The sequence below is a fragment of the Anaerolineales bacterium genome (genome assembly GCA_015075725.1).
Classification (GTDB): domain Bacteria; phylum Chloroflexota; class Anaerolineae; order Anaerolineales; family Villigracilaceae; genus Villigracilis.
Genome location: JABTTV010000001.1, coordinates 1900935 through 2362307, shown reverse-complemented (window position 1 = coordinate 2362307; position 461373 = coordinate 1900935). Strand labels below are relative to the sequence as shown.

The following is a 461373-nucleotide window of genomic DNA, read 5'->3' as shown; positions in this document are numbered from 1 at the left end:
CGAACCCAAATCCAATAATGGGCTGGCCTACCTCGTTGCGTCCTCCCATCGCACTCTCTAGCGGTTCCGGAATATTAACCGGATGTCCATCACCTACGCCTCCCGGCCTCGGCTAAGGACTCGACTAACCCGACGCGGAATGACCTGGCGTCGGAAACCTTAGATTTACGGCGAATACGGTTCTCACGTATTTGTACGCTACTCATGCCTGCATTCTCACTTCTGTCCGCTCCAGTCGCCCTTACGATCGACCTTCACCGCTGACAGAACGCTCCCCTACTGCCCCAGCTTGCGCTGAGACCCATGGCTTCGGTACTATGCTTAGCCCCGTTAAGTTTTCCGCGCAAAGTCACTAGACCAGTAAGCTGTTACGCACTTTTTAAAGGGTGGCTGCTTCTAAGCCAACCTCCTGGTTGTTCAAGTAACCTCACCTCGTTCACCACTTAGCATAGATTTGAGGACCTTAGCCGATGATCTGGGCTGTTTCCCTTTCGACACCGAAACTCATCTCCCGGCGTCCGACTGCCATGCTTTGGAGTACTGGCATTCCGAGTTTGATTGGGTTCAGTAAGCTGTAAGCCCCTTAGCCCATTCAGTGCTGTACCTCCAGTACTAAACGCATGACGCTAGCCCTAAAGCTATTTCGGGGAGAACCAGCTATCTCCGTGTTCGATTGGCATATCACCTCTACCCACAGGTCATCCCCTAACTTTGCAACGTTAGTGGGTTCGGGCCTCCACGAGTGATTAGACTCGCTTCACCCTGCCCATGGGTAGCTCACACGGTTTCGGGCCTAATCCCAGCGACTATGCGCCCTATTCAGACTCGCTTTCGCTACGGCTTCGGGTGTCACTCCCTTAACCTTGCCACTGAGATTAACTCGCAGGCTCATTCTCCAAGAGGCACGCTGTCAGGCATAGCAAGGAACATCCGTATTTCTACGGCGCTCAACCTGCTGTTAGCCCTCCAACTGCTTGTAAGCTTACGGTTTCAGGTTCTATTTCACTCCCCTAACGGGGGGACTTTTCACCTTTCCCTCACGGTACTAGTTCACTATCGGTCGTCAAGTGTATTTAGCCTTAGAGAGTGGACTCCCTAGCTTCCTGCCGGATTAGCGTGCCCGGCAGTACTCAGGAACACGGCGGAAGACGATCAGTTTTCGCATACGGGGCTGTTACCCTCTTTGGCAGGCTTTCCCACACCTTTCCGCTAACTGATTGTTTTGTAACTTCCATATGCCGGTCCTACAACCCCGTCCATGCAAGCATGGGCGGTTTGGGCTCTTCCCCGTTCGCTCGCCACTACTGGGGGAATCATTTCTTTTCCTCTGGGTACTTAGATGTTTCAGTTCCCCAGGTTCCCATCCTCAAACCTATGTGTTCGGTAAGAGGACGCTGTTGGTTCGCAACAGCAGGTTTCCCTATTCGGACATCCTCGGATCGACGCCTGTACACGGCTCCCCGGAGGCTTTTCGCAGTGTCCCACGTCCTTCATCGGCACTTGACGCCAAGGCATTCACCATAAGCTCTTAGTAGCTTCTCCACGTGATACGGAGAAATTGATACTTTTCTTTCATTATGACAAATTGCTTTGTCGGCCTACATCAATTGCTATTCAGTTTTTAAGGTGCAGTCACCGTTGACCGGTGACCGACGCCCTCGACGCTTCAAGGGCATCGGTCAACTTTCAAATTTCGGTTATTAGACACAAATCGACCCGGCAGGCACCGCCGGGTCGCAAAATACCCAATTTACGGTGCGGAGCTTTCGATTTACGTGCCGTTTTCCTTCAACAAACTTCGTTTATTCTCCAATACTTGCCAGTTACAAACTCAGTGGAGATGGCGGGATTTGAACCCGCGACCTTCGCCTTGCAAAGGCGCTGCTCTCCCGCTGAGCTACATCCCCAGGGATCAGCCTGGTTAGTGGGCTTGACAGGATTCGAACCTGTGACCCCTGCGTTATCAGCACAGTGCTCTAACCAACTGAGCTACAAGCCCGGGGGAAACCCTCAACAACTGAACAGTGACAGGAAACTTCATTTTGAGAACCAGTTTGCCCATTCACCGTGTGGGCACTTTGGAGCAGCTTCCCCATAGGGAGCGCTCCCTTACTCTAGAAAGGAGGTGATCCAGGCGCACCTTCCGGTACACCTACCTTGTTACGACTTCGTCCCAGTCACCAGCACCACCTTCGACGGCGCCCTCCTTGCGGTTAAGCTACCGGCTTCAGGTGTTACCAGCTCCCATGACGTGACGGGCGGTGTGTACAAGGCCCGAGAACGTATTCAACGCACTATAGCTGACGCGCGTTTACTAGCAACTCCGGCTTCATGCAGGCGAGTTGCAGCCTGCAATCTGAACTGAGGACAGTTTTGGGGGATTGGCTCCACCTCGCGGCTTAGCAACCCATTGTACTGCCCATTGTAGCGTGTGTGTAGCCCCGGACATAAAGGCCATGCGGACTTGACGTCATCCCCACCTTCCTCCGGCTTGATACCGGCGGTCCCGTATGACACATGTAACATACGGCGAGGGTTGCGCTCGTTAGCGGACTTAACCGAACATCTCACGACACGAGCTGACGACAGCCATGCAACACCTGTGCAAGCTCCCTTGCGGGTCGTTCACCTTTCGGATCACTACCACTTGCATGTCAAACCCGGGTAAGGTTCTTCGTGTAGCATCGAATTAAACCACACGCTCCGCTGCTTGTGCGGGCCCCCGTCAATTCCTTTGAGTTTTAATCTTGCGATCGTAGTCCCCAGGCGGTAAACTTATCGCGTTTGCTGCGGCACTGATGGAGTTTAAGCCACCAACGCCAAGTTTACATCGTTTACAGCTAGGATTACCGGGGTCTCTAATCCCGTTTACTACCCTAGCTTTCGCGTCTGAGCGTCAGAAATGGTCCAGAAGATCGCTTTCGCCACTGGTGTTCCTCCAGATATCTACGCATTTCACCACTACACCTGGAATTCCATCTTCCTCTACCACTCTCAAGCCCGGTAGTATTGGACGACCTCTCCTAGTTAAGCCAGGAGATTTCACGCCCAACTTACCGAACCGCCTGCACGCGCTTTACGCCCAGTGAATCCGGATAACGCTCGCCTCCTACGTTTTACCGCGGCTGCTGGCACGTAGTTAGCCGAGACTTATTCCTAAGATACTGTCCTTTCTCATCTCTTAGAAAAGTGCTTTACGACCCGAAGGCCTTCATCGCACACGCGGCGTTGCTGCTTCAGGCTTTCGCCCATTGAGCAATATTCCCTACTGCTGCCACCCGTAGGTGTATGGACCGTGTTTCAGTTCCATTGTGGGGGGCCACCCTCTCAGGTCCCCTACCCGTCGTCGCCTTGGTGAGCCGTTACCTCACCAACTAGCTGATGGGACGCAGGTCCCTCCCAAAGCGCATTGCTGCTTTAGTTATCGCTTTCTAAAACCGATAACCACATGCGGTATTAGCAATCCTTTCGGACTGTTATCCCACACTTTGGGGCAGGTCACCCACGCGTTACTCACCCGTTCGCCACTAGGATACTCTCGTATTGCTACAAAAGCACCTCGTTCGACTTGCATGTATTAGGCACGCCGCCAGCGTTCATCCTGAGCCAGGATCAAACTCTCCGCAAAAAATCAACACTCTTGCGAGTGTAAAAGTCACGGAATTGACTGGTTCGTCATCATTACTGTTTCCTATCACTGTTCAGTTGTTAAGGTGCCTGCCATTTGAGCGGGCTGTATTCTACCCGCAGGGTAAACCGTCGTCAAGGTTCTTACAGACTAAAATACCGATGCTTCCTTCTCTATCGCATCGGTTCATCAGGCTGCAAAACCGTTTCGCTTTGTGTCTCTGATGGGGGACGGTTACTCAGTTGTCAATGATCTGTCTGGGAGACGAAATCGTATGTTGTACTGGCGAATAAAGATTATACGCATTAGGTGAAAAATGTCAATAGTTGTAGGACATTTAAACCTTAAAAAATCGGGTCGATTTTTGAATACTCAGCCGCATACGACTCAGCCAAACGGACAGCCTCCCCCACCCCGTTCTCGCCTCGTATTCTTTGACCTATAGCCTGCGCCCGCTCAAGAACAACCTTTGACTCCGCCTCAGCCATGGCTCTGACGATCTTCTCGACCGAAAGTCGACGCACCCGAATCGGCTTTGGCGCTGCCCCAATCGCATGGACTCTCCTCCCCCAAAACGGCTGGTCGGCAGTAAACGGAATCACCACTTGAGGTATGCCAGCCCGCAAGCTTGCAGATGTTGTCCCGGCCCCGCCGTGATGAATCAACATCTTGCATTTAGGCAGCAGCCAATCATGCGGCGCGGACTCGAGATATAACACATCGCTCGTCGACTCACGTTTCATACTTCCCCACCCCGATAAGATAACCCCGCGATTGTTTGTTTGCTTCAAGGAAGCATGAATGAATTCGTCAACTTTTTCAGGGTTCTTGTGGACCATACTTCCAAACGAAATACAAACTGGTGGTTTTCCTGCCTCTAGAAATTCTCTTAATTCATTAGGCGGAGAATATGAATTGTTATACGGAAAGAAATAATATCCAGTGACATGCACGCGTGGACTCCAGTCACTTGAGGATGGAATCAGGCTCGGGGACCAGGCACACAGGATCGGGGTCCGGAGGTGAGGCGGGGTATCTTTGAAGGGAGAATATAGTTTTCGCTTGGGTAAGCCCGCTCGGCGGCGGACTTGTTCAAATCCCAAAGATGAAGTGAGTTCGGTGATTTTCAAGGAGGCGATGTGAGATAGGCGATTCAAGAAACGAATTCGTAAATTTGGCAAAGAGATGTTGGGATAATCGCCGGTGGGCGTGAACATGGGAAAAGTTTGGATGTGGATATCGGGGATTTTTTTCTCGCGCGCGAGCGTGTTCGCTCCAACAGCATGAGCGAAGGTATGGATGATGAGGTCTGCGTCATGGCAGGCTTCATCGGTTTGACGCATCATCTCTGCGCCGATATCCACAGCATGAGACATTAACTCTTTGACGAGTTTGACGAAGTTATAACCCGCATCATTGAGGCGGCGACTGAGCTCTTCAGGGTCGCCAGCAAGCGGAAAGAATGTGATGCCATGTTCTTCAACCAGAGACTTAAATCGTGCTGGCGCGGCAAGAATGACATTATGTCCGCGAGACATCAAGCCGAGAGATAAAGGGAGAAAGGGTTGGACGTCGCCGCGAGAGCCGAAGGTAAGAATAGTGATGTTCATTTTTAAAATCGTAGGGGCGCGGTTCTCGCGCCCCATCAGGGATTAGTTCATTTCATGCCTGCCTGCAAGCGCACGCAGTAAGGTGTTTTGATCGGCATATTCCAGGTCACCGCCCACGGGCAGACCGCGCGCGAGGCGGGTGACTTTGACGCCCATCGGCTCAAGTTGTTGACGGAGATAGAGCGCGGTCGCGTCGCCTTCCATGCTGGGATTGGTGGCGATGATGACCTCCTCCACTCCCCCACGTGCAACACGTTCAGCAAGTTGCTTGATCTTGAGATCGTCGGGACCGATGCCTTCGATGGGAGATAAAACTCCCTGCAAGACGTGATACCTGCCTTGAAAGCCGCCCGTGCGTTCGAGCGCGAGGACGTCCAAGGCTTCTTCGACGACACAGATGAGGGATGAATCGCGTTTTTGGGATTCGCAAATCTCACAGCGCTTGCGCCCTGCATCGGTGATGTTGAAACATTCGGAGCAGAAGGCGGTATTGGCTTTGAGATTCGCCAGCGCAGTGGACAAATCTTGCGCGACATCTTCGGGCGCGCGAAGAAGATAGAACGCCAACCGTGAAGCAGACTTGGGTCCGATGCCGGGCAGGCGTTCGAGGGCGGTGACTAGAGATTGAATGGATTCGGGTAAGAGCATGGGGTATCAGGTTCCAGGTATCAGGTATCAGGTGGTTTATAAACCTGACACCTGATACCTGACACCGAAGCACTTAGAACGGAAGCCCACCCGCGAGCGGACCCATCAACTTTTGCTGGAGTTCGCGACTTTGGTCGAGCGCCATGTTGACAGCGGATAAGACCATGTCTTGCAGCAATTCGGCATCGGCGTCTTTGAGGAACTCGGGGGAGATCTCAACCGATTTACATTTCTGGTCACCGGTCATGGTGACTTTGATCGCGCCGCCGCCCGCCGTGGCGGAGACTGTCTCTTCCGCGAGTTTCGCCTGCGCCTCTTCCATTTGTTTTTGCATTCGCTGCAATTGCTGCATCATCCCACCCTGTCCGCCCATGGCGGGTCCTTTGTTGAATCCTTTTGCCATAAATTCATCTCCTGGTTGAGTAGTTACATAGTTAAGTAGTTAGTGGTTATTCATCCATATCCACGATTTCGCCACCATGTTGGATTGCAGCAGCAACCATGCCGTCTTGCGCAACGTGGGCGGGGAGTTTGCCTTTGGCATTGGTGACCACACAGCGCACGGACAAATCCACATGGAAGTGGTCTTTGATGAGGCGCTGTATGATTTCGATCTGATCGGGTTTGTTGAGTTTTTCCACGAGCACGTCGCTTGCCATACCGAGGATAAGGGTCTTGCCTTGCACGTCGATCATCTTGACCGAGTTCATCAACGCGCCGAGATTCGCCTGCGCTTTGGGAAGGGCATTGATGAGCGGCTTCCAGGCTTTGACGATGTCGTTGGAGTTGATGGCGGGCGCTTCGGCTTCGGGTCTCGATACGTCCCTCGGCTCCGGTCCGCTCCGCTCAGGACTACTCGACCCTCCGCTCAGCACGGCATCCGGCTTGGAAACTGCTTGGGAAATAGAAGCAGGCTTCGGCTTGGGTTGAGGCGAGGCGGCGATAGAGGCAACTTCGGCTGGAGCGTCGATCACTTCCGCGAGGGCGAGTTCCAGACTCAAAGAGGGCTGCCAGCCGCCGCGCAAATCCGTTGCCGCGTTGTTGAAAATTTTCATCATGCGCAAAACATCGGATGTGTTGAAGGCTTGAGCGTGCGCTTCCATTTGGGTTTTGACTTCGCGCGTGGCTTCGACCTGCTCGGCGTTGCCCATTTGAATGAGCATCAGCCCGCGAGTGTATTCCACGAGTTGACGCGCCAACGAACGCGGATCGGCGCCTGAGTCGAGGGCTTTGTGAATGGTTTCGAGTCCGCGCGCGGGTTGATGGTCGAGGACGGAGTTGATGACATCGAGCACGGTCTGACTGGTTGCCGTGCCGAGGACTTGCTGCGCAATGTGGAGCGTGATCTTCGCGCCTGTAGAAGAAAGCTGATCGAGCAACGATTGCGCGTCGCGCATACCACCTGCCGACTGACGGGCAATGAGAGTGAGCGCCTCTTCATCGGCTTGGATGTTTTCGGATTCAATGATGGTTTTGAGATTTTTGACGATCTCATCAATCGGCACGCGGCGGAACTCATGACGCTGACAGCGCGATAAAACCGTGGCGGGGATTTTGTGAATTTCAGTAGTGGCTAAGACGAAGATGGCATGCGGCGGCGGCTCTTCAAGTGTTTTGAGCAGTGCATTGAACGCCGCGGTCGAGAGCATGTGAACTTCGTCGATGATGTAGATTTTATATTTGCCCTGCGTAGGCGCGAAGTTGATCTTGTCGCGCAAATCACGGACATCATCCACCGATGTGTTGGACGCCGCGTCGATCTCGATCAGGTCGAGGAAGCGATTTTCATTGACTGCCTTGCAGTGGTCGCAGGTATTGTCGGGGCGTTGGGTGGGGTCTTCGTTGAGACAGTTCACCGCTTTCGCCAGCAAACGCGCGACGGTGGTCTTGCCCGTTCCGCGTGGACCCGCGAAAAGATAGGCATGACCGACTCTGTCTGCTTTGATGGAGTTGGTCAGGGTTTGGATGACGTGGTCTTGTCCAATCACGGTATCCCATTGTTTCGGGCGGTACTTGCGGTAGAGGGCTTGGGTCATGGTTTAGTTGGTAGTTATCAGTTGATAGTTGGTAGTTTCTCAAATGGTTGGAGCAGCAAAACCGCCAACTACCAACCATCCACCACCAACTTAAGGCACTTTATAAACGGCTCTCAAATTACCTTGCGAATCAAAAAGCCGCGCTTCCTCGCCGGAATTCCAAACTCCTTCACCAATGCCCCAATAGAGGTCAATGACGGTATCAGTACCGACAGCGGTGTGAACTTGGACTGCGCCATTGGGATAGAGAGTAATGTTGGGAAAGGTGTAGGTGTTGCCGTCCTCATCCTTGAGTTGCCAGGCGGTCAAGTCGAGTTCACCTTCGCCCTCGAACTTGATGATGGCAATTTCAGAAGATAGCACCCCCGCCCCAACCACGCTGCTGATTTTCACGGGAATATCCGTTTGCAGTTCGGTGTTGGATGCTGGCGCGGAGTCGTTGCCACTGATAGGAGCCGCCTGCTGAATTACGGCGGGCGGGCTGACGGCACGATAATTGCGGTCGTACCAGAACAGGATTCCGCCTGTCACACTCGCCGAGACGAAGACGTTCAACAGCAGGTATTGGATGAGTTTACGGCGATCCATCGTGCTCGAATCATAGCACAGATTTTCTCTGTACCACTATTTTTTCATGGAAATCGCAACCCAATCTTTGATTTGACGAACTTCGCCTCGCTTCAACCCCTTGGCTTGACCAGCCTCTATGACACTTTCTTCCTGATGGTCGAGAATTCCACTTAGAATAATCTCTCCATTGGGCTCGATCAAGTCTGCCAGCCCCGCGTCGAAGAGACGGATGAGCACCGGCGCGAGGATATTCGCCACCACCAGCGGCGCAGACTTGAACGCAAAATGCCCCGCCAGCACCTCGGTCACAGAACCCTGCCCGAGCAGAAGTTCCTCCCCCACCCCGTTGACATCTGCATTCTCGCGCGAGTTCTTAACGGACTCAATGTCAATGTCCACGCCGAGGACCGTCTTTGCGCCAAGTTTGATGGCAGCAATTGATAAGATTCCTGAACCACAACCAACGTCAATCACGGAAAGAGGAAAGCCTGCCCTGAGCTTAGCCGAAGGGATGAAAGAATCGCCTTCTTTCGTCTTTCTTCTCTCATCAAATGAAATTTCCATCAACTCCAAACACAACTGCGTCGTCGGATGCGTCCCCGTGCCGAACGCCATACCGGGGTCGATCTTGATCGGGATTCGTTTGGGGTCGGGGTTCTCTAGCCAGGCAGGCAGGATCAGGAGTCCCTCACCGATGAGAATCGGCTTGTAATGCTGCTTCCAGGCTTCCATCCAGTTTTGATCCGCGATCTGCTTGTAGGTGGGAGTCGGTACCGGCGTGATCATCCCCAAATAGAATAGCGACTCTTCGAGTTTCTGTCGCGTCTCTTCGAGTTGATCGTTGACTTCCAAGTAAGCACGGATGGTGATGGGACCTGTGGCAGTGCCTTCATCCTCTTCGTCATTGAATTTGACACCCTGTTCGGTCATCACACCGTTGGGCGCAAAACGCGCCAGCACATCGGCAACCGATTCGGCGAGTTCGCCGTTGACGGTCAAAGAAACTTCAAGCCAGTTCATGCCTTAATTCCCTGGTCGCCCATCGGATCAAGTCCTTCTCAGCGAACAACATCATGGGTAAGCCATTAACATCAAAGTATTTCATTTCCGAGATTTCATGCGACGGCTGGAACTTGCCGCCCATTACTCTGCAAAGATATACAACCGTCAGATGATGATCTTCCTTCGCGCTGACCACCGTTAGCAGCCGTTCAATCCCTGCCTGCATTCCAGTCTCTTCGAAAAATTCGCGGATGATCGCATCTGCGGGCTGTTCGTGGTATTCCAAACTTCCCGCAGGGATACCCCATTCAAATTTGCGATACGTATGCCGAAAGAGAAGCACCCGCCCCTGCTCATCGAATACCAAAGCCGCCACTGCAGCGCGAAATCTCGTCCGGACCAATTTCGCAGCCAGGATATGCACCCACATCGGAAGTAAACGCCATAGCCGCAACAAAGGTTTTATCATAGTTGAAGCATTATACAAGACGATGGAGGCCCACCATAGGCCATTGTTCGACAATCAAAAACGAGCGGGCTCCCATCCACTCGTTTCTCATCACTCTTTACTGCTCACTTTCCACTACCCGCCCAACGCCTCATTCAACCAATCCAAAAATCCCTTTTCCTGCGGCTTGACCGTCGTGCCGAGGCTCTCTGCCAGTTTCTCGAACAACTCGCGCTGTTCCTTTGTCAGTTTATTCGGAATTGCCACATTGACGATCACCAACTGGTTGCCGCGATCCTTGCGGCGTAAATATGGAACGCCCTTACCCTTCATTGTAAAAACCTTACCAGGTTGTGTGCCTGCGGGGATCTTCAACTTCTCATCGCCATCGAGAGTTGGAACTTCGATCTCCGCACCGAGCACCGCTTGAGCCACGTTGATATCCAGGTTCAACAGGATATCGTTTTCACGCCGTTTGAAAAATTTATGGGGTTGAACGTCGAGCACCAGGAACAAGCTTCCATTCGGACCGCCAAATTCTCCGGGTGCGCCTTCGCCTGCCAAACGGATTTGCGTGCCATGATCCACCCCGGCAGGAATGGATACCTTCTTCTTTACCTTTCTACGTTCCAGTCCGGTGCCGCGGCAGGTCGTACAGAGAGAAGCGATCGTTTCGCCGCGCCCGTTACAAGTGGGACATGGAGCCGTCTGCACCATCTGACCCAGGAATGTCTGACGCACCTGACGCACCTCGCCTTGCCCGCCGCACGTTCCACACTTTATCGGAGTCGTTCCCGGCTCGGCGCCGTTGCCGTTACAACGTGAACAAGTCTCGTCGCGCGAGAACTCGATGTCCTTCTCAACACCAAAGACCGCTTCCTCGAAGGTAAGCGAAACCTGCATTTGCAGGTCCCGCCCACGGCGCGGAGAGCGGCGCGAACGTCGTCCGGTGGAGAATCCAAATCCGCTGAACAAGTCCTCGAATATATCGTTGAAGTCAGCGGTGTAATCGTGATATCCGCCCCCCATTCCGCCCAACCCCGCTTTGCCAAAACGGTCGTAACGCGCGCGTTTCTCTTGATCGGAAAGCACGCCATATGCCTCGTTGATCTCTTTGAACTTCTCCTCGGCATGAGGTTCTTTGTTCACATCGGGGTGATATTGGCGCGCGAGTTTACGGAAAGCGGCTTTGATCTCGTCATCGCTCGCGTTCCTGCTCACGCCAAGGGTTTCGTAATAATCGTTGGTCATATTTACCAGAAAGTGGAAAGCAGAAAGTGGTCACCCGCCACTTTCCATTTTCTATTCTTTGACTTCACCCTCGACCACATCGGGATTCTCGCCAGATGCCGAACCCGCCTCTCCCCCGCCCGCGGTTGGATTCTGCTCATAGACGCTGGCGCCAATCTTTTGGATGGTCTGCCCGAGGGACTCAACCGCAGCTTTGATCTTCTCTACATCCTCGCCCTTCGCCGCTTCCCTGACCTCGGCGCTCTTCGCCTCGACCTCAGCTTTGATCTCCGCCGGAACCTTATCGCCCAGATCACGCAATGCCTTCTCTCCCGCATAGACGGTGTTATCGGCATTGTTGCGCGCTTCGATCAAATCCTTGCGCCTGCGGTCTTCCTCGACGTGAGCCTCGGCATCCTTGCGCATCTTTTCGATTTCGGTTTCGTTCAAACCGGATGAAGCGGTAATCGTAATGTGCTGACTCTTACCCGTCGCCTTATCCTGCGCGCTGACTTTGAGAATGCCGTTAGCATCCACATCGAAGGTCACCTCGATCTGCGGAACGCCGCGCGGCGCGGGCGGGATGCCATCGAGGATAAATTTGCCAAGAGATTTATTATCCGCCGCCATCGGGCGCTCACCCTGCAGGACGTGGATCTCGACTTGAGTCTGGCTATCTGCCGCTGTGGAGAAGACCTGCGACCGGCGGGTCGGGATGGTGGTATTGCGTTCGATCTGCGGAGTTGCCACCCCGCCAAGTGTTTCGATCGCCAGCGTGAGCGGAGTCACATCGAGCAGAAGGATATCCTTCACTTCCCCGCCGAGCACGCCCGCCTGGATCGCTGCGCCGATCGCAACGACCTCATCAGGATTCACACCTTTATGCGGATCTTTATTGAAAAACGCACGCACACGGTCCTGAATGGCAGGCATGCGAGTCATGCCGCCCACCAAAACAATCTCATTGATGTCGCCCGCGTTCAAGCTGGCATCTGCCAAAGCCTGCTTGACCGGCGCAATCGTTCGATCGACAAGATCCGCCACCAATTGCTCGAGCTTGGCGCGGGTAAGCGTCATCACCAAATGTTTGGGACCGTTCGCATCCGCTGTAAGATACGGCAGGTTGATTTCGGTCTGCATGACAGTCGAAAGCTCGATCTTCGCCTTTTCAGACGCCTCCTTCAAACGCTGAAGCGCCTGACGGTCGTTGTGCAGGTCGATGCCGTTATCCTTCTTGAACTCGGCAATCAGGTAATCCATAATGCGCAGGTCAAAGTCATCGCCGCCGAGGAAGGTATCGCCGCTTGTGGAGCGGACTTGGAACACGCCGTCGCCCACATCCAAAATGGAAACATCGAACGTACCGCCGCCCAGGTCATACACGCAGATGACTTCGTTCTTCTTTTTGTCCAACCCATACGCCAGCGAAGAAGCCGTCGGTTCGTTGATGATGCGCAACACTTCCAAGCCTGCGATCTTGCCCGCATCCTTGGTCGCATTGCGCTGGGCATCGTTGAAGTAAGCCGGTACAGTGATCACCGCCTGCGTAATCGTCTCGCCCAAATAGGCTTCGGCATCTGCCTTCATCTTTGCGAGAATCATCGCAGAGACCTCCGGCGGGGAATAATCCTTGCCTCCGAGTTCCACGCGGACATCGCCGTTTGGCGCTTCTTTCACCGCATACGGCACGCGTTTCTTCGTGCGCTCCACTTCGGGGTCGTCGGATTTTCGCCCCATAAAACGTTTCACAGAAAAGATCGTGTTCTGCGGGTTGGTGATCGCCTGATTTCGCGCCACGCGCCCCACCAGGCGTTCACTATTTTTGTTCACCGCCACGACCGAAGGCACAAGCCGTTCGCCTTCAGCCGATGGGATCACGATCGGTTCGCCGCCCTGCATTACCGCCGCCACCGAGTTCGTCGTACCCAGGTCAATACCAATGATTTTTGCCATGATTTCTCCTAAGTTTCAAGTTGAAGGTTGAATGGTAAAGGATTAATAACGCATAACCTGTAACTTTCAACCTTGAACCGAATTTACTGCGCCACCCTCACAAGGGCAGGTCGAAGAACACGTTCACCGATCACATATCCACTCTGGATCACTTCGATGACGTGGCCGCTCTCCACTTCCTCCGAAGGTTCATGGGAAATCGCTTCATGGAAGTTCGGGTCGAATGCCGCACCTTTCGCCTCGATCTTTGTCACGCCTTCCATATCCAGAATATTTTGGAACTTTCGCATCACAAGTTCGATGCCGTTTGCCCAGGCGTCGTCTGCGGGGCGGTTCAACATGGCTCGTTCCAAATCGTCGAGCACGGGCAATACTTTTTTTATGATGTCGCCCTTTGTCGAAACTTTAAATGACTCATTATCGCGCTCCACGCGTTTGCGGAAATTCTGGAACTCCGCCTGAGACCGCGCCCAACCATCCTTATATTCGATCATCTTGGATTCGGCCTCTTTCAATTGCTGGATCAACGCCTCACGCTCCGCGTCGACGGGAGCCTCTTGGGTCGTGTCAGCCTTCGATTCCGCTGCGGCTTGTGTCTCTTCGTTTTCCTCGTGCTTGTTCATTTCTTCTGCCATAAATATCACTTCCGTTTGACGTTTTATGTCATCCCTTCGGGATTTATATGTATTTTATGTTATCAAACAACCCCGAAGGGCGACTTGGTTTTATTCGCCTGAGATGTTATCGCTGACCAAATCGCTTAACAACCCGGCGACGAACCTGACCGTGGGGATGGTCCGCGAGTAGGCCATGCGCATGGGACCGAGCACACCAAGCGCGCCTGTCGCCATTCCGGGGACCCCGTAGCGTGCAATGACCATACTGCATTGACGCAGATCGTCGTATTCGCCTTCGCCGCCGATGAGCACCTGCAATGCGCCTACGTCACTGTTGCTGGTGGTGCGGGCAAGCAAGTCTTGAAGAGTGGAGCGTTCTTCAAAAATTTTCAACGCCCGCCGCGCTTCGTCGGATTCTGAGAATTCCGGTTCGGCAAGGACGTTGGTCAAGCCATCGGTGTAGATCTCGCCGGAGGCTTTTTCGATCATGCGGCGCATGTCCTGTGCGATGAGCAGGAGGATGTCCTGATCGAGCGGGTCGGGGCGAGCTGTCAGCAAGGAAATGGCTTGGGCGGTCTGACCAGCCAAAAGCCCGTTAAGACGCGTAGCTGTTCCGCTGAGTCGCTCCTGGGGGACAGGTTCCGCCAAAGTCAGAATCTGCTGGGATACTTCCCCTCCCAGCATCACCAAAACCATGAGCACTTGCCTGCCCTGGGTGGAGATGAGCTCGACGTGCTTGAATTTGGTTGTCTCCACATGTGGCGCTGCGACAACCGAAACACCCTGCGATTGGCTCGCGAGGATGGATGCCGCAAGGGTCATCCACTGGTCAAGTTCGGGACGGGACTGATAGAACTGGTGCGAGATGGTATGTTGAACGGTTTCCGGCAGTTCTGCGCTGTTCATCATCTCGCTGACAAAGTAGCGATAGCCTTCTTCTGTGGGCACGCGCCCGGCGGAAGTGTGGGGCTGTCGCAGGTAGCCCATTTCGGTAAGAGATGCCATTTCATTCCGAATGGTCGCCGAGGACAAGTTTATATGGTAATGCTCTGCCAACCGCTTCGAGCCGACCGGTTGGGCGGAGTCGATGTAATCACGGATGATCAACATCAGGAGGGTTTTCTGTCTTTCGGTGAGGTTTGTCATATCATAATTTAGCACTCTCATTCTGAGAGTGCTACCCGGTGCAGGATAATCATAACAGTGGGAAAAGGCATCGTCAATAAGAGCGACGTAAGAAAAACTCCCGCGGCGGAGCGGGAGTTGCTGTCCTAGGGTTCTTGAATGGCGGGCCGCCAGACAGGGTCGAAATCCTGTTCGGGACCGGAGGTGAGCCGGACCCGATCCCCGCCTGACAGAGTCATGTAATACACGTCAATGTTCCCTGATTCCTCCGCGCCTTCATATGCAATATAGAAGCCGTCCGGGGAATAGTCGATGTTTTCAATATAAGTGAGCGTGAACGGCAATCGCAATCCCTGCTCGGTTGAGCGGTCGGTTGCAGATGTACTCAAGAGGTATGGGTTACAAAATGTCTTCGCGCATCGCTGGTTGAAAATGATCAGGTCGTTTTTCGGCGACCAGACCGGCAGGTAGTCTGTGTAAGCCACGCCGGAACGGATGATTTGGGTCTGGTCAGATCCGTCCGCGTTCATCATCCAGATTTGATAGACGTTGAGCCGTTTGACGACATACACCAATTGAGAGCCGTCGGGCGACCAAGCCGGCATGCGCGACTCGACAAGGGACTGACTCTGTGTAAGCTGAACAATCTGTGTGGGGTCTGTCACATCGATCAGGAATATCTCCATTTGGCCGGTTCGCAGGGATGTGTATGCAATTGTCGTGCCGTCCGGCGACCAGGCAGGGTCGAAGTTCCCGCCCGGCGATGCATCGAGAGTGGTTAAACCTGTCCCGTCTCCATTGATGATATACAGGCTGGCGTTCGAATAGCTGTCCGTGTTCCTGAGGCATGGAGAGATGAAAACGATTCTCAATCCATCCGGCGACCAGGAAGGTTGACAGGCACCATTGGGCATATTGGTCACCTGAAAGGCATTTTCACCACTGAGATCGACTAGGAAAATTTGTGGAGCGCCAACCCGTTCGGAAACGATGGCAACCTGCCCTGCTCCTCCGCCTACGATGAGCGAAGCCGGGGCAGTGGCGGTTTCACCCACCACAGATTCTGTCACAATCGAGCGGGGTGTAGGTGTAAACGTAAACGTAGCTGTCGGTGTAGGTCTGGGTGTGTTCGTTGATGTGGTCGTGATAGTCGCTGTAGGCTCGAGCGTCGGTGTGGATGAGGGAATTGAAGTGGGAGTGGCGGTTGCAGTTGGCGCAAGAAAGGGAACCATGGCTCGTACATCAGCCGGCAATATCCCGGGAGAAAAATAAAGAACCGCACCAACTGTCAATAAAAGCAATCCGGCGATGAACGCAAATCGGATCAACGATACGCGGCGTTTACGTTCGCGTTCCTTCTGCCGTTTCAGTGGAGATACAAACGGTTGATCTTCGTGCGAAGCGGCTGACTTGGGCGGAACGGGACCCGGCGCCTTCCTGGCTTCGCCGACAGGTTTTTCTTCATCAACGACCGTTGCCTGGATGGGGCGCGCGGGGTGAGAAACCGCTTCAGGCGGAGGCGGGATCACCTTGTAGGAGCCTGGCACCTGCTGGGTCATCGATCCGGAGGCGAGCAGGGCCGCCTTGAATTCCTCGGCAGTCTGGAAGCGGTCACTGGGGTCAACAGCCATTGCTTTCTCGATGGCAGCGGAAAGTTTGCGCGAGACCTTTGGATTGCGTTTACGCAGGGGCGTCAACTGGGCGTTATCCATCGCCCGCGCAAGGCCGTCTTCTGGAATGATACCGGTCAACGCAGCATATAATGTAGCGCCAAGCGAATAGATGTCGGTGCGTGGATCGGTCCGTGCTGTGCCGTATTGCTCCGGGGGGGAATACCCGGGGGTCATGGCGCGCGCACCGGTGGTCGTTGCCTGGCTTGCATTTTGATAGACTTTTGCCAAACCAAAATCCACGAGATAGATATGGCCGTCCGGCGATATCTTGACATTGCCCGGTTTCAAGTCGCGGTGCAAGATCGGCGGTTTCCGACTATGCAGGTATGCCAGCGCATCGCACATGGAGGCGCCGATATGCACTGCGTCCTCCTCTTCGAGCATGCCGAGGCGCTCCATGCGGTAACGCAGATCCTCGCCTTCGATGAAATCCATGACGAGGTACTGACCCAAATCCCCAAGCACGAAGTGATCCGATACCCGGGGCAGGTTCGGATGGCGAAGATTGGCAAGAATGACCGCTTCGAGCCGGAATTGACGGGCATATTCATCGGTGGTGAACAAATTCTCCTTAAGCGCCACAGATACGCCCAGGTTTTCATCTATCGCGCGGTAGACCGATCCCATCCCCCCCTGCCCGAGGATGTCGATAATTCGATACCGATTATGAATGAGGGTGCCTTTTTCCAACGTCATTGAAGATCATTTACCTGCATATATTTGATTTATTTAATCAGAACCGCCGTCAATAAAACTATTTCTGATACCTTCCATTCGATGGGGCGCATTATATCAGATGGAGTAAAACCTACAACCGAACGCCTTAAGATGTAGTTAAATTGAAATGTTTAAAAACCCAGGGCGCTCCGCCTGAAATCCAACAGCCTACCAAGGCGTAACGCAAATATCGCAGGGAATAGGCCACCAGGTCATCGCTGCGAGGAAAAACTGCACCCAAGCCCTGCCAGAGGATCAAGACCCCGATAAATCCCAGGATAAACCGAAGTACCCGCTTCCACCCCGGACCGGCAGCCTGATACCCGCCCCTTTGGTGAGTCCACGCTACACCCAATGCGAGCCCGAAAAAAGTCCCGGCTGTGGAGAAGACCGCAGTCGGATTGGTGGGATCCGGCCTGAGACCGGAGCGAAGCGCGTTCGTCAGCCAATCCTGAGGTAATTGGTAATCGGTTAACGAGTTGTAAACAACCATCCCCAGTATCACGAAGGTCATTGATACAAGGAAAGCAATCCTAACTTGCACCACAAAAGTTTTCCCAGCGAGCCAATTCTCAGCCGTCTCCCAATAACGGAAAAACGCCCACAGCAATGCGCCTCCGATCAGCCAGCCGACAACCACATCGTGCGGAAAATGCGCGCCGAGCACGAGCCGCGAAAAACTGATCATCAAAATGAGAAAAACGCAAAGGACCGTCACCCAGATACGTCTTCGGTGTGACGCGATCGTGCCCCAGATGCTCAGGGCATTTTGGGCGTGACCCGAAGGAACACCAAAGCCCGTCTCCGCCCATAATGGCCGGACATGTGAACTCACCCAATACGGGCGCGGACCGGCGAAGGCCGCCTTGCTGATGGTATTCAGATAAATGCTGGTTACCAAAATAAAACCGACCCGAAGACCAAGCGCGGAATCGATGCACCAGTAGATCAAAGGCATGGCCAGGAAGAAGAATTCTTCGGATCCGAGCTCGCTGAAGAATGTCATGATGGGATACACCCATTCCCCCATGCGTTGCAATACGATGACCAGGGATATGCCGAAGTCGATAAGGGGCTGCATATAGTCCTCCAGTGGGGTTTTTACATGAATTCGATTGACGGAACTTTTCCATTCATTGTACACTCGAAGAATGGAAAAATCGCCTCCAAGAACGTGGGATCTACCCGCCAGTATGATCATGCTGATGGCTGTCCTTTTCTCGGTGTGGAGGATGGAAAGCGCCGGCTGGACGGAAGGCCTCGGGCTGATACGGAACGTGGCGGTGATCGGTTTTCTGGTCGGGCTTGCACTCGGTCACAGCCAATTTCGGAAATACAGTGTGTATTTTCTTGCAGTTGCATATATGGTCGTCATGATCACCTGGCAATTATTGGGGGCAATCGAATACGAAGAGACTCAGACCTGGCTTTTGGATAAACTGACCATCCTCCTCGGAAGATTGATGACCGATATTCAGGAACTGCTGGCAGGCAGGGCGGTGGAAGATCAATTTTTCGTCGTCGCGCTGTTGTGTCTTCCTTACTGGTTTACCAGTCTGTATAGCGGATATCATCTTTCGCGCGAAGCAAATTATCTAAAGACGATCCTGCCGAACGGCATTCTAATGATCATCGTGCATGCCTACCACTACACCAGCCGGGATTACACCTGGATGTTCGGCATCTATCTGTTTCTGGCGCTCATCCTACTCAGCCGTCTAAAATACATTGCCGACCGTAGAAAATGGGCTGAGTCGCGGGTCCAGGTTTCCAGCGAAAGCGGGTTGGACCTGACAAATACAACGATCATGGCTGCGGCCGTACTAATTCTACTGGCATGGGGAACTCCATATATCCTGCCTGCCACAGCCGGGGGCCGCGAATTCTGGCGCAACACTTATGGAAAGCTCTTCCCTCCCGATCGCTTCGAAAATATTTTCGCATCCGTAAACAAGGAAAACCAACCCAAACCGCGCAACTTTCTGACCGAACTCTCGCTTGGCACGCGTACCCCTCAAAGCGACCTGGTGGTCTTTCGCGTCTTTACGCCCCAAAGCGCTGCAGACATTCCACGACTATATTGGCGCGGACAAGTCTATGATCGATACGATGAAGGGAGATGGCAAACCACCGGTGATAAAGAATCGCGACGCGAACCTTCAAGCGGCGACATCAATATCCCGGATCGTTCCCACAGCCGGAGGCTTGGATTCACATTCGATGTCCTCGTAGATGGGCAAACCATCCTTTACACTCCAGCACAACCGGTATGGGTCAATCACAATGCCATCATGTTGTATTCGGAGATTCCCGGTGTAATCGATGGGGAAGATCTGCTCCTCGATGTGATGGCGCTGCGGGCTTCACCCACAATCAAAGCGGGTGATCTTTACCGAACAAGCGCAAGAATCGGCAACCCGACCGTGGGTGAACTGCGAGAAACGGACGCCGATTATCCATTATGGGTACGGGAAAAATACCTGCAACTGCCAGGAGATTTTTCGCCGCGCATCGTTGAACTTGCCAAACAGATCACGGTGCCGTACGATAACTCATTCGACAAGGCGCTTGCGATCACAAATTTCCTTCGAAACGAGATCGAATACAGCGGGATCGTCGAACTGCCGGATGAAGATGTTGACCCGCTGGAATACTTTTTATTCGAAAGCAAGAGAGGTTTTTGTAATTATTACGCCACTGCCGAGGTGTTAATGCTGCGCTCGGTGGGCATCCCGGCGCGGATGGCGGTGGGATACGCCCAAGGCGAGCCAAACCAACAAAACAGCATTTATATCGTGCGTGAGCGCGACCTGCACGCCTGGCCTGAAGTGTACTTTTCCGATTATGGCTGGGTGGAATTCGAACCGACGACAAGCCAGGATCCGCTAGAACGGCCGCTGACGCGCGAAGAGAACGGTCCGGCTATCGCTCCATTCATTAATCCTGTGGATCAAACACCTTTTGAAGAAGAGGATGAGCCGCCGGCTCCCGACCTCCAAGAAGAGGATAATGCCCAGGAGAATCCCTGGCTCAAAAGGTTGACATCCATTTTCCCGTGGCTGGGAGGCGTGTTCTTCATCCTGCTGGCTCTTTCGATAAGAAATCGATATGCACCACGCTTCACCGCCACTAATTTGCTGAGGCGCGCCATCGAACGAAGCGGATTGACCCCACCGCGCTGGCTAAGCAGATGGCTGGTCTTTATCAATCGTACCGCCATCGAAAGGCACTTCCACAGCATCAACATCAGCCTGCGATGGATGAAATACCCCCAGCCCGCCCACGTCACGGCTTATGAACGCGCACAACTGTTGAAGCGACTCCTGCCAGACGCCTCTGACTCTATCGAGACGCTTCTGCATGAACTCCAATTGCAGATGTTCACACCGCACAATGGAGACGAAGCGCGCGCGCGCCAGGCTGCCCAAGCTCTTCTCTACAGAACCATTCGAAAGCGGCTAAAAATCGCAATCTTGGGATACAATTACACGGAGGTTCAAGACATCCCGCCGTATCCCTTATGACAGACAATTCCACACGCCCACGCACCGTTCACGACCAGTTGACCGCGCTTGCCATTCTTTCTGCAAAGATCCGCGCTCAACTAAACAGCGACAAGATCAAAGCCCCGAAGGACCTGCTGGAGCAGATGCAGTACCTGCAATCCACGCTGGAGACTTTGAGTGGAAAGCTCGAAACTTTCCAACGAGAACACGGCAACATGCTGGCGCTTGTCGAGACCGGGCAGGTCATCAATTCATCGCTCGAACTCGATGAGGTCCTGCGCATCGTAATGGACAATATTGTTCGCCTCACCAAAGCCGAGCGCGGCTTTTTGATGTTGAGGAATGAAAACGGAGAAATGACGGCGCGCATCGCCCGTAATTGGGAGATGGAATCCATCAACTCGGCGGAGAAAAACGTCAGCCGGAGCGTTGTCCAACGCGTGATCGATACCGGCGAATCGGTCGTCACCACCAATGCCCAGGAAGACAAGCGCTTTGTCGGGCAGGAAAGCATCGTCGCCTTCAACCTGCGATCCATCTTGTGCGTGCCCCTCAAAGTGAAGAACGAACTGATCGGCGTACTTTACGCCGACAACCGAATTCGCACAGGTATCTTTGCAGAAACAGAAAAGGAATTGCTGGAAGCCTTCGCAAACCAGGCCGCCATCGCCATCGATAATGCGCGCCTGTTTTCATCGCTCAAACAAACCCTTGAAGAAGTAACCGCGCTCAAGAACCTGATGGATAACGTTTTTGCTTCCATCGCCAGCGGGGTCATCACGGCGGATATTCAGGACAAGATCACACTTGCCAATCGCGCCGCGGAAAATATCCTCGGCTCGCCTACCCAGGACATCATCGGTCATTACCTGAACGAAGCGCTGGCTTCGGTCTCCAGTGAACTGGGTCCGCATCTGACGGAGGTCCGCAAGACGGAAAAACCGATCGTGGACCTGGAGATCAGCCATAGCATGCCCAAACGAGGAATCGTGGACTGGCGTCTAAACCTCTCCCCTCTCAAGGACGCGAGTCAAAAAACCCAGGGTGTGGCAATCGTTTTGGATGACCTGACAGAACGAAAGAAATTGGAGGCGCAAAGGCGCCTGTTCGAAAGGATGGTTTCGCCCGCCGTCATCGACCAACTCGACCCGAACAGTTTGCAGCTGGGAGGCAAACGCGCGGAGATCACCGCCCTCTTTGCCGATATTCGTGGATTCACCACTTACAGTGAAAAACTTCCGCCGGAGAGATTGGTGAGCATTCTCAACCTTTATCTTGCCGCGATGGCAGATGCCGTCCTGGCGCAGGAAGGCACTGTGGATAAATTCATGGGCGACGCGATCATGGCCTGGTTCAACGCGCCTGTGCCTCAACCGGATCACACCCTGCGCGCCGTAAAGACTGCGCTTGCCATCCGCGATTCTGTGGAAAACCTATACAAGGAACTATCGCCTGATGCGCATCTTGCTTTTGGCGTTGGCATCCATTTCGGCGACGCTGTGCTCGGTTTGATCGGCACCGAGAAGCGGCTCGAATATACTGCCATCAGCGACTCTGTCAACACCGCGAAACGACTCCAGGAAAACTCGGCGAAGAACCAGATCGTCATCAGCAAGGAAGCATACGAGCGTGTGAAGAAACAGGTGGAAGTGAAACCTCTTGAGGCAATGATGGTGAAGGGCAAATCGAAACCGGTGGATGTCTTCGAGGTGCTGAGTTTGAAATAAATTTGATAAATTGAGGAATAGCAACCTGGAAAAAGCCCCCGGCAGCGGAGGCTTTTTGTATTCTTACTTTTCAATCCGATGTTCACAACGTACTATTCATCCCCGACCGAACTAATAAACCGCGCCAAACTCTTCATCCCTTTTTGAATTGGTTCAGTATCGATATATTCATTCAACGTATGTGCCCCCCCGCCGATCGTGACCCCCATGACGACAGCGGGTATTCCTTTGCTGAGCGGTATATTTGCATCTGTCGAACCGGAAGTGAGGACCGCTTCGATCCCCTGATCTTGAACACAGTTCATAGCAAGTTTCACCAGCGGATGATCGGACGGTATCTCTCCCGCCGGGCGTTCGCCGATGATTTCAGCCTGGATCCTCACACCTTCATGATTCCAGTCGAGGATGATTTTCTCGACCTGGGAGATGATTTTCGCAAGAGCGGCAGGGTCTTCAGAACGCAAGTCCAATTCGCATTTGGCTTCCGCGGCGATCACATTCACACCTGTTCCCCCTTGAAGGGTGCCAACGTTCATCGTCGTGCGCGGTTCACGAGGCAAACGAATCCTTGTCAACTGCGTGATCATCGAGGCAAGTTCATGCACTGCCGAAGGCTGTCCATAATCCGACCAGGAATGTCCGCCGCGAGTCTTTGCCGTGATGCGATACCGCCTTACCCCGATGGCGCGATGATAAATATGCCCCAAAGCCAGGCCTTCCAGGACGAGATAGCCAAGAACCTCCGATCCAAAACGCTCCACCACGGCGCGCATCCCGCGCAGATCGCCCAAACCTTCTTCTCCCACATTTGCAACGAACCAGACATCATGCTTTAATTCAATATTCCGTTCGCGGATCGTCCAAAGGATTCCAAACAATGCCGCAACACCGATGGAGTTATCCCCGATTCCGGGACCGAAGACCTTCCCCGCTTCCTCCCGGACTTGTAGCCGGGTCCCCGCCAGAAACACCGTGTCGGTGTGGGCGGATACGATCAATGCCTTGGCTTTCTTCTGTTTCCCCGGTAAGCGCGCGAACACATTCCCAAGCGAATCCATTGAGACGTCTTCAAGTTTTTCCTTTATGAATAAATCACGGATGACCTCCGCGCGAGGTCCTTCCGCAAAGGTAGGCGCAGGAATTTGCTGGATCTGAATAGCAAGGTCAAGAAGGCGTTTGATCATGAGATCTGGCGGATAAATAATTTGGTCTTTGGGAAAGAACAGGGCAATATTAAATCTCTCTTGCCATTTCCTTCAAGGAGTGAATTCGCGCTTCAGCCAACCCGGACAATGCATCCAATGGAGAGAAGGGTCCCGTTCCTTCGATTTTCAGAGAAGCAGAGACATTGCCATACAGTGCGGCAGTAAGCGGGTCGTTCGTACGCTGGTAACCGGCGAGGAATCCGCCGCAGAAAGCGGACCCGGCTCCTGTCGGGTCAACGAGCCGCGCAGGGTAGGCGGGAATCTCATATCGCCGTTTTGCTGCGGCGTCATAGACGTACTGTCCATGTGCGCCGCGTTTAATAACGATGATACTTGGACCGTATTCGCCGACCTTCTGCGCCATTTCCCAAAGGTCATTGGTTTCGCCCCAGAACAAGGCGCGCATTTCCTCCTCCGAAGGCAGAAATGCTTTCACACCGAGAAGCACTATGCGAAGGTCACGCCGAAGGGAGGGATTCATATAGAACGGATCGGGATCGAGGCACAGGATCTGGATTGAGCCGCCTTTGAATAGATTTACCATTTGACCCTGACTGGTGAAATCGAAGGGGCAGAGATGCACGGCACGAATGTCACGATACTCCTTCGGCACGCGCAAGGCATCCGGCGAAAGCGGATCGGTATCGCGCAAGGGATTGGGTAATTCCTCCGGCGGCTGATAACCCAGCAAAGATTTTGGAAATGTCATTTCGCGACGCGCAAAATGCGAGACGGCATTGGAATGGCTGCGCTCGTTCGTCTCCGTATAGGCAATGAAATCACGCAGGTCGGCGTTTTCCAAATCCCTGTCAACATAGATCCCGCGCGTATCCAAACCACGAGATTTCAGGTCATCCAGCCATTCATCCGGATAAGCCGGGGTTATTTTCGAGATCAATGCTATGGAACTGTCCCAAACCGCCAGACCGCCAGCCGCATACAACGAGCACCCGCCGGGGGCATCCAGCCGGGGAGAACCGTTTGGTGGCAGGAGGTATTCGCGGGTCAGCCTGCCTGCAATGGCAAAGGTCGGTGTCATTGCATCAAGTATACAAGGTGAATGTCGGTTTTAGAAGCGTTCGTAAAATAAAGAAATCACGCCCTCACCCATGCCGGTTTTTTCGCGGCGATTTTTTTGAAGATGGGGCAATCCTTTTGGTGCGCGCCGGGGAGGTAGCCTGTGGACATCAGGAATTCGTTTACGATCTCGCCGCCGGTAAAGACAAAGGTCTTTTTGAATAACCTGGTCCATTCTTCCTTCGATTGCGGATGGTTCTTATCGAGCCATTTTTTGAACGAGCCATGTTCCTTTTGCAATTCGAGGATCCGCTGCGCATTTTCGATGGCGGCATCGATCTTCAGTCGATTACGGATGATGCCTGCATCCTTGAGCAGGCGTGCGCGATCCTTCGCCTTGTACTTCGCCACTTTGGCGACCCTGAAGCCGTGATAGGCCTTGCGGAAATTATCGGCTTTCTTAAGGATGGTGATCCAAGACAATCCTGCCTGATTAATCTCGAGGATGAGCCGCTCGAAGAGTTCGTCGTCGCTTTTCAGCGGATAACCATACTGGGTATCGTGATAGTTCCTATTGAAGGTATCTTCGGGATGGGTGTTGCAATAATCGCAATAGGTGGTCATGATGCCTCGACCTCACGCCTGAGTTGATCACGGATGTCCTGAGGCAATTCCTGGAACGGGATATCCAGCAGGGCTGCTTGCAGACCGTAGAGCATGTTCAGGGATACTCTCTCTGGGTAGGCTGCTTTTACCATTTTATACGTCTCGACCACGCCAAGACGGGCAACATCCTCAAGGGATTGAATGCCGATCGAGGCGAGCCATTCACTGCTTTTTGGTCCAATATTTTTCATAGTGTCATTTCCATTACCGGTAATAACCGTGGTTGACCGTCCACTTTACTGTGATGTTCGCCAGTCCGCCGCGCGCCCATGCGGATATAAAAGTTTTCTGCGTTGGGGTCGGCTTCGATCTTCAATACAGATGCGCCGCGTATACGACTTCTTTCCAACGCATGCGAAAACAATTTCCTCCCTATTCCTTTTCCCATACAAGCGGGCAGCACCCAGAGATTATCCAGCCAGAGATGTTCGGCAACCTGCTTCAATGAATACCAGGCGACAGGCTTGAATTGCACGGCGGCGATCCATGATTCGTTTGCGCGTAAGTACTCGGCAGAGACGGAGAGAGCAGGCAGCCAGTATTGAATCCATCGTTCGGGGTAATTCCAGTGCCGTTTGGCGGTTAAGGCAATCTCGGTCAACGCATCGGTGTCGGAGGGCTGGGCGGGATGAATGAGAAATTCCATTGGTTAAAAGCAAACTCACCCGCGGAAATCCGGGGTGAGTCATTATGCGGATCACTCAGTTTTGGTTTCTTCTGCCTGTTCTTCTTTCTTCGCAGCATCCTTGGCAGGTTTTGACGTTTCTTCAGGCTGGGCGCCGGTCACAGTATCCGGGCTTTCGCCTTCGCGATGGACGATCACTTTGATCTCGGGCACAAGGTCCATCGTCAGGCGGATGCGGGCGGTGAATTCGCCGAGGGCGCGGATCGGCTGGGTATCCACCTGCTGGCGTTTGATCTCGAAGCGGGCTTTTTCGGTCAACGCAGCGGCGATATCCCCGGTTGTGATCGAGCCATAGAGTTTTCCAGTCTCACCTGCTTTGACGGGAAAGATCAGGGTCACATCCTTGATCTGGTCGGCAATGCCTTTGAGTTCATTATTTTGAGCGTTGCGGCGAATCTCCGCCTGGGATTTGATCTTCTCCACCTGTTTGAGCGCGCCTGCAGTGGCGAGTACGGCAAGCCCTTGCGGAAGGAGGAAGTTGCGCCCGAAACCGTCGGCCACCTTCTTGATGTCGCCTGCGCGTCCGAGTTTATATACGTCCTTGATGAGCAATACTTTCATGGTTTAAGCCCTTTCGTAAAAAATTGATGTCGGGTCGAAGGGTACAACGACTCGCGAGGCGGGATTTTACCACAAACGGGGGATTTGCCAACTGTAGCGATAACGGTTAAGATACGGTCATGAACCAGTTCCCCATTCGGTTCAGGCGTGTGGCTGTCTTTGCAGGAATCTTCATCCTTATCCTTTTCGTCATCGAATTCAATACGCGACTTGAGGAATTGAACCGCCTGAACGAACAGCGCGATGAAATGCGCGCGATTGCCACTCAGGCAGTACAGACCCAGATCGCCCTGCAAACCCAGGTGGCTTATGCCGCTTCGACCGATGCCGTGGAAGAATGGGCGCGCGCTGACGGGCATTACCTTCAGGAGGGAGACCAGCCTGTCATTCCGGTGGAATTACCGGGTAGCGCGCCGGTCATCGTGAATACGCCTGTGCCGGTTCCCACCCCGATGCAAAACTGGGAAATCTGGTGGACTTTGTTCTTCGACCGGTAATGTGACCGAATGGAAACATATCTATCGGCATATCTGATCTGTCTTGCCCTCCTTGTCGTGATCATTACGGGGATAGCCATTCGAGCTTTCATCAATTGGCAAACTCCCGGCGCACGCACGCTTGGCGCACTGATGCTCTCCATGGCGGTGTGGGCCGGATTTTACTTTCTGGAAATTGTCCACCCGTCGATCCAGGCAAAAATTTTTGCGAGAAGGATGCTTTATCTCGGCATGACTCTCTCCCCGCCGCTCTGGCTCGCATTTGCGCTCAGATATACCGGCATCGGCGCATGGTGGTTAATGAACGGCCGCATTTTTTTACTTGCCATACCCGGGGCAGTCGCATTTCTCCTTGGAAGCACGAACGATCTCCATCACCTGGTCTGGACATCGCTCACTTCTACGGGGGTATATTTCGCACCATTGGATGCCGAATACGGAATCGGTTTTTGGATCTACTTTACACTTGCCTATACGATGGTTGCAACAGGGATCATTGTATATTTTATTGGTTATCTCAAAGCCGAGAAGGCGCTCCGTGTAAGAACGGGCATTGTCCTTGCCGGTGTGATCTTGACCACTATCGTAAATGCCGTTTTCATCTATTTTGAAAATGGCATATCCCTTGATCCGACGCCTCTTTTCCTGGGGTTTTCTGCGCCGCTCATCGCGCTTGGTTTTTTCCGTTTCGGAGTGCCAAGCCTGTTCCCCCTTGCCGCAGCCATCGTCATTGAGAATCTTCAAGATGCGATCATCGTCGTCAACCGCGAAGGCGAGGTTGTCAATCTAAACCCTGCGGCAGGCAGGCTGCTTGGTATGAATACATTTTGGTTTGGGAAGACCGCTCTCTCGATCCTGCCGCAGGCAGAAAAATTTAATAAAATTTGGGATTCCCCGGAGTCGAATATCAATGTCGAACTGAAAAGCGGCGGTACTACGAAATGGTACGATGCCCGTGTCATACCAATACAAAAAAAAGGCGCCGGCCTGCTTGGTCGGGTGGTTGTTCTTCATGACATCACCAACGAACAGGCTCACCTGCGTGCGGAAGAGCGCCGTTCACGTCAACTTGCCCTCCTGGAAGAAGCCGGAAGACGGATCGCAGATAGCTTCGATGAAAGGGAAATCCTTCAGCGCGCGGTGGAAACGGTCACCCGTCAGTTTGGATATGCCGAAACCGCCATTTCGCTCCTGACTGCCGATAACATGCTGGAAATCGTCGCAATCTCTGGCGCGGAAGATTTCGGTTACAGGCCGGGCTACCGGCAAAAGCTGGGTGAGGGAATTATCGGCTATACCGCCGGCCTCCAAAAGACATATGTCTCGGGGAACGTTTCGGAAGACAGTCATTATTATTCAACCAGCACGAAGTCCGGTTCAGCCATCTGTACACCCATCTTCCAAAAGGGCGCACTATATGGCGTGTTCTACGCCGAGAGCCTGGAACTCAACGCGTTCGGCGAGTTGGATATCCTCACCCTCGAAACCCTCGCAAGCCAGATATCCGAGTCGCTTCACCGCGCGGCGTTATATGCCCAGACCCAATCTGACCTGCGGACACTCACTGCCATCCAGGAAATCTCGAAGCTTGTCGCCAGTTCGCTCGACCTCGAAACCATCAGCCGCACCGTCGTCAAAAGCCTGAAGGAGGCATTTGGGTACACCCATGTCAGCATTTATTTTTTGAACGACGATTATCTGAATCTTTCAGCGCAGGTGGGATACCCTGAAAACATGGTTATAAAAAAGATTCATATCAGCCAGGGAGTGGCGGGCCGGACGATTCGCACCAAGTCCGTTCAATTCATTGAGGATGCTGAAAAAGAAGATACTTTCCTGAAAGCGGACACCAACATAACAAGCGAAATTTGTGTTCCCCTGATAAAAGATGACAATGTGTTGGGTGTGCTGAATGTTGAGTCCGGTGAAGAGGCCCGGCTGAAAGAAGCCGACGTAAAACTGCTGGCCACCATAGCCGGTCCGATTGCCGTCTCCGTGGACAATGCCCGGCTTCACGCTGAAATCAAGAAAATGGCCACCACCGATGCTGTGACCGGGCTCGCGAACCGTCATATCTTCGAACAGGCGATCAACGCCGAAGTCGAACGCGCGGAAAGGAAGGGAACCCAGTTATCCCTGATCGTCTTCGACATCGACTTCTTCAAGGAATACAACGACAAATGGGGACATCCTGCCGGGGATGCCCGCTTGAGAGCCGTGGCAAATCTCATCAAACTCAATCTGCGGAAGTACGATATCGCCGCGCGGTATGGGGGCGACGAATTCGCCATTATTCTTTCGGAGTGCGACCAGCCTAGCGCCGTGCAATTTGCCCAGCGGTTGCGCAATGGAATTCAAGAAGGCGCGCCACACCCCCCGACAGACGGCGAGGGCGTATCCGGGTACACCCTGAGCATGGGTATCGCAACATTCCCGCTGGATGCCATCCTGCCTGCCGAACTCCTGATCGCGGCGGATCATGCTGCCATGCGGGCAAAACAACAGGGACGGAATCGCGTTAAACTCGCCAGCGACTATGAATCGGCTTGACCTTTTCCCCGTCACGACTCGAATCGAAAACGAAACGCTGACCATCGCCGGACAGAATCTCGCCTCTCTCGCGGACCGATATCAGACTCCCCTCTATGTGTACGACTCTGCGACCCTGAATATTCTTGCCCAAACCTACGCTCGAGCCTTATCTGCCCATTACCCCGGCCTTTCCAACATCACTTATGCTGGAAAGGCGTTTTTATGCAAAGCGATTGCGCAGTGGACTCAGGCGCACGCATTGACGGTCGATTGCACCGGCGAGGGTGAGATCGGGATTGCCATCGCTGCAGGCCTGCCGCGCGAAAAGATTCTCGTGCATGGGGTTAATAAATCAATCTCAGACTTGAAAGCCGCCATTCAACATGCCGGGACCATCGTTGCAGATAACCTCAGTGAATTACATCGAATTATCAATTTACCAGCTGCCAATCTACCGACTCTCTGGCTTCGCCTGCTTCCCGGCGTTTCCGTCACAACCCATCATGTCCACACGCAGACTGGTCATCACGAAAGCAAGTTTGGGATGACGCGCGAAGAGATTCTCGAAGCGGCGGCGTTTTGTAAAGAACACGGCTTGCCAATTAACGGTATTCACTTCCATCAAGGCTCGAACTTCCGCGACCCGGAGCCGTTGATTCCTGCGGTTGAGATGGCGCTCGACCTTGCAAAAGAAATCGGATTCAAAAACGAATGGCATTTTTGTCCCGGCGGAGGCTGGGGCGTGGCATATCATGAAGATGAATTGCCGCATCCATCCATCGAAAGTTATGTGCGTGGAATCTCTGAAGCGGTAATCGAGGGATGCAACTCTCGCGGCATCGATCTCCCCCATCTACACCTTGAGCCGGGGCGTAGTCTCGTGGCGCAGGCGGGTGTGGCGATTTATCGCGTGGGTGCGGTTAAGAAACGCGGCCACAAAACATGGCTGCTGGCCGACGGCGGGATGGCGGACAATCCGCGTTATGCGCTGTACGGGGCGAGATACTCCTGTTTGCCGGTAACAGGCGTCGGGTTGGAAAGAAGCGAGAGCGTCTCCATCGCCGGGCCGTATTGCGAGTCCGGGGATATCGTCATCGAAGACCTGCCCATGCCGAGAATCCAGGAAGGGGATTTGATCGCCATCCCCATGAGCGGGGCGTATCAGTTGAGCATGTCGTCCAATTACAACGGCGCGCGCAAACCGGCGGTGGTTTGGCTGGAAGAGGGAAATGTGAAATTAATTCAAGACCGGGAAAGAGTCGAAGATTTACTGCGGCGCGACCTGGCGCTCGGTTAACTGCGTTCGACCATGCGCGCCAAGCCTTCGCGGTCAGTTAGCACAAATTCGGTGCGGGTTACTTCAATTAATTTTTTGTCCGAAAAACTATAAAGAGCCCGGCAGACCATCTCACGAGTGGTGCCAATGTGCGCAGCAATATCGTCGAGCGTGAGATCGCGGGAGATGGCGGAATCACTGGCAGTATCGAAGTTTTCCAGCAGGAAGCGTGCCAACCTACCCGCAACCGGCTGAAATGCCAGCCCTTCCAAAATTTCGCTGGCGTGCTGCATCCGTTCCGCCATTAGACGGCTGAGTTCCCATGAAGCTTGTCCGTTGCGCAACAGGAGAGGCAAGATGGCGTCCCGCGCCCACAGATAGATTTGACTGTCCTCGCGCGCGCCAAGCGTGACGGGCATGGGGGCATTTTCGTGAAAAAAAGCCAGTCCCCAAAATAGTTCGCCCGCAAGAAAAGAAACCACACGCAGGATACGCCCCTCGCTAGATTCCTTTATTGCTTCGATCTCCCCGCTTTTCACCATGAAAAGATGGGGCCACACGTCGCCGTAGAGAATTATTTTTTCGCCTTTCAGATAGGAACGGACGCGAGCAAGTCGAACGGTTTCCTGTTGGTCAGAGGGGGATAATCCAGCAAGGACGGGATTCTTAACCAGGATTTCGGGAAGTTGTCTCATCAGGGAATGCCTCAGTGAAATTATATCAACTGTGGTTTGCGTTAAGGCAAAGACATTGTCACTTATTTGTTATAAATTTCACATATACGTGACACAGAATTGAGCCACAAGTCAGACACATTCACATAAAGGAGAAGCAATGAAAAGTATATGTTTTACCTTCGCGGTGGCGATCATCGCCGCGCTTGTACTGGCGGCCTGCGCCCCTGCTCCCGCTCCAGCCACGGAAGCGGTCAGTGAGCCCGCGCCCGCCACCGAAGTCCTGACCCAACCAGATGTGGTGGAAGAGCCCTCGCCCACTGAAATTGCGGAACCTGTCCTGTGGACGCAGGATTACATCACGCAGGTGGAACCGATCTGGATGATCGATCCGTATTTCCAAATCTTCGGGCAGTCGCAAGTGGCAGTTCCTTATTACTACGAAGAAGCTGCAAAACTGGCGGGACATTCCTGCGGTGCGACTGCTGGCGCCTGGACGATCACCCGCAAGGCGCTCGAAGTGTTGTACCCCGATGGGGAAATCCCGGTGCGCGGTCAAATCACAGTGGAAGCCCCGGGCGCCGAGGATGAGTGGTTCGTCGGCGTCTTTGGAGAGATCATCACCTATTTGACTGGCGCCGCCCCCAAAACAGGCTTTATTGGCGCGGAATTCGGGGAGACAAATGACATCTTTGTGCGCCAGAACAAAATGGTTTACTTGGATGCGCCCAGCGGGAAGCAACCCCCTCAGTTGGAATGGATCTTTACCCGCCTGGATAACGGCGCAAAAGTGGGAGTTAATTTCAACCTGGCAGTCATCACCCCGATTGCGACGCCTGAACGGCAGGAAATGGGCAAGAAGATGGCAGCTGGAACAGCCACGCCTGAAGAAGCTGCGGAGTATTACGAATACTGGAATGCCCGCGCCAAATTTGTCTTTGAAAATGCGGATACCCTAGATGGTTTCTTCAATGTAAAGGTCTACCAGGAAGGCGCCGCCCCGTCTGCCAACACAGAACAACCCGCATCCACCTCAGCCGAGACGTTTGCCTGGGATCAGGCCTACATCACCGAGGTGCCGCCGATCATGATGACCGAACCGTACTTCGGAATTTTCGGCCAGACAACTGGTCCTGTTCCCTATACGTACGAAGAAGCGGTCAAACTGTCTGGCCATTCCTGCGGTGCGGTCACTGGTGCGTGGATCATCACCAAGAAGGCTCTTGAGGTTCTGTATCCCGACGGGGAAATCCCCGTGCGCGGACAGATCGCAGTGGAAGCCCCCGGCGCGGAAAATGAATGGTTTGTCGGCGTGTTTGGCGAGGTGATCACATTTATCACCGGAGCTTCTCCTCACACCGGCTTCAACGGCTCGGAGTTTGGGACAGTGAATGACCTCTTCGTGCGCCAAAACAAAATGGTGTACAAGGACGAGCCAACAGGTCAACTTCCCCCGATGCGGGAATGGGTCTTCACCCGCCTTGATACGGGCGCTAAAGTTGGCGTCAAGTTCAATCTCGTGATCATCCTGCCAATCCCGACACCTGCACGTTTGGAAATGGGCAAGAAGATGGCAGCTGGCACAGCCACTGCGGAAGAAGCAGCTGATTACCAAAAGTACTGGAACGATCGCGCGACCTTTGTCCTGGAGAACGCCGATATGGATGGGTTCTTCACTGTGACCCTTTACGAAAAGTAAGGTGGATAAACGCCAATACAAGATAATAAGACAGGCAACTCCGAGAAAGTTGCCTGTCTTATTTTTCTCCTGCCTGCGTTTGCCTTAACGCAAAGAAGTCAGATATATATTGTGATACATTTCACATGCAAATCGAGCTATCCACAAGGAGGCTGCCATGAAGAACACATCTCAAAACAACCGTCTGATACTTGCAATATTGGCGGTCGTCGTCGGCTTGTTCATGGTCGCAGTTGCACCCTTCCTGATCCAAACATCATTGGAGCGGGTCGTAGCGGCATTGCAGGTTGTTTCGGCGGAAAAGCCAGCCTATGCCAGCGGAATTCTGATCTTTTCCTACGCTTTTCCGCTCTATCGGGGATTGATCTTCATCGGAGGGATCGCCCTACTCTGGCTGGCGGGTCCGATCTATCGTGGGGAGGACTGGGCTTTTCCAACCGGATTATTGGCGTCGGCCTTCCCATCCGCAGGTGGGATGTTCATGTTCATGCCCTACGTTTCGTTCGTGGATGGATTCCCAATTCCCATGGCAGTCTCGGCGGTGGGACTGGTCTTCTTTTGGTCGCTGATCCTGATGCGCAACGTGGACAAATGGCTGAAATGGGGACAATTCCTGGCGTTGACCTTTACAGGGATGCTGACCACGCATGCGTTCATTGTTGGGACCGGCAATCTGCGCACGCTGTTGACGCGCCCCGGAAAGCCCATGTACGACGGATTGGGAACCTGGGTGCTGGCATGGTCGCAGCCAATCCAATGGATCTGCGTGATATTACTGTTCGTTGCCATCTACCAAATCGCTGCCCGCAAATTCTCCGGCTGGTGGCTGGCATTGATCTCGGTGACATCTCTCGTGGCAATTGACGTTCCAATGCAGATTATCCGCCTCACCATGACAGACTCCACCGCTTGGGATTACACCTATGGCATGCCGGTCATCATCGGGTTGTTATTTGTCCTGCTCTTCCCAAAATTCAAGCAGGTGTTGATCGCCGAAGAGTAGTTCGGCACATTCTCCTTACGCCCTCGCCCCTAATAAAATTGGGGCGAGGGTCAAACGCAATGAAAATTTATCCTCGCTATTACCCCGCCATCATCATCACCGCGTATGTGGTTTTCCTATTGATTGGCATCCTGCTTGGCTTTGGACCTGAGCGCGGCGGCGCTGGGCATGGAAGAAGCATGTTGATGCAATTCACCGCGGCGTTGGAGGGGCTGATATGACCGCTGTCAAGCCCTTCTCGCTCGCCAAAAGCCGCCGCACAATTCAATGGATGGTGGTCATTGGCACGCTGGCCATCGGACTGCGACATATCATGCCCGGCGAAGCCTCACGCGGCGGCTCGTTCGATTCGCTCTGCGCCTTTGGTGGGATCGAAACCATCTTGCCTTTTCTTTTCACCGGGCACACGCTCAAATCCACCAACCTGCTCAATTTTTCGGTTCTGCTCGGGACGTTGGGTGTCTCTCTTGTCGCAGGACGCGCCTTCTGTGGCTGGCTGTGCGGATTGGGCGCAATCCAGGACTTCATCACAGAATGGACACGGAAATTTTTTGGCGAAAAGCGACACATCCGCGGCAGGCAAAGCACAGCCATTTATCCCATGCGCCTGCCCTCCATCCTAGATCATCCGCTGCGCCATGCTAAATATCTGGTGCTGGCAGGAGTTTTGATCTCCAGTCTCTTTATGGCATTCCCGCCAATGCGCGATTTTTGCCCTGTGCGTGCCGTGTTCGGTCTCCATATGACAGCGATGCTGTGGGTAACACTCGCAGTCTTTCTGGCAGGTTCGGTTTTAGTGGAACGCTTCTGGTGCAAATATCTCTGTCCGCTTGGTGCGACGCTTGCCATCTTCAACAAACTATCTCCTGTGCGTCTCGTCTTGGACAATCATCACTGCAATGGCTGCGGACGTTGCGACATCGAATGTTCGATGGGCATCGTCGACGTGCCGCATCACCTCGACCATCCCGAATGTGTACGGTGTATGGAATGTCTCAACACCTGCGCGGTGAATGGTTCACTTATCTTTATATCTGAAAAGGAGAAAAAATGAAAAACAACCATAAGCTCGGAGCCGCGCTTGCCGTCCTCGGCATCGTCGCGGGCATACTGGCTTTCTATTTGATCGCCAGCCAATACAACCAGGTGATCGGCGTCAAGCTTGCCACCGACCGCATGGACGAAGCCTGGTCGGTGCGGATCACCTACGCCGTCCTCGGCTGGATCGGAACCACATCCACGGCAATTTGGGCGGCGGTGCTTTACGGCTTTCTGCAAAAAAAGGAGTGGGCTTGGTTCTGGGGTGCGGTCGCGGCGACCATTCAATTGCTGGTGGGTTTCTTCCCAGCCATCCCTGCCATGGACAGCCACCTGCCCACCCCCACCTTGATCGTCTTTGCGCTGGGTGGCATCCTGTGGTTTGGGATGCTCTTCATCGGCGGCGTGGAAAAAAGAATCATCACACTCACGTTCATCGCAGGCCTGGCTTACGTGCTGACGTTCATTGACGGCGTCGCGCCAATCGCCAAATTCACCACCTCGCGCGATAATCCCTTTTGGAACGGGATGTACGTGATGACCCAGCAGGTCAGTTGGTGGGGCGCGGCGGCGTGGGCGATCTTCATCTTTGCGGTTTTGAGGAAGAGAGCGTGGGCGATTCCCGTCGGTATTTTCGCGGGGACGATGTCCATGTTGGCGGGATATCCATTGGGCTTGTACAACGCACTGGTGGAAGTACATCGCTTCTCGATGTTCCTGCCTGCGCCTCTCTTTAGCACGGGGCTGTTGATCTACCTATTACTGCCATCCACCCGGAAGATGCTCGAGGAGTGGAATGCCACTGCGTAGCCGGTTCGAGCGTGGAATCAGATCGAGGGATCAGCGAACAGGTATGGTCGTGTCTGGAAGCGATTTGTCTCAGGGCAGAATGAAGGAATTGCACACACCAAGTATTTGTGACATAAGTCACAGTATTTTAGATAGCATTTGTGCAATAATTCACAAGAAGGACAATTTCATAAAAGGAGAATGCCATGAAAGACATCATCTTCCTTCTGCTCACCGGCGTGATCGCCGCGTACCTGTGCTGGTATTTTTATCAGCGCTACCAGTTGCACAAAGCACTGCATAACCTGTACTACTTGATGGGTTTTGCGGTGCTTTTGGTTTCTGGATTGCTGCTCATCTTTCTCGGGATGGGAATCCTCGCCTCGCCCTACGTCCTGACAGTTGCCAGTCTGATCCCGTTGGGTATTTCCATGGGGCTGGCTGAGGAATACTTTCCCGCCTGGAAGAGGGCATTCAAATGGTTTGCCGCACTCGGATTCCTTGCGATCGCTGTGACAAGCATCGGCGGAATGGATAATCTTCGGAAGATCGCGGTTCCGCTTTTTCACGGTATCGCTGGTCTTGTGATCTTCATCGGTCCATTCATTGCAAAGGGCGCGCCAAAGGGGTTTTGGTGGGTCGGCATCGGCGGATTGTTGATCGGGCTTGGCGGCATCGCGCTCGCTTTCATAACAATGGGCAGGCAATTGCTATTCTTCAGCCCCGAATTCGTCATGCTCATCCTCACTCCCCTGCTATTCCTGATGTCAGGAGCGTATGCGCTGGGCTTCGCCAAGAAAGGATAAAAGTCCCCCATTCCCGGAGCCCCTCTCCCAACATGGGAGAGGGGTGGGGTGAGGGCGTTTGGAGGTTTTTCATGCAGTTTATGAAAACGCGTTTCATCTATCTCTTCGGTTCCACCAAGGGGCTGATCCTCGTGGCGATTGCAATGATCGCTATGATCACCGCTGTATGGGGCATGTTGTCCGGTCCAATGGCTGAGATGGGCGTGCGCGAGGTGGTGATCAAACTGCTCGGCATGGACATCGTGCAAGCCGAGCGCGAGGGGCGAATCGTCATTCTGTATCACTCGATTGCCATGGCGGTTGTCGCCATCGAGACGTACATGGTCACAGGCTTGTTGAAGATGAAGGAATTCTTCAAGATGTCGGTGCGCGTGCTGATCACGGTCGGTTATATTCTGACAATGGTCTTCGGCATGGGCTTTGCGTACTTCGGTCACAACTGGGCGTTCCACGGGTTGTATATCACGGGTCTCTCGCTCATATTCTTCGCGGGTGTATTGTTGTGTATCGCGCTCTGGCCCTGGAATAAAGAATACTACATCACCGACACGGATTACGCCCGCACGAAAAAAGGCGTTGACCTCGAACGCGTCGCCTTCTTCACCACCGCTGTGACGACGGTCATTTCCGCACTATTTGGCGCGGTGCCTGGTTCATTTTTCGGCAACGGCTTCGAAGTCTTTCTCGCTGAGAATATCATCCGCCTGCCGCATAAAACAACGATGGAGTATTCCGTCATCGGTCATCTTCACATCATGCTGGCGCTGATCGCCATCATGATCACGCTCATCATCGGCCGCTGGCTCAATTTCAAGGGCATCTGGCACAAGATCGCCATGCCACTGATGATCCTCGGCTGTATCGTGCTCAACCTCGGCGTGTGGGGCGTGGTCACGCCGCTCGAACCGATCGCGCACATGATCATCTATGTCGGTGCGACCCCGTCCATGCTGGCGGCGCTCTTCCTGCTCATCTGGAGTTGGGGCAAATTAATCAAAGATGGCACGGCGCATCTAGCCAAACCAACCTTCCTGCAAAAACTTGGCGCTATGGTCAGCGACCCGCTTAAGTTTGGTCCCACCTGGCAGATGCTTTTCATGAACTTTACAACCAGCGGCGTCGGCATCTTCATGGCGATCCGTCTCGACGAGATCTTCCGCATGTGGCCCGCGCGCGAGGAACGCATCGAACTGACCGGTCACTGGCACGCGCTCTCAGCCATCATTGCCACCATCATCCTGATGTACTACGGCGACATGCTCGGGCTGAAAGGCAGGGTCCGCCAGATTTACGGCTGGGGCATCATCTTCCTTTCCGATATTGCCCTCGGCGCGATGACGGTTTTCGCAATGAAGCGACTCTTCATCAGCGAAGCCGAACAGCAGCCGCTTGTCAACATACTCATGTACATGATCGACTTCGGACTTGGTATGTTATTGGTTCTACTGGCAGTCGTCATGGTCTGGCGCCTCACTGACCTCTTCAAACCGAAGGGACGCTGGAGAGAAGAAGCGACTCACGAACTCGCTGAAGAGGTGGCGAAATGAAACGCATCTTCCTGACCTCCATCCTGTTCGCGGTGTTGCTGGCATCCTGTGCCCCCGTGGATCTGAACGCTCCGATCCCCGCTTTCGATACAGGCATTGATCCCAACACATGGGCGCAAATCCCTGCAGGCGAGTTCCTCTTCGGACAGCACGAAAAACCCGAAACCACAGGCGCCTACGAGATCATGGTCACTGATGTGACCACAGCCCAATATGCTGATTTTCTAAACGCGGCTCTCGCGGCAGGCTACATAAAATTGGATGGCGACAGCATCGCCGGCTATTATCCCGGTGACCCCTTCAATGGCGTGAATCACGAGATAGAAATCAAAGCTGGCGACTGGGTGTTCATCCCGCTGAATGATCCTTCGCAGAGAATCAATTTCGATGGAAGCCGCTTCACCCCACAGGAAGGATACGAAAACCATCCAATGACGATGGTCACCTGGTTCGGCGCATGGGGTTACTGCGAATTCTACGACTACAAACTTCCTTCCGAGATCCAATGGGAAAAAGCCGGGCGCGGTACGGATGCCCGTCCCTTCCCCTGGGGCTGGGAGATTCACCGTGAGAATGCCAACTTCTACGCCAGCCGCGATCCATTCGAAGATATGAAAACCTTCGGCTCGCGCACGAGCCCGGTCGGCTTCTACAATGGAAAAACGTACGACGGATACGAAACCCTTGATTCCGCCTCGCCATACGGGCTTTATGACATGGCGGGCAACGTCTGGCAATGGATCGGCGATGTGCAGCCGCAGGAAGGTTTCAGCGACCGCTTCATGCGCGGCGGATCCAAGGATACCTACGACATGGACTTGCGTGCCTGGGTACGAAACAGCGCCCCGCCCATGTACTTCAGCCCGGGGGTGGGGTTCCGATGCGTAAGGTGACAGTATTTGTTCATTGAGATTCGATATTCGGTTAAAATGTCACTTCATCGAACGTCGATAATCGGGCATCGTAGACAGGTATCGAATCTCGAATACCGTTTTAGGAGTACAGTATGACCACCCTCACCGCTCATTCCTCGATCATGGATATAAAATCGAAGATCGGAATCTACTGGAGCCTCACCAAACCCTTGCAATCGGGTTTACTCCTTGCCACCGGTTTGGCGGGTTACATGAGCGCTCGTTGCCCCGTGTTTAACATGGGATCCATCCTGCAGCTCTCTGCAAGTTTGTTTCTCGCCATCGCGGGAAGTACCGTCCTCAACATGTGGTGGGACCGCGACATCGATGCAAAAATGGGTCGCACAAACAAACGCGCCACCTCATCAGGCGTGGTGGGCGAAAACGAAGTCCTGCGCATCGGCTTGATCCTCTCGGTCATCGGCGTCGGCTGGGCGGCAGCAATGGATGCTTTATACGGTCTCATCGTCTTCGCGGGACTCTTCTTTGACGTCGTTGTTTACAGCATGTGGCTCAAACGCCGCACAGCATGGAGCATCGTCTGGGGTGGCATTTCGGGCGCGATGCCCATCCTCGCCGGACGTGCCCTTGGTCTTGGCTTCGTCGATTGGATCGGCTTCATACTCGCGGTCGGCATTCTCTTCTGGATCCCGACCCACACGCTTACATTCAGCATGAAATTCGCCAAAGATTATGAAGCCGCTTGCGTGCCGACCTTCCCATCCACATATGGTCTTGCCATCACCCGCGCCACCATTGCAATCTCATCCATACTGGCCGCGGCTTCCATGATCATCGCAGGGTATGGCATCGGCATGACCTGGGGTTTCCTGCGACTGCTCGGCGTGTTATCTGCGGGTTTGCTCATGCTGGCGGTCGCCATCACCTTCAAACCATCCGAACGCGTCAACTTCGGTTTGTTCAAGTATGCATCCATTTACATGCTCGCCGCGATGATCCTGGTTGTGCTGGAAGTCATCTAAATGAGGTTTTCTTCCCTTGACCGCGTACTTCTGTTGCTCACAGTCCTGCTGGCATCCTATCAGGTTTCGGCAGGTATAGATGGGTTTGGGACCCTCCCCATCGTCGCCTATACCATCGCCTTCGGCGTGCTTCTCGTCGCTGCGCTGCTTATTTTTATTTTGGGGATGGAGGTGCTGGACTCTCCCGTGGTCGTCATCGTCTCTACGATCATTCCGCTGAGCCTTGCTGTCGGTCTCGTCTGGCAGCACCTCGCCTCCCTGCGGACCTCGTACCTGGTCTTCGCCATTATCGGTTTCCTTGCAGTGACTTTAACCCGCACAATTCAGACATCCGGAAAGTCCCCCACCTTTGTCCTTGCCATCACCCACGGCATCGCAGGTATGACGATATTTTTACTGCCCATCATTCTTTCCATCCAGGGAGCGGTGAAGCCGCTCTTCTCTCTTGTGGGAGTCGGCGGCGCGTTGATCGGTATTGGCGGCTTGTTTCTTTCGTTTTTGAAGACCGGCAAACCCATTCTCTCGAGAGGGATGATCATGAGGTTGTTTCCAATGTTGCTCCTGCTGACAACAGCCCTTTTTGTAGCAGGTTTCAAATTCGGCTAATCCGTAGCGCAGGTCCGAGACTTGCGCTACTTTTTTCTACAAAAGGAGAATACAATGTCCACAAATAGTTTCTTTGCCAGGTTCCTGCGCTTCATCGGCATCGTGCTGATGGGCTTGACGGGTGGCTTCACCCTGCTGGGTGGAATAGGCACTTCCTGCGCTGCATTCAATCCCATTGGATTCGGCGACAGCATGGCTTTGCTCGCACCGTTCCAATGGCTCTACATTCTGTTCGTTTTGGTCGGGGTGGTTCTCGGCATCATGGGCATCCGTGCCACAATCATGCTCGTGAGAGGCGCGGACAAGTCCTACCGTTATGCGCTCATCGTGTTGATCGCAGGCGTTGTCATCGGCTTCATCCACATTTTCGCCTCGCGTGCTTTGCGCGGCAAGTCCATGCCGGTGGATGCAGTGGTGTACACCACGCTTCTAACTCTGGTGATCTTCCTGATCTTCAAGGTACCGACGATCTGGCAGGGTGTCGATTTTGCGAAAGCCAAAACCAGCCAGAACAAACCGGCGGGCGGCGCGGCGGCGATCCTGCTGGGAATCATGACCCTCACCATCCAATTCACAATGGGAACGACGCACACCTGGGGCGGGGTCAATTATGCGGACGCTTTCAATGCGTCCATGACGGTGATCGGGGTCGGATTACTATTGCTGGGGACGGGAATCTTCGTCAGCATGTCGAAGGCTTGGGAGAAAGGATACAGGCTTGAGCTAAAGAACCGAGCCGCGTAAAGTCGGGTGCATGTCCCTCGAAAAAACATCCCCGTCTCCATGGCGGGGATGTCGTTTCTATTTTTCCACTTTATCCGGCATACTTACGGATGGAGATGCGGCTGACTTTCGCAACTGATCCTCCTGCACCATGCGGATGCCGTTATTGACCTGATTGCTGAGTTTGGCGATCTGATCCTGCAATTGCATGAGCATATCGAGAACGTAATTATCAGCGTCGGCGCGGATGGCTTCGGCTTCGGCACGCGCCTGCGAAACGATCTGGTCCGCGCGGCGCTGGGCTTCCTGCGTGACGATATCCTTTTGGACCAGCTGGTCCGCTTTGTCACGCGCGATCTGCAGGGTGCGGTTGGATTCCTCCTGGGCTTGCGCCATGACGCGTTCGCGCTGGGCTACGATCTGTTGGGCTTTCTTCACCTCTTCGGGGATCGTAATCCGCATCTGGTCGATGAGCTCGAGCATCTTATCTTCATCGACAACAACGTTATGCGTGAAAGGCACAGCCTTCGCATCGTTGAAGAGTTCTTCGAGACGGTCGATTAATTGAAGAATGTCCATATATTCGCTCCTCAGGCTCAACTTTTAAGTGCCTGAAGCATTTCCTTATTATGACGCAGGATTTCATTTACCGCAGTCTGAACATCCGAGTTCTTCTCCCTCGCATATTCTTCTATGAACGCAAAAATATCATCGTCCAGGTAAATGGGGATTTTCAAAATCGCATCCGAACGATAAAATTTACCTTGCTCACCTTTTGAGAAATCATATTTATCTTTCATGTCACGAGCGCCTTTCATGATATTGCTGCGCCTCATCTTTATCAGCGATCCTGGCAAATATGATTCTTATGATCGTGTTGTCCGCGTCCACATTTCGGAAAGTATGGACAACTACCAGTAATATCTCGTTACTCTCTGCCCCGATTGTAACCCAGCGATCTTCGTTTTCACTATGGTCTTCATCGTAAATGGATATCGCAAAAGGATCTAGAAAGACCCTGGCAGCCCGTAAAAAACTGACGCCGTGTTTCTTGAGATTCCGTCTTGCTTTTACAGGATCCCAATCGAAATTATATTGCATATCCAATCCTTCCCATCAGGATTAAATCAATTCTAGCACATTAATCCCGCAGCGCATTCGGCAGGGATTGCTCCCCCATTTGGGCGACCTTCCCCTTCAAAGCCCGGTCGACATGCGGCGGCACCATGCTGGAAACATTGCCGTCGAGCATGGCGATCTCGCGTACGGTGGATGATGAAAGGAAGGTGTGCTGTTCAGCAGTGATAAGCGCGACCGTTTCGACCGCATCCCCCGCCAGGCGCTGGTTCGCCAATGCCATGCGGAATTCGAACTCGAAATCGGAAAAAACCCGCAGCCCGCGTACGATGACATGCGCTTCGATCTTCCGGGCAAATTCGATGGTCAACCCGCTGTAGCCTGTGACTTTGATCTTGGCGTTATCCTTGAACGCCTCTTTCACCAGTGCAATGCGTTCCTCAGGTGAAAACATCAGCGACTTTAACGGCTTGTCGTAAACCGCCATCACCACTTCATCGAACAACTTCGAGGCGCGGTTGGCAATGTCCATGTGTCCGTAATGGATCGGGTCGAACGTTCCGGGAAATAAGGCTCTGACCATGTTTCTCCAAAATTCCTTTATTCTTGGGGACGCGATAAATCGCGTCCCCAAGAATTATTTATGACAAGTCGCTTGTCGTACCTTTCCAGAATCTTTCGAAGGATTCGGCGAGGAGTGCGTGTTCCGGCTGGGAAAGGTATGGGTCGCGCTCGAACAACGCTTTTGCGTGCTCGCGTGCTTTTTCGATCAATGCCACGTCAGTGATGCTTGCCATCTTCAACGACGAGGCAAAGCCTGCCTGGCGGGTGCCGAGGAATTCGCCCGGTCCGCGCAGTTTCAGATCGAGGTCGGCGAGTTCGAAGCCGTTATTGGTGGTCGCCATTGCCTGTAGACGTTCATTCTCCGCCTCGTCTTCGTGTGTGGGAATCAACAGACAGGTGGACGCCACCGAGCCGCGCCCGACACGTCCGCGAAGTTGATGCAGTTGCGCCAGGCCGAATCGGTCCGCACCTTCGATGAGCATCAGTGTTGAATTGGGTACGTCCACACCCACTTCGATGACCGTCGTCGAGACAAGGATGTCGAATTCCTTATCGCGGAATTTCAGCATTACATCGTCTTTTTCGCCCGGTTTCATTCGTCCGTGGAGCAGGGCAAGTTTCAGGTCGGGGAAAACCTGGTTGGATAGGGTCTCAAAATCGTCGACGGCCGCGCGGACGTTGATCTTTTCGCTCTCGTCGATCAAAGGATAGACGATGAATGCCTGGTTGCCGTTCTTCACCTGCGCGCGGATCATCGTATAGGCGCGTTCGCGTTCCTGCGGACGAAGGACATGCGTCGCGATGGGTTGTCTCCCGACGGGCATTTCATCCATGACGGAAATATCGAGGTCACCGAACATCGTCAGCGCCAGCGAACGCGGAATGGGAGTGGCGGTCATGACCAGAAGATGCGGGTTCGTGCCTTTGCTCCTCAACTCGGCGCGCTGTTCCACGCCAAAGCGATGCTGCTCGTCGATGACAACAAATTGCAATTCCTTGAACTGAACATCCGGTTCGATGACCGCATGGGTGCCGATGACGATCTTGATCGAGCCGTCCGCAAGACCCGCGCGGATCGCCTCCTTCTCGGACCCGGTCGTGCTCCCCACCAGCAGGCGGATCTCATCCTGCCGTAAAAATCCATTTTCTCCAGCGAGCAAACTGCTGATCGTGCGGAAATGTTGCTCCACCAAAATGGAGGTCGGCGCCATGACCGCGGCTTGCGCTCCATTTGTAATGACCATGCTCGCGCCGAGCGCAGCAATGACCGTCTTGCCGGAACCCACATCGCCTTGGATGAGCCGATTCATCGGTTTGCCCGAATCCAGATCGCGCCGGATATCGCTCAACGACTTTTGCTGGGCAGAGGTCAGGGTGAAGGGCAAAGCCGCCAAACGCGCACCCAGCCACTCGTCCGGGACGGCGAAGCGTTTGCCTTCCACAGCCTGCCAATCGCGTTTTTGTCGCAATACGCCCATTTGCAAATAAAAGATCTCATCGAAGGCGAGTCGTTCGCGCGCCAGTTTGAGCCGCGCCTGCGAATCGGGAAAATGCGCCTGCGTCAACGCTTCGCCTAGCGAAACCAATTGCGCCTCGCGTTTTATCGTATCGGGCAGGGCATCCACCACGGCGGGCGCCCAATATGAAACGACCTGCTTCATCTGGTTGCGAAGCCATTTTTGTGTGATGCGTTCCGTCAACGAATAGATCGGCACAATGCGATTGGTGTGCAGATTTTCCATCTCCACGCTTTCCCAATCGGGGCTGTTCATCACTATGCGCCCAAGATATTGATCGATCTTTCCGGAAACGGAGATGGCGTCGCCCTGTTTGAGCCGGTTCATCAACCACGGCTGGTTGAAGAAAGTGATTCGCATCGATCCCGTGCCGTCGCTGATAATGACCTCGATGATATTCATCTTGCCGCCGCGCACCGGCCGGTTGTGAACGCTTTGGATCGTACCCAGCACGGTCACCACATCGCCGTACATCAACGATTGAATCGGCTTGAGCAATGTGTAATCTTCGTAGCGGCGCGGGAAGTAATACAGCATATCCCCCAAGGTCTTCATCCCAAGTTTTTCCAAAGACTCGGCGTTGCGCGGTCCCACTCCCTGCAAAACCGTCAACTGCGCGTTCAACGCGGCGGGAGTCTGACTGTGCCTTGCGCTCGTTGCAGAATCGAATCTCTGCCCCGGCGCATGTTTTTGTTTTTGAGGATGCTGACGCTGCTGGTTTTGATTCCTCGACGGGGCGGGTGCGGCTTCTGGAGCATTTGCCGTCCCTTCGGCATCGCTTCGCGGCGGACGGGGAGGCTGGTTCTGCGTCTTTGGTTTTTGTCCCGCCTCGGGGTAGGTCTCACCGATCCGCTTCCAAAGCCCCTTCAAAGAATCCGCCCGCCCGGCGGGAGGTAACTTTTCATATCCCCGAAGCCGCGAAACAACCGCTTGGATCACCTCTTCGGTGATGCCGTCGGCGCGCGCCTCCCCTTCCCAGTAATCGAGCATTTTGGCAAGTCCGCCGATGATGGCGGTGTTTTCGTATTTGTTTTCGTGTTCGAGCCGGAAGAATTTTCTCAGTTTTTCCAGTGAAGGTTGCATATGGACAATTTTATCATGGGCGATTGTTTACTTCTTTATCGCCGCAAAACCCAGACCGTTCGGTCCAAGATGTGTGCCGATCACGGCGGTGATATTGACGAGCAAAATTTCCCTCGGTACTGACTTTCTCGCCCGCTCCATCAACTCATCCAATAATTTCCGGGCGCGGGCTTCGGCATTGGTGTGCAAAATGGCGAGACGTTCCATCTCGCCGACTTCAAGGGCAAAGTTCAAAATCTTCTCGTCCACCAGCGCTGTCGTGCGGACCGCGCCGATGGCTTTAACCTCACCATCGCGCAATTCGATCATCGGCTTGATGGAAAGCAATCCGCCCAAATTGGCGACCACACCCGGTACGCGTCCGCTTCGTTTGAGGTATTCCAGCGTGTCGAGCGCGGCTTTGACTTGTAATCGTTTCCGCGCGGATTCTGCGGCTTCGAGAGCGGCCTTCAAACCCAGGTCGCCCGTTTCGGCGGCGGCAAGGACTTGAAAGCCCAGCCCCATCGAAAGCGAGCCGCTATCCACTACAGTGACTTTGCCGGGGAAATTTCCCGCCGCCTGTTTTGCGATGTTGACGATGGCCGTCAATTGCGAAGCGGCATGGATGGAGAGGATATGGTCACAGCCTGAATCGAGCAGGGTCCGATACGGCGAAAGAAAATCTCCAATCGACGGCGCGGCAGTCGTCGGATGAGTTTGAAGCGAGGGAAGGCGCGCGTAGAACTCCTCGCGTGAGATTCCGATCCCGTCCTTGTATTCCCTTCCTTCCAAAACAAGCACAGTGGGAACAACCTGGATCTCGTGTTGTTCGATCAGGTAGCCTGGCAGGTCGGAGGTCGAGTCGGTGACAATTCCCAGTTTCATGAAGGAAGTGTAGCATAAAAGAACGATGTCATTGCGAGAAGGAGCGAAACGACGACGAAGCAATCTCCCCATCATTTTGGAGATTGCTCCGGGCGCTGTGCGCCGTAGCAATGACATTCCTAACCTTATATTTTACCCTTGACATATCGTATATCACACAGTATAATGCGGCAAAGGTTGAAATATGGCAAACACAGAATCGCTCGAAAATGTCGTATTGGAGTTGCGGCGCGGGGTGATCGTGCTCGCGGCACTCAGCCAACTGGGCGCGGCGGAATACGGTTACTCCCTGCTGAAGAAACTCGCCGACCTCGGCTTGGAGGTGGATCAGGGCACGTTGTATCCCCTCCTCCGCCGGTTGGAGGCGCAAGGGCTGCTCGAATCAGATTGGAAGATCGAAGAGTCGCGCCCGCGTCGGTATTATGTCATCAGCACGGAAGGAAAAAAACTCCTGCCGAAACTGAAAAAGGAATGGACGGGCATCGTGTCCGTGATGGATAGGATGCTCTCGTAATGAAAGGAAAGGAATAACCATGAACCTCATAGATCGTTATGTCGCCGAAGTCGGCAGGCGCCTTTTGCTCGTCAAGGGGCGGAAGGATATCGAAAATGAATTACGCTCCACGCTCGAGGATATGCTGGAGGAACGCGCGCAGAAAGCGGGCAAACCCGCCGATGAAGCCATGCAGATGGAATTGCTGAAGGAATACGGCTCGCCGCACCAGGTTGCTCAGACTTACAATCCGCATCCGTATCTGATCGGTCCGCGCATCTATCCCTTCTTCACCTTCATTTTGAAGATCGTGCTTGCGGCAGTGGCATTTGGATTAAGTATCGCCCTGGTGATGCAGATCATTTCACAGTCGCCCATGTCTGCCGCGGAGTTTTTATCGACGGTCGGCAAAGGCATCCTGAACATCATCTCGGTGGGAATCGCCGTATTCGGGAATATGGCGCTGGTCTTCGCATTGATCGAACGCTTCGCGCCCGCCGCCGATTTCAAAATGGACGAAGACAAGGAATGGGATCCTGCCGCGCTCAAGAGGGAGCCGGAACCGGACGAGGTCAAGATTTGGGAGCCGATCCTCGCGATTGTCTTCACCTTCATCGCGCTGAGCATCTTCAACTTTAACCCTCAGTTGATCGGCATCTACTACTTGAACGGCGATGGCTGGCAGGTCATGCCGCTGCTCTCCGAAGCCTTCTTCCGCTGGCTGCCTCTGCTGAATGTCGTATGGGTTGCCGAAATCGTTCTGAACGGCATGTTGTTACGCTCAGGCAAGTGGACGAACGGTGCCAGACTCTTTTCCATCGGCATCAAGCTGGTTCAGATCTTCATCATCGTCATGCTGTTGATGGGACCGTCCATCCTGGCTCTGACGCCCGAATCTATGGCGTCAGGCGGCATCACCGACCCCGACGCCGCCGGGAAGATTAACCAATTGGCTCACACCGCAATCAAGTTCGCGCTCGGATTTGCCGTTTTAGGAACGTTGGTGGAGGCCATCAAGTCCGTGTACAAGATGGTGACACAAAAATAATGAGAGCCGCCACGGAAAAAAAAGTGACTGTCACCTTGAAGGTGACAGTCACTTTTCATTCCAAAAATCATTCAATCGAAAGTATAAATTGATAATGCGGCTGCCCCCCCTCCTGGACCTCGACCTCGAGATTGGAGTATTTTTCATGGACGTGATCCGCGACCCGGTTGGCGTCGGCATGAGATAGATCCGCTCCAAAAAAAAGGGTGACGATCTCGCATTGACCCGCTTCCGCTTTTTCGAGCAGTTCGAACACCCCTTTTTCGATGGAATCGGCGGAAGCGACGAGTTTGCCATCCAGAAGAGAGATCACCTGTCCCTCTTTCACCGTTACCCCGTCGATCTCCACCGAACGTGTGGCGACGGTGATCTCGCCAGTCTTCGCATTGTTCATCGCGCGGTTCATCTTAGCGGCGACCGCTTCCACATCGCCAGCCGGGTCGAACGAAAGCATGGCGGCAAGTCCCTGCGGAACGGTGCGGGTTGGAACCACCTGCACGTTCTTCACAGTGACTTCCTTCGCCTGGTTCGCCGCCATGATGATATTTTTATTATTCGGCAGAATGATCACTTTATCCGTCGGCATATTCTCGAACGAACCCAAAATATCCTGCGTGGAGGGATTCATCGTCTGTCCGCCCTCCACAACGGCGGCAACCCCGAGGCTGGCAAAGATGCGGCTGATTCCCGTTCCCGGCGAGACGACCACCACGGCAATATTTCCAGGTTCCACCGTGCTGAACTGAATCTGCGAAGACTTGCCTTTCTGAATATCATCCATCTGCGCCATCAAATTTTCGATGGCGACCTTCGTCACGGTGCCGATTCCCATGATGTAATCGATGGGCGTATAACGGTTCTCGGTCGGGACGTGGATATGCATGCGATACATCCCATCCCCTTCGCCCACCTGGATCGACGTGCCCATCTCTTCAAGTTTTCCATAAAATCCATGCAGGTCTAGCTCGCCGGTCGGGACAAAATCAACGACCACTTCATAATCCTGTCCCTCCTCCACTTCCTCCATCGCGCCTTCCAAACTCATCGCCGAGAGCGATTGGACCTGCATCGTCGGCGTTTCAAGCGACTCGCCGTAAACATGCCGCAGCATTCCCTCCATGAAAAAGAACAAGCCTTTTCCGCCCGAATCCACCACGCCTGCCTGTTTCAGGATCGGAAGTTGTTCGGGAGTTTTCCTGACCGCTTCATCCGCCGCGCGGACCGCCGCCTCGAGCAATTCCAACGCATCCTTCACGGACCCGGAAGCTGATTCGGCCGCATTGGCAGTTTCTTTAATGACGGTTAGGATCGTCCCCTCGACAGGTTTGACGACGCCTTTATACGCCGTATCGCGCGCTTCGCCCAGCGCTTTGACGAATGTTTGGATATCCAATGATTCGCTTTCATGCACGGCGCGTGAAAAACCGCGTAGGATCTGGCTGGTGATCACCCCCGAATTGCCGCGCGCGCCCATCAACGCACCCTTGGAAAAAGCCCCCGCCATCTCGCCAAGATGACGCGTACCTTTATCTTTGATCTCGTTCCATGCCGCCTGCAGGGTCAAACTCATATTCGTGCCGGTATCCCCATCCGGGACCGGAAACACGTTCAACGCATTGACCACCTGCTGGTTTGTCCGGAGCCAGGTCAACCCGGCTTCGACAAGGCGTTTGAATGCCTGCCCGTCAACGGTACGCTTACGCAATTTCTCCACTCGCGCGGTATCGATCGCCATGAATCGCTTCTCCTAATCCGTATTGCTGATTCGCAATCCCGCCACATGCACATTGACCGTGCTGACTTTCAATCCCAAAGCTTTTTCCACATGGAAGCGGACCGTATTCGCCACACTCTCTGCCACGGCGTTGATGCGCGTCCCGAATTCGACAATGACATGCACGTCGATATGGATCTCATCCTCCAGGTATCGGACGGAGATTCCCCGTGAAGGTTCGCGGGTGATGCTGGAGACGATGCCGTCTGCCAGGTTCTTGGGAGCCAGCCCCACCACCCCGTAAGATTGAAGCGTGGCATGATATGCGATCGTCGCCACCGCATTCGGCGAGACGTGAATCCCGCCCAGTGAAGTCGTTTCTTCGCCCATAGGTTCCTCAGTCGTTTTCAACTCAAACCGCCGTCCCCGGCGGCGTGAACGATTCGATCTTGCGCTGTCACGGCGCAAGAGACAAAATTATAGTATGTCCCTATTTTAACATCTCTTCTTGAAGTTGGTTACGTTCTATGGTAAAATGCCGTGCCTTCGAAAAGGGCAAATGGAATTATTGCAAGGAAAGACGAAGAAAGGATTCTCAGACATGGCAAAGTGCAACCACTGCGGCAAAACGACCACCTTCGGACACAACCGCTCCTTCTCACAACGCGCCACCAACCGCACCTTCAAACCCAATCTCCAAAAGGTTTCGGTGATGGAAAAAGGCCGCCTCGTGAAGAAGACCCTGTGCGCCAAGTGCATCAAGACGCTCGGTAAAGTAGCGGCGTAAGGACGGATTCTTTGCGAAGGGATCGCGGCGAACAACGCCGCGATTTTTTGTTTAATCGAAATTGTAGGGGCGGGGTTACCCCTTCCCTACCACACCATTAATATTTCTTTCAACGCCTCTGCCCCCGCCCCGCTCCCCTTCGGATGTTTGAAAACTGCGTTCCCCGCCACGAAGACATTTGCGCCAGCTTTCTTCATCAAGGGAAGGGTATCGGCATTGATGCCGCCGTCCACTTCGAGATGGGCGTTGGAACGGAGTGCGTTCAATTTCGCGCGAATCTCCTCGACCTTGGAGATCGTCTCTGGCATGAATTTTTGACCGGAAAAACCGGGGACGACGCTCATGACGAGAACCAGGTCTACCAATGGCAGGGCGGAGTCGATGGAAGAGGCTGGCGTTGCGGGATTCAATGCCACTCCGGCGGTACAGCCCAAAGACTTAATTTTTTTTATTACATACGGCAGATCGGGGCAGGTCTCGACATGGACAGTGAGGTTGCTCGCACCGGCTTTCGCAAACGCTTCGATATGCTTCTCCGGTTCGAGAATCATCATATGCACATCGAGAGGGAGCTTGCTCGTCCCTTTAAGAGATTCGACAAATAAAGGACCAAGTGTAATTGCAGGCACGAAATGGCCGTCCATCACATCCACGTGAATCCAATCGGCTCCAGCAGATTCGATGGCAGCGACTTCGTCGGCGATATGTGCGAGGTTTGCGGCGATGATGGAGGGGGCGAGAATATTCTTTTGCATATTAAACTTCGACGCCGGGGACGGCGTCGATAGCTAAGATTAACTCGGCGGAAAATAACTGAAATAGATAATCAACCCGAATGGGATCAATCCGCCCCAAGCCAGGACAGCGAGCAAGCCAAGGCCGACTGCCACCCAGTCGATGGGTTCAGCGGAAGATTCGGCTCGATAGGCGGGAACAGGTTCCGGCTGAATCGTCTGAGGCGGGTATGGGGGTTGATAATATTCCGGTTCAGGTTCCGGCTGCAGACGCGGTTGACTCGGAGGGGAGAGTCGATCCGCAATATCCTGCTTGATGGTGATGACCGGCGGAGCAGAAATCGGTTCTTTTGCGGCTTTGAGCGGCGCAGGAGCCGTGCCGAATTTTTGCAGGACGCGGCCAAGTTGATCGGCGGTGCGATAACGGGCGGAAGGCTCTTTGGAGAGAATCTTCATCACGATCTCTTCGAGCGCGGGCGGAATATCAGGGACATATTCGCTTACGGGAAGCGGCCGGGCAGAGATATGCAGGCGCGCAAGTTCATCGGCGGAATGGGCAGTGAAAGGCGGCGTGCCGGTGAGTATTTCGTAAAGCACGACGCCAAGTGAATACACATCAGAAGCGGGAGTGGGTGTTTCGCCCGCCGCCTGTTCAGGCGCGAAATAAAGCGGAGAGCCCCACACGACATCGTTGCGTTCGCCCGGTTTGATGGTGGCAAGGGCGCGCGCGATGCCGAAGTCGGTGACCTTGAGCCGGTTATCCTTCGTGACGATCATGTTGTGCGGTTTGATGTCGCAATGCACCAGCCCGGCGCGATGAGCATACCCCACGCCCGCGCAGGCTTGAATGATGAGCGGAATGCCCTGTTCGAACGGATACCGTCCGCGCTCGCGGACAAGCGCCTTGAGGTCCTTGCCGGGGACGTGTTCCATGACGATGTAGATCAGGTTGTCCGCGATGCCGAAATCATGCACGGTGACGATATTGGGATGCGAAAGGTTCGCCGCGGACCGCGCCTCGAGCAGGAACTGTTTCTGGAAGTTCTCGTTACCCGAGTATTCCTTGCGCAGGACTTTGATGGCGACGGGACGGTCCAGCACGACATCGCGGCCAAGATACACGTTTGCCATGCCGCCCGAGCCGAGCGTCTCCTGGAGTTGGTATCGGTCGTTGAGTAATGCGCCTTCGGTCATTGTGAGGGAGATTATACCGTGAGATGGAAGGTAAATCTCGAAGCCGTTCAATTAATAAAAGCTGAGTCGAAGTATCTCGTTAAACATTATAACCATTCGAGATATCCGTACGCCTTAACGCAGCCCCGTCTCAGATACAAATCTTGTAGGCTACTCTTTAAACCAGCCTCTCTTAATAGCAAACCACACTATTGCTGACGGCGCAATACAATCGAAGAAGATTGCGGCACTTCCAGCGTCAGGGTGGTGTTTTCGAGGGACAATATCAAACGAATATCGAGATGGATGCTTGCTCCATCGGAACGGGTGAGATCAAAAGACATTTTTGCTTCCGTGGAAGTAATCACATTGCCGGAACCCTGCCCCCAGTATCCCGGTCTAATAAGCGCGCCATCAGCTTGTTTCGAGAAAGTGTCGCTGAATGTACCCTCCACATGATCTCCTGTTTGTGTCAGGATTAGACTTATTGTACTGTTGTCATCAGGGTCGTTGCCCTGCCAGGTTCCTGAAAATGATGTTTCAGGGACATTATCTGGCAGGGTAGTTTCAATGCTTTCAGGCGTTGGCGTGGGCAAATTCAAAACAAATACGCCACCACCTATTACAGCGAGAATCAAAATTATCATGGTGAAAACCAAACCGCCCGACGATCCCTTATTTACCAGATCGCCAAGTAATTTTATGAGAGCGCCGATTATGACGGCAATGGCTCCAATGATGGCGATTTTCAAAGTTATTTCCATGGCAAAGCTCCTGGTCACAAATTATGTAAACTTCGATGATAGGCTTCTTTACCCCATCCGGGAAAATTTTTGAGCCTCACTCCCCGGTATATTCACCCCATGCAAGGTCGTCATACTGGGATACGAACTCCTCCGAAAAGTACTGAGCCAAATCCTCCTGTCCCTGCAAGTGATAACCGAAGAAGGCGGTCGCAAAATGCGCCATGCGGGCGACCATCTCTTCATCGTAGATCATCATGTGGTTCTGACCGATGAACGAGATCAAACTCTTATCGGCGACGCCGAGATGATTGAAGATCAAAATATTTTCCCGATACAGTTCATCTTCGGTCGAGACAATAATTAGAGTGGGGCGATTCACGGCCGCCAATCCCCTTTCGCCGAACAGCCACCAGCCTTCGCCCGCCATTGGCATCACAGCACGGATGCGCGGATCAGTCAACGGCTGCCAGAGCCCATCATCGCTGGCAGTGATGGATTCGCTCAATTGGGCGGCAAATTCGTCCCATTTGCCCGCCGGTGTGCAACTGAAAGCGGATAGACCTCCCAAAACCGATTCGGTAATCGCGTCCGGGGTCGGGCATTGGGCAAGGTAATAATCCGGATCAATCCGCGCCCCGCTCATCGCCAGTGAGTTGAATCCGTCAAAGGAGTAACCAATCGCACCGGCGTTATCCGCGTCGATCAGCCCTTCCAAGCCTTCGGGTGGATTGTCTCCCATCTGGTTCAGGGCAAACAGGATATCCAAGGGCTGGTCAAGAGCGCCTTTATAGAAAGCCATGTAAGAATCGATTCCATCGACGCTCGCCCAGGTAAACCCATGGCTCACCAGGTAGGGCGCAAAAATTTCCGCCACCTTCGTCGAAGAAAGGATCAGCGGATAAGGCGCCTCTTTCATATTTGGTTCGGCGTCTCGAATGACTTTCCCGCTTTCCGAACCAAAAGGCAGCTTTGCAGGGTACCAAAGAGTGATTGGCACCCTCCAGCCGTCGCGTGCAGGATCCTTAAATTTGAATTTCTGTTGTCCTACATCAAAAGGACCGGTTTCCGCAAGTGGAAACGTTGTTGGTTCGATGGCTTCCATCGTCTCACTTTGTGGTGCGGGAGAACCAACCTCTGTAGTCTGGGGAATTTCTGTTACAGCGGGACTGCAAGCAGTCAATGAGGCGACAAGGGCCAGACAAAGGATAAGCGCCAGTCTTTTCATACGGAGCCTCCATTGTTACATTTCTCACAAAGTCATTGTATAACGAAATGGGAAAATTACAACCGATTTAATTAATTCACCCACGCTCCATCAGATATAATCCCCGAATGCGCAAGGGACTTTTGCTTTACAACCCAGCCGCTGGGAGATTTCCCGTCCGGCGTTTTGTGCGTGGAATCATCAAACCACTGAGCGAGGCAGGCTGGAGCATCGACATCGCCGAGACGATAAGCGGCACACACGCCGTCCAGACGGCACACCAAGCCGCAAGGGAAAAATACGACGCAGTCTTCGCCATCGGCGGCGACGGGACGGTGGGACAGGTCGCGAGCGGATTGGCTCACACAGAAACCGCATTGGGCGTGCTGCCCGCCGGAACGACCAACGTCTGGGCAATCGAACAGGGACAAAAACCGTTCAGTTGGTGGCATCCCGGCAACCTGCGCGAAAACGCAAGGCTGCTGGCGGATGTCGAGCCGCAATATGTGGATGTCGGCGATTGCAACGACCAGCCGTTCTTGTTGTGGGCGGGCATCGGGCTCGACGCGCAAGCCATCAGCAAGATCGAGCCGCGCCCGCGCATCTTCAAACACATGGCGTTCCCGCATTACTTCGTCACAACAGTATTGGAAGCCACGTTCTGGCACGGGCTGAATCTAAGAGTCTTTGCAGAAGGCAGCCTTTTGGAGGGACATTATCTGGTTGCAGTCGCCACGAACATCCGTCACTACGCAGGCGGGCAGGCGGTCATTTCGCCGAACGCACTGCTCGATGACGGCGAGATGGATCTCTGGCTTCTAAGCGGCAACAGTCTTGCCGATACCTTTCGTCATTATTTCGATCTTGTCGCCGGGCGTCATCTCACCTCCGACGAAGCGCGCCGCATCCCGTTTCAAAACGTGCGCATCGAATCGGATGCGAACTTTTCCATTCACGTCGATGGCGACCCGATGCTCGGCGGCCATAAGGCAGAGATTCGAGTCAAACACCGCGCGCTCAAAGTGTTGATTCCCGAAAACGCTTTATACTTGTTGAAAAACCCGAAAAGATAAAATGGATTTACGCCCTTATTTGAATCGCCCGGTCATCTTTGGCGCATTGATCGTCGCCGGGATCATGATCCTGATCACACTCATTCTCATCGGTTGGACAACTCCCCGCTTCTCTCCCGAAGTCGGGTTTGCCCCGGCCGACCTGACCATGATCCCCGCCCCGACCCACACCCCCGCCGCATCTGCGACTCCCACCATCGACCCGCTCGCCTCGCCCACCGTGGACCCAACCACGATCCACATCGACGGGTATGTTCAGATCATCGAAGTGGGCACAGACGGCCTGCGCATCCGCTCGGCGCCGGGCTTGAATACTGAAACCGTTTTCCTCGGTGAAGAAGCGGAAGTATTTCTCGTCAAAGACGGACCCCAGGATGCAGACGGATATATATGGTGGTATCTTGTCGCGCCGTATGACGATAAACGCGCAGGCTGGGCCGCCGCGGATTTTCTGGCGGTCGTGCCTGCGCCGTAAATAGTCCCTCACCCCTCACCCCTCTCCCTCAGGGAGAGGGGATTCAATCAGGAATCAAAATGACCGAGAAACCCACCGGAGTTACAGCAAATAAAAGCAAGAAGGAATTCACGATCACATGGGACAGCGGACATGTCAGTGTTTATCCGTTTTGGCTGTTGCGCGCAGCATGTCCATGCGCATCATGCCGCGGCGGACACGAGAACATGAAATCCGATCCGGATGAGGATGTGTTTACGAAAGTGATGGAGGATAACGCATCCACCCGGTTATCGAATGTGGTCGCAGTCGGCTCGTACGCGTTGACCATCGTCTGGGAGGACGGGCATGATTACGGCATCTATAACTGGCACTACTTGCGGAAATTATGTCCGTGCGCGGAGTGCAGGAAGTAGATTGTAAATCGGCAGTTGTCTGGTTTAAAAAACAGGTAGCCAAATGATACGGCTACCTGTTTTACATATTTACTTTCCACTTTCTATTATGGCGTCGGAGTCACACTGGGGGATGGCGTCCTTGTCGGTGTGCGGGAAGGTGTCGGCGTGGCTCCAGGCTTCTGAGTTGCCGTGGCAGGTGTCGGCGTGGACGATGAGGCGCCCCCGCGGGGTGTCCGGCTCGGCTCGGGAGTATCCGACGGCGGGACGAGTTCCTTCAACCGCGCTTCGGCTTCCTCGCGCATATCAGCAGACATCACATCTTCATCCAATTTGAGCAGGTCGTTCCAGGATTTGATCGCGTCCCGAATGTCATTGCGCTGTTCCTGAATTTTTGCGCGCCAATACAACTCGAGCGCTTTTTCCTCGTCTGTTTCCACCAGCGAACGCGCCGCTTCGATTTGCAGGAAGGCGCTGCCAAATTTATTGTCCGCGTAAAGAGCCTGGGCGTAACCCAGCCGCGCAGGGAAGGACCGGGGCTCTTCATCGACGGCGACATTAAGGTCGTCCACAGCTTCTGCGCCGCGGCCGAGAGCGACAAGCGACAATCCGCGATAAACGAGGTAGGGTTTCATTCCCCTTTCGTTGGCCTGTGTACCATTGCTGACGGCGAGCACGGCGTTCTCATACTCGCCAAGGAAGTAATATGCCATTCCAAGTTTGCCGTGCCCGGTGGCGTCTTCCGGCTGATAGGCGGTATAGAAGCGCAGGGCATCGGCGGCGTTTACATAATCTTCGCGAGCAAGATAAAGATCGCCAAGCATTTTATAAGTGGATAGATTGAGAATATCGGCGGCATATGCTTTCTGGGCATATTCCAGGGCTTTCTCATCGTCACCCTGTTCTTCGTAGGCGCGCGCATAAGCCAGATAGACTTCGGGCGAACCGGGCAGGATTCTTTCAGCGAGTTCCAGGTCTTCGAATGCGTCTTCGATATCGCCGCGCCCGATCAGCCAGCGCGCCCGTTCCAGGTAAGCCTCGCCCATATTCGGGTCGAGATCGATTGCTTGCTCGAACAATTTCGCCGCGTTGAAATCGGGGTTCGCCATCAGGCGCACCCGCGCAAGGCCGAGATACGCCGGGGCGAAATCCGCTTCCATATCGATGGCTTCGTTATAGTATCTGGCTGCGACGGACGTCTCCCGTTTGAAGCGATAGGCTTCGCCAATGTAATAGGGAATATCCGGCGCGTCCGGTTCCATGCGCTGAAGCAAAAGCATATTCTCGATGAAGGCATCCCATTCGCCTTTCTTGTAATGGTCGAAGGCAATTCGGTATTGTTCCGATGTACCCGAGGAGCGCCTGGTCACAACGTAGAGCGCAGTCGGGGTGTAGGTGGCGTCTAAAAAGTATTCGATGGGCGTTGGCCCGCTGAATACCCTGGTGGGTTCAGCCGTCGCTCCGAAGAATGTGGGGGTTGCCGTAAACGTGGGAGAGGGACCGGGCGTGTTCGTGGGCGGACGATCGGCAGGACCGAAACGAGGCAGGAGGACCCCAAAATAAATTCCAATGCACATACCAATGCCGATCACCGCGAGGCTTGCCAGCCGAAGAATCGGATTTCTCAACACAACGCGCAATCCGCGTTCCTTCGGTCTTTCGTGCGCAAGGAGCAATTTCTCCTCCCACGCGCGCGGATGGTTCATTGGGAATGGCGTGATGGTTTCGTCAGGCGCAAGCGCGCCGAGCAGGATCAATCCCCGTTTTGCCGTGGAATTTTCCGGGTCGAGTTTGAGCGCGGTTTGCAGGCAATAGATCCGCTCTTTTTGAGTCTCGACCGCTGCGCTGAGCCAGATCCAATAGGTGGCGTTGTTTTGGTTGGTCTTGAGCAGACGGGTCAGCAATTCCTTGGCGCGCGGCTTGTCCCCGCGGCGCAGGGCGGCAATTGCATCCTGAAAAATCGTTTCGTTGTTCTGCTCTCTGAGTTCGCCGGTCATGCGCCCATTCTAATTCAATTCATGGAATTCTTCGACCTGATAGGTATATACCTGCAATCTTGTATTTCGCCAGAGGTTCGAGCGCTCGCCCATCTTGTAACAGAGTTGATCGAGAAACTCCGCCGGGTCGGGAATCTTTTCCCAAACCTGCGGAAGAAAGGTCGCCTTGTGAAAGCCGTGCTTGAGGATGACGCCGTCGATATGCGGACGTAATTTGCGCATCAAATCTTCGCCTGTGGAGTATTCCAATTCCTGCGGCGCGGTCAGCCGCGAGACCTCAATGTGAATGCCACTCAATTCGGATTCGCTTACCGGTGGAAAGCGTGGATCATCCATCGCAGCCGAGATGGCATGTTCGCGCACATCCTCCGCCAGCGGCTGATAGGCTTCGAGCGCGCCGATGCAACCCCGCAGGTCGCCGCGGATGGTGAGTGTTACAAAGGATGCGCCATTTTCCCGCAAGGGTTGGGGGAAAGAGCGCAAATCGAGCGGAGCGGGCATCCTCCCTTTGACCGCATTTTCAATCGCCTCGCGGGCAATTTGTAACAGGGTTTGCCTCTCCCCATCCGTCAGCGGAGTTGACATGGTGCCCTCCAATTCAAGCAGGAAAATTTTACGGGTTGCCGCCAGCGTTCAGCCTATTTCAGATTTGCCAGGGTCCAATATTCGCGGTTGTGATAGATCAATGGCTCGCCGCTTCCCGTGCCGCGCGCCGCGAGGACTTCCGCGATAAAAAGGGTGTTCATCCCCGCATCATGGGTGTGGACGATGCGGCAATCCATCCAGGAAAGTCCGCCCACGATCAGGGGTGAACCTGTCACAAGGGTCTCCGTCTTCACATGCGAAAAACGGTCTTCCGATTCCGGCAGGCGGCCGGCAAACAGGTCGGAAATCCGTTTCTGCTCCGCAGAAAGGATGGTCAACCCGAAAACGCGGGATTTCATCACAAGGTCATGCGTGCGTGTGTTCCGTTGCAGCGCAATCGTGATCAGCGCAGGGTCGAGCGAAATGGATGTGAATGAATTTACGGTCATGCCGTGCTTTTCGTTTTCGTATGCGGCGGCGACCACGGTCACGCCTGCCGACCACGCGCGCATGGCGGACCGCAGGGCTTCAGGGTCGAGAGTCATAATCGGAAGAGTCTCCATTTGATTTCATGATAATTGCGTGGAGATTCGAAGTCAAGTCAAAAAAGTCATCATCCAAGTTAAACAGCGGGGATAATCTCCAATTTCCCATCTTAATTGCCATTCATCCATGCATGGTAAACTCACGCGCATGTCCCAAAAAGTCAGAAACATGGTTATCGGGGGCGCAGGCCTGCTCCTGCTGGTTGTATTGATCTATCAAATCCCCGCCGTCAAGTCGCGCCTCGACTGGCGGTTGGACGTTCTTCAAGTTTACGTAAAGAACGTGATCGATCCCATTGGTCCCGTGCCAACGGCCCTGCCCGTTACGCCACAGCCTGTCACGCCGACTATCGCAATTACAAACACCGTCGCTGTGCAAACCCTGCCAGCGGTCACCCCAACTTCCACCTTCCCCCCGCTGCCGACGCAGGCATCAATCAAATCGCCGGAATACGAAAAACAAACGGCGAATAATTGCGGTCCCGCCACGCTTTCGATGGCGCTGCAATTATATGGCTGGGAGGGGAATCAAACCGACATCTCGAATCTCATCAAACCTATTAGTGGCGACCGCAACGTAAACCCGGAGGAACTTCGCTACTACGTCCGCACGCAGGCCGGGTGGCTCAACCTTGAATATCGCGTGGGCGGAAGCATCGAAATTCTCAAGCGCCTGCTGTCGGCGAATTACCCGGTCATTGTCGAATCGGTCACCTCGCTCGATCCCGGCGATGCGCTCGGTCCAACCGACGATCTTTGGGCGGCGCATTACCTGCTTATCACCGCATACGACGACTCGGCTCAGGAATTCACCGTGCAGGATTCCTATCACGGACCAGATCTCACGATCACCTATTCCCAACTCGAGAAGGAATGGAAACCGTTCAATAACATCTATCTTTTGATCTATTTCCCACAATTCGAGGAGGAAGTAAAAACCCTTCTCGGCTCAGACTGGGACCCGAACTTGAATCGGCAACGAGTCCTTTCATACACCGAATCCCTGATCTCCGACCCCAACGCCGACGCCTTCGACTGGTTCAACTATGGGAGCAACCTTACCTATTTCGAACGCTATGACGAAGCCGGGCGCGCGTACGATAAAGCTCGCGAGTTGGGATTGCCCTTAAGGATGTTCCGTTATCAATTCGGTCCATTCCTTGCCTACTTCCATTCGGGCCGTAACGACGACCTGCTCGCGCTTACGAATTACGCCCGCGGTGTGACGGAAATGTCTGAAGAAGCATGGTTGTGGTATGGTTTCGGTCTATACCGCGCGGGCGATTACGACGGGGCGCTTAAAGCCTGGCAGAAAGCGGATTCGATCAACCCGAACTTCTTCGAAGATCAGGCAAACAAGGCAATGCAACTGGTGCAATAAGTTTATAAATTGGTAAATTCGTATCCATGATAAAGAAAATACTACCGTTCATCATTCTCTTCATTTCGGCATGCCAGCCCGCATCGACTCCGACGCCCGAAGCAACCCTGCCCCCTTCCTCCACACCCCTTCCGCCAACAGAAACGGCGATTCCTTCTCCAACGGGGACATCTCTACCCACCATTACACCCACGCCGGATACGATTCGCATCTCGCCAAAAGACGGCATGACGCAGATTCAAATTCCCAGCGGGACGTTCTTCATGGGCGGCATGGACGTATACCGCGAAAACGACGAGCAACCCGCGCGCGAAGTCTTCATCGATTCGTTTTGGATGGACCAGGTGGAAGTGACGAACGGCATGTTCGAACTCTGCGTACGCGCGGGAGTATGCCGCCTCCCAAAGGAATTCCGTTCAGATAACCGCGAGGATTATTTCGGCAACCCGGAATTCCGCGATTATCCCGTGGTCAATATCGCCTGGTACGATGCGAATGCCTACTGTCAATGGGCGGGGCGACGCCTGCCTACCGAAGCGGAATGGGAACGGGCTGCGCGCGGAGACGATAAACGCAACTTTCCCTGGGGCGACGAGCTTCCCAATGAATACAACTCCAACTCGTTGAACATCGTGGGCGATACGATGCGCGTCGGTTCGTATGCCGAGGGAGCGAGTCCGTACGGGATATTGGATATGGCGGGGAACGTTTGGGAGTGGGTGGCGGACTATTACAAGCCAAACTACTATGCAGTTTCCACGCTCGACAACCCGCAGGGACCCACAAGGGAGGAGGCGCGCAGTGACCTGCGTGTGATCCGCGGCGGGTCATTTCAGGAGGACGGCATTTTTCTGAGGCTGGCGAATCGCAGTTTTCTCGAGGGTCCAGACCCATCTGTGCTTCCGGACGATATTGCTTATTACGGCAAGAGTTCGAATCGAATCGGGTTTCGCTGCGCGGAGGATGACAGATAACGCTCAGGGGGAGATAAAGCTTGATAAACCCGAAACAGGCTCCGGCTTCGTTCGAGCCGTGGCTTTCGTCCTGAAAATTTATTGACGCTCATTTTTTGCTATGGTATTATCAGCGCGCAACAATATAGTCCCGTAAAGACGCTCTTATCCAGAGAGGCGGAGGGAACGGCCCGATGATGCCTCGACAACCAGTGAGCGATTCAAAACCGCGCACCAGGTGCCAATTCCGACAGACGGATGTTCTGGGAGATGAGAGGGTAAATATAGCAACGCTTGTATTGCCCTTTCTGCTCGTCTGAAAGGGCAATTTTCATTTACAAGGAGAAACAAAATGAGCAATACTTTTATGACCTCCCCCAAGCTGATGTTCACATCGGAATCAGTGACGGAAGGACATCCCGACAAGATCTGCGACCAGGTCTCGGATGCCGTGCTGGATGCCTGCCTCGAACAGGACCCGCGTTCGCGCGTGGCCTGCGAAACCGCCGTCAAGACCGGTTACGTGATGCTGCTCGGCGAGATCACCACCAACGCCCAGTTCAATTACGATGAATTGGTACGCAAGACCGTCAATGAGATCGGCTACGACTCGAGCGAAAAAGGTTTCGACGGCACGTCATGCGGCGTGTTGGTCGCCATCGCAAAACAGTCCGGCGATATCGCCATGGGCGTTGACAAGGCGCTCGAAGCCAAATCCGGCGAAATGACCGAAGCTGAGGTGGAGGCGATCGGCGCGGGCGACCAGGGCATGATGTTCGGTTATGCCTGCAACGAAACCCCGACCCTGATGCCGATGCCGATCTATCTGGCTCACAAACTTACCCGCAAGCAGAGCGAACTTCGCAAAAGCGGCGCGATCAAGTGGCTGAGGCCCGATGCCAAGAGCCAGGTGACCATCGAATACTCCAAGGGCAAACCCGTTCGTGTGGATACGGTTTTGATCTCCACCCAGCACGCGCCGGATGTCTCGCAGAACGAGATCACCGAATCTATCACTGAAGAACTCATCATGAAGACCCTGCCCAAGGAATTTGTAGACAAGAATCTGAAGGTGTACGTAAACCCGACGGGACGTTTCGTGGTCGGCGGTCCGATGGGCGATGCCGGTGTGACCGGGCGCAAGATCATCGTCGACACTTACGGCGGCATGGGCCGTCACGGCGGCGGGGCATTTTCAGGCAAAGACCCCACGAAAGTGGACCGCTCCGCGGCGTATGCGGCTCGTTACGTGGCGAAGAACGTCGTTGCGGCTGGTTTGGCTGACCGCGTGGAAGTTCAGGTCGCCTACGCCATCGGCGTTGCCCGCCCACTCTCCGTCAACGTGGAGACCTTCGGCACAGCCAAAATCGCAGACGAAAAGATCGCCAAACTGATCGACGAGCACTTCGATCTGCGACCCGGCGCGATCATCCGCGACTTGGGGTTGCGCAAGCCGATCTACCGCAAGACGGCGGCGTATGGTCACTTCGGCCGCGACGACATTGAATTCCCCTGGGAGCGCACGGACAAGGCGGATGCTTTGAAGAAAGCGGCCGGGGTGTAGTTTGTAGCGAGTAGAAAGTGGAAAGTAAAAGCGCCTCTGAGAAATCAGGGGCGCTTTTGCGTTTTAAGTTTCATTTTTATTTATAATATTCACTTCACGGCTTCTCCAGCCCGTGCGCCGTAAGCAATCCTTCGTTATCCAAGATATCCGCTGTTGCGCCGTCCGCGACCACCCGCCCCTCATCCATCACTACCGTGCGAGGAAAGAGTTCCTGCACCATTTTCATATCGTGGGTTGAGACGAGCATGGTAATCGGCAGTTCACGCAGGAGATTGATCAAAGTCCGCCGAGCACGTGGGTCGAGGCCCGCCGAAGGTTCGTCCAAGACCAGCAATCTCGGCTGCATCGAAAGCACGGTCGCAATCGCAATGCGTTTCTTCTCACCCACGCTCAAATGATGGGATAAACGATCCCGGTACGAATTCATTCGCACAGCTTCGAGCGCCGCATCCACCCGAGAGCGGACCTCCACCTCAGGCAAGCCCATGTGCAGCGGACCAAACGCCACATCCTCGAAGACGGTCGGTGAGAAAAGCTGGTCGTCCGGATTTTGAAAAACGAGTCCAACCATGGAGCGGATCAACGGCAGATTGTCCCGGGTGAGGCGTTTGCCGACGATCTCCACATCGCCGCGCCCTGTCAGGATCCCGTTCAAATGCAGCATCAATGTCGATTTGCCGGCGCCGTTTGGCCCCACCAGCGCGACCTTATCGCTTTCGCAAAGTTTCAATGAAACCCCGTTCAAGGCGGCATGCCCATCGGGGTACGAAAAATAAAGATCGTTTACGGCAAGGATGTCACCGTCGCATTCAGGCGCAATAAAACGACTCGTAAGATGTGTAACCGGCATTAAAACCTTCCAATCACCTGCATGAGAAAAATGACCGCAATCGAAAAGGCGGTCGCATAATAATCTGCGGATTTCATCTCGTGCGGATTCAACGTATAGAGATGACCGGCATATCCGCGCGCCAGCATGGCATTATAGATGCGGTCACTGCGTTCGTAACTTCTCAGGAATAATTGACCTGCCATATTCCCGGCGATTTTTGCCCGCCACATCACGGCTCCCCCGGATCTCGAACCTGGCGCGGCCGCCGAGCGGCTCTCCCTCGCCCGAAGCAGACGGAAGACTTCATCCGTCAGCACGAAAAGATATCGATAGAGAAATGCAATGATGGTCGTGAGGATCGCGGGCACGCGCAAGTGCTCGAGGGCGTGAACCAGATCCGGGAAGCGGGTGACAGCGACGAGCAGGATTGCCATCTGCACCGAAAGCCACGAGCGGATAAGGATACTGATAAAACGAAGCAGTCCGGCGTCGGTGATGGTGAAATCCCACATGAGAAAGCGGATAGTGGAAATCGGGTTGCCAGGGATCGAGAATAAAACGGTGATGGCGATCAAGGCAAAGGGTAAAGCAATGATGGAGCGTTTCAGTGTGTAGGTATATCCCAATTTCGAGAACAGATTGCAAAATAGCAGAAACAACCAGGCAAACCCAAACGCGAACCACGCGCCGTCGGGGAGCAGCGCATTGGAGACGATAAAGACGACCGTCACCACGACCTTCACGCGCGGGTCGAGGCGGTGGATGAAACTATCATGATCGTGGTAACGGTCAAAAGCGTCGAAGTGCATGAAATATTACGACTTCGCCTTCATTCCGCGTCCGACAAGGACGATGAGTATGCCGACAACGACAATCCCCACCACTCCGGCAAGAACGGTTGAAAGCGCCGTTTCTCCAAGGAAGGGCAGTGTGTAATCGGGAATGATCTCATATGGCGCGGACCGACCGGTGTCGATGAAGCCCATGTTGATTGCAACGCGCTCCAACCCGTCTGGGTCGGCAGAGGCGAATGGTGAAAGCAGGACGACGAGAAGTGAGATCAAGCCCCCGGCGTAGATCCATCCGCGCCCGGCTTTGGAGGATTCTGAACCTTCGCCCAACAGGTCGGGCCGGGTCTGCATGATGAACGCCAGGGCAAATACTGTGATGAGCGCTTCGCCGACACCGATAAGAGCATGGACGCCAAGCATTGCCGGGATGACAATGCCGAGCTGGGAAGTTCCGCTCAACCATAATTGCAGGGAGGTAAGCAGCGCGCCAGCCATCACTGAAAGCCAGGCGGCGACACCAGCCACACCTAATCTGGCGGTTTTAGTACCGCCGCTCACCGAGCGATACAATCCATAACCGATGGCGGCGGTGACGAGACCCATGTTGAGGATGTTCGCGCCCATCACGAGCAAGCCGCCGTCCTGGAAGAGAAGCGCCTGCACGGCAATGACCGCGGTCATCACCAACATCCCCGCCCAGGGACCGAGAACGATTGCCGCCAACGCGCCGCCGAGCAAATGCCCGGAGGTGCCGCCCGCCACAGGGAAGTTGATCATCTGCGCTGCGAAGATAAACGCTGCCATTACGCCCATGAGCGGGATTTGCCTCTCGCCAAGGGATTTATTCGTGCGGGAGATCGCCGCGCCAAGCGTGAGGGCGGTGATGACCCAGCAAATGATGGAGACAATCAGGCTTAGGAAGCCATCCGGGATATGAAGAGGGGCAGGTGAATACAACATGTTATAACTCTCCTTTTTGACAATCGGGACAAAGACCAAAAAAAGTCAGATGGCTGTCGGTGAGCCGATAGCCGCTTTCCAATTCCAAACGTGCATACATGGATTTCAAAATATTATGATCGACCTCCAATTCACTCCCGCACCGGCGGCAGACCAGATGATGATGCTCATGCCGCGCGATCTCATACGAAAGATGCCCGTTGCCTGTCAACCCAGGGCGTGCCAACCCATTCTCCGCAAGGAATTCGAGTGTGCGGTACACGGTTGGCTCGGTCAATCGGGGCAATTGCCGCCGCGCCTGTTCATAGACCTCGGCCGGTAAAAGATGTCCTCCGTCGTGATGAAGCACATGCAAAATCGCCAGCCGCTGAGGCGTCATTCGGTAGCCGCGGGCGCGGAGTGGGGGGGTGTACTCTTCGGCGCAGGTCATACATTCTCTCCTTATTGCAACTTTTTGCAATTGCCTATTTCATAGATTATCACACACGAGTATTTCTTACAAACAAAAATTCCCCTCGCCAGTTGATGAAGGGAATCGGGGTCAAACAGGATCTCTATGCGAACTCGGACGGTTTTACGGTTCCCACGCAAAATGGATGAGCGCGGCGAGCATGGGCTTTCCCGACTGCCAGACCATCCCCACTGCCCAGGTCTCCCAATTCAATCCATCAAATTCAATTGTGCCGGGAAAATGCACGGAGTAAAAATCCATGCCTTGATAGGGCCAATCGGGAAGATACGTCGCACCGCCGGTTCTCAACTCATTGCAAGCAAGGACCGGGTTGGATGAAAAAACCAGTTCAAGCGAAGGCAGGACGATCTCCTGGAACGATCCTTTCACAGGAAGTCCGCTCCCCGCGCCAAGACCCCAATCCGCTTCATAGGTGGTCTCGAAGACGAATTTGATATTGTCGAAATATGTCACGACCTTTCCTTCGCGGATGAAGCGCACGCCCACTCCTGTGCTCGGACTCACGAGCGAGGCAAGCAATTTCCCGTCCTTATTTTGGATCGCAGATTGCAGGTCGTGGAGCAATTGAAGGGCGCGGGTGTCCTGACAAAAATCGGGATTGAAATTCTCAGGAACGGAAGTGAGATATGCCGGGATATCGTTAAGCGAAAGAGGCGTCTGGGGATCTGGAGTGGATGTGGGAATCATCAAAGGTGGAGTAATCGCAGGAAGGATTTGCGGCTCAGTCGGCTGCGCTGGCGCGGATGTGAAGATGGACGTTGGCGGAAGCGGCGCATCCACAGGCGGGGTGCAGGCAGAAACAATCAGGACCATCGAGATGAAAAGCAGGCGGCTCATCCTTCATCCTTTCAAAAACAAAACTGGCATTTCAGCCAGTTCATTGTACTATTTTGCATTCGCTTTTGGATCGATTCTTTTCGAATTCTTCCCGACCATCTTCATGATAAATGCCGTTTTCCAACTTGTCTCAATCTTCCTTCGGTTCGCCAAAAACAACGACCACGATGTGTTGATTAAGGAACTTTGGTTTGGATTCCTCATCCGGAGTTACCACCTGCCCCAGCGTATATCCCCCGGCAACCGGAACGGACTCACCGAGGATCTCCTGCACCGCGGCAATCTCCGCGCCGGGATGGGCTTTGAGCAGCATTTGCCAGGCAACATCCACCAGCACGAGGGCGAGGCGGGGTTTTGCATCCCCAAGTTTAAGCAAGGCTTGCTGGGCGGCCGTCTTGGCGGCACGTTCGCAAGAGGCGGGACTTCCCACAAGCAGGAACGCGTCCACGCCATCGCGAATGGCGGCGTTCATGCGGAAACTCCCGTCCGCCTCCACGCGGATCGGCGCACGCACAACCAATCCATCCTGCTGTTCCATGCCGAGCGGGTACAAACGCGCAAGATAGCTGAGCGGCGGGAATGCCCAATCGCGGGGGGGATAACCGAATAAACTTGCGTACGCCTCCGAGGCGGGACGTCCATCCAGAGTGCGAAGCCAAAATCCGCGGGAACGCGTTACGCGAAATTGATTCCCGACCGGGTCCCATCCATGAGCGGCTCCGATACCGGTGTTGATTCCTCCGCGAATAAATGCCGCCGTCATACCGCCCATGCCAGACTGGCTGCCTATGATTTGATAAGTGGAACCCGTGTGCAGGTCGCCGCTTGAAAGCGCTCCGGTCACATCCAAAGCTGGGGACAGCGAGTTACAAAACTGTTCCGCGTCTCCGTTAAATCCATCTGCAAAAAAGAGAATCGATTGACGTTCGGTTCGTGCCGAAGCATGATTTTCGACTTTCGATGCGGTCTCGCGTCCGGATTGGGCGTAGCCCGGCAGCCAAAGTGTCTCAGCCTGAAAATCACCGCTCAGAAGTGCAACCACAACAGAGTGCGGGTGCTGGCCATCGCGGGTCAATCCCGCCGGGGAACTGAAACCGATTAGGGGCGTATCGCCCAACAAACTGGATGCGCCGTTTAGCACTTCTCCCGCCTGGTATTGATGAGATGCGATCACCACCGCCAGGCCGGGAGCATTTGCGCCAAGTCGGTTCAAAGCCTGATGCGTCGCCTGCAAACCCGCCTCGCGCCCATCCAATGCCTGAGCAGTTCCAACCGATCCGGTAACTGTCATCTTGACCCTATTCCTCTGCCACAGGAACCGTGAAATGGAAAACGGTACCTTTGCGGTATTCGCTTTCGAACCAGATTTTCCCGCCCTGCATTTCGACGAGGCTCTTGGTGATGTTCAAGCCAAGCCCCGTTCCCGGTGATTCGCGCGCTTTGGGATCCTCCGAGCGGAAGAATTTCTGGAATATCTTTTGCTGATCCTCGGGAGCCATGCCGATCCCGCTGTCCTTCACCCAGAGATGAAGAACGCGCGGCGCTCCATCGGGATCCCATTGGTTTGGGCTTTCCGCGACCCCAACGTGAATACGTCCGCCCTCCGGAGTGTATTTATATGCATTGCTGACGAGATTCGTCAACACCTGCCCGACACGGACGCGGTCCGCCCACATATCGGGAAGGTTCGACGGCACGCTCAATTCGAGTTTCTGTTTCTTTTCCTCCAATTGACGGGTGAATGTGCGAACCACCTCGTCCACGATATCAGCCGCGGTAATGGCTTTGAATTCGAGGCGCAGACGTCCCGCTTCGATCTTGGAATTGTCGTTGAGGTCGGAAACCAGGGTGGACATGCGCTCGACGTTGGATTTGATCGTCGTAAGGAAGTTCGTCTGCATCTCGGTGATCTGGCCCACAGCTCCGCTTGCAAGCAGGTCGGTATACCCTTTAATGGAAGTCATTGGGTTCTTAAGTTCGTGCGCGACCAAGGAAACAAAATCGCTTTTTGCCAGGTTGGCTCGCTGAACCTCGCTATAAAGCTGGGCGTTTGAAATGGCGATGGCGGCGTGGTCGGTGAGACGCGTGAGGAAGTCGATATCCACCTGCGTATCGCCGATGCTTTCCAGGTAAAGCAGACCGATCACGGTGATCTCGCGGCGGATGGGGATCACCATCTGGTTTCGAGATGCCAGGAGGAGTTTGTTCTTCGAGGCTTCAACCGCCACTTCCACGTTTTGGGGAAGGCCCGTCTCGACAGCGGCGATCATGGACGGCAGTTCGATCTTCATCACCAATTGATCGCCGAGGTTGGCCATTTGCTCATCCAACCCCTGGTGTGCCATCACGCGCAATCGTTCTTCTTCGAGGATGCCGATCAAACCCGCTTCCGCACCGGACTGGCGAAGCGCCCAGTCGAGCGTGATGCGCATGGCGCGGTCGATCTCCAGGCTGGCATTCAACTCGCGGTCGATCCTCTGCATGACCGAAAGTTCCTCGACGCGGTTGGCGAGTTCCTGATCGGTCAGAGTGTATAAGCGGGCGTTTTCTATGGCGACCGCCGCCTGACCTGCAAAGGCAGTCAGCAGGGTTTCGTCATTCGTGATAAAGGGCAGTCCATCGCGCCGGTTGATGACCTCGATCACACCAATGACGCGGTCCTTTGCCTGAAGCGGCACTGCCAGAAGCGAACGGCTGACGAATCCTGTCTGCTGATCCACCCCTTTGAATCGTGAAGGCGAATTTTGGTCTTCGTTTTCGATGACGGGTCTGCGTGTTTGCACGGCACGTCCCACAATTCCAGTTCCGGGCGCAAGGCGTTTACCGACCAGGTTGCCCGCCACGGGTCCCACCGTTACGCGGAAGACCAGTTCATCGGTCTGGTCGTCCACCATGAACAGGCTGCCCGCTTCGCAGTTCAAAATTCCGACGGCGTTCTCGAGGATGTTTTGAAGCAACGGATTCAATTCCAGGGTCGAAGTCAATTGGCGGGTGATGTCATTCAGTGTTGTCAGTTGATGGGCGCGTTCCTGGGTTTCCTTCAACAAACGCGCCTTCACAATGGCGCCGGCCGTTTGATCTGCAATGGCTTGCAGGAGTTCCAATTGCGCGCGGGTGTAGACCGTTGAGCCATCGCGGCTGCCGACACTGAGCGCGCCGATGGTTTCAGCGCCGGCGTTGAGGGGCACCCCCATCCAGGCGAAGACATTTTCGATGGTCGGGATAAGGTTGCGCGCCTGACACTCCCGGATGTAATCCTGTGTCATGATCGGGCGGCTCTTGCGGATCACTTCCGGCGAAAGCCCGATATTCGCCGCAAACGGCTGGTTTTCACGCTCGCCGATGCGTTCGTTATTCTCGAGACAGAAACCGTAATAGTAATAATCGCTGTCCTTGTTATAAAGAGTGATGTGGAAATGCGAAGTCGGCAGGATCTGCGCCGTCTGGGCATAAATCAATTCCAACACATCGTCGAAGGTCAGGGTCACATTCACGCCCTGCGATACGCGGGTCAAGGCGTTCATTTCCTGGATCCGCCGTTCGAGATGCGCCACTGTTTGTACGCGTTCAATGGCAACCGAAGCCTGATCGCAGATATTTTCAAGAAAGCGCAGATCCTGTGGGGAATAGGGTTGAGCGGTCAGGCGCGGACCCAACGCCATCCAGCCGTTGGGTTTGTCCTTGCCGGGAAATGCGATGAACAGCCGCGCTCCCAATAATGCAATGCGGGATTGCTCTGGGCGCAGAGAATCCGGAAGGTCCGTGCCGCTATCCAAATAAAGCGGCAGGCTTTCACGTTTGAAGTAAGACACCAACGGACTCCCCGAAGTAAAACGGATATCGGTCGTCGCGCGGCGCCCCTCGCCGGGCGAGGCGTTGTAAAAATCATTCAGTGAATCGTAGGTGAAAATGTGAATCTGCTCAGGAGCCAGGGTCGAGGCGATCTGGTCCCGAAGAAGCGAACTGATGGCGTTCAAATCAAGAGCGGTGGTCAGCCTGTGGGAAAAATCCTCCAATTGCTCCGCAGCCACGCGCGATCCGCGGAAGAATATCGCATCGGTCAGGTTTTGAAGGCGGGACCGGAGCGGTTCGAGGACAAGGGCAAGGACAAGGATAAAAATTCCCGCAAGATAATTTTGGGGCAAGGCATTCCCGAACAACAAACCCGCGCCGGAAGAAACCAATGCATACCCAAGCGTAACAACGACCGTGAGGATGGCATACATGACTCCGCGCCGGGCGAAATCGTCGGTGCGAAGGAAACGGAAGCGCATGATGTTATACCCCATCACAGCCGGGAAAATGACAACCGGCAGGAACAGCAGGGGAGAGAATGCGATAGAGAAAACCGCGCCAAGCGAAAGGAAGAACGCCAGAGGACCCAGGGCGAAGAACGCGCCCAACAGTGTGCTGCGCGCCTGTGACTTCACCACAGGCGACGGCGAGGAGAATGCATAATAGAAATTAAACCCAAGCAGGATCAAAATACAGAGCGCATCGAAATAATAAATGTTCCGCCACAAGGGAATATAAGCCGTAGGCTGTTCCCGGTTGAAGATATAGGGAGTGACCGCCAATGCAAGCACAAGGCTGAATAGAAAACCCACCCATCGCATATACGGACGGTTGACAAGGAGGCGTGGAGAAGATGGAAAAGACAAGGTCAGGGCAAGGGTCGAGCCGCCAGCAATGGCGATGGCAAACGTCCAGAGCAGGGTCAATTCGTGGCTCGTCCAGATGTTGAAGATGGTGCCGGTCACGATTGCAAAAGAAGAGGCGAACATGGTGAACGCGCGACCGGCTGGTTCGTTCCGCCGCAAACCGAACGTCCAAATACTGAGCGCGATAAAAATTATGGAAATGATGAAAGGCAGGAGCAGGTAAACGTTGACGCCGTCTTCCGGAAAGCGCTGCAACTCGACACTCAAGTCGCGCGTTTCGCCTTCTGCAAATTGAACGGTGAGGTTGACGTTTTCACCGGGCACGAATTTCCCGACGATGATGGAACGCACATCGCGGCTGGTTTCCACCTCCCGCCCATTGACCGCCAAAAGGCGATCGCCGCTCTTCACCGCTTCGTTGAATGCCCAGGCATCGCCATCCCCGCCGGTGTCGGTGAAGACAAGCGTGTGTTCGTAGAAGGTGCCGAGAAACGGTTCCCGAATCCACTGGACGGCAAGGACAAGCGACCAAATCAGCGCAACGATTGCCAGCGCTTGATAAAGAAAAACGATCCCCGTCAGGATGCGGTCCACCAATTTACCGGAAAGACGAGTGTTCGACGAGTTGTATCCCATGGCGAAATTCGATGGAAATTTTACTCCACAAAACCACCGCCCGACTATGGTACTTTCATGACAAAGGTGAAAGGAATCCCGCCTCACCCCGGACTTCAGGTTGATACCCCCCTCGAGCGGATTCTCCCCCTTAAGGTTTATGTTTTGCGAGCAGGGCCTCGTACACCGATTCGGGAATATCCGTCACTTTATAGATCTGGATGTACTCCAGCCCGTCGATGTAGATAACCTTCTCCGGTTCCACCACGCCTTCGAATTCAGAAAGCATCTTTTCAGTCTCAGGATGTTTGGCGCGGGTGATCGGATACAACACGAGATAATCCGACTTCCGCATTTCGTCCGTGATGGTAACAAAGTCATCGTTCAACACATTGATGCGTTTCAAAACGATGGTCTCGCCGGGGAAATACCACGAGAACGTCCCCATGCCGTTGTAGACATAGGCTTTGATATCTTTTGCATCCGGTTTTTGGGAGAGATAATCTGAAGCTTCCGCCAAACCTTCACCGTAACCCAAAGTCGCCGCCTCTTTCGCCAGCGGATTGCGGTAGGTGAAATAATAAGGCGCATACGGTAATCCGAAACCGATCTGCGCGAGGATCAAAACGAGGGATGCCATGAGCGGCGCGACCGGTTTCGAAAAGCCCTTCCCGCTTGAAGCCGGCCATGCAATAATGCCCCCCCACCCGACTCCTGCAATGACATCGAACCCGACGAAGGCGTTCATGATGTAGTGCGCGTGGTTGCGTCCCTGCGCGATGCCGAACATCAATATGAACAGAACGCCGAGCAGGGCAAGATAACCGATCATCGAGCGGACCTGGTCGGACAGGCGTTCTTTCCCTTTGGCAAATAACAATACGAGTGCGAAAATCAATCCCAGCCAGGTGATGAAGGTTGTGCCGGAAAAATAATAACGAAGGTAGAGCAGGATTCCGTCCCAGCGCGTGACAACACTGAATGAAGCGGGATCCAGTTCCTCGGTTACGTCGAGGCGGGCTCCCTGAAAAGCATAACTAAAGGCGTTGCCATACACTTCGCGCAGCATCCGAGCCGGATCCACCCACATGCCAGGCCAGAGGATGAAGTAAACGAGAGCCGCCGCCCCGAACCAAATCCCGAAGGTTTTTAGCGCAGTGAGAATTTTTGTTTTGAGCGACTTATCTCTTTCAAATAGACTGATGATTAACATCATCCCGACCACCCCAAGCAATGCAATCGAAGTGGACTTGTTCAACTGCGCCAAGCCGAATGCCGCGCCGGAGATCAGCAGGTAGATAAATCGGTTTTGATAACGATATAGATGGAAACCGAGGAACGAAACCAAAACGAACATCGCTCCCATTGTCTCCATGTTGAGCAGGCGCGAGTGACCGAGAAAAAACGGCGAGAGGGTTGCCAGCGTTATCGAGAGGAAGGCAAGATTCTCACCGACAATGAGACTCAAAAGAAGGAAGGCGATGATTGCGAAGATCGCCAGCACGCCTGCCTGAATGTAACGAGCATAGCGGACGAGATCGATGGTCTCCTTCCCGTTCTCGCGCAGGAATTCTTCATAGAACGGTTTGCGCTGATCGAAGAATCCCTGACCGAAGCCGCGGTAATCAGGAAAGTATGCCAGCATCGCCGTCGAGATGACCCACATATTCGTCACACCGGGGTGATACTCGAAGTAGGTGTCTTCGAAATCCCTGTGTGTGACAGCGTAATAGAAATTGGAACTGGAGATCACCCACCACGGCTCGTCGATGTTGACAGCGGCATCGATGCGCGTGAGGCGCGATGGCAATGTCAATGCAAGAAGGAGCAGGGCATAAATTATTTTTATTCGATGCTGACTAAATAATCCAGTCATTGTTTGCTTTCATGATCTTCCAAAATTCTTAACGCCAAGGCGCAAAGTTTTCTTTTTTCTTTGCGGCTTTGGGTCCTTGCGTTAAAGATCGGAGGGTTAGTCGGTCCTCTCATTTCAAATGCGCCAACGCCTCATAGATTTCGGGACCGAGGTCATCCACTTTGTAAATGCGGACATATTCATATCCGTTCAGCCAGACCACGTGGAAGGGCTCCGCCTGCGCCATGGCATTGACAAAATTCAGGTGATGCGCCAGTTGTCCCTGGTTGGCATAATAGACGATGAGATATTCCGAGGCGTTCAAATTATTGAGCAGGTCTTCGGTATGTTCGCCATCCGAATAATACGGGCGATAGCTGATGGTGGGACCGGGATAATAATACGAAACGCACCCACGGCTGTAATAGGAGAAGACGGTCGCGTTCTCGGCATCGGGCAAGTCAGCGAGAAAATGCGCGGCGGTCTCCAAGCCTTCGCAATATGGGAAGTGAGGAAATTCGTTGTACCAACCGGCGGCGTAAAGGATGGGATTGCGGTAGGTGAAGTAGTACGGATAATTCGCCAACGCGCTCCCGGCTTGATAAAGCATCACAACGGCAAGCAAGCCGTATTGCCAGAGGTTGCGCGAAGAATGAATTCGCGTTGAAAGCCATTCCGCAAAATGAAACCAGCCAAGTCCCGCCAGCAGATTGAAAGAGAGATAACTCGAAAGGATGTAATGCGGAGAGTTGCGTCCCTGCGCAACGCCGATCAGGAGGATAAACGTAATTCCATTGACAAGCCACAGCGTAAAGAAAAGCCGATTCCGCTGAGCCCGCTCCGGGTCGCGCGTGAACGGGAGGGCGAATCCCAAAATCACACCGAGCCAGGTCACGGGAGTCGTCCGGTAAAGAAAAATCTTCGCCACCTCCCACACATCCGTAAAGCGTGTGTTGAGCGTAAATTGAGAAACATCCAATTCCTCGGTGATCTTGAGCCGCGCGCCCTGAAAGGCGTAACTGAAGGCGTTGCCGTACACTTCGTAAAGCATCTTACCGGGGGCAACCCACATGCCGGGCCAGAAAACAAAGTAAGTAATCGCCAAGAACAAAAACCACAACCCGAAAGTTTTCAGCGCGGATAATAATCCCTTCCCCCATCCCTGCCCGCGTTCTTGAAGTAACTTCCACAAAAGCAAAACGCCCACCGCCGCCAGCGTCGCAATGGACGACGACTTCGACAACGACATAAATCCCGCCGCGACGCCGGACAGGAGCACATACCAAAACTTGTTTTCCTTGAAAAGATAGATCGCAAGCGAGACCAGCGAGATCATTCCGAAGAGCGATACCATGCCTTCGTGGTCCATCAACCGATGTTGACTCAGGTAGAACGGGTCGAACATCGCGAACAATAGAGCGAATATCGCAACCGGCTTCGGGAAGAATTTTTGTAACAAGAAGTACAGAACAAGGAATAAAACAAGCAGGACAAAAACCTGAATGACGCGCGAATAGATCAAGAGCGTCAACGGGTCTTTGCCGTGCGAAACCATGAACGGATCGAGCCGCCCCTTTTCATAGTCGAGATAGCCCTGACCAAATCCGCGATACTCAGGGAAGTACATCAGCATCGCCGCTGAGATGATCGTCATCGTCGTCACAGCAGGCTGGTATTCGTAGACCGTTTTATCGAATTCCCTCTGCCCCAACGCGTAATAATAATTCGCGCCCTGACTCAGCCACGAAGGTTCGTCAAGCGTGACAAAATCGCCGATGCCCGCCAGCCGCGGCGCGAGAAAGACGGCGATCAGGGTGAGGTAAATAACAACGTCAACTAACTTATTTCGATTCATGACTGGAATTATACCGCCCCATCCCAAATGGTAAAATCAACCCGTGAAAGAAAAAATCCGCATACTCCTACAAAAACCTTTCGCAATTCCAGCTGCATTTCTTCTGCTCATTCTCCTCGCCTACGGCATCCTCGCGCCGCGCATGGGCTTCTACTGGGACGACCTGCCCTTTGCGTGGTTCCTGAAATTTTTCGGTCCTGCCGAATTCATCCCCGCCTTCAAGCCCTTCCGCCCCTTGTTGGGATATGTCTTCCTCGTAACGACCGCCATTGTTGGGGGGAATCCAATTCTCTGGCAGATTCTTGGTCTCATAGCCCGCCTCATTCTCTCGCTCCAGGTCTGGTCTCTGCTTCGGAAAGTTTTTCCCACCCGTCAGCGTTCCGCCCTGTGGGTTGCTTTGCTCTTCACTGTCTATCCCGCCTTCGGTCAACAATGGGTTGCGCTGACCCATGTAAATCAAGAATTCATCCCCCTCATCTTTCTTCTTTCTTCTTTCATCGTCACCGTAAATCTTTTACGCAATGACAGCAACTCCAAAACTCCAATCGCCTTCGCCATCTTATTACAAATCTTTGGTCTGTTCTCCACCGAATACTTCTTCGGTCTCGAAATCTTGCGCCTGTTCTTCATCCTTGCCATCCTCTCCGAATCCATCGCGGACAAAAAAGGCCTGCTCAAAAAATCGGCGGTTCAATGGCTGCCCTATCTCATCGTCTGGATCGTCAACGCCGTCTGGACATACTCCTACCACCGCTCGCAAGCATACAACTCGTATCAGATAAGCCTTCCATCCCTGCTTTCGCCACTCGCTCTCATCAACGAATTCATCAACACCCTGTCCCTCTCGGGCTTTGTATCGTGGCTGAACATCTTCAACATCTTCGCCGCCATAGATACTTCCACCACCCAGATCATTGCGTTTTGCGTTTTTCTCCTTGCGTTTGTAATTACCTTTGCAGTAACGGGTTACGAGCAACAAGTAACGAGTAAAGAATCTCCATCCACTTTCCAGTCCCCGCTTTCCACTCACCACTGGTTCCTATTCATCGGACTCATCGCCATCTTCGCAGGACGTCTCCCCTCCTGGGCGGCGGGACTTCCGCTAAAGATCGAGTTCGACTACGACCGCTTTTTCCTCTCCATCATGCTGGGAGCGAGTCTCTTCATCGTCGGTCTCGCGGATTTGATCCTGAAAGAAGGGCGCGTCAAACTTATTATTTTGAGTCTCATCATCAGCATGTCAGCGGCGTATCAATTCACGGTTGCAAACACCTACCGGCGTGACTGGGCGAATACGCAAGACCTATTCTGGCAAATGGCTTGGCGGATGCCCTCATTAAAGGAAGGCACAGCCGTCCTGACTTATGAGTTACCCATCCAATACCTGTCCGATTATCAGTTGATGTCAGCGGTAAATTGGATGTACGCGCCAAACTTCGAGGAGCGAAAACTGCCTTTTGCCTTGCAATATCTCAAAACAAGGTATGAAGCATTCGAGATCAAGCCAGACCAGCTCATTGAGATTACGTATCGCACCACAACCTTCAGCGGAAATACATCAAATGTTGTGGTTATCTACAAAGAAGCGGACGGATGCCTGCGCGTCCTCGACCCGGTGTATAACAACGCCGAAACCGTCCCCGGCGCGAGTTTTTATCTGCTCGAAGCCATCCCGCTCTCCAACCCGGATTTGATCCTTGCCGATGCTCCCGCTCCTGTTATGGAAAAGACTTTGTTTGGCGACGAACCTCCGCATCACTGGTGTTACACCTACGCCAAAGCGGAGATCGCTAGGCAAAACGACGACTGGGAAGAGGTTGTCAAGTTATACAAGCAAGCGCAGGAAAATGAGTTATCCCCCGCCCTGCCTGTTGAATATCTCCCCTTCATCGAAGCCTTCGCCCTGACCGGCGACATGGATACCGCCTTCAAACTAACCGAGCGGACGATCAAAGGTCAGCCCACGTTATGCCCGGCACTGAATACAATATTGAATCGAGTTTCGGGGGAAGTGGATGCTTCGCAAGCAAAAAGCCTGCTGCAAAAAGAATGTCAGCCGTAATGTAGGACGGGCTTTCACCCCGCCAAATCAAGAATTTCATCGAAGTGTCGGGCTGCCAGCCTGACCTACAGCCCGTGCTGTATGGCAATCACCGCTGCCTGCGTTCTATCGGATACGCTCAATTTCTCCAAAATCGCGCTGACGTGGTTCCGCACCGTACCTTCGGAGAGATGAAGAGTCCCGGCGATGTCGGTGTTGGTCATGCCCTTGGCGAGCAACCGTAACACGTCGAGTTCGCGCTCGGTAAGTTTGTCGGTCAAAATCGAGGCGGGCTGGGTTTGGTTATTTGCCACTTGATTCAATAATTTTCCCGCCACAGCCGGGTCGACAAAGGACTTCCCTTCCACAGTGCCGCGGATGGCTTCGATGATCTTTTGGCGCGGCGTATCTTTGAGCAGGTAGCCCAACGCCCCAGCGCGGATCGCGTCGAAGACCCATTCGTCTTCGTCGTAGGTGGTCAGCACAAGGATTTTTATATCCGGATATTTTTTACGGATTTCGCGCGTGGCCTCGATTCCGTTCATACCCGGCATTTTCAAATCCATAAGGATGAGATCGGGGGATTTTTTTGCGACGAGTTCAAGCGCCTCCTGCCCGTCCTGGGCAGAGCCGACAACCTGGAAATCCTTCTCCAACGTGAGAAGCATTTCCAATCCATCGCGTATCACAGCCTGGTCGTCACAAAGCAGAATTTTCATAATCAAGTTCCTGACCGTGGACGATGGGCTGTTGACCGTTTTTCCATCCACAGTCCGTCGTCCATCGTCGTGTGTTTAGATCGTCAACACGACCCTCGTCCCCTTCCCTTTATCGCTTTCCACTTTCAAGATTCCGCCTGCCAGCTCCGCGCGTTCGCGCATCCCGACCAGCCCGAAATGACCGCTGGATTCTCTCGATTTCATATCGAAGCCGACACCGTCATCCTCCACCATCAGTGTAGTCCGTCCGTTATTGAAAAGACGAATGCCAAACTTTTTGGCGCGCGAATGCTTGGTCAGGTTTTCGATGGCTTCCTGCGTGACACGCAGGATGGTCTGCTCCACATCTGGGCTGAGGGAAGGCATGGGGTCCTGCAGATCCAGTTCGAGGTCCAGGCTGAAGCGGGAGGCGGCTGATTCAGCCGCTTTTTTGACGGCGAGTCTCAAGCCCATATCAACCAAATCCGATGAACGTAAAGCCTTCAATGCGCGGCGGGTTTCATCCACTCCCTTGCGGGTCGCTTCGAGGGATTTATCGATCAATTCGCGGGTCTCTTTGACATCGATATCGAAATACGCTTTTGCGGTTTCGAGCGAGACGGAGATTGCAGTGAGCGAATGCGCGAGGGTATCGTGAAGTTCGCGCGCGAGGCGGTTACGCTCGCGACTCACGGTCAACTGTTCAAGGGTGGAGGCGTAATGCGTCAGGTTGGCGTTCGCTTTGCGCAGGGATTCGCGCTGTTCGCGCAGGCGCGAGACAAGGGCGCTGATGAAGTAACCGACAGCGATAAAACTGATGGTGCGGATGATGGCAATGAATAAGAAAACTGAAATATTGCGATTCTCGAAAGGGTTTGCCGCGATCAAGCCGAGTTCGAACGTAGTGGCGGTTAGGCTGAAGATGACGACATGCACAAATTGATATTTCCAGGCCGTCAGGGCAAGCGCGACGAAAAGCACAGGCAGTTGACGCAATGCCATTCCCTCCGCATTTGCGAGCGGACCCGGCGGAAAGCGAGGGACGATCAAGGCGCTGATCAGGATGGGCGCGGCAGAGATCACCACAAGCATGACGGGATAAAAAGTCTCGCCCAATTGTTCCTGTATCCAATCCCAATACGTGATCGCAAGGAACAGGAGAGCCGTCATTCCGTTCAATGAATAGAAAAGAAAGACAGGAAAAAGGTTGATGCGCAAAGGCAGGCCGGGGTTGGGCGCGTTCGATCCCTGGAGTTGTGGCTGGATGCGCGCGGTATCGCCAAGAACTTGCTGGACTTGCGGCGTGTACAGCGCAAGGTCCATCAACGCCATTCCCAGCAGGAAGCCGAGCCAGATCCAGGCGGCGATGCGAAGGACGCGAGAGGAGTCTTCGGATGCGCGCATGTCCACATCTTATCACGAAGGGAAAGGCGGAGGGCATGACGAGGGTCATGTCCTCCGCAATCGTGTCATGACTCCAGTCATGGGTCGGCGTGGTAAGTCGTGACAGGGCGCACTCCGGTGTTTTTTGGGAGATATGTAGACTTGGGAATGTAAGCCGTGATGCATGAAACTTAAAGAGAATTTCGGAAGGCGTAAATAATTTGGAATTACTTTGCAAACCGGATGTGGACGGTCAATAACAATTGACCGCAAAGAGCGCAATGAAAGAATCGTCTTTCTTGGCGAACTCGGCGGTTCGAATAGGAGTCTTTCAATGACAATAGAAACTTTACCCCCACAGGTTCAATCATCCCTGCTTGGCAAAAGGATATTCCCCGGTGCCAGCCTTGGTGCGCTTATCGTCGCGCTGATCATGACTGCGGCGTTCGCTCTGCACATGTATAACATCGACGCCATCGGCAATGCGAATGAATATTACACTGCGGCAGTCGAGTCGATGCTCAAATCGTGGAGCAACTTCTTCTTCGTGGCGGCGGAACCCGGCGGCTCGGTCACTGTCGATAAGCCCCCGCTGGGTCTATGGATCGAAGCGGTCTTCGCCTACTTCCTCGGCGTGAGCGGATTCAGCGTTTCATTGCCGAACATTCTCGCGGGCGTCTTCGGCATTCCCCTGCTGTACAGCATGGTCAAAAAATACATGGGCGAACTGGCAGGCATCGTTGCCGCATTCGTCATGGCGATCACACCGGTCTTTGTCGCCACCAACCGCAACAACACCATGGACGGGATGTTGGTCTTCACGCTTTTACTCGCGGCATGGGCGTTCATTAAAGCCACCGAAAGCGGCAAAACACGCTGGCTGATGTTGGGCGCAATCATCGTTGGTCTGGGTTTCAACATCAAAATGCTTCAAGCCTTTTTACCCCTGCCCGCATTCTACGCGCTGTATTTCTTCGGCTCGAAGGAAGGCTGGTTCAACAAGATTCTCAACCTCGTCATCGCCACCATCCTGCTCGTCGTTGTGTCACTTTCTTGGGCGGTCATTGTGGATTTGGTCCCCGCCGAGAATCGCCCCTACATCGGCTCCAGCGATGACAACACGGTGATGGGATTGATCTTCGGACATAACGGAATATCGCGGCTGGATAACCAACGCGACAACAACGCGCCTCCTACTGGAACGGATGCTGGTCAGCCTTTCAATCAGGGGACTCCGCCCCAGCCGTATCCAAGTCAAGGACAGCCACATCTGGGACAGTTCCAGGGACCACCTCCCGCTGCGCTTGAAGCGTGTTCAGGGCAAACTCGGGGTTCATTTTGTTCTTTTACCCAACCTAACGGAATGACCATCAACGGCTCGTGTATCACGCCGCCAAATCAACCCACGTTAGCCTGCGCCCCGCAGGGAACGATCCCCGGTCAGGCGCCAAATGCCCAGCCAACCGGCGCTCCTTATGGCAGACTCGACGGCCAAAACGGAGGCACACCCTTCAGCAACGAAACGGGTTCCCCCGGCGTGCTCCGCTTCTTCACTGCTCCGCTTTCCAAGCAGATGTCATGGTTGCTGCCCTTCGCGCTGATCAGTGTCCTGCTGGCGGTATTTGCCTCCAAAATACGATTGCCTGTCGAGTCCGGCGCTCACAAAGCGTCGATTCTCTGGGGAGGCTGGCTGTTGACCTGTGTAGTCTTCTTTAGCATGGTCTCCGGCATCTTCCACGCCTACTATGCCATCATGCTCGCCCCGGCATTGGGAGCGATGGTGGGCATCGGATTCGGTCAAATCTATCAATGGGGCAAATCCAAAAGTTGGGTTGTCGTTGGCTTGATCCTTGCCGTGTTGGTCACGCTTGGCTTCCAACTCTTTGCCAGCACGCAATACAACGAGTTCGCGCCGTGGATGCTTGGATCAGGAATCCTGCTCGGGCTTGGAATCCTGCTCCTGTCCGTTTCGAGGCGGGCGGCGTATGCCGTCATCCTGAGCGCGGCAATGATCATCCCCTCATACTGGAGCATCATGACCGTCACCAACGGTTCAAACAACAACCTTCCCACCGCGTACAACGGGCGGAACGATGGGCAGGGTAACTTCCTCACTTCGCCTGCTCAAGATGGAGGGAATCGCGGCGACATACCCGTTAACTCTGAGTTGGTGGAATTCCTGCAAGCCAACACGCAGGAGGTCGAATATCTAGTTGCGGTGCCTTCCTCCCAACAGGGTTCGAATTTAGTGCTTGCGACAGGACTGCCTGTTCTTTACATGGGCGGCTTCGCCGGGCAGGACGAAGTGGTAACTGTCGATGATCTGAAAGAAATGGTTGCCAGCGGTGAACTGCGCTACATCCTTTACGGCGGCGATCGGGGCAATAAACAAGACATTGCCAATTGGATTGGTTCATCATGTACAGCAGTGGAAGGGATTTCCCTCGCCCAAACCGGACCCGCAGGACCAGGCGGGCAGCAGATGAAATTGTACGATTGCAAATAGGAAAAAGGCTTCCGAAGCGCACTAACTTCGGAAGCCTTTTACGCCAATATCTGTTCAGGAACGCTTAGCATATCTGGAAACATCAATATGATGGCGGCATCTCAATCTGTTCCTAAATACGCTTTTAATAACAAAGTTTCAATCCGCGCTCACCGGCGATGGGGATTCCTCAGAAGAAACCTTCTCGTCCAATTCAACTTTGGGAGCGAAGAAGACGCTCACCAATGCAAGCGCGGCGGTGACGAATGCGATCACAAAGACTGCTGAAATCGCATCTGCCAGCGCAAGACGCGCACTTTCATTAACGACCAATCCTGCGGCAGGCGTTGGTTCCAATAATTGTGAGACCAATTCCGGGTCCAGGTTGGAAGCGGCAAGATTCGCCGACAGGCGGGCGGTCAGCACAGCACCCATCACGCTCACTCCCAACGTCCCGCCCATCGAACGGCTGAACTGCATTGTGGATGTTGCTGTTCCGAGATAACGCCGATATACCATTGTCTGTACGGCTATCAAAAACGATGGGATCGAAAATCCCATACCGATGCCCATCAACATCACAAAGACCATCATGGCAATTTGATCCGTCCCGGCATCGATTTGCGACATAAAAAACGACCCAACCACAAGGAGAAAAGTCCCAATGATCGCAAGCCTGCGATACCCGACTTTCAACAGAATGCGCGTGCCAATGATGCTGGATGCCACCCAGCCAAGCAGCATGGGCGAGATGGTGATCCCCGCTTGTGTGGCGCTGGTACCCAACACAGATTGCACGAACAACGGAATGAAGGAGATGCTCCCGAACAAAGCCCAACCGGAAAATATTCCATGGACAATGGCTGTAGAGAATAATTTTCCCCGAAATAATTCCAATGGGAGAATCGGGTCTGCTGCGTGAGATTCAACCCAAAACAATGCGATGAACAAAATTACCGATACGCCGATCATCGCCCATTTATCGAACAGGCCGGAGTCGTCCAATAACGCGAGCAATAAGGTGACGATGGCGGTCATCAGCAGGACCGCGCCTGCATAATCGACCGACGGTTTTTCAGCGCCGATGATCACATCGCGCCAGGCATAGGCGACCAATCCCGCCGCCATTAATCCGGGGATGATGTTAATGTAAAAAACCCAGCGCCAGGAAAGTGAATCGACGAGAAAGCCGCCCAACAAAGGACCCAGGATCGACGAGACGCCCCACACGCCGGAAAAGAATCCCTGCATTTTGGTGCGCTGCTGGAGAGAGAACATCTCGCCGATCAAAATGAACGCGAGGGGCATGATTCCGCCCGCACCGACGCCTTGAAGTCCGCGTGCCAAAATAAGCTGTGTCATCGAGTTGGCTTGTCCGCACAGGACCGAGCCAATGAGGAACAAAACCATTGCGAAGATATATAACCTGCGGCGGCCGTAAAGGTCGGAAAGTTTTCCGTATAAGGGGACGGTGGTCGTGGAGGCGAGCATGTACGCTGAAAACACCCACGAAAAATGGCTCAATCCGCCCAACTCGCCAACGATGGTTGGTGTGGCGGTTGCTACAACCGTCGATTCCATCGAAGCAAGGAAGAGGCTGAGCATGATTCCGATCGTTACTAAAATGATCCGGTTGCGAGACATGATTACCTTTCAGAAATGGTGATGACCTATCGGGCGGAAATCATACTTCAAATCAAAAAGACCGGCGCTGACACCGGTCATCTTAAGATTAATATCCATTCAACGCGGTTCCGGTAATGGACACTGCAAGGGTGCGCTTGGAGAGCGGGTATAAACATATCCTTCTCCCGATAAAACGAACACTGCCACAGAATCGATATAAGGCGCGTAATAATTAGTATTCCAACATCCAATCGCAATCACATCTTCTGCGTGAAAGGAGAATGGTGGCGGGTCGCCGGGAATGACCACTCCTTCCGCCATTGGGTTGTCCGGTCCGATCAGCGTAAGGACGAGGCGTTGATAATCCAGGAAGCGGTAATAGGTGCTCCGATCCGGTTCGCCCTCTCCCGTGCGATAGTAACGCGGATAAAGTGCGCGCCCTTCGCTAATCATCGCATTGGGCTGGGCAAGGAACGCCGTCAGTTCCTGACGTGAAAAACCCGTTTGCTGCAAAAGTCCGGACTCTTCCAATATAACTAAAATCTCCCCAGGCTCCCTGGCTTGATAGCGCGGTTTGGCGAACGCCTCGGAAAGAGGCAAAAGCGAACCGACTACAAGAATGAATAAAAAGGTTGGAAGGAGCTTGATATAGGCTGTCTTTGAAATTATCGGGAAGAGTGTTCCCTGCAAACGACTTTGTTCGGAAAATTTCAGGAATCCCGCCGCTCTCAACACCCAAGTCACCAATTGCAATCCGCCCGCGGAATAAAAAAGGCAGACGATCCAGTCCACAGGGGCGATGTAACGACCGCCGGAAGTGAAACCAGCGGAATTGGCAAATAGATATGCGATAAAGAAAAATACAGGTAAAAGTGAAAGGATTCTCACCCGTCCCCAGATCGATCCCAAACCCAGTGCGATCATTGCGAGATTGAAAACGATCATCAACGCTCCCCCCGCTCCAATCTGTCCTTCGCTCCAACTTTTCTTCCAGTATGGCGTATCGGCTTTGATGGTGTTCCATAAGTCATCAAAGGTCAATGAGGATGGAAGAGAGACGAGGGAGGTGACCACGTTGTGAACCAGGTGATTTGCAATCGAACAGGGCGCTGAATCACAAAAAGGTTCTGTCGAAGAATGCAACATGAGTTGGTGGGAAAATCCGCGCCTGGATTCGGAAGCGCGCGAGGATATATGAGAAGGGATGTACGCATCCGCATCCAACCCGTATCGATGGCGGAGGATGACCATAAAACGGGAATAGTACGACGAATACATCGGAATCCCCTTCGATTGGTTCCGAATTTCCCATGGCAGCGTGACCGCAAACAACCCAAGCGCGATCAGAAGCCCTGTCAGCACAAATCCCTTCCAGCGAATTTTCATGGCGAAGGGAAGAAAGATCAGCGCGGCAGGCAACAAGGAAATGGCGTGCGTGCGCACCATGAGCGCAAACCCAAAGACGGCACCCATCCATCCGAGCAATCCCAGCCGCGACGGATCTCTGATCCATTTCAAAAGAAGAAGGAGGAAGAGCGAAATCAGGATCGCTGCAGGAAAATCCGTCAACATCATTTTCGGGCTGGCGGTATCGATCCATTTTGCGGCGATGACAGCGTTCATTCCCCGCAGGGCGATCAACGCGCCAGCGGTAATTCCAAACGGCCGGCTGTGCAATTCCACCCCGATCAAATAGACAACCGCCGGCAACACCGCGAACAACGCCGCCTGGGCGGTCATCAAGTTTTCAAAATCCTGCCCGAGAGCCATGTGAAGGTATGCAAGGAAAATGCTGTATAAAGATCGTTCGAAGAACTGCCCATTGAACAATCCCTGCCCGATCAGCAGGTACTGCGCGCCCTGGTCGAATGTCGCGCCGTCTGAATAGGGATAAATCACGTTATCCGCCGTATCAGGCATGAAATAATTCGGGTGGAGAGGTTCCCGCGACCATAGCCACGCAGCCATCAGCCAAAGGATAATAAAGATGACCACATCGATTCCCCTTTTATCGAGGAACCGGGTATTACCTTCGATCCATAAAAATACCGCCCCAATCAGCAGGCAGAACAATACCTGCAATCCGAGCACGGGCACCCCTGCGCCATACCAATAATCTGCCGGGTAATCGATGCCGATGCCGGTGAAGGCAACGAGTCCGCCCATCAAAACAAAAACTCCAAAAAAGATGAGTGCGACTCGCAAAATGATCCGCGTTGAGTCTTTGGGATTTGCGGATTCATTTCTCCTTTCGATAAGGAGAATCGCGCTCGTGACTGCGCCGCTCACTGCCAGCCAGCCGATGATGGGAGCCAACCTTTGAACGTATCCCGCCAAAGCGCCAAGCCGGTAGGAGGGCATGAATAGGAGAATCCAGCCTGTAAAGAAGGCGGCAAGCGAAAGGAAAAATATCGAATCGCTGATCCATCCACGGGCAGAAACATCCAACCATAGGCGTTGAGAATGTTCAGGTTGGCGAAACAGGCGCAAAGTCAGGTAAAGAAGCGCGGCTCCGGGAATTAGAATCCCAGCCGCAAGAAGAATCCGCTCAAGGGAGTATCCAAGAAAGAACGCGTTCTTCGGATCCGACGGGGATGCGAGCATCACAACGAGAGTGATGAATGCACCAAGGGAAAGGAAAAGCCCGTAGGCAGGGAGTCTTTTTTGAGGGTGAAGCATGGAGAAACCTAATCGCTGTCCAGTGCGGGCTTGCGCTCGAGCCAAAGGAGGAATGCAAGGCCGCCAGTAATTGCAAGGAAAAATAGAATCAATGCGACCCAGGGTTTGAGATAAAAGGTAAGGAAGGCAAAACCACTAACGGTAAGAGCCATAAGATGAACGCCAAGCACAGCATAACGCGGTTGGACGCCAAGCACGATGAAACGATGGTAGGTATGGTCGCGCCTGCCTGTCCCGACGGGCTGTTGCCTGCGCAAACGGGAAAGCACCACAAGCGTTGTATCGAAGATGGGAACTCCCAACAACATGATCGGGACGATCCAGGACGATTCGGGGTTTCTGTCCAATGGATTATAAAGGATGCCGAAGGAGGCGAGAAGAAACCCGATCGATTGCGCCCCGGAATCGCCGAGGAAGAACCTCACCTCAATGGCATTCCAGAAATACAAACCAATGCAAATACCCAGCAAACCCGCCGCCATCAGCGCGAGAGCCGGTTGTTCTGCAAGACTCGCCGCCCCCATGAAAAATCCCGATGCAATGACCCCAAGACCGGCAACAATGCCGTCCATGCTGTCGATCAGGTTCATGGCATTGGTGATGCCGACCAGCCAAAAGAGCGTGATCAAGATGTTAAGTACTTGAGAGGTTACCGGGGAAACAACGATCGGGTCAGACAGCACAGTCACAAAACGGACCTGAACACCGAAGGAGATCAATATCCCCGAGGCGATCAATTGTCCAATCAGTTTGGGACCTGCGGATAAACCTTTGTAATCGTCCCAAAGCCCGAACACAAACACCGCGAACGCCCCGATGGATACCGCCAGCATCTCACGGCTGAGAGAATCGCGAAAATTTACGGTCAATATCAAAAGGACGATGATCAGCAAAATCCCACCTGCAAGAGGCATGGAGCGGGCGTGTTGCTTATGGGGCGCGGAACCGGGAACGTCCATGATGCCCAGGCGTCTGGCAAGAATCGAGGCGGGAATACCCAGCACGAGAGTCAACGCCAGACTGATGATTCCAAAAAGGAGGGGAATGCCCATATCGTCGTGAAATTCCAGGTGAGCTTGCGGCTTGTAGTTTATCAGAGTTTTCCCAACCTTCGGCAGGATACCCAGCCTTAAGTTTCCAACTTCCGCGAAAAGCGTCGAATTTGCCGGTACACCGGAGAAAAAAAGAATCGCAGGGCACTGCGGGAATGCAGATAGAGGTAATACAACTTACGACGGCTGGTCCGCTGCGCATCATGCCGGACCTGGATGTTGGGTTCCACCATAATCTTCTTCCCTCGCAGCCGCGCGCGGGAACAAAAATCCACGTCCTCGAGATAAAGGAAGAATTTTTCATCCATGCCGCCCAATTGGCGATAAGTATCGGAACGCACCAGCCAGAACATACCCGCGATCCAATCGGGGCGGATGATGCCGTCGAGGTCTGGCAGATAAGGTTTGAAGGTATAACCCGGTAAACGGCGTTGAATCAACTCGAAGGGCGTCGGAAGCGGGCGGTAGGAGTCCTGAATGACTCCGGTCTCGTCCACGATCTGGGGGGCGATCAAATCCGCCTTATGTGTCAACATGCTTTTCAGCAAATCGGCGAAGATGGGTTTTTGAAAGACAAGGTCGGGATTGAGGATGACAAAATATTCGCCCTGTGCTTGTTCGAAGGCGTGATTGTGGTTTTCGGCAAATCCCAATCGACGCTCATTTCGTAATACAGTGAGGGACACCCAGGGAATGGGATCGAAATCTGGCAGGTCGTTTTTCAAGTTATCAGTAACGAGCACTTGAAAGCGCGTTTGCGTATCCGGTTCGTTCGTGCGAATACTTTCTAGCAGGCGGAAGGTTTTGCCGGAATCCCCATGGCTGACAATGGAGAGGGTGAAAATTGGAGCGTGGTTCATGGTTTGCGATTCCGCTTGATGAATTCCCGATAGGGTGTGAACAAGCCAGTCGACATTACACGAAGCAATTCAACTGGTTTAACTTTTCCATTCTTTTGAATTTTCTTTCGTTTCACGAACATTTTAGGCGCGCCGCGAATCGCGTCGAAGATCGCGCTCCAGATCGCCCTGCCCTGCCCGCGCAGGGTGATGTAAATTGCAAAAAATAATATGGTCGCTCCATGAAGCGGTAATAAAATCCAAAACCATGGATCGGGCATGTCTTTGATGAAGGTCCACATAAGATTGCGATAGCCGTAATAGACGGAAAAATCGCTGCGCCTGCCGGTACTTGCACTTCCTACGTGACGGACAACTGCATCCGGCACATACAGGCATTTCCCTCCATTCAGGCGAAGACGGAAACCAAGGTCGATATCTTCGAAATAGGAAAAATAATCCTCATCGAATCCACCCGCATTTAGAAACTCCTCGCGCAAATACATTGCGGCGGCGGCGCAAGGGCTGAAAATCTCTTTGGCTTCAAGTCCGTATTGATCGGCGGGGAGGTTGTAATGATTCCTCCAAGCCAATCCGCTGATGTGATAAGCATCCCCTGCCCCATCCAGGAAGTTCGGCGAATCATATTGAAGTTGGCGGGAGGAAAAAGCAATATACCCCGGGTTCTCCTCCGCGGCGCGAATGAGACTTGCCAACCAACCCGGTTCCGGGTAGGCATCGGCATTGAGGAGGACGATCCATTTTCCGCGAGCGAGCTTCATGCCAATATTGTTTCCTACGGTAAATCCTTTATTCCCGCCCAGACGTTCAACGACGAGGGGAAAATCTTTCCAGCGGTCTTCAATCCCGTCAAGCGACCCGTCCGTGGAGCCGTTATCCACAAGGACGATTTCAAAGTCCCGCCGGGTTTGCTTCAAGAGAGCGGAACGGCACTGTTCCAGGTGACCACCGCTGTTCCAGACGACAATGATGATGGTTGCGGACGGGATGGGCGGCATGATCATATTATAAATGGACAGACGAAACCGGGGCGGCAAGTCCGCCGCCCCGGTAAGGGATCATTCAGTGGGATAACAATGTATTTAGTCCAATGCTAAACCCAGAAGTATTCCCGCCTGTCTTCTTCTTGAATATTGAAAAACATCCGGGTCTTCTTGAAGCGCGTTAAGCGGTCGGGCTGGAACCAAACCACTTTTTTGGGTTCTCATCAATGCGACGATATTTTGAGCAATCAAGTCAACTCGAATACCGAATGATTCTCCCCGTCCGGTCTCCTTCAACACTACACCTACGGAGTCGTCCACTCCACTCCCTACAGACAAAATCGGCGGACCTGCGAACAAATACTCGAACAACTTGCCGGTTAGGATGCCGCGCAGATTTTTAGACTCGAATTCCAAAAATAAAAGCGCATCCGCATCCCTTTGGAAATGCAATGATTGCTGGCGTGGGAGGAAGCCGCCATACTGGACATATTCAGAAATATTGAATTTATTTGCCAGCGGAGTCATATCCGCATTGTTCCCATAAAAAATGACTTGTAGATGCTCTGGTGTGATTTGCTCTTGGCTCTTTAAACGGACGATGGCTTCGAAAAGCGGAGAGGGGTCCTGCCAGCCAGCGTAGATAGAGCCAGTATATACGATGCGGAAGACGCCATCATCGGGGTAGGCTTTTTCCGGCGGAAGACCTTCATTATCTTCGGGGTCGAATCCGTTATAAATGACCGAGACTTTGTCACCGTATCGTTTTCGCAGAATCCCAGCGAGCGGCTCGGAGACGGTGGTGATGAAATCTGCTTTTTTCATCCAGAGGCGTTCGTAATACCTTTCTATAAGCGTGAAAGGAAAAAGCCCAGCATATAAATGATTGCCGATCCAGATGTCGCGCCAGTCTGCGATCCATTTTTTTGCCAGTCCCTTTTTGCGCAGGCGATATGCGATCTGGTGAACTGTATAAGGCCAGGCAGTGCTTACAACCAAATCCCATTGCTCGGACGAAACGCTTTGATAGGCACGCGCCGCCCATAAATCCGTTAGATCGGGCATCCGGCAATAATTGAGAACGCCGAACCTTCGCTGTAGAAACTGGATCGATTTATTCGCCCGGGCGAGAAGCGATGAGAGTACAGTTGCTTTCACACCGTTATTGGATCCGACAACCTTCGCTGTATTTTCCCTGCCCAGAGCTCCGCGTAAACGGTTGAAGAGGGGCATTTCAACTTCACGGGCTTCGAAGCCGGTGAAGGGATAGGGAGAGTCGGTGGGGTGTTCGTGTTTCTTTGTGGTCAGAACGGTGACGTCGTGTCCGGCCCGCGACCAGTATTTTGCCCAGGAGTACGGGCGAAATGAAGCTACTGAGTTTAGGGGGGGAAAAAAGATGGTAACTATCAGAATTTTCATTAATCACAAACTCATTAACACTCAGGCTGGTTAAATGAAAGATTTTATCGCCAACTTTGACAATGTAATGTTCACCTATTAAACATAACCGATAAGGTTCTTGCTAGAATTGTTTGGTAATCAGTAAATGGAGTTCATTTTTAATTGTTTTAAAATTTATTACCTTGAATATATTCAATGCAAATATGAATAATCCAATCCCAAGGAGTTTTATCACAAGAGCCATCAAATACACGGCCGGTAGTAAATTAGGAATAGTGACAATTATAATGCTGGCAGTTGCCACCATTACGATAACCGAACGCCATTCATAGGGTATTCGATAATACTTCTGACCTAAGCTCATGAGGGCTATAAATATGAAAAAATTGCTCAGAAGAGTTGCGATAGCTGCGCCCTTAACACCGAAATAAGGGATTAGGAAAAGGTTTAATCCAAGGTTGATTATTGCACCACCTAAGTTAATATAGCCAATCATATTTGTCTTTTTAGAAATTACTAAGCCAGGGGAAAAAATATACATTTGTCCCAAAAAAGCGGCAGGGACAAGATAAATTATCAAATCTGCAGCACCATAGAACGGTTTAGTTGTCATTAATCGCAAGATGTCATTAATAAAAAGAGCCAGGATCATAAATATAGTTAAAGCAAAAGCAAGATATACATTCAGGATTTTCGAGATATGCCTAGGTGTCTCCTCGGCTTGATAATGATTGTAAATAAGTGGTGGTAGAGCAAGCTGAAAACCGATCATCGCTGTGGATGCCAAATTGGAAAAACGATTTCCGATGCCGTAAATACCAACCTCTTTTATAGTAAGAATAGCATTAATCATCAAACGGTCTATATAGAGATTAGCCCAGACAGAAATTCCAGCTATTACTAATGGCAAAGAGAAGACAAGTAATTCTTGAAGGATCTTGATGTCAATTTGAAAAAGATAACTCTCACGCAACCAATATATTGAAAACCCAATACCAACCAAGTTCCCTATAAACTTACCTATAATCACACCTTCTAACCCCATTTCGCATCCAAATGCCAACCACAATGAAGCTCCTGTAGTCACTATGTTCATTATCAGGTTCACCACTACATATTGTCTGCTCCGCAATTCCCAACGGAATTGATTTTGCACAAGAAAATATATACCATTACTCCAAATGTAGAGAATCCCTAATTGGGCAGAGGTCTGCCAAGCCCGGCTTCCCATTATTATTATGGAAATTTGATCTGCTTGAAAAACAAACAACAAAACAAAACAACTATAGGAGGCAATCGTGAACCACAAAGCAGAAGATGAATATTTCTTTTTACGTTCTAGAACATTTTCTTTTCCATAAAAATAAGCCAGGCCTTGAGAAATCTGGAGGGGGATAGTGAGGTTCACCAATGTAGCAAAAACGATCACGAGATCGAGAAAACCGTAATCTGAGGGACTTAGAATTCTGGTGTATATGGGTATTAATAGAAACGAGAGTCCCTGAGATATAAATGATGGAATTGAATACACCGAACTGGACTTGATAAATTCTCTTATCATTTTTTTCTGCCATTATCGTTGTCCCTCGAAAGTTGGCGATCACATCAAGGAACCTGAAGATTGTAATACATTGGGAAAAAAGTTCCAAATTACCATCCAATGTCAAACGTCAGAGCATGAAACACTCCTAATCATATTCTTGACCCAATTCAAGCAGGAAGAATAATCAAACTCGCCATTACCATTGCAGATATATTAATCCCGCCGACTGCCAAAAGATAAAATGACTAAATTTTTGATTTTATTATTCGAAAAACAAGCCAACGAATATATAACCCCTGTAACGCAAATGTTAATCCAGTTGCTATTGCCGATCCTATTAAACCATATAATGGCACTAAAAGAATATTCAAAATTAAATTTGTTAGAAAAATTACAAAAATTAATATAGTTTGACTTGCGGGATGGCCAGTTTGATTAAAAATTGTGAGCAAAGGTAAGTATCCGACGCTCATTAGAACACCGACCATGATAATAACCAATGGTTTCCAGGAAGCTATGAGGTCTGGGTCGGACCATATTAGAAATAGCAAAGGAAAAGCCAATGCAATAATTATCCCAACAGGGCTAAGAACAAGGAAGGATAAATTTCTAATCTTTATTAATAATTTTTGAAAGTCCTGTCTATTTTTATTGTAGAAACCCTGAGTAATTAACGGATTAACATTAGCCCTTAATACAACCGGCAGCTGGCAGAACCCTTCAACGACTAAAGCTGCAATACTATAAATACCCACTATTCGGTCGGAGGCAAAATAACCCAAAACTATGACGTCAACTCGCGTGTTGATGTCCAAAAGCAAATTTCCGCCAGCAGCTTTCAGACCAAATAAAGCATGAGAATAATACAAGTCTTTGTATAACCAAGAACCATTAATATCGAGATGTTTATAGGTTTTTATCAAAAGCAATAAGAACAAAGCACCCTCTGACAATGAAAATATTACAGGAAGCACATTTCCTGGGAAAGACAATGCAACCAGACAGGAAATACTAAGCAGGAAAAAGATATATCGCAGGGCTTGAAAGATCGCGTAATCTTTCATTTGGTTCAACCCATTAATAAGTGCAAGCATCGTCTTATTCAAAGAGAAAAATAACAACCCCGGAACAATATATCCTACTCCGACACTTACGTCCTGACTCCTTAATATTTCTCCTAAAAATTCTTTTAACAAATAAGTGATCAATGAAACAAATAGAGAAGTTAATAATGTAAGTATCATGCCAGAGGTAAAAAGTTTAATTACCCGATCTTCATCATTGTGAGATTGAGCAACTGCCTTCAACATTGACAGATGAACCCCTCCTACAGCTAATTGCGAAAGGAAAATATAATATGCAAAGACTTGATTAAAAACCCCCAAGACTGCTGTATCATAGTAAAACGCTATAACGAAGTTTAATAGCAGTCCAATCACTGCTATAATCCCATAACTGGCAATGTTCCACATAACATTTGTTGAAATTTTTTCTGAGACGCCAGAGCGAGCAAGAATGGATGATAAGTAATTCATATAAAATCCAATATCAATTATCTTCTATGTACGTACCGCAAAATAATTACGTACTCGAGCCGTCATAGCATATATTATCAACCAAAATATATTATGCATAAAGTAGCCATCTCATAATAAGGGATGGCTACTTTTCATCTACGCCCAGGATTTCCGCACTTTATCAAAGATAAATCTGATAAAGCTTGGGGGCAAGGTTTATCTTTTGTAATGTTGTATCGAAGTCAATCCCTATGATATCGCAGTACCATTGGATGGACTCATATCTCGGTTGATTATCCGTTTCTATTTTTCCTAGCGCCTCTTCCCGAGTCAACATACCTTCACGAATTTGGTTGCTTCTAAATGTATCGTTTTCTGTAAAACCAGCCATTGTGAAATAAATATAGTTATAAAAAGATGCTGTTCCATCCCCAATCCGCCATGTCGTTTTTGTATCCTTAGCCGTTTCCCAGTCATAAACTTCAATAAGGGTACGATCAATTTCCCGTTCATCCCACTTAATATACTGATATATATTCAGATAATTATGTGGAATAAAATAATAGGATATATATGCACCAATCGTGTCAATAAGCGAAGAATTAATATAGGCGGGATTTATAGAATACTGTCTAGCATAATACATAGCTAATTTAAATTTGTTTGCAAAGGAAAGTGTATAAGTATGACTTTCCTCAAATTGAGGTTCGATTCCACAAAAGCCTGATTTAAACCGAGTGGTTTCTAGCAGGTTCTCACCAAGAACAATAAGTTTGCTATTCGTTTGCTCTCCAACCTTGTTGGCGTAATAAAAATATTGTTTATCTCCCGCCATAAATAGTGGGATTGTTCCAAGATCCGGGGTTTTTAACCATGCCAATATATTTTTTTTAATATTTTCCCTTTTGCGCCCAATATCTGCAGAGACTAGTATATTTTCAAGCCCAAGTTTCCCACATATGCGCATTTGATTTCGACGCCCAAGATCTGTGATCATTCCCCAATCATAAGTATAAGTAACCGGGCGCATTCCCAGCAAATTCTTTAGAATGTGAACAGCATAACTGGAATCGCGTCCGCCACTAAAAGTGACCAAACAATCGGGGTCACCATTCGTTTTTCTATATGGCACTAATTTTTCTTGCAATGCTTCCAATCCTAAATAGGTGATAGGTTGATAGCTGCGACAATAATTACAAACCCCATCATTATCGAACTCAATGAAAGGCATTGTTTCAGGCAAAATACATTTTGAACAGCGGCGGAGAGAATTTATCGCATTTATATTCTTTGGAAATTCATCAATAAAATTAGGCGGCAGGATATATGGACCTTCTCCCGGCATTTTTAATTCATTGGTGCCTAAATGCTCAGGAAGAGAGAGATCCACGATTTTCCTTGGAGTTTCCAATGGAGCCAAGGAGATTTCTATGGGTCGATTTTGATCGAACCGAAAACTCTCTAAACTCAGGGTATCCAAGGAGATGACTATTCCCTGACCGGGTTCAACCTGGCGAACAATCAGATTCTGCATTGAGACTGGAATCCCCCTAGATTTCGCAAAGCTAGTCAAAATATATTTTTCAGAAGCAAAAACGTAAATTCCTTTCTCTCGGTTCGTTCCAAAATACAACGATCCGTTATTTGTCGATAGAAGTACACAATTTATATCCTCAAAATAGGCAATTATGGATGCAACTCCTTCTACATCCATGTAGGTCGAACTGACGGCTTCCGTCAGACTTTCAGTTTGTCTTAACTTATCACGAAGCATCGCCAAAAATACTTCTGTATCCAATTGGGTAGATTTTTCCAGGTGAGGGTATCGAAGCCATAAATCATTGGAGTTGGTAATGATCCCATTATGAATCGCCACTATTCCGCATGCAATGGCTGGCTGGTTATTAGCATGAAATTGCTGTCCGCCATTGGTCACAAGGCGAGAATGGCCCATCATACAAATAGGAAATCCTCCCTTAATACTTCCATGGATACTTTCGGCGGATGTGTTGCGATCAAAAATATCTTTGTAGGTCTTTCGTTTTATCACTTGGGAAGCTGTTTCTGCATATTTCGCAACATAAATAGAATCAGGATTTATATAAGCTATACCTGCTGCTTCTTTTCCTCGAGACTCGGAAAGCAAAAACAGTTTATCCATTACCATTTTAACGTTTGAAACTGAAAGCTCAGGATCGGGTCGAGCAATTACGCCAAATATTCCGCACATTTTTAACTCCTTAATGCAAGTATTTTTATATAAAGCGCGTTTGGATTATCTCTGTACACTAAATATATAATATCTAACCAAACAATCAGGCTGTTTTACGCAAGATGCGACGATTATAAGTCCTGATTTTAGCATGCCATACAGTGAGTAATTAGGGTATAGTACTTCCCCTCCTCCATAAATAACAAAATGAAGTTGTCCATCGGGCTCAAGTTTATCTTTTTCAAATAACTCCGCGCTCATAAGTAGATATTCTGCACCCAAGCTGACTAAGTAGTCAGCAGAAATCGATTCTGGAGCAGGATATTGAGGCAACAAGCGACGCGTGTAATTTTGACCAAATAAAGGCGAGACGGGATACTTCCCGGGATAAACAATCACCATGGAAGCGTCTTCGGGCACATAACGATCTACATCCCGAATCATCCGTTCGTATTCAGGAAGCCTGTATAACTGAAAATCTGTACGATCTTTACCAATTATATATCCGCTGGAATATGGATAGATCATCAAATACAACATAGTTATAGCGGGAAATAAAATAAATACTCTCGGTATTAATTTTCTTATTTCTTGGAAGAACACATAAATTAAAAGAGATAAAATGATCGCGAATGAAATAATATCTAACAACAAACAGAAAATACTAAAGTATGTGTGTGGTAACAACACACCATAACTTTTCGTTGGATTATTAGAATATTGAACATAAAACGTTTCTTGTGTCGTCATCCCTGCATCAGAACGAAAAACCGTCTCGACCACCCTCCCCTCGTTTTGTGGTTTTAAGAAAATAAATATAATAGCGTCACGCACATTCCCCCGAAAGGAGCATCGCAATTTGCCTTCAGAAGAACCTAACTCAAAATAATATGCATTCCTTTTAGCCTCAAGAAAATCACCATCACATGATATTGTCGAAAGAGAAATAGCTCTGTTGCTTTTTGCTTCCAGCATCCTTATTCCGATTATAGGTTTTGAATAACTTGTGGCATCTGTATTTTCACCACTTATAGTTAAAATCATGTTGTACATTGTTGGCGGCAACAGGGGCAAAGGAATTCTTGATCTAAACACCAAGCCAAATCCCAAAATCATACAAAGCAAGATAAGAAATATCACCAGTTCATTATTAGTCAGTTTTGGCCTTGTCCTCAAAGATTTATTAAGAAGTAAACCAATCAATACTCCTGACAAAATTAACAATCCGAAAAAGATAAGATATTTAACTACATCACTACGCGACCAAAAAAATAGGAAATGACCAGAAAAACTTAACACAATCGGAAATCCAAGAAGGATCCCTATGAGGAGGGATTTTAGGTCTTTTTTCTCCATAGTATCCCTTGCTAGTTTACGCACCTTTTGTAACACGAGCTACTCCTCAGTCTTAAATTTTTCTTCAGCAAAAACTGAGAGACCCGAAAATGCCAGCGGTATTAAAAGCACATACGAGATAATAAGATATCGCAACAAAGCAGTTGTATATTCACGCACAACTAACAGGGTCAAACCGTAAAAAACAGAAATAATAAATAAGGAAAAAGCAGGTACATTTTTTTGCCTTGTCCTAATAATTGATCCCATGTAAATAAATGTGAATAATATCAATAATCCAAACACAGGTCCCGGACTCGGATTTACCACTGAATAATTCCAACTGAACAGGTCAAGGTGAAATATTGCCGCCAACAGACTTTTCGCATTCAATAAAAACCTTATTAAAGTATCAAATACGGATAGAGTTGTTTCTCTATTTGTAAATCCTTGAAAGGTCGCTGGAGGACCGAAAGGGCTTCCCCACCAATAATAATTGGCTATATAAATATATGCACCAGTTATAGAAATCGAAGCAAAGGATGCTCCTGCCCATTGTAATAAATACTTAATCACAGCTTTCTTCTTTATTATCACAATATATATTAGAACAATTATCAGACCCGGAATAGCAAAGATGATGGTCTGCTTGGTTCCAATGGAAAGCCCCAAAGCCAATCCTGACAATCCCAAGATTTCCAATCGCCTGCTCTCCAACCCTGATAACAATAAATAAAGCATACTAACAAACAACACAGCACTGATCAGATCTGTCATCGCGCTAAAAGTCTGTAAATATATGCTAGGCAGCGAAAATACAGTCAAAGACGCCATTATCGCCCACTTGCGACCCATCTTCATCATCCGGCAAAAACCATAAATGGTCAATATCATGATCGGCAATGCAATCCATTGCGAAAAGCCCGCCAGTTGATCCGTCCTTAAGAACAATAAACTCCAGTAAATTTGAGCCTGGGCATTAAATGGATATATGACCTGTGCCATTTGATATGTATCAGCCTGCCATGGCTTCAAATTGCCAAATTGCAGCCAGTAACCTATGCGTGAAAGGTGAGCAGTGAGGACATCGTCGATAGATTGTGGAAGGACTAAATTTGAATATCCAATAAAAACAAAACCAAAAGCACATATTACGCCCGCTATCCAAATATCCCAATGTGGCTTGAAAGAAGGCAGCCAAGATGCAGGATTGAGGTTGAGCAACCGTAATGGCATGAATAAATCGGGAGCATCTCTCAATAACCAAATTAATGTAAGGATTACCAAGAACGACCAATGGAATAACAAGAAAAATGCTTTGCTATTTAGAAGCGAAAGCAGACTGCTCAATACTATAGTCAATACGACTATAGCGTAAACAAAAAGGTATAACCCTATCAACCAAGGTATGAGCCTGTCAATCCGCAATATGGCATTAAGCAAAAAAGCACATAATAAAACAAGTGCCACATCCAAGATAAAGGTGCCCACCATTGGAATCTGAGAGTTAGTCTCCGAACTTACTGAATATAGCGGGCTATTAATACTATAAGAAAGATAACGATAAGCCCAGACAGCATTTCGCATATCTGGCTGGCTGGCACTGCGCAAATTCTTAATTGCTAATCCCTGGTCAATATTGGGAATTTTGCCATATTGTTCTAAATATGGAATTATAAACAATTCCAGTTCACCTTTTTCGATCCCGTTTCTAAAATATTCCAAGATGCCAGTTGGTAAAAAATTATTAAAATGTTTACCTGCGATCAAGATAGTGATTGCATCAAAAGTCCTATAAACAGGCAGTGCAATGTTATCACCATCACCGCGCCATGACGGGGTATTTACCGATATGTCATCAGCTTCAGCCCATCCCTCCTTTGCAGGTCCCCACCAATAATACCATTGATAATATCCCGAAGATTTTGCAAACCAATGACTATGTTTTGGAATAACCCTGCGAAACCCCTCTAGATCCAAAACTTGTGAGCTAATATCATAGGTGATCTGTCTCAGGTCGTCATCCGGTAAATCGTTCAAATCTTCACCATATAAAACACCAGCCGCCCACATATTTTGATGATTATAGGGGATACCAACGCCATCTGCCCAAAACGGTGACCCTTTTGGCCACATCAAGTAATATCTACCTTCAGTCAACCAAGGGTTACTAGATTCTGCTTGAGCAAAGACCTCAATGTGCCCATCCAAGTTAATTACTCTCTTACGAAATTCCTCATAACTACTCATTTCAATTGCATTCGGAAGGGTTAAGTACCGTTTCAACAATAATAGAAACTTTCCGGTCTGAACAGCATGCAAGGTTGGCGTACGATCTACCGTAAATGTTTTACAAAGTAATCCAGGACCCTCCAATATCATCCTATCAATTAATGCCATCTCAAAATCCAAGCGTTGTTTAAGTTGTGATCTGATAGGGTTAAAAGGGTCTATCGTATGATAATCTTCATTCGCACTCAATATGTCTATCATCGCATTCAAATAGTAAGATTGAGTCCAGATAACCTCTCCCTCAAAGTTATTTACTCCGGCACTCATCAGACCTGAGGCGGGCATATTTTGTAGGTCTAGCAAAAACAATTTAATTATATCTTCTTGCGATTCAACAAAATGAATTGTTGCTTGTCCATCAATTACTTGCAAATTATAAGGTACACGTCCTTTATAATCATCAAGGAAAATTTTTTTGTTAGCAACATCATATAGTATAAACGGTCTATTATCTCTCGAAATTGGTTTGTCAAAGGAGAATTCGATATCCTTATATAATGCAAAAACACCAATATCGTCAGAGGAAAGTTCAAGTAATTTATATCGATTAGGGAGATCAGTGGAACGTTGTAGAGTAGTTTTTTCGATAGTAGGCGAATAATCATAATCGTAAACGATCGAGTCGGAAGCAATGATTAGGTGTCCCTGAAATTTTGTCATTAATATTTTTGGTTGCTGTCGATAACCCAGCTGCTCGTTGATGAAATACTCCTGTTTATAATTTTCGTCAAATTGGAGTGATTGATCAGATTCATTAGTCGGAATAATCCGGTATATATAATTCGTCTTCGCAATCGGGTCAAAAAGAATAAAGACAATATGCTCATTAAATAAAATCCCCTGCCGGAACATACCTTCATCCAGATAATCTGGCATGGGAATTGATTGAAAATATTTCGATTCAATGTCAAGTTTCCAAACTTGGATTTTATTCGACCAAAGAGCACGTGTAAAAATGACCAAATTCTTCTTATTCCATTCGAGGATCTTAATTGGTAAAACCCGTGCTGGCAGGGCAATTCTTGTATTATTCACTACCAGCTCACCCTTCAACAAACGAACATTGAACAGGAGCTCAATATTGTAGTCTTCCACGTCAAAATAAGAAAAAGGGACAAGGATATTCTCGTTTGTATCAGTTGGTAGCAATGCAACAGGGTCAAGCAACAAATTCCAATCGCTCCTTAGGGATTGTATATTTTCGGGAACAGGACGGTTAATCAACGAACTAAATCCATATAGTAAATAAGACATATATTCATTAACGACCAATTTGTTTTCTGAACCGTCTTCACTTACTGGAAGTTTAGCGTAGGTGCCATCCGGTAAACGGTATGTTGCTGAAAAGGCATATAAGGCATCACCAGTTTCTTTCAGGTCAAATTTCCCCATATAATACATTAACATACCCAATTCATATAAACGAGGCTGTCCAGGAAATGAATAATTCAAAACCTGTGGAAAGCGCTTAAATTGCAGTTCTTCGGGAGAATAAAATAGAAGAATATGCCTGTTTATCGCAACCCAATCAAATTGATTTGCCAATGATCCTTGATATCTTATATACTGGTAAATTCCCTCAATAATATAAATGGAATGTGTCGCATCGTTCGGGACATGTTCATCTATACTATAATTCCAATACCAGCCCCCATTTTGATCTAGTTGTTTATAGACAAGCAAAGATTCCATAATCGTATCTGAAACAAAACGCAATTGATCACGTTTTGCAGAATTGGAATGAACGCTACTGAACCGTTGCATCTGACCAGCCATATAAGCCCCCGGGTTAAATGTACTGTAAGCTTGGTCATTACTTGACAGAGAATACATTAATAGCCCATCTTGTGTTAAAGCTTTTGGATCTATAAATGGCTCAAACGCAGCATCAACTGTCGTAATTATTCGTTCTTCAGGGGCATCAGGATCCATCTCCAGCCAATCTAATAATCCATTGATTGCAATAGCAGTAGTAATGGTGTATATCGTGTTTGGAGGATTTACCGTCCCATCCCCATAAGCATCCCATTCTACAGGAAGCCCCCATCCAACTACGCCATCGCCATCGATATCTGCATTATCAAGTAGCCAATTTCCTGCATTTTCCCCCATATCCGATAAGTGAAATTCCGGCTCTCGCTGCGCCCGTAACAGCTCTGCGCTAAGAAACATTGCATAGGATTTGGCATAATCAGAAGTTTCATTTCCAGGATAATCTAAGACTCCACGTCCAGGATTCTCTTCCGAAAAATGCCGTAAAAGGGCTTTGTAATCCCTCTCTATGGAATATTTATACATCCCATCGTACTGTTCTACTTCGTATTGCAGTTCTTCGATCTGTGGGTCTTTGTAAATCGGTTCTTCGTATTGTGATTCTTCGTATTGGGCGGATAAAATTGATATGGTACCGAGAACCAATATGACACTGAATAAGATGAGGAATATAGGGAGATGTTTCTTATCTATACGTCGCATATTTATCTATCAGACACCATCCACATCATTAATTTCCTAGTGCGATTCCTTCACCAATCTTTTCCCAGTGAGCGATTGTATTCCATGTCAAACAACATTGCAAAAAGGGTGAACAACATGCTGGAAAAAGTGCAAAATACTATTGAAAGTGCTGTTATCTCAGGAATGTTGCCTGAACGCGTCCATAGAATAAAAAAACGAATAAGAAATAATGAATCCAAGATAAAGAAAAGAAATCCGGCAAAATAGAAAAATATCAGCGGGTGAAAATCGCGAATAATATACTTTTGGGTCATACGATACAGAAATAGCTTAAAAAGCAGGGCGGACATCTTGGGGATAATTCGAAATGGTTTAATACCGCTTTTCTCACCAATATTATAAACTGGAGTAACTGCCACATCACATACTCGCAGATTATAAATATTCAACCGAACAAGCAAATCATTCGGTTGCCCATACCGCTTATACATCTTATTCCAATCAATTAACTTCAAAGCTCGTTTATTAATAGCCGTGTAACCGGTTTGCGAATCGGCAACATGCCAATAACCAGATGCAATTTTAGTCAGTAATGATAAAACTGAGTTACCCAAATAGCGAACCTTTGGTATTTTTTCCCATGCATCACCTGTAATAAGTCTATTACCTTTGGAAAAATCGACAATTCCGGCGACTACGGGATCGAGTATTGCGGGTAAGTCTTTAGGGTCCATTTGAGCATCGCCCGCCATCACAACTGCAACATCGAAACCATGATCGCGGCACCATTTATAACCTGTGGCAATCGCACCTCCCACGCCCTGATTTACTTCATGGCGAATAAGCACGATTTTCTTTGGAAGTTTATCCAGATGACTATTTACAATGGAAACAGTATTATCAGAACTAAAGTCATCAACAATCACAATTTTATCAACAAATTCCGGCATCGTTTCAATTACGCGCCCTATCAGCAATTCTTCTTGGTATGCAGGCACAACTACAGCAATTGTTTTGTCTTTATACATAACTTAACTCCTGGTGTTTATTATCGATACCAATAAAGCACATGAAATATACCATAACGAATAAGACAACTCTACTAGCTTAGGAACTACAATAATAATTCCAAATCAAAACAGTGTAAACTCTGAAACGATTACAAAAGGCACAAATTTCCCAAAAGCTCGACGCAATCCGACAAATTGATGGTTGCGGATTGTCTAATCATGCTACAAAAACCATCTTGTAGAAAATATAATAAATGAGCAACTTTCCAAAGTGTTAATTTCAAACTTGAAATTGCTGAAGTCATAGACATCACAGTTATATATCATTACAAAATTACTTCCAAGTCAAAGATAAGTTAATAAATTAGAAAAGGGTAGAGAAAACCATAGCAATATCATTGTTCCTTACTATAAGCGGTAATAATTTTTTCTCTGTACTGTTCCAATGAAATATCAATTCTTGGATCATTATACTTTTGACTAAAATTATTAAGCCAGTAATACTCAAAAACCGGACGATCATCTGTATTGTTTTGATAACCAACTAAGTCTCCAGGCTCCAATAACACGATTGTAATTTTCTGTCGCCTATTATTAGCAGTACTATCATCCCGATGCCCAGGCGTTGTAGCAATAAATTCCGAATAAATATCATCAGTAATTTGCAATTCAAAAGGGCGAAAACTCTCATTGCGTCCTAAATACATATGATAGTCGCCTGTTGGCCAGATCGCGTAATCAAAAACTTTCAAAGCGTCAAACGCATGTCCGACCTTGGGTCGGACAGCTACGTAGCCATTTGGTGTAAGTAAGTCGCGCATGACACCAAAGAATTCGACAGTAAACAAACTCGCAGATCCGCTATGCCATGGTTCATTTACTTTATTCTGAATTAGATCGAATTTTTCTCCCGCAACCAATGCCCGTTGGGCATAACGTCTCCCATCGTCAATTATGATTTTGACACGAGGATCTTCAAACATTCGCTGATAGGATCCGTCTGTATTCTCTTCTACAGCGAGAACAATCTCATCGGAAATATCTACAATTATTATTTCTTCAACAAAATCATAATCTAACAGCGCATTAACAAGATACCCGTGTCCTAATCCGATAATCAAAATCCTCTTAGGGCGGAATTCTGGATCCAATGCCATTATCTGAGACATATTCCACCTCCAAGCCTCATACTGTTCACCCGGTTCCGGGTCTCTAACAATCGCTGAAGCAGAAGCTGTTCTAAACATATCAATAATTGTATAAAACCTGCTTGTGGGCACAACCGAGACAACTCCATTCCGTCCTTCATAGATTTTGGCTGGTTCATAGTTACCCAATCTGAAACGCATATAGTAATCTTTGGGAATCACAAAAAGGCAAAATATCAAGATCATTGCCAAGAAAAAACCCTGTTTCACATAAGCCTTATCGATTTTTTTTATCTGTGAGTACAAAAGGATGGCTACACTTAGAAATATCACAGCCAAAACAACTAACAACGATCCAATGGTGCCGAACCACTCGAAGAAATATAATCCTGTGAGGAAAGACCCAAAAATATTCCCAACTGTATACCAAAAAAGTATGAGCGCAAATCGACTCCCTGCGGATTCTATATTTTTAGTCGAAATACGGGCAATGATTGTAAAAAAACTCGCCAGAGGCAGTATGCCAATCATAAAAAATAGAGAAAATAAAAAAGCAATAATTGGATTTGGATCTCCTATCCGCACATTGGGAATTTCAGATACTAGTTGCCCATTAAAGCTTGTAAAAACGAGAGCGCCTACACCGGCAAAAGCGCTGGGGGATATGATGAAAGGAATTGTGATCAAAATCAAAGCACTGATGCCAATAAAAAAAATCAGCTTTGCTTTGTTGATAAATTGCCTGTCGACTAATATTCCCCCGACATAATTACCTGCCGCAATCAATATCAAAAAGGAAGATATCATTACAGGATAAACCAATGTTGACATAGTCAGATAATTACTTAATACCCTGAAAAGTATCAGTTCCAATGATAAACTGGAAAAACCAAAGAGAAATGAAGGGAGCATGATATCAAACTCGAGAGCAGCAGAATAATTACGAGCCCCCGCCAGTGTTTCGTAACTTTTCCTCGTTTCTGTTTGATAAATCCTGAAGACGATAACAGATATTAATAAGTACAACAAAGACGCCAAGCTTACGGTGCCAGCAAAACCTATCCATTCAATCAATACAAAATTCGTAATTAATGCCCCAATAGCCGAACCTAATGTATTAATTCCATAAAAAAATCCTTCCGTCTTTCCAAGAGACGCCAGATCTTCCTTCGACAGCTCAATCACCACGGGCGTCGTCATACCCATCAAGAATATGGGTGTGAACAGTATCAAGAAATTAATCAAAAGATCAGAAAGAAATGAATTGGGAACGAAAGGGATTAATAACTCATTGATCTTTCGAATTAATTTCAACGAAAAAAAACCATAAAACCCAATAAAAATATTTATAAAGCTATAATAAAATATAAGGCGTCCTTTAAAACGCTCAATAAAGTATGCAGCGTATAAGGAACCAAAACCTAAACCAGACATAAATATTATTACTATGATTGCAACCGAAACCGAATCAACTCCGACTACTTGGGCAAGAACTTTCTGCCAGATTACCTGGAAGGCTATCGCGGCAGACCCTGAGAAAAAGAATAATATTGAGAAAATTGATTGAACACCAATCTTTGTCTTCACTAGTTTTACTCCTTTAATTACAAAAATAGTTTCTTATATTGTAACAGGATACAGGATTTTAGAAAAATTGGCTCATATTCCTTCCGTTGAATCCTTGCAATAAAATCTATTTTGTCAACCCTTCTTGAGAAGGCCAAATAAGAGGCATAATAGATGAAGAAACTAGCGGTTAAGGCACCCTGAATTTGGTATTAAGAGAATAATTGGAAAACTATTTCCAAGGCAATCCAAATGAACGCAATAAAGAAGAGCGTCACCAACGGAATGGAAAGTACGAGGTGAATTTAGCTCTTCAGACGGATATTACACCCTGCAACCAAAACGATCAATTCGAAGACCAAAACGAAAACAGCGTGCATGGGAGATCATTTCTCATGCACGCTGTCTGTATCAATAGGACGCTTGGTTATTATCCAAACAGCTTCTTGGCAAGTGCGTTTGGAAAAAAGAGTCCTGGAGCGTTATCATCACTGAATCTGGATGGCGTCGATATCGATGTAAATCCCAGGTCCGCCTGCATTCCTGAACTCCACCGTGTGCGTCCCGGAGGCAAAGGTCGGACTGGTGTAGGTCTTCTGGAATTGCAAAACCCCGTTCGCATTGATCGTCGTCACCAGGTTCCCATCCACGCGCACCTCGATGTTCCCGCGGTTCGTGTTTTGCGTATACTTCAAAATGAATTGCGTCCCATTGAATGTGAACGTCGCCTTATCCCCGGTTGTCCCGGTGTATCTGAACGTGTTGTTGTAGGCTCCCGCCACACCTGTCGAGGCCGTCCACGTCCCTGTGTACGTCCAATTGCTGTCGCTATCGTCATACGTCCCCGCTACCGGCGCGCTCAATATCTGGATGGCGTCGATATCGATGTAAATCCCGGGTCCGCCTGCATTCCTGAACTCCACCGTGTGCGTCCCGGAGGCAAAGGTCGGACTGGTGTAGGTCTTCTGGAATTGCAAAGCCCCGTTCGCATTGATCGTCGTCACCAGGTTCCCATCCACGCGCACCTCGATGTTCCCGCGGTTCGTGTTCTGCGTGTACTTCAAAATGAACTGCGTCCCGCTGAACATGAAGGTCGCCTTATCCCCGCTCGTCCCGGTATATCGGAACGTGTTGTTGTAGGCTCCCGCCACACCTGTCGACGCCGTCCAAGTCCCTGTATATGCCCAATTGCTGTCGCTATCGTCATACGTCCCTGCTCCCGGCGCAACACCGCTTAATATCTGGATGGCGTCGATATCGATGTAAATCCCAGGTCCGCCTGCATTCCTGAACTCCACCGTGTGCGTCCCGGAGGCAAAGGTCGGACTGGTGTAGGTCTTCTGGAATTGCAAAACCCCGTTCGCATTGATCGTCGTCACCAGGTTCCCATCCACGCGCACCTCGATGTTCCCGCGGTTCGTGTTTTGCGTATACTTCAAAATGAATTGCGTCCCATTGAATGTGAACGTCGCCTTATCCCCGGTTGTCCCGGTGTATCTGAACGTGTTGTTGTAGGCTCCCGCCACACCTGTCGAGGCCGTCCACGTCCCTGTGTACGTCCAATTGCTGTCGCTATCGTCATACGTCCCCGCGCCGGGAGCTGCACTGCTCAATATCTGGATGGCGTCGATATCGATGTAAATCCCGGGTCCGCCTGCATTCCTGAACTCCACCGTGTGCGTCCCGGAGGCGAAGGTCGGACTGGTGTACGTCTTCTGGAATTGCAAAGCCCCGTTCGCATTGATCGTCGTCACCAGGTTCCCATCCACGCGCACCTCGATGTTCCCGCGGTTCGTGTTCTGCGTGTACTTCAAAATGAACTGCGTCCCGCTGAACATGAAGGTCGCCTTATCCCCGCTCGTCCCGGTATATCGGAACGTGTTGTTGTAGGCTCCCGCCACACCTGTCGACGCCGTCCAAGTCCCTGTATATGCCCAATTGCTGTCGCTATCGTCATACGTCCCTGCTCCCGGCGCGCTGGAAGTATTTGATACAGTTATATTGATGGGATCAAATGCATTCTCCTCATTACTCTCCATTGCCCCACCGGAACAATTAGGGTCAACATAAAGATAAACGGTATAGGAACCTTCAGGTAAACCTGTCCTATAAGGATCGTATGCCGGATCGGAATATTCAGGTTCGGAATCTGGGTAACCGATATAGACATCCACATTAGCCTGCGCACCGGGATCGAGCGAGCTGTTGAAGCTGGAACGGGTGTAGTTGCCGCGTTCTGTATCAACAGCGGTCGTCAAGGGATTAATGGAATCGGTCGGGTCATAATAATTACAACCTATGCCGGAGACAGAATCCTCATCATTGGGAGTGCGCCGGTAGCCGGTCCAATCCGAAACCCTTCCAAACGGCTCAGTATCCGGTCCGTAATTGGGCTGATCATCCAAAAACACGCCGGGATAGAAGAGACCCGTAGGCGCTGTACCTTGGTTCTTCACCGTCATACGAATATGGAACGCCTCATCAGGAAGCGGCGTCGTGATGACAGCATCATTGGCGGCATTGCGCAATTCGTAACCAAGAATCACAAGGTCCGGTTTCAAGACCGTCACTTCGTCGCTGTCTGTGTTGTTGGCGGTATTTGTTTCTCCGCCGCCGCTCACTGTCACCTCGTTGGTCAGGCTGTTGGCAACGATCGGATTGCCTACATTTACCATCAAAGTGATGTCGGGGTAACTAAGAAAACCGTCCAAAGAATCATTGCGTGTGCAAGTCAACGTACCGAGCGTACAACTCCATCCGCTGCCGCTCATGGCAGTGGCGGTCAGTTTGGCAGGGAGCGAGTCGACAACTGTCACGGTGCCGGTTGTAGGTGCGTCGCCGCTGTTGGTCACGGTAATCGTAAATATCTTACCGGTTTCACCTTGCTCAACTCCGCTTCCTGAGTGGCTTTTGTTCACAGTCAAATCGGGTTCGCCCGTTCCACCCGCATCCAAAACTTGGATGGCGTCGATATCGATATAAATCCCGGGTCCGCCTGCATTCCTGAACTCCACCGTGTGCGTCCCGGATGCATAGGTCGGACTGGTGTACGTCCTCTGGAAGAGCAAGGCGCCGTTCGCATTGATCGTCGTCACCAGGTTCCCATCCACGCGCACCTCTATGTTCCCCCGGTTCGTGTTTTGCGTATATGTCAAAATAAACTGCGTCCCATTGAATGTGAACGTCGCCTTATCCCCGGTTGTCCCGGTGTATCTGAACGTGTTGTTGTAGGCTCCCGCCACACCTGTCGAGGCCGTCCACGTCCCTGTGTACGTCCAATTGCTGTCGCTATCGTCATACGTCCCCACGCCGGGAGTTCCGGGAAGAGCACCGCTCAATATCTGGATGGCGTCGATATCGATGTAAATCCCAGGTCCGCCTGCATTCCTGAACTCCACCGTGTGCGTCCCGGAGGCAAAGGTCGGACTGGTGTACGTCTTCTGGAATTGCAAAGCCCCGTTCGCATTGATCGTCGTCACCAGGTTCCCATCCACGCGCACCTCGATGTTCCCCCGGTTCGTGTTTTGCGTGTACGTAAAGATGAACTGCGTCCCGCTGAACATGAACGTCGCCGTATTCCCGGTCGTCCCTGAATATATGAACGTGTTGTTGTAGGCGCCCGCCACACCTGTCGAGGCCGTCCACGTCCCTGTGTACGTCCAGTTCCCATCCGTATTATCATACGTCCCCGCGCCTGGCGCTGCGCCGTCCAATATCTGGATGGCGTCGATATCGATGTAAATCCCAGGTCCGCCTGCATTCCTGAACTCCACCGTGTGCATCCCAGAGGCAAAGGTCGGACTGGTGTACGTCTTCTGGAATTGCAAAGCCCCGTTCGCATTAATCGTCGTCACCAGGTTCCCATCCACGCGCACCTCGATGTTCCCCCGGTTCGTGTTTTGCGTGTACGTAAAGATGAACTGCGTCCCGCTGAACATGAACGTCGCCGTATTCCCGGTCGTCCCTGAATATATGAACGTGTTGTTGTAGGCGCCCGCCACCCCGGTCGACGCCGTCCACGTCCCTGTGTACGTCCAGTTCCCATCCGTATTATCATACGTCCCCGCGCCCGCCGCCGCTTTGACCGGAATGGTATAAATAAAAGTGACAGCCACCAAAACTGCCACTATACAAACTCGGAACACCGCGGCAAGCCAATGAGAGATATTAATATACTTTTTCATTTTTAAGAACCTTTCCTGCTGATTTGACCGAAAACAATTACATTCATTATATATCAATACCATTTTAACTTGATTAACCCATTGGTAAGGATAACGAATTTAACATCCACTTTGCAAAAATATTAGTTATTTAAGCGTTTTTTAACGCCAGTTGCAGGTTTTCCTCCCAGCCCGGCAGGCGCGTGGCGAAGACCTGCTCAAAACGTGAACAATCCAGCGACGTGATGAGGGGGCGGCGGACTGGGGTGGGAAAATCCGCCGTCAGGGCGGGTTCGAGACGCCGGGTCACCTGCTCCTTTGAACGGGGATCGAGGCGCAGGATCGCCTTCGCAAAATCGAAACGGGAAACAGATCCCTTCCCGCCCAAGTGGTAGATTCCACTGCGCTCACCAAAATACTCCCTCAAGTTAGGGAGACTGCGATCCACCATTTCGGAGATCGCTTCCGCCAGCATCCGCGCCCAAGTGGGGCTGCCGACTTGATCAGAAACCACCCTCAAGGTTTCCTGCTCGCGCGACCAGGCAATGATCTTGGTCACGAAGTTATCACCGCGTAGACTATACACCCAACTCGTGCGAAGGATGACGTGCGCGCCTCCAACCTGAACGATGGCTTGTTCGCCCTCCAGTTTGCTTTGACCGTACACGTTGAGCGGATTCGTTTTATCCTCTTCGATGTAGGGTGAGCCTTTTTCGCCGTCGAAAACATAATCGGTGGAGATGTGAATGAGCGGAATGTCAAGCGTTCGCGCCTCTTCCGCCATGACGCCTGGCGCCCTGGCATTGATCGTCCGCGCAAGCTCCGGCTCGGATTCAGCCTTATCCACAGCGGTATACGCCGCGGCGTTGACAATAACCTGCGGCTTGATCTCGCGAATCATCCGGCGAAGCGCTTCGAGGTTTGCTATATCCAATTCAGCGCGGACGCAAGCGATGATATCGCCCAAGGGCTTTAATGTGTGCTGCGCCTCCCATCCCAGTTGACCGTTCCTGCCGAACAGAAGAATCTTCATAAATTCAAGCGATGGTCGGTTTCAGCCGCAAGCCGAAGAAGATATTCCCCATAACTGGTATTTCCCAATTCTTCGGCAAGACGCCGCAATTGTCCGCGATCAATAAATCCTTTGTAATAAGCGATCTCTTCAGGCGATGAGATCATGAGCCCCTGCCGCTCTTCGACCGTCTGGACAAAATTGGAAGCCTGAAGGAGCGATTCGTGAGTCCCGGCATCCAACCAGGCCACGCCGCGCCCGAGCGGGATGACATTTAACTCCCCCATCTCCATGTAAATGCGATTCAAGTCGGTGATCTCGATCTCGCCGCGAGCCGATGGCTCGAGCGATTTGGCGAACTCCACCACCCGCTCGTCATAGAAATACAAACCAGGCACGGCAAATTTCGAGCGCGGCTTTTGCGGTTTTTCTTCCAGGCTGATCGCTTTGCCTTTTTCATCAAACTCGATCACACCATATCGCTCCGGGTCGTGTACCGGGTAAGCGAACACAAGCGCGCCACTACTTAAAGCTGCGGCTTTTTCAAGTTCCCCGGATAATCCCTGACCAAAGAAAATGTTATCGCCGAGGATCAGGCAGGCGCGTTCCCCCGCGGTAAATTTTTCTCCAACAATGAAGGCATCCGCCAATCCGCGCGGCTCGGCTTGTTCTGCGTAGGAAAATTTCATGCCCCATTTTGCGCCATCGCCAAGCAGGCGTTCGAAGCCGGGCAAATCCTCGGGAGAGCTGATGACTAAAATATCGCGGATTCCCGCCAGCATAAGCATCGACAGGGGATAGTAGATCATCGGTTTATCATAAACGGGCAGGATCTGTTTGCTGATCGCCAACGTCAATGGGTATAAGCGTGTGCCGCGCCCGCCTGCAAGGATGATGCCTTTCATCGAATTATCATTTCTCCTATCGTGATTTGTAATTCGCATCCAGCCAGCCTTCGTATTCATGCTTTTGGCGGATGGAAGCCACCCACTCCGGGTGGGAAAGATACCAACGAACGGTATCCAACAAACCCTGGTCGAGCGTGTGACGCGGCGACCAGCCCAATTCCGCGCGTATCTTGCGGGTGTCCATATCATAACGACGGTCATGACCGGGGCGGTCTTTAACAAATTGGATCAATTTTCGGTGGGGTTTGTGCGCAAGGTTCGAATCTATCTCATCGAGAATATCACAGATGGTTTCCACAATGCTGAGATTGGCGGGTTGGTTTTCGCCGCCGATATTGTAGGTCGAACGAATTTTCCCCTTCGTCAAAACAAGATGAATCGCCTCACAATGGTCTTCCACATGCAGCCAGTCGCGGATCTGTCCCCCGTCGCCATAGACGGGAAGCGGCTTTCCTTCCATTGCGTTGAGAACGATTAACGGTATGAGTTTTTCGGGAAACTGGTAAGGTCCGTAATTATTCGAGCAGTTGGTGATGGTGTAGGGCAATCCATACGTATGCCCATACGAACGGACAAGATGATCACTCGCCGCCTTGGATGCGGCATAGGGCGAATTTGGCGCATAAGGCGTTTCCTCTGTCCATGCTGGTTCGCCGGGTTTGAGCGAGCCGAATACTTCATCTGTGGAAACGTGGTGAAAACGGACCGAATCCAAAGGAAGAACATTTTCTTTCAGCCAGTAATTTCGCGCCGCATCCAGCAGGGTGAAGGTTCCCATAACATTCGTTTCGATGAATTGGCGCGGACCGAGGATGGAGCGATCCACATGCGACTCTGCGGCGAAGTGAACAATGGTATCGATCTGATATTCGCGTATCACGGAGTCAACTTGTGCGGCATCGCAGATATTCCCCTGAACAAAACGATAGCGTAAATCTTCCTCAAGGTCCGCAAGGTTGTCGCGGTTTCCTGCATAGGTCAAGGCATCGAAGTTAAGGATGCGAATATCCGTTTCGGTTCGGAGAAGATAGCGGATGAAGTTAGAGCCGATGAATCCCGCTCCGCCCGTGACCAGAACATTTTTCATAACCGTTTTCTTTCTAATCGAAGATCTCAGCGTTAGTCAAAGGTTTTGCATCCAAGTCCTTTTGAGAGAGGATGGGTGCAGAAGAGCCGTCAAGGGGCCATTCGATCCCCAAACCGGGGTCGTTCCACTGAATACTGCGCTCCCATTGCGGCGCATAATAATCCGTGACCTTGTAGATCACATCGGCGAAATCGCTCAACACATAAAAGCCGTGCGCAAAACCTTCAGGGACCCAGAATTGGCGTCGATTGCTGGCTGAGAGGATTATACCAACCGACTGCTTGAAGGTCGGCGAACTACGCCGGATATCCACCGCCACATCGAAGATCTCCCCGGCGATCACTCGCACCAATTTCCCCTGTGCATTGCGGATCTGGTAATGAAGTCCGCGCAATACTCCCTTTTGCGAACGCGAGTGATTTTCCTGCACAAATTTATCGGGTATGCCGGCCGTCGCAAATCGGTCGTCCCGGTAGGTTTCCATAAGGAAGCCGCGCGGGTCTTCGTACACTTTGGGTTCGATGATCAAGATCTCTGGGATTGTGGTCGGAATGAATTCCATTTGAGCGGGAACTCCATTGTCAAAGTCTTCAAACAGGTTCCCATTATATCTGCAATCGATCCGACGGCAGGCGGTAGCCGTAAGGGCTGTACGCGCGGGATCGTCTGATAAAATTGAAATAAACTCTTCGGGAGAAAAAATTACATGACCACAGTTCGGAAAGATGTTTTTAAACTGGGCGATAATTTCGCCACTTTACTCGGAGACGAAGTCGAGGTCGGGCAGGCTGCGCCGGAATTTACCAGTGTCCTACCCGGATGGGCAACCGTGAACCCGCTTCAGGAATCCAAGGGAAAGGTGATCATCCTTTCTGCAGTCCCTTCGCTGGATACGGATACCTGCGACCGCGAAACCCGCCGTTTCAACGTGGAAGCCGCCAAACTGAGCGATGATATCGTCATCTACACCATCAGCACGGATTTCCCCATGGCGCAGAAGCGCTGGTGCGGAGCCGCAGGCGTGGACAAGGTGAAGGTCGTCTCGGATGTGATCGATGCGGAGTTCGGGATCAAATACGGAATCCTCATCAAGGAGCGGCGTTACCTGCGCCGTTCGGTCTTCATTGTGGGGCGGGATGGCAAGCTGACCTATGTCAATTACCTGCCCACTCTGGGTACCGAGCCGGATTATGATGAGGTGATCGCGGCGGCGAAGAAAGCTCTCGGTTAGGAAATGCCTGGGCGATGGAATCAAGCCCAAGCTGGCACCGAGCCGCATTGAAGTGTCGACGAAAGAAGCGAAAGCCGTCCCAACTACCGGGGCGGCTTTTTAAAACATGAATCATGAACGATAAATCCGTCATCATCATTGGCGCAGGCATGGCAGGACTTGCCGCCGCGCACGAATTGAAAAAAGCCGGTTGGGCTGCAACCGTTCTGGAGGCGCGCTCACGAGTTGGCGGGCGCGTGCATACAGTGCGGGAATTTTCCAACGGGCTTCACGCGGAAGGCGGCGGGGAATACATCAACGAAAGCCAGCATCGTATGATCTCGCTTGCCAAAGAGTTCGATCTGCAACTCGGCAGGGTTGGCACCTGGCAAAACCAAAGCGGAGATTGGGCGGTTCTGGAAGGCAGGGCGGGACGATTGGGGGATGCTTCACTTTGGGGTGTAAACCTGGAGAAGGAGAATAGGCGCGTATGGGTTGCATTGGCTGAACTTGGCAAACAAGTCTCAGATCCATCCAACCCCATAACGGCGCCAAATGCGAAAGAACTCGACGGGCAAGATGCCGGGAGTTGGATTCAAAGCCTAAAGGTTCACCCCCTGGCAAAGGTATTGTTCGAGAACCACATCCGTTCAGAATATACATGCGAGCCCGGGGATTTTTCACTTTTGGACCTGGCGCGCAACGCCTCGTTGTACTACAGCGATCCGGACGCCGAGGACCCGGCGTATCGCATCATCGGCGGCAACGATCAACTTCCGCAGGCGATTGCGAAGCGCCTGCCCGATGTGCGCTTGAACGCCGTCGTGACATCGATCAAAATAAAAGCGGAGGAAGTCCTTGTTACATACAAGCACATCGACTCTTACTACACCGTCCGCGCCCCGTATGCAATTCTCGCAACGCCTCTCACCACCGCGCGGATGATCGATTTCGAAGGGACATTACCCTCCGCCCATCAAGCCATGGTTCACGGGCTTTCTTACGGCTCGGTGACCAAGGTAATGATCGAATATCGAAAACGCTTCTGGCTTGACCACGGCTGGAACGGACGCCTCAATACGGACCTGCCGATTGTCTTCACCTGGGATGCCACCAGCCATCTCGAGGGAGAACACGGCATCCTTACCGCTTACACTGGCGGGGATCCTGGCGCGCAGTTAACACGCTTATCGGATGCCGAACGCATCCAAACCGCCGTCTCTGCCATCGAAAGAAATTTTCCGGGTTCTTCAGATCTTATCGAGAAGGCACAAACCATTGCCTGGGGAAACGAAGCCTTCACGTTGGGGTCTTATATGGCGTATGCCCCCAACGAAATGACCGCTCACTGGCAAACGCTTTTTTTCCCTGCCGGCCGTTTGTATTTTGCCGGGGAGCACGCCACCATTTATCAGGGTTTTATGGAAGGCGCCGTGGAGAGCGGTCATCGCGCGGCAAAACACATTATCGATAAAGGATAGGAAATGAGCGAAGCGAGGAGAAATTTCATCGAAGGTCTGCGCGCCGAATTGCCGATTTTGATCGGCGTATTTCCGTTTGGGATGATCTACGGAGCGCTGGCTGTCAATTCGGGGCTCTCCACCACGGCCGCTCAAATGATGTCGTCCATTGTTTTTGCCGGGTCGGCGCAGTTTGTCACCGCCCAGTTGGTGAGCGAAGGCGCGCCAGCCTTTGTCATGATCCTTACCATCGCAGTTGTGAACTTGCGCCACATGTTGTACAGCGCATCCCTCGCGCCTTACCTTAAAGACTTATCGTTGAAATGGAAGGTGCTCCTCTCCTACCTGCTCACAGATGAGGCGTACGCCCCATCCATCCTGTATTACGAAAAGGAGGGGCTGGCAAAATATAAATATTGGTTCCTGTTCGGGGCGGGTATTTCCCTCTGGTTGAACTGGCAGATCAGCACAGCCATCGGCGTATTCCTGGGCGCATCGATCCCTGACGATCTCTCGCTCGATTTTGCCCTGCCATTGACGTTCATCGCCATGATCGTTCCGGTAATGAAAAAACAGCCGGTGATCGCTGCGGCAGTGAGCGCCGGCCTGACAGCCCTGCTGGCATATTCCCTCCCCTATAAATTGGGGCTGATCCTTGCGGCGCTCGTCGGCATCCTGGTGGGTATGCTTCTTGAACAGCGGGAATCCGCGAAGGAGAAGCAGTGAAGGATATTTGGTTCGTCATGTTCGCCGGAGGGCTGATCACCTTCGGCATGCGCTTCTCGCTGATCTACCTGTTCGGAAAATTCGATATTCCCGATACCATGCGCCGCGCGCTCCACTACGTCCCGCCTGCGATTTTTTCCGCCATCATCATCCCCGAACTTCTTCTATCCAACGATACGCTCGATCTTTCGTTTGCCAACACACGCTTGCTGGCAGGCGTCCTTGCCATCGTCACTGCGTGGTATTCGCGCAACACCCTGATAACCATTCTCGTCGGAATGGCGGCACTATTCCTGCTGCAATGGCTGGGATTATAGAAAAACCAGATAGACTTGATTCCCCCCGGCCTCCTTGGCGCGCGTCACTGCGCGTCTCGCCTCCTGGATGATCGGTTCGATCTCGGTGTTCGTTGTGATTCGCATGATGGATGCGACTCCTGCGCTGATCCTGACATTCAGCGGCGGTTCATTCGGGACCTCGACCCTGGTGCCGCGCACTCCGGCAATGATCCTCTCCGATATCCTTTCCGCATCCGCGCCGATGACGCCCGGAAGCGCAATCAGGAACTCATCCCCCGTCCACCGCCCAACACAATCATAGGGCCGGCTTTTCTCACGGATCGTATTAGCAACCGCCTTGAGCACTTCATCCCCGGTCTCTGCCCCGAAGTTGTCGTTGAAGTCCTTGAAATTGTCGATATCCATCGCGATCAGACTCAGCGGCTGTGAAATGCGGCGTGAGCGTTCCAACTCGCCAGCGGACTGACGCAGGAAAGCCGCGCGGTTCATCACACCTGTCAGCGAGTCGTACGCCGCCTGAGATTCCAACTGCTCCCGCGCTGTGAGCAGGCTGGAGGTCAGGGAAATGATCCGCTCCGCGATGGTGACGCGGTTCTTCAATTCCGCTTTTTGAAAGGGACGGCGCAAGGTATCGTCCACGCCGGGCGCGGGAGATGCTTCGGTATCACGGGATGTGATCAAAAGAATATAGATCGGATCGAGGGACTGTGCATCGCGCACGCGCCGGATCAACTGCGTTTCGCCCGCGTCGGTGGTGTCTTCGTCAACGATCATGAAACGCATCCCGCCAGCCTGAACCGCGCTCCATGCCTGCCCGCTCGAAGCGGCATGATATATCGAATTTCGTTTCTCATCCAATGCCTGTTGGATGATGCCTAGTTCCCTGGGATCTGTTTCCAGCACGAGAATGTTCATGACTGTGCCCTTTTTTTCCATTATAGCAGGAGGTTCTCTTCGAACAACAGGAATTCGATGTATGATAAATTTTCACCTTCCATGTCATCGCGTTGACAATTCCACACCCCCGTAGTAATATTTGCCCCGCTTTGACCACGCCGAGGTAGCTCAGTGGCAGAGCAGGGGACTCATAAGCCCTTGGTCGGGAGTTCAAATCTCCCCCTCGGCACTACATCGGTGATCAGTGAATAGTAATCAGTGATCCAGAAAAGACCTGCCGCATGGCGGGTTTTTCGTTTTATTGCTAAAACCCAAAGAGAAGCATCAGGTCGTTGACATTCGTCCCGGTTGGACCTGGTTTGAGCAAATCTCCCAATCGATCAAAGAATGAATACGAGTCATTATTTCCCCAAATAGATTCGACATCCATGCCAATTTTCCTTGCGCGTTCAAACGTCTCTCCCGTCGCCACCGCCCCAGCCGCGTCGGTGGGACCGTCTTCGCCGTCAGTGGCGAGGCTGACGAGCATGACGTTTTCCAAACCGTTCATTTCGATTGCAGCAGCGAGGGCAAGTTCCTGGTTGCGTCCGCCTTTGCCGTCTCCGCGCAGGGTGACGGTGGTTTCGCCGCCTGCGATGAGACAGAAGGGACGTTCGTAATTGAGTTCGAAATACCCGCACAGTTCCCTGGCAACCCCGCGCGCTTCGCCCTGCCAGGTATCGCCGAGAAAATTCGCATGAAAACCGAGAGACTCCGCCATTTCCAAACCGGCTTGTGCTGCGAGGGAATTACTGCCAATCAAAACATTCTGTACCCGTTCGAATAATGGGTCATTGGGTTTTGAGGTTTCAGGCGAATCTTCCAAAACCTTCAAGATCGTGGCGGGAATTTTTTCTAGCAAATCATATTTCTTCAAAATATTGAACGCATCTTCTTTCGTGGTGGGGTCTGGCGCAGTGGGACCGGATGCTATCGCTTCGAGCGGATTAGCTACAACGTCTGAAAGAATTAAGCTGGCAATTCGCGCTCCGTTTGCTGACTTGGCTATTCCACCGCCTTTCACACGGTCGAGATGACGGCGCAGGGTGTTGATCTCATCCACGCGCGCGCCGCAAGCGAGCAATAATTTCGTCAACGTTTGCAGGTCCGCAAGTTGCAATCCGGATTGTGGAGAAGTCATCAATGCCGAGCCGCCGCCGGAGATAAGGCAGATGAGCAGATCCCGTTCGGTGAGCGAGGAAACAAGATCGAGAGCTTTATCGCCTGCCAGAACACTCGCTTCAGTCGGAACCGGATGCCCGCCCGGGCAGACTTCGAATCCGCTGGCAGGGAAATCAAAGGTTCGTTTTGGAATGAGCAGGCCGCGGCTGGAGCGAGGCGGGAGCAAGTCCAACAACGTGCGCGACATGGCTTCGGTCGCTTTCCCCAGGCCAAGCACGGTCATCCGGTCAAATTCATCCAATAGATAGATTCGATCTTCGATGTACAGGAGATTTTTTTCGCGTTTTACAAAACGTCGGATGGCATTTCCCGGCTCGACGGCTTCGATGCAGGCGTTCATGATCTGGACGACATCCCCTCCGCGCGGATGATTCTGCAAAGTGGCTGAATAAAAATTTTTCACGGGAATCGAATGTAATAGTATGATACCGCACATGGAGATCCGATGACCAAACCCAGAGTGTTTATCACGCGCATCATACGGGACGCAGGCTTGAATCTCATCCGCGAATTTTGCCACGCCGATATCTGGTCCGGCGACATGCCGCCCCCGCGTGAGATCATGCTCGAGCGAGTGCGCGGCGTGGACGGTTTGCTCTGCCTGCTCACCGACTTTGTGGACGGCGAATTATTGGACGCGGCGGGACCGCAGTTGAAAGTGGTCAGCAACCACGCGGTGGGATTCGATAATATCCTCGTGGCGGATGCGACAGCGCGCGGAATCCCCGTGGGAAATACGCCGGGCATTTTGACGGATGCCACAGCCGACATCGCTTTCGCGCTGCTGCTTGCGGCGGCAAGACGTTTACCCGAAGCCGAACGATACTTGAGAAACGGGAAATGGAAGACCTGGGAACCGTCTGCGCTGTTGGGAGCGGACCTCGCCGGGAAAACGCTGGGGCTTGTCGGTTTTGGGCGCATCGGGCAGGCTGTGGCGAAACGCGCCGTCGGTTTTGACCTGCGCGTGATTTATCACGACCCGACCGCCCTGCCGGGATTCGGCGCGATAAAAATGAACAGCCTTAACGAGTTGTTACACGAAGCGGATTTTGTATCAGTGCATACGCCTTTGAATGAGTCCACGCGGCATCTGGTGAATACGGATTTTCTCTCACGGATGAAGCCGAATGCCGTCTTCGTCAACACGTCGCGCGGACCTGTGGTAGACCAAGCTGCTTTGTTTGAAGCTTTGAAATCCCGCCAGATCTTTTCCGCCGCGCTGGATGTGACCGACCCGGAACCCCTTCCGTTGGATTCTCCCCTGCTTACTCTGGATAATTGTTTGATCGTCCCGCATATCGGCAGCGCCAGTGAAAGGACTCGCGATGATATGTCGCGCCTCGCGGCGGAAAACCTGGTCGCGGGAGTAAAGGGCGAAAAACTGCCGCATTGCGTGAACCCGGAAGTATACGGACGATAGACATCTTACGAAGGAGGATGGATGGTTTGGTTAACCATGTTTATTTGAAGGTTTAAACCAAGACCCGCCTTTTTACCGGCAGGCGGGTCTTCGTTCTCATCAACGTTTTCGCATATCCGGGAAGGGTGCGAGTTTCATATAGCCCTGCCCGACTTTATCGAGAATCGTATCAATGCGCTTTGCGGTCATGCGCGTCAACGGTAAAAGCTGCTGGAGGTACAGGTCACCGTAGGGGGTCAGCGCCAACAGGGACTCAACCGCCACAAGACTGTGAATGCTGTCCTCCTTGACATCCTTTTCAAAGGGAATGTAATAATCGTCCTTGTCTTCGTAAACCATCTTGCGCCAGCAGGGTTCAAAGGAAGGGTAGCGTTTGTTGTCGAGAAATTCGTTCAACAGGCTCGCAAAGTACGGCTTGGAGCGCACGCGCAGTGTCCGCCGGCGGAAGTAGCGGGCATTGATCAGAGTGAATTTTTCCCATTCTGCATCGCCCACCAGGCTGCGGAAGTTCGAATCGGCGTGGAACACATACCGCATCTGGTTGAATCCCTCAAGGCTGTCGCCCGCGGTTTGTAGCAGGGACGGAGGCGCATCGTAATACTCCAGCAAACAACGATTGACCAGAAGAATGTCGCAGAACGAATCCGTCACGAGAGCGGGCAGGGTCAGCCGACCGATATGTTCCCCGATCTCGGTAATGAATGCAACGGGGTCGAAGCTCAATTTTGCGTGATCCTTCTCCCTGCGCAGCACCGCATCGTGACCGACCCCGCTCGCGGCGAATAGGAATTCCTGCCGTTCCAAAGTCGTCAACCGAAAGGCATCGGCAAGTTTGATAATAAGGTTGTCCTTCAGCAGGTCACGCCGCGCCCCACGCTCGATGTTGCTGATGGCAGCCGGGTCCACACCCGATTTTTCCGCCAGCTCCACCTGCGTCCAACGCATATCTTCCCTCAATGAAGCCACGAGTACCCCAAACTCAAATCGGTCCATCCTCTCTCTCCTGGGAACTATAATAATTATTAAAGTATATTTTTATCGATTTTACAGGAAAATACAAGGATTTTATATTGTCTTTTCATGAATTAGACGGATAATAAACGTATTCTTGTATTTACTTGACGTTGCAGCCGAGAGCCCTTAGCGCTAAGGGGAACAGCCTCGGAAATCATGAATGGGACAGTCTCAAGACTGTCCCAAAGGGGTTTTTTCATCCGCTATGAACAGCGGATTTTTTATTTCGCTGGGTATAATCTCATCATGCCATACGAGTCCGCCGCAGTTCAGATCGACACCTTCATCCGCGCCAAACGCCGCACCATTGCGCTCATCGTCGAACGGGACGGAAGTCTCACCGTCCGCGCGCCGAAGCGGGCAACCCTGCGAGACATCCACAATTTCATCGAAGAAAAGAAGGACTGGATCCTGCGCTCGCGCGAAAAACTTAAAGCCATCGACGAAATCCCCAAAAAGAATTTTGCGGATGGCGAGCGCTTTCCTTTTCTCGGCCAGGATTACGAACTGCGCCTCGTCCCGCCTCAGCGGCCTGCCCTGAAATTCGGCAGTGGTTTCACGCTGGCAGCTTCTGCGCGCCTGCGCGGCGAACAGGCATTCATCAAATGGTACAAGTCCCAGGCACTGACGATCTTTACCGAGCGGGTCAATCATTTTTCTGCCTTGCATGGATTCTTCCCGCGGCGGGTCAGGGTCAATTCGGCAAAGACTCGCTGGGGATCGTGCGTCGCAGACGGGACGATCAACTTCACCTGGCGGCTGGTCATGGCTCCGCCCGAGGTGATCGATTATGTCGTACTGCATGAACTGGCGCATTTGAAAATCAAAAATCATTCCCCGCGATTTTGGAAATTGGTAGAATCGCTCTGCCCCGATTTCAAACGTCTCCGCAAGTGGCTGAGAGAAAATGGGGAGAAATTAAATTTGTAGAGGCGGGGCGACCCCGCCTCTTCTTTTGGAGAACAACCATGCTTCCCGAAACATTGATCGAAGTCCGCGACCACACCGGACCGGATTACAAACCCCTCATCGATTTCCAAACCTGGCGGGTGGCGTTGATGAATTACACCGATGACCTGACCCCCGACAAGATCAACCGGATGCAAAAGCACACGGAAACCGACGAGGTCTTCGTGCTGATGGCGGGACGCTGCATATTATTCATCGGCGAAGGGGAAGACTCAGTGACGAAAGTCCATGCCGTGGATATGGAGCCGTACAAACTCTACAACGTCAAACGCGGAGTTTGGCATTCGCATACCTTCAGTAGGGATGCGCGGGTGTTGGTTGTGGAGAACCGCGATACGGTGGATGCAAATTCGCCGTTTGTGGGGTTGACGGAGGGTCAGTGTAAAGAGGTGGTGAAGCTAACAGAACTATTGTGGAAACGATGAAAGAGGAAAGAAGAAAGAGGGTTGATCTTCTTTCCTCTTCTTTACCCAAATTCAAAGGTCGGCATCCCCTCGACTTTCGTCTCCACCCTGAACAGCCCACCGGAGAGCGGGTATTTTTGTAAATCGGCTTCGCTCATATTCTTTCTAGCAGATGTGATATATAACTCATTACGATCCCTCCCCCCGAAAACGCATGAGGAAGTATGCAAAGCTGGCACTTGAATCTGCTCGAGCAATTGACCTGTGTTCGGGTTCCAGCGCGAAACCGCCGCCCCACCCCAGAGGGCGATCCATAAATTGCCTTCGGTGTCGGAGGTCATGCCATCGGGCCAGCCCAGGGATTCGGGCACGCGAATCGCCGTGCGTGGATTGGATATTTCGCCTGAAGTTAAATCGTAGTCAAAGGCCTTGACTTGCCGGGTGGGTGTATCGATGTAATAAAACTTCTTGTAGTCCAGACTCCATGCCATGCCATTGGATATGGTTACATCGTGAAGCAATGTGCGCGCGCCCGTGCCGTCGAAGGAATAGACCGAGCCGGTCGGGTCCTTTTCGTTCATGTCCATCGTCCCGGCGATGAAACGACCTCCTGGATCGCATTTGCCGTCGTTGAGCCGGTTGGTGGCAGGTTCGTTCAAAGCGAAGAGAAGAGTCTGCCGGGAGGTAACGGGGTCGAAGTCCACAAAAGAGGCGCGCTTTCCCAAGATCAAATGCCCATTCGTGCATGGGGCAAGACATCCGATGAAGTCATCCAGTTCTGCGAGCACCACTATCCCGGCATAGATTTTTTTCTGAATGATGTCGACCCAATATAAAGTCTGGGTCTTATCATTCCAGGCGGGACCTTCGCCCAGCGTAGCTTTGCCGTCAAACACCAACTCGACGTTCATTAGAACCAATTCCTCCTGTAGAAGATATAGGTTGCAAATGCGGTCAACCCCAAAGACAGCCCAATGACCGTAAGAAATGCCAGCGGATGACCCTCGCCCGGCAGTGCCACGTTCATCCCGTAAAATGATGCGATAATGGTCGGCACATTCAAGACGATGGTCAGCGCGGCAAGCGCTTTCATGACCACGTTCAGGTTGTTCGAGATGATCGATGCAAATGCATCCATCATGCTGGAGAGGATTTCCGTGTTGATGCTGGTCATTTGTATGGCTTGCTGGTTTTCGGTCAGCACATCTTCGAGCAGGTCCTGGTCCTCCTCGTAATAGTTGAAGAGCTGCGTCTTTTGCACGCGCTCCATCATCACCTCGTTCGAGCGGAGCGCGGTCGCGAAGTAGGTCAGACTCTTTTGATACTTGAGCAGTTCGAGCAATTCGCGGTTCTGCGTGGATTTTTGCAGGCGGTCTTCCACGGCTTCGGTGGCGCGGTTGATCTCGCGCAGCAGGTTCAAATAACGCGCCGCCGTTTCAAGGAAGATATACAACGTGAGGCGGTAGCGTTTACCGGTTTTCATGAAGCGGTGTTTGCCGTTGGTCAGCGGCTTGAAAATATCGCTGTCGTAGCGGCAGACCGAAATGATCTTGTTGCCCAGGATCATGATGCCCAACGGCACGGTGTTATAAGGAATATCGCTATCCGGCTGATGAATGGGAATGCGAAGCAGGATGAAGGTGTAATCTTCATCGCGTTCCATGCGCGGCATTTCATCCTGGTCGAGGGAATAATTGATAAAGTCCATCTCCATCCCCCAATTGACGAGCTTCTCCATTTCTTCGGGCGTCGGGTCGACCACGTTGACCCATGCGCCGTTCGCAATGGTATCGAGCGTTTCCAGCCCGCCCTCGGTGGTTTTGTAGATGTTCAGCATGGCTGCCTCCTTGCGTGGGATAGTCACGCAAGGGCGCGCCGCGCACCTACGTGACGGGTTTTACAAATTTAAACACGTGCCATCCGCTTCTACTTGGCGGATTACTATCGGAAGAACCTAAATCGCTCTCGTCGGTGTGATACATGATTCCTGCTTTTAAGCCGCGCCCATTTTACGCCCGTTGATGGAATTGCACAACCGTTTCAGGAAATGAATTTTGGCTTGTGCGCATGGATGACGAACACGCGATGCGGAATTTGCAACATGAGACCTGCCCCCGCTTCCTTCGTGACCTGCGCCTCCTCCAACCCTTCAAGCAGACCTTTAAATTCCAAGTCGAATCGCCCCACTTCTTCGTCCGACAAGCTCGCCCCCACCCCAGAGCTCGCGCGGATCCGTCCACGCCACGCATCGGCCGTGTACGGCACATTCAGATCAAATGAGAAAGATTGGATTTTTTCAAACCCCGCTTCACCCAGATCGCGAAACCAATCGGGATATATCCCGTTCCTGTTCCCAAACCGGTCGTACCAGGTTGGGTTGAATTTCTGAATCAGCTTTTCGGTCATGTCCACCACATTGCCGTCGAGTGGAAGCCAGTCGAAGTGCGCGATCAAGGCCCTGCCATTCGGCTTGAGCAGGCGCTTCACCTCCCGCGCCGTTTGCGGGCGGTCGAACCAGTGCCAGCATTGCCCGGCGGAGACAACATCGAACGACCCTGCGGGTAAGCCCGTCTCTTCGGCCTTGCTCCAGCGAAACTCCACATCTAAGCCTTGTCGAATGCTCAGATCCTTTGCCTGTTCGAGCAGTTGTGCCGCAATATCCACGCCAATGACCTTGCAGCCGCGGGATGCAAATCCGCGGGCGAGGGTGCCGGTACCCGTTCCGAGGTCCAATAATGAAACGCCGGGTGTGACAATCCCTTCGCTGAAAACGCGATCGAAAAATTCATCGGGGAACCCCGCGCGATATTTGGTGTAATCGTGCGCCGTTAATCCAAAGTTATATGCCATGCTTCAAATCCGTTTCAAATGCATCAGCGCCCGAAACAAAACCGCCACATTCAAAGCATGCCGTAACCTTCCCTGTTGCACCATTTCGATCATCTCATCCAATGGAACAAGAGCCACTTCGATCTCTTCGGATTCATCCAAATGCTGCTCACCCACCCATTCAACATCTGTGGCGAGATAGCAATACAAGGTGTTCTGTTGGATCGCCGGGTTGGGGTAGATTCTGCCAACCTCCACGACGGTTCCCCCGCCATATCCCGTTTCCTCCAACAATTCGCGCCTCACCCCCTCCAGCGGATCTTCACCAGCATCCACGACACCGCCGGGAAGTTCCAGAGAGATCTCCTGCACGCCGTGGCGATATTGGCGCACTAAAACGACTTCGTTCTTTTTGGTTATTGCAACCACATTTGCCCATGCATCGAATTCCAATACAAATGCCTTATATGGTTTACCGCTCGGGAGTTCGCATGTATCCATGCGGAACTTCGGGAAGGGATGGCGCGATTCAAGAATTTTCCAGGGGGTAAGGGACACGGCTATGAATCCTCGGTTTCTCTCGCAACTTTATTGATCTCATCCAGGCTTGCCCCGCGCGCTTTTTCGAGCCTTTCAAAGCGTTTGCTGAACTGGCTCATGGCGTAATTGACAAAGTCCTCTTCCACCAAGCCAAAAGGCACCACGTCATACCGCGCAAAGGCATCGCCGATCACGCCGATGGCAGAGGGCAGAAGCATGTTCATTTGCATTTGCAGATTGTCCCACTCGTCCGGGTGTTCCGCCATCAGGCGCGAGAGCAGGTACACTCCGTAGGCAATATGGCGGGACTCATCCTGTTTCAAGAGCGAGATTCCCTTTCGAAGACCAGGGAGAAGGTCATTGCGCTCCAACATGGTAAAGAAGGCTTGGTAGCCTGTTTCTGCAAGCACGCCTTCGACGATCATGTTATAGGTAACCGAAGCTCGAATTTGGCTGGCAGGTGACGGGTCGGTGCGAAGCGCGTTGAGCGCCTCCGGCAGTGAAATGTAGAAAAGCTGGCGATAGTTGTCGCCGTGAAAGCGGGTCAAGTCTGACCCCTCCCCTAAAGGAGAGGGGAACGCGACCTCATCCATGAAGCGGCGGAAGAAATCGGTATGTTTGGCTTCTTCAAAGAGGAAGGTGGTGAGATACATTTCCTCTTCGATGCGCCCTTCTTCGGCAATGGCTTGAATCAGCGGAAGCAGATCGAGCGTGACTGCCTCTTCGCCTGCCACGAACATGGAAAGCAGCAACAGGCACAGGTCTTTTTCTTCCTCGGAGAAACCCGCCCAATCCTGTTTATCTTTCGTCAAGTCAATATCGGATGGATTCCAAATGCCGAGTTTCTTCGCCTTCTCGTACAGACGCATCGGCGGCAGATCGCGATTCAGCCCACGTGTGATGGTGGCAAATGCAGTGTGAGGCATAAGTTCTCCTTGTAGTGCAGTCTACAGACCTATACAACAGAATTATACCCAAGCAGCTACGTTATAATTTTTATATGCCAACCACCACCGATTCCGTCCGCACGTATTACGATGAGAATACCAAACTCTTCCTGAATTTCAGCGGTCATAAACAAGCCCGGAACATCCACCGCTCGTTATGGATGCCTGAGACCAAGTCTCTCGAAGACGCGCTTAACACCTCGAATGCACTTATCTTGAAAGAGATCGAATCGGTTGCGCCCGAAAACGCCCACATTGCAGACCTTGGCTGCGGTGTGGGCGCGAGTCTGTTTTACATCCACCCGCGCCTGCATAGCCCCGCCCCCGCCCTAGGATTGACCCTCAGCCCTGTGCAAGCCCGATTGGCGCAAGATTCTGCAAAACAACTCGGTTTGCAGAATAAAATCCATTTTGCCGAAGGTGATTTCACATCGGTCCCGCTTCCCAGCGAATCGCTTAATGTTGTCTATTCTGTAGAAGCGGTTTGTCATGCCATCAAGCCGGAAAACTATTTCAAAGAAGCGAGTCGACTGCTTTGCAAAGGCGGCAAGCTTATTCTCGTGGATGATTATCAGGCGGCGCGCTCGTTCAGCTCAAACGAACAAAAATGGTTCGACGCTTTCATAAATGGCTGGTACGTCCCCGGTGTGCGCACGGTTGAGCAAAGCAAACAATTCGCGCAAGCCCATCAGCTTCTGCTCATCAAAAACGATGAACTGACACCCTATCTCCGTCTGCGCAATCTGCCCAACGTCATCGCCAGTGCATTGCACTTCCTCGGTGAAAAACTTCCGATCAAACATGTCATCGTGCCATCCATGCTGGGGAGCATGGCATTGCAGCAGTGTTTGCATATGAAAGTGGTGGAGTATCGGATGTTAGTTTTTGAAAAAATCAACCACAGATGAACACAGATAAACGCAGATTTTTCTCAACATATCCTTTTCATCTGTGTGTATCTGTGGTGAATTGATGCCCAAAACCATCACCCTTCTCACCAGTGGCACGCGTGGAGATGTCATCCCTTACATCGCGCTTGGCAAAGGTTTACAAAATGCGGGTTACAACGTCCGCATTTCAGCGCCGCGCGGGTTTGCGCCCCTCATTCAGAGCCATCACGTTCCTTTCGCGCCATTCGACGGCAACCCCACAGACCTGATGATCGAGCAGGGCGACTTTACACCCTTCACGCTCGGCACCGATCCCATTCGTTCGTTTCAATCCACGCGCACCTTTTTGCAAAAAGCCCGCCCGCTTTATCGTCACATGCTGCATACTGCCGCCCAAGCCTGCCGCGGCTCAGACCTGCTCATTCACGGCTTGCCCACCATCTGGGGCGCGCATATCGCCGAAGGCTTGGGCAATCCTGCCGTCCGCGCAAACTTGCAGCCGCTCACCCCCACCCGCGAATTTCCATCCGCGCTGTTGCCTTTTCGTTTTTCTCTCTCAGGGATCGGGAACTGGCTCTCGCATTGGGCAGTGACTCAAGCCACCTGGCTTTCGTGGCGCTCTGAGATCAACCACGCGCGTCACGCGGACTTTGGGCTGGGTCTCGCCCATTGGCTTGACCCTTCCCTCCAAGCGGACTCACACCAACCGCTCACCCTCAACGCCTTCAGTGAACATGTCGTGCCGCGTCCAAAAGATTGGAATAAGAAACAAATCATCACGGGGTACTGGAGATCGAAAGAAGAAACGAGTGAAGGGGTTGACGAGTTCGAAAGTGTGCAAAGATTTATCGACTCAGCAAAGAATCTCATCGCAATAGGATTCGGCAGCCCCGGCACGCAGGGATATTTGCCCATGCTCGAGGAAGCCTTGCATATCGCCAACGCCCAAGCCGTGTTGACTCTCCCAACCAAATGGCACGGCGAGATCAAATCCAAGAACATCTTTCCCATCGAATACGTCCCGCATGGATGGCTGTATCCACGCGTGAAAGCCGCCGTCCATCACGGCGGCGCAGGGACCACTTCCGCCAGCCTTCATGCAGGCATTCCAACCATTGCCCTGCCCCTCGCCATCGACCAGTTCTTCTGGGGCGAGCGGGTTCAAAAATTAGGTGTTGGCATGTCCATTCCACAGAGAAAACTCAACGCAGAAAATCTAGCGCAAGCGATTACCGAAGCATTAAACAACAAGGCTATGAACGCGAAGGCAAAAGAAATCAGCGAGGCGTTGAGCAAAGAAGATGGGGTTATGACAGCAGTGAAAGCAATCCAAAATATCTGACAGCGGACGACCGACAGCGATCAGCGGTCAGCGGTCAGCCGTCTATCGTCCATCGTCGCAATCCCCAAAGCGACCAGCGCAAACAAACTCCCCAGCCAATACGGCGCGGAGATGTCGATGATATCGAACGAAATCCCCGCAATGGTCGGACCAAAAATATTCGTTAACGCCAGCAGGGTTTGATTGCCGCCCATCAACCGTCCCTGCTCACTATCCGAGACGCGCAATGAGACCAACGCAGTGAGAGATGGGATGCTGATACCCGTTCCAAGCGCAACTACAGCCACAGCAGGGAAGATCATCCACGACTGACGAGCAAACGCCATGCCCGCCAAGCCAATCACCATAAATGCGAGTCCCGCCGGGATGAGTCTGCGTTCACCGAAACGTGCTTGCAATTTGGCATATAAAATTCCCTGCACGATCACGCCGCACAAACCGACATACAAATAGAAATAGCTATTCTGGGCGGGCGTCCAACCAAAGCGAGCGTGGGAAAAAAGCGGAAAGTTGGTCTGCAAGCCGGCAAAGGCGAGGTTGAGCAGGAAGAGCACGATCAGAAAACGTTGAATGTTCTTCTGTCGAAAAACACTCGTGAATTGACTAGCCCACGAAAAAGCTTGAGAAAGCGGCTTGGTCTCGCGGCGTTCGGGGGATAAGGACTCGGGGAGGAAAAAGAATCCGAAAACAGTATTGGCAAAGGCTAAGAAAGAAGCGACGAGCGCCGGGACGCTGAGTCCGTATCCGCTGAGTAAACCGCCAAGGATGGGTCCCGCCATGATGCCCAATCCAAAAGCGAGTTGAGAGTGGTTAATTCCTTTAGCGCGATTTTCGGCGTTGGTCGAATCTGCGACATAAGCGTGAGCCAAAGTCAGGTTCGAGCCGGTCAGTCCATCCAGAAAGACCGCAAGGAAAATGACGATGAGCGAGTTCGCCAAGCCCAGTAAAAGATAGGACGTGCCCGTGCCGAAGAGACAGAGCAGCAGAATGGGTTTGCGCCCATAACGGTCGGAGAGCGCGCCAAGGATTGGACCCGAGACGAGCTGAATCGCCGAGTACATCGACATCAAACCGCCCGCGATGGCAGCGCTGCCGTCCTGCGCCCGCACGAAAAACGGCAGCAACGGCAGCATAATGCCATAGCCGAGCATGTCGACAAAGACCGAAACGAGGATGATGAAAAAAGAGGGAGGCAAGGGGGTAAGCAGTAATTGGAGAGTAAAAGGTAAATTTCGATGACTAAAATCGTTCCAGGTGAAATGGGTTCAGATCGAATGATGGTTGTTTGCCATTGAGCAACTCGGCAATGACCTGCCCTGTGCCGGGTCCAAGTGACAACCCAAGCATGGCATGACCGGTCGCAAGGAAAAGATTTTCATGCCTTGGTGATCTGCCGATAATCGGCACGCCATCCGGCGTTGTTGGGCGAAGCCCCGCCCAGGTCTCTTTGATATCCAGTTTTTCATCCAGCCGAATATATTCGCGGGCAAAATTTTCCAGCCGTTGAATCCAAAGCGGATTTGGCGTTGTGCTGAATTCACCTACTTCGAGCCGGCCTGTAACCCGCAGAAGATTCCCGAGCGGCGAAACCGCCACGCGGCGATCTCCCAAAATCAACGCCTGGCGTGGCATGTTTTGAATAGCAGACGCGGTGAGACTATACCCTCGCGCGGGTTGGACGGGGATATTGAGCCGCAGATCGCGCGCAACGATGGGCGACCACGCTCCCGCCGCCAGGATGACCTGCTCCGCCTCAAACTCATCGACGCTTGTTTTTACAACCCGAACTTTCCCCCCCGCTGATTCAAACCCCGTGACAGGTGTGTTCTCAAACACTTCCGCCCCCATCGCGCGGATGCGTTCACCCAGCAGCTGTAAAAATACCGCAGGGTTGAGGTGCGAATCGCCCGTGAAATGTACACCGCCGAGGACATCCTCGCGCGCGGCAGGTTCAATATCGGCAATTTGATCCTTTTCATGCACGCTTACAGGGATACCATGCTTGTGCATGAAATCCGCCTCGTGTTTGCCCTCATCGAAGGCGCGTTGATTTTTATATAAATTCAGAAACCCGGTGCTTTGATAATGGCAATCGAATTTTTCTTCAACGACGATTTTGGCAAAATTCTCCGCGCTCAACTGCCCAAGGGTCTTCAACGGCTCCAGCGCGCGCTGGACGTTGGCTTCATTGCACGCCGATGCAAATTGGATCAGCCACGAAATATATTTCAGGTCAAGGCGTATCTTCAATCCAAAAGGACTGTGAGCCGGGTCGAGCATCCACTTGAGGGCGGAGGTCACCACACCCGGCGCTGCCAGCGGAATGATATGGCTCGGCACGATATGCCCGGCATTTCCCGATCCGCTGCCTTTGCCGATCTCTTTGGCGTCGAGCAGGGTGACTTGCCTTCCAGATTTCAAAAGGTAATACGCGCAGCTTAAGCCTATGGGTCCCCCGCCGATGATGAGTACATCATGCTTTAACTTATCTGATTTTATGTTCATTTTGATCACAACTTTAGTTTGGTGCTTGTTTGTTTTTGACTCTTACTTTTTGAGTCTCGTCCTTTTTCGTACGAGATGACTTCTTCGATACTCGTGCCATAAATCAAAGAACCTTCAAAAATTTGGGTGAAGAACCAAATACGAAACTTAAAACTTTCTGAAGCCAACATCCAACAGGCTAAGAGCTCTGCCAAAGCGATGAGCAAAAAAGTTGCAGTCATGGTCATGAAAAAAGCAATAATATTCGTGACTGCCATCAGTAAAAGCCCAAAGGCAATGTTTCTCAACATAATACTATCCGCCTGAAATCTATCGATGCTTTGTGCAGTTTCATAACTACGCTGTCGCAGAGCAATCAGCAGCGCTTCCCAATCTTTTGGCACGAACTTAATACCGAGTTGGGGATATCGTTCTTTGATCGTATTCAAACTAATGGTTGTAGCTCCTTGCGAGTTTCGAATGCGGAACACAAATTTGAAGAAAAAATTCAGGGAGAGCGGGTCGAAGATATGCCCCACAATATACGCCGCAAATAAACCCAAGGCTACCAATCCAAACGCTGGTTCTTGACCTGATTGCAGTAAATTCGACAGGTTGATATATTTCAAACCCAACACGCGCAAAAGGTCATTGACGGCATAAAGATATACAAACCCCGGCAGCAAATACGAGAAAAAATCATAAAAACCTAAATTGATTGACATTCTATTTTCCTCTCACTATGCAATAAATCAGGGTTGATCAAATGCCCTTCCCAAACGGATCGCGTTCATCCACCAACAACGTGCCTTCGGACATGACCCACGCTTCGCCGGTGATGCTCGGGATGATCTTGTCACCGTCGAGTTGGATGCTGCCCTCGAAGATACTGCCGACGACGCTTTGCTGTTTCCACACTTGACTGACTTGCAATTTGCCGTCGCCGTAGAGACAAGCGAGTTTGGCGCTTGTGCCTGTGCCGCAGGGAGAGCGGTCGTAGGCTTTGCCGGGGCAGAGCACAAAACTTTTGCTGTCCGCTTCGGGAGTGGATGCGAACAACTCAACATGGTCGATCTCTGCGCCGTTCGCGCCGGTGATGCCATTGACGGTCAGTTGTTCACGCACGCGCCACGAGAAATCGGTCAGCGCTTCGAGGTTCTGCATGTTCACGTCCATGCCGTGATCGTGGACGAGGAAGAACCAGTTGCCGCCCCACGCCACGTCGCCGTGGACAGTTTTGCCATCAACGGTGACGGGAACGTGAGTCAGATGGCGGTAGGCGGGGATGTTTTGGACGGAGACTTTATTGGGGTACATGTCGTTGCGAGGGCGTTCTTGCTCTTTGCCCGAAGCAACCCCCTCATTAATTGGGAGATTGCTTCGTCGCTCGCTATCGCTTACTCCTCGCAATGACATGGGATGAAGGGTTGCCTCCACCACCCCAACGGGAGTTTCAACGCGAATTACACCCGGCGTGACCTTGCCCATGTATGCCAGCGACGCAATGAGACCAATTGTGCCGTGTCCGCACATGCCGAGGTAGCCGACGTTGTTGAAGTAGATGACTCCGAATTGACAAGTCGGGTCGGCGGGCGGGACGAGGTACGCGCCGACGAGCACGTCCGAGCCGCGGGGTTCGAGTAGGACGGTGCGGCGCAGGTCGTCGTGATTCTTTTTCAGCGTGGATAATTTGTCAGCAACGGAACCAGTTCCAAGGTCGAAGGGAAGCGAGGTGATCAATCGCGTGGGTTCGCCGCCAGTGTGGGAATCCAGATAGGGGATACGTTTCATTTTTTTTACCACGAAGTGTCACAAAGGGTCACAAAGGTTTATTTGAAGGTTTTCCTTCGTTACCTTTGTGACCCTTTGTGGTTAGATGCTCTTAAAAATTTTCTCGAACTCCGCGCGGTCTTCAGCGGTGAGGGGCAGCAATGGCTGGCGCGGACCGCCGACAGGGATGCCGAGCAGTTCGCAGCCGATCTTTACTTTTTGTAAATAACTGCCGCTTTCAACGCTTCGCAGGAGCGGCATGAGTTTTTCCATGTGTTTACGGGCGGAGACGAAGTCATTGTTGAGCGCGGCTTCGAGCACGTTGTGATGCTGGAGTGGCGCGCAGGAGGCGGCGCCGCCTATCCATGCAGTGGTGCCCCACAGGAAATAATCAAGGGCTTGGTCGTCGCTGCCGCAGATGATCTGATAGCGGTCGCCATAACGCGCTTTCATCGCATACACGCGGGACATATCGCTGGAGGCTTCTTTGATGCCGATGACGTGGTCGTATTTGGTCAGACCGTCCATCACTTCGTAGCTGACTTCGGTGCCTGCGCGCCAGGGGAAGTTGTAGAGCACGATGGGAATTTTGACGGCTTTGGCGACGGCTTCGTAATGCGCGAGCAGTTCGCGCTGGTTGGGACGTGAATACGGCGGGACGGCGACCATGAGCGCGTCGTAGCCCATTTGCTCGGCGATCTGCGAGTAGCGGATCACGTCGCGGGTGGCTCCGCTGTTGGTGCCTGCAATCAGCGTGACCCGTCCGTTGACTTTCTCTTTGGTGAATTTGAAAATGTCCAGCCGTTCGGCTTCGGTGAAGGCGTAGACCTCGCCCGTGGTGCCGCCGGGGACAAGCCCTGCGATCTTGTTTTGTATCAGGTATTCGATCAGTTGTTCAAGAACAGGGTAGTTGATGCTTTCGTATGCGTTGAAGGGGGTGACGATGGGGGCGTATATTCCTTTGAGGTTCATTCAGTGCTCCTGTGAGTTGGTGTCAAGTGTCAGGTTCCAAGTGTCAGGTTCCAAGTGCCAAGTGGTTGCGTCCATAATAAAAGACCTGACAGGTCTGTGCGAAACGATTTTTAATTGTGACCATGTCAGCGCAAAAGTTTTGGTTGGTTACGGCGCGGGTGAGACCTGTCAGGTCTGGGTGGTGGAATTAGATTTCCAAATAGGAGTGTAGTGAGATTGTTGAAGAGTAGTAGATAATTTACTTTTTATGAAGGTATCACAAATAAACACAAAACAGGCAACATAGCAATTAAAATCCAAATAAATCCTGGGATTATATGAGTTGATGGTTCTTCATGAAATTTGGGTCTTGACTCTAAGTCATTATGAAGTGAGGGTGGCAAGTATTTAGTTTTCTTTTCATAGAGAGCTTTGTCATAGAAAACATACCCTTTATTACCTTTCAAGAGCATGAAACCATAATGGATTCGATAAAAACCTAAACCAACCAAACTTGGTAAAAATACTAAAATCGCCGAATAGAATGATAATTCTAATTTCGAGTATCTACCCAACAAATTAAAGACAAAAGCAAAAGACAGTAAGGGGATTATGTTTAAGATAAAGAATGAAAAAATAAACCTGCCCCAAGCCTTAATATATCCTTTAAACATAGAGGGTGTATCGAAGGGCTGGGTTTTTCCAGCAATTGCAATTGCCATAGCTGAATACAAGGTGTAAAAAAGAGAGAAGATAGTATGATGAGTATTTATATCCATTTTTCACCTATGTCATTTAAAGCTTCAGTCAAGGTTCTCTAAAAACTAAGTCAAAGGACATTCAGACTCAAACTACATTATTGCTCTTGCCTCGGTTGCATGTCTCGCAAAGCAACTCGATGTTTCTGGCTGTATTACTACCACCTTTGGAAATTGGTACAATGTGGTCATACTCTAATTTTTCCCTGCTGCCACACCTTGCACACTTTCCACTATCTCTGCGCCAAACCTCTATTCGGACCTTTTCTGGAATTCGAGGGCGTTCATAATTCAAATCTTCTGATATTGCCCCGTCAAATTTGGCTCTTAATTTTTCAAATCTTCTTCTTTCTTTATCAAAGTCTTCAAGAATCAAGAGTCTTATTTCGTCTTCAGAGTAAGGTCCTTGAACTTGGTAAACAAATCCTTTATAAAACCAATGAGAAAACCTAATGAAATCTATAAGTCTTACAGGCTTTTCTTCTGTGTCTTTAAGTAAACCAATATACTCTTCATAAATTTTGTTCAACACAGAAACGTCTTTTTGGGACAGATCTATCTGGTCTAATTTCTTTACCAACAAAGATACGCTATTATTAATTACATCACTGTAATCAATTTTGAATTTCTGGAAAAACTGCGTCTTAAGTCTTGTAAGTTCATCCCCTAGTATATTTCTATGCCCTTGATGCAACCATGCGACTTTATTGTATTCTAGTTCCACGCTATAAACCGCTAATGCACTAATAACCAAGTCGCGCTTAACAATAAAATTTATAGGGTTCAGTTTCTTAACAGCGGGCATTAGCTATTTACCCTCTGCCCACGATATGGTTCGTCCAGCCAAGATTGAATCCACGGCTCGATGCGGAGTTTTTGATATAACTCGTCCGCTTCGCGCGGCGGGTTTGTCCGCGGAGGAATGGCAAAGAAAAACTTTGAGTAAGCGATTTGTGGTCATAAGAGAAGAATATTTTACGAATTATACCCACTTGCAAAATCAAATTCACCAGGGCAAACCATTCAAATCAATTTCACCTTGAACTGGCGCAGTCTCGTTTACATCCAGAACCATCGCGCCGTTGGCAGAAAACTCGATCCTGCCTTGCGGCTGCTCCACAAAGACCTTGCCTCGTAACGGTTTCCACTTCAATCGTTCATAAAATTCCACCAAATGGGGACGGCAAAACAACAGAGCAAATGCGACGTTCAGTTCCCCGTCAAACCGCGCAGCCGCCTCCCGCATTGCCCGACCCGCATGCCCCCTGCCCTGTTTCTCCGGGTGCGTCATCACCCCGCCGATCCCGCCGATCCTTTTTGTCACTCCTTCGTGAACGATCTCGCGCACCAGAAGCCCCACCCGCGAGACCAATTCACCGTCATCCCACAACAAAACAGACCATTGTGGAGGCGCCCACGAAAAGAACCTGCCCGGCAGGCTTGCGATCACTTCAGGCGGATACACCGCCGCGCGCAGCGCATCCAACGCGGAAGTTTGAACGGCGGAAAACTCGTTCCTTGCGACAAATTCAACCTTCATAAAATTCACCGGGTTTTTACTTTATTTCGATCCCAGATTTACTCCGAATCGACTCCACCGCCGCAAATGTGGACTTGGTCACAGCCAGAATCTGCTGATAAGGAATCGGCGGCTCTTTCCCCGCCTTGACCGCCTCAGAAAACGCAGCCATTTCTCCCCGCCAGCCTTTGTCCTGCGCCCCTCTTTCTTCTTTCCTCTTGCCGTCTTTCACCACACTCAACGAAACATAATCGTCGAGAACTGCCACCATCCCCCCACAGAACACCTCCAGCCTTTCCTTCGGCATGGACTTATCGCCATTCGCCAAATAATCCACCACGCCGATGGAACCGTCTGCAAAGGTGAAGGTCATCGAGACATTGTCCTCGCTGTATTTGCCGTTATTCGGCAACGCATGGGCGGATACTAGAACAGGCGGTGCGCCAACAAGGAAGGTCAGCACATCGATGAAGTGACAGGCTTCGCCGATGATTCGTCCGCCGCCGATGGCTGGGTCTTGCGTCCAATGGTTGGCAGGAATAAAGCCTGCAGTGACTCGGTAATGCGCATGGAGAGGTTCACTTCGATTTACGATTTGCGATTTTAGATTTTGGATCAGGGGAGCAAATCTACGGTTGAAGCCGACGGTTAGCAGTGAAACACTGCTTTTCAACTGTTTACTGATTACTGACAACTGGTCACTATTTATCGCCAGCGGCTTTTCGACGAAAACATGTTTACCTGCTTTCAACGCCTTCACCACCAAGTCTGCATGGGTGTCGTGACGTGTCAGAATCGCAACGGTGTTGACTCTTGGGTCGTTGATAATTTCATCTTCACTGGAAGTCGCATATTGAAAGCCGAATTTCTTGCCGGAATGCTGGGCGTGAAGCCCGCCAGAGGAGGCGATGCCGACCAATTCAAAGTCCCTGTTGTTTTTGAGAATGGGAAGCAAGGTAGAGTTGGCGAAAAGTCCAGCGCCGAGGACTCCTAGATTTACGATTTTTGATTGACGATTGACGATTGACGGAAATTCAATTTTCTTTCCTCCTTCTTCTTTCGTCTCATCATATTTCAACAACACCCCAAGGAATGGCTCTTTCTTCTTTCCTGTAATAACTTCATACGCTTTCACGCTTTCTTCAATATCAAAGCGATGCGAGATGAGCGGCGTCACCTTCAACTTTCCACTTGCTATGAGATCAACAACAGCTTGAAAATTCCGTCCCTCCGTCCAACGGACATAACCGATTGGATAGTCTTGTCCATTTTCTTCATAGCTCGCGTCATAGCGACCCGGTCCATACGAGCGGGAGTTGATGAAGGCGATTTCCTTTTCGTAGTAGACCTTGCGCGGGAAGTTGAGTCCAACAGCACCGGTCGCAACCACTTTGGCGCGATCTCTGGCAATGACACCAGCCAATTCAACCGGGTCATTCGAAGAGGTGTCGGCGCAGATGATGATGCTGTCGAAGCCGCGGTTTTGGGTAAAGGCTGTAGCGGCAGATTCTGCCTGGGGGCGTGTAACCGATTCAACGTTAAGGGAAGAGGCGAGCTTGACCCGTTTCGGGTCAATGTCGATGCCGAGGACATTGCATCCAGCCGCAGACGCCAGCTGAACCGTCAATAATCCCAAAAGACCCAAACCGATGACGGCGACGTTCTCGCCAAGCTGAGGCTCTGCCAGGCGGAATCCGTGAAGCGCAATTGCGCCAAGGGTGGTGAAGGCGGCGGATTCAAAATCCACATTTTTAGGCAGCGGGGTCAAAAGGTTTTTTGGCACGACGTTGTATTCGGCATGCATGGCATAGCCGCCGCCCGCACACGCCACGCGTTGACCAACTTTGAAGCCTTGCATGTTCTTCCCAAGTGCGACGATGGTTCCGGCTGATGAATAACCAAGCCCCATCGGCTGATCGAGGCGGTTGAAGACAGCTTGTACCGTCGGCATGATGCCTTCGCGTTTGGCTTTATCGAGCGTTTGTTCGACGAGATCCGGGCGTGAGCGCGCTTTGCCAAGATAACTTTTTTCGGCAAACGCCACCACCATGCGTTCGGTTCCAGCCGAAACCAGGCTGGCTGAAACCTTGACGAGCGCCTGCCCTTCGCGCGGGGTCGGGATGGGAACTTCTTCGACGATGGTCCTGCCGTCTTTGATGTTTTGCAGAAGCTGCTTCATGTGCAAAAGTATAACGCAATCCTACTTTTGACCGGATTTTGAAGATGATATAATTTTTTCATTCTGTTTTCAAGGAGCCCAACATTGGCTGACCCGCGCGTTTCAAAGTATGCAAAAATTCTGGTGGAACACTCCACCCGCGTCAAACCCGGCGACCGGATTCTGCTCGAAGGCACCACTGCCGCCGAGCCGTTATTGAAAGAGCTTTACATTCAAATTTTGGAAAAAGGCGGTCATCCGCATTTGATGATGGCGATCCCCGGCACCATGCCGTTCAGCCAGGATGAGATGTACCTGACCTACGCCTCAGACGCGCAGTTGGATTTTGTGCCCACATTCTATAAATTGGCGTACGAACAATTCGAAGGGCGCATCCGCGTTCATTCCGCGACCAATACCAAAGGGACTTCGAACATCGACCCGTCCAAGATCGCGCGGCGGGCAAAAGCAACCGCGGTCATCACCGATGCGCAATTTCGCCGCGGAGCAACTGACGAATTTAAATGGTGTACGACCCTCTACCCCACCGAAGCCTATGCCCAGGACGCCAATATGAGCCTGAAGGAATATGAAGATTTTGTTTTTGGCGCGGTTCATGCGAATGAAGACGACCCTATCGCGTTCTGGAACCAGGTGAAGGAGAACCAGAAATCCGCCGCTGAATTCATGAAAGGCAAAAGCCAGGTCATCCTGCGCGGACCCAACGTGGATTTAACGCTCTCGGTCAAGGGACGCACGTTCATGAATTCATATGGCGTCCACAATATGCCCGATGGCGAGATCTACACCGGACCCGTGGAAGATTCGGTCAACGGTTGGGTGAAGTTCACCTACCCGGCGAATTACGGTGGCACCAGTGTGGAAGGCGCAGAGTTAACCTTCTCGAACGGCAAGGTCGCTTCTGCCAACGCCGAAAAGAATCTGGACTTTCTGCTGAAAACGCTCGACAGCGACGAGCGTTCACGCTACATTGGCGAGTTTGCCATCGGCACGAACTTCGACATTCAGAAATTTACCGGCAATATTCTGTTCGATGAAAAGATCGGCGGTTCCTTCCACATGGCGCTCGGCAACGGCTACCCCGAAACCGGATCGAAGAACAAGAGCGTCATCCACTGGGATATGATCTGCGACCTGCGCACGGATTCGGAAATTCTTGTAGACGGCGAATTGTTCTACAAGAATGGTCAGTTTGTGTTCGAGAAATAGTCCGTTCCCGGCGGCGGCTTGAGCAAAGGTAGGCTACGGGTTGCATGGAAGCGCAACCCGTTTTTTATTCATCCCCGAACGAAATGCCGATGTTACGCGCGGTAATGACAGCGTCGCCGTTCACGTTCACCCGCTTTGGAAATGCCACGGCCTCTTCCAACGGGAGGTCTGTGATCTCGCCGCTTTCCAATGCCACCATACGGTCGAATCTGCCACTCGCCGCAATGCGGACAGCCGCCGCCCCATAACGCGTCGCCAGCCAGCGGTCAAAGGCCGTTGGCGTCCCGCCGCGCTGGACATGTCCCAAGACAGTCACGCGCGATTCGAATCCCTGCTGGTCGATGTATTCCGCAACGACCTGACCGATCCCTCCCAAACGCGGCACATAGACTTCATCCCCTTTGCGCGAATAGACCTGCGCCGCACCCTCTGCCTTCGCGCCTTCCGAAACCGCAAGCAGGCTGAACTTCCGCCCCTGTTCGCTTCGCGCTTGAATCTTCTTCATGATGCTTTCGTACTTGAAGGGAATTTCAGGGATCAGAATCACATCCGCCCCGCCGGAAACGCCCGCATTCAAGGTGATAAAACCCGCATCGCGCCCCATCAACTCGACGACCATCACGCGGTGATGAGATTCTGCCGTGGTATGCAGACGATCCAAGGCCTCTGTGGCAATGTTCAGGGCTGTGTCGAAACCGAATGTTATTTCCGTGCCGCCGATGTCGTTGTCGATCGTCTTCGGCACCCCGATGATGGGAACCCCTTTCAGGGCAAGCTCATGCGCGATGTGCAGGGTCCCGTCGCCGCCGAGGACGAGAAGCGCATCCAAACCCTGTTCCTTGATCCCCTTGACGATCTCATCCGAAACGTCGATGGTCACTTCTTTTCCATCGCGGATCACTTTGCGGGCGTACGGGTTGCCGCGGTTCGCCGCGCCGAGGATCGTGCCGCCTCGCGGCAAAATCCCGCGCACTTCTTCCATGCCCAACGGGACGATGCCATTCTTTGTGTCCAGAAATCCATCATACCCATCCCGGATGCCGATCACCTCACACTTGTATTCATTGATGGCTGTTTTTACCACCGCACGGATGACCGCATTCAAACCCGGCGCATCGCCGCCGCCGGTCAGGATTCCAATTCGTTTCATTGCAATGCTCCTGTATCCATGGTTATGATAACCCAAAAGCATCCCCGGTGCGCAAAAAGGAAATTTGTCATTCTGATGGGTATAATCTGCCGAATGCAAACAAATCCACAACCATCGAAATTCGAAAGCATCGCCAGCTGGGTCGTTCCAATTGGCGCCCTGGCGGCGGTCATTGCCTGGTTCATCATCGCGCCCGAAGGCGCGCTCGGCAAATTGGACGCCATCGGCTACGCCGTCTGTCACCGCATCGATGCGCGTTCCTTCCAGATCGATGACCGCCAGCTTCCGCTTTGCGCGCGCTGCACCGGCGAATTCTACGCCGCCGGGCTCGCGCTTCTCTTCCAGATATTTGTTAGCGGCAGGCGCAGCAAACTTCCCCAGCGCGGGATCATAGCAGTTTTGTTCGCCTTCTTCGTCGCGTTCGGCGTGGACGGCTCGAACTCATATCTTTACCTGCTCAAACAGACCAGCGGGAACGGAAGCCCTCTCGACCAAATCCCAAACCTTTATATTCCAAATCAAACGTTGCGACTCTTCACCGGGAGCGGCATGGGTATTGCTCTCGCTGCCATGCTTTACCCCGTCATCAACCAGACACTCTGGCGCGAACTCGATGACCGTCCCGCCCTCGAATGGAAAAAGCTTGGGATTCTCGTTGCGGGCATCATCGTCATCAATCTGCTCATCCTTACAGACAGCCCATTCGTACTTTATCCCATCGCATACATCAGCGCGCTTGGCACATTGTCGCTTTTGGTGATCGTCTTTGGGCTATTGTGGACGATCATCATGAAGCAGGATAATACGTTCGAACATCCGCGACAACTTTGGTTGGCATTCGCCTCCGGCCTGACGTTGGCTTTGCTGCTCATCCTGAGCATCGACCTCATCCGACTCCGCTTTACCGGTACATGGAGCGGGTTTCCGGGCCTCTCTGGATGACAACGAAATTGCTTAAAAATCGTATAATAAACATGCACGATACTTGAATAGGAGAAAGAAATGGAACTCTTGCTTGGAATCTTTTCCGCCTTTGGGCTTTCAGCCAGCGCCGGGTTGAATGCCTACATTCCGCTTTTGGTGGTGGGCGTGATCGCGCATTACTTCCCGAACACGCTCAATCTCGCCAAACCCTTCGACCTGCTCGCCAATCCATGGATCCTGATCCTGCTCGGCGTGCTCGTCATCATCGAAATGGTCGCAGATAAGGTCCCCGCCGTCAACCACATCAACGACCTGATCCAAACCGTCGTCCGCCCCGCGGCTGGCGCTGTCGCCTTTGCCGCCAGCGCAAACGTCATCACAGACGTCAACCCTGTTTTGGCGCTTGCCTGCGGTTTGCTGATTGCAGGCAGTGTCCACACGGTAAAATCCGCGGCGGTACGGCCCGCGGTCACAGCCACGACTGGCGGCGCCGGAAACGTCCCGGTTTCGATCGCGGAAGATATCTTTGCCACGATCGCCTCTGTGCTTTCAGTCCTACTCCCCATCATCGCCGTGATTCTTCTCATCGTCCTCCTCTCGCTTCTCCTCTGGTGGTGGATGGGCAGGAATCAAAAATCCCAGGCTGTATAACATCGTTTATAATGCAATAAATTATTCAATAACAAGGAGAGAAATCATGTCTGAAATGCCTGTCACCCCTTCCCCGGAAGAGCCGAAAAAGAATAACACCACCATGATTATCGTGATCGTAGTTGTTGTTCTTCTATGCTGCTGCTGTGCGCTCATCGCGGGCGGCTGGATGTTCGGCGATCAAATCATGGCTGCCATGGGCGGCTGAGCCAAGTTCGAAATCAAAAAATCCTCCGTTAGCGCGGAGGATTTTTTGATTCAAAATATCGTTCGAGTTCCTGCAGGCCTGCAAAGGCTTTCTGCTTCAACGCCTCATCCAATCCCAGCCCTTCCAACTCATCTTCGTCCAAGACCTTGCGCGTACCATTGGCAGAGACCCACAAGTCTAGGGCAAGATCAACATACGCCACATGCCCATCTTCAATGACAGCAGGCTTGGTGATATTGCAGTACCAGCCTTTCAACCTTCCATCATCGCGATCATAAATTTCAAAGATGTTGTACCATTTGTCGGTGAAAAAAGTCTCCACAAAGCGGTCGTTGCGTTTCAAAACGATTTCTTGAAACGGCATATCGTCTCGGTTGAAGAAGGCTTCAACCGTAACAAAATTTTCTCCGCGATTGACAACTTTGCCATCATATTGCCAAGTTGTTTCTTCTGCCAGATTCTTTTTCAGGATTTTCATGACAGGCATTTTACCTGAACCTTCACAGTGACGACGTCTCCAATGCGGGGCGCGTCTTTCATGTGGATGACAAGCCCGCCTCTTGCCTTGACCTGGAACTGGTCCTGCTTAAAAAACACATCCTCCACTGTGAGTTGAATCTCACCTCGGACCTCTCCCCTCCGCCCCTCCCCTAAAGGGGAGGGGAACTCGGTCAGTAGTAATTGAAGTTTTGATCCGATATTTTTTGTGCAGTTCAAATTGAAAGTACCAAATATAGTTTCGACTTTATTTTCGGCGATTACTTCGCCTTCAACCACATTCCCAATCCCAAGCAACCTCGCCACAAAAGCGGACTGTGGGTCTTTCCAAATTTCACTCGGCGTCCCACCGCGGATGATCGTCCCTTCGTGCAAGACGAGGATACGGTCTGCGATGGTGAAGGCTTCTTCCTGATCGTGGGTGACGTAGATGGCGGGGATTTTTGTCTGGTGCAAGATGCTGCGGATTTCATTGAGCAGGTCTTCTTTTAGGGATCGGTCCAATGCGCCGAGGGGTTCATCGAACATCAGCAGGCGCGGACTGGGTGCAAGCGCTCGCGCAAGTGCAACACGTTGCTGTTCGCCGCCGGAGAGGTCGGTCACTTTGCGAGATTCAAAACCGGAGAGGTTGACCTGCTCCAGCAAGGCAGAGACGTGCTGTTTGATTTCGTCCGCAGATGCGTTACGCATTTTCAAGCCGAAAGCGATGTTGTCAAAAACGTTCAGGTGAGGGAAAAGCCCATAGTCTTGGAAGACCAAGCCAAAGTCACGGAGGTGAGGCGGTGTACCGGCGAGGTCAAGGCTGTTTAGCAGAATCGCTCCACGTTCAGGAAACTCCAACCCAGCAATCATCCTCAAAATGGTGCTTTTGCCGCTGCCCGATGCGCCAAGCAGACAGATGGTCTCGCCCTCTGCGACGGTGAAGGAGATATCCGTGAGCAGAGGTTTGCCTTCGTAGGATTTGACGACGTTGCGAAGTTCGAGCATTAGAGTTCTCCGGCGTTGTTGAAACGCAATTTTTCGATGAGCAAAATGCTGAGCGTGGTGAGCAGCATGAGGACGGTTGCCATCGCCATGGCTTGACCGTAGTTGAGACCGCCGGGCTGCGAGAGGAAGCGCGAGATGGCGATGGGGATGGTGGGATATTCGGGGCGGGTGATGAGCAGGGTGGCGCCGAACTCGCCGAGCGAGACGGTGAAGGCGAAGGTGGCGGCGCTGAGTGTGGCGCGTGAAAGGATGGGAAAGTCGACGGTTTGCCAAACGCGCAAAGGTGACGCGCCGAGAGTCGATGCGGCTTGACGCAGTCGTTCAGGGATGGAGGCGAGTGCGGGTTGCAGTGTGCGAATGACGAAAGGCAAAGCAATCAACGTGTGCGCGATGGGGATGAAGAATGGCGAAGCGATGAGGCGACCAAAGGAGAGGATGAAGCCGAGACCCATCATCACGGCAGAGGCGCCGAGAGGCAGCATGAGGAAGGGGTCGAGAAATTTTTCGAGGCGCGTTGGTTTGGCGAGAGCATAGGCGGCAGGATAACCAAGCGCAAGCGAAAGAATGACGGTGATGCCAGCAAAACCCAACGAGTTGAGCGCGGCTTGCACAGGCGGGACGTAGAACAACGAGCCGCGTCGGTTGATGAAGAGTTCTTCGTAGTAGTCGGTGGTGAAACCGTATTGGACTTCGGTGCGTTGTCCGCGGTCGGCTTCGAGGCGAGTTAATGATCGGATTGGTAGAGAGATGAGAGGAAGAAAGAAGAAAGAGGAAAGAAAGAGGGCGAGAGTGGTGACGAAGATTTTTTCTTTGATTGTTTTAGGAGGGCGGGCTTGGGAGAAGCGCGGGGCGGTTTGGGTGCTCACTTGGTTGATGGTTCGTGAGTAGAGGATGGAGAAGATGAGGGTGAAGATGAGTTGAATAACAGATAATAACGCGGCGAGGTTGAGGTTGGGCAATTGCAGGGCGCGGATGTAGATTTCCACTTCGAGAGTGGCGAATTGTGATCCGCCGAGCAAGAGGATGACGCCAAAACTCGTGAAGTCGAACATGAAAACGAGCAAGGCAGCGGCAAGCAGGGATGGACGAAGAATTGGGAGGATGACATCCTTCCAGACGTGGAACGTGTCCGCGCCGAGGGAACGGGCAGAGGCTTCGAGTTTTGGGTCGAGCCGTGAGATGGCGTTGCCGACAATGCGGATGACGATGGAGGTGTTGTAGAAGGTGTGGGCGATGAGGATAAGGATGAAGGGTGAAGGATGGATGATGAAAGAAGGAAAGAAGAAAGAAAAGAGTCCGCGTGGAGAAAAAATTGAGTTGAATGCAGCAGCGACGACGACGGTGGGCAGCATGAAGGGGACGGCGGTCAGCGCACGTAGAAGGGATTTGCCGGGGAAGTTGAATTTGGAGAAGAGGATGGCGGCGGGGAGTCCGAGGGTGAAGGTGAGGAGGGTGGAGAGGGTGGCTTGGTAGAAAGTAAAAAGTAACGAGTTACTAGAAATGAGGAGGTTGTTTGGGTCGGTGAGGGTATTGAGGTTAAAGGTGAGGGTGAGGATTTTGAAGAGGGGGTAGAAAAAAAAGGAAAGGAGAAAGAGAATGGTGGGAAGCCAGAGGTACACACGTAAATTAGTAAACAGGGAAACAGGTACACTCGTCCACTTGTATTTTGAGTGATCAACATTTTCGGATTTCATATACCTGTTTACCTTGTCTACTTGTCTACTCGTTTCTCATTTCTCGTTTCTTGCTTCTCTCCTACTTCATCACTTCATTCCACGCTTCGATCCATGCATCACGGTTGGCGGCGATGTCTTCGTAGGTAATGGCAGCGGGCTGACTGGCAACTTGGGCGTATTGCATAAATACCTCAGGCAGCTGCGCAGACTGATTCACAGGGTAGACGAACATATTGAGCGGCATGTCTTCTTGAAATTGTTTGCCCAGCATGAAGTCCACAAATTTTTCGGCGAGGTCGCGGTTCTGTCCGTTTTTCAAGATGCCCACAAATTCAACCTGACGGAAGCACATGCCCGGCGCAACGATGGAAGCGGTCGGAGACTCGGTCAATGGCTCGGCGGCGAAGACCACTTCCGCAGCGGGGCTGGAGGCATAGGAGACGACCATCGGCTGAGGTCCCTTACCAGAAGATGCCGAGAAATTTGTGTAATAGGCGGTCTCCCAACCATCCACAACCACCACTCCATTGTCTTTGAGGCTCTGCCAATAATCGAGGAAGCCGTCGCCGAAATAAGCGCGAGTGGCAAGCATGAATGCCAAGCCGGGCGAAGACGTGGCGGGGTTTTGCACCACGAGCAAGCCACTGTATTCGGGCTTTGCCAAATCTTCGAACGACTGCGGCACAGCTAAATTATTTTCTGCAAAATATTTTTTATCGTAGTTGATGCAGACATCACCATAGTCCACGGGCAGGGCGCGATTTGAAGAGTCAAGAATGAACTCAGCAGGTACATCACTAAGTGCGGGTGATTGATAGGCATCGAAGATGTCCGCTTCGAGGGCGCGAGAGAGGAAGGTGTTATCCACGCCGAACATAACATCCGCAAGCGGGGCATCTTTGGCGAGGATGGCTTTGTTGAGCATCGTGCCCGTGTCGCCGCTCGCCAGAAAAACAACATCAACGTTGTTGGCTTGTTCAAATGCGGTCACAACATCTTCAGAGATGGCGAATGAGTCGTGGGTCATGATGGTGAGGGTGGCGGGACTGGCGGGGGCGCAAGCGGAGAGCAGTAAACAGTAAACAGTGATCAGTGTGTGTTTTTTCATGGGATTTCCTTTTCAGTTTAATTACGCATTACGAATTACGTATCGCCAATGGTGTGAACAATCAATAACAAACCACTATCAACCGTAACCGTCGCAACATCCGTAGTCATCTCGTTGCTGATGCCGCGAGTTTTATCGGGGTAAAGCGTTTCATGATGAAGATGCCAGCGCAGGTTTTCGGTGAAGACGCCGGTCACTTCGCCGCCCCAGGGGATGAGGGAGACGATGTCTCCGCTTCTTCCTTGGACTTGTGCTTGGTCGCGGCAAAAGAAGAGTTCTTCCACGCCGTCGGTGAGTCGGATGTTGAAAGTTGCAAGTTGAAGGTTGGAAAGTAAAGTGATGTTCGCGAGAGTGTGATCCATGCGGCCACCGAGGGCAGCGAGGATGAGAATTTGGCTTGAATTGAGGGTCAATGCGTGGTTTATGGCGAGTTCGAGGTCAGTCTCATTCTTATCCCTCGAAAATTCCAAAACCTCAACTCCCATTTCTTTCATCTTTCTTCTTTCTTCATACGTAACCGAATCCAAATCTCCGATCACTATATTGGGAGTTAGTCCCAAATCCAGGGCGTGACGCGTGCCGCCGTCTGCGCAAAGGATGAAGTCGTCGGGGCGGAGGAGGGCGCGGGCTTTTTCGAGATTTGGCAGGCTGCCGTTGGCAAAGATGATGATTCTCATAGTTGGACGATGGACGATAGACCGTGGACGGTGGAAAACCACGGTCAGTGGTCTATGGTCCATCGTCCGTTAAACAAAACATCCTCACGGCAGCGGAGGATGTGGGCAGGCGTATTGAGAAATCCCTCCGCTGGTATTAACCAGATCAGGTGATGCGGATCGAGCGCGTTCACGCTCCTCTCAGCCTTTCGTAAAGGCTCTCCGTTCAATTGTGATTCGAGTATAGAACTGTGTAAATGGAATGTCAAGTAAAAAAATACCGTGAGGTGATTTTTCTCACGGTATTCTTAGCGGACCCGCCGTTTCCATTCCTCTTTCATTTGCAATTCTGTGGGGCTTGCCCCCGAGTCCAATGCCAGAAAATCGACCAGAAGCCGGTTGAACTGTGGAGTATTGTCGAGCATGGGGAAATGTCCCGAATTTTCGAGCGTGATCTGGTGCATGTGCATCGGCAGTGCGTTATCCTGAAAGGGTATGCTGGCAAGAGCCGGGTTATTCGCGCCATAAACAAAAAGGCAGGGCACGCCGAAGTTTCGCACCTGGGGAAAAATGCTATAACCTTGTAAACTGCTCATCGAGACTGAGACTGCTTCCGGGTCCACTTTTGAGGCGTCTGAAAGGGCGGTCAGAGCTTCGGGCTGACGATTCGTCAGCCATTCGGCAAGGTCAGTGGCGGGAGCCGTCCGCATCCGGGCGGTGAGGAGATCATATTCCAGAGGGACATTTATCGCCATTATCCGGTCCACGCTTTCAATGTGAGCCTTGAAGTATTGAAAACCGACCAGCGCGCCCAGGTCGTGGCCCACCAATGCCACCTTTCCAATTCCCAGATTATTCAGGAAACGATCGAGAAGCTCTGCCTGTTTTTCGATCGTATAATGGTTTTTGTTTCGATCCGAATCTCCGAAACCGAAGAAATCCAGGGCATAAGCGCGGAACGATGTGGAGGAGGCTTGCATGGCGTTGATCCAATACCGCCATGAGCCAACCCAGCCGTGCAGGAAGATGATGGGACGCCCGCGTCCCAACGCCTCATAATGCACCATCGATCCGTCTAGAATGATCGCGCTCATTTATTTTCCAAATTTCGAAAGGATCGCCTTGACGCGTTCCACCAATTGGTCGGGGGCGAACGGTTTGAGCAGGTATTCCTCCGCGCCTGCCTCGAGCCCGGATTGAATTTCCGCATCCTGTCCTTTTGCGGAGAGGAATACAATGGGAATATCCTTGAGCGAGGGGATTTGCTTCATGGCGCGGCAGGCATCGTAGCCGGTCATACGCGGCATGCGCACATCCATCATGATCAGGTCGGGGATCATTTCCTGCGCCTTGTGAAACGCCTCTTCGCCGTTCATTGTCGTGGTCACTTCATGCCCGGCAAAACGCAGGGTGAATGCCACGAGTTCGCGGATATCTGGTTCGTCTTCAGCGATTAAGATTCTTGCCATTTAGTCTCCGTTTTTGTAGATGGGCAGGGTAAAGGAAAAAGTACTTCCCTCGCCCGGCACACCTGAGCTTTTCATCCAAATTCTTCCATTGTGCATTTCCACCAATTGACGAACGATGGGTAATCCAAGCCCGGTGCCCGGCGTGGAAAGCACCAGGGGATGTTCGCCCCTGTAAAAGCGGTCAAAGATGCGACTCTGATCCTCGGGTTTGATGCCGATGCCGCTATCCTGCACATCCACCTGCACCTCCTCGCTGACAGAGTCGGGGTGAATGTTCACCAGAATGGCGCCGTTCTCGGGCGTGTAATTGTACGCATTGACGACAAGATTGCTGATGATCTGGCGGACCCGGGAACTATCGCCCCTCACGGGGGGCAGTCCTCTCGGTGCATCCAGGGAAAGAGCGATCGGTTTGTCATCGTTTTGCGACCTGCGCAAGACCTCTGCAACCACCTCTTCGGCGATCTCATACAGGTTGACCGATCCCTGCTCCAATTTCACGCGGCCCGATTCGATTCGGGAAATATCCAGCAAGTCGCTCACAAGGATGCTCAGGCGTTCGATGTTGTTCCGCACCACTTCGAGGAAGTGCATTTGATTCTCGTTCAATGAACCGGCAGCGCCCATGGTCAGGATGTCCACGTAGCCTTTGATCGCCGTCATGGGTGTGCGTAATTCGTGACTGACGGTCGCCACGAATTCGGATTTGAGCCGGTCCACTTCCACCTCGCGGGTGATGTCGCGGAAGATGGAAACCGTTCCGAGAAAATCGTTTACAAGGATCACAGGCGCAAGGTGGATGAGAACGATGCGCCCGGTTTCCAACTCCAATTGCTCTGCGTACATCTCACCGGGCTGATAAGTGGACGGATCTTCAGACCAGCGGCGGATGGTCTTGATCCACTCGACGGAAGAACTGCCAAACAAACCGGCAAAGGCTTCCAGGGATTTCCCAAGCAACTGTGTATCGTCAACGCCAAGGACGCGGGTGATGGATGAGTTGACGAATGAGATCCGGTTGTCCGCGCCGGTGACCAGGACTCCATCTGCCACCGCTTCCAGGATTGCTTGAGAACGGCTCGCTTCAACCTGTTCCTTGCGCAGCATCAATCCGAGGCGTTCCGCCTGATCGCGGATCAGTTCGTAGAGGCGAGCATTGTTGATCGCAACCGCCACCTGCCCCGCAATCGCGGTAACGAGGTTGAGCAATTCCGCGCTGAAGTAGTTTTTTGTACGATGGAAGACCATGAGAACGCCGATTGCATCCTCGCCCACAGACATGGGAACGGCAATCGCGCTTCGATGATCCTGACCGCTGGCTGTACTTCGAACCCAGCGCGGATCTTCGAACAAGTCGCCGATCAACACCGATTCGCGGTGTTTGACAACCCATCCTGCCAGACCCTCTCCGATCTTTAGTGTAAATCCCTTGTTCGATGAAGTGGAACGATCCGAGAGATAACCGTAGCCTGCGCGATAATGCAGCAGATTGTCCTCGGCATGGACGAGCAAAATGGTACCCTGCTCCGCGCCGGTGGCATCGTTGAGAAGCGAAAGCGTGCGATTCAGCGCGCGGTCAAGGTCGAGGCTCGAAGACACTTCAGTGAGGATGCGCAAAAGGGTATCGGTGTTCTGTTTCTCGCGCTGCAACTGCCCGGTTCGCTCCAGAACACGAACTTCGAGTTCGGAGGCGAGGGTCTGGGTTTCGTTGAAGAGGCGTCCATTCTGGATGGCGACGATCGCCTGGTTCGCAAGCGTGCCGAGAAGCTGGGCGTCTTCATCCGAATAAACATTTGCCTGATAACTCTGTGCAGAAAGCATTCCCAACGATTTGCCTCCAACCGTCATCGGGACTGCCAGGATGGATCTTGTGATCTCGTCGTCATTGCCTGCCTGCATGAAATCGATCTTCGAGTTCGTGGCATCGGGAATCAGGAATGGTTTGCCCGAGCGAATCACCTCGCTGCTCAATCCTTTTCCAAGAGGAACCCGCTCACCCTGAAGGCGTTTACCGCGGTCATAGAGGTAAACTGCATCGATTTCGTTCGATGTTTCATCAAATAATGAGATCACAAAAGAATCGAGCGGCAAGAGGCGTTCGGCGGCGTGATGAACCGAAATGTACACTTCCTCGGGGTCGAGGCTGGCGCTGACAAGGGAGCTCGTTTCATTGAGCACGGCAAACCGGTCGGCCATGCGCACAGATGATTGATACAGGCGGGCGTTCTCCAATGCGATACTCGCCTGGTTTGTGATGGTCCGTGCCACTTCGAGTTCGTTAATGCCAAAACGCGTATCGCCGGAGAGCTGCACAAAAACGAGAGCAGTGAGGGTCTGCCCGCTGATAAGCGGAAGGATCAACAAGGCTCGCGCGTTCTCACCAAGCATTTCAAGGAGGGAGGCAAGATCCGGCTCGGCGTGGACATCATCGGTATTGAAGATTCCCAGCGATTCGCGCAGCCGGCCGAAGATGGGCGCCTCCGGCAGGACCCGCGGCAGTTTTGCGCGGATGCGGGGCATGGTGTACTTCCAAAGGTTTTGACCCCGTTCGAACGTCACAATCGAAACCCGGCTGGAGCCCAAACCCTGGAGCAATTCATCGGCGGTCGCCGTCATGATCTGATCCGTGTCCAACGAGCGGGTAAGCGTGGACGTGAATCTATTAAGCGCTGTAAGACGTTGCGAACGCTGGTCGAGTTCGGTCGCACGCTTGACACTGTCTTCGAAGAGACGTGAGTTATCCAGAGATACTGCCGCCTGGCTTGCGAATGTCAGCCCAGCCTGGATCTGTTCGCGGGTGTAGTAGTTCGCCTGCCACTTCTCCACCGCCAATACCCCCACCAATTCGTTCTTATAACTGAGCGGTATCCCCAGCCAGGAAAGGCGCGGGGATTCGACCGGCGGAAAACGCGGATCTTCCCGCACATCCTTGACGAAGATGGGCTGGCCTGTTTGCGCAAGTTCCCTGAAGAGCGCGCTGTCGGAAACTGAGATCGACAAACCCTGCCTTTCTTCAACATCAGAGAACCCGCGCGTCGATACAACAGTCAGGCGGTCTTTTTCACGGAGCCAGAGTGCCGCCGTATCAAAGGGCAGGATCGGACTCAACTGGTCCAGGAGCGAATTGATGAGCTGGTCAGTGCTAAGGCTTGTGGTGAGAGAGGCTGAGGCGTCGTTCAGGGCTTGTAGGTGGCCTGCGCGTTCCTGCGAAGTCTGCACGAGCCGCATGTTATCCAGGGAGAGCGCCACCTGCTGGGCAAGCGAGATCAACAGGGTTTCATCCTCCTCCCGGAACGCGCCTGCAGTATTGAAGTTGTCGAGTACCAACAGCCCAAGGTTTTGTTCAGCCGAGACAATGGGAACGATAAGGCAGGAAACCGGGAGGCGCCCGCTGGTCGCCTGACGGTAAAGTGCGAGATTTTCGGTGCTGAGGTTGTAATCACGCGGGAAATTGATCTCATCCACGCGACGCGCCTTGCGGTTCATGAAGGCATTCCCCGGCAGGGCTTCCCCGATGCGATAGTTGATCTTCATCATGCTTTCATTATCGGCGTAACCCGACACAGCGCGTGGGACAAGGGCTTCACTTTTCGCATTCCACACCAGCGCCACGCCTGCATGGGCATGCGGGATGACGCGGCGTGCGCTTTGAAGAAGCGATCTCACCACAGCGTCCGCATCCATGCCGGCCAAACCGCGGCTGAACTCCAGCAGCAGGTTTACCTCGTCCAATCGGCGGCGGGTCTGATTAAGCAGATGGATGTTCTGAAGGATGACGGAGGTTTGCTGCGAGATCTGTGTATACACATGCCGGTCTTCTTCGGTGAAAGATGGCATGGATTCTGGGCTTACTGCCATCATTGCAGCAACAGGCTTGTTCTCGACCAGAATGGGAAGGCAGATCACGCCTTTTGCGCGCAAAGCGGTCAGCAGGGATGCGTCGCGCCACTCATCATCTTCATCAAGGTTGGGAATGAGAATGGGTTGACCGTTTTGCAGACAAGTCCGCAAAGGATTGCGCTGACCGTACAACGCCTCTACATTGGTGGAACGCGGAAGGCCACCCATCACATGCAAGAGGCGGGAACCATCTGGCGTCTTTTCCGCGATGAGGGCGATGGACATTCCCAATTGGGTGAGCGTCTCACGTCCGAGGGCGGATAGCGCCGAGCCTGCGTCCAATTGGCGGCTGACAGATTCAGTGATCGCCAGCCCGGCACGGACACGCTGGGCGCGCCGGTCAAGATTGTGAAGGGCGATGGTCTGCTCCAGGTCTTTGCGAAGCAGGAGAGGCAGATCGTTCTTCGCGATATCGATCAATTTCTGCTGACGTTCAAAGGCGGAATTAAGCGACTCAATGCGCGAACGCAGGTCGTTTTGGCGCAGCATATTGCTGACGATCAGCGCCGCCTGCGCAGAAAACACTTCCACGGCCTCGATGGTTGCCTTATCCGGGCGCAATCCGTTGGATGGATCGTCAAGGCTGATCAACCCGATCATTCGCCCTTCGGTATCTTCAAGCGGAACAAGCAGGAAATCTTCCGGATTCCAGGCATTGGCGCCTTTTGACGTCGGAGCATAGACATCCAGCGTCAGATGATGCACATCCGGCGGGATGATGGGGGTTTGATCGGAGGGAATGAAATAGGAACGACTCACCTTGAATTCGGGGCGCATAAGCTGCTGGATACTGGACACAGGCTGTTTGCGCAATGAGAGCTCATTCCACGCTTCCTGAGTAAGACCGATCGAAGTGACACGGCGGAGCTGCTCCGTCTCCTGGTCGACGATGCTTAACAGAATCACCCGGAATGGAGTGGCGTCACGCAGATTCCGGGCAATCATGTTTAGCGCCTGATCGAGCGGCTGGTCGTGACCGAGATTGTAAGTGACGTCGGTAAGGCGTACGAGGGTTTCGGCGCGGCGTCGCATCAACTCGCTGTGTTGTTTTTCCACCTGATAACGGTTGGCGTTATTGATCGCAATGCCTGCCTGCACGGCCAGCATCTGCAGCAATTCGACCGTTTCAGGGGCGAAGAAACTCGAGTGATTAGAATGGACGCTCATCAATCCCAAAGTGCGCGATTGGTATAGGATCGGCAGGATGATGGCAGAACGGGCATTTTCATGCGGCGGAAGTACAGCCTCCTGAACAAAATCACTTATGAGCAAAGGCTCGCCGCTTCGTATTACGTTCCATTCGGGTGAGGTCACAGCGGAGGCGCGATCGCAGCCGACTCTAAGCAGGATCCCAGGATCGGAAGCAGTCGCCTGGTCTATCAGGATGATCGAACAACAATCCGCGGCTGATATGCGCACCGCTTCCTCACGCAACACATTGAGCAGATGCCTGACATCCAGCGATGAAACCAACTCGCGGTTCACACGGGTGATCACACCCAGCTGATCAACACGCTTGCGCAAAGACGCATCGGTCTGTGAGAGCAATGCCGCCGTTTCGACCGCCGCCGCAAGCTGACCCGCTGCTGTGGTGATCGCCTGGAGGTCGGATGAATTGAAATTATCCGGTTTCCTGCTTCCGAGCATCAATTCACCCACGCTGCGGTCGCGCGCGATCAGCGGCACAACCATGGCAGATTCCATCCCAAGCGCGGTTGCCATCGGGCGATACACAGGGAGGACTCGTCGATCCGCGCTCAGGTCTCCCGAAATGAACGAACGTTTGCTGCCCGACACCGTGTATCGAAATTGGGGGTCATCAAGATAAATTTGTATGAAGGAATCGCTGTTCTCCTGTGGAACTCCGTACATGGAGGATTTATTCAGGATCAGCATCCCGCGCAATTCATCAAGAAGGAAAACTGCGCCTGTATCCGCATTGAAGAGTCGGGCAAGATCACGGACCGAATATTTCATGATCTCGTCGAGCGTGGCAGATGAAGCGGCGAGGCTGGCAATACGCCGCAACGCATCGGCACGCTGGGTGCGGGCTCGTGCCTGCTGAACAAGCAGGACATTTTCGATGATCGAAGCCGCCTGGTTGGCAACGATGCTCATCAGACGGATCTCCTCCGCGCTGAAAGCGACAACTCCCCGGGAGTGATGGCCCACCTGCAGATAGCCGAACATCCGTCCCGAAGAAAGAAGCGGAATCAATGCGACGTCGCGAAGGCTTGCCGCCGTTGCGATATCCCCAAACCCAAGCGCTCCCCAGGATTCATCACCCATCGCATTTGTTGTCATGATCGGTTCCTGACTCTCGATCAATTTTTCCGCGGGTGTGTCGACTCCGATATTGACATGGTAAATTTCGACGAAATGAACGGGAAGACCCCGGAATGGGACCCTGCCCTCAAGAACGCGTTTGTTTTCATCGTAAAGAAGGAAGCCGATGATCTCGACCTGGAAAAGTGGCGCAATGCTTTCGACAAGCCGGGCAATGACATCCTGGCCATCGTGCAATGAGCTCAAAGCCTGATTGAGGTTTGCCAGCCCTGTCAACTCTGCGCGGCGTTTTTGTTCCTCCTCATGCAGCCTTGCGTTGCGAATGGCAACCGCCGCCTGACCCGAGATCAAGTGAAGGAGATTCAAGTCATGCGAACCAAATGCCCCGCTGCTCATTTGTCCCGCTTCCAACGTACCCACCAACTCTCCGCCCGCCATAAGCGGAATGCCCAGGTAGGAATGGATGGGATTCATTTCGCCGCCCGACATATATTCCTGAATCGAGTTCACATCGTTGATGATGAGCGGTTCACGCCGCGCCGATAATTGGTCTGTCAATCTGCCGAAACGGGATAAAGACGCCGTAACGATCTTGCTGGATGCGGGATTTTGATATCGGAAGGGGACGAGCGATTTTCGTTCCTCGCTCCATAATTTCAATTCAAGCACATCGGACGGGACAAGGCGGCTGACATGGTCCAGAATCGAACGCACCGTCGTCTCGAGGTCCAGGCTTGCGGCGATGCCCTGACTGAATTCCGTCGCCACGCGCAGGATCTCAGCGGATGATTCGTCCCCATTCGCCGAGGAAGAAGGAGTGTCCTTGGCGCGCACAGAGATGAGCATTCTTGGATACACCCCGGGGACTTCATAGGAGGCGAGTTCGGCAGGTTTGCCGCCAATCGTGACCCGTTTCAATCCCGGCGTTACGCACAAATCCAGGAAATCATCGGCCGGTCTCACATGCCGGGCAAGACGCTCCAGGTCATGGGCTTCGTCGTCACGCAAATTGAAAAAGGAGCGGGCTGGATGGCTGACATACTCCACCCTCCCACCAGGCTGGAGGACGATAACGGCTTCTTTCGAATGGTTTGCTGTTGCAGTTTGCAGGGAAGGGTTTCTATCGGATGGGGCGGATTGGGATCGCGCCATCAGGCGCAATGCCAGCAGAGCCAGTGTAACGACCACAAGCCCGGCGATGAAAACTCCAACGCCCAAACCAACAGACACTGTACAGCCCGCCTGCCTCAGGCGCCTGAGGTTACTGTCGGATCTTGTCTGCGCGCTTCGGCGGCCAGTTCAGTAATTTCCCGAATATCCGCAAAGGTATGCAAATCCGGCGAGACAAGTCCAGCTGAGAAGGTCATAAAACCGACTTTTTCGAAACCGCCTTCCGCTTTGGGAGCCTGGATAAACCCCTGCTGGCGATCGATGAAGTTGTAGTGGGTCTGCACTTCATCAGCAAACCGTTCCTTGATCTTCTGACGGATGTTTGGAGCAGCTTCGGTGGTGGTGATGATGATGAAGTTATCGCCCCCCGCATGACCGATAAAATCGTTCGGCGTTCCCACTTCATCCACCACTTCGCCGATCAGCATCGCGGAAAATCGCAGCAAGTCATCGCCTGCCACGAATCCATATACATCTTTGAACGCATCGAAGTTGTTGATTCGCAGGTCGAGCAGCGCCCATGATTTTTCACGGATGATGCGCCGCAATTGCTCTTCGATCAACCGCCCGGCCGGCAAACCCGAACGCGGGTCGGTAAGGCTTTCGCGCTCTGCGCGGCGGATGGCGCCTTGCACACGCAGTTTCAATTCCTCGATATCGAACGGCTTCGTAATGTAATCGTCCGCGCCGAGCTCAAGCCCCTGCAGTTTATCGCTGCGCTCATCCTTTTGCGTCAGGAAGATCACAGGGATGTGGCTGGTGCGCGTATTGGTGCGCAGCGTGCGGCAAACTTCATACCCGTCGATATCGGGGAGCATGATGTCAAGCACGATCAAATGAGGAAGTACCTGACGGGTCTTTTCCAGGGCGTCACGACCGCGATTTGCAACATCCACTTCGTATTGCAAACCCGTGAAATAGATTTTGAGCATGTTGGCAATGTCGAGATCGTCTTCCACTACCAATAGGCGAGCAGTTCCCATTTAAGCCTCCAGCCGGTTGTCGAAAATTCATTCGAGGCAATTGCCCGAAGTTTTCAACAAAGGGTATGTTTCTCTTCCATCAAAATTATCGTCATCGCCGCCGGGCATTTTTACGAACGGCTTCGATTTGTTCTTCCGTTACTTCCCGTTCGAACGAACGGAACCCGCTCAAACGAAAACCATGTCTCTCGGCAATCTGCGTGATCTCCTGCACGCGGCTTAACGTAATCTCCTTGCCAACAGTGTAATCTTCAAATCTGCCTTCCAACGCCAGGGCGATCGTCTCTGCCATGCAGGCATATGCCTTGCCTTCAGGAAAACCAAAGTTAAAATGGAAATTAACGGAACCCGGCACATCCACCATGCCGCCGTCAATCACTAATATATCATCTCTCACCGCGGCGACCATTGCAGAAACATCGCGGGGGCGCGCCACATCGCAGACCACACTGCCCGGCTGCAAATGTTCCGGACGTATGACGTCATGGATGGAACTGGTCACCGTCAGGATGAGTTGCGCTTCTTTTAAGACATCCATTTTCGTACTGATACACAACTCGCTTCTCGCCTGGAGCTTGAGCCTGTCTTGCAGAGCCTCGAGCTTTTTCTCGTCCCGGGCGATGAGCACGGTCCGGGCGGCCTCACCAGCGATCAGTTCCGCACAGACGCGCCCGATCGACCCAGTGGCGCCGACAACGGCGACGGTCGCTTCCGACATCCGGATGTCCATGACCTTTGCCGCATCGCGGATGGCTTGCACCGCCATCATCACCGTATATGAGTCGCCGGTGGTCACAGGGATGTCAAGGTTCCTGGCAATGGTCAGACCGGCATCCCCCACCACCGAGGTGAAAGCGCCCAGCCCGAGAATGTCCGCGCCAAGTTTTTCTGCCGCGCGTCCCGTCTGTATAATTTTACGATAGACGGTACGCTCGGGCAACTGCATCATGCGTCTTGGAGTATACGGACATGCAAGGAACCAGCCTTTAACCTGCTTTCCAGTGGCTTTCGAGGTGATTCCTTCGATTTCAGAGATGTAAACCGGCGGGAAAAAGGTGGAAAAAAAGTCGATCTGTTTTTCCGTCAATATCCTCCCCAAAAGCGGAAATTTCCGGCTGACGTCGCGCTTGGGGTCGATGGGATGTATGATGAAAGCGAAACTATCCATGGCTCATCCGGGTCCGACAACCCCTACCACGATTCAACTTCTGCTTTTTGGCTTTCGGGGTGATAGGGGGTTTGGTGGAGTTTCGCCAGCTTCCAGCGATGGTGGTCGCTCTGGGCAAATGTGATATCGCGGTCGATGACTCTTCGTTCAGCTGAAGCAGCCAATACAACATCCGACTCGATCGTGCGAGCCGGGTAGATGATCATGCCTGAACCGATCCGGCAGTTGTGTCCCACGCATCCGCCCAGAACCGGGCGGTTGGAAGGAGCCAACAAGCCATTTCCATCGCGCGCCCTCAGGGGTATGGGAATCAGGTTGTAATCTGTAAATGTGGACCCCGCGCCGATGAAAGTATTCCGGCCGATGACAGACATTTGCAGGCAGGTATTTTGCGCCACCATCGTATTTTCCATAACGGTGGTCATGAAAAGGGCGGATCGAAATGGCAGAAATGCCCCATCGCCGACCACCGAGAGCATCAACTGGACATCCTGCGAAATATTGATATTGCTTCCGATCAGGCAGTTGTCGATCACCGCCCCGGCGTTGATGGTGACATTATCCCCGATGATCGTCGGACCTTTGATGACCGCGCGGGGGTCGATGGTGCAGTTCTTTCCCACAATGACGATTTCAGAACACTCGAAGATCTGGCGTCCTTCAAAAATGGCTTTGCCGAGGATCTTGAGTTTGAAGGAAAGTTCTTCGTTCGCGCGTTTCTCATAACGGGCGCCGCGTGAAAACTGACCGAAGACCATGTCCGCGATGAAGACATGCACCCATGAATCGATCGCGATCAACGAGCGCAGAGGGACTTGAAACACAAGGTCTCCGCTTTGGTCGCCCATATATGTTGGGACGTGGTAATACCCGATCTCGCGCGCCTCCATATCGACCACCAGCGGTTCGGCTCCCGCCACCGGCCCTTTCGGGTAATACCAAAGGTCGGCAAGATGCAAACTTCCGGCGGGAGTGTAAGAGGTGGATAGCGGTAGCGCATGCTCGCGAAAGGCGGGATCGTCCGCCCGGAACGCAGCGCGCACGGGGCGGTTTCGCTTCAGTGCTTCGGTCATGAACGCAGTGATGAATGGCTCGTCGAAAAAAAGATTATCCCGATAAACGATGGATTGTTCCCGTACCTGCGGGATGCGTTCACCCTGGCCGACCTCCATTTCCCGGGTCACATAGGGGGCGAGAAGATTCCGCTGGTGAAGCCAGAGGGGTGAATTTTGTATTCTTAGTTCGCGCGCAGGTTCACAGAACGGCATGATGTGGTTTCGCGCGTTCATGATGATTTTAAGCATGAAGGGAATTATAAATCAAAGGGGGATTGCCGGGCGCGCCGAGCAGGAAACAAAATTGTCATGCCATCGCCCGCCCAAACTTTTCACAGCCAAGAGTCCGATGGGAAGTACTAATCAGGAAAAGGCGGGTTACTACGTCAGGGGCATTTTTTGAATTGTGATCGTACAGCGCTGGTCGCCGCGGGCATGACAGGCGGTCTCCTCCACGCTAAACACTTTGCCGCTGCTCAACCAATAGAGTGCTTCCTGCAGCAAGCCTGCGGCCAGGTGGCAAACCGGCTCGTCTGAAGTTCGCTCCCAACATAAAGGACAGCGCTCGATATGCCAGTAGACCGTCGATTCCGTCTCTTCCACCAGCACCCGTTGATCTGTATGTTTGTTGAACAACTCGGCAAAAGTCCGCGCGCCGGTATGGAGTTTTGTTGAAAGGGGCAATAGGCGAAACGCCATCTCGGTCAGCCCGAGCATGGAACCATATTCCTTGAGCCCATACTTGAAACAGGCCCTTCCCGCCCGCACGGCCAGTCCCCGCCCCCCGCGTGGGCCATAGAGTTGTTCAAGATTCTGCTGGAGTTGACTCACCGTCTCGAACGAAATCGTCCGTTCGCCAGCTTCGGGCGGGTGGTCCTGTAAAAATTCGTCCAATGCACCCAATTGCAGGACCGCATCCACTCCCCCCTTTCCAATCACTTCCTCCAAACCAAGCAGGATGATTTTTCCCATTTTCGGGGGATAATGAAAGTTTGCAGCGCTCATTGGGTTTGTGTATCTTCGTCCAGGAAATTTTTCAACTTCTGATTGAATTCGATGGGCTCGTCCAGCATGATGAAATGACCCGCCTTTTGAAAGCGTTCAATGCGGGCTTTGGCAACGCCGTTCAACAGGGGACGCCATTGTTTGGGATCGACAACGATATCCTTTTCGCCATACATCCCAAAAACCGGCGCCTGGACAAGGTGCAAACTTGGCCGCAAATCGGTTCGGCGCAATGAGCCGATGCTGGAAAAAAACGCTTCAAGGGAAACCTGGGAAACATCGCGGTCCATCATCTTCGCCCAATTTTTATCCTTCGAATAGAGCGGGGAAAGAAGGCGGTAAAAACCCTTGTAGATCCACATGTTATGGTAGGTCAGCCAGCCAAAGGTCTTGTACCCAAACACACGCGGGAAGAAATATAAGGAAGATCCGGTAATCGGCGAGCCGATCACAACCACTTTTTGCACACGATCCGGATGCTGGATCGCCGTCATGAGGCTGACAGTGCCGCCCATGCTGTGTCCCACTAGGGGCGCTCGCACGATCCCCAATTGTTCCATGAACTGGTAAACAAGACTGACAAAATCCTTTACAGCGTAGGTGGAGCGCTTCGTGCCTGATTCACCAAACCCCCAAAAGTCCAGCGCGTATGTGCGATAAAAAGCGCCAAGGAATGCCATCGTTTCCTGCCATAGCCCCCACGAACCCTGATAACCATGCAAAAGGATGACAGGTTTCCCCCGTCCAAAAACCTCGTAATGAACGATACCCTGATCAGTCGTAATGGAAGACACAGTTAAAGATTACCTGTCCGTTATTTTCCTTCCATTTCGCTCAGGATGCTGTAGAGCAATTCGAGCAAAACGGTTTTAACGGAGTCCTTGTCCGTTGCAACGCAGGGCAGCAATTTGGTATGTTTATCGAGGCGCAGGGCATGACCCATATCCTCCAGCTCCCAGGCGTCATCCATATCCTGCTTATTTGCCGCCACCACAAAGGGAGTGGGGGCATAAGCGCGGAATGTTTCAAGGATCGAACGCGCCTCACGGAAGGTCTCCGGGCGGGTGCTGTCCACCATTACGATGAATCCCAACATCCCTTCGGATAGGATCTCCCACATGAAATCGAACCGCTTCTGGCCGGGAGTGCCGAACAGGTAAAGGACCAGGTCCTCATCCACAGTGATGCGGCCGAAATCCATCGCCACAGTCGTGGCGTTTTTGACCGAGCGCTCCTCCTCGGAGGAAATCCTTCGCTCCGTGGCAACCACATCGATCTCGCTGACCGACTGGATGAATTGCGTCTTGCCAGCGCTGAAGGGACCCGTGACTACCATTTTGACCGTTTGCATAATTCCTATCCTTTCGGCCTCGAATAATTATAACGAGCGAATGCGGCCGATCAGTTTGTTCACCAATGTTTTCTTGTCTTCGATCTCCTGCGGCGCAAGCGGCCTGACAGATTGAGGCAAAGGCGCATCGGCGGGGCGTACCAATTCCACAAGCCCGGCCTGCAACAGGCCGTAAACGATTCGGCGGATCTCCACTTCCGAGAGTTTGTTCGTCCTGCCGATCTGACGCATCGTATTCTTCGGGTCGACGAATTTGACCACTTTCCACTCGTCCACGCTCAAGTTGACGTTCGTCAGCGGGCGTTCGGTAAACTTCAACGCCATATCTAGGCTGGGAATCTCATCCTGCAGCTGTTCCAATTCGCGCAACTGGCGCGAGCCTTCGATGATGATGTTCTCAAGGTCGAGTCGCACATTAATGCGGTCATCGGGCGGGAGCATTTCATTCTCGAAACGAAAGATGCCCTCGACCCAGGTAAACAGCCGCCTGAGTTGATCGGTAAAATAAGCCTGCAAATTCAGGAGAATATCTTCGCGCGAGACGTAACCCGCATTGATCAACAAAAGTCCCAATTCCTTGTCCGACATCTGCCCGGTTCGTTCGATGATGGCTTTGTATTGGTTTGCATTGATCTTGTTCGATTTGTAAAGCACCGAGGCAAGGTTGCCGTCCTCCTTACCGATGCGCGCATACGCCAGCTTTCCCTCGCGGAACGAGACATGCGCCTGCTCCGAAACTCCATCGATCACCAACGTTCCCGTCTTGCTGGCAAGGTTGATCAGATTCAAGAGTTGGGTGATCGTAAAATCACGTAAATTTCCGCGCAGAGCCATTTTTCCTCGAATATCCCTTGTTGAAAGGGACGGTGCAAAATTATACTTCTGAAAGTCATTATGCGTCAATTAATCCGCTTTGCACTCTTGTATGGGTAGGCAAATAAATTGACTATGTTCTTAAAATCTTTTCCAACTGATCGACCGCATCCTGCGAATTCATGAACAGGATTCCCTTCATTCCCACCCGTTCGCACGCTTCGATATTTTCAACAACATCATCGACAAAGACCGCCTCCTCCGCCCGGACCTGGGCCTGCTCCAGCGCAATTTGATAAATTCTCGCCTCGGGCTTTGCCGCGCCCACTTCCGCTGAAATAACCAGATGGTCGAAAGACCCGGCAATCCTTTGTCTTTGGATGTACGCGCGCATCCCGGACCATGCATTGCTGATCAGTCCCGTTATGAACCGCGGACGTAACGTGCTCAGGTATTGCAGGAGAGAGTGGTCGATAATATCCCCGGCAAAGAATTCCTTCTCCACCTCTTGGATCTCTTCATCACGGACCTTCAGCCTTTGCGCAATGGCCTGCCAGTGCTCGGATTCAGAAACTGCGCCTATCGTTGCCTGAATGGCACTGGGACTGGAAAAGACAAGTTTGTCGATATCATCGTAATCCATTCCAAAGCGCTGCGCCAACCGCTGGCGCGGAGCTTGGAATTCGGTCCGTTGAATGACCCCGCCGAAATCAAAAAATACTGCGCGAATGTTCATGGCTTTTTTCATAAAAAATCCCGCAGGCAGATTAGGTCGCCTGCGGGCAAGTCATAGGGATTTTAAATTTACTTCTTCCTGGATTTCGATTTCGGCGTTCCCTTCGAGGCTTTGGATGAAACAGGTTTCGGGGACGGTTTGGTCTTTTTCGCAGAGGAAGGTTTTGAGGCGCGCCTGCGCTTCGAATGGGATGGCTTCGCGTTCACTGCGGAGGCCTTCTTCGAGGAAGCAGTCTTGACCACAGCGCTTTTCAGGGGACGCGGCAGTGGTTCCGTCTTGATGGCAACGGCGGCGGATACACCTTCGGCGGCGGGCATGGAAGCCATTTGCTTGGCGGCCTCGCGCCAATTGGGGAAGAAAAGTTCCATCCGTTGGCGGGAGATGGAATTGGCGCGCCGGCAGCGCGGGCAGTGGGCATCGTGATGATTTTGGTTCTTTTCGTTCATGGTTACCAGCGCGGATAGCATCTCCGCCCGCCCGACGGTGAAGGGGGTCTGGCAGTACAGGCAACGCAGGTTCAGCATGGAATCTCTCCTTACGGCGGAAGTCTTATTCTGCCAGTGATTCTACACTGATTTCACGCCCTTCGCGAATCGTTTTTTCGTAGGTGTCGAAAGCCAAATGCACATGCATGCCGGCCTTTTCGTATAAGCGCAGGGCGCCTGTTAGGTTCTCCGCATCCACGCCCAACCCCGCCTTCCGTTTGCCGCGTTTGTAAAATTCAGCAAAACTGTGCTGGAGGAGAGCCAGTCCGAGGCCGTGCTTGCGCCAGGGGCGGCGAACTCCCAGGATGTTGACCCAGCCCATATCCGTCTCGGAATAGCCTTCAGGACGGCAAAGGCTGATTCCCGCAAGTTCATCCCCATCGAAGGCAAGGAACCACATGGACGGGTCGTTCCCATCCGACTTCATGAAATGGGTAAAACGGGCAAGACCTTCTTCGAACGGTTCCTCGATATGACCGAAATGGTCACGGAAAGATTCCCGGAAGGCGGTATAGATCGCGGGAATCTCCTCATGGCTCCCGGTCTCGAGAGTAATCCCCTCGGGCCAGGCTGGGACGAGAGGCGCTTCGTTCATCTCGATGCGCATTTCGAAAGAACTGCGGATTCGGTTGAAGCCGTTGTCTTCGAACAATTTCCTTGATCCTTCAGCAATGCGCAATGATCCGGTGCGCGGCGCAAATCGGAGGTCAGGTTCCAGGTCCGGCAGGACGCGTGAGGCGTGTTCTTCAGCCCAGGTAAGCAGGGCGGTGCCGATTCCCAATCCACCGAAGTCCGGGTGGACGCGCCCCCAGATCCATGGGTGGACCGGCGGTTTGGATGTGGTCCAGACCTCGATGTAGCCGACCAACTGTCCCTTTGGGGAGAAAACGAGGCGGATATCCCGCTCGGGGTCGAATTGAGGCGTTTCCCAATCCTCGCGCAAAATGTTCGCATCGGCGAGGTCATCCTGCCCGGCGATGCGCTGCATCCAGACATTGAACATTTCGGTTGCAGCACCGGCATCGGCCAGGGTCGCGCCGCGGACGGTGAACCCCTCAGGCAATTCGATTTGTGTTGCTAGCTTTTCCTTCATGGTGTCCTCTTAGTCTTCTTCAAAGCTTCGCCCGGGGCGAAGTTCCTTTTCGTAGGTGACAAATTCGCTGGCAATGTGCATGCCAGCCCGTTGATACAAGCGGGTCGCGCCTGTGGCGTTTGAGGCATCCACGCCCAAGCCTACTGTCTTCATATCCCGCCGATAAAAATCGGCAAAGGATGCGTGGAGCAGCGCCAAGCCCAATCCTTTTTGGCGCCATGGCTTGCGGACGCCGAGCGTGCCCACCCAACCGATACCCATCCGAAAGCGATTCTGGGAGAAGCCTGCGATCTGGCCGCCATCCCAGGCAACCAGCCAGAGGGATGGGTCGAATTCGGGCCGTTCCAGTTTTCGAAAAGACCATTCCTCGAAAGTTGAATCGTGGCTTCCCCAATGTTCGCTGAAAGATTCGTTGTCCGCTTCCCAGATCATTCTGGCATGTTTCTCTTTTTCGAAGGGGCGCAATTCGATCCCCTCGGGAAGAGCAAAAGCAGGCGGAGCATCAAGTTTTATCTCCATCCGCCAGAAATGACGGATGGAAGAAAAACCCAGGTTTTCAAGAAGTTCCTGTCCTGTTTGATCGCGCCCGTCGGTGGTGGAATGGAGATAAACACGAAGGTCGGGGTCGGCGAGATTCATCATTTCGCGGGCGCGTTCTTCAGCGCGACCCAGCAACATTGTGCCGATCCCCAATCCTTTGAAATTCGGGTGAATATACCCATCCGCGTTGAAATGGGCGAACGCTTTTTCATTGTAGAGCTCTTCATAACCGACCACGCGTCCGTTTTCATCCTCGACAATAAAGGCGTCGGTCTCGAGGGTGAATCCTTCTTCGCGCCAGGAATGTTCCAACGCCTCTGGCGATGTGGCGACGGTCACATCGCCGTCAGCTTCGCACACCGTGTAGATTAAGTCTGCCACAGCGCTGACATCCGACCAGGTCGGGGCGCGCAGTTTCAGGTTAAGGTTTTGAAGCGTGTTGTTTTTCATCAGATTTCCTCTCGTTCCACTCATCCTGCAATTGATTCGCGCCATTCCGCGTTCAGCAAGCCGAAGCCGATGACATCCCAAAATTCTCCATCAAGGAAAAGGACTTTTCGGCGGCGCGCCTCCTCCATGAATCCGAATTTTTGGAAAAGGTGGGTCGCGCAGTTGTTATAGGCGGGCACCACGGCAGTGACGCGGAACAAATTCAATTCATCGAACGCAAAACGGAGCAGCAAACTCAACGCCTGGCTCCCATAGCCTTTGCAGCGGGATTCTGCTTCGCCGATCCCGAGGCGGATGTATCCGTTGCCGCTCGACCAATCCACATATTCGATCAACGCCTTGCCGATGAGTCGGTTGTCCTCGCGTGCAAGGATGGGGAAGTAGAACAGAGTTTTCTGTTCCAACATTTCCTCTTCGATCGCCTCATATTGTTCCTTCACCAGGGCAGGCGAAAGCGGGCGGGTCGTCGTAAATTCCATCAGGCGCATGAATTCGGCGTCATGCGTCCAGCGGGATTCGATGGCGGGATGCGCGTCGTGATCGATCGGACCTAAAAGCACATCCTGGGCTTCTGTTAACCCGGTTTCAATCGTAAACATGATTTCCTTCCTTACAAAACAAAACGGTCACAAGGATAACTCCCGTGACCGTTTCAGGCACTTAAACAAAAACGACCACGGGCTTCAGACGCGCCGTGGTCGCAGGGTTCGATAAGACCTAACGACGAACAGGCGCACTACGGCCATCTCCAGCAACGCTGGCGGCAAGAGGGATGTAGAACTTGAACATAAACATTCGGCAGTGCGCTCCTTTCCTTCGAATTCCTTTTTCAGGTAGCGTGAGTTTATCATGTGAAATAGAGAGCCGTCAAGCGGGACATTTGAGGGAGACGAACCTTTTTCGACAGTTGGCGCGACACAATAATAAAGAGGTTGATATGGCTGTAGAAAAAACCGCATCCGATCGGAACGAACCCCACCGCATCCTCATCATTTCGCAGGATGCCGAAATGGTGCGGGTATGGGAAGAACTCTTCGCTCAGAGGAACTGCCGCGTGTTCCCGGTAGCTACAGCACGCGAGGGTGTCACTTCTGCCCGCGACCTCTCCCCCGCCTTGATCCTGCTCGATGTGGAGATGCCCGATGGTGAACGTTTGAATCTTTGCCGGGAACTGCGTTCCACGACCGATGGCACACTTCTGATGATCGATTCCAGCGTCAAAAACCCGGACCTGCTCGAGTATCACCGTGCCGGTGTGGATGAAACCCTTTCCGCCTCCATCAGTCCGATGGCTTTGCTTATAAAATCTCTTACGTGGCTGGCACGTCAGGAGTGGCTCGTTCCCCGCAGGCAATCGGCCGAGTCACTTACATAAAAAAGTGACGGGCTGTTCGTCCGTCACTTTTTTTCATGGATTGGACGTACGGATACGCCCCGCGATCAGGGCATCCAGCGTCTCCTGAACGAGGCGGAGTTTGGCTTCGCTGAGAATCCCTGTATCCACATCTTCGATGCCGAGCGGGGATTGAACGCTTTGCCCCCCCTGCCCAGCGATCAATTGGGGCCAGGCGGTTTGAATCGCTTTGATGGTGTCGGGCGTGATGGTCATCACCCACCCGCCGGGTCGCGGCTCGGGGCGCGAGACCCCGATCAGATAAGCACCCTGGGTTCCCACATAAGAGAGGAAATCATCGCTCGCAAGGGATGGATAGATATAAAGCCCATCCACATCCTTGTCGTTGATCAACACATTGGCATAACCGCCGAATTTCCCGGGGTCTTCATTTGGTGGAATCGCCAGCACAGCAGGATAAGTCACCAGATCGATATAGATTCCGTCGCACAAGCCGCAGTAATAACGCATCCCGTTATTAAAAGCGTTGAGCGCCGCCAGCGCATTCTGGTCGCCGTCTGGATACAACATGCCAAGGTGATATTCATCGAGGAGCATCGCCAGCGTGTACCCGGCAAGGAAAGCAGGCAATTCGACTTCGTTGCTCGGCGCAAGCACGCTGATATTGCCGCCTGCATTCAAATTGGGAATGTTCACTGCGAGGAATTGGACGTTCGGCGCGGTCGGCGCATAATTCGCAATACCCGGATCGGGCGGCAATGCAATGACGACTTTTAATGTCGGGTCGACAAGGTCTTGCGGCGTAATTCCATTACGGACCTGGAACCGGAAACCGGAGGCAAGCGCGAGATCGTAAACGGTTTTTTGATACAGGTCTGAAGTTGCCTTATCCATGTCCGCAGGGAGGATGAGAAGGGCAAGCGGCGTGGACAAGGTCGATATAGGTGTGGCAGACGGCGGCGGGGTATGAGACGGGACGACCGTCGGCGGAGCGACTTCCGTTGAACCATTTCCCCGGCATGCGGTCAGTAACGAAAGGATCAGGAATACAAAAAGTAATTGTTTTACACGCACAGAATTCTCCGGAACAAAGAGTCCCGGAATTATAACGGGAAACAGAACAGGTCATGCTTGGCTCTCGGTGAACCAAACATGACCTGAATGGTTTAGCGAACTTCCACCTGAATCTTCTTCGGCTTGGCGGATTCCGCCTTGGGAAGGATCAGCGTCAGGACGCCGTCGGCGATTCGCGCTTCGACCTTGCCTGAATCGATTTCAGACGGCAATCTCAAACTGCGGCGGAAAGCCCCGCGCGGAAGTTCATTCATGAGATAAGATGCTTCCTCATCCTTGAATTCACCTTCTATGGTGACGATGTCTTGAAGCACCTGAATGTTCAAGTCTTCCGCCTTCAAGCCGGGCACGAGGGCGGAGAGAATGTAAGCATCATCCTCTTCGCGGATGTTCACATCCAGCGCGCGGACGGAAGGCTGCCCTGTACGTCGGCGCACCAGGCGGCGTGAAAACGGATAAGCATATTGAAACGGGCGGGTTTGCAAATAAAGTGTCATGGTTGATCTCCATTTTTATTGGTTTATCGAATTGGTCCCAGTTTATTTTTGGAGTGTAAGAAAAAGAATAACGTTGGATAGGATTTCCATAAGAAAATCCCCCGCAGAAAATATGCGGGGGATCATTCGCTTGTTGAATGCGACCTATTACATGACTCCTGTGATATGCCAGATTGTCATAACTTCAGGTCACTGCCTGTCGGCGCATTCCACTCCGTTTACCAGCAGACTGTATGGCTGGTAGAGGGTTGAATCCTCCGAAGCAGGGATGCTCCAAACATTAGACACAACCTTGTCATAACCGCCAAACGCAGATCGATTCCCGCTGGCATTGCGAATTTTGCCTGCATTTCGCGGGGTTTTCCGTTTTCGATATGGTATGTTCGTCGTAGCTAATAATAATCGGAGTCATTTCGTTAAGAGCTAGTTATTGCCTTCCAAGCTTTTTATTTCCCAATACCTTTGTTACAGGTGTAGAAAAGCATTCAGACCCCCCGCTTGGGGAGGCCTGAATGTTGATTGCATGTGACTCTATGGTTATTCAAGTTGACAGGGCGGGGGATCCTCGCAAAGCTATTTCTTCTTGGGCGTCCAAGGAACGAAGGAGAAGTCTGCGGTGATAATCCCTTCTGTGCTTTCCTGAATGTTCTTGACTGTAACACCGGAGTATCCATACTTTGGATCAGAACCGCTCCAGAAGTAGTAATTGCTGCTGTTGGGTTTTGTGTAGCTGCTAAATTCCGTCTTTCCGAGGCGTCCGGGGTACAAATCGCCAGCAAGCGAGGAGAATGGGCTCAGGTAATAAACAGCATGCTCCAAGTCCCACTGATCGTCTGCCTGAATGATCGAAATGCCATAATGTGTCTCATCGGTCCAGGCTTTGCGCCAACCCTCCGAGCGGAACTCCTTCCAGTTCTCAGCCTCGTTCGGACGCCAGTAGTTGCGAGTGAAGACTGTATCGTCTACGTGGTAGATCGCCAAACCATGAGTCCCAAAACGCTGCAGACCTTGATCGAAACCGATGGCCTGGCGGTTCTCGAACAGGAAGTATTCCTTGCCCCCTGAATTTGGTACCACCATCTTGTAGGCAATGGCATTTGTCTCTGCTGGAAGCAGGGTGAGGCTTGATGTTGATGTGATTTCAACAGGCGTCACGAACCCGAGCATATATTTGCTCCAAGCATCCAAATGAGCAGGTGAATTGCCGGAGAAAATCCGATCGCTGGGGTAGCGATTCCAACTGCCGCCCGCCATCAGGCTGTACACATCCGTGCCATCCGACTCGTAGCCGTAATCATATTGATCGGGCAGGCCAAGGACATGTCCATATTCGTGGGCGTACACACCAACAGTGGGCGGGAAAGGACCACTTACCACACCTGTATATCCGGTTACATCGCCACCGACTTCGGGCATCATGGCATAATTATTGATCTTGACGCCGTCAAAGGTCAGGTCACCATCTGTAAGGCCAGTGCCTTCTTTGAGATCCCAACTATGCGACCAGATAAGGCTCGGGTCGGCACTCCATTCGGCTCCTGTGCCTGCATATACAATGAACAGGTTGGGAACTACGCCATCGACTGCATAAACACTGAAATCAACATAGGGATCAACTGCTCTGACAACATCAAGAACGATTCCCTGAACATTCTCTGGATACGGCCCAAAGCCGTTATCATGGATGCCATCGGCCTTGGTATAGTAGTCATACGGATGCCCAACGTTTGTCCAATTCATGTCGCTAGGCATGTTCTGGGTAGTAATCTCAATGTAGCCGTATGAAACCTCCTTATAGTAGTTATAAAGGGTACGATCCTTTGGATAGCCAGAAAAAGCCGCATATTCCGGTGGATCATAGACCGTGCCAAATAACATTGGGTCGAAATAGTCCCCCAAATCTAACCTCGTTGCAGGACCGCCGGGAGGAGGGGTCGTAAATTCTGCAAACAGTACAAGTACATTCTGTTCATCAGCAGTTGGAATAGGTAGAATTACGTCGCCTTCCGGATTGAATTTCTTGCCTTTATTGGCTGTGTTGGGGATTGGATAGGTAATCTTCTTCCCTTGGGCGCGCATTTGCTGTACCACATCGGGTTGAAGTGAGACAATCGAGAAACCCTTGCCATCGGTCCTTGCATTAGAAGTAGCCTGGGATGGGACGGCGGAAACAGCAAGGATCAAAGCCGCAACAACAGTCTTGACGAAAATTTTCAACCACATTTTCTTCATTTTGCATCTCCTCAAGTATTTTGGTTTTATGTTCGATCGGATTGTCATTAGGTATAGCCGATTTTTTCATCTCCTTTCCATCTTTGTCTACCGACACTTGGAATGACATTTATTTTTGTTTCATGAGATAGGAAGAGATTGATTGGAAAAACTTCCCAAACAAAACCGCCGAAGCGGATATGCCTTCGGCGGTCTGGCGGTCCCGCAAGAACGGGATCCATGACTTTGCGCCCTCACCTTACGATGAGTTTGCCTTTTCGGGGCTTCAGAGAATTGTAGAGAAACTTCTCTTGCACAGGGCGCAATAATATTGCTAAAAATTCAAAATACAAAAACTATCATGTTCATTTTAGCAATTTTATAAGGGGTGTTCAAGTAGCTTTTAGATAATATTTATCACCTTTGATATGCTGCAGCCATCGAAACATCGGATTTTCTCATTCCATTTATAATCCTGCGGATGCTCAAAAAAATTATCCCGATCGCAATCCCTGTGGCGGTTGCCGTCGCAGGCATCTATCTCTTCTTCACCTTCGGGCGCGGAAAAGCCGCGGCTCGAACTTCCCAGACCTTTGCCTGGTTCAGGGACCCAGCCTCACGCCCCGAGTTGATGATGACAATCGGTTCCAAATGCGGCAATGCCCCGTTCATTTTCCCTACCAACGGTCTGATCGGTTTCATTTGGGACGATTCTTTCCGCCCCGGTCATCGCCACAGCGGATTGGATATCTTCGGCGGAACGGAAGTCGGGGTGACGCCCATCGTCGCCGCTTACGCCGGTTACCTTTCCCGCATGGAAGATTGGAAATCAACGGTCATTATCCGCGTACCTCAGGACCCGCTCGATCCGTCCCGTCAAATTTGGGTGTACTATACTCACATGGCTGATGCGTCCGGCAATTCATTCGTCTCGGAGCAATTCCCGCAAGGGGCAACGGAGGTTTTCGTCGAGGCTGGGACTTTTCTCGGCTATCAGGGAAATTTTTCCGGCGAGCCTGGAAGTCCGGTCGGTGTGCATCTGCATATCTCCATCGTCAAGGACGATGGTTTTGGGAAGTTCCTGAACGAACTCGAGATAGAGAATACCTATGATCCATCCCCGTATTTTGGCATGGCGTTGAACGCGAACGCAAACCCCGATTCGATACCGATTTGTAATTAGGCACAGGGCCGAGCCGTTGAAGAGGCGCAAGAGCGCCGGAGGAATCATGAAGGAATTGATGGAATATCGAGAAAAATTACTGGCGCGCTTGCGCGAAGCGTCAGCCGAACTTTGCGAAGCATGCCGCACCGCCAAGGATCCATTTTCGAGCACGGAAGGCGAATGGACACCTCATCAAATCGCTTTTCATGTGCGCGGAATCGACCGCGAAGTGTACGGCATGCGCATCCGGCGGACCTTGAAGGAGGAAAATCCGTTATTCAAAAACTTCGATCCCGACGGTTGGATGGCAGCACACTACAATTACGATGAGCCGCTTGGAAAAATCCTGGATGAGTTTTGGGCAGGCATCGTCGAAGTGACCGGACTGCTCAACTCCGTGCCGCAGGAAGTGTGGTCGCGTCAGAGTCAACATGAGGCGCTTGGCAAGGACCTGACCCTGCAACTTTGGGTGGAACGCAGTCTCGCACACACCGAGGAGCACCTGGCAGGGCTGAAAGACGCCTAAAATCAATAATTTTTGCCCGTTTTTCCTATTTCCTAGGGTAAAATAATGCCCATTATGAAAAAACAGAGAATCATCCTGGTGGACGATCATGAGGTGGTCAGGCTCGGGCTGAAGTCGCTCCTTGAACGACATCCCCACTTCGATGTAGTTGGCGAGGCGGGATCAGCGCGCGAAGCGCTCGAACAGACGGCGTCTCTCAAACCCGATGTGGTCGTTATGGATATCCGCCTGCCGGGCACCTCCGGCATCGAAGCCTGCGAGCAGATCGTCAACCAATTTCCCAATACAAAGGTCATCATGCTGACCTCCTATGCGGAGGATGAGATGCTATTCTCGGCAATTCGCGCGGGAGCGTCCGGCTATATCCTCAAGCAGATCGGGAGCGAAGACCTGATCAAGGCGCTCGAATCGGTGGGCAGAGGTGAAGCCCTGCTCGATCCCGCTGTCACCCAGCGCGTTTTTCAGGAAGTGAGGCGCGCTGTCAAAGAAGAAGAGGCGTCGGCATTCGCTCATCTCAGCCAGCAGGAAAAGCACGTCCTGCTTCTCGTCTCGGAAGGAAAGACGAACCGCGAGATCGCCAAGAATCTCTTCCTTGGCGAAGGAACGGTGCGCAACTACGTTTCGAGCATTCTCTCGAAGTTGAATGTGAACAACCGCGCCGAGGCGGCCGCCTACGCGGTGGAACACAACTTGAGGGATTACATATCCTGATCGACCCCATACCGGAAGAAATGGAGACACGGAACACAACTTTGTGACGATGTGTCTCTTTTTCTTTTTGACACTTTTATGTTCCCATTTGTAAAACTCAACGACGGAGTCGTCACCCTGCGGCCTTTCGAATTCGGGGAGGAAGGCGAGCTTTACAACGCTGTGCATGAATCCCTGCCGGAACTCAAGCCCTGGATGTCCTGGGCAACTGAACAATATACCGTCGATGTAGCGCGTGATTACATTGCCGTTTCACGTGCCGAGTGGTCCCGCGGATCCTTGTATGCATTTGCGCTTACGAACGCGGAAACGAATCAAATCATTGGCGGCTGCGGCTTGAGCCACTTCCATCCTATCTATAAATTTTGCAATCTCGGATATTGGGTGCGTACTTCCCGCCATGGAAACGGCTATGCGGGCCGTGCCGCAAAACTTGCGGCAAAATTCGCCTTCGAGAAAGCGGGCGCCATCCGCGCCGAGATCGTCATCGCTGTCGGGAACGAAGCCAGCAGGCGCGTTGCCGAAAAGATCGGAGCGCATGACGAGGGGATTTTGCTTAACCGCATGACCGTGCGGGAACAGATCTACGACGCGTACATGTTCTCGCTTCTCCCTTCCGACTTTGGGCTGACCGCCCGTCTATGAGCCGATCCCACACCCAAACCGGTTTCCGGCATATCGGCTATTGACGATTCCCTATATATTCAATATGATGAAGGTATCCAACTACCAGTAAAGGAGAGAATTTCCATGAATGAATCCAAGGCAATTCATGAACGGAAGCACGTCTGGCGGGACGAGATTCTGCTGATCGTCGGCTTGTGTGCGTTCGTCGCCCTCGTCTATGCCCTGGACGGCGCTCTCAACCCGCAGTTTACGCCGTCCACGCTCTTGCTGACGGGGGTTTTCCTTGCGCTTGTCCCCGCATTTATTTGGCTGACGTTCTTCTATATGCAGGACAGGGCAGAGCCTGAACCGAAAGGCTTTGTGCTGGGGGTGTTCGCACTCGGAGGCTTGTTCGCGGCGGCGGTGGGAATCCCGTTCACCGATAATCTTTTCCGTATCTCGCATTGGCTTTATACCGACACACTGTCCAAGATCGTGGGCGGCATCCTCGTGGTGGGCTTTACCCAGGAATACCTGAAATATGCCGCGGTCCGTTACAGCATCTACAACTCGGAGGAGTTCGACGAACCCACTGACGGCGTGATCTACGCCACAGCCGCGGGGTTGGGATATGCCACAGTGTTGAATATCAACTTCGTCGTCTCGAACGGAGGCGTGGATTTGGGCGCGGGCATCATCCGCATTGCGGTGGTTGCTCTGGCGCAGGCGGCTTTCTCGGGCATCACGGGTTATTTCCTCGGGCGCGCCAAGTTCGAATCCGAGCCGGTCTGGTGGATGCCCCTCGGCATCACGCTGGCGGCGGTCTTCAATGGCATCTTCACCTGGCTGCAAGTCATCGTCACCCAACCGACCATTACCCTGAGCGGCTCCACCACCCCCACATGGATGGGGCTCGTCCTTGCGGCAGTTGTTGCCCTGGCAACTACAGGGGTCATTCTCTGGCTGGTGCGCCGCAGTATCAAATCCCTGCAGGCAGGAAAGTAGGAGAGCAAACATGGCTAATAAACAAGGTTCACTCGGTGATCGCTTTGCGGAGATCACCGTCGTTCTCGTGACCGTGGTCGCGCTTGCGGCAGGGTGGTTTTACAAATCGAGCGTGGAAAATGCATCGGTCCCGTTCGAGACGGAGGGCATCAGCGCTCAAGCCCCAAAAGGTTGGTTGAATTACGATCCATCCGGTGATGTGTTGTTCCGCGCTGTGGATAGAAATTCCGCCGGATTCGGAACAACCTATCTGGTTCGCCAGATCGCAATCACCTCCGAAGCGACCGCCTCCGAAGTTGCGAGTCTTGTGGCGTTGGATCACGCCCAAAGCCTGCTTGGCTTCAACATGCTGGACCAGCAGGAGGTCAGGGATATCAACGGTCGTAACGCTTACATGATCAGTTATGTGTACGTGGAATCGAATCCGGATGTGACCCATGCATCGATTCCCAGCGTGGTGCGCGGGACCGATTTCGTCTATTTGAGCGGGGAGCGCGCCATCGTCGTTTCCTTCCAAGCCGATGAGGATAATTACGACCTCGATCTTGGAAGATTCTATCGCTTCCTGCAGTCCCTGAATTTTTCATAAAATGAGGCAGGCATGAAACCAAAATCCCTCAAACCATTCCTGGTATTCATATCCATCCTTGCCGTTGCCGCGCTGGCATGCCAGGCGGCAACCCCGGCGGTGGAACCGATCACCCCGATTACGCCTTCAGACTCACCGCCCAGCCAAGCAGGCGAATTAACCTCGGGAACCCGCGCGAATCTGATCGCTGCCACAGTGCAGATCTTCGGTTTGTTCAACGAAGGCGGGGAACTTGTCCCCGGTTATGTCGGCTCAGGAACGATCCTTACCCCCTCCGGCATGATCTTGACGAATGCGCATGTCGCCAGCCCTGCCTCGCAGGGTGAGCCGGAGAGCGAGCCGGATGCGCTCGGGGTTGCAATCATCGTATCGGAGGATAAACCGGCTGTACCTTCGTATATCGCCGAGGTCCGCGCCGTAGATGGCTTTCTCGACCTTGCCGTCATCCAGATCACGGCTTCCGTCAACGGCACAGCGGTGGATCCGAACAGCCTGAACCTGCCCTATGTACCCATGGGCAACTCGGATAATATTCACGTCGGCGACGATCTCAATATCTTTGGCTTCCCCTCCATTGGCGGCAATACCATCACCTTCACGAAGGGAACCGTTTCGGGCTTTTCTTCAGAAGACCAGATCGGCGACCGGGCATGGATAAAAACGGATACCACCATCTCCGGTGGAAATTCCGGCGGACTTGCCGCGGATAATAACGGAAACATCATCGGCGTGCCGACAATCGCAGCCGCCAGCCGCGAATCGGAAACCTCCGATTGCCGGCAGGTACAAGATACGAACGGCGACGGAGTCGTGGACCAGAACGATAGCTGCGTTCCAATCGGAGGCTTCCTTAACGGCATCCGCCCTGTCAACCTCGCCCTTCCGCTGATTCAGGCGGCTCAGGGAGGTAAACAATATACGAGTCCATTTTCGCTGCCCGGCACGGTCAGCAACCCGGGAGGCGGCTCAGAATCCGCCTCTGGCTGGGTGTGGTTGGATACCTCTCCCAGCACAGCCCAGCAATGCGACTGGTCGAACGATACACTCAACGCCTATCAGGGTCAGATACTGTGCATCGCCGCCGGGTTCGAATACAGCGGCATGACAAACGGCGAAGCGCTGGTGGAATACTGGTATTTGAACGACCAAAAGGTCGCAGAATACAGTTACGCCTGGGAATGGGGCGAAAGCGGCCTGTTCGGCACCTTCCTGCCCAACGAAGGCAAACCGATGCCCGATGGAACCTACCGCCTCGAGTTGTACGCAGGCGATGCAATGACCCCGATGGGCAATTCCTCGAAGGTGACGGTCAGCGGCAGTGGAGGTGGAGGCGGACAACAACCCTCAACGCCTTCGAGCGGAGATACCGTCACCGTGTACGGTTTGATCTACGACGCTGCGACGAACAACCCGATCTCTGGCGCATATGTCTTTGTGCTCTCGCCCGGCACAACGTACGATGAATGGGCTGCGACGAATTACAACGAAAGCTACGTCGAAGCCTTCCTCGAAACCGGCGCGAACGGGCAGTACAAGATCACCGGCATCCCGCGCGGAGTGGAGTTCACTCTCGTCTTCGCAGCGCAGGGTTACTACGACTCGTTTGCCGATAACCTTGTCGCCGGTCCCAACGACCCGGATCTGAACGAGATCAACGTCGGGTTGAGCAAGTAGAAAGCCTGCCCTGAGCAAAATCGAAGGGCAGCAAGTGGAAAGCATTCACTGAGTTGCGCTAACTGCGCCCTCGAAGTGTGGAAAGCGCCTCCGAGAGATCGGAGGCGCTTTTTCTATTACCTCCAATAACAAATCTTTCTACTTTCCTTAACAAATCTTCCTACTTTCCTTTTTCCCCACTGGTTTTCATCCAAGCCTTCTTCATCGTCAACGCATCCTCCTCCATGATCGGACTCTCACAAAGAATGCGCCCGCCGCAGTTGAACTCCTTCAATGCTTTGAACAGGGCTTTCAGATCCAAATCCGCTTCTTTCAGCGTGAGGTGGTTCTTCTCCCCTTTCGGTCCGTACTCGATGCCCGAGAGATGGATGTGCAGGTTCCTCAATGAATTGTTTCCAAGATTTTTCCCGTATCGTTCCAAAAGGCGCGACCATTCATCGTACGTATTCATCGAGCCGTCGCCGGGGCGGGCGTGGAGATGGGCGAAATCCATGCACGGCTGGACCATATCCATCGCCTTGCTCATCGCAAGCGCGTCTTCGAACGAGCCGAGCATGGCGGACTTGCCCATCGTCTCGGGCCGCAGGGTCACGTTGTCTCCGTTCTTTTGCAGTTCCTTCACGCATCCTTCAAGGCGCGGGATGGCGACCTTCAACACTTCGGCGGGGTCGTTCCCAAAATATGAGCCGGGGTGAAAAATAATATCGGTCGCACCGGCAAGATATCCGTAATGAGCCGCGTCCATCAGACGCTTGCGGGATTTGGGCCACTCATCCTTTTCCGCGTTCAGGTTGATGAAGTACGGCGCGTGGACGCTCAACGCGACGGAATTTTCCTCCCCAGCCGCTTTGATCAGCGCGCAAGTCGCCTCGCTCACGCGGACCGATTGCACCCAGCCCAATTCGAGAGCATCCAAGCCGATGCTTTTGCTGAACGCGATCGCGCCAACTGTCCCGCCAGGTTTCTTGGGCGTGCCAGTGGGCGAACCAACAGTGCCAAAGTTGAAAGATAAGGTCATGGGGGCTCCAAGGGAAGTTTCAAGTTGCAGGTAGCAGATTCCAAGTTAAAGAGGGAATATGTGAAAGGTAGAAAGTGGAAGGGAAGCGTACAATCGTAAACTTGTGCCGAGGCTGCCGAAGCGTCAGAAATCATAAACCGAAATGAGCTTTTGCCACAAAGGCGGCCCGAGGACCAGGAAACCGACGATGATGGCAGCCAGGGCGGCTACCAGAACTGCGGCGGCGCCGACGTCTTTGCCGATCTTGGCGAGGGGATGATGCTCCTCGGTGGCGAGGTCCACGATGGCTTCGATGGATGTATTGATGAATTCGGCAGTGAATACCAACGCGGCGGTGAGCGTAATGATCGCCCACTCCTGCAACGATAATCTCAACCACAAACCCAGAAAAAATACGACCGCGGCGATCAGGCTGTGGATCCACATGTTGCGCTGGGTGCGCAGAACATATCCCCAACCCTGAAACGCATACCTAAACGCCCGAATGCGCGAAAGGAAGAATTCTCTCACACTATTCCTGTATCTGAATTCGTGACAAGCCGAGCTGCTCCAAAACCTTGGCCTGTTCGGCCCACATGACGGATTTTTCCACGTCTGTGCTGTGGTCATAGCCGAGCAAATGCAAGACGCCATGCACAACCAACAGCTGCATTTCCGCTTCCACGTTGTGGCCGGCATTCTGCGCCTGCTGCCTTGCCCGCGGAATGGAGATGGCGATATCGCCAAGGTATAAATCCTCGGTTTCAGGGTCGATTTCGGCGGCAGGGAAGGAGAGCACGTCTGTGGGCGAGTCCACGCCGAGGTAGTCGAGATTCAACTCATGAAGGTGGCGGTCATCGGTCAGGACGATGGAAAGGTCTGCATGGTCAGGGTCAAACTCAAATTCCACGTTGAGAGGCGGGACGAGTTCGAGAGTCAAGGATGCGGCGCGTTCGAGCAGGGCGGCATCCGGAAAATCCAGTTGATTATCGATGTGAATCATTTTTATTTTCTCGGTGTGAGCAGGGTTGTGTCCTGGTCCGGCACAGCGGCTTTGGGATATTGAATACGCGGATGATAGGTTCCGCGCAATGTGGTGACGAATGATTCAGTGATGAGTTTCAGGTCGCGCAATGTGAGCAGGGTGTCGTCGAGCTGGTTGTGTTTTTGCACGGTCTGGATGACGCTGGTGACGAGCGCGCGAAGTTCTTCGTCGGAGGAGGGTCGCTCGGCGCGGGCGCGGGCTTCGGTGGCATCGGCAAGCATTAGCAATGCCGTCTCGCGGGAGGTGGGGCGAGGACCCGGATAACGGAATTTATCGATGTCCACCTTGGTCACATCGCCGCCCACGGCTTCCATGGCTTGATTGTATTGATAATTCGTGATGAGGGTGCCGTGATGTTCCAGAATAAAATCATGCAGGCGGCGCGGAAGGCGGTGTTTCTTCGCCAATTGCACGCCGTCGGTGACGTGACGGATGATGGTGGCAGCAACTTCCTCGGGAACGGATTCTTTATGAGCGTTGATGTTTCCCTGCACCTGGTTTTCGATGAAGAAGTTCGGATTGAGCGCCTTGCCAATATCATGGAACAATGCTCCAACACGGGTAAGCAGCGGATCCGCGCCGATCTTTTCGGCAGCCTGCTCGGCAAGGTTGGCAACCTGCAGACTATGTTGATAGGTGCCGGGGGCGTTGCGTAAAAAGAATTGCAAGAGCTGAAAATCGGGGCGGGAGATGTCGAGCAATTGCAGCGCGGTGGTGAGACCGAGCATTTGTGCCAGCATGAATTGAAGCAGGAGGGCAATACTTGCCGAAGAAAAACCGGCGAAGGCGATCACACCAATGTATTGAACGATGCCCAGCCAATCGAGAGTGATCAGCGGGATGCGAAACGCAAACAATGCCGCCGCGCTCGATAATGAAATGGCGATTCCTGCGCGCAAGAAACCCCAAAAGCGGCGGGCGGGTCCGAGCGCAAGCAGCCCGATTATGGAAGAGAACATGTAATATGGAATCAGGTCGTAGGAATTGGGCAATCCAAAGGCGGCAAGGATGGCAAGGGGAATCGCAAAGACCAGCCCCACCTCGAGGCTGAATAACGCGGTGAACAACAACCCTGCGGCTTGAATGGGATAACCGTACGGGGCGAGGGTCCGCTCCGCGAAGAGGCGGGCACCTGCGAGGAAAAGAATAAAGATAAGGGAGATGACAAGCAGGTTCTTGCGGTCGTTCAAGAATCCGGCGCGCGGTCGGCGATAGAAATAAAGGGGAACGAAAGCGGCGCACAACAAGACGACGGCTCCGGCGGCGGCGACATCCTCCCATCGTTGTCCGGGGCGGATCATGCCCAATTGCTTGAACGCTTCCATATCCGCAGGAGTGATGACCTCACCGGCGGGAACGATGGTCTCGCCCGCCTTGTATGTCTGCACAATCGGCTGGACAGCATCCCTTGCCGATTTTTTAGCGGCGTCCGTCAATTCCTGGCTGAAGAAGCTGTTCGGCACCACAAATGGCGCGACAAGTTCGGTCACCAATTCGGATTGTTGTTCGTTGAAAGTCAGGGAGACGAAGGATGAAATTCCCGTCTGTGCAGACACCACTCTGTCTTCGTAAATCGCGCGGCGCATGACCTGTTCTAGCACACGGACGGCTTCCGCCTGGACCGCATCCCACCGGGACGATGAAATGTTGAGGAGAAAATTCACGGTTTCGGATTTCAAGCGCAGGTCGCTCAACGCCAGCAGGTCCTCCTGCTTTTCCTCCAGAGTCGCTTCAACATTATCCCGGGTGGACGTGATGTTCTGCAGGGAGGTGCGCAGGCGATCGATCTGCTCCCGCGCGATATCGGGGTCGGGAGGACTATAAACTGGCTGAACCGCGCTCTCTGCGGCTTTACGCGCTTCCTCGGTGCGGATCTCGCTGACGTATTCGATGTCGCGGGGCGATTGAATCGTGGTTTGCGCCACATCCCCCTCGCCCACTGTTTCAAGGCTGGGGTTGAGTCCCAGCGGTGAGATGAGAATCCTAAATGAGGCCAGGCTGACGATAGCGATAAGGCTGGCTTGTAAAATGCGGGTCGAACGGGAAACAGGAGCGCGCTGGGTCATAGGTGGACTTCGGAGTCAACGACTCATCGTTGGCAGAATCCAAAATCTTCCGGCTTTGGATTCTGCCGCTTCAGTCCTGTTTTGCAAGCAGCTCCTTCACCATCGCGCTGATGGCGTCATTGGGGGCGCGGCCGGCCACTTTTGGCATGACAGCCTTCATCACTTTGCCCATATCGCTCGGCGCAATTGCGCCTGTTTCCGCGATAGCGGCTTGCACCAGCGCGCGCAGTTCCTCGACGGGCATGGCTTTGGGAAGGAATTCCTCCAGCACTTTGATCTCAGCTTCGTTATCCGCGACCAGGTCATCGCGGTTGGCTTTCTTCGCCTCTTCCAGCGCCTCGCGCCGGTTCTTGACCTCTTTTTGGATCAAGGCTGTGACAGTGATGTCATCCAGTTCGGCGCGTTTATCCACTTCCGCCTGCTTGACGGCTGCGAGCGCCATCCGCACGGTGCGTTTACGGACTTCATCTCCGCTCTTCATGGCAGATTTCATTGCTTCATTGAGTTTTGCTTTTGTATCCATGAGTTCATTATACCTTTCTTGAGTTACGTAAAAAATATTGCGATGATGTTTGGCAAAGTAGACAAACATCATCCTAAAGTTTGTCACCCTGAGTGACATCTTGCGCCACGAGGGGTTCCCAAGATAATCGCAGAAATGCCTCGTTATCTCTCAGCGTGACATTAATAAGATTGATTATTTATCCACAAACCTAGCGAACATTTCGGGGGTGAGCAATTTTCGAAGCAGTTCGAACTCATGGGTTGTGCGCCGGGTCGCGGCAGCAATCGCGTATGGAAATTTCGGTCCCTGCGCGGGCTCGTCGAGATTCATCCAGCCGTGAGAATCTTTCGGCAAAATCTTCAAAACGAATGGACGGAGAAATTTGAAGTAATACAAGGCGTCCAATGGAAAATAGATCTTGCCGGAGCGCAGGCTTGGGCTTTTGACAAGCTCCCGCTTCAGCGGTTCGATCTCGGGCGGGGGCGGAGGCGCAGCATCGAATTGATCCAGCCAGAGAGTCACATAATTGCTGTGGGCGTAGAAATCCTGAGCGGTATGAAGCAATCGCCCAAACGCAATCCATGCGCCGAGGATACCGGGTGACAGTAATGTTGCAAGCACATACCCGCGCTGCTCGTTGATATAGCGGTCACCTTTGTCAAAGGCATTGTTATCGTAATGGATCTCATCGTGAAAGAATTGATTCCGAAGCGCGTCCTGCCTGACATTGGCGGCAATTATGATCTCCAGCGCGCGTTCGCTGAAATGGGAAGCAAGCGCCTCGCGTGTCATTCCGACGTGGTATTCAGCATACATGCGCGCCATTATATCGGACAATGTGTGTATAATGCCTGCATGACTTTTTATACGGCAAAAGGCGACGATGGTACAACAGGATTGCTCGGCGAGGGGCGCGTGCCGAAATATCATGTGCGGATGGAAGCGGTCGGCACGCTGGACGAGGCGTCTGCGGCATTGGGACTTGCCCGCGCGCAATGCTCCGCGCCTCAGACTCCCCGCATCCTGGTCGAAGCCCAGCGGGATTTATACAAGCTGATGGCGGAGGTTGCCGCCACGCCCGAAAATGCGGAGACGTTCCGCCACATTGACGAGGAACGCGTGAGATGGCTAGAGCATGAAACGGATGAATTGAGCAAGGTCGTCGAGATGCCGCGTGAGTTCATCCTGCCGGGAGATTCGCTCGGCGGCGCGGCGCTTTCACTGGCAAGGGCGGTCATCCGCCGGGCGGAACGGCGCGTGGTGGAGTTATACAACTGGGAAAAAGTTATTAATCCCCATTTGCAAAGGTATTTGAATCGCCTTTCTTCGTTGTGTTTCGTGTTGGAATTATTGGAAAACCAACACGCGGGAAAAAAGACTTCATTGGCGAAGTCATAAACGGACGGGGTCTCGACAGCCCCACAGACCATCGGTATCAATTCATCAAAAGGAACTTATGACTGGAACGATCATCAATGTCATTGCCGTGTTGATCGGCGGAGCGATCGGCCTGTTTTTCGGCTCACGCATCCCGGAACGATTCAAATCCACCATCGTTGCCGGTCTTGGTCTGTTTACCGCCGCGATGGGACTGCAAATGTTCCTAAAAAGCGAAAATCCGCTGATCGTGTTAGGCGCATTACTGATCGGAGCATTGCTCGGCGAATGGTGGAAGATCGAAGACGGTATGCAGGCGCTCGGTCAAATTCTCGAAAAACGTTTCTCACGCGATGAGGAGGACGGGTCAGGTTCGCGCTTTGTGCGCGGATTCATGGTTGCGTCTTTGTTATATTGCGTTGGTCCGATGACCATCCTCGGCTCGATCCAGGACGGATTGACTGGCGACTACAATCTACTGGCGGTTAAATCCACGCTAGACGGGTTCGCTTCGATAGCTTTCGCCTCCACATTGGGGATCGGAGTGTTATTTTCTTCGCTTGTCGTATTTGTTTTCCAGGGCGGAATCAGCCTGATGGCGGGACAGTTGAGCGCCATCATCAGCGACCCGATGCTCAATGAGATGACCGCAGCCGGAGGCGTGATCCTGCTTGGGTTGGCGATCAGCAACCTGCTGGAGATGAAAAAGATCCGCGTGGGGAATTTCCTGCCTGCACTCATTGTCGCGCCGCTGATCGTGTGGGCGCTGGAAAAATTCTAATCAGGTCTTCTTCTCTCTATCCAGCCATAACTCGCGATACTTGCGGTTCCAATCGACCAAAAAGCGGAAGGCGATGACCACGCCGACTCCCACCCCCACCCAAAAGGTAACATCTCGGAAATTCAACAACCAAAGGACTGGGGCAATCAAAATCCCGGCAAAGACGCTTGCACGCGCCGAGTGACGGACCACAAGCACAAGAAGAATCAAAAAGCCCAGGCAAATAAGAAAAGCGAGCGGGTTGATCGCCAATATCCCGCCGCCTGCGGTGGCGAGACCCATCCCGCCGCGGAATCCGGCGAAGAGGGGCCAGCAATGCCCGATGACAGCGGCAGTTGCTGTCATCGCAATTATTTGCAACTCGCCTGAAAATTCGACGGCAAGCCAGGTGGGCAAAAATCCTTTTGCGATATCGAGAACGAGCACAAGAGCGCCCCAGCCGAATCCCGCCTGGCGGATGGTATTCGTCGTGGTGGCGTGACCCGAACCGGAATCTCGCACATCCACATTTTTGACGAAGCGCGTGATCCAAATCGAAAACGGAAGCGAGCCTGAAAGATAACCAAGGAGGGGAAACAGGATGTTGATCATGAATCATATAACCCCGTGAAGTGAAAAAGTGAGCAGAAATCAGTCCAAAGTGAACAGTGAGTGGAAATCAGTATGCCCTTGCCAGCACTCGTGCGCGTGAGGCGAGACGCCGCGACAACCCGTCGAAAAGCGGCTTATGAAAGGGCCACATGGCATACCAGTATAAAAACCCAAAGAAGCCATGCGGTGCGAAGTATGCTGTGACGGTGAACAGGGTTTTGTTCCTATCCCCTCCCAACGACTCTGACTCGAACTGAAGCCACGCCTTGCCCGGTATTTTCATCTCCGCCCGCAAACGCATCAGATGATTCTTTTCCACTGTTTCCACGCGCCAGAAATCGAGGGACTCCCCTGTATGTATTTCATCGGGGTGACGGCGTCCGCGCCTCAAGCCGACGCCGCCAATGGCTTTATCCATCCAGCCGCGCATCGCCCACGCCCAATCCATGAAGAGCCAGCCGCGTTCTCCGCCGATACCTGTGTAGGAACGGAACACAGTTTCAGGCGGAAGATCGATCACGGTCTGGCGGCGTTCGATGTACATGCCTTCTTCGACCGTGAAACGATAGGGCTTGATGTCACCCGCCGCAGTGACCAGGGCGTCCGACCAACTCGTTTCCACATTATCCCGCGCGATACGCCCCAGCGCGAGACGCACGGCGGTTTGATAATCAATGGGTTGAATCTGCGGGAATAGTTTCTTCGCCGTCTCGTCGCGGACAATTAACTCCGCGCGCAAGCCTTCGATCAATGGGGCGACCACGCGCCAATGGATCGGCGTGACCATATGTACCCAATAGGCGGATAACCTCGGAGCGTAAAAAGGGGTGCGGATCAACCATCGGCGGAGATTCCGCTCCCTGGCATAACCCAGCAGCATGTCCGCGTAGGTGAGGCGGGTCGATCCGCCCACCTCGATGACCCTGCCGGTTGCTTCCGGTGTCTTGAGCACGTCCACCAAATAGGAAAGCACATCGCGGACAGCAATCGGCTGGGCTTGTGAGAAGAACCATGCGGGGCAGACCAGAACCAACTGACGTTCTGTGATGTAGCGGACCATCTCGAACAATGCCGAGCCGGAGCCGATGACCATGCCCGTGCGTATTTCTGTCACGGGGGTTTTTCCGTGACGGAGGACGAAGCCGGTCTCATGCCGCGAACGGAGATAAGGTGAAAGGTCAGCGGTCGGGTCGACAAGTTCGCCGAGATAAACGATCTGCTCGATGCCTTCCACTTCCGCGGCTCTTGAAAAATTTTCAGCAGCTTGCAGGTCGCGCACTGCGCTTTCGCTCCCGCCTTGTTTACCATGCATCAAATAATAAGCGACCGAGACCCCTTTCATTGCCGGTTTAAGTTCACCCGGATTAAGCGCATCTCCCGCCGCGACTTCGACCCTACCCAGCCACACCCGCCCCTGCAAACGTGAGGGATCACGCACGAGGCAACGCACCCGATATCCGGAGTCGAGAAGTTTTGGAACCAGCCTTCCGCCGACATAGCCGGTCGCGCCGGTGACAAGAATGAGTTTTTCCTTGGTCATGATGACAGATTATATCTTCGAGACTCATGCGGGATGTCATAATTTTGGAGGAGGGTTGTCAGGTTTTATTCCTTGATGCCGGTTTTATAATGAGTCCGCTGGAAAGAATATTTTTGGATGGTCAAGTATGTCTTATGAGTGGTTCGAGGGGTTGAATCCCATCATGCAGGCGCTGCTGGCAACTTGTTTCACCTGGTTCGTCACAGCCTTGGGGGCGGCAGTTGTATTTTTCTTCAGGGATGTCAACAAGCGGGTATTGGATGCAATGCTCGGTTTTGCGGCGGGCGTGATGATCGCCGCCAGTTTCTGGTCTCTGCTAGCGCCTTCGATCGAAATGGCAGAAGAAATGTCCATGGTTGCATGGCTGCCTCCAGCAGTCGGGTTTGCGCTCGGCGGAATCTTTTTATGGAGCGTGGATAAGGTTCTGCCGCACCTGCATGTCGGTTTTCCCATTGAAGAAGCGGAAGGGATCAAAACACACTGGCAAAGGAGTATATTGCTTGTCCTGGCAATCACCCTCCACAATATCCCCGAGGGACTGGCGGTCGGAGTTGCATTCGGCGCAGTCCACGCCGGGCTTCCATCGGCAACATTGACCGGGGCGATCGCGCTCGCAATCGGCATCGGTTTGCAAAACTTTCCCGAGGGCACATCTGTGGCTGCGCCGCTTCACAGGGCGGGCATGAGCCATATGAAAAGTTTCTGGTATGGCCAGCTATCCGGCGTGGTCGAGCCGCTCGCTGGGATGCTTGGCGCGGCTGCTGTGATTCTTGTCAGACCGTTATTACCCTATGCGCTCGCATTCGCGGCGGGCGCAATGATCTACGTGGTGGTGGAGGAACTGATCCCCGAATCACAACTTGAAAAGGACATCCACATTGCGACCGGCGGCGCCATGCTGGGATTCATCATCATGATGATTTTGGATGTGGCACTGGGTTGATCGGAATTCGGCTCGTAATCTAATGTAAAATCCACCACATGCCCCTGCTGTGGATTTCATTATCCTTCCTCGTGGGAATTGTCCTAGCCGCCTCCATCCCACTCCCCGCCTGGGCATGGGTATTGATCGCGGTTCTTTTCCTTCTTCTATTTCCATTTCTGCGTCGTCGCTTTTCACACAACCCGTTCACGGTTTTCCATCTTCCACTCTCTGCATTCCACTTTTACCTCCCCGTCTTCCTCCTTCTCGGTTCCGCCTACTATCAGATTCGCCAGCCGGGCATAGATGCATTTCACATCGCTTTCTACAACGACCGCGAATACGAATTACTGATCACCGGTTCGCTGGCTGAACCTCCCGATCATCGCGACAATTACACCAATCTAAAAATCGACGTCAGCGCTGTGGATACGGGCGACGGCGACCTGCCTGCATCCGGTCAGGTTTTGGTGCGCGTCCTGCCGAACGAAGAGTATCGATATGGCGAACGCATCCGCCTGCGCGGTGAATTGCAGACCCCGCCTGAAAACGAGGAATTTTCCTACCGCGATTATCTCGCGCGCCAGGGAATCCATTCCTACATGACAAAGGCTGAAGTGACGCGACTTCCCGGAAACGATGGCAACTTCATCTACCGATTTATATACAGTTTCAAATCGAGACTGGTCGAAAATGCATATAAAATCTACCCCGACCCCGAAGCCTCTCTTTTTGCAGGCATCCTCTTCGGTGTGGATACGGGTTTGCCGAAAAAACTGCAGGAAGCCTTCAAAAATACCGGCACGGCGCATATTATCGCGATATCGGGATTCAACATTGCCATCATCGCGGGGTTGTTCTTTTCAACCTTTCGGATCATCTTGAGGAACGAAAGAGTCGGAGCTGCGCTTGCCGTCCTCTTTGTTTTCCTTTACGCCTTTCTCGTCGGCGGCGACCCGGCGGTGATGCGCGCCGCTTTCATGGGCAGCCTCTCCTTGTTTGCGCGGCAGATCGGCAGGCGCAACGCGGGACTCAACACGCTTGCCATCGTCGCCGTCATAATGTCCCTCATCAACCCGCTCACATTATGGGATGTGGGCTTTCAATTATCGTTCTTTGCCACGCTTGGATTGATCCTCTATGCCGAACCCTTCTCGAGTTTTACCGCCAGCCTGATCGAAAAAAACTCAAAAACCGATAACACCGCGCTCGTCCGCATCCTCAACGATAATGTCATCCTCACACTCGCCGCGCAGGTCATGACCATTCCGCTTATGATGTATTATTTTCACCGGTTCTCCATCGTGTCCTTCATCGCCAACCCGTTTATCCTGCCCGTCCAACCGGCGGTGATGATCCTCGGCGGACTGGCGGTTTTCGTCAGCCTCATCATCCTCCCGCTCGGTCAACTGCTGGCGTGGGTCGCCTGGCCCTTTGCGGGTTACACCATCCGCACCGTGGAATTCTTCGATGGGATTCCCAACGGCGTGATCGTATTAGGAGACGTGCCGCTTTGGCTCATCTATATGACATACGCTTCGCTTCTTCTCGTGACCTTTAACTGGTCCAGCATCCAATCCTGGTTCAAGTCCTCGGCTGCTTCGCTTCGAGCCGCTGCGTGGACGATCCTCCTCGCTTTCATCTTTATCTGCATGACACTGTTTTGGAGCGCCTCGTCAAAATCCGGCGACGGGCGTTTTCACGTCATCATCCTCGATGCCGGTTCCGCCGACGCTGTGCTCATCCAAACGCCGGAAGGAAGAAATATCCTCATCAATGGCGGGGAAAGCGCTTCTGAACTTTCCGATGAACTCGGCAGGAGACTTCCCTTCTTCACCCGCAACCTGGACTGGCTACTTATCGCTTCGACACAGGAGAATCAACTCGCCGCATTGCCGCGCATCGTCGAGAGATACGAACCCAAAAACGTTTTGTGGGGCGGAAATGTGCAAGCCTCTTTCTCTGCGCGTTTATTGGACGAATATTTTGCGGAAAACGAAATCCCCGTCAGCCGCGCGGAGGCGGGACAAAGGCTCGAGCTGGGTGATGGCGCGTTCATCGAGATTCAAGCTGAAGGTCCGCGGGGATGCGTGCTGCTGGTCGAGTATGGGGGTTTCCGCGCCCTGCTTCCCATCGGCGTGAGCGAAGGGACGTACGAATCCATCGAATTTGGAAATTCGATCGGCAAGGTGGATGTGCTCGTGCTCGCTGATTCGGGATACGCGCCCAGCAACCCATCGGATATGTTCCAGAATATGAATCCGGAATTGGCGATCTTGAGCGTCGCCGCGGGTGACCAGAACGGATTGCCCGATCAGGAGGTATTGGATTCGCTCGAAGGATACTCCCTGCTCCGCACCGACCGTAACGGCTGGATCGATATCAGCACGGATGGAATCGAGATGCGGGTCACGGTGGAACGGGGAGAAAATAACGTGAATAATGAATAGGGAATGGCAAAGGGGGAACATGTATAATGACGATGGATCGGCTCATTGCGCATGTCAAAGGAGATGGATGCATGTCGGAAATGTTGAAAATTATCAAGTCGGCAGACAGGATAACCACCCTGCGCCTGGATGGAAAACTGGACGGCCAGACCGAGGGTGAACTTGTTGACGCCGCCCGCGCCGAATTCGATTCCGGCGCCCGGTTCCTGCTGCTGGATTTCGGCGGATTGCAATTGATCACCAGCGCAGGCTTGCGCGCCCTGCACACCATTTTCAAGATCTACACCCCTGACGCGGAGATCATCGCCTGGAAAAAGGAACATTCAGGGGAGACCTATAAGTCGTCTTATTTCAAGATCGCCCAGCCCGCGCCGGATATCCATTATGTGCTGAGCATCTCCGGATTCGTGAATAGCATTTACATCTTCCCCACTTTGCAGGAAGCGCTCGACTCGTTTTCATCCTAGGCTCAGACTCATGGGTTGCCTCATCCTCGAAGGCGGCGCTGAGTTTGGCGGACGCATGTCCGAGCCGGACTTGCGCGGCATCGATCTGGCTGGCGGCTTCGATGCGCCGATCGCCATCCTCCCAACCGCCGCCGCGCCGGATAACAATCACAAACGGGCGGGGATCAATGGTGTGCGCTGGTTTCAAAGCCTTGGCGCGAAGAATGTTTTTTCGCTGGATGTGATTGATTCAAAGTCTGCAAACGATGCCGTCCTTGCCGCCTCAATTCGGACCTCGAAACTGATCTATTTGCTGGGAGGTTTTCCACGTCATTTGGGCGAGACGTTGAAGGACAGCGTGTGTTGGTCTGCCGCGTTGGAGGTGCATCAAAATGGCGCGGTCATCGCCGGGAGCAGCGCCGGGGCGATGGTGCTGTGCGAGCATTATTACGACCCTTATGAAAGGAAATTATTGCGCGGCTTGAACCTGCTTCCCAATGCCTGCGTCCTGCCGCACCACAATCAATTCGGTAAGGCGTGGGCAAACCAAATGAGACAAATGCTGCCCGAAGCCGTGTTGATCGGAATCGACGAAGCGACGGGCATGGTGAATGACGCGAGCGGCAAATGGCAAGTTTACGGCGGCGGGGAGGTGACGCTTTACCGAACCGGATCAACTGTCGGCTATGGGGGAGGCGAAACATTCTCGCTTTAGAAATAGGATTGAATTAACTCCCAGTTGATGTAGAAATCGTAGGTACCAACTCCCAATAAAAGCATGCCGCTGATGAAGTTGATCAGACGCGCGCGCATGGCGAACTGGCGCGTGATCCAGCGTTGGGCGACACCGGAGAGGAATGATAACAGCAGGAGCGGAATTCCGAATCCCAAGCCGAACCAGAGGAAGACATTCAACTTCCCGAGCGCATCGGCGACAGTGAGCGATAATGCAAAGATGCTCACAACCAAAGGACCGGAACACGGCAACGCGATGGGACCGTAAAGCAAGCCATAAACGAACGCATTCGCAAAGGGATGTGAAAGCAGCGGCACCTGGATTTGGGGAAGTTTCTTGAAGGGGTTGATGTTCAAGAGTAGCAGCACGCCAAACAAAATGATGATGAGATCGGCAACGGGGATGACGAACGCCAACGCCTGTCCGATTGAAATGGACAGCAAGGCAATGACGGCTCCAAGCGCGAGCATCATGGTCAGCACGCCAGCCAGCACGAAGAAGCCGAGTAGATACCGGGCGGTTTTGTTTTGCAGTTTTTCCTGTCCGCCGCTGAGATAGGCGAGGAAGCCCGGATATAACGGCAGCACACACGGGCTGGTGGTGGCTAGCAAGCCGAGCGAAAGGGAGGTGAGGATGGTTTCCATAAGGTCTGACTTGTGTCACCCTAAGCGATAGCAAAGCATGACAATCAAAACATTACATGTTCTCGTCGAGCAAGGGCTGGATGAAATTCAACAAGGCTTCCGCGCTTTTGATGCCAAATGGCAGCGGGTGGACGACGCCGTGCCGGTCAATGACAAGCATCGGTGTGGACGGCGGGTTGAGGAACTGGTCACCGTAGAGTGAAGAGAGATCGCGCGAAACTTCCGCAGGCGAGACGGCATACAACCAGTTAAAGCCCTGCGCATCCACAAAATCCTTGAGTTTGGAGGCATCTTCGTTCGGGTCGATATCCAACCCAATGCTGACGAAATCATCGCGTTCGCCAAGCAGACCATGCAATTCCTTCACTTGTCCCTGCTGGCGCAAACAGTTCGAACACCAAACCGCCATCGTCTCCACCAGAATGACCTTGCCTTTGAGGTCTTGAATAGTGAAGGTCTCACCGGTGCGAACATTCGTCAACGCAACGCTGAACCAGGCAGGGCTTTCCATCATGGCGTCCCCGGCGGGATTATCATCCATCATGGCTTCTTCGGTTGCCATGCTTTCGTCCATCGTTTCTTCGGTCATCATCGTATCGTGCATGGCTTCTTCCGTCGGCTTGTCCATCATCGCATCCTCGGCTGGCACGCCACAGGCAGTGACGAGGATCGTGGTCAACAAGACGATGCTGAAAAAGGTGGTTCGTAGTTTCATGATCAATGGGTCTCCTTGAATTCTCTTGAAACCGTAGGATAGGGGAATCATCTTACGAATTGCCTGTCTATTCATTACGAAAGTATGAACTCGCCCCGGAAAAGTAAGTTCCTGTTAGTGACTTTCGGCTGAGAATCAAGTATGATTTCACGCATGAATGAAACGCGCGTCCTCGTTGTGGAGGATGAACCCAGCCTCGCGGAAGTGGTCAGCCTCTACTTAAAACGCGCCGGGTATCAGGTACAGATCGCGGCGGACGGGAAACAGGCGATGGCGATTCTGGAAAAGCAAATTCCGGAATTCGTCATTTTGGATCTGATGCTCCCCGAAGTTGACGGTCTTTCCCTGACCGGCTGGCTGCGTGACCGTTCAAATGTGCCCATCATCATGGTGACGGCGCGGCGCGAGGAAATCGACCGCATCGCCGGTCTCGAAATGGGCGCGGACGATTACGTGGTCAAGCCGTTCAGTCCGCAGGAGTTGGTCAGCCGTGTTCGGGCGGTGCTAAGGCGCACTGGATGGGAGCAAGCCGGGGCGGAGCCTGAGCGCGATCTATCTTTTCAAGATATTCACATCAGCCCGGTCACCCGCACGGTGACGGTGCATGAGTCGCCCATCGAATTGACCGCGAAAGAATTCGATCTGCTGTATCTTTTGGCACGACATCCCAGACAAGTCTTCACGCGCGAGCAATTGCTGGAGCGTGTGTGGGGCGGCGCGGAGTACATCGATCCCGGCACAGTGACGGTTCACGTGCGCCGCTTGCGCGAGAAAATAGAAAGCGACCCATCGTCGCCGTCACGCCTGCTGACGGTGTGGGGCGTGGGATATAAATTCGAGCCATGAAATCTTCCGCCATTCTTCGTTTTATTGCAGGCGTGCTGCTCATCTTCATCATTTCGCTCGCCATCTTCAACATGATGATGGCGCCGCCGATGTACGAACTCGGCTTGATGGCGCTTTTCCTCGGCATCACGTCACTGGTTTCGGCTCTGGCGGGATATGCCGCCTATCGCTTCGGCTGGTTAACTCTTTCGCCCGCATTGCGTTGGTCGCTGTTGGGCGTGTACGCGCTTTCGAGTTTGCTGACCTTTTTCAACGTCTGGTTCTCGGCGCAGATGATGTTCGCCAGCCAGCACGATTTGCTGCTTGCAATCGTGCTGCTCGTCTTTGCAGGCGGGATGGCAATGGCGCTCGGCTATTTTCTTTCGTCAACCATCACTGACCGCGTCAATCAACTGAAAGGCGCGGCGGGGAAACTGGCGGAAGGCGACCTGAAGACCCGCGTCCCTGTGCATGGGCGGGATGAAGTTGCCATGCTCGCGAAAACCTTCAATCAGATGGCGGAACAACTCGAAGTTGCAGACGCCAAACAACGTGAAATGGAAAAGATGCGTTCCGAGCTGCTCGCCTGGGTTGGGCATGATTTGCAAACTCCGCTCGCGTCCATCCGCGCGATTCTCGAAGCGTTGGAAGACGGCGTGGTGGAAGATCCAGAAACGATCAAGCGGTATCTCAACACGGCACAGCGCGACGTGCGCTCATTGTCGGCGTTGATCGACGACCTATTCCAAATGGCGCAATTGAACGCAGGCGGATTCCAACTGGAACGCGCGAATTCATCGCTGGCTGACCTCATCTCCGACACGCTCGAATCTTTTGCAGAACTCGCGGCGCGGCAAAATATCAGATTGGCGGGAAGTGTTGACCCACAAGTTGACCCGGTGGATATGGATACCCGCCGCATCGGGCGCGTGTTGAATAATCTCATAGGCAACGCCATCCGCCACACACCCGCTGACGGGGAGATAAAAGTCACTGCGCGCCGAACCAACCGCGGCGTGGAAGTAAGCGTCGCAGATTCAGGCGAAGGCATCCGCCCGGAAGACCTTCCGCATATTTTTGACGGCTTCTATCGCGGAGAAAAATCACGCAGCCGCTCCACAGGCGGAGCCGGGTTGGGTCTCGCCATCTCGCGCGGAATCGTGCAGGCGCACGGCGATGATATTCATGTTGAAAGCCAAGCCGGTCAAGGCAGCCGATTCACATTTCATATCCCCTAATAAAACTCTCAGAATTGCGTAAGCCTTTCGTAAGGAAGTTTCCATACAATGACCTCATCCTTGAGGTGAAAGGTGAAACGATTATTCCTTGGACTGCTGTTCGTGCTGACCGCGTGTTCGACTCCAGCGGAGTCACAACCATTGGAGGCTGACATTCCACAATACGCCGCCTCATTGCCCGACCTCGGGCTTGCTCCTGAACTAACGAACGATACCTGGCTGAATGTGGATTCTCCGCTCCGCCTCGCCGACTTACGCGGAAAAGTGGTCGCGCTCGAAATGTGGACGTTTGGCTGTTATAACTGCCAGAACGTGATGCCATCGCTCAAGGAATGGCATTCCAAATATTCCGGCGAAGGTTTGGTCATCATCGGCAATCATTATCCCGAATTTTCCTTTGAAGAGAGTTTGGACAACCTGCAAGCCGCCGTCCTCGAAAACGGAATCGAATACGCCGTGGCGCAGGACAACGACGGCAAAACCTGGCGCGCCTACGATAATCGCTACTGGCCCACCCTATACCTGATTGACAAACAAGGACACATTCGTTATGTTCACATCGGCGAAGGCAGATACAAGGAAACCGAAGCCGTCATTCAAGCCCTGCTCGAAGAGTCCTACCCGTAATAAGATTAGGAGATAACAGCCATGACTCATCCATATAAATCCGTACCGGTTCGCCCATCCGAGATCACGCCCAAAGAGGTCTATCTCTCGCGGCGCGACTTCATCAAAGCCGCAGGTGTCATTGCCGGAAGTGTCGCGCTCGCCGCCTGCGCGCCGGAAGCGGCCGAAAACACCGAAGCCGCCGCGCCCGCACCTGACCGCCCGTCTTTCACCGACGAACTGGGTGACATGGCAAACACCTTCGAAGAGATCACCGGCTACAACAATTATTACGAGTTCAGCACCAATAAAGAAGCTGTAAAACCGCTGGCTGAGAATTTCAACCCCTCTCCTTGGACAGTGGAAGTGACCGGCATGGTCGCAAAACCCAAGACCTTCGGCATCGAAGACCTGCTCTCAATCTTCACGCAGGAGGAACGCATCTACCGTCTGCGATGCGTGGAGGCCTGGAGCATGGTCATTCCGTGGAACGGTTTCCCTCTTGCAAGCCTTTTGAAACAAGTCGAGCCGACATCCGACGCGCAATACGTCCGCTTTGAAACAGTTTACCGTCCCGAAGAGATGAAAGGGCAGGGCAGCGCGTTCTATCCCTGGCCCTACCAGGAAGGGCTGCGCCTCGACGAGGCCATGAACGACCTCGCCATTCTCGCCACCGGCTTGTACGGCGAAATGATGCCCAATCAGAACGGCGCGCCCATCCGCCTCGTCGTGCCTTGGAAATACGGATTCAAATCCATCAAAGCCATCGTCAAGATCGAGTTGACCGACCAGCGTCCCAACACCTTGTGGAATACTGTCGCGCCCAACGAATACGGCTTCTATTCCAACGTCAACCCGAACGTGGATCATCCGCGCTGGTCGCAGGCGTCTGAACGGCGTATCGGAGAACTCACCCGCCGTGAAACGCTCATGTTCAATGGCTACGCCGAGCAGGTCGCCCATCTGTATGACGGCATGAATCTGAGTTTGCACTATTAAAAGGCAGACCTCCGAAGTCTCGAAGACTTCGGAGGTCTCATACATCGATTAATGAAAATCTTCAAACTCTACACTCCCCTACAAATCGCAATTCATCTCTACGCCTGGTCAGCCCTCGCGTGGATCGCCATCGAATTGCTGTCCGGTTCGTTTTCCATAAACCCGATCCAGGAACTCGAGCAACGCACGGGCCGTCATGCGATCACGCTGCTGGTGATGTCCATGCTATGCACGCCGCTAAACACACTGATCAAATATCCCGAACTCCTTAAACGCCGCCGCACGCTCGGCTTATATGCCCTGATGTATGCGACGATCCATGTCCTGATCTTCGTCAACCTGGATTACGGTCTCGCGTGGAGTTTGATAGCCCGCACAATTTTCGAAAAGCCTTACATCCTCGTCGGCGCAACCGCCTTCCTCATGCTTATTCCGCTGGGCATTACTTCATTCGACGTCTGGAAAGTCCGTCTCGGCAGGAATTGGAAACGCCTTCATCAAACCGTATATCTCATCGGGCCGCTCGCCGTACTTCATTTTGCCTGGAGCAAGAAAGGCGATATCTTCACATTATCCGGCGATATCGTCCGCCCGTTGATCTATGGACTCGTCCTCGCGATTTTTCTTATCCTGCGGATTCCCGTTGTGAAGAAGTACATCGCTTCACTCCGGACACGGGGCTTGAGCCTGCGCTTCAAACGGAATCCCGAGCCGAAAGCGGATGCGACTTAAGCTTTAGTTGACTGTCACTTCTGAAGTGACAGTCAACTATTAGAACATCCCGCGCAGGAAGAGCAAAAGACCGATGATCGCCAGCGGAACGCCCACGATCGCGCCGACAATGGTCAGGCTGACGAGGACTCCCGCGAGGATCAGCACAAAGCCGAGCACCATCGCCACGAAGCGTCCTGTCATCTCCACAATGACTGCGAGCAGTTTCCAGATCGCTGCAAAGGGCCACAGATACCAGGGAATGGAATGTTTTTGAGTCGTCATGAGAATGACCTCCATGCCGATATACGTTGGTTTTTCCAAAAAGGTGCAGGTGAAAATAATTTAAGACTCTTTTCCCAAATCCGCCCCGAAAGACTATAATCCGCTTACTATGACCACATCAAAAACCACAAGATCAAAAAAATCCGCGCCAGCCGTGTTCGAGCCCGTCATCGAGGATGTCTCCGAAGACGCGGGGACGAACTCCGAGGAGTTCGTCACGTTCAAGCGCAGTCACTTCTATTCCGTGCTTGTCGTGCTGGCGTTTGCCGTAGGCATCCTGTTGGGGTACGTCATTTGGGGGCGGGATACAGCCGTTGTCGCCCAACAACCTTCAGGTCCGGTGGCTGAAGCGCCGGTTGAAGAACCTCAATATACACGGTACGACATCCCCACTGAAGGTTTTCCCAGCCTCGGTCCCGCCGATGCTCCCATCACCATTGTCGAATTCAGCGACTTCCAATGCCCGTACTGCCGCCGCTTCCACCAAGAGACCTACCGCGCATTGCTCGATGCCTACCCCGGGCAGATCCGCTTCGTGTACCGCAACCTGCCGCTGACGTCCATCCATCCCGATGCGATGCCTTCTGCGGTTGCATCCCTCTGCGCGGACGATCAGGACGCCTATTGGGATTATCACGAAAAATTATTCAGCAGTGAAACCCTCACAAGGGATGCCTTCATCGAGTACGCCACAGACCTGAACCTCGATATTGAAGAATTCACAGCCTGTCTCGACAGTGGCAAACACGACGAATTCATTCAGGATGATATGAATTTTGCGATCAACCTCGGCGTGCAATCCACACCGACATTTTTCATCAATGGGCTGGCGGTCGTGGGCGCCCAGCCGCTCTCATCGTTCACCCAGATCATCGACCAGGAACTGGCGGGAGAAATCCCTTAAAACATTCATAAAGACGCGAGGATAGAGGAGCGCGGCCTTGGAATACCGGAAGGAAAACGGCGGACGATAATGTCTGCCGTTTTCTTAAAACACCACGCATGGATTCAACCCGGTGGTAAGATTCGACCCATCAAACCACCATCCCCTGAGAGAATGCCATGAAACGATTTATAGCCATTGCGGGAAACATCGGAGTTGGAAAATCCACGCTTGTGAAAATGCTGTGCGACCAGATGGGCTGGGACCCGTTCTATGAGCCGGTGACGCAAAATCCCTACCTCGCCGATTTCTACAAGGACATGTCCGCCTGGGCATTCCATTCGCAGGTCTTCTTCCTCACCCACCGCCTGCGTTCGCATTTCAGCCTTGCCCAGCATCCCAACTCTGTGATCCAGGACCGCAGTGTATACGAAGATGCGGAGATTTTCGCCCATAACCTCTACCTGCAAAGCAACATCACCGAACGCGATTACCAGACCTACCGAGATTTGTACGAAACCGCCGTCCAATTCCTGCCCCCGCCGGACCTGGTCATATACCTGCGCGCCTCGGTGGACACCCTCCTTCGACGCATCAGCCAGCGCGGACGCGACTACGAACGAACCATTTCCCCCGATTACCTGCAAAACCTGAACGACCTGTACGAAGGCTGGATCGAAAACTTCACCCTCTGCCCGATCCTCGCCGTCCCTGCCGATGATCTGGATTACGTCGCCCACAACGGGCATTTGAGATTGATCGTCTCCAAGATCGAAGCGAAACTGACCGGAAAAGAAGAGGTCGTTTTTGAACCGGATGAAGTGGCAAGAGCCGCGGAAGATTAATCGTTATCAGGTTGAATTACCTGATACCCCGCACCTGACACTACGCTTTACCAAGCACCATCGCCAATAACGCCATCCTTACATATAAACCGTATTCCATCTGCCTGAAATACGCGGCGCGCGGATCGTCGTCGAAATCCATGCTGATCTCGGTCACCCGCGGAAGCGGATGCATGACGATCATTTCCCTTTTGGCGGCTTTCATCATGGCGGGATCGATCACATAGGCGCCCTTGACCTTTTCATAATCGGCGGGGTCTTCGAAGCGCTCCTTTTGGACCCGGGTCACATACAGCACATCGGTTTCGGGAAGCACCTTTTCGAGGGAGGAATATTCCGTTTGCGGGACGCCCTTCGCACCCACCTCGTCCATTACCTCCTTTGGCATTTTCAAAATCTCCGGCGAGACGTAATTCAGCTTTATATTGTCGAATTGCGAAAGCAATCGCGCGAGTGAATGGACGGTACGCCCATATTTCAGGTCTCCAAGCAATGTGACGGTCAGATCATCGAGCCTGCCCAATTCCTCCATGATGGTGAATGTATCCAACAAAGCCTGGGTGGGATGTTCTCCGACTCCGTCGCCCGCGTTGATGATCGGTTTCCTGGCTGCTTTCGCCGCGATCGCCGCCGAGCCGGTCTCTGGATGGCGCAGGACGATCACGTCCGCATAACATTCCAACGTGCGGACGGTATCGCTCAGGCTCTCCCCTTTCGTCACCGAGGAATACTTCACTTCATTGATCGGGATGACCGAGCCGCCCAGCCGCTCCATGGCGGCAGTGAATGACGACGATGTACGTGTGGATGGTTCATAAAACAGATTGGTAAGAATTTTCCCTTTGAGCAGGTCGAACGTTCCGATCCGCTCGACCATGCCGCGCATTTCATGCGCGACACCGAATATGTATTCCAGGTCGTTGCGGCTGAACTGCTTGACTGAAATGATGTCCTTGCCGTACCAGGCGGCATGTTTGTTTTCGCCAAAGGGAAGGTATGGGTTGGCGGGTGTTGTGGGCATTTGGAACTCCTTGTAACTCGCGGGTTTGGAATTTAGAATTCACCTGAAAAGATGATTCGCCAGCGGAACGATATTGATCAGCGGTTCTTCATATGGATGGACGCTTTTTATCACTTTGACCGCCTCCTCGACCAGTTCGCGCCTGCAATTGACTTCGATTTTGTATTCCGCCACTTCGCTGAGTTTACCTTCCTCGCCATCGAAGGGATTGGAACCAGGCAGGGGGCGGAAAAATCCGCGCACGGGGATCAGCGCGACGCAATGATCGTAATTGCCGATCACACCCACGCCGATCTCCGCAAGTGCGTCGGCGATTTTCATGGCGTGATCCTGCGGCGTGAAGATTTCAAGTTTGACGTCGGTGAAGTTGTTCATGGCTATTTTCCGAATTGTCATGCTGAGCCGCGGAGCGGCGAAGCATCACTACGATTATCTCAGGGACCCTTCGCTCAGGGTGACATGACGAAAGGCACATTAAGAAAAAGCCTGACAATTACTTGTCAGGCTTTTCGAGAAACAAACATAAATGCGTTCAGTCGAAATACGTCCAAAGGGTGAAATGTTTCGATTCTTATTAACATCGGCGCTGATTATACACAGATTCAAAGTCCTGTCGATGGTTCGGCATCCAATCCATGACCGGCAGCGAGTTCGTCGAAGGTGATCTCCAACTCGTCGAGGAACTGGTCGAGCCCGGCGACACGGTCTGGGAAAGCCTCGATCAATCCGAGCGCATTGCAGGCATCCCGCCAGAATTTGAGGTGGTCGCCGCCGAGCAACTGCGTGGATAAGGTCCAGGTATGAAGGAGGGGCCAGAGGGCGGAAAGAGGCGTATCTCCATCCAGCAGGGCTTTGATGGCCTTTTCGTAATAATTCAATCGGGCGGGATGAATCCGCGCGTCCACGCCGGGGGTTTCGGATGCAATGCGAAATGCGGCTTTCCAATCCGAAAGCCAGCTCTTGATCTTCTCCGCATCCACATGGGCGGCGCCAAGCAGGCCGTAAACAGCGGCGACCATGCCGGGCTTTTGCGCGGCTTCGGCGCGGGCGGGGAAATCGAGCAGAAGACGCCGCTCCCAAATGGGGGGACCGTTGAGTTCGGAAATCGCATTGACGGCATGGAATAATGCTTTCATGTATTTTCGAATCTCATTCGGTCCCGGCTCACCGTCGAATTCAGAAATGTCCATCCAGTTTCCGCGCCCATGCGAGAGAAGCGTTCGGCAGCGCTGCAATGTGAGCGGCGGTTGTTCGAATTCGAATCCAGCGCGCAGGCTGGCCTGCACGAAGTCGAAGAATTTTTCGCGTTCATACAGCAGGACGGGATCGTACATTTCATAACCCAGCCACGGGTCGCCGCGCAGTTCGCGAGGATTTTTGAACTCGTCTTTTGCGCGGCGGCTGATGTCGATGTGAAAATCGGGGGTAAGTTTGGCGAACTCGCGCGTCTTTATTGGTGTCGTCGCGTGGACGAAAACGATGTCGATATCCGCCGTGCCGCCCAACATCGGTTCGGCGCGAAGGGAACCTGTGAGATATGCTGCAACAATATCGGAATCGTTATATGCCCGTTCCTGGACGGTTTCCCTGGCGATGCGTAAAAGGGATTCTCGCGTGACTCGCATCGTTATGGCATCGGCAGGGCGGGCTGGTACGGAGTCAGCCCCAAAGTTTCGCGAATGCGGTTTTCGATCAATTTGATGTGCTCCACATTCTGGACAATATTCAGATCATTCGTATCGATCTTCAATACAGGCGCGCGGTCCAACGTCTTCGAGAAGAAATTTTCGTATGCCAGGTTCAATTCGTCTATGTAGGCGCGTTCCATCTGTCGTTCATACGGCCGGTCTCGGAAGGCGATGCGCCCCATGAGCGTGTCGGTCGTCGCCTGCAAATAAACGATCAGGTCCGGCTTTGGGATCTTTTCGCCGAGGGCTTCATGCACCTTGTGATACATCTCGAGCTCATCGCCCTTCAAGTTGATTCCCGCGAACAGCGCATCCTTTGAGAAGGTGTAATCGGAGATCAAGCTTTTCCCGGCGGCGAGGAGATCCGGCACGTTGTTGTTCTGCTGACGGTAACGGCTGAGCAAAAAGAAGATCTGGGTCTGAAAAGCATATCGCGCGCGATCCGCGTAGAAATCGGAGAGAAAGGGATTCTCTTCGAACACTTCCAACAATACTTCAGCTTCGAACGCCGGCTGCAAGAGTCGGGCGAGGGTGGTCTTTCCCACGCCGATCACACCTTCGATGGCGATATACATGAACGAATTCTCCCGAATGATATGGGCAAAGGATACCATAAATCGACAGCCGCGCCGCTACGATATAATTTCACATATGACCCGCATTTGCATCACGCCATTCGTCGAACAAACGGGCGGCATGACATCGTTCCGTTTGAAATTCGAACAGGGATTGAAAACCCGCAGCATCGAAGTGACCTACGATTTGGATGACAAGTTCGACGCCGTGCTTGTCATTGCGGGCACGCGCTTCATCCGTGATTTGAGCCGGATTCGCAAACGGGGCATTCGCGTCGTCCAGAGATTGGATGGGGTCAACTGGGTGCATCGCGTGAAATGGTCCGGGGTGAGATATACCGTCCGCGCAGTGTATGGGAATATGGTGCTTGCCTTGATTCGGAACCGCTTCACAGATCGGGTGATCTATCAGAGTCACTTCATTCGCAAATGGTGGGAGGATTGGTATGAAGTCGCGAAATCGCCTGCAAACGTGATCCACAATGGAATCGACCTAAATGCCTACACGCATAATGGGGACCATGCACGCTCGAATAATACTTTCCAAATGCTGCTCCTCGAAGCGAATCTCACGGATGGATTGAACTCCGGACTCTTCCATGCGGTATCAGTCGCGGAGAAACTGGCTGAGAAATACCCAATGAAAGTCGTCGTGGCAGGGAACGTCGACGAGGCAGCTGGGAAAAAAATACTTTCCATGACCGCATCGAAAAAGGATCTCGAAGTTGAATTCCTCGGCACGATCCCGCACGCGGAGATTCCCAGGCTGGCACGTTCATCCCATTTGATGTTCTGTGCCGAGGTCAACCCGCCCTGCCCCAACTCGGTCATCGAAGCGCTGGCATGCGGATTACCCGTCATCGGTTTCGACACGGGTTCGCTCAAGGAATTGGTCGGCGAGGAAGCAGGCGTCATCGTCCCTTATGGGGCGAATCCCTGGAAATTGGAACTGCCGGATGTAAACTCGCTGGCGGCTTCGGCGGAGTCGGTGCTGGAGAATCAGGATACCTTCCGGGCGGCAGCGCGGAGGCGCGCGGAGGAAAAATTCGGGCTTGATAAGATGGTGGAGGCTTATCTCAGCGTGTTGCTGGGTGGCGGATAGCCGGAGATTGGAGAATCGAATGGACAAAGAAATCCACGAGTTTTTGTTGAAACATTTGAACGGCATCATGACCAACGACATTGCGTCGTATCACGAAACGACATCCGAAGACCTGACGCTTTACGAATGGTGGGTCACGCCGCACAGATTGGACGGGCTTCCCTTCCATGAATTCATGATGAACTCGAACGCCGAGCGCGGCGCCGTCTTCGGCGCGGAACAGATTGGAAAGACCCGGTTTGATCTCTCGAATTTATTGATCCAACGATACGGCGATACGGCAATTGCAAGTTACACATTGCTCATCAGCACGGCAACCGGTTCAGGAGTTCAGGTCGCCGCTCACAACGAAAGCCGTGTGATGATGAAATTGGATGGAAAGTGGAAGGTAGTGCATGTGCATAAGTCTCCGGCTTATTCCGCGCCGCATACGGGGTAAGGCGCAATGAACGGGTTCCCCGGCAAACTGGGTTTGCAACAGCGCGTCCTGCCGTCTTATCGAGTCCCGTTCTTTGACCTGCTCGCAAGTCATTGCAAAAGCGGGTTGAGTCTGTTTGCCGGAAGAGCCCGTCGCGCAGAGATGATCATCGATGGGGAAACGCAAACCGCAAAACGCGTGACGGCGGATAATCTTCACCTGTTCGGCGGTTCGCTGTATCTTTGCTTTCAGCGCGGATTCATTCGCTGGCTCGAAGATTGGAATCCCGATGCGTTGATCATGGAAGCCAATCCGCGCTATCTCGCCTCCCCCTCCGCCGTAAGCTGGATGCACAAACGCGGACGAAAAGTCCTCGGCTGGGGCTTGGGAGCGCCAAAACGTAGTGAACTTTGGAAACGCTTCGTCCGTCAATTCGACGGGATGATCGCGTACAGTCAGCGCGGCGCGGACGAGTATGCGGCGCTTGGCTTTCCGCGTGAGAAGATATTTGTGGCGCACAATTCAGTGTCACCTGCTCCTACATCTCCCATACCAAGCCGACCATCGATCTTTAATCCTTCGACACTGTTTCGCCAGACAGGGCAACGCCTTCGACCAACCCTATTATTTGTCGGCAGACTACAAGCCAGAAAACGCGTTGATTCGTTATTACGCGCCTGTGCGGAAATGGAATCGCAACCGCGTTTGCTCATCGTCGGGGACGGACCCGAACGAGACTCGCTGCAAACCCTGGCAAGCGAAGTCTATCCATCCGCGGAGTTCATCGGCGCGAAACACGGCGTGGAATTGAAACCATATTTCGAGCAGGCTGACCTTTTTGTTCTACCCGGCACGGGCGGGCTCGCCGTCCAAGAGGCGATGAGTTATGGTTTGCCGGTCATTGTCGCAAAAGGGGATGGAACGCAAGATGATCTGGTTCGAGAAAAGAACGGCTGGCAGATCGAACCGGAGAATTACAGCGCGCTGGTTTCGACAATGAAAAACGCGCTGTCGGACACAGCGCGTTTGCGGGAGATGGGGAAGGAATCGTTCCGGATCGTTTCGGAAGAGATCAATATCCAGAAGATGGCTGAGATTTTCATCCGGGCGTTGAATTCGCTCACGTGATCAGGATTCAAGCCGCAGGTTTAGCTTGAGCCGGGGGTCTTTCGCGAAAGTATCCGGTCCATTGTTGGACGAGCAGATAAATAATGGACAAGTGTCCGAAGAGATGGATCAACAGACCAGTGGTTAATGCCCAGCGATCCACCTGGGCGATGAACAAGCCGAACAGCGACCAGGCGACCACATATTTGTTCATTCCGCTCCATGCCATCCATACGAACAGGGGCAGGAGATAGAAAACGTAATGGTGATACCAGATCAGGTTCGGAGCGAGCATGCTCCCGATGCAAAGGATGATGAACAAGGGCTCTTTCTTTTTTGCGAACCACGCCGCGCACGCACTCAACAGGAAGACGCCCCCAAAATAGATACTCAAGCCACGCTGAACAGGCGCGGGGTCGATCTCAAGATAGTCTGGTAGGAGGTCGTTCCGCACCAATTTGGATACGAGGGATTGGGCGTTCGCGCTGGTGGGAAAATTATCGAGGATATCGGCAAACGTGCCCAGATAGGCGGGGAACGGCTCGAACCCGTATCGCAGCCAGGAAAACACCGAGAAAATGATTAGAAAAAGTATTGTGTACCCGATGGCACGGTACTTCTTATCGACGAGCAGGTAAAGGAAAAAAACCGCAGGTGTGACTTTTGTGATGACCGCCACGCTGAGTCCCAACCCGGCAAGGATCGGATAGGACGACGCCGCAAAGAACATCAGAAAGATGCCGAACATGGTGATGACATTGATCTGCCCCATGTGCATCTGTTCGAGAGTGGGACCAAAGAACAAGACGAGTGGAAACCAATACCACATCGAGCGGATGTCGATCTTGTAATACCACGCCACTCCGTATGCGGTGAGCAACAGAAGAAATATATTGACAGCGGTGTAGAAGGAGATCTGCAGATACGGTTCGGGGACGGCATAGAAAAAATTTATGATAAGCAGCGCCGGGGGCGGATAGCGAAATCCGCGCTGGTAGGGGCTTTCGCCTGCCAGCGCTTCCTTCAGGGCCGTCTTGTAGATCTTGTAATCTCCAAGGAGGCTCTCGGGCAGGGGGTGGCTGTCGAAGAAATGGATTTCGGCGCTGATGCCGAACACGATGTAGACGAACAAAAAAACGATCAGAAGCCAGGTTGTCCAGTGAAATTTGGGAAGTGCGATCCTGTCGTTCATGATGAGGTCCCAATTCCGCCCGCGGATTGGTGAAAGCGGAGCAATGTTTCGATGAACTGCTTCTGTCCCGAGGCATAATGCGTCGCCAGCGTGTTCAAACGGAAGACGAAGGACCTGCCGTCTTTGAGTTCGATGGCGATCATCTTTTGGTTGATGAACCCACTCGGTTTAATGGATTTAATCTCCGTATAGGGAATATCGCTCAACCCTTTGTTTTCCATTTTCAGCGAGGCGAATCCCATTTCAGTTGCCATGATGAACATCCGTTTTGGGGTCAGGGCGGCGAAAAAATATCCGTCACCGATCAAGCTCAAACCGCCGGAAAGGACAACGCCTCTCAAGGATTTGGTGAAGAGAAAGCCTGTCAGCTCGATCCCCTCTCCGGCGTCGAGGTGAGGCGCAAGTTCCTTATGAATGAATTCATCGAATTTATGCATCATAACTCCTTCATGATCTCGTCTTTTTTACGTTCGTATTCCACTTGCGATATGAGGTTGTCATCCCGCAATTCCCTGAGTTCAGCCATCCGCTCGAGGGCGGTCTTCCCGCCGGATTTTTTCGTCCGTTGCATATCCTTTACCAACGCGCCGAAGTCTTTGGAATGCAAAAGATGATCCCGGCTTCGGAATGCCAGGATCACAAAGATGACGAGCGTGATGATCAACCCGGTAAGCATCACAGACGGAAATGTGATGTCCTTATCGTCGCAATAGATATTGTTCGACCAGACCGTCTCACCGGGACGGGGCGAATATCGCGTCGTCTCAATGTTGTATTCGCCATCGCACAGCAGGGGACGTGAAATCTGATTGATGGAGGGCAAGAACGCGCCGACCGCGGCCATGAAAAAGATAAAGCTGATGAACAAACTAACGCCGAACAAAATTCCGATCACAATCCAGTTTGGTTTTCGCATGATGGTCTCCTATTTCTCTGCCTTGTCCAGGTCCCTGCCGATGTCACGCTGGAAATCCCATGTCAGGTAATCGAGGTTCACAGGCAGGGACAGCTCCACCGTGTAAAGATATTGCAGTTCCACTTTGACTCTGCGCGGTTTGCATTCGAGCAAATGACCGCCGCTTGCCCTATCTTCAGTAAGGAAATGCAAATGCACACCCGGCACGCTCAGCGAAGCAACGAACGAAGGCGTATAAAATCCGACCATCCTGCCGCTGACATCATGGAACTCGAAGGTCGGCTGTTCCTTCGCCACCTCCACCAGCGGACGGTAATTCTCCTGTTTCGGCACCGAGCGCGTGCGCACATAGGCGAAATCGCCTGTGATACGAAACGCGTAAAAGATATTCGGCGAAGGCATCAACTCCATCATCCATTGCAGGAATTGTTCGTACGCCATTTCCTCTTCGAGCGTCTCTTCACTGGCAGGCTGGAAGAACGTCACACATGCGAAAGGTGTGCATGTATCGTCGTCGGTGATCAGGTTGACCTTTCCGTCCGACCCGACGCGGTAGACCTCGCCATCCACCATCATCATCTCGCCGTCCAGGTCGTTGAACGTGCCCAGACCCATATCGCCGTGTTTCCTGATTTCATGGAATGGGATGTTCTGCTCGTAAATGCCTTCGACCAGTGAATTAACCGGCGCGCATAAATAGATCTTATTCTCCGCCCGCCTCTTTCTGGACCTGCGAATGGTCGTCCGTTCCATTTCGGTTTTCCTCTCGATTTGTCATTGCGAGGGTGTCAGCTCGAAGCAATCTCCAACGCTAACTCATTAGATTGCTTCGTCGGGCTCTGCCTCCCCGCAATGACACAGTCTTTATTCATACCAGGGCGTATCTCCAAGGATTTCCCAGCCGCGTTCTGTTGCAATCGCCTTAAGTTTCGCATCAGGGTAAACCGCCACAGGATGGTCAGCCTTTTCCAGCATGGGCACATCGAGGATCGTATCGCCGTAAGCGACATCCACCTTATCCACGCCGAGGCGGCTCAATACCTGTTCGATCTTTTTCTCGTTCGCCGCCAACCCGTCGACCAATTGTAACTTTCCGTTCACAATTTCAACCGGTGTTCCGATCACCTCCGCGCCGATGCGGCGGGCAAAGGGTTCGATGAACGGTTCCACCACGCTGGAGGCGATGTACACCTTCGCGCCCGCTTCCCGATGCGCGACAAGGCGAGCGATCACATCTTCGCGGCGTTTCATCCACAAGTCCTTCTCGACCAGCCACTCCGCGACCTGAGCAATCACTTCCGGCGTGGCGTTCCGGATGTAACCAAGGCTGTCGATCATCAACCTCTGTCCCCATTCCTGCCAGTCGATGATTCCGCGTTTGGCAAGCAGGTACGAAGGCGTCACCGATAATTTATACCAATTCGCGCGCAGACTGCTTTGATTGTGCTTGACCCAGTCCACCACTCCGAGATAAGGCGAACCGGTGGTGAGGGTTCCCATCATATCTGAAACGACGATCATACGTTCTCCCTATTTATAAAATTCGATCTTCAAATCCATATCCAACTCGCGGCAGGATTTATCTTCGCAATATTTCAACGCTTCCAGCTTGGCATGGAGCGCTTCCAGGGTCTCCGCGCTCAAACGCCCGAAAAGATTCTCCAACTGATACGGGTCTGCGCTCAAATCATAGAACTCGATCTCGCCGTTGGCATATTCCACATAGACGTAATCTTCGCCGCGTATCCCGCGGAAAGCTCCGCCCTTTACGCCGACGAGAGCGTTATCGGTTTCCAAATCGCCCAACGCGTCGGGAGATTCTTCCTCGACAATATAACCGAACTCCAGCAATAAACCATCCCGCCATGGTACTTCTTTGCCAGATAAGAGCGGCAAAAAAGAACGTCCGTCCATGAAGAATGGAGGTTCGACTCCGGCGATGTCCGCGACGGTGTAAGCGATGTCGATGTTGGCGGTCATGCGCGAGACAAGAATCCCCGGTTCGATGCCCGGACCTCGAATCATGAACGGTACCCGGATATCTTCTTCATACGCCGTACCTTTGCCTGAGGAAAGCCCATGTTCGCCGAGGCGAAAGCCGTTGTCGGACGTGAAGATGATGTAGGTATTTTCCAACTCCCCGTTTTGTTCGAGAGTTGTCACCAGCGTTTCCACCAATTCGTCCACCGCCTGCAGGGAGCGGGCACGCGCCCGAAAATAACCGTTCGCGTCGTCCCCATCGAACTCGTCGCCGGAATCCGCCAGGGTTTGAATCAACTGCGGCTTGTCGCTCAGGTCTTCTTCATCGAATGAGGGTTTCTTAGGATAGGTCAGGTCGGGGAATAAATCCCGATGGCGCGGAGCAGGAATCGCCGGTCCATGAGGCGCGTACACCGAAACGAAAAGGAAAAAGGGAGATTCAGCTTCGACGCTGTGTTCGATGAACGTGAGAGATTTTTCCAGAATCACATCGGTGCTGTAATCGCCCGGCGAGTCGCCGTATTCCACCAACGTTCCATTATCGTTCATGATGTAGTTGTAGAAAAAATTTCCTTCATAGCGGTTGCCGAGGAAAGCCGCCCAATCCGTCCAGCCGGGCGGGACGTAATTCCTCCCGGCGTTGACCGGGTAATTATTGAGATATTTTCCGAACAAGGCGGTTCGATATCCCGCCTTCTGAAGCCAGACGTTCAATGTATCTTTTTCCTCATCCAATTTATAGAAGCGCGCAAAGCCGGGCGAGTTTTGCAGGATGTCGGTGTTGTGGGCATATTGCCCGCGCAGGATGGACGCGCGCGACGGGCAGCAAATCGGCGTTGTGACGAAAAAATTATCCAATGTCGCGCCTTGTTCACCGATGAGTTGATTTGTCTTCGGCATGTACGGCATCAACATCAGGTCCATGTCGTCGGTGAGTACGATGATGATATTGGGCGAGTCCTTAAAGAAGCGCGTGTTTGTGGTCATGTAAATCGCACCAGCCAGCAAACCAAGTGCGATAAGCGCTATGATGATTTTCCTTTGCATCGAATCTCCGTAGGGCGAGTCTAAAACCCGCCATTCATCCACATTCAAAAATAGGTCAGGCTAAAAACCTGACCTGCAAAATGATTTTATCACTGCGCCGTATTGCCGCCATCCACCAACAGAAGATGGCCTGTCACGAACGAAGACTCATCCGAAGCTAGAAACAGAACCGCACTTGCGATCTCTTCGGGTTTTCCGAACCGTCCCATTGGGATATAAGCGCTCGACTCTTTGATCGCCTCTTCCAGCGTCACAGGGTCCGATCCTTCGAAATATCCTTTCTCCATCCAACGGTCCACGAACGTATCGCCGGGGCAGACCGCATTTACGCGAATCCCATCCCGCGCAAAATCGAGCGCCATCGCCTTTGTCATCATCCCCACCGCGCCTTTGCTCATGATGTACGGGAACGCATCCCTGCCCGCCACCACCGACCAATCCGAACCGTTATTGACGATCACCCCGCCGCCCTGCTTTTTCATGTGCGGCAGCGCCAATCTGCTCATGCGCCAAACGGCTGTCACATTGACGTCGAAAGTTTCCTTCCATACTTCCTCGCTCGTCGTCTCTGCCGTTCCCTTCGTTACGATGCCCGCATTGTTGAACAAAATATCGATGCGATTGAATTCCTTAAGCGCGGCTTCGACGACTCTCTGGCAGTCTTCCACCTTTGAGTGATCCGCCTCTACAAAAACGCATCGGACTCCCTTCGACCTGCATTCCGCTTCGACAGCTTTCCCCAGTCTGACTCGCCGCCCCGTGACCACCAGGTCCGCGCCTTCCTCGGCGAACCGTAATGCCGTTGCCTTGCCAATGCCGGATGTCGCTCCGGTGATGATGGCAACTTTGTCTTTGAGTCTCATGGAAACCTCTTCGTTTCTAGGATGAATTTTGAAAGCCTTCTGAAATATTCGAGATAAGCATTATGTTGAATTCCAGGCCAATTGGTCGTAGAATAGAAAACTGGACTAGTAATATCATATTTGATTCAAGACCGTTTCGACTCATGGAGAGGCAAAATGGAAAACCTGCTGCCCGGACAAATGCTCGGCTCGTATCGTATCATAAGCCAGATCGGGGAAGGGGGAATGGCGACCGTCTATAAAGCCTATCAAGCATCCATGGATCGTAATGTAGCGATCAAAGTCTTGCCAAATCATCTTGCAAATAATAAAGAATTTGCAGGTCGCTTTCAACAAGAGGCGCGTATCATTGCCAACCTTGAACATCCACATATTTTGCCCATTTTCGACTCAGGGGAAAGCGACGGCATCTCCTATCTCGTTATGCGTTATCTTGAAGCAGGGACTCTCAAGGAGAAGATCGAATCCCACCCTCTCTCGTTGAATGAGATCGACCGTATCTTTACACAATTGGCAGAAGCCCTGAGCTATGCTCACGGTCGTGGGGTGATTCACCGCGACCTGAAACCATCCAATGCCTTGATCGATTCGCAGGGCAATCTTTTTCTCACCGATTTCGGCATTGCAAAACTGCTGGAAGATACCTCTCACTTTACGAAAACAGACACGGTCATGGGTACGCCCGCCTACATCAGCCCGGAGCAGGCGCAAGGTCACCCTGTTGATCGCCGTTCGGATATCTATTCGCTCGGCATCATCCTCTACGAAATGGTGACCGGACGCGTGCCTTTCATGGCAGATACACCATTGGCGGTTATTTATAAACATGTAAATGCCCCCCTGCCTCCACCCTCCACGATCAAAAAAGATATACCACCGGAGATCGAACAGGTTATTCTCAAAGCGCTTGCCAAATCACCTGACGATCGTTTTGGCAGCGCCACTGAATTCATCACCGCATGGAAGCGCGCTCTCAGTGCGGGTGAAACTGTTCAAAATATATCCACTGATGCTGATAAGACGTTGCGGTATGAAGACTATAACAAAAAAGAAAAATCCACACCACCAACCGCGGCAATGCAGAGTAGGGATGCACCCAAAAAACCTGCACGCGGGGTATGGATCGATTTGCTGGCAGGGATCTGTTTGATCGTTGGTATAGGCGGGCTTGCCATATTTGCGTTCAATCTGGGAGCACTCCCATCCCCTAGCAGGAATAACTCTGCAGATTTATTTGAGATCGAAATCGGGGACGAGATATCGAACGGTGAACCAGATGAAGGCGCTGGGAATATCGAGTCGCCCGGCTCACAGGATATCTACACCTTCACCGCAGAACCCGGTGAGATGATCTTTCTAAGGATTGTTCAAAAACCTGAAACCAATAACAATATCAGTCTGTTTCTGACAGACAGTGAAGAAAAAAATATCATTTCAAGTTGTTTGGAATGCGGTGACCCCGGCATGGTGGCTTTAATTCTTGGCGGAACATATACTCTCACAGTTGGAAGTTACAACCCGGAAAATGCAGGGGTTGGTGAATATTGGCTCCAGATCTGGGAAGTGCCACCGCCCGAGGAATTTGGGATCGAATTTGGAGAGAAAATAACAAGGGATCAGCCTGATGTGGGAGCAGGCTTTATTGAAAGCCCCGGCGCACGGGATGTATACACATTCGATGCTGAAGCGGGAGACGACATATATTTCCAGATGAACGAAGCGATCTTGACAAGTGGTCCGATCAATTGGAGTCTCATTGACGAGTCGGGGACGATATTATTCGAGACATGCCTGCAATGTGGTGACCCAGGTGTTATCACCATGGACCGAGGAGGAACATACACGCTCACCGTGGGAGGTGGGACTGAATATGGGACTGGCGCTTATTCCATTGTGATCTGGAATGTCCCCGCAGCTCAAACTTTCGAGATCGAAATCGGAGATACCGTTTCAGGCACAATCGATTCACCAGGCGCACAAAACCTTTACACATTTACCGCAACTGCCGGGCAAACTGTGGCGTTTGCCATACATAGCGCACCCCAAACGAGATACTCGATCCAATGGCGGCTTGAAGATGCGGATGAAAATGAATTTTTCAACACCTGCCTTTCGTGCGACGACCCGGACACAATAACTTTTGAAGAAGATGGAACATACACCATCATCGTCGGAAGCGATACAAGCCCCGGCACAGGAGAGTATGAGTTCCAGATCTATTCTCCCTAATGCAAAACCAATCAGGCGGACTATATGTCCGCCTTTTTATTTATGCCCGCGCGGGTATAATTCCACGTGATGGATGAAAAAAGTTTGCAAGTCCTTGAATATCCCAAAATACGCGAACGGCTGAAGTCGTTCTGCGATTTTTCAGCTTCGATGGAATTGGCGCGCGCGCTCGAGCCAACCGATTCCTACGATCTTGCCCAATCCCGCCTTGCGGAGACGACCGAGGCGCGTAAATTATTTTCCATACAGGATGTGAGCATCGGCGCGGCGCACGACATCCGTCCAGCCGCCGACCTTGCCGCCCGCAGCGGTGTCCTCGACCCGCAAGCCCTGCTGGATGTGAAATCGACGCTGATCTCCTGCCGCGAGTTGAAGAAGACTTTCGAGAAGAAGGAGGGCGAATATCCGCGCCTGTGTTTGATCGCGCAGGGATTGCCCGAGACTCACGGCATCGTGGATGCCATTTCGCGCGTGCTCTCCGAACGCGGCGAGGTGTTGGATTCGGCTTCGGTCAAACTGGCGGACATCCGCCGTAATCTACGAATCGCCCACGACCGATTGATGAGCCGCCTGCAAAAATATGTGACCGACTCGCATACATCGTCCATGCTGCAAGAGTCCATCATCACCCAGCGTGACGGACGGTACGTGATCCCACTGCGCGCTGAGTTCAAAGGACGCATCAAAGCCGTCATCCATGACCAATCCTCCAGCGGCGCAACTCTGTTCGTCGAGCCCTTGCCCATAGTGGAAGCGAATAACGAGATCCGCGAATTGCAGCTTGCGGAACGCGACGAAGAGCACAGAATCCTCGCGGAGGTTTCGTCCATCGTCGGGGAACATGCGGTCGAGTTGAAATATGGCGTGGAGAATCTCGCCGCGCTCGACCTGGCGTTTGCGAAAGCGAAGTATGGGGATACGATAAGAGCAAGCGAACCTCTGTTAAAAGAAAAGAAAGAAGAAAGAAGAAAGAATGACAATGCGCCTCTTTCCTCTCTCGTCTTTCGTCTGATTCAAGCCCGTCACCCACTCCTCGACCCCGAAACAGTCGTGCCCATTGATGTCGATCCGCGCGATGGGACAAGGGCAATCGTCATCACCGGTCCGAACACGGGTGGGAAAACTGTTTCGCTCAAAACTGTCGGCTTGCTGGTGTTGATGGCGCAAAGCGGGCTCCACATCCCGGCACAAAGCGGCTCGGAACTTCCGTTCTTCAAGTCGGTGTATGCCGATATCGGCGATGAGCAATCCATCGAGCAGTCGCTTTCCACGTTCAGCGGACACATTACCAACATCATCCGTATTCTCAAACAGATCGATGATCGTTCGCTGGTCATCTTTGATGAACTCGGCTCGGGGACCGACCCGCAAGAAGGCGCGGCGATCGCGCGCGCGATATTGGGTCATTTGCTCGAAGTCGGTTGTATGACCCTCGTCGCCACCCATTACCCGGAGCTGAAAACCTTCGCACATTCGACGGAAGGCGTGGTCAATGCTTCTTTGGAATTCGACATCAAGACGCTTCGCCCGACCTTCAAGTTGACCATCGGTCTCCCGGGCAGATCCAACGCTCTGGCAATCGCCCAGAAACTGGGACTGCCGCAAACCATCATCGAATCGGCAAAGGCGGAGATCAATCCGTCGGATTTACGCGCCGATAAACTGCTTGATGACATCCGCAAGGAACGCAACCGCACCTCACGCGAGCGCGAGAAGTTAGAGAAACAACGCGCCAAACTCGAATCGCAAAACGCGGACTTGCAAAAACGGCTGGAGAAGATCGAAGACGAACGCCGCGAGACCATTGCCAAAGCGCGAGCCGAAGGCGAACTCGAAGTGGCGGTGTTGAAACGCAACATCGACTCGTTGAAGTCTCAGTTGAAGAAAGCAGGTCAGCCATTGACCGCGATCAAAGCGCTCGAAGAGAAGTTGGGGAAGATGGAAGAGAAGGTCGAAGCGCCCGTAGAACGACGATGGACCACGGACGATGGACCATCGTCTATCGTCCATCGTCCATTGTCGCTCGGAGAGCGGGTCACTGTCGGCACGTTGAATGCCGAAGGCGTGGTGACAGCCCTGGGCGAGTCGGATGCGGAGGTCCAGATCGGGACAGTCCGCGTGAGGGCGAAGATGTCGGATTTAATACGAGTTGGCAAGTTGCAGGTTGAAGGTCAAAAGTTAAAACCTGAGAGTAGAAAGTCTGGCAACGTGCAACCTTCAACCTTAAACGTGAAACCCTCCCCCGGCATGGAAGTGGATTTGCGCGGGTTGATGTCTGAAGATGCATTGGATAAGATGGAACGATATCTCGAGCAGGCGTATCTCTCGGGTTTGCCGTGGGTGCGGGTCATTCACGGAAAGGGAACCGGCAAACTACGCCAGGCGGTGCGCGAAGCATTGAAGGGTCACACGTATGTAAAATCTTTTGAAGAAGGCGGGCATACCGAAGGCGGCGAAGGCGTGACGGTGGTGAAGTTGAATGCGAATTAATGGATTGGTATAATTTGCGCATCAGAGGAGCCGACCATGTCCATTGACGATGCCATCAGGAATATGACCGATCTCATCACAGCCGCATGCGCCAGCGCAGACATAAAAGCCACGAAGATGTCGGATGAAGAGGCGCGTTTGACGGTGCTGGCTCCTGCCGGGGATATGCAAAAGATCAAAGATGCGACCTTCCAGCCCGCGATCGATATGTTGAACAAGGACGGCATGGATGTGCAGGTCTTTGTGTACGACAAGGATGCGCCGCCTTTAAAAGGATGAATGTAGGGACGCGGTCTCCGCGTCCTTTTCGTTTACCAGTCATACGGGCGACGAAATACCGCTTCGTGGCACAGGCGTCGCCCCTATGATTTAATTTCCCGTCGCCGCGCGCCAGACGATATTCAAGGCTTCGAGACCGGTCTCGCGGTGAATGACCTTCGCTTCATCGGTCAGATAAATATCGCCTTGCAGGGGTCGGTCTGGGTGAGTGAAGAGCCCACGGTTTGGCAGGTCGGAGAGCGACGCCCAAAAATTCCAGAGAGGCAGATCGAATTCATCGGCAAGCAGCGCCATGTCGCGGTTGATGCGATGATCCAGTTCGCGGTTATCGGCTTTGGTGGCGAGGATGGGGACAGAGCCGTTCTCGATCAACTGCGCGATGATGCGGCGCAGATATTCCGTGTTGCGCGATTCGAAGTGCGAACCGATCTGAATGATAACGAACGACGGGCGGTGGACCCTCAACTCGCAATCCACGGGCGTTTCGCCGAACTGGCAGCCATACTCGCCGCGATGCCATTGATCCCACAACAACGCGCCGGGCGTGGTGCCGTCCTGCGCGGTGGGACTTTCGCGCTCGAACGAGCCGGAAAAATGTTCGACCGTTTCGCGCAATTCGGGCGGCAGGCTTTGCACCAAAGCCGCATCGATATCGTAGACGCCCAAAAATTCCTGCGGTTCCGCCTGACAATCGCCGAAGATGGAAAAGGCATTGGGATCGTTGCCAAGTTCGATTCCCCTTTCATAGATCGCGCGGACGTTCTCCCCCGCCTCCGGCCTGACTGGGAGACTCATCCACGCGTTGAGATTCGGCGTCGCTGTGAGCGTGGCGGACTCAACCCGCGGCGTGGATGATGCTTGCGGCGTGGAATCAACTTTTGGCGTGGGGGTGAGCCGCGCCTGAGTCGGCGCATCATATCTCGGAGTCGGGACGATCCGTTTGGGAGTCTCGGTGGGGATCGGCGCGGGAGTTTGAGCGGATGCCGAAGCGCAAGCAGTGACGAATAACGATAAGACCAGGGCGCATTTTCTAAAATCCATGCGGGAATCGTAACATGGGACGGGCGAAGTGGATGTAAAATAGGTATCAGGTGTCAGGTATCAGGTGTCAGGCGATACCCTGAGTTTATCGAAGGGTTGACGAGCGACAAGGGCAGGCAGGTATGGCAGATAACGCATTCGTAAAAATTGGAACGGCGCTCCTAAAACACCAAGTTAAGAAACTGGTGGGTGAAGAGGCTTTGGGCGCCATCGGCGAAGAACTCGCGGACATTGGCGGGGACAAACTCGACGCGTGGATTGGCGACCAATCTACAGTTGCAGAAATCGAAAAAGCCGCGGATAGTGCTCGCGACCTGTTTCGGGGAAAAGTGAATGACGATGAAGTCGAACAATGGATGGTAATGCTGCCCATCCATGATTTGCCTGCTGTTCTTTCTGCCATCGAAGAATTACCGTCATCCCCCGACGAAACCAAACTTGAAAATGCCCTGCGGGAATCCATCGCGCTGAATTGGAAGAGACTTTCGGCTGAGCAAGTGAACAATGCCGTCGCCGCGTTCATGTCTTGTTTGCGAAGCGCATTACTGCCCATCGAAAAACAGACATTGACCGTCATCGGTCGCTCGGTCTTGCGAACGGAAGACAAAGTCAACCAACTTTTGAGATTGGTGGAACAGCTACAAGTTTCGTCGTCCGCCACTCGTCCCTCGTCACTCGTCACTCGCCCCGGCTGGTTTTTCGGTCATCGCTACGGTGACTTGGAGAACTTCACAGGTCGCGAAGCAGAAATGCAAATGCTCGATGAATGGCTGGGTAACGATAAAGAGAATTTGCTCGTGCTTCGCGCTCTTGGCGGATTTGGCAAATCGGCGTTGACGTGGCAATGGTTCAACAACCGCGTGGATAAAGCCAAATGGCAGACGGCAATCTGGTGGTCGTTCTATGAAAAGGAATCGGGGTTTGAGAGTTTTCTCGCGGAGACGCTGGCACATCTTGGCGTGGAGGTCAAGGCGTCGGCGCGGTTGCAGGTCAATGACTTGCTGGAGGCGATGCGCGGGACAAATATCCTGATCGTGTTGGACGGCTTCGAGCGGCTGCTGCGTCAATACGGGCGGATGGATGCGGCGCTTCAATCCGACGATGAGGATGCGGACATTGACCCATCCCAGCGCGATTGCTCGTCCCCGCTGACGGAAACCTTCCTGCGCGGGCTGAGCGGCGCGGGGCTGAAGTCCAAAGTCTTGATGACCACGCGCCTGTGTCCGCGTGTTTTGGAGAGCGCCGACGGCAAACTGCTTCAAGCCTGCCGCGAGGCGCCGCTCGCCGCCTTCTCGCCCGAGGACGCAGTGATGTACTTCCACAACGAAGGGATAAAAGCCACGCGCGCGGAGATCCTCACGCTGTGCGCCGCATACGGCTATCACCCGTTGAGTTTGAGCCTGCTGGTCGGTTTGATCAACGCAGACCATGAGAAGCGCGGCGACATCGAGGCGGTAAAGAATCTGGAAATCTTCGAGGATGTGAAAGCCAGACGACATCACGTGTTGGAACGCGCCTACGACAGTTTAGCCCCCGAGCGCAGGGACTTGCTGAGCAAGATGTCCTGCTTTCGCGGTTCGATGGAATACGCCGTGCTGAAAAAGGTATTCCCCAGCCCCGATCTGGACAAGTCCCTGCTCGACCTGCGCCAGCGCGGACTGCTGCAATACGCGGGCGAGACGCAGCGCTACGACATGCACCCGATCGTGCGGCATTATGCCTACGATCGTTTTACTGACTCGGAACGCAAAAAAACTCACAAGGATCTTGCGTTTCACTTTATTGACGTGATGACTGACGTTATGCCCATGCCCAACACAAAGGTGAAAACGCTGGAAGACCTTGCGCCCGTCATCGAACTGTATCACCACATGGTTGGGGCGGGGAATTTGGATGAGGCAAGAGTTTTATTCCGTGACCGTTTGAACCAAGAAACTTATTATCAATTTGGCGCATATCAACTTTGCATTGAACTTTTACGCGCTTTATTTCTTGACGGTGAGGATAAGCCGCCGCGTCTGAAAAAAGAGATTGCCCAAGGATGGACACTTGCTGCTCTCGGCAATGCTTACTCGTTGAACGGACAACCACGCGATGCTCTGCCCATTATGCAAAATTCTGTTGTGTTGGCTGAAAAAGTTGGTGACAAGAAAAATGCAGCCATCGGGCTGGGGAATGTGGCGATAGATCAACTGATCATCGGCGCTCTGAGCGCCGCGGAGCGCAACCTGCGCCGCAGCATTGACTTGTGCCGTGAGATTAACGATTCAAGTAAAGAAGCCCATGACCATATATTACTCATGCAAGTACTTGCATATTGTGGAATGTGGAATGAACTTGAAAACGAATTAAAGCAAGCATTAGAAATGTCCAAAGAACAAAACGATATTCAAGCACAAAGCATTTTATATTCATACAGCACACTGCGTTTCCTGCTTATGGCAAGGGAATCAATTGGCAGTAATCAGTTACCAGCGGACAGTGTAAAGTCGTCAATCGAATCCGCCCAACGCACCCTTGAATTGGCAGATGAAACAGCAAAAACAAAATACCCACATCCCCGTGATTACATTCGCGCTTACTGGCTGCTCGGTGCGGCATATTGCGCCAATTGGGTTTTGACAGGCTCAACCACCGACGAATTGACTCTGGCAGAAGAAAACCTGTCTAAAGCACTCGATCTCTGTCGGCAAATCAATTTGGTTGATAATGAAGCCAACATCCTGCTCGATGTGGCGCGGTTACGCTATGCCCAGGGTGATTTCAAAGACGCGCTGGAAAAAGCGTCCGAGGCGCTGGTGATCACGGAGCGGAGCGGGTATGTCTTGCAGGGGGCGGATGTGAATAATTTCCTGGCTAAATTGGCGTTGGTGTGGGGAGAAAAGGGGATAGGGAATAGTGAATGGGGAGGGAAGGAAATGGCGAGGAAATTTGCAGAAGAGGCGCTAAAGCTGGCGACGTGCGACGGTCCGCCGTATTATTACAAGGTGGCGTATGAGGAGGCGGAGAGGATGTTGGAGAAATTGAAATAATACCCCCTCCGCCTTCGGCACCTCCCCCAAATACGACAATTTATATTTTGCATGAATCCAGAAAGCGCTTCAATGTCGTATTTGGGGGAGGAAGGGTGGGGGTAAAAAAAGACTCAGCCGATTGCCGAGTCCTTTTTGCTATGTCATTGCGAGGGCGCAGCCCGAAGCAATCTACCGAATGGATGAATCTCATCGATTAATTTTCACCGCTTAATTGGAGATTGCTTCGTCGGGCTATCGCCCGCCTCGCAATGACATTATTCGACAGGCACAAAATACACATCCGTCGGCTTCAACTTGGAATTGCGCAAAAACCGCGGACTGACCTCCATCCCGATCCAATCCAGCGACGGGGCATCGGGGTCAACGCCCATCAGGCGCGTGAGCAGTAACGTGTCCACGCCCTCGAACTCGATCAACGCCAGCACGAATGGACATTCCGGCAAAAACTCCTGCGAGCCAAAGTAACAGACGGTAAAGGCATGCACATGCGCCTTGACGTTCGTGATGTCTATCCACTTTGTCTCATTGCCAGAATACATGTCATGTCCGCGCGGGTTGGCGTAGGTGTATCCGGTTGGGTCGCGCGAAGCGAGCAGTCGTTTATTCGTCAACGCCGCGAACCACGGGCTGTCCTGTCCGTAAGAATGCAGGTACGTGATCTTATATTCCTGCTCGATCTGGATCGGCGCCATCTTCTTGAGGAATTCCAAACCATCTTCATCCAAACTCGTCGGGAATGGAATGCCGTGGACAATGAACCCACCTAAGGTTTCTTCTCTTTGGGAAGGTAATTTGCTCATAAGATTCTCCTGTGGTCTCGATACTGCGGCGATGGTCGAGTAGTCCCGAAGGGACGTACCGAGACCCGCCGCCTACTCGACCACCCTATCCTTCTCTCTCCAACACCGACACGGTGACATACGTCCCCGTCCCCGCATGGGAATGGATCGCGCCCCGCTTCGCATTCTTGACCTGTAACTGGTCGTCGCGGAAATGCTTTTGAATCGTCCCTTGCAGTTGCCAGATGGCAAAGACTCCCTGCATGAGTCCCGTCGCGCCGACGGGATGTCCGCAGGCAATTAGTCCGCCAGATGGATTCACAGTGCAGACGGGTTTGTCTTTCAACTTCAAGCCGTAGTCAATATTCGGCATGAACGCCTTGCCCGATTCCGCGAACGGACCTCCCTCCCCATATCGACACAAGCCCAGATCTTCATACGTTTGAATTTCAGATGAGGTATACGCGTCATGCAACTCGATGAAGTCCAATTCATGCAGCGGATCTTTGATGCCCGCGTGCTTCCACGCCATGTTGCCCGCCGCCCGCCCCGCGCGGAACGAATGGACTCCCGGATAGCGCGTGCCATGCTCCCAGAGTTTTTTGTAATATTTCTTGGTCTCGTCCGATGACTTCTCCAACTCGGTGGCGTAATTCTCCATGAAGAAGTCATAATCCACATGCGGACGGTCCGCCATGCGCATCGCGTCCGTGCCGCGACCGATGCCTGTCACTTTCACCAGCGGACGTGCCACCTTCGCTCCCGCAGCTTCGAGTTTTTTCAGCCCTTCCTCCGAGCAGAGAATGGTCGCCGCTGCGCCGTCGGACATCACGCAGATATCGAGCCGCGTCAGGGGCCATGCCACCATCGGCGCGTTGCGCACATCCTGGATGGTGATGCGCTGACTCTTCTGCGCATACGGATTGTGGAAGGCGTTGATGTAGTTCTTCACGCTGACGTGCGCCATCTGCTCGACGGTCGTGCCGAACTCCTTCATGTGCCGCGTCACCATCATGGCGTAGTAGCCTGAATAAAAACCCCCGGCGGGATAATCGAACGACACGTCGGAGGCTAAGGCGATGAACTCGTTGCCCTTCCACGTCTCCACATGAGACATGGTCTCGAAGCCGTACGCCAGGCACACGTCCATGTGACCCGAAGCGACGGACTTCCACGCCTCCTGGAAGCACAGTCCGCCCGTCGCGCCGCCGCCCTCCACGCGATGACCGGGTTTGGGACACAGCCCGAGGTAGTCCTGAGCCATGATGCCAGCCATCAACTGTCGGGTGAAATGATCCGAGAAGTACGAAGCGACCGAGCCGTCCACGATGCGGGTAAAGGTCGGGAAGTCCAATCCGATATCTTGAATCGCGTAATCGTACGCCTCCTTGATGATCGCCTGGAAGGTCTTATCGGGTCTTGACTTTGCAAATTTCGACACCCCGCCTGAAATTGCATACACCGGTCTCATCAGCGAACCTCCTTGGATGAAGATAACCCCATCTTTGCAGAATCCGCACATGATTACAACTGACATTCATCCGCTTTCTGTCATCGCAGGCGGGCATTTCGCAACTTCCCCTTTTATGCTAAACTCACGCCAACTCCAAGCCGATTCCTTATCTCCCATTTCCTATTTACAAACTACTACATGGAAACCCTCCCGACCGCCATCTCCCCAACCGACCCGGAATTCCTCGCCAACACAAACCACAATCGCACTCTCGCGCAGGAATTAAAGAAGCATCTTGCCTTCGTCCGCGAAGGCGGCGGCGAGAAGTATCGCAAACGCCACGAAGAGCAGGGCAAGTTGTTCGTGCGCGAACGCATCGAACGTCTGCTCGACCCGGGCGCGCCCTTCCTTGAACTTTCCGCACTGGCGGCGATCAACCTTTATAACAATGAAGCGCCAAGCGCGGGCATCGTCACCGGCATTGGGCGCATCTCGAATCGTGAAGTGCTCATCATCGCCAACGATGCCACCGTCAAAGGCGGCTCGTACTTCCCGATGACGGTCAAGAAACATTTGCGCGCGCAACAGGTCGCCGAAGAAAATCATTTGCCCTGCCTCTACCTCGTGGATTCTGGCGGGGCAAATTTGCCGTTTCAAGATGAAGTCTTCCCGGATGTCAATCACTTCGGGCGCATTTTTTACAATCAGGCGCGCATGTCTGCCAAGCGCATTCCGCAGATCGCGGCAGTGATGGGAAGTTGCACGGCGGGCGGCGCGTACGTCCCTGCGATGAGTGATGAAGCGGTCATCGTCAAAGGCGCTGGCACCATTTTCCTCGGCGGACCTCCGCTGGTCAAAGCCGCTACAGGCGAAGATGTCACTGCCGAAGAATTGGGCGGCGCGGACGTCCACACGCGCAAATCGGGAGTCGCCGATCACTTCGCAGAGGATGATGACCACGCGATTGAAATTCTTCGTTCGATTGTTGAAACTCTTCCGCGTGGACACATCCACTCGCATCTTTCCGGGCTCGAAGTTGCTCCACCCGAGGAGCCTTTATACTCCGCCGACGAATTGTACGGCGTCCTGCCGCGCACCTTCAAAGAGTCCTTCGACGTCCGCGAGATCATCGCCCGCATCGTGGACGGTTCCAAGTTCCGCGAGTTCAAATCGCGCTACGGCATCACTCTCGTCTGCGGCTTCGCGAGAATCCATGGCTATCCCGTTGGCATCATCGCCAACAACGGAGTCTTGTTCAGCGAATCAGCTTTGAAGGGCACGCATTTCATCGAATTGTGTGATCAGCGCGGAATTCCGCTCATCTTTTTGCAAAACATCACCGGCTTCATGGTCGGCAAGGAATACGAAACCGGCGGCATCGCCAAAGACGGCGCGAAGATGGTCCATGCCGTTGCCACGACCCGTGTCCCCAAACTGACGCTTGTCATCGGCGGCTCGTTCGGCGCTGGCAACTACGCCATGGCGGGCCGCGCCTACGGCTCGCGTTTCCTGTGGATGTGGCCCAACGCGCGCATCGCCGTCATGGGCGGAGAACAAGCCGCGAACGTGATGCTCACCATCAAGCAAGATCAACTCGCGCGAGAGGGCAAACCGCCCCTCAACGCAGAAGAAGCGGAAGAGTTCAAACGTCCGCTGTTGGAAAAATACGAGCGCGAGGGAAGCCCCTACCATTCATCAGCCAGAATTTGGGATGATGGAGTAATCGATCCCGTAGATACCCGTCAGGTTTTGGGGCTTGCATTGTCCATTGTGTTGAACGCTCCGAAGGAAGACGGCGGGTTTGGTGTGTTTAGGATGTAAATGCACAAATGGTAAATAAACAAGGCCTCTCCAGTAAAACGATAAACAAGCTGAGCGACTCATTAGTGTTTTTTATTCTTGTTGTGCTAGGATGGGTGATTGTACAATATGTAGTTCATAATAATGGATTACGGAACCCCAAAGAGCCAATTGCCCTAAACAATTTTCCACAAACAGTTTCTTGGGTATTCAAAGCCGATGAAAAAGTGGTAACGACGCCTATAAAAGATGGCGATTTCATATATGTTCGAACAAGCGGCGCGATTTACAAAATAGATGGCAATAGTGGAAAATTGGTATGGAAAGTAGCAACCGAAGCAAGTGACAAGTCAAGTGTCATTTTTCCAACTCTGAAGCCAAAGATTAACGGCATATATTTGGTAGTTCCTGAGAAAGGATCACGTGTTGCAGTATTTTCTTCTGATACAGGAAAATTCATTTGGCGTTCATTACCACCCGGATATGAACAAGCCAATATCGAGTCGTACACAATCAATCAAGAATTTCTTTACGTTGCCAGGTGGGATTGGTTTCTTACAGCTTACGATCTAAAAACAGGGGATGTTTTATGGGAAAAATCAATCACTGGTCGAAGCAACCCATACATTGTTTCTGGAGGAAATCATATCTACGTTGCGCAGGAGGATCTTCTGCAGGTATTTGAGTCCCAATCAGGTAGATTTCAATGGAAATTCGATATCGGTGGTTACAGCGGTCCAATGTGGTTGGATGATGAAGTTCTTTATCTTACAGATGAAAGGGCTTCTCGAGTTATAGCAATTAACATCAATTCGCAGAAATTATTATGGGATAAGACCTTTCCGCACATAGGGTCATATGAGTTCAATTGTATTTTCATATCAAAGGATATTCTCTATCTTTCAGCCCAACAACTTGTAGCAATCAGTAAATTTGATGGGAAACATAGTTGGACCAGTCAAGAAACTGGAAGTCTAGAATGTCCTGTGGAAGTTTTTGGATCGATATTTGTGAGAAATAGTGATACAAATCTGTTCAGAATAAGCGCACAAACCGGAGAAAAGTTGGGTGAACTTTCGGTTCAGGCAAACGCATCGGCGAAACATCAGCCTGATCGCGGCCCTTTGATCTTTGATGATTTACTGATTGTTCCCTTTGGAGACAATCGGGTATTCGCTTATAAAATTGACGAATAAGGCAGGTTAGAGTATGACCTTCGAAAAATCAACCGGAAGCCCTCATCATTTTCTTGCCCAACTCGCCGGGAATTGGAAAGGTACGAGCAAGTTATGGTTAGAGCCGGGCAAACTCGCTAATGAAGCCCCTATCGTCGGAACCATCCAATTGGTTTTAGACGGACGCTTTGCATTATTTCTCTACCAATCCACCATCGAGGGTGAGCCGCAGCACGGCATGTTCACTTTCGGGTACAACACCACGCTCGAACGCTACGAAGCCTCGTGGGTGGACTCGTTCCATAACAATACCGCCATCATGTTCTGCGAAGGCAATGCAAAAGAGAATGGATTCTTCGTCCTCGGTTCCTACCCTGATCCCACCGGTGGACCGGACTGGGGCTGGCGCACCGAAGTGGAATTGAGGTTGAACGAACTGGTCATCACCGCCTTCAACATCACACCCGAAGGCGAAGAAGCCAAAGCCACCGAAGCCGTTCTTAAAAAGGTGAATGCATGAAAATTCTCATCATCGGCGGGACGCGTTTCGTCGGACGGCATCTTGTCAACTCCGCCCGCGCGCGCGGACATGAAGTGACTCTTTTCAACCGCGGCAAAAGCAATCCCGGGTTGTTTCGAAGAGTCAAAGCCATACAGGGAGACCGGGAAAAAGATCTGGACCAACTCACGGCGGAGTGGGATGCGGTCATTGATACGTGTGGATACCTTCCACGAATTGTCCGCTTATCCGCCGAAGCATTGAAAGAAAAAGTCGGTCGGTATGTTTATATATCCAGTATTTCGGTTTATGCCAGTTTCAAAAAGATCGGCATCAAAGAAAGTGATGCCGTGGGAACGCTTGCCGATGAAAGCCTGGAAGAGATCACCGGCGAAACCTACGGATCCCTGAAAGCTTTGTGTGAAAAAGTCGTGCAGGATGTGTATGGTCCGCGTTCGCTCATCATCCGCCCGGGCCTGATCGTCGGTCCGCATGACCCAACAGACCGCTTCACTTATTGGCCCCTGCGCATTGCCAAAGGCGGCGACGTTCTCGTTCCCGATAATCCCTCCGCCATGACCCAATTCATCGATGCGCGCGACCTTGCTGATTTCATCATCAAACTCATCGATCAAAACGTCTCGGGCACATTCAATGCGACCAGCAACCCGGTCACGCTCAGCACCGTTTTCGAGACGTGCAAACGCATCAGCAAAAGCAATGCAAATTTCAAATGGGCGCCGGTGGATTTTCTCGAAAAGAACAACGTCGCGCCGTGGAGCGACATGCCGATCTGGATTCCCGAAGTCGGGGATGACGCCGGTGTTTCCCAGGTGGATATTTCCAAAGCGGTAAACGCCGGTCTTACCTTTACTCCGCTCGCCCAGACCATCAAGGACATTTACGACTGGGAGTTCGAACGCCCCGAAGGATACGAACTAAAAGCCGGTTTGAAGCGCGATCGCGAAAACGAGTTATTGGAGTTGTTGCGTGTTCAATAAAATCCTCATCGCCAACCGCGGCGAGATCGCCATTCGCATCATGCGCGCCTGCCGCGAACTTGGCATCAAAACTGTCGCCGTCTATTCGGAGGCGGATAAAAATGCGCAGCACGTTCAATTTGCAAACGAAGCCGTTTTCATCGGGAATGCTGCGCCCAATGAATCTTATTTGAATGTGGATGTCTTGATCCAAGCCGCGCGCGACTCCCAAGCCGATGCCATCCACCCGGGCTATGGCTTTCTCTCAGAGAACGCCTCTTTCGCCGCCGCCGTTGAATCAGCGAATCTGACATATATCGGTCCCTCAGCCGATTCGATCCGCGCGATGGGCGATAAAGCCGAATCGAAGACCCTGATGAAGAAGTCAGGGGTGCCCACCGTCCCCGGCAATGAAGGCTTGGATAGTTACGACGATTTCAAGAAAGCCGCAAAGAAAATTGGCTATCCCGTTCTTATTAAAGCCGCGGCGGGCGGAGGCGGCAGGGGAATGCGCGTGGTCAATACTGAAAGCGAGTTGAAAGAAGCCATCGAACTCGCTGAACGCGAAGCGCTCAACGCTTTCGGGGATGAACGCCTGCTCATCGAAAAATATCTCGCCGAAGCGCACCACATCGAAGTTCAAGTCTTCGGCGATAAACACGGCAACTTCGTTCATCTCTTCGAACGTGAATGCTCCGTGCAGAGACGCCACCAAAAAATCATCGAGGAATCTCCTTCTCCCCTGCTCACTCCTGAGCTTCGAGAACAAATGGGACAAGCTGCAGTCAACGCCGCAAGGGCGGTAGGCTATTACAATGCTGGAACCGTAGAATTCATCTTCGACCCAAATCTTTCATCTTTCTTCTTTCTCGAAATGAACACCCGCCTGCAAGTTGAACATCCCGTCACCGAACTTGTGACCGGGCTCGACCTCGTCCACTGGCAGATCCGCATCGCGGCGGGAGAGAAATTCCCCTTCGCCCAAAGCGACCTTCATCAACACGGGCACGCCATCGAATGCCGTGTCTACGCCGAAGACCCATCGACCGGATTTTTACCCAGCACCGGCAGGCTTTTGCAATTCATCCCACCGCATGGTCCCGGCATTCGCGTCGATTCCGGCTTTGCTACTGGCGATGAAGTCACTCACTTCTACGACCCGCTCCTTGCAAAACTCATCGTCCATGCAGGCAGCCGTGAAGATGCCATCAAACGCATGAAGAACGCCCTCAACGATTTCATCGTCCACGGCGTGGTGACGAACATTGATTACATGCGCGCCGTTTTGGAAACAGACGATTTCAAGCAGGGCAAAGTCTCAACGCGCTGGGTCGAATCGAAATTCGGCGGGTGGAGCGTGCCGCAACCTGAACTGCACGTCCTGATCGCCGCCGCACTGGCAGATGTGGTCTTCGTTGGCGGGAAGACACAACCTGCCGTTTCGAATGAGACCGATCCCTTCAACCCGTGGAAGCAAACGGGGAATTATCGTAATTAACCATGAAAACAACCTTCGACTCCCAAACCATCGAACTTAACCCATCCGGCGAAAATTTTGTTGCCATGATCGACGGGAAGACGGTCAATGTGCAAATTCTCCGCGCCGCGAACGGACGCCTGGATTTATTGGTTGATGGTCAGCGTGTGACAGCGCATGTCTCATCGGATATGGCGAAGCGCTGGGTGACGGTCAATGGGCAGACTCTGATGCTCACGAAAACCTCGGGCGCAAAACAGGGCGTCCGCCATGAACATGCCGGGGGACTCATCGCCCCGATGCCGGGTCAGATTCGAAGCGTTTCCGTCAGCGTGGGAGAGACTGTGAAGAAAGGTCAAACCCTGCTCACGATGGAGGCCATGAAAATGGAGATCCGCATCCAGGCTTTAAAGGATGGCGTGGTCAAATCGGTTTCGGTGACGCAGGGGCAGACGGTGGAACGCGAACAGATCTTGGTGGAGGTTGAGTAACATGACCGGAAAATATTTCGATGAACTCGAAGTCGGGATGAAGTTCAAACACGGCGGTCGGACGGTGACCGAGATGGATAACGTGCTCTTCTCTGCGCTGACGATGAACACCCAACCGCTTCATGTCAACGAAGATTTTGCCTCCAGGACCGAGTTCGGTCAACGGCTGGTGAATGGCATCTTCACCTTCGGCTTGGTCGTCGGCTTGACCGTGGCGGAGTTGACCGAAGGAACCATTGTGGCAAACCTGGGCTACGATAAGGTCGTGCATCCCAACCCGGTTTTTCACGGCGATACGATCTACGCAGAAAGCGAAATCATCGAGAAGCGGGAATCAAAATCAAGACCGAGTGCGGGATTAATAAAGATAAAATGCACCGGTAGGAAGCCCGATGGAACAATCGTTGTGGAATTCGAACGAACGGTGATGTTCCTCAAAAAATAAAGCCCGGCTACCTTCTCCCACATGACCGACCCGAACGCATTCATCGACCAGGTACTTGAAAAGCTATGCATCCGCATCGGAGACCGACCGCTCGGCTCGCGCCATAATCAACGCGCTCAGGAGTTCATCGGCAACTCCTTCAGGCAACATGGATGCGAGGTCGAAGATCAAGACTTCACCTGCATGGATTGGCGCGGAGAGAGCGTCTTACTGCATGCTAATGGGCATAATATCCCCGCATCCATTTCTCCTTATTCATTACCCTGCAATATCACCGCCGAACCTGTCACACTGGCAAACATCCACGACCTTGAAACGCGAGACATCCGCGGCAGGATCGCCGTCCTTCACGGCGAACTAACCCGCGAAGCCATCATGCCGAAGAACTTCAGGTTTTGGAATCCGGAAGAGCACCAAAAGATCATCCGCCTGCTCGAAGAGAATAAACCCGCCGCCATCGTTGCAGTCAGTTTCAACGAAGAACAACCCACTCCCATTTTCGAAGATGGCGATTTCGATATCCCCAACGCCGTGGTCGCAAAGAACCATGCCGGGGAGTTGCTGACTGCTGGCAGCAACATCGCGCTGACCATCGTCAGCGAGAGACGCCCGTCGAGGGGAGCGAATGTGATCGCCAGAAAGCCCGGCAGGGTCGGAAAGAATAAGGTTGTTCTCACCGCGCACATGGATACCAAGCCGGGCACGCCCGGCGCATTGGACAATGCCTCCGGCATCGCCTCCCTTCTGACCCTCAGCCTGATTCTACAATCCCAGGCCTTCGGCTTCGGCCTGGAGTTCGTCGCCTTCAACGGAGAGGATCATTATTCCAACGCCGGTGAAATCCACTTCCTCGATAAATACCAGGCGGAATTCCGGAACATTTTGTTGAACATCAATTGTGATGGAGTGGGATTGAAGGACAGCCGCATCGGCATTTCCTGCATGGAATGTCCTGAACCCATCCATTCTGTTTGTGATGAGACTCGCAAAGCATTCAATCTCATCGAATGGATCGAACCCTGGGTGCAAGGCGACCACATGCTCTTTGTGATGAACCGGGTTCCCGCCTTGACGCTGACTTCCAGCGGGATCTTTCCGCTTGTGGATACGATCATTCACACTAAGAACGACACCCCCGCACTGCTTGACCCTGAATCCATCCTGCAGTCCTCACGGTTTCTCGAACGGTTATTGATCAATTTGGATCGCGCAGCCGGAAGTTGAAAGGAAATTTATGCACTCACGACGAGCCCTGCTTTACATGCCCGGTGACAATTGGAAGATGATCACCAAGTCCATTACCCTGGGCGTGGATTCGATCTGCATGGACATGGAAGACGGTACCGCCTTTAACAAGAAAGCCGAGGCGCGCGCCACCATCGCCAGGGCATTGCAAGAACTGGACTTTGGCGCGAGCGAAAAACTGGCGCGCATCAACTCGGTCGGTTCGGGCTGGGAGCAGGATGATATTGAAGCGGTTCTCCCCTACCACCCGGATGGGATCGTGATTCCGAAGGTCGAATCGTTTGAGCAGGTGGAATGGGCAGGCAGGATCATCGAAGATGCCGAGTTGAAGTATGGATGGGCGCTTAATTCGATTCGGATTTTGATCGGGGTGGAAACTGCCAAAGGGATATTGAGTCTGAAAGAGATCGCGGCGCATCCGCGTTTGGATGCAGTCATTTTCGGCGGCGAGGATTTCGCGGCGTCGATTGGCGCAACACGGACCAAAGAGGCGTTGGAGTTGTTATATGCCCGGCAGGCGGTCATCGTCGCTTGCGCGGCGTATGATTTACAGGCGATTGATATCGTCGCGATCGATTACAAGGATCTGGAAGCGCTCAAAGCCGAAGCGGAGTTTGGGGCAGGACTCGGCTTCAGCGGGAAACAGGTTATTCACCCGAATCAGGTTCGGGTCGTGCAAGAGGCGTTTACTCCATCCGCTGAAGCGATTGCGTATGCAAGAAGAATCGTCGAAACGTTCGAAGCCAGTCAAAAAGAAGGCAAGGGCGCGTATTCGCTCGACGGCAAGATGATCGACATGCCGCTGTTGAAGAACGCGCAAAAGGTTTTAGCAAGAGCGAAAGCGGCGGGAAAGTAATAATGCAGACCTCCGAGGTTTTGACTTGTCCCCGAAAGGGGAAAACCTCGGAGTTCTTATTGATTACGCTTTCTTCTTCGTCTTTACTTTCTTTTCCCCCATCACTTCCTTGACACGATACTGCGTGATCTTCCCGATCAACGCATACGGAATCGGCTTATTCAGCGGGAATTTGACCGATCCTTTCGCCCCTTCATACGCGGATAGTTCCTTCTTGAATTTCGCAATCCCAGACGGCGTGGGGTAAAAGCCGATATGCTCCTTGAACGCGGAGAAATGCACGAGGTTCTTGCCATTGAGCTTGAAGGAGGGAATCCCATAACTCATCGCCTCCTCCGCCCCCGGTGCGGACTTGTGTATCACCGACCGAATCCTTTGCAGGATGGTTTGGACTTCGGGCGGGTAGTTGGAGATGAATTCATCCATGGTTTTTATTGGCAAAGAAAGTTCCTCTCGCGCTGGGGCAGAGACTTGAATAGTTTTACTGCTCGAGAACTCTTATGACTTTTGCAGGGTTGCCAGCCACGACTGTATTCGTAGAAACACTCCGCGTAACCACTGCCCCAGCGCCGACTACGGCATTTCTGCCAATCTTCACTCCCGGCAATAGGATGGCGCCGCCTCCTATCCACACATGATCTTCGATAATTATCGGTTTGGCTGTTTCCCAACCCTGATTCCGGGTCTCCGCCAGAAGATCATGCGCGGCTGTGTAGATCTGGACGGCTGGTCCGATCATGACATGGTCCCCGATCCGTACTTCATTGTTATCCAAAATGACACACATGTAATTTAGAAAAACATCATCGCCAAGATAAGTGTTCTTTCCATAAGTACAGTAGAAGGGCGGCCAGATGATCGAGTTCCTGCCAACTGCACCCAACATTTGCCGGAGAATGTTTTGCTGTTCAGTTGAACCTTCACTCACATTGTATAACCGCATTAATTTTTGGGCTTTTTGGCGTTCGGAATCCAATTCGGGATCGAGCATATTGTATCTTTCTCCGGCCAACATCTTCTCTTTTTCAGTCATGGCAGTCATCGAATGACTCCTTTTGGCGCGGGTCAGCCAATGCCTCCACCCCAGGCGCAGGCCTGCACATCAGCATGGTTTGCTCTTTGGGCAGATAGTTGGAGATGAATTGGTCTATGGGGTTGGCGGGCATGGCAATTTCTCTTTAAGGAGGTTTTGCTCTTGACTTTCAAGACAGTTGCTGCATGCTTCGTTAGCTGCGTTTTGTCTCGAATTGAACTTTCTTTCCCTGGTTTGCAAAGTATTCCATTATCAAGCGGTGTGTAAACATAAAGCCTCCACCAACTTTATGTACTAAATTTAATTTCACAGCATTGTTTAATAATTTTATTATACCTGTTGGTAAGGTTTTACCATTTTCAATTGTCAGCCGAAGTGCGTAATGTTTTATTGCGGCATATCCGCCAAATTGCATTGCAACGATCAATCCAAAGAGGCTCCCAAAGCCAAGTGCTATAGGAAATTCAAGCTCTCCCAAGTTGCCGAGAATAATGGCTTCAGACACTGGCATTGTTATCAAACCACCAATCGCACCAATGCTTAATAGAACAAATAACCATACAATAATAGCATTTTTCGTTGAATAGTAGATACCTTGATTCTGGATTATCTTTGTATCCATATCAGAACCTTTTAGACCATGTACAACGGCTCCGACAACTCCTCCTAGTAGACCAAATATAAGACCTTTGATAAAACCTTGCAATAATCCGTTCAATGTTATTATTATTAGAAACGCATCCATAGCATTGTCCATGCCTTCGGGGTCAAAATAACGTAGTATATAGAAGCCTACAAAACCCGCATATATGGTCGTGAAAACTCCCCCCACAATGCCTAATGTTATTCCAGTCAGCATCCACTTATAACTAATTCCACCTGTTATTGCTCCGATAAAGCCTAGAAAAATGGATACCGCGACAGATATAAGGATTGCGAAAATTATTGTTCCCAACAAACTTATAACCTGCGTCTCAAAGGTTTCCTCGCGGGCATTATTTATAAACGCAACGAAGGCGACTAAGCCAATACAGCCAAATAAACCAAGAATAATGCCATTAATCATCCCTTTTCTCGCTGCCTTCCATGACCATCGAAGTTTCCAAACCAACTTTTCAACAGGAATAATTTTGACTCTTAAATTAGTTATAAGCAATATAGCCCCTAAAATTCCGCCAATGAGGATAAATGGTGGTGCAGTTAATACCCAATTAGCCCATCCAGTAATTATGCTCAGTAATGTGCCGAAAAAACTTGCAATTATCCCCGCGCACGCTCCGAAACCGATGGTAATAAAATAATAAATTTTCTTTTGAGACGGGGTATTGAGCCAGTCATCTTGTAACTGCTCTAACAAAAAAATTGATTGGTCGCGCGCTATTAATTGACGCGATAACCATGATAAGAACCTATGGAGTTCTTTTGGACGAATATCAACGTCCGCTCTCTTTTCACCAAGAATCTGTGTAACGTAGAGGTTTATGATTTGCTCGCGCTTCAAATTTCCTTTTACTGATGATGTGTCGGAGATGATTTTGTTTGCTCTCATCGCAATTCTAAGCATTAATGGCGTTGTTATTAGCTCTCTAAGACTAGAATCGTAATAAAGGGATTTGCGTAGTGGTAGGAATTCTTCACTAAATAAAGAAAGATAGGAGTCGATCTCTTTGTAACTTAATTGCTGTATCGCTATTGCTTTTGATAATCCCAGTTTAGTGTTTGATAACTGATATTCATCTGCGCGACTGCAAATAACAATATCAACCATATGATCTTTCTTAAATTCATTTATCGCAACAATGCAATCATTTCGAAACTGGTCTTGAACTTCATCAAGATCATCTAATAATAACAATAATTCGTTCCCGTTCACCCACTGATTGCATATATTGATTGGAATAAGATATTTCTCGCTTAGTTCGTCTGCGATCCAATCCTTTATTGCTTTTCTTGATTTACTCCACGAGGATAGATATAGAACTATTGGTATAGGTTGCTTTTCGTTGGCAAGCGCGAGAGTTATTAGGTCTTTTAGTAGTTTAAGCAAGAAAGTCGTTTTTCCCGTGCCTGGCTTTCCAAGTACTAACAGTTCTCGCCCAGCCTGCTCAAATAATTTGAGGGATGATTCTTCAAGAAAGATATTTTCGTCATTGTATGAAATAGAGTTTTTAATCCATTCTGGACCTGATTTCACTGAGTCGGGTTCGTATTTCAATTGCAACTGCAAAGGATTCGTCCCTTGAAGTGCTTTATCTAAAACCCCTGTTATCCAAATAGCATTTACTTTTTCCAGCATTTTTTGGCGATTATTTTTGGGTGCAAGGATTGGAGAATCACTTGTGGCAAAGGAAGCAATAAAACCTGCTATACCAGTGAATAGAGCAGAAAAAGAATCGAATTTTGGTTCTCTGATTATCCATATAATGGAAATTAAAAATGCTAGAAGCGAAAATAATTGAAGTAGAAAACGCCAAGACAACTTAAGTTTCATCTCTTTCACCTATTATCTTTAGTGCGTAAGCGCTAATTAGGGTTTATACGTTAGCTGTATAAACCTTTTATATCCGGCATTTTTATTACTTCCCATACCTCTTCCGAATCTCCGGCAAAAAATACTCCTCGAAGAAACGGTCCACATCGTAATCGGGCTTCCAGTTCCAATCCTTGCGGGCGCGGGAGTCGTTCACATCCTCGGGCCAGGAATCCACAATGCCCTGCCTGCGCGGATTCGGTTCGTAGGTCACCTTCGTATTCGTGAACGCTTTCAACGCGCGCTGGCGGAAATCTTCGGCGGTAATGGCGAAAGCGGCGACGTTATAAACATTCGTCGTCAACTTCTCGCGCGGCGCGTCCATGATCATCATCAATGACTTGATCGCGTCCGGCATCGCCATGAACGAAATCTTCGTATCGGGGCGCACGAAACAGGCATAGTCCCTGCCTTGAGCTGCCGCGTGAAGCATCTCGGGACCGTAATCGCTTGTGCCGCCGCTTGGTAATGTAAACGCTGAAATCAAACCGGGGAAGCGCAGAGCGCGAAAGTCCAGCATCACCGGCGGGTTTTCATCCAAATGTTTCTGACCGAAATACTTGCCATAATACATCCCCAGTTTTTCGCAGTACAACTTATTACATCCATACATCGTGTGCGGCTCGTCCCATTCCTCCTCCTTGACCGCGCCCACGCTCTTCTTCACGTTCAAGTTCGGCATCCCATACGCTGCGATTGAACTGGGGAATAAGAACTTGACCGCCTTCTTGTATTTCTCCGAACGATACGCCGCCAGCATCAGCAGCTGCATCGTACCTTCCACGTTGATGCGGTGCGCCTCCTCGGTCGCGATCTCCGCCTTCGACGAAAGCGACGCCGCCAGATGGAAGATCACATCGAAATCGTAATCGTAAAATATTTTTACCTTGTAAACCAAATCCCCTTGAACATGTTCCGCCACAAGATCCTTGATCGAATCCGGCAAAGGCGCAATGTCCGATGTCACGATCCGATAGCCGTTCTTCTTCGCAAGTTCCTGCACCAGCGCCTGACCAATCTCTCCACACGCACCCGTTATCAGCACCTGCTTATCGGTCATCTTCATCTCCAGATATGCTAGAATATTTTGGTCATGTCACCCTGAGCGCAGAAGAGGATCTCTTATTGCGGGCATGGAGATTCTTTGCGGCAGCTTGCGCCGCTCAGAATGACATCAATGATATTTTACGACATATTGAAACGAATTACTGTCATAAAAACCCAATGACTTTCAAACGGCTCTTCTTATCCGGCTTCACGGCATTCCTCCTCTCGTCATGTTCATTCATGGACAACTGGCTTGCCGTTTCCACGCCCATTCCCTTGACGGAAACTCCGCATCCCACTTCGACCCGCATCTGGTTCCCGCCATCAGAAACGCCTACACCCCAGAATTTATCCACCAAAGCCCCCACGCCAGAGATGCGCCCGGGCCTCAGCACAGACATCATCACCGACAATTTTTCGAACCCCTCCGATTGGGAGATCGCCGCATCGAACGAAGCCAGTTCGTCCATCAACGATCACCGTCTTACGCTCGCGGTGCAAAGCGGAGTGTACATGACCAGCCTGCGTCAGGATACCCTGCTCACCGACTACTACGCCGAGATCTCCGCCCAACCCAGTCTGTGCAAAGGCGAAGATAGCTACGGCGTGCTCATCCGCGCGAACGGCGGCTCGTATTATCGCTTTGCCCTCGCCTGCAACGGCAGCGTCCGCGGAGAAAGGATAACGAACAGCGTCAGGCTCGCCTTGCAAAAATCGATTCCCAGCGGAGACGTTCCCCCCGGCGCGCCTGGCAATGTGCGCATCGGCGTTTGGGTGGTGGGGAATGAAATGCGTCTCTTTCTGAACGGACGTTATCAATTCAGCATCAGCGATCCATCCTTTCCCATCGGCACGATCGGGGTCTTCGTCCGTTCGGCGGGAGAAACCCCTGTGGTTGTTTCATTCTCCAACCTCGTCATTCGGGAGGTGGAATACGATTTTTCAACCGCAACACCGTAATGATGCTTCGGCACTGCTTCGCCAGTCAGCAAGAGTTGACGATTGGTGACATTTCGACCTTGCTCAATGCAAGTTTCTGATTTACCATTGGAACAATAGTGGGAAACGCTCCAACCTGCCCCAACCCCACAACCTATAGCAAAATCCTGGCCGCCGATTCCTTCATCTTCGTTCCCTATTCACTATTCCTCCCATGCTCTCCCCCGCCGACTTTCTCCGTCTGCCGTACACCCCGGACCTTACCGAAGGCGGGATCGCCTATGCGTTGAGATCGCTGGCGTATACCTACGAACGCGAAGGCAGATCGCCTTATGGGCGATTGCGCAGGCTGGTTGCGAACGTCGCAGTGGAGGTCGCGTTTCGACGGTATCTATCCATGAACAATATTCCCTTCGAGGTCAAGGCATCCACGCCGTTCACAGACAGGGAAAGGTTCGATGTAGTGCTGAACGGACATCGCTGCGATCTGAAATCGTTTCTCATTTCGCGGCGCGATCAGATTACACAGGTCCGCAAAAATATCACTGCGCTGCTGGATGCGCCAGCGCTTGTTCCTTCGGATGCTCATGCCGGGGATGGACATTCTTATAACGATCTATATCTTTTCGCTTTCATGAATGGCCTGGTCGCCGCCTCAAAAGAGGAATTGGGAAAGGTCATTGTGAAGGGACAGCCGCATTATCTCGTACATGTCATGCCGCCGGCGTGGTGCAAGCCCCTGAATTGGATTCCGCTCGGGGCACTGACGTTGAAATCGGAATCAGCGAAGGAACTGATCGTCGAGATCAGCGGGCAGGACGAGGCGCGGGAAATGAAGCGCGCGGAGGTAAGCCTCCCTCCTGGGGTGAAGGTCAGGCTCGACGAGTCCTTCTATTCCATCACATCACTGCACATCAGCCGTCCCCCCGATGCGCGGCTGGGAATCCGCTGCGAGCGGATGAACGATGCGCATATCATTTCGCCGCAGGATTGGGGAAATATCTGGATCTACGGCATGGATATTTTTATGACCGGATACACGACCTATGAAGAGATGGGACAACGTGCAACCCTGCTCCAGCCAAATTCGAAGACCTTCCAATACGAGCGCACCCATGTAAAGAACCTGGCCATGCCGGTGTCGAGGTTGAAACCGATGAGCAGGTTGTTCGATTCCGCGGCAAAACGATCGTAGGTCGCGCTTGAAGCGTGACCTGCTTATTCACATAGATAATTTGAGGTAAGATTATCCCGTCTATGGAAACCTCAAAAGAATCGGCAGTAAAAGAACCGCACATCCACCGAAGGCACAAGCCGCGAGGCGCGAACCCCTTTTTATCCACACTGGGGATCGCGGTACTCATCGCCACGTTATTCACGGCATGGACCCCGAACAGCATTTTCACGAGCAACCTGCGCGAACAATTGCGGACGCTCCTCACGCCGCAGTCCGCCGTCCAAAATGGGCTCACTCCGCAGCCGCAAGTCCGCATTGGGATCGTAGCAGGACACATGGGCAACGATTCAGGCGCGGCCTGCCTCGATGAGAACGGCGACGCCACACTTACCGAAGTGGATGTTAATCTTTCGATCGCAACCCTGGTGCAGCGCAGCCTCACAGAGCGCGGCTATCAGGTGGACCTGCTCAACGAGTTCGACACGCGTTTGAACGGTTATCGCGCTGCAGCTTTGGTATCCATCCATAACGACTCATGCGATTACATCAACGACGAGGCGACAGGATTCAAGGTGGCGGCATCCCTCGAAACGCGCGACACGAACCGCGCCCAGCGATTGACGGCATGTTTGATCGACCGCTACCAGCGAATGACCGGGCTTTATTTTCACGCCAACAGCATCACACCGGATATGACGCAGTATCATGCCTTTTCCGAAATCGACCCGAATACTGTTACCGCCATCATCGAAACTGGATTTTTGTATCTCGACCGCGACATTCTCACGAAACGGACCGACCTTGTGGCTGAGGGCGTAACGCAGGGCATTTTGTGTTTCGTCAACAACGAAAGCGTTCTGCCGACGCCCGTGGTCCTGCCGACCATCCTGCCATGAATCCGTTAAGGGTGGGTTTGTTTTTCGGCTTATTGACAGCTCTGTGCGGCACAGCGGCATGGGCGGCAAGCGCTTCGCAGGCGTTCAGCCCTTCGATATCGACTACATCACCGCGTGGAAATTCCTTCGCAGTCGTAGAGATCGTCAAACCGACTTATACGCCTCCCCCCACAGCGACGGCGACTCTTACCTCGCTTCCAACTTCGATCCCCACCGAGACTCCACAGCCGATGGCGGAGGCGGTGATCGTTGATTCGCCGGAACGGGCATATGCGGCTCAATTGGAGGCTGAAACGCCGGTCAATTACACAGGCGGGAAATATATCCTTGTCGATATATCCGAACAGCACATGTACGTTTACGAAGGCGATTTGCTTGTCTTTAGTTTCGTGGCTTCGACGGGGATGAACAACGCCACCCGCACGGGCAATTTCAGCGTGCTGGATAAGATCCCAAACGCATATGGCGCAACATGGGATATCTGGATGCCCAACTGGCTCGGCATTTACTGGGCGGGAAGTTTGGAGAACGGAATCCATGCCCTGCCGATCCTGCCGAACGGAGCCACACTCTGGGCTGGTTTTCTGGGGACGCCCATCTCGTACGGATGCATCGTGCTGGATACATACGATTCTCAACTATTATTCGATTGGGCTGAGGTGGGCGTCCCTGTGGAAATTCAATGGTGAAAACGGCGGCTTTTTGTTTATAATTTCAATGAACGCGTTACCTGCTTTCTTATCTGTTATCTTCAAAAGGTGACCCATGTATAACCATCCTGCAAACACCCACACCCCGGCTGCTTCGGGTGGAACCATGCCGGGGAACCGCAGACCGGCGAGGGGTCCGAAAAAGAAGCGGAGTCTGATCCTGCCCTTCTTGTTGGTTTTTATGGGGTGCGCCGTCTTCACTTTTGCCGCATGGTCGGCGGTTACATCCCCCGCGCTGGCGGCGATCATCAACCGATCCAATCAGCCGCAATTCGAACAAAGAGCGCCGGGTGAGTCGTTCGCGCAAGTTTATCTTCCAAAGCCAGCATCTTCATCGGTTGCAAGCGAACCTGCCGCGCAGCCTGCGCCAGCCACAGTGACTCAAACGGAAGCCCCGCAGGAAGTTGTGATCGTCCCGCCAACCGATGTCCCTGCAACAGAACCGCCCCCCGATGTTGTTGTCCTGCCGACTGCCACAACTGAAGTGGTTGCAATCGTGGAAACTGGACAGGCGGTGGCAGAAGCGGCGATCGTCCCCGATACGCCCACAGCGGAATATGTCGCCCCGCCAACGGCAGTGGCAAACGTGCCGCTCCCAGGCACGGGAGGAAGCGGAGGCGTTCGCTGGTTCGATGTGGACCTCTCGGACCAGCGCATGTATGCTTATGAGGGCGATACGTTGGTTCGATCTTTCATTGTCTCCACCGGAACATGGCAAACCCCGACATTGACCGGCAGGTTCAAGGTGTGGATCAAACTTCGTTCCGCGCCCATGTCCGGACCCGGTTATTACCTGCCCGATGTACCGTACATCATGTACTATGACGGCGATTACGGAATCCACGGGACGTATTGGCACAATAACTTCGGTGTGCCGATGAGTCACGGATGCGTGAATTTGAGCATCTCCGATGCGGAATGGGCGTATAACTTCGCCTCGGTAGGGACGGTGGTGAACGTGCATGATTGATCGTGAGGTGTGGCTCTCTGCCGTCGCCCTGAGTGACCTGATTTTTTAAAAATGACAGTTCTTTCTCGAAGAGATTTTTTGAAATTGAGCGGAATCGGTCTCGCCGGTTTGATGGCAGCCCCGCTCAATTTTGATTCAAACGATCCTTTCGAGCTTCAGCAGGGGCGCGTCACTGTGCGGACGGTGTGGATGCATGAAAGTCCGTCCCTCGATTCCGCGAAGGTCAAGTTGCTGCAGCGCGATGCGCTATTCAATATATCCAATACAGCCGTCAGCGAAGATGGGGACACACATAACCGCATCTGGTACCAGGCTGGGAATGAAGGGTACATCCATTCCGGGAATATCCAGCCGGTGCGGACGATCATCAGCCAGCCGTATGACGGCGAAATCCCGAAAGAAGGCCTGCTTGCCGAGGTGAGCGTCCCATACACGGATGCATTCACAGAAGCCTCTACTGAATCAGAAGTCGGATATCGCATCTATTATGAAACCGTTCATTGGGTCAAAGCGATGGTCGCGGGGAAGACGGATGGGCGGCCGTGGTATTTAATCCGCGACGATAAGTGGGATGAATCCTATTACGTCCGCGCGGAACACCTGCGCATCCTCACAACCGAAGAACTGGCTCCCATCTCGCCTGAGATATCCAATCACGATAAGAAGATCGTAGTGCGGCTCGACGACCAAATGGTCATCGCCTATGAAATGAACATCCCGGTCTTCGTTGTTTCGGTCTCCACCGGTGCGATCCTGCGAAGCGGAACGTATACCACGCCCGAGGGAAATTTCATCACGTTCTACAAACGCCCATCGCGCCACATGGCGGCTGGCGATATCGCCGCCAGCGGCTTCGACCTGCCCGGCGTGCCGTGGGTGCAGTACATCACCAAGGGCGGCATCTCCTTCCACGGCACTTACTGGCACAACGATTTTGGACGTCCGCGTTCGCACGGTTGCATCAACCTCTCGATCTCCGCTGCGAAATGGTTGTATCTGTGGTCATCGCCCGCCGTCCCCCTGAACAAGGAATTCTCCTATGGTTATGTCGGGACGAAGGTGGAAATCGTTGCATAGTACCAAAGAGATATTTCTTATCCCCCACTCAAACTTTATAGTTACAATCGAACCATGTCGTTGACACAACTCTCCCGCCGCGACTTTCTCAAATTGGCCGCTTCCGGCGCGCTCGGGCTTGCCTTCACCGAATTGGGTTTGGATTCCGCCTCAGCCGCTCCGCCCGCATCCAAAGGGCTTGCCTTGTTCAGCGGAGTTCCCATTTGGGACGCGCCTTCTGTCAAAGCCAATAAGATCGAGTTGATCGGCAAGGATCAGGTGTTCGACCTGCTTGGCGAGGTGCAAGGCGATTACTTCGACAACCCTCACAACACAACCTGGTATGTCGTGGATGGTGGGTATGTGCATGCCGCCCCCGTCCTGCCGGTCGAGACGAATTACCAGAAACCGGTTTACGAAATTCCCGAAGGCGGGCAATTGGCTGAGGTGAGCGTGCCGTATAGTCTCACTCATTTCTCGCCCTTCTACCGTTCCAATAACGCCCATCGCATCTATTACGAATCGACGCACTGGGTCAAAAGCGTCGTGGTTGCGCGCGATGAAAAAAGCATCTGGTATGAGATCTACGATAAGGAATTGAAGAAATCGTTCTACGTCCCTTCGTACAATTTGCGCCTCATACCGAAGGAGGAATTGACTCCGCTTTCCCCCGGGGTTCCCAACGAGAAAAAATTACTGCATGTGGATCTCAAGTCGCAGATCGTCACCGCACTTGAGGGGGATAAAATCGTGCTCTCGGTTCGCTGTTCCAGCGGCCAGCGCCGCACGGATACGCCCAAAGGCGAATGGACGACGTATCACAAAGGTCCTTCCATTCACATGACCAACCGAGGCGATGCGGTGGCGAATATCTACAACCTGCCGGGAGTGCCGTGGTGCAGCTTCTTCACCGGTTCCGGCCACGCCTTCCACGGGACGTACTGGCACAACGATTACGGCCGCCAGCGCAGCAATGGATGCGTCAACCTGCCGTCGAAAATCGCTAAATGGGTGTATCGCTGGACGAATCCAGTCGTGCCTTACGATGTGGATTACCTGAACCAACCCGGCACAGGAACGAAGGTGATCGTGGAGTAGTTCATAATGGCACGCGATCGATAATACGTAATGACAAACCGAAAGGATGAGAGAGATGAATCAAATTTTCCAGTTCAACCAGTATTTGCTCAAACGCCAGGTCTTCGCATTGACCGGCAAATTCCGATTCTACAACCCTGCCGGGGAAATGATCATGTTCAGCGAGCAGAAGATGTTCCGCCTGCGCGAAGATATCCGTGTATACGCCGATGAAGCCAAAATACAGGAAGTGCTCGCGATCAAAGCCCGCCAGATCATCGACTTCTCTGCTGCCTTTGACGTGGTGGACAGCGCGACGGGTCAAAAGGTCGGAGCGCTTCGCCGCAAAGGACTCGCTTCCATGCTGCGCGACGAATGGCAGGTCCTCGATGTCAACGACAACGTACGCGGAACATTGATCGAGGATAGCATGGGGCTTGCGCTCCTGCGCCGCTTTCTGACCGGGCTGGTGCCCCAGAATTACGATCTGTTCTTCGGCGAAAACCGCGTGGCCGATTACAAACAGAATTTCAATCCCTTCTCCTACCAGTTGAACATCGACTTCAGCATGGATACCGCCGGTCAACTCGACCGCCGCCTCGGTGTGGCAGCGGGCATTCTGCTCGCCGCGATCGAAGGCAGGCAGAGCTAAACGACAGTCGCACTTTCCACCTGCCACAAGCATGGAAAGTGGAAAGTATTCGCCCATGCCCCAGCCCCTCTTCGCCGGACTCGTCATTGACGAGAATGGCAACCCGGTCGAAACCGCATCCATCGGAAACGAACCCGCCTACGTGGTGGACGATGACGGGTTCAAACGCCACATCCCTTCCGAGCAGGTGGACCGCGCCGTCCTCAATCAAATGGCGGAGTTAATGAAAGGCAGCGAGGACCTCCTCTCTGAACAGACCGCAAAGATGCTCGGGCAGGAGGATCCCTTCTCGAAAGCGATGATCGAGAATCAATTGAAGAACATCGAAAAGCAATTCGACGCTGTATTGCAGACCGGCTTTCCCGAAGAGATGAAAACCTATTTGGGCATGATGGGTTTCAAGGTTATTATCAACTACCACGGCGAGGTGGTGAGGGTGGAACAGCCCGGTGCGGCAGGGGATGAAGGAGAATGATTAATAAGTGACGGTCACCTTGATGGTGACCGTCACTTCGTTTTACACCTTTTCCACCACCCAAAAATGGGATAAGCCTAATATCTTCAACGGCGTGGCTTCGGCAAATTGCAAAACTGCGCGGATGATTTTCCCAAAGAGCCCTGTGCGCGCAATGATGTTATCGTACGCGCCGAAAATAACGGTTCTTTCTATAAACTTTACAGGCAACCGATTGAATAATTTTTGCAGGTCGCGTTTTGAATAGATGCGCACATGCGGGGCAAGTTTGTCGCGCCACGCGCGCGGCAGGTAATTCACAAAAGGTTTGTTGCCGAAATAATATTTTCCCTTCCAAAAGATGCCGTGAGTCTCGACAGGATAGCCGCGGTTGGGGCAGAAAAGGATCAGGCGCCCGCCAGGTTTAAGAGTGCGGATCATTTCGCGGATGGCGGCGCGGTCGTCCTGGACGTGTTCGATGACTTCATGGCTGAGAATCAGATCAAAGGTTCCGGAAGGAAGCGGCAGAAACTCTCCGGCTGCGTTAACAATTCCTTCTGAGTTGACGTGCGCTTCGCGGGCGCGTTCGAAATCGAATTCCAAACCGGTTACGTCCGCGCTGAGTTCGGTCATCTTTTCGACGTACATCCCCACGCCGCAGCCGTTTTCCAAAACTTTGCCTGATAACCTCTCCCCGGCAAATTTGACGATCATCTCGAGCCGCCGTTGTTGACCCGCCCGCCACACATATGAGGGTTCGCCGCGCAATGCGGCTTTTTGAATATTCCGTTCAGTCATGGCGGCGATTATACCTTGCGCGTAAAAATCATTTATGCTAAAATCCCGCTCGCAAGGGACAACCCAATAACGAACGCAACCGGAAGTGGGCAGCCCCCACTTCTTCGCTTTATATATAAACTGGCGGCCGCGCAAAGAGAGCACTTGCTGCGCGGTCAATAAAGGAGTTTTGGAGCAGGTACGTATGGCAAAGAATGATTTTGCGCTGGCATTCAACGAAGTGCTGGAGGAAAAACAACTCGCAAAAGACGTGGTCGTCTCGGCGATCGAGTCTGCGATGGTTTCGGCCTACCGGCGCGCGGTGGGAGCATCCACCGCCCAGCATGTGGAGGCGAAACTCGACCCTGAAACGGGTTTTGTGACCGTATATGCCGAAAAAGAAGTTGTCGAAGACAGCGTCGTGGACGAACGCACCGAAGTATTGCTCGATGAAGCGCGCAAGGTGAACCCCGAGGCGCAGGCTGGCGATATGGTCGTGGTGGAAAGCACCCCGTCGGATTTCGGACGGGTTGCCGCGCAGACCGCCCGGCAGGTCATCCAGCAGAGAATCCGTGAAGCGGAACGCTCGAACCAGATGGAATATTTCCAGCGTCAGGAGGGCGAGATCGTTTCTGGCCTGGTGCAGGCGATCAACGCGCAGGGCATCACCATAGGACTGGAAATGAAAGCCGAAGGGATGATGCCAAACAACCAACGCATCCCCGGCGAAAGATTGAAACTGCACGACCGCGTCCGCGCGGTGGTGATCGAGGTCAAGGACGGCACGCGCGGTCCGCAGATCATCCTTTCGCGCGCGCACCGCAACTTTTTGCGCCGTTTGATGGAAAATGAAGTGCCCGAGATCTATCACGGCATCGTCGAGATCCGTGCCATCGCCCGCGAACCGGGCGCGCGCGCCAAGGTCGCGGTCTCTGCCACGCAGCAGGGCATCGACCCCGTCGGCGCATGTGTGGGACAGAAAGGCGTTCGCATCCAGGCGATCGTCAAGGAACTTCATGACGAAAAAATCGACATCATCCTGTGGGACGCCGACCCGGTCGTGTATATCTCCAAAGCCATCAGCCCGGCGCGGGTGAGCGGCGTTTATCTTTCTGAAGAAGAACGCACCGCAACCGTCGTTGTCGGCGAGGATCAATTGAGTCTTGCCATTGGGCGCGATGGACAGAACGCGCGTCTCGCCGCCAAACTGACCAGCTGGCGCATCGACATCAAATCCCTCACTGAAGCTGCGGGCGACGCCCTCACAAAACTCAAGAGCGACGAAGAACTGCAAGCCATGCTCAATACCGCGGTCGAAGCCGTTCCGCAGGTGGAGGAAGTCCTCGCCAAGAAAGCCGAAGGCCGCCCAATCACCCCGGAGGAATTCCACGTTCTCGAACAATTCGTGGACCGCGTCGAGCGGCGCATGATTCTCGCCAAAGAGGAAGCCTCCCGCGTCGAAGATGAGCGCCTTGCCGCCATCCGCGCCGACATTCCCGCCGTGGCTTTCTCCATGCCGCTCTCAGACGTGACCGAAATCAAGGAACACGTTTTCAACATCCTTACCGAAGCCGGTTATGAAACCGTCGGTCAATTGATGTTCGATCTGAAGACCGACCAGAACAAGGTACTCGGTCTTGCCGGAATTGGAGCCAAGGCGATTCAGAACATCGAGGAAAGCCTCGCGGCTCTGACCTTCCCCGAGCCTGCTCCCGCGCCCGAGGTGGAGGAATCCACCCCGGCTGCCGAGGTTGTGGCCGAGTCGGCTCCCGTGGAGGAAATGCTCCCGGACGAGAAACCAGCCGAAAAGAAGAAAGAACCGAAGCGCGTCCTCGAAGAACCGGAAGAGGACGGCGAGGTCTCCAAGGATGGCGTCAACCTCGACGAGTTGTTCTCGATCAAGCCTGAGATGTTCCAGTCTGCCGCGGGGACGGAAGAAGACTCCGACGATAAAAAGAAAGGCAAGAAAGGCAAGAAGAAGGGCGTTGCCCTCGAATTCGACGAGGACCTTGGCGAAGTTGTTTCGCGCAAGAAACATAAGCGAGGCGACGAAGCTGGCAGCGGCGAAGAATGGTAGTAATTTACCCTCATCCGTAAGCCCTCGATACGGGACGGATGAGGGAAAGTAAACGGACGTGGCAAAGAAACCTGTAGGACGCGTGAAACACATTCCCCAGCGCACTTGTGTCGGTTGCAGGGAAGTTCTCGCAAAACGGCAAATGCTGAGAATCGTCCGCACTGCGGAAGGCGTGCGGGTGGACCCAACGGGAAAACTGGCAGGACGCGGCGCCTACCTGCATGACAAACGATCATGCTGGGAGCGCGGAATCAAAGGTGCTCTGGCACACGCGTTGAAAACGGAATTATCGAATGAAGCCCGCGCCCGTTTGGAAGAATTCATGAACACTCTGCCCGAAGCGGAGTCAGACGGTTCAGCCATGTGAACGACCAAGCCACTCGCTCACAGGCAGCCCGAGGTAACGAAGCGAACAGACAAGTTTTGAGTTGAAGGAGGTGGCTTATGAGCAGTAACGGAAACAAGATCGAACTCCCCGCCAGCATCGTGGTCCGCGACCTGGCGCAAAAGATCGAAAAAAGCCCGATCGACCTGATCAAAAAACTGATGACCAATGGCGTGATGGCGACCATCAACCAGGCGGTGGATTATGACACCGCTGCGATCGTGGTCGCTGAATACGGGTTTGAAGCCGTGCCTGAGGTTGTCGAAGAAGAAGTAAAGGAAGAAGCCGGGGAAGTTCCGCTCTGGCGGCAAATGATCGCCGGAGAGGACAAGACGCACCTGAAAGCCCGCCCACCCGTTGTAACCATACTTGGGCACGTCGACCACGGCAAGACAAGTTTGCTAGATGCGATCCGCTCGACGGAGGTTGCGGCGGGAGAAGCGGGCGGCATCACCCAGCACATCGGGGCGTATCAGATCGAAATGAAGGGAAGGCTGATCACCTTTCTCGATACGCCCGGTCATGCGGCATTTACACAAATGCGCGCGCGCGGCGCCCAGGGTGCCGACATCGTGGTGCTTGTTGTTGCCGCTGATGACGGTGTGATGCCGCAGACCAGGGAGGCGATTGCGCACGCCAAAGCCGCGCGAGTTCCGATTCTTGTGGCTTTGAACAAAGTCGATAAGCCGAATGCAAACCCGGACCGCGTCAAACAGCAGCTCGCCGAACTCGAACTCGTCCCCGATGACTGGGGCGGCAGCACCATGGTCGTGCCTGTATCCGCGAAACTGAAACAGGGCATCGATGACCTTCTCGAGGGCATCCTGCTCGTGGCAGACAGCAACGATATCAAAGCCAACCCGAACGGCAAAGTCATCGGTACGGTCATCGAGGCGGAACTGGATAAATCGAAAGGCGTGATCGCCACCCTGCTCGTCCAAAACGGGACGCTCGAATCCGGAGATGTGGTCGTGGCGGGAATCGCTCACGGCAAACTTCGCGCCATCACCGATTACAAAGGCAAGCCTGTCAAGAAAGCGGGCCCGTCCACGCCGGTGGCGGTGATGGGCTTGAGCGACGTTCCCTCCGCCGGGGACTTGTTCGAGGTCGTCGAATCGGATAAAGAAGCGCGCGCCATTGTGGGAGAACGCCAGGAGACTTTAAAATCCCAGGCGCAATCGCGCAAGAAACTCTCGCTCGAAGACCTGTTCAGCAAGGTCCAGACCGGCGAGGCAAAGGAACTGAATCTCATCGTCAAAGCCGATGTGCAGGGTTCGCTCGACCCGATCATCACCGAGTTGAACAAGCTCGGGCAGGGTGAGATCGGCTTGAAAGTCCTCCACGCAGAAACAGGCAACATCGGCAACAACGACGTGATGCTCGCTGCCGCGTCGAAAGCGATCATCGTCGGCTTTAACGTTCAGGCTGACGTGGACGCGCGCCGCATGGCTGAAAAAGAAGGCGTGGATATCCGCCTGTATGAGATCATCTACCGAATGACCGAGGATATCGAAAAAGCCTTGAAGGGCATGCTCGAACCCGATTTTGTGGAAAAGACCCTCGGCAAGGCGACCGTCCTGCAAGTATTCACCGCATCCAAGTTCGGACGTGTGGCCGGCTGCCGCGTGACCGAGGGCGAGCTTCGCCGCGGAGCGAAAGTCCGTTTGTACCGCAACTCAGACATTGTTTATGAAGGCGATCTCTCCTCCCTGCGCCACGAAAAGGAAGACGTGAAGGAGATCCGCCAGGGATTCGAATGCGGCGTGGGCTTCAAGAACTTCAGTGATATCCAGCCGGGCGATTCGCTTGTCTGTTACGTTTTGGAATAATCGCCCTTATGCATTGCGTAATATGTTAATCAGCCATGCCATCTGTAATTAGAATCAAACGCATTGAAGACCGCATAACGCAGGAACTTTCAGAAATGCTGATCCATGAGGTCAACGATCCGCGCCTCAAACAGGTATTCATTACAGGTGTCAAAGTGGACCGCGAACTTGCGTACGCCGAAGTATATGTCTCCGCAGTGGAAGGCGCCTCTCGCTCCGCCGAAATTTTGGCAGGACTCGAATCGGCTTCGGGCTTCCTCAGGCGGATGCTTTCCTCGCGGATGGAACTGCGTTCGTTCCCACGATTACGCTTCCACTGGGACCCGACACCTGAAAATGCCGATCACATCGAAAAACTATTGGCAGGTTTAAAAGAAAAGAAATAATCCGCAATTCACGATCCTGCGTAATCAGCGCTCTCTCACGCCGCGTCTGCGCTGGAGAGCGCAGGCTAAGCAGGGCTTATGGAGAAAATAAATTGAACAATCAGGTATCAGGGGAGATTAATGCAAGACTTAAAGATGCAAAAAAGGTGGTGATCGCATCGCACGTACGACCGGACGGGGATGCTGTCGGCTCCCTGCTCGCAATGGGAATGGCATTAATGGATGCCGGGAAGACCGTTGAAATGATCCTTGCGGACGGCGTGCCTTCCTCATTCAAATTCCTCGAAGGCGGAAGTTTGGTGAAGAAGGAACCGGAAGGCGGCCACGACACATTCATCACCGTGGATTGCGCCGACTTCAAACGCACGGGAAAGGTCTTTGAGAATTTCGGTCAGCCCGACATCAACATAGACCATCACGTCACAAATGAAAATTTCGGCAAATTGAATCTGATCGAAGCCGAAGAGGTCGCCACAGCGGCGATCCTCACGAATCACCTGCCCGAGTGGGGATACAGAATCACCAAGCCCATCGCTGCCGCGTTATTGACCGGAATTGTCACCGACACGCTGGGCTTTCGCACATCAAACGTCACGCCGGAGGCATTACGCCAGGCGGCATTATTAATGGAAACAGGCGTGGACCTACCGGAAATCTACATGCAATCGCTTGTGCGCAAATCCTATCCTGCCGCAAGGTATTGGGGTGCAGGGCTCTCGAGCCTTGAAAGCAAAAATGGCATCGTCTGGGGCACGCTTACCCTTGCGGACCGCAAATCTGCGGGCTATGGCGGGAACGACGATGCCGACCTGATCAATTTGATCTCCGCCATAGACGGCAACAAGATCGGCATGGTCTTTGTGGAGCAAACTAACAATCATGTAAAGATCTCCTGGCGCGCCCTTGTGCCGGGAATCGACGTTTCGAAAGTAGCCAAATATTTCAATGGCGGAGGTCACGCCGCCGCCGCAGGAGCAGATATCGAGGGAAGTTTAGCTGATATTCAAAAAGAAGCTCTTTTAAAGACAAGAGACCTAATAGGTTTGTAAAATATTCACTAGTACAAACGAGTGAGGCTTATGCTGGATATTAATATTGCGAATTTCAATAATTGTGTCATAATGTATGGTAGGTAAAGGATAATTCAAGGATAATTTTAGGAGGAATCCATAATATGAACAGTCAGGACATTAAAAACGCCATATCAGGCGCACTTGTGATTGATAAACCCGTGGGTATGACCTCCCACGACGTGGTCCAAGCCATTAGAAACGGAACAGGGCTTCGCCGCGCAGGCCACACCGGCACCCTCGACCCGCGGGCTTCCGGCGTGCTCGTCATTTTGGTGGGACCCGCCGTCCGTTTGAGCGAATACGTTTCCGCATCCGACAAACGCTATCAAGCCATCATCCGCTTGGGCGGCACCACCGATACCTACGACGCAGAAGGCAAATTCACCCCCACCAAGGACCCGGCAAAAGTCACCGAAGCGGAATTCGAAGAAGCGCTCAAAACCTTTGTCGGCGAGATCGAGCAAACCCCGCCCCCCTACTCGGCGGTCAAGGTGCAGGGACGCAAAGCCTATGAAATGGCGCGCAAAGGCGAAGAGGTCGAACTCGAACCGCGCACGATCACCGTACATCACCTTGAAGTGCTCGAATGGACTCCGCCCGAAGTGGTCATCGACGTGCATTGCTCGTCAGGCACATATGTCCGTTCGTTGGCGAACGATCTCGGTAAAAAACTGGGCTGCGGTGCATATCTCGTCGGCTTGCGCAGGACGAAAAGCGGAAAATTCACCCTGCGCGATGCCGTGCCCCTGCGCAAATTGCAGGAGGCATTCACCGCGGGCAATTGGTATCAGTATTTGATCCCAGCCGCCGATGCGCTCGGCGATTGGTACGCCGTCGAACTCAGCCCCGACGAAGTGGAAGCCGTGCGTCACGGCCACCGCGTAAAAGCCAAACCCGCCGACATCAGCCAGGAAAAGGTGCGCGGCGTGAGCACCCAGGGCGAACTCGTCGCACTCATGGTGCAGGCGGAAAACCCCGAAGACGGCTCGAAGGAATGGCAGCCGAAGAAAGTATTCTTCACATCGGACTAGCCCAATGCTCAGCCGCCGTCCCCGGTGGTGGGTGCGCCGAGGACGGGCGCAACCCGCATGAACGGGATGATAAAATAAAGCCGCCGTCAGAGGCGGCTTTTTTCTTATGCAGCATCATCGTTTTCTCGAAGAATTAACTCTCAAAAATTCCTACCTTACCGTCGGCGTGTTCGACGGTGTGCATCGCGGCCACCGTGAGATCATCCACAAACTGGTACGGGATGCGCACATGAACAACGCTCCCGCAGTTGTGTTGACCTTCGAACCGCACCCCGCATCGGTGCTGACAGGCAGGGAGATCCGCTGCCTGACCACCTCCGATGAACGCGCGGATTTACTATTCTCGCTCGGCGTGGATACTGTCATCACCCAGCGCTTCACCCCGGACCTTTCTGCTGTCCCGGCCCATGAGTATATGTCCCGTCTGAAATCGCATCTCGGACTCAGTCATTTGCTCGTCGGTTACGATTTTGCATTGGGCAGGGGGCGCGAAGGCAACGCTCCGCGGCTGACAGAGATCGGCTTGGAATTGGGTTACACCGTCGAGGTGGTGCCAGCCCTGGGCGACGAAAGCGGCGTGATCTCCTCCACCGAGATCCGTAAACTGGTCTCCATCGGGGACATGGCTGAAGCCGCAAAACTTTTGGGTTATCGCTACAGGATGGGCGGAGAGGTCATCCACGGCGAAGGGCGCGGAAAAAAACTCAACTTCCCCACAGCAAATATCGATTATCCAAAACAAAAAGCGATTCCCCCGAATGGAATTTATGCCTGTTGGGCGCGGCTTGGAGACGAGCGTTACATGGCGGCGACCAACATCGGCTTGAACCCTACATTCACCCCTGAAAGAAAGATCCCCAGCCTCGAAGCCTACCTGCTCGATTTCGACCGCGATATTTATGGCGAGATATTAACCCTTGAATTCGTGGCGCGCTTGAGGGATGAGATCCGCTACACCAACGTGGAGGCGTTGATCGAACAGATCCATGAAGACGTGAAGCAAACACACGTATTGTTGAGCGCTGAGATATAAAGCAGGCCCAAATTCGAATAGAAGGGTCGTAATATGCGAAACCGCGCAGGGATCATCCTGATCCACGAGGGGAGACTTGCCTTGATGGAACGTCACAAACAGGGACGGCATTATTTTGCCTTCCCGGGCGGCGGTGTGGATGATGGCGAGACTGACGAACAAGCCGCTGTTCGCGAAGCGCGCGAGGAGTTGGGCATAGAGGTGGTAGTCGAGAAAAAAGCTGCCGAGGTCCTGCGGGATGGCAGGCGCAAGCAGGTTTACTTTCTGGTGAAATGGGTGGATGGTGAATACGGGACCGGCACAGGCGAGGAATTTGACGAAGTGGATGATTTCAACGGAACCTACAATCCAATCTGGATGCCGCTAGGCGAGTTATTGGAAAAAAATGTCGTCCCAATGGGATTGGCGAGGTTGGTTGTACAAGCGCAAGGAGACGGATGGGGAGAGAATGTGGTGATACGGGAGGAGTGAGAAAGTGAAAAGTGAACAGCAGGCAGGAGACATTGACCAGAGGAGCTTATATGCCAAACGTAAAGTTCGACCGGTTCCACCGGTACGATGAAATGACCCGCATCCTTAAGGCGTATGCGAAGGAATACCCAAACCTCATCCGCCTGGAGTCCATTGGGAAGAGTTATGAAGGCAGGGATGTCTGGCTGTTGAGAATCACGAATTTCAAAACCGGGGAGGATCGGGACAAGCCCGCGCTTTGGGTGGATGCGAACCTGCACGCCTCCGAGGTGACGGGATCTACAGCGGCGTTGTATCTCATCGATTCGCTCGTGACACGCCATAAAAAAGATGAATCTGTGACCCGCGCGCTTGATACCCGGGCGTTTTACATCGTGCCCAGGGTCAATCCCGATGGCGCGGAGTGGGCGCTTGCAGACCGCCCGAAGGAGATTCGTTCGAGCACCCGCCCCTACCCGTATGTGGAGAACGCCATCGAAGGCTTGGAAGCCGGGGAAGACGTGGATGGCGATGGGCGTATTTTGCAGATGCGCATCAAAGACCCGAACGGCGCATGGAAGGTACATCCCGATCATCCACGCCTGTTGATACGGCGCGACCCTGCGGAAGTTGGCGGCGAGTATTACCGCGTGTTGACCGAAGGGTTCATGAAAAATTACGATGGCGTTACCATCAAAGTCAACCCGCCCAAAGAAGGGCTGGATTTGAACCGGAACTTCCCGGCGAATTGGCGCAGCGAGTCCGAGCAGCATGGCGCGGGCGACTTCCCCACCAGCGAACCGGAGGCGCTTAACCTCGTCCGCTTCATCCTCGAGAACCGCAACATCACCGGCACCATTTCGTATCACACTTTCAGCGGGGTGCTCCTGCGCGGCATGCCGGAAAAGCCCGATGAGGAGCAAATCCCAGAAGACCTCTGGACGATTCAAAAGATCGGTTCGAAAGGCAAAGAGATTACCGGCTACCCGGATATATCCATGTACCATGAATTCCGTTATCATCCAAAACAGGTCACTACAGGCGCCTTCGACGAATGGACATACGAACACCGCGGCATCTATGCGTGGACGGTGGAATTCTGGAACCCCGTCAAAGAGGCTGGAATCACAGACGCCAAGTACATTGACTGGTATCGCGAACACCCCGTGGAAGATGACATCAAAATCCTGCAATGGAATGACACCATCCTCGAGGGCAAAGGCTACGTGGATTGGTACGAATTCGACCACCCGCAATTGGGCAAACTGGAGCTGGGCGGTTGGGACTTCCTTCACATGTGGTCGAATGTTCCCCTTGAATTTTTAGAGCAAGAGATTCAGCGCTTCCCCGAGTGGATCATCTGGCACGCTCTGATCGCGCCCGAGCTTGGTCTGCGCGACGTGACCGTCACCCCGCTGGGAGCGGATACCTACAATATCCGTCTTGTGGTGGAAAACCGGGGCTGGCTGCCGACCTACGTCTCAAAAAAGGCGCTCGAGCGCAAGGTCTCGCGCGGCGTGATCGCAGAGATTCAAATGCCCAAAGGCGCGAAGGTGATCTCAGGCAAAGAGCGCGAAGAACCCGGCGAACTCCAGGGCAGGGATCAAATTCCCGCTTCCTTTATTTTTGAACCGGGATACGGTTCTTCCGACCGCCTCAAAGTGGAATGGACCATCAAGGCGAAGAAAGGGACAAAGGTCAAACTTTCCGCCCGGCATGAACGTGCGGGAAAAATCCAGACTACAGTGTTATTGAAATAGCCTCCTCAAATCCGTAAGATGAGATGGACATTCGTCCGCGCAGATACGCCGAATCTGTGCGGACTTTTTATATAGGAAGGAGGAATATTATGACGTAGGAACATTTCCACCTCGATGCTCGTCACTTGAATAACGCCGAAAGTCCATATTCAAAACGGAGGATGAAATGAAATCACGAATCACATCGCTGCCGGTATTCCTGTTGCTGGGAATGCTGGTCCTGAACGCCTGCGGCGCGCCAGCCGTACAAGAACAGCCGACCGGTTTTGCGGAGCAAGCAGCAGCCGCCACTGAAGCCGCCGCTGTCGAAGCGGAGCAGCAGCTCGACACGCAGGACGGGGCGGATTCTGAATCCCGATTGAAGGAAGGGTATGTTTACGAAACCGGGACGGAGAACGATGCCGCACTGACCACGCATCTCGTCATCAAGTCCGCGGATATGCGCCTGCTGGTGGAGGATCCAGACAATGCCATCGAGCGTATCACGCAGATCGTGGGCGACACTGGCGGATATATCGTCAGTTCGAGAGTTTGGAACCAACCTTACGCCGACGGTAAGAATTACAAATACGCCACGATTACCTTCGCGGTTCCGGTGACGCAGTTCGAGCGCGCCCTCAACCGCATGCGGAATCTCGCCCTGCAGGTGATGGATGAGAACGCATCCGGCGAGGACGTAACTGATCAATATGTGGATTTGCAGTCCCAGCTCGTCAACCTCGAAGCGACACGCGACCGCATCAAATCCTTCCTCGACCAGGCACAGAACGTGGATGAGGCTCTGCGCATCAACCAACAATTGTCGGAGATCGAACGTCAGATCGAAGAGATCAAAGGGCGCATCAACTACCTTGATGACCGCTCCGCCTTTTCGACCATCACCGTCACACTCGAGCCGCAATTGCCCACGCTGGAGCCCGTGCCGATGCCAAAACCGATCTGGGAGCCCGGTGAGACTCTCAAGGAAGCCATCGAAGTCCTGACTCATGCCTACCAGAACATCGCCGACCTGCTTATCTGGTTCTTCGTCGTCCTTCTGCCGATCTTCGGTCCGCCTGTGTTGATCGTGTGGATTATTCTAAAGTTGATATTTAGAAAGAAACCTGCGTAAGTAAATGAACTCACTCCTGTGTGCTTGGGAGTGAGTTCCTATTTATCCAAAGTAAAAAAACTAAATCCTCACCCGCCACATCTCCTTGGCGGAGTCGATTCCGCGGATCTCGCCTTGAAATCTCGAAACCGAATTGGGCGCAGCGTGCTTTTCGAGGAATTCGAGCACTTCAGGGTCGTTGCGAATCTCTCCGGAGAGGATCAACTCGCCGCCTGCCGAAAAGTGCGGGAGCCTCGCCGCGATGTTGACCGTCGAGCCGAAGTAATCGAGCCGGTCGTTTAGATTCACCACGATGCACGGTCCATGATGGACACCGACCTTGATGGTCAGAGGCGGGATGCCGCGCGCGGTCAACTCCCTTTGCACGTTCCAGATGGCGCGCACAGCCGAAACCGGTTTTCGGAACGCCGCCATGACGGCATCACCCATGGTCTTGACAATGGCGCCGTCTTCCTTTGCGGCTGCCCCCTCGATGATGCTGAAATGCTCGCGCACCTTTCCAAAGGCCGAAGCATCGCCAATGTCGCGATATAACCTGGTGGAATTACGCAGGTCGGTGAACATCAGAGTCATCGAACCGACGGAGATCTCCTCGCCCGCACGCAGGACTTCGTTCGAAAAAAGATCGCGGAAGACCTGCAGCGTGGTCACATCCGCCGCGGTCGCCGCCTGGTCAGACCAGGTCACGCGCTCGAGTTGGAAGGTTTGTGTAAACTCCGTGTCGTTGAACAGGCGGATGTTCGGCGACAACCCAATATCCAAAAACTGGGTTGACCAGCCGAGCTTATCGGCGCGAAAATCCATCCGCGCGGCTCCGTTCACAGAGGCGAGCAGGGTCTGTGAACCTTCGAGACCGGAAGCCGATAAACGATACCGCCCCGGCGCGAGTATGGTATTGAAGGGCAATTCCTCGCGCGGCGGGACGACCAATGAAAAGATAATATGCGGCTGTCGTTGCGGGCTTCCCACACAGAACTCCACATTTGCATCCACCTTGCGGATTGATGAATTCGGGCGGTAGATCACTTCCACGTTCCTGTCGAAGTTCGCATCGAAACTGACCTGGCATGTGTTGCAGTGCGAATGTACTTTCAAGTCGCCCAGTTTGCGATGGTCCTCGGTCACGCCGCGGCATTCGGGACACAGCAGATCCCAGTACATGTCCAGCATCCCTTCGCGTGTGGCGTGCAGGAAAGTCTCCAAAACAGTTCGACGGTTCAAGCCCCAACCATCCGCGAGGGCGTAGGGTCTCATGCGTTGAATCGATATATCGTCTGCACGCTGAAGATACTCGGATAGACGTTCGAGGGTTTGAGAGTCCCCTTGCCCCGATTGCAGCCGCTCGCTGAGGATTCGCAGACGGGAGGAGCCGTTCGGGCTGAGATTTCGCCCGGGGCTGGCGGTCAGACTCAGGTCCGGGTTCGAGGCGATGCGGTCATATTTCGTGAATGCGTCTCCAAATCGTCTCGCGCTGACAAATCCAATCCCCAACGGGATGGCAATATCGCCCAAAAAATTCCGCGAGGTCGCCCACACTTCATAGGCAAGATGGGTGCCTTCGCCGCGACGTTCAAGGCGGCAATCCACGCGCATTTCGAGCAAGGGACCGGTTCGATAGCGGCGCAATATCCCGAAGCGATACGGGTACGTCCATTCGAACGGTTCTTCATCCCAGATGATTTCGATCAGCGGTAAATTGAATTTGACCCGTTTGACGCGGTTTTGAATTCCCAGCAGCTGCATGGGCGGCAAGCCCGTATCGCGGTTGAAGCGGTTCGTATCCGAGACGAGGGGCCAGAGCGCTTCAGGCGAAGAAGCCAGGTCCCACTCCCAAGTGTAGTGATATTCGCGCGGCATGAACTATAGACTCTTGAGTCCCGAAAATTTTACCCGCCCTTTATTCTGGATGCATTACAAACGGATAAGAATTACAACGAGATCAAACCCAGTTCGATCCCCCGTTTCACAGCTTCGGTGCGGCTCGCGACACCCAGCTTGGCATACAACGCCGAAAGATGGAACTTGACCGTATGCTCGCTGATGCCGAGCTCCAAGGCGATCTGTTTATTTGCCAGCCCCTCCGCCATGTTTTGGAGGACTTCCTTCTCGCGGGCGGTAAGCGTCTCTGGAAGCGATTCATCTCCCGAGCCTTCCCTGCCCTTTGGCAGGCGCATCAATCCTTCGACCAGGCCTGGCGCGCCCACCCACAGCCCCTCTGCCACTGCAAGAATCGCCGCCGACATTTCCTCCGCGCCCGCTTCTGCAGATAAGACGCCCCACGCGCGGATTCCTGACGAAAGGGACGCCCGCAACGAATCGATATCCTCGGTGAGGAAGAGCACCCCGACGTTCATATTTTCGATGCCCTGAACGGAAGAAACCGAGGCGAGTATTGCCACCTCGGTTTCCCGTTCGTTCACGTCCGCGATCCGCGCCGCCTCCCCCACCACACGTATGCCAGCACGGTCTGCCAGCATTTCACGCAAACCGACCCGCAGGGCGTGGTTGGGAGAGACGATGGTTACGTGGATCATGAAGCGCTCATTGGAGTGCAACGACTCCTGTCGTTGCAGTGTGCAAAGTCTGGAGACTTCGCACCCCAATTCCTATCTCTCGCCCACAACCACATTGATCGTTTGCAGCTTTCCGCCGCGCAATACGTCCATCGGCGTGGACTTGCCGACCACGTCCCCGCTCAGGCGGGAGAATAATTCATCATGATGCTCAACCGCCGTCCCCGCCACGCCAACGAGAATGTCGCCAATGATCAAGCCGCCTTTCTCCGCTGGGCTGTCCTTTTCGATGCCGACGATGAGCAAGCCTGTTTCCTGTCCGCCGCTCAACTGGCCCCGTGATTCAGCAGGAATATTTACGGTCTGGCTGCGGATGCCGATGTATCCGCGCTTGATCTTGCCGTGTTTGACAAGGGTATCGGCAATCCTCCATGCCACATCGGTAGGGATCGTGAGAGCTTCGCCGCCCATCCCGAAGCCGGAGGTGTTGATGCCAAGCGTCTCGCCTTCGCCGTTTATAAGCGGTCCGCCGGAGAAACCGGGGTAGGAGACAACATCGGTCTTGATGTAACTATCCAACATGCCGCCGCGCCCGGTACGAACGGGTCCGGCAATGCGGTTGATGATGCCAAAACTGGATTCGATGCCGTTCGCAGAGGGACGGCCAATCGCCAGGACAAGTTGTCCCACGCGCGCGGGTGTTTTCGCGACTTCGGCGGGAGAGGCTGAGGCGGAGTCCAATTTCAAGACCGCGAGATCCGTCCCCGGGTCCCGACCGACGAGGCGGGCACTGGTTTCGTTTCCGTCGCCAAATAGAATCTTGATATCCTCTTCACGCTCCACGACATGACCTGCAGTGAGAATCGTATCCTTTGCGATGGCGATTCCGCTTGCGGGTATGCGGCGACGCGCGTCCACCAAGGCTGTATATTTACCCGCTTTTTCTGCGGCGTCTGCCATGGATTGGGAAAGGTCACTAAAGATATTTTTGCTCATGGGTTTACTCCTTGGCGCTCATTCTAGCGGGCGCTTGGTGGGAGTGTATCGGTGAAAGGGATGGGATGGAACTGGAAATTTGGGTAGGTCGAGTGGGATGCAGTGAGCAGGACGTGGAGATCAGAGATTTCTAGCTTTTTTTTCAAGAGGGATAAGCGCGGCGTAAAGTTTTTCGTGGGTTGGGGTCGGAACGCCCAACATCTTTCCCATGCGAATCACAGCGCCGGTCTGTTCATTTAATTCGGAGGGCCTGCCTTCGACGATGTCCTTGTGCATCGAAGCAATGGTGTGCGGCGGAAGATTGTCGATGCGCTGCATGGTGAGCCTCACGAAATCATCCGCAATTGGAACTCCTCGGGCGCGGCCGACAGCTGCCGTTTCCTCCAATGCCCTGTTCAGCATGGCGCGCGATTCAGGATCGCCGCGATATCCGCCCGCAGGCTGGCGGGTGTATGCGCCGACGGCGCTCGTTGCGCAAATGAAGATGAATTTCTCCCACATGGCAGCCTGAATGTCTGCCGGGTTTTCTGCGTTTAATCCGTTTACCGATTTGAACATCCCTTTCAGATTTTGAATTCGTTCGCTTTTAGAATTATCCCACTCGCCAAAAGCGATGTAAGGCGAAACGCCAACATGACGAATGTGTCCCGGTCCTTCGATGAAAGAACTGATGCGGCTCAATCCGCCGAGGACATGCTTTGCGCCGAATTCAGTGAGAAGCCTGTCCATGTGTTCCATGCCATTCATAAGCGGCAGGATCATGGTTTCGTTTCCGATCAACGGTTTCATCTTCGAAAGGGCTTCATCCAACTGCCAGGCTTTGACACAAAGAAGGATCAAATCTGCAACGCCGATCGCATCGGGATCATCGGTTGCCTTTGCAGGGCGGATGATAAAATCACCCTCCACCGAATCGACACGCAAACCCGACTCACGGATGGATGCGAGGTGCGCTCCGCGCGCGATGAACGTGACGTCCTGTCCGCTTTGGGCAAGCTTCCCGCCGAAATATCCGCCCACGCCTCCCGTACCAAGGATCGCAATATTCATTCAGTTCTCCAATTTTGATCGAAAAATAATGCAGTTCGATGAAAGTATATCTTAAGCGATAGGAATGCAAATGGTCACTATCAGCAGCCCAGTTACGCTCAACACCAAACGCTTGATTCTCCGGCAGTTTATCTTGGACGACCGGGAAACCCTCTTCTCCATTACACAGGAGCCGGGCATCCTGCAATACTTTCCCACCAGGACTGCCTGGTCGATGGAAAAGACCGAACGTTACCTGGCACATCAACTCGACCATTGGGCAAAGTTCGGTTACGGGCATTGGGCGGTGACTCTGGCGGATTCGGGGCAACTCATGGGATGGTGCGGTTTGGAATTTTTACCCGATACAAATGAGACAGAAGTCGGTTATTTGTTGAGTGGAAAATTTTGGGGAAGGGGCTACGCCACCGAAGCCGCGCGTGAAACGGTGCTTTTTGGCATCAACCGGATCGGTCTGGACGAAATCATCGGTTTGACCGATCCGCAAAATATCGCCTCTCAACGGGTTCTGGAAAAAAGCGGCCTGACGTTTACGCGGCGGCAGGTCTATTTCGGGTTGGAGATGTTTCGATTCTCCACGAAGGTTTGAGGTCCGGGTCAAGGCGGAAGAACAAAAGAATATTCTTCGAGGAAAATATAAAAGCCGGGCGAAGATTCGTCCGGCTTTCGATTAGTTTTTCATTTACGCCGCTGCGGCTTCCGTTCCGGCTTTCGCCAGTTGATCATGGTCCGGCAAAATCGATTCAGCGTTGTGGATGGCTGGGATGAAATATCCTGCAAGGCCGACGAAGACGCTGAACACACCGCAGAAAAAGATGATCAGTCCCATGCCTGCGCCGGGACCAGTCCCGACCAGATTTCCGAAAGTTTCGGCAAAAACGCTGGCTGTGCGCATTTGCGGCTCGAGCACAAAGTCTGCAAGAGTTCCAGCGATGATGGGCGAAATTGGATTTGTGAACCATGCAATCAAACGACGGGCGGAGAAGACCCGTCCCTGCACATCCGGTGCAACCTTGGATTGCCAGATCGCCTGGTTGGAACCGTTAACAAGCGGAATAACGATGGCGGCAATGATGCTACCTGCGATCCAGACAGGCAATCCCCCCGTCAGGCCGAGAATCGCGATGCCAATCCCGGAGATCATCCAACCGATCAAGACCCCATGCACTCTGCGTTTGAATCCACCCCATGCGCTCATGGCGATGCCGCCGATCAACCCGCCTATCGCTCCCGCCGATTGGGTCGAGCCGAGCAAAAGGCTGTTGTTATCCGTGCGGGAAAGGATCATCGGGGCAACCAGTGTATATGCAATTCCTGCGAAGAGGTTCCCGACAAAGAACGTCAACTGCAAACCAAGCAGGCTGGGCCTGGTGAAAATATATTTGAATCCGTACGCCGCCTCTTTCCAGATACTCCCCTTGCCCTGTTCACCTTCCATGGTGCGTTCCGGCTGTGGAACATGCACGATCATCAATGCCCCAATGGCAAATAGAAAGGTAAAAACATCAAAGAGGAGGATACCGGTCAAACCGATCACGGGCAGGAGAGCTCCAGCCAGCAAAGGAGCCACCACATTTGGACCCGCCTCCACCAGGGACATCATCCCGTTGGCGCGGGCGTATTGTTCCTTCGGCACCATGGTGCTGATCGCGGCGGAATAGGCAGGCCACTGGAACGCCATACCCAAACCATAGATGATCGAGGCAAAATACAGATGCCAGAATGCAAGAATGCCGAGCGACTGGAAGATCAGGATGATGATGGTTGCAATCCCCGCCATCAGGTCGCTGACCATCATCATCATCTTGCGGTTGTGACGATCCACCATCACCCCGGCGATCGGAGAGATCAATAGAAACGGAGTGATGAAGAAGACCTGCATCAACCCCAGCGCAGTGGCGCTTTCGGTCTTTTGGAACATCCAGATGGTAAGACCGAACTGACTCATGGCACTGGCAAGTACGGAAACAATCTGCCCAAGCCAGACGATGGTAAATCCGAACATGCCCGTGGGTCCTTTGGTCGTTGTGGTTTCCATTTAAAGTGTTTTCCTGTTCGATTCTCTTGGCTTAAATAACCACCGTCCGTCGGCATTGGGCTTGTACAATCATGCCCACCCTCCGCTTTCAGGACGGTTGCGGAACCTGCTTACTGCATCAACTTATATAGGCCGTAAGATAACATTTCACACTCGCCTTTCTTCATTCAACGAATATCTCGACGTGCTCACCGTCTTCCTCGTCGGTGACATCGATGATCTTTCCTGTTACGCCCATGCGCAGCGCTTCCATCACATTGCTCATGTCCACGCCCTGGACCTCCGGAGCAAAATGCGCGCCGATCTTGAGTCCGGCATCCACCAAAGCCAGAGGAATTTGAACGGATGCCTTTGACCGCCCGGTGCGGGTATCGGTGACCCGCACGCGCAGCATGCGCGCTCCGCCCGGCGCGGAAGGCGAACGCGGTGGCGCGGGAACGCCACGACGCGAGTCGCTCAGCGCGGAGAGGAGTTTTGCGCCCTCCTCTGCGCTGATCTTGCCTTCCTCGATCAATTTCAATATTTTCATTCTTTCTTCGACATTTGCCATAACCGTTTCTCCTTTCGCCGTTCGAGCCTGGTGTTTTTCCTATCCCGCCGCGATGGCGACTTTATCTTCCACTGGCGTGTCTGTTTCGGATTTTTCCTCCGTCCTGGGAAGTTTGAACTTCAACCAGATCGGAATGACCGAAAGCAGGAGGACGAATGCTGTGATCTTGAAAGGTGCGGTCGGACCGAAGTTATGCCACAATTGCGCACCGATCCATGGTGCCGGGAGCGAGAGGATTCCCAGACTGGTGCTGAACAACCCAAACGCCAACCCGCGCAGGTTTTTCGGCACCGCCTTACTGATCAACGATTGATAGGCGGGACCGGAAATCCCCGCGCCCAACCCGGCAACTGCCCAGCCGACAAAGAACAGCCATTGATATTGCACGCCTTGCGGGATATTGACCAGGATGAACAAAGCCGCAGAAAGCAGCCCCATGCCAAGAGCGATGCAAATCCGTTCCCCTGCCTTGTCCGACAACCAACCGCCGGGGAAGGTGCTCAACATCATAAAGATGCCAAACATCGAGGTCACCCAGCCGATCTGCTGGTAGGTCAAACCGCCGGATTCCTGCATAAAGACCGGGAAGAGATTTCCCGAGAATTGGAAGGAAACGTCGCGCAAGCCGTCAGTGACCAACATCCATGTAATCAAGCCGCCTGAAAAAATCAATCCGACCATCGAACCGAGGTTGCTCTTCAGGCTCGTGAAAGATAATTTCTTGTGCTCGCCGTTCGCCTTTTGAGTCCTTGCCGCTTCGCGCGCCATGCTCAAGCGCATGATCATTGCAATGAAATAAAAGACACCGGCCACGAACAACATGAACTTGAAACCGTATGTGCCGGTCAGCCAACCCCCAAGGGGAGGACCGACAACCGTTACAACCATAAAGATCGCCTGCGAGATGCCGTATACTTTGCCGCGATTCTGCTCACTGGAATGTTCGGCGATAAAAGCATCGAAGCTCGGTCCGACCAGGGAACGTGCAACCGCGCCGAACGCCGTTGCAAGAAGCAGCCACTGCCATGTATCGGCAAGGACCATCGGGATGAACCCAAGCGTGCCAAAGACGCTGCCAATGGCGATGGCGCGCAAGCGACCCAGCGAATCCGACACCCAGCCGCCAAGGATCTGCAAAAACAAAGGCACGATCTGCGCCAGCGTAAAGAACAGACCGATCTGCGTAATATCCGCGCTCAGTTCCTTCAAGTACAACGGCAACAAACCGTCGTACATGTTCCCGCCGATGTTCGCAAAGATCATCGCCGTCAGGAACAGGATCAACAAACCGCTTAGTAAAGGTTGTTTCTTGATGGTTTCCATTTTTATCCTATAAAGACCTGCACATGCTCGCCGCTGTCCGAGTCATCCACATGCACGATCAGCGGGTCTCTAACATTCTTCGCCAGCGAGATCGCCGTCACCACATCGTCCACGTTCGTATTCTTCAAACCTTCGATGCGGCTGCCGAATGTGCGGATGAACCATGCCGCAAAACCCAATGGCAGCGGAAACGCCAGCGAAATTCTACGAGGACCATCCTGGTCTTTCGAGCGGGTCCGGTCCACATTCACATACAGCCACCTTGATGTGCGGCTTCCCGCGCCAAGCGCGATCAACATGATGCCGAGCGTAAGCGGCATGCCCAGGCAATAGAACCAGAAATTCAACCCGGAGTTTTGCTGGACGCTGAACATCCACCAAGCAATGAAGACGGTCATCAAGACGCCGATCCAGAGGAAGGCTCCGGAAAAACGATGCGCTCTCATGCGGACTTCGTCGAACTCAGGAGCATCGCTTCTTTCCCCACCGGTCACGGGTCCGACCTCAATGACCTCCGGTTCTCCCGAATCCGATTCCTCCCCCGATTCGTCGAGCGCGCGCATCAGCGTCGCCGCCTCTTCCGCGCTGATCTTTCCATCCGCAACCATTTGAAGAATTTTCCTGCGCTCTTCAGAAGACATTACGAGCCTCCTTCCAATGCCGCTAAAAGTTTTTCCGCTTCTTCCGCGGTGATCTTCTTATCCTGAAGCATCTTCAGAATCGCAAGGCGCTCTTCATCTGAAACCGGCGCCTTGGGCGGAACGGGAACGCCCTTGGGCGAAAAATCCCAATTCCAACGACCGATGCCAAGAGCAACTTTTCCGCGGCCGCGCTTTTCCGCCGCACGGACTTTCTGTTCTATGCGCCGGTTTGCCGCTTCGATCTTGCGCTGAGCCCGTTCGGTCGCCTGCTCCACGCGGCGGGAGATGCGTTCGCCAAAGCCGGACCAGTCCATGCCCATACCGGCGAAATTGCCGAAATCCTCCGCCGAGTCGCCCGCATCCGACCGGTTCGAGACGCGGATGTCGCCGCCCGCGCTGAGATTGATCTGCGCTGAACCGTCGCCAAGCGTAACGCTTCGATTGGTGGAGTCGTCGACGTTTTCAACGCCTTCCCAATCCATATGGATTTCGTCACCGCTCATCGAAAGTACGGCGTTCGCCCTCGGGGGCATCACAAGCAGGATATCGTCCCCGGCATTGACGTTATACGAATAGCCAGGTCGGGGATTCAGATACATCACGACATCTTCGCCCACATTGGCGGTCACATTGCCGCGCACATCGCGCAGGGCAAGGTCGTCAGAAATTGAGTCGAGGGCTACATTCCCATCCACATCGCGGATGGAAACGTCCGAATCCGCTTTCCGGATGGACAAACTCCCTTTCGCGCCGCGCAGGCTGAAGTCCGCATGAACCGTTTCGATGGTCACGGAATTCACGTCCCGCATCGAAAGGTCGCCGCCGGCACTGATCAATTCGATCCCGCCCATCACGCCGCGGATCGAAGCGTCGCCGCCAATATTGGAGATCTTCACGTTCGCGCCTTTCGGCACACGTATCGAAAGATCGTCATCATAGGATACCTGCACAAAGTCACCGTCCTGGCTGACGCGCATTTCATCGTCATCGGCTTTGAGAAGGATGTCGTCCCCTTCCCAACCTACGAGACTGAGGTCGCCGCCGATTGACTCGATCTCAATCCTGGGCGTTCTTCCCGCATTGATCGTCTTGGACATGACTTATTCCTCCTCGCCGCGCAGGATGCGCATGGCTTGATCGGCTGTGATCTTCCCGGCTTCGAGTTCGGCAATGACATCCCTGCGGGTATCATCGTCCACATCCGGCAGTTCGTCTTTACCGGGTTCGAAGCCGAGTTTACGGATCACTTCATGCAGGCGGTTGCGAATGGTGGGATACGACCCCCAGCGCTCCTCCTGCTCCATGCGGTTGATCTTGCCTTCGCATCGCACGAATGAGATCACGAATTCCACCTGGTCGGGAGACAGATTGGAAAATTGCCCCATCGCGAACTGACCCTCGATCGAGGTGTCGCAACTGGAGCAGTGCAGGCGGACAACTTCCATTTCAGACTGGCAGATCGGGCAACGAGATGGCGCGGGTCGCATAATGGGTCTCTCCGATATATAATTGGCTGGAAAAGGCAAAATTTCAATAAAAAATAAAGATTTTTTAGCCGGATTTGCGAAAAATCAATTTCTATCTCTCAAATCCTAATAAAATTATACCCATTATTTATTATTTGTCAAGTACAAATAAGGAATTTCAATACAACCTTCAAGATTATTGATTTCCTCATCAAAATTCTCAATCCACCCAGAGGTCACCATGATTCGCTCCCTTTACTACAAGCCCGGACATCCCGTCCGAACCGATATCCCGCCATTGGAATTCCCCCGCCTCATCCGAGACCGGAGGGGGATGCTGTGGGTGGACTTTATCGGCGAACCGGAGGAGGAGGCGGAGCCGATCCTGCGCAGTTTCGGCTTCCATCCCCTCGCCATCGACGACGCACTGCAGGAAACCCACACACCTAAAGTGGATGATTGGGACGACTATCTTTACATCGTCCTAAGCATCCTGAACTACCGGCAGGAAAACGGGGTGTTCGACGCTGAGATCGACGAGTTGGATATTTTTCTCGGTCAGAACTATGTCATCACGTTCCATGATCAATTGCTGACAGCCGTCGAAGACACCTGGATCGCCTGCCAGCGCGACATCCGCCACGTGCAAGACGGCGCCGATCATTTACTGTATCGGATTGTAGACGCGCTCGTAATGAGTTACATGCCGCTCATCGAGGATATCGACGCGCAAGTAGATCAAATCGAGGATAGAGTCTTTGATAAGCCTCATCCTGAAATCCTCGAGCAGATCTTCGCCCTCAAACGCATCCTACTCACGATGAGGCGGATCCTGCTCCCCCAGCGCGAAGTGCTGAACAAGCTCGCCCGCGACGATTACCGCGTGATCGACCCGCGCGACCGGGTCTTCTTCCGTGATATCTACGATCACCTCGTCAGACTGCACGACCTGAACGAGAGCCTGCGGGACCTGGTCACAGGCGCGCTGGATACTTATCTCTCCGTGACAAACAACCGCATGAATGAGATCATGAAGGTATTGACCGTGATTACGACGTTCTTCATGCCGATCACCTTCATTACCGGTTTCTTCGGCATGAACTTCTTCGAACCAATTGCCAATCTTATGGGCTGGACGAGCCAGCAGGCATTTACGGCCACCATGATCATTCTCCTTGGCCTGCCGATTGGGATGTACATTTGGATGCGCGGCCGGACCTGGGTGTGATTCTAAATTTCCCCCCAAAAATCCTTGACACAGAACAGGCGTTCGAGTATCATTATAACTAGCACAAATGAGCGAAGAATGCTCGTAACCCGCGCCAGCCCACTGGCAGGAGGCTCGATATGATGATGGTTCGAAAAAGCAAAGGAATCGGGGATCGCCACAGGAAAATTTTGGATTTTATCGCGTCCTACCAACGCGAGCACAAGCACCCCCCTTCCATCCGTGAGATCGGGGAAAATTGCGATATTTCCTCCACTTCAGTGGTAAATTACTACCTCGACCAGCTCGAAAAGGAAGGTTTGCTCGAACGCGACCGTAAGATTTCGAGAGGGATGAGACTCACTGGCGGTAATAATCCTCTCGGTGATATGCTTCGTGTCCCGCTCATGGGCGTCATTCAGGCTGGTGAACCCATCCTTGTACCATCGGAATCCCCTTTTACACCTGAAGATTCGGTTGAGATCGCCATGTCCCTGATGCCCGCGCGGGAAAAAGGAAAAGACCTCTTTGCCCTGCAGGTTCAAGGTGACTCGATGATCGACGCTATGATCAACGACGGCGACATTGTCATCCTGAAGTCTGCGCAGGACGCCCGCAATGGCGAGATGGTGGCGGTCTGGCTTCCCGAACGCAGTGAGACCACGCTCAAATATTATTACAAGGAGAAGGATGGCTTTCGCCTCCAGCCTGCGAACCCCGCTTTCAAACCAATCCTGGTCAAAAAGAACGAAGCGCTGGACATCAAAGGCAAAGTCGTCATGGTCATCCGCAGGATGGAACGACAAAACTAGAGACTTCAAGACTCCAAGCCCAATATCCCTGAGTTTTATTGATCAAAAAGCGGCGCACATTTCTGTGCGCCGCTTTTTCTTATTTAATTTTGATTTGTGGCTTCCTGCTTCCCGTTGCGGTTTGAGACAGCTTGATCCTTCCCTTACGTTTAAATCCTTTAAAACCGCCGAAGAGGTCGCCTCCGCGTGAGATGACGATGGGAATCAACAACAGCAGAAGCAAGCCGCCAAGGATCATGGCGAACAACGTCAACGAGCTTTGAGCCACTTCCGGCAGGACGCCGCCCGGATTGTAGTTCCCTTCGGTGGAGACACCGACAGACGAGATCGACACTGTCAAATCACGATTCACGCCGTCGCGCAAGGTGGACGGGGAACCGTAAGTTAGGGCGTATTCGCTTTGCAACGCGCGGCCGTACTGTTCATATAATGCCGTCAACGCCTGCGGATCGTTGGCGAAACTGTACAGGCCGCCTGATTTTTCCGCCAGGAATTTCATGGCTGGTTCATCCAATCCCGCTTGAGCAGAAGTGCCGGGATCGCCAAAGCCGATGGTGGAGATGGTCAACCCGCTCGGGCCGATCGCCGCGATGACATCGTCGGGCGTGGCAGCGCTGTGATTATCCAGTCCGTCCGCGAGGACGATGATGGCTTTGCGCCCTTCGATGCCTGCGAGGGCGGTTTCCGCTTCGATCAAGGCGTCATACATGCTGGTATCGCCGCCGGTGACCAGTCCATCAATGGCAGCGATCATCGCAGCGTTATCGGTCGTAACCTGCTGGACGTAATAGGTCTTGGTATCGAAGGTGATCAACCCGGCCTGGTCACCTGCGCGCATTTGCGTCACGTAGGCCTTGGCGGCGTCTTTTGCGGCATCGAGTTTGCCGTTTTTATCCATGCTGCCGGAGATGTCGATCACCAACATGGTGGTCAAAGGGTCTGCCTGCCCTTCCCCGCTTTCCCCGCCACCGCGGATATCCACCGACTGCATCGGCTCGCCGTTCTCGGAAATTTGGATGGACGTGGGATCCACGCCCACCGGCTCACCAGCGGAGTTCGTCACCGAAACATAGACGGTCACGTTCGGGAATTTGGAATTATCCACCTGTGTGATGCGGATCTGGAGATCGTCCTGCGCGAAAGCCATCGGCGTAAGGAACATAGCGAGAAATCCGGCCAGGATAAAGTTTAGAATGAGGCGAAGGGGATTCTTTTTCATGCTACCTCTTTTCATGGTAGACCATCTCGGTGTTGCCCATGCGTATCTTTTGCCCATTCGAGAGATGCGTGGCCTGAATCTTTTTTCCGTTTATGTATGTGCCCGCCAAACTCATATCCTTCAGCGTGAAGCTTCTGCCATCCCCCGTCAACATAGCATGTTGCGGGGCGATGTCGGGATCGGGCAGGACAATCTCGGATTTGAGCGGAGAACTCCCAATGGCGACCGCAGGATGACCGGAGCGCATAAATTTATCGAGGATGAACTCGGTGCCTTTGAGTTTGCCAGAAGTGACTTCGAGCCAGGCGCGCGCAAGCAGTACAACGATGAGGGAAATAAATGCCCCGACCGATGCGCCCAGAAATACGAGACCAGCAGCTTTGCCGGTGAGCGGATCGGCAAGCCAATTGTGCGCGCTTTCGAGCAATACACCGCCGAGTGCGCCGCCGATCAGACCGCCCAACATTCCCTTCCACGCCTGACTTTTGCCAGTGATGCCTTCGGCGAGACCAAGCATCAACCCGAAGACCGCCCAGCCGAGTGCGCGGCCCAGGATGCCCGCACCGACTGCCTGAAAGAGAAATTCACCGAGCGGAAGCCCGATGCCCCCGGCAAGAGCGCCAAGAAACGCGCAAAAAAGACCGGACTTTGACGCCTGCACCAGGTTTTGGGTGAGCAAGCCTTCGGTGATGCCGATGAACAAACCGATGACCAGGCCGATCAATCCCCCGACAAGAACTTCGCTCAGGTATAGATTTGCGACGATTGAAAGCCCGAGGTTGTCGCTGACCTGCCAACCGATCAAGCCGCCGATAGCGCCGAGAACTGCATAAAAATAGGTTCGCATTCTTCTACTCATAATCAACTCCTTGCATTTCCTGCTCGTCGCCAAGCAGGTTTCGCCAATTCACCATGCTCCTGCCCAAGTTTCCATTCAGTTCGTAAAACCCGAAGTAACGAGAGGGGTCAAGATGTCCTCCTTCCTGGCGGATGAAAAATCCGGCAACTGAACTATGAGGCTCCACCACCAGTGCCACCTGCCAGGGTTCGGGAAAGAAATTGTTGTGGAGGAATGTATCAAAATGGGAAAGGAAAATTCCCATGCGCGGATGGGTGTGATACCAGCCGACGATCCGCTTTCCGCTGTAATTCCTATCGATCTCATCATGGAAATCTACGATGGTGTCTTGCGTGAAAGTCAGGTAGACGCTACCCTGCCGGGTGTGCCGGGCGGGAAGCATGTGCTGGACCACCACGAACTGCGAGCCGGAATCACGATCCATGCACCACAATCCAACCAGTGCACCGCCTACTTCATCGTCCAATTCGCCGGTCGAATGAATGAGGATGCGGGTATATGCGGGCTGCGATAGAAAGACGTTGACAAGCGGTTGCCTTCCATCGCTTTCGTGGACCGAGACCCAGCGCTTCGACCGAGCCAGTGGCATGCAGGCTCGTATCGGTCTCGCGCTAATGGGGGTGGATAGGCGAATTCCGTTACCAGTCATTCGATGATCCAGTGTTTTAATGAGGCGGGCTGTTCCATGCGAGCTGGAGCAGCCCGCCTTGAAGGTCAACCGGCGGTTACGTCGGCCGTCATCATCAACCGGTCGTTTTGCGGGATTCCCGCCTGGGAGAGCGTTTCGGTCTCCTTCAGTTCGCGACCAAGTGCCTTGCTGTCCAACCGATAGGACATCGGTCTTCCATCGGGTCCGGTGGTGGGCAGTTCCAGGGACGTGGTCAATTCCGGAATAAGATCCTTCACGACTACATCATCGGGAACCTCGGCAGTGCGGGTGCCCCCGGAGGGTAGAACCAGGGTGACAGGTATATCGGACATATTTTTCTCCTTTTCACTAATTCTCAAATACAAAACTTTGTAAGCGCGCAACGATGACTATTTCAATTTGATCACCGGCGATTTCTTCTTCTCCACCGGTTTTATCTTTACTCGTTCCGGGCGGAGGAGTTCACGACGGTCCACAGGGAACTCATTGGGATGTTTCTTGCGATATTCGCGGGACCAGCGCGCCGCATCCGCATCCCACGGGAACGGAGGTTTGGTCGGGTCGTCGTGAAAATTCTTCCACTGGAGCATTTCTCCCAACATGACGACCAGACGGTCCAAAGAACGGCTTGCGGTCCACCAGGCAGCGTCGATACACACGCTCCCGTTCAGGTGATTGATGTTGGGGTGCCATATCGGAGTCATCCACTTCATGCCCGGCCAGCGCTGCGGGTATTGAGTATGCAGGTAGATCTCCACTTGATGATTGTTTCCATATTTTGGTCTGCCCGATGAATCGATGCCGATGATGCTCTTGCAGGCGAAGGTCACGATATAGCGTTCGGGCGGGACTCCCGGGCGGGCATCCACAGCCTTGAAAGTGATCAAGTCGCTGCGGGCGGCGATCTCCTGCATGAGCTCGTAATCGTTTTTCAGGCGTCTCATGCGCGGGCTCCCGGCGACAGAAACGAAGCTTCCGGCTGTGATGTCTGCGGTCAGCATGAGGCGGTCGTTTTCAGGAACTCCCGCTGCGGAAAGAGTCTCGTTCTCTTTCAATTCCCTGCCGAGGGCTTTACTATCGAGACGGTATCCCATCGGGCGTCCATCCGGACCGACGGTGGGAAGTTCCAATAACGAAGCCAACTCAGGCATCAAATCGCGAACCGGCACATCGTCGGGAATCTCCGCTGCGCGCGCGCCGCCGCTTGGAAGAACTATGGTTACATTCAGGTCGGACATGTCGAGTCTCCGTTCACAAGGTATTGAGGTGTGGGACCTGGCATTCGCCTGTAACATCCCAGCAGTCCGCATGATGCACGGTATTGCAAATCTCGCATTTTTTCACGCCGCGCGGATCGGTCAGTTTGACTTCCTCCAGACAATAGGGACAGCGGTGGACTTCGTACAACGAGACCTGCACGTTGGGTTTGCGTCTGGATCGCTGATATCCCAATCGGCTTCCCTTGTTCTTGAAGGATAGCGATACAGGCCTGTCGCGCCTTCCCCAACGGAATCCCGGCAAAGATTTAATGCGGGGAAACAGATTCCCTATGCGGGCAGAAATCGGCGCGTTCGAGGCGCGTCCGCGCAATAAACGAATATTTCCATTGGAACGGGCAGGCACCGGAACCTTCACCGATTCCCTCATATTCACCGATTGATGAGGTACGGATGACTCGCGCCCGATCTTTGGGGGTTTTCTCCTCCAGGCGGCCAGGGAAATTACAGCCACGATCAACGCGCTCCCAAGTTGAGCAATCTGTTCATGATCCAACACCCCGTCGAGCCAGGGTTCGAGCGGACCGATACCAATCTGCCAGTTTGTAAAAAAACCCAGGGCGAGCATACCGATCGGTAGAAGGATCAGCATGACCAGGAACGAAATCCAACCGGGCCGGTCATAGAAACTGGCGCGGGGCGCGGAACCAGACGCAAGTCCGACGGCGAGAACGGCAAAGATAATCATCAGGAACGGAGTAAGGTTTTCCTGATACCTTTGGATCAACGCGATGAAACCCGCGATCATCAGAACGAACATCAGGCATCCCACCAGTCTGCGAAGGAAACCTGGAGAATACGAGGAGGTTGAGGTATCGCTTGTCATGGCGGCATGAACGGACATTCGGGCATTCATATCATTTCTCGTCCCGTAGACGGATTCGTCCCGAGCCCACCCGCAAGACCGGGGATGTCTTTATATCTTTGATATGAAGCGGCGCTTCTTTGATCCGGATGCGCATCTCTTTCTTGTCTTCGAGTCCGATCCGCGTCTCGAAATCATGAAAATGAAGCGCCTGATCGAGATCGCCGGTCAGTTCATAAAAGCGGTATTCCTCGCCGTTGTGAGCGCGGATGATATGCAGGGGCGGCACTCCGACACTCGCCAGTGTGCGATGAAGGAATTTTTCTTCGCCGGTGATGACGTGGGTCAGAAAAGCCTCGCGCAAAATGCCGCAGTTCGGGCAATGCCCGGCTTCCAACGAGACTTCACCGAGCGGGCGCAAGACTTCCTCGACCGTTTTGCAGTTCGGGCATTCGAATTTCGTGACAAGTTCCTGGTCCAGTTCGATTACAGCATTCAGCCCGAGGTCCGCGCAGGCGATGCGGAGCAAATCGTCGAGGGTCGTCCGTTCGGCGCGGGCGGGAAGTTCTGTGATCGTCCCATACGTCCAATGGGACTCGCAATCATCGCGCGGTACATAGGCTGTCGTGTGCATTTCGTTGACCATGCCGTTAAAGTGGGTCACCTTGCCCGGCTCGACGGGCATGCTGTTGATCAGTTTCAACGCCTCCTGCGATTGCATCGCGCCGATGATCGAGGCGATGGTCGGCGTAGTCGGAACTTTACCCAGGAGAACGTTTTGCCGGGCAAGCAATGGGCATGAATAACGAAGTGACAAATCTCGCAGTGCCTGCTCGGTCAGGGTGCATTCATAACATGCGCCCTGACCCGGCACAAAGACGCGCACCAAACCAAGCAGTTCCTGGATTGCGCCATCCACCCAGGGTTTGTTTACCCAGTAACAAAAGCGGTTCACCGCCAGGCGTGCCTCGCGGTTATCAAGACAACCGATGACCGCGTCCATGCGGCGGAAGACCCCCAGCCCGACTTTGGATGTGATATCTCCGTTCACATACTGAACATGCACCTGTGGATTGACGGTTTTCGCGCGCGCAGCGGCGATTTCCGCTTTACTGCGGTTGCTATCCGTTTCACGAAAGAGAACTGAGCGGCTCAAGTTCGCCATTTCGATCTTATCGAAATCCACGATGAAGATATGCCCCACACCCATCAAAGCCAGGTTTTTTATGACCTCGTTGCCAAGCGCGCCTGCGCCGATGACCATGACCCTTGCGTTTTGGACTTTATCACGATCCCACCATGAGATGAAGTCGAACGTCCCGAGGCGGTCCTTATGCAAGTTTGGGATGCGGATCGGCTTATCGGATGCGATCGGTACCCGGATCGGACTCGTGGGCGGCTCGCTTCGAGCCGGACTTTCAGCCTGTCTCCCATTCCTTCCAGCCAGTTCCTTCGCCCGGGTCAGGTTCGATTCGTTGACCTCGCGCGCGAACCAGCCGACGTGTGGGCGCGACTCCAACAGGCTGTGTTTTTCGAGCATCTTGAGCGCTTCGCGCAGGGTGGCCCGGCTGATGCCGAATTTGACGATCAACTCGCGCTCAGGCGGGAGTTGTGTGCCGGGAGCCAGACTCCCGTTCAAGAGAGAAGCGGCAAGCTCACCTGCCACCGTCTCGGCAAGGGGTTTGTGGGAAACTCGTTCGATTTTCATAATTTTTTGGTCTGGTGGTCAGACCACTGGCGAGAATTATAGGAACTTCCCTTTTCACCGCGAATGGGAAATGGGTACTGGTTAAACAAAAAGATGGCTCTTGAAAAGCCATCTTTTGCTTGCATTTTTGAAAGGGTTTACTCGACGACGATCTGGGCGCCGGCTTCTTCGAGTTTCTTCTTGGCGTCCATGGCGGCCTCCTTGCCTACACCAGTGAGGACCTTGGAGCCACCGGCTTCGGCGAGCGCTTTGGCTTCGCCGAGACCGAGGCTGGTCAACTGGCGGATGACCTTGATGACGTCGATCTTTTTGGCGCCTGCATCCTTGATGACCACATCGAACTCGGTCTTCTCTTCCACGGGTTCGGCGGCGGCAGCGCCAGCCCCGGCGACGGCGGCGACAGCCACGGGAGCGGCGGCGGAAACGCCCCACTTTTCTTCGAGCATTTTCACGAGGTCAGCCGCCTCGAGAACGGAAAGGGTGGAAAGTTCATCCACGAGTTTTGCGAGTTTGTCAGACATTGGTTAGCACTCCTAGCTAAGAAACGGTTTGTGTAATTCAAAGTTGCGAGATGGACTCGCTTCGGTAAAATTAGGCAACTGCCGGCGCGCTTTCGGTGCGCGCTTTAATGACGGCAGCCAATCCACGCGCGGGCTCTGCGAGCGTGCGGACGAGTTTGCCAGCCGGAGCCTGCAAAACGCCGAGTAGCGTCGCACGCATGACGGGCAGTGGCGGCAGGTCAGATAATGCCTTGACCTGGGCGGAGTTCATAGCCTTGCCAGCCATGAAACCGCCTTTGACCTTTACGAATTCGTTGCCTTTTGTTGCATCGGTCAGGGCTTTTGCCGTGGAAGCGGGGTCTGCGAACGCGAACGAAACAGCCGTGGATTTGACCAGCAGGTCGCCGGGCACATCCCATCCGTTATCCGCAAAAACGCGGCGGACAAGCGTGTTCTTGACCACATGGAATTCACCGCCGGATTCGCGGATCTTTGCGCGGAGATTATCGAGCGATTTCATGTTCGCGCCAGTATATTCCACGAGAATCACTGCCTGGCTGCGCTTGACCCAGTCGTTGTACTGGGCAATCACCTCTTCCTTGCGTTGTTTTGAAATTGCCAAAGGGTTCACCTCCTTTCAAAAAAGTCTTTGCCACTCTCGCAGGCAAAGACTTTTTCGCACTCCCTCACGGGAGAACAGCGCGGAGGCGCTGGAATATGCTACTGGGTCCTCACCTGAGCAGGATATTAAGTTCCCGCAGCGGTCACATACATCGCACAACCTTCTGCTGAAACGCCCGCCGTCATTGGCGAAGTGGTTTACTCGGAATTAACGGATATCTTGCTATCCGGCTCCTTCAATATGTTCGCCCGGGTCGACCTTTACGCCCGGGCCCATGGTGGAGGCAACCGTAATGCGCTTGATAAAGTTGCCTTTTGCGCCGGAAGGGCGGGACTTGTTGATCGCCTCCATCAGCGCCACGTAATTCTCATACAATTTCTGCGCATCGAAAGATGCCTTGCCGATTGTGACGTGAATATTGTTGCTCTTATCGAGACGATATTCCACGCGGCCCGCTTTTGCTTCCTTGATGGCGCGTTCGATATCCTGCGCAGGGACGACGGTCCCGGCTTTGGGATTCGGCATCAAACCACGCGGACCGAGCACGCGACCGAGGCGGCCGACCTTGCCCATCGCGTCGGGGGTGGCGATGGCCACATCGAAATCCAACAAGCCGCCCTCGATCTTCTTCAGTGACTCATCGTCGTCCGCGACAAAATCCGCGCCGCCAGCTCGTGCCGCCGCAGCGCCTTCTCCCTGGGCAAATACCAATACGCGAACGGTCTTTCCCAATCCGTGCGGAAGCACAACCACATCGCGCAATTGCTGGTCCGACTGGCGTGAATCAAGCGTCGTGCGCATATGGACTTCGATGGTCGAATCGAATTTGGTAATGCTCGTCTCTTTTGCGAGAGCCACCGCTTCTTGTGCGGGATAGATCTTGTCGATATCGACCTTGGCGAGAGCTGCCAGATATTTCTTTCCGTGTCTAGTCATTTTATCCTCCGTGGTAATAACGGACAGCGCAAAGCCGTCCTCCCACAAATTTAGTCAACCACCGTAATACCCATCGAGCGGGCGGTGCCTTCGATCTGCAACATCGCGCCTTCGAGGTTGATCGCATTGAGATCTTTCATCTTCAACTCGGCGATCTCCCTGATCTGGGCGCGGGTCACTTTGCCAACTTTGTCCTTGTTCGGCGTGCCGGAGCCCTTCTCCACTTTGGCAGCCTTGCGTAACAACACCGCAGCGGGCGACGTGCGAAGCACGAAAGTGAAGGAGCCATCGGTATAGATCGTGATCTCCGCCGGGAGAATTTCACCAGGGCGGCTCGATGTGCGCGCGTTGTACTCCTTGCAGAATGCCATGATATTGATGCCATGGCTCGCCAACGCGGGACCCACCGGGGGCGCGGGATTTGCTTTTCCAGCCTCGAGCTGGAGACGTACGACTGCTTTCAGTTTCTTTGCCATTTCAATTTTCTCCTTGCCTGCACCTGCAATGCAGGAACAGGTGTGGTTTTAGCGGGTCATTCTGGGAGACCCTCCCACCGCATCAGACTCGATCCGAGCCTGCTACTGTCCATTTGGTTTTTCTTACACTGCTACGACTTCTCGACCTGCAGAAAGTCCAGTTCCACTGGCGTTTCGCGCCCGAAGAAACTGACCATCACGCGCACCTTGCTGCGCTCCATATCGATCTCGGAGACCACGCCGCGGAAGTCGTTGAATGGTCCATCGATGATGCGGACACGTTCGCCCTGCTTAAACGTGACCTTGACCGTGGGCGAATCGGCTTCGGTGCGCTTGACGATCTGAGCAACCTCCTCGGGACGAAGCGGTGTAGGCGAATTTCCCATGCCCACGAAACCGGTCACGCCCGGCGTATTGCGCACCACATACCAGGACTCTTCCGAGAGGACCATGTTCACAAGAACGTAACCGGGAAAGATATGGCGCTCGACCGTGCGGCGTTTGCCATCCTTCACCTCGATCTCTTCCTGCATGGGGATGAATACATCGAAGATCCTATCCTTCATGCCCATTGTTTCGATGCGCTGTTCGAGGTTGTGACGGACTTTGTTCTCGTAGCCCGAGTAACAATGGATCACAAACCATGCAGGTCCCTCGACAGTGGATTCAACGGGAGGAAGGTTCGAGGGGAGTTTCGTTTCGGGCGCGGAGACAGGCTCAGGTTCCGGATTGGAATCGAAACTTTCCGCCGGAGCATTCTGCTCTGCGGACTGTTCATCCTTCGGTTCCTGTTCGATCTGCTCTTGCGGTTCCGGTAAGTCCATCTCAATTTCTCAATTCGACTAGATCGCGAGGATCAGGTTCAACAATTCTCCGGCGAGGAAATCCACACCGGCGAGGAAGAGCCCGACAGCGACCATCACAAGCAACACGAGTCCGGTCAGGCGGCGCGCTTCGGGCCAGGTGGGCCAGCTTACTTTGCGGAGTTCGCCCGTCGTCTCGCGGAAGTACCGCTGGATGGCGTTCTCTTGTTTCTTGACTTTCTTCGCTTTCTCAGCCAAGGGTTTGCTCCTTCGGGTTTTTACGGCTAAAACGCCGCTGGGCGCGGCGTTGCCTTAGGCAGGCCAGGTAGGACTTGAACCCACAACCGCTCGTTTTGGAGACGAGAGCTCTGCCAATTGAGCCACTGGCCTAGGTTGTAGAGGCGAGGTACCCCTCACCTCTACCGAACTACTTCGTTTCGCGATGGACCGTATGTTTCTTGCAACGGCCGCAATATTTCTTGAATTCCAACCGGTTCGGATCGTTTCGGCGATTCTTCTCGGTAGTGTAGTTACGCTCCTTGCAGTCGTTGCACTGAAGAGTGATCACCGGTCGGACGTCTTTCTTCTTTGAAGCCATTTTACAACCTTGCTTTCTACCGATGTTACCCTGAACGGAGTGAAGGATCCTTCGTTAACTCGGGAATTCTTCGCTACGCCCAAAATGACATCTCAAAATTACGCGATGATCTTGGTGACGACACCGGCGCCGACGGTCAGACCGCCTTCACGGATGGCGAACTTCGAGCCCTGCTCCAACGCCACCGGCACGATCAACTCCACTTCCAGGTTCACGTTGTCGCCCGGCATCACCATCTCCACGCCGTCCGGCAGCTTGATGTCGCCCGTCACATCCATCGTGCGAATGTAGAACTGCGGTCGATACCCAGAGAAGAATGCCTTGTGACGCCCGCCCTCTTCCTTCTTCAACACGTACACCTCCGCCAGGAACTTCTTGTGCGGCGTCACCGAGCCCGGCTTCACCAGCACCTGTCCGCGCTCCACGTCCGTGCGTTCGATGCCGCGCAGCAGGATGCCCGCGTTGTCGCCCGCCACCACTTCGTCCAACTCCTTGTGGAACATCTCGGTGCCCGTGATGACACTGCTCTTCGTCTCGCGCAAACCCACGATCTCAATCGCGTCGCCCTTCTTGGCGACGCCGCGGTCCACCCGTCCGGTCACCACCGTCCCGCGCCCCTTGATCGAGAACACGTCCTCCACCGCCATCATGAACGGCTTGTCCTTGTCGCGCTTCGGTTCCGGGATGTATTCATCCACCACCCGCAGCAACTCCTTGATGCAGGCATATTCCGGCGCGTTCGGGTCGGTCGAGGTGCTGTCCAGCGCGTTCTTGGCGCTGCCGCGCACGATCGGGGTCGTGTCGCCCGGGAAGCCGTAGCTCGAGAGCAGTTCGCGCAGTTCCAACTCGACCAGTTCGAGCAGCTCCGGGTCGTCCATCATGTCGACCTTGTTCAGGAACACGACAATACTCGGCACTTCCACCTGGCGCGCCAAAAGCACGTGTTCGCGGGTCTGCGGCATTGGTCCATCCGGAGCCGCCACCACCAGGATCGCGCCGTCCACCTGCGCCGCGCCCGTGATCATGTTCTTGATGTAGTCGCGGTGTCCCGGCATGTCCACGTGGGCGTAGTGCCGCTTGTCCGTCTGGTATTCGACATGCGCAATGTTGATCGTGATCCCGCGCGCTTTCTCTTCCGGCGCATTGTCGATCTGATCATACGCTTTGAATTCCGCCTGCCCGGCGAAACCCGCCACTTTCGTGATCGCAGCCGTCAGCGTCGTCTTGCCGTGGTCGATGTGCCCCATCGTCCCTACGTTCAGATGCGGCTTGCTCCTGTCAAACTTTCCTTTCGCCATATTTCGCTCTCCTTATTGATATCAAAAATGCTTTTCAGCAACTGAGCCCTCAACGAGATTTGAACCCGTGACCTCACCCTTACCAAGGGTGTGCTCTGCCAGCTGAGCTATGAGGGCATTACGCGCTGTTTTCCCCGATTTGGGGAGCACCAGCACACGCTGATGCAGTGGGCAGTGAAGGATTCGAACCTCCGAAGTCTTCTGACAACTGATTTACAGTCAGTCCCCTTTGGCCACTTGGGTAACTGCCCTCGCTTTATTCTTCATTCAATCACCGACATCTTCTCAATCGGCAACTCAGAGCCGACGACGAGAATCGAACTCGTAACCGCCCGCTTACAAGGCGGGTGCTCTGCCGATTGAGCTACGTCGGCAAGTCGATAAGCGGACAGATTATACCAAAACAACCCCGAGCGTCAAGCGGTTTTACCGGCAACGGATTTGATATGAAAGACAAAAACTGACCCCTTGACAGCGAAATTGGTCTGGTTTATTATTAGAACAAAAGTTCTAATATGAATGATACCGATCAACTCAACCTGATGCTAAATGCATTGGCAGAAATCATGGAAGAAGAAAAGGGAAAAAAGGTTTCGCCTCCGACTCCGCCCGCGCAGGCTTTGCCAAACCTCGGCAGAGTCCTTGCCGGAATCTCCCCCCTCCCACACGAGGCGATCTTCCTTGGCATGGCAAATGACGGGTTGCCGGTCCTGCTCAATTTGTACGACCCGGTTCCGGGTCCGATTTTGATCGCGGGGGATTCGTCCAGCGGTAAGACACGCCTCTTGAAGACCATTGCCCGCGGGACGGACATCCTTCATTCGCCGTCCTCCGTTCAATATGGGATCATATCGAGCAATCCCGACGAGTGGAAAGACCTGTACGGAAGCGAAAACAATGCCGGGATCTATCATTCCAACGAAGAAAACGCGGTTGAACTCCTGCAATCCCTTGTTACTTGGGCACATAACAACAAAGGCGAAGGGCAATGCATTCTCCTGTTCATAGACGATCTGGGTTCGATAACCAGCCTGAATGATCAGGCGAAGCAAAACCTGCGCTGGCTTCTCCTTCGCGGTCCCAGCCGCCACGTTTGGACCTTCGCCACCATTAATGCCAACCGCGTAAAAGACCAATTGGAATGGCTGGAGTTCTTCCGTACGCGACTGTTTGGCGTTGTCGAAGACGCGGAGATGGCAAAAATGCTTACCGGCAATTCTCTGCTCAATCACCTGGCTCCCGGCGAGTTTGCCATGCGCGAAGGCGATCAATTGCTTAAGTTCTGGCTCCCCTCAATCGAATAAAGAAAGGCAAGTTCTATGCACACCGGACTCTTATGGTACGACAATGATCCGCGCACGACCCTGAGCGTGAAGATCCAAAAAGCGATGGATTATTACAACAAAAAATTCGGGCGTAAACCAGACCTGTGTCTTGTGCATCCGAGCATGATGGAAGGCGGCAAGGTCCATTTCGAACTTGGAAAATTGATCATCCGTCCCTATCGCCCAGTAATGCCCGGGCATTTTTGGATCGGCGTCGAAGATCAAAAGTAAGAATCATCCCCCGTCAAGCCGAGATATGGAAATTCCTTTCGCCGCCATATCTCCTTGTGCCCTCCTGCAAACTGGCGTGCAGGAGGGTTTTTATTTTTCGCCGATAGCAACCACAAATGCAATCGCCATTTTTTCCGCATGGCTCAAACTGATCGACCAGGTTACAAGTCCCATTTTCTTTGCCAGCCTCTCTCCCTCCCTGCTCAGGATCAAATAAGGTGCTTTCATCTCATCAGAGCGGACTTCGATATCAAGCCAGCTGACAAGGCCGATGCCGCAGCCAAGCGCTTTTGCCACCGCTTCTTTTGCTGCAAAACGTACAGCAAGAGAAGATATTCGCCCATTACATTCCTTCTGTTCGTTATCGGTATAAACTCGATTCAAAAATCGTTCCCCATGCCGCTCGATTGCCTCGGCTATCCGGTTGATCTCGATCAAGTCAACGCCAGTTCGTAAGTTCATTTTACGCTTCGCTCACCGTTATTGCTTTCACGGTCCTGCTGTCGCGATGACAAGACGTTCCGGATCGATGTATTTCCCTGCCACGTCGACAACATCGGTGCGAGTGACTTTGCGCACCAAACTTTCATAACGCTGATAGTAATCCATCCCCAGGTCGTATCGGTGGATATTGAGAATTGCGCTTACCATGCCGCCGTTCGAATCGAGCGTCAATGGCAGGCGTCCGATGAAATTTGCCTGGCTGTCCGCAAGTTCTTCCTTTGTCACTCCGTTCTTTACAAAGCGCTTAAGTTCCTTCTCGATCAAGTCGAGAGCTTTCTTTAGGTTCTTTGGGTTGACCCCAGCGGCCACCTCCCAACTTCCAGGTCCGATTCCCGAATGCAAACTGGAATAGGCATAATAAGCCAGACCGGCTTTTTCACGCACTGCATCGCCGATGCGCCCCATCATTCCAAACTGACCCAGCACCGAATTCCCAAGCGACGCCGCCATGTGATCGGGGCTTTTACGATTCGGCCCAATCGTTCCAACCACGAGATCAGATTGTGACTTGCCTGGAATTGCATGATGTTTTGTGATGAGTTTTTTCAACGGTTTCAGCGGAGGAAGTGCAGGCGGCTCTTTCTGACCCGGAACCGACCAGCCTCCCATGACCTTCTCCACCGCTTCAACCGCCTTCCTCGGTTGGATCGCGCCGACGATAGCAATGACCAGGCCGCGAGGTCCGAAGTGGAGGCGGTGAAATGATTCCAAATCATCCCGCGTGATCGCCTGAACCGTTTCCACGAACCCATCGGTTGGCTTACCGTAGGGATGATCGGCATAGAGGAATTTCTCGAAGAGAAGGTCCGCCATATCAGAGGTATCCTGCGCGCGCAGGGCAAGGCCTGTGAGCAGCTGCGCGCGCAAGCGTTCGACTTCATCTTTCGGGAAACCCGGAGCGCGCAGGGATTCTGACAATAGATTTAGCAGAAGTGGTAGATCTTCCACGAGCGCCCGTCCGCCGAAGTTGACATTGTGGACACCGGAATCAAAACCGAGGCTCGCTCCGACAGATTCAAGCTCATTGTAAATATCATCGAAGGTTCTCTTTTGCGTGCCGCGCATCAGCATGCTGGTGACAAAATCTGCCAGACCAAGTTTATCGTCTGTCTCGGAGATGGAACCGGCGGGCAAATACCCGCCAATATTGACCGATGGGCTGTTGAAGTTGGAACGCGCCAGAACGGTAATTCCGTTCGGTAAAGTAACCTGATACACATCTTCCGGGCTCGGGAAGGAGGATTTTGTTTTTGCCGCCATCTAGTTTGCCTTCCCTGCCGGGACATAAGCCCCAACCACGCGTTTATTTTGTTGAAAGTACGTCTGAGCCACGCGCTGGACGTCGTCTGGAGTCACCTTTGCGAGTTTATCCAAATACGTAGTGTACCAACTGTAATCGGAGAACATCGAGGTGTACCCCATCCAAAAAGCCTGATGCGTGATGTTCTCGCTGCCGTAGGCAAAAACCGCCCGAGCTTGTTTGACCGCGCGATGGATCTCCGCTTCAGGCGCGGGTTCATCCTGCATTTTTTTGATTTCATCGTCCAGCGCGGCGAGGGCTTTCTCCGGTTTCACATCCGGGCGATGCACGATGGTGAAACGATAAAGGAACGGATCGATCGTCGACTCGGACCAGCCGGAAACATCCACGGCAAGGCTTGTATCCACCAGAGCTCGGTAAAGGCGGCAGGTTTTATAAGAAAGCCCGCTTGCGCCATTGAGCAAACTTTCGAGCACTTGAAGCGGAAAGTAATCCGGATGGGTGGCGTTCGGAAACGGATAGGCGATTTGCGTGAATGCAGTCTCGCCGGGACCTTCCACTGTCAACTGAAGTTCTCCTTTTCGTTCAGGTTCAGGTCGGGCGAGGCGCGGCGGGATGTTCCCTCTGGGAATCGGCTCGAATAATTCCTTGATGCGTTTGAGCATGGATCTGGTGTCGAAATCCCCCGCCACTGAAAGGACGGCGTTGTTCGGAACGTAAAAAGCGCGATAGTGATCGAACAAATCATCGCGTGTGATGGAGCGCAGATCGGCCATGTCGCCGATGATCTCGTGATGATAGGGATGCACGCGGAAGGATGCGTTTTGTACCGCCTCCCCCAGCAGGAACATCGGCTCGTTCTCGGAGCCTTCGCGTTCCGAGATGATGACCGTCCGTTCGGAGGCAACCTCCTTTGGGTCGAAAAGACTCCTGGTCATTCGGTCCGCTTCGAGCCGCAAGGCAAGATCGATCTTGGCCCCGGGCATGGTTTCATAATAACGGGTGGAATCACGTGAAGTGGAGGCGTTCCATCGCCCGCCGTCGCGGGAGATGGCTTTGTCCAGCATGCCGCCGGGAAATTTTTTCGTTCCTTTGAACAGCATATGCTCGGTCCAATGAGAGATGCCGGTCCTGCCAGTCGATTCGTCTCGTGAGCCGACCCTGTACCAGATCCACGACGAGATAATTGGCGCGGTGTGAATCTCCTTGAGCATGACCTTCATGCCGTTCTTCAACTGGACCTGGGTAACGTTTTTCATTTAACTCCAAAGTAAGTTATGAGATTGCTTCGTCGTTCCTCGTATGGACAAGGGAGCCTACGGACAGATCGGCTGACCATCCATATTCACAGCCTCCGGATTGACCACACAGTAAATGGGTTGGATGACTTCCTGCAAGCCGACAAAGGGTTCGTTCAATGAAGTGGCGCTGAGTGGAATATTCACCGGCACGTTCAAGGTAACGGGAACCTGTTTATCGACTGGAACGGTGAGATTCAATGTGATGGGCAGGACGGTCCCCTGTGGCAGGACAATGGTCGTATTCGCCTGGGTGATGTTTAAGCCGCCGGTATTTACTGTGACCAATGCGTTCGTAATCGTGACGTTTTCACTAAGGGTGACATCAGTTGGTTGGTTCAGTTGCAAGTCAAACTTGACAGGGATCATGGCGTCCACGACGACGTTCGTCTGGATGCTGGCACGTTCCATCTTCTCGAAATTGGAATACAGACCGGAAGGTAAACTCATCAATGCAGTGCCCGCGCTCATCACCTTTTGCATGTCGAGTTTAAGGCGATAAACGCTGACGACCAGAATGATCAGGATGATCGTCATTATGATGTTGATGGTCAGCGAGATGGTGCTTGCCGTTGTCCAGAGGCGGGGACCCCAAACGGAGTTCCAAGCCCCGGGGGACGAATCAATTTCCGGGCTGGATTCTGAGGCGGGTGGAAGGGCTTGAGAATCCTGGCCGGGAGATTCAGTCGAACCGTTTTTCATTGTCTTCGGAGCGGCTTCCACCTTTTTGGGGAGAGAACTTATGGCACCGCCTTTCTCCGCATTTTTGCGCGGCAGGGAGGTGAGGGGGTGCTTACCATCGTCCATCTTTACCTCTTTCCTGGGCAGGCGTGAAAGGGGAATAAAACTCGCGATGAGTTTGCGGAATTTTTCCACAGGATCATCATTTTTCGGCTCTTCTGTCATGGCGGCTCCTGTTCGACCCGTTACATTTGTCATGTAATCTTAACATAATTGGACGGTAGCGGCTTGATTCGTTGTAAGATGAAAGAGTGATGGGGCAGACTTGTGAGAGTGTCCGTTTTCAAATATAATGCGATGGTTTGCGTCCAATTTCAAGGAGGAACGACCGTGGAGAATCAATTTTCTGTTGCAGTGATCGGTGCGGGACCGGCTGGGATATTCGGTGCGCGTGAACTTGCGAACAATAATGTGCGCGTCACGCTTCTTAACCGGGACATCAAGGCTGGCGGTCTTGCCGAGTACGGTATTTATCTGGAAAAGCACACCATGAAAGAAGGGTTGAGGAAGCAGTTTCGACAGGCGCTGGACCTGCCAAATCTTGATTATTATGGAAATGTCGTCGTCAGCGAAAAGGGTGACTTTACCCTCGATCAGATCCGGGCACTTGGGTTCGATGCGGTGCTGGTTTCGGCAGGTGCGCAAGGGACCAAGAGCCTCGGGCTGCCCGGCGAGGAACTGGAAGGGGTCTATCACGCCAAGGATGTCGTCTATCATTACAATAAACTGCCGCCATTCAGCCAGCGCAAGTTCCGTTTTGGAAAACGTTGCGCAATCATCGGCGCGGGAAACGTGATGGTCGACATTGCGCGCTTCCTTATCAATCACCAGAAAGCCGAGGAAGTCACTGCCGTGGTGCGGCGCGGACCCGCTGAAGTGAACTTTACCAAAGATGAGATGAAGCATTTGATCACCTACCTCGACCATGCCGAGTTCGAGAACGAAATGAAACGCGTCCTCCCGGTTCTCGAAGCGATCAAACAGGACCCGGAGATCGGACGCCACAAAGTGTTGGATGCGCTTGCCAAGGCGGATCCCAAAACTGAGAATGCAAAATTCCATTTCGACTTCCTTGCTTCGCCCACCGGCATGATCGGTGAAAACGGAAAACTGGTCAAACTAGAAGTGGAAGATAACATCCTCACCGAACGAGATGGAAAGACAAGCGCAAAAGGCACGGGCGTCAAACGCACCATCGAAGTGGACACGGTCATCTTCGCCATTGGCGACCAGGTGGATGCGAACTTCGGCCTGCCGGTCGAGTGGGGCGAATTCGTCAAGAACAAGGAACCGAATTTCCCCGTGGATGGCATTTCCTATGAATCGCCCATCGAAGGCGTATTCGTCGGCGGCTGGTCGCGCAAGGCAAGCGAAGGGCTGGTCGGTTACGCGCGTAAGGACGGCACGAACGCAGCCAAGGCGGTCCTGCAGTATCTCCAGACGAAAACCCCCGCAAAGCTCAACCCGGAGAGTGTTGCCCAAAAGATCAAGGCTATTTCCAAGCCGGTCATCACAAAAGAAGACCTCAAACGACTGGAGGCAGTTGAAGCAGAGGAAGCCAAAAAGCGCGGGCTTGAAGAATTCAAGTTCGCCAGCAATGACGAGATGTTGCAAGCGATGGGTCTGATCGAAACGGTTTGACCATACACCCCTCTCCCGAGCGGAGAGGGGAAAATTTTTATGAAACTATCCACGACCGAATTCCGCGCCATGCAATCCCTGCCCCGCAAATGGGGCCAGCGTTTTTTCGAACTCCCCATGTTCAAACGCATGGGGCTTGACCTGCGGGATAAAGATGTCCTCGAGATCGGCTGTGGCTCTGGTTATGGCGCCTTTCTACTTTCCTCCCTGTCGCCAAAAAGTTATATCGGCCTCGACGTGATGGAGGAACAGATCGACCTGGCGAAGAAGCAGTATCCGCAATTTCAATTCATCGTGCAAGGCGCGGAAGACCTCAGCCGATTCGCCGACGCCAACAATGATGTTGTGATCATCTTCGGCGTCCTGCACCATATCCCCGAATGGCGAAAAGCCATCGATGAGATCGTCCGTGTGCTAAAACCGGGCGGTAGCCTTTTCCTTGAAGAACCCCGCGGTATGGACGTGAAAGCCTTCGATGCGCTGTTCCGCTGGGGACATCCCGACACCGATTTCGGACTCAAAGCCCTTGAATCGCATCTGACTCAGCGGAACCTGGTCATACGATCCAGGCAGTGGACTCCGCTGCTGACGATGTATCACGCAGTAAAGTAAAGCGGGAATCCCTTCTTTAGCAGCCGATCCGCCCGATCAAAGTAATATATCCTGTCGTCTCATACAGACTGGGGTGCTCATTCTCTTCCTTCAAATAATCAGCCAGCAGGGGTTTCAGGGGATAATACGTGAATCGATAACAAGCTTCCGCTTCCATTTTGTTCCACGTATCCTTCGAGAGCCCAAAGACGTAATACTTCTCTCCGTCGGTGGTTTCGACGACATATTCGGTGCAATACGAATCATTGCATTTGACCACTCTTTCCATTTTCTCGATCACGCGGACGCTGATGGTCTTGTCTCCGTTCTGATAGGTATTGAACGTTGCGACCGAAGTCGCAACCCCAAAGATCAGCAATAAGACACTGACGCACCCGAAAGAGTGTCGTTTAAGAAAACTCTCCCTTCGGGTGCGCCTGGGAAGGTAGTTGAGCAGCAACCCCCCAAAACCAAGAACGAAGAAAAAACCGACCATAAACAGGCTGCCCGAAAATGCCTTGAACGACGAAGCGGTATAAATTACATCCATGCTCTCTCTCCAATAAAGTTATTCGATGCACCCATTCTCAGCAAGCCTTGTGAACTTCGCCCCGGGAAAGCGTGGTATTGTCAGCGAAATGCGTTTTCCATGACCGCCCATTAATGACAGCGAGATGGGGTGCCTCACGGGTGCGCTTCCCATCTTAAGCGTCATACCGATTACAGGCAACACCCCAATGGTGGGATGCTCCAATTCGATACCCAAGCCGCCGGGAACCATCGTAAAATATCATCCTGGTTCCTCGCAACGATATGGAATACCTATGAAACGAGACTTGTTTTTTAGCAAACCGCTAATCAACGCGGCGGGATCGCTGGGTTTCGTCCCAGACCTCCGAGGTCTTAAAAACCTCGGAGGTCTCGAACTTGGCGCGTTCGTGACGAATCCCGTCTCCCTTCGCCCCCGTGTAGCGACCCTCCACCCATCTTTGGTCGAGTTCCCTGGAGGATTCCTCCTCCATACAGGTTTACCCAACCCGGGCTTTCACTCAGTACTAAAGAAATTTTCCGCCAAATGGAATCGCGCCGAACTGCCGATCATCGTCCACCTCATGGCGGATCGGCCCGAGGAAACCCAAAACATGGTGCGCGAGTTGGAGACTGTGGAAAATGTAATGGCGGTCCAACTCGGTTTTGCGCCTCTGCTGGCAGATGACATCATTCTATTGAATCTGGAGATGTGTTTGGGAGAAATTCCGCTCATCTTTGCGCTTCCGCACGAACAGGTATTGACCTTGGGGCGTCCACTGATGGACGGCGGGGCTAGCGCGATCAGCATCGCGCCGCCAAGGGGGGCACTTTACGACAGAACTGGAGATTTGATCACTGGAAGGATGTACGGACAATCGCTGTTTCCACGTTCATTGGATATCGTCAGATCGGCAGGGATGATCGGGCTGCCGGTCATCGGGTCGGGCGGCGTGTGGTCGCACGCGGATGTCGAGTCCATGCTCACGGCGGGGGCAATGGCTGTCGAGGTGGATGCCCGGCTTTGGGTCCCGGGTGAAGCGATGCCATAGAGTAGATGAAGGTCTGAGGGGAGAAAAAATAATCGATCAGGAAAAGTCCGGTTTCGAAAAGAAAAAAGAGCCCCGTCTCACGACGAGGCTCTTTCATCAGGTTCGATTAAAGAACCACAACATCCGCGGCTTGCAAGCCTTTGGGACCCTGTTCGATGGTAAATTCCACCTTCTGTCCCTCTTGCAGGTTCTTGAAGCCATCACCGCGAATGGCGGAAAAGTGGACGAAGACGTCGGGACCGCCTTCACGCTCGATGAAACCGTAGCCTTTGGTTCCATTGAACCACTTCACCGTGCCGATGATACGTTCAGCCATATTTGCCTCCTGAGCAAAAGTAAAGAATTGGGTGACGCAGTTGTGTTCATCGGGTGGTAAAAAAATACGGCTCAGGTCTTGCTTTGAGCCGTTGTCTTCTTCCTTCCGCAACGAAAACCTCTTGCATCCTTCAAGGCTTAATTTATCATGAAATTCTAATCTTGGCAATCATTTCACCGGCTCGAGGAGGATGACCGGAATGCGACGAGGCGCGGCTCTTTCCTTGTATTTTTCATACCCGGCATAGTGATCCACGGCCAACTGCCAAAACCTCTCATGCTCCTCGCCTTCCGCTTCACGCGCGACGTAATCCAGATACTCTCCATTGACCCGGACCCTGCACTTGGGCGTATTCAGCAAATTAAAATACCATTTCGGGTGATGCGGGCGCCCAAAGTTCGAAGCGATGAGGGCAAATTTCTCCTCACAGGCGATGGCGATAAGGATAAGATCGATCACCCTGCCCGATTTCGCGCCAACCATGGATACATGGACGATATTCCATCCCGCCAGTTCCGAGAGGGTTTGCCTGCCTCTTGTCAATTTGAGAAAGAATTTATCGATTGCAACGGTATGTGGAGCCAACAGTTCAGTCACAGGGCGGATCATCAAGATGCGGTGAATCTGACGCTGTATAAAGTTGGGCCGCTTCATGGATTATTTCTCGAGCCAGATCGTGACAGGTCCGTCGTTGTGGATCTCGACCTCCATGTGCGCGCCAAACTTCCCAGTTTGAGTTGGAACGTCGTGTGAACGAAGGAGCTCGACGAATCGATTCACCAGCGGTTCGGCAGCAGCGGGCAAAGCGGCGTCGATGAAGGAAGGGCGTCGTCCTTTGCGCGTGTCTGCATAGAGTGTGAACTGCGAAACAACGATAACCTCCCCTTTGACATCCAAAACCGAAAGGTTGGTCTTGCCCTGCTCGTCCTCGAATATCCGTAAATTGGCTGTCTTTTCGGCGAGGAATCGGGCAGAATCTTCCCCATCGCCGTGACCGACGCCCAATAAAATCAACAGACCTTTTCCGATGCTGGAAATGGTCTGTCCTTCGACGATAACGCTGGCTTTGGATACTCGCTGGATAAGAACGCGCATGTGAGGAAAATAGATCGGTAAATTGGCAGGTCGTCGAAAACCAACTTGCCAATTCCCAATGTATCACTTACGGTAGTTTCATCGCCTCGCGGACTTCCGCCATCGTCGCTTGCGCAATGGCACGGGCGCGTTTACCGCCATGGTCAAGAACATCCTGCACTTCGGATGGCTTGGCTTCAAACGCAGCGCGTCTGGCGCGGAAGGGTTCCAGATGTTTATTAAGATTGGCAGCAAAACGCAGTTTGCAATCCACGCAGCCGATGCCCGCTTTGCGGCATTCGATGTTGATCATGTCCACTTCTTCCTGCGGAGAGAATATCCTATGCATCGTGAACACGTTACAGATATCTGGATTGCCGGGATCGGACTTGCGCTGGCGTGCCGGGTCGGTGACCATCTCACGCACACGTTTGACGGTCTCTTCGGGGGCGAGCGCCAGTTCGATATGATTATTAAGACTTTTGCTCATCTTCTCTTTCCCATCGATGCCGAGGACTTTCTTCACTTCTGTGTGCTTGACCTGCGGTTCGATCAACGCCTTAGTATTGAAGCGATAATTGAACGAGCGGACGGTCTCGCGCGCAAACTCGATGTGCGGAGCCTGGTCAATGCCGACGGGGACGATATCGGTTTTATAAAGAACAATATCGGCGGTCATCAATACGGGGTAGCCGAGCAAACCGTAGTTTACATTTTCCGGCTGTTGGCGCACCTTTTCCTTGAAGGTTGGCAGGTCGGTCAGTTTACCGAGCGGGGTGACCATTGAAAGATAGGTGTGCAGTTCCATCACTTCGGGCACATGCGACTGCACGAACAAAATCGAATCTTCCGGGCGAATCCCCGCCGCAAGCCAATCGAGCGCCATTTCAAAGGTGTTTTTGCGAAGCTCCTGCGTGGTTTCCACTGTCGTCAACGCATGGACGTCCACGATGCAATAGACGCAATCGTAGTCGGTCTGCAATTCCACATAGTTTTGGATCGCCCCAAGATAATTCCCCAAATGCTGGCGGCCGGTGGGGCGTGCGCCAGAAAACACTCGTCCTTTTATTGCCATTCGTATTCCTTAGTTTGTATTGTAGGTCAGGATTCTCGCCCGACAAAATTTTGAATTAACCCATGGGGTATGGCAAGCCCGCCCTATGGTTAATCAACCATCTTCGAGATGAGACCGAGAATCTCCCCTGCCTCGGCATGACGCTTGGTCTGCAATTTGGAGTAGATCAACTTCCCGTTCGCGCTGACCTCGAACCTGCCTTCGCCCGAGGGGACAAGAATCAGCGCCTCGATGACATGCTCGTAATTCTTCAGCAACTCGTCTGCCAGGCTCACGGCCCGGCCCGTGTAATGTCAGACTGCGCAGTAGACGATCTCGATCTTCAACATTTTTTACTCCAGAAGACCTGACGGGCATTTGAAACCCGTCAGGTCTGTAATATAAGAAAATTATAACATGCCACTTGTTCAGGCTTGCCACGTCCATCCATGCACGCTATAATGCCTCCAACGTAACCAGGTAATTAAAGAAAGAAGCAAGGAGAGCACGTATGCCCGTCTATACCTATCGATGCGAGAATTGCGGAGTGCAATTCGAACGCCAGCAATCCTTCACCGATGCGCCGTTGAAGACCTGCCCCGAATGCCGCAAGAAAGCACTTAAAAAGATCATCACCCCCACCAAGATCATCTTCAAGGGATCCGGATTCTACGCCACCGACCACAAATCGCGCTCGGGAGAGAGTACTACTTCGAAAAAATCCTCGACGGAAAGTAAACCCGAAACCAAGCCCTCCCCTGAAAAATCGGAAAGCTAGGAAACCACTGGCGCGGCGCCATCGCCGCGCTTTTTTTAACCAAGGAGAAATCGCATGTCAATGGAAGATATCCTCAAGGTGCTCGTCAATTCCCGTCAGCAAGGCGGCATGCCCAGCCAGAGCTCAGACCCAATGACCGACCTGATCGGCGGCTTGCTTGGCGGAGGTCAACCACAAATGCCAGGAGCGGGTCAACAGGGTGGATTGGGTAACATGATGGGCATGCTCGAAATGTTCATGGGAGGGAATCAGCCCGGGTCCATGAGCCAGCCCATGGCGGGGAGCAATCCGCTCATGATGCTGCTGCAGCCTTTCGTCGCGAAACTCGCCAAAAAGATGAACATCCCGCCCGAGATCGCCATGGTTGTCGTCTCCCTCGTGGCGCATAAATTACTGGCGCATCACCCCACATCGGGGCGTGATTCGAATACCTTCGACCTCGACGATATGCTCACTCAGATGGGTTCCGGCAAGGTCGATCCGAACATCCTTTATCAGAGCGGCATGATCAATGAATTGACCAGACGCACAGGCATGAACGAAGCCGATGCGGAAAAAGCGCTCAATACAACTTTGAGTATGTTCGGTAAAAATATCGGGAGCGGCATGAAGCCAGCCAGGACATCCAGGTCAAGCGGCGCGGCTTCGGCTGGCAGGTCTTTAAGGTCAACCGGAATTAAAGGCGGGAAGAAGATCAAACGCTAGCCCGGACGTTATAAAAAGAGTCTGCGTTTTCCGCAGACTCTTTTTTTTCTCAAGCCTGATGCGAAACTCAACGCGCCTCGACCACCTGCCAGACGATATACCGTCTATTGGCATAGATTTCCGCCCAGGCATCGTCCGCCGAGATTTGTTCGTTCAGTTTTTCCTCGATCCGATAGGTAATGATGAAGCGGGGCGCTGCACCAGTTTCATTCAACGCGGAATTTACACATGCCCAGTCCTTCTCCTTGCGGCAGGTCTGAAATAGGGACATCAATCGGGTCTGCTCGTCGTAATCGCCAAGCCATTCACTCCCCCACTGAGATACGAGCGGATCCAGTTCCAAAAGGAAAGGCATCCACTCCGCTTCATCCTGGATCAATAAGGCGAGATACCTTCCATCATCCTGGAACACTTCCGACCGTTTCGCCTGTAAATCAAGCACAGATTCGGTAAGAAGCGGTGTAAAGCGCCCCACAGAGGAAAATCCATCCAGCCAAAGCAAGGCAAGCGCCGGGAACATGACGATCACGATCCAGATAAATCGGGGGACGTTTACGAATCTCGCACCCCAGCCGCGTAATCGATCGGAGATCGACCAGAGCCCATACCCGGCAGTGAAACATCCAAGCCATGATACAAAGCGGGCATTTTCAGGAAAGAAAAGGGTCACTAGTAAAAAGAAAAACACGAATCGAAAATATCCATGCCGCAACAAATAAAAAATCCCTATAACCACCAGCCCCGCTAAGAGAGGATTTGACACTAATGGGGTTAGGTTGAAATACAACAGCCGTATCAAGCCGGAAATGCTCACAGCCTCGACAAAAAAGGCATTGCCCCCATGGGAATTCAAAGCCCCCCAGAAAACATCCCATCCATGCAGGGATGCGACCGGGAGGACCCACACGCTTGCTAAAAGTCCCGCGCCCAGACCTATGCTGACCGTATCGATCAGGGATTTTTTCCAATGCCGGATCGAAAAAGAAGCGGCTGCGAGCCAGAAAAAACAGAACAAGCCATAAGCAAGGTGACTGAGCACCGCAAGCCCGAAGAAAAGGCTCGACACCATCAATCTCCTCGGCGTTCGCAGCTCCGGGTTTGAGGAGTAGGCGATTATGAAAAGGATCGTGAAAATGAAAGCGAGCCCGCGGACGATCCCCGACGACCAGATATGTGCGGTATGCAGATCCAACGATGCGGCCGCCAGGATCGCCGCCGTCATGGACGCGAAAGGAAGCTTGAAAAATTTTTGCGCGAGGAGGTACGTCAGACACACTGAAACCAAACCAAACAAGGGAGGAAGCCAGCGCAGGAAGATGAAGTACTTCCCAGTGATCTTGATGAAGACTGCCAGAAGATACAAACCAAAAGGCGGATAGGCAAATGGAATTCCGCCCGGACCATAATAAGGCGACTCGGCTGGGAGAACAAAATTCGCTTCGGCAACCTGTTTCGCCATTTGGGTAAACAAGCCGGCATACCCCATGGGGAAATCGTGGATGATCGCATTGCGAAAGATCAATGGGATCGAGACCATCACGGCGGCGAGGAATCCAATCCCTTCCGCCGACCTGAAGAAGAGTTGGAGGCGCGATTTCATTTAATCTCGTAAATCCTCATCTTCCCCCGCTGCCCGATGAAGCGCAAACCGAAGGCGTCGAGGTCAATTTGATCGTCATAAATCGGGGGAAAGATCGCGCCGCGGTAATGACTGTTGGGACCGAGGACAAGGAAGCGAATGCCCTGCTCTCTGCATGCGGTCGAAAACGATTCCCATGAATCATTGGGCAGGAGCGGATATTCCTCCCCCATTCCCCAGAACCAGTCGAGCGACCATTTATCGATGCTGCGCGCGCGGTAAGGCATGGTGGCCGGCGTGTAGAAATCATATCGGTCTGCAAAGACCTCGGTTGGGGATGTCATGCCGTTCGAGACCAGGGTTTGCTCGATGACGGATAAGACTCTGCGTTCAGCAATCGCGGCGCGGGTGATGCCGATGTCGTAAAGGAGCCAATTGGAAAAGGTTTGAAACCCGGCGGCAATGAACAACCCGGTTACGACCCATTCAAGAAAATGGAGATTGGGAAGGGGTCTTTTCGCAATTTCTATCAAGACAACCAGCAAAATCGCGGCGGATGGCAGAAAGATCGTCATCAGCACGACAGGCGAACGGGCGCTGTCACTGAGGGAAATGGGGATTGCGTAGAGAAGGATGAAGATGAATGAAAAGAGGGAAAACCTGGCAAAACGCGACCTTGGTGAGAGCGCGAACGCCAGAAACGCCGCCCAGGCATGCGAAAGGAAATAAAAAAGGAAAGGTCGATACAAACCCCAGGCACGGACGGGGTCTTCGGTGATGGTTTTGAAAAGGGAAAACTTTTCGATCTCTTCCGGTCCGGGCGGGTGGGTCCAGTCCACGCCGTGGAAGAATTTATAAAGATTGAATGCCTGCGCCGTCTCGAAAGGTCCGTGACCGGAAATAAGGTTGACGAGAACCTGCAATCCTGCCACGCTGATCGTCGAAACGAGCAGAAGAATCGACGAACGAAGCGGATGCAACTTCGTTAGCAGAAAATATCCGGCAAGGATGGCGAGGATGGAAACCAAAGCATGTGTGCGCCAAAGGAAGGAAAGCCCGAGTGAAATCCCGGCAAGGATAGCGCGGGAATCGGTCAACCTGCTCTGTTCTTCAGAAAACCAATCGTTAAGTAATAGAAAAACGGCAAATGCCGTGAATGCCGCTGCGCCAATGTCGGGACCGAGGGTGATGGCGTTTTGATAAACGAAGGGAGCGGCAACCGCCGAGTAGAACGCAATGATCGTGGCGGGAATTGAACCGGTGTAGGAAACAAGCGTGGAAACAGAAGCAAGAAAAAGACCGAAAAGAAGCGCGTTCAAAATGTACGACAGCGGCAATACATATGTAAAGGGCATCTGTCCGATAAGGAAGGCGTATCCAAATGGGAAGAATCCGTTGTAGAGCGACTCGGGCTGGGAAAGGGTCATGTGCCGCCCATAGTAGAGGATGTTCCAATAGTCGTTGCCAAGCGCGTGGAATTCAGTCAGCCGTCCGATGAAGAGGGTCAGCCCCGCGCCGAACGCGTAGAACAGAAAAAATAATTTATAGCGAGGTCCGAGGAGACGAATCATAAAACGGGTTTGGGCGGGGCGGGTTTTCGAATCATCCAAAAGAGAACGACCGCGAACGGAATCAATGCCACCGCCGCGCTGACGTATGCCATCATGTTGTAACCGAGCGAGGCGAAGATGAATCCGCTTTCCAAACTTCCGAGCGCGGAGGCGAGACCGACCAGAAGATCATTGAATCCTTGTGTGCGCGCGCGTTCCGCGGGGGAAAGTTGATCGGCAAGCAGAGCCGAACCGGCGACGAAACAAAAATTCCAGCCCAAGCCGAGCAGGAACAATGCCACGCCGAGCGGAAGCACATCCGGCGAAATCGTCGCGGCGATGCAGGCAACGATGAGCGTGGATGAGCCGATCAGGATGACTGTGCCGCGACCCCATTTATCCGCAAGGCGGCCCGAGATGATGGAGAACGCGTACATGCCAAAGGTATGCGATGCGATCACCGCGGAAATATCCGTAAGCCCATGATCGTGCTCGCGCATATGCAGAGACGTGATGACCATGACCAGCACCATCACCATCTGCCCGAGCACCATGGCGAGCAATGCCACCAGCGCCGCGGGCTGACGGAAGATCTCGAACAAGCCTCGTTCGTGGGTATGCGTGACCAGGGTTTCAGGGAATTGCTCCGCAATTTGTTTGCCGATCTCGCGCGGGTCGGGCCGTAAACCGGAAAAAACAACCATTGCCCCAATCGCAAAAAGGATCGCCGCCACAAGATAAGCGCCCGCAAGTTCATCGATGCCCCAGGAACCGACGAGCGAACCTGCGGGTCCCGCCACGAAGGGACCAATGACCGAGCCGACCGTCCCGCCGATGACCACGTTGGAGATGGCTTGCCCGCGATGCTCGGGCTTGTTGACCTCCGCAGCGGCGAAACGGCCGAGAGTCACCGCCGAGTTGGCGATGCCCATCAGGACCATCCCGCCTAGAAAGATCGGAAAGGAATGAATGGCAATCGAATAGAAGGTCACGCAAGAGCCGATCACACCTGTAGTGAGACCCGTCGTCAACCCGTTGCGCCTGCCGATGGCGTCATACACATATCCCCACATATAAGCGGAGAACGCGCCCGCCAGGAGATAAACCGCCGTCGGCACGCCCGCCCAATTGGCATGTTGACTCAACTCCTTGCCGACGATGGAATTGAGCGTCGCCGCGGCGATAAACCCGGCGGATGCGAGCGATTGCTGTGCGAAGAGGATGGCGGTAATCTTGCGGGCGATGGATTCTAGTTTGTTGTTCATGGAGGGGAAGTATAACAAAGGTGGGAAGCTTGCGATGAGCGAGTAGAAGGGCGGGGAGTGGAAAGTAAATAGTGAGCACTGATCAGTATTCAGAGGAGAGGTGTGGAAAAATTTACCCCTTTAAATCAAAAAGACCCCAAAGGCTTTCACCTTCAGGGTCTCACCAATTTACCAATCTCCAATTCTCTAATCTCGGCTCTTTCCCTACCTCCCCATCGCATCCATCACCGCCACCGAAGCGATCTGCACAATCGCATTGACATCGTCACCCGTCTGCAGGACGTGAACCGGCGCGCCAACACCCAAAAGGATCGGACCGATCGCTTTAGCGTTGCCGAGTCTCGCAAGCAGTTTATAAGCGATGTTCGCGGATTCGAGAGACGGAAAGACCAGCACATTCGCATCCTTCACCGCGCTGAACGGATAACGTTCTTCGATGATCTCCTGCACAACCGCCGTATCCGCCTGCATCTCACCGTCCACGCGCAAGTCGGGGCGGCGCTTTTTTACCAACTGCACCGCTTTGCGGACTTTATCGGAAAGCGGATGCGGTGTGGAGCCGAAATTCGAGAACGAGAGGAATGCCACGCGCGGGTCGAGTTCCAATTTCACTGCATAGTCCGCAGCGAGACATGCAATCTCCGCCAAATCCTCCGCCGTCGGGTCGATGTTCACCGTCGCATCGGTAAAGAGATATACCCTGTCATCCACGATCATGATGTAGACGCCTGCGGCGCGTGTCACGCCTGGAGCCGTGTGATGAATCCGCAAAGCAGGGCGGATCACATCCGGATAGTCATATGTCAAGCCCGAGACAAAGGCGTCAGCGTCTCCCATTTTGACCATCATTGAACCCAGAATATTCGTCTGTCGCACGCGCTTTCTGGCGACGGCGAGCGTCACTCCTTTTCGGCCGCGCAATTCGAAATACGCCTGCGCATATTCCTCATGCCGCTTGAAATCCGAAGGATCGAATACCTCCGGACTGTAAGGCATGCCCAATTCATCGACAAGTTTTTGGATGACCTGGGGCCTTCCGATCAACACAGGCGTGGCGATCCCCTCTTCCTTGATCTGATACGCCGCACGGATGATCTTCTGCTCTTCTCCCTCGGCAAATGCCACGCGCTTCCTCCCCCCCGAAGATTGCGCCTTGTTCTGGAAGAAATACCGGATGCGCTCACCCCGGCCCTGCCGGAACGCCAATTGTTCGCGGTACTCATCGATATCGATCGTCTTGCGGGCAACGCCGGTCTGCATGCCCATTTCCGCCACGGCGGGAGCTTCCCACAGCAACACGCGAGGATCGAGCGGCTTCGGGATGATGTACTCGCGCCCGAACTTGATCGTCTCGCCTCCATACGCCCTGATGACTGAATCGGGCACATCTTCCTTTGCCAACGCTGCCAGGGCTTTCGACGCCGCAAATTTCATTTCTTCGTTGATCTGCCTTGCGCGAATGTCCAGCGCCCCGCGGAAGATGAACGGGAAACCCAATACATTATTCACCTGGTTAGCATAATCCGAGCGCCCCGTCGCGATGATGACGTCCTTGCGGGCTTCGCGCGCCAGTTCCGGTTTTATCTCCGGATCGGGATTCGCCATTGCAAAGATGATCGGGTCGCTCGCCATGCTCTTCACCATTTCCGGCGAAAGCACATTCGCAACCGAGAGCCCGTAGAACACATCCGCGCCTTTCATTGCATCCGCCAGCGTGCGATGCCCCTTATCTTCTCCTGCAAGCATTTCCTTGTATTTATTCATCCCCTCCTTGCGTCCCTTATAAACGACGCCTTTCGTATCCACCAGCATGATGTTCTCGCGCTTTACACCCCAGCTGATCGCCAGTTCCGCGCACGAGATCGCCGAAGCGCCCGCGCCGGAGATGACGAGCCGGATCTCGCTGTGTTTCTTGCCCACGATCTCGAGCGCGTTCGCAAGTCCCGCCGCCGAAATGATCGCGGTACCATGCTGGTCGTCGTGGAAGACGGGGATGTCCAGCATCTTCTTCAACTCTTCCTCGATGTAAAAACATTCCGGCGCTTTGATGTCCTCGAGGTTGATGCCGCCAAAGGTCGGTGAGATCGCTGCAACCACCTTGATGATCTCATCCGGATCGTGAGAGTTGACTTCGATATCGAACACATCGATATCGGCGAATTTCTTGAACAGCACCCCCTTGCCCTCCATCACGGGTTTGCCCGCCAGCGCGCCGCGATCACCCAAACCCAATATCGCCGTCCCGTTGGAAATGACCGCCACCAGGTTGCCCTTCGAGGTGTATTCGTAGGCGTCATTCGGGTTCTTTTCGATCTCCAGGACCGGTTCCGCCACGCCGGGAGAATACGCCAGGCTCAGGTCCCGCTGGGTATCCATCGGCTTGGTCGGCACGATCGCCACCTTGCCAGGTTTGCCTTTCAAACGATGGTATTCAAGAGCGTCTTCACGCGTAAACTTAGCCATACAGCCTCCGGTTAATTAAGTGTCTACCTGGATGGAATTATCACACTACACGCCGTGCAGGAGTAGTTGCTTTTGTCATGATTTTCAACAGTAGACCTCTTGCGTAAGCGCTCCCGCCGCAGTCCTCGGTAGCAGGGATGCCGCCTGGAGCAAGGTAAGAATATGACAGTCGGGTAAAGTCAGTCCATTATTTTTTACCCCCATTTGAGCAAAAGTTTCGCGAAAACCCTGTCAATTCTCCCGCAGGCTTAGGAAAACGAACAGACGGCATCCGCCACCCGCTGCAACTGATCCTCGGTCAAATCGGGGTACATGGGCAGGGAAAGGACTTCGTCCGCCGCCCGCTCAGACTGGGGCAGGCTCCCGCGACCCAAGCCCAAGTCTGCATACCCAGGCTGAAGATGGACGGGAAGCGGGTAATGGATCAAGGTTTGGATTCCCTGACGGTCAAGAAACTCCCGCAGCGCGTCCCGCCGGGGATGACGAATCACACCGTTGACGGCAGCATCCAGCTCGGGGCGAAGCGCTTCGTATTGCAGGCGAAGATCAACAACAGGGATAAAACTCATCAGAGATAATGCTCTGAATACTTCAGGTAATAATCGAGCATGCGTTTGATCCCCTGACGATGCGAGATGCGCGGCTCCCAGCCGATCTCGCTCCTGACCAGGTTGTAATTTCCGTAATAATCGCCGATATTAATTCGCTTGAGGTTTTCGGGGAAAGGGACGATTTCATACTCCCCGCTTCCATGCACATCGATCATCAACTTTGCCAGGTCCAACAGGCAGATCGGCTCCCCGCCAAGGTTATAGATCTTCCCCCGCGCTTTCGGATGTTGGGCGCAGCACAGAAATGCGTCCACGACATCGTCCACATGATTCAAATCCCGGACCTGACCGCCCCCGCCATACACAAGGATGGGTTTACCTTCCAGCAACCGATGCACCCACCAACCCAGGAAGGTCAACCGGTCATCGCGGATGCGCATCCTTTCGCCATAAGTATTCGTCATCCTCAACACACAGGTTGCCATTCCATGTACGCGGTGATAGACAATATGATACATCTCGCCCGCCCGTTTGCTCACGCCGTTATTATCGAGCGGGGTCAATAAATGCTTCTCATCGACCGGCAGGTACGTTGGGCGGCCATACACCTGACGGGTTCCAGCAAAGACGATGCTGACTTCCGGATTGTGCAATCGGCATGCTTCCAGCAGTGTCAACTGTCCAAACGCGTTGACGGTCAAATCCTTGAAGGGGTCTTTCATGCTGCCAATATGACTCATTTCCCCCGCCAGATTGAATAGATAATGCTGACCTTTCACTGCAATCTGCAATTGGCGTTCATCCCGAATATCCGCTTCGATGACTCTAAGCCGATCCCTGATCCCATCCAGATTGAACGGATTCGCCCCCGACTCCGGGTCGGCGTTATCGTAAATCGTCACCTCCGCGCCGAGATCGAGAAGCTTGCGAGCCAGATTACTGCCGATAAACCCAAGTCCGCCTGTTATCAATGCCTTCCGGCTTTTGTAAATGCCTTCAAAGTTCATTATGTCGTTTATGAAGATGTTCCTTCTTGACCACTAATTTCCAATATAAACCGGTAAGCTGCTTCAATGTTCGAATGATCCGCCAGGGAACAAAGAACTGCGAAACGCCATATCTTCTCGAAAAATGATTGACCGGAACCTCTGCAAAGGTGCAGCCGGAATCTTCGAGCTTCTTGACCAATTCCAGGCAGATGGCTCCGCTGTTGCTGGTCAACTCGATCCGTTGAAGGATGCGGCGCGGAATGAGCCGGAAATCGCAATCCACATCCCGAATGCGGATGTTGAACAGGAATTTCACGAAATAATGATATGCCCGGCCGATGATCATGCGTGCCAACGAATCGTTCCGCGAAAGTTTGTAACCGTTGACCAATTGCGCGCCGTTGAAGACAGCACAGGCAAGGTTTTCAAGTTCGAGCGGGTTATATTGAGAATCGCCATCCGTATAAAAGACCCAATCCTTCGTGGCGGCGGCAAATCCGCTGCGCAACGCGCCGCCATATCCCCGATTCGATGCATGGGTCAGAACGCGCAACTCTGAATATTTTCTTCGCATTTCCTCCAGCATTTCTGCCGTGTAATCCCCGCTGCCGTCGTCGACGACGATGATCTCGAAGTCATCCGTCACTTTACGGCAGGCGATCGATGCGGCTGCGATCATGCTGGCGATGGTCCCGCCGTCGTTGAACGCGGGAAAGACGGCGCTGAGACTTGTCAGTTTTTGATGGATCGGCTCCGGCCTCATAGTCATTTATGGTTTTCTCGCGATCGCATATAGGCTTAAACCATAAGGAAGCCCGGAGCCGGAAACAAGGGGCGCTTCCCATGAAAGGATATGTCTGAATAGATCGTTCATCCCGCCAATTTCGAAGTCGGACACATCGCCCACACGTGGGATGAATCGTTCGCTGATCCTTTTTGCAAAAGCCACCGGAAAAAGAAGAGCGTTGGCATATGAAACATGCTCCACATGAAATCCGCTTTCCTCGAGCAGGGATTTCAAGATTCGCGCATTAAACCGCCGCCGAATGTGAACACGTTCGTCATGGCGGCCGCGCAGCCATTCGTAGGCGGGGAGGCGTATCAAAACCTGACCGCCGGGAATCAGCACGCGAAAAAATTCGCGAAAGGCTTGTACTTCATCCGCTACACCCCGTTCGCATAAAACATCAAAACTGGTGACCAGGTCAAAGGAAGCGGAAGCCAAAGGCAGGTCCAGCACAGAGGCGCGAGCGAGACGGGAAGCGTTTCGTCTGCGGCTCAAAGCAACCGCCTCGATGTAAAGGTCCACGCCGGTTACATCGCCGTAATCCGCAAGATAGGTGGTCATCGCGGCGCCGGTGCCGCAGCCCGCATCCAGGATCTTTATGCGGGAATTGGGTTTCACCCGCCGGTCTAACAGCGCCCGCGTGATGGACTCCATGCCAAGGTACCACCAATGGCGCTCCTCCATCTGAAACATGATGTCGTATTCGCGTGGATCCAAAACACCTCGTCAGGGAACCTGATACATCAAAAGGATCGGATCGGTACAATCATATTTATAGTGCAATTCACCGCCTGGATGTTCGCGCGCCCAGAGTTCCAATTCTTCGATCCGGCTGGGTGGAGCAATGATGACCTCCCCCGAGACGGGATTCAACTGGTCGACAGATTCAGGAAAATTCACGATCGAGCGGCTTTTGCTCAAGAAAAACGAGGAGGGGTGCGTGCCATGTGAGAAGATCTCGTCGCTGAGAAGGTAAACCTGGTTTTCACTTTCGATCCGGGCGACCTCCGAGCCAAGATAGGAGGCGAACCGCCCCGCGGTATTCGTGGCGAAACGGCATTGACCGGCAAAATCCGCATAATAGGTCCAGAGGTTATAGAACATTAGACTTACAAGAATGGCCGATACCGACACAATATACGCGGTATGCGCCCGTTCCAGGGAGACTCCGAATATCTGGAAGATCTCGTTCAAACCGATCGCCGCCATGATCAAGGCGGCAGGGAGCGCCATCAACATACGGTAAGAATCCGCGCCCGGTGGAATGGCAAAAATACCGACGGCAATTGTCGCCGACCAGAAGTAACCATTCAATAACAGATAGGATGGCTGTCTGATCCGCCATAGGGCAATGCCCAATCCTATAAGGAAAAGTGTCGAGGAAATCATACTGAGCATCGGAGCAGGAGAGCCGTAGAAGTCCAACGCGGGGTAATAGGTCAGGGATAGAAACGCATGTGTCACACGACCGAGCAGCAACTCGAATGCGGTTTTGCCCGTATCCTGCATGGTGATTTCAAGCCAGCCGGATTGGAACGTTCCATCCGCCCCCAACCGGGACAAAAATTCCCCGGGCTCCTGAATAAAATAAAATCCCGCTGGCAGTATGGTTGTAAAGAACCCGCCCAAAAATACGGCAACTTGTCCGGTTCGCGGCTTGAACCACTCGCGGTAAAAAAGAAACCCCAGAACAAAGAATACAATCAGCATCGCCGCCACGATCTGCGCAGTAAGGTACACGGAAAAATGAATGGCGAGAAGAATCCCCGCAAGGGCCGCCCGCCAGTATTGGCGTTTCGCCAATCCGGTCAGTAGAAAATACAACTCAAGCGGAGCCAGCCAAACGCCATGAATGTATATCACGGAAGCAATGCGGCTGAAATGAATATGCGAATGGGAGAATGCGACCAGCGTCGCCGCGATCAAAGCGATGCGGCGACCGCCGAACTGACGGGCTAGCAGATAAATGCACGGAACGGCAAGCACCCCGCCGATGGCGGGCAGCAACCGCAAAGCGAAGGCGTTGATGCCAAAGACTTTCAACGAAAAATTGATCAACTGCAAATAGATCGCGCCGACATTCGCCCATAATGCGAATGGGTTGCTGAGTCTGCCTTCCACTGTCAATTGGGCGTTCAAACCGACCGCGCCTTCATCGCCATCCAATACGCGGGGCACCGCACCAAGCTGATAAAAGCGCACCGCAAATGCCGCCGCGGTCAACAGAAGAATCAAACCGATCTCCATCCGATTCTTCACGAACCAATCCCGAATCGATTTGAAATCCAACGGTCCAGCATCCTGGACGAAAGCGTACAGGTAGCATCCGGCCCCCAACAGCCAAACGGTGACCACCGGGATGTAGTTCACTCGCGTATAGGCGGCAAAGAAATACGTCGCAAGCATCCCCAATGCGGAAAGCAGAAAACCCGCGGAAACCCAAAAGTTCTGGTCACTGAACATCCGTGAATTGGATATTTTTTTCAGGGCAACTGTAGGTCGAATCAACTGGCTGACGACGAGGATAAAAACCCCGATAAATGCCAGCCAGGTATAAGGCGGCAGGATCGTCTCCTCCACAGGTTTCGAAAATACAAGGAACTGACTCACCAAAATTATATAAAGTCCTACAAATGCAACGACCCTTCTCAGGTTCCAAATATCACCCCCGTCAACGTGCTGCCGGTCAATCATGACATCTCCTTGTTCGATTTAATATTTTCGGATTATACCTATTGATTCAAAGCAGGGACAGGGAAAATTGATGGCAGAGAATTAATGTTAACGAATGATAAAATTCAGTTATAATTGAACCAATCACCGAACGCTTTCACCGCTTTGTGCGGTCCTGGCTTGAAATTGACTGGAAAATTCGCGCACGATCCTCCCCCGTTTTTGGGAGTTAACTTGTGAAGTCTGAATTAGGATGAGTATCTTGACCAGCCGAATGGCTTCACCGTAATACATGCGTCGAACGTGATGGAACCCCGTCACGGATTTTGACTGATCTCCGTCCGCGCCTCTTTATTGACCCGGAGACTGGTTCACCAACCCAGACCCTTTCACAGCCGAGACCGACCTTTGTCGGGACTCTCGGCTGCATGTGTTTAATGGACAATGCGCGTTCTCTAACGCGCGCGATATCGGCGTTGGAGAACGCCTGCCATACGGATAAATGAGAAAAATCACCGCCCTCGAAGTGCAAAAAAAGAATCCCAACCGGGTGAACGTTCATCTCGATGGGGAATTCGCCTTCGGGCTGGCGCGCATCACAGCCGCATGGCTCAAGATCGGCGATGTTCTCAGCGACGAAAAGATCGCCGGGCTGCAGAATGACGACTCGCGGGAGCGGGCGATGCAGCAAGCCCTGCTCTTCCTGAGTTATCGCGCGCGCTCCGAAAAGGAAATACGGCAGAACCTGAAAAAGCACGAATATCCCGAAGACGTGATCGAGCAGACCCTGATCCGTCTCCGTGAGAACAGGCTCGCCAACGATGGTGAATTTGCAAAGGCGTGGGTCGAAAATCGGAACACTTTCCGCCCGCGCTCCCGCCGCGCATTGACGATGGAACTTCGTCAAAAAGGGCTCGATGAAGAAACGGTCAAACACGCCGTTTCCGATGTGGACGAGGAAGCCCTGGCGTATGAAACCGCCCGGAAATGGGCAACCAGACTCAACAGCGCCGCCCTGAGCCGGTCGAAGGGTCTGGAATGGGGTGAGTTTCGCAGGAAACTCTCAGAATACCTCGCGAGGCGCGGATTCCCCTACTCCGTTGTCGCGTCCGTCGTGACCCGCATCTGGAACGAGACGCACGCGGAGGAAACACACTACGAAGATGAGGAACTGATATGAGTCCGATAATTCTATTGATAGATCTGCTGGCATTGCTCATCGGCTTTGCCGCCGGATATTTCATCCACCGCTACCAGGTAGACCGGGCCGCAAAATCACGCCAGGACCGCGCGGATGACATCGTCAAAGCCGCGCAGACCCAGGCAAACATGATCGTCAAAGGCGCGCAGGATAACGCCACCAAGATCATCCAGGCCGCCGAAAGCGAGATCAAGGAACGTCGCATCGAGTTGAACCGCGACACGGAGCGGCTCGAAAAGCGCCGTTCCGAAGTGGACAGCCGTTACGACAAGATCGAACAGCGCGAGCAGAACCTCAACCGCAGACAATCGCAGATCGACAAACGGTTCAATGAAACCGAAAAACTGTACGAAGATCAATTGAAAAAACTCGAACAGATCGCGCAGATGAATCAAGAGGAAGCCCGCAAGGACCTTTTCGCAGCCGTCGAAAAGGAAGCGCGCGGCGACATGGCGCGCATCATCCGTCAGATCGAAGCCGAAGCGCGCGAAGAAGGCGAGAAGCGCGCCCGCAAACTCATCGCAGACGCCATCCAGCGCGTGGCTTCCGAACATGTGGCTGAGGTTACGCGCGCCGTTGTCACCTTGCCCAGCGAAGAAATGAAGGGACGCATCGTCGGGCGCAACGGCCGCAATATCAAGGCTTTCGAGCAGGCCGCCGGTGTGGATGTGATCGTGGACGACACGCCCGATTCGGTCACCGTTTCGTGCTTCGACTCGGTGCGGCGCGAGATCGCCCGCCGTGCCTTATCCAAATTGATCCTGGATGGGCGCATTCACCCGGCTCATATTGAAAAGGTCATCGAAGACGAGACGAAAGCCGTCGAGAAGATCATCAACGAAGCAGGCGAACAAGCCGCCTACGACGCCAACGTCACCGGTTTGCACCCCGAGGTCTTGCGCATGATGGGGCGGTTGAAGTTCCGCACTTCGTATGGGCAGAACCAGCTCGCTCACGCGGTCGAAGTCTCAAAACTGGCGGGCATTCTCGCTGCAGAGATCGGCGCGAACGTGGAACTTGCCAAACAGGGCGGCTTCCTGCACGACATCGGCAAAGCGATGGACCACAACCAGGAAGGGACTCATGCCGGGCTCGGCGCGGAATTCTGCAAACGCTACGGCGTGAACCCGGTCGTTGTGAACGCCATCGCCTCCCACCACCATGAGGTGGACCAGGAGACCGTGGAAGCGGTCATCGCCGAAGCCGCAGATGCCATTTCCGGCGCGCGTCCCGGCGCACGCCGCGAAGACCTCGAAGCTTACATCAAACGTATCCGCTCCCTCGAGGAAATGTCCATGTCATTCGATGGCGTCCAGCAGGCATTCGCCATCCAGGCAGGACGCGAAGTCCGCATCCTTGTCAAACCTGAGACGATCGACGATCTTGGCTCCACCCGCCTCGCGCGCGACATCGCCAAGAAGATCGAAGAGACCATGCAATATCCCGGTCAGATCCGCGTAACCGTGATCCGCGAGACGCGGGCGACCGAATACGCGAAGTAATGCCCTACCAAAGGACGACAAGCTTTCCAAAACACCGAATCCTACTCCATAAAAAAACAAAACCGCCCGTTGAATGATCGCGGGCGGCTTTGTTTAAGAATATCTCGTTCATCCCTCTGAGATCACGATCAATTTATCGACCGGTTTGAAGCTGACCTTCCCCGACTTCTTCGGGTTGGTGTGGACTCCGTATGCCTTGCCTGCGTCATGGATTTCGCTCATGATTCGGTAGCCGATGGCGGTTTCGCCGCGGCGCTTGGCGGCTTCGACGGCGGTGTAGAAATTGACCGGTTCGCCGATTTTGACGTAGTCGCCGATTGGCTTAAGGTAAATTTCCGCGCCTTCGGGGTCGAAAAGGTCGGCAAAGACGTCCTTGAGTTCGGCATCTTCCGAGAGTTGGGCAAGCATCAGGCTGATGAGATGTTCGCTGACGATGAAATCATCCACATTGGTGGCTTCGGCGAGTTCGCGGTTGCGCAGGTCGAGCATCTCGCTGATAATGGAGAAGGGGGTCGCATCCTTTTCGGCGATGTCGCGCAAGTGCAGTAACGTGACGAGAGTGATGGCATCCGCCTCCTGGACGTCCAAATGGCTGTACGCCAATACGATGACATGATCGTATTCGGTCACGCCGAGTTCATCGAGCAATGCCCGGTCGCGGATATCCCCCTCCATCACTTTGAGCCGCTGGTTTTTGAGTTTGCCCACGTCGCGTAGAATCTGTTTTTCGAGGTTGTCCACGTCCGAGACGATGAGCAATTCCGAGCCTTTGGCGACATAGTTATCCAGCTCGCGGACGATGATGGGTCCGGAACGGTTCCAGCCGAGGATCAGTCCGCGCTCAGGCTTGGGCTTGGATGCGCCCGCAGAACGCTGAATCAGGTTTTCGTCCGGGATGATGCGCGTGTTCGAGAGTTGAATCTTGTCGTCGTCTTCGGCGATCGCAAAAATCGAGTCGCCCGGTTCGATGCGCGTGTCCATCTTTGGGCTCACGAGGATGGCTCCATCAGCGCGGCGAATCCCCATCACTGTGGATGTTTCATATGCAAGCAGCGCATCACCGAAGGTTTTTCCCGACAAACCCGGCTCCTGTTTGAAGTAGATCTCGTCGCCGCCGAAATTCAGGAGTTCAGTGTAAACAACCGACAAGCCGCTCTGGCGTGAGGTCTGCGCGACGACGCGGGCAATGAGATCGGTGGTGAGGATGGGCTGGACGACATCGTTTTCAGAGAGCAGTTTCAAGACATCCATATTTTGCGGGTCGCGGATCTGGGTGACGATGTGATAGGGCTCGCTGCGCCGGTTTGGGTTGTTCGTGATCGCAAGGACGCACTTGATGACGCGGGTATCGGGATCGTCGCCTTCGGAGAGAACGATGATGGAGCGCGCCGTATGCGGGCTGGCGATCTCGAGATCGGTCATGTCCATGGGGCTGCCCGAACGGCAGATGATGCGGGTGTTTTTTGAGTCGGGAACGCGTTCGCGGACCGCATCCTCCATCTCGACCTTGTCCTGGTCGGCCAAAACGACGATGACCGCGCCGCTCTTGCGGCTTTCGTTCGCCGTGACGAGTTCGGAGATGACCGTAAAAATCTGCGGAGTCCAGCCGAGGATGAGGGTGTGATCGTTTTCAAGGACAAGGGAACGCCCTTTGCGAAGTTGTTCGATGCGTTCCTCCAATCCGTTGCTAAGGATGCCGATCAGCGTGGAGACGATGAAAATCCCTCCGATGGTGACCAGTAACATGACGATGCGGAAGCCGGGACCCGTATCCCCGCCCATCGTGCCTGCATCGAGAGTCCGCATCAGACTCATCCAGGCCGCCTCGCCAAAACTTGGGGCGGATTCTCCCGCCATGGCAAGCGCGCCCACGCGGATGACAGCTGCGGCGATGAATATGATGATCAATGAGAGCACGGCAAGCCCGCCGATCAAGGCGATGGTGCCGCGCGACATGTAATTATCGAACCAGTATTGAAACTTCTGTTTGAAAGTGGGCTTCTTCATGCAATCTCCTTGCGCCTGCCGAAATTTCGTTTATTATAAGAGCAATCACTTTTTCGCCCGGAGATTATTTTCATTGCAATTCGTCAGACCCGCGGTTTGAAAATCTTATGAAACTATTAGGTTTTCCGGGTAACAAACCGTGGGAATTGCCTGTCTTTTCATTGGAAATTATTCGTTGTGCAGGCAGCCCGAGGACAAGCCTTGCGCTGCCACACGAGAGCCGAATTTATTCGAGAGAGGTGACTTATGTTTCAGTTCGAAGGTTTGGATCGCCGCAAGGAAGAGGAACGCGTCCGCGCGGAAGGGCGTCTACCGCCCGGTCAGTCGTTGACGCAGAAGTTTCCCGTTTTGCATTACGGACCCGTCCCGCCGTTTAACGCCGCCACATGGGACTTCCGCGTGTGGGGCGAGGTTGAGGAGGAAAAGCGCTGGAGCTGGGACGAATTCAACAAACTGCCGCGCGCAAAACTCCACATGGACATCCACTGCGTGACCCGCTGGAGCAAGTTCGACACCGATTGGGAAGGCGTTTCAGTAAAGACCTTGGTTGAGCAGGGATTCTTCAAGATCAAGCCGAGCGCAAAGTATGTGATGCAGCATGCCGAGTACGGCTTCACGGTCAATTTGCCGCTGGAGGTGGTCTTGCAGGATAACTTCCTGCTGGCGACGCATTTCCAGGGTGAGCCGATCACGCCCGACCATGGCTATCCCCTGCGCGGCGTGGTGGGATTCATCCCCGGGCGCGAAGACATGGAAACGCCGTATTTCTGGAAAGGCGCGAAGTGGCTGCGCTCCATCGAATTCATGCCGCAGGATAAACGCGGATTCTGGGAGCAGGCCGGCTATCACAACCGCGCCGATGTCTGGCGCGAAGAGCGGTTTGGATGAAAAGAACATGACTCACCCCGAAATTAAGGTTTCGCGGGTGAGTTCGTTTTTAAGAACAAATGGGACGCTGATCAACGCTGAATACGCGGATTTTTAATCCCTTTTCCGCGTAAATCTGCGCTCGTCCGCGTCCCAAATTAAATTCGGGGTTAATTATGTCTCGTTATGGACGTTTATCCAGCAATACCGATATATCGATCTTTTCATCGCCTCGCAGGACGGTCAACACAACGGTGTCGCCGGGGCTTTTGTTGGTGATGAGATAGGCAAGCAGGTCATCGAAAACCCGCACTTCACGGCCGTCGATGGCGATGATCAGGTCGCCGCCCGCAAACAGGCCGGGGAAGTTTGTCGGTTTGTCGCCATCCCTGAGGCCCGCCTCATCCGCAGGTCCGCCCGAGACGACCGAGGTCACGTATGCGCCGGTAAATTGTGTGAGACCCAATTCCTCGATCATATCCAAACTCAATGAACTATTGGATGAAACGCCGAGATAGGGATAATCGTAATTCCCGGTTTCGATCAGCACAGGCACGACACGTTTGACGATATTGACCGAGATTGCAAAACCGATTCCCGAATTGACCGGGTCGCCTTCGTCGTTCTGGCTGAAGGTGCGGATGGCGCGGTTGATCCCGACCACTTCGCCGTCGATGTTGAACAACGGTCCGCCCGAATTGCCCGGGTTGATGGCCGCGTCCGTCTGGATGATATCCCCCGCGCTGAAGAACGTCCCATCGGGAGTCGAGTGCTGAGAATCGAGCGTGCGACCCAAAGCGGAAATGACGCCGACGGTCATCGTGCTCTCCAAGCCAAAGGGATTGCCAATGGCAACCACGGTTTGACCAACCCTGAGCGCGGCCGAATCGCCGAGAGGCAGGGGATGAAGTTCCTCAGATGGGACATCCACTTTGATCACAGCAAGGTCCGAGTCGAGGTCTGTGCCGACGACCGTTCCGTACGCCATATAACCCGAAGGAAAACGCACTTCGACGGTTTGAAAACCTTCGATCACGTGATAATTCGTGATGATATGACCCTGCTTGTCATAGATAAACCCCGAGCCCTGCCCGACATCCGTAAATATGGCCACCACGCCGGGGCTCACGTTTTCGAACAAAACGACCAGCGCCTCCTGCGCCGCGGGACCGATGGAATCGATGATGACAGGCTCGACTATCGAGGCGGGCTCCTGCACGCTGGTTTCGTCAACCGCATCCGGCTGGGTTTGGCCGCCGGTTATCGCCGGGGTCTGACATGCGATCATCGCCATTGCAAGGGCAAGGATCGAAATCAATATTTTTTTCATTTGATGGAACTCCTAAAACTTGATGCGGGATGCTTCTTCAATCAACTCCCGCTGTTTCGCTGTTATATATTTGGGAATCTGAACCTTCAACCTGACGTAGAGATCGCCTTTCACTTTTGCATCCCTCACCGAGGGCATTCCGCGCCCGGCAAGGCGAAAGACCTGCTCCGGCTGTGTGCCGGGCGGGATTCCCAACTTGACCTTTCCAGCCGGTGTTTCCACTTCCGCCTCGCCGCCGAGGATCAACGTAAAAACATCCAATGTGGATACGGTGGTCAAATTGCTTCCATCCCGCTCGAAGCGTTCATCCTCTTCGACCTGGATCAACAAATAAAGATCGCTTCCATCCGGACCCGCACCTGCCACGCGGACCCTGGACCCCGTCTTCACCCCGGCCGGGATCCGGACCGTCACCTTGCTGCCATTGGGTTTCTGAAGCTGGCGGGATGTGCCTTCGTAAGACTCGCGAAAACTGATTCCCACTTCCTGTTCGTAACCCGGCGACTCCTGCGCAAAGGGATTGCCGCGGCCTTGTGAACGCATGGCTTCGCCGAAGATCATGCGGAAGAAATCGGAAAATCCGCCCATGCCGCCCGAGTTGCCAAACATGTCATCCACGTTGCCGCGTTGACCCGTTCCCTGCTGGAACCAGTCATCCCAGCGGAAATCTCCCGGCCGCCCCCCTGTCGTGCGGAAGTTGGAATAAGCGCTCCCAAGTCTGTCGTAGTGCGCTCGTTTCTGATCGTCGCTCAGGACCTGGTAGGCTTCGTTTATCTCTTTGAACTTTTCCTCGGCTTTTTTGTCGCCGGGGTTCTTATCCGGGTGGTACGTCATGGCCAGTTTCCGGTATGCCGAGCGGATCTCGTCCGCGCTGGCTTTGCGGTCCACGCCCAGGATTTTGTAATAATCTTTATAGTCCATGCTGCTATTTTCATCCCGTCACGGGGTGGGGTCAAGCGCTCAAGGCTTGTACTTACATAACTCTAACCTGCTCATGAAGTCGCCCGGAAATTTTCTTATCCGGATGTGGTACAGTGGGAAAAACTTACAAGGAAGAAGAGAAACACCCAATATGAAATCGATCTGTGTTTTTTGCGGCTCTTCCGATTCAGTAAACGACAACTACAAGAAGGCGGCTTTCCATATGGGGGTCACTCTGGCCCAAAATGGGATTCGCCTGGTGTATGGCGGCGGGAAGACGGGCCTGATGGGCGAAGTGGCAAACGGAGCCCTGTCTGTCAGCGGGGAAGTGATCGGGGTCATTATTCCATCCATGAACACTTCCGCTCTGGCTCACACCGGACTCTCCCGCATGGAAGTCCGCCCGGGAATGCGCCCGCGCAAGGAACGCATGCATGAACTCGCAGACGGCTTCATTGCCCTGCCCGGCGGTTTCGGCACCTGGGATGAACTTTTCGAGACCATCACAACTTCACAGACAGGCGAGCATGAAAAGCCGGTTGGTTTGCTCAACACGAATAATTACTACGCTCCCCTGATCGCCGCCATCGACCATGCAGTGGCGGAAGGATTCGTTTTCGAAGAACACCGTCGCGCCATTTCTCTCGAAACCGATCCACTCATGCTATTGGAAGCCATGCGAAATTACAACCACCCGCACGAGGCCGTAAAGCGCTGGATGAAGGAGGAATAAGACAGATTTTAGATTTACGGCACTGTCAAAATGATCGGTTCGCCCCTTGTGACGATGACCGTGTGTTCGAACTGGACTGCGATGGTGTTATCCACCGTCTTCAAAGACCAGCCATCCGGTTTTTCGACGACATGTCCCCGCCCGGCGGTAAGAAAAGGCTCGATGGCCAGGACCAGTCCATTGTCCATGATGCGGCGGTCATCGGGTTTGTGAAAGTTATAGATGGAGGCAGGCTTCTCGTGGAGCTGCCGCCCAATCCCATGGCCGGTCAAATCGAAGATTGGATTGTAGCCATGCTTTGCGGCTTCCTCCTGTACCGTCTTGCCGATGAGGTTAAGGGGTTTGCCAGCGCGGACGACCGTCAAGACCTTATCCAATGTGGTTTTGGCGGTCGCCAATAATTGATCGTATTCCGGGTTGGATTTTCCAACCACCATCGAAGCGCCCGTATCGCCGTAGTAACCACCCAACTCAGCGGAAACATCGATGTTGATGAGTTCGCCATCCTGCAAGATGTGATCGCCGGGAATGCCGTGGGCGATGACAGGCGAGATACTGATGCACGTCCCGCCGGGGAAGTTATACATCGCGCGCGGTGCAGATGCGGCGCCTTCTTTTTTCAGGAAGTCTTCGCCGATCTGGTCAAGTTCGAGGGTCATCACGCCGGGTCTGGCGTTGTCCATCATCAACTTCATTGCTTGGGCGCAAACCCTGCCCGCGGCTTTGAGTCCGTTGACATCCCGTTCGTCGTTGGCCGTCATTTATTTCTTGATTCCTTTTTCGATGGTCTCGCGGTGTTCCTGAAAATGTTCGGTGGTGTCGCCCAGGACCCAAATCAGGAGCGGATCTGGATTGTCGGGACGGCGGGGTTTAAGCAAATCCTCGAACGGGGTCTTTTCAAGTTTGGCAATGAGCAGACCATAAACACGGTTCAAATGATCCATCACCTCACCGCGCGGACGGTTTCGATTGCGCTTGAACAAAATCGGATTGACCGCCTCCACACTCCACTCGGGCAGTTCTGTCTGCGATACGCCGACGACCTCATAATATGGGCGATTGTCCATGTGATAGCCCATCAAGATATTCATCCATTCCGTGAGGTGGGCAAGGTTATCTTTGGGAGTCCAGCCGCCTTCATCGGGTGCGGTCATTTGCTCATCTGTTAATGAGTCAGCTAGTGCGTTCAATGCCCCCCACTCTCGTTCAATGGCAGACATTAATTCTTCTTTGGTACCGGGCATCCATTGTTCGGTCATGCTGTTCTCCTATAACGGAATGATTTGACCTTCGACTAATCTTCCTTTTTCTGAATCTTTTCTTAATATATACGCCTCCCCACGGACGAGGCTGGCCTTGCCTTTTTCAGTTTTGACGTACGCCCCATCGCACAGCATGATGACCGGGTTATCGTGAAAGACGTGATAATCGCTCAACCAATCATCATGCTGGGATTCTCCATAATGCGCGAAGAAATTGAATGGGGTGGCATTCAACCCGTCAAAGTGAGGCGTTTGCACTGAATTCATATCGGAAGAGGTCAAAATATTCGGTCCGCACAACACAGCACCCGCGCTAAAACCCACCACTGGCAGCCCGGCTTGCACTTTCTTCTTTAGAAACGGCATGATACCGCTATTGTGCAGGCAATGATTAAGCAAAAATGTATTCCCGCCAGAAATATACGTCACAACGCATTCGCGCAAAATAGCTTCGATCTCTTTGGGTGACATCAACTCGGTGTTGACCGTCTCAATACTGGCAATACCTTTGAATTGCTGTTTGGTGTAATCTAGCCATTTTTCACCGTCAAGAAAAGCAAGAGGCATGAAGGCAATGACCGGGTCATCTTTGCCTTCACAATATGGGCGGCAGGCATCGACGATATAGCGAATGTCTCGCTCGCCGGGGGATGAAAAAAGATGGAGGTTGGATGGCATGATGGGATTGTATCAAACAAGTAGACGCGGGGTGACCCCGCCCCTACACCGTCATTTCCCCAATTTCCCCAAAATCACTTTTCGCAACTCCGCCTGTACGGACTCCCATGCCTGCCCCGCGTCCACCACCACCCAACGCTTCGGTTCGGACTTGACCATCTCCAAATAACCTGCGCGGACACGCTTATGAAATTCCACCGTGTACGCGTCGAGCCGATTCCACTCCATCGCGTTTTGTGTTTTGCGTTTCAGTCCCACTTCCACATCCAAATCGAGTAAGACCGTCAGATCCGGGGTCAAACCGCCAGTCGCATATTTGACCAATGCGCGGATGTCATCCAAATTTTGCTGGTGACCGTAGCCTTGATAGGCGATCGTGGAATCGTAATAACGATCTGAAATGACAACCTCCCCATCGGCGAGGCGCGGCTTGATAACCTGCTCCACGATCTGGGCGCGAGCGGCTTGATAGAGCAGGGTCTCGGTGCGCGGGTGCATCTCCGCGTTCTTCAAATCGTGCAACACGTCGCGGATCTGTTCGCTTATGGACGTCCCGCCGGGTTCGCGGGTGGGGAAGACAACATAACCCTTTTCGCGCAGAAATTCCACGAGATGGGGAATATGGGAAGTTTTGCCCGAGCCTTCGGGTCCTTCAAGGGTGATGAACATAGTGTAGTGAAAAGGGAATAGTGAATAGGTTTGGGAATCGTAACAAAAAATAGGGAGCAGGACGTTCTTGCTCCCTATTCACCATATCCTATTCCCTAAAAATCCTCACATGCCTTCTCGGTTCCTTGCCGTATGAATGAGAAACCAACTCGGCGTCACGCGCCATTTCGTGTTGCAAGCGGCGCACAAGCGAAGGTCCCGGCGGCAGGTCAACGAAGCGCTCGCCGTTCAAGACCGCGCTGATGGCTTGCTTTGCCTGATCGCGGATGTCTTCCATGTTGTCGCGCTGCACATGTTCGGTCAGGTTATACAAATCGCTGATGAACTGCTCGGTCTGCGAAACCGAATTCGCGCGCAGTACATAGATCGGCATGCCGCGTGCTTCGGCATCCATGATGGTGTGCTCGCGGTTGCGGTAGTAAGTCCGCAGCGTCACCAGCACATCGGCTTCGGCAGCATCGGTCACAACCACCGCAGGCACACCGAGTCGCTTCGCGGCTTGTTGGAGTCGATTGCGCGCCACGCCATACGCGAAGATGCGGATGGTCTGCAACTTTGCGCCAACGTTCGGTGCCTGTGCGGGCGCAAGGGGATGTTCGACGGGTTGAGAAGCAGTCTTGCCCTGAGTTCGATCGAAGGGCTGCCTGCGAGTCCGAAGCGGGGTCTTCGTCGGCGCCTCACCTCTGGACTTTGGAGCGGGTGCGGCTTTCTCGATCTTTATCTCACCCAATTCATCGCGCGTGCGAATCTCCGGCGGGATGGGCGTATCGCGCAATAACGCATCCACCGATGTCATGATATCTTGATGAATAGTGAAGCGGTCGCGGGTTTGGATCTCGATGAGCAGGTCGAAGGTGGGAGGCGCGCGGCGTTCGAGCACGGTCTTTTGTGTGCCGCGACGGCGGGCTTCTTCGTCCGAAAGAGTCACAGCTTCGATACCGCCGACAAGGTCGCTGAGCGTGGGGTTAAGCAGAAGGTTATCAAGCGTCTGTCCATGCGCCGTGCCGATCAGTTGCACACCGCGTTCTGCGATGGTGCGCGCGGCAAGCGCTTCGAGTTCGCGCCCGATCTCATCGATGACGATGACTTCGGGGTTGTGATTTTCCACGGCTTCGATCATCACCTCGTGCTGAAGCATCGGCTCGCGTACCTGCATGCGGCGCGCCCTGCCCACGGCAGGATGCGGCACATCGCCATCGCCGCCGATCTCGTTGGATGTATCCACAATGACAACGCGCTTGGTTTCAGCAAGGATTCGGGCGGCTTCGCGAAGGAGGGTCGTCTTCCCCACGCCGGGGCGGCCGAGAATCAATACCGACTTGCCTGATTCGATCAGGTCTTGAATAATGTCCACCGTGCCGTACACGGCGCGACCGACACGGCAGGTTAAACCGACAATGACTCCCAACCGGTTGCGAATGGCCGAGATTCGGTGGAGCGTGCGTTCCATCCCTGCGCGGTTGTCGGCGTCGAACGCCCCGATGCGCTCGGTGATGTGGTCGATCTCGGCGCGGCTGATCTCCGTGTTGAGAAGAGCAATTTCGCCGTCCACAAAACGGGCGGTGGGAATGCGACCGAGGTCGATGACGATCTCCAGCAATTTCTCGCTGTTGTTCGCCTTCTCAACGGCGTGACGGATATTCGTTGGGAGGACTTCCAATAGGGCTTCGAGGTCGTCTGTAATTCTGTGTTGTGTCATGGTTAAAATGCCAGGTTTCAAGTGCCAGGTATCAAGTGGCACGTTAAATCGAAAGAAAGGAATATAAAGGCGCGCGAAACAAAAAAGACCGCGGCTGGGTTTTAGAAGTTGATGGGGGAAAAGTTGGAAATGACCATGATAGTGTACCTGCCTTTCCGGGGTGTCACATGCAGAGTTTCATGTGTCAGGCATCCTGCGCCGTCGTGTAGTGGCATGGGTATTATAGCAGGTTGGCGGTTAACGGACTGTTAGAGATATGTGTCAATTTCGTGACTTGTCTGACGAATTTTCAGGGCAAACCGACTGCCGTCCCCGGTTTTTGCGGATCGAAGAATGGCTCAAAGATGTTCAACCAGGTGAACAGAGTGACACCCGCGGAAAAAGCCGAAGAACTCGATCAGAAGATCAAATACCAATACAAAGCAGTTTCTTTTGTGTTCGGGTTGATGGCTTTGTAAACATTGCGGTCGAAACCGCCCAACACAAATCCGCAGGAGGCATACAATTTGCATGCCGGGACGTTGTTATCCTGCGTTTCGAGCATCACGCCAGGATAATGGTTTTCACGTGACCACTTAATGCCGCGTTCCAACAATATCCGCCCGACACCCAAACCGCGATATTCAGGATCCACAACCAGGTCTTCAACATATCCGAATCGATTCCACCATTTCATCATCTTGATTCGCCCGGCGGGTTTTCCATCGATCTCTGCAATAAAGATCGCGGTATTGTCATCGCCAAAACCATACCCGACATCCTCAGCGGCATAGTCGCGTTCGTAGGGTTCATCCACAGGGACAATGACATAAACCAGTTTTTCATTTTCGAAGTCCAACTTCAAACGCGAATTCACCCTGGATTTCCGCGAGAACGATTTGGTCTGGGGCGATTCTCCCGCGTTCATTTCCCGGATCAATATTTCCATATTTCCTCTTATCCTTTGACCATCATTGGAATACCTGCCACCATCAAGATGACCGCATCCGCTTCCTGCGCGAGCCGTTGGTTGACCCAGCCCAACGTATCGCGGAAGACCCGTCCCATCTGATACGGCGGGACAAGCCCAAAACCAACCTCATTGGAAACGATCAACCATTCCTGTTCCGTCTTGCGAATTGCCGCCATTAAAGACTCGGTTTCTGCCTGCGCCGTCTGCATGAATGGAGACTCGTCCACTAGATCGTCTGCGACGTAGTGCATCATCAGGTTCGTCACCCACAGCGTGATGCAATCGAGAACAACCACTTCCGATTTTATCTGCAAAACGTTCGGCGTGATGTCGAGTGGAAGTTCAAGCGTTTCCCAGCCCGCCGACCGTTCGACTTTATGCTTCTGAATCCGCGCGGACATCTCGTCATCGGTGGCTTGCGCAGTGGCGATGAACGTAACCGACTTGCGCAGCTCTTCGGCAAGTCTCAAGGCCTTGGAAGACTTTCCGCTGCGCGCCCCGCCGAGGATGAGGGTGATGCGGCTCATTCTGTCACTTCCGTAAGATGGGAACAATCGTTGAACAGTTCGATGGCGCCGCCCGCCTCATGAAAGCGGATGACCGTCAAAGAGGCTTGCAGAACGCGGAATTGCCAGTAACGCTTCAAGTCTACACCGAGGACAAGGCACATCAATGTTTGAATCACGCCGCTGTGAGTCACAAGCAGAACGGTTTCATCCTTGTAAGTGGATTTCAGATCTTCCAAAGCTTCTCCCACTCGTTTGGAAAGTTGAGCGAGGCTCTCGCCTCCCGGCGCGGACGAATGGACGATATCCGCATACCAAGCCTTTGCCTCCTCCCGCCATTGGGATTTGATCTCCTCCTGGTTATGCCCCTCCCATACGCCGAAGGAAAGTTCCCGCCAGCGCGGATCCGTTTGAATAACGGGCGGATTCTCCTGCTTGGCGCAAACCGCTTTTGCAGTCTCGATGGTGCGGGATAGGTCGCTCGCAATGATGACGCCGATCTTTTCGGATGCAAGCCGCTCCGCAAGCAATCCTGCCTGACGGATGCCGGTTTTATTCATCGGCACGTCCGTTTGACCTTGATAACGGTGGTTAAGGTTGTTGTCGGTTTCGCCGTGGCGGGTGAGATAGAGTTTCAAGTGTCAGGTTCCAGGTTTCAGGTGAGGTTTGCGGTGAAGGCGACGAGGATTAGCATTTCCACTACCGTAGTGACTGCTCCATAGATGTCGCCGGTTAATCCGGGGATGAGGCGCATAGTATAGGCGGCGGTGAGGAAGGCGATGAATGCAGCGCCCAGCATGAAGACAAATCCCAGCCAGCCAAGGATAACCCATGAAGTAACACCTGCGATCAATGTGGCGATTATGATCTCGCGCAGGGTCACATTGCGTTTCATTTCGATTCCCAGACCATCTTCACGCGCATATGGAAAAAAGTGGATGACCAGCGGAGACGCCCAACGTCCCAGCGTGGTGGCAAGCATGATGGAGGGGAACAGGGCAGAGGTCGAAGAAAGAGCCGCGAACTTCGTCAACAAAACAAGGATGCCGCCAATCGTCCCAAACGCGCCCATGCGCGAATCCTTCATGATCTCGAGTCTGCGTTCGGGAGTCCAGCCGCCGAACAAACCGTCGAGCGAGTCCATGAAACCGTCCAGGTGAAAGAAGCGGGTGAAGGCGATCCATGCGATGAGAGTCAGCGCAGCAGAAACCATCGGCGGGAATATGAGGCTGGCAAGTTGGTTGATGCCATAAAGCGAAAAACCAAGCACAACACCCACAAGCGGAAACCAACCCACGGCGCGTCCCATTTCTTGCGCGGTGAACATGCGCTTGACGACGGTGGGAAAAATGGTGAGGAATTGGAAGGCGGCGAGGATGGGGATCATAAGACCTTTTTACCACGAAGGTACACATAAGAACACAAAGCTTTTCTTTTTGTATCTTCGTGTCCTTTGTGGTTATTCCTTGTTCCTGACACCTGCTTCACCAAAAGTTGCCATCTCACTCAATAGTTTGCATGCAGCCTCCGCCATTGAAATTCCAAGCACCGCACCTGTGCCTTCGCCAAGACGCATATCGAGTTCGAGCAGGGGCTTCAGTCCCAGCCATTGCAACATCAACCCGTGACCTTTTTCCTGCGAACAATGCGCGGAGATAAGATACTGCCTGCACTCAGGGGCAAGTGAAACCGCGATCAACGCCGCCGCCGTCGAAATATATCCATCCACCATCACAGGCGTATTCCTCGACGCCGCGCCAATCATCACACCCGCCAGCCCGCCGATTTCGAAACCGCCCACTTTTGCAAGCACATCGATCCCGTCATTCGTATCAGGTCGATTGACCTTTAAACTTTTTTCGATCACAGCGATCTTTCGCTTCAGCCCTTCATCGCCCACGCCTGTGCCGCGCCCTGCTATCTCTTTAGCCGTTACTTTCAACAACGCGCAGGCGATCGCCGCCGATGGTGTGGTGTTTCCGATGCCCATATCGCCCGTGCCGAGGATATCCGCGCCTTTGGATATTTCGGTCAACGCGACTTCGATTCCACTTTGAATGGATTCTTCCGCCTGTTCACGCCGCATGGCTGGACCTTGAGCCAGGTTCATCGTCCCCGAGCCGACCCTCCGCCGAATCAAATTCGCATTTGCCGATGGGATGTCATTTGCCACGCCCACATCCACCACAACGACTCGCGCCCCGGCATGACGAGCCAGCACATTGATCGCCGCGCCGCCGTTGAGGAAGTTCAATACCATTTGCGGCGTGACTTCCTGCGGATATGCGCTCACGCCTTCAACAACCACGCCATGATCGCCCGCCATCACGATGACGGCTTTTTCTTTGATGGAAGGCAATGGCTTGCGTCGAATCCCTGCCAGTTGAATGGACAGTTCCTCCAGCCGCCCCAGACTGCCAGTCGGCTTGGTGAGTTGGTTCTGTCGCTCACGAGCCGCGTCCATTGCCGCTTGATCGAGCGGTTGGATTTGACCCACAATTTCTTCAAACATCATTGCCACTCCAAGTCATGTCTTTGCAAGGAGGGTGTTCGTCCCGAAGAAACAACCTCCAGATCATGTGATCTCATCAACGGGAGATTGGTTCGGGAAGAACGCCCTCACAATGACATCAAAACTCGATCCCAGCCTGCGCTTGAATTCCCTGCTCATACGGGTGTTTGATGAGAGCCATCTCGGTCACAAGATCGGCCTGGCGAATCAAAGTTTCAGGCGCAGATCTCCCCGTTATGATCAGATGCAGGTTAGATGGACGGTTGAGGCGAAGCCATTCCAGCACGTCGGCGGTATCGAGCCAGTTGTACGCAAGGGTGTAGGTGAATTCATCCAACACAACCAGGTCATAATTTTCGCTGGTAATTTTTTCCTTGGCTATCTCCCAGCCATAACGGGCGCGGGCAATGGTCTCATCCATGTCTTTGGATGTCCAGGTAAAGCCGTCGCCGGTGGTGAGCCATTCGATGCCGAGTTTCTTCGCGGCTTTGATCTCACCCCATTGACCGGTCTCCGCTTTGATGAACTGAATGACGCAGATCCGAAATCCGCGCCCCCAGGCACGCAGCACGGTTCCAAATGCGGCAGTGGATTTTCCCTTGCCGTCGCCAGTGTTGACGATAAGCAATCCTTTTTTCTTTGACGCCATCTCAAATCCCTTTTTCAGCGTGGAGCAAATCAGAATAAACATAGCCATCGCGCGTGATCGTCTCACCCACCTGAACCGGGATCGGATGGACAAAGATCGGAGCATCGAAGCAGAAGGTGTGAAACTCGCCGTTCTCACCGCACGGGTCAACACCTTCGGGCAGGTCTCCGAGCAAACCGGCGGAATACATTCGCCCTGAAAAAGAGAGGTCGAGCCGTTTGGGGTCCACGGTTGTTAGTACAGCACGCAGCTTGTTTTTGAGCATTTCCTGCGCGAGCGCTTTCGTTTCATCGCGCGTGCACCAGATGGGGAAGACGGGTTGAATGCCTGTGCCTGCCATCATGTTTTCGCGGTAGGCGCGGATGTCTTCGAGAAACAGGTCGCCGAATGCAACCTGTGTCACACCCTCATTGCGGGCGCGTTCGATGACAACCCGCATTCGCGCCTCGTATTCTTCATTGGAACAGGGAAAGGGTAATGGTACAGGCCAAAGCGGAATACCCGCCGCTTCCGCCTGTTTTTCAACCAGTTCCATGCGCACGCCGTGCATGGCAACACGGTTGTTCGTTTCGTTGAAGGTGGTGAGCAAGCCCACAATTTCAATATCGGGTTGCTGCCGCAAGGTGTGTAAAGTCCAGGCGCAGTCTTTGCCTGAAGACCAGGATAACAAGACTTTAGTTTTCATGTTGTTCGGGTGAAAGAGCTTCGATCAGACTCTGAAGGGTGATGTGTTCACTCTGTCCTTTGGGCGTGGTGAGATGCCAATGATTCGCATCCAACACAGCTACATGGACGGGATGGCGCGCGCCATTGTTGTGAACTTCGTAACCGATGCGTTCGAGGGCGCGCCATGTCCAAGCCGTAGCGACACCGTCCTTTTCACCGTGCAGGCTGATGGGACCGCAAACGGGTTGGTGGACTTTGAACGCGCCGCTGGCGTGGTCGAACTCGATGCCTTCACTGTGAAAGATGCTCGCGAGCGAGCCGTTGAGCGCGAGTTCTTCGGGCAGGCCGATGTGCAATTCGCCATGCGAGGAAAGCAGCCAGAGTCGGTCGGCGATGCGCAGGGCGAGGTCGAGGTCATGCGTGGAGAGCAGGATGGCGCAGTTTGTTTCGCGCGAGAGGCGTTTAAGCAATTGTAAAAGCTCCACACGACGCGGAAGATCGAGAAAAGCAGTAGGTTCATCGAGCAAAAGTACGCTGGGTTCCTGTGCCAGAGCGCGGGCGATCATCACACGTTGACGTTCACCATCGCTCAATTCATGGATCGGTCGGGAGGCGAGTACGTCAGAACCTGTCAGATGCATGGCATGTCGAACCGCTTCTTCATCGTGTGGTGTCAGACGTCCGCGCCAATCGGTGTAGGGGTGGCGTCCGAGAGTCACCAACGCATACGCCGAGAGATTGCCTGCTTCGACGCGCCCCGTCAACACGACGGCGAGTTGTTTCGCAAGGTCGAGCGCGGGCAGGCTGTGCAAATCCGCTTCGCCGAGTTTGATCACGCCGCTCAAAGGGGATTGCATTCCAGCGAGTGTCCGCAGCAGCGTGGACTTGCCCGCGCCGTTCGGGCCGATGAGGCAAACCATTTCTGCGGGGCGCAGTTGCAGGTCCAACCCGGATGCGATAGGTTGGTGATAGCCGATGGTGAGGGAAGAGGAAGAGAGCATGTTTAGTAAACGGTCATCCGTAGATCAGGAGGCAAAGGATTGGCGGAGTTGTTTTTGACGCAAGATGACCCAGAGGATAATCGGCACGCCAAATAGCGACATGACCACATTGAGCGGCAACACATATTGACTGCCCGGCGATTGAGCGATGACATCGGCAACCAGGGCAAAGGATGCGCCCATCAACATGGAAGCGGGTAACAGGGCGCGATGGTCGGCAGTGTTGAGCAGGGAACGCGCCACATGCGGAACTGCCACACCCACGAACCAGACTGGTCCGCAAAAGGCGGTGGAAACGCCCGCAAGCAAAGAAGCGCTCAGGATGATCCAGAAGCGGGCGCGGCGCACGTTCAAACCCAGAGAACGAGCGTATTCATCGCCCAGCAGCAAAGCATTCAACGGTTTTATCATTACATAACCGATGAATAAACCAAGCGCGATCACAGGGAGAAAGACGCTCATCTGGTTCCACGTCACCCCGCCGAAACTGCCCGCGGCCCACAGGCTGAATGCCTGCACACGTTCCGGCTGGCTGAAATAGATCAAGAGGCTGACGATGGCATTGGTCAGATAGCCGAACATCAAACCGAGGATGAGCAGCGTAAGCGTGTTCTGTACCCGACGGGAAACGATCAGCACCGCGCCGAGAACTGTTCCTGCTCCCAGGCTGGCGGCAACCGCCAGGCTTAAGTCTCCGAATATGCTCAAGCCGGTGATGAAAGCGGACGCTCCGCCTGCGCCCGTTCCAAGAACCACCAGTGCCACGCCCAAACTCGCGCCTGAACTGACTCCCAAAATGAACGGGTCTGCCAGTGGATTACGGAAAAGAGTCTGCATTTGTAAGCCAGCCACTGACAACGCCGCGCCGACTAGCATTGCCGTCACTGCCTTGGGCAGACGGAATTTGAAAATAACATCCGTCCAGGAGGTTTTGTCGGGTTCGCCTCCGGTCAGGATTCGCAGAACCTGCTCCGGCGGGATGCGAACCGATCCCAGCGTGAGGCTGAGGATGAACGCCGCGACAAGGATCACGATCAGCAAGGCAACGATCCAGGTGCGTAGTCCGAGTCTGGGGAAGGATGAAGAAGAATTCATACAATGTGATAAATCCTAAAGGTCTTAAAGGCCTTCAGGATTTAACGTTTTCTATTTCAATTGACGGTAATAGACCAGTTCGTGATCGGGGAGCAACTCGGGGTGGAAGATTTTGATGAGGTCCGCCAGCACCAATTCTGGATGTGCGACAGCGCTTTCGTAGTAATCGTTGCCGCCGTTTGGAGAGATCCTGGCGTCGTTGTTCCAGATATTGCCGCTCTGATAGGCGTTAAAGTCGGCGTAGCGCGCGTCGGCGGCGAGCAGGTCATCGAGGGTGAAGAAGTAGCCGACATTCACCCAGTATTCCGCGCCCTGGGCTTTCTCGAACACGGCTTCGAAGGCAAGCGGCAGACTGCCTGTGGAGGTGTCGTCCGCCCAGAGATAGTCTGCGCCGGCATCTTTGAAGAATGCGGCGGCAAAACTGTTGCCGCCCGGCATCGACCAGATTCCCTGATAGTCGGAAGCGGTAAACACTGTTGGTCTCTCTGTCGCGCTCGCAACAACCGCGGCATATTCGGAGTATCGTTCAACTGTCTTTGCAAAAAGTGTCTGGGCGTCGGCTTCCTTGTTGAAGAAGACTGCGATGAACTTTCCCCACTCTGTGCGACCAAGCGGAGTCGTCTCCAACCATTCGGCGTTGACCACTGTCTTCAAACCCGCCTCGATCAACACAGGATGCGCGTCGTAATCGGGGGCACCAGAGCCGTAGGTGAGAATCAGTTCCGGGCTGAGTTCGAGCGCCTGTTCCACATTCACGCCCGAGCCGTAACCGATCATGGCCAGCTTGCCCTCTTCCGCCATTTTCAAAACGGCGGGATTGCTGACATAGGTGGCATCATCCAAGCCAACGAGACGATCCAACAGGCCAAGTTCATCGAGGAAAGGCAGATAAGAGGTGGACATGATCACAACGGTCTGCACAGGGATATTGATGATCTGTTCGTCGAGAAAGCCCTCAGGCGCAGGTGTGCCGCATTGTACGAGCACATACTGGATGGATTCAGCCGCGCCGGGGTAGGGCGTCTTGACCGTTACCACTTTGTAGTTGTTGAAGTATTCGACGCTGAATCCGTTGGTGTGAGTCAGTGTGGCTTTTTCGGGGAAATAATCAACCGAAGCATCGAATTCGCCTTCAATGACACAACTGTCTGTAAGGTTATGCTCGGGAGAAATGGCAGATGCGGCTTCGTCGGCGGGGATTTCTGTCTGAGCAGAATCAACCATCGGAGCAGCCTGAGGCGAGCAGGCAGCAAGCAGGCCAATCAATAAAGTCAAGATAAGGGTCTTGCGTAACATTGTTTTCTCCTGTGTGTGGTGGTGAAGGTTTAAATCGTCACTACGAAAATAAAATCCCCAGCATGGGCTGGGGAGGTGGGAGAGGCTATCCGCTTGGGGATCCGTTCTCCACCTCCTTTCCGCGAGAAGTGGCTGAACCGAATCAGTGCGGGCGACCTGGCTTCGTTCAATAATCGATGTTCGAGTATTCGATGATCGAACTTCACAGTTGCGCGACAGCGCCGGGTTTACACCGGACTTCGCCGCTGGCTGATTCGTATTATGAAACGATTGTATGCCCCTTATCCCTCCGCGTCAAGATGATGGAAGTCATCGCCAGGGTGCAGAACAGCAAAATCGGATTCCCGGCACGGTTGAATATCAACAGCCCGACCCATGGCAGAAGAATGAAGGACGCGATCCAGAGCCAGTCCAATTTCGATCCTGCGCTCGCAGAAAGGTAAAACAAAGGTACGAGCGCAAACGAAAAATCATAATTCAACAGATACGGGTTGACCAGCAACGGGACGCAGGCAAAGAAAGCCGAAGACGCTTCGCTCCCAAGCCGATGTTTGCTCCCAATAAATAGAGCGATTGCCACCATGAGAACCGCCCCGGCGATTGGAGCAGATTGATCATAACCAAGACCGGCAATCCGCCCGATCACCAGCGGGAGGCTTGTACATATCTCACATTCCGAGATATTCCTGAAATCAGACAAGGAACGGAAATAGTTGAGGAGCCACATCTTATCGACGGTGAAACCAAGGAGGAAGAGAAACACCCCCGCAGCGGACGTCCACCAGAAAGCGCGTCGACCAAAAGCATCACGCCGCTGGATCAAATGTAAAAGAATCGCCAGCAAGACGAATATCCCGATATGCGGTTTGAACGTAACCAGGGCCATGCCCAGCGCAAGGAGTCCCGCATGTTCCCGCTTCACAGAGTAGACGATCAACGCCATGCCGAGGATGGCCGGGAAGACATATTGCCCAACGATCAAAGCGCCCAGAATGGGCAGGAAAGATAACGCCGCCAGAAAAGAAATCAGTCGTTTACGAGGGTGCCATCCATCGGTGAAAAGCCAGACCGACAAAAGCAACATGGAAATGTTTAGAAGAAACCACATCCGGGCGGCGGCGTGTAATGGAAGAAAGGCAATGGGAAGGGTACTCACAGCATACCAGGGCGGGTAGGGAAAAGGCAGGACAAACACTTCGTCCACGGAAACTCCGGAGACCTGGGCAATCCACTCCGTCTGCGCTTCGCGGTCGTATAAGGGAATCCCGTTCAGAATCGCCCTGTTTGCCCGATAAAGGACCTGAAAATCCAAATAAGGCGTGACTGGAATTGGCAGGTAAATTGCAATCGCAAGCAAAATTGAGAGGATGAGAATGATGACAAACACCATAAGAATGACGCGGTTCATGAATCCTCGTTCACCCGCTGATCTTCTGGAATAAATCGAAAAATCCCAGCCGCAGGAACGGCCGAATCAGGTACCAATACAAAAAACCGGGCAGACCCTGAGGATGAAATATTATGGTGCGCGAGAAACCGTCAGCCTGTTCCAGGCGATGTTCGATCCACAATTCACCAAAATAATTCCTGATATGGCTTCGCATAAATTCCTTCGGCTGCTTCCCACCTGGCGCGAAAATTTTATGAATGACAAAGCACCCTTCGTGCTTAAGCGATTTCAGTTCAAGCCCTCCGTCCTCCCAAACACGTTGGATATGATCGGGGTGCGTCAACTCGAGCGCTTTTCGGGTCGCGGTATCAAAATCCACCAGATCGATTCCGGGAAAGGTCGTCTGTGCCCCGGGGTGCTTGACGACACTATCCGCCGATAAGCCGCCGATCAACGCGCTGGCGATGGGAAAGGGGACAGGCGTCATCAAATTCACACCGAACGCCATGAACCAGACCGGGATGCGTGGAGCCAAAAGCATTTTTCGTCTTAACCCGCGCGCGCGGGCATAGCGGAGCATGAGGTCCGCATATGTGGTGATCTCGGGACCTCCGATCTCGAAGACACCGCCCTGCCCGCTTTTATTTTCGAGCGCAGAGATGAGGTAATCGATCACATTTTGAATCGCGATCGGTTGGGATCGATTTCGAATCCACTCCGGCGCAGGGATGATCGGAAAGAGTTCGGTCATAAAGCGGATCATCTCGAAGGAAATACTCCCCGAGCCTGCGATCACACCGGCGCGGAATTCAGTGACGGGAACCTCGCCCTCGCGAAGCGCCCTGCCTGTATCGATGCGCGAACGCAGATGCGGTGCGATATGCTGTTCCGGGTCTGCCAAACCGCCGAGGTAAATGATGTGCCCGATGCCCTTCCGCCCGGCGGCATTCGAAAAATTTCGCGCACCCTGAAGTTCAGCCTCGATGTAACCATGTCCGCGAGACATGTTGTGGATAAGATAATAAGCGGTGTGGATTCCATCCAAGGCGGGCATGAGCGTCGCAAGATCCATGACATCGCCCTGGACCATTTCCACGTTTGCGTACCATTTTCGCCTGCGGAGTCTCTCCGGGTGGCGAGCCAGTGCGCGGACGCGATATCCGCGTTCGAGCAATCGGGGAATTAGCAGGCTGGCTATATATCCCGTCGCCCCGGTGACAAGGATCAGGGGAGGCATGGGTCAATTATCCCACTTAATAAAAAAAGACCTGACTCGTTTTCCAACCCTGTCAGGTCCGAGGATCAATCGAAGAATAATTCGACCAACCTGTTGTTTTCCGCCAAACGTCCCGCCAAAGTCCGGGCGATCCACTCATGCAAAAGGGCCGCAAGAGCCGGATCTTCCTTGTGCATCTTTTGTAAACTTTCTTTCGAAAGGCGGTACACCACGCTGGGCTGTTCCGCCTTGACGGAAGCCGAGCGCACGCCGCCCAGATAAAGCGTGATTTCACCAAGCGTGGCCCCGTTCTTGACACTGCGCAGGCGAACCACTTCGCCTTTGATCGTTTCGAATTCCACTGTCACCAGCCCGGACTCGATGTAATACAGATCGTTCGAATCTTCGCCCTGTCTGATGAAGTATTCGCCCGGCTGGATATCCGCGCGTTCCATGAACTCCTTGATGCGGATAATGCCGGGGAAGGTACGGTTCAAGGTGGAGAGAATGCGTTTGCCAAGGTCGACAGTAGGTTGCTCCTTTTCACCCGCGAGTAATTTGTTTTCACACCATTCGAGGGCATGATCGAGCGTGGGATGAAGGGAGAAGGAATCGCCCTGCCCTTCCAAAAGCCCGCCACGTTCCATTTGCAAGCGGATATCGTCTGAAAGACCCGACCAAGCCATGGCAATATTCCCAGCCTCGACCAGCTGCCTGAGGCGTGTCACTCCAAATACGGCGGAGGAATCGAGCCGCTTTACATGATGGAAATCCAGCACGAGAAATTTCATCTCGTTTTCGTCCTTCAGCGACATGCGTTTGCGGACGTTTCCCAAGATCCGTTGAATGGAGCCGAAGAAGATGAAACCCTGCAACACCAGGATGTGGATCTTATCACCCTGTGCGCCAAGATAATCGCGATGCCGCTGCGGGCGTTCCACACGGCTGTGCAGCGTGCCGCCGTAGAAAACATTCTTTATTGTGCTGACCCTGCCATAACTGATCACGAACAACAGCGCCGAGATCACAATGCCCGCGCCGATGGCTTCGAGGAAACCGATCCGGTCGATGATGAACAGCATGACCCAGATCAGCGCGTAATCCATTCGCGGAAGGAGTTTGTACGAATCCACAAGCCATTCCGAAAGGAAGGTAAGCCCGAGAAAGAATAACATCCCACCCAGCACGAATCTGGGAAAATATGAAATGAACGATGCGCCGAGAAAAAGCACCAGCGCGCAGAACAAACCGGTAAAGACCCCAACCAGGCGACTCTTTACGCCGAAACGGTTCGACAGATCCGAAAAACTGAGCGTTTGATAACCGACCGGGAAACCGAGGAAACCGCCGAACAAATTCGCACTGCCCGCTGCGACCAGTTCGCGGTCAAGGTCGATATCGCGTTTGTAGATCACCTCCAACCCGCTGGCGTTGAGCAGGAGCGAGATGACGCTCAACCCGAACAGCGTGGCGTAGGTTTCGAAATTTCCGAAAATCGCGCCCCATTGAACCATCCTGAAATTTTCAGGCGTGAAGAACTGGAACAGCCCGCCTTCAGGAAAGGGACCCAAAAGCCAGCCGTTTTCGCCTGCCTGCGCAGCGGATATCCCCGATAGGAACAGGTATAGATAAAAGCCGGCTGTCGCAAGGACGATGGCGCCGGGCATGATCAAAAAATGCTGGAAGCGGCGCAGGATCAGCAGCAATGCCAGCCCGAAAAGAACGGCGGGCAGCCAATCCCATAAAATCGAAGGCGAAAAAAACATGGGGAGGTTCGCGAAATTCAGGGGAATGTTCACCATCACGCTAAACCCGCCTTTGGCAATCACATAACCCGTTCCTGCCAGGAAGCCTCCCACGACCGGATAAGGAACGTACCGCGCAAACCCGCTTAATTTGAACCAACCCAGAATGATAAAGATGATCCCGGTCAGGAGGGAACCAAGCATGATCGCCGCCACGACTGTGGAATAAACCGCCTCAGGCGCCTGACCTCGAAGAGTCGCCGCCACCCCGGCCGCCATCAACGCCATGAGCGCGGCGGGCGTATCCTGCGGTACGCCGATCATGTTTACGAGGGATGAGGTCAATGCGATAACGATGGTAACAAGAGCCGTGCCGACAAGGATGTTTCCGATCCCGCGCGGCGCGAATGGGCTTAGATCCCCGGAGAAGATTAGCACAGCGAGGGAAATCTCCATGCTGACGAGGATGACGGCATTGATCAGCCCGGCGGTGAGGCTGGGCAGCAGAACGGATGGCTGGAAGTTCCTTTTGATTTCGGCAGAGTTCATCCTGGCTCGATATTCCTGAAGATATTAAAGCTTAACCCGCTCGATCCTGAATGGTGTCACATCGAGGTCGATGAATTCATCGAACCCGCGCGCCGCCAGGTGCCCGCTGAACACTGCTTGCGCGATGATGCCCGGCGCTTCGGCGTCGCCGATGAGACGCAGGGATTTGAATCGTCTGTCTTCGAGGGCGGGTTTGAGCTCATGATAGAGGCTGTCGTTCGGAAACCTCTCCGTCACAAGGACAATGGAATCGCAGTCGAGGGTCGTTTCAAAGTTGGTAATGACATGAGAAACAGCAGCAGTTCGCGGTGAGTGAGAGGCGAGGACATGATGCGGGAGAAGAGTCACATTCAAATCAAGCAAACGCTTGTAGATGCGATCCTGCTCGAGGGTGAATTCAGTCCATGCGGAGATCGTCGAAGCGGGAGTCAACAATGTGACCTCGCATCCGTTCACAGCAAGTAGTTCAGCCAACACGCCGCCCATGTAGTAATGGTCGTCATCATAAACCAAAACTTTTCCCGCCGGTAATCTGCCGTTCATTAAATCATCGGGGGTGAAAATTTTGCCGCTGCCTTGCAGCGGACGCGAGATATTACGGCCCATGCCGTCACGCCTCCAGGTTGAGCCCGTGGCAAGGATGACATGCGGCGCGCCGGCATCGAGAACATCCTGCGCAGTCATCGGACTGGATGGATAGAAAAAAATGTTATCGAGTTTTTGAATCTGTTTGAGCCGCCAATCGACGACGCGGCGCCATTCGATAAGATTTGGAAGCTGCGACTCAAGCGAGACGCGACCGCCCGCCTCCCGCTTCGCTTCGGTGAGTATGACCCTGTACCCGCGCTGACCCAACGCCCGAGCCGCTTCAAGCCCAGCCGGTCCCGCGCCGACGATGAGAATTTCGTCGTTCGATTTTTTCGGCGCGATGAACTCAGGATGCCAGTCACGCCGCCATTCTTCTCCCATGGTCGGATTCTGCGTGCAGCGGATCGGAACGAAGCGCGTATCGCCCGTGACACAGATATTGCAGCCGATGCACTCGCGGATATCTTCAGGCCTGCCCTCCCTGATCTTGTTCGGCAAAAACGGATCGGCGATCGAAGGCCGCGCCGCGCCGATGAGGTCCATGACGCCGCGCTCGATGGCGGAGACCATGGAATCCGGCGAGGTATAACGTCCCACACCGACAACGGGTTTTGTTGTAAGTTCCTTGACGAAGGAAATGTATTTTTCTTGATGCCCTTCCTTCCCGAAACGGGATGTGATCGAATCGTTCTTCCATGCGCTGATGTTCACGTCCCACAGGTCGGGCAGTTCGGCGAGCATCGAAACGATTTCGCTTGCTTCGCCGTTATGTTGCATGCCGTCTGCGCCGAGAAGTTCATCCACGGCAAAGCGCACAGCAACAGCGCATGTATCGCCGACGGCATCTTTCGTATCCTCGATCAATTCGCGGAAGAACCGCACGCGGTTTTCGAGCGAACCGCCATATTCATCAGCGCGGTCATTGTCTTTGGATAAGAGATGGAACGCCAGCGTCATGTTATGCGCGGCGTAGCAGTAGAGGATGTCGAAACCCGCCTTCTTCGCCCGGATGGCGGCATTACGATGCCACTTGCGAATCTGTTTGAGATCATCCTTCGATGCAATCCGCGTCTGACCCGGCTCATACCCTCCTCCGCCGGTGATGCTCATCGAACGAGGACCGAGGGCGGAAGCCCGGGAATATAAATTTGCCGCATCGTGACTGTTATAGGTCAGTTCGATGCCGGCGAGTGCGCCGTGTTTATGAACCTCCTCGGTCATCAACTGCCAGGTGGAAATATCTTCGTCATCCCAGATGCGCCCTTCGAAATACGGTGAGAGGTCGGTGGAATGGTGAATTTCCGTTTCTTCGGTGCAGACCACACCCCAGCCGCCCTCCGCTTTCATTCCGCGCATGGCGGCCATGCTTTGGGGCATGCGCCAGCCAAATCCGTTGCAATGCGGCACCTGATAGAAACGGTTCGGCGCGGTGACGGGACCAATCCTTATGGGTTGAAAGAGGATGTCGTAGCGGGAAGCCATGTATGATTCCTTTATAAAAGACCTGACGGGATTCGGAACCCGTCAAATTTGCCTATTGTTCGCAACTGGTCAATTGAGGGAAGAGTGCGTAAGCGATCTCGTCCATTTGTGTCCCGGCGTCGATGGGCAGGACGGCCATGAATGAAATGACGCGCGTGGGGGTATCGTTCAACACCCAATATCGGACCTGGTACGCCAAACCCTGGTCCACGGCGATGAAATTATACAAACGCAGTCCCTGGTCGTTCCGGCATTCATCTATAAATTCGTAACTTTGGTAATTGCCGAAAATGATCGCCCACGCATCCACGTTATAGTATGCATCCAGGTCGGGTTCCTCGTAACTGCAGGGAAAAACGAGCGCTTCCAGGTTCACGATGGCCGGAAGGGAAGCGCTATACCAGGAGACCAACACTTTGTCGCTGGAGACGGTGTAACTGCGTTCCCAATCGCCTGCTTCGAAGAATTCATCGGCAAAGGCGAGCGCGCGGTCGATATCGGCCTGCGTGGGAAGAGAGTCGATGCAAACCGGTTGAGTGAGACCCGCAGTTTGATCGGTGGGCAGGACGAGGATCGGCGTCTCCCCAAGCGGAAGGTCGGGAGTCTCTTCTCTCGAAACAGAATCGGAGGGAGGCGTCAGTGAAGGGGGAATCAGGGCGGGCAGCTCCGCCGTCGGTGAGTCTGAGGCGGACGAGCCGCAAGCGGCGAGAAAAAGAATGATAAATCCGGCGAGCAATCGTTTCATTGGCAATCCTCGATCAAGGTTTCGATGGTGCAGATGATCATGGCACAGACTCTTCGATAATTTCCTTCACGCGCCCCACCCGCCCATCCACCAAGCGGACCTTGATCCCATGAGGGTGTGTCGGCGATTTCGTCAGGATATCCTTGACAACGCCTTTCGTAAGCCGGCCAGTCCGCTGGTCCTGTTTGAGGACAATGAACACGATCATGCCGGGTTTGATATGGGAACGGGTTTGATTGTTCAACATAATGTGAACTGATTTTATCGCCAAAATGCGAATGTTATAATCCCCAGTCAGCATCTTTTTTCTTTCAACCTCATGCCCAATTTTTCGTTCTATCTGCCGTTTACCTTCCTGCCCATCCTCCTTGCAGGGCTTTATTTTCTCTTTGAAGACCGGCTCGCAGACCGGCGCATCCGCTGGATGTGGTGGATCGCCTGCATCATCCTTTTGGCGTTCGTCGGGTATTATGTGGTTCAAGACCATGCCCTCTACGATTTTTTCAAAGGGTATTATCACGGCGGGCGGAAGATCGTGCGCAACCCCGATGTGTTGTACGACGAAACCTGTTATGGTTTTACGAATTTCCCGCTCTTTGCCTATCTTTTCGTCCCATTGTCCGATCTCCCAAAGGAATTGGCGGGGCGAATCTTTTTCCTGGTCGGTTATCTTTGTCTTCTTCCTCTCGCGTATTGGCTCGTCAGAGGGACGAACGTCAGAGGCTGGATGCGTTTTCTTGTTTTGGGGTTATTGGCGTTGAACGGCCCGCTCGATTACAGCATCTGGCTTGGGAACACAACACAGATCGTCATGCTCCTTGTTCTGCTGGCGTTCTTCAGTCTAAGCCGCGGATGGGAGTGGCTTACTGGAATCATTCTCGGCGCGGCGGGGCTTGTCAAACTTCCGCTTGTTTTGCCCTCGGGATATTTTTTTGTGCGTGGAAAGTGGAAAGTGGTCGGCGGCGGTTTGCTGATTGCAGGCGCGGTTCTCATTCTTTCTTTGGTTTTGGTCCCGCTTGAGTTGAATTCGATCTGGCTGGAGCGCTGCGTGCTCTTGATGGCGGGCAACCCAACAGCGGCATATAACAACCAATCGTTGAGCGGATTTTTGGCGCGCATCTTCATGCCGGGAAACCTCGGCTGGGATCCGTTGATTCCGACTCCCGCTTACAGCATCGCATCGAACATCGGGAGGGTTTTGCTAGCCCTGCCTGCGCTTTTCGTTTTGTTCCTGGGCAGGGGTCCCGGCAAAAGGACATTCGAGTACGCTCTCGAATTCTTCATCATTTTGACCCTTTCCCTGCTCACCAGCCCCATCGCATGGACCCACTACTTTGTACTTCTTCTGATTCCCGCCGCGATGTATCTTGGAAATGCCGAAGGGATTCCCTATAAAGCCTGGATGCACATCCTGCTGGTTTCGAGCTTGATCCTCCTTTCGGTTCCAAAGGACCTCGCGCTGGCTCTCTTCGAGTGGACAGATTCCACGCTGATGCTTTCCACCCAGTTTCTGGGCAGTCTGTTATTTTATATTCTACTTCTATCCGTTTGGGCGCTGGCGAGAAAAACGGAATACCCACACTCTACGGGATGACAGGCGGAAGCGTCAGAGCGTATTCTTCAAGCGAACGAAGGATGATGCTCATAAAATCCCATTGGTTGTACGCCAGCAGAACAAGGAAGACCAGCATCGCGGCTTGAAAGAGGCGGTTCTTCGCCAAGGGGGATAAACCATAAGCGGCGAAAAGGATCAGCGCGTAGGTCCAATCCGGGGAATATAGAAACAATTCCTGCCCGTAATTGACATGGATGGCGAAGTTGAACAGGAGGCACAAGGCAAAGGCGAGAGGCATTTCAATCTTTTTCTCGCGAAACAGCCGCCAAAGGAAGACCGCTCCCGAGACGGCCAGCAGTATTGCCCATGCGATGGCAAGGATTTGTCCAAGGCCGTCGTAATTCGTTTGATGGAAAACGCCGGGTGAAATTTTGTAAAACCGAAATTCTGGTATCGTGCTTCCCACTTCAGTGGTGAGGATGAAAACTTTGGGCGCGATGACGCTGTATAAGAGAAGCGTCCGCGCCAGGTAGAAAAGGCGCCCTTCGATCATCCAATCCGGCAAGAGGAGAATATCCAGGAAGAATTTCTCCTCGTTCTGCACATCGGGCACAAGGAAGAACAATTTACTTGCGGGATAGAAATATGCATGCAAATAGGTCAGGATCAGGGAGATCGAGACCGCCCAACCCGTAAAACGGATGATCTCCTTCCAACGCGGACGGGAGAAAATAAAACCGAACAGGTTTTGAACAAAGTTCGTCAAAGTAATACCGAAGGTGACGACACCCACCGCGACCAATGCGAAGCTTGATGTGCCCTCCCTCTCGGCAAGCAGGATGAATAATAGCAAAACCAAAGCGGAATATATATAGGTCTCGATGACGCTCCCGAAGCAGAAATGGGAAGCGCTTGCACCGAGGAAGAATGCCATCAAAAACGCGTACGTCTTGCTCCCGAACTTGCGTTTGACCAGCAGCCACATGAGATAGACGCACAATCCGCCAGCCAGGGCGTTGAAGAGAATCGCGGAAAAGGTCGGGTCGTTCGTAAAGAGGTTGAGGGTCAACCCAAAGGGGCGGAAGATGAAATACGTGAAGGGATGCGGACCGCGCATTTCGAAATCCCGAACATCTTCGAAGGAGATACGCCGCATCCACGAAGCGACATCCGCGTCGAAAAGGTTATCCACCTGCCCAACGCCAAAGTTATTCAATGTAACTGCGAAACGGAGGTAGACCAGGCAAAAAAGGATCGCCAGGGCAATGCCGGGAAGGTTATCGAGCAGGGAGTCCGGCGTCAAACGGGGCGGGTTCCACTTCCAACCGGTCTTCAGCCCGTCAATCCAGACCATGAACAGGATGAAAGTCAGCGCACATGCCAGAAAGAAAATCATCAACTTCTGATCGATGGGTGAGCGCGTCATCAAATCGAAAAAATAGGAATTAATGCCATACGATCCGATGATGGAGACGGCGGCGATAACGAAAAATCCGATAATCCTTTTGAGCATGGGTATTTCTTTTGCTATTTCGCTTTTATATATTCGTTGAGGAACAAGGTGAAATCGATGTCGCCGGGAGAGGCATCGTAACTTGTGAGGATGGCGGCGGCTTCGCTGCGATGCTGTGTGCCGTGATTGACGAGGTGATACAGGCAATGCCAGAGGATGCGGTCGCGCTGGATCCCGCCTTCGACCGTATACCTAAGATGACTTTCCATATCCGCATCGGTCAGCCGGTTAAGGTAGGCACGCAAGGCATTTTCCTCGTCTTGGAATTTCATTTCGAGAGATTTAAATGTGGGAAAATCTTCTTCTTTCATATCTTCCACGATCTCGTTCGTCTCGAACAATACGCGCCATAATCTTTCCCCATCCACAATATGGAACAGTGTTCCGCGCAAACCGCCATAAGGGAACGCCGCAGGCGCGAGGAATTGCTCCTGAGTCACCTTTGCCCCGGCGGAAAGGATCTTTCCGCTCGCCCAGTAGTTGTATTCGTACATGAGTTGTATGTTTTGGATGTTCATACCAAGCGGTTTTCAATCATAGAAGGCGCAAAGAACACGAGATCTTATACATTGCAATTTATGCCAGCAAACCCCTCGCAAACGCAAGGAACGCCTGCACATCGTTGAAGTTCGTGACCATACCCACCGAAATGCGCACCGCGCCGGACGACTTGCCATCGATGCACAAACGGAAATCATCGAGAGTCAAACGGTCTTCGTGACCGGGTGATGTGAAACAGACATCCAATTCCACACGGGAGATGCCGAGCGCCACTTCACCTGCTCCGGGATTGCAGAAACAACCCGTCCGCAAGGAAATATTCACTTTATTGGCTTCACTTTCGATGAAACGATGGTCGAAGGCTTGATCGTTCTTATCATAGAAATTGACCGTGACCGCCCCGCCTCTTCCCTCTGTTGATGTCGGTCCAAAGACCCGAACCAAGGGCACGCCGTTGCTGTGTTTCATGGCGGTGAGATTGTCCAACAGCCAACCGGTCAACGACTTGACGCGTTCACCGATGACATCATAGCCAATGGATTCGATGTGCTTCAAGCCGATTTCCAATGCGGGGATGTTCAAATAATCGAGCGTGCCGTCCTCGAAAGCAGGCGCCCCTTCAGCAAGATAGTATCTGTCGCCTTGCACAGATGCGACCGTGATCGTCCCGCCTGCAAACCAGGGACGATGAAGTTTTGCCAAGGCTTTTTTTCTGGCGATCAACGCGCCGAGCCCTGTGGGATAACCGAAGATCTTGTAGAAAGAAATGGGAACGAAATCCGGTTTGACCTTGCTCAGGTCAAGTTTGCTGGTTGGGACGAATGCAGCCGCATCGAGCAGTACGTCCCAGCCATGGGCTTGGGCTTTTTCGATCCACTCGAGCGGGTGCTTGACGGAGGAGAAGTTCGATTGAGCGGGAAAAGCAAACAGGTTATGACCCGCTTTGGAGGGGCGAGCCAACTCTGCTTCGAGTTGGGAGGCGTCGACTCGCATTTCAGGCAGCATGACCGGGATATAGGTCACTTCCGCCCCGCGCACGTGGGCGAATTCGCGAATCCCGTTCACGGAATTGTGGTTGTCGAACGTCAAAAGATAACGCCCGTTCGGGAAGGGATAACTCTCACCGACGAGTTTGAGCGCGCCGCTGGCATTGGACGCGAAGATGGCGAGATATTCACTGGGATCGGCGTTGAAGAATTCGAGGATGTAATCGCGCGCGCCCTCGACAAGGTGCGTGGCGGCAAGGGAGGTCGGGTTGGAAGAGTGCGGGTTACCGAAGACGTTTTCCTTGAGCAATTGGTGATGTTTTTGAACTTGCGACTCGGCATAAATTCCGCCGCCGGTGTAATCGAGATAGACGTGCTCGCCCGCATCGAGCCGGGCGTAATCGCTCTTTCGGAGATCGTCTATGAGTTTGGTGTCCTTGTAGGCGGGATATTTACGAAGGAATGTGTCGAATTCGGCTGCGGACATTCGTTTTCTCCTGGCGGGAATGTTGGGATGATACCAGAAAGGGGCGGAAAATAATTTAATTCCGCGCCCCGACGGCAAATACCCCACGTGGACGGAAACCTTTGAGTAGTGTATGATTTAAACGGTTTTGCGGTGGGAAAGCGCACGCCGCCCTCAGGAGATTGACATGAAAATCGACCTCGGAAAGATCCTCACCCGTTCCTGGCAGATCATCTGGAACCACAAGGTTCTATGGATCTTCGGGATTTTTGCGGGTTTTGCCAACAGCAACGGGGGTGGCAACAACGGAGGTTCGTCAGGCGGCGGCGATGCCCAGCCCTTCCAGGGCGATGTGGAGCGCTTTGGCGGGCAAGCCATTGAGTTCTTCCAGCAATACATGCTGATCATCATCCTGGTATGTGTTGCGATATTAATCATCTCCTTCGCCTTCTATGCATTGGGGATGATGGGGCGCATCGGCATCCTCAAGGGGGTCTACAAGGTGGAAGGCGGCGCGCCGTCGTTGATGTTTGCGGAACTTTGGTCCGAAAGTATGCCGTATTTCTGGCGCTTCTTCGGAATGAATCTCCTCGTGGGGCTTGCCTTCCTGGTCATCTTATTGCCGTTCTTTCTGTTGGGTGTTGCCACTGCAGGAATCGGCTTCGCCTGTTTGCTACCGCTCATCTGTCTCATCATCCCCGTGGCATGGGCGGTGGGCATCATCCTCGAACAGGGACAGGCGGCGATCGTGGCGGAAGATCTCACCCTGATGGACGGCTTCAAACGCGGATGGGAGATCGCAAAATCCGACATCGGCGGCATGATCGTGCTTTCGCTCGTGCTCGGCATCGGCGGAGCCATCATCGGCTTCATCTTTGCCCTGCCAATCGTCGTAGCGGTCATTCCCGGCGCGATTGGGATGATGGACTTCCGCCCAGGCGATGCCTTGCCGCCAACGGCGTGGTTCTCCGTCGCATGCTGCGGCTTGTATCTGCCTGTCTTCATTTTCTTGAACGGCGTCCTCACGGCGTACATGAAAACTTCGTGGGCGCTCTCCTACTTGCAACTTACAAGGCCAACGGAAAACATGCCCGTTCTCACGCAGGCTGATGCGTAGTTTTCTCCTCGCCTTTTTTGCGACAAGCCTGATCCTCGGCGTCACGATTCCCGCCCTCGCGCAGGACCAGTTCACTGCGTCTGCTACTTTATACAATGTGGACACATCGGCCTTCCCGGAAATTTCGGGATTTGTGGATGTGACCGACTCAAGCGGAATCTTCGCCTCGGGACTCAAACCCGAAGCGGTCACTGTTCTCGAAAACGGGCAATCCCTCCCGGCCGTGAGCTTCAACGAAATGGCGATTCCCCTGCAATTGGCGGTCGCCTTCAACCAGGGAGAGGCGCTGGATGCAAGGAATGCGAACGGAATCTCGCGATTCCAACGCGTATCGCAGGTCATCATCCAATGGGCGCAATCGCGTCCTCCCGACCTGCCCGATGATCTGAGTCTCGTCAGCCAGGCGGGACCTGTCATCAACCATGCTTCTCCAACAGATTTCATCGTCGGCTTGCAGGGATTCCAACCGGACCTGCGTGAAGCGAACCCCAACCTGCAATCGCTCGTTTCCGCGCTTGATGTGGTCAGCGCCCAGACCCCGCGCATCGGAGTGAAACGCGCCGTGCTCTTCATCACGCCGCAAATGGAAAACCCGAACCTCGCTGCAGACCTCGAACCCATCATCCAACGCGCGGTCGATAACAAGATCCGTGTCTATGTATGGTACGTGGATGCAAACACGACCTTCACCACCACAAGCGCGGCTGTCTTCAACAATCTAGCCATCCAGACAGGCGGGAGCATGTTCCAATTCTCGGGCGAGGAACGCTTCCCAGACCCCGAAGTTTATTTTGCGCCATTGCGCAGAATCTATCACCTCAAATATGACTCGCAGTTGAATTTTTCCGGCGAACACAACCTTGTCGTTCAGGTGACTCTGCCCTCTGCAGGAACGGTTACTTCGGATGCGCAAAAGTTCGATTTGAACATCCAGCCACCCAACCCGATTCCTGTTTCGCCAGCCATGCAGATTACACGGCAGGCTCCGCCCGACGACCCGTTCAATACGGAAGTTCTGCTGCCTGAATCTCAAAGAATCCAGATCATCGTCGAATTCCCCGACGGGTACAATCGCGCGCTCGCGCGCACAACCCTGTACGTGGACGGAACGGTCATGGATGAAAACACATCAGAGCCGTTCAATGAGTTCACATGGGACCTTACCGCCTATGCAATCAGCGGGGAACATCAGATCATGGTCGAGGCGGTGGATACGCTCGGCCTGAGCAAGACAAGCATGCCTCTGCCTGTGGTGGTCACGGTTATCAAACCGCCCAGCGGACCCGCCGCATTCCTTGCAAAATACCGGTCGCAGCTCACGTTCGGGGCGATCGTTTTTGCCGGGCTTGTGTTGTTCGCCATCCTGCTCGGCGGCAGATTTAGATTCCTCTCATTGCGCGCTGTTCAGGAGGAACGTCGTGCGCAAAACGACCCGCTTACCCAGTCGATTTCCATTATGACAGAATCGGCTCCGGCTGTGAAAGAGAAAAAGCCAAGGCGGCAATCCAGACCCAGAAAAAACAAAACAGATAAAACAGTGGAAGCCGAGGCGGCGGCTTCGCTCGTAAGACTCCAAAACGATGGTCAATATGCCGCCATCCCACCCATTCCTTTGAATGGGAAGGAAATCCTGATCGGCACTGATCCGGCACAATGCACACAAATTCTGGATGATCCTTCCATTTCGCCTGTGCATGCGCGCATCCGCGCCACCGATGACGGCGGTTACCTGCTTCAGGATGTCCAATCCATCGCGGGGACGTGGGTGAACTACGATCTTATCCCCCGAGAGGGCTACCGGTTGGAGCATGGGGATATGGTAAACTTTGGTCAATTAAAGTATCGATTCATGCTGAGGACTCCCCCGCCTCTGCGAACCCCCAAAATTATCCCTGTAAATCCCGAAGAATGATCCGTACCACGCTTGCCCACTTGCACATAGCTGCCCTCAGTCATGCGGGTCTCTCAGGCAAGAACAACGAGGACCGTTATGCTGTTTCATCCTTCCAATTGGGGAAGGACGACCCGCGTCCCTCGATCTTCGCCGTTGTCGCGGACGGAATTGGCGGCCACCGTGCCGGGGAAGTGGCGGCGGAATTGGCGGTCAACTACATCAGTATGCATGTGGCGGAAAGCAATGCGCGCAAACCGATCAAAATCATGGAGAATGCCATTCACGACGCCAGCCAGGCGATTGCATCACACTCCGCGGGCAAGGCTGAAGAACAGGGCATGGGAGCGACCTGCGCCTGTGTGTGGGTGATCGAGAACCGGCTTTACATCGGTTATGTGGGCGATTCGCGCGTATATCTCCTGCGCGGAAAGTTCATTCAGCAATTGACGATAGATCACACCTGGGTGCAGGAAGCGTTCGAAAAGGGCATCATCACCGCGGAACAAATGCGCGACCACCCAAACGTTCACGTCATCCGCCGCCACCTTGGGGGCCTGCGCCTGCCTGAAGTGGATTTTCGTCTGCGCATCGATAACAACGAAACCGATGAGGAATCGATCAATAATCAAGGTTTCCAACTCGAACCAGGCGATACAATCTTGATCTGCACCGATGGCTTAACCGACCTGGTATGGGACGATGAGATCCAGCAGGTCATCCGCGGGAAGCGCGATCTGAAATCCGCAGCCGAGGCATTGGTTGCCCTTGCCAATGAACGCGGCGGGCACGATAACATTTCGGTCGTTCTCCTGGCGATGCCGCGGGTGGAGGAAACTCTGCCAAAGAAGGGTTTGTTCGGCTGGCTGACCGGGGAATGACCTGTTTTGTAAATCTCTGAGTTGCATTTGTCGATAAAAAGTAAAAACATCCCAATCGAGGGATGTTTTTTTCTGTGACTCCGGAGCGGGTCGAACAATCTGCTACCTGGTTCCCCTATACCATTTTCGTTCTTTCATGGTCAACCTTCGGTGGCAGTTGGCGCATAAAACCGTGCATTTATCAATTTCTGCCTGAATTTTGGCAACTGGATATCCGCCTGCAGCCATCACCCCGACGGCTCTTTCCTTTCCACCATTATGATGGAACTCCAGGACAACCGGATCGGTCTCACCGCATTGTGAACAAGGGTGAGTGGAAAGATAATTCCATACATATTCCCGTGCCACCTTACGGGCAGCGTGCTTTCTTTCCTTGACATTTTTTAAATGTCTTTGTCTGGCATCCCCTTCATACCAATTTTTGTTAAAATATTTTCTGCAATCGCGGCAGGTCTTCTGTCTGATTCCGAGGGTTTTCCATCGCCAGGCAAAAGATTCATCCTCTTTATATTGTTTACAATGATCACACTTCTTCATCATTTTCTCCAATTGCGTACCAAAGTGATGATTCTGTGTTTTTAAAACCTAAACACCCAAGTTTTATCCCGGGTGTTTCCTAGGTGGATCTGGAGAGATTCGAACTCTCAACCAATGGTTTAAGAGACCACTGCTCTGGCCGTTGAGCTACAGATCCGAGAATAGCAACTGCTCTGCGATTGAACTATGGAGCCATTTCGTGCGGGCGGTATTATACCGCAAAGGATTACGCTGTCAACAAAATTTATCGCAAGACAGCTGTATAAGCCAGTAGGAAAAGGAATTGTGGGACAAAACTCACTACCACTGTGGCGATTGCGGTCACGGATGTTGTGAGTCCGAGCCAGGGTTCGCGTTCGACATCGGGATCGCCTTCTTTCATGTACATGTTGACCACGACCCGCAGGTAGTAGTATGCGGAGATAAGGGAAGTGATCACACCGATCAAGGCGAGACCGGTGAATCCGCCCGCGATGGCGGAACGGAAGAGATAGAACTTTCCCACCATGCCGAGGGTTGGCGGGAAGCCGATGAGGGAGAGCATGAAAACGGTCATACAAAGGGCGAGAGCGGGATATTTCTTTGCCAGGCCAGCATAGTCATCGATCCCAAGCCCGCGTCCCTCCGATTTTTCAAGGGCGATCACCACAGCCCAAGACCCGAAGTTACTGAGAGCGTACGCCGCAAGATAGAACAAACCTGCGGCAACAGCAGTCGCAGAAACTGTCTCATTCCCATATGGAACAAATGCCATGAGCACATAACCTGCATGCGCAATTGCCGAATATGCCAGCATGCGCTTGATGTTGGTCTGCGAGATGGCGATGAGATTACCGACGATCATCGTCAACGCGGAGAGCGCCCAGAGGATATCGGTCAGGTTGGAAGCAACACTTGGGAAGGCGGTGGCAAATACGCGGAATAACGCCACGAAACCTGCGATCTTCGCGCCGGCTGCCATAAAGGCGGTGACGGAAGTCGGCGCGCCCTGATAGACATCCGGAGTCCACATGTGGAAGGGAACTGCGGCGACCTTGAAGCCGAATCCAACCAGGAGAAGCGCCGCTCCAATGGTCAGGAGCAGGTTCGAGGTCCCGACTGATGCGGCTTGGGAGAAAATCACGGAGAGGTTGGTAGATCCTGTCGCGCCGAAGATCAGAGCCGTTCCATAGACTACAAATCCGCTGGCGAACGCTCCAAGCAGGAAGTATTTCAAGCCGGATTCTTCCGATTGCAGTTTTCGCGAAATGGCGGAGAGGACGTAAAGCGGGATGGAGAGCAATTCGAGGGCGAGGAAGACAATGATGAGGTCGGAGGCCTGCGCCATGAGCATCATGCCGGTAAGGCTGAACAGCAAGAGCGTGTAATACTCACCGCGTTCGATCCCCATGCGTTTGGTGTATCCATAAGAAAGGGCGATGGAGAATAGCCCGCTGGCAAGGAGAAGAACATTGGCAAAGGTCGAGAAGCCATCGAGCGAGATCATATCGGTAAAGCCACTGGCTTCGATGCCGGTTTGTGTGATCGAATATCCAAGCGAGACGGCGATCCCGATCGCTGCAAGAACTGCCGTGATGCCTTTGCGCCCTTTCGGGATGAAGAGGTCAACAAGCAGGATAATGCACGCCCATACCGTGAGGATTATGTAGGGAAGAAGCGAGTAAAAGTCAATGAATGTAGGCGGCGTCATGAACGCTCCATTCCCTCACCCCCGCCTCTCCCTTGGGGAGAGAGGCGGGGGTGAGGGTAAGATTACAAAGGCAAAGCGGATAACAACTTCTCGACCGCGGGGGCGAGGATATCGAAGAAGGGTTTCGGATACAGGCCGATCCAGAACATGAAGACGACCAGTGGAATCGCTGTAATGATCTCGCGCCAGTTGAGGTCTTTGAGTTCGTGGTGATGCGTGATTTCACCCGCAGGACCGAGGAAGACCTTCTGGAACATGTAGAGGATATAAACCGCCGCCATAATGACACCCAGCGCGGAAATGCCCGCATACCAGGGATTGCCGATGGCTTCGGAGCCGAATGCGCCAAGCAAAATGGTGAACTCGCCCACGAAGCCGTTGAGACCGGGCAAGCCCATCGAAGAAAGCGAAGCGATGAGCATGATGGTACCGAAAATCGGGGTGATCTTCCACAAGCCGCCGTATACCTTGATCTCGCGGGTATGAGTCTGTTCGTAGATCATGCCGACGAGAAGGAACAACGCTCCCGTGCTCAGGCCGTGATTGACCATTTGCAAAATCGCGCCAGCGACACCTTCAGGATTGAGCGCGAACAAACCGAGCATGACGAAACCGAGGTGGCTAACCGAGGAATAAGCGACCAGTTTTTTCACGTCTGATTGGGCGTATGAGACCGCCGCGCCGTAAATGATGCCAATGGTCGCGAGAAGCGCGATCCACGGGGCGGCCTGGACGGAGGCATCGGGAAAGAGCGGAAGGTTGAAGCGCAGGAAACCGTATGTTCCCATTTTCAACAAAACACCGGCAAGAATGACGGAACCTGCAGTCGGCGCTTCCACATGCGCATCGGGCAGCCAGGAATGGAGGGGCCACATCGGAACTTTGATGGCGAAAGCGGCGGCAAAAGCGATGAAGAGCAACATCTGTACCGAGGCGGGAATCGTGCCGGTGGCATACAAGTCGGGTAGGCGCACGAGCATCGTCGGCACATTGAAGGTATCCGCCTTGATGCCGAGGAAAATAATCGCAACCAGCATCAGGATGGAACCCGCCATGGTGTAAAGGAAGAACTTGATGGCGGCATAGACGCGGCGCGGTCCGCCCCAAATGCCGATGAGGAAATACATCGGCACGAGGGTGAATTCCCAAAAGATATAGAAGAGGAACAAATCCTGTGCGAGGAAGACGCCGGTCATGCCCACTTCGAGGAGGAGGAAGAAGATCATGAAATCCTTCACGCGGTCTTCGACGGCGGACCATGTGGAGAGAATGGAAATGGGCGTGAGGAAGGCAGTAAGCATCACAAGCAGGATGCTCAAACCATCCACGGCGAGGTAGTAATAGACGTTCCATCCCGCCACCTGGATCCACGGGTATTTGGCTTCCAGTTGCAGGTCGGGATTCGACGAATCGAACATCGAAAAGACCCACAACGAAACAAGGAATGTGACCAGCGATGTAACCAGGGCGATCCAGCGGATGACATTCTTCCGCCCGGGGTCGATGAAAGCAAGGACGAGCACGCCCGCCAGCGGAAGGAAGGTCAGGATCGTAAGAGGTTGCAAAAGAAATTTCATATTCTATCCTCGGTTTCTACGAGTTATTTCAAAATCAGGTAACCCAAAATCAATACAACGCCCAACAGCACCGAAAGCGCATACGAGCGGACGAAGCCATTTTGGATTTTACGAACATTGCCGGAGAGCCATTGCGTAAACGAGCCCCAGCTATTGAAGAAGGTATCGATGCCCTTCTGGTCGGCGTAACGGTTGAGGACGATTTCGCTCAGCCAGTTGTACGTCCCGGCAATCATAGTGTCATGCACAAAGTCGTGCCAGAAACGCCAATCGATCACCTCGGCGAGGAACTGCGAAAGTTTTTTGAAGGGCGTGATGATCAACACGCCATAGCCTTCGTCCACGAACCATTTATTTTCCATGCCGGTGAAGACAAAGCCTAGCGGGCGTTTGAGCGGATCGGATTGGTGATCCTTCAACGGATTGCGGCCGTAGATCAGCCATGAGATAAAAATGGCAAGCAACGCCAGAACCGTGGAAATACCGGCAACTTGTAAATTGAGAGGAAGACCTTCGACTTCGCCCAGCGTATATCCCAGCCAGTGACCTAGGTGATGGAACCCTTCGAATGGAAGATTTAACGCGCCTCCAACTACGCTGAGACCTGCCAGCACCATGAGAGGCACGGTCATTACCTTCGGGCTTTCCTGCGCAGACTTGGCGGCGTCGCTGCGCGCCTCGCCGAAGAAGACCATCCAAATCTGCCTGCCCATGTAGAATGCTGTAAAGAAAGCGGCGATCGTTAATTGCCAATAGACGCTGGTGTAATGCAGGTTCGCATCGAGCAGGATTTCATCCTTCGACCAGAAGCCCGCGAAGGGGAAGATTCCCGCCAACGCAAGTGTGCCGATCATATAAAGCCAGAATGTGACCGGCATGGTCTTGCGGAGTCCGCCCATGTTGCGCATATCGCCGGGATCGAAGACTTCTTTATGTTCCTCATGCTCTCTTTCCTCTTTCCTCTTTCCTCTTACCTTATGTCTCTCCTCATGATGAGCATGATGGGCATGAGCGTGATGCCCGCGTTCCAAGCCGAGGATGACCGAACCCGCAGAAAGGAAGAGCAGAGCCTTGAAGAAAGCGTGGGTAACGAGGTGGAACATTCCCGCCACGAATGCGCCCATCCCCACCGCGGCGACCATGAAACCAAGCTGTGAAATGGTGGAATACGCCAGCACTTTCTTGATATCGTACTGACCGACCGCAATCGTCGCGGCAAAGAGCGCGGTCATCGCACCGACCATCGCCACGATATATTGCGCTTCAGGGACAAGCGTATAAATCGGAGCCGAGCGCGCCACAAGATAAACGCCCGCGGTCACCATCGTCGCGGCATGGATGAGAGCCGAGACAGGAGTTGGACCCGCCATCGCATCTGGCAGCCAGACATAGAGCGGGATCTGAGCCGATTTCCCCGCCACGCCAAGAAGCATGAAGAGTGTTATTGCGATGATCACCCATCGTTGAGTTTCTGCAATCGCGGGCGCGGCGGCGAAGACATCGTCGAACTGGAAACTTCTTCCGAGATACCAAAACATCAAAAAACCGGCGATGAGGAAACCGAAGTCACCCACGCGGTTGGTGATGAAGGCTTTTTTCGCGGCGTCCGAATTCGCCCAGGAGGGACGGGCAAGGGTGTCCATTTCGAACCAGAAACCGATCAGCAGAAAAGAACAGAGACCCACGCCCTCCCAGCCAACGAAGAGCATTAAATAGGAATCGCCCGAGACGAGGATCATCATCGCAGCGATGAACAGGTTCAAGAAAATAAAGAAGCGGGCGAAGCGTCCCTCCTGATGCTTGAAGCGCACATCCTCGTGCATGTATCCGATGGCGTAGATGTGAATGAGAGTCCCGACACCCGAAACAACCAGCATCATCGTCGTCGAAAGCGAGTCGACGCGGAAGTTCCAATCGAGTTTGAGGTCGCCGATGTGAATCCACTCCGCAAAGGGCACACTGACGGCATGACCGTGATTGACCGCCACCGAATATGCCAGCAAGACCGAGACGATGAATGCCGTCCCGGATGCAAGGCTTGCAATTGCGCCGATCCATTTTTCGGATAATTGCCTCCCAAAAACGGCATTGACGAGCAGACCGATCACTGGTGCAAGCACCAGCCATGGGGCAAGGAAGAAAAATCCTGTGTTCATCGTTTCAATTAAGTGCATGACATTCTCCGTAATCCGTGATGCGCGATCTACGAATTACGCATCACGTTTTACTTATTCCTTCATACTGTTCAGCTGATCAATGTCGATCGTGCGCTTGGACTTGAAGATCTCCACGATCAGCGCCAGTCCAACTGCCACCTCCGCCGCGGCAACCGCAATGACGAAGAACACAAAGATCTGTCCCTCAAAGGATTTGAGGACGCTGCTGAAAGCGACGAAGGCAAGGTTCGCCGCATTGAGCATCAACTCGATGGACATGAAGATGACGAGCGGGTTGCGGCGGAAAACCACGCCTGCCACGCCGATGGAGAACAGGATCACAGAAAGGATGATGTAATATTCGATTGGGACCATTATTTCGGCTCCCCTTTCTCTCTCTTTGACAGCACGATGGCGCCGATCATAGCCACCAGCAGGAGGATGGAAGTCACCTCGAACGGGAGGAGGAACCGATTGAACAATTCCATTGCGATTTCGCGCAGGCTTTCCATCGTGTTGAGAGATGCATCCGGGGTAGTGACAACCAAATCCGAACCGGCTTGTGTTAAGAGGAGATAGATCGTCTCCGCTGCGAGGACGGCTGCCAGCCCGTACGCCAGCGGTCTCTGCAAGCGCAGGACCTTTGCGTCGGGAAGCCGTTCCGCGCCCAACAGCATGATCACGAACAGGAACAGCACCATGATGGCACCCGCATAGACCGTGATCTGCGCCATCGCGATGAACGGAGCGCCCAGCAGCAGGTAGAACACAGCCACCGCGATGAAGTTTAGCACGAGGAATAACGCTGAGTAGACTGGGTTGCGGTGCAACAGCATGACTATCGCGGTCACGATGGCGACGAGGGAAAGGACGAGGAAAACGATTAGGTCAGATGACATAGATCTCCATTTGCGATTTGCGATCGACGATTACCTTCCAATCGAAAATCGTAAATCTGAAATCATCAATTGGCAGGGTCTTTCATCTCCGGCACCGAGCGGGTGAACACACCCGCATCCACCTTGCGCGGCGTGAGCATATTCTCCGAAGGGACAGGTTCCAGCAGCATATCCTTGCCATAGATCGCCTGCTCACGGCTGGTGAACGAAAGCTCGTAGTTATCGCCCAGCACAATCGCCTCGGTGGGACAGGCATCTTCGCAGAAACCGCAGTAGATGCACCTCAGCATGTTGATCTCATAGGTCGAGGCGTAGCGTTCGCCGGGCGAGAAGCGTTTTTCGTCGGTGTTCTCGGAGGCTTCCACGAAGATCGCATCCGCGGGGCAGGCGGCGGCGCACAGCGAACAACCGATGCATTTCTCAAGTCCATTGTCGTAACGCTTCAACACGTGGCGACCACGGAAGCGCGGGCGGACGGGTCGTTTCTCTTCAGGGTACTGGTAGGTTACCGTCTTCTCCGTCAGGAAGGAGCGCAGGGTCTCGCCCAAGCCCTTCGACAGTTCGATAATGGGATCAAACACGCCCATGGGATTTTCTCCTCAGATCGCGATAAATGAATGCGACCACCACTAAAATACAAAGAATCGAAAGAACAGGCACTCCCCAGATAAGCATCGGGTTGCCCAACAGATCGACAAGCAGAATCCCAACCGCGGTGATGAACGCCAGCGCAAGGCACAACGGCAAAAGCACCTTCCAGCCGAACGCCATCAACCGGTCGTAGCGGATGCGGGGCCAGGTGGCGCGAATCCATATCATAAAGAAGAGAAGAACGATAACTTTCAACAACATATAGATCGGTCCGAGGAACCAGGCTTTGAACTGCCATGATCCGATAGTCCAGACGGAGTCGACGCTGAAGAAGGTATCCTTCAGGAACCAGAACTCGCGATACCCGCCGAAGAACAGGGTCGCCGCGATCATGCAGATGACGATCATCTTCTGGTATTCCGCCATGAAGAACAGGGCGAACTTCATGCCCGAATATTCCGCGTGATAACCGGCGGTCAATTCCTGCTCGGCTTCCGGCATGTCGAACGGGGCGCGGTTCACCTCGGCGAGAGTCACGACCATGAAGACCAGCGCGCCCGCAGGCTGGATCAATGCGAACCACATTTCCTTTTGGGCGTTCACGATCTCGTTCAGGTTCATCGAATTCCCCAGAATGATGGCGATAACAAAGCACAAACCTAAGGAAAGTTCATACGAGATCATCTGCGCCGAAGAACGGATGCCGCCCAGCATCGCATACTTGTTATTGCTCGACCATCCGGCAAGAACGATGCCGTAGACGGCGATGGAAGCGATGGACATCAAATACAGAACACCCACGTTCAAGTCCGCAACATAGAGCGTGATCTCACGCCCGAACAGCGTAAATTTATCGCCCAACGGAATGACCGCAGCGAGGACCAATGAAGGCACCACCGTCAATACGGGCGCAAGCAAAAACACAACTTTATAGACCTTGCCCGGAGTCAACTCTTCCTTGAAGATCAACTTCACCGCATCCGCAATCGGCTGCAACAATCCCTGCGGTCCCGCGCGGTTCGGTCCCACGCGCACCTGGATGCGCGCAAGCGCGCGGCGTTCGTACAAGGTCAAATAGGCAAATCCAGTCAACAGGATCATGCACAGGATAAAACCCTTCACCACCCATTCAACCCAGATCGTCCAATCTGTCATGATTTCACCCTCCCGCCGATCTTCGCGATCACCGGTTCATGGATCGCAATCCCCATCCCGCGCCGGATCAAAGCCACACCCGATGCAACCGTTTCATCCAGCCGGACGGGCGCCTCAGCGTTCACGCCGTCGAAACTTATTTTCACTTTTCGGCCGTCTTCCACGCCGAATTTTTTCGCCGTTGAAGGATGCATCGAAATCATCATTTCGCCAATGCGCCCGTCGAGGAAGCCCGCAGTCCGGACCGTCACACCGAGATCATATAACTTATTCGCCGGGACAGCCAATAACTCTTTCTCCTTTGGACGAAGAGCCGCCTCTTTACGGACCTTGGGGATGCGCACCGTCCCCCCAGCCTGAGCCATCGGGAGGAGCTGTACGCCCATCCCTTTCGTATTTTCATACGTCGTGCCGCCGTAATACATGTCGCTGCGACCGACGATGGGCCACTGCTCGCGGACCTGCGCCAGCGCATCGTAACTCAATTCATTGAACGCTTCCACCGAATTGGAAAGAATATCGAACACCACCGTCGCGGACGTTCCCTGAAGGATGACGCCCATCTGCTTTGCAAGCATGGCGGTGATCGCATAATCCGGTTTGCTGTCCCCTTTCGGCGCGACCGCCGCATAATAACGTTGGACTCGTCGCTCGCCGGAGACAAACGTCCCTTCGCGTTCGGTAAACGCCTGCGCAGGCAGGACGACATCCGCAATTTCTGTCGTGGCGGTCTCACGCAATTCCTGCACAGCCACGAACTTCGCAGATTCCAAGGCTTTGGCAAGGTTGGGGTCGTCGCCGACGGGATCCGCGCCTGCAATGTAAACGGCTTTTCCCTTCAACGCTTTCTCAAGGTTTGGCACTGGGCGGAAACCGATCTCGAATGCGCCCTGGTCGTTGGCTCTCTGCCACACACCGATCAAACCGTTGTTCGCATTGCCCGCGTGCCCGCTTTCCTTCAACAGCACTGCGCACGCCGAAGCCAGCGCGGATGTCCCATTCACGCCGAGACCTTCGCTTCCATAGAAGATCACCGCGTTCTTCGCTTTGGCAAATTCATCCGAGATCCTGCTTTTCTTTCCAAAATCGTGGATGGTCTTGATCTCATCGCCATAGGCGTAATGGATGCGGTACTTGGCAAAACGGTCGAGTTTCGTCGTGCGCGGGTTGGCCACGATCAATGTCGCGCCGCGATCCGCCGCCTGCTTGACCCGCAGCCACCAGATCGGCGCCTCTTCATATAGATCCGAAGCGATGACCAGAATCGCATCGCCTTTGCCCATCCTGCCGAGGTTCGTTCCCGCGCCGACGCCCACCAACTGGGTCAACTCGCCGCCGCCCATATCGGAATACAGAATTGCTTCGCCGCCCGCCGTATCCGCCAGCGACTTTAAGTTGAAAAGGTCTTCATTGGAAAGCCTGCCCGAAGCGAGCACCACGAAATCCTTTTTGTGCGCGTTGAATTTCTCCGCCGCAAATTTGGTGGCCGCATCCCATGAGGCGCGGGCAAGTTTTCCATCGCGTCGCACCATCGGCTTGGTAAGCCGTTCTTTTCCCTCCGTGTAATGATAGGTGAAGCGTCCCTTGTCGCACAGCCAGATCTCGTTCACTTCTTCGTTCTGGCGCGGCATGACCCGTTTGACGACCACTTCGCCGCCAGCCTTCGCTTCGCGCCGGATGTTGAGCGTGGTATTGCATCCCACCGGGCATTGAGTGCAGATCGAAGCCTGGGCATCCAACTCCCAGGGCCGCGCCCCGAAGCGGAAATCCGTGGTGGTCAATGCGCCGACCGGGCAGATATCCGTTGTATTGCCTGAAAAAACCGAATCGAATCCCGGGTCGGAAACAGAAATGATCTGCGTATATCGCCCGCGGTCGTCGAACCCGAGCACCGCCTCCCCCGCCACTTCATCTTGAAAGCGGATACAGCGCGCGCACTGGATGCAGCGTTCGCGGTCGAGGTAGATCAACTCTCCGAGCGGGATCATCTTATCGAGATGCTGTTTCTCGTTGTAATTGAAACGGCTCTTTCCAGGACCGTGAGCCATCGTCAGGTTCTGAAGCGGACACTCCCCGCCCTTGTCGCAGATCGGGCAGTCGAGCGGATGCGATGTCAGTAAAAATTCCACCGTCCCGCGCTGCCCATCAACTGCCTTTTCGGTCGTTGTTAAGACCACCAGACCCTCTTCAACCCGGTTGGTACATGCGGTTTCCAATTTGGGCATGAATTGTATTTTCGGCTGCCCATTCTCCATGACGAACTGCCCTGTGTTGCGGTCGCGCATCGGACGGCCGATCTCCACGAGGCACATCCGGCACATGCCCACCGGTTCGAGTTTTGGATGGTGGCAAAAGACGGGGATATCGATGCCCGCCAGCTTCGCGGCATCTGCCACAGTCATGCCCTCCGGCGCAGTGACTTGTTTTCCATTGATCGTGAGATTGACTTGTTTACTCATTAAGTCTCCGGGAAACGATATTCATCATTCGAACTTTGAATACCGATTATCGAATATCGTTTTACGCCTTTACCGTTTTCTTGAAATCCTCCGGGAACCTTTCGATGCCCGTCACCACCGCCATGGTGGCGAATTCGCCCAATGCGCACAGGCATTTCCCCTGCATTTGTTTTGCAACATTCAACAGCAGGGATACATCTTCGCCGGAACCTGTTCCCTGATGAATGCGTTCCGTCAGGTTGCGCATCCAGTGATTGCCCTCGCGGCAGGGAGTGCACTTCCCGCAGGATTCGTGCTTGAAGAAGTGGATCGTCTTATTGATGACCCAGTCGATGTCCACGGTGTCGTCCAGCACGATCACCGAGGCGGAGCCGAGATCGGCGCCCAACGTGCGCACGGTGGCGTAATCCATCGGCGTATCCAATACTTTTTCATCCACCACGATCAAAGAAGACGAAGCGCCGGCGGGCATGATGGCTTTGATGGGTCGTCCTTCCTGGATTCCCATGCCGTGTTCGTAGATCAAGTTACGAAAGGTCGATCCGAAGGGAAGTTCGTAATTCCCGGGTTTGCGCACCCGCCCTGAAAGCGAAAAAACTTTTACGCCCGCGCTGTCGGCGGTGCCGATGTTCTTGTACCAGTCCGCGCCGTTGGCGATAATGGGCGGCACGTTTGTAAACGTTTCCACATTATTGATGATCGTCGGCTTGCCGTACAGACCGAACGAAGGCGGGAACGGGGGGCGGACTCGCGGTTGACCGCGTTTGCCCTCGAGCGATTCGAGCAATGCCGTTTCTTCACCGCAAATGTACGCGCCCGCGCCGAGGTGCGTGAAAATCCTCAACGAATAATCTTTCCCGAACAGGTTGTCGCCGAGATAACCCGCCTCTTCCATCTCGGCGATCTTCTGGTCGAGGAAGGCAGCCAGTTCCCAGAACTCGCCGCGTAAATATACGTACGCCACAGTTGCGCCAACGGCATAACAGGCAATTGCCAGACCCTCCAAAAATTGGAAGGGATTGCTTTCCATGATCTCGCGGTCTTTGAATGTGCCCGGCTCGGACTCATCCGCATTTGCCACTACATAGTGAGGCCAGTTATTTTTGTCGATGAACGCCCACTTCATGCCGGTCGGGAAGCCCGCGCCGCCTCTTCCCTTCAAGCCAGAGGCTTTGACCACATCGGTCACTTCGTTCGGCTTCATCCTGGTGACCGCTTTTTTAAACGCGTCGAAACCGCCGTTCTTTTTATAAACGCTGAGCTTGTTGATATCCGGGACGTCGCGGTGGCGCAAAAGGATGTGGGTCATTCCTTCACCCCTTTCAACGCCTCGATCAATTCCATCGTCCTGTCCACGGTCATATACTCGTGATATTTGATGCCGTCCGGTCCCTGGGTCTGGAACATGGGAGCGCGGTCGCAGGCGGCAAGGCACATCACAGATTCGACCGTGACCAATCCATCTTCCGTCGTCTCGCCCACTTTGATTCCAAGGTTCCCGCATAATTTATCGAGGAATTCGTCCGCGCCCCGGAGCGCGCAGGGCAGGTCGGTACAGACCTGCATGCGATACTTCCCGGCTTTCCTATCGTGATACAGCGTGTAGAACCCGACAATGGAAGCGACATCCGTCTCGGTGATGTCGAGCAGATGGGCGATTTCCTTCATCGCTTCCTTGTTGATGTACCCCGCCTCGCGTTGGGCAAGGTAGAGCAAGGGCATGACCGCCGAGCGCTTATGCTCCGGCGGGTATTTGGCAAGGATTTGTTTGATTTCCTTCGCGTATTTTTTTTCAAGGCTCATCGGTCAATATCTCCGAGGACGATATCGATGGAGGCGAGGATGGCGACCAGGTCGGCAACCAGGTGTCCCTTGACAAGTTCCGGGAGGACGGCAAGGTTGTCGAACGATGGCGTGCGCATGTGGATCCGCCGCGGCTTGGGTCCGCCGTCCCCTTCGAGCAGGACCCCCAATTCACCGCGCGGTGATTCCACTGCGCTGTAAACGGATGCATTCGGGGCAAGGAAACCCTCCGTCCATAACTTGAAGTGATGGATGAGAGCTTCCATGCTCAAGCCGATCTCCGAGCGCGGCGGCGGGACGTATTTGCGGTTGTCCGAGCGAACCGGTCCCATTGGCAGTTTATTCAACGCCTGCTCGACGATCCGCAAGGACTGGCGCAATTCCTCGATGCGCACAAGGTAACGCGCGTAGGTATCGCCCTCGGTCAGCACCGGCACATCGAAATCGTACTGCTCATATCCCATGTATGGACGGGTCTTGCGAAGGTCCCAATCGACGCCCGAGGCTCGCAGGGTGGGACCCGTCACCCCGTAGGAAAGAGCCGTCTCTTTGCTCAGGTAGCCGATATCCACCATACGGTCGATGAAAAGCGGATTCTTCGTCAATAATCTTTCGTATTCGTCGATCCGCTTGGGGAAGATCTTGATGAAATCGCGCACGGCCTTTTCGAACTCGACCGGCACATCCCGCCACACGCCGCCGGGGCGGATATAGGTCGTCATCATCCGTTGACCGGAGACAAGTTCGAAGATATCGAGAATTTGTTCGCGCTCGCGGAAGCAATAAAGGAACATGGACATCGCAGCGAGATCGAGGCCCGAAGTGCCGAGCCAGACCAAATGCGAAGCGATGCGCTGAAGTTCCACCAGGATGACGCGCAGGGCTTGGGCGCGCGGCGGCACATCGAGGTCGACCAGTTTTTCCACCGCCATCACGTAAGCGAGGTTGTTGCCCATTGTGTTCATGTAATCGAGGCGGTCGGTCATCACCTCCGCCTTTTGGTAGGTCTTGGCTTCCATGTTCTTCTCGACGCCGGTATGCAAAAAGCCGACATCGGGGATGCAGTTGACGACGACCTCGCCATCCAGTTCCAGCAACAGCCGCAACACGCCGTGCGTGGACGGATGTTGGGGACCCATGTTCAACAACATGGTCTCACCGGTAATGGCGCGTTCTGAAACAAGATGTTTATATAAGTCTACGGTGACTTCTTCGAGCTGTGCCATGGTTATTCCTTTGCGTACGGCTTGCGGAGGTCGATCTCTTCGAAGTTGAACGTGAACTGCGGTTCTTCGTAGCCGAGCGGGAAATCCTTTCGCAGCGGATGTCCTTCCGTCCCCTCCGGCATTAAAATGCGGCGCGGATCGGGATGACCTTCGAACTCGATGCCGAACATATCGATGAGTTCGCGTTCACGCCAGACCGCTGTTTTGTAAACATTCGCCGCAGTCGGGACCTTTGGGTTGTCTGCGCCGACCGGGACTCTCAACTGCACCGACAGGTTTTTCGAGATGGATGTCAACTGATAAATGACATGAAACCTCGGTGCGGTCTGCGGGAAATAATCGACTGCGGTTTGCGCCGACAGCAGTTCGAAGTGGTGCGCGTCCCGCAGGGTCGTCAAGGCTCCGACGATTTGTTCCGCCTTGACGATGCATTGCGCTTCGCCGCGAAATTCTTCGAGGGTCGCGCCAAATTTATCCTGCAAGTTCTTCAGGATGGGTTCGAGGGATTTTTCCATATATCGATTCCAAGAGACCTGGCGGGTTTTCGAAAACCTGTCAGGAATTGTTGATTACTTTTCTTCCACCGTTTTCTCGGCGAGTTTTATACCCTTGACCTTTTCATACAACGTCAACACGCCGTGAATCAACGCCTCGGGGCGCGGAGGGCAGCCCGCCACGTAAACATCCACCGGAACGACTTCGTCCACGCCCTGGTAGATGGCATAGTTATTGAAGACCCCGCCGCAGGAGGCGCAATCGCCCATGGCGATCACCCATTTCGGCTCGGGCATCTGGTCGTACAAACGACGCAGGACGGGTCCCATTTTCTTCGAGACGCGCCCCGCCACGATCATCAAATCCGACTGGCGCGGGCTGGCGCGCATCAGTTCCATGCCAAAGCGGCTCATGTCGTAATGCGCCGCCTGCGCCGACATCATCTCGATGGCGCAGCACGCCAGGCCGAACAGCATGGGCCACATCGCATTGGTGCGCGACCAGTTGATAACATTTTCAAGCGTGGTGGTGACCACGCCCATGTTGCCGAGTTTTTGCTCTACTCCCATTCCAGGGCTCCTTTTTTCCACGCATACACGTAACCGATAAGAAGGATGACGATAAAGACGACCATCTCGATCAAGCCGAACAGGCCGAGCTGGCGGAAGGCGATCGCCCAGGGCAGGAAGAACACAACTTCGATGTCGAACAAAATGAACAGGACCGCGATCAAATAGAAACGGACCGGCATGCGCCGCGTCCCTTCTCCGTACGGATTCATGCCCGATTCATAAGGCATATCCTTTCCTGCTGATTTCTTCTTCGGTCCGAACAATTCCCCCAGGCCGATCGCGATAAAGGCGATCAGGGTGGCAACAGCGATCATCACCCCGATGGCAATGTATTCCAACAACATAAACACCTCGGTGGATGTGTGAAATCTTGCACAGTTCGCGAAAGTATATCACAAAGGGTTTTTAACGCCTAGAAAAAGTGCCCCTTTTCACAAAATTGATGATATTTGTCATGTTGGGAAAATCTCTTTGGGTTCACTTGCATTCCCCATTACTGACCTATCTTCAGATGCTTCTTCAATCCCCCAAATAATCCCTCAACTCCCTGCTCTTGCTCGGATGCCTTAACTTCCGAAGCGCCTTCGCCTCGATCTGGCGGACCCGCTCGCGCGTCACATCGAAATAGCGGCTGACCTCTTCGAGCGTGTGTTCGCGCCCGTCCTTGAGACCGAAGCGCAGTTCGAGCACATCGCGCTCTCGCTCAGATAATGAAGCAAGCGCGTGTGTGATCTGCTCCCTCAACATCTCGCGCGCGGCGGCATCCATTGGAGAGAGCGCATCTTCATCTTCGATGAAATCGCCCAGGGCGCTGGATTCGTCGTCTCCCACCGGGCCCTCGAGCGAGATGGTCTCCTCGGCAGAGCGCAAGGCGCGGGTCACTTTTTGCGAGGCGGTATCAAGCTTGCGCTGCAATTCCGGAGGGACGGTTTTGTTCTCGGCATGCGCGCGCAAAATGGATTGAACATCCACCGCGGAAAGATAACCGGCTTCGAGCGCAATATCTTCATTGGTCGGCTCGCGCCCCAAGACCTGAGTAAGATGACGCTGTGCGCGCAAAATCCTTGAGATCGACTCGAACAAATGCACCGGGATGCGGATCGTCCGCGCCTGTTCGGCGATGGAGCGGTTGATGGATTGGCGGATCCACCAGGTGGCGTAGGTGCTGAATTTGAATCCGCGCCGGGGATCGAACTTGCCGATGGCGCGCAAGAGTCCCATATTGCCTTCCTGGATCAGATCGAGCAATGGAATGCCGCGTCCCAAATATCGTTTGGCGACGCTCACCACCAGCCGCAAGTTCGCGCGGACGAGAGATTGCTGCGCCTCCGAGGCGCGCGCGCGGACTGCGTTTATTTCTGCGGTCAATTCTCCGTCTGGAGGCAGGTTGCGGAATAATGTGCGCTGGGATGGGAAACCGTGATGGGCGCGGACGTGTTCCACAAGCCAGGCGGCGTATTTATATGGAAGGAGATATAAACACAGATAAACACTGTAGGCGTGGCGCGCGAGGTTATCCCAAAGGTGATTGCCCCCCCACTGACCGTTGTCGAGGTAGGCGCGAAGATAGGACGGCGAATCAAACTCCCACCCGGCGTGAAGCGACTGGGCTTCCGCAAGCAGCAAAGCCATGCTGGGAAGGTCGTGCTCGAGGCGTTCGGTATCTTCGATCAGGCGGTCCCAGGAGGTCAACATCTCTGAAAGGATCGAATGATAGATCGAAACCTCCTGCGAAACCCCCTTGCGTTTTATTAGTCTGTGCAATGTGGCGATCATGCGGTCGCCTTCGATCAGGGTCGCCAGCCGGAACTCGCTGTCCGCGTCGAGCAGTTTCACCTGTCCGATCTCGCGCAGATACAGACGCACCGGGTCTTCGCCGGGCTCGGATGATAAATGTGCATGCAGGTCGAGTTGTTCTTCGAGGTCTTCTTCCTGCTGGGTCAGAATCGATTCGTCCGGTTCGATGAAATCGTCCCCGACAAAATCCGGCGTGGGTGCCCGCTGATCGAGCGATCCCAGCACGGCATGAACGATCGGCGCGCTTTGTTGCTTCTTTTTTTGTTTTTTCCCCTTTGCGCTTTTTCTGGATGTTTTTTTCGGAGTTGATTTCTTTCCCGGTTTTTTGGGAGACATTCGTCTTCCTTTCCCAAAAGTGTCGTCGCGACCCGAACGTTGAAATCTCATGCCTGTCGTTTCGACATCTTCAACTTCGCCTGGTCCAGCCCGCGTAGCAGCCGCGTGAACTGGATCGTCTGTTCCTGGTACATTTTTAAATGCTCGCCGCCGATCTGCTGTTCATCCTCCTGCATATATCGCAACTGGTTCACGTTCGTCATCGCATGGGTGCGGCGCAGATCCAAAAACCGCGCCAGCAGGTCATCGAGCAATTTATCCTCCGATGGGTCGAGTTTCTCGGTCTGCGCAAGCAATTCGGTCGTCAATGCGGTCAGCGCTTCGGGGATCTTCGAGAGGACAAAATGCCCATGGTCCTTCTCATCCTGACTCATAGCCTGCCTCAAGACCTCGAACAACAACTGATGGTCAGTATACTCGAAATCCTCCACCGCCAAGGGGCTCAAGCCGAACTCTTCCAGTCTGCGGTCCAGGCGATACAACAATTCCGGTTTACGTAAAAGAACAGCCAGACAATAATGCTCGATGTTCTTTCTTGGATGAGCCGCCACGCCCTTTGATTCGACTCTCGCGCCGGATTCAGCCCCGCGTGGTTTGCGCCTCATCACCGGACCCTTTGGCTGGGCGCCCATCAACGCACTTTCGTTTACCCGCAGCATTCTCGCCAGCGCCTGACGATACGTATCGCGCTCGAGCGGGCTTCCCAGATCATCTATCAAAGGGAGCACCTGCGCCGCGATCTGATTCTTCACCTTTGGGTCGTTCAGGTTCTGCCCGGCAGTAAGGGTCTCCATCACATGCGTGACGATGGGCTTCGCATTCTCAATGATCCCCGCCCATTCGTTTTTATCGCGCGCCACGATCTCATCCGGGTCGAGGTCGTCCGGCATTGTTGCAACGCGCAAATCCGCCTGCAGGCGCGATTCATTCCGAAGCAAGCCCCGCGCATCGAAAGCCAGTTCGCCCTCCTTATCCATCGCGGAACGCGCCGCGTCGAGTCCGCGCAAGACGGCTTTTTGCCCCGCAACATCCGGGTCGAGCGCGAGGACAATTCTTCTCGTCGAGCGTTTGAGCAAACGCAATTGGTCTTCCGTCAACGCCGTGCCCATCGGCGAGACGACGTTCTCATAGCCTGCTTGATGCAAGGCAATGACATCCAAATAACCTTCCACGATCACAGCCTGGTCTGCCGCGCGGATGGGCTTGCGGGCGCGGTCCAACCCGTAGAGCAAATGTCCTTTGGTAAAGACCGCGGTCTCGGGTGAATTCAGGAACTTTGGAATATCATTTGGGTCCACGATGCGCGCGCCGAAACCCGCCATGCGTCCCTGTTCGTCGCGGATGGGAATCATGATGCGGTTGCGGAATTTATCGTAACGCCTGCCGTCGTCGCGTTCGCTCAGCAATCCAGCATCCATCAAGTCCTGTTCGAGATGGCCGCGCTGGGTGAAATACTTCAAGGCATTGTCGTAACCGGGAGGCGCAAAACCCAAACCAAACGTCTCGATGGTGGCGTCGGTCAAACCGCGTTTTTCGCGCAGGTACGAGAGGATTTCCCCGTTCGCAAGCAAATGGCTGTGGTAAAAGATGACCGCGTCTTCCAAGAGTTTGCGAAGGTGTTGGTAGGCTTCCTTCTGTTGAGGCGTTTCCCGCTGATATTCCTTGATCTCCACGCCCGCGCGCGCCGCAAGTTTTTGCAGCGCTTCCTTGAAGTCGATCCCCTCGCGCTTCATCACGAATTTGAAGATGTCGCCGCCCTCGTTGCATTGACCGAAACAGCGCCACGTCCCGGACTCGGGCCAGACGACGAAAGCAGGCGTATGTTTGTTATCGTGGAACGGACAAAATCCTGTCTGGCTTCGACCAGCCTTGCGCAGTTTCACCCCTGCCTCAGAAACGAGGTCGACGATGTCTATTTTGGATTTGATCTCATCAATGGTAGTCATTCAGCATGAATTATAGGCTTGGTTGGATGGAATGGCAAATCAATTGCATTAAAAGAAAACAGGGCAGTTCGAGACTGCCCTGTGCGGGTAACCGCTTTTTAGAGATCGCTCGAATCTCCCTTGGAGTCACAATCGCGCCCCCCGTCAGAAGGTTCGTGATAGGTGTCCAATTTCGGCTTGGACTCCTCCGCTGCCTGATTCTTGAGCGGGTTTGTCAGGTTGCCGCTGAGCACGTACATGCCTTTGCTGTCCTTCGCAGAGGCGGCAGACAGGGCTTGCACGCTCATATAAGTTCCAGCGATGATCACAAGGGCGATCACCGCAATAAGGATGGTACGAACAGCCAGGCGGGACATGGATTATCTCCTTTTCTAAAGGTTGCTGCGACGAAGAATACGATGAACGATTGGGCGAAGAAGCGTCCCCACTGAATGGGAAAATTATACCCAACTACGTAGGAATTGAAAAAAGGCTAATTTGCTCTTAATTTAAAACCCCTCGAGATTGCTAATGCCGGCGATGCCTTTGGAAAGGGATGCAATTCTTTGAAGCAACCCAGGGCGATTCTCTCGCTTTTTCTAATCCTCTGCCATCACAAGCACTTTATCGAAGAACAGAGGTGAGTTGGATGAGTACGGCAGCGATTACTGGGAATTCATCCTTGGTGGATAGCTGGCGGTTGGCGTTTTTTGACCGGTTCGAACAACGCCGTTTCTTACGCCTCCCCTAGAGCTCTTTCATTCACTTCTGAGCTTTTACGGATTGCGGCTGGTTCGGATGAATCCCTGGAAAATGAGAGAATTTGCCAAATGCTTGACTCAGACCCTCCAATATGCTAATCTCGATATTAGATATTATATCTTATATCAGAGTATGCTTATGCTTGATGAATTGACCTCTCACCGACAGCTGCGGAAGTTGGTTGCAGACCAGTTAAGAACCGCCATCCTGGAGGGGCGCTTCAAGCCTGGCGAGTGGCTCCGGCAGGAAAAACTGGCACAGGAATTAAGCGTCAGCCAGATGCCCGTGCGCGAGGCGCTCAAAGAACTGGTGGCTGAAGGGCTGATCGAGCACGTCCCCTATCGCGGAGCAAAAGTGGTGGATATCTCCATGAAGGACGTGGAAGATATTTATTTGATGCGCGCTTTCCTTGAAACCCGTGCGGCCGGATTCGCCGCCAGAGAGATCACCCCGGATGTTTTAAAAGAGTTGAAGGAAGTGCAGGCGGAACTCGCGAGGCATTCCGCTCCGGAAGAGGTGCTGAAATATCGCGAGTTGAACCGCCGCTTTCATGAGTTGATCTTTACAGCCAGCCGCCGCCCTTACCTGATCCGGCAACTTAAAATGCTTTGGGCGACTTTCCCAACCATGCTGATGGGAAATTACCCGCGCACGGCATCCCAGCCGCTGACCGGACGCGACGACGTGGATATAAAGGAACACACGGAAATCATCTCCGCGCTGGAACGCGGCGACTCACGCACCGCAGAGCAACTCATGAAAACCCATATCGAGTCGGTACTGCGCGAACTGTTGGGAACGATCACCCAATAGGATATGTTGCTTCCGCCCGGTCCCTTTTCGCTTTTTTTTAGGAACGGCCTGCCCCTGCCTGTATCCAACAGGCAGGGCTGTGGAAAAAACCACTCAAAAGAAGGTTGCGACTGCGCTGCCTTTGCGAGTACATTTTATGCCGTCGAAAGGAGAGTTCAAGCAAATTCCCAATACTAACCCAATCAATGTTCATTGACCGTCGAAATAAAACAAAATCCTTTTCAGGAGGAGAATCGTGAAAAACAAGTTTTACGTCCTGCTTTCCCTGCTCGTGCTTGCCAGCATGATCCTGGCGGCATGTGGCAGCCCGGCTGCGGAAGAACCTGCCGCGGCCACTACCGAAGAAGCGCCCGCCGCTACCGCTGAAGCCGCCCCCGCGCCCACCTTCAGCGGCACGGTGACCATCACCTTCACCCAGGAGCCCGACAACCTCAATCCGATCTACACCAGCATGTCGTTCTCAGGCTACCTGCGGCCGTTCTATCTTGTTCCGTTGTGGACATTCGATGAGAACTTCGAACCCGTTCCCGTGCTTGCCGCTGAAATTCCGGGCACTGAAAACGGTGGTCTGAGCGCCGATGGCAAGACCGTGACCATCACCCTGCGCGATGACGTGACCTGGAGCGACGGCGAACCCTTCACTGCCGAAGATGTGGTCTTCACCTACGACATGATCATGTCCGATTCCAACGTCCCTCTTGGACGTTACCCCTATGAAGATTTTGTCGCCAGCGTGGAAGCCCCCGATGCCACCACAGTGGTCGTCAATTTCACCGAGCCGTTCGCCCCCTGGCTGACCTCGATCTTCAATTATGTCCTGCCAAAGCACGTCCTGCAGCCAGTCTTCGAAGCCGATGGCACCATCGATCAGGCGGAATGGAACCGCAACCCCACCGTCACACTTGGACCTTTCGTCTTCGATGAATGGGAAACCGGAAGCCATATCTCCTTCAAAGCCAACCCCAATTGGATCAACCCGCCCAAGTTGGAACAGGTCTTTGTTCGCATTGTGCCAGATGACGCCGCTCAGGAAGCTGCCATCCTCGCCGGAGACACCGACATCGGCGTGTTCCTTTCCTCGGATCAGATCGAAAAACTCGAAGCTGACGGCACCGTCAAAGTGCTTGCCGTCTCCTCCGGCTATAACGAAGGCTGGTTCATGAATGTAGATCCGAACACGGCCCACCCAGCCATGCTGGATGTCAATGTTCGCAAGGCGATCGCGCTCGCGACCGACCGCTTCACCATCGTGAATGACCTGCTCGTCGCAGACATCAATCCGGTCAACGCCACCTTCTGGTCGATGACGCCCCCGTACAATGCCGATCTCGAACCCTATCCATATGATCCCGAACAGGCGAAAGCCCTGCTCGACGAAGCCGGTTGGGTCGACAGCAACGGAGACGGCACCCGCGACAAGGACGGCGTGGAACTTGTCCTGCGCTACGCCACCACCACCCGCGAACTGCGCAAAAGCGTGCAGGCTGTCGTTCAGCAGCAGTGGTCATTGGTTGGAATCGGCGCCAAGTTGGATAACTACTCCAGCGACATCTTCTGGAATGGTTACAACGACGGCGGTCCGCAGGCGCTTGGTCAGTATGACATCGCTGAGTTCTCTACCGTGCCCAATGGCTTCCCAGACCCGGATTCCAGCGGCTGGACATGCGCCCAGCGCGTCAGCGCCGATAACCCCGATGGCTCGAACACCCAGGGCTACTGCAACGAGAAGATCGACGAGTTGATCGCCCAACAGGCGGTCACGATCGACCCGGTCGCCCGTCAGGATATCTTCTTCGAGATCCAGCAGATCATGTACGACGATGTCATCTACATCGGCATGTGGCAGGATCCCGACCTCTGGTCTGTCAGCAGCCGCCTGCAGGGCGTCAAGTTCTCAGGCGTGTACCCGTTCTGGAACGTTTCAGAATGGGAAATTGTAGAATAATGCAATAAAATTATCCTGCCGGGTCAGTGCATGGCCCGGCAGGACCATCCCCAATGACAAACTACTTATTGCGTAGACTGGCGCAAGCCATCCCCCAATTGTTCATCATCAGTCTGATCCTTTTCATATTGATGCAGTCCTTTGGCGACCCCATCGCCACCTTGGGCGGGCGCATCCCACCCCGCCCGGAAGAAAAAGAACGCCTTCGCCGCCAATTGGGGTTGGACAAACCTTTGTACATGCAGTACCTCACATGGCTGGTCGGAAACGATTGGCAAAAGATTGACATGGATGGCGATGGCGTGGCTGAGACTCCCGGCGTGCGCAAGGGCATCCTGCGAGGAGATTGGGGAAATTCACTCGTCACCCGTAAACCCGTGTTGGAGATGATCGGCGAACGACTTCCCAATACTCTCCTGCTCATGGGGGTGGCAGAAATAGTCATCATTATCTTTTCCCTTTTGCTCGGCATTTATTCCGCCTTGCGCCCTTATTCCAGGTTCGACAACATCGCCACCGGACTTTCCTTTGTTGGTTATTCCATGCCGGTCTTCTGGCTGGCATTGATGCTCATGTACATTTTTGCCGTAAATTTCAAACGTTGGGGGCTGCCCTACCTTCCCACCGTCGGTATGTACGACCCCGAGGTCGGCCGGACATCGATGGAACTGATGAAACACATGATCCTGCCCATCGCCACGCTTTCCATTATCAGCGTTGCAGGCTACAGCCGCTTCGTCCGCTCCAGTGTAATGGAAACCTTGGGTCAGGATTACGTCCGCACCGCGCGCGCCAAAGGAATGAAATCCTTCCTTGTGGTCTTGAAACACGCCCTGCCAAATGCCGCTTTGCCTTTCATTACGATCATCGGGTTGGATATCCCCTTCCTGCTGGCTGGAGCCGTGGTGACGGAACGCATCTTTGCCTGGCCCGGAATGGGTCGTCTCTTCATTGACCATACCGAACGCTCGGACTTCCCCATGCTCATGGGCATCCTGATGTTAATCTCGATCGCTGTAGTGGTCTTCCAGATCCTCACCGATATCGTCTATTCCCTTGTCGACCCGCGAATTCGCCTGGACTAAGCCGTGACAACAGCCCCCTCCCTCGTCGAAAATCTTCCGAATGAGCCGGTTGCCAATATCAAAGCGCTCTCGCTCACAGACCTTGCCGTGCGCCGCTTCCGCAAGCACAAAATGGCCATGTTCGGTCTGTGGATTCTCGCGTTCTTGTTGCTTTACGTCACCGTGCCGACATTCCTGCTCAAAGGTTACTGCGCACCGATCCAGCAGGAGGTCCGCGGGGAGGCGTGGGCAAATTGCAACGACACATCGTTAAAACTCTCGCCCCCCTCCTCCGACCACTGGTTCGGTACCGACGCCATCGGGCGTGACATCTTCGCCCGCACCATCTACGGCGGACAGATCTCCATGATGATCGGCATCTTTGCCGTGCTCTTTCAGCTTTTCATCGGTTCGATGATCGGCGCCATCTCCGCGTACTACGGCGGTTGGATCGACAACATGCTGATGCGTTTCACCGAAGCAATGCTCAACATCCCCAGCCTGTTCCTGCTTATCATTGGCGCGCGTTTCTTCGGCGGAAATATTCAAGATATACAACTCTTCGGCAGGGAATTCTCCGGCAGCGTCATCGTCATCATCGTCATCATCGGTGCGACTTCGTGGATGTACCTGGCCCGCATCGTGCGCGCCAATATCCTTTCCCTGCGCGAACAGGATTTCGTCTCTGCTTCCAAGGCAATGGGGGCATCAGACACGCGCATTATCTTTCGCCATCTCATCCCAAATACCGTTGCGCCGCTCATCGTCAGCGGGACGCTCGGCGTAGCAGGCGCGATCATCTCCGAAGCCTACGTCAGTTTTCTCGGATTGGGTGTGCAGGGAGCCACCGCCACCTGGGGCAATATGCTGGACGGCGCTTATCGTTATCTTGAAACTGCGCCCTGGTTATGGTTCTTCCCCGGCATGTTGATCCTCCTTATCGTGCTCGGCATCAACTTCGTCGGCGACGGCTTGCGCGACGCGCTCGACCCGCGCAGCAGCCGCCACTTGTAAAAATACAGACCGCCGACGACAGACCACAGTCGGCGGTTTCTTTTTTTCACATCTCGCTTTTGTTCACCACAAAAGGACAAACCATGACCACCCTCATCGCGATCGGCGGCGCCGCCTCATTTGAAGAACCCATCATCTTTGAAGAATTCATCAAACGCGCAGGCGGTAAAAAAGCAAGGATCGTCATCCTGCCGCAAGCCTCCGGATTGAAAGACACCGGCGCGGAGTATGTGCGTGTCTTTCAAAAACTGGGTGTCAAAAGCAGGCCAGTCTCGCTCGAATTCCGCGAACGTTCCAAAGCCGACGACTCCCGCCACATCAAAGTCATCCGCGAAGCAACCGGAATCTTCATCGCGGGCGGCACCCAAATGCGACTTGCATTCATCATCGGCGGCACAAAACTCGAAGTTGAACTGCATAACGCTTACAAACGCGGAGCGATCATCAGCGGCACATCGGCAGGTGCGGCAATCCTCTCCAATGTGATGCTTTCATACGGCAACGGCGGCGCTACACCGCGGGAACGCATTGCTCAATTTTCACAAGGTTTCGGATTCACGGACAAGATCGTCTTTGACCAGCACTTTCGTCAGCGCGACAGAATCGGCAGGCTCGCATATGCCGTCACGGCTCACCCCGGACTTTTGGGCGTGGGCGTGGACGAAAACACCGCCGCCATCGTGGAAGATGACTCGCGCATCTCCGTCCTCGGCAAAAATGCCGTCACCATCGTGGATGGAAAGGATGCAACCGCCAGCAACATCGCCGAAGTAACCGCCTCGCGCCCCATCGCCGTCAGCGGATTAACCATTCACGTCCTCACTCCCGGCTGCACTTACGACATAAAAAAGCGCAAAGCCTACATCCCGCCGCTGAGATTGGAATGATCCAAAAAAAAAAGCGCCATCCGTTTTGGATGGCGTTCTTGATTTTCTAAAATCCTTCGAGTCGGCTCAAGTCAGCAATGCCAGTGGATAACGTAGCGATCCGTTGCAACAAACCGAGGCGGTTCTCTTTCAGCTTTCTATCTTCAGCCATCACAAGCACTTTGTCGAAGAACAGGTTGATGGATGGGATGAGCTTGACGATGATTTCTAGGAACTCGTCCACAGTTGACGGTGGACGGTTGGCGGTTTCTTGGATGGCTTTGAACAATGCTTTTTCTTCTGCTTCCACAAGGGCTTTTTCATCGACTTTGAACGATTCTTTTTGATCGCGGGTGATGCGGACACATCTCGCGTACCCGGGCAGGATCGTGGACCAATCCTCCCGGCTCACCCATGATTGAAGTTGATTCACCGCCCGGGCAGATGCCGCCGGGTCCGCGGATTGTTCCGCCAGCACAGCATCCACGACATCGTAGCGATATTTCATTTCCTTCAACACAACCGCTAAACGTCCCGCAATAAATTCCAGTATTTGTTCTTGCATTTCGTCCGCAACCTTGACCGGTTGAGTCTTCGCGGACTTCTTTATAGCTTCGGTCAAATCAAAATCAAGATCATGTTCGATCAGCGGCTGAACGACACCGATCGCGGCGCGGCGCAGGGCAAACGGATCTTTCGCGGCGGTGGGAGCGAGTCCGGCGGCGAACAAACCAACAAGCGAGTCGATTCGGTCTGCAAGTGCGATGACCAAGCCGGGCTTTGTTTGAGGGACTGTCTGGTATTGCTCGGCAATCGCCGCAGCTACATCTTCTTGTTCCCCGCTTCGCAATGCATACTCGCCGCCGATGACGCCTTGCAACGAAGTCATCTCGGTGACCATCTGCGTGACGAGGTCGGCTTTCATTAGATGTGCGGCGCGGCGGGCGAATATGGCTTGATCAGGTTCCAGCTTCAGCATGGGGATCAAGTCATTTACTAATTTGGCTATGCGCTCCGATTTATCGAGCATGGAGCCGAGTTTGGTGTGGAAGGTCAACGAGGAAAGCTTGGGGCGATATTCTTCGAGCTTGAGTTTAAGGTCTTCGCGCACAAAAAAATCTGCGTCGGCAAATCTTGCGCTCAAAACATGCTCGTTTCCTTCACGGACGGTGTCGATACCGATATCATCTCCGTTGCGGATGGCGATGAAGTGAGGGAGTAATTGGTAATTGGTAATTGGTAATTGGGCAACAGGAAAATATCTCTGATGCTTTTTCATTACCGAAATCAAAACATCTTTAGGCAGTTGAAGAAATTCAGGGTCAAACCCACCCATCACGACGGTGGGCGTCTCGATAAGATTGGCTACTTCATTTAATAAATCGTCGTCAATAATGGCTTCGCCGCCGATAAGCGATGCGGCTTGGTTTACTTGCTCGACTATTGAATTTTTACGTTCTTCTTTATCAAGGATGATGCCTGCTTCGCGGATGATGTCGAAGTATTTGTCGGCAGAAGTAATTTTGATCTCTGGGGAATCATACGGGCGGAGTCCGCGAGAGATGTTGCCGCTCACTACGCCAGCGTATTCAAACGGGATGACCATGTCACCGAGTAGCGCAACATACCAGCGAATCGGACGTGAGAAGGCAACACCCGAATCATCCCAGCGCATGGACTTCTCGAACTTGATATCCGCCACCAACTTGGGCAGCGCTTCGGCGAGGACTTCGGGCGTGGGGCGTCCAGTCTGTTTGACGAGGGCGAAGACGTATTTGTTATTGCCTTCTTCGCGGACTTGCAGGTCTTCGACGTTGACGCCGTTCTTTTTGGCGAAACCAATCGCCGCCTGCGTGTAGGACAAGTCTGAGACTTGTCCTACAAAAGCTTTATCGGCGGGCGGACCTTTGACGAGGTCTTCGCGGTCGGGCTGATTCGGGGAGAGAGAGGCTACTGAAACAACGAGCCGCCTCGGGGTTGTAAAGATGCGGACGTCGCCATGAGTGAGATGAAGTTCAGAGAGAAGTGACGGGATACGGGTGGATAAGGCTTGGTAGGCGGTATCGACGTCGTCGGCTGGAAGTTCTTCAACGCCGATTTCGAGGAGGAGGGACGATGGACCGTTGACAGTGGACGGTGTCGCTGCTGATACGGTCTTCTGTCCACCGTCTACGGTCTTCAGAAGCGGATACTCCAACCCCTTCCTCTGTTCCTCATACGCCAGCGCCACTCCCCTTGCGAGTTCGCGGATGCGGCGGAAGAAGGCTTGACGTTCGGCGACGGAGATGGCGCCGCGGGTGTCGAGGATGTTGAAGGAGTGCGAGCATTTGAGGACGTAGTCGTGCGCGGGAACGATGAGACCGGCGGCGAGACAGGCGTCGGCTTCGGCGGAGAAGAGATCGTACATGGCGCGGACGCGGTCGATGTCGGCGGTTTCGAAATAATATTTGGAGTGTTCGAACTCTTCCTGTCGGCGGATCTCGCCATAGGTGACACCTGCACCGTAATCTTCGTTCCAGATGGCTTTGGCGTTGTTGAGCGCGATGAGGATGCGTTCGAGACCGTAGGTGATCTCGACCGAGACGGGGTCGAGCGCCACACCGCCCATCTGCTGGAAGTAGGTGAACTGCGTGATCTCCTGCCCATCGAGCCAGACCTCCCAGCCCAAGCCCCACGCGGAGATGGCGGGCTGCTCCCAGTTATCTTCCACGAAGCGGATGTCGTGCTGGCGTGGGTCGATGCCGAGGGCTTTGAGCGACTCGAGGTACAGTTCCTGCGGATTGCCGGGATCGGGCTTGAGGATAACCTGAAATTGGGTGTGGAGTTGGAAGCGGTTAGGGTTCTCGCCGTACCGCCCGTCGTCGGGGCGTACAGACGGTTCGACGTAGGCGACGTTCCACGGTTCGGGTCCGAGCACGCGCAGGAAGGTGGCAGGGTTCATCGTCCCTGCGCCCACCTGGGTGTAATAAGGCTGGGTGATAAGACATCCGTGCGCTGCCCAGAAGTCTTGTAGTTTGAGGATGATTTCTTGGAAGGAAGACATAGTTTTCAGTTACCAGTGGTCAGTATTCAGTTTTAGATGCGAGGGGGATTATAACTGATGGTTAATGGAAGATGGATAATGGACTGACCACATCCATTATCCATCATTTTGCGCTTCACGCGGCGGAGGGAATTGGTTCTGTTTCGAGGGACAATTGTCCAACCCCTATCGCTCAATAGTCTTACGCTTGGTTTAGTCTGTTTGCCTGTTCGTTATTCAACTTTATCAAACCGTCTATAAACTCTGTGACCAAAACCAGTTCTGCGTCAGAATAACCAGTTAGAAATTCGGTCAATGAATTCATGTAGGAGTTGTAAAGACCGTCCACGACTTCTGTGTCCTGCGGACCTGGGTGAATAAAAATGCGGCGACGGTCATTTGGGTCAGCCACTCTTTTTGCCCATCCAACTTTTTCAAGGCGATCTACAATTCCAGTGATCGCTCCTGTTGTCAAGCCAGCTAATTCAGCCAACTTTCCCGCGCTCATCGGACCCATTCGAACAAGAAATTCGGCACACTTTAATTCGTTTATGCCCATTCCGACTTTTTGAGCAATCGCGTTTGAGGCTAAAACAGCAGAGGTACTAAAAGCACGAAGACGCCAATCCAGCTCTTTTACAATTTCGATTCGGTTTTTTTCAGGGGTTGACATATTTACAACTTTCGTTTACAGTTGATTATCTTATAAATAAGATAATCAACTGTAAGATAATTATCTTATTTATAAATTATATCACCAGTATTTAGGAGACAAAAATGATTCTAGTCAGCGGAGCAACAGGAAATGTAGGAAAGGAACTTGTTGGGTTCCTGCTTGATAAAGGCGCGAAGGTTCGCGTTCTGGTTCGTGACCCTCAAAAAGCCGCCCGTTGGGGAAATCGGGTTGAAATTGCCGTTGGAGATTTGGATCAACCAGAAACCCTTCTCCCTGCCATGCAAAGTGTGGAAAAATTGTATTTCGTAACTCCCGATCCAAAACAAGTGACCAATCTCCTTACAACCGCCAAAAAAGCAGGGGTAAGGCATGTGGCAAAGCAATCTACAATCGAGGCAGGTCGTTCGCTCGGACCAGGAAAATGGCACCGTCAACAGGAGGAATTGATCAAGTCAATGGGTTTTGAATGGACGTTTCTGCGCCCAACTATGATGATGGTAAATACAATCGAGTGGTGGAAAGAGACCATTAAATTACAAAATGCCGTTTACTTTCCAGGCGGAAAAGGAAAAGTTCCACCTGTAGCTCCGCGTGATGTTGCAAGAGTTGCCTGTACAGTACTCACGGAGTTGGGGCATGAGGGAAAAATCTACGAGATAACAGGTCCAGAGCCGCTATCAATTGCTGAAATGGTTCAAACGCTTGCAAAGGCATTGAACAAACCTATTCAATATACGGATGTACCAGTACTCGCGGCAGGATTTAGTCTCATTCGTTTTGGATTACCGTTATATGTTATCAATGGATTAATGCACACACTTGGAGCCTTGCGGAAAAGTGAATATGAATACGTGACTTACGCTGTTGAATATATAGGGAAACATGAATCACAAACCTATGAGCAATGGTGTCGGGAAAACGTTGGTGCGTTCAAATAAAAAGCAACTATCTCCCCATTCGATGAAGAAAATTGGGGAGATAGTTGAACAATTTAAAGTGATAAAAATCCCACCTTTGGTTTTTTCCATGGCGGTATCGAGGGCAAGGCATACCTCCTTTTGTCGAAATTCGCTTGATTGAATTGCTTTGAAAGACAAACCACCACCATGTCCGCTTCGCGCACTGCTTTTTTGATTTCCAACTCCCAATCCTGCCCAGGGAGGAGTTTTTCTTTATCCAGCCATGCGTCCACGCCGTCGTTGGTCAGGCGCGTGTATAGTGCGCGGACAGCGTCCCGGTCCGCGTGGGCGTGGCAGAGGAAGACTTTGAGGGGGCGTTTGGGTTCGGGCATGTTACAGTAATTTTTTGAACTCTTCGATGGTTAGTCCTGCGTCTTTGATAATTCCGCCCATTGTGAAAGCATTAATCGGGTTATTACGTGGAATGATGATAATTCGATTGTCTTTTACCATTGAGATATGTTTCCCCTCACGAACCACACGGAATCCGGCTTTCTCAAAGGCTTTTACGGCTCGTTGATGTTGAATTCCCGCCAGTTTGGGCATATCTAAACCGGAACCTCCACCATCCTGGTCTGTGCATCATCCAACAAGATTTCAACCGTTTCAAGATATGTCTTTATCGCGTCCTTGATATTTTCAAGCGCTTCCTGTTCCGTCTCGCCTTGTGACCAGCATCCCGGCAGTCCCGGAACCCAAACGGCAAAGCCTTCATCTGTTTCTTCAAGTCGAATTTTGTATTGCATGAGTAAGTCTCCTAAAGGATACCGCAATTATAACGCTCAATCCACGCTATCATTGGTCAGGCGTGTGTACACTGCGCGGACAGCGTCCCGGTCCGCGTCCCACAAGGGGATGATATGGGCGTGGCAGAGGAAGACTTTGAGAGGGCGAGGAGGCATAATGATGAATGCGGAATGATGAATTTAGAATTGGCGAACTCTGATCTTCACGGTATCCCCTGTCCGCTCGGCGACGAGAATGAACGGAGGCGTCACTTCAGGGGCATTGTCTCGAACGGCTTCAATTGTTTTGGTTGTAAATTCTGTGCGGATATGTCCGGGGCGGATGTAAATAATACCAATAAATTGAACGCCCATCAGAGCAAGTCCACCAAAGTCGCTATCATGAGTTAGAACCACTCTCCCCGCTTCGGTCGCTTGTTGTAATACTTGTGAATCAGGCAGTCCGTATTGTCCCTGTTCCGATACGGATATAACATCCAATCCCGCCTTGCGTAAAAAGTCAATTACTTCGGGATGGACATTCTCATCGGCAAGCAATGGAAAGTCCAAGGCTTTCATGCGGAGACCTTCACGTCCAGCAGAATTTCATTTTTTACTGACTGAGCCGCATATCGCAGGGCTTCTTCAATCGACTCAGCGGTTAACTGCGGATAAGCCTTAATAACATCTTCCTTGGTTGCTCCGCTGGCAAAAAGTTCAAGGATGAACTCAATACTCAAACGTGTCCCAAGAATATGGGGCTTTCCGCTAAGGATTTCAGCGTCATAAGCAATGTGGGTAAACATAGTTAATCTCCTAAACTATGTTGATATTATAACGCGCAATCTACGTCATCTTGTCACGCGTACAGTGCGCGGACAGCGTCCCGGTTTTTGCTCGAGGTGCATAAGCGATAAATTCGCTACGTCACCGTCAATTTTTGTAGGGGATATTTTTCGTAACGCTTCTCTTCCATCACGCGACGAATGCGATCGAAACCTTCCCAAACATCCGCAAATGAAAGATAAAGCGGGGCAAAGCCGAGGCGAAGATTATCGGGCGCGCGGAAATCGGGGATGACGTTCATTTCTTCGATCAGGGCGCGGTTGATGCGGTAGCCTTCGGGGTGGCGGATGGAGAGGTGCGATCCGCGGATGGCAGAGTCAGCTGGCGAGCCTAATGAAAAGCCGAAGGGGACGAGCCAAGCCTCGGTTAAGAAAGAGGCGAAGTCCGTCATCAGGATGGATTTTTCACGGAGTGAATCCATGCCTGCCTGAAGAATCGGTTCGAGAGCGGCTTCCATGGTGAGTAATGAGATCATCGGTTGGGTGCCGACCATGAAACGCTGCGCGCCGGGGGCGGGGGTGTAATCAAGATCGAAGTCGAAGGGATTTTTTTGACCCCACCAACCCCAGATGGGCGACGATAATTTTTCTTGGATTTTTTTATTGACGTAAAGGAATGCGGGCGCGCCGGGACCGCCGTTGAGATATTTATATGTGCAGCCGATGGCGAAGTCTGCGCTGCAATCGTCGAGATGGACGGGCACGGAGCCGACGGAGTGACTGAGGTCCCATAGGACGAGCGCGCCTTTTTTGTGGGCAAGTTCGGTAATGCGCTGCATGTCATAGATATAACCGCTTTTGAATACAACATGCGAGAGCGTGACAAGCGCGGTGTTTTCGTCGATGGCGGCTTCGAGCGCGGAAAGGTCGGGCGTGATGTCGTTGTCGCTGGCGCCGATGCGGAGGATTTCGTATCCCTCCCCCCTGCGCCCCTCTCCCGGCGGGAGAGGGGATGGGGGTAAGGGGTTTAATAAATGATTGATACCCTGCAAAATATAAAGATCGGATGGGAAGTTGAACGTGTCTGTGATGATTCTCTTTTTGTTCGGCTGCAATGTGAGCGCGGAAGTGGCGAGTTTGAAGAGATTGACCGAAACCGTATCGCTGACGAGAGTTTGACCTGGGGCGGCTCCAATCAAGCCGCCGATCTTATCTCCCACGCGGGCTGAGGCTTCCCACCAGCCTTTGTTCCAGCCGCGAATTAAATCTTTGCCCCACTGTTCTTCAACGACTTCCTTGGCTTTTTCCTGCGCGGCTTTGGGCATCATACCGAGCGAGTTGCCATCAAAGTAGATAAGGCTGGGATCGGAGATGACAAACGCCTCTTTATAAGAGGTGAGTTTATCTTGTGCATCGAGTTGCAGGGCGAAATCGCGGGAGGTGGAGAAGTTGACCATGGAGATATTTTACCTGTGGAATAAAAAGAGGCGGATATAAAATCCGCCTCTTCCTCTATTCTTCTTTTCGCAGCGCCGGGAACAGTAAAACGTCACGGATGGAATGCTTGTTCGTCACCAGCATGGCGAGCCGGTCAACCCCCATGCCAAAGCCGCCGTTGGGCGGCATCCCATAACGCATGGCTCGCAAATAATCCTCATCGAGCGGGTGCTTTTCTTCGTCGTCGGCTTCGTAGTCGCGTCCCATCTCAATGAAGCGCTGTTCCTGGTCGAGCGGGTCGTTCAACTCGGTGAAGGCGTTGCACAATTCGAATCCCGCCACATAGCCTTCGAAGCGTTCCACCGTCAGCGGATCACCGGGGATGGATTTTGCCAGTGGAGAAATATCGCGCGGGTAGTTATAGAGGAAGGTCGGCTGGATGAGAGTCGGCTCGAGAAATTCGCTCAACAGGAAATCGACCAATTTGCCGCGCGTCGCTTTCGGATCAGGCGCCGCCTTGGGCTGTTTCTCTTTAATGGCTTTTAACAACGCCTCAGCCGTCCTGTGCTCGGCGATATCGATTCCGCTTGTCTCAAGGATGCCCTGACGCATTTCAAGCCGACGCCACGGCGGTTTGAACTCGATCTCATGCTCTCCGTATCGAATTTTCGTGGAGCCGGTTACCTGCTCGACGGCATGAACGACCATCTGCTCGGTGAGTTCCATCACCTGCAGATAATCCGCGTATGCCCAATAGAACTCCAACTGTGTGAACTCGGGGTTATGCTTGAACGAAACACCCTCGTTGCGGAAATCCTTCCCGATCTCGTAGACCTTTTCCAAATTGCCGACAAGCAGCCGTTTGAGATACAACTCGAATGAGATGCGCAGGTACATATCCTGCTCGAGTTCGTTGTGATGCGTCACGAACGGGCGCGCCGCCGCCCCACCGTACAAAGGTTGAAGGACGGGCGTTTCCACTTCGAGAAAGCCTTGACCATCGAGAAAATCTCGCAAAGACTTGATGAGTTTCGCCCGCTTGCGGAAAGTCTCGCGCACTTCGGGATTCACGGCCAGGTCTGCGTAGCGCTGGCGGGCGCGGAGTTCGGCATCGTCCAATGAAGCATAACGGACAACAGTGCCGTCTTCCTGGGTCACATCCTTGTCGGCGGGGAGAGGCGAAATGGATTTGGCAAGCAGTCTGAAGTCCAGGACCTGAAGCGAGGCCTCGCCTGCTTTGGTGCGCATCATCGTGCCGGCTGCTTCCATAAAATCACCGAGGTCGAACATCTTATTGAAGAAGGCGAGGCGCTCCTCCCCCACTTCATTCACGCGCAGGAATAGCTGGATCTTTCCGTCTCCGTCTTCGATGTGGGCGAAACACAACTTTCCCTTGGGGCGCATGGAGCGGATGCGACCCACAAGCGTGACCTTCACTTCTTTCGTCTCATCCTTTTCGAATTCTGCAATCGCTTGCGCACTGGTATGCGTCCGTTTGGCGCGTGTCGGGTACGGCTCGACGCCTTCGGCGCGGAGTTCATCCACTTTCTGCAATCGGATTCTTTCAAGGGGGTTGTATTCTGCCATGCTGCTTCCTATTATAGCCCCTCACCCCTGCGCTCCTTTTCCATTGGGAAAGGGGATGGTGTGAGGGTAATAAAAAAACCCCGCATCCAATACACAGACGCGGGGCAATACGTCGCGTCCCGATCAACCGACTTTGAGGATCTTGACGTTGTACGTTCCGCCGGGGGTTTCCACTTTTACCGTATCGCCCAATTTGTGACCGATGATGGCTTTACCGATCGGCGATTCGTTCGAGATCTTTCCTTCGCGCGGGTTGGCTTCCGCGGCGCCCACGATGGTGAAAGTCTCGGCTTCGTAGTTGCCTTCCTTGATGGTCACCTTCGAGCCGACCTGGATGGTGTCGTTCTTTTTTCCCTTGCCGTTCTCTTCGATGATCTGTGCGGTGGCAAGCAAGAGATCCAGTTCCTGAATACGTCCCTCGACAAAAGCCTGCTCATTCTTGGCGGCTTCATATTCGGCATTCTCGATCAGCTCCCCGCCTTCCATGGCTTCATGCAAGCGCGCGGCAACTTCCTGGCGTTTTACGGTCCGCAGGTGATCGAGCTCCTCCTGCAGTTTGTCGTAACCCTCTTTGGTAAGGAAATTGGTTGGCATAATATTGTCCTGCTAAATGAATTTTGCATCCCCTACCGAGATGCAAGGATGAAAAAATTCCGGTGGTAATGTCCGGAAAATCGCGCATACTATATCATGTTTTTAATGCTGTTTCAAGTCCCAAAAGTCCTGTTATTTCTGTCCCTTTTTTCGCCAAATTGGGATGCCCTCGAACTTTGAATAATGCGCATTGATAAATTTTCGCATCTGCCCGGGATTCTTGAACAGCATGGCAATTTGGGATTCATACGCCAGAACCGCCTCTTTCCACGCCCTCAAACCTGCTCTGCTCACCCGCTCGACCTTTCGCCTCAACCCGGCTGTTTTCGGTGCGAGATGCTTCGGATAGTCGAACAAATAAGGGATGTCTGCCACGTAATGGAGCGGACGTCCGACCAGTTCCGCGGCGAGCCGCACGGTGACATGGTCGATGTGTTTGCCGACGCCGAGTTGACAGATCAGTTTATCGTCCGGTTTGAGGCGTGCGCTGACCGCATCGGCAATGCGGCGGGGTAAATCCGCTTCGCCGGGTAATGGATCGACGAAAATACTGTAATAAAGCCAGTCGCCGTTCCTGTCCTGCCGGTAGATGCAATCGAGAAAATCGAAATGCCGTGCCTTTGCGCCGAGAACAGACGCCGCATTTTTATCCTCGATTCGCCGCCCGCTGACCAACTCCCTCGCGGATGCCATGCCCCATTGGCTATGAAGATATTCCGCAAACGGTGAAAGTTTGCCGGTCTTTGGAAATCCGCACATGATTGTCCAGATTTCGACTGGAATGCCCGCCCGGGTTTGATCGAAGATCCAGCCGCCAGCGGAGAGCGCGGCGTCATCGAGATGGGGGGAAAGATAAATCCAACGCATCGGGTTTATTTTTACCATATAATAGCAATGAAAGATGCAGCACCCTTCCTGTACACTTGGGCAATCATGAGGTCTTATGCAAGAACGACGTAAACAGGAAAGAAAGAATCTGGTGGCGTACACGCAGGTGTTCGATCTTTACGGGGGAAATCTGATCGGGTACCTTGGCGACCTGACCGTATCGGGGGCAATGATCATCAGCGAAAAGCCCATTAAACCCGAGACTGAGATTACCCTTGCCATCGAACTGCCCGACCTGCCGGAGATCAACTCCACACGCATGAGTCTTGCGACCCGGGTCGCATGGTGCCAGCAGGACCTCAGCCCACAGTATTTCAACATCGGTTTCGAGTTCAGGGAAATCACCCCCCAACAGAAGAGCCTGATCGAGTCGATCATCGAAAACTATGAATTCCGGCGAGACGTCCCAAAATATCCCACGCGCGGACCGGGTCCCAAATCCTGATGAGAACTTCAAATCGAACTGACAGCCGCCAGGGCTGTCTTCGTTTATGTTAAACTTCGTCCATGCCTGCTGCCAGGACCCTTATGTTTACCGCGCCCCGTCGGGTGGAGATATGCGAAACGGCCCTGCCGCCCCTGAGGGATGACGAAGTCCTGGTGGAATCGCTCTGTTCTGCCATCAGTGCCGGGACGGAGATGCTGGTCTATCGCGGCGAATTTCCATCGCTTCACGATGCGCATGATGCAGTCAGCAGTGAGCTGAAGTATCCGCTGGCATATGGATATGCGTGTGTGGGTGTGGTGCAGGACATTGGTAAGTCGATAGATACGGAATGGAAGGGGAAATTTGTCTTCTCATTTCAACCGCATACTACGCATTTTGCAGCCAAACCTGAAAATCTATTCGCAATTCCACATTCCCTCTCTCCCGAAAACGCCTGCTTCCTTCCAAACATGGAAACGGCTGTAAACCTGGTGCAAGATGGCGCTCCAATTTTAGGTGAACGGGTTTTGGTGTTGGGACAAGGTGTGGTGGGTTTGTTGACGGCTTCATTACTAAGCGAGTTTCCACTCGAAAATTTGACCGTTGTGGATGCGATCGATTTGAGAAGGAAGGCCCTCAACGTCGAAAGTCGAGGGTCAAAGGTCAAAAATCTCTCTCCCAATGACCTTCAACCTTCAACATTCAACATTCAGCCCTTTGACTTGGTTTTCGAGCTCACTGGCTCCCCTTCCGTGTTGAATACCGCCATCGAACGCACTGCATTTAGCGGAAGAATTGTCATCGGCTCGTGGTACGGGCAAAAACGCTCGGAGATCGACCTCGGCGGTTCATTCCACCGGTCACGCATCAAACTCATTTCTTCGCAGGTCAGCACGATCCCGCCGGAGTTAAGCGGACGCTGGGATAAATCCCGTCGCTTCGGCGCGGCCTGGCAGGCGTTGGAACGCGTCCAGCCGCAGAAGTGGATCACCCACCGTTATTCGTTGAATGACGCCGCCAAGGCATATCAACTGCTCGATGAACACCCGCAAGAGACGATACAGGTCATATTTGAATACTAGAATGAAATTCCATCACTACACACTCGACGATTGCCATGAAGCCACAGGCATCGTCCTTGTCATAGACGTGTTGCGCGCCTTCTCCACAGCCGCGTACGCGTTCTCGCGTGGAGCGAAAGAGATCCGCCTTGTCAGCGGAATTCAAGAAGCACTGGATTTGAAAGCGCAAATTCAAAACGCCAAAGCAATGGGCGAGGTGCGCGGACTCCCGCCGAAAGGTTTCGATTACGGCAATTCCCCCACCCGCATCCTCGAACATGATTTGACCGGCATCACCCTCGTTCAACGTACAGGTGCAGGGACCCAGGGCGCGGTCCGTGCGGTCAATGCGGAAGTAATGCTCGCGACCAGTTTCGTCAATGCAAAGGGGACAATGGATTATGTGATGAAAGAGGAACCGAACGAGCTCAGTTTCATCATCACCGGGGGAATGGGAAACGATGAAGATGTGGCTTGCGCCGAATTCATCGAGATGCGGATCGAAGGTCGAGCCGTGGAAGCGCAGGGTTTCATCGACCGGGTATATGCGGCGCGGGATGCGCTTCAGCACATGGAAGAACATCCGCAATTTCCGCTCTCCGCTCTGGATTATTGGTCGCGCATCGATGCATTTGACTTCGCCTTGCCCATTGAAAGAAAAAATGGATCTTTGATCATGCGGGCTGTAAAGCCTTAACCTGGAGAATAATATGTATTCACTCGGCGTAAGACGGGAATTCATTGCGCGTCACTTTTTGATCGGCGGGGATTGGGGACCGGAAAATTTCCCCAACTCGCATCACTACACACTCGAGCTTGTCCTCGAAGGGAAAGAACTTGATGGACACGGTTACCTTGTGGATATCGTCGATGTGGAAAAACACCTGGATGAAGTTGTTGGCTATTACAGGGAACAAATGCTGAACGACAAACCCGAATTTGCCGGACTCAACCCGTCCATCGAGCATTTCGCGCGAATCCTCGCCACAACCTTGAACGAGCGCATTCGGGCAAATAACATCACCGGATTGAAAGTCGTTTTGTGGGAGCATGAGAATGCCTGGGCGGCATATCGAGTTGACAGGTTTACAAGTTGAAGGTTGCAAGTTCTTTTCAACTTGTAAGCTTCAACCTTCAACATGAAACTGGGCTTAATCATCTACGGCTCGCTCGACACGCTCAGCGGCGGGTACATGTACGACCGCATGCTGGTGGAATATCTCCGCGCGCAAGGCGACACCGTGGAGATCATCCCGCTCCCCTGGCGGAATTACGCCGCGCACCTGACGGATAATTTCACCTTCACACTTCCGCCTGGTTTGGATATTTTGATACAGGATGAGTTGAACCATCCGTCGTTGATATTTGCGAACAAACGCCTGCATCCCTACCCCATCATCAGCCTTGTGCACCACCTGCGCTGTTCCGAACTCCGCCCGAGATGGCAGAACGACCTGTATCGTGTTGTGGAGAAAAAATATTTGCGGAGCGTGGATGGATTTATTTTCAATTCTGAAACGACCAGGGCGGTGGTGAACAGGTTGATAGGGAATGGTTTTCCAGAAACGGTGGCATTCCCGCCGACGGATCGGTTTGGGGAAGCGATCGCGGAGGAGGAAATAAAAGAAAGGGGAAGGAAGAAGGAATTCAGGGTCCTTTTTCTCGGCAACGTCATCGAGCGCAAAGGTCTGCACACGCTTCTTCGATCTCTCCGCATCCTCCGTCCTTCATCCCATCGACCCAGCTCAGGGCAAGCCTTCATCCTTGATGTCGTTGGTTCCCTCGCGACCGATTCCGCCCATGCCAAACAAATGCAAACATTCATCGCCGACAACCATCTTTCCTCTTTTGTATTTCTTCATGGCGCCCTCAACAATCAACCACTCATCGAAAAACTCCGTGCCGCCCACATCCTTGTTGTGCCGTCAAGCTATGAAGGCTTCGGAATCGTCTACCTCGAGGGAATGGGATTTGGTCTGCCTGCCATCGGCACCACTCTCGGCGCGGCATCCGAAGTCATCGAAGATGGGCGTACGGGATTCCTCATCCAGCCGGGAGATGCTCAGGGTCTCGCGGAAAAACTTCAACTCCTGAGCGAGAGGCGCGATCTGCTTCTGGAGATGAGTCTCGCAGCGCGGAGCCGCTATCTGCGCCAGCCAAAGTGGGATCAAACGGCGGGCCAGATTCGTGAATTTTTACTATCGTTTTTAAGATGAACGGCTGAAACCTCAGGGGGCGAAACTCCGTATAATGGATACGATGATTTACACTTATCAGATCAACGGCATGCCCGTGCAAACGGGCGATATCATTTGCACCATGAACGGCAAACCCGACATCCTGCCGGGCGAGTTTTGGCGTCTCATCGGCCGCCTCGTGCCCGGCGACGTGGACCATGTCGCCATTTACCTCGGTCCCGATGGACGGTGCGCCGAAGCTGGCGCGCGCGGCGTCATTACGTTCGATGTCCCCAACGGCGAATGGGATACGGAACGCATGGCGCGCCAGCGCGGGCTGTTGTTCGATACGTTTTACGGAGTGGTTTCACCTCTCGATGTTTTGGGTTTCTCCGATGAAGAAGAACGCCTGATGCGCGAAAGTGTTGCCCGATATGTGCTTGCGCAGGTCGGCAAACCGTACAACTTGAATTTCCTCAACGCTGAAACAGAAGAGGCTTTCTATTGCAGTCAATTGGTTTATAAAGCCTATCAAACCATCGGCATAGACATGAACACCGGTCTCGCCATGGAGCAGCTGCCCGGGACAAATCAGATCATCTACCCGCAGGAAATTTGGGTTGGCTTCACCCATCGGAAAACAACCCTGCAACCGATGACAGCCTCCGCATAAATCCCCTTCAACCGGGGGATTTTTTTCGAGTATAGTTTCCCGCTATGAGACGCCTCACTGGAATCCTGCTCATCATCGTTTCTGCTGCGTCGTTCGGGACGCTTGCCATCTTTGGTCGATTTGCTTACAGCGAAAATATAGACACGTTTACCCTGCTTTTTCTACGTTTCGGACTCTCCGCCTCCTTCATGATCTTGATGCTGATCCTGCGCAAAGAGCCTTTCCCTCGCGGACGGATTCTCGCCCAACTGATCGGCATGGGAGCGGTGGGATACGCTGGACAATCCTTTTTGTATCTGACCGCCATCAAATATGCTTCGGCGGGTTTGGTGGCATTGTTGCTGTATTTGTATCCCTTCTTCGTCGCCCTTCTTTCAATGATCTTCCTGCACGAAAAACCGACCTTCGTCAAAGCCATTGCATTGATCCTTGCCCTTTGCGGAACCGCCTTCACGGTGGGACCTGTTAGCGGGCAGCTGGTCGGCGCACTCATGGCGATTGGTGCGGCATTGGTCTATTCCGTTTACATCATTGTTGGCGCGAACGTGACCCGGCACGTCTCTGCCTTTCAATCATCCACGGTGATCTTCACCTCCGGCGCGTCTGTGTACGGTGCGCTGACCTGCGCCAACGGGGCAAACTTTCCCCAGACAAACTCCGGCTGGCTCGTCATTTTGGGAATTGTTTTAATAGCCACCGTCATTCCAGTTTCCACCTTTCTTGCCGGGCTGGAACGAGTCGGGCCCACCAATGCAGCGATGCTCTCGACCATCGAACCCATCGTCACGGTGTTGCTGGCGTCCTGGCTATTTGGCGATAAACTCCTCCCCATCGTCCTTGTTGGCGGTGTTTTGATCCTCATTGCAGTTGTGATTTTGACCCGGGCAGAAATGCAGCCAGAGGACACGTAGGGGATATAATAGTTCATACAATGAATCAGGTGGCAGTCGCTTTATCGTGATTACCGGCCTCTAAAGGAAATAATGAACTTCAACCAATTTCATCTCGATCCCCGCCTCAAGCAGGGAATTGAAAAGGCGGGCTACGAATCGCCCACCCCCATTCAACAAGCCGCCATCCCAGCCGCTCTTCGCGGACGGGACATTATCGGTACAGCCCAAACCGGAACCGGCAAAACCGCCGCCTTCGTATTGCCCATTCTCAATAAATTGCTGAACGGTCAACGCAATATGCCGCGCGCGCTGATCGTCACGCCGACGCGCGAACTGGCGGAACAGATTCACGACGTGATCAAAACACTCTCGGCGGGGACAAAGTTGAAGAGCGCGACCATCTACGGCGGGGTCGGAGCCGCGCCGCAAATCCAGGCATTGCGAAACGGCGCGGAAATCCTCGTCGCCTGCCCGGGGCGTTTGCTTGACTTGATCGCACAGGGTCATGCAAAGATGGCGAACATCGAAATCCTCGTGCTCGACGAAGCCGACAGAATGTTCGACATGGGCTTTCTGCCCGATGTGAGGCGCATCGTCAAAGCCGTGCCGCAGAAGCGACAGACCATGTTGTTCTCCGCCACCTTTCCGCCGGATGTGGAATTGCTTGCGCAGCAGGCGCTGACTCATCCGCAAAAGATCGCGATGGGTATCATCAAACCAGCACACACAGTCGCGCATGCGTTGTACCCCGTCCCCCAGCATTTGAAGACAACCATGTTGATCGAACTGCTGAAGCGCACCGACACGAATTCGGTCCTGGTCTTCACGCGCACCAAGCATCGCGCGCATCGCGTGGCGCAGCAGATCCAACGCGCGGGATTCAAAGTGACGAGTCTTCACGGAGATCGTTCGCAAGGGCAACGACAGGCAGCGCTCAAAGGTTTCAAAAGCGGGCATCACGACATCATGGTCGCCACCGATATCGCCGCGCGCGGGCTGGACATCGAAACCATCTCGCACGTGATCAATTACGACATGCCCGACACTGCCGATGCATATATTCATCGCATTGGTAGGACAGGCCGCGCGCAACGTACCGGCGACGCATTCACCCTGGTCACGGATGATGACAAGGATATGATCCGCACGCTGGAACGAATCATGGGAGCGCCGCTCAAACGCGAGACTCTTGAAGGATTCGATTACTCGCGTCCTGCCCCGCCGCGCTCTGAATCTGGCGGAAGAGGCAGGGGTTCCCCCCGAAGCGAAGGTCGCCGCCCGCCGCGAGCCTCCACGATGACAAGCTATTCCAAAAACAGGCTTGCGCCAAAAAAGAAGTAATTAATCAAAAAGAGCCCCGCGATATTCGCGGGGCTCTTTTTTGTCTACTTAGCTCAGAACTGTGACGTTGCTGGCTTGCGGACCCTTCGGGCCCTTCTCGACTACGAATTCCACTTTCTGACCTTCGGTCAGATTGCGGTATCCATCACCCTGGATGGCGGAGAAGTGAACGAACACGTCCGCTCCGCCTTCACGTTCGATGAAGCCGTAGCCCTTATCGCCGTTGAACCACTTCACAGTTCCAATAATTCTGTCAGACATTTTTGCCTCCTATGGCAATTGAGATGTATAGGTAAATCTGTTTGTTCCATCGGAGGTCAAAACAAACAGCCCGCAGTCAAACCGCAGGCTGTTGATGTTCTTCAAACCAACGTAACTACCGTTTTCCTATCTGGCGCCAACAATAACACACGAATTTGCAAACGTCAATAAAAAAAGACGACCAATATTGAGAGTATAATCCTTCTACCATGAACTTTTTGATTACTGGAGCCGCGGGTTTCCTCGGCTCTTCGCTTGCCAATCACCTCGCGCGTGAGGGGCATCAAGTCCGCGGGTTGGATGACCTTTCCACCGGCGACCCGAAGGTGCTTTCTCCCGATGTCCATTTCACACGCGGGGATGTGAGTGACCGCCCCAAACTGTGGACTTTACTCCAGGATGTGGATGTGGTCTATCACCTCGCGGCTCGCGTCTCCGTCCAGGAATCGATCCTCTACCCGCGCGATTACAACACTGTCAACGTCGGCGGGACGGTGGCGCTGATGGAAGCCATGCGCGATGTCGGCGTAAAGCGCGTTGTGCTCGCTTCCTCCGGCGCAGTGTACGGCGACATGAATGACGGCAGTTTGAAGGAAACGGACATTCCCAATCCACGCTCGCCGTATGCTGTTTCCAAGATCTCGGCGGAACATTACGTGCGCACCATCGGCAATTTGTGGAACATCGAAACCGTCAGCCTGCGGATCTTCAACGCCTATGGACCGGGTCAACATCTCCCGCCCTCTCATCCTCCCGTGGTTCTTCATTATCTGAAACAAGCGCTTCGCGGCGGGACCCTGGTGGCGCATGGCGACGGAAGTCAGACCCGCGATTATGTCTACGTCGACGACGTGATCAGCGCGATGGTCGCAGCATCCACCGCTCCCAACATCAATGGGCTGGTCATCAACGTTGGCTCGAGTGTGGAAACCTCCATCAAGGTTTTGATCCGTTCCGTGCTCATGGTTACCAATAGCAATGCCAATGTCGTGTACAACTCCCAAACCTCTGGTGGCGTCTCCCGGATGAAAGCGGATCTGACTCTCGCAAAGGAAAAACTGCGCTTCACCCCGTCCATCCAGTTGGAAGATGGATTGAGGTTGACCCTTCAGCGCGACCCAAGGTTTAAGTAGTTCTTATGGAGGTTCTCAGGTGCGGACGTTCTAACCTTTAGGCAAAATGATTCTCCCCCGCAAATTCTACAATCGTCCCACACTGACCATCGCGCGCGAATTGCTTGGCGCGCGGCTGGTGCGGATTTCGCGCGGGAAAAAGCTGGTGGGTCTGATCACCGAAACCGAAGGGTACATCGGTGAGGAAGACCTTGCCTGTCATGCCAAAGCCGGGCTGACAAAACGGACCGCGCCAATGTACGGTCCGCCGGGGCATGCTTATGTCTATTTCACGTATGGGAATCATTGGATGCTGAACGTCGTCACGGAGAAGGAGGGGTATCCGGCGGCTGTGTTGATCCGCGCGATACAGCCGGTCGAGGGGATCGAAGTGATGATGAAACGGCGGCAGGGGCGGGACACAAATGGTCCGGGCAAATTGACTCAGGCGATGGGGATCGGCAGAGGCGAGAACTTTGCCGATTTAACGGATCCAGGCTCAAGTCTATGGATCGAGGCGGGGGTTTACGTCCCGGATAAATGCGTGACGATTGGCGCGCGTGTGGGGTTAAATAAGACACCGGAGCCGTGGTTAAGCAAACCCTGGCGGTTTCTGGTGAAAGATTGGAAGATAACTTTGGCGTAGCGAGGTTCAAAAACGCGTGGGCGTAAGCCTGTCCTCGACGGACAGTGCAGGGAGAACGTCTGCTGCGCAACATTTTCGGAGGAGTTATGGGTTTACTTGACGGCAAGAACGCCCTGGTCTTTGGTCTGGCGAACGACAAATCCATCGCCTGGGGCATAACACAAGCCTTTCATCGTGAAGGCGCGAACATCGGCATTAGTTACGCAGGCGAGGCGCTCGAACGGCGCGTAAGACCACTTGCGGAAAAGATCGGATGCAAGTGGGTCGAAGAATGCGATGTGACGAAGGACGAACACATTGCGGCGACTGCCGAGAGCGCGGCGAAACACTTTGGCAAGATCGATATCCTGGTCCACTCGATAGCTTTTGCGGGGCGCGACGAGTTAAGCAAGCCGTATCATCAAACCAGCCGGGAAGGATTCAAGAATGCGATGGATATTTCCGTCTTTTCGTTCGTGGTGTTGACGAACGCCTTCCTGCCCATCATGAACGACGGCGGTTCGGTCATGTGCCTGACTTACGGTTCGGGCGCCGTGAAGGTCGCCCCCCATTACAACGTGATGGGCGTTGCCAAGGCGGCGCTGGAATCTTCGACAAGGTACCTGGCTTACGATCTGGGACCGAGGAAGATTCGCGTCAACGCGATTTCTGCCGGAGCGATCCGCACCCTAGCAGCGGCGGGCGTGGGCGGCTTCCGCGACATGTACAAACACTTTGCAGAAATGTCCCCCATGCAGGAGAACGTGACCATCGACGACGTGGGCGATGCGGCGGTTTTCCTTGCCAGCGACCTTTCGAAGCGCATTACCGGCGAAGTGCTGTACGTGGATTCTGGCTTCAACATTATGGGCGTCCAGATGGTGAAACGGGATGAAAAGAGCGAGTAACCGTTGAGCAACAGAGTAGAGTAATGAAATGGGCGTTGATTGATGAGGTCAACGCCATTTTCTTTTAGGGTAAAATTACTTTATGTTCAAACGCAACGCCACCCCCGCAGAGACCGCTCAACCCGTCCAAGCTGTGGAGCGGATCACTTCCGTCCTTGGTTCGGGCGTGATCTGGCACGGCTCGATCAACGGTTCCGGCGGCGTACGGGTGGAAGGCGCATTCGAAGGCGAGATCGCCTTGCGCGGCATGCTTGTCGTCGGCGAGACGGGTCGCGTGACCTGCCAGAACGTGCGCGCCAACTCGGTCATTGTGGCGGGCGCGGTACGCGGAAATATCACCACCCAGAAATTGGAAATTCGCGCCACAGGACGCGTGTGGGGCGATGTGATCACCACCGCTTTTGTCACCGAGGAAGGCGCTTTCCTGCGCGGGCAGATTCGAATGGAGGAATCGGTCGATCTCAATCTCGAACCGACGCCCGAAGCCACACCGTCAGAAGCCGCCCAGGCCGAAGTGATTGCGCAGACCCCGCTTCGAATCCCTGAACCGGTGTCCGTCCCCGAATCCACCCAAAAAGTGGCGCGGAAGAAGAAAGCCTGACTTGTTCCGCAGAACCGCTAAAGAATAAGAATAAGCGATTAAGTTTTGTAGCAGCCGTGATTTCCGCGAGAAAATATCTGGAAGGGGACCTCGAATATGAAATACACTGATTTGAAAATCCAAACCCAGCGTGAATTCCCCAACAACGCCCGCACTCCGGGGTGGGGCTGGCTCGTCCGCGCGGGATATTTGACCCGCGAGAATCAACTCCTGCCGCTGGGCGTACAAATGACCAATCGGCTTGAGATGCTCTGGAAAGACCCGTCTTTTTGGAGCAAGGCTGGCTTGAAAATATTGAAAAGCGAAAGAGGCGTTTATTTTCCGCTTTCGACCGGCACCATCGAGGTTGCCCAATGCCCGGCATGTGATTATGTCGATCCGCTTCGAATTGCAAAATTCAAAAAGATTCCCATGCCCCGCGAAGCGGAACTCCCCCTGGAGAAAATATCCACGCCGGATTGCGATACCATCGAAGCACTGGCGAGCCTGTTGAACATCCCAAAGGAAAAGACCGCCAAGGCAATGATGTTTACACGCAAAGCAGATGGAAAATTCGTCTTTGTCGCCATACGCGGAGACATGCAGTTGAGCGATGCAAAACTGGAGGAAATCCTCGGCGAGATCCAGCTTGCAGATGCGGAGACAATTTCAAGGTCCGGCGCAGCGGCGGGGTATGCATCGCCGGTCGGGTTGAAAGATGCGCTCATCATCGTGGATGATCTCATTCCCGAATCGCAAAACCTCGTGGCAGGCGCGAACGAGGAAGGATATCACCTGCTCAATACGAATTATCTGCGCGATTATTCAGCCGAGATCATCGCGGATGTGGTGCAGGCAAAGGCGGGTGATGGATGCCCGAATTGCGGAAATCCGCTCGAAGTTCGATCTGCTGTTTTGCTGGCATCGAAAGGAAAGATCGAATTTACAAACATCCTGCTCGCCATCTCTGAGACCCATCACGACGAAAAAGGCTTGACCCTGCCTCATTCCGCCTCGCCCTTTGACGTGTACCTGATGCACGTCCCCGGCAGGATGCTGGATACAAAGTCCAAAACTGAAGAAATCCATAACGCATTGCAAAACGCAGGGATCTCAGTTTTATTCGACGACCGCGATGAACGCGCCGGGGTCAAATTCAACGACGCGGATTTGATCGGTTGTCCCATCCGCGTCACGGTTGGAGAAAAGGGGCTTCAGAACGGAATGGTAGAATTGAAGCCGCGCAAAGAAAAAGAGAATACGGCGGTCCCATTAAACGAATTGACCGACCGCGTAACAACGCTCCTTGCCTGAGAGAGTGTTTCTTGATGTCCAATTCACCAAAGATAAATACAGATATAAGGATTCAAGGGGATTCAAGGGCATTCATGAGGCTTTTTTCATCAAGAATCCGTGTTTATATGCATTCATCTGTGGTTATAAAATTCTTTAAGAAATAGTCTCTAATCTTTTCATGAACACCGGTTTCTTTCCCCCGCCCAAACAACGCGGATTGCTCATTCACGGCATCATCCTGTTTGTCCTGACGAGCATGGTCGTCGTTGGATTCCTTCAACTATCCTCCGCCGATGTGGGACTCAGCTTTCTCACCTGGCTCTTGGTCTCTTTGGCGGCCTTTGCCCCCATTCCCTTTTTCGCCTATCGAATCTTCGCGCTCTATCGCGCCGGGTATACGATCGACCGCGACAGCCTCGCCATCCACTGGGGATTACGAGTCGAAGATATTCCGCTCAACGATATCGAGTGGATTCGTCCTGTCGGGGACCTCACCAAACCCCTCAGCCTGCCCCCTCTTCCGCTTCCCGGTGCCTTGCTTGGTCTGCGGCGCCACCCTGACCTGGGTGTCGTGGAATTTATCGCGTCCGACATGAAAAAACTTCTGCTCGTGGCAACGGCAAAACGCATCTTCGCCATCTCACCGGATAATCCCGCCGGGCTGGCTCAAACCTTTGCGCGAGCTACAGAATTGGGAAGTCTTGCATCCAGCGATGCAATATCGGTGTATCCGTCCTTCATCGTCTCACAGGCATGGGAAAGCGGGCTGGCGCGATATTTGTGGCTCTCCGCGCTTTTTCTGAACATCGGTCTCTTCATTTGGGCAAGCATCATCATTCCTTCCACGCCGCAAGTGGCGATCGATCTGCAGGGTTCAGGCGGCGCGCTCGAGATCGTTCCCTCTTCCCAACTGTTGATCCTACCGGTGGCAAGCCTCCTGCTTGCCGTGGCAGGCTGGATCGCCGGACTGTATTTCTATCGCCGGGAACGCGAACGCACGCTTTCTTTCATCGTTTGGGGTTCGAGTACGCTGAGCAGCCTGTTGTTTTTACTTGCTGTTCTGTTCGTCGTCACGACGCCTGTGTAAAAGTGACGGATTGAAGATTTCAAATCAAAAATCAACCTTCAACCATTATGCAACTCATCCTCGGCTTCATTCCCGCCATCGGCATCGCTTTTCTCGCATACAAAGCCCGCAGCCTCAATCCAATGGGGGCGATTGCGGCGGCGATCACCGGCACGATCATTTTTGGAATCGGCGGTTGGAAATGGGCTGTCCTCCTGCTCACCTTCTTCATCACTTCGTCCGGGCTGAGCCGCGCCTTCAAAAAACGCAAGGCAGGGCTCGATGAAAAATTCTCCAAAGGTCATGAACGCGACGCGGGGCAGGTTTTCGGCAACGGCGGTGCCGCCGCGTTCTTCGCCGCCCTGCATTTCTTTTTTCCGAACGAGATTTGGGTCTGGATCGGCTTTTCTTCTGCGCTCGCCGCCGTCAACGCCGACACGTGGGCGACCGAACTCGGCGTATTGAATCCAACCCCTCCGCGCATGATCACAAACTTATCCAAAATCGTTGAAAAAGGCACCTCAGGCGGAATCTCTTTGGTCGGAACTCTTGCCTCGCTAGCAGGTTCGTCGCTGATCGCCTTTCTCGCTTCCTACCTAACCGATAACTGGTCTTTGTTTCTGTTGGTCGCTTTCTCAGGGTTGACGGGTTCTCTTTTCGACTCCCTTCTCGGCGGGACCGTCCAAGCCATGTATTACTGCCCTAAAGACCAAAAGGAAACCGAGAAGCATCCGCTCCATACCTGCGGGACGGAGACGGTACATATCCGCGGCTGGAAGTGGTTGAACAATGACCTGGTAAACTTTTCGTGCAGCATGTTCGGGCTGACGATGGCATTGCTCGTTTTCGCTGCGCTAAATCCATAAGGGATTGATTCGATGAACAAACGTACATCTTTCTATGCAGTAAATTTGGGCAACATCGTATTCCTTGCCGGGCTTGTCCTGCTCGCCTATCTTGGCATTTATAACCGCTATTGGGCGGATGATTGGTGCTACAGCGCAGACGCGCGCCAACTCGGCACCATCGGCGCGACATTGCAATATTTCGGCTTCGAAGGGACGGGTTATTCCCCCAACCGATATTCGCTGACCTTTCTCTCCACATTGACCGAAAATACCCTGGGCGTTTTCGGCACGCAGCTCTACGGACCAATAACGATAATCCTTTGGTTAATAGGAATCACCTGGGTACTTTATAACATCACGCGCCAGACGTCCATATCGTTTTGGACGATCCTGCTGGCATCCGCCTTCCTTCTCTATTTCAACCTCTACATCTCTCCCCAACGATTTCAAATTCTATATTGGCGTTCGGGGGTTTTACCTTACAGCACTGCGGTCATTTTCTGGCTATTTCTCATGGGGTTGGTCACCAGCCAGTTGATTCGCAAGTCGGGCTGGGTCAATTACGTCATTGCGCCTTTTGCTTTTCTAACGGCAGGTCTTGGCGAAATGAGCGCGACTTTGCTGGTCACTGCCACCTCGATCATCCTCTTCGGTCTTTGGCTTGCCAGACGGAATGGGAAACCATGGGCGGATTTGATCCTCAAACCCACGTTCATTGTCTGGCTCTTCCTCCTGTTGGGGATGGCCGCATTGATCGTCTCTCCTTCCAATGTTCGCATCTCTGAAATGGGCGTCGTCCGTTCCAGCCTGATGGATGTGCCATTCAAAGCGGTATCGAATTCTCTTGCCTTCATCGGTCTTTCCCTGAGAACCCTTCCCATTCCCCATGCGATCTTCCTGGTCTTTGCCTTCAGCCTGTCGATCATCACTCAGCAGTCAGTATTCCCGCCGTTGACGTTCAAACGGCTTCTGATTCTCCTGGCAGTCTCGGTTTTCATAACCGTCCTCCTCATCATTGCCATGCATACGCCGTCCGCTTATTTCTACTCCACGCCGCCCGACCCGCGAGGGAAATCACTGGCTCGTTTTACCCTGCTGGCCGGACTCGGCTTCATGGCATGGGTCAGCGGCGCCTGGACGGCGGAGAAGTTCAAATCAGACTGGCTGCACTTTGCTTCGATCATCGTTCTATTGCTCGGTTTGGCGTATACAGTGCGAAGCATGGCATCCGTTTATGCGGAACTGCCCGGGTTCATTTACCGCGCGGCAATCTGGGATGAACGCGATGCGACCATCCGCTCTGAAAAAGAAAAGGGAAATCTGTTGATCGAAGTTCCCGCCATCGACACGGCTGACATCAACACCCGCGACATGTTCCGTTCGAGCGGCATTGGCTGGACGGATTACGAATATAACTGCGCTGCAAGGTATTACGGCGTGGAAGGATTAAAGGTCAAGCAGGATTAGAAAATCATCCTCTCCAGATCTTGAAATCCTTCAAGCTTGAATCCCCCAGGAATTCCCGCACGATCGAGTTCATGGGAATCAAGCTCGCATCAAGGGGAAGGATCCAATCGAGGAAGGCGAGCAGGCGGCGGGCTTCGATATATTCGGGCACATTGAACGGGACTTGACGAAGCAGCGGCTCGACCAGCGGTTTCAACGCCGAGAGTTCATAAACCAGCGCCGAATTGAACATGACGTCGGCATTTTCCTGGTATGGGAAGATATGCCGTTTCTCGCCGCGCCGCACCGACTCCCAGCGCGAGAGAGTCGCCTGCGCGGAATATCCGCGTTCGCGCGCGTCGCGCACCATGCGCCGGATGAGTCTCGTATCGGTTGTCGAGACGCGGTTATGGCGGTCCAGGTTGATTTGAGTCAAGGCGGAGACATAAAGTCGAAACGCAGAGTCAGCCCAACGGTCCGGGATGAGGCGCGGATTCATTCCGTGGATTCCTTCGAGGATGAGCGGCTGTCCCTTTCGAAGCTGGATCACATCCCCCTCTTCGCTTCGCCCGGTCTTGAAGTTGTATCGCGGAAGTTGAACCTGTTCTCCGCTGATGAGTTTCTCGATGTCCTGCGCGAGGCGGTTCAAGTCCAATGCTGCGAGGGCTTCGAAGTCGTGAACGCCGCTTTCATCGAGCGGGGTTTTATCTCTATCCACAAAATAATGGTCGAGTTCGAGCGGATAAGGCGAGATGCCGCGCGCGAGCAGTTGAACAGCAAGGCGTCTCGATGTCGTCGTTTTACCGGACGACGAAGGTCCCGCGATGAGAATGATGCGGGATTTTTTTTCCGCGATCTGTTGCGCGATATCGGCAATATGCTGCTCGTGCAATGCCTCGGAGACAAGCACGACCTCGTCTGCACGGCCGGATTGGATGGCATCGTTGAGCGAACCGACACTGTCGATACGAAGCGTCGCCAGCCAGTCGCCGTATTGACGGAAGGCGCGCAAAAGTTTCGGGTAATCGCCGAGGGGCGCGAGATCCGTCGGCGAATGGCGGCGCGGATATTGGAGGATGAAACCGCCATTGACCTGTTTCAAGGCAAACCATTTGAGATACCCGGAGGAAGGGACCATATAGCCATGCATGTAGTCCATTAAGCCATCGAAGGAATAGAGGGTCAGATATTCCTTTCGGCGATGTTTGAGCAGGCGAAGCTTGTCCACATGACCATGCTTGGTGAAATAATCGACGGCTTCCTGGATCGGTACTTCGCGGCGTCCGAAAACGCGATCGTCCGCGACAAGTTTCCGCATTTGCTTTTCAAGCGCATTCAGTTCCTCTTGCGAAAGCGGATCGCGATCATTGACCTCGCAATAGAAACCGCCTGAGGAAACCGAATGGTCGATGATCAAATATCCATTTTTGATGCATTGAGAGAACGCGATTTCCAGTAAAAAGATCAACGAACGGCGGTAGATGCGCGCGCCGTCGGCGCTGTCCATGGTAACGGGAATGCAATTCGATTCGATCCTGATTGGATAGGTCAGTTCATGAATCTCGTTGTTGATGACCGCCGCCACGATGGGCGCGGAGAAATCGTCCTTCACCTGCGCAAGGAACTCACCCACTGTCGTCCCGCGCGGACCGGTCAATGTTTTTCCATTGGGAAGATGTATTTCGACGTTCGGGCTGGGTTGTGCGGTTTGAATCATGATACAGGTTGAGGGTTACGAGTTAATAGATCAAACCGGTAACCTGACACTTTCTACTTTCTACTTTCAATTTTCACCAACAGCTTTTCCGGTTTCCCCGCGAATTCCTCGAGCGGAATTTCCTTTTTTGTCAGCGCCATCAAGGTTTCGGTAAGGATCTGATTTACGGGTGTCGGGATCCCGCGCGCCTTCCCTTCGCGGACGACAGCCCCGTGCAGATATTCCACTTCGCTTAACCCGCGGCCTGAATACAGGTCGATGTGAAAAGATGGCATCTTACCGCCGCGCCCGCTTCCCGCAGCTCTTGATAAAAAAGGTTTGGAAAGCCAGAGAGGCATTTTGGTTGCAAACGCCAATGCCCGGACAGGCGTTCCCGGCAGGTTAGTGACAACCAGATTCATGGCTCTCATCACTGCAAGACATTCTTTCAGCATGGCAATTTCGAGTTTGTAAAGACGTTTATTCGCGAAGACCTGCGCCGCGGTCATGTTGAGAATCGCAGAGGTCGGATTCGAGATCAGGTTCGTGAGCATCTTCGACCACTTCATGCCCGAAGCATGCGGATAAAGATGACATTTGAGGAAAGCGCGATTCAAAGCGGCAGCGAGTCTCTCCGATAGCGGATGCCCTGCGGCGACACCCACCCCGCGCAACCGCTCGAGGACGATATCGCCGGGTCCCCGCCTGCCGATGGCGGTCGTGACCGTGCCGTAAATGACCTTGTCATTGCCCAGAGCGGCGGCGATCATCGGTTCATTCTCCACGCCGTTGGAAAGACACAGCAATGGCGGGAGTTTCGCCGAAAACGGTTTCATGCCTTCCAATGCGGCGGCCGTATCGAACGATTTTAAGGCAAAGATCGCTGCATCGAAGGGTCCATAATTCAAAGCCTCTTCCAGAGATGGTTCGATCACAAAGGAGCGCGGATCGACCACAAAGGAATCCTTCGTCTTCCGCCGGTTATCGACAGTCAGATCCAGCCGAAGTCCCTTCGAGCGAAGTTCCTCCACCATCTTCGGCTGTTCCACAAAGGCCACCTGATATCCTGCCAAGACCAGCGAGCCGCCGATATACGTGCCAATGGCGCCCGCGCCGAAGACGAGGAATTTCATTTCAAGGGGGTGGGAGGAGGGGAGACTCATGAGAAAAATGAATTCCTTTTATGCACGCCCTTCAGACTCCGCATCCAGCCAATGATTGTGATCGTTGAGTTTATCGATCATCCAACGGTGCTGGTTCGGGGAGTAAATGACCTGGGCAAAGGCAGTATTGCTGAAGCGGAAACTCGCCCCAGAGTTATGCGCCTGGGGAATGATTCCCACGATGGCATGCATCAATTGGTTCAGCAAGCCGCCATGAGAGACGATCAAATACCGGGCAGGTTCCCTTTTGAGCAGGTCGTGCAACGCCTGCCCTGCGCGCAGAAACAACTCCCAATCCCCTTCACCGTCCATGCCAACCGAGTCGTAAGGCGTCGTGAATTCCGGATGCGAGAAATTGCTCCTGACTTCGTGAGCGGTCAACCCGGCAAATTCGCCATTGTCCCGTTCCAGCCAAAGCGGATCGAATTCCACCAGCAACCCAAGCTGGGCGCCAATGATCTCCGCCGTTTCCCGCGCGCGAGAGAGCGGGCTGGAGATGATGAAATCGAACTTGACCTTCTCACGCTTCCATCTCTCCGCCAGGGCTTTCGCCTGTTCACGGCCGACATCCGTCAGCGGGAAATCCGCCTGACCCTGCCATCGCGATTCGGCATTCCCCACCGATTCACCATGGCGCAATAGTGTGATATTAAAATACCTCTGCCTATTCACTGTCATCGTTCGTCTTCCCCTTGATCAGATATACCGGGCGACGCTTGACTTCCTGAAAAATATAACCGACATACACGCCGATGAAACCGAGCAGGATCATGATGATTCCGCTGGCGATCAGCAATACTCCCATCAACGAACTCCAGCCGGGCTCCACGCGCTGTGTATTGCCCGTCAACCATAAGGAGAGCACGTATGTCAACTGCCCGCAGGCGAGGATGAAAAAAACAAACCCGGCGCTCAAGCCGATGTACAACGGCGCGAGGGAGAACGAAAAAATCGCGTCGGAGGCGAGCCTGAACATTTTTCCAAGCGAGTATTTCGACCTGCCCGCGATCCGTTCCGGTTCGTGATATGGAAGGATGACGCTGTTGTATCCCATCCAGGAGATCATGCCGCGCAGAAAGCGGTGGTATTCCTGCATCGAGCGGACGCCGTCCAACGCATTCCTTGAAAGCGCGCGAAAATCCGCAGCGCCGGGCATCACCTGCGTGCCGCTGATCTTGTTGAGGAGCCAGTAAAAAAAATTCGATGTGAGCTTTTTGAAAGACGCCGCGCGTCCATCTTCCATTCGCTGCCCCTGGACGATATCGTACCCCTGGGCGATCAACCCGATCATTTTTGGAATCATCGCTGGAGGATGCTGCCCATCCGCGTCCAGCGAGATCATGATGTCGCCCTGCGAAGCGTCCATGCCGGCTGTCAACGCAGCCTGGTGCCCGAAGTTCCGGCTGAGAGTGAGCAGGGTAATTCTCCGGTCGTTTGCCGAGATCTCTCGAAGCGAATCCGCCGTCCCGTCGTTCGAGCCGTCATCCACATAGATGAATCGAAACTCGTGCGGCAACCCGTCCACCACCTGGCGGACGTCCGCGTACGTTTTCGAGATCGATTCCACTTCGTTATAGACGGGGATGACGAGGTCTATTTTTAGTTTGGTTTTTCGCCGTGAAGACATCGGCAGGATTCTACCACGCGCATAAGATCGGCCATCGCTACAGTTCGGACGCGAAACTCCCGCCTCACAACCGGACCCGATACTTCTCCGCCAGCAGCCGAAGCGTTCTTTCCGCCTCGACATTTTTTTGAGCGGCATCCCAGCCGAGCGCGTTCCCCAGCAGGTCGTTGACTTCGTTTATCGCATCGCGGGTGAGCCTGCCAAGCATGGCGAGCATGGTGCGGCGCAAAAGCAGGTCGTCGAGATGTTCGACCTTTTCATGCTGGATCATGAAAAGCATTTCGCGTTTTGTAAATTCCGGCAGGGATGCGACCGGCGCATCCTCCCCTTTGTTGATGAATCCCGCCACCACTTCGGCGCGTGAGCCGTAACGCTCGAACAGGATTTCAAGCCGTTCCCGTGAAAGCCCGGTCCATGCGGCAAGACCGGCAATGTATTTTGCGCGTTCTTCCGCACTGCGCGGATACCCGCGACCGCCGCCGATGGGAAGGTCTCGCGTGCTCTTATTCCGTTTGATCCCGAGGAACTGGAGTGATTTGTCCGTCACTTCCTCCGAGAAAGCGCGGAAGGAAGTCCATTTGCCTCCCACCAGGGAATAGACTGGATAACCCAAATTCGTCCAATCGCCGCTGAGCACTTCGATATGATGGTCGCGGCTGAATTGGCCGGTGGTTTTCGCGGCGCTTCCCACCAGCGGACGAACGCCTGAAAACGCAAAGACGATGTGTTCGCGCCCGACCTTGATCTCCGGGAACACGCGCGCCGTCATTTCCAGGAAGTACCCCACCTCCTCATCGGTGCAATACGCATCATCGGGATGGTCGATCTTGATATCCGAGGTGCCGATCAAGACGCGGTCTTGAAGCGGGAAGATCAACACGATGCGCCCATCCTTGTTCTCGAAGAAGAATTCGTGATCGCCGATTGCGGCGCGCAGTTCCGGGTGGTCCAAGACGAGGTGCGAGCCTTTCGTCCCGCCAATGTAATGTGTGGTCACGCCGAGGCTGTGGTTTGCAAAATCGATCCACGGACCGGCGGCGTTGATGACCAGCCTCGGTTCGATCTCGCAGGTTTCATCGCTCAGCTCATCACGCAAAACGACCGTCCTGCCTGAGCCGCTCACCAGGCTGACGTAGTTCAAGGCGTTGGCTCGCGGGTTATCGGCTTCGGCATCCAGCACGAGTTCCAGGGCGAGGCGCTCTGGATCGGAGATCAGGCCGTCGTAATAGACCGCTGTGTTGACGACTTCCGGGTTTAGTTTGCCCCATCTTTTCAAGGATTCTTTTCTTGAATAAAACCTGTGGCGCGGCACGATCCGCTGACCGCCGGTGTAGGCGTCATACATCATCAACCCGAGCTTGATGATCAGGGAACCGCGCTCGGAGGGTTTATCGAGCCAGCCCAAAAACTTGAGTGGCGCATTCAAGATTCCGGAAAAATATTTGAAGATGGGAATCGTGGTCGGCAAGGGAGAGACTATATGCGGCGCGTTTCGAATCATGCGGTTGCGTTCCCCCACCGCCTCGCGGACGAGTCGAAACTCGCCGTTCTCGAGATAGCGGATTCCCCCGTGCGCCATGTGTGAGGATGCCGCGCTCGCCCCCGAACAGAAATCACCGCGGTCGATCAACAATACATCCACCCCGTTGAGAGCAAGGTCGCGGAATGTGCCGATGCCGTTGATACCCGCGCCGACGATCAGCACGGATACCTTCGGGTTTGATTTTATAGAGGAGATGACTTCTTTACGATTCATTTTTTTATTTATTCAACCCAATCGAAAGACCTTGTGACGGCCTTCTTCCAACCCGAGTATAAACCCGCACGGCGCTTTGAGTCCATTTTGGGTTTCCATTCCTTATCGCGTCCCCAATGCTGCTTCAGTTCATCGATATCCTTCCAGAACCCGACCGCGAGCCCCGCCGCATATGCCGCGCCGAGGGCTGTCGTCTCCGCCACTTTTGGCCGCACAACGGGAACGTTCAATATATCGGATTGGAATTGCATCAACAATTCATTGAACACCATCCCGCCGTCCACCTTGAGAGAACGGAGGTTGACCCCGGAATCCTGTTCCATCGCATCCAGCACTTCGCGGGTTTGAAATGCCGTAGCCTCCAACGCGGCTCTGGCAAAGTGACCTTTGTTGACATAGCGTGTCATCCCCACGATCACACCTCGCGCATCGGACTTCCAATATGGGGCATACAACCCGCTGAACGCCGGTACGAAATAAATCCCGCCATTATCCTCGACGGATTTCGCCAACGCCTCGACATCCGCCGACGATTGGATCAAGCCCATGTTATCTCGCAGCCACTGAATCAATGCACCTGTGATGGCGATCGAGCCTTCCAATGCATAGACGGCATCCGCATCTCCGATCTTGTAACCCAGCGTGGTCAGCAAACCAGCCTTACTTTGTACTGGTTTCTTGCCCGTATTCATCAGCATGAAACAACCCGTGCCGTAGGTATTCTTTGCCTCACCGGCCTTGAAACAGGTCTGACCGAACATAGCCGCCTGCTGATCCCCAAGGTCGCCTGCGACGGAGATCCCCTTCAAGATGCCAGACTTGACATCGCCATAGATCTCAGATGACGACCGTATCTGCGGCAAGATTCCGCGTGGGATGCCCATCGCTTTCAGAATCTCGTGATCCCAATCCAAACTCTTGAGATTCATCAACATCGTCCGTGAGGCATTCGTCACATCTGTGACATGCTCCCCGGTCAGCTTCCAAATGATCCATGTATCCATGTTGCCGAAGAGCAAATCCCCTCTTTTGGCTTTTTCCTTTGCATCTTTGACGTTATCCAAGATCCAGCGGATCTTTGGACCAGAAAAATAAGTCGCGAGCGGCAGACCAGTTTTCTTTCTAAACCGGTCCTGCCCACCCTTGCGCGAATATTTCGCGATGATCGCGTCGGTCCGTGTATCCTGCCAAACGATGGCGTTGTAAACTGGCAGGCCGGAATTCTTATCCCAAACCACGGTCGTCTCGCGTTGGTTCGTCACACCGACGGCGGCGATATCGACAGCAGACAATCCACCCTTCGCCAGCGCTCCTTCAATGACCTCCTGAGTCCTCTCCCAGATCTCGAGCGCGTCATGCTCCACCCAGCCCGGTTTGGGGTAGATCTGGCCATGTTCCTTCTGGTGGAGGGTAACCACATTTCCCGCGCGGTCAAAGAGGATGAAACGCGTGCTTGTGGTGCCCTGGTCGATTGCGCCGATGTATTTGGTCATTATCTGCCTCCGGGTGACGGGTTAATTGTAAAACAAAAAGCCTTCGTTTAGAAGACGAAGGCTTGATTTGAAGATTGTAAGGTTATTTTTTCGATTTTGTGGCGGGCTTGCGTGAGACCACCTGACCCGACGACTTCGGAGGAGCAACCTCCGCAGATGCGGCTTTCGCATCTGCACCTGAAAGCCATGAAACAAGATCGAAACGGTCGAGGTTCATCACCTTGTTCCAAGCCGCGACAAAATCATGCACGAACTTTTCTTTCGCATCATCTTGTGCATAGACTTCCGCCAGCGCACGCAACTGTGAGTTGGAACCGAAGACCAGATCCACACGAGAGCCGGTCCAGCGCACTTCGCCGGTCTTGCGGTCGTGGGCTTTGAACATTTGGGCATCTTCATTTTCGGGATGCCATTGCACCCCCATATCCGTCAGGTTGACGAAGAAGTCGTTGGTCAATTTGCCGGGCTGTTTGGTGAAGACACCATGCTGTGAGCTGCAGTAATTCGCACCAAGCACACGCAAGCCGCCGATGAGCACAGTCATTTCAGGCGCGCTCAAGGTGAGCAACTGTGCCTTGTCCACCAGCATTTCTTCGGCAGAGACAGAGTAGGTCGTCTTTTGGTAATTGCGGAAGCCATCGGCTTCGGGTTCGAGCACGGCAAACGAATTCACATCGGTCTGTTCCTGCAGCGCATCCACGCGCCCGGGTGTGAAGGGAACTTCCACTTCATAGCCTGCCGCTTTCGCCGCCGCTTCTACTGCGGCACAGCCGCCCAGCACAATCAAATCTGCCAGTGAAATTTTCTTGCCTTTTTTCTGGGCGCTGTTGAAATCCTTTTGAATTCCTTCGAGCGTGGAAAGAACCTTTGCCAGTTGGGCAGGCTGATTCACGTCCCAATCTTTTTGCGGAGCAAGTCGAAGGCGCGCGCCATTGGCGCCGCCGCGCTTGTCGGATCCTCTAAAGGTGGAGGCAGAAGCCCAAGCTGTTGAAACAAGCTCCGGAGTAGAAAGACCCGAGTCCAGAATCTTGGCTTTGAGAGTCGCAACATCCTTCTTCGTCACCAGCGGATGATCCACTGCGGGCAGCGGGTCCTGCCAGATCAAATCTTCAGTAGGAACTTCCGGTCCGAGGTAGCGGGCTTTGGGTCCCATATCGCGGTGGGTTAGTTTGAACCAAGCGCGCGCGAAGGCATCGGCGAAGGCTTCGGGGTTTTGGTGGAAGCGGCGCGAGATGGGTTCGTAGATCGGGTCGAAGCGCAGGGAGAGGTCGGCAGTGGTCATCATCGGCGCATATTTCTTCGAGGGGTCGTGCGCGTCGGGGATCATGTGTTCAGGTTTGACATCCTTCGCCACCCATTGATTCGCGCCCGCCGGGCTTTTGGTCAGTTCCCATTCGTAACCGAAGAGCATGTCGAAGTAGCCCATATCCCATTGGGTGGGATTGGGTTTCCACGCGCCTTCGATGCCGCTGGTAATGGTGTGAACGCCCTTGCCGTCACCGAAGCTGTTCTTCCAGCCCAAGCCCATTTCTTCAATGGGAGCCGCCTCCGGCTCAGGACCGACCTGTTTCGGGTCACCCGCGCCGTGTGCCTTGCCGAAGGTGTGACCACCCGCCACAAGCGCCACGGTCTCTTCATCGTTCATGCCCATGCGAGCGAAGGTCTCACGCACATCGCGTCCCGAAGCGACGGGGTCGGGGTTGCCATTGGGTCCTTCGGGGTTGACGTATATCAAGCCCATCTGCACTGCCGCGAGCGGATTTTCGAGGTCGCGTTCACCGCTGTAGCGTTTGTCGCCCAACCAGGTTTCTTCATTGCCCCAGTAGATATCTTCCTCGGGCTGCCAAATGTCGGCACGTCCGCCGCCGAAACCGAAGGTTTTGAAACCCATCGATTCGAGCGCGACATTGCCAGCAAGGATCATCAAGTCAGCCCACGAGAGTTTGTTGCCAAATTTGCGTTTGACGGGCCACAGCAAACGGCGTGACTTATCGAGGTTGATGTTGTCGGGCCAGCTATTGACCGGCGCGAAACGTTGATTGCCGGTTCCCCCACCGCCGCGCCCGTCACCCGTGCGATAGGTTCCGGCGCTGTGCCACGCCATACGGATCATTAAGCCACCGTAGTGTCCCCAGTCGGCGGGCCACCACTCTTGCGAGTTGGTCATCAGGTCAGCCAGATCTTTTTTGACCGCGGCGAGATCAAGTTTCTTGAATTCTTCCGCGTAATTAAAATCCGCGCCCATCGGGTTGGATGCCGGGGCATGTTGGTGCAAAATATTCAGGTTCAGTTGATTGGGCCACCAATCACGGTTAGATTGTCCCCGGCTGGCAGAAGTCATCCCGGCGTGTCCGGTCACTGGGCATTTGGTTTCGTCGCTCATTGGTTACTCTCCTTGTTATGTTCAAAACATTGTGGTGTATGTCAAATTTTCTGATTTCATTGTACAACTCTAAACTATAGATGTAAAATATAGAAACCCTATAAAAGCAATAGAAAGAGCCTATAGCAAAAACCAATGGAAATTCATCAGTTAACCTACTTTGTCGCTGTTGCAGAAACAGGGAATTTCAGCCGTGCCGCTGAACGCTGTAACATTGCCCAGCCTTCGCTCAGCCAGCAGATCCAAAAATTGGAACAGGAGTTGGGCGAACCGCTTTTTGACCGTCTGCCCCGTAAAGTGGTTCTCACCGATGCCGGGCGTACCCTGCTTCCTCGTGCCATCAACATCCTCAGCGACCTGAACGATATCAAACACACACTTAACCAAAATGCAGATGCCGGTCACGGCTTGCTCAACGTGGGTTTCATCCCCACCATCGCGCCCTTCGTCCTGCCGCGTGCCATCAAACGTTTCAGTGAAGAGTTCCCCAATGCCCGCCTCACTGTGCAGGAAGACCTCACCGAAGCCATTGTGCGCAATCTATTGGATGGAACGCTGGATGTCGGCATCACTAGTATGCCGATCCATCACCGCCTCATCCGTACCGAAGAATTGTTGACTGAACCCTTGCTGGTTGCTTCCTCCAAGAAAAATGACTGCATTACCCGTACAAGCATTCACGTTAAAGAGCTGGATGATTTCCCCTTCATTGCACTCAGCGAAATGCACTGCCTCGGCGAACAGGTGCAATCGTTCTGCCATCGGCAAAACCTGGAATTGAAGATGGTCTGCGATACCTCGCAGCTCACCACGGTTAAGAATTGCATTGAAATTGGGTTGGGTCTTTCCCTCGTCCCGCGCGCGTTGGCGCTCAGCGACACAAGCCAACAGGTCAATTATCGTCCGCTCAACGGAGCCGCGCCGCAGCGTAAAATTGCTGCCGCCACTCACGCCGAGAGGACACAATCTTTCCTTGCCAAAAAATTCATCGAGATCGTGCGCGAAGAATATCCCGCCTGAGTTAATCAAGCCAATTGCGCGCACCCGCCAAAAAGGATTTGCCATTCATGGGTTTCTTGCCCGGCGGTTGCACCTCATCGAGGATTAAAATCCCCCTTCCCGTCCCAACTGCGGGTTGATTCTTCTCTACAAGCCTTTTGCCATCCTTAGCTTGTCCCTCCCCCACATGCGCCTTGTGAACCTTGAATGGTCCGCCTTCCCACTCAAACCATGCACCGGGCCACGGACTCATGGCACGGATGCGACGCTCCAACTCCACAGCGGGTTGGTTGAAGTCCAACAGTCCATCTTCTTTTTTAAGCATGGGAGCGTACGTCACACCATCCTCGGGCTGGGGCTTCAGCGTGACCTTTCCGTCAATATAACCAGGCAGGGTTTCGATGAGCAGATCCGCTCCCAGCGTGGACAATGCCCCGATGAGCGAACCAGTTGTATCGTCCGGTTTGATGCGCAGGGAGCGTTTCGCGAGCATCGGTCCAGTGTCCAATCCAACATCCATTTTCATTATGGTCACGCCCGTTTCCTCATCCCCGGCGAGGATCGCGGCATTGATGGGCGCAGCGCCGCGCCAACGCGGAAGCAAAGAGGCATGGACGTTGATGCACCCGTACTGAGGCAATTCCAAAACATCCTTCTTCAAAATCTGCCCGAACGCGGCCACGACGATCAAATCCGGATTCCATGCTTTGAGCTGCGCCATCGCTTCGGGCTCACGCAAACGCTCGGGCTGGATGATCGGAACGTTCAGGTCCTGCGCCAGCGATTTGACCGGCGGCGCTTTGAGTTCGCGTCCGCGACCCGAAGCGCGGTCCGGCTGGGTGACGACGCCGACGACCCGGTATGTTTGTGCAAGCAATCTCAAAGCGGGGAGCGCAAAATCGGGCGAACCCATGAACACAACTCGAAGCTCCATGTGGTAATTTTAACATACAGTACCATTGGGTGAAACTCGCTGGTTGCGCCGTAACGTGAATGGTTGTAAAATACTGAAAATCCAAACCCAATTCATTTCGGAGGAATACACCATGTCTCAAGCACCCATGTCGGATATTACACAGGACGACAAACTGTGGGCGATGCTCAGTTATCTGATCCCCCTCATTGCCATTGTTGTGTTGTTCATGGAAGACAAGAAAGCCCGCCCATACGTCAAATTCAACGCCGTGCAATCGATCGTGGCGTCGATCGCGATCTCGATCATCTCTGCGGTCACCCTTGGCTGTGGAAGCATCCTCGTCCTCGCGCTTCTCTGGTGGGCATATCAGGCGTATCAAGGTCAGGATATCCGCATCCCGGTCGTCACCGATTTCATTCGCAATCAGGGCTGGGCGTAAATTGTTCATAATAAAAAAGACCCGCGCGAACGCGCGGGCTTTTTTGTTATGGACCCCGGACCGCCTGGAACCCCAAATCATCCCCTTCGTAAGTTACGTGATAAACTCACCCAATAATAAAAAAGGAGAATGTTATGAGCGAATACACACCCCAACAACCACCCGCGCCTCTCACCCCTCAAGAGGAACGCCAGTGGGCAATGCTCGCGCATTTGGGTGTTTTGGCAAATCTGGTAACCGGGTTTTTAGGTCCGGTCGTGCCGCTGGTGATCTATATGATATACAAGGACCGTTCAAGATATGTGTCATATCAATCTCTGCAAGCATTGGTTTTCCAGCTCATCTGGTGGGTTGGCGGCGGAGTATTATCCGGTGTCGCCTGGGCGATCACAGGCGCATTGAGCGCGGTGATCATCGGGCTGATATGTATCCCGTTTGCCTGCATCATCAGTGCGATGCCGCTTGTGGCATTGGGCTACGGCGTTTACGGCGGGATTCAATGCAACCAGGGCGCAGATTTCAAATACTGGTTGATCGGCGATTGGTTCCGCAGTACGCTGACCGGATAAAGCAAAACATCCCCTTCACAATGAAGGGGATGTTTATTTTCAAAATAGACCCCTTGCATAAGTGCTCCCGCCGCAATCCTTGGCGGCAGGGACGCTGCCTGAAGCAAGGTAAAAAAAATGAATTTTGCAAGAAGTTTAATGTATCTATGGAATCCTCCCCGCAATATCCGAGCCGAGGCGGATTTCGATGTCAACCGTCTGGGTGGCATCGGGGACAAAACGGATCTGACGGTCTGAAATACCGAACGTGCCCTGCAGCCACTTGATCGTATAAAGTTTCGGTCCGTAGACGACAACGATGGTCTGATTGTAGATCTCAGGCGAAGGCGCGACTTCGGTCACGGTCATGCCGTAGGATTGGAAGACGCTTGCGGCACGCTGATCGAGGCCCGGTGTGAAGGTCCCGTCCAAGACGCGAACGCGCGCCTCCTCGCCCTGCATCGCCTGGGCGATCAAATTGATGTCTGTATAACCAATAGGAACTGCCACCGGGCTGGTGGGACCGGTGGTGGTGAAGATCTCGTCGCGCAAAACGCGGATCTTATCCATGACCGGCTTGAGGATGCTGGCATCTTCTCCGGCGAGAATCACTTTGTCGAAGATCGCCATACCCTGTTGTGGATCGATCACGCCCCTCTTGACGCTGTCAGGCTGGATATCCTTGCCGAGGATCGCCAGTTTAACTGCATCTTCGAACGCCATATTGGTTTTGATACCGTAGGAGAGATCGGCATACAACTGCGGCGCGGCGCTGATAAATTTGGGGAAATTCTCCGGCTCGATGATGATCGCTTGCAGCGCCAATACCACTTCCTGCTGCCTGCGGGCGCGGTCGGCATCGCCGCCGGAAGTTTTACGATTGCGGGCATAGGCAAGCACCTTCCAACCGTCGCACAACCTTCGCTCGCCGCCCGGTGTGATAATGACCTTGTCCAAACCGGGACCAATGGGATCGAGGACCATCTTCTCGGTGGGAGCGACATAGATACATCCGCCGATCTTCACGAGTTCATCCACCATGCGGACGAACACGTTGAAATCGACCTGCACATAATAATCTACAGGCACGCCGATGAATTGCGAAACGGTCTTCATGGCAAGTCCTGGTCCGCCGCCCGGCAACTGCGACCCCTCACCGCTTGGGTAGGCGGTATTGATCCGGCTGTAACCAAAACCGGGGATATTCACCCACATATCGCGTGGAATTGACAACATGCCCGCCGTTTTCGAAACCGGATCGATGGTGAAAAGGATCATCGAGTCTGTGCGGGGCGGTCCTTCATTTTCGATAAGGTCGCGTTCATCCAAACCGATAAAAAGGATGTTGATGCGGCTTGCGCCATCCCAGGCGGGAGGCAGAGCCGCTTCGGGGATGATGTCCGGCGCGGGAGGCAATTCATTCGTTTGCGGCGTTCCCTCGGCATCGAGCACAGGACCGTCGCTGGTTGCCACAACGCCGCATTGCGCAGGGGGAATGCCGGGCAATTCGGTGAAAGTCCAGCATTGAGTGAAATTGCCCACCATGATGAAAACGGTGACGGCAAGTGCAAGGGTCACAACCCAAAATATGATCTGTCCAATCGACGGACGCCCGATCTTGATGTTCTTCAGAAATTCAAATCTATCCATTCAACCTCAAGGCTTAATATATACCATATCCAATCCAAGCCGTTCCAAACCGATCTGCGCCCAATACCCAAGCACCGCGGAATCCTCCTGAATGCATTTCATCATGACAGGGATGGCGCGATGATCGCGAATCTCGGAAAGCGCGCGCAGTGCAAGTATCCGGACGTTCAACTGACCTTCTTTCGCAGTCCCGATGAGATGCTCGACCGACTCTTTCCCCAACTTGACAAGAGCGTTCGCCGCAAGCCCCGCCGTGAGCGGATCGCTGTCTCCCAATGTTTTTATCAACGCTGGGAGTGCATCCACGCCGGGATGATGGGACAAACCCAACGCGGCAGCGGCTCGAATTTCAGGGTTGGAATCGCCGAGGAAGGGAATCAGGTCCGAGGTCCGCGTATGAGGCGTGGCGGCGAGGGCGCGGACCGCCCACCAGCGTGAATCCAAATTCTCAGAGCGGGTCAATTCCAATAGATCTGGAATCACCGCCGCGCCCATCTTTACGATGGAGGGAATGGCTTGTTCTGCGCGGCTGTCGTCGCCGCAGGTCAGTTCAGCCAGCGGGTCATTCATTTTATTTTGCGGGAGGCGGAACAGGCAGGGCGTCCTGTGCGGTGTTGATCCACTTGTCTCCTTCATCGATCAACATGACGGGAATATCGTCCACGATTGGATATTTACGCCCGCAATCCTGGCAAATAAGCCACGAGTCTTTGTAGAGAGTAAGGATGCCGTCCTTCTCGCGCACGCAGTTCGGACAGCGCAATATCTCGAGCAATTCGGTACTGACCATTGTTTCTCCTTATCCGGGGAGGGATTGTACCATGCCGTATTTTATGAACTGACATTGCACATTTTATTCTTCCGCGCCAGCCTGAGCGGATCCTCCGTCTCGGGTCCATACTGACAGACAGCCGCCCAGGGTTCGTAATGGGTCTGGAATTGATCCGTAAAATAGACCAATCCTCCCCGCCAGACGGTTCGTGTCACATTAACATCCGCGCCTTCAGCGGCGTAATCCACTTGTTTGAGCTCGTTTGGTTTAAGATCCGGGTTTTCTTCGAAGACCGTTTCCGGGGGCGGGACGACATTTTGCGGACCGGTCGTCTCCCATGTAACAGACCGGTTATCGCTGGTGGAGTAGAGTTTCCATGTCAGCGTGCGCGCGCCAACATTGACGTAGGTTTCCATTAATAACCAATACGGTGTGTCGTTCTGGAATTTGAAATCCACCAGCGGGAAATAAACCGTGGCATCCATCCCTGCAAATTGGGTATCCACCTGCGCCCTTTCATTCATTTCGTAATATGACACGCGATACGCATGAGAATACCGTTCGATGACCGGAAAACCCGCGAAGAAGACCGTGCGAAAGAGCGTGGTACTGACCTGACACACACCGCCGCCCACGCCTTTGATTGTGCGCCCGCCGTAGATGATGAGCGCTTCGGCGTATCCGTTTTCCAAACTCACATCGCCGAGGACGCTGCCCATCGAAAAGGTTTCGCCGGGAGCGACCAGCAATCCGTGATACTGCGAAGCCGCGGTAACGATGTTTTGAATCCGCGCCTCGCTGGAACCGTAAAAGTATGTCGTTTGTGTGGCGACCAGCTGCACGATTCCCAATTCTGCGCCTGTGGCTTGATCCGATACTGCCGGCTGTCCTTCAGCAACAACCAGATTGACGCTATGCTCCCCGCGCTGTAACGCCGCGTTAATGGCATCGATACTGGCTTCCACATCCATCACGCGCCCAACGGTCGAGGAGGAGATCGCTTCGATCTGTCCGGTCGAATCGTTGAACTCAAATCGCGCGTCACGCGGCAATCGGTCTACGATCACTTTCAGGTCGCCCAGCGATTTGCGCAATTCCTTTTCATCCAAACCGACCTGCACCTGCTGCGCGCCGCCTGAGTCTACAACTGTTGCCACAAGCATGTTCGCCAGAACAGGCACATCGAACGTCCACGGACCGGGATCACCCGCCGCTGTGTTTGGCAGGGACATTGTAAAAGACTGGCTGAGCATGATCCGCGCCTGCTCGGCTTGCGCCGTCACATCCAACATCCGCGGCGCGGTTTCTTGAATGACAAGCGGCACTTCGCCGTCTCGAAAACTTTGCAATTGCGCGCCGAGATAGATCAAAGTTGCATCCAGGTTCAAAGAACGCCCCAAACGACCCGGCTCCGAAACCACATTCGTCCCCTCCACGCGCAGGACGGCTTCGGCAACTGGCTGGTCAACCTGGGTTGCAATATTTTGCAAATAAGTGTAAGCCACGCGCTGATCGAAGATTACAACCGGTGCAACGTCCACGCCAAGTCCGCGCGCGCTGATTTGTCCCGAAAGAGCCGCAAAAAATCCGCCTTTGCGTCCGTGATCGTATGCCGCGTTTGCGCTCGCTGTGGGATCGAAAACCATTCCCAACTCGACCGGCGAAGCCACCCACACTTTATCCCCGTCGCGGAAAAGCACCTTGCCCGTATTCGGATAGGAAAGCGTCTGACTCAGCTTCAATGCGGCTTCACTGCGTGAGAGACCGGAAAGATCCACGCCCGCCACGGATACGCCGGGAAAAATCCGCCCGGCGTACGACAATTGATAGCCAACCGCCCACACAAGGACGATGAAAATGAATAACGCAAACCCGCCGCTCAACGCGGCGATGATTTGTTTTGGAAAGTCGCGTCCCGAGATCAATGCGCTCATGGGGGAGGATTATAACGAAAAAAAATCATCAAATGATGAAAAGTCCCTAAAGGTTTCCTAAACTTTTCGGTACAATTGCGAAAACCTTAGAACTGGAATGGACTCAACATGACCCGCACTCTGATATTCGCTTCTTTAATTCTAATATTGAGCGCATGCGCGCCCGTCTTTCGACAAGAGCAGGGCAACGCCTCGGCTTCCACGCCGGAGCCGGATTCAATCAACGAAGAGCCCGCTCTCACCGAAACATTGACCGCCGCCCTCACGCCAACCGAGACTCTCACCCCCAGTCCCATCCCACCGACAGAGACTCCACTTCCCACTGCGACACCCACTCCGGTGGAAAGCCTGAAAGCCAAAGTCTCCGTTGAGAAGATCATATGCCGCTACGGACCCGGCAGGAATTATCTTTATCTGATCGCGTTCAATGTTAATACACCCATCCGCCTGCTCGGGCGCACCGAAGGGAAAAATGACTGGGTGTTGGTAGAAAACGGGACGCAGGATTGCTGGCTGGATTCGACCCAGGTCGCCATCGAAAACGGCGCAGCCATCGATTCGCTTCGGATCGTGTACCCCGGCGAATACAAAATTCCGGTTTCGCCTTATTACGGTCCCACGACCGTGCTTACCGCCGAGCGGGAAGGCGACGAAGTGACCGTGAAATGGGTGGAGATCATCGTCAGCCCGGGCAAATACGAAGACGAGAACATGTTCCCCTACATCGTCGAGATCTGGTACTGCAAAGACGGAGAGATCTACTTCGACACTCTCGGCTCGCGCGTCCCCCAGATCACCTTCACCGACGAAGCAGGTTGCTCCGAACCCTCGCGCGGACGGGTGTACATCCAAGAGAAACACGGCTATGCGGGTCCGGCAGAGATTCCGTGGCCGGGGAGGTGAGAGGAGCGAACCTTCGATCATCATGGGTTGACTGAAGAATGCCTTCAAACAATATTTTCCCCTGCACACAAGATCATGGGTTTACATCAATAACGCAGCGAAAACCAATTGCATCGCTCGGTGCAGAATCGTCACTAATCAAACTAAATGTCCAAAGATGCCTCCCCGGAGTATCCCAGGCGCCTCCTCGGAAAACCCCTTCCTCCACCATCTCCCTAACGTTGCCCGCCATGTTCAATGTCCCATACGGGCTTGGGTAATCAGGAAAAGAGCCAACTGGAGCGGTAAAAGTATATCCATCGTTCAAATCGGGGTTGCGGCTGTTTGGATCATTGCATTTGATATCGCAGGAATTCGCCTCGTGCCCTTTGTATTCATCCCCCCATGGGAAGCCTCTTCCATCGGTTCCACGCGCAGCTTTTTCCCATTCCTTATTGTTTGGCAATCGTCCGCCCGACCAATTACAGTAAGTTTCCGCCTGCTGAAAGGAGACATTTACAACCGGATAGTTCACGTAGTCTAAATTTGCATAATAGTTCTTGATGCTAGCCAATGAGAGATCTCCAAGCGAGGTGCATACGCCTGAAAGCACGCATGTGGCGTACATTCCCACCGAAACCTCTGTCTTGTCGATCCAAAACGCATCTGTAGACTCGATCCGCCCGCCTTGTTTATATACACACCCTGGTTCATGGCAACTCGAACCCATGTAAAATTCCCCGGCGGACACAAAGACCATTTCCATGCTGTCATTCTCGCGAATAAGAGTGGAACCGATATCCGGGACAGGGGTCGCAGTAGCTGAAGTGGAAGGAGTTGAGGTCGTAGATGGTAAGATAACCGCCTGACTTTCTTTAAGTGTTTGAGTTTCAATAACCTGCTGAGTAGTTGACGGTGACACTTTGGTTGAATCTTGCAAGGGTTCAAACCACCTCCCAATCGTCGGTGAGGCAAGCCACAATCCAACTGCAATTACCACCCCGCCAATCAGAAATCCGACCCATCTACGAGATGGTCTATTCGCAGCAACCGGTTTCGAGGGGATGCTCCTCTCCTCTGGTGCGACTAAACCTTGAGCGTTTATCGTATCCCCACCAATTTGCGGGAAGGTTTTCGTGGGAATATGGGCGACAGGTTTCGGCGGATGAAGTTCTACAGTTTTTTCGATGGGCTTTTTGGGGGCGTGAGAAAGAGCAATAGACGCGGTTACATCAAGATATTCCAACGCTTTAATAAAGGCAGCGATGTTTTCGAAGCGATCCTTCGGCTCCCTTGCCAGGGATGTGAGCAAAACTTGCTCTACGGCTTCCGGCAAATCTACAGCAAATTCACGCGGGCTTGGAAGTGGTTGGGTTGCCTGTTTGATGAGTAGTTCGGCGGGCGTATCTGCTTCGTAAGGCTTTCGCCCGGTTACCATTTCATACAAAACAATCGCCAGCGAATATAAATCCGATTGTGGGCTCGTAACACCCGTCCATTGTTCAGGAGCCATGTAGTCCGGCGTGCCAATCGCCATGCCGGAACCGGTCAATGTGGTGGTCTGGTCGCCGCCAAATAACTTGGCGATCCCAAAATCGGAGAGCATCGGCTCGCCCCCATCCGTCATCAATACATTCGCCGGTTTGATGTCGCGGTGCAAGACTCCACGCTGATGGGCGTATGACACGCCGCGCGCAACAGGCAGGATCAAACGAAGCGCGTCCTGCCAGGGTTGGGATTTGCCAAGCAGTGTCTTCAATGTCCCGCCCGGCAGGTATTCCATCACAAGATAGGGTTCGCCCTCGTGTTCCCCATAATCGTAAACTTTGACTATATTTGGATGGGAAAGTTTTGCCAGAGACTTTGCTTCGCGTTCGAAGCGCTTTAAAATCTCCCCCAAGGTGTCGGTGGGAAACGCTCCCGATCGAATGATCTTGACCGCCACATCTCGTTCAAGACGGGTGTCGTACCCCTTGTAAACGACTGCCATGCCCCCTTCTCCAAGCCGTTCGGTGAGGCGGTAACGTCCGAGATACTGCCCGGATAAATCGTTCATACCTTTCCCATCGAGTGAGATAGGATAAATTTTATCATCACCCATCCTTTGGTTCAATTGCAATTTATATTGGTAGCTACTCGGGGTCTGCCTTTCTCTTCAAAACCTCCCACGGATTCTCCCCGCGCCAGATTGCCAGCCCGTGCAGAATCAGCCCGAGCTGGGAAAAGGCGAACCAGAACAGGACAAGCGAAAGGGAGAGTGAGGCGTTGTCGATCCATCCGGGGGTTGAGTCTTTCAAAATCCGTACCTGCACCAGCCAGTCGTTAATTTTCGTATCGTAGCCTTCAAGGGTTTCAAGCAGGTCTTGTAGATTCTCTTTTGTCGTTTGGAAATCGCCGCCAAGCAAATATGATGTATCGCTGATAAAGACCGAGGCGCGTTGGGCAAGGTCCTGCACGTCCGCGATCTCCGCATCCAATGAATCCACGCCTGAGATGATATCCGCCAGCAGTTCATCGCCGGGCACATCGAAATTTATGATGGGCAGGGAATTCAATTGTTCGAGCGCTTCGCGTAAATCCTCCAGCACAGCACGGACCTCATCGATCCTTGCGCGCGTATTCTCCAATCCGGGAATCAGTTCATCGTCCAACGTTTGGTTGACCTGATCCAACGCTTCCCTGGCGCTTGTGGCTTGTTGAGTAAGAGAAGCTAATGCATCCTCTGCCGATTGGATGATGCGCAAAGCGCGTTCGACCTCGGCTTTTGCCTTCCGCAGATCAGCCTGGATCTGGATTAATTGCTCCTCCGCATCTGCGAGCCGGGTCGTCGCCTCGAGGGTCAATGGCTCGTTATAAACCCAGGCAAGGATCATCCCCGCCAGGCTTGCCAGTAGAAAAACAGAACTCAACCCGATCAACGCGCCCGCCAGAATTTTTCTTTTCATGACCTATTCCTTTCGTTGATTAGAACACTGATATTACGAAATCGTTTAGACAGGGAGTTTAAAGGGCTGAAAAACCGTTGTTTTTAGTAAAAACTGTCAAAAATTGGGCGTTTTATAACAATTTCCATGACTAATTTACTTGACAAACCGTCTAATTTAGACTATCATCTAATTAGGTATTTGCCTAAGCCAGCCAGTCACCTAACCGTCCTGTTCAGAGAGAGAGGACACCATGTCACTTACGACAGAGACCACGACCATGGAAAATATAAAAACGACATCCGCCTCAGACTGCGCCGAAACCGAAACATCCGCCCGAAGGCTTTTCACACGGGAAACCGGTCAGACCCTCATAACGCTGGGTATGCTCTTCAAGCATGTGCCGCCCTTCAACGAAACCATCGACAAAAACACCGGAGACACATTGATCTCCATCGGCAAAAAACTGAAAGGCAAAAAATAGCTCCTCCAAGGCCGGGTGGCAGTCCCCTGTAACAGCTGCCACCCGGATTATTTCACTCCGGAGAATCTCCCCCATGGCGAAACCCACCTCCTCCCCTCAAATCGTTTGGGATTTTGGCACTGCCTACGAACTGTTCATCAGCCTTCACGTCCTGCTCGAACCTGAATATTTCGGCATCCGCCCATCCTATGCCGCCAGCGTCCGCGCTAGAATCCCGGCGGCGGAACGAAAACTACTGGAGGAGTTGTATCCGCTATTGGGGGTTCCACTCAAATGGTTGAACGCGCTTCCCAGCCCCAAAGATGCCATCAGCGCGCTTTGGGCGCTCAAACAAATACCGCCTGCCGAACGGCTGATCGAACTGTACAGTGTCCGTGAAAACTACGAATCGGACAACCCCGAAGAGAATGAAAAACACAAAGCTTTTCGACAAATTCTTTTGCGCGTTGCAGATGAAGGAAAATGGCTTTCTTCCGATGTGGATTTCTTCCACAAACTATTTACCAAAAAACACGGCGGAATCAAACGCGAGTCCGTTGAATCTGCCATGGATTGGTGGAGCCGGCAGGCAAACCTGGGCGAAGCGTTCCTGACGGCGTTCCAATCCTACCACCAGGCATTTTTCGAAGAGGAAGAAAAGCGCATCGAACCCGTGCTACGGGCCGGGTTGGAAAGAGCCCAGGCATTATCCTCCACGATGAGTTTTGAAGAGCTCTTCGTCGAACTCTCCCAGGGGCTTCAATTCGGCGGCGAATTCTATGCCTCGACGTTCGTCCTTATCCCCGCCTTCTGGACTACACCTTTGGTCTTCTTTGAAAAATTCGGCAACGATACCATGTTGCTTGCCTTTGGCGCGCGTCCCGCAGACATGTCTGTCGTACCAGGTGAGATGGTGCCCGATGCGCTGGTTCGTTCGCTTAAGGCGCTCGCGGATCCCACGCGGTTGAAGATCATGCGCTATCTCACCAGTGAAAGCCTGACGCCTTCCGAGATCGCCCGCAAACTTCAACTCCGCCCGCCCACCGTGACGCACCACCTGAGGGAATTGCGCCTTGCAGGCCTCGTGGAACTCTCGCTGATGCACGAGGAGAACCGCTACACCGCCCGCAAACAGGCGCTCGAAGCCGTATATCAAAACTTAAACGCCTTCCTTGAAGGCGAACAGATCAAAGAAATGGCATGAATACACAAAACCCAACAGCCCACAATCCCTTTCGCATCCTGGGAGAGTACAGCTCTCACATCCGCGCATTCAAGCCCAATGCGCGGCTTTATCTTCTCAATGTTGTCATCACCGGCGCGGTAATGGGCGTCTTCCGGCTCATTTTCAATTTTTATGCGCTCAGCCTCGGTTTCGACGAGTCTGTGTTGGGTAACCTCATCACCACCAGCAGTTTCGTGGCGTTGATCGCCGCCCTACCCATGGGCTATCTCGCGGACACCATCGGGCGCAAATCTTCTCTCGTGCTTTCGAGCGCCTTGCTTGCCATCTCCATCCTGGCCATGGCGCTCTGGCAGACGGAAACGTCACTCTACGCCATGAACGTTATTTCCGGTCTCGCGCAAAGCCTGGCAGGCGTGACCATGTCTCCCTTCCTGATGGAAAACAGCGACGAGAAGGAACGCACGTATCTGTTCAGTTTCGGTCAGGGACTCACCATGACCATGGCATCCGTCGGCAACTGGATCGGCGGTTATCTGCCAACCTGGATGGGACAGGCGCAAAACGTCCCGGCAACCAGCAGTCACGCCTACGGCAACTCAATTTTGGTCTCGGGGATTTTTGCAATCATAGCCGTTCTCCCCCTGGTCTTCATCAAATCGCCGAATATCTCTCGAAGCCAGCGCGCTGTGTTCGCACCTTTTGAATATGCAGCGAAACACCCCGGCCTGCTCGTCAAGTTCATCCTGCCCATGCTGCTTACCTCTCTCGGCGCCGGGCTCATCATGCCGTTCATGAATGTGTTCTTCCGCGTTGTTCATAACCAGCCCGACCCGGTGATCGGCGCATTGTTCGCATGGGGCTCCTTGGCAATGGGCATCGGTTTGCTCGCCGCGCCTCCTCTCGCCGAACGAACCGGAAAGATCCAACTGGTTGTCATTTCACAGGCGTTGTCCATCCCGTTTCTTATCCTGCTTGGTTTTTCACCGATCTTCTGGGTCGGCGCAGCAACCTACTACATCCGTCTTGCGTTGATGAACATGAGCAGCCCCGTTTATCAAGCGTTCGTGATGGAGCACGTCGACCCTTCGGGCCGTGCCACGGTTGCCAGTCTCACCAGCATGGCATGGAACTTCGGTTGGGCGTTCAGTCCCACCATCAGCGGCTGGCTGCAGGTAAAATACGGTTTCGCGCCTCCCTTCATCGGGACGATCACGCTTTATACCATTTCCGTTTTCATGTATTGGGCGTTTTTCTGGAGAAGGTCCATCGAGCCTTTGCCTGCACAAGCGGCAGCGGATTAATTCAAAGAAACGACGGGATATTAATTCCTGTCAGTTCTTTAAAAACTCTGGCAAAATGGGGATATGCCAAATCACGACATCCTGATCATCGGCGGCGGACCAAGCGGACTATCCACCGCGCTTCATCTTGCAAAGTTAGCCCCGCATCTTACCACCCGCATCCTGATCCTCGAAAAGGAGCATTATCCCCGTCCGAAGCTGTGCGCTGGCGGGCTGGTCATCGACGCGGAAAGGATTCTCGAAGCCCTCGGCTTGGATGTAAGCGAAGTCCCAAATGTCACAACAGATGAAATTCGTTTCGATTATGAAGGTAAAGGTTTACCCGTCCGAGTGCCAAAACGCCATGCCTTACGCATCGTCCGCAGGGATGAGTTCGATCACTGGCTGGTGAAAAAGGCGGAGATCAGAGGATTGGAGATTAGACAAGGGGTGATCGTCAAGAGCGTTCAACCACACGAAGATCAGGTAATTATTCAAACCAATATCGGGGAGTTTCACGCCAGGATCGTCGTCGGCGCAGACGGCTCGAATGGGATCACAAGAAGAAGCATCCTGCCAAATGACCCGGTCTACACAGCGCGAGTATTGGAAGTGTTGACCCCTTCAGCCCCCGGCGGAATGAGAGAAGAGGCTTGGAGGGGGCAAACGGCATTCTTCGATTTCTTTCCTGTTCCTGAAAATATAGCAGGTTACGTGTGGGATTTCCCCACGCAGGTAAAAGGCGAGGCGATGCGGTGCTGGGGAGTGTATGACACGAACCTTCTATCCGACCAGAAGCGACCGGCATTAATTCAGCCGCTTGCCGAGGAAATGAACCGCTGGGGTTTTGATTTGAATGAATATGAAATTCAGGGTCATCCCATCCGCTGGTACAGCCCGCAAAACAGGATATCCGTCCCTAGAGTCCTGCTTGTCGGCGACGCCGTCGGAGCCGATGCGATCTTCGGCGAAGGTATCAGCATGGCGCTTGGATATGGGATCATCGCCGCGCGCGAGATCGCGGAGTCGTATCAGCGAAATGAATTTTCCTTTCGCGGGTACAAGCGTCGGCTGGCGCGAAGCGGACTCGGTCAGGCACTATTCATCCGCTGGCTGATCGCCCAAATCATCTACTCCTTCAAATGGCGCTGGTTCCAAATCCTGCTCTGGCGGATTCTTAAACCCTTCGTATTGCTTGTATCTTGGGTTTTCGTATTGAACTGGAGTAAAAAGGACATCAAAGCAATGCGGTGAGCTATTGCTTGATCTTTTTCAAAAAGCCGGGAGTGTTCAATTCGCGCTCGAGCAGATAGGTAAAGTATCCCAGGATCAAAATTTCCACCTCTCGTCGGACGTCTGAACCGGGTTTGGCGCGCGAGGCTTCCTTATAACTGGAACGTTGGAAGTGACGCAAATACTTTAGGGTTTCCAGCGATATCCCCGTCAGGTTTGGAAGCCCTTCGCCGCAACGCGGACAAATCACGCCACCCGCTGTAAAGGAAAAGAACTGGTCCTCGGGCAATATCTCCCGCCCACAGTTCGCGCACTCGAAGAGATGGGGGCGAAATCCAACTGCATCGAGGAGGCGCATTTCATAATAACGAGCCGCGAGCCAGGTGTCTTCCTCCCGTTCAAGTCGGCTGAGGGTTTCAAGGAGCAATCGAAAGATCGAAGGATTCGGACCCTCACCTTCATATGAAAACCGCAGGAGCAATTCCACGGCATAGGCAGCGTATCCGGTTTTTACCAGGTCATCGCGCAATGGCAGGAAGGCATTTATCGTCTCCACTTGTGTGACGATTAACAAGTCGCGTCCTTTTGCGAGTTGGATCGTGACGTGAGTGAAGGGCTCCAGATGCCCGGCTTTGCGCGAAGTGACTTTCCGCGCGCCCTTTGCCAGCGCGCGCACCATGCCGTGCTCTCTGGTGTACAGGGTCAGCAGGCGGTCCGCTTCGCCCCAATCTGAATGGCGGAGAACAATGGCAGAAGCGCGAAACGAACGGAAGTCGGTCATGGGAGAGCAGCGAGTGGAGAATCGAGAATAGTGAATAAGTGTTGGTTCTACCATTCTCCACTTTCCAACATCTAATTATCTGGAACCAAATGTTCCGGTGTGAAGGCTTCGGGGAGCAATTCCCTTACCGTGGTTTCATGGACCATTTTCCCTTCCCCGTTGCCGAACAACACGACCACATCCAAACCGAATTCCGCCATGACCTGCCTGCACCCGCCGCAGGGAGAGCCGCCGTTATTGGTCACAACAGCAATGATCTCGAAATCCGTCTCACCTTCGGAAACCGCCTTGAATATGGCGACGCGTTCGGCGCACATCGTTTGCGGGTAGGCGGCATTCTCCACGTTCACACCCGTGAAAATTCTCCCGGTCTTCGTCCGTAATGCCGCACCGACAGGATAATTGGAATATGGAACATACGCGCGGCGGCGCGCCTCGTTTGCCAGATCGATCAGGGATTGTTTCTCAGTTTTTGTGATGGTCATGGTATGCCTGTCTATTTCGTCCTGTGTTTTCGTTCCAGTTTACGGATCGCGCGAGCGGGCATGCCCACCACCAGTGTATCGTCCGCCACATCCTTCGTTACCACCGCGCCTGCGCCAGTGCGTGCGCCATCACCGAGTTTGAGCGGCGCAACCAGCATGGTATCCGAACCGATGAAGACATCTTCGCCGATCTCCGTGTTGTGCTTTTTCTCGCCGTCGTAATTGCAGGTGATCGTGCCAGCGCCGATGTTCGTGTTCGCCCCGATCCTGGCGTTGCCGATGTAGGAGAAATGCCCCATCTTCACACCATCTTCAAGGTGCGAGTCCTTCACTTCGCCAAAATTTCCCATATGGACGTGATTCCCCAAATGCGCGCCTTTCCTCAACCGTGCAAAGGGACCCATATCCACGTCATTTTCAAGCAAGGCGCCTTCCAGTACGGATGAAAGGATCTTACAGCCATTACCGATCTTTGAATCGCGGATGATGGTATTCGGTCCGACAACATTTCGCTCCCCTAATTCGGTCTTTCCATGCAAAAATGTATTTGGCATGATCACGGTATCCCTGCCTATCCTGATACCCGCTTCGATATAAACAGAGGACGGATCGATCATCGTAACTCCGTTCAACATATGGGACTGATTGATGCGCCGGCGCATGGCGGTTTCCACTTCCGAGAGATGCACACGCGTATTCACGCCGATGGTCTCTTCGAGATCGTCCATCACAGTGGCGTGGATCGGCAAACCTTCATTTGCTGCAAGCTCCACCGTATCGGTCAGGTAATATTCGCCTTTTTTGGGATTCTTTGGAATACGATGCATGGCGTCCCACAACCAATTCGAGTCGAAGCAATACCCGCCAACGTTCAATTCCTTGACCTGCAACTGGTCGGGCGTTGCGACATATTCCTCCACGATTGCCGCCACCGAGCCATCGCCTTTTCGGATGATGCGCCCAAATCCGCGCGGGTCATCTGCGATCACGGTCAGAATGGACATCGGGCCGGAATTCATCCTCTGGGTATCCACCAATTTTTGAAGCGTTTCACCGCGAAGCAGGGGCATATCTGCATAGCATACAACGACAAGATCTGATTTCCCCTTCAGGAGCGATTCCGCCTGCATCACGGCATGACCTGTCCCCAATTGCGGCTCCTGCAGGACCGTTTGGGCGGAATCGCCAAGATAGTTTTTCACTTCCTCTGCGCCGTGACCGACGACCACAACCGGTTTCTCAGTGGTCGAGTGTGAGATCGCCTGCTGGGCATGCCAGATCATGGGCTTGCCCGCAATCGGATGCAATACCTTCGGCAGAGCCGATTTCATGCGCGTGCCCTGACCGGCTGCGAGAAGGATGGCGGTAATCTTCATGCATTCACCTCAGATAAAAACAGGATTTGTGCGGTCGAGCGATCCTCCGCGACAAATCCCGTTCGATAAAATCGTCCGCCTGTGCGGACTCTCCTGGCTGGGGCACCTGGATTCGAACCAAGATCCACAGCTCCAAAGGCTGGTGTGCTGCCATTGCACCATGCCCCAGTGCGGGCGAAATTGTATCACACTTCTATTTCTCACCTGGAATGAGGCCCAATTTCTTCGCCTCTTCAAGCGAGATCACCTCGGGGTTGGTGGATTTTTTTCCAAGGTCATGTGCCGCTTCATCCCAAAATTCGTCGGCAGACTTTGCTTTCTCCTTTTCACCCGGAGCCTTCTTCAACAATGCCTCCATCTCAGGCGCAGGAGCCGCTTTGGCAAGCTGGTCGGTGGTCTTTTTTGGCGTCACCGAAACGGGCGGCGCCGCTGCAGGCGCAGTTCTTAATTTCAATTCCCCTGTCACGCCCATGAGATCGAGCGCCTTGATCACCTGCGCGCGCAGAGACATCAAACCGCGCATCGTATCCAGGAGCTGTTCATCGTCGGCAAGTCCCCTTCCCGCAACAAGAAGAGCGTAAATGGGCGTGACCGGGATAAACAGAAGGTCGTGATCACCGCCGTTGAAGACATGATAGGACTCGATGGATTCCTGGTGGTTATGCTTCGCCACTTTGAGACTTGTATTATGGATCGCCATTAAGGTGGAAATAAGGGAAACTTCCATGCTGGGATCGTGCAGGCTGCCGGTACGGGCGTTTATCAATCCGCGTTCATTGAGCAGAAAAAGGGCGTCGGCTTTGAAATCCTGCCTGAAATTTGCGAGCAGGTCTGATAATCTGGCATGATGCGGACCTTCCTCCATGCCAGGCAGGGCGTTTTCCGGCGGAAAAATGGTTTGAACAAAACCCAGGCCGCGTTCCACGGAGTCGAGAAAATCGGCGATCGGGATGGGTTTGTCGAAAATGGCGAACGCGCCGGTGTTGAGCATCTCATCCCGCGTTTTTCGGTCGGTCATGCCTGTGATAAAGATGACCTTCACATCCGTATGGCGGGCGCGAACTTTATGCATCAATTCCACGCCGCTCATGCCGGGGAGTTTGTAATCGGAAACCAGCATGTCGATCTTGTGGCGCGTGGATTCGATCAAAGCCTCCTCCCCCGATTGGGCTTCGTAAATCTTGATATCCTCGTTCTTCAGGGTTTCAAGCGTGGAACGCAGAAGCCGAAGAATATCGCGTTGATCGTCCACAAGTAAAAGATTGCGAATCATAATGACCTGCAGGATGAAGTTTATTTCAGGTATGGATCGGAGAATAGATCCAACCTGAAAAAGATGCGCAAATTATAGCAAAGTTCACAGGGCTTTCCCCCATCAGTTTTGACAGGTGGCGCCGGTCTCAAATGCTTCGACGTTCCATAGCGGGTTTGCTGTCGGATCGAGATCGAACCCGCAGAGGTCAGACCGGGCGGCAGCGATACGCAGGCGGGAATACAACGGAATCGCCGGCAATTGTTCCCCCAGGATGATCTGGGTTTGGCGGTATGAAGCCAGGTACGACGAATCTTCACGCATGAAGGCTTGTGCCGCGCGGCATGCCGAGTCGTATTCGTCGTTGCGGAAACCGGTGATATTCGAGCCGGTCCATGAATTCGCATCGGATGGAACGCCACTCCCGATGAACCAATTGCATGGCGGTTCACTTCCTTCCACGCCCAGTGCAAACTGCGCCAGGTCAAATTGCCTTCCAAATAACGGACCGTCCGGTCCAGGCGCGTAGAGGTCGGTTGGGGAGATAAATTCCACTTCGATACCGATGCCGCATTCCGCCAGCGATCGCTCGAGAATCGCAACCACCTGCCTGCGCTGGGCGGTGGATGTGGTTTTGTAATTCAGAATCAACGGCGTGTTATATGCTACATTTTTTACATTGATGGCGCGCCGCGGCGTGGAGGGATCGTCATCGGAGTCCAGCCAGCCAGCCTGTTCCAGGAGGGAGATGCCGATCTGCGGGTCGTAGGGGATGGCGCTGGCATCCGCATCGACTGCAGGATGATCCGAGGGCAGGTAGGTCGTGGGAACTTCCGTCAGACCCTGCAGGACATTGGTCGCAATGGATTGCCGGTCGAGGCAATAGGCGATCCCCTGGCGCGTGTATGTATCGGCAAAGAAGTTCTGCCTGTCCCTTTGGATATCGTAGCCGTTATCATACGACGCAGGGACGATGCCCAACCCGAGCCATTCCATACTCATGCCAGCTGCAACGAACATTTGAGCCTGGTCCGCGGCTTGCATCTCCTCCAATAACCCAACGTGATCTTCGAGATTTACTGTGGGATCGATCAGGTCGCAGCGGCCGGCGATCAATTCGGAGAGAGCCAGGTCCGGGTCCGGTATGAAGCGGATCCGAATCCGTTCGGTCTTTGGATATCCATCCTGATTCCGGAAATAATTGGGATTCATTTCAAGCATGATGCTCTCGCCGGGAATCCATTCAAGTATGGTGTAAGGACCCCAACCCATCGGTGTGCGAGATGATACATCCACCTCGGACAGTTGATCGACCGGGAAATCGCTCCAAACATGTTTTGGAGCTGGCTGCCAGAAGTTCATGAAGTACGTTGAATCGATGTAACCGGGGGTCCCGAACCATTGCAGGGTCTGCGCGTCGGCGGCTTCGTAGGATTCCGTGCGCTCGATCAGGAAGGAATTTATGTTCGCTTCACGGTGCAGGTCGAATGAGTAAATGGAATCATCGGCGGTGAGCGGCGCGCCGTCCGACCAGTTGAGATCGGGTCGCAGCCGGAAGGTAACGATCATTTGATCCATCTCGAGCGTGGAAACGCCGTCAAAAGCGATGGCACAATCGTCATTGCGACAACCCGCAGGGCGGACTCGCAAACCGGCTGCCAACTCGGCGAGATTTCCCTCCGCATCCACCACCCGATCTCCGGCCTGAACGTCTGTACTGACGATTTGTGCATCCTCGTTTTCAAGCGACGGCAATTGGGAGAGGATCACAGGCTGGTATTCGTAGCCGACATTGTCCATCGGTCCATCATAGATTGCGGCGAGAACGTTCCGCGCTGCGGAGTTCAACTCGCCGAACGGGTATAAACTGTTCGGCTCCTGCCCCATGCAAACGGTAAGCGCACCTGGTGTATCAGCCTGTTGCGTCGGGGTCATCTGCAATTCAACGCCTGGATCGGGGGTGCTCGTTTGCCCGGGCGCGCTCAAGCAGGCCGGGATCGCAACAAGCGCGAGAATCAAAAAATACGGGATGAGTGTTTTTTTCATTTTTTCCTGCCTGCGGATTCGAATCATTCTGTAATTATAACCAGTATCGCCCCGTTGTCTTTATAAAGGGATTGTGTCGCGATCTTGGGGTTATATAAGAACAAGACCGCTCGCGCGGTCTCGTTTCTGGCAGTTCATTCGGCTTTCCAACATGCAACCCAGTGACCCGGTTTGATTTCCTTGAACTCCGGTTCCTCCTGCGAGCATTTGTCGATCGCAATCGGGCAGCGGGTATGGAAGCGGCAGCCCTTGGGCGGGTTGAGCGGGCTCGGCACATCGCCTTTGAGGATGGTGCGATCGCGCTTCACGTTCGGGTGGGGAATGGGGATCGCGGAGAGAAGCGCCTGTGTATATGGATGAAGCGGCTCGCGGTACAGGGATTCGCGGTCCGTCAACTCGACCATTTTGCCCAGGTACATTACCGCCACCCGGTCCGATATATGTTCGACCACGCTGAGGTTATGGGCGATGAAGAGGTAGGTCAGCCCGAATTCGGATTGAAGGTCTTTTAGAATGTTCAAGACCTGGGACTGAATGGAAACGTCGAGCGCGGAAACCGGCTCATCGCAGACGATGAATTTGGGATTCAGTGCAAGAGCGCGGGCTATGCCGATGCGCTGTCGCTGCCCTCCGGAGAATTCATGCGGATAGCGCCTGGCATGATATTCCTCCAATCCCACTTTCTTGAGCATGTTGATGGCGATCTCCCAGCGTTCCTTGGGTCGCCCGATGTTGTGTATCTGCAGGCCTTCCATCACCGATTCGCCGATTGGCATGCGCGGGTTCAGGGAGGCGTAGGGATCCTGGAAGATGATCTGCATGTCACGCCGAAGGGGTTTCAATTCGCGCTGGCCCATCTTCAAGACATTCTTGCCTTCGAAGTACACATCCCCGGCAGTTGGTTCGATCAAGCGCAAAAGGGTTCGTCCAACGGTTGTTTTTCCGCATCCCGACTCACCGACCATGCCAAGCGTCTCGCCCCTCTTGACGGCAAAACTGACCTTATCCACAGCCTGGACCCAGGCTGTCACCCGTTGAAGCAGACCCGAGCGCACAGGGAAATACTTGACAAGTTTATCCACCACCAACAAGTCTGGTTGTGCTTGTTTGTTCATCGTATCCATGAGTGCTTTATTCCTTTATTTTCCAGATTTCATTGGGGCGGTGTGCCCTTCGGTATCTTGATATAACCAGCAGCGAACCTTGTGACCTTCTGCCACGTCAATGAGCGCGGGATGCTGGTCGGTGCAGACGGTGAGATTGTTTTCCACCCGGGCGCGGCAGCGCGGCGCGAAGCGGCATCCCTGCGGCAGATTGATCAGGTTGGGGACGGAGCCGGGGATGACATCCAAACGATCTCGGATCTCTCCCAGAACGGGTATCGAGCCGATCAAGCCCTGGGTGTAGGGATGAAGCGGTTTATCGAAGAGGGAAGCCACGGGGGATTGTTCCACGATCTCGCCTGCGTACATCACCACGACACGGTTGGCCATCTCAGCGATCACTCCGAGGTCGTGGGTGATCAGCATCATGGCGGAGCCAAGTTGGGTCTTCATGTCGCGCATGAGGTCGAGGATCTGCGCCTGAATGGTCACATCCAGAGCAGTGGTTGGTTCATCGGCGATCAGCAGGTCGGGCACGCAGGCAAGCGCCATGGCGATCATCACGCGCTGCGACATACCCCCGGAAAGTTCATGAGGGAAGGCATCGGCGCGCCGTTCCGGCTCTGGGATGCCGACCAATTTGAGCAGTTCCACTGCGCGTTCACGGCCGGCTTCCCTGCCGAAATCCTGGTGAATGTTCAGGACTTCCGAGATTTGATCCCCGGCACGGAAGACAGGGTTGAGGGCGGATTGCGGCTGTTGAAAGATCATGGAGATGCGATTTCCGCGGACTTGCATCATCTCCTCTTCCGTGGCTTTGACCAGGTCTTTTCCGTCGAAAACGATTTCGCCCTCCACGATCTTGCCGGGGATGCCGATCAGGCGCATGATGGAAAGAGAGGTGACGCTTTTGCCACACCCGGATTCACCCACGATGCCAAGCACTTCGCCGGGGTAGACTTCGAAGTCCACGCCGTCCACAGCACGGACAACGCCATCCTCAGTGTAGAAATATGTCTTGAGGTTCTTTACTTCCAAAAGGGGTTTAGTGATCTCGGACACGGTTAACCAAATCTCCTTGGTCGGTAGGATATTTTATTTCCGTTTGCACAGGTCGTTATTTTCTATATAACTCAGGAGCGGGGCAAAAGTTTCCAAATGGAAGGACCCGCCGGAGGGTTTTCCCTGCACCAGGCTGAAAAGGATGGTCTTGTCGGCATGACGTCCGTCCAGCGGGATAAGCAGGGTATCAAAGTTTGAAAAGAACGGACTGTACGAGTGGATGCGCTGAGGTTCATCATAGCGCAGTTCCAGGAGCATCATTTGGTCGCTCGTCTGGAAATACTCGAAGGTCTCATCGGTAAGGTTCAGTTCATCCCAGCGCTTGTCGCCGGAGATTTGTTCATTCACCAAGGCTGTGATCGCGGTCAATTCCTCAGAGCCTACCTGAAGCGGAACTTCCTCACCATAACAGCGCACCAGCCCGACGGCTGGTTGAGAGTCGAAGATCGGATAGAACCACAAGGCGTCCTTTGTATACGCCGTGAGGCTCAGGTAGATAAATGCCACAATCGCCAGGAAAATCGTTATCAGAAAATTCAAGACGGAAGCGGTTCTTCCTGAGCTCTGCTGATAAGATCCGCTCACAAAAGCCCTGTCCTAACTACTTGAGGATGAGAGTAATCAAAACCCGGACGCGGTCGCTTTCGGGAATGCCCTGAATTGTAACAGAGATATTCTTATCCGGCTTGACCCGCAGGAGGGTGATCGCGTCGCCGATGGGATTCTCGGGGCTGTTTCCCCTCTTGGTCCACCCCTCGGTTTCCAAGTCTGAGCGGTAGTAATCTGAGATCTTGGCCACATCGCCCAATACCACATAGGTGATGCTGGTATTGGAGGCGGCAAATTTTAACTCCTCCGCCTGGGGATGAATGGGCACATCGGCGGGAAGCGAGTCGAGATGCGCTTGAGTGGTTGCGGTGGCGGCGACAATTTCAGCATCCGTCTTGCCCGCTTCTTCCGCGGGTCTTGAGCAACCATATAACGTAAACGCCAGTACCATCACAAAAATTAATGCCGCAAGTAACCGTTTCATTTTCCTCTTCTCCAGAATTTAAAGTTTCAGGCGCGGGTCGAGCGCGTCGCGCAAGCCGTCGCCAATGTAGTTAAAGGACAGGGATGTAAGGAAAATGCACAAACCGGGATAAAACGCCAGCCAGGGCTGCTGCCACATGCGTTCCTGAACGTTTTGCAGCATATTCCCCCAGGTGGGAACCGGCGGGGTGATCCCAAAGCCAAGAAAGGAAAGCGCCGCCTCCAAAACAATGACGCCACCAAGTCCAAGGGTCAGGTTGACGATGACCGGAGCGAGTGAGTTTGGAATCATGTGTTTGGTGATGATCTTCCAGTCGCTGGCACCCAATGCCCGCGCGGCTTGCACAAAATCCTGTTCGCGCAGGCTCAATACCATGCCACGCACGAGGCGCGTGGCGGTCAGCCAGCCAAACGCGATCAACACAAGAGAAATAATGATCGCCTTGGACCATTCATCCGGCAGACCGGGAATCGTAATTCCACGCAGCATGGCGGAGAAGAAGAGAAGCAGCGGGAGGGTGGGGAGAGTGAGAAGGAATTCGACAATGCGCTGGATGAGGGAATCCACCCATTTGCCGAAATATCCGGAAGTTGCCCCGACGATAACGCCGATGGTCTCGCCTGTGAAATTTACCAACACGGTCACGAAAAGTGAAATACGTGAAGCATATAACAGGCGACTGAACACATCCCTGCCGAGTTCATCGGTGCCCAGGATGTGTTCCGGCGAGGGGTTTGAGTAGGAGGGCGCCAGATTTTGCTTATAAGGGTCGTAGGGAGCGAGGACATTGGCAAATATGGCCGCGAAGATAAAGACCAGGACGAACACCATGCCCACCACAGCCAATTTGTGCCGGATGAAGCGCCTTCCTATAATGACAAACCAACTCTCTTCCTTGATGGTCGAGAGGGTTTCTGAATCGAGTTGAGCAACCGCCATGTAAGTATCTCCAATGGGAAGGGATTTATTCGAGACGAATTCGCGGGTCTACAATGGTATATAAGACGTCGCCGATCAAGGATGCGATCACGACCAGCACCGCGCTGATGAAAAGGAATGCCATCGCCACAGGGTAATCGGTCGCCCCGAGCGCATGAACGTACAGAAAACCCATGCCGGGCCAGTTGAAGACCGTCTCGGTGATGGTCGCACCGCCAAATATGCCGGGAATTTGAAAAACCACAATGGTGATCAATGGAATCAAACCATTACGCATGGCGTGTTTCAAAATGACCACGCGTTCCCGCAAGCCTTTTGCGCGGGCGGTGCGCACATAATCCTGGCGCAGGACCTCCAGCATGGCGGTGCGCATGAAGCGGCTCCATCCAGCCATGTAAAGCAGGGATAAGACGATGGTCGGTAAAATCGCATGGACGGCAATATCCAACGAGGAACCGGGAGTCGCATTGAGCAGTTCGAGGAGGCTTCCGGGCAGCGGATTGCGGACGAGAGTGACATTCCCGGTCGGGAGGTACGGGAAGCCGAACGCCTTATATAACGGCGATTGGTTGCCCCCAAACAAGATGATCATCATCAAGCCAAACCAAAATACTGGCATTGCTGTCCCGAAAAAAGAAAAAGTCGTGACAAAATAGTCGAGCCGCGAATATTGTTTGACCGCTGAAACAATCCCAATAGGAATAGCCACCAGCAGGGAAATAATAGTGGCAGACGTCATCAAAATCAATGTGTTCCGCAGGCGGGACAACAGCACGTCTGCCACCGGTGAACCGCGCGCCACATTCCACGAAACGCCAAAATCGCCGCGTAAAACGCCTCGACTGCACGTCGTTTCCACGGAACGGCAGGAGGATGTCTGAAGTTCAGGTTTGCCGATGCTATCGAACCAATCCTCACCTGTCAACCAGGCAATGTATCCCCAGATCGGTCCACGATGCAAGCCAAGATATTCGGAAATGCGCTGGATCTGTTCTTCGGTAAATCCCTGATTTGCGCGTCCCCCCGCCCCCACGATTTTCAATTCATCCAACGGTCCCCCTGGAGCCAGCCAAAGAAGAAAGTAGATTGCCATCGAGGCGGCAACAACGACAAGACCCATTTGAACAAAACGTCTAATCAGATAATTGGTCATATCTGTTCTCCCTTTCCGGATTAAGGGGATTGTACTTGCAAAACATGATAATAATAATGGCTTTAATATAATCAGAATGGAGGATGGTGGTTCCCCACCATCCTCCATAATTTAGCGACTAGTCGTTCCTAGTTCTCAAAGTCGAAGTTCTCGACATTCCAGAACTCGCTGTTCGCGGTCGGGTCCATCAACACGCCCACGACGTTCGGGCGGGTCACAAGGATCTTGGCGCGGGCAAACAGAGGCAGGCTGGGCAGGTATTCGGTAAACACTGCCTGGGCTTTGGCATGTTCGGCAGCCTTGGTGGCTTCGTCGAGAGCCTGGGTGGCGGCATTGCACGCGGCGTCGAAGTCAGCGTTCTCGAAGCCGGTGTTGTTGCTGTTGCCCCAGCCAAGTTCAGCGCTGGGCACCTGTGAAGAGATATAGAGGGTGCATGGCGGCTCGACGCCGGTCAACCAGGCGAACTCGCCCAAGTCATACTGGCGGCCGAAGACCAAGCCATCCGGACCATCACCAAAGTACTCGGAGCCATAGGTTTCGATCTTGGTCTCGATGCCGCAGTTATCCTTCAACTGAGCCTGGACGATCTGGGTGACCTTCTCGCGCAGCGGATTGACGCGGGTGCTGTGAATGAAGGACAGTTTTTGACCGCCGCTATCGAGAATGCCATCGCCATCGGAGTCGGTCCAACCGAGTCCGGCAAGCAATTCTTTGCCTTTTTCAGGATCAAACTCGTAAACGGTGATGTTGTCGTCACCGGCATAGAGTGGGTGATCCGAGGCGGTGTAAGTATGCTGGACAACTGCCGCACCGTTGGTCGCGGCGTCCACAACAGCCTGGCGGTCGATACAATAGGCGATCGCGTGGCGGAAATCAACGTTCTGGAACAGGAGGGAACCGTCGGAAGCCTTAAGAGTGGCGGCAGCGCCGGTATAGGATTCAACCGGTTTGGTATTGAAATCGAGGTGTTCGAACACCGTACCAGCCACAACCTGAGGCACCATCAAACCTTCGGCTTCGAATTGGCGGATGAGGGGCAGGGAGCCTTCGAACGCGGCATCCTGAGTACCGAAATCACATTCACCAGAAGCCAACTGGGCGATGAGCTGGTTGGTATCAGGTATGAAGCGGTAGATGAGGGTGTCGAGCTTGGGCAAGCCTTCGCCGGCACGCCAGTACGTGGGGTTCTTCTCAACGGTGAGGTGATCACCAGCGACCCATTCGACCATCTTGAACGGACCAAAAGCGAGCGGGGCGCGGTTCACGCTCTCGTCGGCGAGCATTTCAGCGGGGGTCAACGGATTGGATCCACCTTCACCGTATACGTGAGCCGGTAATGGATGGATCATACCATCAACAAAGTATGTGCCGCTGGTGTAGCCCGGCATGAAGTAGTACTTGTAGGTCGAGTCATCCACGATCTCGATCTTCTGGGTTTGGGTGGTGTAGAAGTACTTGACGCTGGGGGTGTCGGGCGAAGCGCCGACATCATAGGAGAACTGCACATCGGCGGTGGTCACCGGGGTGCCGTCTTCCCAGGTCATGCCATCGGCAAGAGTGAAGACGGTAACGATCTGGACGATCGGGTACTTTTGGCCCTCTTCAACGGTCACCTCGACGGGGTCGCCTTCTGCCTGGTTCATGGAGATGGTCATGCCCGCTTCAAGGGGCACAGCCGCATCCTGGGCGGGATCGTAAACCACATCGCCGACTCCAACCTCGATGGTGTTCTGTTCAGCGGTGTCGTCGAAGGTGGAAAGGTTATAGTAGACGGATTGATAGTCGTAGGTTCGGGCATCATATCCACCCAGGGGACCTGCATAACCATCATAGATCGCATCGAGGACGAAGGATTTGACGAGAGCGGACTCGCTGTACAAGTACAACGTGGAAGGCTCTTGAGCCAGACATGCAACCATCACCTTGGGTTCAGCGGGAGCCGCTTCGGTGGCTTCGGGCGCCGCCTCAGTGGCAGCGGGACCTTCTTCAGGTGCAGCGGGAGCGCCGCAAGCCGCAAGAGCCATGCTGGCAATCACAAGCAAACCGAGCAAAGCAAACAATCGGTTACGTAACATTTGTTTTCTCCTCCAAGAAGAAAATTTTGGGGTTTAACTTTCACATTCAACACAAACTTCAAACACATGACCGCCTGCCGCACCACCTCCTTCTATTTTTATCAGATAAAAGGCATTTGCGAACCGATATCAAGCAAATAGCATTATACCTAATTCTTTAGGCGCGTCAACGGGGGCATCCGGGAATCGCCCTGTATAGTCAGATTTTTTAGATGAAACCATCCACAAGTATCGTCGGATACCCTACTGGAGGATTGGGTAATTATTTTTCGGACAACCTCTCCCCAATTTGCTGAGGAAAAGGGGAGCGCCTCACGCCTGCAACAACCTGCCTGGTCCCGTTGGCTTTTTATTCCTCTCAAGCCGCTTCTCTCCGCGTTGACATTCCCACTTCCCTGCCATACAATTTATTTTGTCTCATCACCATTCATCCAAGGAGATCCTCCATGTTCAAGGAATTCAGAGAGTTCGTGATGCGGGGAAATGTGCTCGATCTCGCCGTGGGCGTCATCATCGGCGCGGCGTTTGGGAAGATCGTCGGTTCGCTGGTCAACGACATTCTGATGCCGGTCGTCGGATTGATCCTCGGAAAAATCGACTTCAGCAACCTGACGATTGCGGAAGTTGTCAAATACGGGGCGTTCATTCAATCCATCATCGACTTCCTCATCATAGCCTTCATAATCTTCCTCATTGTCAGATCTGCGAATAAATTGAAGAAGGCGCCACCTCCCGCCGACCCCACCACCAAAGAATGCCCGCACTGCATCAGCACCATCTCCATCAAAGCCACCCGATGCCCGAATTGCACGTCTGAATTGAAGGCTTAATGTAGTTGTCACGCTTTCAGCGTGACAACTTGCTTAAAATCATATGGCGGGTTGCAAACCCGCCCTACATTCTGTTTCCACGGCGAGGACAATGGTCCTCGCCTTACCATTTATAATGTCCAAACCATGAATCTGGATTTCATCAACAAACTCAACCCGCAGCAGCGCAGCGCGGTCACAGCGGCGGATGGGCCCGTGATGATCGTTGCAGGTCCCGGGTCTGGTAAGACGCGGGTGCTGACTCAACGTATCGCCTATCTCATCGCCAATGAAGGCGTCCGCCCGTGGCAGATTCTCGCCGTAACTTTTACGAACAAAGCTGCCAAGGAGATGGAGACTCGCGTCAAGTCGTTATTGAATGAACAGGCGACCGAAGGCATGATGCTCGGCACGTTCCATTCGATATGCGCGCGAATTCTGCGGCGCGAAGCCGAACACCTGCCTATTGAATCGAACTTTGTTATTTTTGATTCGGACGATCAGCAAAGCCTTGTCAAAGCCATCATCCGCGATATGAATTTAAATGAGAAGTTGTACCGCGCCAACAGCGTGCATGCTTCGATCTCACGCGCCAAGAACGAGTTGATCCTGCCGGATGATTACCCCATCAATACGTACCGTGATGAAGTGGTGAAGCGCGTCTACACCGAATATCAAAAACGCCTCATCGCCAGCAACGCCGTGGACTTTGACGATATCTTGGTTTATGCGACTCAGTTACTAGAGAATAACCCAACCGTGCGCGAGAAATATGCCCAGCGTTTTCGGCATGTATTGGTGGACGAGTTCCAAGATACCAACCTCGCGCAGTATGCGTTAGTGAAGCATCTCGCTTCATATCATAACAATATTTTTTGCGTGGGCGATCCCGATCAATCGATCTACGCCTGGCGCGGCGCGGACTATCGCAACATCCGCCGCTTTGAGCAGGATTACCCCACCGCGCAGGTAATTCTGCTGGAGCAGAATTATCGCTCGCATCAAAACATCCTCGACGTAGCCATGGGCGTGATCGACCGCGCCAAGAACCGCAGAAAGAAACGCCTGTTCAGTGACCGCGGCGCGGGCGAGAAGATTTTCTTCTACGAAGCGCGTGATGATTACGGCGAGGCTTCCTTCGTCGTGGACACCATCGCGCAACTGGTCGCTTCGGGTGAGTTCGAACCGAAAGATTGTGCTGTGATGTATCGCACCAACGCCATGTCCCGCCTGATCGAAGAAGCCTTCTTGCAGGCTCGCCTTCCTTATAAATTGGTTGGTGCGCAACGCTTTTATGGTCGCCGTGAAGTGAAGGACGTCATCGCCTTCATTCGCCTCGCCCACAACCCCGCCGACGAAGCCGCCCTCAGCCGCGTCATCAACGTCCCGCCGCGCGGCATCGGTGACAAGACTCTCACCACCTTACATTTAGTAGCAAGACAGAACGACACCAACGCCGGATTTGTTTTGCTCAACCTTGCCCACGGCGCCGAGTCGAATTTCTATAAATCCTTTACGGGTCGGGCTGCTTTACCGCTTGCAGATTTCGGCGGCATGTTAGCCAACTGGCACTCGCTTTCCAAAACCGCTACCGTTGCCGAACTCTTTGACCGCATCGTGCGCGACATCAATTACAAAGAATACATCGTCGAAGATGATTCAGAAGAAAGTGCCGACCGTTGGGAGAACGTGCAAGAACTCAAGCGTCTCGCGCTCGAATACGACACCCGCACCATCGATGACTTCCTTGAAAACGTGGCGCTCATCGCCGACCAGGACACCCTCACCGACGCCAACGCCCCCACCCTGCTCACCCTTCACGCCGCCAAGGGTCTTGAATACAAAGCCGTCTTCATCGTCGGTCTTGACGATGGCATCATTCCGCACAGCCGTTCCTTCGACGAAGTGGAACAAATGGAAGAAGAACGCCGCCTCTTTTACGTCGGCATCACGCGCGCCAAAGATCGCCTCTATCTCCTGCGCGCCATTCAACGCGGCGGGCGCGGCATGGCGGAAGAAACCTTCCCCTCGCGTTTCATGGATGACGTGCCTTCAGATCTGATCGTGGGCCGCACACGCACTGGACGTTCGATGCGCGGCGCTCCCTCCGACATCAAATGGTCGCTTCCCACCCCGCCGACATCTGCTCCTGTCACTCAAGCCTTATACAAAGCCGGGACTCGTGTCCGCCACGCCATGTGGGGTGACGGCATTGTCCTTGATTCCAGAATGCAAGACGGCGACGAGATCATTGACGTGGTCTTTGAGTCGGTTGGTATTAAGAGACTAGCGGCGAGCCTTGCAAACCTAAAAATCATATAATTCTCTCCTCGCTCAAAGCGCCGTCCCCGGCGCGGTGGATTACAGCACATATTCCATTTATGACTTTCAACTCCATTCACGACGCAACGCATCTTTATTTTGTTACCGCCTCCGTTGTTGAATGGATTCCATTGTTCAAATATCCAAAATACACCGAAATCGTCCTGAACTCGCTTTCATGGATGCAGGAACAGAAAAGGTTACTACTCTTTGCATTCGTAATCATGCCAACCCATGTGCATTTGCTCATCAAGCCAGAACAACAAAGTATTGGTGAAATAATTCAACAATTTGGGTCATTTACTGCACATGAAATTCTCAAGAAGGTACGCGAAGATGAAAGAACTGACTGGCTAAAAATTTTTATACAAGAAAAGCGCGACCCACGTCACAAACATAGTATCTGGCAGGATATTCAAGCAAAAAACATTTTTTCAACAGCGGTTCTGGAACAGAAAATGGAATACATTCACCAGAATCCCGTTGCAAAAGATTGGAAATTGGCAGCAAATAGAGCGGATTATGCCTATTCAAGCGCGGGGTATTATGATTATCGGCGAAAACCAATCATTGAAATTACTGATATAAACGAGTGGTTGGCTTCGACACCTCCGCCGAGGACGGCGGAGGGAGCATAAGAGTATTCAACGCTCAAAGCGCCGTCCTCGGCGCGATGGATCACTCAACATGCTTTCGCCGGGGACGGCGCAACAAGGAGAACCCCATGCAATACGTAAACCTCGGCAAAACTGGATTAAAAGTATCACGTCTGTGCCTCGGCATGATGACCTATGGCTCGAAGACATGGCGCGATTGGGTATTAGATGAAGAGCAAACAAAGCCTTTCGTAAAGAAGGCGCTGGATGCAGGTATCAACTTTTTTGATACAGCCGATGTGTATTCGTTGGGAGAGAGCGAACGCATCACGGGCAATGTCCTGCGTCACTTTGGGGTAAAGCGGCAGAACCTCGTCATTGCCACCAAAGTGCATGGACAGTTAAGTGACGACATCAACGACCGTGGACTCTCACGTAAGCACATCATGGACGCCATTGATAACTCGCTCAAGCGCCTGCAAATGGATTACGTGGACTTGTACCAGATCCACCGCTGGGACTACAACACCCCCATTGAAGAGACGATGGAAGCCTTGAGTGATGTCGTCCGCGCGGGGAAGGCGAGATATATCGGAGCTTCTTCCATGTTTGCGTGGCAGTTCATGAAGGCGCAGCATGTGGCAGAGATGAACGGCTGGACGAAGTTCGTCTCGATGCAGAATCACTACAACCTCGTTTACCGTGAGGAAGAGCGGGAGATGATTCCGTTATGCATTGACTCAGGTGTGGGATTGATTCCGTGGAGCCCGATGGCACGCGGATTCTTTGCCGGTGACCGCAAGCGCGGCGGAGGAGGGGGAACAGCTCGCTCGCAAAATGACCCATTTGCGAATCAACTTTACTTCCGCGAGGAGGATTTCAAGGTGGCGGAACGTGTGCAGGAGATCGCCAGAGAACACGGCGTGAGCGGGTCACAGATCGCGTTGGCTTGGGTGTTGTCCAAGGCTTATATCGCCGCACCCATTATCGGGTCCAGCAAGGAGGCGCAATTGGATGAAGCCATTGCGGCATTGGATATCAAACTATCCGATGAGGAAGTCAAACGCCTTGAGGAGTTTTATCAACCACATCCAGTGCTAGGACACTCTTAATGTTCTATCGCTTTTTATATCTTGGATTTAAAATCTATTGCTTCATTTTTCGTCCCATCCGCATGGGAGTGCGGGTGGCGATGATCGAAGGCGATAAGGCATGGTTGGTACGTCATACCTATTTACCCGGGTGGTTCCTGCCCGGCGGCGGACTCAAAAAATGGGAGACGCTGGATCAGGCGGCCCGGCGTGAAGCCCGTGAAGAGACCGGCGCAGAGTTGGGCAAAATCTCACTTGTGGGTGTGTTCACCAGTTATGTTCAATGGAAGACCGATCACACAGCGGTGTTTGTTTGCAGGGATTTCAAGTTCGTTGGCAAGTCGGATGCCGAGATAGCAGAGATACGAGCCTTCCCCATAGATGAACTGCCAGATAACATGTATTACCTGCATCGAAATCTTTTGACAAAGTATGGCAATGGTAGCATCAGTTCGAACGTTGGAGAGTGGTAGGAAGTGTTCAGGCGGGTTAATATTTTTGGTAGGAGGAGAGGGTGTTCTGGAAAATCCCAGACGGTATAATAAGAAATACCATCCTCCAATGGATACCCGCAATCATGACTCATAAAACAATCAAGATCGTCATCCCCATGGCAGGCTGGGGAACTCGTATGCGCCCGCACACCTGGAGCAAGCCAAAACCACTGATCAGCGTGGCTGGAAAGACCTCGCTCGAGCATGTGTTGGATATGTTCAAAACTTTGCCAGATCCAGACAATGCCGAGTTTGTTTTCATCGTCGGACCGTATCTCGGCGAGTTGCAAGTCCCCGCTTTTATTAAGGAGAATTATCCGAATCTCAAAGCGCATTATATCGTCCAGCATGAAATGAAGGGACAGTCGCATGCGCTGTGGCTTTCACGAGAGCATCTGACGGGACCCATGATCATGTGTTTTTCAGACACGCTCATGGAGACGGATTTCTCCTTCCTTAACAAGGAGGAAGCAGATGGCGTCGCCTGGGTAATGCCGGTGGAAGACCCGCGCCGCTTTGGGGTGGCGGAAGAAGGTGCAGACGGCTGGGTGAAGCGCTTCATTGAAAAGCCGCAAAGCCTGGACAATAACCTGGTGGTGGTGGTTGGGTGTTATTACTTTAAAAGCGCCGAGCGCCTGCTCTCTGCCATCGACGACCAGATGAAGCGCGGCGTGATGCTGAAGAACGAGTATTTCCTGACCGATGCCATCTCGATCTTAATCGAAGGCGGTGCAAAGGTCCGCACCCAGAAGATCAACACCTGGCTGGATACGGGCACCATCGATGCGACGCTGGATACAAACAAGATTTTGCTGGAGAAGCTTGGTTCGCAGGTTGGCAAGTTTGGAGAGTCGAATGTTGAGATCGTCGAGCCGGTTGCAATTCATGCCAGCGCCAAGATCAGCAACTCAAAGATCGGTCCGTTCGCTTCGATCGGCGCGAATTGCAGAATCGAGAATGCCCAGGTTTCAGATTCCATCATCGAAGCGGATTGCGAGATAAGGGATGCGGCGTTGAAACGCTCCCTGATCGGCAGGCAGGCCAAAGTTAAGGGACGAGGCGATGGTCACGTCATGAAATTAAACGTAGGGGATACGAGTTCAGTCGAGTTGTGAGACCGCATATGGAAGCTGTGGAGTGCAGGTCTGATACAGAATATGCGGAGCGTCCGCTTTCGTTGATTTGGCAGGGGCAGCGCCATGAGATCGCGGAGATTTTCTCCCGCTGGCGCGGTCCCGGCGAAAAAGGCTTTTGCGTCAAGACCGTGGACGGTCTGGCGTTTGAATTGACGTACCAGGAGATCTCAGACGACTGGCACGTCCGACCCATATAAAGGAGGCTTAATGCAGGAAATCGGCGCAGTACAAAGACTCTCGAAGCGTGTGGCTGGACTGAAGCCCAGCGGCATTCGAAAATTTTTCGATATTGCGGCAACGATGAAGGATGTGATCTCGCTCGGCATCGGCGAACCGGATTTCACCACGCCGAAACCTATCCTCGAGGCGGGCATTCGTTCGCTTCAGAACGGCGAGACGCATTACACGTCGAACTCGGGCAAAATGGAACTACGCCAGGGGATCTCGGATAATTTGAAAAAACTGTACAACGTGAAATACGATCCAACCCACGAGATCATCGCGACCGTCGGGGTTTCAGAGGCGTTGTATCTCACGTTCACCGCCATCCTCGAACCCGGCGACGAGGTCATCGTCCCCACACCGTGTTTTGTTTCCTATCAAGCCGAGGTCATTTTGGCGGGCGGTGTTCCGGTCGAAATTCCCGCCAGGCTTGAAAATAATTTTACCGTTGACCCCGATGACATCCGCAAAGCCATCACGCCGCACACAAAGGTCATCTTTGTCGGTTATCCATCGAACCCCACCGGCGCGGTTGCGCCGCGCGATGTTATGCTCGAGATCGGCCGCATTGCGGAGGAGCACGACCTGCTCGTCGTATCGGATGAGATCTATGACCGTCTCGTCTATGACTTCGAGCATGTCTGCTTCCCTGCCTTGAGCGACAGCCTGAGAGAGCGCACGGTTTTACTCGGCGGCTTCTCAAAGGGTTATGCGATGACGGGTTGGCGCATCGGCTATGCCTGCGGTCCTTCGGACATCATCAAAGGCCTCGTGCGCATCCATCAATACTCCATCATGTCCGCGCCGACCACCGCGCAGGATGCCGCCATCGAAGCCTTGAAGACGGGCGAGCCCTATGTGAAGGAAATGATCGATGAATACGACCGTCGCCGCCGTTTGCTGGTCAAAGGATTGAACCGCCTCGGTCTGTCGACCTTTGAACCGAAGGGTGCCTTCTATGCCTTTCCCAACATCCAGGCCTCCGGCATGGACGACGAAACCTTCGCCGAAAAACTGCTGCGTGAAGAATCTGTGGCGGTCGTGCCTGGCAATGCCTTTGGACCGGGCGGCGATGGCTTCGTGCGGATGTGTTACGCCACTTCGTATGAAAAAATCGAAGAAGCCCTTCGCCGCATGGAAAAGTTCATGAGCAGGTACGGGTGACCTTTTTCGTATGACACACCCTCGAAATAAATTCGAGGGTGTGTTTGTCTTGGGGGAACTGTTGGGGGATCGGTCGAAACCAACACTTTTTTGCATAGCCGACCGACATAAGAATTAATTATGGTTTTGTTTGAAATCCCTCTCTAAGAAAGCATATACTTTAAGCCATGAAGTTCATTACCCGAAAGGTGTTTGAAACTACCAACCGTCCGATTTGGTTCGGCTTGAGTTTTCTCCTCCTCGTGTCTGTCGGCATTCTGGATTACACAACCGGCACCGAACTTTCCTTTTCTCTCTTCTACCTGTTACCGATCGCCGTAGCCTCCCTGGGCTTAGGAAACAACTACGGTATTTTGATGTCCCTTTTGAGCACGGTCATCTGGCTCTATATTGAGGTCATTTCGCATCCGAGAGGGGAGAATCTTCTGCTCCATTTATGGAATGCGGTCATCCGTCTTGGATTCTTTTTACTGCCAGCCCTGCTGTTGAAAAGCCTTGAACGGGAACGCTTACACGCACGCACTGACTTCCTGACCGGCGCATATAACCATCGATATTTTCATGAGGTTTTGGAGATGGAGATCAACCGTTCCGCCAGGTACAACCTTACCTTCACGGTGGTATTCCTGGACACCGACAATTTCAAGATCATCAACGACACATTCGGCCATGTCTTTGGAGATGGAATCCTTGCTACGATAGCGGACACCATGAAGAACACCCTGCGGAAAACAGACTTCGTTGCACGCGTAGGCGGTGATGAATTCAGTATCCTCCTGCCTGAAACAAATGAGAGTGAAGCAAAGGTCGCCATATCCAATTTGCGGAATAAATTGACCTCAGAAATGAAGGCAAGGAATTGCCCCATTACCTTTAGCATTGGCATTCTCACATTACATGCCCCGCAACTTTCCGCGGACCAGGCATTGAACCTTGCAGACAAGCTGATGTATTGGGTAAAGAACAACGGCAAGGATAATGTCCGCTACGAGACCTACTGGGAGAAAACAGGTAATAGTGACGAACGAACAGCTCCGCCTACCCGCCCGCGATCTTGACCTTGTACCCCAGTTTCATCAAAACCTCCGCCATGCGCTGACGGTGTTCTCCCTGAATTTCGATCATGCCTTCCTTCACCGTCCCGCCGGTGCCGCATTCCTGCTTGAGCTTCTTGGCAAGGGATTTCATGTCCTCTTCCGTGAGGATAAGGTTTTTCACTACAGACACAACCTTCCCACCACGCCCGCCTGACTCGCGATGCAGGTAGGCGGTCTGTTGTTGCGGCGGAATTGATCGGGCATGGCTTACGGCGCGATTCCTCTTACGAAGGTCTCCATCTTCGGAAGACCAAACCGTGCGATTTTTATTCGACATAGTGAAATTATAAATCCAGGGATGCCCTTGCGCTTGCCTTACTTTACGGTCATCCATACTCCCCAACAACTCCATCCGCTCGATGAACACGCTTTACCCACGGGTTTATGACCCACACGGGAATAAGACTTTTTTGGCATGATTACTCTGTTCGTCGGAATTTTTGTAACGCACAAAAATCAAAAATCACCGCATAATGAAAAGTAAAAACAATCGATAGCCGCCCGCGTGGAACGGCCATTGGTTGCTTTTTCGAGGGAACCATGAACAAATCGTTTTTCAAATCCGATCTCTTCATTCTCATCCTGCTTGCGGCTGCAAAATTCACCCTGCATCTGCTCACAAACCATAACTACGGATTTCATCGTGACGAACTTGCCACATTGCATGCCGCGCGCAACCTCGCCTGGGGATTCGTATCCTACCCGCCGCTTGCCCCGTTTCTCGGCAGTATTGAATTAAACCTCTTTGGCGCGACAACCGTCGGGTTTCGAGTCTTTTCCGCGCTGTCACAGGCCATCGTCATGGTCATTGCCGGTCTGATGGCAAAGGAATTCGGCGGTTCGCGCCGGGTTCAGATCCTTGCCGCCCTGGGCGCAGGTATCAATGTGCTTTCGATCATTCAAGGCGCATTGTTTCAATATGTCGCCTTCGATTTTCTCTGGGTTGTGCTGCTTTCTTATTTCATCATCCGCCTCCTCAACACAGACGACGCGCGTTGGTGGCTTGCCATCGGCTTGGTCATCGGTCTGGGCATGATGACTCGTTACACCATGGGCGTGTACGTCATCGCATTGGTGCTATCAACATTGATCACCCCGGCGCGCAAATACCTCAAATCGAGATGGCTTTGGCTCGGAGCAGGACTCGCCCTCCTTATCTTCCTGCCCAATCTTCTCTGGCAAATTCAACATGATTTCATATCGTTAAATTATCAAGCCGCCATACACGAGCGCGATGTTCGCATCGGTCGCGCCGACGGGTACCTGCCCGAGCAATTGCTGATGGCGAATCCGTTCATGCTGCCGTTTTGGATCGCAGGCTTGCTGTTCTGCTTCCGCGAATCGAAATACAAGATGATCGGCTTCATGTACCTCTTCCCCGTCCTGACCTTTCTCATCATGCAGGGACGAGGTTACTACCCAGCCCCATCGTATGTAGTGTTGGTCGCGGCTGGAATGTTCGTATTCGACCGCTGGCTGGGGACTCTCAACCCCAAAACCGCGCTTCTCTACCGGACCCTGGGCTGGTCTGCGCTTCTTTTGGGCTTTATCTTCGTTGCGGCGTTAGGACTGCCCATCGCGCCCGTCAACTCAGCCGTGTGGAATATCAATCGCGAAGTCCACGATGACTTTGCCGAGCAGATCGGCTGGCGTGAAATGACCGAAGCCGTCGCGGATGTGTACCAATCCCTGCCAAGAGAGGAAAAAGCACGAGCAGGAATCCTGGCTGGGAACTATGGCGAGGCAGGCGCGCTCGACCTTTACGGTCCGGAATATAACCTTCCGCAAGTCATCAGTCCTGTCAACTCGTTCTGGATGAAAGGCCCGCCCTCTGAAAACATCGATGTGCTTATCGTGGTTGGCTATCCAGATAACAGTGCAAGCTCATATTTCAACTCCTGTCAACTGGTAGGCGCGGTCAGCAACAGTTACGGTGTAAATAATGAAGAAGCCGAACTCAGGGATATTTACTTTTGCCAAGGCTTGCGCAAACCCTGGGCAGACATGTGGGATGGGATGCTAAGATTTCAATGAATATCTTGGGCTGCAGGTAAGGTAAACTGTAGCAATATGAGCCAGGATCTCATTCGTACTCTCCTGTTCCTGCTCTCCCGTCTCGAGCGCATCTCCGCCGATTCTGTACTCGCGCACCGCGCCAGCGGAATCCGAGGGGCGATGCTGAGGATGGTGGAAACACTTGAGAAGGGCAAGGCCGGATCAAATACTGAAGTGCAAAAATTGATCGAGAATGGATATTCTGTGTTGGAAAAAGCGGCAGAGGAAAAAGTGAGGTAGACAGTTTATGAACTTAACCCCTCAACTCCGTGATGGTGAAACAATCATCCGTGAGGCTGGCGCAACGGTGTACATGGTGCGGAATGGAATCCGCTCTGGCGGTTCGAATGTGCGCATGTGGCTGACAAATCAGCGAATCCTATTGAAGGCGGGGTTTGGTCCACAGCGAGCGTTGCCGTTGAGCGGTATTACCGGGATTGGTGAAGAAGTGGTTAATTTATTCAAGCTCCTGCGCGTTGATTTCGATGATAACCACTCGGAATGGTTTACGATTCAGGATCAGACGGCATTCATCACGCAGTTGGAGGAGACGCGTATGAACGCGCCGAAACTTCCCTACGAGGCGGCAGAGTCAACGGCGGGGGTCGCGAAGCGGATGTTTAGGTTGCCTCTGATTTTGATGGCGGGAATATTCGTCGTCGGTGTAATCTGTATGGTCGGGTTCGTTCTCGTATTTGGTTTGTTAATGGCAATGGCTGGTGGAGGGTAGATCTGCCGGCCTATGAAGTGGGTCTGGCTGGAAGGAAAAAAATATTTTAAAGAATCAGGGTCGGATCCGTCTTTGAGGGGTTTTGTCCAATGCGTTATGCTCGCTCCTCGAAAAAGGCGGCTGAGGGGAGGGTCCGCTAATTCTTTTCCGCTTTCACGACGCTGAATTTTTCCTTGCCGATTTTATAGTTCCCGCTGTGCTTGAGCACCTGATCCAGCGCATCTTCGGGGATATCCACAAACGATACTTTTTCTTCGATGCGGATCTTGCCAATGATGTTGCCGGGAATATTGGCATGGAAGGCGATCTGCCCCACGATATCGTTCGGGCGGATGTTATGCGCCTTGCCTTTGTTGATCTTGCAGCGCACCATGCCCTCCTCATGCGCTCGGCTCCCTCTAATCCGCATCTTGTCGCCGCGACCCGAGCCTTCCCTTCGCCCGAACCTTTCCTTCTTTCCTTTTTCAAATCTTTCATCCTTCAAGCTGGCAATTTCAGCGATTGGCCTCTGCTTTTCCTCGCCGCGTGAAATTTTAATCGCCGCCGCGGCAATATTCAGCGGATCGTGACCGGCTTCGATCAATTCCTGTACCATTTCAAGTTCGCGTTTGAACCGTCCGCGCCCAAGCCAGACCTTTAATTTTTCAACCACTTGCGATTCCCGATGTTTCGTTATATCTTCCGGGGTGGGAAGCTCCTTTTTTGTGAGAGGCTGTTTGGTGAGCGCTTCCACTTCTCGCAAGCGGCGCTTCTCTTTGGGGGAAAGCAAAGTAATGGCAACGCCGGTTTTGCCTGCGCGTCCCGTACGACCGATGCGGTGAACGTACACCTCGGCATCATCGGGCAGGTGATAGTTGAAGACATGCGAAATATCGTCGATGTCCAAACCGCGGGCGGCAACGTCGGTGGCCACAAGCACCTTCAACTGATTCGCCCGGAAACGTCCCAGCACGCGCTCGCGTGCCTGCTGGTCGAGGTCGCCGTGAATGGCTTCGGCTGGGATTCCGCGCACGACAAGTTCATTCGCAAGGGTGCTGGTTTCCGCGCGGGTGCGAGCAAAGATCAAGGCACTGTGGATGGGTTCGATTTCAAAGAGTCTGGTTAGCGCATTGGTCTTGTGATTTTCATGCACCATGTAAAAACGTTGTTCAATGGCTGAAACGGTAAGCGTATCCCGTTTTATGACCACGGAATGCGGGTCCCGCATGAAGCGCTCTGCCAGTTTGCGGATGCGCGGCGGCATGGTCGCGCTAAACAGGGCGGTCTGCCGTTCCTCGGGCGTCGATGCGAGGATCGTTTCGACATCTTCGATGAAACCCATGTTGAGCATCTCATCCGCCTCATCGAGCACCACGGTCTTGATGCCATTGAGGAAAAGTACTTTGCGCTCGAGCAGGTCGATGAGACGACCCGGTGTGCCAACGACGATATCGACGCCGCGCTGCAGGCTGTTGATCTGCGGTCCATAAGGCTGTCCGCCATACACGGCAAGCACGCGCACATGCAAATGTTTGCCGTACTCATTCATCGAGTCGGCAACCTGCAGGGCAAGTTCACGCGTCGGCGCGAGGATCAACGCCTGTGGATTCTTTTGTTTTACGAAGTTGTTGAGAATGGGAAGGGCAAAGGCGGCAGTTTTGCCTGTGCCCGTCTGGGCTTGACCAACCACATCCACGCCGGTGAGCATGAGGGGAATCATGCCTGATTGGATAGGGGTCGGCTCGGAATAGCCGAGTTCGGTGATTGCCTGCATGATCTCGTCACGCAGGTTGAGAGAAGAAAAATCGGTAGTCATCAATTGTCCTTTTTTATGTAGGGGCGAGGCTTGTTCCACGAAGTGGTATGACCTCGCCCCTACGCATAGGAATGTTCTGATGACTCTTTCAATAATTCTTCCTGCTCAACAAGGTCTGCCTTTGCAGGCAAAACCCGCCCAACAAAAAAGCCCGAGGTGTTCCACGGGCTACTTACTCAGAGCGATCAAAACAAGTTCCCAGAAATACAGCGGCAGTGAGTGTACCACAGATTTTCAGGACTTAATTCTCCCCTGAGCTGATGAATGGCTTTAAAGCGAGTTACCCAACGTAATCGCACCATGCTTCATATTTGGCTATCTTTCCACGGATGGCATCGTGATAGACGGTCTGGATCTCATGCGTGATCCTGCCCGACTTCCCGTCCCCGATCTTTCGAAAGTCGATCTCACACAAGCCGATCACCTCCGCCGCCGTTCCGCAGACGAAGACCTCGTCGGCGCTATAAAGCTGGTCGCGGGAAATGGGCTGTTCGATCACTTCATAGCCAAGGTCGTTCGCGATCGTGGCGATGGAATCCCGCGTGATTCCCTCGAGCACGGGAGCCGCAGACGGGGTGTAGATCCTGCCTTTCTTGACGAGGAATAGATTCTCCCCCGTGCATTCGGCAATGTACCCGCTCGGGTCGAGCATGATGGCTTCTTCAAAACCGAGGCGGACCGATTCAGTCTTCGCCAGGATGCTGTTGGCGTAGTTGCCGGCGATCTTTGCCTTCGTCATCGACACATTGACATGGTGCCGCGTGAACGAGGATATGTTCGCGCGGATGCCTTTTGCCAGCGCCTCCTCCCCGAGATAATTCGACCACTTCCACACCGCGACCATCATGGCTGCTTTACCCGCGTCGATGTTCAAGTTCCACGCCCCTGCGGTCAGGTAGATAAGCGGGCGGATGTAACATTCGTCAAACCCGTTCGCTTTCACGGTTTCCTTGATGGCTTTCGAAACATCATCCGTCGAATATTGTAAGTTCAAAAATCCAAAGATCTCCGCTGATTTGATCAATCGTTCCGCATGTTCCCGCAGGCGAAACACGGCAGGTCCTTTGGCGGTGTGATAGGCGCGGATCCCTTCGAAGACCGCTGCCCCATAATGCAGGGCGGCCGTCAGCATGTGAACAGTGGCTTTCTCGAACTCCACCAGTTCGCCGTCTTTCCATATAAATTTCGATTCCATGCCCATTCTCTCTTCTCCTTTATTGAATGTTTTTGATGAGTTCATCCGCCATCTGACGGGTCGTTAGCTTTCCGCCGAGGTCCGCAGTGCGCGCACCGTCGCCGATTGTTCGATCTACAGTCGCCTCGATCGCCGTTGCTTCGACTTCCAATTTGAACGAATGGCGTAGCATCATCGCCGCGGAAAGAATTGTACCAACTGGATTCGCAATTCCCTTCCCGGCAATATCCGGAGCGGAACCATGGATGGGTTCGTACAATCCCATGCGCGCCTCGCTTCCGGACCTCGAACCTGCCTCTCCCAAACTGGCAGAGGGCAGCATCCCCATCGACCCCGCCAACACGGACGCCTCATCCGTGAGAATATCGCCGAACATGTTCTCAGTGACAACCACATCCATCCACATCGGACCAGTGATCAATTTCATCGCTGCCGTATCGACCAAAACATGTTCCAACTCAACGTCTGGATTCTCCTTCCCCACTTGAGTCGCAATCTGACGCCACATACGGGAGGATTCAAGTACATTGGCTTTATCCACCGAAGTGACCTTTTTCCTGCGTCCCTTCGCCAATTCAAATGCCAGTTTCATGATGCGGTAAATTTCATAATCATAATATTCGAGCGTATCGACTGCGCGCTCGCGCCCGTCTTTAACATCGCGTCCCTTGGGGAAGCCGAAGTACAAGCCGCCGGTCAACTCGCGCAGGACGAGGATATCCACGCCTTTGAGTTTCTCCGGCTTGAGCGGTGAGCCATCCACCAACGCCGGGTGGACTTTGACCGGGCGAAGATTTGCGAATACGCCAAGACCTTTTCGTAGGGCGAGCAATCCGCGCTCGGGGCGGTCTTTGGCTTTCGGGTCGTCCCATTTCGGTCCGCCGACGGCACCCAGCAAAACGGAGTCTGAGGCTTGGCAATCGGCGAGAGTCTCATCGGTCAGGGAAGAGCCGTATCTATCGATGGAACAGCCGCCCATCATGCGTTCCTGAAAATCGAATGAATGATTAAATTTGCTGGCGATTCTTTCCAGCACCCGCACGGCTTCACCGACCACTTCCGGTCCAATGCCATCGCCGGGCAGTAAGGTGATTTTGAAGTTCATCTATATATTTTCCATTCACATCGTAGGGGCGAGGTTTCCTCGCCCAGTTTTAGTTTTAGATTCACCATCTCGGGCGGGAGGACCCCGCCCCTGCAATTTCTAATGTGCAACCATCAGTCCATACTCCACCGAATCCGCAAGCGCCCGCCAACTTGCTTCGATGATGTTCGTCCCCGCACCAACCGTGCTCCATCGCGAGGTGGAATTGCGCGTGTCGATCAATACGCGAGTGATGGCTTCAGTGCCATGTTCCGAATCCAATATGCGTACTTTGTAATCGGAAAGATGAAAATCATTGATGCGCGGATAATAACTGGTAAGCGCTTTCCGCAGGGCGATGTCGAGCGCATTGACAGGTCCGTTCCCCTCCGCAGCGGTGTGTAACACTTCACCCTGAACACGCACCTTCACCATTGCTTCGGCAAAAATGCCGCGCCCCTGTCGATGTTCGACATTGACGAAGAAGTCGATGAGTTCGAACGGCGCTTTATAACCGTATTCCTGCCGTTTGAGCATGATTGCCACTGAAGCTTCGGCGGCTTCAAAGGAAAATCCGCGTGACTCGAGTTCCTTGATCTCATTGAGGATGGGCACAACTTCAGTGCCTTCCACTTCCACGCCGTGCTCCTCGGCTTTGCTGAGCAGGTTGCCGCGGCCGGATAAGTCTGAAACAACAACGCGCATTTTGTTACCGACACGTTCCGGTTCCACATGCTGGTAGGACTGAGCCGAACGCCGCATTGCCGCCACATGCACACCGCCCTTGTGAGTAAACGCCGATTTGCCCACGAAGGGCAAATGCTCATCTGGCGTGATGTTTGCCACCTCCGCGACGAAATGAGACAGCTCATACAACCGCTGGATGTTTCCCTTCGGCAGGCATTGATAACCCATCTTGAGTTCGAGGTCCGCCATAATGGAACACAGATTGGCGTTGCCGCATCGTTCCCCGACGCCGTTGATGGTTCCCTGAACTTGAACCGCTCCTTCGCGGACGGCGACCAGCGAATTGACGACGGCACATTCCGAGTCGTTGTGGGTATGAATCCCAAAGGGATGATTTAGCGCAGGCTTCAACTCTTTCAGGAATTGTTTGATCTCCCACGGGAAGGTCCCGCCGTTGGTGTCGCACAGCACGACCGTCTCCGCGCCGCCGCGAATCGCCGCCAGCAGAGTTTCGATGGCATAGGATTTGTCCGCTTTGTAGCCGTCGAAAAAGTGTTCTGCATCGTAGATGACGTGCTTGCCGTTGGCTTTGAGATAGGCAACAGAGTCTTCGATGATGCGCAGGTTATCATCGTTGGTGGTCTGCAATACTTCTTTGACATGCAGCGTCCACGTCTTGCCAAAGATCGTGCAAACGGGCGTCTTTGAATCAAGCAGAGCTTTGATATTTGCATCGTCCTCGGGTCCGCCTTTGACGCGACAGGTGGAACCGAACGCCGCAACGAGCGCGTGCTTCCATTGCATGTCACGGGCGCGTTCGAAGAACTCCACATCTTTGGGGTTCGAACCGGGCCAGCCGCCTTCGATGAACGCGACGCCGAGTTCATCCAATTTTTGCGCGATGCGGACCTTGTCATTCGCCGAAAGGTTGAAGCCTTCGGATTGTGTCCCGTCGCGCAGGGTGGTGTCGTAGATCTGAATCTTTGTCATGCATTCTCTATCTGACGATAGACGATGGACCATTGACCATGTCGTCCATCGTCCGTGGTCAATGGTCTATAGTCTGCTTTCGTACGCTGCGATCTCTTTTTCAAAACCCATGATGTAGCCGAGTTCGTCCACGCCATTGAGCAGACACGCTTTGTTGAACGCGTCGATCGGGAAGGTGAACGAGCCTCCGGGGAAGGTCACGGTTTGGGTAGCAAGATCAACTGTCAGTTCGGCGCGAGGCGCTTCTTCCACCAAATCGAAGAGCATCTTGTGAGTGGTTTCATCCACGATGATGGGGATGAGTCCATTCTTCAGAGAGTTGCTGCGGAAAATGTCTGCAAATGAGGTGGAGATGACGGCGCGGATGCCCCACGACGTGAGCGCCCAAGGAGCGTGTTCGCGGCTCGACCCACAGCCGAAGTTGTCTCCGGCTAATAGAATTTGTGCGCCCTGTGACTCGGGTTTATTGATGATGAAGTCGGGCTTGGATGATTTGTCGTCGTTGTAGCGCCAGTTGTAGAACAGCGCGTCGGCGAGACCGTTCTTGTCGGTCACTTTGAGAAATTGCGCGGGGATGATCTGATCCGTGTCGATGTCGTTGACAGGGATGGCGAGTGCGCGGGAGGTAAGAGTAGTAAATTGTGCCATGAGAAGGTTCCAGGTATCAGGTGTCAGGTTGATAATAGATATTCGAATATCGAATTATCAAGCTTCGAGCACGGTGCGCGGATCGGTGACAACGCCGTGGATGGCAGTCGCTGCGGCGGTGACAGGGCTGGCGAGGAAAGTGCGCCCGCCTTTGCCCTGACGACCTTCAAAGTTGCGGTTGCTGGTGGAGATGGCGTATTGACCGGGTTGAAGTTGATCGCCGTTCATTGCGATACACATTGAGCAGCCTGCTTCGCGCCATTCGGCACCGGCTTCTTTGAAGATCGTATCCAAACCTTCTTGTTCGGCTTGCTTCTTCACATCCTGCGAACCGGGCACGACCATCACACGTGTGCCATCAGCAACTTTGCGTCCCTTCAACATGCCTGCGGCGAGACGTAGGTCGGAGATGCGCGAGTTGGTGCAGGAGCCGATGAAGACCACGTCCACTTTTTGACCGAGCAACGATTGACCCGGTTGCAGACCCATATACGTCATGGCTTTTTCGAACGCGGCTTTTTGTGAAGGTTCATTGAAAGATTCCACAGTGGGGATACGGTCTGTGATGCCCATGCCCATGCCGGGATTGGTTCCGTAGGTGATCATTGGTTCGATCTCGTCGGCGTTGAGCGTGATGGATTTATCGTAGGTGGCGCCTTCGTCGGTGGCGAGAGTCTTCCAATAGGCAACGGCTTTGTCCCAGTCGGCGTCTTTGGGAGCGAACTCGCGCCCGGCGAGATATTCAAAGGTGTTGTCATCGGGGGCGATCATGCCTGCGCGCGCGCCGCCTTCAATGGACATATTGCAGATGGTCATGCGCTGTTCCATCGTCAACGAGCGGATGGCTTCGCCGGTGTATTCAAAGACGTGACCCGTCCCCCCACCCACGCCGATCTTGGCGATCAGCGCGAGGATGATGTCTTTGGAAGAAACGCCGTGACCGAGTTTGCCATCCACACGCACTTCATAGGTCTTGGGTTTCTTCTGTAAGAGAGATTGAGTCGCGAGGACGTGTTCCACTTCGCTGGTGCCGATGCCGAACGCGAGCGCGCCGAATGCGCCATGTGTGGCGGTATGACTGTCACCGCAGACGATGGTCATGCCGGGTTGGGTGCGCCCCAGTTCGGGACCGATGACATGCACAATGCCGCGGTGTGGACTGGTCATGCCGTGCAAGGTGATGCCGAACTCGGCGGCGTTGACTTCCATTTGTTTAATCTGGGCGGAGGCCATTGCGTCGGCAATCGGTACATCTATGGGAGTGGTTGGGATGGAGTGATCCATTGTCGCCAAAGTCTTATCGGGACGACGGACTTTGAGTCCGCGCTGGCGGAGTCCGGTAAAGGCTTGGGGAGAGGTCACTTCGTGGACCAGGTGCAGGTCGATGTAAAGAACCGCAGGGGCTTCATCCTGTTCGGTCACAACGTGTGAGTCCCAGATTTTTTGAAAGAGTGTTTTAGGCATAATAAATTTTCGATTAACGCTTTTCGATTAATGATTTTTTATTTGGCAGGAATCATCATCAGCGGAATCAGATGCTGGTTGAGTGGATTCAACTTTCGAGGCGGAAAGAAGCGAGTTCCAGTTTCAAATCTCCAATTCTCCAATCTCCGCTTTTCATCCCAACATCACACCAAAATCGTTCGGCACTTTCCCTTTCCCTTCGGTTTGGGCAACGATCAGCTTGTTGAGCGCGTTGACGTATGCCTTGGCGCTGGCGACGATGATGTCCGAATCTGCTCCATGACCGCCGTAGACGCGCATGAACTCCACTTCGCTTTGCGCGTCCATGGTTGTGGAACCGGTTTCGCTCTGCACCCGCACGGTGACTTCGCCAAGCGCATCGATACCTTCGGTGATGGCATGAACGTTGAACTCAAGCAAGGTACACGGAACATTGACGACCTGATCAATGGCTTTGTAAGTCGCATCGACTGGACCGGTGCCAATGGCGACTTGAGTATGAACGACACCATCCGGTCCGCGCAGGCGGACGGTGGCGGTTGGCATGCCCATCGTTCCGCAAGTGACCTGCAAGCCGTTGAGCAGATATACATCGCGCGGTTTATAGAATTCGTCCGCAATCAAGGCTTCGAGATCAAGGTCGGTGATGACCTTCTTGCGGTCAGCCAGGTCCTTGAAACGCGCAAAGGCTTTATCGAGTTCCACGTCATCGAGGGAATGTCCCATTTCGGCGAGGCGATTGCGCAGCGCAGCTCGACCGGAATGTTTGCCAAGCACGAGGTTGGTCTGGTTCACGCCGACATCTTCAGGGCGCATGATCTCGTAGGTGCTTTGATGTTTCAACATTCCATCCTGATGAATGCCTGCTTCATGCGCGAATGCATTCGAACCGACGATCGCCTTATTCGGTTGGACAACAATGCCGGTGTAATTGCTGACGAGTTTGGAGATGCGCGAAAGCTGCTGCGTTTCAATTCCAGTCTCCAAGCCAAAGACGGGATGGCGAGTCTTCAACGCCATCACCACTTCTTCGAGCGAAGTATTACCAGCGCGTTCGCCAATGCCGTTGATGGTCACCTCCGCCTGTCTCGCCCCTGCGCGGATCCCCGCCAGCGTATTTGCGGTCGCCATGCCAAGGTCGTCATGGCAATGCACGGATACTGTGATCCCGTCATGTATCCCCGGCGTGTTTTTGATGATTCCATCGATAAGCTTATTGAACTCATCGGGCGTTGTGTAACCGACCGTATCGGGAATGTTCAACGTTGTCGCGCCGGCTTTGACGGCTTCGCCAAGGACAACGTACAGGAACTCCGGTTCAGAACGCCCCGCGTCTTCGGGTGAGAACTCGACATCATCGCAGAAGGATTTTGCGTAAGCGACCATCTCAGACACACGTTGAATGACCTCCTCCGGGTCCATCTTCAGCTTGTGCTTCATATGGATCGGTGACGTGGCAAGAAACGTATGGATGCGCGGTTTCTTTGCGCCTTGTACCGCCTCCCAGGCTTTGTCGATATCGGGTTTGTTTGCGCGCGCCAGCCCTGCAATGACAGGAACCTTCGCTTCGGGACTCCCTGCGGGTGGATTGCCCACTTCAAGCGCGATTCGTCTGACGGCTTCCAGATCGTCCGGCGAGGCGGCGGGGAATCCGGCTTCGATGATGTCCACGCCGAGACGGGCGAGGTTGTGTGCCACTTCCAATTTCTCGGCAGAGGTCATCGTCGCACCGGGAGATTGTTCGCCATCGCGTAATGTGGTGTCAAAAATTTTTACATAGTTGGTCATAAGAACTCCTGTAAATCGGTACATTGGGAATTGGTAGATTGGAAAACCAATTCACCAATTTACGAATTTACCAACCTACCAATCTATTTCTTCCAATTCTCAGGGCGCAACGAACGGACAGCCGCACCCGCGCGCCACATTTCCGAGTCGCGGATGGCGGCGAGTTCCACTTCCAACCTGGCGCGGTAATCGGGCTGGCTGTTGGCTTCGAGGGTGATGCGGGCTTCGTTGCCGCTTGCAACACTTTCATACAAGTCCTTGAAAACAGGGGCAGTTGCATCTCGGAATTTATCCTTCCAATCGAGAGCGCCGCGTTGAGCCGTGGTGGAGCAGTTCGCATACATCCAGTCCATGCCGTTCTCACCCACCAGGCGGATAAGCGACTGGGTGAGTTCTTCGACCGTTTCGTTGAACGCCTCAGACGGAGAATGTCCGTGCTTGCGGAGTTCGTTGTACTGCGCTTCCATCACACCGGCGAGAGCGCCCATGAGAATGCCGCGCTCACCCGTAAGATCAGAAAGTACTTCTCGTTCAAAGGTGGTTGGGAAGAGATAGCCCGCGCCGATGGCGATGCCCAAGGCAATGGTGCGGTCATTGGCTTTGCCCGTTGCATCCTGATGGACCGCAAAACTGGCATTGATTCCTGAGCCTTCGAGGAAGTTTGCCCGCACACTACGACCAGATCCTTTGGGGGCAACCAAGGCCACGTCCACGTGCGGAGGCGGGACTACTCCAGTGTCATCCTTGAATGTGACAGAAAATCCGTGAGAGAAGTAAAGCATATCGCCTTCATTGAGGTGTTCCACGATCTTGGGCCATTGCGAGCGCTGACCGGCATCCGAAAGCAGATACTGAATGACCGTGCCTTTCTCAGCGGCTTCCTCCACTTCAAAGAGAGTCTCGCCGGGCACCCAGCCATCCGCGATGGCCTTATCCCAATTCTTCGTGCCCTTGCGCTGACCAACGATGACCTTGATGCCATTGTCGCGCATGTTCATCGCTTGGGCAGGTCCCTGCACGCCGTAGCCCACCACCGCGACCACTTCGTCCTTCAATACTTCACGCGCCTTCTCAAGCGGAAACTCATCCCTGGTCACCACTTCCTCTTCCACACCGCCAAAATTGATCTTTGCCATTGTTGTGTTCTCCTAGTCGTATGTCGTTGCGAGGAACAAAGCGACGAAACAAACTCCTCGCGTTGACAGGTTTATTACGGCGTCATTGCCGCAAGTTCGGCGATATCGTCGTAGCGATTGCCATTCACCCCGGCCACGCGGCGCACGCCGTCGATCACCCCGCGGGTCATGGAGATTTGCCCCGTGCGGACCATCTCGACGATCCCAATGGGACGCAGCAGTTCGATCATGCCTTCGATCTTGTCCTCGGTGCCGGTAATTTCGACAATGACCGAATCGGCGGCAACATCCACAATCCGGGCGCGGAAGATATCCGCCAAGCCATTGACCTCTGCGCGGCGTTCAGGCCGGACCTTCACTTTGATCAGCGCCAGATCGCGGGTCACCGAAGGTTGATGCGTGACATCCTGAACATCGATCACGTTGACGAGTTTGTACAAATTTGCTTCGATCTTGTGGGCGTCCATGTCGCCGTTAGGGCAATCCACAACGACGGTCATGCGCGAGATATCCGGATTCTCCGTGCGGCCCACCGCGAGGGATTCGATGTTGAAGTTACGTCGGCGGAACAAAGAAGCGACCCTGTTCAGCACGCCAGGTTTGTTTTCTACCAATGCGATGAAGGTGTAGTTCATTTTTTCTCCTTATCCATCTCCCCTGCCCCTCTCTCAGTGGAAGAAGGGTTTGGGGTGAGGGAAGTTCTTATGCTTTCACCGGTCTCTGTATCATTTGATCCAACGCCGAACCCGCAGGAACCATCGGGTAAACAGCGTCTTCGCGTTCCACTTTGAATTCCAGGACGACGGGTCCCTTCGTCTTGCGCGCCCATTCAATGGCTTCATTGACTTCTTCTCGCCGGGTCACCCGCCTCGCCGGGACACCGTGCGCATCCGCAAGTTTCACAAAATCAGGCGTCAACATATCGACGGCCGAATAACGCTTCTCGAAAAAGAATTCCTGCCACTGGCGCACCATCCCGAGGAAGTTGTTATTCATGATTGCCACTTTTATGTTCGCGCCTTCCTGCACCGCCGTGGTTAATTCAGCGGCGGTCATTTGGAAGCCGCCATCGCCAGCGATCGCCCAAATTTCCTGATCCTTGGCGGCGAACCATGCGCCAATGGCAGAAGGCAGCCCAAAACCCATCGTCCCGGCGCCGCCAGAGGAAAGCCAACGGTTCGGTTTTTCCAATTGATAGTATTGCGCGGCCCACATTTGGTGCTGGCCCACGTCCGTGGTCACGATCGCCCCGCCTCCGGTCGCCTTCCAGATATCCGAAATGAGGTGAGCCACGTACAACTTCCCGTCATCGTCCCAGTTCATGATACTGCGCGCATCAGCCTCGGCTTTCCAGCCGTTGATTTCCTTCTTCCATTCATCATGGTCGTATTCATCCAGCATCGGGATAAGGTCGGTCAGGACGGTTTTCAGATCCCCAACAAGCGGCACATCCACATGCACATTCTTGTGAACTTCAGACGGATCGATCTCGATATGGATTTTCTTCGCGCGGGGCGCATAGGTCTTCAACGTGCCAGTGACGCGGTCATCAAAGCGCATCCCGAACGCCAGAAGCAGGTCGGCATTTTGGATCGCCAGGTTGGTATGGACCTCGCCATGCATCCCCATCATTCCCAGGCTTAATTCATGCGATGCAGGAAATGCGCCCAATCCAAGCAGGGTGCTCGCAACTGGTGTTTGGGTCTTGACAGCGAATTGCATCAATTCATTTTCCGCATTCGACATCAAAACGCCGTGCCCGCAAAGGATGACCGGTTTATGAGCCCTCTCGATCAGCTTTACGGCTTCCTCCAACGAAACCTTCGGCGCATGGTCGACGGGTTGGTAACCGGGAAGTTTAACTTCATCTGGATAAACAAACTCGCAGGATTCGATCTGTGCATTCTTGCAAATATCGATCAACACGGGTCCGGGTCTTCCGCTGCGTGCAATGTAAAATGCCTCGCGGATCGTTTCCGCAATTTCATCTGCGCGGGTCACTAGATAATTATGTTTTGTTATCGGTAGCGTGATACCCGTCACATCCGTTTCCTGAAAAGCATCCCCGCCGATGAGATGCGCCGCCACCTGACCTGTGATAAATACCACTGGAACCGAGTCCATCATTGCGGTTGCGATGCCCGTCACCAAATTCGTCGCGCCGGGACCCGATGTCGCCATTGCCACACCAACCTTGCCCGAAGCGCGAGCATATCCATCCGCCATGTGGGCGCCACCCTGCTCATGCCGCACCAACACATGATGCACCGGATAGCTCAACATCGCATCATAGATCGGCATGTTCGCCCCACCCGGGTATCCGAACACCACCTCCACACCTTCGCGTGTGAGACATTCCCAAACGATTTCTGCACCTGTCTTTTTCATTCTTCTCCTTATGTAGGCCACGCTTGAAGCGTGACCTACGATTGCAACACCGCACCCGTATCTGCGCTCGTCACAAAATGCGAATAACGCTTCAACCATTTGGATGTGATTTTGGATTCAAACTTCGGCAGCGCTTCGAGCCGACTCTGAATCTCCGCCTCGCTTAACCTGACATTGAGCGTGCGAGCCACCAAATCGATTTGGACCAAGTCCCCAGCCTTCAACGCCGCAATTGGACCCCCAGCCGCCGCCTCTGGTGAGACGTGCCCAATGCATGCGCCGCGCGTCCCGCCGCTGAATCGTCCATCCGTGATGAGCGCCACCTTATCGCCGAGTCCCTGCCCCATGATCGCAGACGTGGGTGAAAGCATCTCCTGCATCCCCGGCCCGCCCTTGGGACCTTCATAGCGGACAACGACACAATCGCCCGCCTTGACCTTTCCGGCCAGGATTCCCGCCATCGCCTCATCCTGCGATTCAAAAATAACCGCCGGACCCTCGAACTTCATCATCGCCTCGCTCACGCCGCCGACCTTCACCACCGCCCCATTCGGTGCGAGATTGCCAAACAAAATGGACAACCCTCCGCGTTTGGAATGGGCGTTGTCATATCGACGAATAACTTCTTCATCCTTGATATCGCAGCCTTGAATCGATTCCCCCAGGGTTTTACCGGTCACAGTCAAACGATCAAAATGCAACATCCCCGTTCCCCATTGGATTTCGTTCAATATTGCCGGGATTCCCCCCGCGCGATGCACATCTTCCATGTGCCATTTGCCAGCCGGGCTCACCTTACAGATGTGCGGAACTTTATCAGCCACATCATTGATACGGGTCAGCGGATAGTCCACACCGGCTTCGTTGGCTAATGCCAATGTATGCAGCACCGTGTTAGACGAACCGCCCATCGCCATGTCCAACGCGAATGCGTCATCGATCGCTTCCGGCGTGACGATGTCACGCGGTTTGAGATCACGCTCGATCAAAGTCATGATCTGAACTGCCGCTTGTTTCGCCAACGCCTCACGTTCAGGAGTCTTTGCCAAAGCAGAACCATTGAAGGGTAAAGCCAATCCGATCACTTCCATGAGACAGTTCATCGAGTTGGCGGTAAACATCCCGGAGCAGGAGCCGCAGGAAGGACAGGCAAACTTCTCCAGAGTCAGGAGGCGTTTTTCGTCGATCTTGCCCGCTGAATAAGCGCCGACGCCCTCGAAGACAGAGATCAAGTCGATGGCTTCGCCTTCGGGAGTCATACCGGCTTTCATCGCGCCACCGGAGACGAAGATGGTCGGCACATTGACGCGCATGGCAGCAAGCAACATGCCCGGCACGATCTTGTCACAGTTCGGAATGCAGACCATCGCATCGAAACGATGCGCTTCGATCATGGTCTCCACGCAATCGGCGATCAACTCACGCGAAGGAAGCGAATACTTCATCCCCACGTGCCCCATCGCGATGCCGTCATCCACGCCGATGGTGTTGAACTCGAACGGCACCGCGCCAGCCGCGCGGACAGCATCCTTTACCAGTTTGCCGAACTCCTGCAAATGCACATGACCGGGCACAACATCGACATAGGAATTAACAATCGCAACGAACGGCTTGTAAAAATCCTCGTCCTGCAAACCCGTCGCACGCAGCAACGCACGATGCGGCGCTTTGTCGAACCCTTTCTTGACTGTATCTGATCGCATACGGCTCCTTTGACTCCCATCTCCTCTATGGAGAAGGGCTGGGTGTGAGGTCAAGATAACAAAAAACCGCCCATGGTTAGGGCGGCTCTCTGCGTTTACCTTGAGTGTTATTTCATCACTCTCACCGTTGCCATCCTAACCGAAAATTGTCCTTCAATAATAAGGACAATGGTAAGGACGACAATAAGGGAGAGGGTGAAGAATATGTTCATCTGGTTTTGGATATTTCGCCCGATTATAGGCAGAAACGGAATTCCGTCAAGGTGGCGGTTTCCGATTCGGTGAAGACGATGAAAATTACATTCGTGAACCAGCCACACAAGATTACGAGTATTAGATCTTTTGGGTTATAAGAATCGACAAGTTGTTTATCCCCAGAGGATACAGACCTTCGCGGATTTTCTCATGCGATCTTTCCAGCCCGACTCATTTGCGAGATATGCGGCTTTTTCCGCTAATAGCCATTTACTTATGCCGGAAGGGAACCATCATCAAGAATCCAAGCGCGATGATGCCCTGCCCGATCATCACACCCGCCGCCTGCCAGGGACCAAAATACGGGACTTGTGGAAAAGGATGCGAGCCCATCCCGACGATATCTGCAAGCCCGGCAAAAACGGAGAAAACGTACCCGGTCGCAACCAAACGCGAGCCGATGTCGGAGACGATCGTGCGCTCGATCCCCCACCACAAAGAGTGCAAGCCAAGATATCCGCCGAGACAAATGAACGCCAAGCCGAAAAGGAAGACGACGATTTGAACAAAACCAACCACGGGGCTGCGATCCCAGCCGAAGTATGCCGGTTTCGCGCCCACCATAAAAATGAAAAGACCAATGAAGATAATAACAAGGCTGAGTCGAATTCGCGGCGAAGTGATTTCGTCAGCGCGCGGCGTGGTGGGAACAGGCGAAGATGCGGGACGGTTTGACATGG

At 53.2% G+C, this 461373-nt stretch carries 433 protein-coding genes, 9 tRNA genes, 2 rRNA genes, 1 pseudogene and 3 riboswitches (1 of these 448 cut by a window edge); of the genes and pseudogenes, 157 read left to right on the top strand and 288 right to left on the bottom strand.

The annotated features are described in order from the left end of the window. From HS100_11390 to HS100_11310, 17 genes are all read right to left on the bottom strand, one after another. Positions 1–1544, bottom strand: a 23S ribosomal RNA gene (locus HS100_11390); it reaches 1411 nt to the left of the window's first position. Between the two features lie 291 nt (positions 1545–1835). Next, a tRNA-Ala gene (locus HS100_11385) sits at positions 1836–1907 on the bottom strand. An 18-nt stretch (positions 1908–1925) separates the two neighbouring features. Next, positions 1926–1999: transfer RNA gene (locus HS100_11380), tRNA-Ile, on the bottom strand. Between the two features lie 116 nt (positions 2000–2115). After that, positions 2116–3631, bottom strand: a 16S ribosomal RNA gene (locus HS100_11375). The 16S and 23S rRNA genes sit together here with 2 tRNA genes alongside, the layout of an rRNA operon. A gap of 341 nt (positions 3632–3972) precedes the next feature. After that, complete coding sequence (locus tag HS100_11370; GenBank protein ID MBE7434510.1) at positions 3973–5238, bottom strand: glycosyltransferase family 1 protein; 1266 nt, start codon at positions 5236–5238, stop codon at positions 3973–3975. A 42-nt stretch (positions 5239–5280) separates the two neighbouring features. Beyond that, entirely contained in the window at positions 5281–5886 is a 606-nt protein-coding gene (gene recR / locus HS100_11365; protein ID MBE7434509.1) for a recombination protein RecR, read from the bottom strand. A 73-nt stretch (positions 5887–5959) separates the two neighbouring features. Then, positions 5960–6289: a YbaB/EbfC family nucleoid-associated protein gene (locus HS100_11360; protein MBE7434508.1), complete on the bottom strand. Its 330-nt coding sequence runs from the start codon at positions 6287–6289 to the stop codon at positions 5960–5962. Positions 6290–6335: 46 nt separating this feature from the next. Further along, positions 6336–7922, bottom strand: coding sequence for a DNA polymerase III subunit gamma/tau (gene dnaX / locus HS100_11355; GenBank protein MBE7434507.1), 1587 nt, complete (start codon positions 7920–7922; stop codon positions 6336–6338). A gap of 90 nt (positions 7923–8012) precedes the next feature. Further along, positions 8013–8510 carry a lamin tail domain-containing protein gene (locus tag HS100_11350; GenBank protein ID MBE7434506.1) on the bottom strand — a complete coding sequence of 166 codons (498 nt, stop codon included), beginning with the start codon at positions 8508–8510 and terminating at the stop codon, positions 8013–8015. A 36-nt stretch (positions 8511–8546) separates the two neighbouring features. Then, positions 8547–9512: a 50S ribosomal protein L11 methyltransferase gene (locus tag HS100_11345; protein ID MBE7434505.1), complete on the bottom strand. Its 966-nt coding sequence runs from the start codon at positions 9510–9512 to the stop codon at positions 8547–8549. After that, complete coding sequence (locus HS100_11340; GenBank protein ID MBE7434504.1) at positions 9499–9924, bottom strand: NUDIX domain-containing protein; 426 nt, start codon at positions 9922–9924, stop codon at positions 9499–9501. The genes HS100_11345 and HS100_11340 overlap by 14 nt, the downstream gene beginning before the upstream one ends. A 153-nt stretch (positions 9925–10077) precedes the next feature. Continuing rightward, entirely contained in the window at positions 10078–11193 is a 1116-nt protein-coding gene (gene dnaJ, locus HS100_11335) for a molecular chaperone DnaJ (GenBank protein ID MBE7434503.1), read from the bottom strand. A gap of 51 nt (positions 11194–11244) precedes the next feature. Further along, positions 11245–13125 (bottom strand): molecular chaperone DnaK, encoded by a 1881-nt coding sequence (gene dnaK / locus HS100_11330; protein ID MBE7434502.1) that lies wholly within the window; start codon positions 13123–13125, stop codon positions 11245–11247. Between the two features lie 83 nt (positions 13126–13208). Then, complete coding sequence (gene grpE, locus HS100_11325; protein ID MBE7434501.1) at positions 13209–13760, bottom strand: nucleotide exchange factor GrpE; 552 nt, start codon at positions 13758–13760, stop codon at positions 13209–13211. 90 nt (positions 13761–13850) lie between these two features. Next, positions 13851–14888: a heat-inducible transcription repressor HrcA gene (hrcA, locus tag HS100_11320; protein MBE7434500.1), complete on the bottom strand. Its 1038-nt coding sequence runs from the start codon at positions 14886–14888 to the stop codon at positions 13851–13853. A 125-nt stretch (positions 14889–15013) separates the two neighbouring features. Continuing rightward, entirely contained in the window at positions 15014–17236 is a 2223-nt protein-coding gene (locus tag HS100_11315; GenBank protein MBE7434499.1) for a serine/threonine-protein kinase, read from the bottom strand. Between the two features lie 127 nt (positions 17237–17363). Next, a complete protein-coding gene (locus tag HS100_11310) occupies positions 17364–18338 on the bottom strand; it encodes a phosphatase PAP2 family protein (protein ID MBE7434498.1) in 975 nt (324 codons plus the stop codon). 70 nt (positions 18339–18408) lie between these two features. On the opposite strand from HS100_11310, the gene HS100_11305 reads away from it, so the two are divergent. Both HS100_11305 and HS100_11300 read left to right on the top strand, forming a co-directional pair. After that, positions 18409–20781, top strand: a complete 2373-nt coding sequence (locus HS100_11305) for a DUF3488 domain-containing protein (protein MBE7434497.1) — start codon at positions 18409–18411, stop codon at positions 20779–20781. After that, positions 20778–22490, top strand: coding sequence for a GAF domain-containing protein (locus HS100_11300; protein MBE7434496.1), 1713 nt, complete (start codon positions 20778–20780; stop codon positions 22488–22490). Before HS100_11305 ends, HS100_11300 begins: the two co-directional genes overlap by 4 nt. Before the next feature lie 92 nt (positions 22491–22582). On the opposite strand, the gene HS100_11295 is transcribed toward HS100_11300, so the two are convergent. From HS100_11295 to HS100_11270, 6 genes are read right to left on the bottom strand one after another with little or no spacing between them, the layout of a single operon-like run. Further along, positions 22583–23674 (bottom strand): M20/M25/M40 family metallo-hydrolase, encoded by a 1092-nt coding sequence (locus tag HS100_11295; GenBank protein ID MBE7434495.1) that lies wholly within the window; start codon positions 23672–23674, stop codon positions 22583–22585. A 49-nt stretch (positions 23675–23723) separates the two neighbouring features. Further along, positions 23724–24734 carry a carbohydrate kinase family protein gene (locus tag HS100_11290; GenBank protein ID MBE7434494.1) on the bottom strand — a complete coding sequence of 337 codons (1011 nt, stop codon included), beginning with the start codon at positions 24732–24734 and terminating at the stop codon, positions 23724–23726. A gap of 56 nt (positions 24735–24790) precedes the next feature. Beyond that, the gene (locus HS100_11285; protein MBE7434493.1) at positions 24791–25336 is read right to left on the bottom strand and encodes a DNA-3-methyladenine glycosylase I; all 546 of its coding nucleotides are present in this window, start codon (positions 25334–25336) and stop codon (positions 24791–24793) included. Further along, positions 25333–25569 carry a TfoX/Sxy family DNA transformation protein gene (locus HS100_11280; protein ID MBE7434492.1) on the bottom strand — a complete coding sequence of 79 codons (237 nt, stop codon included), beginning with the start codon at positions 25567–25569 and terminating at the stop codon, positions 25333–25335. Before HS100_11280 ends, HS100_11285 begins: the two co-directional genes overlap by 4 nt. Beyond that, positions 25566–26024, bottom strand: a complete 459-nt coding sequence (locus tag HS100_11275; GenBank protein MBE7434491.1) for a GNAT family N-acetyltransferase — start codon at positions 26022–26024, stop codon at positions 25566–25568. The genes HS100_11280 and HS100_11275 overlap by 4 nt, the downstream gene beginning before the upstream one ends. Before the next feature lie 51 nt (positions 26025–26075). Next, positions 26076–26624 carry a 50S ribosomal protein L9 gene (locus HS100_11270; GenBank protein ID MBE7434490.1) on the bottom strand — a complete coding sequence of 183 codons (549 nt, stop codon included), beginning with the start codon at positions 26622–26624 and terminating at the stop codon, positions 26076–26078. 119 nt (positions 26625–26743) lie between these two features. Here HS100_11270 and HS100_11265 point away from each other — a divergent pair, with 119 nt between their 5' ends. Genes HS100_11265 through lysA form a run of 3 tightly spaced genes read left to right on the top strand, consistent with a single transcriptional unit; the run spans position 26744 to position 30950 of the window. Further along, on the top strand, positions 26744–27121 hold the full coding sequence (locus tag HS100_11265) for a hypothetical protein (GenBank protein ID MBE7434489.1): 378 nt from the start codon (positions 26744–26746) through the stop codon (positions 27119–27121). 9 nt (positions 27122–27130) lie between these two features. Further along, on the top strand, positions 27131–29671 hold the full coding sequence (locus tag HS100_11260; GenBank protein ID MBE7434488.1) for a diguanylate cyclase: 2541 nt from the start codon (positions 27131–27133) through the stop codon (positions 29669–29671). Then, the gene (gene lysA, locus HS100_11255) at positions 29658–30950 is read left to right on the top strand and encodes a diaminopimelate decarboxylase (GenBank protein ID MBE7434487.1); all 1293 of its coding nucleotides are present in this window, start codon (positions 29658–29660) and stop codon (positions 30948–30950) included. The genes HS100_11260 and lysA overlap by 14 nt, the downstream gene beginning before the upstream one ends. Here the strand turns inward: lysA and HS100_11250 are convergent. Further along, positions 30947–31624 (bottom strand): Crp/Fnr family transcriptional regulator, encoded by a 678-nt coding sequence (locus tag HS100_11250; GenBank protein MBE7434486.1) that lies wholly within the window; start codon positions 31622–31624, stop codon positions 30947–30949. The two genes, lysA and HS100_11250, sit on opposite strands and share 4 nt — an antisense overlap. Before the next feature lie 139 nt (positions 31625–31763). Between HS100_11250 and HS100_11245 the strand changes: the two genes are divergently transcribed. The 11 genes from HS100_11245 (at position 31764) to HS100_11195 (ending at position 41732) form a co-directional block, all read left to right on the top strand. After that, positions 31764–33302 (top strand): hypothetical protein, encoded by a 1539-nt coding sequence (locus tag HS100_11245; GenBank protein ID MBE7434485.1) that lies wholly within the window; start codon positions 31764–31766, stop codon positions 33300–33302. Between the two features lie 157 nt (positions 33303–33459). Then, complete coding sequence (locus tag HS100_11240; protein ID MBE7434484.1) at positions 33460–34305, top strand: hypothetical protein; 846 nt, start codon at positions 33460–33462, stop codon at positions 34303–34305. Positions 34306–34364: 59 nt separating this feature from the next. Continuing rightward, a complete protein-coding gene (locus HS100_11235) occupies positions 34365–34526 on the top strand; it encodes a hypothetical protein (GenBank protein ID MBE7434483.1) in 162 nt (53 codons plus the stop codon). Continuing rightward, entirely contained in the window at positions 34523–35359 is an 837-nt protein-coding gene (locus HS100_11230; GenBank protein ID MBE7434482.1) for a 4Fe-4S binding protein, read from the top strand. The genes HS100_11235 and HS100_11230 overlap by 4 nt, the downstream gene beginning before the upstream one ends. Beyond that, complete coding sequence (locus HS100_11225; GenBank protein MBE7434481.1) at positions 35356–36153, top strand: hypothetical protein; 798 nt, start codon at positions 35356–35358, stop codon at positions 36151–36153. The genes HS100_11230 and HS100_11225 overlap by 4 nt, the downstream gene beginning before the upstream one ends. A 509-nt stretch (positions 36154–36662) precedes the next feature. Beyond that, positions 36663–36938, top strand: coding sequence for a hypothetical protein (locus HS100_11220; GenBank protein ID MBE7434480.1), 276 nt, complete (start codon positions 36663–36665; stop codon positions 36936–36938). Positions 36939–37009: 71 nt separating this feature from the next. Continuing rightward, positions 37010–38485 carry a hypothetical protein gene (locus tag HS100_11215; protein ID MBE7434479.1) on the top strand — a complete coding sequence of 492 codons (1476 nt, stop codon included), beginning with the start codon at positions 37010–37012 and terminating at the stop codon, positions 38483–38485. Then, on the top strand, positions 38482–39378 hold the full coding sequence (locus HS100_11210; GenBank protein MBE7434478.1) for an SUMF1/EgtB/PvdO family nonheme iron enzyme: 897 nt from the start codon (positions 38482–38484) through the stop codon (positions 39376–39378). Before HS100_11215 ends, HS100_11210 begins: the two co-directional genes overlap by 4 nt. 113 nt (positions 39379–39491) lie before the next feature. Then, complete coding sequence (locus HS100_11205) at positions 39492–40382, top strand: UbiA family prenyltransferase (GenBank protein ID MBE7434477.1); 891 nt, start codon at positions 39492–39494, stop codon at positions 40380–40382. After that, positions 40383–40988, top strand: a complete 606-nt coding sequence (locus tag HS100_11200; GenBank protein MBE7434476.1) for a hypothetical protein — start codon at positions 40383–40385, stop codon at positions 40986–40988. It abuts the gene before it with no gap. A 54-nt stretch (positions 40989–41042) separates the two neighbouring features. Next, complete coding sequence (locus HS100_11195) at positions 41043–41732, top strand: hypothetical protein (protein ID MBE7434475.1); 690 nt, start codon at positions 41043–41045, stop codon at positions 41730–41732. Between the two features lie 57 nt (positions 41733–41789). On the opposite strand, the gene HS100_11190 is transcribed toward HS100_11195, so the two are convergent. Genes HS100_11190 through HS100_11165 form a run of 6 tightly spaced genes read right to left on the bottom strand, consistent with a single transcriptional unit; the run spans position 41790 to position 46816 of the window. Then, positions 41790–42290, bottom strand: coding sequence for an ATPase (locus HS100_11190; protein MBE7434474.1), 501 nt, complete (start codon positions 42288–42290; stop codon positions 41790–41792). Positions 42291–42307: 17 nt separating this feature from the next. Next, on the bottom strand, positions 42308–42511 hold the full coding sequence (locus HS100_11185) for a hypothetical protein (protein ID MBE7434473.1): 204 nt from the start codon (positions 42509–42511) through the stop codon (positions 42308–42310). A 1-nt stretch (position 42512) separates the two neighbouring features. Further along, positions 42513–42812, bottom strand: coding sequence for a BrnT family toxin (locus HS100_11180; GenBank protein MBE7434472.1), 300 nt, complete (start codon positions 42810–42812; stop codon positions 42513–42515). 40 nt (positions 42813–42852) lie between these two features. Continuing rightward, entirely contained in the window at positions 42853–43371 is a 519-nt protein-coding gene (coaD, locus tag HS100_11175) for a pantetheine-phosphate adenylyltransferase (protein MBE7434471.1), read from the bottom strand. Positions 43372–43429: 58 nt separating this feature from the next. Beyond that, a complete protein-coding gene (recG, locus tag HS100_11170; GenBank protein ID MBE7434470.1) occupies positions 43430–45952 on the bottom strand; it encodes an ATP-dependent DNA helicase RecG in 2523 nt (840 codons plus the stop codon). Positions 45953–45979: 27 nt separating this feature from the next. Then, positions 45980–46816: a DegV family protein gene (locus tag HS100_11165; protein MBE7434469.1), complete on the bottom strand. Its 837-nt coding sequence runs from the start codon at positions 46814–46816 to the stop codon at positions 45980–45982. A 184-nt stretch (positions 46817–47000) separates the two neighbouring features. Here HS100_11165 and HS100_11160 point away from each other — a divergent pair, with 184 nt between their 5' ends. Both HS100_11160 and HS100_11155 read left to right on the top strand, forming a co-directional pair. Beyond that, positions 47001–47330: a PadR family transcriptional regulator gene (locus HS100_11160; protein MBE7434468.1), complete on the top strand. Its 330-nt coding sequence runs from the start codon at positions 47001–47003 to the stop codon at positions 47328–47330. 19 nt (positions 47331–47349) lie between these two features. Then, positions 47350–48357: a hypothetical protein gene (locus tag HS100_11155; protein ID MBE7434467.1), complete on the top strand. Its 1008-nt coding sequence runs from the start codon at positions 47350–47352 to the stop codon at positions 48355–48357. A gap of 67 nt (positions 48358–48424) precedes the next feature. Here the strand turns inward: HS100_11155 and HS100_11150 are convergent, their stop codons facing one another. Then, positions 48425–50092, bottom strand: a complete 1668-nt coding sequence (locus HS100_11150; protein ID MBE7434466.1) for a DAK2 domain-containing protein — start codon at positions 50090–50092, stop codon at positions 48425–48427. A gap of 12 nt (positions 50093–50104) precedes the next feature. Further along, the gene (locus HS100_11145; protein ID MBE7434465.1) at positions 50105–50461 is read right to left on the bottom strand and encodes an Asp23/Gls24 family envelope stress response protein; all 357 of its coding nucleotides are present in this window, start codon (positions 50459–50461) and stop codon (positions 50105–50107) included. 211 nt (positions 50462–50672) lie between these two features. On the opposite strand from HS100_11145, the gene HS100_11140 reads away from it, so the two are divergent. Then, a complete protein-coding gene (locus HS100_11140) occupies positions 50673–50858 on the top strand; it encodes a 50S ribosomal protein L28 (GenBank protein MBE7434464.1) in 186 nt (61 codons plus the stop codon). Between the two features lie 86 nt (positions 50859–50944). Here the strand turns inward: HS100_11140 and rpe are convergent, their stop codons facing one another. The 4 genes from rpe to HS100_11120 all read right to left on the bottom strand — a co-directional run bounded on the left by rpe (position 50945) and on the right by HS100_11120 (position 54736). Beyond that, positions 50945–51613 carry a ribulose-phosphate 3-epimerase gene (gene rpe / locus HS100_11135; protein ID MBE7434463.1) on the bottom strand — a complete coding sequence of 223 codons (669 nt, stop codon included), beginning with the start codon at positions 51611–51613 and terminating at the stop codon, positions 50945–50947. Between the two features lie 39 nt (positions 51614–51652). Continuing rightward, the gene (locus HS100_11130) at positions 51653–52786 is read right to left on the bottom strand and encodes a serine/threonine protein kinase (GenBank protein MBE7434462.1); all 1134 of its coding nucleotides are present in this window, start codon (positions 52784–52786) and stop codon (positions 51653–51655) included. A 188-nt stretch (positions 52787–52974) separates the two neighbouring features. After that, positions 52975–53529 (bottom strand): hypothetical protein, encoded by a 555-nt coding sequence (locus HS100_11125; GenBank protein MBE7434461.1) that lies wholly within the window; start codon positions 53527–53529, stop codon positions 52975–52977. 76 nt (positions 53530–53605) lie between these two features. Continuing rightward, positions 53606–54736: a hypothetical protein gene (locus HS100_11120; protein ID MBE7434460.1), complete on the bottom strand. Its 1131-nt coding sequence runs from the start codon at positions 54734–54736 to the stop codon at positions 53606–53608. 107 nt (positions 54737–54843) lie between these two features. On the opposite strand from HS100_11120, the gene HS100_11115 reads away from it, so the two are divergent. Genes HS100_11115 through HS100_11105 form a run of 3 tightly spaced genes read left to right on the top strand, consistent with a single transcriptional unit; the run spans position 54844 to position 56658 of the window. Next, positions 54844–55788, top strand: coding sequence for a diacylglycerol kinase family lipid kinase (locus HS100_11115; protein ID MBE7434459.1), 945 nt, complete (start codon positions 54844–54846; stop codon positions 55786–55788). Position 55789: 1 nt separating this feature from the next. Beyond that, positions 55790–56263, top strand: a complete 474-nt coding sequence (locus HS100_11110) for an SH3 domain-containing protein (GenBank protein ID MBE7434458.1) — start codon at positions 55790–55792, stop codon at positions 56261–56263. Positions 56264–56322: 59 nt separating this feature from the next. Beyond that, a complete protein-coding gene (locus tag HS100_11105) occupies positions 56323–56658 on the top strand; it encodes a DUF971 domain-containing protein (protein MBE7434457.1) in 336 nt (111 codons plus the stop codon). Between the two features lie 86 nt (positions 56659–56744). On the opposite strand, the gene HS100_11100 is transcribed toward HS100_11105, so the two are convergent. Genes HS100_11100 through HS100_11090 form a run of 3 tightly spaced genes read right to left on the bottom strand, consistent with a single transcriptional unit; the run spans position 56745 to position 59764 of the window. Further along, positions 56745–58634 (bottom strand): tetratricopeptide repeat protein, encoded by a 1890-nt coding sequence (locus tag HS100_11100; protein ID MBE7434456.1) that lies wholly within the window; start codon positions 58632–58634, stop codon positions 56745–56747. 9 nt (positions 58635–58643) lie between these two features. After that, positions 58644–59219, bottom strand: a complete 576-nt coding sequence (gene amrA / locus HS100_11095) for an AmmeMemoRadiSam system protein A (protein ID MBE7434455.1) — start codon at positions 59217–59219, stop codon at positions 58644–58646. Between the two features lie 53 nt (positions 59220–59272). Beyond that, positions 59273–59764, bottom strand: coding sequence for a flavin reductase (locus tag HS100_11090; protein ID MBE7434454.1), 492 nt, complete (start codon positions 59762–59764; stop codon positions 59273–59275). Positions 59765–59912: 148 nt separating this feature from the next. Between HS100_11090 and HS100_11085 the strand changes: the two genes are divergently transcribed. The 3 genes from HS100_11085 (at position 59913) to HS100_11075 (ending at position 63662) form a co-directional block, all read left to right on the top strand. Beyond that, positions 59913–61145, top strand: a complete 1233-nt coding sequence (locus tag HS100_11085; protein MBE7434453.1) for a C39 family peptidase — start codon at positions 59913–59915, stop codon at positions 61143–61145. Positions 61146–61171: 26 nt separating this feature from the next. Next, positions 61172–62119: an SUMF1/EgtB/PvdO family nonheme iron enzyme gene (locus HS100_11080; protein ID MBE7434452.1), complete on the top strand. Its 948-nt coding sequence runs from the start codon at positions 61172–61174 to the stop codon at positions 62117–62119. A gap of 141 nt (positions 62120–62260) precedes the next feature. After that, positions 62261–62375, top strand: a riboswitch (SAM riboswitch). A gap of 75 nt (positions 62376–62450) precedes the next feature. Then, complete coding sequence (locus HS100_11075) at positions 62451–63662, top strand: methionine adenosyltransferase (protein ID MBE7434451.1); 1212 nt, start codon at positions 62451–62453, stop codon at positions 63660–63662. Between the two features lie 94 nt (positions 63663–63756). Here HS100_11075 and HS100_11070 read toward each other — a convergent pair whose 3' ends face one another. The 9 genes from HS100_11070 to HS100_11030 form a co-directional block, all read right to left on the bottom strand. Further along, entirely contained in the window at positions 63757–64512 is a 756-nt protein-coding gene (locus HS100_11070; GenBank protein MBE7434450.1) for an ABC transporter ATP-binding protein, read from the bottom strand. Beyond that, entirely contained in the window at positions 64512–65303 is a 792-nt protein-coding gene (gene cbiQ, locus HS100_11065; GenBank protein MBE7434449.1) for a cobalt ECF transporter T component CbiQ, read from the bottom strand. Before cbiQ ends, HS100_11070 begins: the two co-directional genes overlap by 1 nt. Positions 65304–65309: 6 nt before the next feature. Further along, entirely contained in the window at positions 65310–66245 is a 936-nt protein-coding gene (locus HS100_11060; protein ID MBE7434448.1) for an energy-coupling factor ABC transporter permease, read from the bottom strand. Position 66246: 1 nt separating this feature from the next. Beyond that, a complete protein-coding gene (locus tag HS100_11055) occupies positions 66247–66675 on the bottom strand; it encodes a transcriptional repressor (protein MBE7434447.1) in 429 nt (142 codons plus the stop codon). A 144-nt stretch (positions 66676–66819) separates the two neighbouring features. Next, entirely contained in the window at positions 66820–67554 is a 735-nt protein-coding gene (locus tag HS100_11050; GenBank protein MBE7434446.1) for a hypothetical protein, read from the bottom strand. 130 nt (positions 67555–67684) lie between these two features. Then, positions 67685–68845, bottom strand: coding sequence for an FIST C-terminal domain-containing protein (locus HS100_11045; GenBank protein ID MBE7434445.1), 1161 nt, complete (start codon positions 68843–68845; stop codon positions 67685–67687). 7 nt (positions 68846–68852) lie between these two features. Further along, entirely contained in the window at positions 68853–72851 is a 3999-nt protein-coding gene (locus tag HS100_11040) for a GAF domain-containing protein (protein MBE7434444.1), read from the bottom strand. A 130-nt stretch (positions 72852–72981) separates the two neighbouring features. After that, a complete protein-coding gene (locus tag HS100_11035; protein ID MBE7434443.1) occupies positions 72982–74706 on the bottom strand; it encodes a glycosyltransferase family 39 protein in 1725 nt (574 codons plus the stop codon). A gap of 109 nt (positions 74707–74815) precedes the next feature. Continuing rightward, the gene (locus HS100_11030; GenBank protein MBE7434442.1) at positions 74816–76540 is read right to left on the bottom strand and encodes a glycosyltransferase family 39 protein; all 1725 of its coding nucleotides are present in this window, start codon (positions 76538–76540) and stop codon (positions 74816–74818) included. Between the two features lie 43 nt (positions 76541–76583). Between HS100_11030 and HS100_11025 the strand changes: the two genes are divergently transcribed. Then, positions 76584–78602, top strand: a complete 2019-nt coding sequence (locus tag HS100_11025) for a hypothetical protein (GenBank protein ID MBE7434441.1) — start codon at positions 76584–76586, stop codon at positions 78600–78602. 65 nt (positions 78603–78667) lie between these two features. Here HS100_11025 and HS100_11020 read toward each other — a convergent pair whose 3' ends face one another. Together HS100_11020 and HS100_11015 are read right to left on the bottom strand one after the other, a co-directional pair. Then, positions 78668–79303, bottom strand: coding sequence for a response regulator transcription factor (locus HS100_11020; protein MBE7434440.1), 636 nt, complete (start codon positions 79301–79303; stop codon positions 78668–78670). A gap of 72 nt (positions 79304–79375) precedes the next feature. Further along, entirely contained in the window at positions 79376–80683 is a 1308-nt protein-coding gene (locus HS100_11015; protein MBE7434439.1) for a sensor histidine kinase, read from the bottom strand. A gap of 313 nt (positions 80684–80996) precedes the next feature. On the opposite strand from HS100_11015, the gene HS100_11010 reads away from it, so the two are divergent. Then, entirely contained in the window at positions 80997–83168 is a 2172-nt protein-coding gene (locus tag HS100_11010; GenBank protein ID MBE7434438.1) for a glycosyltransferase family 39 protein, read from the top strand. Between the two features lie 138 nt (positions 83169–83306). On the opposite strand, the gene HS100_11005 is transcribed toward HS100_11010, so the two are convergent. The 18 genes from HS100_11005 to rfbC form a co-directional block, all read right to left on the bottom strand. Then, the gene (locus HS100_11005; GenBank protein MBE7434437.1) at positions 83307–84791 is read right to left on the bottom strand and encodes an MFS transporter; all 1485 of its coding nucleotides are present in this window, start codon (positions 84789–84791) and stop codon (positions 83307–83309) included. Positions 84792–84890: 99 nt separating this feature from the next. Further along, positions 84891–87452: a hypothetical protein gene (locus tag HS100_11000; protein MBE7434436.1), complete on the bottom strand. Its 2562-nt coding sequence runs from the start codon at positions 87450–87452 to the stop codon at positions 84891–84893. 8 nt (positions 87453–87460) lie between these two features. Continuing rightward, a complete protein-coding gene (locus HS100_10995; protein ID MBE7434435.1) occupies positions 87461–88504 on the bottom strand; it encodes an undecaprenyl/decaprenyl-phosphate alpha-N-acetylglucosaminyl 1-phosphate transferase in 1044 nt (347 codons plus the stop codon). A gap of 77 nt (positions 88505–88581) precedes the next feature. Next, positions 88582–89364 (bottom strand): glycosyltransferase, encoded by a 783-nt coding sequence (locus tag HS100_10990; protein MBE7434434.1) that lies wholly within the window; start codon positions 89362–89364, stop codon positions 88582–88584. Further along, a complete protein-coding gene (locus tag HS100_10985; GenBank protein MBE7434433.1) occupies positions 89361–90362 on the bottom strand; it encodes a glycosyltransferase family 2 protein in 1002 nt (333 codons plus the stop codon). Before HS100_10985 ends, HS100_10990 begins: the two co-directional genes overlap by 4 nt. Positions 90363–90446: 84 nt before the next feature. Beyond that, complete coding sequence (locus HS100_10980; GenBank protein MBE7434432.1) at positions 90447–91766, bottom strand: glycosyltransferase; 1320 nt, start codon at positions 91764–91766, stop codon at positions 90447–90449. Between the two features lie 103 nt (positions 91767–91869). Beyond that, positions 91870–93309: an oligosaccharide flippase family protein gene (locus HS100_10975; protein MBE7434431.1), complete on the bottom strand. Its 1440-nt coding sequence runs from the start codon at positions 93307–93309 to the stop codon at positions 91870–91872. 227 nt (positions 93310–93536) lie between these two features. Further along, complete coding sequence (locus HS100_10970) at positions 93537–94826, bottom strand: oligosaccharide flippase family protein (protein ID MBE7434430.1); 1290 nt, start codon at positions 94824–94826, stop codon at positions 93537–93539. A gap of 163 nt (positions 94827–94989) precedes the next feature. Then, positions 94990–97038: a hypothetical protein gene (locus tag HS100_10965; protein ID MBE7434429.1), complete on the bottom strand. Its 2049-nt coding sequence runs from the start codon at positions 97036–97038 to the stop codon at positions 94990–94992. Positions 97039–97083: 45 nt separating this feature from the next. Then, entirely contained in the window at positions 97084–98412 is a 1329-nt protein-coding gene (locus tag HS100_10960) for a hypothetical protein (GenBank protein ID MBE7434428.1), read from the bottom strand. A 3-nt stretch (positions 98413–98415) separates the two neighbouring features. Then, positions 98416–103122 (bottom strand): hypothetical protein, encoded by a 4707-nt coding sequence (locus HS100_10955; GenBank protein ID MBE7434427.1) that lies wholly within the window; start codon positions 103120–103122, stop codon positions 98416–98418. Positions 103123–103172: 50 nt separating this feature from the next. Next, positions 103173–104132, bottom strand: a complete 960-nt coding sequence (locus HS100_10950) for a glycosyltransferase family 2 protein (GenBank protein ID MBE7434426.1) — start codon at positions 104130–104132, stop codon at positions 103173–103175. 377 nt (positions 104133–104509) lie between these two features. Continuing rightward, positions 104510–106849 carry a fused MFS/spermidine synthase gene (locus HS100_10945; protein ID MBE7434425.1) on the bottom strand — a complete coding sequence of 780 codons (2340 nt, stop codon included), beginning with the start codon at positions 106847–106849 and terminating at the stop codon, positions 104510–104512. 467 nt (positions 106850–107316) lie between these two features. Then, positions 107317–111012: a hypothetical protein gene (locus HS100_10940; GenBank protein MBE7434424.1), complete on the bottom strand. Its 3696-nt coding sequence runs from the start codon at positions 111010–111012 to the stop codon at positions 107317–107319. Between the two features lie 130 nt (positions 111013–111142). After that, on the bottom strand, positions 111143–112024 hold the full coding sequence (gene rfbD / locus HS100_10935) for a dTDP-4-dehydrorhamnose reductase (GenBank protein MBE7434423.1): 882 nt from the start codon (positions 112022–112024) through the stop codon (positions 111143–111145). Next, positions 112021–112908 carry a glucose-1-phosphate thymidylyltransferase RfbA gene (gene rfbA, locus HS100_10930; protein MBE7434422.1) on the bottom strand — a complete coding sequence of 296 codons (888 nt, stop codon included), beginning with the start codon at positions 112906–112908 and terminating at the stop codon, positions 112021–112023. The genes rfbD and rfbA overlap by 4 nt, the downstream gene beginning before the upstream one ends. A gap of 16 nt (positions 112909–112924) precedes the next feature. Further along, on the bottom strand, positions 112925–113998 hold the full coding sequence (gene rfbB / locus HS100_10925; GenBank protein MBE7434421.1) for a dTDP-glucose 4,6-dehydratase: 1074 nt from the start codon (positions 113996–113998) through the stop codon (positions 112925–112927). A gap of 13 nt (positions 113999–114011) precedes the next feature. Continuing rightward, positions 114012–114560 carry a dTDP-4-dehydrorhamnose 3,5-epimerase gene (gene rfbC, locus HS100_10920; protein MBE7434420.1) on the bottom strand — a complete coding sequence of 183 codons (549 nt, stop codon included), beginning with the start codon at positions 114558–114560 and terminating at the stop codon, positions 114012–114014. 144 nt (positions 114561–114704) lie between these two features. On the opposite strand from rfbC, the gene tpx reads away from it, so the two are divergent. The 4 genes from tpx (at position 114705) to HS100_10900 (ending at position 117711) form a co-directional block, all read left to right on the top strand. Then, complete coding sequence (gene tpx, locus HS100_10915) at positions 114705–115229, top strand: thiol peroxidase (protein MBE7434419.1); 525 nt, start codon at positions 114705–114707, stop codon at positions 115227–115229. 113 nt (positions 115230–115342) lie between these two features. After that, on the top strand, positions 115343–116689 hold the full coding sequence (locus tag HS100_10910) for an FAD-dependent oxidoreductase (protein ID MBE7434418.1): 1347 nt from the start codon (positions 115343–115345) through the stop codon (positions 116687–116689). Between the two features lie 3 nt (positions 116690–116692). Continuing rightward, complete coding sequence (locus tag HS100_10905) at positions 116693–117394, top strand: AzlC family ABC transporter permease (protein MBE7434417.1); 702 nt, start codon at positions 116693–116695, stop codon at positions 117392–117394. Continuing rightward, positions 117391–117711, top strand: a complete 321-nt coding sequence (locus HS100_10900; GenBank protein MBE7434416.1) for an AzlD domain-containing protein — start codon at positions 117391–117393, stop codon at positions 117709–117711. Before HS100_10905 ends, HS100_10900 begins: the two co-directional genes overlap by 4 nt. On the opposite strand, the gene HS100_10895 is transcribed toward HS100_10900, so the two are convergent. Beyond that, a complete protein-coding gene (locus HS100_10895) occupies positions 117706–118608 on the bottom strand; it encodes a diguanylate cyclase (GenBank protein ID MBE7434415.1) in 903 nt (300 codons plus the stop codon). The genes HS100_10900 and HS100_10895 overlap by 6 nt on opposite strands. Positions 118609–118747: 139 nt before the next feature. Between HS100_10895 and HS100_10890 the strand changes: the two genes are divergently transcribed. Continuing rightward, positions 118748–118819 (top strand) — tRNA-Met (locus tag HS100_10890). Between the two features lie 75 nt (positions 118820–118894). Here HS100_10890 and HS100_10885 read toward each other — a convergent pair. After that, entirely contained in the window at positions 118895–120247 is a 1353-nt protein-coding gene (locus tag HS100_10885) for a glycerate kinase (GenBank protein MBE7434414.1), read from the bottom strand. 9 nt (positions 120248–120256) lie between these two features. On the opposite strand from HS100_10885, the gene HS100_10880 reads away from it, so the two are divergent. Further along, entirely contained in the window at positions 120257–121231 is a 975-nt protein-coding gene (locus HS100_10880) for a D-glycerate dehydrogenase (protein ID MBE7434413.1), read from the top strand. A 99-nt stretch (positions 121232–121330) separates the two neighbouring features. Here the strand turns inward: HS100_10880 and HS100_10875 are convergent, their stop codons facing one another. Next, entirely contained in the window at positions 121331–122224 is an 894-nt protein-coding gene (locus HS100_10875) for a helix-turn-helix transcriptional regulator (GenBank protein MBE7434412.1), read from the bottom strand. 267 nt (positions 122225–122491) lie between these two features. Between HS100_10875 and HS100_10870 the strand changes: the two genes are divergently transcribed. Then, on the top strand, positions 122492–123175 hold the full coding sequence (locus tag HS100_10870) for a M48 family metallopeptidase (GenBank protein ID MBE7434411.1): 684 nt from the start codon (positions 122492–122494) through the stop codon (positions 123173–123175). A gap of 38 nt (positions 123176–123213) precedes the next feature. Further along, positions 123214–123639, top strand: a complete 426-nt coding sequence (locus HS100_10865; protein MBE7434410.1) for a hypothetical protein — start codon at positions 123214–123216, stop codon at positions 123637–123639. 41 nt (positions 123640–123680) lie between these two features. Here the strand turns inward: HS100_10865 and HS100_10860 are convergent, their stop codons facing one another. The 5 genes from HS100_10860 to HS100_10840 form a co-directional block, all read right to left on the bottom strand. Continuing rightward, complete coding sequence (locus HS100_10860; protein ID MBE7434409.1) at positions 123681–124529, bottom strand: SMP-30/gluconolactonase/LRE family protein; 849 nt, start codon at positions 124527–124529, stop codon at positions 123681–123683. Beyond that, positions 124529–125455 (bottom strand): magnesium transporter CorA family protein, encoded by a 927-nt coding sequence (locus tag HS100_10855; protein MBE7434408.1) that lies wholly within the window; start codon positions 125453–125455, stop codon positions 124529–124531. Before HS100_10855 ends, HS100_10860 begins: the two co-directional genes overlap by 1 nt. 203 nt (positions 125456–125658) lie before the next feature. After that, complete coding sequence (locus HS100_10850) at positions 125659–126468, bottom strand: methyltransferase domain-containing protein (GenBank protein ID MBE7434407.1); 810 nt, start codon at positions 126466–126468, stop codon at positions 125659–125661. Positions 126469–126471: 3 nt separating this feature from the next. Next, entirely contained in the window at positions 126472–127005 is a 534-nt protein-coding gene (locus HS100_10845) for an NUDIX hydrolase (protein ID MBE7434406.1), read from the bottom strand. Between the two features lie 2 nt (positions 127006–127007). Further along, a complete protein-coding gene (locus tag HS100_10840) occupies positions 127008–127913 on the bottom strand; it encodes a R2-like ligand-binding oxidase (GenBank protein ID MBE7434405.1) in 906 nt (301 codons plus the stop codon). Between the two features lie 74 nt (positions 127914–127987). On the opposite strand from HS100_10840, the gene HS100_10835 reads away from it, so the two are divergent. Both HS100_10835 and HS100_10830 read left to right on the top strand, forming a co-directional pair. Then, on the top strand, positions 127988–128842 hold the full coding sequence (locus HS100_10835; protein ID MBE7434404.1) for a class I SAM-dependent methyltransferase: 855 nt from the start codon (positions 127988–127990) through the stop codon (positions 128840–128842). Between the two features lie 64 nt (positions 128843–128906). Then, positions 128907–130166, top strand: coding sequence for a glycosyltransferase family 1 protein (locus HS100_10830; protein MBE7434403.1), 1260 nt, complete (start codon positions 128907–128909; stop codon positions 130164–130166). A gap of 20 nt (positions 130167–130186) precedes the next feature. Here the strand turns inward: HS100_10830 and HS100_10825 are convergent, their stop codons facing one another. The 9 genes from HS100_10825 to HS100_10785 form a co-directional block, all read right to left on the bottom strand. Beyond that, positions 130187–131362 carry an MFS transporter gene (locus HS100_10825; GenBank protein ID MBE7434402.1) on the bottom strand — a complete coding sequence of 392 codons (1176 nt, stop codon included), beginning with the start codon at positions 131360–131362 and terminating at the stop codon, positions 130187–130189. Positions 131363–131405: 43 nt separating this feature from the next. Beyond that, a complete protein-coding gene (locus HS100_10820) occupies positions 131406–132671 on the bottom strand; it encodes an FAD-dependent oxidoreductase (protein MBE7434401.1) in 1266 nt (421 codons plus the stop codon). Positions 132672–132676: 5 nt separating this feature from the next. Beyond that, the gene (locus tag HS100_10815; protein MBE7434400.1) at positions 132677–133375 is read right to left on the bottom strand and encodes a hypothetical protein; all 699 of its coding nucleotides are present in this window, start codon (positions 133373–133375) and stop codon (positions 132677–132679) included. Positions 133376–133412: 37 nt separating this feature from the next. Then, complete coding sequence (locus tag HS100_10810; protein ID MBE7434399.1) at positions 133413–134441, bottom strand: proline racemase family protein; 1029 nt, start codon at positions 134439–134441, stop codon at positions 133413–133415. 81 nt (positions 134442–134522) lie between these two features. Further along, positions 134523–135392 (bottom strand): 4-hydroxy-tetrahydrodipicolinate synthase, encoded by an 870-nt coding sequence (gene dapA, locus HS100_10805; protein ID MBE7434398.1) that lies wholly within the window; start codon positions 135390–135392, stop codon positions 134523–134525. Positions 135393–135637: 245 nt separating this feature from the next. Further along, on the bottom strand, positions 135638–136150 hold the full coding sequence (locus tag HS100_10800) for a hypothetical protein (protein ID MBE7434397.1): 513 nt from the start codon (positions 136148–136150) through the stop codon (positions 135638–135640). Positions 136151–136217: 67 nt separating this feature from the next. Next, the gene (locus HS100_10795) at positions 136218–136934 is read right to left on the bottom strand and encodes an HNH endonuclease (GenBank protein ID MBE7434396.1); all 717 of its coding nucleotides are present in this window, start codon (positions 136932–136934) and stop codon (positions 136218–136220) included. Between the two features lie 201 nt (positions 136935–137135). Continuing rightward, complete coding sequence (locus HS100_10790; protein MBE7434395.1) at positions 137136–137669, bottom strand: GNAT family N-acetyltransferase; 534 nt, start codon at positions 137667–137669, stop codon at positions 137136–137138. Positions 137670–137685: 16 nt separating this feature from the next. Next, complete coding sequence (locus tag HS100_10785) at positions 137686–139827, bottom strand: Gfo/Idh/MocA family oxidoreductase (GenBank protein ID MBE7434394.1); 2142 nt, start codon at positions 139825–139827, stop codon at positions 137686–137688. An 84-nt stretch (positions 139828–139911) separates the two neighbouring features. Between HS100_10785 and HS100_10780 the strand changes: the two genes are divergently transcribed. After that, positions 139912–141036 carry an aminopeptidase gene (locus HS100_10780; GenBank protein ID MBE7434393.1) on the top strand — a complete coding sequence of 375 codons (1125 nt, stop codon included), beginning with the start codon at positions 139912–139914 and terminating at the stop codon, positions 141034–141036. Between the two features lie 64 nt (positions 141037–141100). Here HS100_10780 and HS100_10775 read toward each other — a convergent pair whose 3' ends face one another. Further along, positions 141101–142186 carry an ATP-dependent 6-phosphofructokinase gene (locus HS100_10775; protein ID MBE7434392.1) on the bottom strand — a complete coding sequence of 362 codons (1086 nt, stop codon included), beginning with the start codon at positions 142184–142186 and terminating at the stop codon, positions 141101–141103. 93 nt (positions 142187–142279) lie between these two features. Here HS100_10775 and HS100_10770 point away from each other — a divergent pair, with 93 nt between their 5' ends. From HS100_10770 to HS100_10760, 3 genes are read left to right on the top strand one after another with little or no spacing between them, the layout of a single operon-like run. Then, entirely contained in the window at positions 142280–143128 is an 849-nt protein-coding gene (locus tag HS100_10770) for a DUF2085 domain-containing protein (protein MBE7434391.1), read from the top strand. Between the two features lie 60 nt (positions 143129–143188). Further along, on the top strand, positions 143189–143761 hold the full coding sequence (locus HS100_10765; protein ID MBE7434390.1) for a DUF4126 domain-containing protein: 573 nt from the start codon (positions 143189–143191) through the stop codon (positions 143759–143761). Positions 143762–143807: 46 nt separating this feature from the next. Continuing rightward, positions 143808–143969, top strand: coding sequence for a hypothetical protein (locus HS100_10760; protein MBE7434389.1), 162 nt, complete (start codon positions 143808–143810; stop codon positions 143967–143969). Positions 143970–143997: 28 nt separating this feature from the next. Here HS100_10760 and HS100_10755 read toward each other — a convergent pair whose 3' ends face one another. From HS100_10755 to HS100_10660, 20 genes are all read right to left on the bottom strand, one after another. Beyond that, complete coding sequence (locus tag HS100_10755; protein MBE7434388.1) at positions 143998–144447, bottom strand: DUF402 domain-containing protein; 450 nt, start codon at positions 144445–144447, stop codon at positions 143998–144000. Further along, positions 144444–145454: an ABC transporter ATP-binding protein gene (locus HS100_10750; protein MBE7434387.1), complete on the bottom strand. Its 1011-nt coding sequence runs from the start codon at positions 145452–145454 to the stop codon at positions 144444–144446. Before HS100_10750 ends, HS100_10755 begins: the two co-directional genes overlap by 4 nt. Further along, positions 145454–147148, bottom strand: a complete 1695-nt coding sequence (locus tag HS100_10745; protein ID MBE7434386.1) for an iron ABC transporter permease — start codon at positions 147146–147148, stop codon at positions 145454–145456. Before HS100_10745 ends, HS100_10750 begins: the two co-directional genes overlap by 1 nt. Before the next feature lie 61 nt (positions 147149–147209). Then, positions 147210–148238 (bottom strand): thiamine ABC transporter substrate-binding protein, encoded by a 1029-nt coding sequence (locus HS100_10740; GenBank protein MBE7434385.1) that lies wholly within the window; start codon positions 148236–148238, stop codon positions 147210–147212. A gap of 35 nt (positions 148239–148273) precedes the next feature. Continuing rightward, on the bottom strand, positions 148274–148915 hold the full coding sequence (locus HS100_10735) for a thiamine diphosphokinase (GenBank protein ID MBE7434384.1): 642 nt from the start codon (positions 148913–148915) through the stop codon (positions 148274–148276). Between the two features lie 104 nt (positions 148916–149019). Continuing rightward, positions 149020–149129, bottom strand: a riboswitch (TPP riboswitch). Between the two features lie 73 nt (positions 149130–149202). Then, positions 149203–149988, bottom strand: coding sequence for an alpha/beta hydrolase (locus tag HS100_10730; GenBank protein MBE7434383.1), 786 nt, complete (start codon positions 149986–149988; stop codon positions 149203–149205). Next, positions 149989–150363: a response regulator gene (locus tag HS100_10725; GenBank protein ID MBE7434382.1), complete on the bottom strand. Its 375-nt coding sequence runs from the start codon at positions 150361–150363 to the stop codon at positions 149989–149991. It abuts the gene before it with no gap. Continuing rightward, on the bottom strand, positions 150364–157779 hold the full coding sequence (locus HS100_10720; protein MBE7434381.1) for a GAF domain-containing protein: 7416 nt from the start codon (positions 157777–157779) through the stop codon (positions 150364–150366). A 17-nt stretch (positions 157780–157796) separates the two neighbouring features. After that, the gene (locus HS100_10715; GenBank protein ID MBE7434380.1) at positions 157797–158702 is read right to left on the bottom strand and encodes a response regulator; all 906 of its coding nucleotides are present in this window, start codon (positions 158700–158702) and stop codon (positions 157797–157799) included. Between the two features lie 91 nt (positions 158703–158793). Beyond that, positions 158794–159870: a shikimate dehydrogenase gene (locus HS100_10710; protein MBE7434379.1), complete on the bottom strand. Its 1077-nt coding sequence runs from the start codon at positions 159868–159870 to the stop codon at positions 158794–158796. A gap of 23 nt (positions 159871–159893) precedes the next feature. After that, on the bottom strand, positions 159894–161174 hold the full coding sequence (locus HS100_10705) for a multidrug transporter (protein ID MBE7434378.1): 1281 nt from the start codon (positions 161172–161174) through the stop codon (positions 159894–159896). A 132-nt stretch (positions 161175–161306) separates the two neighbouring features. Then, positions 161307–161930, bottom strand: a complete 624-nt coding sequence (locus HS100_10700) for a 4-vinyl reductase (protein MBE7434377.1) — start codon at positions 161928–161930, stop codon at positions 161307–161309. Then, positions 161927–162724 carry an alpha/beta hydrolase gene (locus HS100_10695; GenBank protein ID MBE7434376.1) on the bottom strand — a complete coding sequence of 266 codons (798 nt, stop codon included), beginning with the start codon at positions 162722–162724 and terminating at the stop codon, positions 161927–161929. Before HS100_10695 ends, HS100_10700 begins: the two co-directional genes overlap by 4 nt. Positions 162725–162744: 20 nt before the next feature. Then, a complete protein-coding gene (locus HS100_10690) occupies positions 162745–163281 on the bottom strand; it encodes an ATP/GTP-binding protein (GenBank protein MBE7434375.1) in 537 nt (178 codons plus the stop codon). A 27-nt stretch (positions 163282–163308) separates the two neighbouring features. Continuing rightward, positions 163309–164115 carry a DUF4388 domain-containing protein gene (locus HS100_10685; GenBank protein ID MBE7434374.1) on the bottom strand — a complete coding sequence of 269 codons (807 nt, stop codon included), beginning with the start codon at positions 164113–164115 and terminating at the stop codon, positions 163309–163311. Positions 164116–164227: 112 nt separating this feature from the next. Then, positions 164228–164830, bottom strand: a complete 603-nt coding sequence (locus HS100_10680; protein MBE7434373.1) for an HAD family phosphatase — start codon at positions 164828–164830, stop codon at positions 164228–164230. 68 nt (positions 164831–164898) lie between these two features. Beyond that, positions 164899–165354, bottom strand: coding sequence for a hypothetical protein (locus HS100_10675; protein MBE7434372.1), 456 nt, complete (start codon positions 165352–165354; stop codon positions 164899–164901). A 25-nt stretch (positions 165355–165379) separates the two neighbouring features. Then, positions 165380–166408 carry a GNAT family N-acetyltransferase gene (locus HS100_10670; protein MBE7434371.1) on the bottom strand — a complete coding sequence of 343 codons (1029 nt, stop codon included), beginning with the start codon at positions 166406–166408 and terminating at the stop codon, positions 165380–165382. Positions 166409–166417: 9 nt separating this feature from the next. Then, entirely contained in the window at positions 166418–167398 is a 981-nt protein-coding gene (locus tag HS100_10665) for a GNAT family N-acetyltransferase (protein ID MBE7434370.1), read from the bottom strand. Positions 167399–167418: 20 nt separating this feature from the next. Then, positions 167419–167997 carry a GNAT family N-acetyltransferase gene (locus HS100_10660; protein MBE7434369.1) on the bottom strand — a complete coding sequence of 193 codons (579 nt, stop codon included), beginning with the start codon at positions 167995–167997 and terminating at the stop codon, positions 167419–167421. 338 nt (positions 167998–168335) lie between these two features. Here HS100_10660 and HS100_10655 point away from each other — a divergent pair, with 338 nt between their 5' ends. After that, positions 168336–168773, top strand: coding sequence for a response regulator (locus HS100_10655; protein MBE7434368.1), 438 nt, complete (start codon positions 168336–168338; stop codon positions 168771–168773). A 33-nt stretch (positions 168774–168806) separates the two neighbouring features. Here HS100_10655 and HS100_10650 read toward each other — a convergent pair whose 3' ends face one another. The 4 genes from HS100_10650 to HS100_10635 form a co-directional block, all read right to left on the bottom strand. Next, a complete protein-coding gene (locus HS100_10650) occupies positions 168807–169826 on the bottom strand; it encodes a hypothetical protein (GenBank protein ID MBE7434367.1) in 1020 nt (339 codons plus the stop codon). Positions 169827–169918: 92 nt separating this feature from the next. Beyond that, the gene (locus tag HS100_10645) at positions 169919–170323 is read right to left on the bottom strand and encodes an Hsp20/alpha crystallin family protein (protein MBE7434366.1); all 405 of its coding nucleotides are present in this window, start codon (positions 170321–170323) and stop codon (positions 169919–169921) included. A 573-nt stretch (positions 170324–170896) separates the two neighbouring features. Then, on the bottom strand, positions 170897–172555 hold the full coding sequence (locus HS100_10640; GenBank protein MBE7434365.1) for a M6 family metalloprotease domain-containing protein: 1659 nt from the start codon (positions 172553–172555) through the stop codon (positions 170897–170899). Between the two features lie 47 nt (positions 172556–172602). Then, complete coding sequence (locus HS100_10635) at positions 172603–172776, bottom strand: hypothetical protein (GenBank protein ID MBE7434364.1); 174 nt, start codon at positions 172774–172776, stop codon at positions 172603–172605. Further along, positions 172740–172819: riboswitch (cyclic di-GMP riboswitch) on the bottom strand. (Overlaps the previous gene by 37 nt.) Before the next feature lie 196 nt (positions 172820–173015). Here HS100_10635 and HS100_10630 point away from each other — a divergent pair. The 7 genes from HS100_10630 to HS100_10600 all read left to right on the top strand — a co-directional run bounded on the left by HS100_10630 (position 173016) and on the right by HS100_10600 (position 178810). Next, positions 173016–173717, top strand: a complete 702-nt coding sequence (locus HS100_10630) for a hypothetical protein (GenBank protein MBE7434363.1) — start codon at positions 173016–173018, stop codon at positions 173715–173717. Positions 173718–173763: 46 nt separating this feature from the next. After that, complete coding sequence (locus HS100_10625; protein MBE7434362.1) at positions 173764–174225, top strand: hypothetical protein; 462 nt, start codon at positions 173764–173766, stop codon at positions 174223–174225. Between the two features lie 45 nt (positions 174226–174270). After that, complete coding sequence (locus HS100_10620) at positions 174271–174936, top strand: response regulator transcription factor (GenBank protein MBE7434361.1); 666 nt, start codon at positions 174271–174273, stop codon at positions 174934–174936. A gap of 78 nt (positions 174937–175014) precedes the next feature. Next, the gene (locus HS100_10615) at positions 175015–175581 is read left to right on the top strand and encodes a GNAT family N-acetyltransferase (GenBank protein ID MBE7434360.1); all 567 of its coding nucleotides are present in this window, start codon (positions 175015–175017) and stop codon (positions 175579–175581) included. A gap of 105 nt (positions 175582–175686) precedes the next feature. After that, positions 175687–176547: a PrsW family intramembrane metalloprotease gene (locus HS100_10610; protein MBE7434359.1), complete on the top strand. Its 861-nt coding sequence runs from the start codon at positions 175687–175689 to the stop codon at positions 176545–176547. A gap of 10 nt (positions 176548–176557) precedes the next feature. Continuing rightward, positions 176558–177136 (top strand): hypothetical protein, encoded by a 579-nt coding sequence (locus HS100_10605; GenBank protein MBE7434358.1) that lies wholly within the window; start codon positions 176558–176560, stop codon positions 177134–177136. 12 nt (positions 177137–177148) lie between these two features. Further along, a complete protein-coding gene (locus HS100_10600; GenBank protein ID MBE7434357.1) occupies positions 177149–178810 on the top strand; it encodes a trypsin-like peptidase domain-containing protein in 1662 nt (553 codons plus the stop codon). Between the two features lie 160 nt (positions 178811–178970). On the opposite strand, the gene HS100_10595 is transcribed toward HS100_10600, so the two are convergent. The 6 genes from HS100_10595 to HS100_10570 all read right to left on the bottom strand — a co-directional run bounded on the left by HS100_10595 (position 178971) and on the right by HS100_10570 (position 184239). Continuing rightward, a complete protein-coding gene (locus HS100_10595) occupies positions 178971–179828 on the bottom strand; it encodes a TIM barrel protein (protein ID MBE7434356.1) in 858 nt (285 codons plus the stop codon). Positions 179829–179951: 123 nt separating this feature from the next. Beyond that, positions 179952–180437, bottom strand: coding sequence for a diacylglycerol kinase family protein (locus HS100_10590; GenBank protein MBE7434355.1), 486 nt, complete (start codon positions 180435–180437; stop codon positions 179952–179954). Then, on the bottom strand, positions 180340–180810 hold the full coding sequence (gene ybeY / locus HS100_10585; protein ID MBE7434354.1) for an rRNA maturation RNase YbeY: 471 nt from the start codon (positions 180808–180810) through the stop codon (positions 180340–180342). Before ybeY ends, HS100_10590 begins: the two co-directional genes overlap by 98 nt. Before the next feature lie 2 nt (positions 180811–180812). Continuing rightward, a complete protein-coding gene (locus tag HS100_10580; GenBank protein MBE7434353.1) occupies positions 180813–182918 on the bottom strand; it encodes an HDIG domain-containing protein in 2106 nt (701 codons plus the stop codon). A gap of 70 nt (positions 182919–182988) precedes the next feature. Continuing rightward, the gene (locus tag HS100_10575; protein MBE7434352.1) at positions 182989–183441 is read right to left on the bottom strand and encodes a GatB/YqeY domain-containing protein; all 453 of its coding nucleotides are present in this window, start codon (positions 183439–183441) and stop codon (positions 182989–182991) included. A gap of 174 nt (positions 183442–183615) precedes the next feature. Beyond that, positions 183616–184239, bottom strand: coding sequence for a hypothetical protein (locus HS100_10570; GenBank protein MBE7434351.1), 624 nt, complete (start codon positions 184237–184239; stop codon positions 183616–183618). 39 nt (positions 184240–184278) lie between these two features. Here HS100_10570 and HS100_10565 point away from each other — a divergent pair, with 39 nt between their 5' ends. Beyond that, entirely contained in the window at positions 184279–184821 is a 543-nt protein-coding gene (locus HS100_10565; protein ID MBE7434350.1) for a cob(I)yrinic acid a,c-diamide adenosyltransferase, read from the top strand. Positions 184822–184879: 58 nt separating this feature from the next. After that, a complete protein-coding gene (locus tag HS100_10560) occupies positions 184880–185581 on the top strand; it encodes a DUF554 domain-containing protein (GenBank protein MBE7434349.1) in 702 nt (233 codons plus the stop codon). Here HS100_10560 and HS100_10555 read toward each other — a convergent pair whose 3' ends face one another. Both HS100_10555 and HS100_10550 read right to left on the bottom strand, forming a co-directional pair. Next, positions 185582–186172 (bottom strand): glycerol-3-phosphate acyltransferase, encoded by a 591-nt coding sequence (locus HS100_10555; protein MBE7434348.1) that lies wholly within the window; start codon positions 186170–186172, stop codon positions 185582–185584. Between the two features lie 67 nt (positions 186173–186239). Continuing rightward, the gene (locus HS100_10550; protein ID MBE7434347.1) at positions 186240–187712 is read right to left on the bottom strand and encodes a DUF2867 domain-containing protein; all 1473 of its coding nucleotides are present in this window, start codon (positions 187710–187712) and stop codon (positions 186240–186242) included. Between the two features lie 127 nt (positions 187713–187839). Between HS100_10550 and HS100_10545 the strand changes: the two genes are divergently transcribed. The 4 genes from HS100_10545 to HS100_10530 all read left to right on the top strand — a co-directional run bounded on the left by HS100_10545 (position 187840) and on the right by HS100_10530 (position 192245). After that, positions 187840–188655, top strand: coding sequence for a ZIP family metal transporter (locus tag HS100_10545; protein MBE7434346.1), 816 nt, complete (start codon positions 187840–187842; stop codon positions 188653–188655). A gap of 38 nt (positions 188656–188693) precedes the next feature. Then, positions 188694–191084, top strand: a complete 2391-nt coding sequence (locus HS100_10540; GenBank protein MBE7434345.1) for a ComEC/Rec2 family competence protein — start codon at positions 188694–188696, stop codon at positions 191082–191084. A 71-nt stretch (positions 191085–191155) separates the two neighbouring features. Beyond that, positions 191156–191551 carry an STAS domain-containing protein gene (locus HS100_10535; GenBank protein MBE7434344.1) on the top strand — a complete coding sequence of 132 codons (396 nt, stop codon included), beginning with the start codon at positions 191156–191158 and terminating at the stop codon, positions 191549–191551. A 10-nt stretch (positions 191552–191561) separates the two neighbouring features. Continuing rightward, positions 191562–192245: a Type 1 glutamine amidotransferase-like domain-containing protein gene (locus tag HS100_10530; GenBank protein MBE7434343.1), complete on the top strand. Its 684-nt coding sequence runs from the start codon at positions 191562–191564 to the stop codon at positions 192243–192245. Here the strand turns inward: HS100_10530 and HS100_10525 are convergent. Together HS100_10525 and HS100_10520 are read right to left on the bottom strand one after the other, a co-directional pair. Further along, complete coding sequence (locus HS100_10525) at positions 192242–192910, bottom strand: cytochrome c biogenesis protein CcdA (protein ID MBE7434342.1); 669 nt, start codon at positions 192908–192910, stop codon at positions 192242–192244. The two genes, HS100_10530 and HS100_10525, sit on opposite strands and share 4 nt — an antisense overlap. A 52-nt stretch (positions 192911–192962) precedes the next feature. Further along, positions 192963–193625, bottom strand: a complete 663-nt coding sequence (locus HS100_10520; GenBank protein MBE7434341.1) for a TlpA family protein disulfide reductase — start codon at positions 193623–193625, stop codon at positions 192963–192965. Between the two features lie 153 nt (positions 193626–193778). On the opposite strand from HS100_10520, the gene HS100_10515 reads away from it, so the two are divergent. The 5 genes from HS100_10515 (at position 193779) to HS100_10495 (ending at position 198025) form a co-directional block, all read left to right on the top strand. After that, complete coding sequence (locus HS100_10515) at positions 193779–194471, top strand: response regulator transcription factor (GenBank protein MBE7434340.1); 693 nt, start codon at positions 193779–193781, stop codon at positions 194469–194471. Further along, positions 194468–195688, top strand: a complete 1221-nt coding sequence (locus HS100_10510; protein MBE7434339.1) for a HAMP domain-containing protein — start codon at positions 194468–194470, stop codon at positions 195686–195688. The genes HS100_10515 and HS100_10510 overlap by 4 nt, the downstream gene beginning before the upstream one ends. A 105-nt stretch (positions 195689–195793) precedes the next feature. Next, positions 195794–196315 carry a redoxin domain-containing protein gene (locus tag HS100_10505; GenBank protein ID MBE7434338.1) on the top strand — a complete coding sequence of 174 codons (522 nt, stop codon included), beginning with the start codon at positions 195794–195796 and terminating at the stop codon, positions 196313–196315. Positions 196316–196336: 21 nt separating this feature from the next. Further along, positions 196337–197293 carry a protein-methionine-sulfoxide reductase catalytic subunit MsrP gene (gene msrP, locus HS100_10500; protein ID MBE7434337.1) on the top strand — a complete coding sequence of 319 codons (957 nt, stop codon included), beginning with the start codon at positions 196337–196339 and terminating at the stop codon, positions 197291–197293. 51 nt (positions 197294–197344) lie between these two features. Next, positions 197345–198025, top strand: a complete 681-nt coding sequence (locus HS100_10495) for a sulfoxide reductase heme-binding subunit YedZ (protein MBE7434336.1) — start codon at positions 197345–197347, stop codon at positions 198023–198025. Positions 198026–198064: 39 nt separating this feature from the next. On the opposite strand, the gene HS100_10490 is transcribed toward HS100_10495, so the two are convergent. Next, the gene (locus tag HS100_10490; protein ID MBE7434335.1) at positions 198065–198289 is read right to left on the bottom strand and encodes a hypothetical protein; all 225 of its coding nucleotides are present in this window, start codon (positions 198287–198289) and stop codon (positions 198065–198067) included. A 109-nt stretch (positions 198290–198398) separates the two neighbouring features. On the opposite strand from HS100_10490, the gene HS100_10485 reads away from it, so the two are divergent. Both HS100_10485 and HS100_10480 read left to right on the top strand, forming a co-directional pair. Then, positions 198399–199193: a DsbA family protein gene (locus tag HS100_10485; GenBank protein ID MBE7434334.1), complete on the top strand. Its 795-nt coding sequence runs from the start codon at positions 198399–198401 to the stop codon at positions 199191–199193. 158 nt (positions 199194–199351) lie between these two features. Further along, on the top strand, positions 199352–200017 hold the full coding sequence (locus tag HS100_10480) for a deoxynucleoside kinase (protein ID MBE7434333.1): 666 nt from the start codon (positions 199352–199354) through the stop codon (positions 200015–200017). A gap of 40 nt (positions 200018–200057) precedes the next feature. On the opposite strand, the gene pyrB is transcribed toward HS100_10480, so the two are convergent. The 4 genes from pyrB to HS100_10460 all read right to left on the bottom strand — a co-directional run bounded on the left by pyrB (position 200058) and on the right by HS100_10460 (position 203301). Then, positions 200058–201038, bottom strand: coding sequence for an aspartate carbamoyltransferase (gene pyrB / locus HS100_10475; GenBank protein ID MBE7434332.1), 981 nt, complete (start codon positions 201036–201038; stop codon positions 200058–200060). A 39-nt stretch (positions 201039–201077) separates the two neighbouring features. Then, positions 201078–201413 carry a divalent cation tolerance protein CutA gene (gene cutA / locus HS100_10470; GenBank protein MBE7434331.1) on the bottom strand — a complete coding sequence of 112 codons (336 nt, stop codon included), beginning with the start codon at positions 201411–201413 and terminating at the stop codon, positions 201078–201080. A 227-nt stretch (positions 201414–201640) separates the two neighbouring features. After that, the gene (locus HS100_10465) at positions 201641–202663 is read right to left on the bottom strand and encodes a hypothetical protein (protein ID MBE7434330.1); all 1023 of its coding nucleotides are present in this window, start codon (positions 202661–202663) and stop codon (positions 201641–201643) included. 2 nt (positions 202664–202665) lie between these two features. After that, a complete protein-coding gene (locus HS100_10460; protein MBE7434329.1) occupies positions 202666–203301 on the bottom strand; it encodes a deoxynucleoside kinase in 636 nt (211 codons plus the stop codon). A 76-nt stretch (positions 203302–203377) separates the two neighbouring features. Here HS100_10460 and HS100_10455 point away from each other — a divergent pair, with 76 nt between their 5' ends. The 3 genes from HS100_10455 to HS100_10445 are packed head-to-tail and all read left to right on the top strand — an operon-like array spanning position 203378 to position 205949. Then, positions 203378–204403: a glycosyltransferase family 4 protein gene (locus tag HS100_10455; GenBank protein ID MBE7434328.1), complete on the top strand. Its 1026-nt coding sequence runs from the start codon at positions 203378–203380 to the stop codon at positions 204401–204403. A gap of 19 nt (positions 204404–204422) precedes the next feature. Further along, positions 204423–204842, top strand: coding sequence for a nuclear transport factor 2 family protein (locus tag HS100_10450; GenBank protein MBE7434327.1), 420 nt, complete (start codon positions 204423–204425; stop codon positions 204840–204842). Positions 204843–204848: 6 nt separating this feature from the next. After that, positions 204849–205949 (top strand): glycosyltransferase family 4 protein, encoded by a 1101-nt coding sequence (locus HS100_10445; protein ID MBE7434326.1) that lies wholly within the window; start codon positions 204849–204851, stop codon positions 205947–205949. Between the two features lie 7 nt (positions 205950–205956). Here HS100_10445 and HS100_10440 read toward each other — a convergent pair whose 3' ends face one another. From HS100_10440 to HS100_10410, 7 genes are all read right to left on the bottom strand, one after another. Further along, entirely contained in the window at positions 205957–207120 is a 1164-nt protein-coding gene (locus HS100_10440; protein ID MBE7434325.1) for a DUF2029 domain-containing protein, read from the bottom strand. Then, the gene (locus HS100_10435) at positions 207117–207560 is read right to left on the bottom strand and encodes a hypothetical protein (protein ID MBE7434324.1); all 444 of its coding nucleotides are present in this window, start codon (positions 207558–207560) and stop codon (positions 207117–207119) included. Before HS100_10435 ends, HS100_10440 begins: the two co-directional genes overlap by 4 nt. Beyond that, positions 207557–208036: an SHOCT domain-containing protein gene (locus HS100_10430; GenBank protein ID MBE7434323.1), complete on the bottom strand. Its 480-nt coding sequence runs from the start codon at positions 208034–208036 to the stop codon at positions 207557–207559. Before HS100_10430 ends, HS100_10435 begins: the two co-directional genes overlap by 4 nt. Before the next feature lie 9 nt (positions 208037–208045). After that, entirely contained in the window at positions 208046–208789 is a 744-nt protein-coding gene (gene budA / locus HS100_10425; GenBank protein MBE7434322.1) for an acetolactate decarboxylase, read from the bottom strand. Between the two features lie 111 nt (positions 208790–208900). Beyond that, entirely contained in the window at positions 208901–209557 is a 657-nt protein-coding gene (locus tag HS100_10420; protein ID MBE7434321.1) for a haloacid dehalogenase-like hydrolase, read from the bottom strand. Positions 209558–209566: 9 nt separating this feature from the next. Next, a complete protein-coding gene (locus tag HS100_10415) occupies positions 209567–211063 on the bottom strand; it encodes a sulfatase (GenBank protein MBE7434320.1) in 1497 nt (498 codons plus the stop codon). Positions 211064–211152: 89 nt separating this feature from the next. Then, a complete protein-coding gene (locus tag HS100_10410; GenBank protein ID MBE7434319.1) occupies positions 211153–211926 on the bottom strand; it encodes a glucose 1-dehydrogenase in 774 nt (257 codons plus the stop codon). 156 nt (positions 211927–212082) lie between these two features. Between HS100_10410 and HS100_10405 the strand changes: the two genes are divergently transcribed. The 3 genes from HS100_10405 (at position 212083) to HS100_10395 (ending at position 216924) form a co-directional block, all read left to right on the top strand. Further along, positions 212083–214155, top strand: coding sequence for a serine/threonine protein kinase (locus HS100_10405; protein MBE7434318.1), 2073 nt, complete (start codon positions 212083–212085; stop codon positions 214153–214155). 69 nt (positions 214156–214224) lie between these two features. Next, entirely contained in the window at positions 214225–216645 is a 2421-nt protein-coding gene (locus tag HS100_10400; GenBank protein MBE7434317.1) for an endonuclease MutS2, read from the top strand. 36 nt (positions 216646–216681) lie between these two features. After that, positions 216682–216924 carry a hypothetical protein gene (locus HS100_10395; GenBank protein ID MBE7434316.1) on the top strand — a complete coding sequence of 81 codons (243 nt, stop codon included), beginning with the start codon at positions 216682–216684 and terminating at the stop codon, positions 216922–216924. Positions 216925–217014: 90 nt separating this feature from the next. On the opposite strand, the gene HS100_10390 is transcribed toward HS100_10395, so the two are convergent. Then, positions 217015–217965, bottom strand: coding sequence for a hypothetical protein (locus tag HS100_10390; GenBank protein ID MBE7434315.1), 951 nt, complete (start codon positions 217963–217965; stop codon positions 217015–217017). A gap of 122 nt (positions 217966–218087) precedes the next feature. On the opposite strand from HS100_10390, the gene HS100_10385 reads away from it, so the two are divergent. After that, positions 218088–220997, top strand: a complete 2910-nt coding sequence (locus HS100_10385) for a tetratricopeptide repeat protein (protein ID MBE7434314.1) — start codon at positions 218088–218090, stop codon at positions 220995–220997. A 257-nt stretch (positions 220998–221254) separates the two neighbouring features. Here HS100_10385 and HS100_10380 read toward each other — a convergent pair whose 3' ends face one another. Both HS100_10380 and HS100_10375 read right to left on the bottom strand, forming a co-directional pair. Continuing rightward, complete coding sequence (locus tag HS100_10380; protein ID MBE7434313.1) at positions 221255–221692, bottom strand: OB-fold domain-containing protein; 438 nt, start codon at positions 221690–221692, stop codon at positions 221255–221257. A gap of 193 nt (positions 221693–221885) precedes the next feature. Next, on the bottom strand, positions 221886–223250 hold the full coding sequence (locus tag HS100_10375; protein ID MBE7434312.1) for a thiolase domain-containing protein: 1365 nt from the start codon (positions 223248–223250) through the stop codon (positions 221886–221888). A gap of 180 nt (positions 223251–223430) precedes the next feature. On the opposite strand from HS100_10375, the gene HS100_10370 reads away from it, so the two are divergent. The 9 genes from HS100_10370 to HS100_10330 are packed head-to-tail and all read left to right on the top strand — an operon-like array spanning position 223431 to position 232200. Next, positions 223431–225053, top strand: coding sequence for a methylcrotonoyl-CoA carboxylase (locus tag HS100_10370; GenBank protein ID MBE7434311.1), 1623 nt, complete (start codon positions 223431–223433; stop codon positions 225051–225053). An 8-nt stretch (positions 225054–225061) separates the two neighbouring features. After that, entirely contained in the window at positions 225062–226228 is a 1167-nt protein-coding gene (locus HS100_10365) for a PQQ-binding-like beta-propeller repeat protein (protein MBE7434310.1), read from the top strand. Positions 226229–226241: 13 nt separating this feature from the next. Next, positions 226242–226727 (top strand): DUF1579 domain-containing protein, encoded by a 486-nt coding sequence (locus HS100_10360; protein MBE7434309.1) that lies wholly within the window; start codon positions 226242–226244, stop codon positions 226725–226727. Beyond that, positions 226724–227707 (top strand): NAD-dependent epimerase/dehydratase family protein, encoded by a 984-nt coding sequence (locus tag HS100_10355; GenBank protein MBE7434308.1) that lies wholly within the window; start codon positions 226724–226726, stop codon positions 227705–227707. The genes HS100_10360 and HS100_10355 overlap by 4 nt, the downstream gene beginning before the upstream one ends. After that, entirely contained in the window at positions 227697–229184 is a 1488-nt protein-coding gene (accC, locus tag HS100_10350) for an acetyl-CoA carboxylase biotin carboxylase subunit (GenBank protein ID MBE7434307.1), read from the top strand. Before HS100_10355 ends, accC begins: the two co-directional genes overlap by 11 nt. 2 nt (positions 229185–229186) lie before the next feature. Then, positions 229187–229654 (top strand): hypothetical protein, encoded by a 468-nt coding sequence (locus HS100_10345; GenBank protein MBE7434306.1) that lies wholly within the window; start codon positions 229187–229189, stop codon positions 229652–229654. A gap of 1 nt (position 229655) precedes the next feature. Continuing rightward, the gene (locus tag HS100_10340) at positions 229656–230099 is read left to right on the top strand and encodes a MaoC family dehydratase (GenBank protein MBE7434305.1); all 444 of its coding nucleotides are present in this window, start codon (positions 229656–229658) and stop codon (positions 230097–230099) included. A 21-nt stretch (positions 230100–230120) separates the two neighbouring features. Then, entirely contained in the window at positions 230121–231323 is a 1203-nt protein-coding gene (locus HS100_10335; protein ID MBE7434304.1) for a M28 family peptidase, read from the top strand. Positions 231324–231333: 10 nt separating this feature from the next. Further along, positions 231334–232200: a CoA ester lyase gene (locus tag HS100_10330; protein MBE7434303.1), complete on the top strand. Its 867-nt coding sequence runs from the start codon at positions 231334–231336 to the stop codon at positions 232198–232200. A 63-nt stretch (positions 232201–232263) separates the two neighbouring features. Here the strand turns inward: HS100_10330 and HS100_10325 are convergent, their stop codons facing one another. The 5 genes from HS100_10325 to HS100_10305 form a co-directional block, all read right to left on the bottom strand. After that, positions 232264–232626 (bottom strand): DUF1801 domain-containing protein, encoded by a 363-nt coding sequence (locus HS100_10325; protein MBE7434302.1) that lies wholly within the window; start codon positions 232624–232626, stop codon positions 232264–232266. A 55-nt stretch (positions 232627–232681) separates the two neighbouring features. Then, positions 232682–233233 (bottom strand): sugar O-acetyltransferase, encoded by a 552-nt coding sequence (locus HS100_10320; GenBank protein MBE7434301.1) that lies wholly within the window; start codon positions 233231–233233, stop codon positions 232682–232684. Next, positions 233226–233366, bottom strand: a complete 141-nt coding sequence (locus HS100_10315) for a hypothetical protein (GenBank protein MBE7434300.1) — start codon at positions 233364–233366, stop codon at positions 233226–233228. The genes HS100_10320 and HS100_10315 overlap by 8 nt, the downstream gene beginning before the upstream one ends. 60 nt (positions 233367–233426) lie before the next feature. Further along, positions 233427–235724, bottom strand: a complete 2298-nt coding sequence (locus HS100_10310; GenBank protein ID MBE7434299.1) for an NACHT domain-containing protein — start codon at positions 235722–235724, stop codon at positions 233427–233429. A gap of 85 nt (positions 235725–235809) precedes the next feature. After that, a complete protein-coding gene (locus tag HS100_10305; GenBank protein ID MBE7434298.1) occupies positions 235810–236823 on the bottom strand; it encodes an NAD-dependent epimerase/dehydratase family protein in 1014 nt (337 codons plus the stop codon). Positions 236824–236987: 164 nt separating this feature from the next. Between HS100_10305 and HS100_10300 the strand changes: the two genes are divergently transcribed. The 9 genes from HS100_10300 to HS100_10260 all read left to right on the top strand — a co-directional run bounded on the left by HS100_10300 (position 236988) and on the right by HS100_10260 (position 244762). Next, positions 236988–237770, top strand: coding sequence for a hypothetical protein (locus HS100_10300; protein ID MBE7434297.1), 783 nt, complete (start codon positions 236988–236990; stop codon positions 237768–237770). A 193-nt stretch (positions 237771–237963) separates the two neighbouring features. After that, positions 237964–238944: a hypothetical protein gene (locus HS100_10295; protein MBE7434296.1), complete on the top strand. Its 981-nt coding sequence runs from the start codon at positions 237964–237966 to the stop codon at positions 238942–238944. Positions 238945–239006: 62 nt separating this feature from the next. Then, positions 239007–239822 (top strand): N-acetylmuramoyl-L-alanine amidase, encoded by an 816-nt coding sequence (locus HS100_10290; GenBank protein ID MBE7434295.1) that lies wholly within the window; start codon positions 239007–239009, stop codon positions 239820–239822. Further along, positions 239819–240511 (top strand): L,D-transpeptidase, encoded by a 693-nt coding sequence (locus HS100_10285; GenBank protein MBE7434294.1) that lies wholly within the window; start codon positions 239819–239821, stop codon positions 240509–240511. Before HS100_10290 ends, HS100_10285 begins: the two co-directional genes overlap by 4 nt. A gap of 76 nt (positions 240512–240587) precedes the next feature. Beyond that, complete coding sequence (locus HS100_10280) at positions 240588–241502, top strand: L,D-transpeptidase family protein (GenBank protein MBE7434293.1); 915 nt, start codon at positions 240588–240590, stop codon at positions 241500–241502. Positions 241503–241553: 51 nt separating this feature from the next. Continuing rightward, a complete protein-coding gene (locus HS100_10275) occupies positions 241554–242579 on the top strand; it encodes a L,D-transpeptidase (GenBank protein ID MBE7434292.1) in 1026 nt (341 codons plus the stop codon). 54 nt (positions 242580–242633) lie between these two features. Continuing rightward, positions 242634–243656, top strand: a complete 1023-nt coding sequence (locus HS100_10270; GenBank protein ID MBE7434291.1) for a L,D-transpeptidase family protein — start codon at positions 242634–242636, stop codon at positions 243654–243656. Positions 243657–243711: 55 nt separating this feature from the next. After that, on the top strand, positions 243712–244287 hold the full coding sequence (locus HS100_10265; GenBank protein ID MBE7434290.1) for a hypothetical protein: 576 nt from the start codon (positions 243712–243714) through the stop codon (positions 244285–244287). A gap of 55 nt (positions 244288–244342) precedes the next feature. Next, complete coding sequence (locus HS100_10260) at positions 244343–244762, top strand: hypothetical protein (protein MBE7434289.1); 420 nt, start codon at positions 244343–244345, stop codon at positions 244760–244762. 42 nt (positions 244763–244804) lie between these two features. Here the strand turns inward: HS100_10260 and HS100_10255 are convergent, their stop codons facing one another. Continuing rightward, complete coding sequence (locus HS100_10255) at positions 244805–245539, bottom strand: class I SAM-dependent methyltransferase (GenBank protein MBE7434288.1); 735 nt, start codon at positions 245537–245539, stop codon at positions 244805–244807. A gap of 184 nt (positions 245540–245723) precedes the next feature. On the opposite strand from HS100_10255, the gene nusA reads away from it, so the two are divergent. The 10 genes from nusA (at position 245724) to HS100_10205 (ending at position 256653) form a co-directional block, all read left to right on the top strand. Then, on the top strand, positions 245724–247595 hold the full coding sequence (nusA, locus tag HS100_10250) for a transcription termination/antitermination protein NusA (GenBank protein MBE7434287.1): 1872 nt from the start codon (positions 245724–245726) through the stop codon (positions 247593–247595). A 142-nt stretch (positions 247596–247737) separates the two neighbouring features. After that, positions 247738–247962 (top strand): YlxR family protein, encoded by a 225-nt coding sequence (locus HS100_10245; protein ID MBE7434286.1) that lies wholly within the window; start codon positions 247738–247740, stop codon positions 247960–247962. 77 nt (positions 247963–248039) lie between these two features. After that, positions 248040–249809, top strand: a complete 1770-nt coding sequence (gene infB, locus HS100_10240; GenBank protein ID MBE7434285.1) for a translation initiation factor IF-2 — start codon at positions 248040–248042, stop codon at positions 249807–249809. Between the two features lie 35 nt (positions 249810–249844). Beyond that, positions 249845–250195 (top strand): 30S ribosome-binding factor RbfA, encoded by a 351-nt coding sequence (gene rbfA / locus HS100_10235; GenBank protein MBE7434284.1) that lies wholly within the window; start codon positions 249845–249847, stop codon positions 250193–250195. A gap of 92 nt (positions 250196–250287) precedes the next feature. Continuing rightward, positions 250288–251244: a bifunctional oligoribonuclease/PAP phosphatase NrnA gene (locus HS100_10230; GenBank protein MBE7434283.1), complete on the top strand. Its 957-nt coding sequence runs from the start codon at positions 250288–250290 to the stop codon at positions 251242–251244. Positions 251245–251369: 125 nt separating this feature from the next. Continuing rightward, positions 251370–252299 (top strand): tRNA pseudouridine(55) synthase TruB, encoded by a 930-nt coding sequence (truB, locus tag HS100_10225; GenBank protein ID MBE7434282.1) that lies wholly within the window; start codon positions 251370–251372, stop codon positions 252297–252299. 106 nt (positions 252300–252405) lie between these two features. Beyond that, complete coding sequence (locus HS100_10220; protein MBE7434281.1) at positions 252406–253332, top strand: bifunctional riboflavin kinase/FAD synthetase; 927 nt, start codon at positions 252406–252408, stop codon at positions 253330–253332. A gap of 33 nt (positions 253333–253365) precedes the next feature. Further along, positions 253366–253803 carry an NUDIX domain-containing protein gene (locus HS100_10215; protein ID MBE7434280.1) on the top strand — a complete coding sequence of 146 codons (438 nt, stop codon included), beginning with the start codon at positions 253366–253368 and terminating at the stop codon, positions 253801–253803. Between the two features lie 50 nt (positions 253804–253853). Further along, on the top strand, positions 253854–255542 hold the full coding sequence (locus tag HS100_10210) for a carboxypeptidase (protein MBE7434279.1): 1689 nt from the start codon (positions 253854–253856) through the stop codon (positions 255540–255542). A 166-nt stretch (positions 255543–255708) separates the two neighbouring features. Beyond that, complete coding sequence (locus HS100_10205) at positions 255709–256653, top strand: DUF4349 domain-containing protein (GenBank protein ID MBE7434278.1); 945 nt, start codon at positions 255709–255711, stop codon at positions 256651–256653. A 60-nt stretch (positions 256654–256713) separates the two neighbouring features. Here HS100_10205 and HS100_10200 read toward each other — a convergent pair whose 3' ends face one another. The 4 genes from HS100_10200 to HS100_10185 all read right to left on the bottom strand — a co-directional run bounded on the left by HS100_10200 (position 256714) and on the right by HS100_10185 (position 261212). After that, a complete protein-coding gene (locus HS100_10200; GenBank protein ID MBE7434277.1) occupies positions 256714–258510 on the bottom strand; it encodes an adenylate/guanylate cyclase domain-containing protein in 1797 nt (598 codons plus the stop codon). Between the two features lie 71 nt (positions 258511–258581). Beyond that, positions 258582–259187 (bottom strand): response regulator transcription factor, encoded by a 606-nt coding sequence (locus tag HS100_10195; GenBank protein ID MBE7434276.1) that lies wholly within the window; start codon positions 259185–259187, stop codon positions 258582–258584. Between the two features lie 72 nt (positions 259188–259259). Continuing rightward, positions 259260–260162, bottom strand: coding sequence for a trypsin-like peptidase domain-containing protein (locus HS100_10190; protein ID MBE7434275.1), 903 nt, complete (start codon positions 260160–260162; stop codon positions 259260–259262). A gap of 120 nt (positions 260163–260282) precedes the next feature. After that, positions 260283–261212 carry a 2-dehydropantoate 2-reductase gene (locus HS100_10185; protein ID MBE7434274.1) on the bottom strand — a complete coding sequence of 310 codons (930 nt, stop codon included), beginning with the start codon at positions 261210–261212 and terminating at the stop codon, positions 260283–260285. 70 nt (positions 261213–261282) lie between these two features. On the opposite strand from HS100_10185, the gene HS100_10180 reads away from it, so the two are divergent. Further along, a complete protein-coding gene (locus HS100_10180) occupies positions 261283–261801 on the top strand; it encodes a GNAT family N-acetyltransferase (GenBank protein ID MBE7434273.1) in 519 nt (172 codons plus the stop codon). Between the two features lie 93 nt (positions 261802–261894). Here HS100_10180 and HS100_10175 read toward each other — a convergent pair whose 3' ends face one another. From HS100_10175 to HS100_10150, 6 genes are all read right to left on the bottom strand, one after another. After that, the gene (locus tag HS100_10175) at positions 261895–263217 is read right to left on the bottom strand and encodes an MFS transporter (GenBank protein MBE7434272.1); all 1323 of its coding nucleotides are present in this window, start codon (positions 263215–263217) and stop codon (positions 261895–261897) included. Positions 263218–263413: 196 nt separating this feature from the next. Next, positions 263414–263800: a hypothetical protein gene (locus HS100_10170; protein ID MBE7434271.1), complete on the bottom strand. Its 387-nt coding sequence runs from the start codon at positions 263798–263800 to the stop codon at positions 263414–263416. 39 nt (positions 263801–263839) lie between these two features. Beyond that, the gene (locus HS100_10165; protein ID MBE7434270.1) at positions 263840–265123 is read right to left on the bottom strand and encodes an MFS transporter; all 1284 of its coding nucleotides are present in this window, start codon (positions 265121–265123) and stop codon (positions 263840–263842) included. A gap of 2 nt (positions 265124–265125) precedes the next feature. Next, the gene (locus HS100_10160; protein MBE7434269.1) at positions 265126–265764 is read right to left on the bottom strand and encodes a hypothetical protein; all 639 of its coding nucleotides are present in this window, start codon (positions 265762–265764) and stop codon (positions 265126–265128) included. After that, the gene (locus HS100_10155; GenBank protein MBE7434268.1) at positions 265764–266861 is read right to left on the bottom strand and encodes a hypothetical protein; all 1098 of its coding nucleotides are present in this window, start codon (positions 266859–266861) and stop codon (positions 265764–265766) included. The genes HS100_10160 and HS100_10155 overlap by 1 nt, the downstream gene beginning before the upstream one ends. Positions 266862–266864: 3 nt before the next feature. Then, positions 266865–267251 carry a DUF2089 domain-containing protein gene (locus HS100_10150; GenBank protein MBE7434267.1) on the bottom strand — a complete coding sequence of 129 codons (387 nt, stop codon included), beginning with the start codon at positions 267249–267251 and terminating at the stop codon, positions 266865–266867. 220 nt (positions 267252–267471) lie between these two features. Here HS100_10150 and corA point away from each other — a divergent pair, with 220 nt between their 5' ends. Together corA and lexA are read left to right on the top strand one after the other, a co-directional pair. Further along, positions 267472–268458, top strand: coding sequence for a magnesium/cobalt transporter CorA (gene corA / locus HS100_10145; GenBank protein ID MBE7434266.1), 987 nt, complete (start codon positions 267472–267474; stop codon positions 268456–268458). Between the two features lie 119 nt (positions 268459–268577). Beyond that, complete coding sequence (lexA, locus tag HS100_10140) at positions 268578–269249, top strand: repressor LexA (GenBank protein ID MBE7434265.1); 672 nt, start codon at positions 268578–268580, stop codon at positions 269247–269249. Positions 269250–269328: 79 nt separating this feature from the next. On the opposite strand, the gene HS100_10135 is transcribed toward lexA, so the two are convergent. The 19 genes from HS100_10135 to HS100_10045 form a co-directional block, all read right to left on the bottom strand. Further along, positions 269329–270468, bottom strand: a complete 1140-nt coding sequence (locus HS100_10135) for a VWA domain-containing protein (protein ID MBE7434264.1) — start codon at positions 270466–270468, stop codon at positions 269329–269331. Between the two features lies 1 nt (position 270469). Then, the gene (locus tag HS100_10130) at positions 270470–271327 is read right to left on the bottom strand and encodes an FHA domain-containing protein (protein ID MBE7434263.1); all 858 of its coding nucleotides are present in this window, start codon (positions 271325–271327) and stop codon (positions 270470–270472) included. Next, on the bottom strand, positions 271320–271916 hold the full coding sequence (locus HS100_10125) for a hypothetical protein (GenBank protein ID MBE7434262.1): 597 nt from the start codon (positions 271914–271916) through the stop codon (positions 271320–271322). The genes HS100_10130 and HS100_10125 overlap by 8 nt, the downstream gene beginning before the upstream one ends. Positions 271917–272041: 125 nt before the next feature. After that, positions 272042–272308, bottom strand: coding sequence for an EsaB/YukD family protein (locus HS100_10120; GenBank protein MBE7434261.1), 267 nt, complete (start codon positions 272306–272308; stop codon positions 272042–272044). 57 nt (positions 272309–272365) lie between these two features. After that, on the bottom strand, positions 272366–273214 hold the full coding sequence (locus tag HS100_10115; GenBank protein MBE7434260.1) for a hypothetical protein: 849 nt from the start codon (positions 273212–273214) through the stop codon (positions 272366–272368). Between the two features lie 13 nt (positions 273215–273227). After that, positions 273228–274109 carry a hypothetical protein gene (locus tag HS100_10110; protein ID MBE7434259.1) on the bottom strand — a complete coding sequence of 294 codons (882 nt, stop codon included), beginning with the start codon at positions 274107–274109 and terminating at the stop codon, positions 273228–273230. 1 nt (position 274110) lies between these two features. Then, complete coding sequence (locus HS100_10105) at positions 274111–275766, bottom strand: ThiF family adenylyltransferase (protein MBE7434258.1); 1656 nt, start codon at positions 275764–275766, stop codon at positions 274111–274113. Between the two features lie 137 nt (positions 275767–275903). Then, positions 275904–276287, bottom strand: coding sequence for a 50S ribosomal protein L7/L12 (gene rplL / locus HS100_10100; protein MBE7434257.1), 384 nt, complete (start codon positions 276285–276287; stop codon positions 275904–275906). A 70-nt stretch (positions 276288–276357) separates the two neighbouring features. Next, positions 276358–276888, bottom strand: a complete 531-nt coding sequence (locus tag HS100_10095; GenBank protein MBE7434256.1) for a 50S ribosomal protein L10 — start codon at positions 276886–276888, stop codon at positions 276358–276360. A gap of 222 nt (positions 276889–277110) precedes the next feature. Next, the gene (locus HS100_10090; protein MBE7434255.1) at positions 277111–277824 is read right to left on the bottom strand and encodes a 50S ribosomal protein L1; all 714 of its coding nucleotides are present in this window, start codon (positions 277822–277824) and stop codon (positions 277111–277113) included. A 50-nt stretch (positions 277825–277874) separates the two neighbouring features. Then, positions 277875–278300, bottom strand: a complete 426-nt coding sequence (rplK, locus tag HS100_10085) for a 50S ribosomal protein L11 (protein MBE7434254.1) — start codon at positions 278298–278300, stop codon at positions 277875–277877. Positions 278301–278431: 131 nt separating this feature from the next. Further along, positions 278432–279124 carry a transcription termination/antitermination protein NusG gene (gene nusG, locus HS100_10080; GenBank protein ID MBE7434253.1) on the bottom strand — a complete coding sequence of 231 codons (693 nt, stop codon included), beginning with the start codon at positions 279122–279124 and terminating at the stop codon, positions 278432–278434. A gap of 18 nt (positions 279125–279142) precedes the next feature. Further along, positions 279143–279319, bottom strand: a complete 177-nt coding sequence (gene secE, locus HS100_10075; protein MBE7434252.1) for a preprotein translocase subunit SecE — start codon at positions 279317–279319, stop codon at positions 279143–279145. Between the two features lie 101 nt (positions 279320–279420). Beyond that, a tRNA-Trp gene (locus HS100_10070) sits at positions 279421–279493 on the bottom strand. Positions 279494–279530: 37 nt separating this feature from the next. Continuing rightward, positions 279531–279701, bottom strand: coding sequence for a 50S ribosomal protein L33 (gene rpmG / locus HS100_10065; GenBank protein MBE7434251.1), 171 nt, complete (start codon positions 279699–279701; stop codon positions 279531–279533). Positions 279702–279799: 98 nt separating this feature from the next. Beyond that, the gene (gene tuf, locus HS100_10060) at positions 279800–280999 is read right to left on the bottom strand and encodes an elongation factor Tu (GenBank protein ID MBE7434250.1); all 1200 of its coding nucleotides are present in this window, start codon (positions 280997–280999) and stop codon (positions 279800–279802) included. A gap of 44 nt (positions 281000–281043) precedes the next feature. Further along, positions 281044–281116 (bottom strand) — tRNA-Thr (locus HS100_10055). 51 nt (positions 281117–281167) lie between these two features. Continuing rightward, positions 281168–281250 (bottom strand) — tRNA-Tyr (locus HS100_10050). A 50-nt stretch (positions 281251–281300) separates the two neighbouring features. After that, a tRNA-Thr gene (locus tag HS100_10045) sits at positions 281301–281373 on the bottom strand. Between the two features lie 141 nt (positions 281374–281514). Between HS100_10045 and HS100_10040 the strand changes: the two genes are divergently transcribed. Next, entirely contained in the window at positions 281515–282303 is a 789-nt protein-coding gene (locus tag HS100_10040; GenBank protein ID MBE7434249.1) for a hypothetical protein, read from the top strand. A 15-nt stretch (positions 282304–282318) separates the two neighbouring features. Then, positions 282319–282555 (top strand): hypothetical protein, encoded by a 237-nt coding sequence (locus HS100_10035; protein ID MBE7434248.1) that lies wholly within the window; start codon positions 282319–282321, stop codon positions 282553–282555. Positions 282556–282645: 90 nt separating this feature from the next. Here the strand turns inward: HS100_10035 and acpS are convergent, their stop codons facing one another. The 4 genes from acpS to HS100_10015 are packed head-to-tail and all read right to left on the bottom strand — an operon-like array spanning position 282646 to position 286524. Then, a complete protein-coding gene (gene acpS, locus HS100_10030; GenBank protein MBE7434247.1) occupies positions 282646–283017 on the bottom strand; it encodes a holo-ACP synthase in 372 nt (123 codons plus the stop codon). 27 nt (positions 283018–283044) lie between these two features. Further along, positions 283045–284319 (bottom strand): insulinase family protein, encoded by a 1275-nt coding sequence (locus tag HS100_10025; protein MBE7434246.1) that lies wholly within the window; start codon positions 284317–284319, stop codon positions 283045–283047. Next, positions 284320–285579 carry an insulinase family protein gene (locus HS100_10020; GenBank protein MBE7434245.1) on the bottom strand — a complete coding sequence of 420 codons (1260 nt, stop codon included), beginning with the start codon at positions 285577–285579 and terminating at the stop codon, positions 284320–284322. It abuts the gene before it with no gap. 57 nt (positions 285580–285636) lie between these two features. Next, positions 285637–286524, bottom strand: coding sequence for a hypothetical protein (locus tag HS100_10015; GenBank protein ID MBE7434244.1), 888 nt, complete (start codon positions 286522–286524; stop codon positions 285637–285639). A 165-nt stretch (positions 286525–286689) separates the two neighbouring features. Here HS100_10015 and HS100_10010 point away from each other — a divergent pair, with 165 nt between their 5' ends. Both HS100_10010 and HS100_10005 read left to right on the top strand, forming a co-directional pair. Further along, positions 286690–288000 (top strand): FAD-dependent oxidoreductase, encoded by a 1311-nt coding sequence (locus HS100_10010; GenBank protein ID MBE7434243.1) that lies wholly within the window; start codon positions 286690–286692, stop codon positions 287998–288000. Between the two features lie 39 nt (positions 288001–288039). After that, a complete protein-coding gene (locus HS100_10005) occupies positions 288040–288612 on the top strand; it encodes a class I SAM-dependent methyltransferase (protein ID MBE7434242.1) in 573 nt (190 codons plus the stop codon). Between the two features lie 16 nt (positions 288613–288628). Here the strand turns inward: HS100_10005 and HS100_10000 are convergent, their stop codons facing one another. Continuing rightward, entirely contained in the window at positions 288629–289141 is a 513-nt protein-coding gene (locus HS100_10000; GenBank protein ID MBE7434241.1) for a hypothetical protein, read from the bottom strand. 274 nt (positions 289142–289415) lie between these two features. On the opposite strand from HS100_10000, the gene HS100_09995 reads away from it, so the two are divergent. Further along, on the top strand, positions 289416–290171 hold the full coding sequence (locus HS100_09995) for a hypothetical protein (GenBank protein ID MBE7434240.1): 756 nt from the start codon (positions 289416–289418) through the stop codon (positions 290169–290171). Positions 290172–290277: 106 nt separating this feature from the next. Here the strand turns inward: HS100_09995 and HS100_09990 are convergent, their stop codons facing one another. From HS100_09990 to HS100_09970, 5 genes are all read right to left on the bottom strand, one after another. Next, the gene (locus HS100_09990) at positions 290278–290487 is read right to left on the bottom strand and encodes a cold-shock protein (GenBank protein MBE7434239.1); all 210 of its coding nucleotides are present in this window, start codon (positions 290485–290487) and stop codon (positions 290278–290280) included. Positions 290488–290655: 168 nt separating this feature from the next. Next, complete coding sequence (locus HS100_09985; protein ID MBE7434238.1) at positions 290656–291141, bottom strand: nitroreductase family deazaflavin-dependent oxidoreductase; 486 nt, start codon at positions 291139–291141, stop codon at positions 290656–290658. A gap of 3 nt (positions 291142–291144) precedes the next feature. Further along, complete coding sequence (locus tag HS100_09980; GenBank protein MBE7434237.1) at positions 291145–291582, bottom strand: D-tyrosyl-tRNA(Tyr) deacylase; 438 nt, start codon at positions 291580–291582, stop codon at positions 291145–291147. 67 nt (positions 291583–291649) lie between these two features. Beyond that, complete coding sequence (trpS, locus tag HS100_09975; GenBank protein MBE7434236.1) at positions 291650–292636, bottom strand: tryptophan--tRNA ligase; 987 nt, start codon at positions 292634–292636, stop codon at positions 291650–291652. Positions 292637–292725: 89 nt separating this feature from the next. After that, the gene (locus HS100_09970) at positions 292726–292911 is read right to left on the bottom strand and encodes a SelT/SelW/SelH family protein (GenBank protein MBE7434235.1); all 186 of its coding nucleotides are present in this window, start codon (positions 292909–292911) and stop codon (positions 292726–292728) included. 215 nt (positions 292912–293126) lie between these two features. Between HS100_09970 and HS100_09965 the strand changes: the two genes are divergently transcribed. Next, the gene (locus tag HS100_09965; GenBank protein MBE7434234.1) at positions 293127–293393 is read left to right on the top strand and encodes a zinc ribbon domain-containing protein; all 267 of its coding nucleotides are present in this window, start codon (positions 293127–293129) and stop codon (positions 293391–293393) included. A gap of 54 nt (positions 293394–293447) precedes the next feature. Continuing rightward, positions 293448–294098, top strand: a complete 651-nt coding sequence (locus tag HS100_09960; GenBank protein ID MBE7434233.1) for a hypothetical protein — start codon at positions 293448–293450, stop codon at positions 294096–294098. Positions 294099–294165: 67 nt separating this feature from the next. Here the strand turns inward: HS100_09960 and HS100_09955 are convergent, their stop codons facing one another. The 9 genes from HS100_09955 to HS100_09915 all read right to left on the bottom strand — a co-directional run bounded on the left by HS100_09955 (position 294166) and on the right by HS100_09915 (position 305976). Then, positions 294166–295698 carry a glycosyltransferase family 39 protein gene (locus HS100_09955; GenBank protein MBE7434232.1) on the bottom strand — a complete coding sequence of 511 codons (1533 nt, stop codon included), beginning with the start codon at positions 295696–295698 and terminating at the stop codon, positions 294166–294168. Then, positions 295695–297248: a hypothetical protein gene (locus HS100_09950; GenBank protein ID MBE7434231.1), complete on the bottom strand. Its 1554-nt coding sequence runs from the start codon at positions 297246–297248 to the stop codon at positions 295695–295697. The genes HS100_09955 and HS100_09950 overlap by 4 nt, the downstream gene beginning before the upstream one ends. Further along, on the bottom strand, positions 297245–298492 hold the full coding sequence (locus tag HS100_09945; GenBank protein ID MBE7434230.1) for an MFS transporter: 1248 nt from the start codon (positions 298490–298492) through the stop codon (positions 297245–297247). Before HS100_09945 ends, HS100_09950 begins: the two co-directional genes overlap by 4 nt. Before the next feature lie 204 nt (positions 298493–298696). Continuing rightward, the gene (locus HS100_09940; protein MBE7434229.1) at positions 298697–300955 is read right to left on the bottom strand and encodes an NADP-dependent malic enzyme; all 2259 of its coding nucleotides are present in this window, start codon (positions 300953–300955) and stop codon (positions 298697–298699) included. 248 nt (positions 300956–301203) lie between these two features. Further along, a complete protein-coding gene (locus tag HS100_09935) occupies positions 301204–301524 on the bottom strand; it encodes a DegT/DnrJ/EryC1/StrS family aminotransferase (protein MBE7434228.1) in 321 nt (106 codons plus the stop codon). Further along, a complete protein-coding gene (locus HS100_09930) occupies positions 301524–302513 on the bottom strand; it encodes an NAD-dependent epimerase/dehydratase family protein (protein ID MBE7434227.1) in 990 nt (329 codons plus the stop codon). The genes HS100_09935 and HS100_09930 overlap by 1 nt, the downstream gene beginning before the upstream one ends. Next, a complete protein-coding gene (locus HS100_09925) occupies positions 302503–303258 on the bottom strand; it encodes a glycosyltransferase family 2 protein (GenBank protein MBE7434226.1) in 756 nt (251 codons plus the stop codon). The genes HS100_09930 and HS100_09925 overlap by 11 nt, the downstream gene beginning before the upstream one ends. Before the next feature lie 6 nt (positions 303259–303264). After that, entirely contained in the window at positions 303265–303999 is a 735-nt protein-coding gene (locus HS100_09920) for a class I SAM-dependent methyltransferase (GenBank protein MBE7434225.1), read from the bottom strand. A gap of 9 nt (positions 304000–304008) precedes the next feature. Continuing rightward, complete coding sequence (locus tag HS100_09915) at positions 304009–305976, bottom strand: glycosyltransferase family 39 protein (GenBank protein MBE7434224.1); 1968 nt, start codon at positions 305974–305976, stop codon at positions 304009–304011. 481 nt (positions 305977–306457) lie between these two features. Between HS100_09915 and HS100_09910 the strand changes: the two genes are divergently transcribed. After that, a complete protein-coding gene (locus HS100_09910; protein MBE7434223.1) occupies positions 306458–307135 on the top strand; it encodes a RecX family transcriptional regulator in 678 nt (225 codons plus the stop codon). Then, positions 307132–308658, top strand: a complete 1527-nt coding sequence (rny, locus tag HS100_09905; GenBank protein ID MBE7434222.1) for a ribonuclease Y — start codon at positions 307132–307134, stop codon at positions 308656–308658. Before HS100_09910 ends, rny begins: the two co-directional genes overlap by 4 nt. Positions 308659–308766: 108 nt before the next feature. Here rny and HS100_09900 read toward each other — a convergent pair whose 3' ends face one another. Continuing rightward, positions 308767–310665: an NAD-binding protein gene (locus HS100_09900; protein ID MBE7434221.1), complete on the bottom strand. Its 1899-nt coding sequence runs from the start codon at positions 310663–310665 to the stop codon at positions 308767–308769. A gap of 246 nt (positions 310666–310911) precedes the next feature. On the opposite strand from HS100_09900, the gene HS100_09895 reads away from it, so the two are divergent. Further along, the gene (locus tag HS100_09895; protein MBE7434220.1) at positions 310912–311553 is read left to right on the top strand and encodes a sulfite oxidase-like oxidoreductase; all 642 of its coding nucleotides are present in this window, start codon (positions 310912–310914) and stop codon (positions 311551–311553) included. 163 nt (positions 311554–311716) lie between these two features. Here HS100_09895 and HS100_09890 read toward each other — a convergent pair whose 3' ends face one another. Both HS100_09890 and HS100_09885 read right to left on the bottom strand, forming a co-directional pair. After that, positions 311717–312862 (bottom strand): trypsin-like peptidase domain-containing protein, encoded by a 1146-nt coding sequence (locus HS100_09890; protein ID MBE7434219.1) that lies wholly within the window; start codon positions 312860–312862, stop codon positions 311717–311719. A gap of 12 nt (positions 312863–312874) precedes the next feature. Next, on the bottom strand, positions 312875–313783 hold the full coding sequence (locus HS100_09885) for a DnaJ domain-containing protein (protein ID MBE7434218.1): 909 nt from the start codon (positions 313781–313783) through the stop codon (positions 312875–312877). A gap of 151 nt (positions 313784–313934) precedes the next feature. On the opposite strand from HS100_09885, the gene HS100_09880 reads away from it, so the two are divergent. Then, on the top strand, positions 313935–314516 hold the full coding sequence (locus HS100_09880) for a TIGR00730 family Rossman fold protein (protein ID MBE7434217.1): 582 nt from the start codon (positions 313935–313937) through the stop codon (positions 314514–314516). 14 nt (positions 314517–314530) lie between these two features. On the opposite strand, the gene map is transcribed toward HS100_09880, so the two are convergent. The 21 genes from map to HS100_09775 form a co-directional block, all read right to left on the bottom strand. Further along, entirely contained in the window at positions 314531–315277 is a 747-nt protein-coding gene (gene map / locus HS100_09875) for a type I methionyl aminopeptidase (GenBank protein ID MBE7434216.1), read from the bottom strand. Then, positions 315278–315775 carry a ClbS/DfsB family four-helix bundle protein gene (locus HS100_09870; GenBank protein ID MBE7434215.1) on the bottom strand — a complete coding sequence of 166 codons (498 nt, stop codon included), beginning with the start codon at positions 315773–315775 and terminating at the stop codon, positions 315278–315280. A gap of 9 nt (positions 315776–315784) precedes the next feature. Continuing rightward, the gene (locus tag HS100_09865) at positions 315785–316456 is read right to left on the bottom strand and encodes a Type 1 glutamine amidotransferase-like domain-containing protein (protein ID MBE7434214.1); all 672 of its coding nucleotides are present in this window, start codon (positions 316454–316456) and stop codon (positions 315785–315787) included. A 51-nt stretch (positions 316457–316507) separates the two neighbouring features. Continuing rightward, on the bottom strand, positions 316508–317125 hold the full coding sequence (locus HS100_09860) for a dTMP kinase (GenBank protein ID MBE7434213.1): 618 nt from the start codon (positions 317123–317125) through the stop codon (positions 316508–316510). An 88-nt stretch (positions 317126–317213) separates the two neighbouring features. Continuing rightward, positions 317214–318824 carry an AAA family ATPase gene (locus HS100_09855; GenBank protein ID MBE7434212.1) on the bottom strand — a complete coding sequence of 537 codons (1611 nt, stop codon included), beginning with the start codon at positions 318822–318824 and terminating at the stop codon, positions 317214–317216. A 397-nt stretch (positions 318825–319221) separates the two neighbouring features. Continuing rightward, positions 319222–319752, bottom strand: coding sequence for a GNAT family N-acetyltransferase (locus HS100_09850; GenBank protein MBE7434211.1), 531 nt, complete (start codon positions 319750–319752; stop codon positions 319222–319224). Between the two features lie 8 nt (positions 319753–319760). Then, positions 319761–320303 (bottom strand): bifunctional adenosylcobinamide kinase/adenosylcobinamide-phosphate guanylyltransferase, encoded by a 543-nt coding sequence (cobU, locus tag HS100_09845; protein MBE7434210.1) that lies wholly within the window; start codon positions 320301–320303, stop codon positions 319761–319763. Then, complete coding sequence (cobC, locus tag HS100_09840; protein ID MBE7434209.1) at positions 320300–320920, bottom strand: alpha-ribazole phosphatase; 621 nt, start codon at positions 320918–320920, stop codon at positions 320300–320302. Before cobC ends, cobU begins: the two co-directional genes overlap by 4 nt. Positions 320921–320937: 17 nt before the next feature. Beyond that, positions 320938–321669, bottom strand: a complete 732-nt coding sequence (gene cobS / locus HS100_09835; GenBank protein MBE7434208.1) for an adenosylcobinamide-GDP ribazoletransferase — start codon at positions 321667–321669, stop codon at positions 320938–320940. A gap of 72 nt (positions 321670–321741) precedes the next feature. Beyond that, on the bottom strand, positions 321742–322797 hold the full coding sequence (gene cobT / locus HS100_09830) for a nicotinate-nucleotide--dimethylbenzimidazole phosphoribosyltransferase (protein MBE7434207.1): 1056 nt from the start codon (positions 322795–322797) through the stop codon (positions 321742–321744). A 115-nt stretch (positions 322798–322912) separates the two neighbouring features. Further along, positions 322913–323443 carry a cob(I)yrinic acid a,c-diamide adenosyltransferase gene (gene cobO, locus HS100_09825; protein ID MBE7434206.1) on the bottom strand — a complete coding sequence of 177 codons (531 nt, stop codon included), beginning with the start codon at positions 323441–323443 and terminating at the stop codon, positions 322913–322915. A 1-nt stretch (position 323444) separates the two neighbouring features. Beyond that, complete coding sequence (locus HS100_09820; protein MBE7434205.1) at positions 323445–324128, bottom strand: adenine nucleotide alpha hydrolase; 684 nt, start codon at positions 324126–324128, stop codon at positions 323445–323447. Continuing rightward, a complete protein-coding gene (locus tag HS100_09815; protein ID MBE7434204.1) occupies positions 324118–325110 on the bottom strand; it encodes an ABC transporter ATP-binding protein in 993 nt (330 codons plus the stop codon). The genes HS100_09820 and HS100_09815 overlap by 11 nt, the downstream gene beginning before the upstream one ends. 24 nt (positions 325111–325134) lie before the next feature. Then, positions 325135–326205 (bottom strand): iron ABC transporter permease, encoded by a 1071-nt coding sequence (locus tag HS100_09810; GenBank protein ID MBE7434203.1) that lies wholly within the window; start codon positions 326203–326205, stop codon positions 325135–325137. Between the two features lie 51 nt (positions 326206–326256). After that, positions 326257–327501, bottom strand: coding sequence for an ABC transporter substrate-binding protein (locus tag HS100_09805; protein MBE7434202.1), 1245 nt, complete (start codon positions 327499–327501; stop codon positions 326257–326259). 259 nt (positions 327502–327760) lie between these two features. After that, positions 327761–328909 (bottom strand): DUF2029 domain-containing protein, encoded by a 1149-nt coding sequence (locus HS100_09800; protein ID MBE7434201.1) that lies wholly within the window; start codon positions 328907–328909, stop codon positions 327761–327763. Positions 328910–328919: 10 nt separating this feature from the next. Beyond that, on the bottom strand, positions 328920–330128 hold the full coding sequence (locus HS100_09795; GenBank protein ID MBE7434200.1) for an NAD(P)H-binding protein: 1209 nt from the start codon (positions 330126–330128) through the stop codon (positions 328920–328922). Between the two features lie 65 nt (positions 330129–330193). Next, positions 330194–332401: an SLC26A/SulP transporter family protein gene (locus HS100_09790; GenBank protein ID MBE7434199.1), complete on the bottom strand. Its 2208-nt coding sequence runs from the start codon at positions 332399–332401 to the stop codon at positions 330194–330196. Between the two features lie 24 nt (positions 332402–332425). Continuing rightward, positions 332426–334471: an FAD-dependent oxidoreductase gene (locus HS100_09785; GenBank protein ID MBE7434198.1), complete on the bottom strand. Its 2046-nt coding sequence runs from the start codon at positions 334469–334471 to the stop codon at positions 332426–332428. A gap of 52 nt (positions 334472–334523) precedes the next feature. Then, on the bottom strand, positions 334524–335216 hold the full coding sequence (locus HS100_09780; protein MBE7434197.1) for a hypothetical protein: 693 nt from the start codon (positions 335214–335216) through the stop codon (positions 334524–334526). A 37-nt stretch (positions 335217–335253) separates the two neighbouring features. Next, the gene (locus tag HS100_09775; GenBank protein ID MBE7434196.1) at positions 335254–335460 is read right to left on the bottom strand and encodes a YwbE family protein; all 207 of its coding nucleotides are present in this window, start codon (positions 335458–335460) and stop codon (positions 335254–335256) included. A gap of 75 nt (positions 335461–335535) precedes the next feature. On the opposite strand from HS100_09775, the gene HS100_09770 reads away from it, so the two are divergent. Further along, the gene (locus tag HS100_09770; GenBank protein MBE7434195.1) at positions 335536–336810 is read left to right on the top strand and encodes a DUF2029 domain-containing protein; all 1275 of its coding nucleotides are present in this window, start codon (positions 335536–335538) and stop codon (positions 336808–336810) included. On the opposite strand, the gene HS100_09765 is transcribed toward HS100_09770, so the two are convergent. Genes HS100_09765 through HS100_09755 form a run of 3 tightly spaced genes read right to left on the bottom strand, consistent with a single transcriptional unit; the run spans position 336800 to position 340258 of the window. After that, positions 336800–338284: a hypothetical protein gene (locus tag HS100_09765; GenBank protein MBE7434194.1), complete on the bottom strand. Its 1485-nt coding sequence runs from the start codon at positions 338282–338284 to the stop codon at positions 336800–336802. The two genes, HS100_09770 and HS100_09765, sit on opposite strands and share 11 nt — an antisense overlap. Positions 338285–338298: 14 nt before the next feature. After that, positions 338299–338802 carry a DinB family protein gene (locus HS100_09760; protein MBE7434193.1) on the bottom strand — a complete coding sequence of 168 codons (504 nt, stop codon included), beginning with the start codon at positions 338800–338802 and terminating at the stop codon, positions 338299–338301. A 58-nt stretch (positions 338803–338860) separates the two neighbouring features. Continuing rightward, on the bottom strand, positions 338861–340258 hold the full coding sequence (locus tag HS100_09755) for an aminotransferase class V-fold PLP-dependent enzyme (GenBank protein ID MBE7434192.1): 1398 nt from the start codon (positions 340256–340258) through the stop codon (positions 338861–338863). Positions 340259–340424: 166 nt separating this feature from the next. Between HS100_09755 and HS100_09750 the strand changes: the two genes are divergently transcribed. The 3 genes from HS100_09750 to HS100_09740 are packed head-to-tail and all read left to right on the top strand — an operon-like array spanning position 340425 to position 344126. Further along, positions 340425–341354, top strand: coding sequence for a hypothetical protein (locus HS100_09750; protein MBE7434191.1), 930 nt, complete (start codon positions 340425–340427; stop codon positions 341352–341354). Beyond that, a complete protein-coding gene (locus HS100_09745; protein ID MBE7434190.1) occupies positions 341347–343266 on the top strand; it encodes an FHA domain-containing protein in 1920 nt (639 codons plus the stop codon). The genes HS100_09750 and HS100_09745 overlap by 8 nt, the downstream gene beginning before the upstream one ends. Further along, positions 343263–344126, top strand: a complete 864-nt coding sequence (locus HS100_09740) for a serine/threonine-protein phosphatase (protein ID MBE7434189.1) — start codon at positions 343263–343265, stop codon at positions 344124–344126. Before HS100_09745 ends, HS100_09740 begins: the two co-directional genes overlap by 4 nt. Positions 344127–344228: 102 nt before the next feature. On the opposite strand, the gene HS100_09735 is transcribed toward HS100_09740, so the two are convergent. The 20 genes and pseudogenes from HS100_09735 to HS100_09640 form a co-directional block, all read right to left on the bottom strand. Beyond that, a complete protein-coding gene (locus HS100_09735; protein MBE7434188.1) occupies positions 344229–344663 on the bottom strand; it encodes a hypothetical protein in 435 nt (144 codons plus the stop codon). An 84-nt stretch (positions 344664–344747) separates the two neighbouring features. Next, a tRNA-Lys gene (locus HS100_09730) sits at positions 344748–344820 on the bottom strand. Positions 344821–344907: 87 nt separating this feature from the next. Further along, on the bottom strand, positions 344908–346353 hold the full coding sequence (locus HS100_09725; GenBank protein MBE7434187.1) for an NADH-quinone oxidoreductase subunit N: 1446 nt from the start codon (positions 346351–346353) through the stop codon (positions 344908–344910). 62 nt (positions 346354–346415) lie between these two features. After that, entirely contained in the window at positions 346416–347930 is a 1515-nt protein-coding gene (locus tag HS100_09720; GenBank protein ID MBE7434186.1) for an NADH-quinone oxidoreductase subunit M, read from the bottom strand. Positions 347931–347953: 23 nt separating this feature from the next. Then, on the bottom strand, positions 347954–350086 hold the full coding sequence (locus tag HS100_09715) for an NADH-quinone oxidoreductase subunit L (protein MBE7434185.1): 2133 nt from the start codon (positions 350084–350086) through the stop codon (positions 347954–347956). A 72-nt stretch (positions 350087–350158) separates the two neighbouring features. Beyond that, entirely contained in the window at positions 350159–350461 is a 303-nt protein-coding gene (gene nuoK, locus HS100_09710; protein MBE7434184.1) for an NADH-quinone oxidoreductase subunit NuoK, read from the bottom strand. After that, positions 350461–350985, bottom strand: a complete 525-nt coding sequence (locus HS100_09705; protein MBE7434183.1) for an NADH-quinone oxidoreductase subunit J — start codon at positions 350983–350985, stop codon at positions 350461–350463. The genes nuoK and HS100_09705 overlap by 1 nt, the downstream gene beginning before the upstream one ends. A 65-nt stretch (positions 350986–351050) precedes the next feature. Next, entirely contained in the window at positions 351051–351572 is a 522-nt protein-coding gene (nuoI, locus tag HS100_09700) for an NADH-quinone oxidoreductase subunit NuoI (GenBank protein MBE7434182.1), read from the bottom strand. After that, positions 351559–352731 carry an NADH-quinone oxidoreductase subunit NuoH gene (gene nuoH, locus HS100_09695; protein ID MBE7434181.1) on the bottom strand — a complete coding sequence of 391 codons (1173 nt, stop codon included), beginning with the start codon at positions 352729–352731 and terminating at the stop codon, positions 351559–351561. The genes nuoI and nuoH overlap by 14 nt, the downstream gene beginning before the upstream one ends. Beyond that, positions 352728–355190, bottom strand: coding sequence for an NADH-quinone oxidoreductase subunit NuoG (gene nuoG / locus HS100_09690; GenBank protein MBE7434180.1), 2463 nt, complete (start codon positions 355188–355190; stop codon positions 352728–352730). Before nuoG ends, nuoH begins: the two co-directional genes overlap by 4 nt. A gap of 61 nt (positions 355191–355251) precedes the next feature. Further along, the gene (nuoF, locus tag HS100_09685; GenBank protein MBE7434179.1) at positions 355252–356499 is read right to left on the bottom strand and encodes an NADH-quinone oxidoreductase subunit NuoF; all 1248 of its coding nucleotides are present in this window, start codon (positions 356497–356499) and stop codon (positions 355252–355254) included. After that, positions 356496–356993 (bottom strand): NAD(P)H-dependent oxidoreductase subunit E, encoded by a 498-nt coding sequence (locus tag HS100_09680; protein MBE7434178.1) that lies wholly within the window; start codon positions 356991–356993, stop codon positions 356496–356498. The genes nuoF and HS100_09680 overlap by 4 nt, the downstream gene beginning before the upstream one ends. Continuing rightward, positions 356990–358219 carry an NADH-quinone oxidoreductase subunit D gene (locus HS100_09675; protein ID MBE7434177.1) on the bottom strand — a complete coding sequence of 410 codons (1230 nt, stop codon included), beginning with the start codon at positions 358217–358219 and terminating at the stop codon, positions 356990–356992. The genes HS100_09680 and HS100_09675 overlap by 4 nt, the downstream gene beginning before the upstream one ends. 2 nt (positions 358220–358221) lie before the next feature. Beyond that, positions 358222–358734, bottom strand: a complete 513-nt coding sequence (locus HS100_09670) for an NADH-quinone oxidoreductase subunit C (protein ID MBE7434176.1) — start codon at positions 358732–358734, stop codon at positions 358222–358224. 54 nt (positions 358735–358788) lie between these two features. Continuing rightward, positions 358789–359283 carry an NADH-quinone oxidoreductase subunit B gene (locus tag HS100_09665; protein MBE7434175.1) on the bottom strand — a complete coding sequence of 165 codons (495 nt, stop codon included), beginning with the start codon at positions 359281–359283 and terminating at the stop codon, positions 358789–358791. Beyond that, positions 359274–359630, bottom strand: a complete 357-nt coding sequence (locus HS100_09660; GenBank protein ID MBE7434174.1) for an NADH-quinone oxidoreductase subunit A — start codon at positions 359628–359630, stop codon at positions 359274–359276. The genes HS100_09665 and HS100_09660 overlap by 10 nt, the downstream gene beginning before the upstream one ends. Before the next feature lie 175 nt (positions 359631–359805). Then, positions 359806–360981: a sigma-70 family RNA polymerase sigma factor gene (locus tag HS100_09655; GenBank protein ID MBE7434173.1), complete on the bottom strand. Its 1176-nt coding sequence runs from the start codon at positions 360979–360981 to the stop codon at positions 359806–359808. 90 nt (positions 360982–361071) lie between these two features. Next, positions 361072–361470 (bottom strand): annotated as a pseudogene (locus HS100_09650) (hypothetical protein). After that, on the bottom strand, positions 361467–363365 hold the full coding sequence (locus HS100_09645) for a DNA primase (protein ID MBE7434172.1): 1899 nt from the start codon (positions 363363–363365) through the stop codon (positions 361467–361469). Before HS100_09645 ends, HS100_09650 begins: the two are co-directional and overlap by 4 nt. A gap of 98 nt (positions 363366–363463) precedes the next feature. Next, complete coding sequence (locus tag HS100_09640) at positions 363464–363721, bottom strand: hypothetical protein (protein ID MBE7434171.1); 258 nt, start codon at positions 363719–363721, stop codon at positions 363464–363466. 523 nt (positions 363722–364244) lie between these two features. Here HS100_09640 and HS100_09635 point away from each other — a divergent pair. The 5 genes from HS100_09635 to HS100_09615 all read left to right on the top strand — a co-directional run bounded on the left by HS100_09635 (position 364245) and on the right by HS100_09615 (position 369829). Beyond that, positions 364245–364919 (top strand): GntR family transcriptional regulator, encoded by a 675-nt coding sequence (locus HS100_09635; GenBank protein MBE7434170.1) that lies wholly within the window; start codon positions 364245–364247, stop codon positions 364917–364919. 235 nt (positions 364920–365154) lie between these two features. Next, positions 365155–366864 (top strand): peptide ABC transporter substrate-binding protein, encoded by a 1710-nt coding sequence (locus HS100_09630; GenBank protein MBE7434169.1) that lies wholly within the window; start codon positions 365155–365157, stop codon positions 366862–366864. 53 nt (positions 366865–366917) lie between these two features. Then, the gene (locus HS100_09625) at positions 366918–367949 is read left to right on the top strand and encodes an ABC transporter permease (GenBank protein MBE7434168.1); all 1032 of its coding nucleotides are present in this window, start codon (positions 366918–366920) and stop codon (positions 367947–367949) included. A 3-nt stretch (positions 367950–367952) separates the two neighbouring features. After that, positions 367953–368942, top strand: a complete 990-nt coding sequence (locus HS100_09620) for an ABC transporter permease (GenBank protein ID MBE7434167.1) — start codon at positions 367953–367955, stop codon at positions 368940–368942. 83 nt (positions 368943–369025) lie between these two features. Continuing rightward, the gene (locus HS100_09615; GenBank protein MBE7434166.1) at positions 369026–369829 is read left to right on the top strand and encodes a cyanophycinase; all 804 of its coding nucleotides are present in this window, start codon (positions 369026–369028) and stop codon (positions 369827–369829) included. A 46-nt stretch (positions 369830–369875) separates the two neighbouring features. Here the strand turns inward: HS100_09615 and HS100_09610 are convergent, their stop codons facing one another. Both HS100_09610 and HS100_09605 read right to left on the bottom strand, forming a co-directional pair. After that, positions 369876–372851, bottom strand: coding sequence for a glycine--tRNA ligase subunit beta (locus tag HS100_09610; protein ID MBE7434165.1), 2976 nt, complete (start codon positions 372849–372851; stop codon positions 369876–369878). 181 nt (positions 372852–373032) lie between these two features. Continuing rightward, on the bottom strand, positions 373033–373503 hold the full coding sequence (locus tag HS100_09605; GenBank protein ID MBE7434164.1) for a MarR family transcriptional regulator: 471 nt from the start codon (positions 373501–373503) through the stop codon (positions 373033–373035). A gap of 104 nt (positions 373504–373607) precedes the next feature. On the opposite strand from HS100_09605, the gene HS100_09600 reads away from it, so the two are divergent. Beyond that, the gene (locus HS100_09600; protein ID MBE7434163.1) at positions 373608–374444 is read left to right on the top strand and encodes an SDR family oxidoreductase; all 837 of its coding nucleotides are present in this window, start codon (positions 373608–373610) and stop codon (positions 374442–374444) included. 53 nt (positions 374445–374497) lie between these two features. On the opposite strand, the gene HS100_09595 is transcribed toward HS100_09600, so the two are convergent. The 9 genes from HS100_09595 to HS100_09555 all read right to left on the bottom strand — a co-directional run bounded on the left by HS100_09595 (position 374498) and on the right by HS100_09555 (position 380460). Beyond that, a complete protein-coding gene (locus tag HS100_09595) occupies positions 374498–374797 on the bottom strand; it encodes a toll/interleukin-1 receptor domain-containing protein (protein ID MBE7434162.1) in 300 nt (99 codons plus the stop codon). Between the two features lies 1 nt (position 374798). Then, the gene (locus tag HS100_09590; GenBank protein MBE7434161.1) at positions 374799–375011 is read right to left on the bottom strand and encodes a type II toxin-antitoxin system HicA family toxin; all 213 of its coding nucleotides are present in this window, start codon (positions 375009–375011) and stop codon (positions 374799–374801) included. A 2-nt stretch (positions 375012–375013) separates the two neighbouring features. Next, the gene (locus HS100_09585) at positions 375014–375211 is read right to left on the bottom strand and encodes a type II toxin-antitoxin system HicB family antitoxin (GenBank protein ID MBE7434160.1); all 198 of its coding nucleotides are present in this window, start codon (positions 375209–375211) and stop codon (positions 375014–375016) included. A gap of 180 nt (positions 375212–375391) precedes the next feature. Beyond that, on the bottom strand, positions 375392–375769 hold the full coding sequence (locus tag HS100_09580) for a DUF5615 family PIN-like protein (protein ID MBE7434159.1): 378 nt from the start codon (positions 375767–375769) through the stop codon (positions 375392–375394). Further along, positions 375766–375996: a DUF433 domain-containing protein gene (locus HS100_09575; GenBank protein ID MBE7434158.1), complete on the bottom strand. Its 231-nt coding sequence runs from the start codon at positions 375994–375996 to the stop codon at positions 375766–375768. Before HS100_09575 ends, HS100_09580 begins: the two co-directional genes overlap by 4 nt. Positions 375997–376112: 116 nt before the next feature. Next, positions 376113–377432 carry a kynureninase gene (gene kynU / locus HS100_09570; protein ID MBE7434157.1) on the bottom strand — a complete coding sequence of 440 codons (1320 nt, stop codon included), beginning with the start codon at positions 377430–377432 and terminating at the stop codon, positions 376113–376115. Positions 377433–377487: 55 nt separating this feature from the next. Further along, positions 377488–378999, bottom strand: coding sequence for a lysine--tRNA ligase (lysS, locus tag HS100_09565; GenBank protein MBE7434156.1), 1512 nt, complete (start codon positions 378997–378999; stop codon positions 377488–377490). A 123-nt stretch (positions 379000–379122) separates the two neighbouring features. Then, positions 379123–379593 (bottom strand): transcription elongation factor GreA, encoded by a 471-nt coding sequence (greA, locus tag HS100_09560; protein MBE7434155.1) that lies wholly within the window; start codon positions 379591–379593, stop codon positions 379123–379125. Positions 379594–379725: 132 nt separating this feature from the next. Beyond that, positions 379726–380460 carry a PIG-L family deacetylase gene (locus HS100_09555; GenBank protein MBE7434154.1) on the bottom strand — a complete coding sequence of 245 codons (735 nt, stop codon included), beginning with the start codon at positions 380458–380460 and terminating at the stop codon, positions 379726–379728. 76 nt (positions 380461–380536) lie between these two features. Between HS100_09555 and HS100_09550 the strand changes: the two genes are divergently transcribed. The 8 genes from HS100_09550 to HS100_09515 all read left to right on the top strand — a co-directional run bounded on the left by HS100_09550 (position 380537) and on the right by HS100_09515 (position 387053). Next, positions 380537–380926, top strand: a complete 390-nt coding sequence (locus HS100_09550) for a PilZ domain-containing protein (protein MBE7434153.1) — start codon at positions 380537–380539, stop codon at positions 380924–380926. A 62-nt stretch (positions 380927–380988) separates the two neighbouring features. Further along, complete coding sequence (locus HS100_09545; protein MBE7434152.1) at positions 380989–381990, top strand: zinc-binding alcohol dehydrogenase; 1002 nt, start codon at positions 380989–380991, stop codon at positions 381988–381990. A gap of 1 nt (position 381991) precedes the next feature. Further along, positions 381992–382666 (top strand): 2-phosphosulfolactate phosphatase, encoded by a 675-nt coding sequence (locus HS100_09540; GenBank protein ID MBE7434151.1) that lies wholly within the window; start codon positions 381992–381994, stop codon positions 382664–382666. Positions 382667–382679: 13 nt separating this feature from the next. Continuing rightward, positions 382680–383066, top strand: coding sequence for a 6-carboxytetrahydropterin synthase (locus HS100_09535; protein ID MBE7434150.1), 387 nt, complete (start codon positions 382680–382682; stop codon positions 383064–383066). 42 nt (positions 383067–383108) lie between these two features. Beyond that, positions 383109–384185, top strand: coding sequence for a glycosyltransferase family 4 protein (locus HS100_09530; protein MBE7434149.1), 1077 nt, complete (start codon positions 383109–383111; stop codon positions 384183–384185). Between the two features lie 34 nt (positions 384186–384219). After that, positions 384220–384819, top strand: coding sequence for a hypothetical protein (locus HS100_09525; GenBank protein MBE7434148.1), 600 nt, complete (start codon positions 384220–384222; stop codon positions 384817–384819). A 44-nt stretch (positions 384820–384863) separates the two neighbouring features. Next, positions 384864–385730: an EamA family transporter gene (locus HS100_09520; protein MBE7434147.1), complete on the top strand. Its 867-nt coding sequence runs from the start codon at positions 384864–384866 to the stop codon at positions 385728–385730. A 72-nt stretch (positions 385731–385802) separates the two neighbouring features. Beyond that, positions 385803–387053 carry a DEAD/DEAH box helicase gene (locus tag HS100_09515; protein MBE7434146.1) on the top strand — a complete coding sequence of 417 codons (1251 nt, stop codon included), beginning with the start codon at positions 385803–385805 and terminating at the stop codon, positions 387051–387053. Between the two features lie 48 nt (positions 387054–387101). On the opposite strand, the gene HS100_09510 is transcribed toward HS100_09515, so the two are convergent. Beyond that, entirely contained in the window at positions 387102–387314 is a 213-nt protein-coding gene (locus tag HS100_09510; protein ID MBE7434145.1) for a cold-shock protein, read from the bottom strand. Between the two features lie 209 nt (positions 387315–387523). Here HS100_09510 and HS100_09505 point away from each other — a divergent pair, with 209 nt between their 5' ends. The 8 genes from HS100_09505 (at position 387524) to HS100_09470 (ending at position 395216) form a co-directional block, all read left to right on the top strand. Then, positions 387524–388447, top strand: coding sequence for an NAD-dependent epimerase/dehydratase family protein (locus HS100_09505; protein MBE7434144.1), 924 nt, complete (start codon positions 387524–387526; stop codon positions 388445–388447). Positions 388448–388493: 46 nt separating this feature from the next. Then, positions 388494–389072, top strand: coding sequence for a DNA-3-methyladenine glycosylase (locus HS100_09500; protein MBE7434143.1), 579 nt, complete (start codon positions 388494–388496; stop codon positions 389070–389072). Positions 389073–389158: 86 nt separating this feature from the next. Next, entirely contained in the window at positions 389159–389959 is an 801-nt protein-coding gene (locus HS100_09495; protein ID MBE7434142.1) for an enoyl-ACP reductase, read from the top strand. Between the two features lie 82 nt (positions 389960–390041). Further along, complete coding sequence (locus tag HS100_09490) at positions 390042–390560, top strand: polymer-forming cytoskeletal protein (GenBank protein MBE7434141.1); 519 nt, start codon at positions 390042–390044, stop codon at positions 390558–390560. A 96-nt stretch (positions 390561–390656) separates the two neighbouring features. After that, positions 390657–391853, top strand: a complete 1197-nt coding sequence (locus HS100_09485) for a hypothetical protein (protein MBE7434140.1) — start codon at positions 390657–390659, stop codon at positions 391851–391853. 160 nt (positions 391854–392013) lie between these two features. Continuing rightward, complete coding sequence (locus HS100_09480) at positions 392014–392922, top strand: hypothetical protein (protein MBE7434139.1); 909 nt, start codon at positions 392014–392016, stop codon at positions 392920–392922. A gap of 47 nt (positions 392923–392969) precedes the next feature. Beyond that, entirely contained in the window at positions 392970–393767 is a 798-nt protein-coding gene (locus tag HS100_09475) for a DUF92 domain-containing protein (GenBank protein ID MBE7434138.1), read from the top strand. Positions 393768–393779: 12 nt separating this feature from the next. Continuing rightward, positions 393780–395216 carry a hypothetical protein gene (locus tag HS100_09470; protein ID MBE7434137.1) on the top strand — a complete coding sequence of 479 codons (1437 nt, stop codon included), beginning with the start codon at positions 393780–393782 and terminating at the stop codon, positions 395214–395216. Positions 395217–395220: 4 nt separating this feature from the next. On the opposite strand, the gene HS100_09465 is transcribed toward HS100_09470, so the two are convergent. The 7 genes from HS100_09465 to katG form a co-directional block, all read right to left on the bottom strand. Next, complete coding sequence (locus HS100_09465; GenBank protein ID MBE7434136.1) at positions 395221–396912, bottom strand: nucleoside kinase; 1692 nt, start codon at positions 396910–396912, stop codon at positions 395221–395223. 53 nt (positions 396913–396965) lie between these two features. Beyond that, positions 396966–398024 (bottom strand): 2-dehydropantoate 2-reductase, encoded by a 1059-nt coding sequence (locus tag HS100_09460; protein ID MBE7434135.1) that lies wholly within the window; start codon positions 398022–398024, stop codon positions 396966–396968. A 48-nt stretch (positions 398025–398072) separates the two neighbouring features. After that, entirely contained in the window at positions 398073–398732 is a 660-nt protein-coding gene (locus tag HS100_09455) for a histidine phosphatase family protein (protein ID MBE7434134.1), read from the bottom strand. Further along, positions 398719–399681 (bottom strand): glycosyltransferase, encoded by a 963-nt coding sequence (locus HS100_09450; protein MBE7434133.1) that lies wholly within the window; start codon positions 399679–399681, stop codon positions 398719–398721. Before HS100_09450 ends, HS100_09455 begins: the two co-directional genes overlap by 14 nt. 64 nt (positions 399682–399745) lie before the next feature. Beyond that, the gene (locus HS100_09445) at positions 399746–401437 is read right to left on the bottom strand and encodes a glycerol-3-phosphate dehydrogenase/oxidase (GenBank protein MBE7434132.1); all 1692 of its coding nucleotides are present in this window, start codon (positions 401435–401437) and stop codon (positions 399746–399748) included. An 8-nt stretch (positions 401438–401445) separates the two neighbouring features. After that, on the bottom strand, positions 401446–402930 hold the full coding sequence (gene glpK / locus HS100_09440; protein ID MBE7434131.1) for a glycerol kinase GlpK: 1485 nt from the start codon (positions 402928–402930) through the stop codon (positions 401446–401448). Between the two features lie 82 nt (positions 402931–403012). After that, positions 403013–405313, bottom strand: coding sequence for a catalase/peroxidase HPI (gene katG / locus HS100_09435; GenBank protein ID MBE7434130.1), 2301 nt, complete (start codon positions 405311–405313; stop codon positions 403013–403015). 135 nt (positions 405314–405448) lie between these two features. On the opposite strand from katG, the gene HS100_09430 reads away from it, so the two are divergent. Continuing rightward, on the top strand, positions 405449–406333 hold the full coding sequence (locus HS100_09430; GenBank protein MBE7434129.1) for a LysR family transcriptional regulator: 885 nt from the start codon (positions 405449–405451) through the stop codon (positions 406331–406333). A 1-nt stretch (position 406334) separates the two neighbouring features. Here HS100_09430 and HS100_09425 read toward each other — a convergent pair whose 3' ends face one another. Then, on the bottom strand, positions 406335–407246 hold the full coding sequence (locus HS100_09425) for a methionyl-tRNA formyltransferase (GenBank protein ID MBE7434128.1): 912 nt from the start codon (positions 407244–407246) through the stop codon (positions 406335–406337). Between the two features lie 112 nt (positions 407247–407358). Between HS100_09425 and HS100_09420 the strand changes: the two genes are divergently transcribed. Together HS100_09420 and HS100_09415 are read left to right on the top strand one after the other, a co-directional pair. Continuing rightward, positions 407359–407667: a hypothetical protein gene (locus tag HS100_09420; protein MBE7434127.1), complete on the top strand. Its 309-nt coding sequence runs from the start codon at positions 407359–407361 to the stop codon at positions 407665–407667. Between the two features lie 134 nt (positions 407668–407801). Beyond that, positions 407802–408236, top strand: coding sequence for a DUF4870 domain-containing protein (locus HS100_09415; GenBank protein MBE7434126.1), 435 nt, complete (start codon positions 407802–407804; stop codon positions 408234–408236). A 144-nt stretch (positions 408237–408380) separates the two neighbouring features. On the opposite strand, the gene HS100_09410 is transcribed toward HS100_09415, so the two are convergent. Genes HS100_09410 through HS100_09395 form a run of 4 tightly spaced genes read right to left on the bottom strand, consistent with a single transcriptional unit; the run spans position 408381 to position 412571 of the window. Next, the gene (locus HS100_09410) at positions 408381–409865 is read right to left on the bottom strand and encodes an LCP family protein (GenBank protein MBE7434125.1); all 1485 of its coding nucleotides are present in this window, start codon (positions 409863–409865) and stop codon (positions 408381–408383) included. 6 nt (positions 409866–409871) lie between these two features. Further along, positions 409872–410435 (bottom strand): HEAT repeat domain-containing protein, encoded by a 564-nt coding sequence (locus HS100_09405; protein MBE7434124.1) that lies wholly within the window; start codon positions 410433–410435, stop codon positions 409872–409874. A 1-nt stretch (position 410436) separates the two neighbouring features. After that, positions 410437–410655, bottom strand: coding sequence for a Trm112 family protein (locus HS100_09400; protein ID MBE7434123.1), 219 nt, complete (start codon positions 410653–410655; stop codon positions 410437–410439). Positions 410656–410696: 41 nt separating this feature from the next. Beyond that, positions 410697–412571: a VanW family protein gene (locus HS100_09395; protein MBE7434122.1), complete on the bottom strand. Its 1875-nt coding sequence runs from the start codon at positions 412569–412571 to the stop codon at positions 410697–410699. Between the two features lie 108 nt (positions 412572–412679). On the opposite strand from HS100_09395, the gene HS100_09390 reads away from it, so the two are divergent. Then, the gene (locus tag HS100_09390) at positions 412680–413474 is read left to right on the top strand and encodes a hypothetical protein (protein ID MBE7434121.1); all 795 of its coding nucleotides are present in this window, start codon (positions 412680–412682) and stop codon (positions 413472–413474) included. 73 nt (positions 413475–413547) lie between these two features. On the opposite strand, the gene HS100_09385 is transcribed toward HS100_09390, so the two are convergent. Beyond that, positions 413548–415509 carry an SUMF1/EgtB/PvdO family nonheme iron enzyme gene (locus HS100_09385; protein ID MBE7434120.1) on the bottom strand — a complete coding sequence of 654 codons (1962 nt, stop codon included), beginning with the start codon at positions 415507–415509 and terminating at the stop codon, positions 413548–413550. A 76-nt stretch (positions 415510–415585) separates the two neighbouring features. Further along, positions 415586–416398, bottom strand: a complete 813-nt coding sequence (locus HS100_09380; GenBank protein MBE7434119.1) for a hypothetical protein — start codon at positions 416396–416398, stop codon at positions 415586–415588. 232 nt (positions 416399–416630) lie between these two features. Here HS100_09380 and HS100_09375 point away from each other — a divergent pair, with 232 nt between their 5' ends. The 4 genes from HS100_09375 (at position 416631) to HS100_09360 (ending at position 420560) form a co-directional block, all read left to right on the top strand. Beyond that, entirely contained in the window at positions 416631–416861 is a 231-nt protein-coding gene (locus tag HS100_09375) for a hypothetical protein (GenBank protein MBE7434118.1), read from the top strand. 73 nt (positions 416862–416934) lie between these two features. Further along, positions 416935–418044: a winged helix-turn-helix transcriptional regulator gene (locus HS100_09370; protein MBE7434117.1), complete on the top strand. Its 1110-nt coding sequence runs from the start codon at positions 416935–416937 to the stop codon at positions 418042–418044. Next, the gene (locus HS100_09365; protein ID MBE7434116.1) at positions 418041–419327 is read left to right on the top strand and encodes an MFS transporter; all 1287 of its coding nucleotides are present in this window, start codon (positions 418041–418043) and stop codon (positions 419325–419327) included. The genes HS100_09370 and HS100_09365 overlap by 4 nt, the downstream gene beginning before the upstream one ends. 63 nt (positions 419328–419390) lie before the next feature. After that, positions 419391–420560 carry an NAD(P)/FAD-dependent oxidoreductase gene (locus tag HS100_09360; protein MBE7434115.1) on the top strand — a complete coding sequence of 390 codons (1170 nt, stop codon included), beginning with the start codon at positions 419391–419393 and terminating at the stop codon, positions 420558–420560. Between the two features lies 1 nt (position 420561). Here the strand turns inward: HS100_09360 and recO are convergent, their stop codons facing one another. From recO to HS100_09295, 13 genes are all read right to left on the bottom strand, one after another. Next, a complete protein-coding gene (gene recO, locus HS100_09355) occupies positions 420562–421320 on the bottom strand; it encodes a DNA repair protein RecO (GenBank protein ID MBE7434114.1) in 759 nt (252 codons plus the stop codon). 71 nt (positions 421321–421391) lie between these two features. Beyond that, positions 421392–421805 carry a cytidine deaminase gene (gene cdd, locus HS100_09350; protein MBE7434113.1) on the bottom strand — a complete coding sequence of 138 codons (414 nt, stop codon included), beginning with the start codon at positions 421803–421805 and terminating at the stop codon, positions 421392–421394. 11 nt (positions 421806–421816) lie between these two features. Further along, positions 421817–423181 (bottom strand): bifunctional UDP-N-acetylglucosamine diphosphorylase/glucosamine-1-phosphate N-acetyltransferase GlmU, encoded by a 1365-nt coding sequence (glmU, locus tag HS100_09345; GenBank protein ID MBE7434112.1) that lies wholly within the window; start codon positions 423179–423181, stop codon positions 421817–421819. Positions 423182–423275: 94 nt separating this feature from the next. Next, a tRNA-Gln gene (locus tag HS100_09340) sits at positions 423276–423349 on the bottom strand. 25 nt (positions 423350–423374) lie between these two features. Then, entirely contained in the window at positions 423375–424454 is a 1080-nt protein-coding gene (locus HS100_09335) for a response regulator (GenBank protein MBE7434111.1), read from the bottom strand. Positions 424455–424556: 102 nt separating this feature from the next. Continuing rightward, entirely contained in the window at positions 424557–426506 is a 1950-nt protein-coding gene (locus tag HS100_09330) for a hypothetical protein (protein ID MBE7434110.1), read from the bottom strand. 107 nt (positions 426507–426613) lie between these two features. Then, a complete protein-coding gene (locus HS100_09325) occupies positions 426614–427594 on the bottom strand; it encodes a dipeptide ABC transporter ATP-binding protein (protein ID MBE7434109.1) in 981 nt (326 codons plus the stop codon). 24 nt (positions 427595–427618) lie between these two features. Continuing rightward, positions 427619–428656: an ABC transporter ATP-binding protein gene (locus HS100_09320; GenBank protein ID MBE7434108.1), complete on the bottom strand. Its 1038-nt coding sequence runs from the start codon at positions 428654–428656 to the stop codon at positions 427619–427621. Between the two features lie 21 nt (positions 428657–428677). Continuing rightward, the gene (locus tag HS100_09315) at positions 428678–429184 is read right to left on the bottom strand and encodes a hypothetical protein (protein ID MBE7434107.1); all 507 of its coding nucleotides are present in this window, start codon (positions 429182–429184) and stop codon (positions 428678–428680) included. 61 nt (positions 429185–429245) lie between these two features. Next, positions 429246–429677: a hypothetical protein gene (locus HS100_09310; GenBank protein ID MBE7434106.1), complete on the bottom strand. Its 432-nt coding sequence runs from the start codon at positions 429675–429677 to the stop codon at positions 429246–429248. A gap of 18 nt (positions 429678–429695) precedes the next feature. Beyond that, on the bottom strand, positions 429696–430616 hold the full coding sequence (locus tag HS100_09305; protein MBE7434105.1) for an ABC transporter permease: 921 nt from the start codon (positions 430614–430616) through the stop codon (positions 429696–429698). A gap of 25 nt (positions 430617–430641) precedes the next feature. Next, complete coding sequence (locus HS100_09300) at positions 430642–431769, bottom strand: ABC transporter permease (GenBank protein ID MBE7434104.1); 1128 nt, start codon at positions 431767–431769, stop codon at positions 430642–430644. A 128-nt stretch (positions 431770–431897) separates the two neighbouring features. Then, complete coding sequence (locus HS100_09295) at positions 431898–433844, bottom strand: peptide ABC transporter substrate-binding protein (protein MBE7434103.1); 1947 nt, start codon at positions 433842–433844, stop codon at positions 431898–431900. A 446-nt stretch (positions 433845–434290) separates the two neighbouring features. Between HS100_09295 and mscL the strand changes: the two genes are divergently transcribed. The 9 genes from mscL (at position 434291) to HS100_09250 (ending at position 442736) form a co-directional block, all read left to right on the top strand. Continuing rightward, the gene (gene mscL / locus HS100_09290) at positions 434291–434674 is read left to right on the top strand and encodes a large conductance mechanosensitive channel protein MscL (protein MBE7434102.1); all 384 of its coding nucleotides are present in this window, start codon (positions 434291–434293) and stop codon (positions 434672–434674) included. 126 nt (positions 434675–434800) lie between these two features. Then, positions 434801–436975, top strand: coding sequence for a UvrD-helicase domain-containing protein (locus HS100_09285; GenBank protein MBE7434101.1), 2175 nt, complete (start codon positions 434801–434803; stop codon positions 436973–436975). A 59-nt stretch (positions 436976–437034) separates the two neighbouring features. Then, on the top strand, positions 437035–437613 hold the full coding sequence (locus tag HS100_09280; GenBank protein MBE7434100.1) for a transposase: 579 nt from the start codon (positions 437035–437037) through the stop codon (positions 437611–437613). 86 nt (positions 437614–437699) lie between these two features. Continuing rightward, positions 437700–438683: an aldo/keto reductase gene (locus tag HS100_09275; GenBank protein MBE7434099.1), complete on the top strand. Its 984-nt coding sequence runs from the start codon at positions 437700–437702 to the stop codon at positions 438681–438683. Next, a complete protein-coding gene (locus HS100_09270; protein ID MBE7434098.1) occupies positions 438683–439135 on the top strand; it encodes an NUDIX domain-containing protein in 453 nt (150 codons plus the stop codon). The genes HS100_09275 and HS100_09270 overlap by 1 nt, the downstream gene beginning before the upstream one ends. A gap of 104 nt (positions 439136–439239) precedes the next feature. Then, on the top strand, positions 439240–440271 hold the full coding sequence (locus HS100_09265; GenBank protein ID MBE7434097.1) for a nucleotidyltransferase: 1032 nt from the start codon (positions 439240–439242) through the stop codon (positions 440269–440271). Positions 440272–440279: 8 nt separating this feature from the next. Then, positions 440280–440489, top strand: coding sequence for a hypothetical protein (locus HS100_09260; protein ID MBE7434096.1), 210 nt, complete (start codon positions 440280–440282; stop codon positions 440487–440489). A 10-nt stretch (positions 440490–440499) separates the two neighbouring features. After that, positions 440500–441678, top strand: coding sequence for a pyridoxal phosphate-dependent aminotransferase (locus tag HS100_09255; protein ID MBE7434095.1), 1179 nt, complete (start codon positions 440500–440502; stop codon positions 441676–441678). 167 nt (positions 441679–441845) lie between these two features. Continuing rightward, a complete protein-coding gene (locus HS100_09250; GenBank protein ID MBE7434094.1) occupies positions 441846–442736 on the top strand; it encodes a GGDEF domain-containing protein in 891 nt (296 codons plus the stop codon). Here the strand turns inward: HS100_09250 and HS100_09245 are convergent. Next, a complete protein-coding gene (locus HS100_09245; GenBank protein ID MBE7434093.1) occupies positions 442717–443052 on the bottom strand; it encodes a translation initiation factor in 336 nt (111 codons plus the stop codon). The two genes, HS100_09250 and HS100_09245, sit on opposite strands and share 20 nt — an antisense overlap. 263 nt (positions 443053–443315) lie before the next feature. Between HS100_09245 and HS100_09240 the strand changes: the two genes are divergently transcribed. The 3 genes from HS100_09240 to HS100_09230 are packed head-to-tail and all read left to right on the top strand — an operon-like array spanning position 443316 to position 445560. Next, a complete protein-coding gene (locus HS100_09240) occupies positions 443316–444809 on the top strand; it encodes a glycosyltransferase family 39 protein (protein MBE7434092.1) in 1494 nt (497 codons plus the stop codon). Between the two features lie 36 nt (positions 444810–444845). Next, on the top strand, positions 444846–445070 hold the full coding sequence (locus tag HS100_09235) for a hypothetical protein (GenBank protein MBE7434091.1): 225 nt from the start codon (positions 444846–444848) through the stop codon (positions 445068–445070). Positions 445071–445077: 7 nt separating this feature from the next. Beyond that, positions 445078–445560 (top strand): hypothetical protein, encoded by a 483-nt coding sequence (locus HS100_09230; protein MBE7434090.1) that lies wholly within the window; start codon positions 445078–445080, stop codon positions 445558–445560. Positions 445561–445696: 136 nt separating this feature from the next. Here the strand turns inward: HS100_09230 and HS100_09225 are convergent, their stop codons facing one another. From HS100_09225 to HS100_09170, 12 genes are all read right to left on the bottom strand, one after another. Beyond that, positions 445697–447355, bottom strand: coding sequence for a DEAD/DEAH box helicase (locus HS100_09225; protein MBE7434089.1), 1659 nt, complete (start codon positions 447353–447355; stop codon positions 445697–445699). Positions 447356–447635: 280 nt separating this feature from the next. Then, positions 447636–448556, bottom strand: a complete 921-nt coding sequence (locus HS100_09220; GenBank protein ID MBE7434088.1) for a branched-chain amino acid transaminase — start codon at positions 448554–448556, stop codon at positions 447636–447638. Positions 448557–448569: 13 nt separating this feature from the next. After that, positions 448570–449655, bottom strand: a complete 1086-nt coding sequence (gene leuB, locus HS100_09215) for a 3-isopropylmalate dehydrogenase (protein ID MBE7434087.1) — start codon at positions 449653–449655, stop codon at positions 448570–448572. A 99-nt stretch (positions 449656–449754) separates the two neighbouring features. Next, on the bottom strand, positions 449755–451311 hold the full coding sequence (locus tag HS100_09210; GenBank protein MBE7434086.1) for a citramalate synthase: 1557 nt from the start codon (positions 451309–451311) through the stop codon (positions 449755–449757). A 66-nt stretch (positions 451312–451377) separates the two neighbouring features. Continuing rightward, positions 451378–451959: a 3-isopropylmalate dehydratase small subunit gene (gene leuD / locus HS100_09205; protein MBE7434085.1), complete on the bottom strand. Its 582-nt coding sequence runs from the start codon at positions 451957–451959 to the stop codon at positions 451378–451380. A gap of 57 nt (positions 451960–452016) precedes the next feature. Next, on the bottom strand, positions 452017–453423 hold the full coding sequence (gene leuC / locus HS100_09200; GenBank protein ID MBE7434084.1) for a 3-isopropylmalate dehydratase large subunit: 1407 nt from the start codon (positions 453421–453423) through the stop codon (positions 452017–452019). A 153-nt stretch (positions 453424–453576) separates the two neighbouring features. Further along, positions 453577–455235 (bottom strand): 2-isopropylmalate synthase, encoded by a 1659-nt coding sequence (locus HS100_09195; GenBank protein MBE7434083.1) that lies wholly within the window; start codon positions 455233–455235, stop codon positions 453577–453579. A 59-nt stretch (positions 455236–455294) separates the two neighbouring features. Continuing rightward, positions 455295–456347 (bottom strand): ketol-acid reductoisomerase, encoded by a 1053-nt coding sequence (gene ilvC, locus HS100_09190; GenBank protein ID MBE7434082.1) that lies wholly within the window; start codon positions 456345–456347, stop codon positions 455295–455297. Between the two features lie 74 nt (positions 456348–456421). Beyond that, positions 456422–456982, bottom strand: coding sequence for an acetolactate synthase small subunit (gene ilvN / locus HS100_09185; GenBank protein ID MBE7434081.1), 561 nt, complete (start codon positions 456980–456982; stop codon positions 456422–456424). A 67-nt stretch (positions 456983–457049) separates the two neighbouring features. Then, positions 457050–458735, bottom strand: coding sequence for a biosynthetic-type acetolactate synthase large subunit (gene ilvB / locus HS100_09180; protein ID MBE7434080.1), 1686 nt, complete (start codon positions 458733–458735; stop codon positions 457050–457052). Positions 458736–458770: 35 nt separating this feature from the next. After that, the gene (gene ilvD / locus HS100_09175) at positions 458771–460438 is read right to left on the bottom strand and encodes a dihydroxy-acid dehydratase (protein MBE7434079.1); all 1668 of its coding nucleotides are present in this window, start codon (positions 460436–460438) and stop codon (positions 458771–458773) included. A 465-nt stretch (positions 460439–460903) separates the two neighbouring features. Beyond that, entirely contained in the window at positions 460904–461371 is a 468-nt protein-coding gene (locus HS100_09170) for a hypothetical protein (GenBank protein ID MBE7434078.1), read from the bottom strand. Positions 461372–461373 lie beyond the last annotated feature (2 nt).

Bases quoted from the DNA above. Each gene is read 5' to 3' on its own strand.
- HS100_10635 (MBE7434364.1), bottom strand. From the start codon at position 172,776: ATGGATCCCGTTCTTGCGGGACCGCCAGACCGCCGAAGGCATATCCGC.
- HS100_10800 (MBE7434397.1), bottom strand. From the start codon at position 136,150: ATGGATATAAATACTCATCATACTATCTTCTCTCTTTTTTACACCTTG.
- HS100_10755 (MBE7434388.1), bottom strand. From the start codon at position 144,447: ATGAAAATCCTGAAAAAGAATCTGGCAGAAGAAACAACTTGGCAATAT.
- rfbB (MBE7434421.1), bottom strand. From the start codon at position 113,998: ATGAAAAATGTTCTGGTCACGGGCGGAGCGGGATTCATCGGCTCTAAC.
- lysA (MBE7434487.1), top strand. From the start codon at position 29,658: ATGAATCGGCTTGACCTTTTCCCCGTCACGACTCGAATCGAAAACGAA.
- HS100_10865 (MBE7434410.1), top strand. From the start codon at position 123,214: ATGCTTCCCGAAACATTGATCGAAGTCCGCGACCACACCGGACCGGAT.
- HS100_10910 (MBE7434418.1), top strand. From the start codon at position 115,343: ATGAACGATAAATCCGTCATCATCATTGGCGCAGGCATGGCAGGACTT.
- rpe (MBE7434463.1), bottom strand. From the start codon at position 51,613: ATGCAAAAGAATATTCTCGCCCCCTCCATCATCGCCGCAAACCTCGCA.
- HS100_10330 (MBE7434303.1), top strand. From the start codon at position 231,334: ATGCACTCACGACGAGCCCTGCTTTACATGCCCGGTGACAATTGGAAG.
- HS100_09275 (MBE7434099.1), top strand. From the start codon at position 437,700: ATGCAATACGTAAACCTCGGCAAAACTGGATTAAAAGTATCACGTCTG.
- HS100_11340 (MBE7434504.1), bottom strand. From the start codon at position 9,924: ATGTGGGTGCATATCCTGGCTGCGAAATTGGTCCGGACGAGATTTCGC.
- HS100_09470 (MBE7434137.1), top strand. From the start codon at position 393,780: ATGAACAAACGTACATCTTTCTATGCAGTAAATTTGGGCAACATCGTA.
- HS100_10295 (MBE7434296.1), top strand. From the start codon at position 237,964: ATGCTCTCCCCCGCCGACTTTCTCCGTCTGCCGTACACCCCGGACCTT.
- HS100_11045 (MBE7434445.1), bottom strand. From the start codon at position 68,845: ATGACAGTTACCGGATCGGTTGGAACTGCTCAGGCATTGGATGGGCGC.
- ilvC (MBE7434082.1), bottom strand. From the start codon at position 456,347: ATGGCAAAGATCAATTTTGGCGGTGTGGAAGAGGAAGTGGTGACCAGG.
- HS100_09270 (MBE7434098.1), top strand. From the start codon at position 438,683: ATGTTCTATCGCTTTTTATATCTTGGATTTAAAATCTATTGCTTCATT.
- HS100_10025 (MBE7434246.1), bottom strand. From the start codon at position 284,319: ATGGCGGCAAAAACAAAATCCTCCTTCCCGAGCCCGGAAGATGTGTAT.
- HS100_11130 (MBE7434462.1), bottom strand. From the start codon at position 52,786: ATGACCGAAGGCGCATTACTCAACGACCGATACCAACTCCAGGAGACG.
- nusA (MBE7434287.1), top strand. From the start codon at position 245,724: ATGGCAAAGAATGATTTTGCGCTGGCATTCAACGAAGTGCTGGAGGAA.
- HS100_09365 (MBE7434116.1), top strand. From the start codon at position 418,041: ATGAATACACAAAACCCAACAGCCCACAATCCCTTTCGCATCCTGGGA.
- HS100_11230 (MBE7434482.1), top strand. From the start codon at position 34,523: ATGACCGCTGTCAAGCCCTTCTCGCTCGCCAAAAGCCGCCGCACAATT.
- HS100_11155 (MBE7434467.1), top strand. From the start codon at position 47,350: ATGAACCTCATAGATCGTTATGTCGCCGAAGTCGGCAGGCGCCTTTTG.
- HS100_09265 (MBE7434097.1), top strand. From the start codon at position 439,240: ATGACTCATAAAACAATCAAGATCGTCATCCCCATGGCAGGCTGGGGA.
- HS100_10615 (MBE7434360.1), top strand. From the start codon at position 175,015: ATGTTCCCATTTGTAAAACTCAACGACGGAGTCGTCACCCTGCGGCCT.
- HS100_10565 (MBE7434350.1), top strand. From the start codon at position 184,279: ATGACTTTTTATACGGCAAAAGGCGACGATGGTACAACAGGATTGCTC.
- HS100_11055 (MBE7434447.1), bottom strand. From the start codon at position 66,675: ATGACCTGCGCCGAAGAGTACACCCCCCCACTCCGCGCCCGCGGCTAC.
- HS100_09590 (MBE7434161.1), bottom strand. From the start codon at position 375,011: ATGCCCAAACTGGCGGGAATTCAACATCAACGAGCCGTAAAAGCCTTT.
- HS100_10415 (MBE7434320.1), bottom strand. From the start codon at position 211,063: ATGCAAAGGAAAATCATCATAGCGCTTATCGCACTTGGTTTGCTGGCT.
- nuoF (MBE7434179.1), bottom strand. From the start codon at position 356,499: ATGACCCACATCCTTTTGCGCCACCGCGACGTCCCGGATATCAACAAG.
- HS100_10665 (MBE7434370.1), bottom strand. From the start codon at position 167,398: ATGAAAAACAACACGCTTCAAAACCTTAACCTGAAACTGCGCGCCCCG.
- HS100_09960 (MBE7434233.1), top strand. From the start codon at position 293,448: ATGTCAATGGAAGATATCCTCAAGGTGCTCGTCAATTCCCGTCAGCAA.
- HS100_11080 (MBE7434452.1), top strand. From the start codon at position 61,172: ATGATAAAGAAAATACTACCGTTCATCATTCTCTTCATTTCGGCATGC.
- HS100_11220 (MBE7434480.1), top strand. From the start codon at position 36,663: ATGGATAATCTTCGGAAGATCGCGGTTCCGCTTTTTCACGGTATCGCT.
- HS100_11075 (MBE7434451.1), top strand. From the start codon at position 62,451: ATGAGCAATACTTTTATGACCTCCCCCAAGCTGATGTTCACATCGGAA.
- HS100_11290 (MBE7434494.1), bottom strand. From the start codon at position 24,734: ATGACACCGACCTTTGCCATTGCAGGCAGGCTGACCCGCGAATACCTC.
- HS100_09375 (MBE7434118.1), top strand. From the start codon at position 416,631: ATGTCACTTACGACAGAGACCACGACCATGGAAAATATAAAAACGACA.
- HS100_09230 (MBE7434090.1), top strand. From the start codon at position 445,078: ATGAACTTAACCCCTCAACTCCGTGATGGTGAAACAATCATCCGTGAG.
- HS100_10750 (MBE7434387.1), bottom strand. From the start codon at position 145,454: ATGCTCGAACTTCGCAACGTCGTCAAATCCTACGAAGGCAAACCTCTG.
- HS100_09900 (MBE7434221.1), bottom strand. From the start codon at position 310,665: ATGAAGAAGCCCACTTTCAAACAGAAGTTTCAATACTGGTTCGATAAT.
- HS100_10490 (MBE7434335.1), bottom strand. From the start codon at position 198,289: ATGACGACTCAAAAACATTCCATTCCCTGGTATCTGTGGCCCTTTGCA.
- HS100_09575 (MBE7434158.1), bottom strand. From the start codon at position 375,996: ATGTTTACCCACATTGCTTATGACGCTGAAATCCTTAGCGGAAAGCCC.
- HS100_10370 (MBE7434311.1), top strand. From the start codon at position 223,431: ATGGAAACCCTCCCGACCGCCATCTCCCCAACCGACCCGGAATTCCTC.
- HS100_09765 (MBE7434194.1), bottom strand. From the start codon at position 338,284: ATGCTCAAAAGGATTATCGGATTTTTCGTTATCGCCGCCGTCTCCATC.
- HS100_09520 (MBE7434147.1), top strand. From the start codon at position 384,864: ATGAGACGCCTCACTGGAATCCTGCTCATCATCGTTTCTGCTGCGTCG.
- HS100_10855 (MBE7434408.1), bottom strand. From the start codon at position 125,455: ATGCTGAACATCTACAAAACCACCGAGGGCGGGCTGGAAACGCTCGAT.
- budA (MBE7434322.1), bottom strand. From the start codon at position 208,789: ATGGAACGGACGACCATTCGCAGGTCCAGAAAGAGGCGGGCGGAGAAT.
- leuD (MBE7434085.1), bottom strand. From the start codon at position 451,959: ATGGCACAATTTACTACTCTTACCTCCCGCGCACTCGCCATCCCTGTC.
- HS100_10580 (MBE7434353.1), bottom strand. From the start codon at position 182,918: ATGACCCAGCGCGCTCCTGTTTCCCGTTCGACCCGCATTTTACAAGCC.
- HS100_11085 (MBE7434453.1), top strand. From the start codon at position 59,913: ATGTCCCAAAAAGTCAGAAACATGGTTATCGGGGGCGCAGGCCTGCTC.
- grpE (MBE7434501.1), bottom strand. From the start codon at position 13,760: ATGGCAGAAGAAATGAACAAGCACGAGGAAAACGAAGAGACACAAGCC.
- HS100_10590 (MBE7434355.1), bottom strand. From the start codon at position 180,437: ATGACCACAGCACAGACGTGGAAAAATCCGTCATGTGGGCCGAACAGG.
- HS100_10965 (MBE7434429.1), bottom strand. From the start codon at position 97,038: ATGTGCGGAATATTTGGCGTAATTGCTCGACCCGATCCTGAGCTTTCA.
- tuf (MBE7434250.1), bottom strand. From the start codon at position 280,999: ATGGCGAAAGGAAAGTTTGACAGGAGCAAGCCGCATCTGAACGTAGGG.
- HS100_10200 (MBE7434277.1), bottom strand. From the start codon at position 258,510: ATGCCGCGCGAATATCACTACACTTGGGAGTGGGACCTGGCTTCTTCG.
- ilvB (MBE7434080.1), bottom strand. From the start codon at position 458,735: ATGAAAAAGACAGGTGCAGAAATCGTTTGGGAATGTCTCACACGCGAA.
- HS100_09490 (MBE7434141.1), top strand. From the start codon at position 390,042: ATGTTCAAACGCAACGCCACCCCCGCAGAGACCGCTCAACCCGTCCAA.
- HS100_10485 (MBE7434334.1), top strand. From the start codon at position 198,399: ATGACCACATCAAAAACCACAAGATCAAAAAAATCCGCGCCAGCCGTG.
- HS100_10390 (MBE7434315.1), bottom strand. From the start codon at position 217,965: ATGGATTTTAGAAAATGCGCCCTGGTCTTATCGTTATTCGTCACTGCT.
- nuoI (MBE7434182.1), bottom strand. From the start codon at position 351,572: ATGGGCGTGTTTGATCCCATTATCGAACTGTCGAAGGGCTTGGGCGAG.
- HS100_09860 (MBE7434213.1), bottom strand. From the start codon at position 317,125: ATGTTCATCACCCTTGAAGGACCCGAAGGCTCGGGCAAAACTTCCCAT.
- HS100_10905 (MBE7434417.1), top strand. From the start codon at position 116,693: ATGAGCGAAGCGAGGAGAAATTTCATCGAAGGTCTGCGCGCCGAATTG.
- HS100_10540 (MBE7434345.1), top strand. From the start codon at position 188,694: ATGCCCCTGCTGTGGATTTCATTATCCTTCCTCGTGGGAATTGTCCTA.
- HS100_09635 (MBE7434170.1), top strand. From the start codon at position 364,245: ATGCTTGATGAATTGACCTCTCACCGACAGCTGCGGAAGTTGGTTGCA.
- rpmG (MBE7434251.1), bottom strand. From the start codon at position 279,701: ATGGCTTCAAAGAAGAAAGACGTCCGACCGGTGATCACTCTTCAGTGC.
- HS100_09530 (MBE7434149.1), top strand. From the start codon at position 383,109: ATGAAACTGGGCTTAATCATCTACGGCTCGCTCGACACGCTCAGCGGC.
- HS100_10360 (MBE7434309.1), top strand. From the start codon at position 226,242: ATGACCTTCGAAAAATCAACCGGAAGCCCTCATCATTTTCTTGCCCAA.
- HS100_10640 (MBE7434365.1), bottom strand. From the start codon at position 172,555: ATGAAGAAAATGTGGTTGAAAATTTTCGTCAAGACTGTTGTTGCGGCT.
- HS100_11180 (MBE7434472.1), bottom strand. From the start codon at position 42,812: ATGCAATATAATTTCGATTGGGATCCTGTAAAAGCAAGACGGAATCTC.
- HS100_10215 (MBE7434280.1), top strand. From the start codon at position 253,366: ATGCGAAACCGCGCAGGGATCATCCTGATCCACGAGGGGAGACTTGCC.
- HS100_10830 (MBE7434403.1), top strand. From the start codon at position 128,907: ATGCCCAAAACCATCACCCTTCTCACCAGTGGCACGCGTGGAGATGTC.
- HS100_09755 (MBE7434192.1), bottom strand. From the start codon at position 340,258: ATGTCCGCAGCCGAATTCGACACATTCCTTCGTAAATATCCCGCCTAC.
- HS100_11240 (MBE7434484.1), top strand. From the start codon at position 33,460: ATGAAGAACACATCTCAAAACAACCGTCTGATACTTGCAATATTGGCG.
- nuoG (MBE7434180.1), bottom strand. From the start codon at position 355,190: ATGAGTAAACAAGTCAATCTCACGATCAATGGAAAACAAGTCACTGCG.
- HS100_09965 (MBE7434234.1), top strand. From the start codon at position 293,127: ATGCCCGTCTATACCTATCGATGCGAGAATTGCGGAGTGCAATTCGAA.
- msrP (MBE7434337.1), top strand. From the start codon at position 196,337: ATGACTCATCCATATAAATCCGTACCGGTTCGCCCATCCGAGATCACG.
- HS100_10495 (MBE7434336.1), top strand. From the start codon at position 197,345: ATGAAAATCTTCAAACTCTACACTCCCCTACAAATCGCAATTCATCTC.
- HS100_10735 (MBE7434384.1), bottom strand. From the start codon at position 148,915: ATGAGAATCATCATCTTTGCCAACGGCAGCCTGCCAAATCTCGAAAAA.
- ilvD (MBE7434079.1), bottom strand. From the start codon at position 460,438: ATGCGATCAGATACAGTCAAGAAAGGGTTCGACAAAGCGCCGCATCGT.
- cobT (MBE7434207.1), bottom strand. From the start codon at position 322,797: ATGATGTTTGAAGAAATTGTGGGTCAAATCCAACCGCTCGATCAAGCG.
- HS100_09660 (MBE7434174.1), bottom strand. From the start codon at position 359,630: ATGTTGTTGGAATACATTGCCATCGGGGTGATGATCGCTGTTGCCACC.
- nuoH (MBE7434181.1), bottom strand. From the start codon at position 352,731: ATGACAGATTGGACGATCTGGGTTGAATGGGTGGTGAAGGGTTTTATC.
- HS100_10975 (MBE7434431.1), bottom strand. From the start codon at position 93,309: ATGATAAGAGAATTTATCAAGTCCAGTTCGGTGTATTCAATTCCATCA.
- HS100_09335 (MBE7434111.1), bottom strand. From the start codon at position 424,454: ATGATTCGCAATCTTTTACTTGTGGACGATCAACGCGATATTCTTCGG.
- HS100_10795 (MBE7434396.1), bottom strand. From the start codon at position 136,934: ATGCCCGCTGTTAAGAAACTGAACCCTATAAATTTTATTGTTAAGCGC.
- HS100_10020 (MBE7434245.1), bottom strand. From the start codon at position 285,579: ATGAAAAACGTTACCCAGGTCCAGTTGAAGAACGGCATGAAGGTCATG.
- HS100_10970 (MBE7434430.1), bottom strand. From the start codon at position 94,826: ATGAATTACTTATCATCCATTCTTGCTCGCTCTGGCGTCTCAGAAAAA.
- HS100_09940 (MBE7434229.1), bottom strand. From the start codon at position 300,955: ATGGCTAAGTTTACGCGTGAAGACGCTCTTGAATACCATCGTTTGAAA.
- HS100_11345 (MBE7434505.1), bottom strand. From the start codon at position 9,512: ATGAACTGGCTTGAAGTTTCTTTGACCGTCAACGGCGAACTCGCCGAA.
- HS100_09390 (MBE7434121.1), top strand. From the start codon at position 412,680: ATGACCCGCACTCTGATATTCGCTTCTTTAATTCTAATATTGAGCGCA.
- HS100_10285 (MBE7434294.1), top strand. From the start codon at position 239,819: ATGAATCCGTTAAGGGTGGGTTTGTTTTTCGGCTTATTGACAGCTCTG.
- HS100_11050 (MBE7434446.1), bottom strand. From the start codon at position 67,554: ATGAGCCGCCTGCTTTTCATCTCGATGGTCCTGATTGTTTCTGCCTGC.
- HS100_11315 (MBE7434499.1), bottom strand. From the start codon at position 17,236: ATGACGTTGGAAAAAGGCACCCTCATTCATAATCGGTATCGAATTATC.
- HS100_10090 (MBE7434255.1), bottom strand. From the start codon at position 277,824: ATGACTAGACACGGAAAGAAATATCTGGCAGCTCTCGCCAAGGTCGAT.
- HS100_09915 (MBE7434224.1), bottom strand. From the start codon at position 305,976: ATGATTGACCGGCAGCACGTTGACGGGGGTGATATTTGGAACCTGAGA.
- HS100_10150 (MBE7434267.1), bottom strand. From the start codon at position 267,251: ATGCGACCCGCGCCATCTCGTTGCCCGATCTGCCAGTCTGAAATGGAA.
- cobO (MBE7434206.1), bottom strand. From the start codon at position 323,443: ATGGCGTCAAAGAAAAAAGGATTGCTTATCGTCAACACTGGCGACGGC.
- HS100_10260 (MBE7434289.1), top strand. From the start codon at position 244,343: ATGCCCCAGCCCCTCTTCGCCGGACTCGTCATTGACGAGAATGGCAAC.
- HS100_09890 (MBE7434219.1), bottom strand. From the start codon at position 312,862: ATGAAAAAAATATTGATTTCGATCCTTGCCCTTGCAATGGCGATGATC.
- HS100_09955 (MBE7434232.1), bottom strand. From the start codon at position 295,698: ATGAAATCGCGCCTCCAACTCTTCTTCAGGTCGGCGGAAGGGATTGGA.
- recG (MBE7434470.1), bottom strand. From the start codon at position 45,952: ATGCAACCTTCACTGGAAAAACTGAGAAAATTCTTCCGGCTCGAACAC.
- HS100_11370 (MBE7434510.1), bottom strand. From the start codon at position 5,238: ATGAACATCACTATTCTTACCTTCGGCTCTCGCGGCGACGTCCAACCC.
- HS100_09540 (MBE7434151.1), top strand. From the start codon at position 381,992: ATGAAATTCCATCACTACACACTCGACGATTGCCATGAAGCCACAGGC.
- HS100_09990 (MBE7434239.1), bottom strand. From the start codon at position 290,487: ATGGCTGAACGTATCATCGGCACGGTGAAGTGGTTCAATGGAACCAAA.
- HS100_10570 (MBE7434351.1), bottom strand. From the start codon at position 184,239: ATGTATGCTGAATACCACGTCGGAATGACACGCGAGGCGCTTGCTTCC.
- HS100_11205 (MBE7434477.1), top strand. From the start codon at position 39,492: ATGACCACCCTCACCGCTCATTCCTCGATCATGGATATAAAATCGAAG.
- HS100_10990 (MBE7434434.1), bottom strand. From the start codon at position 89,364: ATGAACCACGCTCCAATTTTCACCCTCTCCATTGTCAGCCATGGGGAT.
- HS100_10115 (MBE7434260.1), bottom strand. From the start codon at position 273,214: ATGTCCGACCTGAATGTAACCATAGTTCTTCCAAGCGGCGGCGCGCGC.
- HS100_09250 (MBE7434094.1), top strand. From the start codon at position 441,846: ATGAAGTTCATTACCCGAAAGGTGTTTGAAACTACCAACCGTCCGATT.
- HS100_10480 (MBE7434333.1), top strand. From the start codon at position 199,352: ATGAAACGATTTATAGCCATTGCGGGAAACATCGGAGTTGGAAAATCC.
- HS100_09305 (MBE7434105.1), bottom strand. From the start codon at position 430,616: ATGGCGGTTGCTCAACTCGATTCAGAAACCCTCTCGACCATCAAGGAA.
- HS100_11200 (MBE7434476.1), top strand. From the start codon at position 40,383: ATGAGGTTTTCTTCCCTTGACCGCGTACTTCTGTTGCTCACAGTCCTG.
- hrcA (MBE7434500.1), bottom strand. From the start codon at position 14,888: ATGACAAACCTCACCGAAAGACAGAAAACCCTCCTGATGTTGATCATC.
- HS100_10210 (MBE7434279.1), top strand. From the start codon at position 253,854: ATGCCAAACGTAAAGTTCGACCGGTTCCACCGGTACGATGAAATGACC.
- HS100_10955 (MBE7434427.1), bottom strand. From the start codon at position 103,122: ATGCGACGTATAGATAAGAAACATCTCCCTATATTCCTCATCTTATTC.
- HS100_10520 (MBE7434341.1), bottom strand. From the start codon at position 193,625: ATGAAACTACGAACCACCTTTTTCAGCATCGTCTTGTTGACCACGATC.
- HS100_09820 (MBE7434205.1), bottom strand. From the start codon at position 324,128: ATGAAAACTAAAGTCTTGTTATCCTGGTCTTCAGGCAAAGACTGCGCC.
- HS100_09605 (MBE7434164.1), bottom strand. From the start codon at position 373,503: ATGTCAACCCCTGAAAAAAACCGAATCGAAATTGTAAAAGAGCTGGAT.
- pyrB (MBE7434332.1), bottom strand. From the start codon at position 201,038: ATGCCCACAACACCCGCCAACCCATACCTTCCCTTTGGCGAAAACAAA.
- HS100_10220 (MBE7434281.1), top strand. From the start codon at position 252,406: ATGCAGCATCATCGTTTTCTCGAAGAATTAACTCTCAAAAATTCCTAC.
- rfbA (MBE7434422.1), bottom strand. From the start codon at position 112,908: ATGAAAGGCATCATCCTTGCAGGCGGGCGCGGCACACGCTTATACCCA.
- HS100_10015 (MBE7434244.1), bottom strand. From the start codon at position 286,524: ATGACAGAAGAGCCGAAAAATGATGATCCTGTGGAAAAATTCCGCAAA.
- HS100_09795 (MBE7434200.1), bottom strand. From the start codon at position 330,128: ATGCCTCCCCTGATCCTTGTCACCGGGGCGACGGGATATATAGCCAGC.
- HS100_10270 (MBE7434291.1), top strand. From the start codon at position 242,634: ATGTCGTTGACACAACTCTCCCGCCGCGACTTTCTCAAATTGGCCGCT.
- HS100_09510 (MBE7434145.1), bottom strand. From the start codon at position 387,314: ATGTCTGACAGAATTATTGGAACTGTGAAGTGGTTCAACGGCGATAAG.
- HS100_10660 (MBE7434369.1), bottom strand. From the start codon at position 167,997: ATGTTTACGATTGAAACCGGGTTAACAGAAGCCCAGGATGTGCTTTTA.
- HS100_09580 (MBE7434159.1), bottom strand. From the start codon at position 375,769: ATGAAAGCCTTGGACTTTCCATTGCTTGCCGATGAGAATGTCCATCCC.
- ybeY (MBE7434354.1), bottom strand. From the start codon at position 180,810: ATGATTCACATCGATAATCAACTGGATTTTCCGGATGCCGCCCTGCTC.
- HS100_11265 (MBE7434489.1), top strand. From the start codon at position 26,744: ATGAACCAGTTCCCCATTCGGTTCAGGCGTGTGGCTGTCTTTGCAGGA.
- HS100_10625 (MBE7434362.1), top strand. From the start codon at position 173,764: ATGAAGGAATTGATGGAATATCGAGAAAAATTACTGGCGCGCTTGCGC.
- HS100_09675 (MBE7434177.1), bottom strand. From the start codon at position 358,219: ATGGCACAGCTCGAAGAAGTCACCGTAGACTTATATAAACATCTTGTT.
- HS100_10305 (MBE7434298.1), bottom strand. From the start codon at position 236,823: ATGACCGATAAGCAGGTGCTGATAACGGGTGCGTGTGGAGAGATTGGT.
- HS100_10790 (MBE7434395.1), bottom strand. From the start codon at position 137,669: ATGAAGGTTGAATTTGTCGCAAGGAACGAGTTTTCCGCCGTTCAAACT.
- HS100_09585 (MBE7434160.1), bottom strand. From the start codon at position 375,211: ATGCAATACAAAATTCGACTTGAAGAAACAGATGAAGGCTTTGCCGTT.
- HS100_09455 (MBE7434134.1), bottom strand. From the start codon at position 398,732: ATGACAGTGAATAGGCAGAGGTATTTTAATATCACACTATTGCGCCAT.
- dnaK (MBE7434502.1), bottom strand. From the start codon at position 13,125: ATGGCAAAAATCATTGGTATTGACCTGGGTACGACGAACTCGGTGGCG.
- HS100_11225 (MBE7434481.1), top strand. From the start codon at position 35,356: ATGAAAAACAACCATAAGCTCGGAGCCGCGCTTGCCGTCCTCGGCATC.
- HS100_09415 (MBE7434126.1), top strand. From the start codon at position 407,802: ATGAGCGAATACACACCCCAACAACCACCCGCGCCTCTCACCCCTCAA.
- HS100_11100 (MBE7434456.1), bottom strand. From the start codon at position 58,634: ATGACCGGCGAACTCAGAGAGCAGAACAACGAAACGATTTTTCAGGAT.
- HS100_10460 (MBE7434329.1), bottom strand. From the start codon at position 203,301: ATGTATATCGCCATCGAAGGTGTGATCGGCGTGGGAAAGACCACCCTC.
- HS100_10850 (MBE7434407.1), bottom strand. From the start codon at position 126,468: ATGGCATATAACTTTGGATTAACGGCGCACGATTACACCAAATATCGC.
- HS100_10420 (MBE7434321.1), bottom strand. From the start codon at position 209,557: ATGATCGTCGTTTCAGATATGATGGGAACCCTCACCACCGGTTCGCCT.
- HS100_09935 (MBE7434228.1), bottom strand. From the start codon at position 301,524: ATGAGTTTTATCCCTGTTGTTGATCTTCGCCTGCAATACGAAGCGCTT.
- infB (MBE7434285.1), top strand. From the start codon at position 248,040: ATGAGCAGTAACGGAAACAAGATCGAACTCCCCGCCAGCATCGTGGTC.
- HS100_09280 (MBE7434100.1), top strand. From the start codon at position 437,035: ATGACTTTCAACTCCATTCACGACGCAACGCATCTTTATTTTGTTACC.
- HS100_10130 (MBE7434263.1), bottom strand. From the start codon at position 271,327: ATGAGTAGAAGAATGCGAACCTATTTTTATGCAGTTCTCGGCGCTATC.
- HS100_11210 (MBE7434478.1), top strand. From the start codon at position 38,482: ATGAAACGCATCTTCCTGACCTCCATCCTGTTCGCGGTGTTGCTGGCA.
- HS100_09785 (MBE7434198.1), bottom strand. From the start codon at position 334,471: ATGGCTTCCCGCTACGACATCCTCTTTCAACCCATAAGGATTGGTCCC.
- HS100_10685 (MBE7434374.1), bottom strand. From the start codon at position 164,115: ATGGCTCTGCGCGGAAATTTACGTGATTTTACGATCACCCAACTCTTG.
- HS100_10280 (MBE7434293.1), top strand. From the start codon at position 240,588: ATGTATAACCATCCTGCAAACACCCACACCCCGGCTGCTTCGGGTGGA.
- recR (MBE7434509.1), bottom strand. From the start codon at position 5,886: ATGCTCTTACCCGAATCCATTCAATCTCTAGTCACCGCCCTCGAACGC.
- HS100_11305 (MBE7434497.1), top strand. From the start codon at position 18,409: ATGGAAAAATCGCCTCCAAGAACGTGGGATCTACCCGCCAGTATGATC.
- HS100_10275 (MBE7434292.1), top strand. From the start codon at position 241,554: ATGACAGTTCTTTCTCGAAGAGATTTTTTGAAATTGAGCGGAATCGGT.
- HS100_09410 (MBE7434125.1), bottom strand. From the start codon at position 409,865: ATGGATAGATTTGAATTTCTGAAGAACATCAAGATCGGGCGTCCGTCG.
- trpS (MBE7434236.1), bottom strand. From the start codon at position 292,636: ATGGCAATAAAAGGACGAGTGTTTTCTGGCGCACGCCCCACCGGCCGC.
- HS100_09235 (MBE7434091.1), top strand. From the start codon at position 444,846: ATGAGCCAGGATCTCATTCGTACTCTCCTGTTCCTGCTCTCCCGTCTC.
- HS100_11110 (MBE7434458.1), top strand. From the start codon at position 55,790: ATGGATTTACGCCCTTATTTGAATCGCCCGGTCATCTTTGGCGCATTG.
- HS100_09405 (MBE7434124.1), bottom strand. From the start codon at position 410,435: ATGAATGACCCGCTGGCTGAACTGACCTGCGGCGACGACAGCCGCGCA.
- HS100_09870 (MBE7434215.1), bottom strand. From the start codon at position 315,775: ATGACCGAACAATGGATGCCCGGTACCAAAGAAGAATTAATGTCTGCC.
- HS100_10300 (MBE7434297.1), top strand. From the start codon at position 236,988: ATGACTTTCAAACGGCTCTTCTTATCCGGCTTCACGGCATTCCTCCTC.
- HS100_10265 (MBE7434290.1), top strand. From the start codon at position 243,712: ATGAATCAAATTTTCCAGTTCAACCAGTATTTGCTCAAACGCCAGGTC.
- HS100_10335 (MBE7434304.1), top strand. From the start codon at position 230,121: ATGACCGACCCGAACGCATTCATCGACCAGGTACTTGAAAAGCTATGC.
- HS100_10510 (MBE7434339.1), top strand. From the start codon at position 194,468: ATGAAATCTTCCGCCATTCTTCGTTTTATTGCAGGCGTGCTGCTCATC.
- HS100_10120 (MBE7434261.1), bottom strand. From the start codon at position 272,308: ATGTCCGATATACCTGTCACCCTGGTTCTACCCTCCGGGGGCACCCGC.
- HS100_09220 (MBE7434088.1), bottom strand. From the start codon at position 448,556: ATGGGCATGGAATCGAAATTTATATGGAAAGACGGCGAACTGGTGGAG.
- HS100_09740 (MBE7434189.1), top strand. From the start codon at position 343,263: ATGATCCGTACCACGCTTGCCCACTTGCACATAGCTGCCCTCAGTCAT.
- HS100_09610 (MBE7434165.1), bottom strand. From the start codon at position 372,851: ATGTCTTCCTTCCAAGAAATCATCCTCAAACTACAAGACTTCTGGGCA.
- HS100_09225 (MBE7434089.1), bottom strand. From the start codon at position 447,355: ATGACTACCGATTTTTCTTCTCTCAACCTGCGTGACGAGATCATGCAG.
- HS100_09505 (MBE7434144.1), top strand. From the start codon at position 387,524: ATGAACTTTTTGATTACTGGAGCCGCGGGTTTCCTCGGCTCTTCGCTT.
- cdd (MBE7434113.1), bottom strand. From the start codon at position 421,805: ATGACCATCACAAAAACTGAGAAACAATCCCTGATCGATCTGGCAAAC.
- HS100_10445 (MBE7434326.1), top strand. From the start codon at position 204,849: ATGAACGGGTTCCCCGGCAAACTGGGTTTGCAACAGCGCGTCCTGCCG.
- HS100_09550 (MBE7434153.1), top strand. From the start codon at position 380,537: ATGCAAGAACGACGTAAACAGGAAAGAAAGAATCTGGTGGCGTACACG.
- rplL (MBE7434257.1), bottom strand. From the start codon at position 276,287: ATGTCTGACAAACTCGCAAAACTCGTGGATGAACTTTCCACCCTTTCC.
- HS100_09500 (MBE7434143.1), top strand. From the start codon at position 388,494: ATGATTCTCCCCCGCAAATTCTACAATCGTCCCACACTGACCATCGCG.
- HS100_09665 (MBE7434175.1), bottom strand. From the start codon at position 359,283: ATGGGAGTAGAGCAAAAACTCGGCAACATGGGCGTGGTCACCACCACG.
- HS100_09210 (MBE7434086.1), bottom strand. From the start codon at position 451,311: ATGACAAAGATTCAGATCTACGACACCACCCTGCGCGACGGGACACAA.
- HS100_09525 (MBE7434148.1), top strand. From the start codon at position 384,220: ATGGATACGATGATTTACACTTATCAGATCAACGGCATGCCCGTGCAA.
- HS100_09745 (MBE7434190.1), top strand. From the start codon at position 341,347: ATGCGTAGTTTTCTCCTCGCCTTTTTTGCGACAAGCCTGATCCTCGGC.
- HS100_10545 (MBE7434346.1), top strand. From the start codon at position 187,840: ATGTCTTATGAGTGGTTCGAGGGGTTGAATCCCATCATGCAGGCGCTG.
- HS100_10860 (MBE7434409.1), bottom strand. From the start codon at position 124,529: ATGAACGTCGAGTTGGTGTTTGACGGCAAAGCTACGCTGGGCGAAGGT.
- cobS (MBE7434208.1), bottom strand. From the start codon at position 321,669: ATGATCCCCATCCTCGCCGCCTTCCAATTCCTCACCATTTTTCCCACC.
- HS100_09815 (MBE7434204.1), bottom strand. From the start codon at position 325,110: ATGCTCTCTTCCTCTTCCCTCACCATCGGCTATCACCAACCTATCGCA.
- HS100_11270 (MBE7434490.1), bottom strand. From the start codon at position 26,624: ATGAAAGTATTGCTCATCAAGGACGTATATAAACTCGGACGCGCAGGC.
- HS100_10555 (MBE7434348.1), bottom strand. From the start codon at position 186,172: ATGATCAACATCCTGTTTCCCCTCCTTGGTTATCTTTCAGGCTCGCTT.
- HS100_09310 (MBE7434106.1), bottom strand. From the start codon at position 429,677: ATGAAACGGTTACTTGCGGCATTAATTTTTGTGATGGTACTGGCGTTT.
- HS100_10430 (MBE7434323.1), bottom strand. From the start codon at position 208,036: ATGCGAAAACCAAACTGGATTGTGATCGGAATTTTGTTCGGCGTTAGT.
- ilvN (MBE7434081.1), bottom strand. From the start codon at position 456,982: ATGAACTACACCTTCATCGCATTGGTAGAAAACAAACCTGGCGTGCTG.
- HS100_09170 (MBE7434078.1), bottom strand. From the start codon at position 461,371: ATGTCAAACCGTCCCGCATCTTCGCCTGTTCCCACCACGCCGCGCGCT.
- HS100_10155 (MBE7434268.1), bottom strand. From the start codon at position 266,861: ATGTCCAAGACGATCAATGCGGGAAGAACGCCCAGGATTGAGATCGAG.
- HS100_10395 (MBE7434316.1), top strand. From the start codon at position 216,682: ATGTCCATTGACGATGCCATCAGGAATATGACCGATCTCATCACAGCC.
- katG (MBE7434130.1), bottom strand. From the start codon at position 405,313: ATGAGCGACGAAACCAAATGCCCAGTGACCGGACACGCCGGGATGACT.
- HS100_10310 (MBE7434299.1), bottom strand. From the start codon at position 235,724: ATGAAACTTAAGTTGTCTTGGCGTTTTCTACTTCAATTATTTTCGCTT.
- HS100_11195 (MBE7434475.1), top strand. From the start codon at position 41,043: ATGTCCACAAATAGTTTCTTTGCCAGGTTCCTGCGCTTCATCGGCATC.
- HS100_11105 (MBE7434457.1), top strand. From the start codon at position 56,323: ATGACCGAGAAACCCACCGGAGTTACAGCAAATAAAAGCAAGAAGGAA.
- HS100_09790 (MBE7434199.1), bottom strand. From the start codon at position 332,401: ATGAACTCTGCCGAAATCAAAAGGAACTTCCAGCCATCCGTTCTGCTG.
- HS100_10620 (MBE7434361.1), top strand. From the start codon at position 174,271: ATGCCCATTATGAAAAAACAGAGAATCATCCTGGTGGACGATCATGAG.
- HS100_09430 (MBE7434129.1), top strand. From the start codon at position 405,449: ATGGAAATTCATCAGTTAACCTACTTTGTCGCTGTTGCAGAAACAGGG.
- HS100_10365 (MBE7434310.1), top strand. From the start codon at position 225,062: ATGGTAAATAAACAAGGCCTCTCCAGTAAAACGATAAACAAGCTGAGC.
- HS100_11005 (MBE7434437.1), bottom strand. From the start codon at position 84,791: ATGTCTCGCAACCGGATCATTTTAGTAACGATCGGAATCATGCTCAGC.
- HS100_11145 (MBE7434465.1), bottom strand. From the start codon at position 50,461: ATGGGCGAAGAAACGACTTCACTGGGCGGGATTCACGTCTCGCCGAAT.
- HS100_10400 (MBE7434317.1), top strand. From the start codon at position 214,225: ATGGATGAAAAAAGTTTGCAAGTCCTTGAATATCCCAAAATACGCGAA.
- HS100_09460 (MBE7434135.1), bottom strand. From the start codon at position 398,024: ATGAAATTCCTCGTCTTCGGCGCGGGCGCCATTGGCACGTATATCGGC.
- HS100_09600 (MBE7434163.1), top strand. From the start codon at position 373,608: ATGATTCTAGTCAGCGGAGCAACAGGAAATGTAGGAAAGGAACTTGTT.
- HS100_09780 (MBE7434197.1), bottom strand. From the start codon at position 335,216: ATGAAACGATTGCTCGCCGGATTTATCATTCTTTTTCTCGCCGCTTGC.
- HS100_11030 (MBE7434442.1), bottom strand. From the start codon at position 76,540: ATGAATCGAAATAAGTTAGTTGACGTTGTTATTTACCTCACCCTGATC.
- HS100_09805 (MBE7434202.1), bottom strand. From the start codon at position 327,501: ATGTTACGCAAGACCCTTATCTTGACTTTATTGATTGGCCTGCTTGCT.
- HS100_09400 (MBE7434123.1), bottom strand. From the start codon at position 410,655: ATGGTCAGTACCGAATTGCTCGAGATATTGCGCTGTCCGAACTGCGTG.
- HS100_11000 (MBE7434436.1), bottom strand. From the start codon at position 87,452: ATGCTTCACCCTCAAAAAAGACTCCCTGCCTACGGGCTTTTCCTTTCC.
- HS100_09330 (MBE7434110.1), bottom strand. From the start codon at position 426,506: ATGATTCGAATCCGCAGGCAGGAAAAAATGAAAAAAACACTCATCCCG.
- HS100_10995 (MBE7434435.1), bottom strand. From the start codon at position 88,504: ATGGGCATTCCCCTCCTTTTTGGAATCATCAGTCTGGCGTTGACTCTC.
- HS100_11010 (MBE7434438.1), top strand. From the start codon at position 80,997: ATGACAATAGAAACTTTACCCCCACAGGTTCAATCATCCCTGCTTGGC.
- HS100_10040 (MBE7434249.1), top strand. From the start codon at position 281,515: ATGAATGATACCGATCAACTCAACCTGATGCTAAATGCATTGGCAGAA.
- HS100_11275 (MBE7434491.1), bottom strand. From the start codon at position 26,024: ATGGAATTTCTCATTCATCCCGCCCAGCCCTCCGACACCGATGCGTTG.
- HS100_09930 (MBE7434227.1), bottom strand. From the start codon at position 302,513: ATGAACTTTGAAGGCATTTACAAAAGCCGGAAGGCATTGATAACAGGC.
- HS100_10940 (MBE7434424.1), bottom strand. From the start codon at position 111,012: ATGAAAAAGTATATTAATATCTCTCATTGGCTTGCCGCGGTGTTCCGA.
- HS100_10980 (MBE7434432.1), bottom strand. From the start codon at position 91,766: ATGAAAATTCTGATAGTTACCATCTTTTTTCCCCCCCTAAACTCAGTA.
- HS100_10180 (MBE7434273.1), top strand. From the start codon at position 261,283: ATGGTCACTATCAGCAGCCCAGTTACGCTCAACACCAAACGCTTGATT.
- leuC (MBE7434084.1), bottom strand. From the start codon at position 453,423: ATGCCTAAAACACTCTTTCAAAAAATCTGGGACTCACACGTTGTGACC.
- HS100_10770 (MBE7434391.1), top strand. From the start codon at position 142,280: ATGCAAACAAATCCACAACCATCGAAATTCGAAAGCATCGCCAGCTGG.
- HS100_09295 (MBE7434103.1), bottom strand. From the start codon at position 433,844: ATGTTACGTAACCGATTGTTTGCTTTGCTCGGTTTGCTTGTGATTGCC.
- HS100_11280 (MBE7434492.1), bottom strand. From the start codon at position 25,569: ATGAAAAATATTGGACCAAAAAGCAGTGAATGGCTCGCCTCGATCGGC.
- HS100_10705 (MBE7434378.1), bottom strand. From the start codon at position 161,174: ATGCTTAAAATCATCATGAACGCGCGAAACCACATCATGCCGTTCTGT.
- HS100_10410 (MBE7434319.1), bottom strand. From the start codon at position 211,926: ATGAGACTCAAAGACAAAGTTGCCATCATCACCGGAGCGACATCCGGC.
- HS100_10455 (MBE7434328.1), top strand. From the start codon at position 203,378: ATGACCCGCATTTGCATCACGCCATTCGTCGAACAAACGGGCGGCATG.
- kynU (MBE7434157.1), bottom strand. From the start codon at position 377,432: ATGGTCAACTTCTCCACCTCCCGCGATTTCGCCCTGCAACTCGATGCA.
- HS100_10535 (MBE7434344.1), top strand. From the start codon at position 191,156: ATGTCGGAAATGTTGAAAATTATCAAGTCGGCAGACAGGATAACCACC.
- HS100_11185 (MBE7434473.1), bottom strand. From the start codon at position 42,511: ATGAAAGATAAATATGATTTCTCAAAAGGTGAGCAAGGTAAATTTTAT.
- HS100_09425 (MBE7434128.1), bottom strand. From the start codon at position 407,246: ATGGAGCTTCGAGTTGTGTTCATGGGTTCGCCCGATTTTGCGCTCCCC.
- rplK (MBE7434254.1), bottom strand. From the start codon at position 278,300: ATGGCAAAGAAACTGAAAGCAGTCGTACGTCTCCAGCTCGAGGCTGGA.
- HS100_09555 (MBE7434154.1), bottom strand. From the start codon at position 380,460: ATGCGTTGGATTTATCTTTCCCCCCATCTCGATGACGCCGCGCTCTCC.
- lysS (MBE7434156.1), bottom strand. From the start codon at position 378,999: ATGGCAGAATACAACCCCCTTGAAAGAATCCGATTGCAGAAAGTGGAT.
- HS100_10875 (MBE7434412.1), bottom strand. From the start codon at position 122,224: ATGGACCGATTTGAGTTTGGGGTACTCGTGGCTTCATTGAGGGAAGAT.
- HS100_11015 (MBE7434439.1), bottom strand. From the start codon at position 80,683: ATGCGCGCATCCGAAGACTCCTCTCGCGTCCTTCGCATCGCCGCCTGG.
- HS100_10255 (MBE7434288.1), bottom strand. From the start codon at position 245,539: ATGACTGAACGGAATATTCAAAAAGCCGCATTGCGCGGCGAACCCTCA.
- HS100_10435 (MBE7434324.1), bottom strand. From the start codon at position 207,560: ATGATGCATAAATTCGATGAATTCATTCATAAGGAACTTGCGCCTCAC.
- HS100_10785 (MBE7434394.1), bottom strand. From the start codon at position 139,827: ATGAAGCAGCTTCTGCAAAACATCAAAGACGGCAGGACCATCGTCGAA.
- HS100_11260 (MBE7434488.1), top strand. From the start codon at position 27,131: ATGGAAACATATCTATCGGCATATCTGATCTGTCTTGCCCTCCTTGTC.
- HS100_10530 (MBE7434343.1), top strand. From the start codon at position 191,562: ATGGGTTGCCTCATCCTCGAAGGCGGCGCTGAGTTTGGCGGACGCATG.
- rfbD (MBE7434423.1), bottom strand. From the start codon at position 112,024: ATGAAGATTCTTCTGTTCGGCAGGAACGGTCAACTGGGATGGGAGGCG.
- HS100_09645 (MBE7434172.1), bottom strand. From the start codon at position 363,365: ATGACTACCATTGATGAGATCAAATCCAAAATAGACATCGTCGACCTC.
- HS100_09720 (MBE7434186.1), bottom strand. From the start codon at position 347,930: ATGAAATTTCTTTTGCAACCTCTTACGATCCTGACCTTCCTTCCGCTG.
- HS100_10810 (MBE7434399.1), bottom strand. From the start codon at position 134,441: ATGAAACGTATCCCCTATCTGGATTCCCACACTGGCGGCGAACCCACG.
- HS100_10185 (MBE7434274.1), bottom strand. From the start codon at position 261,212: ATGAATATTGCGATCCTTGGTACGGGAGGCGTGGGCGGATATTTCGGC.
- truB (MBE7434282.1), top strand. From the start codon at position 251,370: ATGAACAGTCAGGACATTAAAAACGCCATATCAGGCGCACTTGTGATT.
- lexA (MBE7434265.1), top strand. From the start codon at position 268,578: ATGATGATGGTTCGAAAAAGCAAAGGAATCGGGGATCGCCACAGGAAA.
- HS100_11070 (MBE7434450.1), bottom strand. From the start codon at position 64,512: ATGCCGGTTACACATCTTACGAGTCGTTTTATTGCGCCTGAATGCGAC.
- HS100_10005 (MBE7434242.1), top strand. From the start codon at position 288,040: ATGAAACTATCCACGACCGAATTCCGCGCCATGCAATCCCTGCCCCGC.
- coaD (MBE7434471.1), bottom strand. From the start codon at position 43,371: ATGGTCAGAGCCTTATTTCCCGGAACGTTCGACCCGATCCATTACGGA.
- HS100_11140 (MBE7434464.1), top strand. From the start codon at position 50,673: ATGGCAAAGTGCAACCACTGCGGCAAAACGACCACCTTCGGACACAAC.
- HS100_09465 (MBE7434136.1), bottom strand. From the start codon at position 396,912: ATGATTCAAACCGCACAACCCAGCCCGAACGTCGAAATACATCTTCCC.
- HS100_10670 (MBE7434371.1), bottom strand. From the start codon at position 166,408: ATGAAGGAAAAGCTAGCAACACAAATCGAATTGCCTGAGGGGTTCACC.
- HS100_10440 (MBE7434325.1), bottom strand. From the start codon at position 207,120: ATGAACGACAGGATCGCACTTCCCAAATTTCACTGGACAACCTGGCTT.
- HS100_09385 (MBE7434120.1), bottom strand. From the start codon at position 415,509: ATGAACGATTTATCCGGGCAGTATCTCGGACGTTACCGCCTCACCGAA.
- HS100_09445 (MBE7434132.1), bottom strand. From the start codon at position 401,437: ATGAATCGTAAAGAAGTCATCTCCTCTATAAAATCAAACCCGAAGGTA.
- HS100_10840 (MBE7434405.1), bottom strand. From the start codon at position 127,913: ATGCCTCACACTGCATTTGCCACCATCACACGTGGGCTGAATCGCGAT.
- HS100_09615 (MBE7434166.1), top strand. From the start codon at position 369,026: ATGACCACCCTCATCGCGATCGGCGGCGCCGCCTCATTTGAAGAACCC.
- HS100_10450 (MBE7434327.1), top strand. From the start codon at position 204,423: ATGGACAAAGAAATCCACGAGTTTTTGTTGAAACATTTGAACGGCATC.
- glmU (MBE7434112.1), bottom strand. From the start codon at position 423,181: ATGAAGATTACCGCCATCCTTCTCGCAGCCGGTCAGGGCACGCGCATG.
- HS100_11040 (MBE7434444.1), bottom strand. From the start codon at position 72,851: ATGGGATACAACTCGTCGAACACTCGTCTTTCCGGTAAATTGGTGGAC.
- HS100_09895 (MBE7434220.1), top strand. From the start codon at position 310,912: ATGTTTCAGTTCGAAGGTTTGGATCGCCGCAAGGAAGAGGAACGCGTC.
- HS100_10165 (MBE7434270.1), bottom strand. From the start codon at position 265,123: ATGGAAACCATCAAGAAACAACCTTTACTAAGCGGTTTGTTGATCCTG.
- leuB (MBE7434087.1), bottom strand. From the start codon at position 449,655: ATGAACTTCAAAATCACCTTACTGCCCGGCGATGGCATTGGACCGGAA.
- glpK (MBE7434131.1), bottom strand. From the start codon at position 402,930: ATGACCAAATACATCGGCGCAATCGACCAGGGCACCACAAGCACGCGT.
- HS100_09810 (MBE7434203.1), bottom strand. From the start codon at position 326,205: ATGAATTCTTCTTCATCCTTCCCCAGACTCGGACTACGCACCTGGATC.
- HS100_11060 (MBE7434448.1), bottom strand. From the start codon at position 66,245: ATGTTGTATTCACCTGCCCCTCTTCATATCCCGGATGGCTTCCTAAGC.
- HS100_10290 (MBE7434295.1), top strand. From the start codon at position 239,007: ATGGAAACCTCAAAAGAATCGGCAGTAAAAGAACCGCACATCCACCGA.
- HS100_11295 (MBE7434495.1), bottom strand. From the start codon at position 23,674: ATGATCAAACGCCTTCTTGACCTTGCTATTCAGATCCAGCAAATTCCT.
- HS100_10325 (MBE7434302.1), bottom strand. From the start codon at position 232,626: ATGGATGAATTCATCTCCAACTACCCGCCCGAAGTCCAAACCATCCTG.
- HS100_10190 (MBE7434275.1), bottom strand. From the start codon at position 260,162: ATGAGCAAAAATATCTTTAGTGACCTTTCCCAATCCATGGCAGACGCC.
- HS100_10610 (MBE7434359.1), top strand. From the start codon at position 175,687: ATGAATGAATCCAAGGCAATTCATGAACGGAAGCACGTCTGGCGGGAC.
- HS100_09515 (MBE7434146.1), top strand. From the start codon at position 385,803: ATGAACTTCAACCAATTTCATCTCGATCCCCGCCTCAAGCAGGGAATT.
- HS100_09485 (MBE7434140.1), top strand. From the start codon at position 390,657: ATGAAATACACTGATTTGAAAATCCAAACCCAGCGTGAATTCCCCAAC.
- HS100_10815 (MBE7434400.1), bottom strand. From the start codon at position 133,375: ATGTCAATCAATTTAGGTTTTTATGATTTTTTCTCGTATTTGCTGCCG.
- HS100_11115 (MBE7434459.1), top strand. From the start codon at position 54,844: ATGCGCAAGGGACTTTTGCTTTACAACCCAGCCGCTGGGAGATTTCCC.
- nusG (MBE7434253.1), bottom strand. From the start codon at position 279,124: ATGGACTTACCGGAACCGCAAGAGCAGATCGAACAGGAACCGAAGGAT.
- greA (MBE7434155.1), bottom strand. From the start codon at position 379,593: ATGCCAACCAATTTCCTTACCAAAGAGGGTTACGACAAACTGCAGGAG.
- HS100_10110 (MBE7434259.1), bottom strand. From the start codon at position 274,109: ATGAATGCCCGAATGTCCGTTCATGCCGCCATGACAAGCGATACCTCA.
- HS100_11350 (MBE7434506.1), bottom strand. From the start codon at position 8,510: ATGGATCGCCGTAAACTCATCCAATACCTGCTGTTGAACGTCTTCGTC.
- HS100_09670 (MBE7434176.1), bottom strand. From the start codon at position 358,734: ATGGAAAAATCCCTCGAACCCATCCTGAAGAACTTGCAGGATAAATTT.
- HS100_10175 (MBE7434272.1), bottom strand. From the start codon at position 263,217: ATGTTCGGATTTACCATCGTCTGGCTTGGGCAGATTGTTTCCGTACTT.
- HS100_10195 (MBE7434276.1), bottom strand. From the start codon at position 259,187: ATGATCCACGTAACCATCGTCTCTCCCAACCACGCCCTGCGGGTCGGT.
- HS100_10895 (MBE7434415.1), bottom strand. From the start codon at position 118,608: ATGAACATTCTCGTGCTGGAAACAGATCCCAGGGAACTAGGCATCATC.
- HS100_09480 (MBE7434139.1), top strand. From the start codon at position 392,014: ATGAACACCGGTTTCTTTCCCCCGCCCAAACAACGCGGATTGCTCATT.
- HS100_10375 (MBE7434312.1), bottom strand. From the start codon at position 223,250: ATGAGACCGGTGTATGCAATTTCAGGCGGGGTGTCGAAATTTGCAAAG.
- HS100_09750 (MBE7434191.1), top strand. From the start codon at position 340,425: ATGAAAATCGACCTCGGAAAGATCCTCACCCGTTCCTGGCAGATCATC.
- HS100_09910 (MBE7434223.1), top strand. From the start codon at position 306,458: ATGAGAAAAATCACCGCCCTCGAAGTGCAAAAAAAGAATCCCAACCGG.
- HS100_10340 (MBE7434305.1), top strand. From the start codon at position 229,656: ATGACCGGAAAATATTTCGATGAACTCGAAGTCGGGATGAAGTTCAAA.
- dnaX (MBE7434507.1), bottom strand. From the start codon at position 7,922: ATGACCCAAGCCCTCTACCGCAAGTACCGCCCGAAACAATGGGATACC.
- HS100_10725 (MBE7434382.1), bottom strand. From the start codon at position 150,363: ATGGCAAGAATCTTAATCGCTGAAGACGAACCAGATATCCGCGAACTC.
- HS100_09420 (MBE7434127.1), top strand. From the start codon at position 407,359: ATGTCTCAAGCACCCATGTCGGATATTACACAGGACGACAAACTGTGG.
- HS100_10870 (MBE7434411.1), top strand. From the start codon at position 122,492: ATGCCATACGAGTCCGCCGCAGTTCAGATCGACACCTTCATCCGCGCC.
- HS100_10710 (MBE7434379.1), bottom strand. From the start codon at position 159,870: ATGGATAGTTTCGCTTTCATCATACATCCCATCGACCCCAAGCGCGAC.
- nuoK (MBE7434184.1), bottom strand. From the start codon at position 350,461: ATGGTCCCAATCGAATATTACATCATCCTTTCTGTGATCCTGTTCTCC.
- HS100_09300 (MBE7434104.1), bottom strand. From the start codon at position 431,769: ATGACCAATTATCTGATTAGACGTTTTGTTCAAATGGGTCTTGTCGTT.
- HS100_09325 (MBE7434109.1), bottom strand. From the start codon at position 427,594: ATGAACAAACAAGCACAACCAGACTTGTTGGTGGTGGATAAACTTGTC.
- HS100_10575 (MBE7434352.1), bottom strand. From the start codon at position 183,441: ATGGATACAAAAGCAAAACTCAATGAAGCAATGAAATCTGCCATGAAG.
- cobU (MBE7434210.1), bottom strand. From the start codon at position 320,303: ATGAGCCGCATCACCCTCATCCTCGGCGGGGCGCGCAGCGGAAAGTCT.
- HS100_09770 (MBE7434195.1), top strand. From the start codon at position 335,536: ATGCCCAATTTTTCGTTCTATCTGCCGTTTACCTTCCTGCCCATCCTC.
- HS100_10630 (MBE7434363.1), top strand. From the start codon at position 173,016: ATGCTCAAAAAAATTATCCCGATCGCAATCCCTGTGGCGGTTGCCGTC.
- HS100_09240 (MBE7434092.1), top strand. From the start codon at position 443,316: ATGAACAAATCGTTTTTCAAATCCGATCTCTTCATTCTCATCCTGCTT.
- HS100_09705 (MBE7434183.1), bottom strand. From the start codon at position 350,985: ATGTCATCTGACCTAATCGTTTTCCTCGTCCTTTCCCTCGTCGCCATC.
- HS100_09545 (MBE7434152.1), top strand. From the start codon at position 380,989: ATGCCTGCTGCCAGGACCCTTATGTTTACCGCGCCCCGTCGGGTGGAG.
- HS100_11035 (MBE7434443.1), bottom strand. From the start codon at position 74,706: ATGACTGGATTATTTAGTCAGCATCGAATAAAAATAATTTATGCCCTG.
- HS100_10700 (MBE7434377.1), bottom strand. From the start codon at position 161,930: ATGAGCGCTGCAAACTTTCATTATCCCCCGAAAATGGGAAAAATCATC.
- HS100_11215 (MBE7434479.1), top strand. From the start codon at position 37,010: ATGCAGTTTATGAAAACGCGTTTCATCTATCTCTTCGGTTCCACCAAG.
- HS100_09380 (MBE7434119.1), bottom strand. From the start codon at position 416,398: ATGAAAAGAAAAATTCTGGCGGGCGCGTTGATCGGGTTGAGTTCTGTT.
- HS100_09945 (MBE7434230.1), bottom strand. From the start codon at position 298,492: ATGAACAACAAACTAGAATCCATCGCCCGCAAGATTACCGCCATCCTC.
- rbfA (MBE7434284.1), top strand. From the start codon at position 249,845: ATGCCATCTGTAATTAGAATCAAACGCATTGAAGACCGCATAACGCAG.
- HS100_10550 (MBE7434347.1), bottom strand. From the start codon at position 187,712: ATGACCAAGGAAAAACTCATTCTTGTCACCGGCGCGACCGGCTATGTC.
- HS100_10730 (MBE7434383.1), bottom strand. From the start codon at position 149,988: ATGAGCGCGATCATTCTAGACGGATCGATGGTGCATTATGAGGCGTTG.
- HS100_10135 (MBE7434264.1), bottom strand. From the start codon at position 270,468: ATGAAAAAGAATCCCCTTCGCCTCATTCTAAACTTTATCCTGGCCGGA.
- cutA (MBE7434331.1), bottom strand. From the start codon at position 201,413: ATGAACAACTTCACCGACGTCAAACTTGAAATCTTCACGCCGCAGGAT.
- HS100_10775 (MBE7434392.1), bottom strand. From the start codon at position 142,186: ATGAAACGAATTGGAATCCTGACCGGCGGCGGCGATGCGCCGGGTTTG.
- HS100_11160 (MBE7434468.1), top strand. From the start codon at position 47,001: ATGGCAAACACAGAATCGCTCGAAAATGTCGTATTGGAGTTGCGGCGC.
- HS100_09980 (MBE7434237.1), bottom strand. From the start codon at position 291,582: ATGCGCGTTCTTATCCAGCGAGTATCCAAAGCCAGCGTTATCGTCGAA.
- HS100_10385 (MBE7434314.1), top strand. From the start codon at position 218,088: ATGGCAGATAACGCATTCGTAAAAATTGGAACGGCGCTCCTAAAACAC.
- HS100_11120 (MBE7434460.1), bottom strand. From the start codon at position 54,736: ATGAAAAGACTGGCGCTTATCCTTTGTCTGGCCCTTGTCGCCTCATTG.
- HS100_10595 (MBE7434356.1), bottom strand. From the start codon at position 179,828: ATGACCTTATCTTTCAACTTTGGCACTGTTGGTTCGCCCACTGGCACG.
- HS100_11360 (MBE7434508.1), bottom strand. From the start codon at position 6,289: ATGGCAAAAGGATTCAACAAAGGACCCGCCATGGGCGGACAGGGTGGG.
- HS100_09255 (MBE7434095.1), top strand. From the start codon at position 440,500: ATGCAGGAAATCGGCGCAGTACAAAGACTCTCGAAGCGTGTGGCTGGA.
- HS100_10675 (MBE7434372.1), bottom strand. From the start codon at position 165,354: ATGCTGAACCTGCGTTGCCTGTACTGCCAGACCCCCTTCACCGTCGGG.
- HS100_10745 (MBE7434386.1), bottom strand. From the start codon at position 147,148: ATGAAATCCGAAAATGTTGATCACTCAAAATACAAGTGGACGAGTGTA.
- HS100_11250 (MBE7434486.1), bottom strand. From the start codon at position 31,624: ATGAGACAACTTCCCGAAATCCTGGTTAAGAATCCCGTCCTTGCTGGA.
- HS100_09760 (MBE7434193.1), bottom strand. From the start codon at position 338,802: ATGAACATCCAAAACATACAACTCATGTACGAATACAACTACTGGGCG.
- HS100_09925 (MBE7434226.1), bottom strand. From the start codon at position 303,258: ATGAGGCCGGAGCCGATCCATCAAAAACTGACAAGTCTCAGCGCCGTC.
- HS100_10950 (MBE7434426.1), bottom strand. From the start codon at position 104,132: ATGTATAAAGACAAAACAATTGCTGTAGTTGTGCCTGCATACCAAGAA.
- HS100_09725 (MBE7434187.1), bottom strand. From the start codon at position 346,353: ATGACGCCGCCTACATTCATTGACTTTTACTCGCTTCTTCCCTACATA.
- HS100_10600 (MBE7434357.1), top strand. From the start codon at position 177,149: ATGAAACCAAAATCCCTCAAACCATTCCTGGTATTCATATCCATCCTT.
- HS100_09450 (MBE7434133.1), bottom strand. From the start codon at position 399,681: ATGTCTTCACGGCGAAAAACCAAACTAAAAATAGACCTCGTCATCCCC.
- HS100_11285 (MBE7434493.1), bottom strand. From the start codon at position 25,336: ATGACCACCTATTGCGATTATTGCAACACCCATCCCGAAGATACCTTC.
- HS100_10465 (MBE7434330.1), bottom strand. From the start codon at position 202,663: ATGCGAGTCACGCGAGAATCCCTTTTACGCATCGCCAGGGAAACCGTC.
- HS100_10715 (MBE7434380.1), bottom strand. From the start codon at position 158,702: ATGGGAACTGCTCGCCTATTGGTAGTGGAAGACGATCTCGACATTGCC.
- HS100_10880 (MBE7434413.1), top strand. From the start codon at position 120,257: ATGACCAAACCCAGAGTGTTTATCACGCGCATCATACGGGACGCAGGC.
- HS100_10680 (MBE7434373.1), bottom strand. From the start codon at position 164,830: ATGAACATTCGCGCAGTATTTTTTGATTTCGGCGGGGTCATTCAACGG.
- HS100_10405 (MBE7434318.1), top strand. From the start codon at position 212,083: ATGGAAAACCTGCTGCCCGGACAAATGCTCGGCTCGTATCGTATCATA.
- HS100_09995 (MBE7434240.1), top strand. From the start codon at position 289,416: ATGAAACGAGACTTGTTTTTTAGCAAACCGCTAATCAACGCGGCGGGA.
- HS100_10345 (MBE7434306.1), top strand. From the start codon at position 229,187: ATGAAAACAACCTTCGACTCCCAAACCATCGAACTTAACCCATCCGGC.
- HS100_11245 (MBE7434485.1), top strand. From the start codon at position 31,764: ATGAAAAGTATATGTTTTACCTTCGCGGTGGCGATCATCGCCGCGCTT.
- HS100_09655 (MBE7434173.1), bottom strand. From the start codon at position 360,981: ATGTTGACCTCCTGGGACCGCCTGATCGAAGATACCGAACGCCTCGAG.
- amrA (MBE7434455.1), bottom strand. From the start codon at position 59,219: ATGTCAACTCCGCTGACGGATGGGGAGAGGCAAACCCTGTTACAAATT.
- HS100_11235 (MBE7434483.1), top strand. From the start codon at position 34,365: ATGAAAATTTATCCTCGCTATTACCCCGCCATCATCATCACCGCGTAT.
- rny (MBE7434222.1), top strand. From the start codon at position 307,132: ATGAGTCCGATAATTCTATTGATAGATCTGCTGGCATTGCTCATCGGC.
- HS100_09245 (MBE7434093.1), bottom strand. From the start codon at position 443,052: ATGTCGAATAAAAATCGCACGGTTTGGTCTTCCGAAGATGGAGACCTT.
- HS100_10985 (MBE7434433.1), bottom strand. From the start codon at position 90,362: ATGCCGCCCATCCCGTCCGCAACCATCATCATTGTCGTCTGGAACAGC.
- HS100_10035 (MBE7434248.1), top strand. From the start codon at position 282,319: ATGCACACCGGACTCTTATGGTACGACAATGATCCGCGCACGACCCTG.
- HS100_11300 (MBE7434496.1), top strand. From the start codon at position 20,778: ATGACAGACAATTCCACACGCCCACGCACCGTTCACGACCAGTTGACC.
- HS100_10820 (MBE7434401.1), bottom strand. From the start codon at position 132,671: ATGAACATAAAATCAGATAAGTTAAAGCATGATGTACTCATCATCGGC.
- HS100_09535 (MBE7434150.1), top strand. From the start codon at position 382,680: ATGTATTCACTCGGCGTAAGACGGGAATTCATTGCGCGTCACTTTTTG.
- HS100_10245 (MBE7434286.1), top strand. From the start codon at position 247,738: ATGCTGAGAATCGTCCGCACTGCGGAAGGCGTGCGGGTGGACCCAACG.
- HS100_10170 (MBE7434271.1), bottom strand. From the start codon at position 263,800: ATGGCAAATGTCGAAGAAAGAATGAAAATATTGAAATTGATCGAGGAA.
- cbiQ (MBE7434449.1), bottom strand. From the start codon at position 65,303: ATGCACTTCGACGCTTTTGACCGTTACCACGATCATGATAGTTTCATC.
- rfbC (MBE7434420.1), bottom strand. From the start codon at position 114,560: ATGGAATTCATTCCGACCACAATCCCAGAGATCTTGATCATCGAACCC.
- HS100_10105 (MBE7434258.1), bottom strand. From the start codon at position 275,766: ATGAAAATCGAACGAGTTTCCCACAAACCCCTTGCCGAGACGGTGGCA.
- HS100_09370 (MBE7434117.1), top strand. From the start codon at position 416,935: ATGGCGAAACCCACCTCCTCCCCTCAAATCGTTTGGGATTTTGGCACT.
- HS100_10765 (MBE7434390.1), top strand. From the start codon at position 143,189: ATGGAACTCTTGCTTGGAATCTTTTCCGCCTTTGGGCTTTCAGCCAGC.
- HS100_09260 (MBE7434096.1), top strand. From the start codon at position 440,280: ATGGAAGCTGTGGAGTGCAGGTCTGATACAGAATATGCGGAGCGTCCG.
- HS100_11190 (MBE7434474.1), bottom strand. From the start codon at position 42,290: ATGGACATTCTTCAATTAATCGACCGTCTCGAAGAACTCTTCAACGAT.
- HS100_09395 (MBE7434122.1), bottom strand. From the start codon at position 412,571: ATGAGCGCATTGATCTCGGGACGCGACTTTCCAAAACAAATCATCGCC.
- HS100_09850 (MBE7434211.1), bottom strand. From the start codon at position 319,752: ATGGAAATATTGATCCGGGAAATGAACGCGGGAGAATCGCCCCAGACC.
- mscL (MBE7434102.1), top strand. From the start codon at position 434,291: ATGTTCAAGGAATTCAGAGAGTTCGTGATGCGGGGAAATGTGCTCGAT.
- HS100_10515 (MBE7434340.1), top strand. From the start codon at position 193,779: ATGAATGAAACGCGCGTCCTCGTTGTGGAGGATGAACCCAGCCTCGCG.
- HS100_09880 (MBE7434217.1), top strand. From the start codon at position 313,935: ATGAAATCGATCTGTGTTTTTTGCGGCTCTTCCGATTCAGTAAACGAC.
- HS100_10355 (MBE7434308.1), top strand. From the start codon at position 226,724: ATGAAAATTCTCATCATCGGCGGGACGCGTTTCGTCGGACGGCATCTT.
- HS100_10645 (MBE7434366.1), bottom strand. From the start codon at position 170,323: ATGACACTTTATTTGCAAACCCGCCCGTTTCAATATGCTTATCCGTTT.
- HS100_09950 (MBE7434231.1), bottom strand. From the start codon at position 297,248: ATGATTCGTCTCCTCGGACCTCGCTATAAATTATTTTTTCTGTTCTAC.
- HS100_09640 (MBE7434171.1), bottom strand. From the start codon at position 363,721: ATGTCCCGCCTGGCTGTTCGTACCATCCTTATTGCGGTGATCGCCCTT.
- HS100_09715 (MBE7434185.1), bottom strand. From the start codon at position 350,086: ATGAACACAGGATTTTTCTTCCTTGCCCCATGGCTGGTGCTTGCACCA.
- HS100_09595 (MBE7434162.1), bottom strand. From the start codon at position 374,797: ATGCCCGAACCCAAACGCCCCCTCAAAGTCTTCCTCTGCCACGCCCAC.
- HS100_09625 (MBE7434168.1), top strand. From the start codon at position 366,918: ATGACAAACTACTTATTGCGTAGACTGGCGCAAGCCATCCCCCAATTG.
- HS100_10655 (MBE7434368.1), top strand. From the start codon at position 168,336: ATGGCTGTAGAAAAAACCGCATCCGATCGGAACGAACCCCACCGCATC.
- HS100_10760 (MBE7434389.1), top strand. From the start codon at position 143,808: ATGTCTGAAATGCCTGTCACCCCTTCCCCGGAAGAGCCGAAAAAGAAT.
- HS100_10160 (MBE7434269.1), bottom strand. From the start codon at position 265,764: ATGTCTTCTGAAGAGCGCAGGAAAATTCTTCAAATGGTTGCGGATGGA.
- HS100_09735 (MBE7434188.1), bottom strand. From the start codon at position 344,663: ATGAAGAAGTGTGATCATTGTAAACAATATAAAGAGGATGAATCTTTT.
- HS100_09985 (MBE7434238.1), bottom strand. From the start codon at position 291,141: ATGAAGCGGCCCAACTTTATACAGCGTCAGATTCACCGCATCTTGATG.
- HS100_09475 (MBE7434138.1), top strand. From the start codon at position 392,970: ATGCAACTCATCCTCGGCTTCATTCCCGCCATCGGCATCGCTTTTCTC.
- corA (MBE7434266.1), top strand. From the start codon at position 267,472: ATGATTCGCTCCCTTTACTACAAGCCCGGACATCCCGTCCGAACCGAT.
- HS100_10605 (MBE7434358.1), top strand. From the start codon at position 176,558: ATGGCTAATAAACAAGGTTCACTCGGTGATCGCTTTGCGGAGATCACC.
- HS100_11150 (MBE7434466.1), bottom strand. From the start codon at position 50,092: ATGGCGATCGATACCGCGCGAGTGGAGAAATTGCGTAAGCGTACCGTT.
- HS100_10000 (MBE7434241.1), bottom strand. From the start codon at position 289,141: ATGGATGTAATTTATACCGCTTCGTCGTTCAAGGCATTTTCGGGCAGC.
- HS100_09865 (MBE7434214.1), bottom strand. From the start codon at position 316,456: ATGCCATCCAACCTCCATCTTTTTTCATCCCCCGGCGAGCGAGACATT.
- recO (MBE7434114.1), bottom strand. From the start codon at position 421,320: ATGACCGACTTCCGTTCGTTTCGCGCTTCTGCCATTGTTCTCCGCCAT.
- HS100_11125 (MBE7434461.1), bottom strand. From the start codon at position 53,529: ATGGAAATAACTTTGAAAATCGCCATCATTGGAGCCATTGCCGTCATA.
- HS100_10380 (MBE7434313.1), bottom strand. From the start codon at position 221,692: ATGGCGCCGATCCAGATCGAGCAGGAATATAAGATCACGTACCTGCAT.
- HS100_10740 (MBE7434385.1), bottom strand. From the start codon at position 148,238: ATGAAAAAACACACACTGATCACTGTTTACTGTTTACTGCTCTCCGCT.
- HS100_10125 (MBE7434262.1), bottom strand. From the start codon at position 271,916: ATGCCACTGGCTCGGTCGAAGCGCTGGGTCTCGGTCCACGAAAGCGAT.
- HS100_10835 (MBE7434404.1), top strand. From the start codon at position 127,988: ATGCCAACCACCACCGATTCCGTCCGCACGTATTACGATGAGAATACC.
- HS100_09800 (MBE7434201.1), bottom strand. From the start codon at position 328,909: ATGAACCGCGTCATTCTTATGGTGTTTGTCATCATTCTCATCCTCTCA.
- HS100_11165 (MBE7434469.1), bottom strand. From the start codon at position 46,816: ATGAAACTGGGAATTGTCACCGACTCGACCTCCGACCTGCCAGGCTAC.
- HS100_11090 (MBE7434454.1), bottom strand. From the start codon at position 59,764: ATGACTCTCGACCCTGAAGCCCTGCGGTCCGCCATGCGCGCGTGGTCG.
- map (MBE7434216.1), bottom strand. From the start codon at position 315,277: ATGACGGCCAACGACGAACGGGATGTCAACGGACTCAAAGCCGCGGGC.
- HS100_09680 (MBE7434178.1), bottom strand. From the start codon at position 356,993: ATGAGCCTTGAAAAAAAATACGCGAAGGAAATCAAACAAATCCTTGCC.
- HS100_10560 (MBE7434349.1), top strand. From the start codon at position 184,880: ATGACTGGAACGATCATCAATGTCATTGCCGTGTTGATCGGCGGAGCG.
- HS100_10690 (MBE7434375.1), bottom strand. From the start codon at position 163,281: ATGCAAACGGTCAAAATGGTAGTCACGGGTCCCTTCAGCGCTGGCAAG.
- HS100_10205 (MBE7434278.1), top strand. From the start codon at position 255,709: ATGAAATCACGAATCACATCGCTGCCGGTATTCCTGTTGCTGGGAATG.
- dapA (MBE7434398.1), bottom strand. From the start codon at position 135,392: ATGAACCTCAAAGGAATATACGCCCCCATCGTCACCCCCTTCAACGCA.
- HS100_10320 (MBE7434301.1), bottom strand. From the start codon at position 233,233: ATGACTGAAAAAGAGAAGATGTTGGCCGGAGAAAGATACAATATGCTC.
- tpx (MBE7434419.1), top strand. From the start codon at position 114,705: ATGACCACAGTTCGGAAAGATGTTTTTAAACTGGGCGATAATTTCGCC.
- acpS (MBE7434247.1), bottom strand. From the start codon at position 283,017: ATGAACTTACGAACTGGCGTTGACTTGATCGAGATCAACCGGATAGCC.
- HS100_09885 (MBE7434218.1), bottom strand. From the start codon at position 313,783: ATGGACTATAAAGATTATTACAAAATCCTGGGCGTGGACCGCAAAGCC.
- dnaJ (MBE7434503.1), bottom strand. From the start codon at position 11,193: ATGACCAACGATTATTACGAAACCCTTGGCGTGAGCAGGAACGCGAGC.
- HS100_10315 (MBE7434300.1), bottom strand. From the start codon at position 233,366: ATGCCCGCCAACCCCATAGACCAATTCATCTCCAACTATCTGCCCAAA.
- HS100_10885 (MBE7434414.1), bottom strand. From the start codon at position 120,247: ATGTGCGGTATCATACTATTACATTCGATTCCCGTGAAAAATTTTTAT.
- HS100_11310 (MBE7434498.1), bottom strand. From the start codon at position 18,338: ATGCAGCCCCTTATCGACTTCGGCATATCCCTGGTCATCGTATTGCAA.
- HS100_09855 (MBE7434212.1), bottom strand. From the start codon at position 318,824: ATGACACAACACAGAATTACAGACGACCTCGAAGCCCTATTGGAAGTC.
- HS100_09360 (MBE7434115.1), top strand. From the start codon at position 419,391: ATGCCAAATCACGACATCCTGATCATCGGCGGCGGACCAAGCGGACTA.
- HS100_09495 (MBE7434142.1), top strand. From the start codon at position 389,159: ATGGGTTTACTTGACGGCAAGAACGCCCTGGTCTTTGGTCTGGCGAAC.
- HS100_10525 (MBE7434342.1), bottom strand. From the start codon at position 192,910: ATGGAAACCATCCTCACCTCCCTTTCGCTCGGCTTGCTAGCCACCACC.
- HS100_09195 (MBE7434083.1), bottom strand. From the start codon at position 455,235: ATGTACCGATTTACAGGAGTTCTTATGACCAACTATGTAAAAATTTTT.
- HS100_09285 (MBE7434101.1), top strand. From the start codon at position 434,801: ATGAATCTGGATTTCATCAACAAACTCAACCCGCAGCAGCGCAGCGCG.